The 457,386-nt window shown below is 71.8% G+C and carries 406 protein-coding genes and 21 pseudogenes (2 of these 427 running past the window's edge); 253 read left to right on the top strand and 174 right to left on the bottom strand.

Annotated elements, in window-relative coordinates; translation table 11 throughout:
* Positions 1-1,121, bottom strand: partial view of a DEDD exonuclease domain-containing protein gene (locus QP939_RS51475; protein WP_285454302.1) — the 5' portion only. It extends 583 nt beyond the left edge of the window; the window shows 1,121 of its 1,704 coding nt (coding positions 1-1,121); it begins with the start codon at positions 1,119-1,121; its stop codon lies beyond the left edge, outside the window.
* A gap of 119 nt (positions 1,122-1,240) precedes the next feature.
* Here QP939_RS51475 and QP939_RS51470 point away from each other — a divergent pair, with 119 nt between their 5' ends.
* From QP939_RS51470 to QP939_RS51455, 4 genes are all read left to right on the top strand, one after another.
* Entirely contained in the window at positions 1,241-2,635 is a 1,395-nt protein-coding gene (locus QP939_RS51470) for an NYN domain-containing protein (RefSeq protein WP_285454301.1), read from the top strand.
* Positions 2,636-2,703: 68 nt separating this feature from the next.
* The gene (locus QP939_RS51465) at positions 2,704-2,961 is read left to right on the top strand and encodes a hypothetical protein (protein WP_285454300.1); all 258 of its coding nucleotides are present in this window, start codon (positions 2,704-2,706) and stop codon (positions 2,959-2,961) included.
* Positions 2,962-3,384: 423 nt separating this feature from the next.
* Positions 3,385-4,437: a C40 family peptidase gene (locus QP939_RS51460; protein ID WP_285454299.1), complete on the top strand. Its 1,053-nt coding sequence runs from the start codon at positions 3,385-3,387 to the stop codon at positions 4,435-4,437.
* Positions 4,438-4,575: 138 nt separating this feature from the next.
* Complete coding sequence (locus QP939_RS51455; RefSeq protein WP_285454298.1) at positions 4,576-5,733, top strand: glycosyltransferase family 4 protein; 1,158 nt, start codon at positions 4,576-4,578, stop codon at positions 5,731-5,733.
* Between the two features lie 4 nt (positions 5,734-5,737).
* Here the strand turns inward: QP939_RS51455 and QP939_RS51450 are convergent, their stop codons facing one another.
* A complete protein-coding gene (locus tag QP939_RS51450; RefSeq protein WP_285454297.1) occupies positions 5,738-6,361 on the bottom strand; it encodes a nucleoside/nucleotide kinase family protein in 624 nt (207 codons plus the stop codon).
* Positions 6,362-6,425: 64 nt separating this feature from the next.
* Here QP939_RS51450 and QP939_RS51445 point away from each other — a divergent pair, with 64 nt between their 5' ends.
* From QP939_RS51445 to QP939_RS51395, 11 genes and pseudogenes are all read left to right on the top strand, one after another.
* Positions 6,426-6,839, top strand: coding sequence for an SRPBCC family protein (locus QP939_RS51445; RefSeq protein ID WP_285454296.1), 414 nt, complete (start codon positions 6,426-6,428; stop codon positions 6,837-6,839).
* Positions 6,840-6,861: 22 nt separating this feature from the next.
* Positions 6,862-8,061, top strand: a complete 1,200-nt coding sequence (locus QP939_RS51440) for a cytochrome P450 family protein (RefSeq protein ID WP_285454295.1) — start codon at positions 6,862-6,864, stop codon at positions 8,059-8,061.
* 125 nt (positions 8,062-8,186) lie between these two features.
* Positions 8,187-9,467 (top strand): adenosylmethionine--8-amino-7-oxononanoate transaminase, encoded by a 1,281-nt coding sequence (locus QP939_RS51435; protein WP_285454294.1) that lies wholly within the window; start codon positions 8,187-8,189, stop codon positions 9,465-9,467.
* A gap of 208 nt (positions 9,468-9,675) precedes the next feature.
* Positions 9,676-11,895, top strand: coding sequence for a bifunctional SulP family inorganic anion transporter/carbonic anhydrase (locus tag QP939_RS51430; protein ID WP_285454293.1), 2,220 nt, complete (start codon positions 9,676-9,678; stop codon positions 11,893-11,895).
* A gap of 267 nt (positions 11,896-12,162) precedes the next feature.
* On the top strand, positions 12,163-14,316 hold the full coding sequence (locus QP939_RS51425; RefSeq protein WP_285454292.1) for a SulP family inorganic anion transporter: 2,154 nt from the start codon (positions 12,163-12,165) through the stop codon (positions 14,314-14,316).
* Positions 14,317-14,425: 109 nt separating this feature from the next.
* Positions 14,426-15,856, top strand: coding sequence for an alpha/beta hydrolase (locus QP939_RS51420; protein WP_285454291.1), 1,431 nt, complete (start codon positions 14,426-14,428; stop codon positions 15,854-15,856).
* Between the two features lie 45 nt (positions 15,857-15,901).
* On the top strand, positions 15,902-16,627 hold the full coding sequence (bioD, locus tag QP939_RS51415; RefSeq protein WP_285454290.1) for a dethiobiotin synthase: 726 nt from the start codon (positions 15,902-15,904) through the stop codon (positions 16,625-16,627).
* Positions 16,628-16,699: 72 nt separating this feature from the next.
* Complete coding sequence (bioB, locus tag QP939_RS51410) at positions 16,700-17,713, top strand: biotin synthase BioB (protein WP_285454289.1); 1,014 nt, start codon at positions 16,700-16,702, stop codon at positions 17,711-17,713.
* A complete protein-coding gene (gene bsaP, locus QP939_RS51405) occupies positions 17,700-17,906 on the top strand; it encodes a biotin synthase auxiliary protein BsaP (RefSeq protein ID WP_434219624.1) in 207 nt (68 codons plus the stop codon). Before bioB ends, bsaP begins: the two co-directional genes overlap by 14 nt.
* A gap of 143 nt (positions 17,907-18,049) precedes the next feature.
* Positions 18,050-18,646, top strand: coding sequence for a DUF2567 domain-containing protein (locus QP939_RS51400; protein ID WP_285454287.1), 597 nt, complete (start codon positions 18,050-18,052; stop codon positions 18,644-18,646).
* A gap of 48 nt (positions 18,647-18,694) precedes the next feature.
* A pseudogene (locus QP939_RS51395) lies at positions 18,695-19,736 on the top strand (M48 family metallopeptidase).
* Positions 19,737-19,843: 107 nt separating this feature from the next.
* Here QP939_RS51395 and QP939_RS51390 read toward each other — a convergent pair.
* Both QP939_RS51390 and QP939_RS51385 read right to left on the bottom strand, forming a co-directional pair.
* Positions 19,844-20,560, bottom strand: a complete 717-nt coding sequence (locus tag QP939_RS51390) for an LON peptidase substrate-binding domain-containing protein (RefSeq protein WP_285454286.1) — start codon at positions 20,558-20,560, stop codon at positions 19,844-19,846.
* A 40-nt stretch (positions 20,561-20,600) separates the two neighbouring features.
* Complete coding sequence (locus QP939_RS51385) at positions 20,601-21,233, bottom strand: NUDIX hydrolase (RefSeq protein ID WP_285454285.1); 633 nt, start codon at positions 21,231-21,233, stop codon at positions 20,601-20,603.
* A gap of 112 nt (positions 21,234-21,345) precedes the next feature.
* Here QP939_RS51385 and nadA point away from each other — a divergent pair, with 112 nt between their 5' ends.
* The 4 genes from nadA (at position 21,346) to QP939_RS51365 (ending at position 26,110) form a co-directional block, all read left to right on the top strand.
* Complete coding sequence (nadA, locus tag QP939_RS51380; RefSeq protein ID WP_285454284.1) at positions 21,346-22,356, top strand: quinolinate synthase NadA; 1,011 nt, start codon at positions 21,346-21,348, stop codon at positions 22,354-22,356.
* Positions 22,353-23,996 carry an L-aspartate oxidase gene (locus QP939_RS51375; protein ID WP_285454283.1) on the top strand — a complete coding sequence of 548 codons (1,644 nt, stop codon included), beginning with the start codon at positions 22,353-22,355 and terminating at the stop codon, positions 23,994-23,996. The genes nadA and QP939_RS51375 overlap by 4 nt, the downstream gene beginning before the upstream one ends.
* Entirely contained in the window at positions 23,993-24,886 is an 894-nt protein-coding gene (gene nadC / locus QP939_RS51370) for a carboxylating nicotinate-nucleotide diphosphorylase (protein WP_285454282.1), read from the top strand. The genes QP939_RS51375 and nadC overlap by 4 nt, the downstream gene beginning before the upstream one ends.
* A gap of 69 nt (positions 24,887-24,955) precedes the next feature.
* Positions 24,956-26,110 carry a S8 family serine peptidase gene (locus tag QP939_RS51365; RefSeq protein WP_434219623.1) on the top strand — a complete coding sequence of 385 codons (1,155 nt, stop codon included), beginning with the start codon at positions 24,956-24,958 and terminating at the stop codon, positions 26,108-26,110.
* Between the two features lie 79 nt (positions 26,111-26,189).
* Here QP939_RS51365 and QP939_RS51360 read toward each other — a convergent pair whose 3' ends face one another.
* From QP939_RS51360 to QP939_RS51335, 6 genes are all read right to left on the bottom strand, one after another.
* Positions 26,190-26,558: a hypothetical protein gene (locus tag QP939_RS51360; RefSeq protein WP_285454281.1), complete on the bottom strand. Its 369-nt coding sequence runs from the start codon at positions 26,556-26,558 to the stop codon at positions 26,190-26,192.
* A complete protein-coding gene (locus QP939_RS51355; RefSeq protein WP_285454279.1) occupies positions 26,555-27,895 on the bottom strand; it encodes an alpha/beta hydrolase in 1,341 nt (446 codons plus the stop codon). Before QP939_RS51355 ends, QP939_RS51360 begins: the two co-directional genes overlap by 4 nt.
* Positions 27,896-27,970: 75 nt before the next feature.
* The gene (locus QP939_RS51350; RefSeq protein WP_285454277.1) at positions 27,971-29,269 is read right to left on the bottom strand and encodes a WXG100 family type VII secretion target; all 1,299 of its coding nucleotides are present in this window, start codon (positions 29,267-29,269) and stop codon (positions 27,971-27,973) included.
* Positions 29,266-29,652, bottom strand: a complete 387-nt coding sequence (locus QP939_RS51345) for a hypothetical protein (RefSeq protein ID WP_285454276.1) — start codon at positions 29,650-29,652, stop codon at positions 29,266-29,268. The genes QP939_RS51350 and QP939_RS51345 overlap by 4 nt, the downstream gene beginning before the upstream one ends.
* Positions 29,653-29,756: 104 nt before the next feature.
* Positions 29,757-30,059 (bottom strand): hypothetical protein, encoded by a 303-nt coding sequence (locus QP939_RS51340; protein ID WP_020644701.1) that lies wholly within the window; start codon positions 30,057-30,059, stop codon positions 29,757-29,759.
* Between the two features lie 18 nt (positions 30,060-30,077).
* Positions 30,078-30,422, bottom strand: a complete 345-nt coding sequence (locus QP939_RS51335) for a WXG100 family type VII secretion target (protein WP_285454274.1) — start codon at positions 30,420-30,422, stop codon at positions 30,078-30,080.
* A gap of 384 nt (positions 30,423-30,806) precedes the next feature.
* On the opposite strand from QP939_RS51335, the gene QP939_RS51330 reads away from it, so the two are divergent.
* Positions 30,807-31,460: a hypothetical protein gene (locus tag QP939_RS51330; RefSeq protein ID WP_434219622.1), complete on the top strand. Its 654-nt coding sequence runs from the start codon at positions 30,807-30,809 to the stop codon at positions 31,458-31,460.
* Between the two features lie 30 nt (positions 31,461-31,490).
* Entirely contained in the window at positions 31,491-32,897 is a 1,407-nt protein-coding gene (locus QP939_RS51325; protein WP_285454273.1) for a class I adenylate-forming enzyme family protein, read from the top strand.
* On the opposite strand, the gene QP939_RS51320 is transcribed toward QP939_RS51325, so the two are convergent.
* The 6 genes from QP939_RS51320 to QP939_RS51295 form a co-directional block, all read right to left on the bottom strand.
* Complete coding sequence (locus QP939_RS51320) at positions 32,894-33,337, bottom strand: YdeI/OmpD-associated family protein (protein ID WP_285454272.1); 444 nt, start codon at positions 33,335-33,337, stop codon at positions 32,894-32,896. The genes QP939_RS51325 and QP939_RS51320 overlap by 4 nt on opposite strands.
* A gap of 56 nt (positions 33,338-33,393) precedes the next feature.
* Positions 33,394-34,089 carry a S1 family peptidase gene (locus QP939_RS51315; protein ID WP_285454271.1) on the bottom strand — a complete coding sequence of 232 codons (696 nt, stop codon included), beginning with the start codon at positions 34,087-34,089 and terminating at the stop codon, positions 33,394-33,396.
* Positions 34,090-34,203: 114 nt separating this feature from the next.
* Entirely contained in the window at positions 34,204-35,958 is a 1,755-nt protein-coding gene (locus QP939_RS51310) for an arabinofuranosyltransferase AftB family protein (RefSeq protein ID WP_285454270.1), read from the bottom strand.
* 133 nt (positions 35,959-36,091) lie between these two features.
* A complete protein-coding gene (locus QP939_RS51305) occupies positions 36,092-37,969 on the bottom strand; it encodes an FG-GAP-like repeat-containing protein (protein ID WP_285454269.1) in 1,878 nt (625 codons plus the stop codon).
* A gap of 13 nt (positions 37,970-37,982) precedes the next feature.
* Positions 37,983-39,533, bottom strand: coding sequence for a tachylectin-related carbohydrate-binding protein (locus QP939_RS51300; RefSeq protein ID WP_285454268.1), 1,551 nt, complete (start codon positions 39,531-39,533; stop codon positions 37,983-37,985).
* A gap of 135 nt (positions 39,534-39,668) precedes the next feature.
* Complete coding sequence (locus QP939_RS51295; protein WP_285454266.1) at positions 39,669-40,169, bottom strand: hypothetical protein; 501 nt, start codon at positions 40,167-40,169, stop codon at positions 39,669-39,671.
* 373 nt (positions 40,170-40,542) lie between these two features.
* On the opposite strand from QP939_RS51295, the gene QP939_RS51290 reads away from it, so the two are divergent.
* The 6 genes from QP939_RS51290 (at position 40,543) to QP939_RS51265 (ending at position 49,276) form a co-directional block, all read left to right on the top strand.
* Positions 40,543-44,343, top strand: coding sequence for a polymorphic toxin-type HINT domain-containing protein (locus tag QP939_RS51290; RefSeq protein ID WP_285454264.1), 3,801 nt, complete (start codon positions 40,543-40,545; stop codon positions 44,341-44,343).
* 10 nt (positions 44,344-44,353) lie between these two features.
* Positions 44,354-44,581 carry a hypothetical protein gene (locus tag QP939_RS51285; RefSeq protein WP_285454263.1) on the top strand — a complete coding sequence of 76 codons (228 nt, stop codon included), beginning with the start codon at positions 44,354-44,356 and terminating at the stop codon, positions 44,579-44,581.
* Positions 44,581-45,150, top strand: a complete 570-nt coding sequence (locus QP939_RS51280; protein WP_285454262.1) for a hypothetical protein — start codon at positions 44,581-44,583, stop codon at positions 45,148-45,150. Before QP939_RS51285 ends, QP939_RS51280 begins: the two co-directional genes overlap by 1 nt.
* 80 nt (positions 45,151-45,230) lie before the next feature.
* On the top strand, positions 45,231-46,964 hold the full coding sequence (locus tag QP939_RS51275; RefSeq protein ID WP_285454261.1) for an ALF repeat-containing protein: 1,734 nt from the start codon (positions 45,231-45,233) through the stop codon (positions 46,962-46,964).
* The gene (locus QP939_RS51270) at positions 46,856-48,916 is read left to right on the top strand and encodes an ALF repeat-containing protein (RefSeq protein WP_285460042.1); all 2,061 of its coding nucleotides are present in this window, start codon (positions 46,856-46,858) and stop codon (positions 48,914-48,916) included. Before QP939_RS51275 ends, QP939_RS51270 begins: the two co-directional genes overlap by 109 nt.
* Positions 48,917-49,276, top strand: coding sequence for a DUF6086 family protein (locus tag QP939_RS51265; protein ID WP_285454260.1), 360 nt, complete (start codon positions 48,917-48,919; stop codon positions 49,274-49,276).
* Positions 49,277-49,291: 15 nt separating this feature from the next.
* Here QP939_RS51265 and eccCa read toward each other — a convergent pair whose 3' ends face one another.
* Positions 49,292-53,218 carry a type VII secretion protein EccCa gene (eccCa, locus tag QP939_RS51260; protein ID WP_285454259.1) on the bottom strand — a complete coding sequence of 1,309 codons (3,927 nt, stop codon included), beginning with the start codon at positions 53,216-53,218 and terminating at the stop codon, positions 49,292-49,294.
* 144 nt (positions 53,219-53,362) lie between these two features.
* On the opposite strand from eccCa, the pseudogene QP939_RS52135 reads away from it, so the two are divergent.
* The 7 genes and pseudogenes from QP939_RS52135 to QP939_RS51220 all read left to right on the top strand — a co-directional run bounded on the left by QP939_RS52135 (position 53,363) and on the right by QP939_RS51220 (position 59,358).
* Positions 53,363-54,132, top strand: a pseudogene (locus QP939_RS52135) (WXG100 family type VII secretion target).
* Positions 54,133-54,166: 34 nt separating this feature from the next.
* Entirely contained in the window at positions 54,167-55,222 is a 1,056-nt protein-coding gene (locus tag QP939_RS51245) for a WXG100 family type VII secretion target (RefSeq protein WP_285454256.1), read from the top strand.
* A gap of 3 nt (positions 55,223-55,225) precedes the next feature.
* Positions 55,226-56,587, top strand: coding sequence for a WXG100 family type VII secretion target (locus QP939_RS51240; protein ID WP_285454255.1), 1,362 nt, complete (start codon positions 55,226-55,228; stop codon positions 56,585-56,587).
* Positions 56,587-57,057, top strand: a complete 471-nt coding sequence (locus QP939_RS51235) for a hypothetical protein (protein WP_285454254.1) — start codon at positions 56,587-56,589, stop codon at positions 57,055-57,057. Before QP939_RS51240 ends, QP939_RS51235 begins: the two co-directional genes overlap by 1 nt.
* On the top strand, positions 57,054-57,374 hold the full coding sequence (locus QP939_RS51230; RefSeq protein WP_086674669.1) for a YbaB/EbfC family nucleoid-associated protein: 321 nt from the start codon (positions 57,054-57,056) through the stop codon (positions 57,372-57,374). The genes QP939_RS51235 and QP939_RS51230 overlap by 4 nt, the downstream gene beginning before the upstream one ends.
* Positions 57,374-58,744, top strand: a complete 1,371-nt coding sequence (gene eccD, locus QP939_RS51225; protein WP_285454253.1) for a type VII secretion integral membrane protein EccD — start codon at positions 57,374-57,376, stop codon at positions 58,742-58,744. Before QP939_RS51230 ends, eccD begins: the two co-directional genes overlap by 1 nt.
* 16 nt (positions 58,745-58,760) lie before the next feature.
* Positions 58,761-59,358: pseudogene (locus QP939_RS51220) on the top strand (DinB family protein).
* A 2-nt stretch (positions 59,359-59,360) separates the two neighbouring features.
* On the opposite strand, the gene QP939_RS51215 reads toward QP939_RS51220, so the two are convergent.
* Positions 59,361-60,398: a type VII secretion protein EccE gene (locus tag QP939_RS51215; RefSeq protein WP_285454251.1), complete on the bottom strand. Its 1,038-nt coding sequence runs from the start codon at positions 60,396-60,398 to the stop codon at positions 59,361-59,363.
* A 141-nt stretch (positions 60,399-60,539) separates the two neighbouring features.
* Here QP939_RS51215 and eccB point away from each other — a divergent pair, with 141 nt between their 5' ends.
* Genes eccB through QP939_RS51200 form a run of 3 tightly spaced genes read left to right on the top strand, consistent with a single transcriptional unit; the run spans position 60,540 to position 63,312 of the window.
* Complete coding sequence (gene eccB / locus QP939_RS51210) at positions 60,540-61,961, top strand: type VII secretion protein EccB (protein ID WP_285454250.1); 1,422 nt, start codon at positions 60,540-60,542, stop codon at positions 61,959-61,961.
* A gap of 11 nt (positions 61,962-61,972) precedes the next feature.
* Positions 61,973-62,668, top strand: coding sequence for a response regulator transcription factor (locus tag QP939_RS51205; protein WP_285454249.1), 696 nt, complete (start codon positions 61,973-61,975; stop codon positions 62,666-62,668).
* Positions 62,665-63,312 carry a response regulator gene (locus tag QP939_RS51200; RefSeq protein WP_285454248.1) on the top strand — a complete coding sequence of 216 codons (648 nt, stop codon included), beginning with the start codon at positions 62,665-62,667 and terminating at the stop codon, positions 63,310-63,312. The genes QP939_RS51205 and QP939_RS51200 overlap by 4 nt, the downstream gene beginning before the upstream one ends.
* Positions 63,313-63,377: 65 nt before the next feature.
* Here QP939_RS51200 and QP939_RS51195 read toward each other — a convergent pair whose 3' ends face one another.
* Complete coding sequence (locus QP939_RS51195) at positions 63,378-64,172, bottom strand: carbon-nitrogen hydrolase family protein (protein WP_285454247.1); 795 nt, start codon at positions 64,170-64,172, stop codon at positions 63,378-63,380.
* A gap of 84 nt (positions 64,173-64,256) precedes the next feature.
* Between QP939_RS51195 and hisD the strand changes: the two are divergent.
* The 4 genes and pseudogenes from hisD to QP939_RS51175 all read left to right on the top strand — a co-directional run bounded on the left by hisD (position 64,257) and on the right by QP939_RS51175 (position 67,431).
* Positions 64,257-65,583: pseudogene (hisD, locus tag QP939_RS51190) on the top strand (histidinol dehydrogenase).
* The gene (locus QP939_RS51185; protein ID WP_285454246.1) at positions 65,580-66,680 is read left to right on the top strand and encodes a histidinol-phosphate transaminase; all 1,101 of its coding nucleotides are present in this window, start codon (positions 65,580-65,582) and stop codon (positions 66,678-66,680) included. The pseudogene hisD and the gene QP939_RS51185 overlap by 4 nt, the downstream one beginning before the upstream one ends.
* Positions 66,677-67,276, top strand: coding sequence for an imidazoleglycerol-phosphate dehydratase HisB (gene hisB, locus QP939_RS51180; RefSeq protein ID WP_285454245.1), 600 nt, complete (start codon positions 66,677-66,679; stop codon positions 67,274-67,276). Before QP939_RS51185 ends, hisB begins: the two co-directional genes overlap by 4 nt.
* Positions 67,273-67,431 carry a hypothetical protein gene (locus tag QP939_RS51175; protein ID WP_285454244.1) on the top strand — a complete coding sequence of 53 codons (159 nt, stop codon included), beginning with the start codon at positions 67,273-67,275 and terminating at the stop codon, positions 67,429-67,431. Before hisB ends, QP939_RS51175 begins: the two co-directional genes overlap by 4 nt.
* 60 nt (positions 67,432-67,491) lie before the next feature.
* Here the strand turns inward: QP939_RS51175 and QP939_RS51170 are convergent, their stop codons facing one another.
* Complete coding sequence (locus QP939_RS51170; RefSeq protein ID WP_285454243.1) at positions 67,492-69,684, bottom strand: MMPL family transporter; 2,193 nt, start codon at positions 69,682-69,684, stop codon at positions 67,492-67,494.
* Positions 69,685-69,887: 203 nt separating this feature from the next.
* Between QP939_RS51170 and QP939_RS51165 the strand changes: the two genes are divergently transcribed.
* Positions 69,888-70,481 (top strand): TetR/AcrR family transcriptional regulator, encoded by a 594-nt coding sequence (locus QP939_RS51165; protein WP_285454242.1) that lies wholly within the window; start codon positions 69,888-69,890, stop codon positions 70,479-70,481.
* A gap of 40 nt (positions 70,482-70,521) precedes the next feature.
* On the opposite strand, the gene QP939_RS51160 is transcribed toward QP939_RS51165, so the two are convergent.
* On the bottom strand, positions 70,522-71,055 hold the full coding sequence (locus tag QP939_RS51160; RefSeq protein WP_285454241.1) for an RNA 2'-phosphotransferase: 534 nt from the start codon (positions 71,053-71,055) through the stop codon (positions 70,522-70,524).
* Between the two features lie 33 nt (positions 71,056-71,088).
* Entirely contained in the window at positions 71,089-71,550 is a 462-nt protein-coding gene (soxR, locus tag QP939_RS51155; protein ID WP_285454240.1) for a redox-sensitive transcriptional activator SoxR, read from the bottom strand.
* Positions 71,551-71,602: 52 nt separating this feature from the next.
* Here soxR and QP939_RS51150 point away from each other — a divergent pair, with 52 nt between their 5' ends.
* Entirely contained in the window at positions 71,603-72,295 is a 693-nt protein-coding gene (locus tag QP939_RS51150; protein ID WP_285454239.1) for a thiamine pyrophosphate-binding protein, read from the top strand.
* Between the two features lie 5 nt (positions 72,296-72,300).
* On the top strand, positions 72,301-73,185 hold the full coding sequence (locus QP939_RS51145; protein WP_434219621.1) for a transketolase family protein: 885 nt from the start codon (positions 72,301-72,303) through the stop codon (positions 73,183-73,185).
* On the opposite strand, the gene QP939_RS51140 is transcribed toward QP939_RS51145, so the two are convergent.
* Complete coding sequence (locus tag QP939_RS51140) at positions 73,163-74,242, bottom strand: hypothetical protein (protein ID WP_285454236.1); 1,080 nt, start codon at positions 74,240-74,242, stop codon at positions 73,163-73,165. The genes QP939_RS51145 and QP939_RS51140 overlap by 23 nt on opposite strands.
* A 288-nt stretch (positions 74,243-74,530) precedes the next feature.
* On the opposite strand from QP939_RS51140, the gene QP939_RS51135 reads away from it, so the two are divergent.
* Positions 74,531-75,130 carry an NUDIX hydrolase gene (locus tag QP939_RS51135; RefSeq protein WP_285454235.1) on the top strand — a complete coding sequence of 200 codons (600 nt, stop codon included), beginning with the start codon at positions 74,531-74,533 and terminating at the stop codon, positions 75,128-75,130.
* On the opposite strand, the gene QP939_RS51130 is transcribed toward QP939_RS51135, so the two are convergent.
* From QP939_RS51130 to QP939_RS51120, 3 genes are read right to left on the bottom strand one after another with little or no spacing between them, the layout of a single operon-like run.
* Complete coding sequence (locus tag QP939_RS51130) at positions 75,116-75,646, bottom strand: NIPSNAP family protein (RefSeq protein ID WP_285454234.1); 531 nt, start codon at positions 75,644-75,646, stop codon at positions 75,116-75,118. The genes QP939_RS51135 and QP939_RS51130 overlap by 15 nt on opposite strands.
* 37 nt (positions 75,647-75,683) lie before the next feature.
* Positions 75,684-76,856: an acyl-CoA dehydrogenase family protein gene (locus tag QP939_RS51125; RefSeq protein WP_285454233.1), complete on the bottom strand. Its 1,173-nt coding sequence runs from the start codon at positions 76,854-76,856 to the stop codon at positions 75,684-75,686.
* Between the two features lie 49 nt (positions 76,857-76,905).
* Positions 76,906-77,094: a hypothetical protein gene (locus QP939_RS51120; RefSeq protein ID WP_285454231.1), complete on the bottom strand. Its 189-nt coding sequence runs from the start codon at positions 77,092-77,094 to the stop codon at positions 76,906-76,908.
* A 185-nt stretch (positions 77,095-77,279) separates the two neighbouring features.
* Here QP939_RS51120 and hisH point away from each other — a divergent pair.
* The 3 genes and pseudogenes from hisH to QP939_RS51105 all read left to right on the top strand — a co-directional run bounded on the left by hisH (position 77,280) and on the right by QP939_RS51105 (position 79,329).
* Positions 77,280-77,898: pseudogene (gene hisH / locus QP939_RS51115) on the top strand (imidazole glycerol phosphate synthase subunit HisH).
* 35 nt (positions 77,899-77,933) lie between these two features.
* Positions 77,934-78,671, top strand: coding sequence for a bifunctional 1-(5-phosphoribosyl)-5-((5-phosphoribosylamino)methylideneamino)imidazole-4-carboxamide isomerase/phosphoribosylanthranilate isomerase PriA (gene priA / locus QP939_RS51110; RefSeq protein ID WP_285454229.1), 738 nt, complete (start codon positions 77,934-77,936; stop codon positions 78,669-78,671).
* A gap of 181 nt (positions 78,672-78,852) precedes the next feature.
* Positions 78,853-79,329 (top strand): GNAT family N-acetyltransferase, encoded by a 477-nt coding sequence (locus tag QP939_RS51105; protein ID WP_285454228.1) that lies wholly within the window; start codon positions 78,853-78,855, stop codon positions 79,327-79,329.
* On the opposite strand, the gene QP939_RS51100 is transcribed toward QP939_RS51105, so the two are convergent.
* Genes QP939_RS51100 through QP939_RS51090 form a run of 3 tightly spaced genes read right to left on the bottom strand, consistent with a single transcriptional unit; the run spans position 79,313 to position 81,157 of the window.
* Complete coding sequence (locus QP939_RS51100; RefSeq protein WP_285454227.1) at positions 79,313-79,699, bottom strand: PPOX class F420-dependent oxidoreductase; 387 nt, start codon at positions 79,697-79,699, stop codon at positions 79,313-79,315. The genes QP939_RS51105 and QP939_RS51100 overlap by 17 nt on opposite strands.
* Positions 79,700-79,712: 13 nt before the next feature.
* Complete coding sequence (locus tag QP939_RS51095; RefSeq protein WP_285454225.1) at positions 79,713-80,447, bottom strand: ABC transporter permease; 735 nt, start codon at positions 80,445-80,447, stop codon at positions 79,713-79,715.
* Positions 80,444-81,157 (bottom strand): ABC transporter ATP-binding protein, encoded by a 714-nt coding sequence (locus QP939_RS51090; protein ID WP_285454224.1) that lies wholly within the window; start codon positions 81,155-81,157, stop codon positions 80,444-80,446. Before QP939_RS51090 ends, QP939_RS51095 begins: the two co-directional genes overlap by 4 nt.
* Before the next feature lie 319 nt (positions 81,158-81,476).
* On the opposite strand from QP939_RS51090, the gene QP939_RS51085 reads away from it, so the two are divergent.
* The gene (locus tag QP939_RS51085; RefSeq protein WP_285454223.1) at positions 81,477-82,424 is read left to right on the top strand and encodes a hypothetical protein; all 948 of its coding nucleotides are present in this window, start codon (positions 81,477-81,479) and stop codon (positions 82,422-82,424) included.
* On the opposite strand, the gene QP939_RS51080 is transcribed toward QP939_RS51085, so the two are convergent.
* The 4 genes from QP939_RS51080 to QP939_RS51065 all read right to left on the bottom strand — a co-directional run bounded on the left by QP939_RS51080 (position 82,414) and on the right by QP939_RS51065 (position 85,832).
* Entirely contained in the window at positions 82,414-83,379 is a 966-nt protein-coding gene (locus tag QP939_RS51080; RefSeq protein WP_285454222.1) for a hypothetical protein, read from the bottom strand. The genes QP939_RS51085 and QP939_RS51080 overlap by 11 nt on opposite strands.
* Positions 83,376-83,873 carry a SigE family RNA polymerase sigma factor gene (locus QP939_RS51075; protein ID WP_285454220.1) on the bottom strand — a complete coding sequence of 166 codons (498 nt, stop codon included), beginning with the start codon at positions 83,871-83,873 and terminating at the stop codon, positions 83,376-83,378. The genes QP939_RS51080 and QP939_RS51075 overlap by 4 nt, the downstream gene beginning before the upstream one ends.
* A gap of 67 nt (positions 83,874-83,940) precedes the next feature.
* Complete coding sequence (locus QP939_RS51070; RefSeq protein ID WP_285454219.1) at positions 83,941-85,098, bottom strand: phytase; 1,158 nt, start codon at positions 85,096-85,098, stop codon at positions 83,941-83,943.
* Positions 85,099-85,217: 119 nt separating this feature from the next.
* Complete coding sequence (locus QP939_RS51065; protein WP_285454218.1) at positions 85,218-85,832, bottom strand: TetR/AcrR family transcriptional regulator; 615 nt, start codon at positions 85,830-85,832, stop codon at positions 85,218-85,220.
* A 38-nt stretch (positions 85,833-85,870) separates the two neighbouring features.
* Between QP939_RS51065 and hisF the strand changes: the two genes are divergently transcribed.
* The 4 genes and pseudogenes from hisF (at position 85,871) to QP939_RS51045 (ending at position 87,726) form a co-directional block, all read left to right on the top strand.
* Positions 85,871-86,644, top strand: coding sequence for an imidazole glycerol phosphate synthase subunit HisF (hisF, locus tag QP939_RS51060; protein ID WP_285454217.1), 774 nt, complete (start codon positions 85,871-85,873; stop codon positions 86,642-86,644).
* Positions 86,641-87,018, top strand: a complete 378-nt coding sequence (locus tag QP939_RS51055) for a hypothetical protein (RefSeq protein ID WP_285454215.1) — start codon at positions 86,641-86,643, stop codon at positions 87,016-87,018. The genes hisF and QP939_RS51055 overlap by 4 nt, the downstream gene beginning before the upstream one ends.
* Positions 87,015-87,365, top strand: a pseudogene (gene hisI / locus QP939_RS51050) (phosphoribosyl-AMP cyclohydrolase); the annotation flags it as partial. The gene QP939_RS51055 and the pseudogene hisI, both read left to right, overlap by 4 nt.
* Positions 87,366-87,372: 7 nt before the next feature.
* The gene (locus QP939_RS51045; protein WP_285454214.1) at positions 87,373-87,726 is read left to right on the top strand and encodes a DUF1304 domain-containing protein; all 354 of its coding nucleotides are present in this window, start codon (positions 87,373-87,375) and stop codon (positions 87,724-87,726) included.
* 3 nt (positions 87,727-87,729) lie between these two features.
* Here the strand turns inward: QP939_RS51045 and QP939_RS51040 are convergent, their stop codons facing one another.
* Both QP939_RS51040 and QP939_RS51035 read right to left on the bottom strand, forming a co-directional pair.
* A complete protein-coding gene (locus tag QP939_RS51040; RefSeq protein ID WP_285454212.1) occupies positions 87,730-87,897 on the bottom strand; it encodes a DUF397 domain-containing protein in 168 nt (55 codons plus the stop codon).
* Between the two features lie 11 nt (positions 87,898-87,908).
* Positions 87,909-88,742, bottom strand: a complete 834-nt coding sequence (locus QP939_RS51035) for a helix-turn-helix domain-containing protein (RefSeq protein ID WP_285454211.1) — start codon at positions 88,740-88,742, stop codon at positions 87,909-87,911.
* A gap of 152 nt (positions 88,743-88,894) precedes the next feature.
* On the opposite strand from QP939_RS51035, the gene QP939_RS51030 reads away from it, so the two are divergent.
* Positions 88,895-89,614, top strand: coding sequence for a DUF3592 domain-containing protein (locus tag QP939_RS51030; protein WP_285454210.1), 720 nt, complete (start codon positions 88,895-88,897; stop codon positions 89,612-89,614).
* A gap of 3 nt (positions 89,615-89,617) precedes the next feature.
* Here the strand turns inward: QP939_RS51030 and QP939_RS51025 are convergent, their stop codons facing one another.
* Positions 89,618-90,250, bottom strand: a complete 633-nt coding sequence (locus tag QP939_RS51025; RefSeq protein WP_285454209.1) for a TetR/AcrR family transcriptional regulator — start codon at positions 90,248-90,250, stop codon at positions 89,618-89,620.
* Positions 90,251-90,328: 78 nt separating this feature from the next.
* Between QP939_RS51025 and QP939_RS51020 the strand changes: the two genes are divergently transcribed.
* From QP939_RS51020 to QP939_RS50985, 8 genes are all read left to right on the top strand, one after another.
* On the top strand, positions 90,329-91,888 hold the full coding sequence (locus QP939_RS51020; RefSeq protein WP_285454208.1) for an anthranilate synthase component I: 1,560 nt from the start codon (positions 90,329-90,331) through the stop codon (positions 91,886-91,888).
* A gap of 31 nt (positions 91,889-91,919) precedes the next feature.
* Positions 91,920-92,447 (top strand): Trp biosynthesis-associated membrane protein, encoded by a 528-nt coding sequence (locus QP939_RS51015; protein WP_285460041.1) that lies wholly within the window; start codon positions 91,920-91,922, stop codon positions 92,445-92,447.
* 124 nt (positions 92,448-92,571) lie between these two features.
* Positions 92,572-93,381 (top strand): indole-3-glycerol phosphate synthase TrpC, encoded by an 810-nt coding sequence (gene trpC / locus QP939_RS51010; RefSeq protein ID WP_285454207.1) that lies wholly within the window; start codon positions 92,572-92,574, stop codon positions 93,379-93,381.
* A complete protein-coding gene (trpB, locus tag QP939_RS51005; RefSeq protein WP_414641894.1) occupies positions 93,378-94,613 on the top strand; it encodes a tryptophan synthase subunit beta in 1,236 nt (411 codons plus the stop codon). Before trpC ends, trpB begins: the two co-directional genes overlap by 4 nt.
* Positions 94,610-95,404 (top strand): tryptophan synthase subunit alpha, encoded by a 795-nt coding sequence (gene trpA / locus QP939_RS51000; protein ID WP_285454206.1) that lies wholly within the window; start codon positions 94,610-94,612, stop codon positions 95,402-95,404. Before trpB ends, trpA begins: the two co-directional genes overlap by 4 nt.
* 34 nt (positions 95,405-95,438) lie before the next feature.
* Positions 95,439-95,819: a MerR family transcriptional regulator gene (locus tag QP939_RS50995; RefSeq protein ID WP_285454205.1), complete on the top strand. Its 381-nt coding sequence runs from the start codon at positions 95,439-95,441 to the stop codon at positions 95,817-95,819.
* 206 nt (positions 95,820-96,025) lie between these two features.
* Positions 96,026-96,517, top strand: a complete 492-nt coding sequence (locus QP939_RS50990) for a Uma2 family endonuclease (protein WP_285454204.1) — start codon at positions 96,026-96,028, stop codon at positions 96,515-96,517.
* Between the two features lie 47 nt (positions 96,518-96,564).
* Positions 96,565-97,233 carry a peptidoglycan recognition protein family protein gene (locus QP939_RS50985; protein WP_285454203.1) on the top strand — a complete coding sequence of 223 codons (669 nt, stop codon included), beginning with the start codon at positions 96,565-96,567 and terminating at the stop codon, positions 97,231-97,233.
* Here QP939_RS50985 and QP939_RS50980 read toward each other — a convergent pair.
* Complete coding sequence (locus QP939_RS50980) at positions 97,225-98,583, bottom strand: type I glutamate--ammonia ligase (protein WP_285454202.1); 1,359 nt, start codon at positions 98,581-98,583, stop codon at positions 97,225-97,227. The genes QP939_RS50985 and QP939_RS50980 overlap by 9 nt on opposite strands.
* Before the next feature lie 53 nt (positions 98,584-98,636).
* Here QP939_RS50980 and QP939_RS50975 point away from each other — a divergent pair, with 53 nt between their 5' ends.
* The 5 genes and pseudogenes from QP939_RS50975 to lgt all read left to right on the top strand — a co-directional run bounded on the left by QP939_RS50975 (position 98,637) and on the right by lgt (position 103,353).
* Entirely contained in the window at positions 98,637-99,056 is a 420-nt protein-coding gene (locus QP939_RS50975; protein WP_285454201.1) for an APC family permease, read from the top strand.
* Positions 99,011-100,069 carry an APC family permease gene (locus tag QP939_RS50970; RefSeq protein WP_285454200.1) on the top strand — a complete coding sequence of 353 codons (1,059 nt, stop codon included), beginning with the start codon at positions 99,011-99,013 and terminating at the stop codon, positions 100,067-100,069. Before QP939_RS50975 ends, QP939_RS50970 begins: the two co-directional genes overlap by 46 nt.
* Positions 100,066-101,190: an amidohydrolase family protein gene (locus tag QP939_RS50965; protein ID WP_285454199.1), complete on the top strand. Its 1,125-nt coding sequence runs from the start codon at positions 100,066-100,068 to the stop codon at positions 101,188-101,190. Before QP939_RS50970 ends, QP939_RS50965 begins: the two co-directional genes overlap by 4 nt.
* Positions 101,187-102,360, top strand: a pseudogene (locus QP939_RS50960) (M20 metallopeptidase family protein). Before QP939_RS50965 ends, QP939_RS50960 begins: the two are co-directional and overlap by 4 nt.
* Positions 102,361-102,378: 18 nt before the next feature.
* Complete coding sequence (gene lgt, locus QP939_RS50955; RefSeq protein ID WP_285454198.1) at positions 102,379-103,353, top strand: prolipoprotein diacylglyceryl transferase; 975 nt, start codon at positions 102,379-102,381, stop codon at positions 103,351-103,353.
* Between the two features lie 111 nt (positions 103,354-103,464).
* On the opposite strand, the gene QP939_RS50950 is transcribed toward lgt, so the two are convergent.
* The 4 genes from QP939_RS50950 to QP939_RS50935 form a co-directional block, all read right to left on the bottom strand.
* Positions 103,465-104,127: a hypothetical protein gene (locus tag QP939_RS50950; RefSeq protein ID WP_285454197.1), complete on the bottom strand. Its 663-nt coding sequence runs from the start codon at positions 104,125-104,127 to the stop codon at positions 103,465-103,467.
* A gap of 9 nt (positions 104,128-104,136) precedes the next feature.
* Positions 104,137-105,567, bottom strand: a complete 1,431-nt coding sequence (locus tag QP939_RS50945) for a hypothetical protein (protein ID WP_285454196.1) — start codon at positions 105,565-105,567, stop codon at positions 104,137-104,139.
* A 16-nt stretch (positions 105,568-105,583) separates the two neighbouring features.
* Positions 105,584-105,973: a type VII secretion target gene (locus tag QP939_RS50940; protein ID WP_285454195.1), complete on the bottom strand. Its 390-nt coding sequence runs from the start codon at positions 105,971-105,973 to the stop codon at positions 105,584-105,586.
* Positions 105,974-106,070: 97 nt separating this feature from the next.
* Complete coding sequence (locus QP939_RS50935; protein ID WP_285454194.1) at positions 106,071-106,859, bottom strand: SDR family oxidoreductase; 789 nt, start codon at positions 106,857-106,859, stop codon at positions 106,071-106,073.
* Positions 106,860-107,170: 311 nt separating this feature from the next.
* On the opposite strand from QP939_RS50935, the gene gltB reads away from it, so the two are divergent.
* From gltB to QP939_RS50905, 6 genes are all read left to right on the top strand, one after another.
* Entirely contained in the window at positions 107,171-111,724 is a 4,554-nt protein-coding gene (gene gltB, locus QP939_RS50930; protein WP_285454193.1) for a glutamate synthase large subunit, read from the top strand.
* Positions 111,717-113,225, top strand: coding sequence for a glutamate synthase subunit beta (locus QP939_RS50925; protein ID WP_285454192.1), 1,509 nt, complete (start codon positions 111,717-111,719; stop codon positions 113,223-113,225). The genes gltB and QP939_RS50925 overlap by 8 nt, the downstream gene beginning before the upstream one ends.
* A gap of 127 nt (positions 113,226-113,352) precedes the next feature.
* Entirely contained in the window at positions 113,353-114,240 is an 888-nt protein-coding gene (locus QP939_RS50920; RefSeq protein WP_285454190.1) for a trypsin-like serine peptidase, read from the top strand.
* 82 nt (positions 114,241-114,322) lie between these two features.
* Positions 114,323-115,711: an alpha/beta hydrolase gene (locus QP939_RS50915; protein WP_285454189.1), complete on the top strand. Its 1,389-nt coding sequence runs from the start codon at positions 114,323-114,325 to the stop codon at positions 115,709-115,711.
* 147 nt (positions 115,712-115,858) lie between these two features.
* Positions 115,859-116,983, top strand: a complete 1,125-nt coding sequence (locus QP939_RS50910) for a ScyD/ScyE family protein (RefSeq protein WP_285454188.1) — start codon at positions 115,859-115,861, stop codon at positions 116,981-116,983.
* Positions 116,984-117,220: 237 nt separating this feature from the next.
* On the top strand, positions 117,221-118,612 hold the full coding sequence (locus QP939_RS50905) for a class II 3-deoxy-7-phosphoheptulonate synthase (protein ID WP_285454187.1): 1,392 nt from the start codon (positions 117,221-117,223) through the stop codon (positions 118,610-118,612).
* A gap of 107 nt (positions 118,613-118,719) precedes the next feature.
* Here the strand turns inward: QP939_RS50905 and QP939_RS50900 are convergent, their stop codons facing one another.
* From QP939_RS50900 to pknB, 5 genes and pseudogenes are all read right to left on the bottom strand, one after another.
* Positions 118,720-120,012 (bottom strand): wax ester/triacylglycerol synthase family O-acyltransferase, encoded by a 1,293-nt coding sequence (locus tag QP939_RS50900; RefSeq protein ID WP_285454186.1) that lies wholly within the window; start codon positions 120,010-120,012, stop codon positions 118,720-118,722.
* Between the two features lie 156 nt (positions 120,013-120,168).
* Positions 120,169-120,871: pseudogene (locus QP939_RS50895) on the bottom strand (hypothetical protein).
* A 136-nt stretch (positions 120,872-121,007) separates the two neighbouring features.
* On the bottom strand, positions 121,008-122,513 hold the full coding sequence (locus QP939_RS50890; protein WP_285454185.1) for an SPFH domain-containing protein: 1,506 nt from the start codon (positions 122,511-122,513) through the stop codon (positions 121,008-121,010).
* 57 nt (positions 122,514-122,570) lie between these two features.
* Positions 122,571-122,759 carry an NfeD C-terminal domain-containing protein gene (locus QP939_RS50885; protein ID WP_285454184.1) on the bottom strand — a complete coding sequence of 63 codons (189 nt, stop codon included), beginning with the start codon at positions 122,757-122,759 and terminating at the stop codon, positions 122,571-122,573.
* Positions 122,760-122,776: 17 nt separating this feature from the next.
* Complete coding sequence (gene pknB / locus QP939_RS50880) at positions 122,777-124,795, bottom strand: Stk1 family PASTA domain-containing Ser/Thr kinase (RefSeq protein ID WP_285454183.1); 2,019 nt, start codon at positions 124,793-124,795, stop codon at positions 122,777-122,779.
* A gap of 103 nt (positions 124,796-124,898) precedes the next feature.
* On the opposite strand from pknB, the gene QP939_RS50875 reads away from it, so the two are divergent.
* A complete protein-coding gene (locus QP939_RS50875) occupies positions 124,899-125,267 on the top strand; it encodes an Rv2175c family DNA-binding protein (RefSeq protein WP_285454181.1) in 369 nt (122 codons plus the stop codon).
* Between the two features lie 327 nt (positions 125,268-125,594).
* Here QP939_RS50875 and QP939_RS52130 read toward each other — a convergent pair.
* A pseudogene (locus QP939_RS52130) lies at positions 125,595-126,353 on the bottom strand (MFS transporter); the annotation flags it as partial.
* Between the two features lie 22 nt (positions 126,354-126,375).
* On the opposite strand from QP939_RS52130, the gene QP939_RS50865 reads away from it, so the two are divergent.
* A complete protein-coding gene (locus QP939_RS50865) occupies positions 126,376-126,900 on the top strand; it encodes a CGNR zinc finger domain-containing protein (RefSeq protein WP_285460039.1) in 525 nt (174 codons plus the stop codon).
* Here the strand turns inward: QP939_RS50865 and QP939_RS50860 are convergent.
* Genes QP939_RS50860 through merB form a run of 5 tightly spaced genes read right to left on the bottom strand, consistent with a single transcriptional unit; the run spans position 126,897 to position 131,911 of the window.
* A complete protein-coding gene (locus QP939_RS50860) occupies positions 126,897-127,676 on the bottom strand; it encodes an LLM class F420-dependent oxidoreductase (protein WP_285454179.1) in 780 nt (259 codons plus the stop codon). The two genes, QP939_RS50865 and QP939_RS50860, sit on opposite strands and share 4 nt — an antisense overlap.
* On the bottom strand, positions 127,673-128,599 hold the full coding sequence (locus QP939_RS50855) for a phytoene/squalene synthase family protein (RefSeq protein WP_285454177.1): 927 nt from the start codon (positions 128,597-128,599) through the stop codon (positions 127,673-127,675). The genes QP939_RS50860 and QP939_RS50855 overlap by 4 nt, the downstream gene beginning before the upstream one ends.
* Complete coding sequence (gene crtI, locus QP939_RS50850) at positions 128,596-130,068, bottom strand: phytoene desaturase family protein (RefSeq protein ID WP_285454176.1); 1,473 nt, start codon at positions 130,066-130,068, stop codon at positions 128,596-128,598. The genes QP939_RS50855 and crtI overlap by 4 nt, the downstream gene beginning before the upstream one ends.
* A gap of 1 nt (position 130,069) precedes the next feature.
* Entirely contained in the window at positions 130,070-131,161 is a 1,092-nt protein-coding gene (locus QP939_RS50845; protein ID WP_285454175.1) for a polyprenyl synthetase family protein, read from the bottom strand.
* Between the two features lie 60 nt (positions 131,162-131,221).
* Positions 131,222-131,911, bottom strand: coding sequence for an organomercurial lyase (gene merB, locus QP939_RS50840; protein WP_285454174.1), 690 nt, complete (start codon positions 131,909-131,911; stop codon positions 131,222-131,224).
* A 106-nt stretch (positions 131,912-132,017) separates the two neighbouring features.
* Between merB and QP939_RS50835 the strand changes: the two are divergent.
* The 3 genes and pseudogenes from QP939_RS50835 (at position 132,018) to QP939_RS50825 (ending at position 135,778) form a co-directional block, all read left to right on the top strand.
* A pseudogene (locus QP939_RS50835) lies at positions 132,018-132,903 on the top strand (methylenetetrahydrofolate reductase).
* A gap of 105 nt (positions 132,904-133,008) precedes the next feature.
* The gene (locus tag QP939_RS50830; protein WP_285454173.1) at positions 133,009-134,694 is read left to right on the top strand and encodes a DUF885 domain-containing protein; all 1,686 of its coding nucleotides are present in this window, start codon (positions 133,009-133,011) and stop codon (positions 134,692-134,694) included.
* Between the two features lie 208 nt (positions 134,695-134,902).
* A complete protein-coding gene (locus QP939_RS50825) occupies positions 134,903-135,778 on the top strand; it encodes a DMT family transporter (RefSeq protein ID WP_285454171.1) in 876 nt (291 codons plus the stop codon).
* Positions 135,779-135,797: 19 nt separating this feature from the next.
* Here QP939_RS50825 and QP939_RS50820 read toward each other — a convergent pair whose 3' ends face one another.
* Positions 135,798-136,370 (bottom strand): GNAT family N-acetyltransferase, encoded by a 573-nt coding sequence (locus QP939_RS50820; RefSeq protein WP_285454170.1) that lies wholly within the window; start codon positions 136,368-136,370, stop codon positions 135,798-135,800.
* The gene (locus tag QP939_RS50815; RefSeq protein WP_285454169.1) at positions 136,367-136,879 is read right to left on the bottom strand and encodes a YbaK/EbsC family protein; all 513 of its coding nucleotides are present in this window, start codon (positions 136,877-136,879) and stop codon (positions 136,367-136,369) included. The genes QP939_RS50820 and QP939_RS50815 overlap by 4 nt, the downstream gene beginning before the upstream one ends.
* An 863-nt stretch (positions 136,880-137,742) precedes the next feature.
* Here QP939_RS50815 and QP939_RS52125 point away from each other — a divergent pair.
* From QP939_RS52125 to QP939_RS50790, 5 genes are all read left to right on the top strand, one after another.
* Entirely contained in the window at positions 137,743-138,156 is a 414-nt protein-coding gene (locus tag QP939_RS52125; protein ID WP_331661749.1) for an SAV_6107 family HEPN domain-containing protein, read from the top strand.
* Positions 138,146-138,913 (top strand): maleylpyruvate isomerase family mycothiol-dependent enzyme, encoded by a 768-nt coding sequence (locus tag QP939_RS50805; RefSeq protein WP_285454167.1) that lies wholly within the window; start codon positions 138,146-138,148, stop codon positions 138,911-138,913. Before QP939_RS52125 ends, QP939_RS50805 begins: the two co-directional genes overlap by 11 nt.
* Before the next feature lie 57 nt (positions 138,914-138,970).
* Entirely contained in the window at positions 138,971-139,696 is a 726-nt protein-coding gene (locus QP939_RS50800) for a VOC family protein (protein WP_285454166.1), read from the top strand.
* A gap of 14 nt (positions 139,697-139,710) precedes the next feature.
* Positions 139,711-140,544: an alpha/beta fold hydrolase gene (locus QP939_RS50795; protein WP_285454165.1), complete on the top strand. Its 834-nt coding sequence runs from the start codon at positions 139,711-139,713 to the stop codon at positions 140,542-140,544.
* 74 nt (positions 140,545-140,618) lie between these two features.
* Positions 140,619-141,671: a GNAT family N-acetyltransferase gene (locus QP939_RS50790; RefSeq protein ID WP_285460038.1), complete on the top strand. Its 1,053-nt coding sequence runs from the start codon at positions 140,619-140,621 to the stop codon at positions 141,669-141,671.
* Here the strand turns inward: QP939_RS50790 and def are convergent, their stop codons facing one another.
* The 5 genes from def to pdxA all read right to left on the bottom strand — a co-directional run bounded on the left by def (position 141,672) and on the right by pdxA (position 151,436).
* Positions 141,672-142,172 carry a peptide deformylase gene (gene def, locus QP939_RS50785; protein ID WP_285454164.1) on the bottom strand — a complete coding sequence of 167 codons (501 nt, stop codon included), beginning with the start codon at positions 142,170-142,172 and terminating at the stop codon, positions 141,672-141,674.
* Positions 142,173-142,417: 245 nt separating this feature from the next.
* Entirely contained in the window at positions 142,418-147,079 is a 4,662-nt protein-coding gene (locus QP939_RS50780; RefSeq protein WP_285454163.1) for an Lhr family helicase, read from the bottom strand.
* Positions 147,060-147,860 (bottom strand): DeoR/GlpR family DNA-binding transcription regulator, encoded by an 801-nt coding sequence (locus QP939_RS50775; RefSeq protein WP_285454162.1) that lies wholly within the window; start codon positions 147,858-147,860, stop codon positions 147,060-147,062. Before QP939_RS50775 ends, QP939_RS50780 begins: the two co-directional genes overlap by 20 nt.
* A complete protein-coding gene (locus tag QP939_RS50770; RefSeq protein ID WP_285454161.1) occupies positions 147,832-149,109 on the bottom strand; it encodes an MFS transporter in 1,278 nt (425 codons plus the stop codon). Before QP939_RS50770 ends, QP939_RS50775 begins: the two co-directional genes overlap by 29 nt.
* Complete coding sequence (pdxA, locus tag QP939_RS50765) at positions 149,106-151,436, bottom strand: 4-hydroxythreonine-4-phosphate dehydrogenase PdxA (RefSeq protein ID WP_285454160.1); 2,331 nt, start codon at positions 151,434-151,436, stop codon at positions 149,106-149,108. The genes QP939_RS50770 and pdxA overlap by 4 nt, the downstream gene beginning before the upstream one ends.
* 180 nt (positions 151,437-151,616) lie before the next feature.
* Here pdxA and QP939_RS50760 point away from each other — a divergent pair, with 180 nt between their 5' ends.
* The 4 genes and pseudogenes from QP939_RS50760 (at position 151,617) to QP939_RS50745 (ending at position 155,602) form a co-directional block, all read left to right on the top strand.
* Positions 151,617-153,461 (top strand): Hsp70 family protein, encoded by a 1,845-nt coding sequence (locus tag QP939_RS50760; RefSeq protein WP_285454159.1) that lies wholly within the window; start codon positions 151,617-151,619, stop codon positions 153,459-153,461.
* Between the two features lie 45 nt (positions 153,462-153,506).
* Positions 153,507-153,701 (top strand): DUF3046 domain-containing protein, encoded by a 195-nt coding sequence (locus QP939_RS50755; RefSeq protein ID WP_285454158.1) that lies wholly within the window; start codon positions 153,507-153,509, stop codon positions 153,699-153,701.
* A 239-nt stretch (positions 153,702-153,940) separates the two neighbouring features.
* Positions 153,941-154,987: a recombinase RecA gene (gene recA / locus QP939_RS50750; RefSeq protein ID WP_285454156.1), complete on the top strand. Its 1,047-nt coding sequence runs from the start codon at positions 153,941-153,943 to the stop codon at positions 154,985-154,987.
* Between the two features lie 68 nt (positions 154,988-155,055).
* Positions 155,056-155,602, top strand: a pseudogene (locus tag QP939_RS50745) (regulatory protein RecX).
* A 110-nt stretch (positions 155,603-155,712) separates the two neighbouring features.
* Here QP939_RS50745 and QP939_RS50740 read toward each other — a convergent pair.
* The 4 genes from QP939_RS50740 to edd all read right to left on the bottom strand — a co-directional run bounded on the left by QP939_RS50740 (position 155,713) and on the right by edd (position 161,751).
* Complete coding sequence (locus QP939_RS50740) at positions 155,713-157,056, bottom strand: MFS transporter (RefSeq protein WP_285454155.1); 1,344 nt, start codon at positions 157,054-157,056, stop codon at positions 155,713-155,715.
* Between the two features lie 19 nt (positions 157,057-157,075).
* Positions 157,076-159,046: a PEP/pyruvate-binding domain-containing protein gene (locus QP939_RS50735; RefSeq protein WP_285454154.1), complete on the bottom strand. Its 1,971-nt coding sequence runs from the start codon at positions 159,044-159,046 to the stop codon at positions 157,076-157,078.
* Positions 159,047-159,259: 213 nt separating this feature from the next.
* Positions 159,260-159,865, bottom strand: coding sequence for a bifunctional 4-hydroxy-2-oxoglutarate aldolase/2-dehydro-3-deoxy-phosphogluconate aldolase (eda, locus tag QP939_RS50730; protein WP_285454153.1), 606 nt, complete (start codon positions 159,863-159,865; stop codon positions 159,260-159,262).
* Positions 159,862-161,751: a phosphogluconate dehydratase gene (edd, locus tag QP939_RS50725; protein ID WP_285454152.1), complete on the bottom strand. Its 1,890-nt coding sequence runs from the start codon at positions 161,749-161,751 to the stop codon at positions 159,862-159,864. Before edd ends, eda begins: the two co-directional genes overlap by 4 nt.
* A 254-nt stretch (positions 161,752-162,005) precedes the next feature.
* Between edd and QP939_RS50720 the strand changes: the two genes are divergently transcribed.
* The 4 genes from QP939_RS50720 to QP939_RS50705 are packed head-to-tail and all read left to right on the top strand — an operon-like array spanning position 162,006 to position 165,831.
* A complete protein-coding gene (locus QP939_RS50720; RefSeq protein ID WP_163046790.1) occupies positions 162,006-162,293 on the top strand; it encodes an Rv0250c family protein in 288 nt (95 codons plus the stop codon).
* Complete coding sequence (gene sdhC / locus QP939_RS50715; RefSeq protein WP_285454151.1) at positions 162,290-163,114, top strand: succinate dehydrogenase subunit SdhC; 825 nt, start codon at positions 162,290-162,292, stop codon at positions 163,112-163,114. The genes QP939_RS50720 and sdhC overlap by 4 nt, the downstream gene beginning before the upstream one ends.
* A 51-nt stretch (positions 163,115-163,165) precedes the next feature.
* Positions 163,166-165,082 (top strand): fumarate reductase/succinate dehydrogenase flavoprotein subunit, encoded by a 1,917-nt coding sequence (locus QP939_RS50710; protein WP_285454150.1) that lies wholly within the window; start codon positions 163,166-163,168, stop codon positions 165,080-165,082.
* Positions 165,079-165,831 (top strand): succinate dehydrogenase/fumarate reductase iron-sulfur subunit, encoded by a 753-nt coding sequence (locus QP939_RS50705; RefSeq protein ID WP_285454148.1) that lies wholly within the window; start codon positions 165,079-165,081, stop codon positions 165,829-165,831. The genes QP939_RS50710 and QP939_RS50705 overlap by 4 nt, the downstream gene beginning before the upstream one ends.
* Positions 165,832-165,885: 54 nt before the next feature.
* Here QP939_RS50705 and QP939_RS50700 read toward each other — a convergent pair whose 3' ends face one another.
* The gene (locus tag QP939_RS50700; protein ID WP_285454147.1) at positions 165,886-166,497 is read right to left on the bottom strand and encodes a TetR/AcrR family transcriptional regulator; all 612 of its coding nucleotides are present in this window, start codon (positions 166,495-166,497) and stop codon (positions 165,886-165,888) included.
* Between the two features lie 84 nt (positions 166,498-166,581).
* On the opposite strand from QP939_RS50700, the gene QP939_RS50695 reads away from it, so the two are divergent.
* From QP939_RS50695 to QP939_RS50685, 3 genes are read left to right on the top strand one after another with little or no spacing between them, the layout of a single operon-like run.
* A complete protein-coding gene (locus tag QP939_RS50695; RefSeq protein WP_285454146.1) occupies positions 166,582-167,229 on the top strand; it encodes a class I SAM-dependent methyltransferase in 648 nt (215 codons plus the stop codon).
* Between the two features lie 18 nt (positions 167,230-167,247).
* Positions 167,248-167,775, top strand: coding sequence for a GNAT family N-acetyltransferase (locus QP939_RS50690; protein WP_285454145.1), 528 nt, complete (start codon positions 167,248-167,250; stop codon positions 167,773-167,775).
* Entirely contained in the window at positions 167,772-168,899 is a 1,128-nt protein-coding gene (locus QP939_RS50685; RefSeq protein ID WP_285454144.1) for an amidohydrolase family protein, read from the top strand. Before QP939_RS50690 ends, QP939_RS50685 begins: the two co-directional genes overlap by 4 nt.
* Here the strand turns inward: QP939_RS50685 and QP939_RS50680 are convergent.
* On the bottom strand, positions 168,886-169,737 hold the full coding sequence (locus QP939_RS50680; RefSeq protein ID WP_285454143.1) for a helix-turn-helix domain-containing protein: 852 nt from the start codon (positions 169,735-169,737) through the stop codon (positions 168,886-168,888). The two genes, QP939_RS50685 and QP939_RS50680, sit on opposite strands and share 14 nt — an antisense overlap.
* Before the next feature lie 171 nt (positions 169,738-169,908).
* On the opposite strand from QP939_RS50680, the gene QP939_RS50675 reads away from it, so the two are divergent.
* A complete protein-coding gene (locus QP939_RS50675; protein ID WP_285454142.1) occupies positions 169,909-170,844 on the top strand; it encodes a DUF4037 domain-containing protein in 936 nt (311 codons plus the stop codon).
* Positions 170,837-171,526 (top strand): DUF1275 family protein, encoded by a 690-nt coding sequence (locus tag QP939_RS50670; RefSeq protein ID WP_285454141.1) that lies wholly within the window; start codon positions 170,837-170,839, stop codon positions 171,524-171,526. Before QP939_RS50675 ends, QP939_RS50670 begins: the two co-directional genes overlap by 8 nt.
* Here the strand turns inward: QP939_RS50670 and QP939_RS50665 are convergent.
* From QP939_RS50665 to QP939_RS50645, 5 genes are all read right to left on the bottom strand, one after another.
* Positions 171,480-172,217 carry an SDR family NAD(P)-dependent oxidoreductase gene (locus QP939_RS50665; RefSeq protein ID WP_285454140.1) on the bottom strand — a complete coding sequence of 246 codons (738 nt, stop codon included), beginning with the start codon at positions 172,215-172,217 and terminating at the stop codon, positions 171,480-171,482. The two genes, QP939_RS50670 and QP939_RS50665, sit on opposite strands and share 47 nt — an antisense overlap.
* Positions 172,218-172,296: 79 nt before the next feature.
* Entirely contained in the window at positions 172,297-173,157 is an 861-nt protein-coding gene (locus tag QP939_RS50660) for an amino acid ABC transporter permease (RefSeq protein WP_285454139.1), read from the bottom strand.
* Positions 173,154-173,801 carry an amino acid ABC transporter permease gene (locus QP939_RS50655; RefSeq protein WP_285454138.1) on the bottom strand — a complete coding sequence of 216 codons (648 nt, stop codon included), beginning with the start codon at positions 173,799-173,801 and terminating at the stop codon, positions 173,154-173,156. Before QP939_RS50655 ends, QP939_RS50660 begins: the two co-directional genes overlap by 4 nt.
* A 92-nt stretch (positions 173,802-173,893) precedes the next feature.
* Complete coding sequence (locus QP939_RS50650) at positions 173,894-174,820, bottom strand: glutamate ABC transporter substrate-binding protein (RefSeq protein WP_285454137.1); 927 nt, start codon at positions 174,818-174,820, stop codon at positions 173,894-173,896.
* Positions 174,821-174,877: 57 nt separating this feature from the next.
* Positions 174,878-175,606, bottom strand: a complete 729-nt coding sequence (locus QP939_RS50645; RefSeq protein ID WP_200876483.1) for an amino acid ABC transporter ATP-binding protein — start codon at positions 175,604-175,606, stop codon at positions 174,878-174,880.
* Between the two features lie 288 nt (positions 175,607-175,894).
* Between QP939_RS50645 and QP939_RS50640 the strand changes: the two genes are divergently transcribed.
* Positions 175,895-176,560 (top strand): response regulator transcription factor, encoded by a 666-nt coding sequence (locus QP939_RS50640; RefSeq protein ID WP_285454136.1) that lies wholly within the window; start codon positions 175,895-175,897, stop codon positions 176,558-176,560.
* A 4-nt stretch (positions 176,561-176,564) separates the two neighbouring features.
* Positions 176,565-177,962 carry a sensor histidine kinase gene (locus tag QP939_RS50635; protein WP_285454135.1) on the top strand — a complete coding sequence of 466 codons (1,398 nt, stop codon included), beginning with the start codon at positions 176,565-176,567 and terminating at the stop codon, positions 177,960-177,962.
* Here QP939_RS50635 and QP939_RS50630 read toward each other — a convergent pair.
* Positions 177,959-178,885, bottom strand: a complete 927-nt coding sequence (locus QP939_RS50630; protein WP_285454134.1) for a TAXI family TRAP transporter solute-binding subunit — start codon at positions 178,883-178,885, stop codon at positions 177,959-177,961. The genes QP939_RS50635 and QP939_RS50630 overlap by 4 nt on opposite strands.
* 73 nt (positions 178,886-178,958) lie before the next feature.
* Between QP939_RS50630 and QP939_RS50625 the strand changes: the two genes are divergently transcribed.
* Positions 178,959-179,225, top strand: a complete 267-nt coding sequence (locus QP939_RS50625) for an NAD(P)-binding protein (RefSeq protein WP_285454133.1) — start codon at positions 178,959-178,961, stop codon at positions 179,223-179,225.
* On the top strand, positions 179,171-179,413 hold the full coding sequence (locus tag QP939_RS50620) for a hypothetical protein (protein WP_285454132.1): 243 nt from the start codon (positions 179,171-179,173) through the stop codon (positions 179,411-179,413). The genes QP939_RS50625 and QP939_RS50620 overlap by 55 nt, the downstream gene beginning before the upstream one ends.
* A 13-nt stretch (positions 179,414-179,426) precedes the next feature.
* Here the strand turns inward: QP939_RS50620 and QP939_RS50615 are convergent, their stop codons facing one another.
* A complete protein-coding gene (locus QP939_RS50615) occupies positions 179,427-180,476 on the bottom strand; it encodes an aldo/keto reductase (RefSeq protein ID WP_285454131.1) in 1,050 nt (349 codons plus the stop codon).
* Between the two features lie 97 nt (positions 180,477-180,573).
* On the opposite strand from QP939_RS50615, the gene QP939_RS50610 reads away from it, so the two are divergent.
* From QP939_RS50610 to QP939_RS50600, 3 genes are read left to right on the top strand one after another with little or no spacing between them, the layout of a single operon-like run.
* Positions 180,574-181,134 (top strand): TetR/AcrR family transcriptional regulator, encoded by a 561-nt coding sequence (locus QP939_RS50610; protein WP_285454130.1) that lies wholly within the window; start codon positions 180,574-180,576, stop codon positions 181,132-181,134.
* Positions 181,135-181,144: 10 nt separating this feature from the next.
* Positions 181,145-181,579 (top strand): VOC family protein, encoded by a 435-nt coding sequence (locus QP939_RS50605; RefSeq protein ID WP_285454128.1) that lies wholly within the window; start codon positions 181,145-181,147, stop codon positions 181,577-181,579.
* Positions 181,580-181,601: 22 nt separating this feature from the next.
* Entirely contained in the window at positions 181,602-182,936 is a 1,335-nt protein-coding gene (locus QP939_RS50600) for a jacalin-like lectin (protein ID WP_285454127.1), read from the top strand.
* Here the strand turns inward: QP939_RS50600 and QP939_RS50595 are convergent.
* Positions 182,923-186,629, bottom strand: a pseudogene (locus tag QP939_RS50595) (immunoglobulin-like domain-containing protein); the annotation flags it as partial. The gene QP939_RS50600 and the pseudogene QP939_RS50595 sit on opposite strands and share 14 nt — an antisense overlap.
* A 579-nt stretch (positions 186,630-187,208) precedes the next feature.
* Between QP939_RS50595 and QP939_RS50585 the strand changes: the two are divergent.
* A complete protein-coding gene (locus tag QP939_RS50585; RefSeq protein WP_285454125.1) occupies positions 187,209-188,948 on the top strand; it encodes a cellulase family glycosylhydrolase in 1,740 nt (579 codons plus the stop codon).
* On the opposite strand, the gene QP939_RS50580 is transcribed toward QP939_RS50585, so the two are convergent.
* Positions 188,945-189,610, bottom strand: a complete 666-nt coding sequence (locus QP939_RS50580) for a TetR/AcrR family transcriptional regulator (protein WP_285454124.1) — start codon at positions 189,608-189,610, stop codon at positions 188,945-188,947. The two genes, QP939_RS50585 and QP939_RS50580, sit on opposite strands and share 4 nt — an antisense overlap.
* A gap of 84 nt (positions 189,611-189,694) precedes the next feature.
* Here QP939_RS50580 and QP939_RS50575 point away from each other — a divergent pair, with 84 nt between their 5' ends.
* The 3 genes from QP939_RS50575 to QP939_RS50565 are packed head-to-tail and all read left to right on the top strand — an operon-like array spanning position 189,695 to position 192,777.
* Positions 189,695-190,783 (top strand): FAD-dependent oxidoreductase, encoded by a 1,089-nt coding sequence (locus QP939_RS50575; protein WP_285454123.1) that lies wholly within the window; start codon positions 189,695-189,697, stop codon positions 190,781-190,783.
* A gap of 30 nt (positions 190,784-190,813) precedes the next feature.
* Complete coding sequence (gene miaB, locus QP939_RS50570; RefSeq protein ID WP_285454122.1) at positions 190,814-192,307, top strand: tRNA (N6-isopentenyl adenosine(37)-C2)-methylthiotransferase MiaB; 1,494 nt, start codon at positions 190,814-190,816, stop codon at positions 192,305-192,307.
* Complete coding sequence (locus tag QP939_RS50565; protein ID WP_285454121.1) at positions 192,304-192,777, top strand: Rv2732c family membrane protein; 474 nt, start codon at positions 192,304-192,306, stop codon at positions 192,775-192,777. Before miaB ends, QP939_RS50565 begins: the two co-directional genes overlap by 4 nt.
* A gap of 6 nt (positions 192,778-192,783) precedes the next feature.
* Here QP939_RS50565 and QP939_RS50560 read toward each other — a convergent pair whose 3' ends face one another.
* Both QP939_RS50560 and QP939_RS50555 read right to left on the bottom strand, forming a co-directional pair.
* The gene (locus tag QP939_RS50560) at positions 192,784-193,236 is read right to left on the bottom strand and encodes a hypothetical protein (protein ID WP_285454120.1); all 453 of its coding nucleotides are present in this window, start codon (positions 193,234-193,236) and stop codon (positions 192,784-192,786) included.
* Positions 193,237-193,614: 378 nt separating this feature from the next.
* The gene (locus QP939_RS50555; protein ID WP_285454119.1) at positions 193,615-194,928 is read right to left on the bottom strand and encodes a DUF349 domain-containing protein; all 1,314 of its coding nucleotides are present in this window, start codon (positions 194,926-194,928) and stop codon (positions 193,615-193,617) included.
* Positions 194,929-195,147: 219 nt separating this feature from the next.
* Here QP939_RS50555 and miaA point away from each other — a divergent pair, with 219 nt between their 5' ends.
* Together miaA and dapF are read left to right on the top strand one after the other, a co-directional pair.
* Positions 195,148-196,059, top strand: a complete 912-nt coding sequence (gene miaA, locus QP939_RS50550) for a tRNA (adenosine(37)-N6)-dimethylallyltransferase MiaA (RefSeq protein ID WP_285454118.1) — start codon at positions 195,148-195,150, stop codon at positions 196,057-196,059.
* Between the two features lie 9 nt (positions 196,060-196,068).
* Entirely contained in the window at positions 196,069-196,896 is an 828-nt protein-coding gene (dapF, locus tag QP939_RS50545; protein ID WP_285454117.1) for a diaminopimelate epimerase, read from the top strand.
* 19 nt (positions 196,897-196,915) lie between these two features.
* Here the strand turns inward: dapF and valS are convergent, their stop codons facing one another.
* Both valS and QP939_RS50535 read right to left on the bottom strand, forming a co-directional pair.
* Complete coding sequence (gene valS, locus QP939_RS50540; RefSeq protein WP_285454116.1) at positions 196,916-199,432, bottom strand: valine--tRNA ligase; 2,517 nt, start codon at positions 199,430-199,432, stop codon at positions 196,916-196,918.
* Positions 199,433-199,441: 9 nt separating this feature from the next.
* Entirely contained in the window at positions 199,442-200,695 is a 1,254-nt protein-coding gene (locus tag QP939_RS50535; RefSeq protein WP_285454115.1) for an MFS transporter, read from the bottom strand.
* Between the two features lie 60 nt (positions 200,696-200,755).
* On the opposite strand from QP939_RS50535, the pseudogene QP939_RS50530 reads away from it, so the two are divergent.
* From QP939_RS50530 to QP939_RS50520, 3 genes and pseudogenes are all read left to right on the top strand, one after another.
* Positions 200,756-201,260: pseudogene (locus QP939_RS50530) on the top strand (ArsR/SmtB family transcription factor).
* A gap of 42 nt (positions 201,261-201,302) precedes the next feature.
* A complete protein-coding gene (hflX, locus tag QP939_RS50525) occupies positions 201,303-202,751 on the top strand; it encodes a GTPase HflX (protein ID WP_285454113.1) in 1,449 nt (482 codons plus the stop codon).
* A 52-nt stretch (positions 202,752-202,803) separates the two neighbouring features.
* Entirely contained in the window at positions 202,804-203,811 is a 1,008-nt protein-coding gene (locus QP939_RS50520; RefSeq protein ID WP_414641647.1) for an SdiA-regulated/phytase-like domain-containing protein, read from the top strand.
* A 75-nt stretch (positions 203,812-203,886) separates the two neighbouring features.
* Here QP939_RS50520 and lexA read toward each other — a convergent pair whose 3' ends face one another.
* Positions 203,887-204,546 (bottom strand): transcriptional repressor LexA, encoded by a 660-nt coding sequence (lexA, locus tag QP939_RS50515; RefSeq protein WP_167384977.1) that lies wholly within the window; start codon positions 204,544-204,546, stop codon positions 203,887-203,889.
* A gap of 359 nt (positions 204,547-204,905) precedes the next feature.
* Here lexA and QP939_RS50510 point away from each other — a divergent pair, with 359 nt between their 5' ends.
* The 4 genes from QP939_RS50510 (at position 204,906) to QP939_RS50495 (ending at position 209,565) form a co-directional block, all read left to right on the top strand.
* Positions 204,906-205,373, top strand: coding sequence for a LysM peptidoglycan-binding domain-containing protein (locus QP939_RS50510; protein ID WP_285454112.1), 468 nt, complete (start codon positions 204,906-204,908; stop codon positions 205,371-205,373).
* A gap of 481 nt (positions 205,374-205,854) precedes the next feature.
* On the top strand, positions 205,855-206,349 hold the full coding sequence (gene nrdR / locus QP939_RS50505) for a transcriptional regulator NrdR (RefSeq protein ID WP_285454111.1): 495 nt from the start codon (positions 205,855-205,857) through the stop codon (positions 206,347-206,349).
* Positions 206,350-206,380: 31 nt separating this feature from the next.
* A complete protein-coding gene (locus QP939_RS50500) occupies positions 206,381-209,197 on the top strand; it encodes a vitamin B12-dependent ribonucleotide reductase (protein ID WP_285454110.1) in 2,817 nt (938 codons plus the stop codon).
* Between the two features lie 50 nt (positions 209,198-209,247).
* The gene (locus tag QP939_RS50495) at positions 209,248-209,565 is read left to right on the top strand and encodes a hypothetical protein (protein WP_285454109.1); all 318 of its coding nucleotides are present in this window, start codon (positions 209,248-209,250) and stop codon (positions 209,563-209,565) included.
* 9 nt (positions 209,566-209,574) lie between these two features.
* On the opposite strand, the gene QP939_RS50490 is transcribed toward QP939_RS50495, so the two are convergent.
* Positions 209,575-210,366 carry an isocitrate lyase/PEP mutase family protein gene (locus QP939_RS50490; protein ID WP_285454108.1) on the bottom strand — a complete coding sequence of 264 codons (792 nt, stop codon included), beginning with the start codon at positions 210,364-210,366 and terminating at the stop codon, positions 209,575-209,577.
* 83 nt (positions 210,367-210,449) lie between these two features.
* On the opposite strand from QP939_RS50490, the gene QP939_RS50485 reads away from it, so the two are divergent.
* The 3 genes from QP939_RS50485 (at position 210,450) to QP939_RS50475 (ending at position 213,824) form a co-directional block, all read left to right on the top strand.
* Positions 210,450-211,151: a LysR family transcriptional regulator gene (locus tag QP939_RS50485; protein WP_285454107.1), complete on the top strand. Its 702-nt coding sequence runs from the start codon at positions 210,450-210,452 to the stop codon at positions 211,149-211,151.
* A 187-nt stretch (positions 211,152-211,338) separates the two neighbouring features.
* A complete protein-coding gene (locus QP939_RS50480) occupies positions 211,339-213,027 on the top strand; it encodes an arabinofuranosyltransferase AftB family protein (RefSeq protein WP_285454106.1) in 1,689 nt (562 codons plus the stop codon).
* Between the two features lie 56 nt (positions 213,028-213,083).
* Entirely contained in the window at positions 213,084-213,824 is a 741-nt protein-coding gene (locus QP939_RS50475) for a ferritin-like domain-containing protein (RefSeq protein WP_352252897.1), read from the top strand.
* Here the strand turns inward: QP939_RS50475 and QP939_RS50470 are convergent.
* Positions 213,821-214,369, bottom strand: a complete 549-nt coding sequence (locus QP939_RS50470; protein ID WP_285454104.1) for a TetR/AcrR family transcriptional regulator — start codon at positions 214,367-214,369, stop codon at positions 213,821-213,823. The two genes, QP939_RS50475 and QP939_RS50470, sit on opposite strands and share 4 nt — an antisense overlap.
* A 78-nt stretch (positions 214,370-214,447) precedes the next feature.
* Here QP939_RS50470 and QP939_RS50465 point away from each other — a divergent pair, with 78 nt between their 5' ends.
* Both QP939_RS50465 and QP939_RS50460 read left to right on the top strand, forming a co-directional pair.
* Complete coding sequence (locus tag QP939_RS50465; RefSeq protein WP_285454103.1) at positions 214,448-215,059, top strand: FMN-dependent NADH-azoreductase; 612 nt, start codon at positions 214,448-214,450, stop codon at positions 215,057-215,059.
* Entirely contained in the window at positions 215,059-215,373 is a 315-nt protein-coding gene (locus tag QP939_RS50460) for a DMT family transporter (RefSeq protein ID WP_285454102.1), read from the top strand. Before QP939_RS50465 ends, QP939_RS50460 begins: the two co-directional genes overlap by 1 nt.
* Here the strand turns inward: QP939_RS50460 and QP939_RS50455 are convergent.
* Complete coding sequence (locus tag QP939_RS50455) at positions 215,363-217,375, bottom strand: prolyl oligopeptidase family serine peptidase (RefSeq protein ID WP_285454101.1); 2,013 nt, start codon at positions 217,373-217,375, stop codon at positions 215,363-215,365. The two genes, QP939_RS50460 and QP939_RS50455, sit on opposite strands and share 11 nt — an antisense overlap.
* Before the next feature lie 113 nt (positions 217,376-217,488).
* Between QP939_RS50455 and QP939_RS50450 the strand changes: the two genes are divergently transcribed.
* Positions 217,489-218,475 (top strand): neutral zinc metallopeptidase, encoded by a 987-nt coding sequence (locus tag QP939_RS50450; RefSeq protein ID WP_285454099.1) that lies wholly within the window; start codon positions 217,489-217,491, stop codon positions 218,473-218,475.
* Here QP939_RS50450 and QP939_RS50445 read toward each other — a convergent pair.
* Positions 218,468-219,040 carry a TIGR03086 family metal-binding protein gene (locus QP939_RS50445; protein ID WP_285454097.1) on the bottom strand — a complete coding sequence of 191 codons (573 nt, stop codon included), beginning with the start codon at positions 219,038-219,040 and terminating at the stop codon, positions 218,468-218,470. The genes QP939_RS50450 and QP939_RS50445 overlap by 8 nt on opposite strands.
* A 77-nt stretch (positions 219,041-219,117) precedes the next feature.
* On the opposite strand from QP939_RS50445, the gene pdxR reads away from it, so the two are divergent.
* The 3 genes from pdxR to QP939_RS50430 all read left to right on the top strand — a co-directional run bounded on the left by pdxR (position 219,118) and on the right by QP939_RS50430 (position 221,504).
* Positions 219,118-220,527: a MocR-like pyridoxine biosynthesis transcription factor PdxR gene (pdxR, locus tag QP939_RS50440; protein ID WP_285454096.1), complete on the top strand. Its 1,410-nt coding sequence runs from the start codon at positions 219,118-219,120 to the stop codon at positions 220,525-220,527.
* Entirely contained in the window at positions 220,524-220,970 is a 447-nt protein-coding gene (locus QP939_RS50435) for a hypothetical protein (RefSeq protein WP_285454095.1), read from the top strand. The genes pdxR and QP939_RS50435 overlap by 4 nt, the downstream gene beginning before the upstream one ends.
* Positions 220,971-221,072: 102 nt before the next feature.
* Positions 221,073-221,504, top strand: coding sequence for a CBS domain-containing protein (locus QP939_RS50430; RefSeq protein WP_285454094.1), 432 nt, complete (start codon positions 221,073-221,075; stop codon positions 221,502-221,504).
* A 52-nt stretch (positions 221,505-221,556) separates the two neighbouring features.
* Here the strand turns inward: QP939_RS50430 and QP939_RS50425 are convergent, their stop codons facing one another.
* The gene (locus tag QP939_RS50425; protein WP_285454092.1) at positions 221,557-223,110 is read right to left on the bottom strand and encodes a DUF4139 domain-containing protein; all 1,554 of its coding nucleotides are present in this window, start codon (positions 223,108-223,110) and stop codon (positions 221,557-221,559) included.
* An 84-nt stretch (positions 223,111-223,194) separates the two neighbouring features.
* Here QP939_RS50425 and QP939_RS50420 point away from each other — a divergent pair, with 84 nt between their 5' ends.
* The 3 genes from QP939_RS50420 to QP939_RS50410 all read left to right on the top strand — a co-directional run bounded on the left by QP939_RS50420 (position 223,195) and on the right by QP939_RS50410 (position 227,102).
* On the top strand, positions 223,195-224,991 hold the full coding sequence (locus QP939_RS50420) for a Xaa-Pro dipeptidyl-peptidase (RefSeq protein ID WP_285454091.1): 1,797 nt from the start codon (positions 223,195-223,197) through the stop codon (positions 224,989-224,991).
* Complete coding sequence (locus tag QP939_RS50415; protein ID WP_285454090.1) at positions 224,991-225,638, top strand: YdcF family protein; 648 nt, start codon at positions 224,991-224,993, stop codon at positions 225,636-225,638. Before QP939_RS50420 ends, QP939_RS50415 begins: the two co-directional genes overlap by 1 nt.
* 66 nt (positions 225,639-225,704) lie before the next feature.
* Positions 225,705-227,102 (top strand): FAD-binding oxidoreductase, encoded by a 1,398-nt coding sequence (locus QP939_RS50410; RefSeq protein ID WP_285454089.1) that lies wholly within the window; start codon positions 225,705-225,707, stop codon positions 227,100-227,102.
* A 4-nt stretch (positions 227,103-227,106) separates the two neighbouring features.
* Here the strand turns inward: QP939_RS50410 and QP939_RS50405 are convergent, their stop codons facing one another.
* Both QP939_RS50405 and QP939_RS50400 read right to left on the bottom strand, forming a co-directional pair.
* Entirely contained in the window at positions 227,107-227,748 is a 642-nt protein-coding gene (locus tag QP939_RS50405) for a response regulator (RefSeq protein ID WP_285460035.1), read from the bottom strand.
* A gap of 438 nt (positions 227,749-228,186) precedes the next feature.
* A pseudogene (locus QP939_RS50400) lies at positions 228,187-228,780 on the bottom strand (histidine kinase dimerization/phosphoacceptor domain-containing protein); the annotation flags it as partial.
* 177 nt (positions 228,781-228,957) lie between these two features.
* Between QP939_RS50400 and QP939_RS50395 the strand changes: the two are divergent.
* Complete coding sequence (locus tag QP939_RS50395) at positions 228,958-229,812, top strand: M23 family metallopeptidase (protein WP_285454088.1); 855 nt, start codon at positions 228,958-228,960, stop codon at positions 229,810-229,812.
* A 158-nt stretch (positions 229,813-229,970) separates the two neighbouring features.
* Positions 229,971-231,035 carry a DUF4192 domain-containing protein gene (locus QP939_RS50390; protein WP_285454087.1) on the top strand — a complete coding sequence of 355 codons (1,065 nt, stop codon included), beginning with the start codon at positions 229,971-229,973 and terminating at the stop codon, positions 231,033-231,035.
* 250 nt (positions 231,036-231,285) lie between these two features.
* Here QP939_RS50390 and galE read toward each other — a convergent pair whose 3' ends face one another.
* From galE to QP939_RS50375, 3 genes are all read right to left on the bottom strand, one after another.
* Positions 231,286-232,278: a UDP-glucose 4-epimerase GalE gene (gene galE, locus QP939_RS50385; RefSeq protein ID WP_285454086.1), complete on the bottom strand. Its 993-nt coding sequence runs from the start codon at positions 232,276-232,278 to the stop codon at positions 231,286-231,288.
* 99 nt (positions 232,279-232,377) lie between these two features.
* Positions 232,378-233,562 carry a galactokinase gene (gene galK, locus QP939_RS50380; protein WP_285454085.1) on the bottom strand — a complete coding sequence of 395 codons (1,185 nt, stop codon included), beginning with the start codon at positions 233,560-233,562 and terminating at the stop codon, positions 232,378-232,380.
* Positions 233,559-234,275 carry an iron-dependent transcriptional repressor DtxR gene (locus tag QP939_RS50375; RefSeq protein ID WP_020644897.1) on the bottom strand — a complete coding sequence of 239 codons (717 nt, stop codon included), beginning with the start codon at positions 234,273-234,275 and terminating at the stop codon, positions 233,559-233,561. The genes galK and QP939_RS50375 overlap by 4 nt, the downstream gene beginning before the upstream one ends.
* Before the next feature lie 102 nt (positions 234,276-234,377).
* Between QP939_RS50375 and QP939_RS50370 the strand changes: the two genes are divergently transcribed.
* From QP939_RS50370 to QP939_RS50350, 5 genes and pseudogenes are all read left to right on the top strand, one after another.
* Positions 234,378-235,223 (top strand): sulfurtransferase, encoded by an 846-nt coding sequence (locus QP939_RS50370; protein WP_285454084.1) that lies wholly within the window; start codon positions 234,378-234,380, stop codon positions 235,221-235,223.
* A 286-nt stretch (positions 235,224-235,509) separates the two neighbouring features.
* Positions 235,510-236,678 (top strand): annotated as a pseudogene (locus QP939_RS50365) (acetoin utilization protein AcuC).
* Positions 236,679-236,680: 2 nt separating this feature from the next.
* Positions 236,681-239,362 (top strand): bifunctional acetate--CoA ligase family protein/GNAT family N-acetyltransferase, encoded by a 2,682-nt coding sequence (locus tag QP939_RS50360; protein WP_285454083.1) that lies wholly within the window; start codon positions 236,681-236,683, stop codon positions 239,360-239,362.
* 2 nt (positions 239,363-239,364) lie between these two features.
* The gene (locus QP939_RS50355) at positions 239,365-239,523 is read left to right on the top strand and encodes a hypothetical protein (protein WP_285454082.1); all 159 of its coding nucleotides are present in this window, start codon (positions 239,365-239,367) and stop codon (positions 239,521-239,523) included.
* A complete protein-coding gene (locus QP939_RS50350) occupies positions 239,487-240,482 on the top strand; it encodes a serine hydrolase domain-containing protein (protein ID WP_285454081.1) in 996 nt (331 codons plus the stop codon). Before QP939_RS50355 ends, QP939_RS50350 begins: the two co-directional genes overlap by 37 nt.
* 242 nt (positions 240,483-240,724) lie before the next feature.
* Here the strand turns inward: QP939_RS50350 and QP939_RS50345 are convergent, their stop codons facing one another.
* Positions 240,725-241,753, bottom strand: a complete 1,029-nt coding sequence (locus QP939_RS50345) for an acyl-CoA dehydrogenase family protein (protein ID WP_285454080.1) — start codon at positions 241,751-241,753, stop codon at positions 240,725-240,727.
* Positions 241,754-241,762: 9 nt separating this feature from the next.
* Positions 241,763-242,926: an acyl-CoA dehydrogenase family protein gene (locus tag QP939_RS50340; protein ID WP_285454079.1), complete on the bottom strand. Its 1,164-nt coding sequence runs from the start codon at positions 242,924-242,926 to the stop codon at positions 241,763-241,765.
* A 70-nt stretch (positions 242,927-242,996) separates the two neighbouring features.
* On the opposite strand from QP939_RS50340, the gene QP939_RS50335 reads away from it, so the two are divergent.
* The 13 genes from QP939_RS50335 (at position 242,997) to QP939_RS50275 (ending at position 254,579) form a co-directional block, all read left to right on the top strand.
* Positions 242,997-243,188: a ferredoxin gene (locus QP939_RS50335; protein WP_285454078.1), complete on the top strand. Its 192-nt coding sequence runs from the start codon at positions 242,997-242,999 to the stop codon at positions 243,186-243,188.
* Positions 243,189-243,270: 82 nt separating this feature from the next.
* Entirely contained in the window at positions 243,271-244,128 is an 858-nt protein-coding gene (locus QP939_RS50330; RefSeq protein ID WP_285454077.1) for a 3-oxoacyl-ACP reductase, read from the top strand.
* Positions 244,125-244,883 carry a glucose 1-dehydrogenase gene (locus QP939_RS50325; RefSeq protein WP_285454075.1) on the top strand — a complete coding sequence of 253 codons (759 nt, stop codon included), beginning with the start codon at positions 244,125-244,127 and terminating at the stop codon, positions 244,881-244,883. The genes QP939_RS50330 and QP939_RS50325 overlap by 4 nt, the downstream gene beginning before the upstream one ends.
* 129 nt (positions 244,884-245,012) lie before the next feature.
* Entirely contained in the window at positions 245,013-245,744 is a 732-nt protein-coding gene (locus tag QP939_RS50320) for an MlaE family ABC transporter permease (protein ID WP_285460034.1), read from the top strand.
* A complete protein-coding gene (locus QP939_RS50315; RefSeq protein ID WP_285454074.1) occupies positions 245,744-246,592 on the top strand; it encodes an MlaE family ABC transporter permease in 849 nt (282 codons plus the stop codon). Before QP939_RS50320 ends, QP939_RS50315 begins: the two co-directional genes overlap by 1 nt.
* Positions 246,589-247,911, top strand: a complete 1,323-nt coding sequence (locus QP939_RS50310) for an MCE family protein (protein WP_285454073.1) — start codon at positions 246,589-246,591, stop codon at positions 247,909-247,911. Before QP939_RS50315 ends, QP939_RS50310 begins: the two co-directional genes overlap by 4 nt.
* Positions 247,908-248,945 (top strand): MCE family protein, encoded by a 1,038-nt coding sequence (locus tag QP939_RS50305; protein WP_285454072.1) that lies wholly within the window; start codon positions 247,908-247,910, stop codon positions 248,943-248,945. Before QP939_RS50310 ends, QP939_RS50305 begins: the two co-directional genes overlap by 4 nt.
* Before the next feature lie 98 nt (positions 248,946-249,043).
* A complete protein-coding gene (locus QP939_RS50300; protein ID WP_285454071.1) occupies positions 249,044-250,042 on the top strand; it encodes an MlaD family protein in 999 nt (332 codons plus the stop codon).
* Positions 250,039-251,232, top strand: coding sequence for an MCE family protein (locus QP939_RS50295; RefSeq protein ID WP_285454070.1), 1,194 nt, complete (start codon positions 250,039-250,041; stop codon positions 251,230-251,232). Before QP939_RS50300 ends, QP939_RS50295 begins: the two co-directional genes overlap by 4 nt.
* Positions 251,229-252,392, top strand: coding sequence for an MCE family protein (locus tag QP939_RS50290; RefSeq protein ID WP_285454069.1), 1,164 nt, complete (start codon positions 251,229-251,231; stop codon positions 252,390-252,392). Before QP939_RS50295 ends, QP939_RS50290 begins: the two co-directional genes overlap by 4 nt.
* Positions 252,389-253,621: an MCE family protein gene (locus QP939_RS50285; RefSeq protein WP_285454068.1), complete on the top strand. Its 1,233-nt coding sequence runs from the start codon at positions 252,389-252,391 to the stop codon at positions 253,619-253,621. Before QP939_RS50290 ends, QP939_RS50285 begins: the two co-directional genes overlap by 4 nt.
* A complete protein-coding gene (locus QP939_RS50280; RefSeq protein WP_285454067.1) occupies positions 253,618-254,100 on the top strand; it encodes an Rv1363c family protein in 483 nt (160 codons plus the stop codon). Before QP939_RS50285 ends, QP939_RS50280 begins: the two co-directional genes overlap by 4 nt.
* Complete coding sequence (locus QP939_RS50275; protein ID WP_285454066.1) at positions 254,097-254,579, top strand: hypothetical protein; 483 nt, start codon at positions 254,097-254,099, stop codon at positions 254,577-254,579. The genes QP939_RS50280 and QP939_RS50275 overlap by 4 nt, the downstream gene beginning before the upstream one ends.
* Here the strand turns inward: QP939_RS50275 and QP939_RS50270 are convergent.
* A complete protein-coding gene (locus QP939_RS50270; RefSeq protein WP_285454065.1) occupies positions 254,576-255,052 on the bottom strand; it encodes a hypothetical protein in 477 nt (158 codons plus the stop codon). The genes QP939_RS50275 and QP939_RS50270 overlap by 4 nt on opposite strands.
* Before the next feature lie 63 nt (positions 255,053-255,115).
* Between QP939_RS50270 and QP939_RS50265 the strand changes: the two genes are divergently transcribed.
* The 3 genes from QP939_RS50265 (at position 255,116) to QP939_RS50255 (ending at position 258,616) form a co-directional block, all read left to right on the top strand.
* Positions 255,116-256,357 (top strand): aspartate aminotransferase type Ic, encoded by a 1,242-nt coding sequence (locus QP939_RS50265; RefSeq protein WP_285454064.1) that lies wholly within the window; start codon positions 255,116-255,118, stop codon positions 256,355-256,357.
* A gap of 116 nt (positions 256,358-256,473) precedes the next feature.
* Entirely contained in the window at positions 256,474-257,442 is a 969-nt protein-coding gene (locus QP939_RS50260) for a ferritin-like domain-containing protein (protein WP_285454063.1), read from the top strand.
* A gap of 67 nt (positions 257,443-257,509) precedes the next feature.
* Positions 257,510-258,616, top strand: coding sequence for an FAD-dependent oxidoreductase (locus QP939_RS50255; RefSeq protein WP_285454062.1), 1,107 nt, complete (start codon positions 257,510-257,512; stop codon positions 258,614-258,616).
* 96 nt (positions 258,617-258,712) lie between these two features.
* Here QP939_RS50255 and QP939_RS50250 read toward each other — a convergent pair whose 3' ends face one another.
* Positions 258,713-259,762, bottom strand: a complete 1,050-nt coding sequence (locus tag QP939_RS50250; RefSeq protein ID WP_285454061.1) for a LacI family DNA-binding transcriptional regulator — start codon at positions 259,760-259,762, stop codon at positions 258,713-258,715.
* A gap of 155 nt (positions 259,763-259,917) precedes the next feature.
* On the opposite strand from QP939_RS50250, the gene QP939_RS50245 reads away from it, so the two are divergent.
* From QP939_RS50245 to QP939_RS50230, 4 genes are read left to right on the top strand one after another with little or no spacing between them, the layout of a single operon-like run.
* Positions 259,918-261,201, top strand: coding sequence for an extracellular solute-binding protein (locus tag QP939_RS50245; RefSeq protein ID WP_285454059.1), 1,284 nt, complete (start codon positions 259,918-259,920; stop codon positions 261,199-261,201).
* Entirely contained in the window at positions 261,201-262,130 is a 930-nt protein-coding gene (locus QP939_RS50240) for a carbohydrate ABC transporter permease (protein WP_285454058.1), read from the top strand. Before QP939_RS50245 ends, QP939_RS50240 begins: the two co-directional genes overlap by 1 nt.
* A gap of 9 nt (positions 262,131-262,139) precedes the next feature.
* Positions 262,140-263,027 carry a carbohydrate ABC transporter permease gene (locus QP939_RS50235; RefSeq protein WP_285454057.1) on the top strand — a complete coding sequence of 296 codons (888 nt, stop codon included), beginning with the start codon at positions 262,140-262,142 and terminating at the stop codon, positions 263,025-263,027.
* Positions 263,028-263,045: 18 nt separating this feature from the next.
* Positions 263,046-264,407: a GH1 family beta-glucosidase gene (locus QP939_RS50230; RefSeq protein ID WP_285454056.1), complete on the top strand. Its 1,362-nt coding sequence runs from the start codon at positions 263,046-263,048 to the stop codon at positions 264,405-264,407.
* Positions 264,408-264,469: 62 nt separating this feature from the next.
* Here QP939_RS50230 and QP939_RS50225 read toward each other — a convergent pair whose 3' ends face one another.
* On the bottom strand, positions 264,470-266,266 hold the full coding sequence (locus QP939_RS50225; protein WP_285454055.1) for an AMP-dependent synthetase/ligase: 1,797 nt from the start codon (positions 266,264-266,266) through the stop codon (positions 264,470-264,472).
* Between the two features lie 127 nt (positions 266,267-266,393).
* Here QP939_RS50225 and QP939_RS50220 point away from each other — a divergent pair, with 127 nt between their 5' ends.
* Genes QP939_RS50220 through QP939_RS50195 form a run of 6 tightly spaced genes read left to right on the top strand, consistent with a single transcriptional unit; the run spans position 266,394 to position 270,558 of the window.
* Positions 266,394-266,807: a polyketide cyclase / dehydrase and lipid transport gene (locus QP939_RS50220; protein ID WP_285454054.1), complete on the top strand. Its 414-nt coding sequence runs from the start codon at positions 266,394-266,396 to the stop codon at positions 266,805-266,807.
* A 10-nt stretch (positions 266,808-266,817) separates the two neighbouring features.
* Positions 266,818-267,612, top strand: a complete 795-nt coding sequence (locus tag QP939_RS50215) for a metallophosphoesterase family protein (RefSeq protein WP_285454053.1) — start codon at positions 266,818-266,820, stop codon at positions 267,610-267,612.
* Between the two features lie 27 nt (positions 267,613-267,639).
* A complete protein-coding gene (locus QP939_RS50210) occupies positions 267,640-268,074 on the top strand; it encodes an SRPBCC family protein (protein ID WP_285454052.1) in 435 nt (144 codons plus the stop codon).
* A gap of 4 nt (positions 268,075-268,078) precedes the next feature.
* On the top strand, positions 268,079-269,206 hold the full coding sequence (locus QP939_RS50205; protein WP_285454051.1) for an ArsA family ATPase: 1,128 nt from the start codon (positions 268,079-268,081) through the stop codon (positions 269,204-269,206).
* Positions 269,207-269,265: 59 nt separating this feature from the next.
* Positions 269,266-269,604, top strand: a complete 339-nt coding sequence (locus tag QP939_RS50200) for a hypothetical protein (RefSeq protein WP_285460033.1) — start codon at positions 269,266-269,268, stop codon at positions 269,602-269,604.
* Positions 269,605-269,619: 15 nt separating this feature from the next.
* On the top strand, positions 269,620-270,558 hold the full coding sequence (locus QP939_RS50195) for an ROK family protein (RefSeq protein ID WP_285460032.1): 939 nt from the start codon (positions 269,620-269,622) through the stop codon (positions 270,556-270,558).
* Positions 270,559-270,640: 82 nt separating this feature from the next.
* Here the strand turns inward: QP939_RS50195 and QP939_RS50190 are convergent, their stop codons facing one another.
* Positions 270,641-271,117 carry an SMI1/KNR4 family protein gene (locus tag QP939_RS50190; RefSeq protein WP_285454050.1) on the bottom strand — a complete coding sequence of 159 codons (477 nt, stop codon included), beginning with the start codon at positions 271,115-271,117 and terminating at the stop codon, positions 270,641-270,643.
* Between the two features lie 26 nt (positions 271,118-271,143).
* On the opposite strand from QP939_RS50190, the gene QP939_RS50185 reads away from it, so the two are divergent.
* Positions 271,144-271,986: an NUDIX hydrolase gene (locus QP939_RS50185; RefSeq protein WP_285454049.1), complete on the top strand. Its 843-nt coding sequence runs from the start codon at positions 271,144-271,146 to the stop codon at positions 271,984-271,986.
* Here the strand turns inward: QP939_RS50185 and QP939_RS50180 are convergent.
* Genes QP939_RS50180 through QP939_RS50170 form a run of 3 tightly spaced genes read right to left on the bottom strand, consistent with a single transcriptional unit; the run spans position 271,983 to position 274,386 of the window.
* On the bottom strand, positions 271,983-273,122 hold the full coding sequence (locus QP939_RS50180; RefSeq protein ID WP_285454048.1) for a glutamate--cysteine ligase: 1,140 nt from the start codon (positions 273,120-273,122) through the stop codon (positions 271,983-271,985). The two genes, QP939_RS50185 and QP939_RS50180, sit on opposite strands and share 4 nt — an antisense overlap.
* Before the next feature lie 11 nt (positions 273,123-273,133).
* Positions 273,134-273,622, bottom strand: a complete 489-nt coding sequence (locus QP939_RS50175) for a hypothetical protein (RefSeq protein WP_285454047.1) — start codon at positions 273,620-273,622, stop codon at positions 273,134-273,136.
* Positions 273,619-274,386 (bottom strand): alpha/beta hydrolase, encoded by a 768-nt coding sequence (locus tag QP939_RS50170; RefSeq protein ID WP_285454046.1) that lies wholly within the window; start codon positions 274,384-274,386, stop codon positions 273,619-273,621. The genes QP939_RS50175 and QP939_RS50170 overlap by 4 nt, the downstream gene beginning before the upstream one ends.
* A 209-nt stretch (positions 274,387-274,595) precedes the next feature.
* On the opposite strand from QP939_RS50170, the gene QP939_RS50165 reads away from it, so the two are divergent.
* Positions 274,596-275,357 (top strand): lysophospholipid acyltransferase family protein, encoded by a 762-nt coding sequence (locus QP939_RS50165; RefSeq protein WP_285454045.1) that lies wholly within the window; start codon positions 274,596-274,598, stop codon positions 275,355-275,357.
* A 60-nt stretch (positions 275,358-275,417) separates the two neighbouring features.
* Positions 275,418-275,906 carry a polyadenylate-specific 3'-exoribonuclease AS gene (locus QP939_RS50160; protein ID WP_285454044.1) on the top strand — a complete coding sequence of 163 codons (489 nt, stop codon included), beginning with the start codon at positions 275,418-275,420 and terminating at the stop codon, positions 275,904-275,906.
* A gap of 80 nt (positions 275,907-275,986) precedes the next feature.
* On the opposite strand, the gene QP939_RS50155 is transcribed toward QP939_RS50160, so the two are convergent.
* On the bottom strand, positions 275,987-277,069 hold the full coding sequence (locus tag QP939_RS50155; RefSeq protein ID WP_285454043.1) for a 3-deoxy-7-phosphoheptulonate synthase: 1,083 nt from the start codon (positions 277,067-277,069) through the stop codon (positions 275,987-275,989).
* A 282-nt stretch (positions 277,070-277,351) separates the two neighbouring features.
* Here QP939_RS50155 and QP939_RS50150 point away from each other — a divergent pair, with 282 nt between their 5' ends.
* A complete protein-coding gene (locus tag QP939_RS50150; RefSeq protein WP_285454042.1) occupies positions 277,352-278,377 on the top strand; it encodes a 6-phosphofructokinase in 1,026 nt (341 codons plus the stop codon).
* Positions 278,378-278,421: 44 nt separating this feature from the next.
* On the opposite strand, the gene QP939_RS50145 is transcribed toward QP939_RS50150, so the two are convergent.
* The 4 genes from QP939_RS50145 to QP939_RS50130 all read right to left on the bottom strand — a co-directional run bounded on the left by QP939_RS50145 (position 278,422) and on the right by QP939_RS50130 (position 282,003).
* Positions 278,422-279,255: a CU044_5270 family protein gene (locus QP939_RS50145; RefSeq protein ID WP_285454041.1), complete on the bottom strand. Its 834-nt coding sequence runs from the start codon at positions 279,253-279,255 to the stop codon at positions 278,422-278,424.
* A complete protein-coding gene (locus tag QP939_RS50140) occupies positions 279,248-279,826 on the bottom strand; it encodes an RNA polymerase sigma factor (protein WP_285454040.1) in 579 nt (192 codons plus the stop codon). The genes QP939_RS50145 and QP939_RS50140 overlap by 8 nt, the downstream gene beginning before the upstream one ends.
* A 65-nt stretch (positions 279,827-279,891) precedes the next feature.
* Positions 279,892-281,328, bottom strand: a complete 1,437-nt coding sequence (locus QP939_RS50135) for an aromatic amino acid ammonia-lyase (protein WP_285454039.1) — start codon at positions 281,326-281,328, stop codon at positions 279,892-279,894.
* Between the two features lie 33 nt (positions 281,329-281,361).
* The gene (locus tag QP939_RS50130) at positions 281,362-282,003 is read right to left on the bottom strand and encodes a group II truncated hemoglobin (RefSeq protein WP_285454038.1); all 642 of its coding nucleotides are present in this window, start codon (positions 282,001-282,003) and stop codon (positions 281,362-281,364) included.
* 68 nt (positions 282,004-282,071) lie between these two features.
* On the opposite strand from QP939_RS50130, the gene QP939_RS50125 reads away from it, so the two are divergent.
* Positions 282,072-282,413: a winged helix-turn-helix transcriptional regulator gene (locus tag QP939_RS50125; protein WP_285454037.1), complete on the top strand. Its 342-nt coding sequence runs from the start codon at positions 282,072-282,074 to the stop codon at positions 282,411-282,413.
* A gap of 104 nt (positions 282,414-282,517) precedes the next feature.
* On the opposite strand, the gene QP939_RS50120 is transcribed toward QP939_RS50125, so the two are convergent.
* On the bottom strand, positions 282,518-282,820 hold the full coding sequence (locus QP939_RS50120) for an ArsR/SmtB family transcription factor (RefSeq protein ID WP_285454036.1): 303 nt from the start codon (positions 282,818-282,820) through the stop codon (positions 282,518-282,520).
* A gap of 165 nt (positions 282,821-282,985) precedes the next feature.
* Between QP939_RS50120 and QP939_RS50115 the strand changes: the two genes are divergently transcribed.
* The 8 genes and pseudogenes from QP939_RS50115 to QP939_RS50080 all read left to right on the top strand — a co-directional run bounded on the left by QP939_RS50115 (position 282,986) and on the right by QP939_RS50080 (position 292,923).
* Complete coding sequence (locus tag QP939_RS50115) at positions 282,986-284,200, top strand: glycoside hydrolase family 18 protein (protein ID WP_285454035.1); 1,215 nt, start codon at positions 282,986-282,988, stop codon at positions 284,198-284,200.
* A gap of 53 nt (positions 284,201-284,253) precedes the next feature.
* A complete protein-coding gene (locus tag QP939_RS50110) occupies positions 284,254-284,919 on the top strand; it encodes a DUF2461 domain-containing protein (RefSeq protein ID WP_285454034.1) in 666 nt (221 codons plus the stop codon).
* 659 nt (positions 284,920-285,578) lie between these two features.
* Complete coding sequence (gene pyk / locus QP939_RS50105; RefSeq protein ID WP_285454033.1) at positions 285,579-287,003, top strand: pyruvate kinase; 1,425 nt, start codon at positions 285,579-285,581, stop codon at positions 287,001-287,003.
* 36 nt (positions 287,004-287,039) lie between these two features.
* Positions 287,040-287,936: an acyl-CoA thioesterase II gene (gene tesB, locus QP939_RS50100; RefSeq protein WP_285454032.1), complete on the top strand. Its 897-nt coding sequence runs from the start codon at positions 287,040-287,042 to the stop codon at positions 287,934-287,936.
* Between the two features lie 368 nt (positions 287,937-288,304).
* Positions 288,305-289,207 (top strand): helix-turn-helix domain-containing protein, encoded by a 903-nt coding sequence (locus QP939_RS50095; RefSeq protein WP_285454031.1) that lies wholly within the window; start codon positions 288,305-288,307, stop codon positions 289,205-289,207.
* 12 nt (positions 289,208-289,219) lie between these two features.
* The gene (locus QP939_RS50090) at positions 289,220-289,423 is read left to right on the top strand and encodes a DUF397 domain-containing protein (RefSeq protein ID WP_285454030.1); all 204 of its coding nucleotides are present in this window, start codon (positions 289,220-289,222) and stop codon (positions 289,421-289,423) included.
* 151 nt (positions 289,424-289,574) lie between these two features.
* Complete coding sequence (locus tag QP939_RS50085) at positions 289,575-289,784, top strand: hypothetical protein (RefSeq protein WP_285454029.1); 210 nt, start codon at positions 289,575-289,577, stop codon at positions 289,782-289,784.
* A 123-nt stretch (positions 289,785-289,907) separates the two neighbouring features.
* Positions 289,908-292,923 (top strand): annotated as a pseudogene (locus QP939_RS50080) (helix-turn-helix transcriptional regulator).
* Between the two features lie 48 nt (positions 292,924-292,971).
* Here the strand turns inward: QP939_RS50080 and QP939_RS50075 are convergent.
* The 3 genes and pseudogenes from QP939_RS50075 to QP939_RS50065 form a co-directional block, all read right to left on the bottom strand.
* Positions 292,972-294,583 (bottom strand): annotated as a pseudogene (locus QP939_RS50075) (succinic semialdehyde dehydrogenase).
* A gap of 109 nt (positions 294,584-294,692) precedes the next feature.
* On the bottom strand, positions 294,693-295,688 hold the full coding sequence (locus QP939_RS50070; protein ID WP_285454027.1) for a hypothetical protein: 996 nt from the start codon (positions 295,686-295,688) through the stop codon (positions 294,693-294,695).
* Between the two features lie 82 nt (positions 295,689-295,770).
* Complete coding sequence (locus tag QP939_RS50065) at positions 295,771-296,388, bottom strand: TetR/AcrR family transcriptional regulator (RefSeq protein ID WP_285454026.1); 618 nt, start codon at positions 296,386-296,388, stop codon at positions 295,771-295,773.
* Positions 296,389-296,541: 153 nt separating this feature from the next.
* Between QP939_RS50065 and QP939_RS50060 the strand changes: the two genes are divergently transcribed.
* Together QP939_RS50060 and QP939_RS50055 are read left to right on the top strand one after the other, a co-directional pair.
* The gene (locus QP939_RS50060) at positions 296,542-297,633 is read left to right on the top strand and encodes an acyl-CoA dehydrogenase family protein (RefSeq protein ID WP_434219698.1); all 1,092 of its coding nucleotides are present in this window, start codon (positions 296,542-296,544) and stop codon (positions 297,631-297,633) included.
* Between the two features lie 11 nt (positions 297,634-297,644).
* Positions 297,645-298,781, top strand: a complete 1,137-nt coding sequence (locus QP939_RS50055) for a CaiB/BaiF CoA transferase family protein (RefSeq protein ID WP_285454025.1) — start codon at positions 297,645-297,647, stop codon at positions 298,779-298,781.
* On the opposite strand, the gene QP939_RS50050 is transcribed toward QP939_RS50055, so the two are convergent.
* Both QP939_RS50050 and QP939_RS50045 read right to left on the bottom strand, forming a co-directional pair.
* A complete protein-coding gene (locus tag QP939_RS50050) occupies positions 298,778-299,308 on the bottom strand; it encodes a GNAT family N-acetyltransferase (protein WP_285454024.1) in 531 nt (176 codons plus the stop codon). The two genes, QP939_RS50055 and QP939_RS50050, sit on opposite strands and share 4 nt — an antisense overlap.
* A 170-nt stretch (positions 299,309-299,478) precedes the next feature.
* Entirely contained in the window at positions 299,479-300,252 is a 774-nt protein-coding gene (locus tag QP939_RS50045; protein WP_285454023.1) for a crotonase/enoyl-CoA hydratase family protein, read from the bottom strand.
* Between the two features lie 103 nt (positions 300,253-300,355).
* Here QP939_RS50045 and QP939_RS50040 point away from each other — a divergent pair, with 103 nt between their 5' ends.
* From QP939_RS50040 to QP939_RS50020, 5 genes are all read left to right on the top strand, one after another.
* On the top strand, positions 300,356-300,523 hold the full coding sequence (locus tag QP939_RS50040) for a hypothetical protein (RefSeq protein ID WP_285454022.1): 168 nt from the start codon (positions 300,356-300,358) through the stop codon (positions 300,521-300,523).
* A gap of 361 nt (positions 300,524-300,884) precedes the next feature.
* A complete protein-coding gene (locus QP939_RS50035) occupies positions 300,885-301,367 on the top strand; it encodes a helix-turn-helix transcriptional regulator (RefSeq protein WP_285454021.1) in 483 nt (160 codons plus the stop codon).
* 123 nt (positions 301,368-301,490) lie between these two features.
* Positions 301,491-302,390: a lytic transglycosylase domain-containing protein gene (locus QP939_RS50030; RefSeq protein ID WP_285454020.1), complete on the top strand. Its 900-nt coding sequence runs from the start codon at positions 301,491-301,493 to the stop codon at positions 302,388-302,390.
* A 444-nt stretch (positions 302,391-302,834) separates the two neighbouring features.
* The gene (locus QP939_RS50025) at positions 302,835-303,233 is read left to right on the top strand and encodes a hypothetical protein (protein ID WP_414641808.1); all 399 of its coding nucleotides are present in this window, start codon (positions 302,835-302,837) and stop codon (positions 303,231-303,233) included.
* Positions 303,234-303,243: 10 nt separating this feature from the next.
* The gene (locus QP939_RS50020; protein ID WP_285454018.1) at positions 303,244-303,588 is read left to right on the top strand and encodes a DUF3817 domain-containing protein; all 345 of its coding nucleotides are present in this window, start codon (positions 303,244-303,246) and stop codon (positions 303,586-303,588) included.
* Here the strand turns inward: QP939_RS50020 and QP939_RS50015 are convergent.
* Complete coding sequence (locus QP939_RS50015; protein WP_285454016.1) at positions 303,566-304,990, bottom strand: MFS transporter; 1,425 nt, start codon at positions 304,988-304,990, stop codon at positions 303,566-303,568. The two genes, QP939_RS50020 and QP939_RS50015, sit on opposite strands and share 23 nt — an antisense overlap.
* A gap of 134 nt (positions 304,991-305,124) precedes the next feature.
* On the opposite strand from QP939_RS50015, the gene QP939_RS50010 reads away from it, so the two are divergent.
* Positions 305,125-305,691: a TetR/AcrR family transcriptional regulator gene (locus QP939_RS50010; protein WP_285454015.1), complete on the top strand. Its 567-nt coding sequence runs from the start codon at positions 305,125-305,127 to the stop codon at positions 305,689-305,691.
* 18 nt (positions 305,692-305,709) lie between these two features.
* On the opposite strand, the gene QP939_RS50005 is transcribed toward QP939_RS50010, so the two are convergent.
* Positions 305,710-307,302, bottom strand: a complete 1,593-nt coding sequence (locus QP939_RS50005; protein ID WP_285454013.1) for a monocarboxylic acid transporter — start codon at positions 307,300-307,302, stop codon at positions 305,710-305,712.
* Positions 307,299-307,736 carry a DUF485 domain-containing protein gene (locus tag QP939_RS50000; protein WP_285454012.1) on the bottom strand — a complete coding sequence of 146 codons (438 nt, stop codon included), beginning with the start codon at positions 307,734-307,736 and terminating at the stop codon, positions 307,299-307,301. Before QP939_RS50000 ends, QP939_RS50005 begins: the two co-directional genes overlap by 4 nt.
* A gap of 1,018 nt (positions 307,737-308,754) precedes the next feature.
* Between QP939_RS50000 and QP939_RS49995 the strand changes: the two genes are divergently transcribed.
* From QP939_RS49995 to QP939_RS49980, 4 genes are read left to right on the top strand one after another with little or no spacing between them, the layout of a single operon-like run.
* Positions 308,755-312,543 (top strand): sensor histidine kinase, encoded by a 3,789-nt coding sequence (locus QP939_RS49995; RefSeq protein ID WP_285460030.1) that lies wholly within the window; start codon positions 308,755-308,757, stop codon positions 312,541-312,543.
* Positions 312,540-312,992, top strand: a complete 453-nt coding sequence (locus tag QP939_RS49990) for a roadblock/LC7 domain-containing protein (protein WP_004561253.1) — start codon at positions 312,540-312,542, stop codon at positions 312,990-312,992. The genes QP939_RS49995 and QP939_RS49990 overlap by 4 nt, the downstream gene beginning before the upstream one ends.
* Positions 312,993-312,999: 7 nt before the next feature.
* Positions 313,000-313,719, top strand: a complete 720-nt coding sequence (locus tag QP939_RS49985; protein WP_285454007.1) for a DUF742 domain-containing protein — start codon at positions 313,000-313,002, stop codon at positions 313,717-313,719.
* Between the two features lie 28 nt (positions 313,720-313,747).
* Complete coding sequence (locus tag QP939_RS49980) at positions 313,748-314,311, top strand: GTP-binding protein (protein ID WP_285454006.1); 564 nt, start codon at positions 313,748-313,750, stop codon at positions 314,309-314,311.
* Positions 314,312-314,351: 40 nt separating this feature from the next.
* Here the strand turns inward: QP939_RS49980 and QP939_RS49975 are convergent, their stop codons facing one another.
* The 4 genes from QP939_RS49975 to QP939_RS49960 form a co-directional block, all read right to left on the bottom strand.
* Positions 314,352-314,912, bottom strand: coding sequence for a dihydrofolate reductase family protein (locus QP939_RS49975; protein WP_285454004.1), 561 nt, complete (start codon positions 314,910-314,912; stop codon positions 314,352-314,354).
* A gap of 74 nt (positions 314,913-314,986) precedes the next feature.
* Positions 314,987-315,628 (bottom strand): DUF899 domain-containing protein, encoded by a 642-nt coding sequence (locus QP939_RS49970; RefSeq protein ID WP_285454003.1) that lies wholly within the window; start codon positions 315,626-315,628, stop codon positions 314,987-314,989.
* On the bottom strand, positions 315,625-316,065 hold the full coding sequence (locus QP939_RS49965) for an SRPBCC family protein (protein ID WP_285454002.1): 441 nt from the start codon (positions 316,063-316,065) through the stop codon (positions 315,625-315,627). The genes QP939_RS49970 and QP939_RS49965 overlap by 4 nt, the downstream gene beginning before the upstream one ends.
* Complete coding sequence (locus QP939_RS49960) at positions 316,058-316,384, bottom strand: ArsR/SmtB family transcription factor (RefSeq protein ID WP_285454001.1); 327 nt, start codon at positions 316,382-316,384, stop codon at positions 316,058-316,060. Before QP939_RS49960 ends, QP939_RS49965 begins: the two co-directional genes overlap by 8 nt.
* Before the next feature lie 136 nt (positions 316,385-316,520).
* On the opposite strand from QP939_RS49960, the gene icmF reads away from it, so the two are divergent.
* Positions 316,521-319,754 carry a fused isobutyryl-CoA mutase/GTPase IcmF gene (gene icmF, locus QP939_RS49955; RefSeq protein WP_285454000.1) on the top strand — a complete coding sequence of 1,078 codons (3,234 nt, stop codon included), beginning with the start codon at positions 316,521-316,523 and terminating at the stop codon, positions 319,752-319,754.
* A 59-nt stretch (positions 319,755-319,813) separates the two neighbouring features.
* Here icmF and QP939_RS49950 read toward each other — a convergent pair whose 3' ends face one another.
* The gene (locus QP939_RS49950; protein WP_285453999.1) at positions 319,814-320,509 is read right to left on the bottom strand and encodes a class I SAM-dependent methyltransferase; all 696 of its coding nucleotides are present in this window, start codon (positions 320,507-320,509) and stop codon (positions 319,814-319,816) included.
* A gap of 78 nt (positions 320,510-320,587) precedes the next feature.
* On the opposite strand from QP939_RS49950, the gene QP939_RS49945 reads away from it, so the two are divergent.
* Entirely contained in the window at positions 320,588-321,418 is an 831-nt protein-coding gene (locus tag QP939_RS49945; RefSeq protein WP_285453998.1) for an LLM class F420-dependent oxidoreductase, read from the top strand.
* Positions 321,419-321,492: 74 nt separating this feature from the next.
* Here the strand turns inward: QP939_RS49945 and QP939_RS49940 are convergent, their stop codons facing one another.
* Together QP939_RS49940 and kstR are read right to left on the bottom strand one after the other, a co-directional pair.
* The gene (locus tag QP939_RS49940) at positions 321,493-322,383 is read right to left on the bottom strand and encodes a transposase family protein (RefSeq protein WP_285448834.1); all 891 of its coding nucleotides are present in this window, start codon (positions 322,381-322,383) and stop codon (positions 321,493-321,495) included.
* A 214-nt stretch (positions 322,384-322,597) separates the two neighbouring features.
* Entirely contained in the window at positions 322,598-323,236 is a 639-nt protein-coding gene (gene kstR / locus QP939_RS49935) for a cholesterol catabolism transcriptional regulator KstR (RefSeq protein WP_285453997.1), read from the bottom strand.
* Positions 323,237-323,376: 140 nt separating this feature from the next.
* Between kstR and QP939_RS49930 the strand changes: the two genes are divergently transcribed.
* From QP939_RS49930 to QP939_RS49920, 3 genes are all read left to right on the top strand, one after another.
* On the top strand, positions 323,377-325,431 hold the full coding sequence (locus QP939_RS49930) for an acyl-CoA dehydrogenase family protein (RefSeq protein WP_285453996.1): 2,055 nt from the start codon (positions 323,377-323,379) through the stop codon (positions 325,429-325,431).
* Between the two features lie 84 nt (positions 325,432-325,515).
* Entirely contained in the window at positions 325,516-328,611 is a 3,096-nt protein-coding gene (locus tag QP939_RS49925) for a DEAD/DEAH box helicase (RefSeq protein WP_285453995.1), read from the top strand.
* On the top strand, positions 328,611-329,771 hold the full coding sequence (locus tag QP939_RS49920) for an SWIM zinc finger family protein (protein ID WP_285453994.1): 1,161 nt from the start codon (positions 328,611-328,613) through the stop codon (positions 329,769-329,771). The genes QP939_RS49925 and QP939_RS49920 overlap by 1 nt, the downstream gene beginning before the upstream one ends.
* Positions 329,772-329,922: 151 nt before the next feature.
* Here the strand turns inward: QP939_RS49920 and QP939_RS49915 are convergent, their stop codons facing one another.
* Entirely contained in the window at positions 329,923-331,167 is a 1,245-nt protein-coding gene (locus tag QP939_RS49915) for an alpha/beta hydrolase (protein ID WP_285453993.1), read from the bottom strand.
* Between the two features lie 64 nt (positions 331,168-331,231).
* Here QP939_RS49915 and QP939_RS49910 point away from each other — a divergent pair, with 64 nt between their 5' ends.
* Positions 331,232-332,617, top strand: coding sequence for a WS/DGAT/MGAT family O-acyltransferase (locus QP939_RS49910; protein ID WP_285453992.1), 1,386 nt, complete (start codon positions 331,232-331,234; stop codon positions 332,615-332,617).
* Here the strand turns inward: QP939_RS49910 and QP939_RS49905 are convergent.
* Together QP939_RS49905 and QP939_RS49900 are read right to left on the bottom strand one after the other, a co-directional pair.
* Positions 332,601-333,098 (bottom strand): nitroreductase family deazaflavin-dependent oxidoreductase, encoded by a 498-nt coding sequence (locus QP939_RS49905; protein WP_285453991.1) that lies wholly within the window; start codon positions 333,096-333,098, stop codon positions 332,601-332,603. The genes QP939_RS49910 and QP939_RS49905 overlap by 17 nt on opposite strands.
* Positions 333,099-333,112: 14 nt before the next feature.
* On the bottom strand, positions 333,113-333,946 hold the full coding sequence (locus tag QP939_RS49900; RefSeq protein WP_285453990.1) for an alpha/beta fold hydrolase: 834 nt from the start codon (positions 333,944-333,946) through the stop codon (positions 333,113-333,115).
* A gap of 88 nt (positions 333,947-334,034) precedes the next feature.
* Here QP939_RS49900 and QP939_RS49895 point away from each other — a divergent pair, with 88 nt between their 5' ends.
* The 6 genes from QP939_RS49895 to QP939_RS49870 all read left to right on the top strand — a co-directional run bounded on the left by QP939_RS49895 (position 334,035) and on the right by QP939_RS49870 (position 339,417).
* Entirely contained in the window at positions 334,035-335,153 is a 1,119-nt protein-coding gene (locus QP939_RS49895) for an acyl-CoA dehydrogenase family protein (protein WP_285453989.1), read from the top strand.
* 4 nt (positions 335,154-335,157) lie between these two features.
* Positions 335,158-336,312 (top strand): acyl-CoA dehydrogenase family protein, encoded by a 1,155-nt coding sequence (locus QP939_RS49890; protein WP_285453988.1) that lies wholly within the window; start codon positions 335,158-335,160, stop codon positions 336,310-336,312.
* A complete protein-coding gene (locus QP939_RS49885; protein WP_285453987.1) occupies positions 336,309-337,226 on the top strand; it encodes a bifunctional MaoC family dehydratase N-terminal/OB-fold nucleic acid binding domain-containing protein in 918 nt (305 codons plus the stop codon). The genes QP939_RS49890 and QP939_RS49885 overlap by 4 nt, the downstream gene beginning before the upstream one ends.
* Positions 337,223-337,609 carry a MaoC family dehydratase gene (locus tag QP939_RS49880; RefSeq protein WP_285453986.1) on the top strand — a complete coding sequence of 129 codons (387 nt, stop codon included), beginning with the start codon at positions 337,223-337,225 and terminating at the stop codon, positions 337,607-337,609. The genes QP939_RS49885 and QP939_RS49880 overlap by 4 nt, the downstream gene beginning before the upstream one ends.
* Positions 337,606-338,790, top strand: a complete 1,185-nt coding sequence (locus tag QP939_RS49875) for a lipid-transfer protein (RefSeq protein ID WP_285453985.1) — start codon at positions 337,606-337,608, stop codon at positions 338,788-338,790. Before QP939_RS49880 ends, QP939_RS49875 begins: the two co-directional genes overlap by 4 nt.
* A gap of 72 nt (positions 338,791-338,862) precedes the next feature.
* Positions 338,863-339,417, top strand: a complete 555-nt coding sequence (locus QP939_RS49870) for a DUF5134 domain-containing protein (protein ID WP_285453984.1) — start codon at positions 338,863-338,865, stop codon at positions 339,415-339,417.
* A gap of 163 nt (positions 339,418-339,580) precedes the next feature.
* On the opposite strand, the gene QP939_RS49865 is transcribed toward QP939_RS49870, so the two are convergent.
* From QP939_RS49865 to kstD, 6 genes are read right to left on the bottom strand one after another with little or no spacing between them, the layout of a single operon-like run.
* On the bottom strand, positions 339,581-340,036 hold the full coding sequence (locus tag QP939_RS49865; RefSeq protein WP_285453983.1) for a riboflavin kinase: 456 nt from the start codon (positions 340,034-340,036) through the stop codon (positions 339,581-339,583).
* Between the two features lie 34 nt (positions 340,037-340,070).
* Positions 340,071-340,919, bottom strand: a complete 849-nt coding sequence (locus tag QP939_RS49860) for a MaoC/PaaZ C-terminal domain-containing protein (protein WP_285453982.1) — start codon at positions 340,917-340,919, stop codon at positions 340,071-340,073.
* Between the two features lie 8 nt (positions 340,920-340,927).
* Complete coding sequence (locus QP939_RS49855; RefSeq protein ID WP_285453981.1) at positions 340,928-341,959, bottom strand: ferredoxin--NADP reductase; 1,032 nt, start codon at positions 341,957-341,959, stop codon at positions 340,928-340,930.
* Entirely contained in the window at positions 341,952-342,209 is a 258-nt protein-coding gene (locus QP939_RS49850; protein ID WP_285453980.1) for a hypothetical protein, read from the bottom strand. Before QP939_RS49850 ends, QP939_RS49855 begins: the two co-directional genes overlap by 8 nt.
* Entirely contained in the window at positions 342,206-343,342 is a 1,137-nt protein-coding gene (locus QP939_RS49845; protein ID WP_285453979.1) for a 3-ketosteroid-9-alpha-monooxygenase, oxygenase component, read from the bottom strand. Before QP939_RS49845 ends, QP939_RS49850 begins: the two co-directional genes overlap by 4 nt.
* Positions 343,339-345,003: a 3-oxosteroid 1-dehydrogenase gene (kstD, locus tag QP939_RS49840; RefSeq protein ID WP_285453978.1), complete on the bottom strand. Its 1,665-nt coding sequence runs from the start codon at positions 345,001-345,003 to the stop codon at positions 343,339-343,341. The genes QP939_RS49845 and kstD overlap by 4 nt, the downstream gene beginning before the upstream one ends.
* Before the next feature lie 100 nt (positions 345,004-345,103).
* Between kstD and QP939_RS49835 the strand changes: the two genes are divergently transcribed.
* The 6 genes from QP939_RS49835 to QP939_RS49810 all read left to right on the top strand — a co-directional run bounded on the left by QP939_RS49835 (position 345,104) and on the right by QP939_RS49810 (position 351,019).
* Entirely contained in the window at positions 345,104-346,705 is a 1,602-nt protein-coding gene (locus QP939_RS49835) for an FAD-binding protein (RefSeq protein WP_285453977.1), read from the top strand.
* 33 nt (positions 346,706-346,738) lie between these two features.
* Positions 346,739-347,902, top strand: coding sequence for a 3-hydroxy-9,10-secoandrosta-1,3,5(10)-triene-9,17-dione monooxygenase oxygenase subunit (gene hsaA / locus QP939_RS49830; RefSeq protein WP_285453976.1), 1,164 nt, complete (start codon positions 346,739-346,741; stop codon positions 347,900-347,902).
* Positions 347,902-348,744 carry a 4,5:9,10-diseco-3-hydroxy-5,9,17-trioxoandrosta-1(10),2-diene-4-oate hydrolase gene (gene hsaD, locus QP939_RS49825; RefSeq protein WP_285453975.1) on the top strand — a complete coding sequence of 281 codons (843 nt, stop codon included), beginning with the start codon at positions 347,902-347,904 and terminating at the stop codon, positions 348,742-348,744. Before hsaA ends, hsaD begins: the two co-directional genes overlap by 1 nt.
* The gene (gene hsaC, locus QP939_RS49820; RefSeq protein WP_285453974.1) at positions 348,744-349,655 is read left to right on the top strand and encodes an iron-dependent extradiol dioxygenase HsaC; all 912 of its coding nucleotides are present in this window, start codon (positions 348,744-348,746) and stop codon (positions 349,653-349,655) included. The genes hsaD and hsaC overlap by 1 nt, the downstream gene beginning before the upstream one ends.
* Positions 349,652-350,191 (top strand): 3-hydroxy-9,10-secoandrosta-1,3,5(10)-triene-9,17-dione monooxygenase reductase subunit, encoded by a 540-nt coding sequence (gene hsaB / locus QP939_RS49815; RefSeq protein ID WP_285453972.1) that lies wholly within the window; start codon positions 349,652-349,654, stop codon positions 350,189-350,191. The genes hsaC and hsaB overlap by 4 nt, the downstream gene beginning before the upstream one ends.
* A gap of 228 nt (positions 350,192-350,419) precedes the next feature.
* Positions 350,420-351,019 (top strand): Rv1733c family protein, encoded by a 600-nt coding sequence (locus tag QP939_RS49810; RefSeq protein WP_285453971.1) that lies wholly within the window; start codon positions 350,420-350,422, stop codon positions 351,017-351,019.
* Positions 351,020-351,024: 5 nt separating this feature from the next.
* Here QP939_RS49810 and QP939_RS49805 read toward each other — a convergent pair whose 3' ends face one another.
* The 10 genes from QP939_RS49805 to QP939_RS49760 form a co-directional block, all read right to left on the bottom strand.
* Positions 351,025-351,279 carry a Smr/MutS family protein gene (locus QP939_RS49805; RefSeq protein ID WP_086675002.1) on the bottom strand — a complete coding sequence of 85 codons (255 nt, stop codon included), beginning with the start codon at positions 351,277-351,279 and terminating at the stop codon, positions 351,025-351,027.
* 131 nt (positions 351,280-351,410) lie between these two features.
* Positions 351,411-352,475, bottom strand: coding sequence for an MBL fold metallo-hydrolase (locus tag QP939_RS49800; RefSeq protein WP_285453970.1), 1,065 nt, complete (start codon positions 352,473-352,475; stop codon positions 351,411-351,413).
* A 10-nt stretch (positions 352,476-352,485) separates the two neighbouring features.
* The gene (locus QP939_RS49795) at positions 352,486-353,502 is read right to left on the bottom strand and encodes a fatty acid desaturase family protein (protein ID WP_285453968.1); all 1,017 of its coding nucleotides are present in this window, start codon (positions 353,500-353,502) and stop codon (positions 352,486-352,488) included.
* A gap of 182 nt (positions 353,503-353,684) precedes the next feature.
* A complete protein-coding gene (locus QP939_RS49790) occupies positions 353,685-356,069 on the bottom strand; it encodes an ATP-binding cassette domain-containing protein (RefSeq protein WP_285453966.1) in 2,385 nt (794 codons plus the stop codon).
* A 25-nt stretch (positions 356,070-356,094) separates the two neighbouring features.
* A complete protein-coding gene (locus QP939_RS49785) occupies positions 356,095-356,508 on the bottom strand; it encodes a VOC family protein (protein ID WP_285453965.1) in 414 nt (137 codons plus the stop codon).
* Between the two features lie 5 nt (positions 356,509-356,513).
* Positions 356,514-356,771: a helix-turn-helix transcriptional regulator gene (locus QP939_RS49780; protein WP_285453964.1), complete on the bottom strand. Its 258-nt coding sequence runs from the start codon at positions 356,769-356,771 to the stop codon at positions 356,514-356,516.
* Positions 356,762-357,958, bottom strand: a complete 1,197-nt coding sequence (locus tag QP939_RS49775; RefSeq protein WP_285453963.1) for an MFS transporter — start codon at positions 357,956-357,958, stop codon at positions 356,762-356,764. The genes QP939_RS49780 and QP939_RS49775 overlap by 10 nt, the downstream gene beginning before the upstream one ends.
* A gap of 29 nt (positions 357,959-357,987) precedes the next feature.
* A complete protein-coding gene (locus QP939_RS49770; RefSeq protein ID WP_285453962.1) occupies positions 357,988-358,398 on the bottom strand; it encodes a VOC family protein in 411 nt (136 codons plus the stop codon).
* A 10-nt stretch (positions 358,399-358,408) separates the two neighbouring features.
* Complete coding sequence (locus QP939_RS49765) at positions 358,409-358,852, bottom strand: helix-turn-helix transcriptional regulator (protein WP_285453961.1); 444 nt, start codon at positions 358,850-358,852, stop codon at positions 358,409-358,411.
* A gap of 221 nt (positions 358,853-359,073) precedes the next feature.
* Positions 359,074-359,952: a LysR family transcriptional regulator gene (locus QP939_RS49760; RefSeq protein ID WP_285453959.1), complete on the bottom strand. Its 879-nt coding sequence runs from the start codon at positions 359,950-359,952 to the stop codon at positions 359,074-359,076.
* Positions 359,953-360,063: 111 nt separating this feature from the next.
* Here QP939_RS49760 and QP939_RS49755 point away from each other — a divergent pair, with 111 nt between their 5' ends.
* Positions 360,064-361,470: an MFS transporter gene (locus tag QP939_RS49755; protein ID WP_352252891.1), complete on the top strand. Its 1,407-nt coding sequence runs from the start codon at positions 360,064-360,066 to the stop codon at positions 361,468-361,470.
* A 367-nt stretch (positions 361,471-361,837) separates the two neighbouring features.
* On the opposite strand, the gene QP939_RS49750 is transcribed toward QP939_RS49755, so the two are convergent.
* Genes QP939_RS49750 through QP939_RS49730 form a run of 5 tightly spaced genes read right to left on the bottom strand, consistent with a single transcriptional unit; the run spans position 361,838 to position 365,438 of the window.
* Positions 361,838-363,232 carry an NAD(P)/FAD-dependent oxidoreductase gene (locus tag QP939_RS49750; RefSeq protein ID WP_285453957.1) on the bottom strand — a complete coding sequence of 465 codons (1,395 nt, stop codon included), beginning with the start codon at positions 363,230-363,232 and terminating at the stop codon, positions 361,838-361,840.
* Positions 363,225-363,455 (bottom strand): ferredoxin, encoded by a 231-nt coding sequence (locus tag QP939_RS49745; protein WP_285453956.1) that lies wholly within the window; start codon positions 363,453-363,455, stop codon positions 363,225-363,227. Before QP939_RS49745 ends, QP939_RS49750 begins: the two co-directional genes overlap by 8 nt.
* Before the next feature lies 1 nt (position 363,456).
* Complete coding sequence (locus QP939_RS49740) at positions 363,457-364,074, bottom strand: ferric reductase-like transmembrane domain-containing protein (RefSeq protein WP_285453955.1); 618 nt, start codon at positions 364,072-364,074, stop codon at positions 363,457-363,459.
* On the bottom strand, positions 364,067-364,852 hold the full coding sequence (locus tag QP939_RS49735) for a DUF4142 domain-containing protein (RefSeq protein WP_285453954.1): 786 nt from the start codon (positions 364,850-364,852) through the stop codon (positions 364,067-364,069). Before QP939_RS49735 ends, QP939_RS49740 begins: the two co-directional genes overlap by 8 nt.
* A complete protein-coding gene (locus QP939_RS49730) occupies positions 364,836-365,438 on the bottom strand; it encodes a hypothetical protein (RefSeq protein WP_285453953.1) in 603 nt (200 codons plus the stop codon). The genes QP939_RS49735 and QP939_RS49730 overlap by 17 nt, the downstream gene beginning before the upstream one ends.
* A gap of 228 nt (positions 365,439-365,666) precedes the next feature.
* Here QP939_RS49730 and QP939_RS49725 point away from each other — a divergent pair.
* The 3 genes and pseudogenes from QP939_RS49725 (at position 365,667) to QP939_RS49715 (ending at position 368,735) form a co-directional block, all read left to right on the top strand.
* Positions 365,667-366,228, top strand: a pseudogene (locus QP939_RS49725) (sigma-70 family RNA polymerase sigma factor).
* Positions 366,229-366,235: 7 nt separating this feature from the next.
* The gene (locus tag QP939_RS49720; RefSeq protein ID WP_285453952.1) at positions 366,236-367,018 is read left to right on the top strand and encodes a zf-HC2 domain-containing protein; all 783 of its coding nucleotides are present in this window, start codon (positions 366,236-366,238) and stop codon (positions 367,016-367,018) included.
* Positions 367,019-367,340: 322 nt separating this feature from the next.
* Entirely contained in the window at positions 367,341-368,735 is a 1,395-nt protein-coding gene (locus QP939_RS49715) for a DUF1996 domain-containing protein (protein ID WP_285453951.1), read from the top strand.
* Positions 368,736-369,153: 418 nt separating this feature from the next.
* On the opposite strand, the gene QP939_RS49710 is transcribed toward QP939_RS49715, so the two are convergent.
* Positions 369,154-370,200, bottom strand: coding sequence for an Lrp/AsnC family transcriptional regulator (locus QP939_RS49710; RefSeq protein WP_285453950.1), 1,047 nt, complete (start codon positions 370,198-370,200; stop codon positions 369,154-369,156).
* Positions 370,201-370,321: 121 nt separating this feature from the next.
* Here QP939_RS49710 and QP939_RS49705 point away from each other — a divergent pair, with 121 nt between their 5' ends.
* From QP939_RS49705 to QP939_RS49690, 4 genes are read left to right on the top strand one after another with little or no spacing between them, the layout of a single operon-like run.
* Positions 370,322-371,515 (top strand): M20 metallopeptidase family protein, encoded by a 1,194-nt coding sequence (locus QP939_RS49705; RefSeq protein ID WP_285453949.1) that lies wholly within the window; start codon positions 370,322-370,324, stop codon positions 371,513-371,515.
* A 5-nt stretch (positions 371,516-371,520) separates the two neighbouring features.
* Positions 371,521-371,721, top strand: a complete 201-nt coding sequence (locus tag QP939_RS49700; RefSeq protein ID WP_285453948.1) for a hypothetical protein — start codon at positions 371,521-371,523, stop codon at positions 371,719-371,721.
* The gene (locus QP939_RS49695; protein ID WP_285453947.1) at positions 371,718-373,145 is read left to right on the top strand and encodes a sodium:solute symporter family protein; all 1,428 of its coding nucleotides are present in this window, start codon (positions 371,718-371,720) and stop codon (positions 373,143-373,145) included. The genes QP939_RS49700 and QP939_RS49695 overlap by 4 nt, the downstream gene beginning before the upstream one ends.
* Positions 373,142-374,344, top strand: a complete 1,203-nt coding sequence (locus QP939_RS49690) for a metal-dependent hydrolase family protein (protein ID WP_285453946.1) — start codon at positions 373,142-373,144, stop codon at positions 374,342-374,344. The genes QP939_RS49695 and QP939_RS49690 overlap by 4 nt, the downstream gene beginning before the upstream one ends.
* A gap of 14 nt (positions 374,345-374,358) precedes the next feature.
* Here QP939_RS49690 and QP939_RS49685 read toward each other — a convergent pair whose 3' ends face one another.
* Together QP939_RS49685 and QP939_RS49680 are read right to left on the bottom strand one after the other, a co-directional pair.
* A complete protein-coding gene (locus tag QP939_RS49685; protein ID WP_285453945.1) occupies positions 374,359-375,297 on the bottom strand; it encodes a TIR domain-containing protein in 939 nt (312 codons plus the stop codon).
* Between the two features lie 25 nt (positions 375,298-375,322).
* On the bottom strand, positions 375,323-375,970 hold the full coding sequence (locus QP939_RS49680; protein ID WP_285453944.1) for a hypothetical protein: 648 nt from the start codon (positions 375,968-375,970) through the stop codon (positions 375,323-375,325).
* 291 nt (positions 375,971-376,261) lie between these two features.
* On the opposite strand from QP939_RS49680, the gene QP939_RS49675 reads away from it, so the two are divergent.
* Entirely contained in the window at positions 376,262-377,488 is a 1,227-nt protein-coding gene (locus QP939_RS49675) for an IS110 family RNA-guided transposase (RefSeq protein WP_434219618.1), read from the top strand.
* 90 nt (positions 377,489-377,578) lie between these two features.
* On the opposite strand, the gene QP939_RS49670 is transcribed toward QP939_RS49675, so the two are convergent.
* Together QP939_RS49670 and QP939_RS49665 are read right to left on the bottom strand one after the other, a co-directional pair.
* The gene (locus tag QP939_RS49670; protein ID WP_285453943.1) at positions 377,579-377,809 is read right to left on the bottom strand and encodes a hypothetical protein; all 231 of its coding nucleotides are present in this window, start codon (positions 377,807-377,809) and stop codon (positions 377,579-377,581) included.
* A gap of 172 nt (positions 377,810-377,981) precedes the next feature.
* The gene (locus QP939_RS49665) at positions 377,982-378,779 is read right to left on the bottom strand and encodes an alpha/beta fold hydrolase (protein WP_285453942.1); all 798 of its coding nucleotides are present in this window, start codon (positions 378,777-378,779) and stop codon (positions 377,982-377,984) included.
* Between the two features lie 159 nt (positions 378,780-378,938).
* On the opposite strand from QP939_RS49665, the gene QP939_RS49660 reads away from it, so the two are divergent.
* Positions 378,939-380,024 carry a DUF4236 domain-containing protein gene (locus QP939_RS49660; protein WP_285453941.1) on the top strand — a complete coding sequence of 362 codons (1,086 nt, stop codon included), beginning with the start codon at positions 378,939-378,941 and terminating at the stop codon, positions 380,022-380,024.
* A gap of 52 nt (positions 380,025-380,076) precedes the next feature.
* Here the strand turns inward: QP939_RS49660 and QP939_RS49655 are convergent, their stop codons facing one another.
* The gene (locus QP939_RS49655; protein ID WP_285453939.1) at positions 380,077-381,234 is read right to left on the bottom strand and encodes a steroid 3-ketoacyl-CoA thiolase; all 1,158 of its coding nucleotides are present in this window, start codon (positions 381,232-381,234) and stop codon (positions 380,077-380,079) included.
* A gap of 232 nt (positions 381,235-381,466) precedes the next feature.
* Here QP939_RS49655 and QP939_RS49650 point away from each other — a divergent pair, with 232 nt between their 5' ends.
* From QP939_RS49650 to QP939_RS49640, 3 genes are all read left to right on the top strand, one after another.
* Positions 381,467-382,693: a cytochrome P450 gene (locus QP939_RS49650; protein ID WP_285453938.1), complete on the top strand. Its 1,227-nt coding sequence runs from the start codon at positions 381,467-381,469 to the stop codon at positions 382,691-382,693.
* Positions 382,694-383,072: 379 nt separating this feature from the next.
* The gene (locus QP939_RS49645; RefSeq protein WP_285453937.1) at positions 383,073-383,864 is read left to right on the top strand and encodes a transglutaminase-like domain-containing protein; all 792 of its coding nucleotides are present in this window, start codon (positions 383,073-383,075) and stop codon (positions 383,862-383,864) included.
* Positions 383,865-383,924: 60 nt separating this feature from the next.
* A complete protein-coding gene (locus tag QP939_RS49640; RefSeq protein ID WP_285453936.1) occupies positions 383,925-384,944 on the top strand; it encodes a YhjD/YihY/BrkB family envelope integrity protein in 1,020 nt (339 codons plus the stop codon).
* Here QP939_RS49640 and QP939_RS49635 read toward each other — a convergent pair.
* The 6 genes from QP939_RS49635 to QP939_RS49610 form a co-directional block, all read right to left on the bottom strand.
* Positions 384,919-385,530, bottom strand: coding sequence for a TetR/AcrR family transcriptional regulator (locus QP939_RS49635; RefSeq protein ID WP_285453935.1), 612 nt, complete (start codon positions 385,528-385,530; stop codon positions 384,919-384,921). The genes QP939_RS49640 and QP939_RS49635 overlap by 26 nt on opposite strands.
* A 15-nt stretch (positions 385,531-385,545) precedes the next feature.
* Positions 385,546-386,709, bottom strand: a complete 1,164-nt coding sequence (locus QP939_RS49630) for a thiolase family protein (protein ID WP_285453934.1) — start codon at positions 386,707-386,709, stop codon at positions 385,546-385,548.
* Entirely contained in the window at positions 386,706-387,719 is a 1,014-nt protein-coding gene (locus QP939_RS49625; RefSeq protein ID WP_285453933.1) for a thiolase family protein, read from the bottom strand. Before QP939_RS49625 ends, QP939_RS49630 begins: the two co-directional genes overlap by 4 nt.
* A gap of 7 nt (positions 387,720-387,726) precedes the next feature.
* Positions 387,727-388,704, bottom strand: coding sequence for a Zn-ribbon domain-containing OB-fold protein (locus tag QP939_RS49620; RefSeq protein WP_285453932.1), 978 nt, complete (start codon positions 388,702-388,704; stop codon positions 387,727-387,729).
* Between the two features lie 122 nt (positions 388,705-388,826).
* Positions 388,827-389,405, bottom strand: coding sequence for a hypothetical protein (locus tag QP939_RS49615; RefSeq protein WP_285453931.1), 579 nt, complete (start codon positions 389,403-389,405; stop codon positions 388,827-388,829).
* Positions 389,406-389,483: 78 nt separating this feature from the next.
* Positions 389,484-390,272: a crotonase/enoyl-CoA hydratase family protein gene (locus tag QP939_RS49610; protein WP_285453930.1), complete on the bottom strand. Its 789-nt coding sequence runs from the start codon at positions 390,270-390,272 to the stop codon at positions 389,484-389,486.
* Between the two features lie 62 nt (positions 390,273-390,334).
* Here QP939_RS49610 and QP939_RS49605 point away from each other — a divergent pair, with 62 nt between their 5' ends.
* The gene (locus tag QP939_RS49605) at positions 390,335-391,951 is read left to right on the top strand and encodes an acyl-CoA synthetase (protein ID WP_285453929.1); all 1,617 of its coding nucleotides are present in this window, start codon (positions 390,335-390,337) and stop codon (positions 391,949-391,951) included.
* Positions 391,952-391,973: 22 nt separating this feature from the next.
* Entirely contained in the window at positions 391,974-393,074 is a 1,101-nt protein-coding gene (locus tag QP939_RS49600) for an NAD(P)H-dependent flavin oxidoreductase (protein ID WP_285453928.1), read from the top strand.
* 40 nt (positions 393,075-393,114) lie between these two features.
* Here the strand turns inward: QP939_RS49600 and QP939_RS49595 are convergent, their stop codons facing one another.
* Both QP939_RS49595 and QP939_RS49590 read right to left on the bottom strand, forming a co-directional pair.
* Entirely contained in the window at positions 393,115-393,921 is an 807-nt protein-coding gene (locus QP939_RS49595) for a S1 family peptidase (RefSeq protein WP_285453927.1), read from the bottom strand.
* A gap of 125 nt (positions 393,922-394,046) precedes the next feature.
* Positions 394,047-395,264, bottom strand: coding sequence for an APC family permease (locus QP939_RS49590; RefSeq protein ID WP_285453926.1), 1,218 nt, complete (start codon positions 395,262-395,264; stop codon positions 394,047-394,049).
* Between the two features lie 80 nt (positions 395,265-395,344).
* Between QP939_RS49590 and QP939_RS49585 the strand changes: the two genes are divergently transcribed.
* The 3 genes from QP939_RS49585 (at position 395,345) to QP939_RS49575 (ending at position 397,219) form a co-directional block, all read left to right on the top strand.
* Positions 395,345-396,124 (top strand): GntR family transcriptional regulator, encoded by a 780-nt coding sequence (locus QP939_RS49585; protein WP_285453925.1) that lies wholly within the window; start codon positions 395,345-395,347, stop codon positions 396,122-396,124.
* Positions 396,125-396,308: 184 nt separating this feature from the next.
* Positions 396,309-396,689: a DoxX family protein gene (locus tag QP939_RS49580; protein ID WP_285453924.1), complete on the top strand. Its 381-nt coding sequence runs from the start codon at positions 396,309-396,311 to the stop codon at positions 396,687-396,689.
* 41 nt (positions 396,690-396,730) lie between these two features.
* On the top strand, positions 396,731-397,219 hold the full coding sequence (locus QP939_RS49575) for a hypothetical protein (RefSeq protein ID WP_285453923.1): 489 nt from the start codon (positions 396,731-396,733) through the stop codon (positions 397,217-397,219).
* Between the two features lie 72 nt (positions 397,220-397,291).
* Here QP939_RS49575 and QP939_RS49570 read toward each other — a convergent pair whose 3' ends face one another.
* Positions 397,292-397,999, bottom strand: a complete 708-nt coding sequence (locus QP939_RS49570) for a hypothetical protein (RefSeq protein ID WP_285453922.1) — start codon at positions 397,997-397,999, stop codon at positions 397,292-397,294.
* A 108-nt stretch (positions 398,000-398,107) separates the two neighbouring features.
* Between QP939_RS49570 and QP939_RS49565 the strand changes: the two genes are divergently transcribed.
* The 4 genes from QP939_RS49565 to QP939_RS49550 all read left to right on the top strand — a co-directional run bounded on the left by QP939_RS49565 (position 398,108) and on the right by QP939_RS49550 (position 401,294).
* Positions 398,108-398,623 (top strand): hypothetical protein, encoded by a 516-nt coding sequence (locus QP939_RS49565; protein WP_285453921.1) that lies wholly within the window; start codon positions 398,108-398,110, stop codon positions 398,621-398,623.
* A 23-nt stretch (positions 398,624-398,646) separates the two neighbouring features.
* Complete coding sequence (locus tag QP939_RS49560; RefSeq protein WP_285453920.1) at positions 398,647-399,084, top strand: SRPBCC family protein; 438 nt, start codon at positions 398,647-398,649, stop codon at positions 399,082-399,084.
* A 65-nt stretch (positions 399,085-399,149) separates the two neighbouring features.
* A complete protein-coding gene (locus QP939_RS49555) occupies positions 399,150-400,532 on the top strand; it encodes an MFS transporter (RefSeq protein WP_285453919.1) in 1,383 nt (460 codons plus the stop codon).
* 111 nt (positions 400,533-400,643) lie between these two features.
* The gene (locus QP939_RS49550; protein ID WP_285453918.1) at positions 400,644-401,294 is read left to right on the top strand and encodes an SCO2207 family protein; all 651 of its coding nucleotides are present in this window, start codon (positions 400,644-400,646) and stop codon (positions 401,292-401,294) included.
* Positions 401,295-401,360: 66 nt separating this feature from the next.
* Here the strand turns inward: QP939_RS49550 and QP939_RS49545 are convergent, their stop codons facing one another.
* The 4 genes from QP939_RS49545 to QP939_RS49530 all read right to left on the bottom strand — a co-directional run bounded on the left by QP939_RS49545 (position 401,361) and on the right by QP939_RS49530 (position 406,815).
* Complete coding sequence (locus QP939_RS49545) at positions 401,361-403,016, bottom strand: fumarate hydratase (RefSeq protein ID WP_285453917.1); 1,656 nt, start codon at positions 403,014-403,016, stop codon at positions 401,361-401,363.
* A gap of 553 nt (positions 403,017-403,569) precedes the next feature.
* Positions 403,570-404,601 (bottom strand): sigma-70 family RNA polymerase sigma factor, encoded by a 1,032-nt coding sequence (locus QP939_RS49540; protein WP_285453916.1) that lies wholly within the window; start codon positions 404,599-404,601, stop codon positions 403,570-403,572.
* A gap of 289 nt (positions 404,602-404,890) precedes the next feature.
* A complete protein-coding gene (gene dtd / locus QP939_RS49535; RefSeq protein WP_285453915.1) occupies positions 404,891-405,316 on the bottom strand; it encodes a D-aminoacyl-tRNA deacylase in 426 nt (141 codons plus the stop codon).
* Positions 405,313-406,815: a DUF7782 domain-containing protein gene (locus QP939_RS49530; RefSeq protein WP_285453914.1), complete on the bottom strand. Its 1,503-nt coding sequence runs from the start codon at positions 406,813-406,815 to the stop codon at positions 405,313-405,315. The genes dtd and QP939_RS49530 overlap by 4 nt, the downstream gene beginning before the upstream one ends.
* 28 nt (positions 406,816-406,843) lie before the next feature.
* Between QP939_RS49530 and QP939_RS49525 the strand changes: the two genes are divergently transcribed.
* Both QP939_RS49525 and QP939_RS49520 read left to right on the top strand, forming a co-directional pair.
* The gene (locus tag QP939_RS49525) at positions 406,844-408,109 is read left to right on the top strand and encodes an amidohydrolase (protein WP_285453913.1); all 1,266 of its coding nucleotides are present in this window, start codon (positions 406,844-406,846) and stop codon (positions 408,107-408,109) included.
* A 38-nt stretch (positions 408,110-408,147) separates the two neighbouring features.
* Entirely contained in the window at positions 408,148-408,462 is a 315-nt protein-coding gene (locus tag QP939_RS49520) for a DUF3099 domain-containing protein (RefSeq protein WP_285453912.1), read from the top strand.
* A gap of 72 nt (positions 408,463-408,534) precedes the next feature.
* Here QP939_RS49520 and QP939_RS49515 read toward each other — a convergent pair whose 3' ends face one another.
* Genes QP939_RS49515 through QP939_RS49505 form a run of 3 tightly spaced genes read right to left on the bottom strand, consistent with a single transcriptional unit; the run spans position 408,535 to position 411,157 of the window.
* The gene (locus QP939_RS49515; RefSeq protein WP_285453911.1) at positions 408,535-409,407 is read right to left on the bottom strand and encodes a carbohydrate kinase family protein; all 873 of its coding nucleotides are present in this window, start codon (positions 409,405-409,407) and stop codon (positions 408,535-408,537) included.
* The gene (locus QP939_RS49510) at positions 409,404-410,309 is read right to left on the bottom strand and encodes a pseudouridine-5'-phosphate glycosidase (RefSeq protein ID WP_285453910.1); all 906 of its coding nucleotides are present in this window, start codon (positions 410,307-410,309) and stop codon (positions 409,404-409,406) included. The genes QP939_RS49515 and QP939_RS49510 overlap by 4 nt, the downstream gene beginning before the upstream one ends.
* Before the next feature lie 59 nt (positions 410,310-410,368).
* The gene (locus QP939_RS49505) at positions 410,369-411,157 is read right to left on the bottom strand and encodes a sporulation protein (RefSeq protein ID WP_285453909.1); all 789 of its coding nucleotides are present in this window, start codon (positions 411,155-411,157) and stop codon (positions 410,369-410,371) included.
* Between the two features lie 67 nt (positions 411,158-411,224).
* Between QP939_RS49505 and QP939_RS49500 the strand changes: the two genes are divergently transcribed.
* Together QP939_RS49500 and QP939_RS49495 are read left to right on the top strand one after the other, a co-directional pair.
* Positions 411,225-411,467: a DUF3039 domain-containing protein gene (locus tag QP939_RS49500; RefSeq protein WP_285453908.1), complete on the top strand. Its 243-nt coding sequence runs from the start codon at positions 411,225-411,227 to the stop codon at positions 411,465-411,467.
* A gap of 163 nt (positions 411,468-411,630) precedes the next feature.
* The gene (locus tag QP939_RS49495; RefSeq protein ID WP_285453907.1) at positions 411,631-412,467 is read left to right on the top strand and encodes a hypothetical protein; all 837 of its coding nucleotides are present in this window, start codon (positions 411,631-411,633) and stop codon (positions 412,465-412,467) included.
* 79 nt (positions 412,468-412,546) lie between these two features.
* Here the strand turns inward: QP939_RS49495 and QP939_RS49490 are convergent, their stop codons facing one another.
* Positions 412,547-415,675, bottom strand: a complete 3,129-nt coding sequence (locus QP939_RS49490; RefSeq protein WP_285453906.1) for an efflux RND transporter permease subunit — start codon at positions 415,673-415,675, stop codon at positions 412,547-412,549.
* Between the two features lie 89 nt (positions 415,676-415,764).
* On the bottom strand, positions 415,765-416,910 hold the full coding sequence (locus tag QP939_RS49485; RefSeq protein ID WP_285453905.1) for a YihY/virulence factor BrkB family protein: 1,146 nt from the start codon (positions 416,908-416,910) through the stop codon (positions 415,765-415,767).
* 224 nt (positions 416,911-417,134) lie between these two features.
* On the opposite strand from QP939_RS49485, the gene QP939_RS49480 reads away from it, so the two are divergent.
* The 5 genes and pseudogenes from QP939_RS49480 to QP939_RS49460 all read left to right on the top strand — a co-directional run bounded on the left by QP939_RS49480 (position 417,135) and on the right by QP939_RS49460 (position 424,234).
* Positions 417,135-418,871: a DEAD/DEAH box helicase gene (locus tag QP939_RS49480; protein WP_285453904.1), complete on the top strand. Its 1,737-nt coding sequence runs from the start codon at positions 417,135-417,137 to the stop codon at positions 418,869-418,871.
* 683 nt (positions 418,872-419,554) lie between these two features.
* Complete coding sequence (locus QP939_RS49475) at positions 419,555-420,691, top strand: sugar ABC transporter substrate-binding protein (protein ID WP_285453903.1); 1,137 nt, start codon at positions 419,555-419,557, stop codon at positions 420,689-420,691.
* An 88-nt stretch (positions 420,692-420,779) separates the two neighbouring features.
* A complete protein-coding gene (locus tag QP939_RS49470) occupies positions 420,780-421,553 on the top strand; it encodes an ATP-binding cassette domain-containing protein (RefSeq protein ID WP_285453895.1) in 774 nt (257 codons plus the stop codon).
* Positions 421,554-421,573: 20 nt separating this feature from the next.
* Positions 421,574-423,040: a sugar ABC transporter permease gene (locus tag QP939_RS49465; RefSeq protein ID WP_285453894.1), complete on the top strand. Its 1,467-nt coding sequence runs from the start codon at positions 421,574-421,576 to the stop codon at positions 423,038-423,040.
* Between the two features lie 23 nt (positions 423,041-423,063).
* Positions 423,064-424,234, top strand: a pseudogene (locus QP939_RS49460) (ROK family protein).
* A 130-nt stretch (positions 424,235-424,364) separates the two neighbouring features.
* On the opposite strand, the gene QP939_RS49455 reads toward QP939_RS49460, so the two are convergent.
* The gene (locus tag QP939_RS49455; protein WP_285453893.1) at positions 424,365-424,544 is read right to left on the bottom strand and encodes a DUF7455 domain-containing protein; all 180 of its coding nucleotides are present in this window, start codon (positions 424,542-424,544) and stop codon (positions 424,365-424,367) included.
* 341 nt (positions 424,545-424,885) lie between these two features.
* Between QP939_RS49455 and QP939_RS49450 the strand changes: the two genes are divergently transcribed.
* The 3 genes and pseudogenes from QP939_RS49450 to QP939_RS49440 all read left to right on the top strand — a co-directional run bounded on the left by QP939_RS49450 (position 424,886) and on the right by QP939_RS49440 (position 428,333).
* A complete protein-coding gene (locus QP939_RS49450) occupies positions 424,886-425,686 on the top strand; it encodes an EamA family transporter (RefSeq protein ID WP_285460028.1) in 801 nt (266 codons plus the stop codon).
* 493 nt (positions 425,687-426,179) lie between these two features.
* Positions 426,180-427,501: pseudogene (locus QP939_RS49445) on the top strand (type I glutamate--ammonia ligase).
* A gap of 49 nt (positions 427,502-427,550) precedes the next feature.
* Positions 427,551-428,333, top strand: a complete 783-nt coding sequence (locus QP939_RS49440; protein ID WP_285453892.1) for a DUF6885 family protein — start codon at positions 427,551-427,553, stop codon at positions 428,331-428,333.
* Here the strand turns inward: QP939_RS49440 and QP939_RS49435 are convergent.
* The 3 genes from QP939_RS49435 to QP939_RS49425 are packed head-to-tail and all read right to left on the bottom strand — an operon-like array spanning position 428,311 to position 431,632.
* Positions 428,311-429,747, bottom strand: a complete 1,437-nt coding sequence (locus QP939_RS49435) for an amino acid permease (RefSeq protein WP_434219697.1) — start codon at positions 429,745-429,747, stop codon at positions 428,311-428,313. The two genes, QP939_RS49440 and QP939_RS49435, sit on opposite strands and share 23 nt — an antisense overlap.
* A gap of 41 nt (positions 429,748-429,788) precedes the next feature.
* The gene (locus tag QP939_RS49430; RefSeq protein ID WP_285453890.1) at positions 429,789-430,457 is read right to left on the bottom strand and encodes a response regulator; all 669 of its coding nucleotides are present in this window, start codon (positions 430,455-430,457) and stop codon (positions 429,789-429,791) included.
* Complete coding sequence (locus QP939_RS49425) at positions 430,454-431,632, bottom strand: sensor histidine kinase (RefSeq protein WP_434219616.1); 1,179 nt, start codon at positions 431,630-431,632, stop codon at positions 430,454-430,456. The genes QP939_RS49430 and QP939_RS49425 overlap by 4 nt, the downstream gene beginning before the upstream one ends.
* A gap of 91 nt (positions 431,633-431,723) precedes the next feature.
* Here QP939_RS49425 and QP939_RS49420 point away from each other — a divergent pair, with 91 nt between their 5' ends.
* The 13 genes from QP939_RS49420 to QP939_RS49360 all read left to right on the top strand — a co-directional run bounded on the left by QP939_RS49420 (position 431,724) and on the right by QP939_RS49360 (position 452,379).
* Positions 431,724-432,362 carry a hypothetical protein gene (locus QP939_RS49420; RefSeq protein WP_285453888.1) on the top strand — a complete coding sequence of 213 codons (639 nt, stop codon included), beginning with the start codon at positions 431,724-431,726 and terminating at the stop codon, positions 432,360-432,362.
* Positions 432,359-432,550: a hypothetical protein gene (locus tag QP939_RS49415; protein ID WP_285453887.1), complete on the top strand. Its 192-nt coding sequence runs from the start codon at positions 432,359-432,361 to the stop codon at positions 432,548-432,550. Before QP939_RS49420 ends, QP939_RS49415 begins: the two co-directional genes overlap by 4 nt.
* 40 nt (positions 432,551-432,590) lie before the next feature.
* Positions 432,591-434,552 carry a 4-alpha-glucanotransferase gene (gene malQ / locus QP939_RS49410; protein ID WP_285453886.1) on the top strand — a complete coding sequence of 654 codons (1,962 nt, stop codon included), beginning with the start codon at positions 432,591-432,593 and terminating at the stop codon, positions 434,550-434,552.
* A 90-nt stretch (positions 434,553-434,642) separates the two neighbouring features.
* Positions 434,643-436,763, top strand: a complete 2,121-nt coding sequence (gene glgX, locus QP939_RS49405) for a glycogen debranching protein GlgX (RefSeq protein WP_285453885.1) — start codon at positions 434,643-434,645, stop codon at positions 436,761-436,763.
* Positions 436,760-439,036, top strand: a complete 2,277-nt coding sequence (gene treY / locus QP939_RS49400) for a malto-oligosyltrehalose synthase (protein WP_285453884.1) — start codon at positions 436,760-436,762, stop codon at positions 439,034-439,036. Before glgX (QP939_RS49405) ends, treY begins: the two co-directional genes overlap by 4 nt.
* The gene (gene treZ / locus QP939_RS49395) at positions 439,033-440,745 is read left to right on the top strand and encodes a malto-oligosyltrehalose trehalohydrolase (protein WP_285453883.1); all 1,713 of its coding nucleotides are present in this window, start codon (positions 439,033-439,035) and stop codon (positions 440,743-440,745) included. The genes treY and treZ overlap by 4 nt, the downstream gene beginning before the upstream one ends.
* A gap of 53 nt (positions 440,746-440,798) precedes the next feature.
* Positions 440,799-442,958, top strand: a complete 2,160-nt coding sequence (glgX, locus tag QP939_RS49390; protein WP_285453882.1) for a glycogen debranching protein GlgX — start codon at positions 440,799-440,801, stop codon at positions 442,956-442,958.
* 281 nt (positions 442,959-443,239) lie between these two features.
* On the top strand, positions 443,240-445,222 hold the full coding sequence (locus tag QP939_RS49385; RefSeq protein ID WP_285453881.1) for a maltotransferase domain-containing protein: 1,983 nt from the start codon (positions 443,240-443,242) through the stop codon (positions 445,220-445,222).
* Between the two features lie 40 nt (positions 445,223-445,262).
* Complete coding sequence (gene treS, locus QP939_RS49380; RefSeq protein WP_285453880.1) at positions 445,263-447,071, top strand: maltose alpha-D-glucosyltransferase; 1,809 nt, start codon at positions 445,263-445,265, stop codon at positions 447,069-447,071.
* A 5-nt stretch (positions 447,072-447,076) separates the two neighbouring features.
* Positions 447,077-448,456 carry a maltokinase N-terminal cap-like domain-containing protein gene (locus QP939_RS49375; protein WP_285453879.1) on the top strand — a complete coding sequence of 460 codons (1,380 nt, stop codon included), beginning with the start codon at positions 447,077-447,079 and terminating at the stop codon, positions 448,454-448,456.
* Positions 448,453-450,663: a 1,4-alpha-glucan branching protein GlgB gene (gene glgB, locus QP939_RS49370; RefSeq protein WP_285453878.1), complete on the top strand. Its 2,211-nt coding sequence runs from the start codon at positions 448,453-448,455 to the stop codon at positions 450,661-450,663. The genes QP939_RS49375 and glgB overlap by 4 nt, the downstream gene beginning before the upstream one ends.
* 92 nt (positions 450,664-450,755) lie before the next feature.
* A complete protein-coding gene (locus QP939_RS49365) occupies positions 450,756-451,145 on the top strand; it encodes a hypothetical protein (RefSeq protein WP_285453877.1) in 390 nt (129 codons plus the stop codon).
* Positions 451,146-451,185: 40 nt separating this feature from the next.
* On the top strand, positions 451,186-452,379 hold the full coding sequence (locus QP939_RS49360) for a hypothetical protein (protein ID WP_285453876.1): 1,194 nt from the start codon (positions 451,186-451,188) through the stop codon (positions 452,377-452,379).
* 63 nt (positions 452,380-452,442) lie between these two features.
* Here the strand turns inward: QP939_RS49360 and QP939_RS49355 are convergent, their stop codons facing one another.
* Entirely contained in the window at positions 452,443-453,843 is a 1,401-nt protein-coding gene (locus QP939_RS49355; RefSeq protein ID WP_285453875.1) for an RNA polymerase sigma factor, read from the bottom strand.
* A 186-nt stretch (positions 453,844-454,029) separates the two neighbouring features.
* Positions 454,030-454,797, bottom strand: a complete 768-nt coding sequence (ppgK, locus tag QP939_RS49350; protein WP_414641785.1) for a polyphosphate--glucose phosphotransferase — start codon at positions 454,795-454,797, stop codon at positions 454,030-454,032.
* Between the two features lie 64 nt (positions 454,798-454,861).
* Between ppgK and QP939_RS49345 the strand changes: the two genes are divergently transcribed.
* On the top strand, positions 454,862-455,680 hold the full coding sequence (locus QP939_RS49345) for an inositol monophosphatase family protein (RefSeq protein ID WP_285453874.1): 819 nt from the start codon (positions 454,862-454,864) through the stop codon (positions 455,678-455,680).
* 336 nt (positions 455,681-456,016) lie between these two features.
* On the opposite strand, the gene cei is transcribed toward QP939_RS49345, so the two are convergent.
* Complete coding sequence (gene cei / locus QP939_RS49340) at positions 456,017-456,700, bottom strand: envelope integrity protein Cei (RefSeq protein ID WP_285453873.1); 684 nt, start codon at positions 456,698-456,700, stop codon at positions 456,017-456,019.
* A gap of 547 nt (positions 456,701-457,247) precedes the next feature.
* Here cei and QP939_RS49335 point away from each other — a divergent pair.
* Positions 457,248-457,386, top strand: a pseudogene (locus QP939_RS49335) (DUF4193 domain-containing protein); it runs 171 nt beyond the window's last position.

Below are 457,386 nucleotides of genomic sequence, written 5' to 3'. Positions count from 1 at the left end.
TCCGCCAGCACACACGGGGTCCCGTTCGGGGAACGCGGTGAGATCCGCTGCGTGCACGTCCGCAGCCCCGACGCCCCCGCCAGGGTGTCCGCCGTCGCGCGGGCGTCCGCCTGGTTGCGGAACGGGCCCAGCACGCCCGGGCGGGGCAGCCTCACCACCGACAGCCTCGGGAACGCCTCCTCGGTCAGCCCGACCCACCAGCCCTGGTGCCGGTTCTTCGACCGGCGGTTGTACGCCGGCCGGTGGGCCGCGATCAGCCTCAGCTCGCGGACCTCCGCCTCCAGCGCGTGCGCGCACACCACGTGGTCGACGCGCTCGGCCAGGGCCACCATCTCGCGGATCCGGCTCCGCCCCTCCGAACCCGTGAAGTACGTCCGCACCCGGCGCCGCAGGTCCTTCGCCGTGCCGACGTACAGGACCTCCTCCTTCGGCCCCTTGAACAAGTACACCCCCGGTGCCGACGGCAGGTCCGCCGCCAGGTGCCGCTTCGCGCGCTGCGCGTCCGTCACCTCCGGCAGGTACCCCATCAGCTCCTCGAGCGAATGGACGCCCAGGTTGCCGACGCGCTCCAGCAGCCCGTGCAGCACGTCGACCGTCGCGCGCGCGTCGTCCAGCGCCCGGTGCGTCGGGCGGGTGCGCGCGCCGAACAGCAACGCCAGCGCCGTCAGGTTGTACCGGCCCACCTCGTCGCGGGGCACCACCCGGCGCGCCAGCCGCACCGTGCACACCACCGTCAGCTTCGGCCACACGTACCCGTGGGCCTCGCACGCCGCCCGCATGTGGGACGTGTCGAACCCCGAGTTGTGCGCCACGAGCACCGCACCCCCGATGAACTCGAGGAACGCCGGCAGCACCTCCTCGATCGGCGGCGCGTCGTAGACCATCGCCTGGGTGATCCCCGTCAGCGACACGATCTGCGGCGGGATCGGCTCGCCCGGGTTCACCAGCGTCGCGAACTCGCCCAGCACCTCGCCCGCGCGGACCTTCACCGCGCCTATCTCCGTGATGCCCCGCGCGCCCGGCGCCGCCCCGGTCGTCTCGAGGTCGAACACGACGAAAGTGGTGTCCCGCAACGGAGTTCCGAGCTCGTCGAACGCGAGCTGTGCCTGGACCGAACGCATGTGCGAGACAGTAGAGGCGACCACCGACAGTTTCCGGCGCGCCCGCCGGGGCCGCAGGTCGGGACGCGGTCCGTGTGGCGCGCGGGGCGGACTGCGGGGGTGGGGCCTACCCTGGACCAATGCACCCGCAGCCGCTCGTGCCGGAGCCGCCCGAGGAACCCGTCGGTCCCTCGGGTGTCGCGCCGCGCCCGGAGCCTGCCGGGGAGCCCGCCGACGGCGAGCGGCCCGACCCCGCGACCTGGCCCGCCCTGCCCGAGCCGGTCCGCGACCGCATCGCCGAGCTGGCCGCGGCCGCCGTCGCCAAGCTGCCCGCCACCGACGTGCCGCGGCAGCTGCGGCCGGTCGCCAAGTTCGCCCCCGCCAAGCGCGCCAAGCTGGGCGGCGCCGCGCTGCTCACCTCGCTCGGCGAGTCTTCGCAGTTCCGCACGGCCGTCATCGAATGGCTGCGCGAGCACCGCACCGACGCCCTCGACCCCAACGCGGCCGATTCCGTCGCCGCCGCGGCCGCGGCCGTCCTGCTCGGGGAGTCCGGGGCGGCCGGGCGCGTCCGGCTCGTCGCGAAGAACGCCGAGGAGAACGCCCTGCGCGCCGAGCGCGACGCGGCCCTCGCCCGCGCCCAGCGCCTCGAAACCGAGCTCGCGCAGGTCCGCGCCGAGCTCGCCGAAGCCAAAGAAGCCGCCGAGAACGCCCGTGGGGAGCGCGAGGGCGAAGTCGAGAAGCTCCTGAAGCGTCTTCGCGAACAAGGCGTCCAGCTGCGCCAGGCGAAGGACGCGGCCCAGGCGGCGTCCGCCGAGGCCGAACGCGGGGCCGCGGCCCGTACGGACGAGATCGCGGCCCTGAACGCCCAGCTGGAGCGGGAACGGCAGCGGGTGGCCAGCGAGCGCGTGCGGGCCGAACGCGCCGTCGCCGACGCCGAAATCGCGCGCCAGTCCGCGCGTGAGGCCCGCGAAGCCGACGAAGTGCGTCTCGCCCTGCTCATCGACACGATCGACGGCGCGGTCACCGGCCTGCGCCGCGAGCTCGCCCTCGGCGCGCGGGGCGCCCGGCCCGCGGACATGGTGCGCGGGGCCAGCACCGGCACCGGCCAGGGCGGCAAGATCGCCGACGTGTCCACCTTGGACCGCTACCTCGCCCTGCCCAACGTGCACCTGATCGTCGACGGCTACAACGTCACCAAGACCGGCTACCCGGAGCTGGCGCTGGCCGACCAGCGCGACCGGCTGATCCACCAGCTCTCCGCGCTGGCCGCGCGCACGTCCGCCGAGGTCACGGTCGTGTTCGACGGCGCGGGCGTGCTTTCGGTCCCGGCTTCCGTGCCGCGCGGGGTGCGGGTGCTCTTCTCCGACCGCGGGGTGCTGGCGGACGACGTGATCCGCAACCTCGTCGCGGCCGAGCCCGCCGGGCGGCCCATGGTCGTCGCGACGTCCGACCGCGCGGTCGCGGACTCGGTGCGGAGCGGCGGGGCGCACCCGACGCCGTCATCGGTGCTGGTCAGCCGCCTGTCGCGGGTCTGACCGCCGGAAATTGTCGGTGGTGTCGCCTACCGTCCTCCTCGAATCGGTTCCGGAGTGAGGAGGACCACATGAGCGACACCCCCGAGCTGTCCGAAGTGGACGTCTCGCACATTTCCGTCGAGGACATCGAAAACCTGGTCGTCGACTGCGACCGCTGCGTCGTGCGCGGCATCTCCTGCCACGACTGCGTGGTGACCGTGCTGCTCGGCGCGCCGCCCGCCGTCGTCTGGGACGCCGACGAGCGCCGCGCCGTGGCCGCGCTCGCCGAAGCGGGGATGGTGCCGCGGCTGCGCCTGGTCGAGGGACCGGCCGAGCGGACCGCCTGACACGCCCGTTTCGTGTCGGCGCGCCGAAAGGTCGATCGGATCGGGTGAACGGTCGGTAGTCGAAAGGTGGTCGGGAATATCCCCAGCGTGTAACGCCCGTCACAGGTTTTCTCCATGGCTGGTCCGATGGTGTTTCCGGGCGCTACGGAGAGTTTTTGGCCGGGAGGTGGTGGACGCGGTGGCGGTCTTTTCGTAACCTGTCCGAGATCTCGTGGCCCCCGGCCGTCGATGAGGCGGCGACGCGAGATCGCCGCCGGACGCAGCTTTGTCGGGAAGCTGGGAACCGGAACACCACCGCTTTGCTTCACCTGTTGCGGTCGAAGCAGCCCCGAAGCGGTGGGGACAGCGGCGAAGAGGACTCCCCGGCCTCTTCGTGCCCCGGTCCCCGACGGCGGCCGAGACGCAAAGGAGACCCGCGCGACCGTGCAGTCGCATCCAGTTAGGCGCGTGGTTTCAGGTGCCCTCGCGGCGGCTTCGGTGATCACCCTCGTCACCATCGCCCAGCCGACGGCCACCGCCGCCCCCGTCCCCGTCCTCCAGGCCCCGCCCACCGGCTCGGACGCCCTCGCCCAGTACCGCGATCTCGCGGCGCAGGCCGAAAAGCTCAACGAAGACCTGCTCAAGGCCCAGGACGACCTGAAGGCCAAGCAGGGTGAGCTCGACAAGGCCACCAACGACGTCAACGCGGCGAAGGACCAGGCTCTGGCCGCCGAAGGCAACCAGAAGAAGTACCAGGCCGAGGTCGACAAGTTCGCCGGCGCGTCGTTCACCAGCGGCGTCCAGCTGAACAAGCTGTCCGCGCTGCTGGCGGGCACCTCGACCCAGGACTTCCTGGACCGCTCGTCGGCGCTCGAGGTCATCGCGACCGAGAAGAACGGCGCGATGGGCAACCTCACCGGCGCCGTCCAGCAGGCCACCGATGCCGCCAACAAGGCCGCCGACGCCGCGAAGCGGGCGCAGGACGCGCGCGACGCCGCGGCGAAGCTGACCGACGACATCAAGGCCAAGCAGAAGACGCTCGACGACCAGATCGAGCAGCTGAAGGCGGCCAACAAGAACCTGAGCGCGCTCGACAAGGCCGCCCAGAACGACCGCGGCGGTTCCGCGCCCGGCCTCAAGGCCCCCACCGCGGCCGCCCAGACCGCGCTGGACGCGGCGCTGAGCAAGCTCGGCAGCCCGTACAAGTGGGGTGCCACCGGGCCGAGCACGTTCGACTGCTCCGGCCTGATGCTGTGGGCCTACAAGCAGGCGGGCATCACCCTCCCGCGGTCGAGCCGCGAGCAGTCCACGTTCGGCGCCGCGGTGCCGCGCGACCAGCTGCAGCCGGGCGACCTCGTGTTCTACTACTCGCCCGTCTCGCACGTCGGCATGTACCTCGGCGACGGCAAGATGGTGCACGCGCCCGACACCGGCGACGTCGTGAAGATCTCGCCGCTGCAGAGCCAGTACGCGGGGGCGCGACGCCCGACGTCGTGACCCGAGCAGCGTCCGGAGGGGCGGTACCGCACACGCGGTGCCGCCCCTTCGCCGTGTCATCCGAGGCTCCGCCTCGGGCCGGGGGCTTCGCCACCCGGGCCCCCGAACGAAGAGTGGGCTGCCGCTAGCCTCGGGGGCGTGCTCAAGACCCTGCTCGTGACCAACGACTTTCCGCCGCGGCCCGGCGGGATCCAGAACTACCTGAACTCGCTGGCCACCCGGCTGCCGGCGGACGACCTGGTCGTCTACGCGCCGTCGTGGGAGTCGCGGACGGGGTCGCACGAAGAGTTCGACGCCGAGGCGCCGTTCGAGGTCGTCCGGCACCCGACGTCGCTGATGCTGCCGACGCCGGACGTGCTGCGCCGCGCGAAGCAGATCATGCGCGCGCGGGACTGCGAAGCCGTCTGGTTCGGCGCGGCCGCGCCGCTCGCGCTGCTGGGGCACCCGTTGCGCCAGGCCGGGGCGCGGCGCGTGGTGGCGTCCACGCACGGCCACGAGGTCGGCTGGTCCATGCTCCCCGGCTCGCGGCAGGCGCTGCGCCGCATCGGCGACACCGCCGACGTCGTCACCTACGTCAGCCGCTACACGCGCGGCCGGTTCGCGGCGGCGTTCGGCCCGATGGCCGGGCTGGAGCTGCTGCCGTCCGGTGTGGACACCGAGCTGTTCCGGCCCGATCCCGGTGCCCGCGAGGAAATCCGCGCCCGGCACGGCCTCGGCGACCGGCCGACCGTGGTGTGCGTGTCCCGGTTGGTCCCCCGCAAAGGTCAGGACCAGCTGATCCGGGCCCTGCCGCGGATCCGCGAGCGCGTGCCGGACGCGGCGCTGCTGATCGTCGGCGGCGGTCCGTACCGCAAGAAACTGGCCGCGCTGGTCGGTGACCTCGGCCTGGAGCGCGACGTCGTGCTCACCGGGTCGGTGCCGTGGGCCGAGCTACCCGCCCACTACGCCGCGGGCGACGTCTTCGCCATGCCCGCCCGCACACGCGGCAAGGGGCTCGACGTCGAAGGGCTCGGCATCGTCTACCTGGAGGCTTCGGCGACCGGTTTGCCGGTGGTGGCGGGCAACTCGGGTGGCGCGCCGGAGGCGGTGCTCGACGAGGTCACCGGGCACGTCGTCGAGGGCCGGGACGTCGACCAGCTCGCCGAGACCCTCGCCAGCCTGCTGGCGGACCCGGTGCGGGCGCGGCGGATGGGCGAGGCCGGCCGCACCTGGGTGACCGAGAACTGGCGCTGGGACGTCATGGCCGAGCGACTGTCCGGCCTGCTGGACGGCGAACCGGTGGCCGTCGTCCGCTAGGCGCTCACGGCGTGTAGAGCGCCGGGTGGCGGGGATCGTCGACGCGCACGACGACGTCGGCGAGCGCGCTGGGGTCGACTTCCGCCTCGTAGCGCTCGTACGCCGGGACGGCCCAGGTGTCCGGCACGCGGCGGCGCAGCGCGGCGGGGGACAGCCACAGGTGCACGGCCAGGTCGAAGGCCAGTCCCGCGCCGAGCAGCAGCTCGCCGTCGAGGACCACGACCCCGCCTTCGGGGACCGGCACGCGCTCGGCGCGGGTGGCGCGGTCGCGTTCGGCGTCCCACAGCGAAGGCAGGACTTCGCCGGAGCCGTTCTCGCCCAAGGGGTCGAGGACTTCGCGGCGGAGCGCGCCGAGGTCGAGCCATTCGGTGTAGCGGGCGTCGGGGTTCGTGCGGCCGTGCTCAAAGCGCAGCGACGCGGGGCGCAGGAAGTCGCGCGCCGACACGCGCAGCGCCGCCCGTCCGCGCAGGCGCAGGGGATCGACCAGGGCGTCGGCGAGTTCTGTGGTTTCCGTCGCACCCGCCGCGCCGTCGATCGCGACCGCGATCCGTCGGCGCTCGGTGAGCGCGTCGACGCGTTCGGTCAGCTCTTCGGCCAGCGCGGCCGGGGAAATGGGGCGGTAGCGCACGGTTTCCCATCCTGCCCCCGGGCCACCGCCCGGTTTTGTCGTACCCCGGTGGGAGGATGCGGGCATGACTTCTTCAGTGGGGAAGACCGCCGATGTCGGCTGGAACATCGGGGTTTCGCGGACCCTGCCGTACCCGGCGGAAACGGTCTGGGACTTCCTGGTCAGCCGGGAGGGCGTCGCGATCTGGCTCGGCCCCGGCGTCGAGCTGCCGCGGGAGAAGGGCGCGGAGTACGAGACGGCGAACGGCACGGTCGGCGAGATCCGCGGCTACGCCGAAGGCGACCGCGTGCGGCTCACGTGGCGGCCGAGCGACTGGGACCACGACTCGACGGTGCAGGTGCGCCTCAGCGGCTCGGGGGCGAAGACCACGCTGCGGTTCCACCAGGAATGGCTTTCCGGAGCGGAAGAACGCGAGGAACAACGGGCATACTGGCAGGACGTGACCGAGCGCGTGGTGGCGGCACTCGCCGAACGCTGACGCGGGACCACCTGGGGGCGGAATGACGACTTACGAAGTGGCGGAAGACTTCGCGCAGGACCCGCACCTGCTGGCGGAGCTGCTGCGCGCGGAGGGGCCGGTGCGCCGCGCGAAGATGCCGCGCGGGCTGCCGTGCTACCTGGTGACCGGCTTCGCCGAGGCCCGGCTGCTGCTGGCCGACCCGCGGCTGAGCAAGGACAGCGGGCGCGCCCGCGCGTTGTTCGAGGCGAAGCTGCCGTCCGGCGAGCCGGCGCAGGGCGGCGTGGGCCAGGACCTGAGCTTCCACATGCTCAACTCCGACCCGCCGGACCACACGCGGTTGCGGAAGCTGGTGAACAAGGCGTTCACGGCCCGGACCGTCGCCCGGCTGCGGCCGCGGGTGGAGGAGATCACCGCGGAGCTGCTCGACGGGCTGGCCGGGCGGGAGCGGGCCGACCTGCTGGCGTCGTTCGCCGCGCCGTTGCCGATCACGGTGATCTGCGAGCTGCTCGGCGTGCGCGCGGCGGACCGCACGGAGTTCTCCGAGTGGTCCAAGACGCTGCTGAGCTCGTCGACACCGGAGGCGATGCAGGCGGCGGCGCAGAACATGTTCGCGTACTTGACGGACCTGATCGCGCAGAAGCGGACCGAGCCGGCCGAGGACCTGCTGTCGGACCTGGTCCACGCGAGCGACGACGGCGATTCGCTGTCCGAGGCCGAGCTGGTGTCGATGGCGTTCCTGCTGCTGGTGGCCGGCCACGAGACGACGGTCAACCTGATCGCGAACGGCGTGCTGGCGTTGCTGCGCGAGCCGGAGCAGCTGGCGTTGCTGCGAAGTGACCCGTCGTTGCTGCCGAACGCGGTCGAGGAGTTCCTCCGCTTCGACGGCCCGATCCACCTGGCCACGCTGCGGTTCACGGCGGAGCCGGTGGAGGTGGGCGGCGTGACGATCCCGGAGGGCGAGTTCGTGCTGGTCTCGCTGCTGGGCGCGAATCGCGACGAGGAGCGCTACCCGGAGCCGGACCGCCTCGACATCACGCGTGCGGCTGGCGGGCATTTGGCGTTCGGGCACGGGATCCACTACTGCGTTGGCGCGCCGCTGGCCCGGCTGGAGGCGGAGATCGCGTTGGGTGGGTTGCTGGCGCGGTTCCCGGGGTTGGCTTTGGACGCCAAGCCGGATGAGCTGGTCTACCGGCCGAGTTCCCTGGTGCACGGCTTGGAGGCCCTGCCGGTCCGCCTGTGACGCCCGCGCGCTCGTGAGTGGGAAACAGTGTTCTAACCCTGTTTCCCACTCACGAGCGGCACGGGAGCGTGTGACCTGCGCACCACCCCCGATCCAGGCGCGCGGGCCGGTGTTTTAATCGGCGGATGGACTCCGCCGACATGCTCGCCCTCGACGCCCAGCACGTCTGGCACCCCTACGCGCCCATGCCCGCGAAGGTGCCTTCCCTGCTGGTCACCGAAGCGGACGGCGTCCGGCTGAAGCTCGCCGACGGCCGCGAACTCGTCGACGGCATGTCCTCCTGGTGGTCGGCCATCCACGGCTATCGGCACCCCGTCCTCGACGCCGCGCTCGCCGCGCAAGCCGGGCGGATGAGCCACGTCATGTTCGGTGGCCTCACCCACGAACCGGCCATCACCTTGGCCAAGACCCTCGTCGACCTGACGCCCGACGGTCTCGAGCACGTCTTCCTCTGCGACTCCGGCTCCGTCTCCGTCGAGGTCGCCGCCAAGATGTGCCTGCAGTACCAGCGTTCGCGGGGCATGGACGCCAAGCGGAAGCTGCTCACCTGGCGTGGCGGCTACCACGGCGACACCTTCACGCCGATGAGCGTGTGCGACCCCGACGGCGGCATGCACTCGCTGTGGCGCGGCGTTCTGCCCGAACAGGTCTTCGTGCCCGCGCCGCCCTCCGGCTTCGACACCCCGCCCGATCAGTCCTATATGGACACTCTTGCGGCCGCGATCGGTGAGCACGCCGGGGAACTCGCCGCCGTCATCGTCGAGCCCGTCGTGCAGGGTGCCGGGGGCATGCGGTTCCACCACCCCGCCTACCTGCGCGCCCTGCGCGAACTGACCGAGGCGCACGACGTCCTGCTGATCTTCGACGAGATCGCCACCGGCTTCGGCCGCACCGGTGCCCTCTTCGCCGCCGACCACGCGAGCGTCACCCCCGACGTGCTGTGCCTCGGCAAGGCGCTCACCGGCGGCTACCTCAGCATGGCGGCCACACTGTGCACCCCCGAGGTCGCCGACGGCATCTCGCGCGGCGCCCTGCCCGTGCTGGCCCACGGGCCGACGTTCATGGGCAACCCCCTCGCCTCGGCGGTCGCCAACGCCTCGCTCGGCCTCCTCGCCGACGGCAGCTGGCGCCAGGACGTCGCCCGCCTGGAGAAGGGCCTGCTCGACGGCCTGGCGACGGCGCGCGACCTGCCCGCCGTCGCCGACGTGCGCGTGCTCGGCGGCATCGGTGTGCTGCAGCTCGACCACCCGGTCGACATGGGCGTCGCGACCGACGTCGTCACCGAGCACGGTGCCTGGCTGCGGCCCTTCCGGGACCTCGTCTACGCCATGCCGCCCTACGTTTCCACCGACGAGGACCTCGCCGTGATCACCGGGGCGATGCTCGCGGTCGCCGCCAAGGCCTGAATTCAGCACATCGGGTGTGACCACGCGCACACCGAGACCCGAAGGGGCCTCATCGTCGCACTCCGTCGCGGTCGAAGATCATCACCACGCGAACGGCGGAGGCGGCAAGTGTGAAAAGCCGGGCCCGGCGGGCTGATCGCGTGCCGGACCAAACGCGAGAAATGCTTGCATAGCGGACTTTTCGCCCCGTTTCCGCGATCCTGCCCCCATGATCGAGATCGTTCGTGGTGAACACGACACCGGACCGCCCTTCCTGCAGAACCTCAAGCACGACGTCCTCGCGTCGATAGTCGTCTTCCTCGTCGCCGTCCCCCTGTCCCTCGGCGTGGCCTTCGCCGCCGGGGCGCCGCTGCTCTCGGGCCTGATCTCCGCCGTCGTCGGCGGGCTGGTCGCGAGTCTCTTCGGCGGATCGCCGCTGCAGGTCAGCGGACCCTCCGCCGCTCTCACCGTGGTCCTGGCCGACACGATCGCCACCCACGGCTGGCCGGTCACCTGCGCGATCACCGTCGCCGCCGGCCTGCTGCAGATCCTCTTCGGCCTCACCAGGGCCGCCCGCGCCGCCCTCGCCGTGTCGCCCGCCATCGTGCACGGCCTGCTCGCCGGCATCGGCGTCACGCTCGTGCTCGGCCAGCTGCACGTCGTGCTCGGCGGCACCGCGCAGGGCTCCGCGCTCGCCAACGTCCTCGCGCTGCCCGCGCGGATCGCCGCGCACCACGACCAGGCCGTGCTGATCGGCGTGGTCACCCTCGCGGTGCTGCTGGCGTGGCCGCGGCTGCCGAAAGCCGTCCGCCGGGTGCCCGGGCCGCTGGCCGCCGTCGCGCTGGCCACCGGTCTCTCCGTCGCGGCGGGCCTGACCCTGCCGCGCGTCGACCTCCCGGCCGGGCTGCCCGCCCTGCTCGTCGTGCCGCGGCTGCCCGACGGCGGCTGGGGCGGGTTCGCCGCCGCCGCGCTCACCATCGCGCTGATCGCCGGCCTGGAGAGCCTGCTCTCGGCCGTCTCGGTCGACAAGCTGCGCGGCGGCCCGCGCACCGACCTCGACCGCGAGCTCGTCGGGCAGGGCGCGGCGAACGTCGCCGCCGGCGCGCTCGGCGGGTTCCCGGTCACCGGCGTCATCGTGCGCAGCATGACCAACTACGAGGCGGGCGCGCGCACCCGGCTCTCGGCGATCCTGCACTGCGCCTGGATCCTCGCCGCCTGCCTCCTGCTCACCGGCGTGCTGCGGCTGATCCCGCTGGCCGCGCTCGCGGCGCTGCTGGTGTACGTCGGGACGAAGCTGGTGAACCTCAACGGGCTCAAGGAAGTCCGCCGCCACGGCGACCTGCCGGTGTACGCCGTCACGCTCCTCGGGGCGGTCGCCGTCAACCTGCTCACCGGCGTTGCGGCCGGGATCCTGCTGGCGCTCGCGCTGATGCTGCGGCGGATGATCTTCTCCGGCATCCACGTCGAACGCGACGGCGAGCGCCACCGCGTCGTCATCGAAGGCGCGCTGACGTTCCTCTCGGTGCCGCGGCTGACCCGCGTGCTCGCCGAAGTGCCCCCGGACGCCGAAGTCACGCTCGAGCTGCTCGTCGACTACCTCGACCACGCCGCGTTCGACTGCCTGCGCGGCTGGCAGCAGGCGCACGCCGGGCCGGTGACGGTCGACGAGATCGGGCACCCCTGGTTCGAACGCGGCCGCTCGGGCGCGCCGACCGTGCGCCGCAGCGTCGCCGCGCGCGTCGTGCCGCGGTGGCTCGCGCCGTGGTCGCAGTGGCAGGCCGAGCACGTCGTGCTGCCCGCCCAGCGCTCCGCCAGCTCCCTGCTGTGCCGCGGTGCTTCGGAGTTCCAGCGCCGCACGGCGCCGCTGCTGCGCGACACGTGGAGCGGCCTCGCGCACGGCCAGCAGCCGCACACGCTGTTCATCACCTGCGGCGACGCGCGGATCGTGCCGAACCTCATCACCACGAGCGGGCCGGGCGACCTGTTCACCGTGCGGAACATCGGCAACCTGGTGCCGCCGCCGGACGGCGAGGACTCGTCGGTCGGCGCGGCGATCGAGTACGCGGTCGGCGTGCTCGGCGTCGCCGAGATCGTGGTGTGCGGGCATTCCGGCTGCGGCGCGATGAAGGCGTTGCTCGGCCAGGCACCCGACGGCCTCGACCAGCTCGGCAGCTGGCTGCGCCACGGCGAGGCGACGCTGCGGCGCCGCGGCCGCGAGGCACCGCTCCTGCTCGACGGCGAACGCCCGGCCGCCGAGGCCGACCAGCTCGCGCTGCAGAACGTCGTGCAGCAGCTGGAAACCCTGCGCGGCTACCCGGTGGTGGCAGCGGCGCTGGCCCGCGGCGGGCTCCGGCTGACCGGGATGTACTTCGACGTCGGCGCGGCCCAGGTGTCCCTTTTGGACAACGCGGCCCGCGGCTTCGTCCCGGCGGGCGCCCTCGAGCACTGACCGAAGCGCCCCAATGTGGCCTTCGGTGCGTCTGACGCAACCAAGGCGGCCTTCGGTGCGTGAGACGCAACCAAGGCCACATTGGGGCGCTTGTGCCGGTGAGCGGAAACCCTTGTGTAATACGGGATTCAACTGTCGGGTGACCGATTCGATCTTGTGAACGGTGTGTTAACGATCTGTCCGGTTTGTGACATTCGGGCTAAATGTGGCCAGTTGTTCACCCGAACGAGTGGCACATAGCGGACATTTCACTCGATTTCCGGTTGCATGGTGATCATGAGACCCCTCGCCGTGCTCCGCCACGACCTGCCGGCCTCACTGGTCGTCTTCCTCGTCGCTGTTCCCCTGTCCCTCGGCATCGCCCTCGCCTCGGGCGCGCCGGTCGCCGCCGGGCTGGTGGCCGCCGTCGTCGGCGGCATCGTCGCCGGTGCCCTCGGCGGCTCCGCGCTGCAAGTGAGCGGGCCCGCCGCCGGGCTGACCGTCGTCATGGCCGAAACCATCCAGACGTTCGGGTGGGCCGTCACCTGCGCGATCACCGTCGCCGCCGGCGCGCTGCAGATCCTGCTGGGGCTGAGCCGCATCGCGCGCGCCGCGCTGGCCATCTCGCCCGCCATCGTGCACGGCATGCTGGCCGGCATCGGCGTCACGATCGTGCTCGGCCAGCTGCACGTCATCCTCGGCGGCAAGGCGCAGAGCTCCGCAATCGAGAACATCGCCGAGCTGCCCGGCCAGATCGTCGCCCACCACGACTCGGCCACCATCGTCGGCCTGCTCACCATCGCGATCCTGCTGGCCTGGCCGCGCCTGCCGAAGGCCGTGCGGCGCGTGCCGGGCCCGCTGGCGGCGATCGCGCTCGCGACCGTCGTTTCCGTGGTCTTCGCGATGACGCTGCCCCGCGTCGAGCTGCCCGGTGACCTGCTGGACGTCCACTTCGTCCCGCAGCTGCCCGACGGCTGGGGCGGGTTCGCGCTCGCCGTCGTCACCATCGCGCTGATCGCCAGCGTCGAGAGCCTGCTCTCGGCGGTCGCGGTCGACCGCCTGCACACCGGCCCGCGCGCCCACCTCGACCGCGAGCTGGTCGGCCAGGGCGCGGCCAACATGGTGTCCGGCGCGCTGGGCGGGCTGCCGGTCACCGGCGTCATCGTCCGCAGCTCCACCAACGTCGCCGCCGGGGCGAAGTCCCGGGCGTCGGCGGTGCTGCACGGCGTCTGGGTGCTGCTGTTCGTCGTCCTGCTCGCCGGGCTGATCGAAAGCATCCCGCTGGCGGCGCTGGCCGGGTTGCTGGTGCACGTCGGCGCGAAGCTGGTCAACCCCGGCCACATGAGGACCGTCCTCGCCCACGGCGACCTGCCCGTCTACCTGCTCACCCTCGCCGGGGTCGTGGTGTTCGACCTGCTCACCGGCGTGCTCGCGGGTATCGGGCTGGCGCTGGTGCTGATGCTGCGCCGCACGCTCTGGTCGGGCATCCACGTCGAGTCCGAAGGCGACACCCGGCGCGTCGTCGTCGAAGGCGTGCTGACGTTCCTGTCAGTGCCGCGGCTGTCGAAGGTGCTCGGCGGTGTCCCGGCCGGCGTGCCGGTGCGGCTGGAGCTGGTCGTGGACTACCTCGACCACGCCGCCTTCGAAAGCCTGCACACCTGGCAGCAGGCGCACGAACGCGCGGGCGGCACGGTCGACGTCGACGAGATCGGCCACCCCTGGTTCGGCGAAGGGAAAGCCGGGCGCCCGACACGGTCCCGGCTCGCCGCGAGCCGGGCGGTGCCGCGGTGGCTCGCGCCGTGGTCGGCCTGGCAGGCCGTCGAAGGCATCCCGGCGCAGCACACCCGCCGCGGCGCGACCGAGTTCCACCGCCGGGCCGCGCCGCTGCTGAAGGACACCTTGTCCGGATTGGCCGACAGCCAGAAGCCGCGGACGCTGTTCATCACGTGCGGCGATTCTCGCATCGTGCCCAATCTCATCACCACGAGCGGCCCGGGAGACCTCTTCACCATCCGGAACATCGGCAACCTCGTCCCACCCGGCCAAGCCGACCCGTCGATGAACGCGTCGATCGAATTCGCGGTCGGCGTGCTCGGGGTGGCGGAGATCGTCGTCTGCGGACATTCCTCTTGCGGCGCAATGAAAGCCGTCACCGACGGCGCGCCGGCGGGACCGCTGGGCGACTGGCTGCGGCACGTCGAACCCAGCACCCGGCGCGAAGACGTCGTCACCGTCGACGGCGTGCGGCCCGCTCGCGAGGCCGACCGGCTGGCACTGCACAACGTTCTGCAACAACTCGAGCACCTGCGGGAGTACCCGCTGGTCGCGGCGGCGGAGTCGGCCGGGAAACTGCAGCTGACCGGCATGTACTTCGACGTCGGGGCCGCCAGCGTGCACCTGCTCGACGGGGAGGCGCGCGCGTTCACAGCCGCGGGGCAGTAGCCCGAACGGCGGTTCCCGGGTGGGGCACGACCTCCTAACTTCGGGCGTCCACAAGGCACACGGGACGGGGAGCCCGCGCGCCGTCGCGCCGAAGGGGGATGGCCAGTCCATGTCGCTTTCCAGACGTATCCGGGTGCTCGCCGTGGCCGTGCTGGCCGCGGTGACCGGGTTCCCGGCCACCGCGGCCGCCACGGGCACCACGCTCACGTGGGGCCCGTGCGCCGGGGTGCCCGAACCGACCCAGGGCCTGCAGTGCACGTCGATGAGCGTGCCGCTCGACTACGCCCGCCCGACCGGGCAGCAGATCACGCTCGCGTTCTCCCGGCTGCCCGCCGCCGACCCGGCGAAGCGCCGGGGCGTGCTGCTGCTGAACCCCGGTTCGCAGGGCGACTCGCAGCTTTCCCTGCCGCTGCAGCTGATCGCGCTGGGGCTGCCGCAGTCCGTGCGGGACACCTACGACCTCGTCGCGTTCGACCCGCGCGGCGCCGGGAACAGCACCCGGGTCACCTGCGACCTGCCGGTGACGTTCATGATCCCGCCCGCCTACGCCGTGACGAACGCGGACGTCGACAAGCAGGCCGGTGTCGCCCGCCAGAACGCCCAGGGCTGCGCGGCCGCGCCGTCGGCGCCGCTGCTGCCCCACATCACCGTCCGGAACGTCGCGCGTGACCTCGACGGCATCCGGGCGGCGCTGGGCGAGCGGAAGGTCTCGTTCCTCGGCTACTCCTTCGGCGCGTTCCTCGGCGCCACCTACGCCACGATGTACCCGTGGCGCACGGACCGGTTCGTGCTGGACAGCTCGACCGGCCCGAACGGCCTCGACTACACCTGGTCGCGCCGGTTCGCCCCGGGCCTGGAGAAGCACTTCCCCGACTTCGCCGCCTGGGCGGCCTCCCAGAACGCGACCTACGGCCTCGGCGACACCCCCGAAGCCGTCAAGGCGAAGTACTTCGAGCTGGCCGCGAAGCTCGACCAGACGCCGATCGAGACCGTCGACGGCGCCACGTTCCGCTGGATCAACGAGGCGCTGACCCAGTCGGACGCGACGTTCCCGCTGCTCGCGCAGGTCTACCAGCAGGCGGCGGACGGCACGATCACGCGGCCGCCGCTGCCGCCCGGCTTCGACTTCTCCGGGCTGCTCTCGATCGTCTGCAACATGGACGGCTGGCCCACCGACGTCGAGGTCTACCGGCGCGCGGTGGACCACGACCGGGCGGCCTACCCGCTGCTCGGCGCGGCGGCGGCGAACGTGTGGGCGTGCGCGTTCTGGCCGGCGCGCAAGACCGAACCGCAGGTGCGCATCGGGGACTACGGCCCGTCGAACATCCTGATGGTCCAGAACCTGCGCGACAACGGCACGGACTACCCGGGCGGCGTCGAGATGCGGCGGGCGCTGGGCGACCGGGCCCGGCTGGTGAGCGTCGACCAGGGCGGGCACCGCGCGTACCTGTTCGGCACCAACGCCTGCGCGAACGCGACGGTGGCCCGCTACCTCGCCGACGGCGTCCGCCCGGCCGCGGACACCGCCTGCCCGGCCTGAGCCCGGGCTGCGGCCCGGTCCCCGGGGTCACTATGTTCATGGTCCGTGACCATGCTGGTGATGACGGGGACCGGGACCGGGGTCGGCAAGACGATCACCACGGCGGCGATCGCGGCGCTGGCCGTGGCCGGCGGGCAGCGCGTCGCCGTGCTGAAACCGGCCCAGACCGGCGTGCGGCCCGACGAGCCCGGTGACCTCGCCGACGTCGTCCGCCTGGCCGGCGACGGCGTCACCACCCGCGAGCTGCGCCGCTACCCCGACCCGCTCTCGCCCGAGGCCGCGGCCCGCCGCAGCGGCCTGCCCACGCTCGACCCCGGCGAGATCGCCCGCGCGGCGTCCGACCTGGACACCGGGCACGACCTCACGCTGATCGAGGGCGCGGGCGGGCTGCTGGTGCGCTTCGACGGCACCGGCGCCAGCCTCGCCGACGTCGCCTGGTCGCTCGGCTCGCTGGTGATCATCGTGGCCGAGGCCGGGCTCGGCACGCTCAACGCGACCGCGCTCACCGCCGAGGTCGCCACGAAACGCGGGCTCACGGTGGCCGGGGTGATCATCGGCGCGTGGCCCGCCGAGCCGGACCTCGCGTCGCTGTCCAACCTCGAAGACCTGCCGGTCGCGGCCGGGGCGCCGCTGCTCGGCGTGCTGCCCGCCGGGCTCGGCGAGGCGTCGCCCGCGGAGTTCCTGGCGGCGGCGCGGGCCGGGCTCTCGCCGTGGTTCGGCGGCGAGTTCGACCCCGAGCTGTTCGCGGGGTGCGCTTCCGCCGGGAAGTGACCTGCGTCGCTGTCGTCCCGGGGTGCCTTCGTGCACGATGAGGGACGCTTCCACCACGACCGAGGAGACGCCGTGACCGCAGTCCCGGACACCGATGTGCTCGCCTACGCTCGCGAGCACGTCCTCGAAAACGGCGCCGGCCTGGGCGAAGCCGAAGTGCTCGAGGTGCTGCGGCTGCCGGACGAGCGGTTGCCCGACCTGCTCGCGCTGGCCCACGAGGTGCGGATGCGCTGGTGCGGGCCCGAGGTGGAGGTCGAGGGCATCATCAGCTTGAAGACCGGCGGCTGCCCCGAGGACTGCCACTTCTGCTCGCAGTCCGGCCGGTTCCCGACGCCGGTGCGCTCGGCGTGGCTCGACATCCCGAACCTGGTCAAGGCCGCCCGGCAGACCGCCGAGACGGGCGCGACGGAGTTCTGCATCGTCGCCGCCGTCCGCGGCCCCGACAAGCGGTTGCTCTCGCAGGTCCGCGAAGGCGTCCGCGCGATCCGCGAGGACGGCAACGACATCCAGATCGCCTGCTCGCTCGGCATGCTCACGCAGGAGCAGGTCGACGAGCTCGTCGACATGGGCGTGCACCGCTACAACCACAACCTCGAGACGGCGCGCTCGCACTTCCCGTCGGTGGTCACGACGCACACGTGGGAAGAGCGCTGGGACACGCTGCGGATGGTCGCCGAGGCGGGCATGGAGGTCTGCTGCGGCGGCATCATCGGCATGGGGGAGACGGTCGAGCAGCGCGCGGAGTTCGCGGTGCAGCTGGCCGAGCTGAGCCCGCACGAGGTGCCGATGAACTTCCTCATCCCGCAGCCGGGCACGCCGTACGAGAACTACGAGATCGTCGAGGGCCGCGACGCGCTCCGGACGGTCGCGGCGTTCCGGCTGGCGATGCCGCGCACGATGCTGCGGTTCGCGGGCGGGCGCGAGCTGACCCTCGGCGACCTCGGCGCGGAGCAGGGCATGCTCGGCGGCATCAACGCGATCATCGTCGGCAACTACCTGACCAACCTCGGCCGTCCCGCCTCGGCGGACCTCGAGATGCTCGACGAGCTCAAGATGCCCATCAAGGCCCTCAGTGACAGCCTCTGACGCACCCGCCTTCTGTGTCCACTGTGGACAGGAGTCGCCGGGCGGGGTGGACCACCCGGCGTGCCACAACCCCCGGACGGCGCTGGAGCCGCCGCGCTACTGCACGTACTGCGCGCGGCGGCTCGTGGTCCAGGTGAGCCCGCTCGGCTGGACCGCCCGCTGCAGCCGCCACGGGGAGACGGCGAGCGGCTGACCCCGGCGTCGCGAGGTCTTGAATGAGTCATTCAGGACCTCCGAAGACCTGAATGACTCATTCAAGACACCCGGTGCCCGGGCACGGCCTTTCCTGCGTCGACCGGTTACCCTTTGTCACACCTTTGCAGGAGGGAGTCCCGGGTGAGTGAGTCGTCGGGGCCCGCGCACCGGCCGTCGGCCGTGGCGGGGCCGTGGTCGGTGCCCGTGCTGTTCCGGGAGCGGCGGCCGCGCGTCGTCGTCAAGGCCGACCTGCTGCCCGCGCTGAGCGTCGCGCTCACGCTGACCGTGTTCAGCTTCCCGATCGGCCTCCTGTGGTCGCGGCTCGCGCCGCCCGAGCGCGTCCGGATCATCTCCGCCGACGGCACCCAGGGTGCCCTCGAACTGGAGAGCTGGCACCGCTTCGACGACCTCGCCGTGTTCGGGTTCCTCACCCTCGGGTTCGGGGTCGTGGTGGGCGTGGTCACCTGGCTGCTGCGCGAACGGCGGGGGCCGGTGGTGTTCCTCGCCGCCGTGCTCGGCGTCGCGCTCGCGAGCGCGCTGGCGATGTGGATCGGCGTCCGGATGGCCAACGGCCACTACACGATCACGACCCCGCCCGCGCTCGGCTCGGTGATCGAGCTGGCGCCGCGCCTGGAGTCGTGGTGGGTGCTGCTCACCGGGCCGCTCGGGGTGTCCGTCACCTACAGCCTGCTGGCCACCTGGAACGGGCGCGACGACCTGGGCCGCCGCCTCGGCTGACCCGGTTCCCCTAGGCTGGTGCCCTCGACCACATGGGGGGTTCCAGCAGTGACCGAAGACATCGAGGTCTCGCGCCGCAACGTCGTCCGCTTCCCGGGCATCAGCCCGCGCGCCTACGAGCACCCGGTGGACCGCGGCGCGCTCGCCACGCTGCGCGCGGTGCCCGGGTTCGCGCAGGTCGTCAAGGCGATCTCGGGGTTCTACAACGAGCGCGGCGAGCGGCTGATGGCGGTCGCGTCGTCGATCCGCGTCGGGCCGAAGCAGTACCCGGAGCTTCGACCGGCTCCGCCACGAATGCGCCGAGACGCTCGACCTGCCGTCGGTGCCGAACGTGTTCGTCTACCAGGACCCGCGCGTCCAGGCGGCGGCGGTCGGCATGGACGAGCCGTTCATCCGGGTCAGCACCGGCCTGGTCGAGCTGATGAGCCTCGACTCGCTGCGGTTCGTGCTCGGGCACGAGATGGGGCACGTGCTGTCCGGGCACGCGGTGTACCGCACGATCATGGTGCGGCTGATCAGCCTGCAGCTGTCGATGTCGTGGACGCCGGTGAGCGCGCTCGGCATCCGCGCGGTGATCGCGGCGCTGCGCGAGTGGTTCCGCAAGGCGGAGCTGTCGTGCGACCGCGCGGGCCTGCTGTGCGGCCAGGACCCGACGGCGGCGTTGCGCGCCCAGATCCAGATCGCGGGCGGCATCGACCCGTCCCGCATCGACATCCCGTCGTTCCTGCAGCAGGCGGCCGAGTACGAGTCGGTCGAGGACATCCGCGACAGCTTCCTCAAGCTCAAGTTCGTCGAGACGGAGTCGCACCCGTTCGCGGTGGTCCGCGCGGCGCAGCTGCAGAAGTGGGCGGCATCCCCGGAGTACCGGGCGATCCTGGCGGGCGACTACCCGCGCCGCGACGACGACAGCCCGACGTCGGACTGGAAGGACGACCTGAAGTCGGCGGCCAAGTCGTACAAGGACTCGTGGAGCGCGTCCGCGGACCCGCTGACGAAGGTGTTCAGCGACGTCGGCGAGGCCGTTTCGGGCGCGGCGGGCAAGGTGTGGACCAAGTTCGGCACCGGGAACGGCAACGGTTCCGAGGGCTGATCGGGGTGGGCTGAAGGGGACTTTCATGTCGTCTGATGCGGTGAAGGGCCCTTTCCGCTCATGTGATGCGAGGAAAGGGCCCTTCAGCCCGCGGTGGCCGGGCCGAGTCAGTTCAGGCTGGCCGGGCGGCTCAGGTCGGTGAGCTCGCCCGGCGGCAGGGGCACCGCGCCGAGCGTGTCCAGGAACCCCGCTTCGCGCGTCAGCAGGCGGCACGCGATGCGCAGCCGGCGCAGCGGGTGGCGTTCCTCGAGCAGACGCTGGCGGTCCTCGAGCGGCAGGAGGCAGTCCGCCGCCAGCTGGTAGGCCAGCTCGGCCAGGCTGCTGTCCGGGGCGGGCGCGTGCCAGTCGTCGCTGCGCCACGCCGTTTCGCAGTACCGCTGGTGGGCCGCGCGGGCCACCGTCGCCAGGCGCTCGGCCATCTCGCCCGACGGGTCCGCCGGGTCGTCCTCGACCCACTCCACCGAGGCGATCAGGTACGGCGCCGACGTGCAGTCCAGTTCGCGCAGCCGGAAGCGGCGCTGGGCCTGCGTCACCACGTCGAACCGGCCGTCCGGCAGGCGCTTCGCCTCCCTCAGCACCGTGCTGCAGCCGATCTCGTACAGCTGGTCCAGACCACGTACCTCGCGGGTCAGTGACGACCGGAGCGCCACCACGCCGAACTCGCGGCCCGGCACCGTGCCGCTGACCAGGTCCGCCGTCAGCTGCCGGTAGCGCGGCTCGAAGATGTGCAGCGGGAGCTTCGTCCCCGGGAGCAGCACGGTCTGCAACGGGAACAACGGCAGCAAGGTCGTCGTCGCGTGGCTTTCCGATTCCGGCTCGGTCACGCGTCCACGGTAAGGGGAGAACGCGCCCTGCGCAGGATGGTCACCGGTTCGGCGGCCGGAACACCGCGAACGGATCGGTGATCTGCATGCCCTTGCCCGCGAAGGAGAACAACGCCGCCGGGCGGCCGCCGGACCGGCCCGGTGCGGCCGTGTGACCGGTGGGCACCAGCAGGCCGCGCCGCGAGAGCACGCGCTGCAGGTTCGTCGCCGAGACGCGGTAGCCGAGCGCCGCCGAATACAGGTCGCGCAACGCCGAAATCGTGAACTCCTCGGGCGCCAGCGCGAACCCGAGGTTGCTGTAGCTGAGCTTCGCCCGCAGCCGGTCGCGGGCGCGCAGCACGATCGCTTCGTGGTCGAACGCCGTCCTGGGCAGCGAAGCGACGTCGTGCCACTCCGTGTCCTCCGGCACCTCCGGGTCGACGTCGGAGGGGACCAGCCCGAGGAACGCCGTCGCCACCACGCGCGGCCCCGGCACCCGGTGCGGGTCGCTGAACACCGCCAGCTGCTCGACGTGCTTGAGCTGCCGGACGTCCACCTTCTCGGCCAGCTGGCGCCGGATCGACGTCTCGACGTCCTCGTCGGGCCGCAGCCGTCCGCCCGGCAGCGACCAGCGGCCGAGGTGCGGGTCGAGCGCGCGGCGCCACAGCAGCACCCGCAGTGTGTCGGAGCGCACTTGAAGGACCGCTCCCAAAACCTCGTGGGCGAGGGGGGCCTGGGTGTTAAGATGACTTCGCACGGTTTTCGATTGTAAGGCGAAAACCGGAGACAGGTCCAGGAGGGCCAGCATGACTTCGACGCTCGAACAAGACCTCACCCCCTACGGCGGGGTGGCGGCGAACGCGGCCTGGGCCGAGGAGGTGCGGCGCCTGGCGAAGCAGCGCGACGCGGTCCTGCTCGCGCACAACTACCAGGTCCCGGAGATCCAGGACATCGCCGACCACACCGGCGACTCCCTGGCGCTGAGCCGGATCGCGGCGAGCAGCGACGCGTCCACCATCGTCTTCTGCGGCGTGCACTTCATGGCCGAGACCGCGAAGATCCTCTCGCCGGAGAAGACCGTCCTGATCCCGGACGCGCGCGCCGGCTGCTCGCTCGCCGACTCCATCACCGGCGCGCAGCTGCGTGCCTGGAAGGCCGAGCACCCGGGCGCGGTGGTCGTCTCCTACGTCAACACCACGGCCGAGGTGAAGGCCGAGACCGACATCTGCTGCACGTCCTCGAACGCGGTCGACGTCGTCGCCTCGATCCCGGCTGACCAGGAAGTTCTCTTCCTGCCGGACCAGTTCCTCGGCGCGCACGTCAAGCGCGTGACCGGCCGGGAGAACATGCACGTCTGGGCGGGGGAGTGCCACGTCCACGCGGGCATCAACGGCGCCGAGCTGGCCGAGCGCGCGGCCGAGAACCCGGACGCCGACCTGTTCATCCACCCCGAGTGCGGCTGCGCGACGTCGGCGCTCTACCTGGCGGGCGAGGGCGCCGTGGCCCCGGATCGGGTCAAGATCCTCTCGACCGGCGACATGGTCCACGAGGCCCGCGACACCCGTGCGAAGTCCGTCCTGGTGGCCACCGAGATCGGCATGATCCACCAGCTCCGCAAGGCCGCGCCGGACATCGACTTCCGCGCCGTGAACGACCGCGCGTCCTGCCGGTACATGAAGATGATCACCCCCGCGGCGCTGCTGCGGTGCCTGCGCGACGGCCTCGACGAGGTCCACGTCGACGTCGAGACCGCCGCCCGCGCCCGCGCTTCGGTGCAGCGGATGATCGAGATCGGGCAGCCCGGCGGCGGCGAATGAGCACGCCGGTTAATGACCCACAGGCGAAAACTCCGGTTTGGGAGGCTCGCGCGGACCTGGTCGTCGTCGGCAGCGGCGTCGCCGGGCTGACCGCCGCGCTGCGCGCCCAGGCCCTCGGGCTGCACGTCCTGGTGGTCACCAAGGCGGCGGTCGAGGACGGCAACACGCGCTGGGCCCAGGGCGGCGTCGCCGTGGTCCTGGAGGACCAGCACGATCTCGACGACTCGGTCGCGAAGCACGCCGAAGACACCTTCGCCGCGGGCGCGGGGCTGGTCGACGAGGTTGCCGCGCGCTCGATCCTCGACGGCGGCCCGGCCGCGGTCGCCCGCCTCCGGGCGGACGGCGCGAAGTTCGACGCCGCCGGCGACGGCCTGCTCGCGCGCGGCCGGGAAGGCGGGCACAGCGCGTTCCGCGTCATCCACGCGGGCGGCGACGCCACCGGCGCCGAGGTCGAACGCGCCCTGGTCGCCCAGGCCGGGCAGGCACTGGTGCCGGTGCTGGAGCACCACATCGCCGTCGACGCGCTGCGCACGCCGGGCGGGCGGGTCGCCGGGGTCACCGTGCTCGACGCGAACGGCGTGCCCGGCGTGGTCCGCGCTCCGGCCGTGCTGCTGGCCAGCGGCGGGCTCGGGCAGCTCTACCAGGCCACGTCGAACCCGGAGATCGCCACCGGCGACGGGCTCGCGCTCGCGCTGCGGGCCGGGGCGACGGTGGCGGACATCGAGTTCGTCCAGTTCCACCCGACCGTCCTGTACACCCCGGGCGCGCGGGGACGCTGCCCCCTGGTCACCGAGGCCGTGCGCGGCGAAGGCGCGACGCTGGTCGACGCCGCCGGCGTGCCGGTCATGGCGGGCGTGCACCCGCTCGGCGACCTGGCGCCCCGCGACGTCGTCGCGGGGGCGATCACGCGCCGGATGGCGACCGCGCCCGGCGGCGTCGACGACCACGTGTTCCTCGACGCGACCGGCGTCCCGGGGTTCGCGCGGCGGTTCCCGACCGTCTTCGCGGCGTGCGGGCGGCTCGGGCTCGACCCGGCGGTGGACCCGATCCCGGTGACCCCGGCGGCGCACTTCTCGTGCGGCGGCGTGGCGACCACTGTGGACGGACGCTCGTCGGTGCCCGGGCTGTACGCCGCGGGCGAGGTCGCGCGGACCGGCCTGCACGGCGCGAACCGCCTGGCCTCCAACAGCTTGCTCGAAGGCCTGGTCGTCGGGCAGCGCGTCGCCGAGGCTGTCGCGGCGGACCTCGCGGCGGGGTTGCTGGCCGACCCGGCCCGCGGGCGGCTGCCGTCGTGGACCACCGCACGCACCGCCGAGCGCGACGCCCTGCAGCGGGTGATGAGCCGGTACGCGGCGATCGGCCGCGACGCCGACGGGCTCGCCGCGGCGGGCTCGGTGCTCGACCTGTCCGGCCAGGACAGTCCCTTGTGGACGCACGAGGCCGTCGAAGACGCGGCGCTGACCGTGGTGGCGCAGGCGTTGCTGGCCGCGGCCGTCCGGCGCACCGAGTCGCGCGGCTGCCACGTGCGCACCGACTTCCCGGCGCCGGACGAAGGCTGGCGGCGCAGCCAGCACCTCCGGCTCAGCCCGTCCGGCCAGCCGGTGCTGGCCGACCCGATCCCCCTGGAAGGCGTGGCATGACGTTCCCCATCTCCGAACCGGTCCTGCGCCGGATCGCCGCGTCGGGCCTCGACGTCGAAGACGTGCGGCGGGTGGTCACCACCGCGCTGGAAGAGGACCTGCGGTACGGGCCGGACGCGACGACGGCGTCGACCGTGCCCGCCTCCGCGACCGCGGTGGCCGAGCTGACCCCGCGCGTCGACGGCGTCGTCGCCGGGCTGCCGGCGGCACTGGCGGTGTTCGACATGGTGCTTGGTGACGCCTATGAACTGTTGTCCGAGCGCGAAGACGGTGAGCGGCTGGCCGCGGGGGAGCCCGCGCTGGTGCTGCGCGGGCCGGTGCGCGGGCTGCTCACGGCCGAGCGGACGGCGCTGAACCTGCTGTGCCACCTCTCCGGCGTCGCCACCGCGACCGCCGCCTGGGTGTCCGAAGTAGACGGTACCGGTTGCGCGATCCGCGACTCCCGCAAGACGTTGCCGGGCCTGCGGCTCCTGCAGAAGTACGCCGTCCGCTGCGGTGGCGGCGTCAACCACCGGCTGGGGCTCGGCGACGCGGTGCTGATCAAGGACAACCACGTCGTCGCCGCCGGTTCGGTGACCGCGGCGCTGGCCGCGGCCCGCGAGCACGCGCCGGAACTGGCGTGCGAGGTGGAGGTCGACACGCTCGAGCAGCTCGAGGAGGCACTGGCCGCGGGCGCGGACGAGGTGCTGCTGGACAACTTCACGCCGGAGCAGTGCCGCCGGGCCGTCGCGCGCCGCGACGAGGTTTCGCCGAAGACGCGGCTGGAATCCTCTGGTGGCCTCACCCTCGACCGTGGTAAGGCCTACGCCGAGTCCGGTGTGGACTATCTGTCGGTGGGCGGGCTGACCCACTCCTCACCCGCGTTGGATCTGGGCATGGACCTTCGCTGAAGGGCCGTTCCCGGGTAAACTGGCGGCGGCGGAAGTACTTTCCGCTCTGGGGTTTCCGGGGAGGGTCGGGTGCGGGTTCCGGCGGCGCTGGCGGTCGCGGGTCTCGTCGCGCTCGGGCTGCCCGCGAGCGCGTCCGCCGCGCCCGGCCCGCAGTGCGCGAACCCCTCGGGCACCTACACCGGCGAGGTCCCGTGGGGGCAGCGGCAGGTCGACCCGGCGCGGCTGTGGCCGCTGACCCGGGGTGAGGGCCAGCTCGTCGCGGTGATCGGCACGGGCGTCGACGGGCAGAACGCGCAGTTCGCGCCGGGACAGCTCGAAGGCGGGCCCGGCACCGAGCGGACGGACTGCGACGGCCGCGGCACGATCGCGGCCGGCATCGTCGGCGCGCAACCGGCGGCGTCGACGACGTTCGCCGGGATCGCGCCGGGCGCGCGCCTGCTGCCGATCCGCTACACGGCCCCCGACGGCAGCGGCGACCCGCGCGCGTTGGCGGGCGCGATCGACGCGGCGGTGGACCGGCACGCGAGCGTCATCCTGGTGGCCGTGCCCGCGGCGTTCGACAGTCCCGCGTTGTCGGGCGCGGTTTCGCGGGCGCGGGCGGAAGGTGCGGTGGTGGTGTCCGCGGCGGCGGCGACCGAGCAGGGCACGCGGACGTACCCGACGGCGACGCCCGGGGTGCTGGCCGTCGGATCGGTGAACCCGGCGGGCGAGCCGGTGCAGACCGAAGCGGGGGACTACGTCGGCGTCGCGGCGCCGGGAGCGGAGCTGGTGAGCACGTCGGCCGGAGCGGGCGGCGCGGTGGCGCACCGCTGGCCGGTGACGGACCCGGGCCTCGCGGCGGGGTACGTCGCCGGGGTCGCGGCGCTGATCCGTTCGTACCACCCGGAGCTGACCGGCGACCAGGTCCTGACGCGCTTGACGTTGACGGCGCACCGCCCGCCTTCGGGCGGCCACGACCCGCGGCTGGGCTGGGGAGTCGTGGACGCGTACGCGGCGGTGTCGTCGACGCTGCCCGCCGACGTCGCCGCACCGGGTGCGGTGGTCCCGGCGGGTTCGGGTGCGGCGGTGGCTCCGGCGGCGGCCCCGGCCCGGCGCCCGGCGGACGTGGCAGCGGGCACGATCGCGCTGGCGGGAGTGGCGGCGGCCGCGGCGGCCGGGGTGACGGTGGCGGCGGTCCGCCGAGCCCGCCGCCGAGGCTGGCGCCCAAGCCGTTTCACCCCGTAGCCACGGACTGGTGGTCGTGAGTGGCAATGAGGGTTCTAACCCGAATCGCCACTCACGAGGGCGTACGGGAGCCGGCGTGTCAGGCTGCCGGGACCGGGCGGGTCGAACCGATGATCGCCACCGCGTGGCTCGCCCTCGCGACGTGCACCGTGAAGTCCGCGCCGTCGCGGCTGAAGCGGGCGATCAGCTCGCGCGGCGTGCTCCGGTCGTGCGCCTGCCAGCCGCGCTCGGTCAGCGTCGGCAGGACCACCTCGGCCAGGCGCCGCTCCGGTTCGCCCGCCTGCTCGACGCGCACCCCGTACTGCCAGCAGCGCAGGTGGCCGGGGCGGGTCGGGTCGCAGTCCAGCTCGCCGTCCACCGTGCGGTCCGCCGGGGCGCCGAACGCCTCCGCCACGCTGTCGATCACGTCGGTCAGCTCGCCCGCGAGCCGGTCCAGCTCGACGCTCATCGCAGCACACCCCCGTCGTTCAGGAACTCGATGCCGTGCTCCAGGATGCCGTTCGGGTCGAACGTGCCGTCCGGCGTCACCGGGCCGCTCGTGATCACCCGGTAGATGTTCGTCCACGACTCCGAACCCGGCTTCAGCACGTCACTGTGCGACGAAAGCCCCCACAGCTGGTCCCCGGCAGCGGAACGCCCGGTCTCCAGCTCCGTGACGCCGGGGAACGTGTCCGGGTCCGCGCCGTGGCCGATGCCCGTCCACTCCAGGCCCCACGCGTTGCCCTGGGCGATCTCGATCGGGTCGAGCGGCGCCGTCATCGAGTACCGCTGGACGCCCGCCTGGCTCGCCGGCAGGTCCGACGGCGACCACACGCCGTGGCCCATGCCCGCCGACTCCACGTGCAGGACGCGGTCGACGTCGAGTCCCCGCGTCTCGGCCAGCCCGACCGTCGCGCCGCCGTAGCTGTGGCCGATCGCGGTCAGCGTGACGTCGGAGCCCGCGTGGCTCGCGATCTCGCCGCGCAGGTCGTCGGCGAAGTGCTTGAGGGCGGGCGCCATCGTCTGCGCGTAGCTCGCGTCCGGCCCCTGCACCACCGGGTTCTGCGGGAACACGCCGTCGGCCCAGACGACCATCGCCGTGCGCCCGGTCGGGTCCGCGGCCACCAGGCTGCGCCCGAGGCCGGCGTAGGCGTCGAAGTTGGACATCTGCGTGTTGACACCGGGCACGAACAGCCCGACGTTGCGCGTCCCCGGCTCGATGTGCCCGACCAGCTCGGCGATCCGGCCGTTGCCCGACGGGTCGAACCGCAGGATCTGCCGGTTGTTCGCCAGGATGTCTTCGTACAGCTTGATCCGCGCCCGCGACCGCGCGATCTCGTCGGGGTCGGTCAGGGCGGCCAGCTTGGCGCGTTCGGCCGTCAGCGCGTCGGCGACCTTCACGCGGTTGTCCGCGATCGCGTGCGCCCACGCGCCGGTGTCGGCCGAACCGCCGATCCCGCTGGGGTTTCCCGCCTTCGGCAAGGGATCCTCGGGCAGCAGCGCCCGGTACATCGCGGCGACCTGGGCGTCGGCGCGGCGATAACCCGCCGCCGACGCGGTCAGTCCACTTTGGAGCGTCCGGAGCCGGGACACGCCCGACTCGAGCTTCGCGCCCAGCTCCGTCATGGTCTTCTCGAACGTCTTGGCCGCGGCCGCGGATTCGCCGACCTGGCCGAAGGCGGCGGCGGGCACCTTCTCGCCCGCCACCGCGGATTGCGCCGTCGCCAGTGCGTCGGCGCGGGAGCCGAACTCACCCGCCACCGAGTCGAGGCGGGCCGGGGCCACGCGATATCCGGCAGCCGTCACGGCCCGCCTCCGTTTCGCAGCAGGGGTCGTGAGTGTTTAGGGCGGTTAGAACCGCCCTGAACACTCACGACCGGGTCAGTACGCTTCCGGCTCTTCGCCGATCACCGGGGGCGCGACCGGGGCCGCCTGGCCCCAGACGTTCTCCGTCTCCACCAGCCACGCCGGGATCCGCCGTCCGGAACCCAGGTCGCCGCCACCGCCCATGCCCATCGGCATCATGGGCATCATCGGCATCGCGCCCTTGGCCGCCGCCGCGCCCGCGGCACCGGCCGCGCCGCCCGCGAGCCCGCTGAGCGCGTTGCCCGCGCCGCCGTCGCCGGACAGGCCGGAGTGCGCCGCCGGAGCGTCCGCGCCGCCCCCGCCCGGGATGCCGACGCCACCGCCACCGAGTGCGGGCGCGTCGCCGCCGCCGATCGGGATGCCGCCACCGGCCCCGCCTTCGACGCCCGCGCCGCCCCCGCCGAGCTTCGTGCCGGGCGGCTGCTCCTTGTTCTCCTTGGGGTCCTTGCCGGTCGCCCAGCCCGGCACCTTCGGCATGATCGAGCCGAACCGGCCGAACGCGGCGGCCGACGCCGCGGCGAGCCCGGCGGTGAACATGTCGCCGAAGAGCGGGTTCGACGTCGGCGCGGTCGTCCCCGGCTGGGGTGCCGTGCCGCCGGGCAGCGGGTGCCCGTCGCCCGGGGTGACGACGACGCCGGGTTCGGTCGTGCCGTTGCCGACGAGCCCCGGCGAGCCGGTCGTCGCGCCGCCACCGCCCGGGGGCGGCGGGGTCGAGGGCACCTCGACGGCGTTCGGCGAAGCCGGGATCGACTCCTCGGCGGTGGTGTACTCACCGGCCAGTTCGGTCATGACGACGATCGCCTTCCCGTGCGCGGAGCCGGCGGCGTTCGCGGCCGACTGCTGCGCCTCGACGTTCGCGATGGCCTGCTGGCGCTGCTGGGCGGCGGCCTGCACCAGCGCGGGCGAGGCGTCCGGAGGCAGCAGCGGCGGGTTCACCGCGAGCGCGACGTCGGCGGGGGAGACGTCCGGCACCGCGACCGGCGGCGGCATCTCCTTCTTGGCCTTCACCAGCGCGTCGGCGGCGTCGTCGAGCATCACGTTCATCGACTCGGCGGTCTGCGCCACCTTGGAGATGCCGTTCGCCAGGTCGATGATCATCCGCTGGTACTGCTCGGCCGCGCCGCCGGTCCACTGGTCCTTGAACTCGGTCAGCTCGGCGTTGAGGTTGTGGGCCTGCTCGTGCAGGTGCAGCGCGGCGGACTTCCACTTGTCGGCGGCGTGCCGCGCGCTGTTCGGGTCACCGGCCTGCAGCATCGCGTACAGCTGCTGGTGGCTGTAGGCGGCGAAGTTCGTGTGCGCGGTGTTCTTCGTCATCCCTTGCGGCTCCCGTCCGAGTCGCCCAGGCCCAGCAGGCCCAGCACCGGGTCGAGCAGGTCGGTGACGGCGCCCGAGTGGTGCAGGTCCCCGGCCACCGCCTGGTCGGCGTTCTGGTAGCCGTCGGCGACCGTGGTGGTGACGTCCTGCGCGAAGCCGATCGCGCCGCGGACCTGGTCGAGCAGGCCCTGCATCTCCGACACGGCCGCGCGGTGGGCGTCGGCCAGCGACCCGGCTTCGCCGAACTCGCCGAACAGCAGCGGCTCCTGGCCGAGGGTGAGCAGGAAGTCGTTCGGTTTGGACATCGCGTGGATCTGGGTCTCCAGCTCCCGCACGAAGTCCTTCAGCGACTCCAGGTGGACGTAGTACGACTGGTCGTGCATCGGGTTCCCCGGCTCTCTTGTCGCACGATCGCGGAACGGGAAAGCCGGTCGGCCGGTGCGAGCGGGGGGTTTCCCGCACCGGCCGACCGACGTCTGGGCGCGGGTCAGCCCGCGAACAGCCCCTGGTTGCGGTTCTCCAGCGACTGCTGGAGGTCGTGGGCCTCGCCGACCTTGCCGCCGAACTGCGCGATGATGGCGACGATGTCCGCGGTGGCCTGGCGCAGGCGGGTTTCCGACTGGCGGGCCGCGTCACCGGCGGAGCTGCCGGAGGCGTACCAGGTCGCGGTGATCGGCTGCAGGTTCTGGTGCAGCTGCTCCAGCTGCGAGGTGAGCGCCTTGGCCTTGGCGGCCAGGGATGCCGAGCTGTGCTGCAGCGCGGCGAAGTTGATTTCGACGACGTCGGCCATGGTGGGCGTCCTCTCGGGTCAGGGGTTGAGGCGGGGGATCACGCCCGAGCCCTCGAGGGAGTTGCCGACCCCCTGGAAGCTCTGGTGGACGTCGGCGTCGCCGCGGCCGTAGTTCTGGTGGCTGGTGTGGACGAGCTGCGACATGGTGTCGAGCTCCTTCACCGCGACGCTCATCTTCTCCTGGAGCCGCCGCTGGAGGTCCCAGAACGCCACGGCCTGGTCACCCTTGTAGTTGCGCAGCGCCTCGGTCAGCTCGGACTCCAAGCTGGCCATCGTGGACTTGGCGTTCGTCGCGGTTTCCTCGAAACCCTGGACGGCGCGCGTCATGGCAGCGGAATCTGCCTGGAATCCCGGACTGGACATCGACGGGCCACCTCCTTCCTGAAGCGATTTCCCCTGGCGCGGTGGTCCGCGCGGTGTGAAAGTCACGCTAGAAAAGAGGCCTGTGTGGTCAAACGGCACAACTGCCGGTCGCGGTGACGGCACTATTACCCACAGGGCCGTGGTGGGGTGTGCCCCCTTCGTGACGGGGGCGCGCTCCAGTGCCCGCGGCGGTGGTCCCGGCCAGGCTGTATGCCATGGCAGACAAGGGAAATCCGCTGGTCACGCTCCGGTCGTGGCACCGCCCGCTGGTGGTGCTCGCCGGGGTGATGGGTGTGCGCGGCGTCGCTGCTCGACCTGCTCCTCGATGATCGCACGCTGGTCAATGCGCCGATCTGACGCTGGCTTGGCTTCTGGCGCACGTGCGTGCTGCAGATGATCTTCCGCGATCACACGCTGCACTTCACCAAGGCGACCCCGGCCGACGTGATGATCAGCAACGTCGTCGCGGGTGGCGCGTACGCGGCGTGGCTGATGACCGCCGCCGTCGTCGTGCTGCTGCTGGTCCAGCGCCTCCCGGACCGGGCGCTGAACTCGGCGTTGCGCTGGGGGACGGGCCTGGCGCTGGCCGGGATGGGCGTCGCGATGCTGATGTTCTCGCCCTCGCCGGCCCAGCAGGCGGTGCTCGACGCGGGCGGCAAGCCCTCGACGTTCGGCGCGCACTCGGTCGGCGTCGAGGACGGCGGTCCCGGCCTGCCCGTGCTGGGCTGGAGCACAGTCGGCGGCGACCTGCGGATCCCGCACTTCGTCGGCGTCCACGGCCTGCAGGTGCTGCCGCTGGTCGCGTTCGGACTGCTCCTGCCGGCCCGCCGGTACGCGGTGCTCTCGGACGACGTCGTCCGTCGTCGCCTGGTTCGGATCGCCGGTGCGGGCTACGCGGGTCTGCTGGTGCTGCTGACCTGGCCGGCGCAGCGCGGCCAGTCGATCGTCCACCCGGACTTCTGGACCCTGACCGCGGGTTTCGCGGCGGGCGCGGTGGTGCTCCGGCCTTCTGCCGAAATTCTGAGATCCGTCCGGTAGACCGGGACGCCCGGGCGAAAGGCGGTCGAGATGGTCCACCCGCAGGCACTGCTGGACGAGCTGGAGCGCGCGCCGGAGGTTCCCGCGTTCGAACACGGCGCGCGCGTCACGGCACGCGGCGAGCTGCGGGAGCTGATCGGCCGGTTCGCCGCGGGCCTGCGGGCGGCCGGGCTGGGTCCGGGCGACGGCGTCGGGCTCGCGACGGCGGTGACGCCGGAGGGGTTCGCGGCGCTGATGGCGGTGCACGTGCTCGGCGCCCGCGCGGTCGCGGTGCGGCCCGGCCTGCCGGAAGCCCAGCTGCGGCACATACTCGCCGACGTCGCGGCGGTGGTCGCGGACGAGCCGCTGAAAGCCGACGTGCCGGTGCTTTCGGTGGCCGCCTTGGCGGCGACCCCGTACGCCGAGCCCGTGCCGCAGGGGCGGCTGGACGACGTCGCGACGGTGGTGTTCACCAGCGGCAGCACCGGCGTGCCGAAGGGCGTGGCCTACAGCTACCGAGCGCTGACCGAAGGCCGCGTGTGGCGCGCCCCGGTGCCCGGCTCGGCCCACGCGCGGCTCGGCGCGGGATTCGGCCGGTACCTGCTGTTCGGGACGCTCGCCAGCGCGGTGATGGTCGAGCAGCTGGGGGTGACGCTGCTCGCGGGCGGCACAGCGGTGATCCCTTCGGAGCCGCCGGACTTCCCGTGGATCCTGCCCCGGCTGCGGATCACCGCGGCGCTGATGACCGTGCCGCGCCTGCACCAGGTCCTGGGCGTGCTGCGGGAATCCGACGTCGACCTCAGTGGGGTGCGCGTGCTGATCGTCGCGGGGTCACCGGTGCCGCCGCACCAGCTGGCCGAGGCGGCCGAGCGGATCGGGCCCGCGATGCATCACGCGTACGGGCAGACCGAGACGGGGATGCTGACGATCTGCCGGGCCGACGAGGGGCCGGGGTCGGTCGGAAAGCCGTGCGACACGGTGGAAATCTCGGTGCGCGACGGCGAGGTCTGGGTGCGCACGCCGTCGGCGTTCTCGGGGTATTGGCGTGACCCCGAGACGACGGCCGAGGTGCTGCGCGACGGCTGGGTGCGCACGCAGGACCTCGGGTTCGTGGACGCGGAGGGGTACTTGCACCTGTCGGGTCGCGCGCGGGACGTGGTGATCGTGAACGCGGTCATCCACTACACGGGCCCGATCGAGCGGGCGATCGCGGCGCACCCGGACGTGGACCAGGCGTACGTGGTGGCGGTGCCGGACGAGCGGACCGGCGAGGCGGCGCACGCGTTCGTCGTTCCGGCGCCGGGGCGGGAGCCGGACCTGGCGGCGGTGCGCAAGGCGGTGGCGGCCGAGCTGGGGGAGGCCGCGGTCCCGGCGCGGTTCAGCTTCGTGGGGGCGGTTCCGGTTGCCCCGTCTGGGAAACCGGACAAGGCGGCGCTGCGGCGGTCTATTGTGGACTAGGTTCCGGCGCGCAGGTCGGTGATCACCTTGGCGACCCGCCGCTGCCGCGTCTCCTCCGTCTTCGCCTGGCCGATCGGCAGCACGAACCGCTGTTTCGCGCTGTACGAAAGGGTTTCGAACCGGGCGCGGGCGGTCTCGTCGGCCGCCAGGGCGGCGGCGAGGTCGGCCGGGATCTCCAGTTCGCGCGGTGCCGTGTCGAGGGCGATCTCCACCTCGACGTCGTCCCCGGCGGCGACACCGGCTTTCTCCCGGTTCTCGGCGCTCAGCGGAACCAGGAACCGCCCGCCTCGGCTCGCGACCGTCGTGCGGTACGTGTGCCCGCCGAGCGTCACCGTGACCGCCGGTTTCTTGCCGGCGCCAAGTGCCTCGACGACGTCGTCGGGTACCGGGAGGCCGGTCGCCGTCTTGCCGCCGAGCAAGACCGTGGTGCGGAACTTCATGGGAGCGAGTATGCCCCGTGGAGGCCGCCCGGGGTGCGGCCTCCACGGGGTGCGGGTCAGACGCCCGCGGTCTGCTGGATCCAGGTGCGGCTCGAGGCGATGCTCGCGTAGTTCTGCGTGCCCTGCGGGTTCGAACCGGAGTTGCTGCCCGTGGAGCACACCCCGACCTGGACACCGTTGGAGAGCTGCGGGCCGCCCGAGTCGCCGTGCCACGCCGAGCCGTCGATGCCTCGGCTGGCGATCGCCGTGCCGCCGTACGCGTCGGAGCTGAGGCCCGTCACGCGCACGTTGGCGGTCTTCAAGGTGCTCGACGGCGGGCTGCTGCCCTGCGTGCGGCCCCAGCCGTAGATCTGGTTGGTGGAGCCGGTCGGTGGGTTGCCGGTGCCGAGCTTCATGTACGTCGTGTTCACCGCCGTCGTGAGGTGCAGCAGGGCGATGTCGCCGTTGGGCGAGGCCTTCTGCTGGTCGACGTTGGCGTTCGTGCCCTGCTGGAGCGTCACGCTGCCGACCTTGACGTGCATGCCCGGCGAGTTCAGGCAGTGCCGGGCGGTGAGCACCCACTGCGGGGCGATGATCGTCCCCGAGCACTCGAACCCGCCGTAGGTGGTGACGTTGTTCCAGTAGATCTGGGCGCCCCACGGCGCGGACGACACGGTGGTCCCGCCGATGATGTCCTGCTGGGCGTCCGCGACCCCCGCTGAGACCACGCTCAGCACCGCGGCGGCACCCACCGCGGCGACAGCCCTCGACATTCTCATGAAAATGCCCTTCGGCCAGGTGATCCGGAGACTCGTCCCGAACGGAACGACCAGCTCACGCTAGGAGCCGTGAAGGATTTTCGGAACCTACCGAAGTCGGTAACCGGTTCAGGGACAGGTCTGCGCGACGCGGGGGTCGTAGTCGTAGCGCAGGCCCGTCCGGCCGACGGCGTGGACGAAGTTCCGCCAGAAGCGTCCGGCGGTCAGCGGTGCCCGGACCGATTCCAGCATTTCCGGGTTGTGCCGGCAGGCCAAGGTGCGGCGGATCGCGTCGAGGCTCCCGACCGTGAAGTCGCCTTGTGCGATCAGTTCGGCCGGGGTTCCCCGGGCGAACTGGGCGGCTTCCCACGCGGCGCCCGCGTACTTGTTGTGGCCGATCCGGCGGGTCGGGTACGGCGTGGTGTGCGCGGCGACCGGGTTGGCGAGGCCGATCGGGTCGTGGACCCACATGTCGAGCGGGAGGAGCATGCCGGGGCCGCCGATGTTGAAGAAGGTGGCGATGGTGCGCCCGTTGGTCGAGGGGTAGCGGTGCCAGCCGCCTTCCTTGCTCTGGACGAGGATTGCGGGTGACCGGTCGGTGGCGAGCATGGCGTTGATCGGGCGGGCGATGGCGGTGAACTCGTCGAAGTCCTCGGCCAGGATCGGGTGTGCGTGGTGGCTGGCGGCGACGTAGGCGACTCGTTCGTCGGCGATGGTCACGGTCTCGTCGACGGGCTTGCCGGCGGTGGCGAAGTCGGTGCGCAGCCATCCGGTGGCGACGATCGCCCAGACGCCGAGGGCGAGGGCGGGCACCACGGTCGCGCGAGTCAGCCGGACGACCATGATCGGCAGCATGAGGCTGAACAGGGCGGGCAGCAGCATCCGGCCGTGCATGAAGTCGCCGCCGACACGGATCACGTAGAGCGCCAGGGCGATCCCGCCGAGCAGGGACACGGCCACGACGATCACCACCGGCCGGTCGATCCGGGCCCGCCGCAGCGTGAGCCCGCCGAGGACGGCGCACAGGACGAGGGGAATCCACAGGTAGTACGGGCCGGTGAAGTCGGCCAGGTAGTCCCAGCCGCGGCTCCACATCGCGTTCGAGGCTTCCTTGACCAGCGCGGTGTTGGGGGTGAGCAGGCCGTAGTAGCCCATGCGGAAGATCTGGTAGGCGATCGGCAGGGCCGCGGCCGCGGCCGCCCAGAGCAGGGCGCGGCGCCAGCCCCGCCATTCCAGCAGCAGCAGGCCGAGGCCGGCGAAGGCGCTGAACAGAGCCAGGTCGGGGCGGACCAGCACGCCCAGGCCGATGACGAGCGCGGTGACCGCCACCGGGCACGCGGGCGTGCGGCGTGCGTGCCGGACGAGCAGCCACCAGGTCGTGCCCAACCACAGGGTGATCAGGCCGGTTTCGAGGCCCGAGGTGGCGAAGTCGCGAAACGGCGGCAGCGCGATGAGCACGAGCACACCGGCCGGGGCGACGATGGTGGAGCGGGTGGGACCGGCCAGCCGGCGAGTGCCGTCGAGCGCGAGCAGCAGGCCGCCGATCGAGCAGAGCAGGCCCAGGATCACGGCGAGCCACTCCAGCCGCAGGCCGGGGATCCAGCCGAACGCGACCAGCAGATAGGTCCAGAGCGTGCTGGTGTTGGACTCGACCCGCTCGCCGACGTTGAAGACCGGACCGTTGCCCGCGAGGATCTGCCGGACCGTGCGCAGGACGATCAGCCCGTCGTCACTCATCCAGCGCCGGTTCCAGGCGAGCACGGCGAACACCGCGACGGTGACGCCCAGCACGAACCAGTTCCAGATTCGCGCCCGATGACGCCGGCCGGGTTCGGGCTGTTCGGCGTGCGCGCCGGCGGACGCGTCGGCGACGGTAGTGCTCATCTGCGGGAAGCTCCTAGGGCCCAGGGGGCGGGGTGCGCGGCTCCGGGCGAACACCCGCCGCTCGGTGCGAGGCTACCGGTCGCGCGAAAACGGGCTCGGGCCGGGAATCTCCCGGCCCGAGCCCGTCGGGGTCCTACAGGATCGTGATCGCCCGTGGTGCCGGGACTTCGCTGTTGTAGGCGAAGTTGTCGTGCCACTTGACGCTGTCTCCGGCGAACTTGGTGCCGTCGGAGGTGGCGACGTAGACGTCGGCGGCGGTGCCGCGGGTGAAGGTGGCGATGTCGTCCTTGCCGTCGCCGGTGAAGTCGCCGACGGCGGGAATCTCGTCGTTCGCCGCGAAGTGGTCGTGCCACTTGACGGTGGTGCCGACGAACTTGGTGCCGTCGGAGGTGGCGACGTAGACGTCGGCGGCGGTGCCGCGGGTGAATACCGCGATGTCGTCCTTGCCGTCACCGGTGAAGTCCCCGATCGCGGGAATTTCGGCGTTGAAGGCGAAGTTGTCGTGCCACTTCACCCCGTTGCCGATGAACTTGGTGCCGTCGGAGGTGGCGACGTAGACGTCACCGGTGGTTCCGCGGGTGAAGACGGCGACGTCGTCCTTGCCGTCGCCGGTGAAGTCGCCGACGTAGGGCAGCTCGGCGCCGAAGCCGAAGTCGCCGTGCCACAGGGAGCTCGCCCCGAACTTGGTGCCGTCCGAAAGCGCGACATAGACGTCACCGGCGGTGCCCAAGGTGAAGGTGGCGATGTCGTCCTTGCCGTCACCGTTGAAGTCCCCGACCGCGGGGATCTCGCCGTTGGCGGCGAAGTAGTCGTCCCACATCACGCCGTTGCCGTCGAACTTGGTCCCGTCCGAAAGGGCGACGTAGACGTCGGCGGTGCTGCCGCGGCTGAAGGTGGCCACATCCGCCTTGCCGTCGCCGTTGAAGTCACCGGACAGGGGGATTTCCGTGCCGACCGAAAACCGGTCGTGCCACAGGGTGCTGGTGCCGTTGAACTTCGTCCCGTCGGATGCCGCCGCGTAGACGTCGCCGGCGCTGCCGCGGGTGAACGTGGCGATGTCGGCCTTGCCGTCACCGGTGAAGTCGGTCAGCGACCGCGCTCCCGTGACCTCCGTGAACAGCGGGCTCGCCGCGCCGTTCGATGCGACCACGAGGTACGACCACGTCTTGCGGGACGTCGCCGAGTGCAGGAAGGTGCTCGCCTTCGTGGTCCCGATGAGCTGCGTCGCGCTGTTGGTCGCCGGGCCGGAGGAGTTCGCGTAGATGGAGTAGGTCGCGTCGTCGGAGGCGGCCAGCGGGGTCCAGGACAGCGTGACGCCGTGACCGACGGCCTTCGCGGTGCCGGTGATCGCCTGGGCGCGGATCCAGCTGCTCAGGTCGTCGACCCGGACGCCGGTCGTGCCCTGCTGGGTGCCCGTCTCGCCGAAGCAGCCGTGCTGCCAGGACCGGCCCGCCACCGCGACCACGGTGCCGTCCGCGCGGACGAGCGGCGCACCCGCGTCGCCCTTGCAGGCGTCGCCGTCGGTCCCGGTGAGCGACAGCGTCGTCGCGGTGCTCGCGGCGACCGTGAACTTGCCGCTGTGCGCTTCGTTCGGCACCCAGTCGGTCGCGGTCCGGCCCCAGCCGGTGAGCGTCAGCTCGTCCGACGCGCCCAGCACCCCCGCGGCCGTGCCGAGCGCGACCGGGGTGACGTCGGTGATCGTGGTGTCCAGCCGGACCAGCGCGACGTCGCGGTCGGTGCGGGGCACCACGGCCGTCACCTTCGCGACGTGGCCGCCCACCGTGACGCTGACGGGCTTCGCCGGCGGGTTTTCGGGGAAGCAGTTCGCGGCCGTGAGGACCAGCGTGGGTTCGACGAGCGCGCCGCTGCAGGCGCGGCCTTCGGTGGTGATCTTGGCGGCGAAGCCGGAGCCGGTGGCGGCGGGGCCGGGGACGGCCGCGGCGGGGACGGTGGTCAGCAGCCCGACCGCCAGTACCGCGGCCGAGACCGTCGCGGTTCTCGATGTGCGCATGGAGTGCGTCCTCTCAGCCTGCGAGCGCGCAGGAGTCGGGTGCGGAGGTCACGTGGATCTTGGTGTTCCAGCCCGAGCCGATGGTCACGCCCATGTGGTCCGGACCGGACGGCGCCCACGTGTCGGTGTTGTCGGAGTGGCGGTACCAGCGCAGGACCGGGCCGGGCTGGCCGTCCCACGGGCTGGTGCCGGTGCTGCCGCGGCCGTACAGGATGTCGGCGCCCGGCGAGAAGATCTCGCTGAACATCTGCCAGCCGACGCCGACCGGCTTGTCCTTCTGGGTCCACGACGACGTCGCGAAGTCGTACTTGAAGCGGAACAGCTCGCCGGTCGGCTTCCGGGCGTAGAGCACGCCGTCCCCGGCCGCGGTGACCGAGTCGAACCGGCCCCAGCCGGTGTCGAGGACGTCGCCGACGCCGTTGACCCACTGGCCTGTCGCGTCGTCCCAGAGGTAGACCTTCAGGCGGCCCTGGTCGTCGACCATGAAGATCCGGTTCCGCTCGTCGACGGTGATCCGGTTCTTGTACTCGGCGGTCAGGTAGCGGTCCCAGCCACTGCCCACCTGGTTGCCGCCGCTCCACCCGGACGTCGTCGAGTACACCCAGCGCTTCAGGCTGCCGCTCGCGTACGGATCACCGGCACCGTGGTTGCGGTGGACGTCCCAGATGACGCCGCCGCGACCGGCCAGCGTCCGGCCGTCCCAGCCGGAGCCGATCGGGCTGCTCGGCTGCGACCAGCTGACCGCGCCGCCGGCGGGGTCGAGGTGGACGTAGCGCCACAGGCTGCCGTCGGCGCGGGCGTTCCAGATCGCGGCCCCGGCCGGGCAGGACACCGGCGTCGGCACGATCTGCTTGCCGATCCACGCGCCGAGGTCGTCGACGCGGGTTTCGGTGCCGCCCTGGCGGGTTTCGGTGACGTCGAGGCAGCCGTGCTGCCACGACGCGCTGCTCAGCGCCACGACCTCGGCCGTCCCGCCGCTCACCCGGAACGCGGGCCCGCCGGCGTCGCCCTTGCAGGTGTCGACGCCGTCGGCCGACGACACCGACACGGTGGCGCCGTCGACGCTCGAGACGGTGAAGGGCGCGACGCGTGGCCGCGCGGGCACCCAGTCGGTCGCGGTGCGGCCGAACCCGGCCACTTGCAGGGTTTCCCCGGCCCGCGGCGCGGTGGTGCCGACCGTCGCCAGCGTCACGCCGGTCGCGGCGGTCTCCAGCTTCGCGAGGACGACGTCGCGGTCGGTGCGGCGCACGACCTTGGCCACCTTCGTGGTGTGGCCCGCACCGGTGCCGAGGTCGACGTCGCCGACGGTGATCGTCGCGGCCTCGCTCGCCGCGCCGGACGCCGTCGGCGTCAGGCAGGTCGCGGAGGTGAGCAGCCACGACGGGTCGATCAGGGCGCCGGAACAGGCCTTGGTGGGCGTGGTGATCCGGGCCAGAAACGGGTGGGTGCCCACCGGGACGGTGGTGCCGCCGGACAGGGCGTCCGCGGGCGTCGCGGACAGGAGACCGGCGGCGAGCACCGTGGTGGACAGGGCGGTGAACCTGGTTCTGCCTCGTGGGCGCATTCGGGTTTCCCCCGGGTGGAAGGCCGCGTGTCCCGGTGACCGGGAAAGCGGCGGTGAACCGTCCGGCCGCGGCCGGACGAAACGGAACGCCGCGGCGGGGACGAATGCCGCAGCGGAGTTGCTCCGAATGCTCGGTCAGGCCGAGGCGCGCAGCTCGAGAAGTGTCGAAGGATCGGTTCCCGCGCCTTCGCCGATTCCGGTCCAGCCATTCTTGGCGACCGGGACCGTGCTGTTCTGGCCGTTGATCTCGACGGTCGCCTGCACGGTGTGGCTGTCGCCCTTGACCTGGTAGGCGTAGGGCACCTCGAGGCGCAGGTACCCGGTCGGCCCGGATACCTTGAAGCAGTAGTGGCCGGGGTCGGGGCTGTGGTCGGCGGAGTTGTACGCGTGGACCTCCAGCAGCCCGGACTGGCCGCACGGCGTGAGCGTGATGTGCCCGTCACCGCTGATCAGGGTCAGTGCGCGGTCCTGGAACACCTTCGCCGCGCCCGGGTAGGAGTAGTCCTCGACGATCGGCGGCGGTGTGTCGTCGGCGGTGGTCGCCGTGGTGGCGGACGAGACGCCGAAGGCCGAGCCGACGGCCGCCAGAGCGGCGCCTGCCGCGGCCACCGCGATGAAACGCGCGCGTGTGCGCATGATTCCCCCTGCGATCGGAAACAGACATGACCGGCCGGCGGCGAGCGCCGCGGCGGATGCGAATGAATGCGCCCGACCCCGAGCGGACGCGAACCGGACTCTAATCAGCCCGGCGCGGCGGCGTCAACAAATGTCCACCGGTTCGCCACGCCGTCCGGGAAATCTCTCGCCTGTGACGCTGCCCACACCCGAATGCGGCTTACGCACTGTTCCGCTCTTCTGCTACTTTTCGACGGCTTTGGGGGGAGATCCAGGGCGAAGGACGCGCGGAAAGCGCTCTCTGCCATTTTCGTGCGCACGGGGAAACTGTCGTCCACACCCGTGCGCGTCCCCCCGTCGCGGCCGGAATCGTGCGCACGGGAGGTCTGGGCGGGTGCGGGTCAAGAGATCGATCGCGGGGAGAGCGCGTGCCGCGCTCGCGGGCACGCTGGTGGCGGCGGTGGCGTCGGGCGCGGTGGCCGTGCCCGCGCGGGCGGCGGAGGCCGCCGGGCCGGGGGAACGCGCGCAGGTCGTCGCCCTCTGGCAGGCGGGCGGGCCGGCGACGAAGGACGCGGCGGCCGCGGCGCTGGTGGGCTCCGACGCCGAGGTGCACACCTTCCTGGCCACCGGCAAGGCCGTGGCGGCCGAGCACGACGACCGGATCCAGGTCAGCAGGCTGCTGACCGTGGCCGGGTCGGGCCTGCGGCGCGCGGCCCAGACCGCGTTGAACGGCACGGCGGCGGACGTGCACACGTTCCTGGCGACGGGCTGGCAGCAGCCGTGGCTCGACGACAACCGCGCGCAGGTGTCGCGGTACGTCGCCACCGGCGGGCACTGGGTCCAGGTCGCCGGGCAGAAGGCGTTGGACGGCACCGCGGACGACGTCCAGAAGTTCCTCGACTCCGGGCGGCAGCAGGCCCAGAACGACGACGACCGGATCAAGGTCAGCCAGCTGCTGACCACCGGCGGCCCGGAGGTGCAGAAGGCGGCCCAGCGGGCCCTCGACGGGACCGTCGAAGACATCCAGGCGTTCCTGGAGACCGGTTACGCGCTCGCGGCCGAACGCGACCAGGAGACCGCGACGGTCGCGCACCTCGCCGACCTCGCGCGGGACGCCGGCGCGCAGGCGGCCGCCCAGACGAAGCAGGCGCAGGACGCGGCCGACCGCGCGATCGCGGCGGCGCAGCGGGCGAAGGAAGCGGCTCAGCGGGCGGCGGCGGAAACCCAGGCGGCGCGCGATTCTTCGGTGCAGGCCGCGGGTGCGGCCGCCCGCGCGGCGAACGCGGCCCGAGGCGCCGCCGACGCCGCGAAGACCGCGATCGGCGCGGCGGCCGAGGCGAACCGCGCGTCGCGCGTCGCGGCGAACGCGGCGGCACAGGCCGCGACGGCGGCGTCGCTGGCGGAGCAGGCGTGTTCGCGGGCGTACTCGGCGGCATCGGCCGCGGCGGCCGACGGCGCCCACGCGGCGGAAGCGCGTCAGGCCGCGCAGGACGCGCGGAACGTGGCGGCGGGCGCGCGGGCGGCGGCGGACGCGGCGAACGCGGCCGGGCAGGCGGCGGACGCGTCGGGCCGGGCCGCGGGGGCGGCGCGCAGCGCGAGTTCGAACGCGGACGCGGCGGCGTCCGCGGCGGACGAGGCGGCGGGCTACGCGCGGTCGGCGGGGGCGAACGCGAGCCAGGCGGAGCAGGCGGCGGCGACGGCCCGCGCGGCGGCGGCCCGGGCGAACCGGGCGGCGAACGCGGCGGAGTCCCTGGCCGGCCAGGCCGCGGCGGCGGCCCGCCAGGCCCGCGACGCGGCGAACGCGTCGGCGGCCCACGCGGACGCGGCGGCGCTGGCGGCCGACCAGGCGGCCGCGGCGGCAGACCAGGCGAAGAAGGACGCGGACGCGGCGGCCCGTTACGCGGCATCGGCGAAGGCGTCGGCGGACACGGCGACGACGGCGGCGAACCAGGCGGCCCAGCTGGAGAAGACGTCGCGCGACGCGGACGCGGCGCGCCTGGAGGCCCAGAAGGACCAGGCGGTCGCGGACGCGGAAGCGGCGAAGCAGGCGGAGGACACCCGCAAGGCCGCGGGTGAGTGGAAGGCGGGGGAGGCGGCCGCGCGAGCGGCGGAAACCCAGCGCCTGCTGGAGGAAGCGGCGAACCCGGCGACGTCGCCGGAGACGGTGGTCCTCGACATCCGCAAGGCGGCGGTGCAGCTCCTGCAGAGCGGCGGCCCGTGGACCAAGTCGGCGGCCGCCTCGGCGCTGGCGGCCGACGCGGCGGGGCTGAAGCAGTTCCTGCGCACCGGGCTCGCCGCCGCGACCCAGCAGGACGACCGCACGAGCGTCGCGATCCTGCGGGACACCTCGGACAACACCCGGTTCCAGCAGGCCGCGCGCGACGCGTTCGCCGCGCCGTACCCGCAGGTCGCGGAATTCCTCCGGACGCGGGCGTACCCGGGCAAGGCCGACGACGACCGGCTCGCGGTCCAGCTGATCCTCAACACCGGCGGGCCCGCCACGAAGGAGGCGGCCAACCGGGCGCTCAGCGGCACCGTCGACGATATCGCGGAGTTCCTGCGCACCGGTCAGTACGTCGCGGCCGAGCACGACGACCGGATCGCCGTCACCCGCTTCCTCACCACCGGCGGGCCGGAAGTCCAGGCCGCCGCCCAGGCGGCGCTGTCCGGGCCGGTGTCCTCGCTGAAGAGTTTCCTGCGGATCGAGCAGTTCGACGCGCAGCAGCGGGACATCGACACCGCGACGCACGCGGCCGACGTCCACCGGTTCGTGACCGAGGCGGCGAGCATCGCGGCGACCGCCCGCGCCGACGCGGCCACCGCCGCGGAAGCCGCGGCTCGGGCGCGCAACGCCGCCGACGAAGCCACGCAGGCGGCGGCGGAAGCCCGCAAGCAGGCCGACCAGGCGAAGATCTACGCCGACCAGGCGCGGGAGTCCGCCGCGCAGGCCCAGCGCTCGGCCGACCAGGCCGCCCAGTCCGCGAGGGAGGCGCGGGGCGCGGCCCAGAACGCCCAGCGCGACGCCCGGGCCGCTGCTTCGTCGGCGACCCGCGCCAGGGCTTCCGCGGTGCGGGCCAACGACTCCGCCGCGGCCGCCCGGACCTACGCGGAGCAGGCGCGGGCTTCGGCGATCGCGGCCGGGAAGGACGCGGACGAAGCGGCCAAGGCGGCCGACGACGCCGCCCGGATCGCGGCGGACAAGCGGGCCGCCGAGGACGCGAAGAACCAGTCGGCCGGGTCCGGGACGGGCCCGCTGACCCCCGACGACGAGGCGGCCCTGCGGGCGGCGGGCGGCCAGGAGCTGGTCGACCAGTACAACCAGGCGAAGGCGCTCGCCGACAAGAGCATCATCGACTGGATCATCGAAAACGGCGGTCAGATCCTGATCGACCTGTTCATCGGCGGGATCAAGGCCTGCATCAACGACCCGGGCATCGTCAACTGCATCATGGGCGCGGTCGACATCGCGTCGCTCGGCCTGGCCGCGATCAAGGCGTTCGAGGTCGGCAAGGCGCTCTGGCGGGTGATCGCCGGCATCGGCAAGTTCGTCGACGACGTCGCCCGCGCCCGCACGTTCCTGGGGCGTGGCAAGGAGATCATCGAGGCGGCGCGGGTCGGGAACTGCTTCCCCGTCGGGACGATCGTGCGGACGGAGGCCGGGCCGAAACCGATCGAACAGGTCGCGAAGGGCGAACGGGTCTGGGCCAAGGACCCGGTGACCGGGCGGTCCCGGCTGCGGGCGGTCGTGGCGACGTTCACCAAGCGGGCCGACGCGCTCGTCGCGGTGTCGGTGGGCACGACCGTGGTCCGGGCCACCACCGAGCACCCGTTCTGGGTCACCGGGAAGGGCTGGACGCGGGCGGCCGACCTGCGGGCGGGCGACGAGCTCGACGCCGGGGACGGCGCGCCGGCGAGGGTGCAGCTCCCTGAGCCGGGAGAACAGCCCGGTCACGGTCTACAACTTCGAGGTCGACACCGACCACGACTACCGCGTCTCGGCGCGCGGGCTGCTGGTGCACAACACGTGCAAGCCGTTGCCGAACCAGCTGCCGGGCCGTCTCGAGCAGGAGCTGGCGGACGCCGCGCGGGTCAACGTGGCCCCGGTCCGGGCGGCGAACAGCGCCCAGCTCGACGCCGCACTCGCGCGGGCGGACCTGGAAGGTCAGCTCAAGTGGGCGATCCTCGAGGACGGTAGTCTCGTCGTGATGCCGCACACCGTCCAAGGGGTCGAGATCTCGCACGCCGTCCTCAGCGGCGGGCAGTCGGTCCGCGCGGCCGGTGAGGCCACCATCGCGGGCTCGGCGCAGACCGGGTACTTCGGGATCGAGATCTCCAGCCGCAGCGGGCACTTCGTCGGCAGCGACGAAGCGCTTTGGGAGCCGATCCGGCGGCTGGGCATGGAGGCGTTCGGGCAGCTGGGCATCCACTTCTGATGTCGGCCGAGCTGAGGCGCCTGGACGCGGTGCCGCTGCGGGACCGGTTCGAGTGGTGGCTGGCCGGGGGCAGGCTGCCCGACGACGCGGGGCCGAACGCCTGGCTGGGTGTGGTGCAGGTGCTGACCATGCCGCTCGTCCGGGAGCTGCGGTATCCCGCCGAGGCGGGGGAACGGCTGTCGCCGGCGGAGGTCGACAGGTTCCTGCGTGCCGTCGACGAGCTGTTCGTGTTCCTTGAACAGCGGCGGCTGATGGACGCGCACGAAGTGCTGACGCGGCGGCTCCTCCTGGCGGCCGCGCTCGGGGTGTCCGGCGTTTCGCTGCCGGACTCGCCGTTCGCGGCCGATCGGGTCGTGGCGCCCGTCGTCGCCGAGGTGACCCCGGAACGGCTGGCGGAGGCCGAACGGCTGAGCCCGGTCTGGACCACGCTGGAGCGCGCCGAGATCCTGCGGCTGCGGCACTTGAAACAGCTCATCCGGCTCACGCTCGACCTGCGTGAGCACCTCACCGACCCGGCGCTCGCCGCCACCGTGGCGAGCTGGCAGCCGGTCTTTTCCGCATTGCCTTGAGCAGTTCGCGAATGCCTCCGCACCGAACCGGTGGGGAGGCGTTCGCCGCACGCTGATCGATTCCGGAAGGGCGGGAACACATGAGACGCAGCCGGTCATGGCCGGGCGGACTCCGGGTGGTGGTGGCGCTGGCCGCCGCCGTCGCGCTCACCGCGGGGCTGGCCCCCGCCGCCGCGGCCGATGATCCACCGCCGTCGACCGACCGCCAGAAGCTCGTCGCGCTCCTGCGGACCGGCGGGCCTGTCGTGTCGCGGGCCGCCGAGGTGGCGTTGTGCGGCACCGACGACGACGTCCGGGCGTTCGTGACCACGGGGCTGGCGCGGATGCAGGAGGTCGAGGACCGCGTCTCGGCGCAGAAGATGCTGACCGCGGGCGGCCCGGCCACCCAGCACGCCGCGAACACCGCGCTGAGCGGGACGATCGGGGACGTCCGCGCGTTCCTCACCGGCGGCTGGCAGCAGCCGTGGCGCGACGACGTGCGCATCCAGGTCAGCAGGCTGCTCGCGGCGGCGACCGGCCCACGAGTGAAGGCCGCGGCCAACACGGCCCTCGACGGGACCACCGAAGCCCAGCTCGCGTTCCTGGAGACCGGCTGGCAGCAGGCGCAGGACGCCGACGACCGGATCGCCGTCCAGCTGCTGCTGAACACCGGTGGCCCCGAGGTGCGGAAGGCCGCGAACCAGGCGCTGTCCGGGACCATCGAGAGCGTGCGCGAGTTCCTGCGCACCGGCTACCAGGTGGCGACGCAGCGGGACGCCGAAACGCTGTCCGTCAGCGCCCTCGCCGGGCTGGCCCAGGGCGCTCAGGCCCGCTCGGCCGTGCAGACCCAGGCCGCGAAGGACGCGGCCGACCAGGCGGTGGCGGCGGCCGCGGCCGCGAAGGCCGCCGCGCAGACCGCGGCCGAGGAGACCCGGCAGGCCCAGGGCTCGGCCGCGCAGGCGGCGAGCGCCGCCGGCCGCGCGGCCGATGCCGCGAACCGGGCGGCCCAGGCCGCGCAGAAGGCGATCAACGCCTCCGCCGCCGCGGCCAGTGCCGCGCGGGAAGCCTCACACGCCGCCAGCCAGGCCGCGTGGGCCGCGTCGATGGCGGGTCAGGCCGCCGCCCGGGCCCGCAACGCCGCCGCGGCCGCCGCCACCGACCGCGGTCAGGCCGACGCCGCTCGCGACGCGGCGCAGAAGGCGCGGGACGCCGCCATCGGCGCGCGCACCGCCGCGGACGCCGTCGCCCAGGCCGTCGAAGCGGTCCGGCAGGTTTCGGTGGCCGCGCAGGCCGCAGCGGCCGCGGCCGGGGACGCCGCGGCCGCCGCTCAGGCGTCGCGCGACGCCGGGGGCTGGGCGCAGCAGGCGGGCGCGAGCCCGCCGAGGCGGCGAACGCGGCCGACCGCGCCCAGCGCAACGCCGACGAGGCCCGGCGCGCCGCCGGGGTCGCGCTCGCGCTGGCCAACGACGCGGCCACCTTCGCGGGTCAGGCCCGGCAGGCGGCCGCCGACGCCGCCGTCCACGCCGACGCCGCGGCGAAGGCGGCCGACGACGCCGCGCTGCACGCCGGGGAGGCGGCAGGGGCCGCGGACCGCGCGCAGGCCGCCGCGGACGAGGCGAAGAACGAGGCGGACAGCGCGCAAGCCGCCGCGGACCAGGCGAAGAACACCGCCGAACTCGCGCGCAAGGTGGACGCCGAACGGCTGGCGCAGCAGCAGTCCCAGGCCGTGCGGGACGCCGAAGAAGCCCGGCGGGCCGAGGCGGCCGGCGTCGCCAGTCCACAGTGGACGGCGGGGGTCGCCGAGCAGGTCGACGCGGCCACGCGGCAGCTGCTGACCGAGGCCGCCGACCCGGCCACGGCACCGGACACCGCGGTCGCCGACGGACGGCGCGCCGCGGTCGCGCTCTGGCACAGCGGCGGCCCGAAGGTACGGCTCGCGGCTTCGGCCGCGCTCGGCGGCACCGAAGCGGAGGTTTTGGCCTTCGCGCGGTCCGGTGTCGCCGCGGCGGTCGAACAGGACGACCGGTTCAGCGTCACCGTGATCGCCGGGACGACGACGGTCCCCGCCCAGCGCGACGCCGCCAACGCGGCCAACGCCGGCAGCTACGACCAGGTCAAGGAGTTCCTCCGGACCCGGGCCTACCCGCACAAGGACGACGACGACCGGGTGGCGGTCCAGAAGATCCTCGACAAGGGTGGGCCGATCACCCGTGACGCGGCCAACGCGGCCCTGTCCGGGACGGCCGAAGACGTCCGGGCGTTCCTCGCCACGGGCCGCTACCGGGCCGCCGAGGACGACGACCGCGTCGCCGTCCAGAAGATCCTCGACGCCGGCGGTCCCGAGGTCCGCGCGGCGGCCAACGCGGCGTTGTCCGGGCCGTGGTCGACGGTGCGGAAGTTCCTGCAGGCCGGCCAGTTCGACGCGGCGCTGCGGGACGCGGCGGCCGCCGAGCACGTCGCCCAGGTCAACGGGTACGTCGCCGACGCGGCGCTGGCCGCGGCCCTCGCGCGGCAGAACGCCGCCTTGGCGGCCCAGTCGGCGGCGACCGCGCGGGGCGCGGCCGACGAGGCGAACCGGTGGGCCGAGCAAGCACGGGCGTCGGCGGACCAGGCGGCGCAGTTCGCCGCGCAGGCGAAGGAGTCGGCCGACCAGGCGAGCCGGTCGGCGGCGCAGGCGGCGTTCTCCGCGAAGCAGGCCCGTGACGCGGCCGCGGCCGCGCAGGGAAGTGCCACGGCAGCGAAGAACTCAGCCGCCCACGCCGCCCAGTCGGCCGCGCTGGCGGCACAGTACGCGGCGGCGGCGCGGGCGTCGGCCGCGCAGGCGCTCGCGGACTCGCTGGCGGCCGGCCGGTCCCTGCTGGAAGCCAGCCAGGCCGCGGCGGCCGCGCAGAACGCGGCGGTCGAGAAGCAGCGCGAAGAGGCCACCCGTCAGGCCGTGACCGGCATGCGGGACGCGGTCCAGCAGCTGCGCGACCAAGCCGCGGCGGCGGTCGGGTCCCGCCCGGAGCTGGCCGGGTTGCGCGACGCGGCCGACCGCGTCCTGGCGCTGATCGACGCGATGGCCCAGGGCTCGCTCGACTTCGTGCGCGACCACGCCGGCGAGCTGCTGGCGCTCATCGCGCACCTGCTCGAGGTCGGCGGGGGGATCGGGCTGGCGGTCGCCGGGGCGGGCGAGGTCGCCGCCGGCGCGGCGACGTGCGGCGAGGAGATCGCCGGCGCGACCGCGGCCGGCGCGCTCCTCGGGTTGCCCGAGGGCGGCGTCGGAGCCATTCCCGGTGGTGCGATCGGGTTCCTCGGCGGGCTGGTCGCCTGCGTGTTCACCGGTGGCCCGGCGATCGCGGGCGGGATCGCGTCGATCCTCGGCGGGCTGGCCATGGCGATGGACGGCATCAAGGGCGCGGCGGACGACGTCGGGAAGCTCGCGCAGAACAAGGGACCGCTCGAAGGCAGCAAAGACGTCAAGGTCTTCGACCCGGCCGTGCCGAACAACGGCCGCATGATCACCGACATCGACCACGTCGAGGCCGGGGTGCTGTGGGAGGAGAAGTCCGCGACCTGGGCCGGCGACGTGCCGGGCTGGGTGGACAAGCAGGTGACCGCGAAGCTCGAGTCCTACCTGGAGGCGCGTTCGGTGAGCCCGGAGCTGGCCGGGTACCGTGACGCCCCGATCGGGTTGCGGATGACCACACCCGGCGTGGAGGCCCCGCTGCGCGAGGCGATCGAGAACGCGGTGAGCGGCTTCCGCAACGCCCACCCGGGCGTGACCGTCTACCTGGAGTTTTTCTGAGTGAGCTACGTATTCGACGTCGACGGCGAGGTCGTCTGGAGCCCGGCGCTCCGGATCGGCAAGCTGTTCATGGACATGGCCGGGACACTGGCGGCCGACGCCGGGACCGACCTCGCCGCGGCCGGGTTCACGATGAACGCGAGTGACTACTACTACGTGGACCCGGTGGCGCTGGGCGGCTTCGTCCGGACGCTGCTGGCGGGGTCGGTGGTCACCAATCCCGTGTACAAGGAGCTGGCGCGCGGCTTCCTTGTCGCGTGCCTGGTTCTCCTGGAGCGGACCGGGGTGGTCCTGGAACCGGCGGACGAGGCCCAGCGGGACCTGTTCGACGCCCGGGCCGAACTCGCGCGGCTGATGTAGCCCGTGGCGCGGTGCTCAGCTCTCCGCGGGTTTCGTCCACGCCACCTGGACCAGCCCGGTCCCGTGCCGCCGGGACACCAGCGTCCCTCGGCCCGGCGGCTGCGGCGACGGCTTCACGTCCGCCAGCAACGCCCCCTCGTCCTTCGCCCCCGACATGATCAACCCCGGCGAGCCCAGCTCCCGCAGCCGCTGCAGCACCGGCTCGAACAACGCCCGCCCGGCCCCGCCGGATCCTCGCGCGATGATCACGTGCAGGCCGATGTCCCGCGCCTGCGGCAAGAACTCCAGCAACGGCTGCAACGGGTTCCGCCCGACCGTCGCCACCAGTTCGTAGTCGTCCACCAGCACGAACAGCTCCGGTCCGCGCCACCACGAGCGGTTCCGCAACTGCTCCGGCGTCACCGAAGGACCGGGCAAGCGGTTGCGCATGGCCTGAGCGCACTCGCCGATCAAGTCCGTCAGCTTGCCCTCCGCGCCCGCGTACCCCAGCAAGTGCGGCTCGGACACCGCTCCGAGCAACCCACGCCGGTAGTCCGCGACGATGATCGCCGCTTCCTCCGGGCTGTACTTCGACGTGATGCCCTGTGCCAGAGCACGCAGCAGCGACGATTTCCCCGACTCGACGTCGCCGAACGCCACGAAGTGCGGGTCCGCCGCGAAGTCCAGGTACACCGGCCGCAATGTCGATTCCGCGATCCCCAACGTGACCTGCTTGCCAGGCGCCGCGGGCAGCCCATCGAGGGGCACCTCCGGTGGCAGCAGCCGGACCTGGGGCGCGCGCGGGCCTTGCCACGCCTCGGAAATCCGGCGCACCAGGTCGACGCCGCCCGTGCCGATCGTCTCCGGGCGCTGGTCTCCGTCGATGCGGGGGAGCGCCGCCAGGAAGTGGAGCTTCTCCGCCGTGATGCCGCGGCCCGGGCGGTCGGCCGGGACGTTCACCGCCACCTTGCGGTCGATCGACGAATCCATCGGGTCGCCCAGGCGCAGCTCGAACCGCGTGCCGATCGCGTCGCGCAGCTGGGCGCGGACGCCGATCCACTGGTTCAGCGAGACGATCACGTGGATGCCGAACCCGAGCCCGCGCGCCGCCAGGCCGGTGATCTGCTCCTCCAGCTGCTCGTACTCCTGGCGGATCGTCGTCCAGTTGTCCACGAACAGGAACACGTCGCCGAACTCGCGGCCGTCGGTGCTCTCGGTCAGCTCGGCGCGGCGCGCGCGGAACGCCGCCATCGACTCGATCCCTTGTGCCGCGAAGAACTCCTCGCGCTGCTCCAGCAACGTCGTCAGCTCGGCGACCACCCGGCGGCAGCGCTGCGCGTCGCGGCGGGTCGCGTAGCCCGACACGTGCGGCAGCCCGGCGATCGGGGCCAGCGCGCCACCGCCCATGTCCAGGATGAACAGCTGCACCTCGGCCGGCGTGTGCGTCAGCGCGAGCATGCCCGCGATGTCCTTCATCAACGTCGACTTGCCGCTCTGCGGCGCGCCGACGATCAGCGCGTGCCCGCCCGCGCCGGAGAAGTCGGCCCAGTGCAGGTCGCGGCGCTGCTCGAACGGCTTGTCCACCAGCGCCACCGGGATCGTCAGCTTGCCGTTGCCGCCCCAGCCGAGCGGGCACAGGCCCCGCGCGGCGTCCTCGCCCAGCGGTGGCAGGAGCTGGTCCAGCGTCGGGGGTTCGGCCAGCGGCGGCAGCCAGATCTGGTGCGCCGCCGGGCCGCGGCCCTCCAGGCGCGACAGCATCGCGTGGATGATCGTCTCGCCGGTGCCTTCGGCCGAAGGCGCCGGAGCGACTTCCGTCGTCACCGGGATTTCCACCGGGGCCAGGGAAAACGGCAGCACGCCGAGCTCCTGGCCGTCCTCGCGGACGACCGTGCTGCGCGGCGGCAGCTCGCCGGAGACGTACGCCGCCTTGAGCCGGATCAGCGTGTCCGTGTCGGCCTTCAGGTACGCCGACCCCGGCACCGGCGGCAGGTGGTAGGCGTCGGCGACGCCCAGCACCGCGCGGCTTTCCGCCGCGGAGAACGTGCGCAGGCCGATCCGGTACGACAGGTGCGAGTCGAGCCCGCGCAGCCGCCCCTCCTCCAGCCGCTGCGACGCCAGCAACAAGTGAATACCGAGCGACCGCCCGAGCCGCCCGATCGCGACGAACAGGTCGATGAACTCCGGGCGCGCCGACAGCAGCTCGCTGAACTCGTCGATGATCACCAGCAGCGACGGGAGTGGGTCCAGCGGCGTCCCGTCCGCGCGGGCCTTCTCGTAGTCCCGGACCGACGCGTAGTTCCCGGCCGCGTGCAGCAGTTCCTGCCGCCGCAGCAGCTCGCCGTTGAGCGCGTCCGCCATCCGGTCGACGAGCGCGAGGTCGTCGGACAGGTTCGTGATCACGGCGCACGTGTGCGGCAGGCCGGTCATCCCGGCGAAGGTCGCGCCGCCCTTGAAGTCGATCAGCGCCAGGTTCAGCGTCTCCGACGAGTGCATCACGGCCAGCGCCGTCACCAGCGTCCGCAGCAGCTCGCTCTTGCCGGACCCGGTCGCGCCGATGACCAGCCCGTGCGGGCCCATCCCGCCCTCGGCCGACTCCTTGAGGTCCAGCTCGACCGGACGGCCGTCGGGGTTGACGCCCAGCGGGATCCGGAGCCGGTCGCGCGCGGCGCGCGGGGCCCACGTCACGGATGTATCGGTGTCGCGCGGGTCGCCGATGCCGAGCAGCCCGGCCAGGCCGAACGTCGACGACATCGGCTTCTCACCGACGACCGCGGCCGGGGTGTGCAACGGCGTCAGCATCCGGGCCAGGGCTTCCGCCGCGCCGCGGTCGAGGACGTCCGGGCGGCCGAGGAACCCGAGCCGCTGCTCGGTGGCGTCGCCGACGACCATGCCGAGCGAGTCCGGCGCGGTGTGCAGGCTCAGCAGCCGCTCGGTCGAATACGTCCGCGGGTGCTCGGACCCGATTTCGATCACCGTGACGCCGAGCCGGCCGTCTTCGCCGATCAGCCGGGGTTCGCCGTGCGCGTTGCCGCCGTCGACGACCACCACCAGGTGCGGCAGGTCGAGCTCGGCCGCGGCGCGGCGGCTGAACGCGGGCCGTTCGCCGAGGTCGGCGCCGAGCAGTCCGGCCAGGCCGGCCGCCGAGTCGGCCGCCAGGCGCCGGGAGCCGACGGCGTCGGTCGCGCCGGCCGCGGTCGCGTGCGGCAGCCACTTCGCCCATTCCCAGTCGTGCTGCCGGTCCGCCGGCAGGCACAGCGCGACGCGCAGGTCACCGGGGGAGTGGAAGGTGACGAGCTGGCACAGCAGCGCGCGCACCAGCCCGAGCACGTCCGGGCGCCGCCCGGCGACGGTCACCGCGGCGAACGAGCGCAGCGACAGGGCCACCGGCAGCCCGTCGACCGTCGAGTAGGTGCGGATGAAGTGCTTGAGGGCGGTGGAGGACACCGGATCCAGGTCCTCCAGCGGCACGGTCTGCGGCGCCTTCAACGGCGTCGCGAGCCGCTGCGGGCCGGTGCCCGCGCGGACCTGCGCGAACTGGGCGTCGGCGCGCCGGCGGTCCCACAGCTGCCCGGTCTCGACGTAGGCCCAGAGGTCGGCCGGGTCGGGCTGGAGCGCGATCATGGCCGCGCGCTGGCCGTCGGCGATGTCCCGGACCTGGGCCCGCAGGCCGGAGAGGTAGCGCTGGTAGTCGCGGCGCTCGTCGTTGATCTGCGCCTTCTTCGCCATCCCGCCGCGGCCGAGCGACATCACGACCATGCCGCCCATCGCGCAGACGAACAGGGCGCCGAAGATCCAGGTCATCACGCCGCCGTCGCGTCCGATGTAGACGAACGACATCGCGCCCATGCCGAGCATCATCGGCAGGAACATCATCAGCTGGACCATCCCGCCCGACGAGCTCTTCGGGAGCATCGGCGGCGACTGCAGCACGATCTCGGAAGGACGCTCGGGGGTGAGACTCATGCTTCAAGGCTCCAGCAGATCGGAAGGGCGCTGACCGGTATTTTGGCCACTCGCCGACCCGGCGCGGTGGGTACTTTTGCCGTCTGCCCGCTTCCGTGGCCGAACTTACGCTCAGCCGAGCAAGCCACCCGCGGAAGGAGAGCCATGGCCGGCGAGTACCGGGCTGAGCCCGAGGCGATGCGCTCCGCCGTGGGCAACGTCGGCGGCATCATCGCCCACGGCATCAACGCCGTCGCCGACCTGGAACGGCTGGTCGTGCAGCCGATGTCGTTCGCGACGTTCGGCAGCGCGGTGGCCGCCGCGAACGCGGCGCTGCACTCGGGCCAGGTCACCGCCGTCCGCACGCTCCTGCAGCTGCTGCAGCAGATCAACGGGCTGGTCAAGGCCAGCGCCGACGCCTACCAGGCGGCCGACCGCGACGTCGCCGACGGCTACGGCGGCGGGCACGCCCCGGTGAGCACGGCGTCGTCGATCTGGGGCAGTCGCACGCGTCCGAGCTGGCGACCCTGGCCATCAACGACAGCGCGGGCGCCCACGGCGAGCCGTCGTCGGTCGGGAACGTGCTGCGCTACCTGGGGGACGCGCGGCTCGGGCGGCTCGGCGACCACCCGATCACCGACGCCCGCTTCCACGGCGTCGCCGACTTCAACGACTGGCTGGCCGGTGACGCCGACAACCAGGCGCGGGTCGGGCTGATCGAGGTCTACGCGGGGACCGCGCGCACGTTCTCCGATGTGCCCGGCGGGGTGCACAGCGGGGACGTCGTGGTGGTCGAGCCGCTGCTGTTCTCCGACCGCCAGCCGGTCATCGGCGTCGCCGGCGACGGCGGCCGCCTGTACAACCACGGGCTCCTCGACGCCCGCATCGGCGGGCTGGCGAAGGTCAGCGTGTACCGGCCCGCTTCCGTCGTCTGATCGTCCGCTCTTCCAGAACTTGTGAGGTCGTCCGATGCTGACTTTCCCGAACTCCAGCGCGATGGACGCGACCGCGTCCTCGGGCGGGCCGATCACCATCCTGCCGCAGATCGTCACCGGCCAGCCGGAACAGATCGCCAAGCACGTGGCCGACCTGGTCAGAAAGGCCGAGCAGTTCCTCGGCATGTACAACGAGCTGACGAAGGCGGCCGACCAGCTGGGGAAGATCTGGTCCGGCGCGGCGAGCGAGTCGGCGCTGAAGAAGATCTCCGAGTCCCTCGACCAGCTCACGAAGATCATCAACGTCGTCCAGAAGGGCGCCGAGCTGCTCGGGGTTTCGGGCACGCTGATCAAGACGGCGCAGGAGGCCTACCGCGCGGTGGTCTCGGCGGTGAACCCGACCGTCGCCGCGCTGATGTCGAACTGGTGGACCTATGGCGCGGCGGTCGCTTTGTCGACCGCGACGAGCGCGTCGCTGCGGGCGTTCATCACCGCGATCGGCGCGCTGCTCAAGGCGCTCGGCGCGGTCGACCTGGCCCAGCAGGTCACCACGCTCGCGCAGGTCATCGGCGAGATCGAGAAGCTCTTCCACCACGGCTCCGGCAGCGCGGGCGCGACGACGCCGTCGATCGGGAACACCCCGGTCACGGCGCCCCAGGCCCCGCCGCCGGTGGCGAGCCCGTCGGGGCAGCAGGCGGTGGCGGGCGGGAGCGGCGGGGGGATCCCGCAGCAGCAGCCTTCGTTCACCGACTACACCCCGCCCGCGCTCGCCACCGGCGGCGGTTCCAGCTCTTCCGGCGTGCCCGTCTCCAGCACCGGCACCCCGCTGAACCCGTCCAACAGCTGGATCGCCGTCGACCCGGCGCAGAACGGCGCGACCGTGCCGACGCAGCCCGCCCCGGTCACGCAGCCCGCGCCCGCCCCGGCCCCGGCGCACGGCGCCGACGAGGTCGTCATCCACACGAACCTCACCACCGGTGAGTCCACTGTGGAGGCTCCGGGCGGGCAGGACTTCGACCTCGACATCGACCTGGACTACAACGGCAAGCACTTCAGCCAGCACGTCGGCTACGACGCGGCCGGGAACTGACCGATGTGGTCGTCGGGGGTGGTCGACGCGTCGGGGGTGGTCAGCTCCGTGCTGTCCGGGTACCGGCGCGTCCTCGTCGAATGCCGGAGACGCGTCACGGGTGATCCCGGGGCGCTCAGCGCCGCCTCGCAGCGCGTCGCGACCCAGGCCTCGACCGTCTCGGGCAAGGCGCGCGAAGTCGGCGACTCCGCGAAGAACCTGCACGCGGACTGGGACGGCGACGCCTACACCGCGTTCGCGACGGCGGTCCAGCAGCTCGGCGGAGAACTCACCGAAGCGGCGACGAAGCTCGACGACCAGGCGAAGCGGCTTGCGACGGCGGCGCAGCTGGTCCAGTCCGCGAAGGCGGCCGTCGACTCGGTGCTCGCGCAGTTCGACCAGTACGCCCAGCAGCTGACCGCACAGGCCCGCGCGGTGAACTCCGGCTCGGTCGGCGCGTTCATCCAGGCGGCGCGGCAGCTGGGCGAACAGAGCGTCGCCGCGGCCCGCCAGGTCGTCGACGAATTCTCCGACGCGCTCGCCGAGCTGTTCCCGCCCGAGGGCGTCGGACGGCTCGAGCACGAGCTGGGCAAGTGGGCGCGCGGCCCGCTGCACTGGCTCAACGGCGAGCCGCTGGACGGCCGGAAGCGGCCGCGGACCGTGCCGTCGTGGTTCGGCAACTCCGGCTGGAAGAAGCTGACCTGGGACGGGCTCGAAGGCACGCGTGCGCCGAAGAAGGCGGACACGCCGTTCGGGCGGCCGGAAGCCGAGGGGCTCAAGGAGAAGCTCGGCCGCAACACCGAGATCACGTACTACAAGTTCCAGCACGAGCAGGACGGGTTCTCCCCGGAGTACGACGGGAAGATCACGTCGAAGGGCTGGGACGTCGGCGCGTCCGGGCACGCGGAACTCGCGGCGCTGCACGGCGAAGCCGAGGCCAAGAAGGAGTGGGGCGTCGCCGAAGCGCACGCCAAGGGCACGGTGTTCGCGGGCGGCGAGGTCAGTGCGTCCGGCACGATCGGCGCGCACGGCGTCGGCGCGCACGCGAACGCTTTCGTCGGCGGGAAGGTCGAAGGCGAGGTCGCCGCGGACGTCGCGGGCATCGGCGTCGGCGCGAACGGGACCCTGCAGTACGGCCTCGGCGCGCAGCTCGACGCCCAAGCCGTCTACGACGCCGGGCACCTCAAGGTGAACTTCAAGGCGGGCGCGGCACTCGGCTTGGGGCTGGGTGTCGGCGCGAAGATCGACATCGACCTGCCGAAGCTCGGCCACACGATCGGCGAGTACGGCGGCGCGGCCGTCGACGCGGTCAGCCACGCGGCGACCGATGCGGCCGACGCCGTCGGCTCCGCTTGGGACGACGCCGTCGCGTACGTGAGGCTGTGATGACGCTTCCCCTCGACTTCGTGATCCCGGACGGCTGGACCGCCGTCGACCCCGGCGACTCGGGCGCGGTGTTCGTCGCCGTGCACGACGCCGCACCGGGCGAGTTCGTCCCGAACATCACCGTGAGCGTCCAGCAGCGGCCCGACGACGCGTCGATCGACGACATCGCCGCCGAAGCCGTCGAACGCCTCGCGCGCACGCTGGCCGGGCTCGACGTGCTGAGCCGCCGCGACGTCGGCGAGCCGGCCGCGCCCGGCGTCATGCAGCTACTGCGGCTTCGCACCGGCGAAGGCGACGAGCTGATCCAGACCCAGGTGCACCTGACGGTCCCCGGCGCGGTGCCGGCGGACCGGCTGGTGCTCGAGCTCGCCTGCACGGCCGCGCCCGCGACCGCGCGGCGGCTCGCACCCGGTTTCCAGCGGTTCGTGGGCAGCCTCCACGTCCGCCAGCACGAAGGGAAAGCACAGTGACCGATCCGTACGCGGTGCCGGACATGGACGAGCTGCTCGCGCAGGTGCGCAAGCAGACCGAAGAGGTCCAGCGGATCCAGCGCACGGTCGAGGCGATGGAGGTCAAGGCGCACTCGCGGCAGAACGAGGTCACCGTCACCCTCCGCGGCGACGGCCGGTTCACCTCGATCGACATCGACCCCCGCGCGATCCGCGAGTACGACGCCCGCAACCTGTCGGAGATCGTGCTGGAGGCGGTGAACGCCGGGCTGCAGAAGCTGGCCGAGGCGTCCAACGCCAAGTTCGCGCCGGTGATCTCGGCCGCGAAGAACGTCTGATGACGGCGTCGCTGACCGGGACGACGCGGCGGGTCACGGTGGTGACGCCGAGAGCCCGCGTCGACGTCGCCCTGCCGCAGCAGTCGACGTTCGCCGAGCTGGTGCCGCAGCTGGTCCGGCTGGCCGGAGCGGCCGGGCAGGCTTCGGCCGAGCACCCGGGCTGGGTGCTGTCGAGGCTGGGCGGCGCGCCACTGGCGCTGGGCTTGAGCGTCGCGGCGGCCCAGATCCGGGACGGCGAAGTGCTCCACCTGACCCCGCGGGAACGCCCGCGGGGTCCGCTGCTGTTCGACGACGTGGTCGACTCGATCGCGAGCGTCGCGGACACCACGGGCGGCTGGGGTCCGTCGGTGGCGCGCCGGTCGGGCCTGGTGGCGGCGGTGGTGCTGCTGCTGGCGGGCGGCCTGCTGGTGCAGGCGGCGGCGTCCGGCAGTGTGCTGGCGCCGATCGGAACCGGGCTGCTGGCCTTGGTCCTGCTGCTCGGCGGCGGCGCGTTGAGCCGGGCTTACGGCGACGCGGAAGCCGGCGCGGCGGGTGCCGTGGCCGGGGTCGGCGTGGCGTTGCTGGCGGGGATGTCGGTGCTGCCACCGCATCCGTTGTTCTCGTTGTCGGCGGGATCGCTGGCGGCCGGGTTCGCGGCGGTGACGGTGTACGGGGTCCTGGCGGCGGTGACGGTGGCCGACCGCCTGCCGTGGTTCGTGGCGATCACGGGCGCGGCGGGCTTCGGCGCGGTGACGTGCGGGGTGGTGCTGCTGGCGGGCGTGTCACCGCTGTCGGCGGCATCGGTGGTGGCGGTGCTGAGCACGGCGTTGGCGGCGGTGGCCCCGATGCTGGCGTTGCGGCTGGCCCGGTTGCCGCTGCCGCGCGTGCCGGACGACATGGAGGCGTTCCGCGCGGACGAACAGCCGTCGCTGGGGACCGAGATGATCGGCCGGACGTCACGGGCCCAGGCCGTGCTGACGGGGTTGCTGGTGGGGCTGGGCCTGGTGGTGCTGGCTTCTTCCGTCGTGCTCTCTTCCGGTGGGCCTTGGGAAGCGGGCCTGGCCGGGCTGCTCGGGGTGGCGTGGATCCTGCGGTCGCGGTCGTACGCGGGCCGGGCGCAGCGGCTGGTGCTGGTCGGGTTCGGGATCCTGGGGCTGGTGTGCGCCGGGGTGTGGCTGGTGGCGTCGGGCAACCGGACGGTGGTGTTCGCGGCCGGGTGCGCGGTGGTGCTCGCGGCGGTGCTGTGCCTGGTGTACGCGACGCGGGTGGCGCGCGGACGGCGTTCCCCTTACTGGTCACGGCTCCTGGACGTTTCGGAGTTCCTGGTGCTGCTGTCGCTGGTCCCGTTCGTGGGCATGATCGCGGGGGTGTACGAAGCCGTCCGCGGCTAGGCCGTACCTTGCTCGCATGACCGACTCCGATGCCAAGGACGATCTGCGGCGCTACCTCCAGGCGGCGCGCGACGCGCTGGTGTGGAAGCTCGACGGCCTTTCCGAGTACGACATGCGCCGGCCGATGACGCCCACCGGGACCAACCTGCTCGGCCTCGTCAAGCACATGGCCGGGGTCGAGCTTCGGGTACTTCGGCGACACGTTCGGCCGCAAGTTCCCGGAGTCGCTTCCGTGGTACGAAAACATGGACGCCGACCCCAGCGCCGACTTCTGGGCGTCCGAGGACGAGTCGCGCGACGACATCGTCGGGCTCTACCGGCGCGTCTGGGCGTTCGCGGACGAGACCGTCGAGTCGACTCCGCTGGACGCGGTCGGCGAGGTCCCGTGGTGGCCGCCGGAGCGCCGCGAAACGACGCTGCACCGGGTGCTGGTGCACGTCGTCGCCGAGCTCAACCGGCACGCCGGCCACGCCGACATCGTCCGTGAACTCGTCGACGGCGGTACCGGCCTGCGGGAGGGCGCGTCGAACCTGCCCGATCGGGACGCGGACTCGTGGGCGGAGTACCGCGAGAAGCTGGAGCGGGTCGCCCGCGCGGCCGGATCCGTGCGGTAGCGTCAGCTGTCGAGCGCGAGCGGGAGGGTCTGCCGGACCCCGGCGCCGTGCCGCCCGTGCAGCGGGATCGCCCACCCCGGCGCCGGAACCGGGGCACCCGGCCGAGCCCCGACCCGCACCGTCACCTCGGCTTTCTCCTTACCACCCGGCGTACGGCTGAGCGTGTACGAAGTCGCGGTGAAGGCCGCCCCCGGCACAGCCACATCCAAAACCCGCGGGGACCGCGCGGTGAAGCACATCTGCGAAGCCCCACCCCAAGTCCACGACCGCCACCCCTCAGGCGCCCCGGAAGCGGCCCCCTGAACCCCCAACGCCACCCGAAGCTCCTTCGCCAGCTCCCCGGCCTCGAGCACCGTGCTCTGGTACCCAGCCTCGGCCAGGGACCCCATCAGGCTCAACGCGGCCGACGCCGTGCTCCGCAACGCCCCCAGATCGCCCCCACCCCGGGCGAGAGCCGCAACGGGCGCCAGATCCGGCCGGTACCGCACCGTCAGCCACCGGACCCGCAGCACCTGATCGCCGCGCGGAATGGCCCACGTCAGCAGCTGCGCCGAAGCCAGTGGCACGTCCGTTCGCCGGTACGCCGCGCGCAGCAAGTCGACCAACGGCCCCGGCGCCCCCGCCCCGTGCGTCAGCCGCACGATCGCGCTCCACCCGCCGTCGACCTCCGCGACGCCGAAGCGGTTGCCCGCGCGATCGACGTGCTGGCGCACCTTCACCGGCCCGGCCACGCTGAACAACGGGTCCGGGCTCTCGCGGCGCGTGTCGTGGCGCCGCAGCCGGAACGCCGTCCACGTCACCGCCCAGCCCGCCAGGTGACGCCCGGCGAACCGCACCGACGTCAGCAGCACCAGGAGCCCGGCGGCCACGCTGACCGCGATCCGCGCCGGCTGCGTGACGCCGTCGACCAGCCACGCCAGCAGGACCGCGATCGCCGCGATCTCCCACAGCGCCGCCTGCAGCGGCCGGATCGGCGCCAGCCAAGGAATGGCGGGCCGGGACGGTGCCGGGCGGACGGTGCCGGCGGTTTCGACGGACACAGGCTCCCCTTTCCCCGGCCTGCGACGCTACTGCCTCCCCGGATGCCGCGTGGGCGTAAAAATTACCCTCGTCGCGGCCCGGTGCGGTGCTTAGCATCGAACGCTCGGAGGGACGACGCACACAGCCGGGGGCACAGCAGCGTGTGGACGCAGCGGGACCAGATCCAGGCGTACCAGTTCCTCCGCCGCAGGCTCGTCTCCGCGCTCGTCGCCGCCGACGCCAACCACCCCGTCTCGCCCAGCCGCCGGCTCGTGCTGGGGACCGTGCTGGGGCTCGTCGCCGCCCTGCTCGTCACCGCCGTCTTCGGGATCATCGGTCTGCTGAACCCCTCCGGCGGCAAGGACTGGCTCGAGGGCGGCAAGGTGATCGTCGAGGAGGGCACCGGCGCGCGGTTCGTGCTCGGCGCCGACGGCGTGCTGCACCCGGTGCTCAACTACGCCTCCGCGCGGCTGCTGGCCGGCGGCAACGGCGACGCGACCGTGTCCGTCTCGCCGGAGAACCTCGGCAAGGCCGGCCGCGGCACCCAGATCGGCATCCCCGGCGCCCCCGACTCGCTGCCCGCCCGGACCGCGCTCGTCACCACCCCGTGGACCAGCTGCAGCCGCACCACCCAGGACGCGCCCGCGTCGGCGGAACCGCGCACGGCCGTCCTGCTCGCCGCGCCCGCCTCCGGCGTCGAAGTGCCGCGCGACCAGGGCGTGATCGTGCGGCTGCCGCAGGGCGAGCGGTTCCTGCTCGCCGCCGGGCGCCGCTACCAGCTCAGCGACGAAGCCGCGGCCGCGTTGCAGTTCGACAGCTACCCGACGATCGCGGTGTCCGCGCGCTGGATCGACACCGTCCCGGCCGGGCGCGACCTCACCGCGCTGCCGGTCGACGGCGTCGGCGACCGCGGCCCGAAGGTCGGCGGTCGCGACACCCGCGTCGGGGAAGTCCTCGCCGTCGTGGACGCGATGGCCGCGCCCGGCACCGCGACGTCCTACTACGTCGTGCGCCGCGACGGCCTCGAACCGGTCGGCCAGACCGAAGCGAGCCTCCTGGTGACGACGGAAGCCAACGCGGCTGCCTACGAAGGGCCGCCCGCGCCGGTCGAGGTCCGCGCCGCCGACGTCGCCGCCGCGCCGAAGATCTCCGCCCCCCGCACCGGCGGCGCCGACCCGGCGGCCTACCCCGACCGCATTCCCGGGAAGGCGCCGATCACGGGGAACTCCGTCGCGTTGTGCGTTCAGGGCAGCCGGTTGCTCGTTTCGGCCGAATTCCCGCTTCCCGTTGGCGCGAAAGCAATCCAGGTCGCGACACGGACCGAAGCACGGGTGGCGGACGAGGTGTGGGTCCCTCCTTCGGGAGGCGCCGTCGTCGTCGAATCCGGTTCGGCCACCACGTATCTGGTGACCGACACAGGCCGGAAGTACCCGGTGGTGAACGCCCAGGCGTTGGCCGCGCTCGGCTACGGAGGCGTGGCCAGGCAGCCGGTCGCAGGTAGTTTGCTGGCATTGGTGCCGACGGGCCCCGCGCTGGACCCGGCCACGGCCGGGCGGCCGGCTCCGTCGGGTGGAACGGGGTGAAAGTCGTGCAGATGACAGAAGAGCGTTCGACCGACGACGAAGTGGGCCAGGGGCGGGTCCGGGTCGCGGTCATCGAGGACCACCCGCTGTACCGCGTTTCGGTGGAGCGCGTGCTCGCCGAGGCCGACTTCGTCGAGCTCGGCGCGGTGGTCGACTCGGTCGCCCGCTTCCACGTGCACCGGCAGCCGCCGGGGAGCGTGGTGCTGCTCGACCTGGGCCTGCCCGGGGTCGCGGGCGCGGCGGCGGTGCTGGAGGTCTGCGAGCTCGGCCACCACGTGCTCGTCGTCTCCGCCCAGGCGGAGCCGGAAGTCGTGCTCGGCGCGATCGCGGCGGGGGCCCGCGGGTTCCTGTCGAAGGACGTCGACGCCGACGAGCTGCTGATCGCGATCAAGACGGTCGCCGACGGCGGCGCGTACGTCTCGGCCGTGGTCGCCGGGATGATCATGAAGGACAACGCCGACCGCCCGCCGGCCGCGGCGGAGGTCGAGCTGTCGCCGCGCGAGGAGCAGGTGCTGCGGCTGGTGGCGGCGGGGGAGCGCGACGTCGACATCGCGCTGATCCTCGGCATCGGCGTCCGGACGGTGCGGGGCTACCTCGACCGCATCCGCGACAAGACCGGCGAACGGCGGCGGCCGGGCCTGGTCAAGGAGGCCATCCGGCGCGGCCTCATCGGCGGCTCGGGCCCGCGGCGCGGCGGCCGCAAATGAGCGACGAAGCGCCGTCCCCGCGGCGCATCAAGGTCGGCGTGATCGAGGACCACCCGCTCTACCGGTACGCGCTCAGCCGCGTGCTCACCGAGGCTCCGGACATCGAGCTGGGCGCGGTCGCCGACTCCGTGGCCCGGTTCGCGGTCCAGGACCAGCCACCGGGCAGCGTGGTCGTGCTCGACCTCAAGCTGCGCGGCGTCCAGGACGCGGCCGCGGTTCTGGAAGTGGGGCAGATGGGGCACAAGGTGCTGGTGGTGTCCGCGCACGCGGAACAGCCGGAGGTGCTCGGCGCGATGCAGGCAGGCGCGAAGGGGTTCCTGTCGAAGGACGTCGACGGCGACGAGCTCCTGCGCGCGATCCGCACGATCGCCGACGACAACGCGTACGTGTCGCCGACGCTGGCCGGGATGATCATCCAGGACAGCGAAGAGCGGCACGCGGGACCGAAGATCGTGTTGTCGGAGCGGGAAAAGCAGGTGCTGCGGCTGGTGGCGGCAGGCGAGCGGGACGTCGACGTCGCGGAGATCCTCAACATCAGCGTCCGCACGGTCCGGTCCTACCTGGACCGCATCCGCGACAAGACGGGCGAACGGCGTCGCGCGGGCTTCGTCCGGGTGGCGATCCGCGAGGGCCTGCTCCGCTAGCCCCGTCCCAAGCGCCCCAATGTGGCGTTGGGTGCGTCCAACGCACCCAACGCCACATTGGGGCGTCAGAGGCGGCGGTTGGCCAGGGCTCCCGTCGCCGTGCGGGCCTTGGCCGACACCGCCGGGTCGACGTCCACCACGAGCGTCTCCGGGCCCGCTCCGGCCGCCGCCGCGACCCGGCCGAAACCGTCCGCGACCAGGGAATACCCGATCCCCGTCGGCGCCTTCGGGTTGACCGAGAGGCCCGTCGCCGCGGGGTCGGCCTGGCCGCAGGCCAGCACCCAGCAGCCCGAGTCGAGGGCGCGTGCCCGCACCAGGACCTCCCACTGCTCGCGCTTGCCCTCGCCCGCGCCCCACGACGCGGGCAGCAGGACGACGTCGGCGCCGTCGTCGGCCAGTGCCCGGAACAGCTCCGGGAACCGCACGTCGTAGCAGGTCGCGACGCCGTAGACGACGCCGTCCAGCTCGAAGGTGGTCACCGCGGACCCGGGGGCGACCGTGTCGGACTCGGCGAAGCCGAACGCGTCGTAGAGGTGGATCTTGTCGTAGCCGCGGTGGTGCCCGCCGCCGGTGACCAGCAGCGTGTTGTGCACCCGGTCGCCGTCGGCCGGGGTGAACATCCCCGCGACGACCACCACGTCGTGCTCGGCGGCGACGGCGGCCACCGCCGAGGCCCACGGCCCGTCCAGGGGCTCCGCGACCGGCGCCAGCGGACGGCCGAAGCGGGCCATGGTCGCTTCGGGGAACACCACGATCCGCGCGCCGTCGGCCACCGCGGCCTCGACGCCGGAGCGAATCAGCTTCAGGTTCGCCTCCGGATCGTCACCCGAGTTGACCTGGCACAACGCGATTCGCGCCACCGCTGCCTCCTGCATGCTGGGATCGGCCGTCACTGGCGAGTATCGCTGAAAAGCCGCTGGGCGTGACCTCGTACCCTGGAGGGCATGTTGAACCGCACCGACCTGCGCGGGCAGGTCCCGACCGCCGCCGAACTGCGCGCGACGCTCCCACGCGCCGAATACGACGTGGACGCCGCGCTGCATCACGTGCGCCCGGTGGTCGAGGCGGTCCGCGACCGCGGTGTCGAAGCCGTCCTCGAGTACACGGAGAAGTTCGACAAGGTGCGGCCCGCCTCGGTGCGCGTGCCGCGGGAGAAGCTGACCGAGGCCCTCGCGGAGCTGGACCCGGCCGTCCGCGCCGCGCTGGAGGAGTCGATCACCCGCGCCCGGAAGGTGCACGCCGAGCAGCGCCGCACCGACGTCACGACCACCGTGGTCGAGGGCGGCACGGTCACCGAGAAGTGGGTGCCGGTCGAGCGCGTCGGGCTGTACGCCCCGGGCGGGCTGGCCGTGTACCCCTCGACCGTGGTGATGAACGTCGTCCCGGCGCAGATCGCCGGCGTCGGCTCGCTCGTCGTGTGCTCGCCGCCGCAGGCCGCGTTCGGCGGGCTGCCGCACCCGACCATCCTCGCCGCGGCCGAGCTGCTCGGCGTCGACGAAGTGTGGGCGGTCGGCGGCGCGCAGGCCGTCGCGCTGCTGGCGTACGGCGGCACGGACACCGACGGCTCCGAGCTTCGCCCCGGTCGACATCGTCACCGGCCCCGGCAACATCTACCTCACCGCGGCCAAGCGGCTCCTGCGCGGCCTGATCGGCATCGACGCCGAGGCCGGGCCCACCGAGATCGCCATCCTCGCCGACGAGACGGCCGACCCGGTGCACGTCGCCGCCGACCTGATCAGCCAGGCCGAGCACGACCCCCTAGCCGCGAGCGTCCTGGTGACCACTTCGCCCGAGCTGGCCGACGCGGTCGACAAGGAACTCGTCGGCCGCGTCGCGGCGACGAAGCACACCGAGCGCGTCGCCGAAGCGCTGGGCGGCAAGCAGTCCGGCGTGATCCTGGTGTCCACAGTGGACGACGGGCTGCGCGTGGTGGACGCCTACGCCGCCGAGCACCTGGAGATCCAGACGGCGAACGCGCGCGAGGTCGCGGCTCGGGTCCGCAACGCGGGCGCGATCTTCGTCGGCGCGTACGCCCCGGTGTCGCTCGGCGACTACTGCGCCGGGTCCAACCACGTGCTGCCCACCGGCGGGTTCGCCCGCCACTCCTCGGGCCTGTCCGTGCAGAGCTTCCTCAAGGGGATCCACGTCGTGGACTACTCCGAGGACGCGCTGCGCGAGGTCGCCGGCCGCGTCGTCGCGCTGGCCAACGCCGAAGACCTGCCCGCCCACGGCGAGGCCGTCAGCGCGCGCTTCGGAGGTTCGGTCCGATGACGATCGGCGAAGAGGTCACGCTGGACGAATTGCCGCTGCGGGAGGACCTGCGCGGCAAGACGCCGTACGGCGCGCCGCAGCTGGACGTCCCGGTCCGGCTCAACACCAACGAAAACCCGTACCCGCCGCCGCCGGAGCTGGTCGCGGACGTCGCGGAGGCGGTCCGTCTCGAGGCTGGCGAGCTGCACCGCTACCCGGATCGCGACGCCGTGGCGCTGCGCCAGGACCTGGCCGACTACCTGAGCGTGTCGACGCGGGTGGTGCTGTCGGAGGCGAACGTCTGGGCCGCCAACGGGTCCAACGAGGTGCTGCAGCAGATCCTGCAGGCCTTCGGCGGGCCGGGGCGCAGCGCGCTGGGCTTCGAGCCGTCGTACTCGATGCACCCGATCATCGCGTCCGGCACCCGCACCGAGTGGGTTCCGGCGCCGCGCCGCGACGACTTCACGCTCGACACGGTCGCGGCGGCGTCGGTGATCCGCGAGAAGCAGCCCGACGTCGTGTTCGTCACCAGCCCGAACAACCCGACGGGCGGCTCGATCCCGCTCGACGAGCTGCGCGCGGTGCTGGACGCGTCGACCGGGATCGTCGTCGTCGACGAGGCGTACGCGGAGTTTTCGTCGCAGCCGAGCGCGGTGCACCTGCTGGCGGACTACCCGGCGCGGCTGATCGTCTCGCGGACGATGAGCAAGGCGTTCGCGTTCGCGGGCGGGCGGCTCGGCTACCTGGCGGCGGCGCCGGCGGTGGTCGACGCGCTGCAGCTGGTGCGCCTGCCGTACCACCTCTCGCGCCTGACGCAGGCGGCGGCGCGCGCGGCGCTGCGGCACGCGGACGCCACTTTGGACAGTGTGCACAAGCTGGCCGCGGAACGCGACCGCGTCGTGGAAGCGTTGGCGGGGCTGGGTTACGACCCGGTGCCGAGCGACTCGAACTTCGTCCTCTTCGGACGCTTTTCGGACCCGCACGCCGCCTGGCAGTCCTATCTGGACGAGGGGGTGCTGATCCGCGATCCCGGCATCCCCGGGCACCTGCGCGTGAGCATCGGCACCCCGGAAGAGAACGACGCCTTCCTCGAGGCGAGTAAGGAAGTCTCGCGATGACCCGCATCGGCAAGGTCGAACGGACCACCAAGGAGTCCTCGATCTTCGTGCAGCTGGACCTCGACGGCACGGGCGAGGTCGAGATCTCCACCGGCGTGCCGTTCTACGACCACATGCTGACGGCGTTCGGCGTCCACGGTTCCCTGGACCTCAAGGTCGAGGCGACCGGCGACATCCACATCGACGCGCACCACACGGTCGAGGACACGGCGATCGTGCTGGGCCAGGCGATCCGCCAGGCACTGGGCGACAAGAGCGGAATCCGCCGCTTCGGCGACGCGTGGATCCCGATGGACGAAACACTGGCCCACGCGGCGATCGACGTCTCGGGGCGGCCGTACTGCGTGCACGTGGGCGAGCCGGAGCAGTTCAACACCTTCACGATCGGCAACAACTACCCGTTCGTCCTGACGCGGCACGTGTTCGACTCGCTGTCGTTCCACGCGCAGATCGCGCTGCACGTCCGCGTGATCCACGGCCGCGACCCGCACCACATCGCGGAGGCGGAGTACAAGGCGGTGGCGCGGGCCTTGCGCGCGGCGACGGAGCCGGACCCGCGCGCGGGCGGCATCCCCTCCACGAAGGGTGTGCTGTGAGCAACGGAGTCGTCGGCGTCCTCCTGCTGGCCCTCGGCGGATTCCTGGTGGGCGGGGTCTATTCGACCTGGAAGACGGCCAAGTTCATGGCGGTGGTGCTGGGCATCGCGGCGCTGCTCGCGGTGGGCGGCGCCATCTTCTGGTTCTCGAGCTGAATGCGATGAAGGGCACCCTCCGGGCTACAAGGCCCATGAGGGTGCCCTTCACGGCGTTGGCTAGCGGCTAGCGCCGACCAGCTCGCGGGGCTCGTCGCCCGGGGCGTCGAGGTGCTTCGTGAGCTTCTCGCCCTCGACGTCGACGTCCGGCAGGATCCGGTCGAGCCACTTCGGCAGCCACCACGCGCCGCGGCCCAGCAGGGACATCACCGCCGGCACCAGCGTCATACGGACCACGAACGCGTCCACCAGCACGCCGAACGCCAGCGCGAACCCGATCGACTGGATCAGCGTCGACTCGGCCAGCACGAACCCGGCGAACACGCTGATCATGATCAGCGCCGCCGCGACGACCACCCGCGCGCCGTGGCGGAAGCCGGTCACCATGGCCTCCTGCGGGTCGGCGCCGTGGACGTGCTCCTCGCGCATCCGCGTCACCAGGAACACCTGGTAGTCCATCGCCAGCCCGAACAGCACGCCGATCAGCAGGATCGGCAGCATGCTCATGATCGGCCCGGTCGACTCGACACCCAGCAGGTCGGTCAGCCAGCCCCACTGGAACACCGCGACCACCGCGCCGAACGTCGCCGCGACCGAGCCGAGGAAACCGATCGTCGCCTTCAGCGGCACCACCACCGACCGGAACACCAGCATCAGCAGCACGAACGCGAGCCCGACGATCAGCGCGAGGTACGGCAGCATCGCGTCCGACAGCTTCTCCGAGACGTCGATGTTCGCCGCCGTCTGGCCGGTGACCGCCAGCTTGGCGCCCGTCGCGTTCTCCAGCACGCCCGACTCGGCGCGGATCGCCGCCACCAGGTCCTCGGTCTGGGTGCTGCTCGGCCCGCTCTTCGGGATCACCGTCAGCAACGCCGTGTCACCGGTCTGGTTGACGCGCGGGGGAGTGACGGCGGCGACGTCGGGCAGCTTCTGGATGTCGGCGGCGGCTTGGCCGAGCGCGGCCTGGCGGTTGGTGCTGGCGCCGGTGTCGACGACGACCAGCAGCGGCCCGTTCGAGCCCTCGCCGAAGCTGCGGCTCGCGATGTCGTAGGCCTTCTTCTGCGTCGACTCGGGCGCCGCGGTGCTGTCGTTGGGCAGGCCCAGCTGCATGCCGAGCGCCGGCAGCGCGACGACGGCCATCCCGGCCAGCGCGACCAGCAGGACCGGGATCCGGTGGCGGGCGACGAACCGCGCCCAGCGCTCGCCGTGCGTCCGTTCGACCGGCTTGCGGCGCAGCCGGATGCGGCCGCCGGCCACCCGGTGCCCGGCGAACCCGAGCACCGCGGGCAGCAGCGTCAGGGCGATGAGCACGGCGATCGCGACGGTCACCGCGGCGGCGACGCCCATCTGGCCGAGGAACGGGATGCCGACGACGGTCAGCCCGGCCAGCGCGATGATGACGGTGAGCCCGGCGAACACGACGGCCGAACCGGCGGTGCCCGCGGCGCGCCCGGCGGCTTCCTCGGGGTCTCGGCCGACGCTCAGCTCGTGCCGGTAGCGCGACACGATGAACAGCGCGTAGTCGATGCCGACGGCCAGCCCGATCATCAGCGCCAGGATCGGCGTGTTGGAGTTCAGCTCGGTCACGCCGGAGGCGAGCAGGATGCCCGCCATCCCGATGCCGACCCCGATCAGCGCGGTGAGCAGCGGGATCCCGGCCGCGAGCAGCGAGCCGAAGGTGATGATCAGCACGACGGCCGCGACCGCGACGCCCAGTCCTTCGGTGGCGCCGGTGGCCGGGATGCCCTGCACGGCGTCACCGCCGAACTCGACGGTGAACCCGGCGTCGCGGCTCGCGTTCGCGGTGTCCAGCAGGGCCTGGCGGTCCTCGTCGGTGAGCTCGTACGCCTTCGCGCCGTAGCTGACCTGGGCGAGGGCGACGCGCCGGTCGGGTGAGATCGACTGCGCCTGGAAGGGGTCGACGACGGCGGCGACCTTCGGCGCCGTCTTCAGCTGCGCGACCAGCGCTTCGACGGCGGCCTTGCCCTTCGCGTCGGTCACGGTGGTCCCGGCGGGCGTCTCGATGACGACGCGCGCGGTGGCGCCACCGGCGTTGGCCTGCGGGAACTTCTCGGTCAGCTGGTCGATGGCCCGCTGCGACTCGGTGCCGGGGATGGTCACCGAGTTCGACAGCTGGCCCGAGAGCGTCAGCGCGCCCAGCCCGAGCGCCACGAGGACGGCCGCCCAGACGGCGGCGACCAGCGCTCGCCGTCGGTAGGACAACCGGCCGAGCCGGTACAGGAAGGTCGCCACGAGTCAGCTCCGTTTCGCCCGAACGGGGTCGGTTCACTCCATCTGGTGAGTCCCACGCTAGCCGATCGGCAAGGCGACTCCAAGCCGATCGGCAAGTATGTGACTTGCCGAACAGCAAGGTTTATCCCAGCCGATCGGCTAGTAAGCGGTTTGCCGATCGACAGGGCGTGACGTACGCTCCGACGGCTCGCTGAGGAGGATGAATGACCGCCGGCCCGGCCGAGGACACCCGGACCCGACTGCTGCAGACCGCGTTGCGGCTGTTCACCGAACACGGGGTCGAGGGCACGTCGCTGCAGATGATCGCCGACGCGCTCGGGGTGACGAAGGCCGCGGTGTACTACCACTTCAAGACGAAGGCGGAAATCACCGAGGCGGTGGCCGAGCCGGGGGTGCGCGACCTGGACGAGCTGGTGCTGCGCGCGGCGGCGCAGAAGCGCCGGGGCGCGCAGGTGGACCTGCTGCTGGAGGGGTTCGTCGACCTGGTGATCCGCCACCGGGCGCTGGTGGCGTTGTTTTCGAGCGACCCGGGCATCGCGCGCGCGATCGAGAAGTCCGCGCACGGCGGCATGGAGGGGTTCGGCCGGGCGTTGCTGGGGATCTTGTCGGGCCCGAACCCGGACGCGGCGGCGCGGGTCAACGCGATGGTGACATTGACGGGCATCGCGATGGCGGGCGGCTCACCGGACTTGGCGAGGCTGGACGACGAAGAGCTGCGCACGGAACTGCTCGACGTGGGGCGGCGCTTGCTGGGCCGCCCCCGGCGCCGCGGGTTGAACCCGGTCTCGACGGCCTGAGCGCGGGCGGCACTTTCACGTGAAAGTGCCGCCTCGGGAGCTACCCGATGCGGTGGAGGTACTCCGGCGGCACGGAAGCCGTCAGCCAGACTCCGTTCGCGCTCACCTGGAACGCGTGGCCCGCCTCGGCCATCGCCGCCGCGTCGATGTGGAGGAGCACCGGTTTGCCGCGGCGGGCGCCCACCGTGCGGGCGGTCTCGACCGTCGCCGACAGGTGGACCGCGTGCCGCTTCATCGGTCGCAGGCCTTCGCGCAGGATCGCGTCGAGGAGCTTCGCCACCGTGCCGTGGTAGAGCACTTCCGGTGGTGCCGCGTCCGGCAGCCCGAGGTCGACCGAGACGCTGTGCCCCTGGCTCGCCCGGATGCGCGTGCCGGTTTCGTCGAAGGCGAAGCGGCGCTTGTTGTTCGTCTCGACGACCTCGTCTAGTTGCTCGCGGCTGATCGCGAGCGCGTGCAGGAGCGCGTCGACCGGGGCCCAGCCGTCGGGGCTGAGGGTGAGGCCGAGGGCGGCGGGATCGTGGCGCAGGTGCCTCGCCAGGCGTTTCGAGAGGCGGATCGTTTCTTGTTCGTTCATTCCGCTTCCAGGATCCCGCCCCGGGCAAGCGATTTAGATGCCACCCTCGACGGCGGGCCGCAGCTTGCTCGCCCCCGGGCCGAAGCGGGCCAGCTCGTCGTCGCTGTTGTAGAGCGCGCAGCTGCGCAGCGACAGGCACCCGCAGCCGACGCAGCCGGTGAGCCGGTCGCGGAGGCGCTGCAGGGCGTCGATGCGCGCGTCGAGCTCGTGCTGCCAGTCGCGCGAGAGCCGCGCCCAGTCGGCCTTCGTCGGCGCGTGGTCTTCGGGCAGGGTGGCCAGCGCCGAGCTGATGTCTTCGAGGGAGAGCCCGACCCGTTGCGCCGCGCGGATGAACGCGATCCGCCGCAGCACCGACCGCGGGTAGCGGCGCTGGTTGCCGGCCGAGCGTTCCGAGCTGATCAGCCCTTTTTCCTCGTAGAACCGCAGTGCCGTGTGCGGAACACCGCTGCGTTCCGCGACCTGTCCGATGCTGAGATGTTCAGCGAGCCTCGTCACCAGGTCAGGCTATCCTTGACTTCGAGTTTAGTCGAGGTTGCATCGTCGGAGCATGACCACCGCGACCGAACCGGGCTACGCCGAGCTGCCCCGCCTGATCTCGTTGATGACCGGCGACGACAAGCACCGCGCCGCCGCCGAGTCCACTGTGGACGTGCTGTGGGTGCTGTACGACCGCGTGCTCGACATCACGCCCGGCAATTTCCGCGCGCCCGACCGCGACCGTTTCCTGCTGTCCAAGGGGCACGGGCCGATGGCGTACTACGCGGTCCTGACGGCGAAGGGCTTCTTGGCCGAGGAGGAGCTGCCGACGTGGTCCAACGCGCTGTCGCGCCTGGGCCACCACCCGGACCGCCGCCGCATCCCGGGCGTGGAGATCTCGAGCGGCTCCCTGGGGCACGGCCTGCCGATCGCCCTCGGGACAGCGCTGGGCCTGCGCGCCAAGGGTCTGACACGACCTCGGGTGGTCACGTTGGTGGGAGACGCGGAGCTGGACGAGGGCTCGAACCACGAGGCGATCGTCGTCGCGGCCCGGTCCGGCCTGGAGAACCTGACGACGGTGGTGATCGACAACCAGTCGTCGACGCACGGCTGGCCGGGCGGCATCGCACGGCGGTTCGAGGTCGAAGGCTGGGAGACGCGCACGGTGTCGGGCCGTGATCACGCTTCGTTGTACGAGGCGTTCACGGCCGCCCACCCCGGCCGTCCGCTCGCGGTGGTCGCCGTCGTCGAGCCGAAGGGGTGAATGTCGTGCGGGAAACGTTTTTGAAGACCACGGAGGAGATCCTCGACGCGGACCCGGACGTGGCGGTGGTGCTGGCGGACATCTCGGCGGCCCAGCTGGCGGCCGCGGCGCGCCGGCACCCGGATCGGGTGATCAACGTCGGGATCCGCGAACAGCTGATGGTGAGCGTGGGCGCGGGCCTGGCGTTGGCGGGGCTGCGGCCGATCGTGCACACGTTCCCGTCGTTCCTGGTGGAGCGCGGGTTCGAGCAGATCAAGCTGGACTTTTCGCACCAGGACGTCGGCGGGGTGCTGGTGTCGTGGGGAGGGTCGTACGACATGCCGACGGCGGGTCGCACGCACCAGGCACCGGGGGACGTGGCGCTGCTGGATTCGCTGCCGGAGTGGACGGTGCACGTACCCGGACACGAGGAGGAGGCCCGGCGGTTGGTGCTGGAGTCGATCCCGGGAGACGGGCGGGTGTACGTGCGACTTTCGGCTCAGTCGAACGGGTCGCCGCACTTGGGCGTCGGCTTCACGCGGCTGCGGTTCGGGTCTTCGGGCGTGGTCGTGGCGGTCGGGCCGATGCTGGATCGGGTGCTCCGGGCTTGTGCGGGATTGGACGTCACGGTGTTGTACGCGTCGACTATTCGGCCGTTCGACGCGGCTGGGCTGCGGTCGGCGGTTTCCTCGGCTTGTGGTGATGTTGTGCTCGTGGAGCCTTATCTCGCCGGGACTTCGGCTCATTGGGTGGCGGAGGCGCTTTCCGACGTGCCGCACCGGGTGAAGTCTTTGGGAGTTCGGCGGGATGCCGAGGTGCGGACCTATGGGGGGATCGCGGACCACGATCTGGCGCACGGGCTGGATGCCGGGTCGCTGGGACTGTCGATCAGGGAGTTCCTGGGGGTATAGGAGGAGCGGCTGCGGGCTTGCGATAACGGAGGTTCACGTATTCGCCTTCGAGAACCCGCATCAGCTTTTCATTGTTGTGCCGTTCTTCCCGCAGGTCGTGGGGACGCTCCACGTTCAGGCTTTCGTAGAGCGAAAACCTGTTCAGGTCGATCACGGTCTTCACCGCCGTGGTGTACTCGTCGGCCGCTGCGACCGCGGCGCGATAAGCGAGGTACGCCAGCGCATAGGGGACCAGCGCGACCAGCAACCACCAGCCGTCCGTGAGCAGACAGGCCGCCGCTTCCAGCGAGCCGAGCAGGGAGACGACGCACAGGCGAACGGACGTGTCCATCTGCTGGCGGGTGTCCTTCAGGTACTGCACGTGCTTGTCGGCGGCGACCAACGCGAAATGGGGAGCGGTCAGCATCGCGTCGATCCCGTACTGGCCCCCGGCGCGGTCTTCTTCGCGGCGCAAGGCGTTCCCCAGCCGGGTGGGCATGATCCGGTCGAGCTCGGGATAACGTTCGCCCGCGTGGTGGGCTGCTTCACCCGCCGCCAGCAGCCCGCCCAGCCCGTTGCCTTCAGGTGAATGCAGGACGACCCGCGCCTGTTCTTCGGCGGACAGTCCCGCCACACGATCCGGATCGGAGCGCCTGATCTGCCCGATCACTTCGTCGATCCGGTCCACGAGCCGGTCATCGAGCCGGGCTACGGCTTTGTGCGTCGCCTGCAGCCGGCGGCGGTGATGGCGGATGCGGGCCCACAGGAGAACGCGCGCGACCCGCGAATGTCCCCAGTAGCCTTCGAGTACCTGGGTCATCGCGAACTGGAGCGGGTGCAGGAAGAGTCCGGTCGCCAGGCTCGCCAGCAGCAGCCACGCCACCCCCGCGATCGACCAGCTCCCGAGGCGCGGCCCGATCCATTCCGGGTGCGGCGGCCCTTGCCAGGCTCCGCTCGTGGCCAGTGCGGCGGACCAGAGCACCAAGAAGAGCGCCGGCACCATGCTGACGAGCCCGAAGTACCGGCCGACCCGGCTACCGACGTCAAGCGTGGCTCCGGTGAACGACGTGGCGCTCACGATCCCCGCCCGCCGACTCGATAACCGCACTTCGTGCAGGTTTGACCGCCGTCGTTGTTGCGGCGGAGAGTGCCGTCGCACGAGTCGCGAGGGCACCGGCGTCCGCCACCGGGACGGCGCCGCCGCCCAGGCATCCGTGACGGCGGATCATTGAATCCGAGCCCGGAGATCAACTGGACGAGGTCGAGCGCGAGCCGGAATACGCGCATCCGCCTCACCCCGCCCTCCAGGATCCGACCATGTTAGGTCAGCATTCAGGCTCAGTCGACCGGCCGGGACGAGGTGGTGATGGGGTTTTCGCCCTGGGCGTTGCCCGCCGTGGGGATCGTTGTGGTCGCCGTCGCCGGGGAGTTCGGTGCCGGGTACGCGTGGCTCGCGCTGGGCGCGTTGGTCGTCGGCGGGAGCGGGCTTCTCGGCTGGGGGCTGCTTCGTGAACTCCGGACCGATAGCGTGACCTCCATGGGGTCCCGCATCCGGCCGATCGCGCTCGGTGTCATCCGGCGGCAGCACGAACTCCTCGTCTTCGAAGGGCGGGACGACGTCAAGAACGAGACCTACTACCGCCCCCTCGGTGGTGGCGTCGAGTTCGGCGAACACAGCCGGGACGCCCTCGAGCGCGAGTTTCGCGAAGAACTCGACGCCGACATCGAAGTCGGGCCGCTGCTCGGTGTCCTCGAGAACGTCTACACCTGGCGCGGCAATCCCGGCCACGAGATCGCCTTCCTCTACGAAGCCACCTTCGTCGACCAGAGCCGCTACGAGCACGAAGAGATGAAGATCCTCGACGACCCCGCCACCGCGCGGTGGGTTGCCGTCGACGACTTCATGCGCGGCAGCAAGATCCTCTACCCCAATGGCCTCACCGGACTCCTCTCATCGGAGCAGTGACCGCGCCGTCGGCACCAGTTCTTCCGACGACGCCGACGGCTCCCGGCTGAACGACACCGTGAACGGCCCGTCCGTCCGCACCGGCAACTGCGGGAAGTTGTTCGGCGAAGGGTCCGTCTCGAACACCGCGAACGCCGACGGGGAAGCCTCCAGCGAAACGTGCACCCCCGACCCCGGTGGCGGCGAAGCCAATCCGCGCACGACCGGACGCAGCAGCAGCACGTTGTCCGAGTCCACCATCGTCGCGTTGGCCGCCTCCCGGAAACGCCGCCACACCGGCCCTGAGTAGAACGCGGAAAGCGCGTCGAAGCGAGCCGCAAGGGAGGAGAAACCCCGCAGCCACAGGAACTCGTCCGGCGACGAAGGCACCCGGAACAAGCCGAACAGGTGCGCCCCCGCCTCCTCCTGCGGCTCGACGAACTCGCGCTCGAACAGCGAGATCAGCTCGTCGCGCCGCCCCGGGCGCAGCTGGTAGCGGCGCAGCTCCAGCACCGTCTCGAACGAAGAAAAGTCCACGGCCCGGAAGCTACCGGGCACCACCGACAAAAACCGGTCAGCGGAACGCCGCCAGCCCCGTCACCGCCTGGCCGAGGGACAGCGCGTGCATCTCCTCGGTCCCCTCGTACGTCAGCACCGTCTCGAGGTTCGCCATGTGCCGCATCACCGGGTACTCCAGCGAAATCCCGTTCGCGCCCAGCATCGACCGGGCCGTGCGGGCCACCTCGAGCGCCGAGCGCACGTTCGCCATCTTGCCGAAGCTCACGTGGTTGTGGTGCAGCTCGCCAGCGTCCTTCAGCCGCCCGATCTGCATCGCCACCAACCCCGCGCGGTTGACCTCGACCACCAGGTCGGCCAGCTTGCGCTGCGTCAGCTGGAAGCCCGCCAGCGGCTTGCCGAACTGCGACCGCGACAGCGTGTACTCCAGCGCCGACTCGTAACACGCGCGAGCCGCGCCGACGACGCCGAACAAGATCCCGTAGCGCGCCTCGTTCAAGCACGACAGCGGGCCGCGCAGGCCCCTGACCTCGGGGAACGCCGCCGAGTCCGGCAACCGGACGCCGTCGAGGACCAGCTCGGCCGTCAACGACGCCCGCAGGGACAGCTTGTGCTTCACCTCGTTCGCCGTGAAGCCCGGCGTCGACGTCGGGACGACGAAGCCGCGGATCCCGTCGTCCGTCTGCGCCCACACCACCGCGACGTCCGCGACCGTTCCGTTGGTGATCCACATCTTCGTGCCCGACAGCACCCAGTCGGACCCGTCGCGCACCGCGCGCGTCCGCATCGAGCCCGGGTCGCTGCCCGCGTCCGGCTCCGTCAGCCCGAAGCAGCCCAGCGCCTCACCCGTCGCCATCCTCGGCAGCCACTCCTGCCGGTGCTCCTCGCTGCCCCACTTGTGGATCGCGTACATCGCCAGCGACCCCTGCACCGACACGAAGCTCCGCAGCCCCGAATCCACCGCCTCCAGCTCGCGGCACGCGATGCCGTACGCGACGGCGCTGGTGCCCGCGCAGCCGTAGCCCTCCAGGTGCATGCCCAGCAGGCCCAGCGAGCCGAACCCCTTGGCCAGCTCAGCCGCGGGCAGCGCGCCCGTTTCGTACCAGTCCGCGATGGTGCCGAGCAGGTTGTCCTTCGCGTACGCGCGGACGGCGTCGCGGATGGCGCGCTCCTCTTCGGCGAGCCCGGCGTCGAGGTCGAGGAAGTCGTGCGGGTCCGGGGTGCGGCTCATAGCGGGCTCCAAGGGACGCGTCGATGCGGGTCCCCGCAGGAAACCACAGTCAGGCGTCTGTTCCCCGAGTGGCGTTCGTCACGCGGGCGACAGAACCGGGCCGCGAGCAGCGGGAAGCACCCCGCGGGCGGACCTGCTGACGCGGGATCAGCAGCTCGCTGAACTGCGGGAACGGGACGCTCTCGATGTCGTCACGCCAGGCGTTCAGCATCTGGGACAGCAGATCGTCCTCGGCCATCTTCGCCTCCCTGGCGTCCGGTCGCGTGCGGGCACACCTCACACGATCGGGTGACTGGATACCCAGTGGCCGGGGGACCGAAACGTCGTCCACCAAGATTTTCGGCCCGCCCGCCACCTGCAGGATCGCCCGGGCGCCGCGCCGGTCGCCACTCCTCGACGGCTACGCTGGGTGGCGTGTCTCGTGTGGTGATCCTCGACTACGGTTCCGGCAACCTCCGCTCCGCCGAACGCGCCGTGGCGCGCGCGGGCGCCGACGTCGAGGTCACCGCCGACCCGCATGCCGCGATCGAGGCCGACGGCCTGGTCGTGCCCGGCGTCGGCGCGTTCTCGGCCTGCATGGCCGGCCTGCTGGAGGTCAAGGGCCACCGGATCATCGGCAAGCGCCTCGCCGGCGGCCGCCCGGTGCTCGGCATCTGCGTCGGCATGCAGATCCTCTTCTCCCGCGGCGTCGAACACGGCGAGGAGACCGAGGGCACGGGGGAGTGGCCGGGCGTGGTCGACCGGCTCCACGCCGACGTGCTGCCGCACATGGGCTGGAACACCGTGCGCGCGCCCGCGGACTCGCAGCTGTTCGCCGGGCTCGACCCGGACGAGCGCTTCTACTTCGTGCACTCCTACGCCGCGCGCAAGTGGGAAGCTCGACGGGCTGGCCGGCCAGGAGCCGAAGGTCACCTGGGCCAACCACGGCGAGGACTTCGTCGCCGCGGTGGAGAACGGGCCGCTCTGGGCGACCCAGTTCCACCCGGAGAAGTCCGGCGACGCCGGCGCGCACCTGCTCCGCAACTGGCTCGCGACCCTCTGACCGGGTGGCGGGGGCCACGGCCCTAGAGTTGGGGCGTGACTTTCACGCTGCTTCCCGCCGTTGATGTGGCCGATGGCCAGGCCGTGCGACTCGTCCAGGGCGAGGCCGGCACCGAGACCTCCTATGGCAGCCCGCTGGAGGCGGCGCTGGCCTGGCAGCGCGACGGCGCCGAGTGGATCCACCTGGTCGACCTCGACGCCGCCTTCGGCAAGGGCAGCAACCGCGAGCTGCTGGCCGAGGTCGTCGGACGGCTCGACGTCCAGGTCGAGCTGTCGGGCGGCATCCGCGACGACGCGTCGCTGAAGGCCGCGCTGGCCACCGGCGCCCGCCGCGTCAACCTCGGCACGGCCGCGCTCGAGGACCCGGAGTGGACGGCGCGCGTGATCGGCGAGTACGGCGACCGCGTCGCGATCGGCCTGGACGTGCGGATCACGGAGGCCGGCCACCGGCTGTCGGCCCGCGGCTGGACCTCCGACGGCGGCGACCTGTGGGACGTCCTGGAGCGCCTGGACCGCGACGGCGCGTCCCGCTACGTGGTGACGGACGTGAGCAAGGACGGCACGCTGCGCGGCCCGAACCTCGAGCTGCTGCGCGACGTCGTGGCCCGCACGGACGCACCGGTGATCGCCTCCGGCGGGGTGTCCAGTGTGGACGACCTGGTCGCGCTGGCCGGGCTGGCGTCCGACGGGGTCGAGGGGTCGATCGTCGGGAAGGCGCTGTACGCGGGCGCGTTCACGCTGCCCGAGGCCCTTGCGGCGGTCGCGAAGGTCTGACCGCACCCGCGGGCTGAAGGGGACGTTCAGTGCATGTGATGCGGTGAAAGTCCCCTTCAGCGCATGTGACGCAAGCAAAGTCCCCTTCAGCGCATGGGCGGCCGCGAGTAGCCGCCATCCTGCCCCGGAATGGTGCGAAAAGGGGCTGACACCGGGGCCTGGGCGCCGTAGGTTGCCGCGGGTGGAGGAGATCGTCACCCAGCTCGAGATGACCGCCGTCGGGCAGCTCAACCCCGCTCCCTTCGTCGATGGCCTCACCCTCGAAGCCACCGGTCCCGGCCCGCACATCCGCGACCTGCACGTCCGGATCGGCACGCCCTACCGCTGGCCCAGCGCCACCAGATCGGACGAGGACTGGGCGCGGTGGCTCGACGAACCCGGCCGCCACTACCGGCTGATCGAGTACCGCGGTGAGGTCGCCGGGGCCGCGGATTTCGAGACGCAGCCCGGGAACGACGTCGAGATCACCACCTTCGGCCTGCTCCCGGAGTTCGTCGGGAAAGGACTCGGCGGCTATGCGCTGACCCTCGTCGTCGCCGAGGCGTGGACTCCGCCCGGCACCCGCCGCGTCTGGCTGCACACCTCGACGCTCGATCACCCCAACGCCCTGCCGAACTACCTGCGGCGCGGCTTCCGGAGCTTCAGCCGTCCACTTTGACCGCGATCCCGACCGTGCGGTCGGCCGGGCCGCGCAGCTTCGAAAAGAACATCGTCACGCGCCCGACGACGCCGTACTTGCGCGCGATCGCGCGGCGGACCCGTTCGGTGCCCTCGGCGTCCAGCAGCCGGGCCTGCCCGGTGACGACCGGGCCGTGCGTCTTGGCGCCGCGGAAGTCGCACGCCTGGACCTCCACCCGGCCGCTGTTGCGGATGCGCTTGACCTTCCCGGCCTTCCGCTCCGACCACAGCACGAGCTCGCCGCCGTCGCCGGCCACCCAGATCGGCGTCGGCACCGCCCGGCCGTCGCGGCGGAACGTGGTCAGGACGACGTAGCGCTCGGCCGCGAGCCGGTCCGTTTCCGATGCCATGCGTCCACGGTAGTCAGGGCGTGCGCCGCCGCAGCGTCGCCGCGCCGAGCACCAGCGCCAGCAGCGCGCAGCACGCGACGACCACGAGGTTCCGCAGGATCACCGCGTCCACGGTGGTCGACGCGGTCACCCGGTTCAGCGCTTCGACCGCGTACGACAGCGGCATCACGTCGGACAGCCACCGCAGCAGCCAGCCCATCTCCTCGCGCGGCACGAACAGCCCGCACAGCAGGATCTGCGGCAGCACGAACACCGGCATGAACTGCACGGCCTGGAACTCGGTGCGGGCGAACGCGCTCACGAACAGCCCGAGCGCCATCCCGAGCAACGCGTCGAGCAGCGCGATCAGCAGCAGCATCACGACCGAGCCCGCGAGGTCGAGGCCGAGCCACCACAGCGAAACGCCCGCGGCGAGGGCGACCTGGACGACGGCGATCGTCCCGAACGCGAGCGCGTAGCCGAAGAGCAGGTCGAGGCGGCCGATGGGCAGCGTCATCAGGCGTTCGAGGGTGGCCGTGGTCCGCTCGCGCAACGTCGTGATCGAGGCGATGAGGAACATGATCAGGAACGGGAACACGCCGAGCAACGCGGGCGCGATGCGGCTGAACACCAGCGGCGAGTTGAAGACGTAGCGCAGCAGCACCATCAGCAGCGTCGGCACCAGGACGAGCATCACGACGGTGCGCGGGTCGTGGCGCAGCTGCGTCAGGATGCGGCGGGTGGTCGCCAGCGTCAGCGCGGGGTTCACGAGGCCGCCCTCACCAGGTGCAGGAAGGCGCCTTCGAGGTCGGCGGCGCCGGTGCGCTCCCGCAGGGCGAGCGGCGCGTCGTCGGCGAGCAGGGCGCCTTCGCGCATCAGCAGGAGCCGGTCGCAGCGCGCGGCTTCGTCCATGACGTGGCTGGAGACGAGCAGGGTGGCACCGCCGTCGGCGAGGCGGCGGAAGAGGGCCCACAGCTCGTCGCGCAGTACGGGGTCGAGCCCGACGGTCGGCTCGTCGAGCACGAGCAGCTCGGGCGTGCCGAGCAGGGCGACGGCGAGGTTCGCGCGGCTGTGCTGCCCGCCGGAGAGCGAGCCGACGAGCTTCCCGGCGTGGTCGCCGAGCCCGACCTCGCCGATGACCCGGTCCACATCGGACACCGGCGCGCGCAGCACGGCGGCGAAGTACCGCAGCGCTTCCCGCACGGTGAGGTCGGCGTAGATGGCGGGGTTCTGCGTGGCGTACCCGATCCGCCGCCGCAGGGGCGGGCTCCCGGCGGGCAGGCCCAGCACGGTGACGGTGCCGCCTTCGACGATCTGCACCCCGACGACGGCCCGCATCAGCGTGGTCTTCCCGCAACCGCTCGGGCCGAGCAGCCCGGCGACGGTCCCGCGTGGCACGGCGAAGCTCACGTCTCGCACGACGAGCCTGCCGCCGCGCCGGACCCGGAGGCCGGTGAGCTCGAGGGCGGAATTAGTCATGCGTTTAATTCTGCGCCCGGTGAGATCCCGGGTCAAGGGCGATCCCGGCGTGCTGAAGGGGACGTTCCTCGCATCTGATGCGGTGAAGGGTCCTTTCCTCGCATCAGATGCGAGGAAAGGACCCTTCAGCACGCCTTGCCGGGACGTGCCCGGGGTGTTGCCGTCGCCGATCGGCGGTACCGGCTCGGCCGGGCGGGCTCGTGAATTCCGCATGGGCCGACCGTGCGCAGAACCCCACTCGACCGGCCGAAGCATCCCGACGCCTCTGTCTGAAACGCTTCCCGCCACTGGGGTTTCCCGACCACCGAAGGGAATGTCGATGGCCGTCGTCCATGAGGTTCCGGTTCACCCGCAAGCGAGTTTCTTCGGCGCCGGGCCGTATCCCGCGCGCCGCGCCGTGATCGCCGTCGTCGCGGTGCTCGCCGGGTTCGTGCTCACCGCCATCTGGTCGGCGCCCTTCGTCGACTCCGTGATCGGCGACAGCGTCGCGAACGGCCTCCTCGGCTACGACGCCAAGGCGACGCCGATCAGCGGCGTGCTCGCGGGCACTGTCTTCGCCTTCGTCTCCGGGCTCGCCGGTTCGTTCACCGCCTGCAACATCGCCGCCTTCGGGGCGGTCGCCCCGCTCGTCGGCGGGGAAGCCGGGGAGAAACGGCGGTTCGCCACCACCCTCAAGCCGCTCGGCTGGATCTCCGTCGGCATGCTCGCCGTCTCGATCGTCTACGGCGTGGTCGTCGCGCTCGTCGGCACGCGGATGCCGCAGTTCTCCACCGCCAAGACCACCGGGCTCTCGCCGCGCAGCGTGCAGTCGATGGTCGCCTTCGGGGTGGTCGGGCTGGTCTTCCTCGTCATGGGCCTGGTCGCGCTCGGCATCCTCCGCAACCCCTTCGCCGCCTTCACACGCCGCCACCCGGCCGCGCCGCTCGTGCTCATGGGCGCGCTCATCGGCGGGTTCCTCATCGGACGGCCGTACCCGCTCTTCCGGATCATGTTCCGCAGCGCCGCCGAACAGCACAACGTCCTCTACGGCGCCGCCGCGTTCGCCCTGCAGTCCGTCGGCAACATCGTCGTCATGGCGCTGCTGTTCCTGCTCCTCACCCACGCCACGGGCGGGCGCGTGCAGCGCTGGCTGGCCGCCAAGCCGGCCCGGATCGCCACCGTGACCGGTGTCGCCCTGCTGGTCGGCGGCACGTTCACGCTGCTCTACTGGGACGTCCGCGTGCTCGGCAGGCTCGGGATCATCTGGTTCCCGATGATCAGCTGGTAGTCCCGAGCCAGCGGTAGTCGGGCGAAGGGTCGAGCTGGACGCCGTCCGCGACGGCGACCAGTTCGGCCTCCGGTCGCGCGCCCGACACCGTCAGCCAGCGCCCCGACGGCAGCCGGGCCGCGACCAGCGCGTCCCCACCCCTCGGGGCCAGGTAGAACCCGGCGCCGCCGCGCACGGTGATCGGCGTCGCGCCGTTCACGCCGGGAGAGCCCGCGCTGACGACGGCCCGCACCGGCGGCCCGCCCGGGGCCGCCGCCGTCAGCTCGGTCGACGCGTCGGCCGGGCCGGTGCCGCGGACCGCGGTGGACCGCTCGGCCAACCCGGCAGGCAGCCTGCCGAACCGCAGCTCCCCGCGCACGCCGACCGGCTCGGCCGTGACGGACTCCGCGACGCGCTGGGCGACCGACCGCGCGTCCGGGACCCCGGCGACGCGGGCGGTCAGCACGTGCTCGTCGTCGGCGAGCCAGGTGAGCAGCGCAGCGGTGCCCGTGTCGCCGGTGACCATGGCGACCCGGCCGTGCACCAGGATCTGGTCGCGCAGCGAGGCGATCCGCAGCGCCGTCTGTGACCACTCGGGGTCGGCGGTGGAGTACGCCGACAGCGTGATCTCGGCCGGCCCGGCGAACCACCGGCGAACCTGCGGCGCGGTGCCCGGCCCGCCCTCGCGGTACTGCTCGGTGAAGCCGCCGGGCAGCCAGCCCGGGGTGTAGCCGAGCACCGGACGGCCCGCGGCCGGCACCTGGTCGGCGGTGGTGAACAGCTGCGTGCCGACGACGACCCCGGCGACCAGCGCGACCACCGCGGCCGCGACCAGGGCCAGCCGGGTCGCCGGACGCCGCCGGCGCTGGGCACGGGCGAGCGCGTCGCGGACCGCGTGGCCGTCGGGGGCGCGGGCGGCGAGCCGGTCCAGGCTCTCCCGGATCAGCGTCTCGGTGTCGTGCTCGCTGCGGGTCATTCTCCAGCTCCGGTCGTGAGGGCAGCGGGGTGCGGGACCTGGCGCAACGTGGCCAGCGCGCGGGAGATCTGGCTGCGCACGGTGGAGACTCCGCAGCGCAGGACCGCGGCGATCTCCTCGTCGGAGTAGTCCTCGTAGTAGCGCAGCACGACGGCCGCGCGCTGCTTGCGGGGCAGCGTCGCGAGCAGGGCGAGCATGGCGTCGCGCTCGTCGTAGGCGGTGGCCGGGTCGGCCGCGGGCGGGCCGAGCGCGTCGAGGACGTCGTGGCTGCTCGGCACCATGCGCCGGACGGCCCGCCGCCGCCACGACAGGTACTCGTTGGTGACCATCCGCCGCACGTACGTCGGCGGCGCGTCGATGCCGTCCCACCGCTGCTGGGCGCGCAGCAGGACGTCCTGGACGATGTCCTGCGCCAGGTGCGGGTCGCCGGCCAGGACGGTGGCGTAGCGGAGCAGCCCGTCCAGCCGCTCCGCCACGAACTCTTCGAAACCCACGCACGTCCCTTCCGTCACCCCATGGACGCGCGAGGGGGCCGGGTTGATGCACGCGGGCGGAGAATTTTTACCGGGGGAGGACGTCCTCGAGCCGGACGAAGGCGAATCCCGTGGTCGCGAGGTCCCCGATGGCGGGGCGGCGTTCGCCGTCGTGGACCACCAGGAGGCCGTGCGGGAAGGCGCGGCCCAGGGACGCCGTGCTGATCGCGGAGCCGTCGGAGTGCTCGACCGAGTCCGTGCCGCGGCCCGCGACGATCCGCAGGTCACGCGTGCGGGGGCCGTACACGACGAAGCGCGAGTCGCCCTGGCTGGAGGCGAACAGGGTGCCGTTCGCCACGGCCAGCCCCTCGGCGTCGGCTTCCAGCCACTTGCCGCCGAAGCCGGGGTCGGCGCCGTCGGGGACGCACTCCTCGGTGGCCTCGTCCCAGCGCCGCGGGACGCCGTAGGAGCGCACGCGGTCGATGAGTTCGGGCCGTCCGAAGCCCTGGCCGGTGAGCGGGATCCGCCAGATCCCGACGTCCTCCTGGGCGGTGTAGAGCACGCGGCCGTCGAGGACCGAGCCCTCCAGCTGCGGGCGTTCGCCGGGTTCCTCGCACGGGGACCAGGTGGTGCCGTCCGGCAGGCGGAACGCGGCGGGCAGGTCGACCGTCGCGATCGGGGCCGTACCGACGCTGCCGTCCGGGCGGTCGACCAGGCGCAGCAGCGCCACGCGCGTCTCGTGGCGCCGGGTGACCGCCACCCACCGGACGCCGGTGCGCGGGTCGCGGCCCGCCGCCAGCCCGTAGGCGGTCCGCTGTTCGTCCACTTCGGACTCCGAGGCGGAGAACACCGGCGGGGCGGCGGGGTCGGTGACGTCGCGGAGGACCTGCGGGGCGGCCGGGTCGATCCGGAAGACGCGGATCCGGTCGCGGCCGCGGTCGCTCACGACGGCCAGGTCACCGACGACGTCGACGTTGTTGAACCGCCCGCCCGGCCCGGCCGGGACCAGCTGGAGGGTCCGGGCGTGCAGGTCGAACGCGGCAAGGCCGCCTTCCTTGAGCGTGCCGAGGACGACGCTGCGTTCGGGATCGCGCGGGTTGACCCAGATGGCGGGGTCGTCGGCGTCGGCGGGCTCGGCGAAGGCCTGCGTCTGGAGGACGGGGGAGGGATCGCGGGGAGCGGCGGAGGCGGGGACGGCGGTCAGCACCGAGAGAGCGGCGAAGGCCGCGGGGAGGAGTCTGCGCACGCGCGGAAACTAGACGAATCGGATGGCCGGGCGGTGAACGCGCGATGAGCAGGCCCCACCCCGAGCGCCCCAATGTGGCCTTCGGTGCGTCTGACGCACCCAAGGCGGCCTTGGGTGCGTCAGACGCAACCAAGGCCGCCTTGGGGCGCTCGGGACGGGCCGGGTGGGGCGAGGTAGTACTGGGCCACCGGGGCCAGCATCGCGACGATCTCCTCGTCGGACGCCTGGACCAGCGGCGGCAGCTCGATCACGTACCGCAGCAGGGCGACCCCGATCATCTGCGCCGCGATGCCGGTCACCCGGACCCGCGGGACGTCGAGGGCGCGGGCGACCTCGGCCAGCACCGCGCGCTCGATGAACTGGCGCATCATCAGCGCCACCTGCTCGTTGGTCGCCGCCGCGCGGAGCATCGCCACGAACGGCGTGCGGCCCGCCGGTGTCGACCAGACCGCCAGGAACGCCCGGACCAGGCGTTCGCCCACCTCCGCGCGCGGGCCCTCGAGGATCGCCGGGACCAGGGTGGCCGGGTTCACCGGCAGGTTCATCGCCGCCGCGAACAGCTCCTGCTTGGTGCCGAAGAAGTGGTGCAGCAGGGCCGCGTTGACGCCCGCGTCGGCGGCGATCCCGCGGACCGTCGCGCCGTCGTACCCCAGCTCGGCGAACCGGTGGCGGGCCGCGTCGAGGATCTTCTCGCGCGTCTCCGTCTGCCCCGGCCGCCGTCCCGCCCGTGCCATTGGCTGAGCTTAGAACGCGCTTGACTACGCTGGTGGGCATGTCTGTCGCGGTGCGGGTGATCCCCTGTCTCGACGTCGACGCGGGCCGGGTCGTGAAGGGTGTCAACTTCGCCGGCCTCCGCGACGCCGGCGACCCCGTCGAACTGGCCCGGCGCTACGACGCCGAAGGGGCCGACGAACTGACGTTCCTCGACGTCACAGCCTCCTCCGGCGACCGCGAGACCACCTACGACGTGGTCCGCCGCACCGCCGAGCAGGTCTTCATCCCGCTCACCGTCGGCGGCGGCGTCCGCAGCAACGACGACGTCAACCGGCTCCTGCGCACCGGCGCGGACAAGGTGAGCATCAACACCGCCGCCATCGCCCGGCCGGAGTTCCTCCACGAAGCGTCGCGGCGGTTCGGCGCCCAGTGCATCGTCCTGTCGGTCGACGCGCGCCGCGTCCCCGAGGGCGGCGAGCCCACCGCGTCCGGCTTCGAGGTCACCACCCACGGCGGGCGCCGCGGCACCGGCATCGACGCGGTCGAGTGGGCCGCGCGCGGCGAGGAGCTCGGCGTCGGCGAGATCCTGCTCAACTCGATGGACGCCGACGGCACCAAGAACGGCTTCGACCTCGAGCTCATCGAGCTGGTCCGCAAGGCCGTGCGGGTCCCGGTGATCGCCAGCGGCGGCGCGGGCGCGGTCGAGCACTTCCTGCCCGCGGTGAAGACGGGCGCGGACGCCGTGCTCGCGGCCAGCGTGTTCCACTTCGGACAGCTGAAGATCGGCGACGTCAAGGGCGCGCTGCGCGAAGGCGGGGTCGAGGTCCGGTGAAGTCCTGGCAGGCACCCGTCGAGGTGAAGGTCACCGCCGCGCTGCTGGTCGGGCTGCCGGTCGCGTGGGCGCTGCTCGACCTGATCCCGGTGCTGAGCGCCGGGTCGGGGCTCGAGATCTACCGGATGCCCGCGCTCGCGCTCATCCTCGGCGGCGTCGTCACCACCGGGCTCGTGCTCAAGATGGGCAGCGCCCGCATCGGCGGCCTGGTCGTCGCCGTGGTGTTCGCGCTGCTGCACGCGTTCCTGCTGCTCGGTGCGGCGCTGTGGTGGAACAAGCTGTTCTCCGGGCTGTCCTTCGCCGGGTACGGCTACGCCTTCGTCCTGTTGAACTCGATGCCGCTCAAGCGGCACATCCTGGGAGTACGGGCATGACCCTGGACGCGGCCGTCTCGGCGCGCCTCAAGCGCAACGCCGACGGCCTGATCGCCGCGGTCGTCGTCGAGCACGCCACCTCCGACGTGCTGATGATGGCCTGGATGAACGACGACGCGCTCGCCGCCACCCTGGCCACCCGCCGCGGCACGTACTGGTCGCGGAGCAGGCAGAAGCTGTGGGTCAAGGGCGAGACGTCCGGCCACTACCAGCACGTTCGCGAAGTGCGCATCGACTGCGACGGCGATACGGTCCTCCTGCGCGTCGACCAGACCGGCCCGGCCTGTCACACCGGCACGCACACCTGTTTCGACACCGAGGAGCGCCTGCTCCTGGCCGACGAGAAGAGCTCGCGTGACAGTCGTCGCCGACGTCCTGATCGGGCTGGTCGCCCTGATCCACGTCTACATCGTCGTCCTGGAGATGTTCCTCTGGACGACACCCCGCGCCCGCGCGGCCTTCGGCACGACGCCGGAGTTCGCCGAGGAGAGCAAGACACTGGCCGCGAACCAGGGGCTGTACAACGGCTTCCTCGCGCTGGCGCTGGTCTGGGGCCTGATCGCGGACCAGTTCCAGCTCCAGCTGTACGGCCTGGTCTGCGTGATCATCGCCGGGCTCTACGGCGCGGCGACGGCCAGCAAGCGGATCCTGTTCGTGCAGGTGCTGCCGGGCGCGCTGGCGCTGATCGCGCTGCTGCTCGCCCGCTGACGGTCAGCGCAGCCGGTCGAGCACCCCGCGCCAGGCGGCGGCGGAGACGGTCAGCCGGCCCGAACGCCGGGCCTTCGTGTCCCGCACGCCCACGACCGGCCCCAGCGCCACCTCGACGCAGCTGCCTTCGTGCCCGCTGTAGGACGACTTGCGCCAAACGGTCGCGCTCACCTTGGCCTCCGTTACGGTGCCGCCTCCCGAAGCAGCGCTCGAGTGGCTTCTTCGCTCAGGGCTAGTCCACTGAGCAGCTTAGCAACGCGCCGGTGGCCCGCGGTCTGGTCGTGCTCGTGGAGGAACGCGGTCGAATGCACGTGCTCCACCGCGGTGATCGAAGGTGCCTGGTCGAAGTCGTAGATTTCGAAGGGGCCGATGAGGCCGGGGTGGTAGCCGATTCCGGTCGGCACGATGCGCACGCTGATCGTGGTCCGCTCCGACATGTCCAGCAGGTGATCGATCTGGTCGGACATGATTCCGGGACCGCCGAAGTTTTCGTGCAGGGCTCGCTCGCCGATAAGGGCCGTGTAGCGGACCGGTTCCCGGCCGCCGAGGATGCGCTGCCGGTCCAGCCGGACCTGGAGCCGCTTGTCGGCCTGCTCGACCGAGACAGGGGAACTGTCCATTATGGACCGGATGTAGTCCGGGGTCTGGAGCAGTCCGGGGACCAAGAGTGGCGCCCACGCCGTGATGGCTTTGGCCGTGCTTTCCAGGTTGAGAATGGTGGTGAGGGCGAAGGGGATGTCGGAACTGCTCGACGCGAGCCAGTTGGGTTCCCGCGCGTGCCTTGCCAGAGTCCGGATGCGGTCGCGTTTCTCCCCGGTCACCCGCAGCAGCGCGAGGATCGCCGACACGTCCTCGACGCTCGGCAGCCGCTGCCCTTTTTCCCACAACGACAGCGTCTGCGGCAATATCCCCAATTTGTCCGCGAGAACGCGTAGGCCGACTCCGCGTGCTTCGCGTTCTTCGCGCAGCGAAGCGGCGAGAGTTCTCGCCGCCGGGCCTGAAGACGTTGGCTTCATGGGCAAAGGATACGAACGCCGTCGATTCCCCGAATGCGCGAAGGGTGTCAGCGAAAGGCGATACCCCGCCATTCCGCATCGGGTATCGTGACGGCGACCCGGCCGTGGGCCGGACAGGGAGCGTCGCTGGGGCGGCACGTGGAGATCTCGTGGTGAGCGACCGGCCGCGCCGCCTGCGGGCGGCCCGCCGGCTGCGCGCGTGGCGGGTGTGCTGGGTGCTCGTGGGCGCGTTCGGGGCGATGGGGTTCGTGACGCTCGCCGCCGGCACGGCTTGGCAGCTGGCGCACCGGTTCGGCGCGGGTGACGTCGTGCTCGCCGGTGCCGGGCTCGGCGGGACGGCCGCCGTGACGGCTTCGGCCGTCGTGCTGGTGCGGCGGTTCGAGCGCCGGATCCGGGTGCTCGTCCCGCACCGGGGCGCGTTGCCGCCGTTGTCGACCGCCGACCTGGAAGCCGGGCCGCCGGTGCCCCGCGGCGGCCGCCGCTTCGAGTGGGCGCTGGCCGTGTTCGGGGGCGGCGTGCTGGTGGCGGCGGTCCTCGTCCTGTCCGCGCTCGACGCCGTCACGCAGGACCTGCTGGAAACCGGGACGCGGACCGAGGGAGTCGTGCTGGACGTCCACGACCCGGCGCGCGGCACGTCGACGTTCCACGTCTCCTACATCGCGGCCGGAGCCGAGAAGACCGCCGAGATCGCCTGGCACTCCGACCGGACGTACCGCCCCGGCGACCGGGTGACCGTCGTGTACGACGCGACGCACGTCCGGACCACGGACGAAGACAACCCGGACCAGTTCCTCGTCGGGCTGTGTGTGGTGTCGATGATCGGCGCGTTGCTGCTCGTCCCGGGCGCGGCCGTGGCCGCGACCCGGCTGTGAGCCTCAGCCGAGGTCGCCGGTGAGGTAGCGCTGCAGGTTCGGCGCGACCGCGCGCACGATGACCTCGACGTCCTCGGTGGCCAGCGGCTCGAACTTCGCCACGTACCGGACCATCCCCATGCCGACCATCTGCGACGCGCACAGCGTCATCCGCAGCTCCGGGTTGTCCGCGCCGACCGACGAGATCAGCGCCGTGAAGAACTTCTGGAAGAAGTCGCGCAGGACGTGGCCGGCCTGCTCGTGGCCGGTGACGCTGCGGATGAGCGCCACGAACACGCCGCCGCCCGCGCTGTCCCAGCGGGTGATGAACGTGCGGACGATGCGCTCCGCCAGCTCGTCGTCCGGGCCGTCGCGGAGGATCTCCAGCAGTTCCAGGGGGTCGAACGGCAGCTTGAGCACCGCCTGGGCGAACAGGCCTTCCTTGCTGCCGAACCAGTGGTTGACCATCGCGGCGTCGACACCCGCCCTGGTCGCGATCGCGCGCACGGTCGCGCCGTCGTAGCCGTTCTCGGCGAACACGGTCCGCGCGGCTTCGATCAGCGCCGTGCGCGTGTCCTGTCCCGCGGGCCGCCGGCCGCGGCGCCGGGCAGTAGTCTCCGTGTTGTCCGTGGTGCTCACGCGTCCATCATGACTCATCGCCCCACTTAAATTCAACGGTCCATGAATTTGGCACCCGGCGACGACGCCTCTCGGCGCAACGGCACAATGAGTCCCATGGTCAGCGCTTCCGCCGGTTCGGCCGGCCCCGGCTCGGTCAGCCCGTCCCGCGAGGACTTCCGCGCCCTCGCCGAGAGCCGCCGCGTGATCCCGGTCGTGCGCCGGGTCCTCGCCGACGGCGAGACGCCGATCGGGGTGTACCGCAAGCTCGCCGCCGACCGGCCGGGCACGTTCCTGTTCGAGTCGGCCGAAAACGGGGCTTCCTGGACGCGCTGGTCGTTCATCGGCGTCCGCAGCCCGGCCGCGCTGACCGTCCGCGACGGCGAAGCGGTCTGGACCGGCACCCCGCCGGTCGGCCTGCCTTCCGAAGGCAACCCGCTCACGGTGCTTCGTGAAACGATCGAAGCGTTGCACACGGAGCCGTTGCCCGGATTGCCGCCGCTGACCGGCGGCATGGTCGGCTACATCGGCTACGACGCCGTCCGCTGGCTGGAAAAGCTGCCCGAGCTGGCCGAGCGCGACCTCGACATCCCCGAGCTGACCATGCTGCTGGCCGCCGACCTCGCGGCGTTCGACCACCACGAGGGCACGGTCACGCTCATCGCGAACGCCGTCAACTGGGACGACTCGCCCGAGCGCGTGGACGCGGCCTACGACGACGCCGTCGCCCGGCTGAGCGCGATGACCGAGCAGCTGCAGGTGCCCGCGCCCGCCACCGTCGCCGCGTTCGACCGGCCCGCGCCCGAGTTCGTCCGGAAGCGCTCCAAGGAGGACTTCCACGCGGCCGTCGAGAAGGCCGTCGAAGCGATCAAGGCCGGGGAAGCGTTCCAGATCGTGCCGTCGCAACGGTTCGAGATCCCGACCGCGGCCGACGCGATCGACATCTACCGCGTGCTGCGGACGTCCAACCCCAGCCCGTACATGTACCTGCTGCGGCTCGAGGGCTTCGACATCGTCGGCTCCAGCCCCGAATCCCTGGTCACCGTGCGGGACGGCCGCGCGACCACGCACCCGATCGCGGGCACCCGCTGGCGCGGTGCCGACCCCGAAGAAGACGCCCAGCTGGCCAAGGACCTCCTGGCGGACGAGAAGGAACGCGCCGAGCACCTCATGCTCGTCGACCTCGGCCGCAACGACCTCGGCAAGGTCTGCAAGCCCGGCACCGTGCGCGTCGTCGACTTCTTCCAGATCGAGCGCTACAGCCACGTCATGCACATCGTGTCGACCGTCACCGGCGAGCTGGCCGACGACAAGACGGCGTTCGACGCGGTCACCGCGTGCTTCCCGGCCGGGACGCTGTCGGGCGCGCCGAAGGTCCGCGCGATGGAGCTGATCGAGGAGCTCGAGCCGGTCCGCCGCGCGCTGTACGGCGGCGTCGTCGGCTACCTCGACTTCGCCGGCGACGCCGACACGGCGATCGCGATCCGCACGGCGCTGGTCAAGGACGGCATCGCGCACGTCCAGGCCGGCGGCGGGGTGGTCGCCGACTCGGTGCCGGACTACGAGGACACCGAGTCGCTGAACAAGGCCAGAACCGTGCTCTCGGCCGTCGCCGCGGCCCAGACCATGGTGGCGGCGGGCGCGCTCGACCCGGTGGCGGACAGCGCTCATGTCTGAGGAGGCCAAGCCATCCCGCCGTCCACTGTGGATGATCGTGGTGGCGCTGCTGCTGGGCGCGCTGGCGCTGTGGGGCGCGTCACGCCTGACGTGGTTCGCCGAGTTCCGCGACGGCGGCGTCCGCGGGACCGTGCTCTACCGCGAAACGGGCGAGCAGCGGGCGACGGCGCTGGTGCCGCTGGCCCTGCTCGCGCTGGCCGGCGTGGCCGGGGTCGTGGCGACCGGCGGCTGGGCCCGGCGCGTCCTCGGCGTCGTGCTGGTGCTGGCCGGGGCGGCCGCGGTCTGGACCGGGATCGCCGGGGTCCGCTTCGGCGGTTACGCCGACGGGCTGCCGGTGTCCCAGATGCTGATCGGCCGCGGGCTGGCCGTGCTCGGCGGAATTCTCGTCGCCGCCGCCGGGTTGGCAGCCGTCAAGGGCGCGGGCCGGGCCACCCGGCTCGGCGCGAAGTACGCGGCGCCGTCGACGCGGAAGAAGGTGCGCGATCCCGACGCCGAGCTGTGGGAAGCACTGTCGGAAGGGGAGGACCCCACGGACGTCCGGGGCAGGCATTCGGACTAACGCACGCACCCGGAACCGAGCGCCTCGGATGCGGGGGTTAGCATCGTTTCGGCGGGAAGGGGAAGGTTTTTGTGAGCGACCTTGCGAGTGAAACCGTGAGCGTGTGGCCGGGCGGGGGCGCCCGGTGAGCGTGCTCGAAGACATCGTCGCCGGCGTGCGGGAAGACCTCGCCGTGCGGGAATCCGCGCTGCCGTTCGACGAACTCAAGATCCGCGCGGCCGCCGCCCCGGCGCCCCGCGACGTGATGGCCGCGCTGCGCGAGTCCGGCATCGGCGTGATCGCCGAGGTGAAGCGGCGCAGCCCCTCCAAGGGCGCACTGGCCGACATCCCCGACCCGGCCGCGCTGGCGAAGGACTACGAAGACGGCGGCGCGCGCGTGATCAGCGTGCTGACCGAGCAGCGCCGCTTCGGCGGTTCGCTGGCCGACCTCGACGCCGTCCGCGCCGCGGTGGACATCCCCATCCTGCGCAAGGACTTCATCGTCAGCCCGTACCAGGTGCACGAGGCCCGCCTGCACGGCGCCGACATGGTGCTGCTGATCGTCGCCGCGCTGGAGCAGAACGCGCTCGTCGCGCTGCTCGACCGCGTCGAATCGCTGGGCATGACCGCGCTGGTGGAGATCCACAACGCCGAGGAGGCCGACAAGGCCCTCGAGGCGGGCGCCAAGGTCATCGGCGTCAACGCGCGCAACCTGCACACCCTCGAGGTGGACCGGGACGTCTTCTCGCGGCTGGCCCCCGGCCTGCCGATGGACGTCTACAAGGTCGCCGAGTCCGGCGTCCGCGGCCCGGGCGACCTCATGTCGTACGCCGGCCACGGCGCCGACGCGGTGCTGGTCGGCGAGGGGCTCGTCGCCTCCGGCGACCCGAAGGGCGCCCTGGTCAAGCTCGTCACCGCCGGATCCCACCCCGCCTGCCCGAGGCCGTCGCGGTGACCCAAGAGCACGGTGTCAAACAGCCTCACGAGGTCGGCACGCACGACCCTGACGAGCGCGGCTACTACGGCCCGTACGGCGGGCGGTTCATGCCGGAGGCGCTGATCGGCGTCGTCGACGAGGTCGCCACCGAGTACGACAAGGCCCGCAACGACCCGGACTTCCTGAACGAGTTCAACCGCCTGCTGCGCGAGTACGCGGGCCGCCCGTCGCTGCTCACCGAGGCCAAGCGCTTCGGCGAGCACGCCGGTGGCGCGCGCGTGTTCCTCAAGCGCGAGGACCTGAACCACACCGGCTCGCACAAGATCAACAACGTGCTGGGCCAGGCGCTGCTCACCAAGCGGATGGGCAAGAAGCGCGTCATCGCCGAAACCGGCGCGGGCCAGCACGGCGTCGCCACGGCCACCGCGTGCGCGCTGCTCGACCTCGACTGCATCGTCTACATGGGCGAGGTCGACACCGAGCGCCAGGCGCTGAACGTCGCCCGGATGAAGCTGCTCGGCGCCGAGGTGATCCCGGTCAAGACCGGGTCGCGCACGCTGAAGGACGCGATCAACGAGGCTCTGCGCGACTGGGTCGCCAACGCCGACACCACGCACTACCTGTTCGGCACGGCCGCCGGGCCGGCGCCGTTCCCGACGATGGTGCGCAACTTCCACCACGTCATCGGCGAAGAGGCCCGCGCGCAGATCCTCGAGCAGGCCGGGCGCCTGCCCGACGTCGTCGCGGCGTGCGTCGGCGGCGGGTCGAACGCGATCGGCATCTTCTCCGGCTTCTACGACGACCCGTCCGTGCGGCTGGTCGGCCTGGAGCCGGGCGGCGAGGGCATCGAGGGCAACCGCCACGGGGCGACGCTCACGAAGGGCTCTCCGGGCAACCTGCACGGCGCGATGACGTACCTGCTGCAGGACGAGGACGGCCAGACGGTCGAGTCGCACTCGATCTCGGCCGGGCTCGACTACCCGGGCGTCGGGCCCGAGCACGCGTGGCTGAAGGACACCGGCCGCGCCGAGTACCGCCCGGTCACCGACGCCGAGGCGATGGACGCGTTCCAGCTGCTGTCGCGCACCGAGGGCATCATCCCGGCGATCGAGTCGGCGCACGCGCTGGCCGGCGCGCTGGTGCTGGGCCGCGAGCTGGGTCCGGACGGGTTGATCATCGTGAACCTGTCGGGCCGCGGCGACAAGGACATGGACACGGCGGCGAAGTGGTTCGGACTGGTGAACGAATGAGCGGGCTGGACGACCTCTTCGCGGCGACGCGCGCGGAGGGGCGCGGCGCGCTGATCGGCTACCTCCCGGCCGGGTTCCCCACGGTCGACGGGTCCAAGGACCTGATCGCGGCCTGCATCGACGGCGGCGCGGACCTGATCGAGGTCGGCGTCCCGTATTCGGACCCGGTGATGGACGGCCCGACGATCCAGGCCGCCTCGGTGACCGCGCTGGACAACGGTTTCCGCCTCAAGCACCTGTTCGAGGTCGTGGAATCGGTGTCCTCGCGCGGCGGCCGCGCGGTCGTGATGACGTACTGGAACCCGGTCAACCGCTACGGCGTGGACCGCTTCGCGCGCGACCTCGCGTCGGCGGGCGGGCTCGGCATGATCACGCCGGACCTGATCCCGGACGAGGCGGGCGCGTGGATGGAAGCCTCGTCCGCGCACGGCTTGGACCGGATCTTCCTGGTGGCGCCGTCGTCGTCGGAGGAGCGGATCGCCCGCACGGTGGACGCGGCCTCGGGGTTCGTCTACGCGACGGCGGTCATGGGTGTCACGGGTGCCCGCGAGCAGGTCGGTGTGCACGCGGAAGAGCTGGTCCGCCGCACGCGCGCCCACACGTCGTTGCCGATCGGCGTGGGTCTGGGTGTGCGGTCGGGCGACCAGGCGGCCCAGGTGGCGTCGTTCGCGGACGCGGTGATCGTGGGTTCGGCCCTGGTCACGGCGGCGGCCGAGGGCGCGTCCGGGGTCCGGGCGCTGTCGGCGGAGCTGGCCGAAGGCGTGCGCCGGGCGGTCGCGCCCACCGCTTGACCTGGACCGGGCTCCAGGTGCGAGGCTGGGTGCCGTGACCACCTACACCCCGGCCCAGGTGACCGAAAAGACCGGCTTCACGATCGACACGCTGCGGTACTACGAGCGCATCGGCCTGCTGCACGAGGTGGGCCGCACGGCGGGCGGGCGGCGGTTCTTCACCGAGCAGGACGTGGAGTTCCTGCAGCTGCTGAGGTGCCTGCGGTACACGGGGTTGCCCGTGGCGGAGATGCTGCGGTTCGTGGAGCTGCTGCGCTCCGGCGAGGCGACGCGCGAGGAACGGGTCGAGGTCCTGCGCGAGCACGAGCAGCGGGTCGAGGCCCAGATCGAGCGGCTGCGCGAGCACCAGGAGCACATCCGCTTCAAGATCCGGCTGTACAGCGGCGCGGAAGAGCTGGCTGTTTCACCTGCGTGACACCCTCACCTGATCCAGAACTGTCGGTGGCGGTCCGCATACTCCTCGTGTGATGATCCACAACGAGGGGACCGAGCGGACATGCCACACTGGAGCAGACCTGCGGCGACACGCTGGAGCGGAGGTGAAGTGCGATGGCAGCACCGACTGAACCGTCGGCGGAGTTCAGCATCCCTCCCCGACCCGAGGGCTGGACGGTCGACGAAGTGCTCGCTCTGCCCGAGGACCAGACCTCACTCCAGCGGATCGAACTCGTCGACGGGGTACTCCTCGTGAGCCCAGCACCGACTTCGACGCACCAGAGAATTCTGCAGAAGCTGCAGCTCGCCTCCGCGTCGGCCGCCCCCGATGACACCGAGGTCCTGCCCGGGGTGAACGTGCGCTTCGGTGGGCGGCGCCTGCTGATCCCGGACCTGGTGATCGTGACCTGTCCGGAAGTCGACACCGTCGCCTACTCGGCGAGCGAGGTGCTCCTGGCTACCGAGATTGTTTCACCGTCGACAAAGGTGCAGGACCGGATCCTGAAGTGGGCCCTCTACGCCGAGGCTTTGATCCCGTATTACCTCCTGGTCGAGCCGCTCGAACCGACCGCGGCCACCCTCTTCGAGCTCGAAGGCGGCGAATACGTCCCGATTGCCAAGAGCGAGAACGGCGAACTCCACCTCACCCGCCCCTTCGAGGCCACCCTGCGCCTCTGAAAGGCGTTTGTACGAAACCTGTACGCCGCCGCGGCACGGTTCACCGCATGGATCTCGGACACCTCCCGCGGCGCACCTTCCTCCGCGGCACCGCCGGGCTGGCCGTCGCCGGGGCAGCCGGGCTCATCCTCCCGAAAGCCGCCCAAGCCGCCCAAGCCGCCCAGGCCGCCACTGAACCGCGCGTCTACTCCTGCGCCGAGTGGGGCGCGCGCCCACCGGCCGACGCCCTCACCACCCTCGACCACCCGGCCAACCGCATCCTCATCCACCACATCGCCAGCGCCAACAGCACCGACTACTCCCTCGCCCACGCCTTCCAGGTCGCCCGCGACGACCAGCACGACCACATGGACAACAACGGCTGGTCCGACACCGGCCAGCACTTCACCGTCAGCCGGGGCGGGTACCGGCTCGAAGGGCGGCACGGCAGTCTCGACGCCCTTCGCGGCCGCACCACCATGATCCAGGGCGCGCACTGCCCCGGGCAGAACACCAACGCCATCGGCATCGAAAACGAAGGCACCTACACCAGTGTCGAGCCGCCCGAGGCGCAGTGGGCGTCGCTCGTTCTCTTCTGCGCGCACATCTGCCGCCAGTACGGCATTCCCGTCGAAGAGATCAAAAGCCACCGCGACTACTACAACACCGAATGCCCCGGCGACCGCCTCTACGCGAAACTCCCGCAGCTGCGCGAAGAAGTCGCCGCGTCAATGTAGGTACCGCACCACCGCGCACAGCTCCGACGGCGGCAGCGCACCGAGCCGGTCGATCTCGCCGCGGCGGACGTCCATCAACGTCGTCGCCAGCTCGGTCCCGAACGCCGACGTCAGCACGGAATCGGCTTCGAACGCCGCCACCGCGTCCGCCAGCGACGTGGGCAGCCGCGTCGCCGACGGGAGCGTTCCCGGGTCGACGTCGACCGGCTCCGGCAAGGAGGCTTCCGAAGAGATCCCGGCCAGGCCCGCGAACAGCAGCCCCGCCACCACCAGGTACGGGTTCGCTGTCAGGTCGAAGCACTTGACCTCGAAGTTCGCCGCCCGGTCGCGCTGGCCCGCCGGGCCGCTGACCAGCCGCAGCGGGGCCTCGCGGTTCTCCAGGCCCCACGCGCTGAACACGCCCGCCCAGTGGTGGGGCTCCAGCCGCAGGTAGCTGACCACCGACGGCGCGCCGATCGCCAGCAACGCCGGCAGCCGCGTGAAGATGCCCGCCGCGAACGCCTCCGCCGTCGGTGTCAGGCCGAACCGGCCGTCGCCGCCGGCGCACAGGTTGCGGTCGCCGTCCCAGATGCTCAGGTGCACGTGGCCGCCGTTGCCGACGCCGCCCGGCTCGAACTTCGGCGAGAACGAAGCCCGGAACCCGTGGCGGGCGCTGACCGTCCGGATCGTTTCGCGCGTCAGCACCGCGACGTCCGCCGCGCGCACCGGGTCGTCCGCGGCCACCGACACCTCGAACTGGCCCGCCGCGTACTCCGGGTGGATCTGCTCCACCTCGATGCCCTGAGCGGACAAAGTGGACACCAGCGCACGCAGGTAGTCCGCCCGCGCGGAAAGCCGCGCGAAACCGTAAGCCGGGCCCGGCGCCGCCGAACGCGGGTCGTCCGGCGCGTCCGGCGTCGTGACCACCCACTCGACCTCGAACGCCATCCGCGCGTTGTAGCCCAAGGCGGCCAGGCGATCCGCCGCCATCGCGGCCAGCGCGCGCGGGTCCTGCGGGTGCGGTTCGCCGTCCTGGTCGTACTTGCGGACCGGCGCCCACGCCCAGCCCGGCTGCGCGGCCAGCGGTACGAGCGCGTCGAGGTCCGGGTGCAGCCGCAGGTCACCGACCGGGCCGCGCGAGTACGTCCCGCCCGTGATGTCGTCGGTGGCCAGGAAGAAGTCGAACGAGTTCGACGCCCCGACCCCCCACGCCGCCGCCGACCACAGCCGGTCCACCGGCACCGCCTTGACCCGCACGACGCCGCTGTTGTCCACGAACGTCAGCGCGACGAGCTCGACGCCGGCCGCGCGCAGGGCGTCGGCCCGGAGTGCGCCCTGCTGCGCGAGTTCTGCCCGATCGAGCTGGCTCATCCTGCCCCCGTCGTAGTTCACTGGATCGATTGCCTGAGAAAGAGGTGGAGATCGTGTCAGACACCGTCGAAACCCGTCCAGGGCTGCGCCGCTCGCTCTCGGTCTGGCAGGCCGTCGGGCTGTCCGTGGCGCTGATGGCCCCCAGCATGGCCGCCAACATCAACCCCCAGCAGACCGCGGCCGCCGCCGGGCGCGCCGTCCCGCTCGCCTTCCTCCTCTCGGCGGTCGGGGTGCTGCTGGTCGCGTACGGCTTCGTCAAGCTCTGCCAGTACTACCAGCACGCGGGCTCGGTGTACGCGTTCGTCGGCGCGACGCTCGGCCCGCGCGCCGGCGTCGTCTCCGGCCTCGGCCTCCTGGGCACGTACACGTTCTACGCCGTCGTCACGACTCGGCCGCGGGCACCCTCGGCACGGCTTTCCTCACCCAGGTGGGGATCTGGCCGAACCCGCCGTCGTGGGGCCCGTTCGTGCTGACGGCCGTCGCGCTGATCGGCGCGTGGCTGCTGTCGGTGGTGCCCGCGCGCCGCGGCACGAGCACGCTGCTCGCTGTCGAAGGCGTGACCATCGCGGTGATCCTGCTGGTCACCGTGGTGATCCTGGTGCGCCTGCTGGCCGGCGGCGCGCCGGGTGACGCCGGGTTCACCCTCGACGTCTTCACGCCGGAAACCGGGCTGTCCGGGGTGTTCCTCGGCGCGGTGTTCGGCTTCCTGTCCTTCGCGGGCTTCGAAGCCGCGGCGACGCTCGGCGAGGAAACCCACGACCCGAAGCGCAACATCCCGCGCGCGATCCTCGGCACGGCGCTCTTCGGCGGGCTCTACTTCGTCGTGGTCACCGCCGTCGAGATGATGGCGTTCGGCACCGACGCGACGGCGTTCCACGACTCGCCGTCCCTGCTCGGCGACCTCGGCAGCCGCTACGTCGGCTCGTGGGTCGGCGACGTGATCAGCGTCGGCGCCGCGATCAGCGCGTTCGGCTGCTGCCTGGCGTGCGTCGTCGGCGGTTCGCGGCTGCTGTACGCCCTCGGGCGCGACGCCTTCGGCGGCCGCGGCCTCGGCCGGACGTCGGCGCAGGGCACGCCGGTCGCGGCGGTCAGCGCGGTGACCGGCGCGGCGGTGCTGATCATCGTGGTCTGCGCGCTGTTCTTCGGCGCGACGGCGTCGGACACCTTCGCCTGGTCCGGCTCGATCGGCACGCTGATCCTGCTGGTGATCTACCTGCTCACCACCGTCGGCGCGATCCTGCTGCTGTTCGTGAAGCGCCGGATGCGCGTGCCGCGGTGGCACCTCGTGTTCCCGATCGGCGCGCTCGCCGTGCTCGGCTACACCGTGTACGTCAACGTGGTGCCGTACCCGACCGAGGGTCCGGCGCGGTGGTTCCCGGTGGTGGCCGGGGCCGTACTGGTGCTCGCGGTGATCTCCGTGCTGTCCGCGCCGCGCTTCGCTCGTAGGGTGGGGGAAAGGCTGAGCACAGTGGACGGAGGCGCATGACCGACCTGCTCCCGTTCGTCGCGGACCTGCCGCTGGTGGACCACCACTGCCACGGCGTCGTCACCCGCGACGTGCCCCGCGCGGACTTCGAGGCCATGCTCACCGAGGCCGACGCGCCTTCGCCGCTCGGCACGAGCTTGTTCGACTCGCTGATCGGGCTGGCCGTGCGGGCTCGCTGCGCGCCGGTGCTCGACCTGCCGAAGCACGCTTCGGCCGAGGCCTACCTGCAGCGCCGCGCCGAGCTGGGCGCGGCCGAGGTGGCCCGGCGGTTCCTGCGCGGCACCGGGACGACCGACTTCCTGCTGGACGGCGGGTTCCTGCCGGACGCGCTGACCACGACGCCGGAGTTCGCCGGGCTGGCCGGTGCCCGCGCGCACGACGTCGTCCGGCTGGAACAGGTCGCCGAGGCGGTGATCGGCGGGTCCACCGCCGCGGGGTTCGCCGCCGCCTTCGCCGGCGAACTGGAGAAACGCGCGGCGACCGCCGTCGGGCTCAAGTCGATCGCGGCCTACCGCGCCGGGCTCGAGCTGGCGGGGGAGCGGCCGTCGCCGTCGGAGGTCGAGGCCGCGGCCGGGCGCTGGCTCGCCGCGGGCGGCACCCGGCTCGCCGACGAGGTCCTGCACCGGCACCTCGTCTTCACCGGCCTCGACCTGGGCCTGCCGGTGCAGTTCCACGTCGGCTACGGCGACGCCGACGTCGACCTCCACCGGTGCGACCCGCTGCTGCTCACTGGCCTGCTGCGGGCGACGCGCGAGCGCGGCGTGCCGATCCTGCTCCTGCACAACTACCCGTTCCACCGCAACGCCGCGTACCTGGCGCAGGTCTTCGAGCACGTGTTCGTCGACGCCGGGCTCATCACGCACAACGCGGGGTTCCGGCGCCGGCCGTGCTGGCCGAGCTTCCTGGAGATCGCGCCGTTCGGGAAGGTGCTCTTCTCGACCGACGCGTTCGGCCTGGCCGAGCTGTACCACCTGGGCACGGCCCTGTTCCGGCAGGGACTCTCGGACTTCCTGCGCGCGGCGCTCGACGCCGACGCGCTGTCCGAAGTGGACGCCGTCCGGATGTGTGCTTTGGTGGGACACGAGAACGCGCAGAGGATCTACCGCTTGGAGCACGTGTGAGTGACCTGTGGGCCCGGTGGACGCGGGCGATCGCCGACGAGCTGCCCGCCGCCGTCGAGCTCCGGCACGCGGTGCACGCCGACCCGCGTGCCTCGGGCGACGAGGAGGACACCGCCCGCCTGGTGGTGCGCGCGCTCGGCGCGGGCGACGGGACCCGCGTGGCCAAGACCGGCCGCGCCATCCGGCTGCCCGGCACCGACGACGGCCCGGCCGTGGCGCTGCGGGCCGAGCTTCGACGCCCTCCCGGTGCTGGAGGGCACCGGCGTGCCGTGGGCGTCGGAGTCCGACCTGATGCACGCGTGCGGCCACGACGTCCACCTCGCCGCGCTGGTCGCGGTGTGCCGGGCCGCGGTGCGCGTCGGCGTGCCGCGGCCGATCCTGGCGCTGCTGCAGCCGCGGGAGGAGACGTCCCCGCCCGGCGCGCTCGACGTCGTGGCGTCGGGGATCCTGCCCGAGCACGGCGTGGACGCGGTGATCGGCGCGCACGTCCAGCCGCGGATCGCGCACGGCGTGGTCTCGGCGGTGCCCGGCCCGGTGAACGCGTCCACCGACGAGTTCGAGGTGACCCTGCACGGCCAGGGCGGCCACGCCGGCTACCCGCACCTGCTGCGCGACCCGATCCTGGCGCTGTCGCAGCTGGTGGTGAGCCTGCAGCAGCTGGCGTCGCGGCGGATCGACCCGGTGTTCGGCGCGGTCTGCTCGATCGGGCGGATCCAGGCGGGCGCGGCGGCGAACGTCATCCCGAACAGCGCGACGGCGTTCGGCTCCCTGCGCGTGATGCGCGAGAAGGACCGGGAGAAGGCGCTGGAGACGCTCACGGACATCGTGCACGGCACGGCCCGCGCCTACGGCTGCACGGCCGAGCTGCAGATCAGCCCGTGCGAGCCGGTGCTGAACAACGACCCCGACCTGGCCGAAGGCGCGCAACGCTGGCTGCGGCACGCGGGCTTCGCCGTCGACGACAAGTTCCGCTCGTTCGGCGCCGACGACTTCGCCCACTACTGCGGCAACGGGACCCGCGGCCTGATGCTGTTCGTCGGCCTCGGCGACACCGCCGGCGTGCCGAGCCTGCACGACGAACGGTTCCTCCCGCGCGACCAAGCCGTCACCCAGGTCGCGCACGCGCTGGTGGCGGGGTACCTGGCCGCCTTGGAGACGTCGGCGCCTTAGCGCTACGGTGGCCGCGTGATGACCGCCTACCTCGCGACGATCCCGAGCCCCGACCGCGGGGTCTGGCACCTGGGACCGATCCCGATCCGCGCGTACGCCCTGTGCATCATCGCCGGCATCATCGTGGCGATCTGGTGGGGGGAGCGCCGCTGGGCCGCCCGCGGCGGGACCAAGGGCACGGTCATCGACATCGCCGTGTTCGCGGTGCCGTTCGGCCTGGTCGGCGGCCGGTTGTACCACGTGATCACCGACCCCGAGCTGTACTTCACCGAGGGCAAGAACCCCTGGAACGCGTTCGCGATCTGGGACGGCGGCCTCGGCATCTGGGGCGCGATCGCCCTCGGCGCGGTCGGCGCGCTGATCGCCTGCCGCCGCAAGGGCATCCCGCTGCCGGCGATGGCCGACGCGATCGCCCCCGGCATCGTCGTCGCCCAGGCCATCGGGCGGCTCGGCAACTACTTCAACCAGGAGCTCTACGGCGCGCACACCGACCTGCCGTGGGGCCTGGAGGTCTACCAGCGGTTCAACCCGGAGGACCCGGACAACCTGCTGAACGGCGTCGCGACGGGCCACATCCCGCTGCCGGAGAGCCCGGTCCACCCGACGTTCCTGTACGAGCTGATCTGGAACCTGCTGGTCGCGCTGCTGGTGGTGTGGGCGGACCGCAAGTTCAAGCTCGGGCACGGGCGGGCGTTCGCGCTGTACGTCGCGGGCTACACGGTCGGCCGCGGCTGGATCGAGATGATGCGCACCGACACCGCGAACCACATCCTCGGCCTGCGGGTGAACGTGTGGACGTCGATCCTACTGTTCGCGGGGGCGGTGGTGTACTTCGTGCTCGCGGGTCGGCGCGGGCCGCGGGAAGCACCCGAATCGCTGCGGAGCAAGGACGCCGAGGCGGCTTCGGAGGAACCGGAGCACGCGAAGGTGACCGCCGACGCTCCGGCCGAGCCGGAAACTCCGGCGGAGGACGAAAAGAAGTCCGAGGACTAGCGTTTCCCGCGTCAGCCGAGCGGGCTGAAGGGTCCTTTCCTGTCATGTGATGACAGGAAAGGACCCTTCACCGCATCAGATGACATGAACGTCCCCTTCAGCTCGCCCGGGTCAGCCGAGCGGGGAGTTGCCGAAGTAGTCGTCGTCGGCCGGGGGAGCGTCCCGGCGGGGGGAGCGCGGGGGAGCGGACCGCCGCGGCGGGGCGTCGTCGGCGAGGGGGTCGGCGAAGTCGTCGTCGTCCCACCGCGATTCGCTGCGCGGCCGGGCCGGGGGCACCTCCTTGGGCGCTTCGCTCTGCGGCGGCGGCGGCGGGGCGGGCGCGGCGGGGTAGGGCGAGTACCCCGTGTCGGCCAGCGGGTCGGCCGGGCGGCCGCCGGCGCGGGCCTCGATCAGTTCGTCGGCCGTGGCGCCTTCGCGGAGTTCTCGGTACATCTCGCGGGCTTCGCCGAGGTTGCCCATGGCGAGCGCACGGACCTCGGGATCGGCGAAGGCTTTCCCGGAGGCGACGTCCTCCCAGGAAAGGGCGCCGGAGTCGACCTTCCGCTTGAGCAGCCGCAGCTGCGGCGGCGCGTCCGGGCGCGAGGCGGCGGCCTTGACCGCGGCGATCCGCTCGGGGGACGGAGTCCGGTCGACCGGCGGCAGCTTGACCTTCGCGAGGTCCTTGAGCAGCTGCCGCGACTTGCTCACGCTCCGGTCGAGCGCGGACTCGGCCTCCCGGACGGCGGCCGTCTTCCACGCGTCCGCCGCCTGCCGCGGCGGGGTGGGCTGGGACATGGGGCGCTCCTAGTCGATTCGTCCGCTGATGCGCCCGCTGCTCGGGCGGCGCGGCTCGTGGTGCGGCTGCGGAGTGTGCTGCGGAGGCCGGTGCGGCACGGTCTGCCGCGGGGGCACCGTCTGCGGGACGGTTTGCCGCGGAGGCTGGTGTTGCTGTTGCTGCTGCGGTGGCTGGTGCTGCGGTGGGGCCGGGGTGTCGGAGTGCCCGCCGGTGCCCTGAGCGCTCGTGTGGTCGTCGGGCCGCCGCCGGTGGTCTTCGTCCGGCTCGTCGTCGTCGCCCCGGCCGGTGGCTTCCTTCGCCGTCTTCCCGATGTCGCGGGCGGTGTCGCCGATGCTCTTGGCGTCGTCCTTGATGTCGCCGACGTCGCCCGCGATGTTCTTGCCGATGTCCACCAGGTCGCCGATGCCCTGGACGTCCTTGATCTTCGCCAGCTGCGACCCGATGTCCTTCAGCGAGTTCCACAGGTCGCCGACCTTCTCGACGATGTCCTTGATCATGTCGATGATCGAGATCAGGGCGTCGATGAGCGGGATGATCTCGCTGAGCGCGGTGATCGCGTCCGCGACCCACCCGGCGATCGGGACGCACGCCTCGGCGGCCATCACCAGCAGCCGGTCGATCAGGCTCTTCAGCAGGTCGAGCGCCTTGGCGGCGAGCTTGCGCGAGGTGTCCGCGAGCAGGTCGAAGCCCTTGGCGATCAGTTCGGCGATCGCGGCTTCGGCGGTCAGCCCGGCCTTCCAGCCGATGTCGACGTAGGCCTTGTGCGCGAGGGCGGCCGAACCGGTCCAGTGCTCGCCGAGCACCTTTTCGTTCTCCGACATGACGATGGAGAACGCCTTCATCGACTCGCTGATGTTCCGCCACGCCTGCGCGTCGGCGGAGATCTTCGAGAAGTCACCGGTGAGGGGCTCGATGAACTGCTGGGTGAGGGTGGTGCCGGTGATCTTCTGGTAGACCCACTCGACGGCCAGCACCTCGACACCGGCGTCCTTGATCAGCGACTCGACGTCCTCGGCGGAGGTGTCCTCGGGCGGCTGCAGGGTCTCGGTGATCGAACCGCCGTCGTCGAACCCGGCGGGGGTGTAGGTGCTCCCGCCGCCCGGGTCGCCGCCGCTGCCGCCGGAGTCCCCGCCCGAGTCGCCGCCTGAATCGCCGCCTGAATCGCCGTCGTCCGAGTCGCTGTCGTCCGGCTCGTCGTCGCGCTTCTTGTCTTTGCCGTCCGAGTCGTCGTCGCGCTTCTTGTCGTCGCGTTCGTCTTCGCCGGGGCGCTTTTTGCCGTCGTCGTGCTGGTCGCCCTGGGGGTGGCGACGGTCCTTCCCGTCGTCGTCGTGCTCGCCGGGCCGGGTGCCCCGCCCCGGCTGGTGCGGGTGGCCGCCGGGTTGTCCGTTGTGGCCAGTGGGGTGGCCGCCGCCGTGGTGCCCGCCGTGTGACCGTGCCATGGTCCTGGTCTCCTCGTCAGCGTCCGGCCGGGTGCGGCATGGTCGGGAAGTCGTCCGGCACCCCGCCCGGCTCGCCGGCCGCACCGCCCATCGACTCGAGCTTCGCGCGCAGCTCGTCCAGGATCTTGGCCGAGTTCTCGTCGTGGCTCGCGTACGCGTCCGCCGCCGACTGGACGCCCTGGCTGAGTGACGTCAGCCGGGAATGCCCGAACTTCAGGGTTTCGCCGTAGAGGTTGCCGACCAGGTCGACGACCGGGCGCAGCACCATGAACAGGCCGGTGAACCCGGACTTGTCGCACGCGGTCGCGCGCATGTACTCGTCAATCTTGTCGACGACCTGGTGCAGGCCGTCCACCACCTGGGCGTACTCGCGCATCGCCTCGGGGTCGACTTCGACGTCGGCCACGGATCTCCCCCTCGTTGTCCCCGGTGATCCATTCGGTCGAGCAACACTATGGCACCAGGTGGACACGAGGCGTGGGTGGTTCACCGAAAACGGCGGGTCAGGGCAAGTCGGGCAGCCCCAATTCCAGGTTCGGGGCCTGCAGGCCGCCATCAACCTCGAGGACCTTGCCCGTGATGTACCCACCAGCCCGGGACGCCAGAAACACCACGGTCGCCGCGATGTCCTCGGCCTCGCCGATCCGCTTCAACGGCGTCGCCGCCTCCATCTTCGAGCGCAGCTCCGGGTTGCCCGCCACGATCTCCAGGGCCGACGTCAGCACCGAGCCCACCGAGATCGCGTTCACCCGCACCTTCGGCGCCAGGTCCGCGGCCGCCAGGCGGGTGTAGTGGGCCAGGGCCGCCTTCGCCGTTCCGTACGCCGCGAAGCCGCGGCCCGAGACCCGGCCCATCACCGACGAGATGTTGACCACCGAGCCGCCCGTCTCCAGCAACGCCGGGGCCGCCGCCGTCGTCAGGGCGTGCGCCGTCGACACGTTGAAGCGGAACGCCTCCTCCATGAAGTCCACCGAAGACTCCAGCAGGGGCCGCGGGTACGTGCCGCCGACGTTGTTGACCACGAGGTCGAGGCGCCCGAACTCCGCCACCGCCGTCGATGCCAGCTCCGCCGCGGCCTCCGGCGATGACAGGTCCACCGGCACCGCGTGCGCCCGGCGGCCCACCGCCGAAACCCGCGCGGCCACCTCGTCGAGCTGCGCGGCGGTCCGGGACGCGATGACCACGTCGGCGCCCGCTTCGGCGAGGGCCACGGCCGTGGCAGCGCCGATTCCGCGTCCGGCGCCGGTGACCACGGCGACCTGGTCGGTGAGCTTGAACCGGTCGAGGATCATGCGGCGAAATGTAACACGTTCTAGTGACCGGCGACACAGGCTCGACCGGCGGCGTCAGGCCCGTCACGTTAAGCTCGACCGAGGTTTCCGGGCCGTATACTTAGCGGAACGAACTACCGGGAACCCATCAGGAACTACGTCGTTCCGCGCAGCCAGATCGTTACCGTCCGACGCCGTTCGGGGCGCTCCGAACGGATGCTGGCGTGTTTCCCAGGTGTTAAAGTCGCGCTAACAAGCGGGCCATCGTCGTCCCGTGCGCTCCCCGGCCGGTAGCCCGGCCAGCACGAACAGACGACGAAGGAGGTCCCTTCATGATCTTCTCCGCCATTCCCGGCAAGCAGGGTCTCTACGACCCGGAGACCGAACAGGACTCCTGCGGCGTGGCCATGGTGGCCGACATCCGCGGGCGCCGCTCCCACGGCATCGTCACCGACGGCCTGGCCGCACTGACCAACCTGGACCACCGCGGCGCCGCGGGCGCGGAGCCCACCAGCGGCGACGGCGCGGGCATCCTGCTGCAGCTGCCCGACGCGCTGCTGCGCGCCGAGGCCGGGTTCGCCCTCCCCGAACCCGACGAGCACGGCCACCACCGCTACGCCGCCGGAATCGCGTTCCTGCCCGAAGACGCCGAGCAGCGCCGCAAGGCCGTCGGGCTCGCCGAACGCATCGCCGTCGAAGAGGGCCTGGAGGTCCTCGGCTGGCGCGAAGTACCCGTCGACGCCGACCGTGCCGACATCGGACCGACCGCCCGCTCGGTCATGCCGCACTTCTCGATGCTCTTCGTCACCGCCGACGGGAAATCGGGGCTGGAGCTGGACCGGCTCGCCTTCTGCCTGCGCAAGCGCGTCGAGCACGAAAGCGTGAACGCCGGCTGCGGCACGTACTTCCCGTCGCTGTCCTCGCGGACCCTGGTCTACAAGGGCATGGTGACGCCGGAGCAGCTCCCCGCGTTCTTCGCCGACCTGCGCGACGAGCGCCTGGAAAGCGCCATCGCGCTGGTGCACTCCCGCTTCTCCACCAACACGTTCCCGTCCTGGCCGCTGGCCCACCCGTTCCGGTTCGTCGCCCACAACGGTGAGATCAACACGATCCGCGGCAACCGCAACCGCATGCGGGCCCGCGAGGCGCTGCTGGAGTCCGACCTCATCCCGGGCGATCTGTCCCGGCTCTTCCCGATCTGCTCGCCGGACGCGTCCGACTCGGCGTCCTTCGACGAGGTCCTCGAACTGCTGCACCTCGGCGGCCGCTCGCTGCCGCACGCCGTGCTGATGATGATCCCGGAGGCGTGGGAGAACCACGCCACCATGAAGCCGGAGCGCCGCGCGTTCTACCAGTTCCACGCCAGCCTGATGGAGCCGTGGGACGGCCCCGCGTGCGTCACCTTCACCGACGGCAGCCTGGTCGGGGCGGTCTTGGACCGCAACGGCCTGCGTCCGGCGCGCTGGTGGCGCACGGCCGACGACCGCGTCGTGCTGGCCAGCGAGGCCGGTGTCCTCGACGTCGCGCCCAAGGACGTCGTCGCCAAGGGGCGGCTCAAGCCCGGCAAGATGTTCCTGGTCGACACCGAGGCCGGCCGGATCGTGGACGACGAAGAGGTCAAGTCCGCGCTGGCGAGCGAGCTGCCCTACGACTCGTGGCTGCACGCGGGCCTGCTCAAGATCGCCGAGCTGCCCGACCGCGACCACGTCGTGCAGAGCCACGATTCCGTGCTGCGGCGCCAGCTTTCCTTCGGCTACACCGAAGAAGAGCTGAAGATCCTGCTCGCGCCGATGGCCGAGAAGGGCGCCGAGCCGATCGGCTCGATGGGCTCGGACACCCCGCCCGCGGTGCTGTCCAAGCGATCCCGGCTGCTCTACGACTACTTCAAGCAGAACTTCGCCCAGGTGACGAACCCGCCGCTGGACGCGATCCGCGAAGAGCTCGTCACCTGCATGGCGCGGATCATGGGCCCGGAGCGCAACCTCCTGGCCCCCGGCCCGGCGTCCTGTCGCCACCTGAAGCTGCCGTACCCGGTCATCGACAACGACGAGCTCGCCAAGCTCATCCACATCAACGACGACGGCGACCTCCCCGGCTTCGCCTGCAGCGTCCTTTCCGGACTGTACGAAGTGGACGGCGGCGCCGAGGCGCTGGCCGCGGCCATCGAGCGCGTCCGGCGCGAGGCGTCGGAGGCGATCGCCGCCGGGGCGCGCACGCTCGTGCTCTCCGACCGCGACTCCGACCACCGGATGGCGCCGATTCCGTCGCTGCTGCTGGTGTCGGCGGTGCACCACCACCTGGTCCGCACCAAGGAACGCCTGCGCGTCGCGCTCGTCGTCGAATCCGGCGACGCCCGCGAGGTGCATCACATCGCGCTGCTGCTCGGCTACGGCGCCGCCGCGGTCAACCCATACCTGGCCTTCGAGACCATCGAGGACATGATCGGGCAGGGCGCGGTCACCGGCATCGAGCCCGCCAAGGCCGTCCGCAATTACGTGTATGCGCTGGTCAAGGGCGTCCTGAAGATCATGTCCAAGATGGGCATCTCGACGGTCGGCGCGTACACCGCCGCCCAGGTCTTCGAGTCCCTCGGCCTGAGCCAGGACCTGCTCGACGAGTACTTCACCGGGACGTCGTCGAAGCTCGGCGGCGTCGGCCTCGAGGTGCTCGCCGAAGAGGTCGCGACGCGCCACCGCCGCGCGTACCCGGACAACCCGACCGACCGCGTCCACCGTGGACTCGACACCGGCGGCGAGTACGCCTACCGCCGCGAGGGCGAGCTGCACCTGTTCACGCCGGAGACGGTGTTCCTGCTGCAGCACGCGTCCAAGACCGGCCGCGACGAGGTCTACCGCAAGTACACCGAAGAGGTGCACCGCCTCTACCGCGAGGGCGGCACGCTGCGCGGGCTGTTCTCGTTCAAGGACGGCGTCCGCGAGCCGGTGCCGCTGGACGAGGTCGAGCCCGCCGAGGCGATCTTCAAGCGCTTCAACACCGGCGCGATGTCGTACGGCTCGATTTCGGCCGAGGCGCACGAAACCCTGGCCATCGCGATGAACCGCATCGGCGGCCGGTCCAACACCGGCGAGGGCGGCGAGGACCCCGAGCGGCTCTACGACCCCGAGCGCCGCAGCGCGATCAAGCAGGTCGCGAGTGGACGGTTCGGCGTCACGAGCGAGTACCTCGTCAACGCCGACGACATCCAGATCAAGATGGCGCAGGGCGCGAAGCCCGGCGAGGGCGGCCAGCTGCCGCCGAACAAGGTGTACCCGTGGATCGCGCGGACCCGGCACTCGACGCCGGGCGTCGGGTTGATTTCCCCGCCGCCGCACCACGACATCTACTCCATCGAGGACCTGGCCCAGCTGATCCACGACCTCAAGAACGCCAACGAGCACGCCCGCATCCACGTGAAGCTGGTGTCCTCGCTCGGCGTCGGCACGGTCGCGGCCGGCGTGTCCAAGGCGCACGCGGACGTCGTGCTCATCTCGGGCCACGACGGCGGCACCGGCGCGTCCCCGATGAACTCGCTCAAGCACGCGGGCACGCCGTGGGAGATCGGCCTCGCCGAGACCCAGCAGACGTTGCTGCTCAACGGCTTGCGCGACCGGATCACCGTGCAGGTGGACGGCGCCATGAAGACCGGGCGCGACGTCGTCATCGCGGCGCTGCTCGGCGCCGAGGAGTACGGCTTCGCGACGGCCCCCCTCGTCGTCGCGGGCTGCATCATGATGCGCGTCTGCCACCTCGACACCTGCCCGGTCGGCGTCGCCACGCAGAGCCCCGAGCTGCGCAAGCGCTACACCGGCCAGGTCGAGCACGTCGTCAACTTCTTCAAGTTCGTCGCCGAAGAAGTCCGGGAAACGCTGGCGGCACTGGGCTTCCGCACGCTCGACGAGGCCATCGGCCACGCCGAGCTGCTGAACACCGACGAGGCCGTCGACCACTGGAAGGCGTCCGGTTTGGACCTGGCGCCGATCTTCGAGATGCCTTCGGAGACCCCGTATGGCGGCGCGAAGCGACGCACGCGCGGCCAGGACCACGGCCTCGAGCACGCGCTGGACCGCACGCTCATCCAGCTCGCCGAGGCGGCGCTGGAAGACGCGCACCACGTGAACATCGAAATGCCGGTGCGCAACGTCAACCGGACCGTCGGCACGCTGCTCGGCTCGGAGATCACCCGCCGCTACGGCGGTGACGGCCTGCCCGAGGGCACCATCAACGTCACGCTCACCGGTTCGGCGGGCCAGTCGCTCGGCGCGTTCCTGCCGCGCGGCATCACCCTCGACATGGTCGGCGACGCGAACGACTACGTCGGCAAGGGGCTTTCGGGCGGCCGGATCGTCGTCCGCCCCGACCCGGAGGCGACCTTCGCGGCGGAGGCACAGACGATCGCGGGCAACACGATCGCCTACGGCGCGACCGCGGGCGAGATCTTCCTGCGTGGTCAGGTCGGCGAACGCTTCTGCGTCCGCAACTCCGGCGCCACGGTCGTCGCCGAGGGCGTCGGCGACCACGCCTTCGAGTACATGACCGGCGGCCGCGCCGTGGTGCTCGGCCCGACCGGGCGGAACCTGGCGGCCGGCATGTCCGGCGGCGTGGCGTTCGTGCTCGACGTCGACCGCCGGAAGGTCAACCAGGACATGGTGGACCTGCTCACACCGAGCGCGGACGACCTGGCCTGGCTCAAGAAAACGGTGCAGCAGCACCACGATCTCACCCGCTCCGCGGTGGCGGCGTCGCTGCTCGGCGACTGGCCGCGCCGGTCGGCGGCGTTCACGAAGGTGATGCCGCGCGACTACCAGCGGGTCCTGGACGCGGCGAAGGCGGCGAAGGCCGCCGGCCGCGACGTCGACGAGGCGATCATGGAGGCCGCTCGTGGCTGACCCGACCGGTTTCCTGAAGTTCGAGCGCGAAGAGCCGAAGAAGAAGGCACGCGAGGACCGGCTGCACTCGTGGGGCGAGGTCTACGCGGACGTCGACCCGAACGAGCGCAACGAAAAGGTCCGCAAGCAGGCGTCGCGCTGCATGGACTGCGGCATCCCGTTCTGCCACTCCGGCGGCTCCGGCTGCCCGCTGGGCAACCTGATCCCGGAGTGGAACGACCTGGTCCGCCGCGGCGACTGGGCCGCGGCGAGCGACCGCCTGCACGCCACCAACAACTTCCCCGAGTTCACCGGGAAGCTGTGCCCGGCACCGTGCGAGGCGGGCTGCGTCCTGTCCATCTCGCCGCTGTCGGGCGGGCCGGTGGCGATCAAGCGCGTCGAAGCGACGATCGCCGACCAGTCCTGGGAAGCGGGCTACGTCCAGCCGCAGGTGTCCGAAGTGTCCAGTGGGCAGCGCGTCGCGGTCGTCGGCTCCGGGCCCGCGGGCCTGGCCGCGGCCCAGCAGCTGACGCGCGCCGGGCACGAGGTCACGGTGTTCGAGCGCGACGACCGCCTCGGCGGCCTGCTGCGCTACGGCATCCCCGAGTTCAAGATGGAGAAGAAGGTCCTCGACCGGCGCCTGGCGCAGCTGCGCAAGGAGGGCACCAAGTTCGTCACCGGCTGCGAGGTCGGCGTCGACCTCTCCGTCGAGGACCTGCGCGCGCAGTACGACGCCGTCGTGCTCGCGGTCGGTGCCCTGCGCGGCCGCGACGACACGACGACGCCGGGCCGCGACCTCGACGGCATCCACCTGGCGATGGAGCACCTGGTCCCGGCCAACAAGTACGTCGAGGGCGACGGCCCGCCGCGGATCGACGCGAAGGGCAAGCACGTCGTCATCATCGGCGGCGGCGACACCGGCGCCGACTCCTACGGCACCGCGACCCGCCAGGGCGCGCTGTCGGTGACGCAGCTCGACCAGTACCCGATGCCGCCGACCACCCGCGACGACGACCGTTCGCCGTGGCCGACCTGGCCGTACATCCTCCGCACCTACCCGGCGCACGAGGAGGCGGGCGAGCGGAAGTTCGCCGTCGCGGTCAAGCGGTTCGTCGGCGACGACGAGGGTCGCGTGACGGCGGTCGAGCTGCAGCAGGTCCGCGTCCAGAAGGACCCGGCGACCGGCCGCCGCGAGGTCATCCCGGTCAACGACGAGGTCGAGACGCTGCCCGCGGACCTGGTCCTGCTGGCGATCGGCTTCGAGGGCGTCGAGGAGATGCCGCTGCTGGGCGGCCTCGGCCTTTCGCTCACCAAGCGCGGCACCCTGTCGTGCGGCGCGGACTGGCAGACGGAGTCGCCCGGCGTGTTCGTCTGCGGCGACGCCCACCGCGGCGCGTCGCTCGTCGTGTGGGCGATCGCGGAAGGCCGCTCGGTGGCCAACGCGGTCGACGCCTTCCTCACCGGCGCGTCGGACCTCCCGGCGCCCGTTCACCCGACGGCACTCCCGCTCGCCGTCGTCTGACGCAGCGCTCCGCCATTCGGCCGTACCCACCACGGCCGAATGGCGGTGTGCGCTCAGTCGCGTGACAACTACTTTCGAGTAGCTCTGTCGCTTTTGCGACGATTCACTTCGCGGGAAGGTGGGCGTCTTGAAGCACACGACTTTCCGGGCCGCGATCGTCACCGCGGTCCTTTCCCTCGCGTTCGCCCTGGCCGGCACCCCCGTCCAGGCCGCTCCGAAACCCTTCTGGACGCCTGAGGCCATGCGGGCGGCCATCCCGATGGACAAGCTCGTGAAGACCCCGGCCTTCACCAAGAAGGACGTCGCGCGCGGGCAGAGCGCGATCATCCAGAGCATCCCGAACGGCGGCGGTGCCTGGACCGGCGGCGGCAAGGTTACCCAGACCGCCGGCCGCGTGTTCTTCCTCTTCAACGGCCAGAAGGCCTCCTGCTCCGGCGACGCCGTGACCAGCGCCAACGGCAGTGTCGTCGTCACCGCCGGGCACTGCGTCAAGTACCAGGGCACCTGGCACACCGAGTGGACCTTCGTCCCCGGCTACGACAACGGCAACGCGCCCTACGGCCAGTGGGCCGCGAAGTCCACGCTCACCACCCCGCAGTGGGAAGCCAGCGAGGACATGAACTACGACGTCGGCATGGCCGTGGTGAACCCGCTCAACGGCCGGAAGCTCACCGACGTCGTCGGCGCCCAGGGCATCGCCTTCAACCAGCCGAAGAACCAGAGCATGTACACCTTCGGCTACCCGGCGGCCGCGCCCTACGACGGCACGAAGCTGATCTACTGCAGCGGCACCACCTTCACCGACTTCCTGCTCACCCAGGACCATGGCATGCGGTGCAACATGACCGGCGGCTCCAGCGGCGGCCCGTGGTTCCTGTCGTTCAACGAGGGCACCGGCACCGGCGTGCAGGCCTCGGTGAACAGCTTCGGCTACACCTTCCTGCCGGGCTACATGTTCGGGCCGTACTTCGGCACCGACGCCCAGAACCTGTACAACCGCGCGCAGGCCGCGTGAGCCGACGTCAGCCCAGGGGTGGAGCCGCGGTTCCGGCCCTGGGCTGACGCGTGCGCGCACCCGCTCGGGCCACGCTGGACCCATGCGGAAAACGTGGGTACTCCTGGCTTTCCTGCCTCTGCTCGCCGCGCCACCGGCGGCGGCTTCGCCGAGTCTGAAGTGGACGGTGCCGTGCCCGGACTACGGCCTGACGCCGTCGCCGACCGCCGGACTCGAGTGCGCGACCCTGCGCGTCCCGCTCGACTACGCGCACCCGGACCGCACCATCGAGCTGACCCTTTCGCGGCACCGGGCGACGCCCGGCGAACGCCGTGGCGTGCTCCTGATGAACCCCGGCGGCCCGGGCAGCCCGGGCCTCGCCATGCCCGCCCAGCTCCTGGAGCGCGTGGGCGGTTCCGGGCTGCCGGACGCCTACGACGTCATCGGGTTCGACCCGCGCGGCACCACCTACAGCACGCCGGTCACCTGCGACATGACGCCGTCGCAGCGCGGCGCGGTCCTCGGTCCGTACGCGGGGGGCCCGCGCGACGTCGCGGCCACCGCGGTGACGGCCCGAATCGTGGCAAAACAGTGCGGTGACGCGAAAACCGCGGACCTGCTGCCGCACATGACCACCGCGAACACCGCGCGCGACCTCGACCGGATCCGGGAAGCGCTGGGGGAGCGGAAAATTTCGTACTACGGCGTCTCGTACGGCAGCTACCTCGGGGCGGCGTACGCGTCGATGTTCCCCGGGCACGGCGACCGGATCGTGCTCGACAGCGTCCTCGGGCCGGGCGGCCTCGACGTCGTGGCGAACCGGCGGTTCGCCGAAGGCTTCGACGACCGGTTCCGGGACTTCGCCGCCTGGGCGGCCGCGCGTGACGATACGTATCACCTCGGGCGGACCCCGGCGGCCGTGGCGGCGAAGTTCGCCGAGCTGGCCGCCGTCCGCGGGCCGGAGTTCCGCGCGAACACGTGGAACGGCCTGTACGACGACGCGATGTTCCCGGCGGTGGCGGCGGAGTGGGCGGGCCGAGCCCGCTCGGCGACGGGCCCCCTCGACGGCGACAACCATGCCGCGCTGCAGCTGCAGGTGATCTGCAACGACTCCGACTGGCCGGAGGGAGTCGGTGCGTATCAACGCGCGGTGGAGCGCGAACGGCTGCGCCACCCGATGTTCGGCCCGGCGGCGGCGAACGTGAACCCGTGCGCGTTCTGGCCGGTCGAGCGCGCCGAACCCCCGGTGCGCGTGGGCGGCCCCGGCCCGGCGAACGTGCTGCTGGTGCAGAACCGGCGTGATCCGGCGACGCCGTTGTCGGGGGCGCGGGAGACGCGAGCGGCGTTCGGGAACCGGGCGCGGATGGTGACGGTCGACGCGGGCGGGCACGGCGTCTTCACGCGCGAAAACGCTTGCGGCAACGACGTTGTCCTGCGTTACCTGCGTGACGGCCTGTTCCCCGCGGCGGACGGTTTTTGCGCGGCTGACTGAAAATTTCCCCTGCCCGATGGGGCGGACTCCGTCACCCGACCGGTCGAAGGGGACGCTTTTTCCGGGGCAGGGGAGCACAATCACTCCGCCCGGCCTCCGCGGTCCACTGTGGATCGATCACGAGACGGGGCGGAGAGGTGGGAAGACATGTCCAGACTCGTGCGCGCCGCGGTGGTCGCGGCGTCGGCCGCGGCCCTGGTCGTGGCCGCGCCCGGAGCCGAAGCCGGGCAGAGCGGCCTGAAGACGGTCGCGACCGGGCTGAACAACCCCCGGCACCTCACCGTCCACGACGGCAGGCTCTACGTCGCCGAGGCCGGGGCGGGCGGCGACGGCCAGTGCGTCGAAGGCCCGGAAGGCCCGGCCTGCTTCGGCCTCAGCGGCGCCGTGGCGCAGCTCGACGGCCACGGCGGGGTCCGCCGGATCCTCACCGGCCTGCCGTCGGCGGCCGCCCCCGGTGGCGCCGCCGTCGCCGGGCCGACCGACGTCGACTTCGTCCACGGTGTCCCGGCCGTGCTCTGCGGTGACGTCCTCATCGACCCGCAGACCGGCGCCAACCCCTTCGGGACCGCCGGGCGGCTGCTCGGCAAGCTGTCGTTCGGGTTCGGCCGGTACCTCGTGCCCGGCCCGGACTTCGCCGCGTTCGAGGCCAGGAACAACCCCGACCACGGCGCCGGGGCGAGCCCGGACACCCCGGTGATCGACTCCAACCCGTACGGCATGACCCGCTACCGCGACGGGTTCGCCGTCGTCGACGCGGCCGGCAACGACCTGCTCTACGTCGACGGCCGCGGCCGGATCAGCGTGCTCGCGGTGTTCCCGCCGAAGCTCGTCACCGCGCCGCCCGCGCTCGGCCTGCCGCCGGGCACGCAGATCCCGGTGCAGAGCGTGCCGACCTCGGTCGTCGTCGGTCCCGACGGCGCGCTGTACGTCTCCGAGCTGAGCAGCATCGCCGTCGGTGCGGCGCGCGTCTACCGCGTCGTCCCCGGCCACGCGCCGACGGTCTACGCCGACGGCTTCACCGCGCTGACCGACCTGACCTTCGACCACAAGGGCAGGCTGCTCGCGCTGACGTTCGCCCGCGACGGGATCGCGGCCCCGCCTTCTCCCGGCGTGCTGACTCGGGTGGAGAAGAACGGCACCAAGACCGTGCTGGCGTCGGCCGGGCTGGCCGCCGCGACCGGCCTGGTGGTCCGTGGCGACGAGGTGTTCGTCAGCAACAACGGCACCTCCCAGGGCACCGGATCGGTCGTCCGGCTGGTGCCGCGGGGCTGAGGCTCCGACACGAAAAGCGCAGGTCCAGCGGCTCTCGACGCTCTGAACGGGCGTCGGGAGCCCGCTGTCCCGGCCACTCGGACGCGCTCGGCGGCCGGTGGCGGTCCCCGGAGCGGGCGAGCCGGGGTGGTCACCGGCTCACCCCGGGTGTCCACGATCGGGTGACGCGGGTGACCTGGGCGACGGGGGAGCCAACCGGGCGAAGCCGACGGCGGCGGGAACCTTATCCTGGTGTTCGTGAACTGGACTGTGGACGTCCCCGTCGACACACTGCCCGAACTGCCGCCGCTCCCGCCGGAACTGCGGGCGCGGCTCGACAAGGCACTGGCCCTCCCGGCCGCGCAGCAGCCGGAGTGGCCCGACCCGGAGGCGGCCCGCCGGGTCCGGAGCGTGCTGGAGAGCGTGCCGCCGATCACCGTGCCCAACGAGATCGACCGGCTCAAGGACCGCCTGGCCATGGTCGCCCGCGGTGAGGCGTTCCTCCTGCAGGGCGGCGACTGCGCGGAGACGTTCGAGTCCAACACCGAGCCGCACATCCGCGCCAACCTGCGCACGCTGCTGCAGATGGCCGTCGTGCTCACCTACGGCGCGAGCCTGCCGGTGGTCAAGGTCGGCCGCATCGCCGGCCAGTACGCGAAGCCGCGCTCGGCCGCGACGGACGCGCTCGGCCTGCCGGTGTACCGCGGCGACATCATCAACTCCCTGGTCGCCAAGCCCGAGCACCGCGTGCCGGACCCCGGCCGGATGATCCGCGCGTACGCGAACGCGGGCGCGGCGATGAACCTGGTCCGCGCCCTCACCGGCGCCGGCATGGCCGACCTGCACCAGGTGCACGACTGGAACAAGGACTTCGTGTCCTCGTCGCCGGCGGCCCAGCGCTTCGAGGCGCTGGCCAACGAGATCGACCGCGGCCTGCGGTTCATGTCGGCCTGCGGCGTCACGGACACGTCTCTGCAGTCCACCGAGATCTTCGCCAGCCACGAGGCGTTGCTGCTCGACTACGAGCGGTCGATGCTGCGGCTGGACAAGGCCGACGCGGCGAACCCGAAGCTGTACAACCTGTCGTCGCACTTCCTCTGGATCGGCGAGCGGACCCGCCAGCTGGACGGCGCGCACATCGCGTTCGCCGAGCTGCTGGCCAACCCGATCGGCCTGAAGATCGGCCCGACGACCACGCCCGAGCAGGCCCAGGAGTACGTCGAGCGGCTCGACCCGCGCTTCGAGCCGGGCCGGCTGACGCTCATCTCGCGGATGGGCAACGGCAAGGTCCGCGAGGTGCTGCCGGCGATCGTGGAGAAGGTCGAGGCGTCCGGGCACAAGGTCATCTGGCAGTGCGACCCGATGCACGGCAACACGCACGAGTCGTCGACCGGCTACAAGACCCGTCACTTCGACCGGATCGTCGACGAGGTCCAGGGCTTCTTCGAGGTGCACAACAAGCTGGGCACCTACCCGGGCGGCATCCACGTGGAGCTGACCGGCGAGGACGTCACGGAGTGCCTGGGCGGCGCCCAGGAGATCTCCGACATCGACCTGTCGGGCCGCTACGAGACGGCGTGCGACCCGCGCCTGAACACGCAGCAGTCGCTGGAGCTGGCATTCCTGGTCGCGGAGATGCTCCGCGACTGAGGCCCAAGCGCCCCAATGTGGCCTTGGTTGCGTCTGACGCACCCAAGGCGGCCTTCGTTGCGTCTGACGCACCGAAGGCCACATTGGGGCGCTCGGGGTCGCCGATGTCAGGAAGCGTCCACCAGCCGGGCCGTGGACTTCAGCACCGCGTCGCGCAGGGAGCCCACGTCCGGGACCGCCGCCCCGTTGGCCTGCAGTCCGATGTGGACCGAGTCGCGGTACGTCGCCACCGCGATGCCCACCGCGTGGCGCGGGGCCAGCGGCACGAACGGGTACACCTCCGCCAGCCGCGCGCCGTCCAGCGACAGCCGGGCCGGGGGCAGCGGGACCGTCGTGATCACCAAGTCGAACAACATCGGGGCCGCCCGGCCCGCCGTGCGCGTGCCCAGCCGGTGCAGCAGCGGCGGCACCCGGTCCGCCAGAAGCGGCAGCGCCCCCGCGCCGCGGCTGGGCCCCGCGGCCTTGTTGCGGGTCATCGCGCGGCGGACCACCCGCAGCCGCTCGACCGGGTCGTCCTCGCCGACCGGCAGGTCGCACAGGTACCCCGACAGCTTGTTGCCGCCGAGCTGGTCACCCGCGCGGCCGCGCACGCTCACCGGGATCAGCGCGCGCAGCGTGCGGCCGTCCGCGCGGTGGCCGCGGTTCACCAGCCACTCGCGCAACGCCCCGGACAGCACCGCCAGCACGACGTCGTTCGTCGTGCCGCCGTGTACCTGGCGCACCCGGCGCAGCTCCGTCAGCGGCAGCCGCACGAAGCCGAGGCGCCGTTCGGCCGACGGCGGTGCCGACACCGGCGACAGCGGCGGCCGCGCGGCGCGCACCAGTGACGACGCGATCCCCGCCGTCTCGTTCGCCGTGCCCAGCACGTCCTTCACCGTGTCCAAAGTGGAGCGTGGGGCGGGGATGGGCCGGCTCGGCGCGGGCAGCTTGACGCCGTCGAGCAGCCCGGCCGCCACCGCGTACGCGCCGGCGCCGTCGGTCAGCGCGTGGTGCAGCTTCAGCAGGAGCGCGAACTTCCCGTCCGGCAGGCCGGTCGCCAGCGTCAGCTGCCACAGCGGCCGGGACGTGTCGAGGGGCTCGGCGATCCACCGCGACGCGTACGCCGCCAGCGGGTCCGGCTCGTACAGCGAACTGAGCGCGACGTGGTGGATGTGGTCCGCCGCAACGAAATTCGGGTCTTCGGCCCAGCTGGCCGACCCCGGCGGGAACAGCTCCGCGCGCGCCCGCTGGCGCAGCTTCGGCAGCCGGGCCGCCCGTTCCGCGAGGGATGCTGTCAATGCCCCGGGATCGACCGGGCCGCGCGGGGTGAAGGTGACCACCGCACCCATGTGCATCGGGGAGGTTTCGCTTTCCAGGCACAGGAAAGCGACGTCGAGTGCGCTGAGCGACGAGCCTGCCATGGGCGACCTTCCGGGTTCGCGGGTGGCGGGAGGGGAGGGATCCACTGCACCAGCCCGACATGACGAGCGGGTGGTCGACGTGTTTCCACGACGCTAACTACCCACCCCGTTCATCCATTCGAGATACCCCCGGCCACGGTGCCGGGGCTCACACGGCTACTCCGCGGGCGTGGTCCCCGGCTCTTCCGCCCGGACGACCGCGGGCCCCCATTCGGGGGTGAGCGCGACCTGCTTGCCGACGCGGCGCACCGGCAGGCCGTTCACCTGCCGCTTGCCCAGCCCCGGCCAGATCTCCGCGGCGTCCTTCGCCGCGGCCCGGATCGCGCCGCCGTCGAGCGTCGTCCGGGTCTCCGGGATCTCCCGGTCCGTCCACTGCACGACCAGCTTCAGTGGGCCGGCCGGCGGCAGCGGCCACAGGAACACCTCGTGCTCGACGGCGAACCGCGTGCCGCCGACAGCCTGGGCACGCAGCACGGGACCCTCCGGCTCGCTGGCCGAGGGCACCGAAATCGTCTCCGAGCTTCGCGCGGCTGCCGTCGGCGTAGAGCACGCCGATCAGCAGCGCGTTGTAGTCCGGCTTCCGCCGGTGGTCGATCAGGCCCTCGGCGGGGTCGTCGACCAGGCTGTCCCGGGAGTACACCGTGATCCGCAGCGTCAGCGCCTCCGGCCACACCTCGATGGTCCGCAGCGCGACGACCGTGCGCTCGGACCGGCCCAGCGGCTGCGCCCACGGCAGCACGGCCGGGACGATGTACTCGCGCGGGGCGTCCGTCCAGTGCCGGCCGTTGAACGCGTACAGCTCCTGCTCCGGGACGGGGAACAGGGGACGCTCACGGGGACCGCCGGTGAAGAAGCTCATCGGACGGCCCACGACACGCTGTCCGGCACCATGCGCCCACGGTAGGACAACACCGCGGGAATTTCCGCCCCCGATCGGGCGTACGGCCCCGGCTTCCCGTGATCCGGGACACAGGGGCCGCACGCAGCGTGACCCGCTAGTCGCTCAGCTTGAGTTCGCCGTTGCGCCGGGCGGACTCGTCGAGCTCCTTCTCGGCCGGTTTGCCCATGGCGTCCATCAGCTGACGGGCCAGCCCGAGACCGGTTCCGCCGAGCGACAGCGCTTTGGCGAACATGTCGGACATGCCGTCGGCGCCGTTGAGCACGACCATGTGGTCGACGTTGCCGAACGCGCTCGCGCCCGCCTCGACGATCTCCGGCCAGCGCTCGGCCAGTTGCTGCGCGACGACGGCTTCCTGGTTTTCCGCCAGCGCCGCCGCGCGCGCCTTGATCGCGTCCGCCTCGGCCAGACCCTTCGCGCGGGCTGCCTCGGCTTCGGCGAGGCCACGGGCCTTCGCCGCTTCCGCTTCCGCCAGGCCGCGCGCCTTCGCCGCGGCCGCTTCGGCTTCACCGGTCGCCCGGGTCGCGCCCGCCATCGCTTCGGCACGGGCCTTCGTGGCCTGGGCCTCCGCCTCGGCGGCCGTCTTCACCCTGGTCGCGTCCGCCGCGGCCCGCAGCTCGGTTTCCTTCGCCTCGGCCTGGGCCTTGGCGATCGAGGCGTCACGGGCGGCGTCGGCCGTCGTCCGCGTGTCGTACGCCTTCGCGTCGGCCGGCTTGCGGACCTGCGACTGCAGCCGCTGCTCGGCCAGCGCCGCCTCCAGCTCGGCCGCCCGGGTCTCCTGGACGACGACCTCCTGGCGCGCGGTCGCCTCGGCCAGCGGGCCCGACTGCGATGCCTTCGCCCGCGCCTGGTCCACCTCGGCCTGGTAGCCGGCCTGCTGGATCTGGCTCTCGCGGACCGCGGCCGCCTTCTTCGCGGCCGAGACCTGCTCGACCTCCGCGGCCTCCTGGTCGCGCTGGGCCTCGGCGATGCGGGCCGACGCGGCGACCGCGGCGGCGTGCGGCTTCCCGAGGTTCAGGATGTAGCCCGACTCGTCGTCGATCTCTTGGATCTGCAGCGAGTCGACGATCAGCCCCAGCTTGATCATCTCCGTGGCCGAGGACTGGCGGACCTCACCGGTCAGCGCGTCCCGGTTGTGGATCATCTCTTCGATGGTCAGCCCGCCCACGATCGAGCGCAGATGCCCGGAAAAGAGTTCGTGGATCGTGTCGTTCATGCCCTTCTGCTGGTCCAGGAACCGGCGGGCGGCGTTGGCGATCGAGGCGAAGTCGTCCCCGACCTTGTAGATGACGACGGCCCGCACGGTGACCGGCAGCCCCTGCTTGGTCACGCAGGAGACCTGCAGGTTGACCCCGCGCGTGTCGAGCGACAGCCGCCGCGCGGTCTGGAAGCCGGGCAGGACGTTCACACCCCGGCCGGTGATGATCTTGAAGCCCAGGCTGTCCGCGGTGTCCGCGCGGTCGACGCGGACGCCGAGCCCGGAGATGATCAGTGCTTCGTTCGGCTCCGCGACCTTGTAGAGCAGCCGCAGGATCCCGAAGATCACGACCAGTGCGACGACGAGACCACCGGCGGAAAGCAGCAGGATTTCCACGAGGCTCATGGCACCGACCCCCTCGCTCTTTTCTGTTGTGGGTGTGTTGGTGCCTCTACGACGCCGCTAGCGCGCCAGCGGTTGCCACCGTTCGACATAAACCGTGCGCGGGGGTTCGAAGTCCACCACGAGCACCTGGGTGCCGGAGGTCAGCGTCTCCTCCGGGTCGGCCGGGTAGGCGTAGAACGCCTCCGTGCCGCCGCGGACGTTGAGCAGCACCTCACCGATCAGGCCGGGGCCGATCGTGCCGGTCACCCGGCCGCGGCTGCCGATCAATTCCCGAAGCCCTTCAGCTTGACCTTGCTGCCCTTCTGCACGAACGTCCCCGGCTGCGGGTCCTGCTGGAAGACGAAGTCGAAGCCACCGCCCCGGCCCTTGCCGCCCTCGCGGTCGGCCTTCAGCCCGGCCTGCTCGAGGATCTTCTGCGCGTCCTCGAACGAGCGGAACCGCACGTCCGGCACCTGGACGGCGTTGTTGACGAAGACGCCGATCCGCTTTTCCTTCGCCTGCGAGTTCGCCGGCGGGTCGGTCCGGGTGACGGCGCCGCCCGGGACGTCCTGCTTGAACTCCTCGCCCGCCTGGAACGGCTCGAACCCGGCCTGCTGCAGCAGCTGGAACGCCTCGTCCTTGGGCCTGCCGGTGACGTCGGGGACCGGCGGCAGCGGGATCGGGCCCTTCGACACGATGATCGTCACCTGGCCGCCGATGTTCAGCTGGCTGCCCGCCGACGGCGTCGTGCGGATGACCGCGCCCTGCGGCACCTCGGCGTCGTAGTCGTCGGCGCCGCGGACCGGGGTCAGCTGCGCGGCCTTGATCGCCTGCTCGGCGTCGGGCAGCGCCGTGCCCGGCCGGACGTCCGGCACGGTCGGGCGGCCCTTCGACAGGACCACCGACACGGTCGAGTTCGGCGCCAGCGGCGTGCCCTCGGCGGGCTCGGCGCGCAGCACGGTGTTCGACGGGACCGTGTTGTCGAACTCCTGGCTGAACTGCGGGGTCAGCTTGACCGCCCGCAGCGCGTCCCCGGCCGCGGCCTGGTTGAGCCCGACGAGCTTGGGCACGGTCGAGGTCTTGTCGCCGCCGGTGTCGGTGAGCATGAAGACGAACGCCGTGATCAGCCCGCCGAACAGCAGCACCGCACCGGCGATGACGGCGATCCGCTTCCGGTTGTCGGCCGGCTTCTCCGGCTCCGGCTCGCTCCGGCGCCGCGCCACCGGCGGCCGCACGGGCGGGATCTGCTGGGTCATGCCCGGCGGCGGGGTGCCCGGGTGGCTCAACGCACGCGTCGCGTTCGGGCGGTGCACCGGCATCGTCTTCTCGGTGTCCGGCACCTGCGGGATGCGCGGCAGCGTGCGCTCGGTGTCGGCGACGTCGCCCTGGCCGTGCGCCACCGGGACCGGCACGGTCACCGGCAGCAGCCCCAGCTGGGCGCGCACCGCGGTCAGCTCGGTGAGGAACTCGCCGGCGTCGGCCGGGCGCAGCTCCGGGTCCCGCCGCGTCGCGCGGGTGATCAGCTCGTCGAGCGCGGGCGGCAGGTCCGGGCGCAGCGCGCTCGGGCGCGGCACGTCGTCGTTCACGTGCCGGTACGCCACCGAGATCGCGGTGTCGCCGGTGTAGGGCACCTGGCCGGTCAGCATTTCGTAGAGCAGGATGCCCGCGGAGTAGACATCGCCGCGCGCGGTCGCCGCGCCGGTCTCGACCTGCTCGGGCGAAAGGTAGGCGACCGTGCCGAGGATGACGCTCGAGCTCGTCGTGCCCGCGCTCGCGACGGCCCGCACCAGGCCGAAGTCCGCGACCTTGACGACGCCGCCGGTGTGCGGGCCCGACCGGCCGATCAGCACGTTCTCCGGCTTGACGTCCCGGTGCACCAGCCCGGCCCGGTGCGCGGCGGCCAGCGCCGAGAGCACCGGCTCGGCCACGCTCAGCGCCAGCGCGACGTCCAGCGGGCCCTTCTCGTCCAGCAGGTCGCGCAGCGTCCCGCCGTCGACCAGCTCCATGACCAGGAACGCCAGCCCCGACTCCGCACCCTGCGGCAGGTCGAACCCCTGGTCGTGCACCGCGACCACGTGCGGGTGGTGCAGCTGCGCCGCCGACTGCGCCTCCCGCACGAACCGGTCCACGAACGACCGGTCGTCGGCGAAGCGCGGGTCCATGATCTTGATCGCGACCGGACGGTCCAGCCGGGTGTCCGTCCCCCGGTAGACGGAAGACATTCCGCCGTGGGCGAGCAGCCGGTCCACCCGGTAGCGGCCCTCGAGGAGCGTGCCGACCAGGCTGGGGTGGGTGCGTGTCACGAGTAGGGATCGTACGGAACCGCACACGGGTAGTGGAGGAGACCTCGCGGGTCACCCGTGCGTACTAGCGGGTGAGGGGACGAAATGTGGCACAGTGTCACCTGTGAGTGGGATTCCTGTCGCCGATGACATCCTCGACGCCGCCGTCGCGGTCCTCCCGTTGCCGGAGGTGGCGGCCGTGCTCGGGACTTCGGCCAACAAGGTCCGGCAGATGCTGCGCGACGGGCAGCTGATCGCGTTCAAGCGGGCCGGCGAACTGTGCGTGCCCAGCGACTTCTTCGTCAAAGACGGCGTCGTCAAGGGCCTGGCGGGGACGATCACGGTGCTCGCGGACTCCGGGTTCTCCCGGACCGAGATGCTGCGCTGGCTGTTCACCGCGGACGACACGCTGCCCGGCACCACGCCGATCAACGCGCTGCGCACCAGCCACGGCACCGAGGTCAAGCGCCGCGCGCAGGCGATGGCGTTCTGACCTGCGCAGATACGCGGTGGCGGCGCTGAGCTGAACAACGGCGGCAGCCACCAGGCAGCCGGGCAGCGACCAGGCGGCCAAGGGACCGGCCAGCGCCGCGCCCGCGGCCAGCCCGGTGATCTTCACGCTCGCCGCGGTCGTGAACACCTGCGCGCGGACGTGCTCCGGTGCCTCCCGGTGGCGGATCGCGAACAAGGCCGTGAGCTGCGGACCTTCGGCGAACCCGGCCAGCACCGCCGCGACGACGACACCGTGCCCGCCGGCGGCCAGCAGGCAGCTCGCGGCCAGCAGGAGCGTGCTCAGCCAGACGGTGCGGTCCGGCGGCGGCGGGCGCTTCGCGAGCACCGCGTTGGCCAGCAGGGACGCGACTGCGAGGACGGCCAGGAGGAGCGCGCCGTCGGCTGGGCCGCGCAGGTGTGCGGCACCCAGCAGCGGGTAACAGACGGTGACCATGCCGATGCCCGCGCACGAGATCGTCGAGGCGACGGTCGCCCGCCGCAGTGGCACGTTGCGCACGAGGACGGTGAACCCGTCCTTGAGACGCGCCTTCGTCGTCGGCCGCGGTCGCCTCGGCGAGAACCACGCCGCGGGGAGGGCCACGGCGACCAGGGCAACGGCGACCGTGAGCCCGGCCGGACCGCCGAGCAGCCCGGCGAGTCCCGGCCCGGCGAGCGCGGCGGCGGTGAAGGTCATGGCGTCGAGGCGGCTGGCGGTCGCGAGTTTCGGCCCGGCGACGGCGGGCAGCTGAGCGGTCCAGCCGCCCGAGACGGCGGGGTTGAGGAGGCCGGTGACGACGGCGAACGCGACCACGGCGGCGAGTGGCAGGTGCCCGAAGGTGGCTCCGACCAGGGCGATCCCGCCCGCGTACCCGCCCAGGGCGAGGGCGAGCAGCCGTCCGGGAGCCGGGCTGCGATCGAGGAGGGCACCGAAGACCGGCCCACCCACGGCGGCGGCCGCGGTGAGCCCGGCGAGCAGCGCGGCCCCGGCGTGCGGGCCCGTGGTCATCCCGAGCAGGAGAAGGGCGGGGCCGGACAGCTCGTCACCGGTGCGGGCGAGGGTGGCGCCGACCAGGTAACGCCTTATCATGCTCAAGACGTTACAGTGGGGTATGGCCTTTCCGCACCGGGATTCCGTGCAGCGCGCGGTCGACCTGCTGGGTGTCCTGCTGGTTCCTGACCCCGACCCGACTGCGGTCGCGCGGGTTCTGCACTCGCACGGCGAGCCGGACGTCTCGCTGTCCGAGTCGGACGTCGCGGAACTGCGTGCGGCGGCCCGGGAGCTGCGCGAAGTGTTCGCGGCGACCGACGTCGCTTCGGCGGCTTCGGTGCTCAACGAGTTGTTCGCGGCGTACGCGGGTCCACCGCGTCTGACGGACCACGAAGAGGGGTATGGCTGGCACCTGCACGTGGACGCGGCCGACGACGGGCCGTGGGGCGCGTGGCTGGTGACATCGTCCGCGCTGGGGCTGGCTTCGCTGCTGGCGGAGCGTCAGGACGTGCCGGGAGGGCTGTGCGCGTCGCCGCCGTGCGGGAAACCGTTCGCCCACACCGGCGGCGGCAGTCCGCGGAGGTTTTGCTCGTCCCGGTGCGCGACTCGCGAACGCGTCGCCGCGCACCGGGGCCGGATTTCCTAGCTGTTGGTCTTGTCCCGCCAGGCGATCCACTTCTCGAGGTCGCCGAGGTCGTAGTCCGGGCCACCCACGCCCACGGTGAACGTCGTGACACCGAGGTCGAGCAGCTTCGGCCCCAGCTCGTCCGGCTCGCCCCGCACGCCGCACGAGCGCTCGATCTCGCCCGGGTCGCGGCCGACGTCCGCGCAGTGCTGGTCGAGGATCTTCACCTTGCGCTCCACGACCTCCGGGTCGCCGAAGCCGTGCCAGATGTCTCCGTGCTTGGCCACCAGCCGCAGCGTCTTCTTCTCGCCGCCGCCGCCGATCAGGACCGGGATCTTGCGCGTCGGGGCCGGGTTCAGCTTGCCCAGGCGCGACTCGATGCGCGGCAGCGACTCCGCCAGGTCGTCGAGGCGGCCGCCCGCCGTGCCGAACTCGTAGCCATACTCCTCGTAGTCCTTTTCGAACCAGCCCGAGCCGATGCCGAGGATGAGCCGCCCGCCGGAGATGTGGTCCACCGTGCGGGCCATGTCGGCCAGCAGCTCGGGGTTGCGGTAGCTGTTGCACGTCACCAGCGCGCCGATCTCCACCCGCGACGTCGACTCCGCCCAGGCGCCGAGCATCGTCCAGCACTCGAAGTGCATGCCGTCGGGGTCGCCGTACAACGGATAGAAGTGATCCCAGTTGAAAACAATATCGGCCCCGAGGTCCTCGGCGGCCGACGCGGTGCGCCGGATGGTGTCGTAGTCGGCGTGCTGCGGCTGGAGCTGCAGGCCGATCCGGATGCGTCGTTCGGTCATGATCGCAGCCTACGACCGCCGCCGAACGTCTCGCGCGCCCAGACCGCGGCCAACGGGGGTAGTGCGACTACCAGCCTCCGCCGCTTCGGCACCACCGCGCGCCGCGTCAGGACGTCGTAGTCCAGGGCCACGATCTCGTCGAGGATCCCTTCGTACAACGTCAACGCCGTCCGCACGCACGGCCGGGATTCCGGGCACAGCAACGCAACCCCGGCTTCCGCCCGCCGGTACACCGCCCGCGTCCGCGCGACGAAGTACGCCAGCGCCGCGCGGATCCGCGGGTCCGGCCGCCGCTCCTCCAGCAGCGAGCGCGAGACGCCGAACGCCGCGAGTTCCGTCAACGGCAGGTAAAGCCGCCCGCGGTCGAGGTCTTCGCCGACGTCGCGCAGGAAGTTCGTCAGCTGGAACGCCTCGCCCAGCGCGATCGCGCCCGGTTCCGCGTCCGCCAAGGCACCGACCGTGCCGAACACCGGCAGCATCTGCAGCCCGATCACCGCGGCCGAGCCGTACATGTACTCGCCCAGCTCCGCGAACGTCCGGTACTCGACCGGCGAAAGGTCCATCCGCATGGACTTCAGGAACGCGTCGAACAAGTCGCGCGAAATCCCGTAGCGCCGCACGGTGTCGGCCAGGGCCACGAGCACCGGGTCGTCCGGCGTCCCGCCCGCGAAGACGACGTCGACCAGGTCGCCGACCCGATCGAGGCCGACCGCCGGATCGCTGCCGGGCGCCGGGTTGTCGACCAGCTCGTCGGCCATCCGCGCGAAGCCGTACAGCGCGTGCGCGGCGGGCCGGGCGCGGCCGGGCAGCAGCCGCGTGGCGAGGAAGAACGTGCGCCCGTAGTGCGCGTTGATGCGGCGGCACTCGGTGTAGGCGGCCCGCAGGTCCGGCGCGTGGATGCCCGCGGCGTCGAGTTCGTTCACCGGCCGGTGATCCTTTCCGCGGCCAGCCGTCCGGAGATGAGCACCGGCGGGATGCCGACGCCGGGGGTCGTGCCGCAGCCGGCCAGCACGACGTTGCCCGCCGCGCGCACCAGGTTCGCGGGCCGGAACGGGCCGGTCTGCGTGAACGTGTGCGCGAGGGAGAACGGCGTCCCGGCCGCGAGGCCGCGCGCCGCCCAGTCCGCCGGGGTGAGGGTCTCGTCGACGGCGAACTCGTCGGCGAACCCGGGCACCCCGCGCGCTTCCAGCGTGCGCAGCAGCTCTTCGCGGTACGGCCCGCGGACGCGGTCCCAGTCGATCGCCCCGCCGCGCAGGTTCGGCGCGGGCGCGAGCACCGAGACGATCTCGCCGCCGCGTCCCGCCAGTCCGGGGTCGGTCGCCGTCGGCCGCGTGACCAGCAACGACGGGTCGCTCATGAGCTTACCCTCGCGGATGATCTCCGCGAACGTCCGCTCCCAGGCGTCACCGAAGAAGATCGTGTGGTGCCCGAGGTCCCACTTCTCGCTCGTGCGCCCGTGCAGGACGACAGCCGACGGCGAGTAGCGCAGCGGCAGTGGCCGCTTGGGCCGCGCGCCGAGGAGCCGGTACGCCGTGCTCAGCTCGGTGGCGAGGACGACGGCGTCGCACGCGATCCGCTCACCCGAGCGCGTCCGGACCGCGCGCACCCGCGAGCTCACCCGCTCGAGCCAAGCGGCTTCGGTGCCGAACCGGACGTCGGCGCCCGCCCGCGCGGCGGCGCCGGTCATCGCCCGGCCGATCTCGCCCATGCCGCCCTCGGGGTAGTACACGCCGCCGACGGTGTCCATATAGGCGATGACGCCGTACGCGCCGATCGCCCGCGCCGGGTCGAGGCCTGCGTAGAGCGCCTGGAACGAGAAGAGCCGCCGGACCCGCTCGTCGCGCAGGTAGCGGGCGATGCGCGGGCCGAGCCTGCCGAACCCGCCGAGCGCCGCGAGCTTGGCCAGCTCGGGCCGGGCGAGGTCGAGCGGCGAGTCGAAGTTCGCCCCGATGAAGTGGTCCTTCTGCGCCGCGTACAGCTCGGACAGCCAGCGTCGCAGCGCCCGGTAGCCCGCCGCCTCGCGCGGCCCGGCGAAGGCGCGGATCTCGGCCTCCATCGCGTCGCCGTCGGTGTGCAGGGCCAGCTCGCGGCCGTCGGCGAACCGCGCCCGGTACGCCGGGTCGAGCCGGGTCAGGCGCAGGTTCTTGGCCAGCGGCTCGCCGACCGCGGCGAACGCCTCGTCGAGCAGCTCCGGCATGGTCAGCACGCTCGCGCCGGTGTCCACGGCGTTGCCGTCGAACATCCGCTGCCCGGCCCGCCCGCCCGGGACGTCGGACTGCTCCAGCAGCGTGACCCGCCGTCCCGCGCCGAGCAGGTGCAGGGTCGCCGAAAGCCCGGCCAGCCCGGCCCCGATCACGACGACGTGGTCGGCGGGCCCGTCGATCGTCCGCACGTCAGTGCGTCCGCTGGGTGGCCTTGACGACCAGCCCGGTCAGCGCCTCCGGGGCGGGCTCGGCCAGGTGCGCGCGCTCGAGCGCAGCCATCGCCGCGCCGGTCAGGTCGTCGATCCGGCGCTCGACGGCGTCGACCGCACCGACCTGCTGCAACGCCATCCGGACGGTCTCCACGCCCTCGTCGGAGAGGTCCGCGTCGCCGATCGCGTCGGCGATCACGGTGGCCGCGGCCGTCTCGCCCTTCTCGGCGGCGAGCTGCAGGCCCAGCGCGACGAGCAGGGTGCGCTTGCCCTCGCGCAGGTCGTCGCCCGCGGGCTTGCCGGTCACCGACGGGTCGCCGAACACGCCGAGCAGGTCGTCACGCAGCTGGAACGCGACGCCGACCTCGCCGCCGAACTCCAGCAGCGTCGCGATCAGCTCGGGGGAGGCGCCGCCGAGCGCGGCGCCCAGGTGCAGCGGCCGCTGCACGGTGTAGGCGGCGGTCTTGAGCCGGTCGATCTTCAGCGCGGCCTCGACGGAGGCGTCGCCGGTGGCCTGCGTGCGGACGTCGAGGTACTGCCCGGCCAGGACTTCGGTGCGCATCGCGCGCCAGGCCGGGCGGGCCGCGGCGAGCGTCTCCGCGGGCAGCGGCGCCTCGGCGAACATGTCGTCGGCCCAGGCCAGCGCCAGGTCGCCGACCAGCACCGCGGTGGCCAGGCCGAACGTCGCGGGGGAGCCGAGCCAGCCCTGGTCGGCGTGCAGTTTCGCGCCCGCGATGTGCACGGTCGGGAAGCCGCGGCGCGAGTCCGAGGAGTCGATGAGGTCGTCGTGGATCAGCGCGCACGCCTGGATCAGCTCCAGGCTCGACACCGCCTGCAGGACCCCTTCGGCGTCGGGGCCCGCCGGGTCGCCGCCCGCGCCGCGCCAGCCCCACCAGGCGAACGTCGGGCGCAAGCGCTTGCCGCCGTTCAGCACGAACCCGCGCAGCGCCTCGATCCCGGCGGCGACAGTCGGCTCGGTCCCGACGATTTCCGCGCCCGCGCGGTCGAGGAACCCGGCCAGCGCGCGCTCGACGTGGACGGGCAGCTCGGCGTCGGAAACGGGCCTGTTCATGCCGTCATCCTCGCGGAACCCGCGCCCGGGCGGACGGCCGGGGCGCCCGGATGTGGCGAATCAGACTCCGGCCGTCGCCGCCCAGAACGGCCCGGTCAGGCCCGCTTCGGCGAAGTAGGCGACCGCGCTGTCCGGCTCGCGCCGCCGGTAGCCGCGCTCCAGCCGGCCCTCGTACCAGCCGCGCGCGAGCCGCCAGAGCGTGACGAGGTCCATCACGTACCCCTTGTCCCGGCCGGTTTCCGCCAGCCAGGCGTCCACACAGGACTCGCAGCAGAACAGCCGCTGGTTCGCGCACGTGTGCAGGACGTCGTCCCACATCCGCGTCGCGGGCACCAGGAAGTGCGCCACCTGCATGCCGTCCGGCGGCGCCGTGCGGTTCACGACCAGCGCGTGGGGCTGGCCACAGCCGGGGCAGCGGGTCGCGACGAGCACCTCCGGCTCGGCTTCGACGAGGTGCGGGATGGCGAAGGAATCCCAAGCGCAGCTGCCCCACCACAGCGTGTGCGCGCCCATCACGGAGAACCCGAGCGACTTCGCGGCGAACGGGTGGGCCAGCACGACGTGCTCGCACTCGTCGAGCACCAGGTGGTGGGCGTCGGCCAGGCGGTGCAGCGCCTGCTTGGCCACGGCCAGCGACCCACCGGCGGCGTCGGCCAGCTCCGGCGCCGTCGGCGCGCGGCCCCGGTCGGCGAAGGCGTGGTAGACGGCGAGGCGCACGTCCTCGTCCCAGCTCGCGTCGTCGTACCTCATGGCTCACTCCCGGACCCATTCTACGGCTCGAATGTGACTCGAACGGCAGTCTCGCTACGCGGACGGGGACTCCCGCATGCCGGGCGTCGGCCTTTAACATCGGGACATGACGTCGGTGATCGAGCGGTTGCGTGGAGAAGGGCCGAAGTTCTCCATCGAGTTCTTCCCACCCCGGGACACGGCGGACGAGGCCGTCCTCTGGAAGGCGATCCGGGAAGCTCGAGCCGTACGACCCGGCCTACATGTCCATCACCTACGGCGCGGGCGGCTCCAGCCGCGACGGCACGATCCGCAGCATCGCGCGCGTCGCGACCGAGACGACGCTGGTGCCGATGGCGCACCTGACCGCGGTCAACCACTCCGTCGCCGAGCTGCGGAACGTGATCGGCTGGTACGCCTCGGTGGGCGTCCGCAACATCCTGGCGCTGCGCGGCGACCCGCCGGGCGACGTCTACGGCGAGTGGATCCCGCACCCCGAGGGCCTGATGTACGCCGAAGAGCTCGTGCAGCTGGTGCGCGAGCTGGGCGACTTCTGCGTCGGCGTGTCGGCGTCGACCTACGGCCACCCGCGCTCGCCGGACCTCGAGTCCGACACGAAGTACCTGGTCCGCAAGCTCCGCGCGGGCGCGGACTTCGCGATCGCCCAGCTGTTCCACGACGCCGAGGACTTCCTGCGCCTGCGCGACCGCGTCGCCGCGACCGGCTGCGACGTCCCGGTGCTGCCGGGCGTCATGCCGCTGACGACGTTGCGCACGCTGCAGACGACGATCAAGCTGTCCGGCGCCCCGGCCCCGCGCAAGCTGCTGGACCGGCTCGAGCCGCTGGCCGACGACCCGAAGGCGTTCCGCGCGGCGGGCATCGACGTCATCACCGAGCTGTGCGAGAAGCTGATCGCCGAGGGCGTGCCGAACCTGCACTTCTACACGTTCAACCGCTCGAAGGCGACGCGCGAGGTGATCGCGCGGCTGGGACTCGTCCCGGCCCGTGCTTAAGGCTGTGACAACCGGGGCTTCGCCCCGGGCCGGGGGCTTCGCCACCCGGACCCCCGAACCGAAGTCTGTACCACCGGGCACTGGTGGCCCGGTAGCGTGCGGCCCATGGCTTCTACTGCTTCCGAAGGCGTGCACGGGATCTGCGACCGCTACGTCGACGACTACGCGGCCGCGGACCCGGTCGCGGCGACCGCGCACGGCATCACCGGGCACGACCACCGGCTGACCGACTATTCGGCGGACGGGTACGCCGAGCGCGCCGGACTGGCCGCGCGGGCGCACGCCGCCGTCACCGCCACCGAGCCCCGCGACGCCGCCGAGCGTGCCGCCAAGGCCGTGTTCACCGAGCGCGTCGGCCTCGAGCTGGAGATCCACGAAGCCGGGCTCGACGTGGCGAGCCTCAACGTCATCGCCAGCCCGGTGCAGGAGCTGCGGATGGCGTTCGACCTGATGCCGCTCGAGTCGGAGCAGGACTGGGCGGTCGTCGCGGCTCGGATCGCCGAAGTCCCGAAGGCGCTCGCGGGCATCCGCGGCGGCCTGCTCACCGCAGCCGACGCGGGGCGCGTCTCGGCGCTGCGTCAGGTCGCGAAGGTGGCGGAGCAGTGCGAGACGTGGGCGGGCTTGAAGGACGAGAAGGGCTACTTCGCCGAGCTCGTCGGCGGCGCGGCTTCGCAGGCTGAAGCGCTGAAGGCGGATCTCACGCACAACGCGCGTGCGGCAGAGGAGGCGTTCGCGGAGTTCGCCGGGTTCCTGCGCGCCGAGCTGGCGCCGAAGGCCCCGGTGAAGGACGCCGTCGGCGAGGACGTCTACCGGTTGTGGTCGCGCTACTTCGTCGGGGCCACTTTGGACCTGCGCGAGGCGTACGAGTGGGGCTGGGCCGAGTTCGCCCGGATCGAGACGGAGCTGCGCGCGGTCGCGAACCGCGTCAAGGACGGGGCGACCCCGGCGGAGGCGGCGGTGCTCGACGCCGACCCGCGCTACCGCGTCCAGGGCCGGGCCGAGTTCGAGGCGTGGATGCAGCGCCTGTCCGACACGGCGCTGGAATCGTTGCGCGGCAAGCACTTCGACATCTCCGACCGCGTGATGGCCCTGGAGTGCAAGATCGCCCCGCCCGGCGGCGGCGTCGGCGCGTACTACACGGGACCGAGCGAGGACTTCAGCCGCCCGGGCCGCATGTGGTGGTCACTGCCCGCGGGCCGCGAGGAGTTCTCGACGTGGCGCGAAACGAGCACGGTGTACCACGAGGGAGCCCCGGGCCACCACCTCCAGATCGCGACGTCAGTGGACCAGTCGGCGTCGCTGAACAAGTACCAGCGGCTGATGGCGTTCACCTCGGGCCACGCGGAGGGCTGGGCGTTGTACGCGGAGCGCCTGATGCAGGAACTGGGCTACCTCGCCGACGACGGCGACCTGCTGGGAATGCTGTCGGAGCAGCTGTTCCGAGCGGCGCGGGTGGTCGTCGACCTGGGCATGCACCTGGAGCTGGAGATCCCGGCGGGAACGGGCTTCCACGAGGGCGAGCGCTGGACGCCGGAGCTGGGCTTGGAGTTCATGCTGACGCGGACGATCACGGACCAGGCCCACGTCCGCGACGAGATCGACCGGTACCTGGGCTGGCCGGGCCAGGCCCCGGCGTACAAGATCGGCGAGCGCCTCTGGCTGGCGGCCCGTGCGGAGGCACAGGAGCGGGCCGGGGCGGGGTTCGACATCAAGCGGTTCCACACGGAGGCGCTGCGAATGGGCGGCATGGGGCTGGACACCCTGCGGGAGCAGCTGGCCCAGCTGGACTGAGGTGTGCGCGTGGTCACCGGAAATCCGGTGGCCACGCCCACCGCGCGCCCACTACGTTTTCGCTCGTGCGCCGAATCCTCTTCGTCACCCCACCGCCCCGCGCCTGAGCGGGGTGGTCCTCCGCCGCGTGGCCTGAGCGCCCGCGGCTGATTCGTCATGCGCACCGCCCCGCGTCGTCGATCCCGATTCCTTCGACGCAGGAGCACCCATGTCTGTCGCTGTACCCGCGCGCGCCCGTTCGTCGGCCGCGTTCGTCCTCGCCGGTGTCCTCTGGGGCACCGGCGGCCTCGCCGGCTCGCTGCTCGGCCAGCTCGGCGGCCTCCACCCGCTCGCCGTCGCCGCCTACCGGCTGCTCGTCGGCGGCGGTGTCGCCACCCTCTTCGTGTTCGTGAAAGGCGGCTCGCTGCCGCGCACCCGCGAGGCGGCCAAGCGGCTCCTCGCCGTCGGTGGCCTGTTCGCCCTGTTCCAGGCGAGCTACTTCGCGGCCGTCGCGCTCAGCTCGGTCAGCATCGCGACGATGACCACCATCGGTGCCGCTCCCGTCATGGTCACCCTCGCCTCGGTGCGCAAACCCCGGCGCTGGACGCTGGTCTCCGTCGCGGGCACCGTCGCCGGGCTGGTGCTGCTCCGCTGGACGCCGGACGAGCCCGCGCATCTCGTCGGCGGCCTCGGCTTCGCCCTGCTCGCGGCGGCCGGGTTCGCGGCACTGACGATGCTCACCGCGAAGCCGGTCGACGGCCTCGACCCGATGGCCACGACGGCGTTCGGCTGCCTCGTCGGCGGGATCCTGCTGACCCCGCTGGCGAGCTGGCCCGGCATGGCACTTCCGCTGCACGCGGACGTCCTCGCGGTGGCGTGCTACCTCGGCGTGGTGCCGACCGCGCTCGCGTACGCGGCCTACCTGCGCGGTCTGGCGGACGCGCACCCGGTGCTGGGCGCGCTCTCGGCGGTGCTCGAGCCGCTGACAGCGGCGGTGCTTTCGGCCGTGCTGTTCGGTGAACGGCTGAGCGTCACGGCCTGGTGCGGCGCGGCCGTGCTGGTGGCGGCGCTGGCGGTCGGCTACTGGCGGCCGGAGCCGCGCTGACGGACCGCTGCCCCTCGGCTCAGCGCGGGTCGAGGGGCAGCGCCCGCCCCAGGATCGCGAACGGCCGCGGGTCGCCGGCGAAGTGGTAGTCGCGCAGGACGTCGACGAACCCGGTGCGGCGGTAGAGCTTCCACGCGCGGCTGGTGCCCTCGGGCGTCGACAGCAGGACGTTCGCGCTCGGCACGCCGTCGAGCAGGCCGCGCAGCAGGTCCTCGCCGATCTGGTGGCCCTGGTTCTCCGGCCGGACGTGGATCTCGGTCAGCTCGAAGTAGTCCGTCAGCCAGCGGTCGGCCTCGGCGGTCCCGGCGCGGCGGCTGAGGCCGTGCCGGACCTGCTCGTGCCACCACTGCCCGGCCCGGCCGCGGTAGCCGTAGGCCAGCCCGAGCAGGACGTCGTCGGCGTCGAACGCCGCCATGCAGCGCCAGCCCTCACGCAGCGCGTGGGTGAGCCACATCGGCGCGCGCTGCTCGGCGGTGCCCGCCGGGTACCTCATCGCCCGGACGTAGATGTCGAGCGCTTCGGGCAGGCGCGCGCGGAACTCGTCCGCGGAGAGCTGGACGTAGCGGGAGCAGCCGGCGGGCATCGCGGTCACAGCGGTCCATCTTCCTCCGCGCCGCCGAACGCGCCGGGGGTGCCCCCGGTCAACGCCACCAGGTCCGCGAACGTGGTGGGGTAGACGGTCTTGGGGTGTCCCGCGGCGGCCCACACGACGTCGTGGGCGCGCAGGGCGGTGTCGACGAGCGTCGGCAGCTCGGTGGGGTGCCCGGTGGGCGCGACCCCGCCGATGGGCTGCCCGGTGTGCGCCCGCACGAAGTCGGCGTCCGCCTTCCCGATTTCGGCCCCGGCCAGCCGCTCGAGGGTAGCCGGATCGGCGCGGTGCGCACCCGAGGTGAGGGCGAGGAGCGCGTTTTTGTCGGACCCCAGGCGGAAGATGAGGCTGTTGGCGATGGCCCCGACGGGCACGCCGAGCGCCTCGGCCGCCTGAGCGGCGGTCCGGACCTCGGCGGGCAGCACCCGGATGCCCTCGGCGGCGGCGTGCTGCCCGGCTTCGGCCAGCGCGGCGGCGACCTTGGCGACGGCGGGGTGGTCGAGCGAACTCATGGGCCTATGAGATCACGCCGCCGACCTGGTGTCCCGCGGGATTCCACCCCCGGGGTTGAGCGGACGCCCGGTCCGGGGTTACTCTGGATTTTGTTCGAACAGACGTTCGACATCCGGTGAGCGCGCACCGGTCAGGAGCCCGGCGCCGGGACGGGGGAAGCGTCTCGGCGCCGGCCCTCGACCGGGCTCGAGCTCACGCAGTGCAGGAGGGAGGGGGCGCCATGTCCGTCGAGGTCGTGACACCCGCGGATCCCGGGCATCCCCGGCTGCCGATGCCGTCGCGCCGGTCCGCGGAGGAGACCGGGCAGATCCCGCTGCCGATGCCGCCGGTGCGGCGCACGTCGGCGGTGGAGCGGGGACGGGTGGAGCCGCCGATGCCCGCCCGGCGCCCGGTCGTGGACCACTACCAGCCACAGCTGCCGATGTCGTTGCGCTCGTCCGCCGGGGAGGCGGAGGTGTCGCGGCCGTCTGTCGACCGGTCGCAGGCCCGGCCGGCCGCCGGGGCTCCGGCTCCGCAGCCTGCCGTGGAGCCGGAGCGGCCGGAGCCCTCCGCCGATCGCCTGCAGCCTGAGCTGCCACTGCGCGCGGCCGCTGTGGAGCCCACGCCGCGGCCTGCCGTGGACCACCCGCGGCCGATGCCGCCGCGCTCGTCTGCCGCGAAGCTCGAGCCGCAGCCCGCCGAGCGTGAGGCCGTGGACCACCCGCAGCCGATCCCGCCGCGGCGACCCGTCGTCGACCACGGGCAGTCGCAGCTGCCGATGCCGCTGCGCTCGTCCGTCGCCGGAGCCGGGAACCTCGACGCGCCCCGGCCGCCGGCGCCGCCGCGGCGACCCGTTGTCGACCACGGGCAGTCCCAGCTCCCCATGTCCATGCGCCCGCCCGCCCCGCCCGCCGCGGCCGGACTCCTCGCCCAGGCTCGGCGCGGGCTCGCCGATGCCGAACGGGAAACCGATCCCGCCGAACGGTTCATCGCCGCCTACCTCGCCGCCCTGCGCGGGGCCGCCGCCGTGCTCGCCGCCCGGGGGCGGCCGCACCGGGGGCGGGCCCGGCCGGCCTCCACCTGGGTGCTGCTCGACTCCGTCGCCCCCGAACTGCGGGAGTGGTCTGCCTTCTTCGCGAGCAACTCGGCCGCGCGCGCCGCCGCGCAGGCCGGGATCACCGGCAAGGTCACCGCCGAGTCCGCCGACGGGCTCGTTCGCGCCGCCACGCCGTTCCTCGAACTCGTCCGCCGTCTCGTGCACGGCCTGCCGATCACCGGGGAAGCCCATGTCGCGTGAGCACGGCCTCGTCGACCCGGGGCGGCTGCTCACCGCCTTGGGAACCGAAGGCCACCACCTGGCCGAGGCGGTGCGCGCCGCCCCGGTCGAGGCGCCCGTGCCCGCCTGCCCCGGCTGGTCGATCGCCGAGGTCGCCCGGCACGTCGGCAGCCTCTACCGGATGATCCGGCGCCGGCTCGCCGAAGGCCGCAACCCCGAAGACTGGCCGCGCGACCCCGAGCCGGGCCAGAGCCTGTCCGCGTTCCTGGAGGCGGGCCTGGCCGAGCTGCTCGACGAGCTCGCCGCGCACGACCCCGAGGACCGCGCCGACACCTGGTGGCCCGCCGACCCCACCTACGGGTTCTGGCGGCGGCGGATGCTGCACGAAACGGTGATCCACCGCGTCGACGTCGAACAGGCGGCGGGCGCGGACTCGGCCGGCGTCCCCGAGGACATCGCCCTCGACGGCATCGACGAGGCGCTGACCCTGTGGTTCGGGCAGAAACTGCCGATGCTCGGCCTCACCGGGACGAAGGCGGGTTCGGTCGGCGTCCGCGCCGGCGCGCACAGCTGGATCGCGCGGGCCGGACCCGACGTCACCGAGGCCTGGCGCTGCTCGGCGGAAGAAGCCGAAGCCGCCGACGACGTCGTCACGGCCGAACCCGAGCGGATCTACCTGTGGTTGTGGGGCCGGGCGTCCCTCACCTCGGTGACCGTGCGGGGCGTGCACGACCAGGCGGCCCAGCTCTGGGCGCTGCTGCGGCTCGCGACCCGATGACCGGCCGGTGGGGAAGCCGAACCGGAACTGTCGGGGGTGGCCGCTAGCGTGCCGCCCATGAGCACGCGCCTGGTGAACCTGGTGATCGACGCGGCGCGGCCCCGGGTCCTGGCGGACTTCTGGGCCGCGCTGCTCGGCTGGCGCGTCGCCGTCGAGGAGCCCAGGGAAGTCGACGTGCGCGCCCCGGAAACCGACGGCTGGGACCTGGACCTCGTGTTCGTCCCGGTCCCCGAACCCAAGGAGGGCAAGAACCGGCTCCACCTCGACCTGGCGAGCACGACCCCCGCGCACCAGGCCGAGCTGGTGGCGCGCGCCCTGGAGCTCGGCGGCCGCCACGTCGACCTCGGGCAGGGCGCCGTGCCGTGGGTCGTGCTGGCGGACCCCGAAGGCAACGAGTTCTGCGTCCTCGAGCCGCGCGAGCGGTACGCGGAGTCGGGCGCGGTGGCGGCGATCCTGGTCGACGCCCACGCCCCGGAGCCGCTCGCGGAGTTCTGGGCGCGGATCACCGGCTGGCCGGTCCAGGCCCGCGAAGGCGACGTCCTGGTCGGGCTGCGCGCGCCGTCGGGTCGCGGGCCGTGGCTGGAGTTCCTGCGCAACGACGACGTCAAGCGCGTCAAGAACCGGCTCCACCTGGACGTCGCACCGCCCGCCGGGTCCGATCACACGACAGCCGTGGCGGAAGTCGTCGCCGCGGGGGCCGTGGACGCGGGCGGGCCGGACCTGCCGTGGCGGGTGCTGCGGGATCCGGAGGGCAACGAGTTCTGCGTGCTGACCCCGCGCTGACCTACCGTCGGCCCATGGAGATCTTCGACTGGGAAGGGCGCCGGATCGCCTGGGAGCGCGCCGGCTCCGGGCCCGCGGTGGTGTTCTGCCACGGCACGCCGTGGTCGTCGTGGCTGTGGCGGCCCTTCGCCGAGGCGCTGAGCGGCGACTTCACCGTGTACCTCTGGGACATGCCGGGCTACGGCCGATCTTCGAAGGAGCCGGACCACCCGGTCGACTTCGGCGTCCAGGCGGACGCGTTCCAGGCGCTGCTCACGCACTGGGGCCTGGAGGCGCCGCACGTCGTCGCCCACGACTACGGCGGCGCGGTGTCGCTGCGCGCCCACCTGGTCCACGGCGCACGGTACGCGTCGCTGCTGATGGCCGACGTCGTGGCCATCCCGCCGTCGGGCTCGCCGTTCTTCCGGCTGGTCAAGGAGCACCCGGACGTGCTCTCGCGGGTGCCGCCGTACATCCACGAGGCGCTGGTCCGCGCCTACATCGGCAACGCGAGCTTCCGCGAGCTGCGGGAGGGCGACCTCGCGTCGCTCACCGCGCCGTGGCTCGGCGAAGAAGGTCAGCCGGCGTTCTACCGCCAGATCGCCGCGTACGACGAGCGCTACCTGGCCGAGAACGAGGCGGGGCTGAGCCGGATCGGCTTCCCGGTGCGGGTGCTGTGGGGCACCGAGGACACGTGGATCCCGCAGGCGACCGGCGAACGGCTCGCCGCGGGCATCCCCGGCGCGACGTTCAGTCCGATCGCGGACGCGGGTCACCTCGTCCAGCTCGACGCCCCGGTCGCGCTGGCGACCGAGCTGCGGTCCTGGCTGAGTGTTTCGGCCCGGTTGCCGGGCGGCGTCGAACGCTGACCTGCGCGAAACACCGGTGTCCTGGCGCGGCAACAACCGCGGGGGACCGTGGGGGCATGGAGACCTCCAGAGCGTTGCCGCAGCACGACCGGACGGCCGTCGTCGAGGAGCAGGCCGTCCCCTCCGCGTGGCGGGTGCGGATCCGGATGCACGACCACCCGGGCACCCTGGCCCGGATCGCCATCCGGCTCGCCGACCTCGAATGCAACATCCTGGGCCTGAGCGTGCTGCCGGTGCCGGGCGGCGTGCTCGACGAGATCGTGCTGCGCCCGGCGACCGGCCTGCCCCGGCGGCTCCTGGCCGACGCGATCCGCGCCGAGGGCTGCGAGTGCACGGCGATCGTCGACGCGGACGTCCACGAGCTGGTGGACCCGGCGTCGTCGACGCTGCTCGCGGCCCGCCGCGCGGTCGAAGACCCGGCCCGCCTGGCCGAAGTGCTGAAGGACGTGCTGGCGGCGGACGTCGTCACGCTCGTCCCGGCCGCCGAGGCGAATCCGGCCCGCACGGAAAGCGGGCACCGGGCGGTGTTCGAGCTGGGCACCGGCACGGCGCTGGTGGCGCGCCGCCAGTGGGCCCCGTTCGTCCAGCTGGAGCTGACGCGCGCGGAGGCACTGGTGACGCTCCTCGGGGCGGCGGCCAGGAACGTCGCGGGCCCGGCGGTCCTCGACCGCCCGGACGGCGCGGCGATCGTCCTGCGCAAGGGCCTGCCCGGCGACGCCGACGCGGTGGCCGAGCTGCACCGCCGCTGCACGCCCGCGACGCTCTTCCGGCGCTACCACACGGGAGTGCGGACGGTGCCGCGCCGCTGGCTGCACCGCCTGCTGGTGCCGCCCCGCGGCACGAGCGTGCTGGCCGTGTTCGGCCGTGAGGTGATCGGCCTGGGCCAGCTCATCCCGACGATTACCGGAGGGGCCGAAATTTCCTTGCTGGTCGAGGACGACTGGCAGCGGCAGGGCATCGGCACGGCGTTGCTGGCCCGCCTCGCGGCGCTGGCCGAGGCGCAGGGGATCACGGAACTGGCGGCGGACTGCCTTCCGGGAGACGACGTGCTGCCCCGCACGGCAGCCCGCGCCGGTCTCCGGGTGGAGCGGGACCCCGAGAACGACGCCCGGCTGCGGCTGTGCTGATCAGCGCTTCCAGAACCAGTCTTTCTCGCGCGCCTGGCGCAGAGCGGACTTCTTGCGCTCGGCGGTGAGCCGGTCGAGGTAGAGGACGCCGTCGAGGTGGTCGGTCTCGTGCTGCAGGCACTGGGCGAGCACGTCTTCGCCTTCGACCTCGATGGGCTCGTTGCGGACGTCGACGCCCCGGACCTTGGCGTGCTTCGCGCGCTTGGTGGGGAACCAGAGTTCGGGGACGGAGAGGCAGCCCTCGCCGATCTCGTGGGTCTCCTCGGACAGCTCGACGATCTCGGGGTTGATGACGTACCCGGTGAGCCCGGCGACGTCATAGCTGAAGACGCGCAGCCCGACCCCGATCTGCGGCGCGGCCAGCCCGGCACGCCCCTCGGGTTTGACGGAGTCGAGCAGGTCCCGCACGAGCGCTTCGAGCTTCTCGTCGAACACGGTGACCGGATCGCAGACGGACTTGAGGATCGGATCCCCGAAATAGCGCAGTTCGCGCATCGCCATGAGCAGAACATCCTTCGTGCGTGTCGGACTGGCAGCTTAGGCCAGCCCGTAACGAGAGCGTCGCGAAGCGGGGTACCCGCACGCGGATCACCCACGCGGCGGGCGGCGGCAGGCCGTGGAGTCGTGCGGCCGCGCGGCCGCAACCGCTGGGTCCGGCGCGCGGTCGTACAGGCCCCGGGCCGCACAGCTGCGGGTCGTGCGGCCGCCAATTCTTGGCGCCGCCCCGCCGCGCGCCGCGGTTGGTGTCAGGCGCGCAGGCGCAAGCCCGATGGTGTTGCCCGGAAACCCGCCTCCCTCAACACTTCCGCGAGTTCCGACGTCAGGGCCTGCTCGCCGTCCGCGCGCTGGACCGCCAGCTGGCCCAGCCAGCCCTCGCGGACCGCCGCCGACAGTGCCTGCGCCGCGTCCGACAACGGCTGGCGTTCCTCCGTGAAACTCAACAGCGACCGGCCTCCTCGCTCGACGTACAGCGCCGGTACCCCGTCCACCAGTACCGCCAGTGCTCCCGCCTTGCGGGCGGGTCGGTGCTTCGTGTCGCCCGTCGCGGCCGGCCAGGGGAGGGCCGCTCCGTATGGCTGCGCCGGGTCCGCCGCCGCCAGGACCACCGCTCGGCCCGGGGCCGGGCGGCCCGGGCCCGACAACGCTCGCAGCCGGTCCACCGCGCCCTTCGCCGCGAACTGGGCCGCGCCCAGACCCTCCACCACGTACCCGCGGATCACCTGGCCCGTGTCCTCCATGCCGCGCAGCACCTTGTAGATCCCGGAGAACCCGCCCGTCACGCGTTCGGTGTCGAGCGCCCCGCGGGTCAGGACGCCGTGGCGCTCCAGGAACGCCTCCGTTCGCGCGTGGGCGCGGCGGGTCGCGTCCGTTTCGCGGGACGGCGTCAGTGCCCACCGCCCGGCGACCGTCGGCGGCCCGGACCGCGACGGCATCTGCGGCCGCCCCGCCCGCAACCGCGCGTAACGGCCGCGGGGTGCCTGGCGCCGGGGCTTGTGCGCTCCGTGCCCGGCGACCTGGGCCCGCAACGGCCCCAGCGTGTCGCCCGTGACCAGGCCCGCCCACACCAGGTCCCACAACGCCGCCACCACCTCGGCGTCGTTCGGGGCCTTGTCCACCAGCACGCTCGCGCGGTCCACCAGCTGGCGGAAGAACAGTGCCCCGCCCTCCAAAGTGGACACGATCGCCTCGTGCAGCGGGCCGGTCGGGATGTCCTCGACCACCTCGGGCAGCAGCAGGTCCGCGACGTCCGTCGGGGCGAGCGCGATCCAGCCGTCGCCTCCCGCCAGCGCGCCGCAGCCCGCCCACGTCACTTCGCCCGCCGTCGTCAGCTCGTCCAGCAACGCCGGGGAGTAGCCCGGCAGCCGTCCCGGCAGGATCAGCGACTCCACCGCGCTCGCCGGCAACGGTGCCCCGGCGAGCTGCTCGACCACCGACAGCACGTCGTCCGCCGTCGGTGCCGCCCGGACGCGGCCGCCGAACCCGTGCCACGCCGGCAGGAACCGACCCAGTGCCGCCGGTTCGACCGGCTCCACCTCGGCGCGCAGCTTCGCCAGCGAAGCCCGCCGCAACCGGCGCAGCACGGCGGAATCGCAGTATTCGGTGCCCACGCCGTGGGTGTCCGGGTGCCCGACCGGGCTCAGTTCGCCGCGCACCAGGCGGCCTTCACCGGTCATCCGGTCGAGGACCCCGGTGACGACGGCCAGCCCCAGTCCGAACCGCTTGGCGACGTCGGCCGCCGCGAACGGGCCCCGGCTCCGGGCGTAGCGCGACAGCAGGTCGCCGAGGGGGTCCGCCACGGGTTCGGTGAACGCCTCGGGCACGCCGACCGGCAGGGCGGTGCCCAGCGCGTCCCGCACCCGGCCCGCGTCCTCGATCGCCAGGAACCGCTCCTCACCGGCGATCCGCACCCGGATCGCCCGCCGCGCGGCCTCCAGCTCGGTCAGCCACTCCGCCTGGATCCCGCGCGCCGCGGCCTCCTCGACGGTCAGGTCGCCGAGGAACCGCAGCAGGTCGGCGGCGTCCTCGGCCGAACGCGCGTGCCGGTCGGGGTCGAGGCGCTGCAGCGACCGCTCCACCTCGGTCACCGCTTCGGGATCCAGCAGTTCCCGGATCGCCTCGGTGCCCAGCAGTTCGGCCAGCAGCGCCGAATCCAGCGACAGCGCCGCCGCCCGCCGCTCGGCCAACGGGGCGTCGGTCTCGTACAGGAACATCCCGACGTAACCGAAGAGCAGGCTGCGCGCGAACGGCGACGCGGCCGGCGTCTCGACCTCCACCAGCCGGACCTTGCGGGCCCGGACGTCGGCCATCAGCTCCCGCAGCCCGCCCACGTCGTAGACGTCCTGCAGGACCTCCCGCATCGCCTCCAGCACGACCGGGAACCGTTCGTACTTCGCCGCGACCGACAGCAGCTGCGACGCGCGTTGCCGTTGCTGCCACAGGGGAGTGCGGCGCCGCGGGTCCCGGCGCGGCAGCAGCAGCGACCGGGCCGCGCACTCGCGGAACCGCGCCGCGAACACGGCCGAGCCGCCGACCTCGGCGACGATCAGCTGCTCGACCTCTTCGGGGTCCAGCAGCACGTCGTCCGCGCCGATGGTGACGTCGCCGCCCTCGGCGTCCAGCGCGTCCGGCAGGCGCAGCACGATGCCGTCGTCGGAGTGCGCCACCTGCGCGTCGACGCCGCGGTTTTCCCGCAGCCGCGCGCCGATGGCCAGCGCCCACGGCGCGTTCACCTGCGCGCCGAACGGCGAGTGCACGACGATCCGCCAGTCGCCGAGCTCGTCACGGTAGCGCTCCAGCAGGATCGTCCGGTCGTTCGGGACGTGCCGCGTGGCTTCCTTCTGCTCGGCCAGGTAGGTGAGGAGGTTGTCGCACGCCCGCTCGTCCAGCCCCGCGGCGGTCGCCCGCTCGCGTGCCTTCTCGGCGTCCGATGTGGACAGTTCGCGGACGAACTTCCCCAGCGCCCGGCCGAGTTCCAGCGGACGGCCCGGTGCGTCGCCCTTCCAGAACGGCATCCGCGCCGGTTCGCCCGGCGCGGGCACCACGATGACCCGGTCGTGCGTGATGTCGGTGATCCGCCACGACGACGTGCCGAGCAGGATGGTGTCGCCGACCCGCGATTCGTACACCATTTCTTCGTCGAACTCGCCGACGCGCGACCCGGGCTTGTCGTCCGAACCCGGCGTCATCACGGTGAACAGGCCGCGGTCGGGGATGGTGCCGCCCGAGGTCACGGCCAGCCGCTGCGCCCCCGGCCGCCCGCGCAGCTCGCCGCCGATGCGGTCCCAGGTGATCCGGGCCCGCAGCTCGCCGAACTCCTCGCTGGGGTAGCGGCCCGCGAGCATGTCGAGCACCGCGTGCAGCGCGTCGTCCGGCAGGGACGCGAACGGCGCCGCCCGCCGCACCAGCGCCGCCAGGTCCGGCACCGTCCACGGTTCGAGCGCCACCATCGCGACGACGTGCTGCGCCAGGACGTCCAGCGGGTTGCGCGGGTAGCGGACCGCCTCGATCGCGCCGGTCGCCATCCGCTCCGCGACCACCGCGCAGGAGACGAGGTCACCGCGGAACTTCGGGAACATCACCCCGGTCGACACGGCGCCGACCTGGTGCCCGGCGCGGCCGACGCGCTGCAGGCCGGACGCCACCGTCGGCGGCGCCTCGATCTGCACCACGAGGTCGACCGCGCCCATGTCGATGCCCAGCTCCAGCGACGACGTCGCCACCACGCACGGCAGCCGCCCGGACTTCAGGTCCTCCTCGACGTGCGTGCGCTGCTCCCGCGACATCGAGCCGTGGTGCGCCCGGGCGATGACCGGCGGGGCCCCGGTGCTCACCCCGGACTGCCCGACGGCCTCGGCCGGGAACGTGTCGGCGGGCGTCAGCTCCGTCTGCTCGGCGGCCAGCTCGTTGAGCCGGGCGGTGAGCCGCTCGGTCAGCCGGCGCGAGTTGGCGAAGACGATGGTCGAACGGTGGTCGCGGATCAGGCTCAGCACCCGCTCCTCGACGGCGGGCCAGATCGACGGCCGCTGCACCGGGTTGCCCGCCATCTCCTCCAGCGTGCCCAGGCCGCCCGGCGCGATGTCACCCGGCGGGAAGGCGTCGGTCATCGACTCCAGCTCGTCGAGCGGGCTCGGCGCCGGCCCGCTGCGCGGTGCGTCGAGGTTGCCCATGTCCTCCACCGGGACCTCGACCCGCACCTCGATGGTCTTCGCCAGCTTCGGCTGCACCACCCGCACCGGGCGGCCGCCGGCCAGGAACGCGCTCACCTCGTCGATCGGGCGGACCGTCGCCGACAGGCCGATCCGCTGCGCCGGCTTCGGCAGCAGCGCGTCCAGCCGCTCCAGCGACAGCGCGAGGTGCGCGCCGCGCTTGCCGCCCGCGACCGCGTGCACCTCGTCGACGATCACCGTCTCGACGCCGCGCAGCGACTCCCGCGCCGACGACGTGAGGATGAGGAACAGCGACTCCGGCGTGGTCACCAGCACGTCCGGCGGCGTCTTGCCGAACGAGCGGCGCTCGGCCGCGGTGGTGTCGCCGGTGCGCATGCCCACCTCGATCTCGGGCACCGGGAGCCCGAGCCGCCGGGTGGCCTGCGAGATGCCGGCGAGCGGGGCGCGCAGGTTCCGCTGGACGTCGACCGCCAGTGCCTTCAGCGGCGAGACGTAGAGGATCCGGCACCGCTTCGTGGGCTCCGCCGGCGGCGGCTCCACCGAGAGCCGGTCCAGCGCCCAGAGGAACGCGGACAGGGTCTTGCCGGACCCGGTCGGCGCGACGACCAGGGCGTGCTCGCCCGCGTGCGCCGCCCGCCAGGCCCCTTCCTGCGCCGCGGTGGGCGCGGCGAAGGCCCCCGCGAACCAGTCCCGGGTCGCGGGGGAGAAGAGGTCGAGCACGTCAGTTGCCACGTCGTCCATGATGCGCGGCACCACCGACAGTTTCCGGCACGCCGGCGACGATCACGCTCTGGGCGAACTGCGGATAGGTGACGTCGATCCGCGGCTCGTCCGTGATGAGCCGGTAGTCGCGGTCGAGGGGCGCCCAGTAGGAAAAAGGGGCCTGGTCCAGCTTGGAGTGGTCCGCCAGCACGTACGCCTCGGCGCCCGCGTGCAGCATCGCGTGCTTGACCACCGACTGCTCCAGTGACGGGCAGCACAGCCCTCGCCCGGACACCACGCCGTCCGCACCCAGGAACACCCGATCGGGTGAGATGTGGCGCAGCTGCGCCAGCACGGTCTCGCCGAGGATCGCCTCGTTGGGGTGCCGCAGGCGGCCGCCGAGCACGATCAGGTCGATCCCGGCGAAGCCGGCCAGCTCGCGGATCGCGGTGACGCCGTTCGTGACCACGGTCAGCCCCTCGCGGTGGGCGAGGTGGCGGGCGAGCCTGCCGGTGGTCGTGCCCGCGTCGAGGAGCACCACCTCGCCGTCGCGCACCAGCGCGGCGGCTTCCCGGGCGATGGCGTCCTTCGCCGCCGCGTTTTCGCGGTCCTTCTCACGGGGGCTGCGTTCGGTGTCGAGCGCGCCACCGTAGGTGCGGACGACGTGGCCGGCCCCGGCGAGCGAGGCCAGGTCGCGGCGGATCGTCGACTCCGAAACGCCGAACTCCTCGGCCAGCTCCGCGATGCCGCCCGAGCCGTCGCGGACGGCTTCGAGCAGCATCGCGCGCCGGTCACGGGTGCCTGGTCTCGGCTGGGACATGCGCCAAGTCTTCCACGGGAGCGGGCTTCAGCCCGAAGAACGCCAGGCAGGCGGCCACGGCGAGGAAGGCGGCCAGCACGACGAACCCGGTGGTCGCGCTGCCGGTGACGTCGGTGAGCCAGCCGACCAGGTAGGGCCCGGCGAACCCGCCGAGGTTGCCCAGCGCGTTGATCAGGCCCATCGCCACCGCGACGACCTCGATGCCGAGGATCCGGCTGGGGATCGCCCAGAACGGCCCGTACGGCATGTAGACGCCGGTCGCGACGACGCAGAGCAGCACCAGCTGCACCGCCGGTGGCCAGTGCACGAGGTTGCCGAGCAGCAGCCCGGCGATCGCGACGACCAGCGGCACGGTGACCGCGAGCCGCCGGTTGCCGGTGCGGTCCGACCAGTGCGCGCACGCGACCATCCCGGCCAGTGCCAGGACGTACGGCACCGCCGACAGGAACCCGACGGCGGTCGCCGAGCCGCCCGTCATCGTCTTCACCACCGACGGCAACCACAGGCTGAACCCGTAGAACCCGGTGATCCAGAAGAAGTAGACCCCGATCAGCAGCAGCACCTGGCGGTTCGCCAGTGCCTGCCGGTAGCCCTGCTTCGCGAACGCCGGTTTGGCGTCTTCTTCGGCCTTCAAGGTGGTTTCGAGGTACTCGCGCTCCGCCGCGGAGATCCACCGGGCCTTCGCGGGCCGGTCCGCCACCGCGAACCACCAGACGATCGCCCACACCAGCGGCGGCAGCCCCTGCAGCACGAACACCCAGCGCCAGGACATGTGGTCGAGCATGAACCCGGACAGCGGGGACATCAGGATCGCCGAGATCGGCAGGCACGTCATCCACAGCGCGTTCGCCCGCGCCCGCTCGGCCTGCGGGAACCAGGACGCCAGCAGGATCAGCACCGCGGGCCAGACGCCGCCTTCGAACAACCCGAGCAGCAACCGGGCGAGGTGCAGCTGGGTTTCGTTCCGCACCAGGCCGCACAGCACCGCGGCGATCGCCCACGCGACCATCAGGATCAGGACCGTCTTCCGGGCGCTCCACTTCGCCGCCAGCACCGCCGCGGGGATCTGCAGCACGAGGTAGCCGACGAAGAAGATGCCGCTCGCCAGGCCCTTCGCGCTGGCGGACAACGGGAAGTCGTCGCCGATGTAGGGCAGGATCACCGCGACGTTCGTGCGGTCGAGGTAGGCCAGCATGTACATGACCACCGCGACCGGGATGACGTACGCCCAGCGCTTGCGGGGGATCATCGGGCGCTCGGCGGGTAGATGGCGGGCAGCTTCCGCGCGTACGGCGCCAGTGTCGCCGCGGCCTTGAACGCCGCGACCATCGTGCCGTGCGAGGCCCGGCCGGTGCCGGCGATGTCGAACGCCGTGCCGTGGTCGACCGACGTGCGCAGGATCGGCAGCCCGACCGTCACCGAGACCGTGCCGTCGAAGTCGTACGTCTTCGACGCGATGTGCCCCTGGTCGTGGTAGAGCGAGAGCACGCCGTCGAACCGGCCCTGGATCCCTTGGTGGAACACGGAATCCGCGGGGATCGGACCGACCACGTCGAGCCCGGCCGCCCGCGCGGCGGCGACCGCCGGGGCGATCGCGACGATCTCCTCGTCGCCGAACTTGCCGTTCTCCCCGCCGTGCGGGTTCAGCGCCGCCACGGCGAGTCTCGGTTTTTCCGTGCCGAACACTTCGAGCGCGGTGTACGCCTCGCGGATCGCGTGCTCGATGTTCTCCTTGGTGATCCGCTCGATGGCCTCGCGCAGCGAAAGGTGGCGCGTGGCGAAGAAGATCTTCAGCCCGGACACCCAGAACATCGTGTTGAACCGGGTCGACCCGGTCAGCTCGCCGAGCATCTCGGTGTGCCCGAGGTGCTGGGAACCGGCGGCCCAGATCGCCTCCTTGTTGATGGGCGCGGTGACGACGGCGTCGGCCGCGCCGTCGAGTGCGAGCCGCGTGGCGACCTCGATCGCGCGGACCGCCGCGGCACCCGCTGTGGGGTTGACCTCGCCCCACGGCAGGTCTTCGGTGACGACGCCGAGGTCGAGGACGTCGACCACGCCGGTGGTGAACCGGGCCTCGTCCACTGTGGACACCGGGTTGATCTCCACGGGCAGGCCCAGGTGCCGGGCGACGCGGTCGAGCACGAGCGCGTCCCCGACCGCGAGCCCGCGCGCCAGCTGCGGCGCTGCCGGCTCGGCCAGGGTCTTCAAGGTGATCTCCGGGCCGATGCCGACGGGGTCGCCGAGGGTGACGGCGAGGATCGGGAGGTCGCTCACGGGTTCTTCCTTCCGGTGGCCAGGACGTGGTTCAGGTGTTCCAGGCAGGCGACGGTGACAACCGAGGCTTCGCCTCGGGCCGGGGGCTTCGCCACCCGGACCCCCGAAAGACGGCCGGTGGGCGTCCCGGCCGCCGATCAGCCCGCCCTTCGTGGCGAAGGGCAGCCCGCTGTACGGCCCGCCGGACAGCCGCCCGGCGACCGCCAGGGGCAGCACTTCGGTGTCGATCTCGAAGCCGTCGGCTCCGAGCGACTTCGTGACTTCGACGGCGATGTCGCCGCCGGTGGCGTAGAGCCCGCCGATCCGGTGCGTGCCGAGCACCAGTCGGGCCGCTTCGCCGAGTGCGGGCGGGATGCGCGCCGCGACGGCCGGGTCGACCGGCGTGCCCGGCGCGGGGGCCCGCGTCCGGATGCCGACCACGCGGTGCCCCGCCTCCAGGAGCTTCCGTGCCGCCGCCGCTGTCCCCGGCGGGTCGGGCCGCCGCGGGTCGACGTCGACGTAGCGCGCGTCCAGCACCAGCTCGGTTTCCAGCAGCTGGTCGTGGGTCTGCCCGGTGATGCTGCCGACGACGGCGAGCACCGGCGGGACGGTGCCGTGGCCGGGTGCGAGGCCCAGCGCCGCGGCCAGCCGGACGCCGAACGGGCCGGAGTCGACCGGGATCCACCGCGTGCCTTCGGCGGCCAGCCGGGCCGCGGCCCGCGCGACGGTGGTGAGGTGCCGGTTCGTCGTGGCGTCGCAGACCACGATCCCGGCCGGGCGGCGCAGGGCGGCCTCGACCGCGGCCACGCCGTCCTCGACGACGTCCAGCGGCAGTTCGGCGATCTCCCGGCGGGTCGGCCCGAGGAGGGTGCGGATCCGCGAGGTCTTCACCGGTGCGATCGGGTCGCGGGCGGCGGGGCTTTCCGCCAGCGGCACGCCGTCGACGAGGTGCAGCCCGCCGAGCGTGACCCGCCCCGCGTCCGGGAACGCGGGCACGACGAGAGCCCGCGCGCCGGGCGCCGACGACAGCACCGCTTCGGTTTCCACGCCCACGTTGCCGCGCAACGTCGTGTCCACGCGCTTCACCGTCAGCTCCGCCGGCCCGGCGCGCTCGATCGCGTCGAGCACCGCCCGCTTCGCGTGTTCCGGCGGGACGTGCCGGGTACCCAGGTTGACCACCAGCGCGTCGATCCCGCCGCCCGCCCGGAAACCCGGTGCCAGTGGTGCGTTCACCGAAACCGCGCGCAGCCCGAAGCGGGCGTACAGCGCTCCGGTCGCGTTGCTGCCCGTCAGGTCGTCCCCGAGGACGAGCACCTTCGGCATCGAACGCTCCTTTGCGCAGTGTGTGCAACTCGGATGACCGAACTGCGCAGTTATCGTGCACCTCGAACGGCGTCCGCGTCAAGGAGCAGCGACTTTCGCGGGTCCGTACGCACGGTGACCGCGCACATGGCAGCATCACGGCGAGCGTCGTCAAGGCGCGTTTTCGCGAAGGGGAGTGCTGTGCGGATCCTGTCGGTGGACCTCGGGACGTCCAACACCGTCGCCGTCCTTTCGGCGCACGGGATGCCGCCCCGGGTCGTCGAAGTGGACGGCTCGGCCAACATGCCGTCGGCGGTGTTCGCCACCGAAGAGGGCACGATCATGGTCGGCCGCGACGCCGAGCGCCGCGCCCGCCTCGACCCGACGCGCTTCGAGCCGAACCCCAAGCGCCGCATCGACGAGCAGACCCTGCTGCTGGGCACCGACGTCGTCCCGGTGACCGAGGCGCTCGCCGCCATCCTGCGCCGGGTCCTCGAAGAAACGTCCCGCCAGCTCGGCGGCGAGCAGCCCGACGAGGTCCGGCTGACCCACCCCGCGCAGTGGGGCCAGACCCGCCGCAACGTCCTGATGTCCGCCGCCCGGCTCGCCGGGATGGGCCCGAACATCCTGCTGGTGCCCGAACCCGTCGCCGCGGCGGCGCACTTCGCCTCGTTCCCCGGCAAGTCGCTGGCGCCCGGCCAGGCGCTCGCGGTCTACGACCTCGGGGCGGGCACCTTCGACGTCGCCGTCGTCGGCGCCACCCAGAACGGCTTCACCGTGCTCGCCGAGGACGGCCTGCCCGACCTCGGCGGCCTCGACGTCGACCAGGCGCTGATGGTGCACGTCGGGCGCGAGGTCTCGCACTCCGACCCGCAGCGCTGGCAGCGGTTGCTGCGCCCCGAGTCGACCGCCGACCGGCGCACCCGGCGCGCGCTGCAGGAGGACGTCAAGGCGGCCAAGGAGGCGCTGTCGCGGCACCCGCAGACCGAGGTGCCGATGCCGGAGCCGTTCAAGGACGTCCTGGTGACGCGCGGCGAGCTGGAAGGCCTGGTCCGGCCGGCGATGCTGCGCAGCGTCGAGCTGCTGTCGCGGACGCTGCGCTCGTCCGGGCTGACCCCGGACCGGCTGGCCGGCATCTACCTCGTCGGCGGGTCGAGCAGGCTGCCGCTGGTCGGCACGATGATCGCGGAGAAGCTCGGCGTCGTGCCGGGCAGCCTCGACCAGCCGGAGACCGCCGTCGCGCTCGGCGCCCAGCACGTCGCCCGCGACGGCCTCGGCGCGCGGACGCAGAACGTCGAAGGAGCGGTGGCCGCCGGTGCTCCGCCGCAGCGTCCGCAGTACGCGCCGCCGCCTCCGCCGCAGTACCCGGGTTACGCGCCGTCGAACTTCCCGCCCAGCGGGCCCCAGCCGGTGCCGTCGAACTTCCCCGCCTACTCGCCCGCGGCCGAGAAGAGCGAGCCGAAGTCCGGTGGGAAGAAGAAACTGCTCATCGGCGTCGCGGTCGCGGTCGTCGTGGTGCTCGCGGCGGGGCTGACGTTCTTCCTGACTTCGTCGTCTTCGGCGAAGACCTACACCGCCGACCAGTGCAAGACGCCGGGACAGGCGGACGACAAGGGCCTCACCGGCTGCCTGCGCCAGCTCGCCGGGAAGATCGCCGACACCGGCGACTGCAAGCCGGGCATGGGCAACGGCCCGGCCGCGCCGGCGCAGCGCATCGGCGTGGCCTCGACCTGCTCCGCGCCGGGCCGGGCGGGCACCCAGGTGACCTACGTCCACGGCGACGACGCCGACACGCTCAAGCAGTACACCGACGGCCTGCTCGCCTCGGCGGGCGGCGACCGCACGGAAGCGGACTGGGGCGGCAACGGGCTCAAGGGGCACTACTCGTCGGCCGCGGGCAAGACGTCGGCGGTGCTCGTGTTCACGGTGTCGGACCGGCCGCTCGCCGGGTTCATCTACCAGCTGAACACGAGCGACCAGGCCGAGACGACCACGCCGGGCACGCTGGCCGACTACTTCGAAGCGAGCGTCCAGCCGGGGGAGTAGACGGCGCGAACGGTCCGTTCGCGCCCGCCGGTTAGAGTGGGTTCGATGCGGATCACGGTTTTCCGGCGCCTGATGGCCGAGGAGTTCGGCTCCGGGCGCGCCCAGGTGCTGTCCAGGGACCACGTGCTGAGCGGGCTCGGCGGGCGCACCGTCGACCAGGCGCTGACCGCGGGGATCCCGGCCAAGGAGATCTGGCGAGAGGTCTGCGACGCCTTCGACGTCCCTCCCGAGCGGCGCTGACCTGCGCGGATCCCGGGCGGCCCCACCCGGGCGGGCGAAAAATCCTAGCGCAAGGGTGTGTCGCCGACGACCTCGAACAGGTGTTCGTCTATGGTGTTGTCCACATCGGGTCCAGCGATCCACAGATTGGGCGCCGCGCCTGGAATTGTCGGTCCCCGCCGCTAGCGTCGGACCGGACAGCTGAAGAACCGACACAGACCCCCGGGAGACGGGGCTTCGAACCAGCGAGGTGGACTTCCATGCCTGCAGCACCCGACAAGGACAAGGCGCTCGAGCTCGCCCTGGCGCAGATCGACAAGCAGTACGGCAAGGGCTCGGTGATGCGCCTCGGCGAGGACACCCGGCCGCCCATCGCCGTGATCCCCACCGGGTCGATCGCCCTCGACGTCGCGCTCGGCATCGGCGGGCTGCCCCGCGGCCGGGTCGTCGAGATCTACGGCCCGGAGTCCTCCGGTAAGACGACGGTCGCCCTGCACGCGGTGGCGAACGCGCAGCGCGCCGGCGGCATCGCGGCGTTCATCGACGCGGAGCACGCGCTCGACCCGGAGTACGCCAAGGCCCTCGGCGTCGACACCGACGCGCTGCTGGTCTCCCAGCCGGACACCGGTGAGCAGGCGCTGGAGATCGCGGACATGCTGATCCGCTCCGGCGCGCTCGACATCCTCGTCATCGACTCCGTGGCCGCGCTCGTGCCGCGCGCCGAAATCGAGGGCGAGATGGGTGACTCGCACGTCGGCCTCCAGGCCCGGCTGATGAGCCAGGCGCTGCGGAAGATCACCGGTGCGCTGTCCAATTCGGGCACCACGGCGATCTTCATCAACCAGCTCCGCGAGAAGGTCGGCGTCATGTTCGGCTCCCCGGAGACGACGACCGGTGGTAAGGCGCTGAAGTTCTACGCGTCGGTCCGCCTGGACGTCCGCCGCATCGAGACGATGAAGGACGGCGGCGAGGCGGTCGGCAACCGGACCCGCGTCAAGGTCGTCAAGAACAAGGTGGCCCCGCCCTTCAAGCAGGCCGAGTTCGACATCCTGTACGGCCAGGGCATCTCCCGCGAGGGCTCGCTCATCGACATGGGTGTCGACCAGGCCATCCTGCGCAAGTCGGGCGCCTGGTACACGTACGAGGGCGACCAGCTCGGCCAGGGCAAGGAGAACGCGCGCCGGTTCCTGCGCGACAACCCGGACATCGCCAACGAGATCGAGAAGCGCATCAAGGAGAAGCTCGGCATCGGCCCGCAGCTCGACGCGGACGCCGTCGAGGCCGTCCCGGCGCCGGTCGACTTCTGATCGTCCGGGATGGGGTGAGCCCCGCCGTGGCCGTGATCCGCGGTGGGGCGTGACGAGGGAGTACTCAAGTGGCGAGGGCGCCCAAGGTTCCGCCGGCCGAGCTGCCTCCGGAGGAGCGGTACAAGAAGGCCAAGGAGATCTGTTTCGATCTCCTGGCCGCGCGGCCGCGGACTCAGGAGGAGCTGCGGCAGGCCTTGCACCGCAGGGGGTTCGACGAGGAGACCAGCGAAACCCTGCTCGGCAAGCTCGACCGGGCCGGGCTGGTCAACGACGAGGAGTTCGCCCAGCTGTGGGTGAAGTCCCGGCACGCCAACCAGGGCCTGTCCCGCACCGCGCTGGTGGCCGAACTGCGGCGCAAGGGCGTCGACGGTGAGGTCGCCGCGCAGGCGGCCGAGGAAGTCGACCGCGAGTCCGAGGAACAGATGGCCAGGGAACTGGTCCGCAAACGCCTCGGCTCCCTGGGCAACGTCGACGAGCAGACCGCCCTGCGGCGGCTGCTCGGCTTCCTGGCCCGCAAGGGCTACCCGCAGGGCTTGGCGTACACGGTGATCAGGGAGGAGCTTCCGCGAGTACGGCGCGGAGTCCACCCTCCTCGACGACGCCGTCATCGACTGACCGGCGCCCGCCGGGTCCGGCTGGGGTGCGTCGGCGAGCGGCGTGCCTGAGCCGGTTGCCGGGTGCGGCTCGAGCGGGTGCGCGAGTTCCGGAGCCGGTCGCCGGGTTGGTCAGTTGTGGAGCTCCTCCGCCTGGCGGAGTTCCGAGCCGTGGCCACGGCGTTCCGCGGCGAGCGGCGGGAGCGTCGGGACCTCGGGGGCAGGTGCCTGGGCGTGCAGGCGAGCGGCCGGTGCCCGGCGGTCCGAGCGGTGCTTGCGGACCGCGAGCAGCAACACCGCCAGCAACGCCATCACCACGCAGGTGACCACGGCCGTCAGCAGCAGGAACTCGTCGAGCTGGCCGGCCGCCAGGTACGCGCCCAGTGCCACCGCCACCAGGGCGCACACCGCCCGGTCCACAATGGACTCCATCGACAGCAGCGTCGCGCGGTAGCGGGAGTCCGGGATCGAGTCGTTCAGCAGCTGCTTCTGGACCGGGAACGAAATCCCCGTCGCCACCGCGAAGACGCACAACACCACCACCGTCGGGAAGGAGCCCAGGAACACGATCCCGCCGAGACACAACGCCATCACCACGGTCAGCGTGAACACCGTGCCCACCGGGCCGATCGCGCGACGCAGGCGGTGCGGCCGGGCCGCTCCCAGCGCCTCGAACACCGTCATGGCGGCCAGCACCGCGCCGTACCAGTTCACCGACAGCGTCTTCGACTCCAGGATCGGCTGGAACAAGTTCACCTGGCAGATCCGGACCAGCGTGAACATCGCGATGCCCTGCACCATCAGCACCACCAGCCACCGGGACGAGCGCAGTGCCGACAGCGCGCCGCTGACTCCCGCCACCAGCGAGGCCGTCTTGTCCGTGACGCGGCGGCCGCCCGGGATGGCCGGGAGCTTCAGCGCGAACGCCAGTGCCACCGCGGCGTTGACCGCCGTCAGCCAGTACGGGGAAGGGAGGTTCCAGCTCATCAGCAAGCCGATCACCGGCCAGTACACGATCTTGCCGACCAGGCTGTACGCGCGCCCGACCCCTTCCACCCGGAGGTAGTGCTCGCCGGCGCCGGAGGCGTGGAGGTACTCGTACAAGTACGCGCTCTGCGCGCCGGAAACCAGCGAGCGGGCCAGCGCGATCAGGACGAAGTGCAGCAGGAACCCGGTGTACGAGCCCAGGAACACCGGCACCAGGTTCGCGGCCACCAGCACGCCGGCGCCCGCCGCCAGTGAGACGCGGTAGTCGAACCGGTCGGCGATCAGGCCCGTCGGGATCTCCAGCAGGCAGAACACGACGTAATAAATGCTCTGGATGCCGAAGATCTCGCCGTCGGACAGGCCGACGAGCTTCTGGTACTGGTAGAAGATCGGCACCCACAGCAGCAGGCCGAAGAAGAACTGGAAACCGTAGGTCAGCCGGACGGCGCGCTGAACGGCGGGTTTCGCGGGCAGGCGAAAGCCCAGCATGATCTGTCTCCCGGGGAACTCAAACGGAATACGGACGCAGCTGCACGACGTGGACGTGGTCGCCGTCGGCGAGCCACTCGATGTCCACCGGCGAGCCGAACGTGTAGTCGGGCGAGAAGTGCCCCTGCAGCAGGCGGCCCGCGACGGCGAGCCGTTGCAGCAGGTCGTGCGCGCGCTCGTCGAGGTCCGCGGCCGCGTCGCCCAGCGACACCGTGCGGCCGCCGCCCTCGACGGTCGAGTACAGGTACTGCATCGGCAACGCCGAACCCTCGACGACGTCGCTCACGTGCGGCGACACGTTGACGTACACCGTGCGGAAGTCCGCGCGGTTCATCGGGTTCGTCGTCACCAGGACCCCGCCGAAGTCGGCCGCGACCTGCTCCTGGATCACCACGCCCATGTAGCACTCGTCGAGCGAGATCCCCGCCTGGCGGCGCAGCCGCACGCTGCGCACCGACACCAGCGACGCCCAGACTTCCTTGACACTGGCGAAGATCCGCTCGGCCGTCGTGACGTGGTTGAGGGACTCGTAGATCCCGGCGGCCGAAAATCCGGCCAGGTCCTCGGCGTTCGACGAACTGCGCACGACGAACGTCCGCACCCCGGCCAGCTGCGAGACCAGCGCGGAGTCGATCTCCCCGGCCAGCGCGCCCGGCATCCGCGCCGACCGGATCAGGCCCTGCAGCTCGACGCACAGCGGCTCGATCTCCCGCGCGTCCAGCTCCAGCGCCATCTTCAGCTTGCCGATGGCCTGCTGGATCCGCGGCGACGACTCCAGGAACCGGCGCTGCAACGAGAACGGCAGCGCGATGCCGCGCGGCACGCGGACGTGCTCGTCGAGCAGCCGGCGGGCTGCGGCCGAAAGGTCGGCGTCGAGAGGCACGTCCAGCAGCCGGGCCAGGTACGGCAGCAGGTTCTCCCGTGGCGGCCGCGGCACCTGGTAGAACCCGAGCAGCCGCTGCGAGCCGTGCGCCAGGACGTGGTGCAGCTCGCCGAGGTTGGCCGCCTTCGTGCCGTAGCGGTACCGGTCGGCCGCGCGCAGCTTCGCGAGGTTGACGATCGGGCTGTGCTCGGCCTCCGGAGCCTCCAGGGTGACGCGCTGGGCGTACCAGCCGGGCCGCGCGGACGCCTCCGCCGGCTCGTCGACCTCGCGCAGGGAAAGTGCCTGAGCGTCCACTGTGTACTCGACCCACTTGCCGTTCAGGCCGCGGCGTTCGATCTCGGCCAGCGCGCCGACCTGGACGGCGTTCGGGATCTGCCAGCCGGTGGCCAGGACGTTCGTGTGCGACAACGGCGTCGTGTGGCGGGCGTTGACGATGCCCGACAGGCGCGGGATGTCGTCGGGCACGCGGTCCATCACGATGATGTCCGACCACTCCAGCGTCGCGGCCCGGTACTCGGCTTCGGTGCGGAACGCGCGCAACCGCCCGGTGGCCGTGCCCGGGTTGAGTGCCACGAACGGCGCCGTCGAGAACAGCTCGTGCGCGAACACCCGCGGCAGCTCGGCCGCCGGGATCTCGCGGACGATCCGCTCCTGCAGCTGGTTGGCCGGTTTGAACACCAGCGGCAGCGCCGGGTCGACGTAGCGCGCGACGAACGCGTGGAACTCGCGGATCAGCGCGGCGGGCATGGTGTCGACCTCGACCGTCTCCAGCGAAAGCATCCGCGGGTGCCGGGCGAGAATGCCGAGCAGGAACCGGCGGTCCGGCGCGTGGTAGAACGCCTCGTTGTAGGAGTCGATCTCCGCGCGGACGCGTTCTCCCGGGACGCCGAGGATCTCTTCGCCGATGTAGATCGCGTGGAAGGAATGGCGCTCGTTGTTCAGGAAGTGGATGAGCGACCGTTCGCGGTCGACCACGACCTTGACGAAGGAATAGCCGCCGAGGGTGCCGCCCAGCTGCTGCAGGGCGGACAGGGAAAGGCGTTCGCCGACGAGTGCGGCGACCGTTTCGGGGGCAGGACTGGGCGCGACCACGCTGGTCAAGGACACGGATTCTCCTCGCTGGAAAGAGCGAGGAGGAACGATAACAGGGGGTGAATCACCCACCGTGGCGCGAATGGCCCGGTCACTGGCACCAACGGCGGAACGGATGACCGCCGCCACACCCACAAGGAGTACCGTTCCAGCGCGCTGGAACGGTACTCCCGGAATCCGGACGCCCGTTCCCCCGAACGGGCGTGGGAATTCCGCGGGTGATTTCCGCTACAGCTTCGCGGCTTCCGCGGCCAGTTTCTCGATCGTCGCGACGTCGAGCGAGGCCGTCAGCCACGAGCCGCCGATGCAGCCGACGTTCGGCAACGCCAGGTACGTCGGCGCCGTGGCCGCCGTGATCCCGCCGGTGGGGCAGAAGCGCAGCGAAGGCAGCGGGCCCGCGATCGACTTCAGGTAGGCGACGCCGCCGGAGGCCTCGGCGGGGAAGAACTTCAGCGCCGTCAGCCCGCGCTCGGCCAGCCGCATCGCCTCGGACACCGTGCTCGCGCCGGGCAGGAACGGCAGCCCGGTCTCGAAGCACGCGTCGACGACCGCGTCGGTGCAGCCCGGCGTCACGAGGAACTTCGCGCCGGCGTCGGCGGCCTGCTTCGCGTGCTCCGGCGCGGTGACGGTGCCGGCGCCGATCACGATCTCCGGCACCTCGGCGGCGACCCGCTCGATCGCGGACAACGCCGCCGGGGTGCGCAGGGTCAGCTCGATGACCCCGATCCCGCCGGCGAGCAGGGCCCGCGCCGTGGGCACCGCGTCGGCGGCGTCGTCGATCACCACGACGGGCATCACGGGGGACAGCTCGAGCAGGTCCTGACCGGTGGTCACTGACCGACCTCCTGGGTTTCCAGAGTGGGCATTCCGAAGTACTCCGGGGTCAAGCCGCCGAACACGGAAGCGCCCTGGTCGGCGGGGCCGACGGCACGGCGCAACGCGGCGAACAGCTCTCGGCCGGTGCCGGTCCAGGATGCTTCGGACGGCGGCGAGTCCACAAGCTCACGGCGGGCGAGCTCTTCGTCACCGACGAGCACGTCGAGGGAGCCGGCACCAGCGTCGAGCCGGATGACGTCGCCGTCGGCGACCCGCGCGATCAGGCCGCCCGCCGCGGCTTCCGGCGTCACCTGGATGGCCGCCGGGATCTTGCCCGACGCGCCCGACATCCGGCCGTCGGTGAGCAGCGCCACCGCGTGCCCGCGGTCCATCAGCACGCCCAGCGCCGGGGTGAGGCCGTGCAGCTCCGGCATGCCGTTCGCGCGCGGGCCCTGCTGCCGGATCACCACGACGACGTCGCGGTCCAGCTCGCCGGCTTCGAACGCGGCCTTGAACGCCTCCTGGGTGGTGAACACCCGCGCCGGCGCCTGGACGACCCGGTGCTCGGGCGCCACCGCGGACACCTTGACCACCGCGCGGCCGAGGTTGCCCTCGACCATCCGCAGCCCGCCGTCCGCGGCGAACGGGCGCCACGCCGGGCGCAACACCTCCTCGTCGAGGCTGCGGGTGGGGACGTCGCGCCAGACCAGCTCGCCGTCGGAGAGGATCGGCTCGGCCCGGTAGCGGTGCAGCCCGAACCCGGCCACCGTGTGGACGTCCTCGTGCAGCAGCCCGGCGTCGAGCAGCGTGCCGACCAGGAACTGGATGCCGCCGGCGGCGTGGAAGTGGTTGATGTCGGCGCTGCCGTTCGGGTAGACGCGCGCCAGCAGCGGCACGACCGCCGAGAGGTCGGAGAAGTCGTCCCAGGTCAGCTGGATGCCCGCGGCCGCGGCGATCGCGACCAGGTGCATCGTGTGGTTGGTCGACCCGCCGGTGGCGAGCAGTGCGACGATGCCGTTGACGAACGCCTTCTCGTCGAGGATCCGCGCGACCGGTGTGTACTCCTCGCCGCGGGACAGGGCGACGACCCGGCGGCCCGCTTCTTCGGTCAGCGCCTGACGCAAAGCCGAACCGGGCTGGACGAAGCTGGCGCCGGGCAGGTGCAGGCCCATCACCTCGACGACCATCTGGTTGGAGTTGGCCGTGCCGTAGAAGGTGCAGGTGCCCGCCGAGTGGTACGACGCCGCTTCGGCGTCGAGGAGGTCTTCGCGGGTCGCGAGGCCCTCGGCGTAGAGCTGCCGGACGCGCGCCTTCTCCTTGTTCGGCAGCCCGGAGTTCATCGGCCCGGCCGGGACCAGCACGGCGGGCAGGTGCCCGAACGACAGGGCGCCGATCAGCAGGCCGGGCACGATCTTGTCGCAGACGCCCAGCAACAGTGCCGCGTCGAACATGTCGTGCGACAGCGCGATCGCCGTCGACATCGCGATGACCTCGCGGCTGAACAGCGACAGCTCCATGCCGGCGCGGCCCTGGGTGATGCCGTCGCACATCGCGGGCACGCCGCCGGCGAACTGGGCGACACCACCGGCGGAGCGCACGGACTTCTTCAGCCACGCCGGGTACTCCTGCATCGGCTGGTGCGCCGACAGCAGGTCGTTGTAGGACGACACGATCGCGACGCCGGGGGCGCGCGCGGCCCGCAGCGCCTCCTTGTCGACGCCTTCCATGGCGGCGAAGCCGTGCGCGAGGTTGCTGCACGCGAGGCCGCGGCGGACCGGGCCTTCGGCGTACGCCGCGGCCGTGCGGTCGAGGTAGGCGGCGCGGGTCGCGGCACTGCGGGCGGCGATGCGCGCGGTGACTTCGGCGACGACCGGGTGCGGGGGTGTGGTGGGGGTCGGGCTCATGTCCGGCTCCGGATCACTGGTGTGGGGTGGTCCGCGGGACGGCAGCGCTGGCGCCTCCGGGTCGTGACACTGGCCACAGTACCTCGGGAAAACGCCGAATCAAAATCGATTCAGAAGATCGACCCGCGTGACCCCGATCACCTCCGGAACCGTTAGTGTGCTAGTTGTCACACTGCACGACGCGCGGCAAAGCCGTAGGGGCGAGCGATCGCCCGGCCGGTTCCCTGCAGCCCCACCACGCCCCGGGAGGCATGATGTCCACCTCCGAGATCGCCGAGCTGCGGCGAACCATCGGCCAGCTCAGGCAGTGCGTCGGCGCACTGCGCTCGCGCTACGGCGACGCGTCGGCGGTGCGCCGGCTCGCCAACGACGTGGAGCGCCTCGACATCGACACCGCGGACCTCGACGGCACGCCGCTGGCCGTGCCCGCGCAGGCGAAGCCGGCCGAGCGCGTCCCGGTGCCCGACACCCCCTACGACCCGGCGCTCTGGCACGGCGCCGATGACGAAGGCGTCGGCGGCTACAAGCGCGACCAGCGGTGAGCGCTCCGGCTGACAACGGCGTCGGCACCGGCGTCCGGGCCCCCAAGCGGGCCCGGATCGCCGAGCGCACCCTCCGCACGGACCGGTGGTGGCTCTCGCCGCTGCTGACCGTGCTCGGGCTGGCCACGTTCGTCATCTACGCGACGGTCCGCTCGTTCGTGCGGACCGCGTACTGGGTGCCCGACTACCACTACCTGACGCCGTTCTACTCGCCCTGCCTGTCGTCGTCGTGCGTCGAGGGCTCGAGCCACTTCGGCCACTGGTTCGGCGAGCTGCCCGGGTGGATCCCGCTCGGCTTCGTCGTCCTGCCGTTCCTGCTCGGCTTCCGGCTGACCTGCTACTACTACCGCAAGGCCTACTACCGGGCCGTGTGGTTCTCCCCGCCCGCCTGCGCCGTCGCGGAACCGCACGCGAAGTACACCGGCGAGACGCGGCTACCGCTGATCATCCAGAACGTCCACCGCTACTTCTTCTACGTCGCGATGATCGTCTCGCTGGTCAACACCTACGACGCGATCACCGCCTTCCACGGCAAGACGGGCGGGTTCGGGTTCGGGCTGGGCAACATCATCCTGCTCGGCAACGTGATCCTGCTCTGGGCGTACACGCTGTCCTGCCATTCGTGCCGGCACGTGACCGGTGGCCGGCTCAAGCACTTCTCCAAGCACCCGGTGCGGTACTGGATCTGGACGCAGGTCACGAAACTCAACACCCGCCACATGACGCTGGCCTGGACGACGCTCGGCACGCTGGTGCTGACCGACTTCTACGTCATGCTCGTGGCCAGTGGCGCGATTTCCGACCTGCGGTTCGTGAACTAGCCCGCCCGCTCCCGACAACAGACGTCCCCAGTTCCGAGGTGGAATCTCTTCATGACCGAGGTCGAACGGCACAGCTACGACGTGGTGGTGATCGGTGCCGGTGGCGCCGGTCTGCGGGCTGTGATCGAGGCGCGCGAACGCGGTTTCCGCGTCGCCGTCGTGTGCAAGTCCCTGTTCGGCAAGGCGCACACCGTGATGGCCGAAGGCGGTTGCGCCGCCTCGATGGGCAACGCGAACTCGAACGACAACTGGCAGGTCCACTTCCGCGACACCATGCGCGGCGGGAAGTTCCTCAACAACTGGCGGATGGCCGAGCTGCACGCCAAGGAGGCGCCGGACCGCGTCTGGGAGCTGGAGACCTACGGCGCGCTGTTCGACCGCACCGCCGACGGCCGGATCAGCCAGCGCAACTTCGGCGGGCACACGTACCCGCGGCTGGCGCACGTCGGTGACCGCACCGGTCTCGAGCTGATCCGCACGATGCAGCAGAAGATCGTTTCGCTGCAGCAGGAGGACTTCGCCGAGACCGGCGACTACGAGGCCAAGATCAAGGTCTTCGCCGAGTGCACGGTCACCGAGCTGCTGACCACCGAAGGCAAGATCGCCGGCGCGTTCGGCTACTGGCGCGAGAGCGGGCGGTTCATCCTCTTCGAGGCGCCCGCGGTCGTGCTCGCCACCGGCGGCATCGGCAAGTCGTTCAAGGTGACGTCGAACTCGTGGGAGTACACCGGCGACGGCCACGCGCTGGCGCTGCGGGCGGGCGCGAAGCTGATCAACATGGAGTTCGTCCAGTTCCACCCGACCGGGATGGTCTGGCCGCCGAGCGTCAAGGGCATCCTCGTCACCGAGGGCGTGCGCGGTGACGGCGGCGTGCTCAAGAACTCCGACGGCAAGCGGTTCATGTTCGAGTACGTGCCCGAGGTGTTCAAGGGCCAGTACGCCGAAAGCGAAGAAGAGGCCGACCGCTGGTACACCGACGCGGACAACAACCGGCGCACGCCGGACCTGCTGCCCCGCGACGAGGTGGCCCGCGCGATCAACTCCGAGGTCAAGGAGGGGCGCGGCTCCCCGCACGGCGGCGTCTTCCTCGACATCGCGAGCCGGCTGCCCGCCGAGGAGATCAAGAAGCGGCTGCCGTCGATGTACCACCAGTTCAAGGAGCTGGCGGACGTCGACATCACCGCGGAGCCGATGGAGGTCGGCCCGACCTGCCACTACGTCATGGGCGGCATCGAGGTCGACCCGGACACGGCGGCGGCGAGCGTGCCCGGCCTGTTCGCCGCCGGCGAGTGCTCGGGCGGCATGCACGGGTCCAACCGGCTCGGCGGCAACTCGCTGTCGGACCTGCTGGTGTTCGGCCGTCGCGCGGGACTCGGCGCGGCCGAGTACGTGTCCGGCCTCGAGGGCAGGCCCGCGGTGCTCGAGTCCGATGTGGACGCCGCGGCGAAGATGGCGCTCGCGCCGTTCGACCCGCCCGAGGGCGCGTCGGCCGAGAACCCGTACACCCTGCACACCGAGCTGCAGCAGTCGATGAACGACCTGGTCGGCATCATCCGCAAGGCGGGCGAGATCGAGCAGGCGCTGGTGAAGCTGGCCGAGCTGCGGCAGCGGATCCTGCGCGTCACGGTCGAGGGGCACCGGCAGTTCAACCCCGGCTGGCACCTCGCGGTCGACCTGCGCAACATGCTGATGGTCAGCGAATGCGTCGCGAAGGCGGCGTTGACGCGGACCGAAAGCCGCGGCGGGCACACGCGCGACGACTTCCCGGGCATGGACGCCCAGTGGCGCAACAAGCTCCTCGTCTGCTCGGCCACGCCGGGCGACAACCCGGTGGTGCCGGACATCGACGTCGAGGTGAAGGAGCAGGTGCCGCTGCGGCAGGACCTGCTGGAGCTGTTCGAGTTCGGCGAGCTCGGGAAGTACTACACCGATGCGGAGCTCGAGACGCACCCGGGGAGCAAGGCATGAGCTACAAGGCGAGTTTCCGGGTCTGGCGCGGCGACGACACGGGTGGCGAGCTGCAGGACTTCACGGTGGAGGTGAACGAGGGCGAGGTCGTCCTCGACATCATCCACCGGCTGCAGGCCACGCAGGCGTCGGACCTCGCCGTGCGCTGGAACTGCAAGGCGGGCAAGTGCGGCTCGTGCTCGGCGGAGATCAACGGCCGCCCGCGCCTGCTGTGCATGACGCGGATGTCGACGTTCACCGAGGACGAGGTCATCACGGTGACGCCGATGCGGACGTTCCCAGTGATCCGCGACCTCGTCACCGATGTGTCCTTCAACTACACGAAGGCGCGGGAGATCCCGTCGTTCACCCCGCCCGCCGACCTCAAGCCGGGCGAGTACCGGATGCAGCAGGTGGACGTCGAGCGGTCGCAGGAGTTCCGGAAGTGCATCGAGTGCTTCCTGTGCCAGAACACCTGCCACGTGGTGCGCGACCACGAGGAGAACAAGGAGGCCTTCGCCGGGCCGCGGTACCTCATGCGCATCGCCGAGCTGGAGATGCACCCGCTCGACGTCGCGGACCGCCGTGACGCCGCGCAGGAGGAGCACGGCCTCGGGTACTGCAACATCACCAAGTGCTGCAGCGAGGTGTGCCCGGAAGGCATCCACATCACCGACAACGCGCTGATCCCGATGAAGGAGCGCGTCGCCGACCGCAAGTACGACCCGATCGTGTGGCTGGGCAACAAGCTCTTCCGCCGCGACAAGTAACGCTTTTCTCCCGACGCTCGCGAACCGGAGTCCCAGCCGGTTCGCGAGCGTCTTTTATTTCCGCCGCGCCAGCAGGAAGCCGAGGGTGCCGGCGGCGAGCCGGGCTTCGACGGCGGCCGGTTCCGCGGCGGTCCGGCGCCGGAACTTCTGCGACGCGACCAGCGAGAGCAGCCACCAGGCGGCGGCCTCGGCGTCGAGGTCCGGGCGCAGCTCGCCGTCGGCCCGGCCGCGGTCCAGCAACGCGGTGAGCGAGCCGGCGAAGCGCTGGGTGGACCTCTTCGCGGCCGCCTCGACCTCGGGTTCCCCGGTGATGGCGGCGGCGTCGGCGAAGATCGCGCCGACCGTGCCCGCGCTGTGCACGTGGTCGAGGTGGCCGGGGTCCAGCATCGTCTCGAGCAGCCCGGCGACCGGCGCCGCGCTTTCGGTGGTGCGGTCGATCAGCCGGCAGACGTGGTCCGCCGCGCGGTCGACCACCGCGGCGAACAAGGCGGCCTTGGTCCCGAAGTTCTGGAAGACGACGGGCTCGCTGACGCCGACCCGGCGCGCCACGGCGGAGGTCTTGCCCCGCAGGTAGCCGACCTCGGCGAAGACCTCGGTGGCGGCGGCGAGGATCGATTCGCGACGGTCCGGGGCACTCATCCGGACGCGGCGGGCTGACTCGGTCACGGCCCCAGCGTAGTGCCCCTTGCCGCACAACTTAGTGGCGACTAACCTCAAGTTCTTAGTCGCGACTAAGTTATGGAGTGGGTCATGAGACTGGGACAGTTGCTGCACGGACAGCCGGACGCGCAGGCGCCGGGAGCGATCCAGCACGCGCTGGCGTACGAGGTGCTGTCGGTGGCGGTGTTCGCCGGGCGGCGGAAGCGCACGTTCGGCCGCCTGGTGGCAATGGCGGGCGTCGCGCCGGGGGACCGGGTGCTGGACGTCGGCTCCGGACCTGGCTACCTGACGGCGCTGGCGGCCGAAGCCGTGTCGCCCGGCGGACGTGCGGTGGGGATCGATCCGTCCGAGCCGATGGTCGGGCAGGCGCGGCGCCTGCGCGGCACGGAGAACTGCTCGTTCGAGGTGGGCCGGGCCGAGGCACTGGCCGCGGCGGATGGCTCGTTCGACGTCGTGGTGTCCAGCCTCGCCGTGCACCACATCCCGGATGCCGTGCGGGGCAAGGCGTTTCGCGAGATGTTCCGGGTGCTGCGCCCTGGTGGCCGGATCCTGCTGGCGGACTTCCGCCCGCCCCGCGGCCGCCTGGGCCGGGTCCTCGTCGGCGCGACCGCCGGGCCGGGGATGCGGGACAACCCGGTCGACCGGATTTCGCCGATGCTCGCGGAGGCCGGGTTCAGGGTGGAGTCGGAGAGCCGGGTCGGCGGCTTCCTGCACTGCGTGCGAGCGCGCAAGCCGTGATCGCGGCAGGATGGTGGGGTGCTGGAGATCGAGGTGCTGCCGTCGTCCGCCGGGTCCGCGGTGATCGAGCGGGTCACCGCGCTGGTCAACCAGGTCTACGCCGAGTCCGAGAAGGGGCTCTGGCAGGGAAGCACGGACCGGACGTCCGTTGACGAGGTCGCCGCGTTCGTGCGGGCGGGCGAGATCGCCGTCGCGCTCGTCGACGGCGACGTCGCCGGGTCGGTGCGGATCCAGCGGCTCGACGACACGACCGGCGAGTTCGGCATGCTCGCCGCCGATCCGGCTCGGCGCGGCCTCGGTATCGGGCGCGACCTCGTGACCTTCGCCGAGCGGACGAGCCGGGAGGCGGGCTGCCGGGAGATGCAGCTCGAACTGCTGGTGCCGCGCGAATGGACGCATCCGGCCAAGCAGTTCCTCGCCGAGTGGTACGACCGGCTCGGCTACCGCGTGACGCACCGCGCCGACCTCGCCGAGGACTACCCGCACCTGGCGCCGTCGCTGGCCACGCCGTGCGATTTCCTGATCTACCGCAAGGAACTCGCGTGACGGTGCTCGCCGGGGCGCACGTGTTCGACCCCGAAACCGGCGAAACGACCCGCGCCGACGTCCGGCTCGAGGGCGAGCGGATCGCCGAGGTCGGGTCGGGTCTCGACGGCGAGCGCGTCGACTGCTCGGGCGGGCTGCTGATCCCGGGCCTCATCGACTGCCACGTGCACGTCGCGTTCCCGCGGCCCGAGCCGTTGCCGCGCAGTGCGCGGATCCTCGAGGCCGTGCCGGTGCTGCGCGGGTTGCTCGCGCGCGGGATCACCACGGTCCGGGACGCCTGGGGCGCCGACGCCGGGTTCAAGCACGCGCTGCGCGAAGGCTGGCTCACCGGCCCGGACCTGCTGGTCAGCCTCCGCCAGCTGGGGCCGACCGGCGGGCTCGGCGACAGCTGGGAGCCGCCCGCGGGAGCCGTCGACACGCTCGGCGACCCGTCCTTGCCGGACCCGCTGTTCGACGGGCCGGACGCGGCGCGCGCGGCCGTCCGCCGGATGGTGCGTGCGGGCGCGGACTGGCTCAAGGTCGGCGCGAGCGGCGCGATGCGCGCCCTCCGCGACGGCCTCGACGTCCGGCCCACCGACGACGAGCTCGCCGCCGTGGTCGATGAGGCCCGCCGCAGTGGCCGGGACGTCATGGCCCACGCCCACACCCCGGCGGCGGTCGTCTCGGCGGCCCGCGCCGGTGCCCGCAGCATCGAGCACGGCACGTTCCTGGACGACGCGGCCGTCGAAGCCCTGGCCGACGCCTGGTACGTACCGACACTCTCGCCGATCAACGAGACCGAGTTCGCCGAGACGCACCGGCGTTCGGTGCGCCTCGCGGTGGAAGCGGGCGTCCGGATCGCCGCGGGCTCCGACCTCGCCCCGCGTCCCCATGTCGACTTGACGACCGAGCTGCGCCTGCTGGCCGCGGTGCTCGGCGACGCGGCCGCGGTGAAGGCCGCCACGTCCGAGGCGGCGCGCCTGCTCCGCCTCGACGACGACCGCGGCCGCGTCGAGCCCGGGTTGCGCGCGGACCTGGTGCTGCTCGACGGCACCGGGCTCGAGGTGGCCGACCTGCCCGGCCGCGTCCGCGCCGTCTGGCACGACGGGAAGCCGGTTCCGGCCTTGGGTGCTATGACGCCATGAGATCGAACTCCTCGGCCAGCCGGACCAGGAACTCCCGGGATTCTCGTTCGGACAACGCGGCCTGGTCCAGCTTGGTGTGCAGGACGTAGAAGGCCTCGACCGCCACCCGGTCGTCGATGAACAACCCGGCGGCGAAGGTCTCTTCGTAGGCCACCGGCGGGTGTTCGGCGAACTCCATGAGCGTGAACCGGCTGCCGACCAGGTGGTACGGCGGCGCCGACGCGGGCACGACCCGGATCGTGCAGTGGGGCAGGTTCGTGGCCAGCACCAGGTACTGCACCTGTTCGTGCATCAGCGCCGGGTCGCGCAGGATCGAGCGCAGGGTGTGCTCGTAGACGAAGTAGACGCAGTGCGGTGGGTTCCGCCGCTGCAGCAGCCGTTGCCGGTCGACCCTCGCCTGGAGCAGCACCTTCAGCCGGTCCGTGGTGTACCGCCCGGACAGCTCGTAGACCGTGCGGACGTAGTCCTCGGTCTGGAGCATGCCGGGCAGGGCCGTCGGGCTGTTCGAGATCACCGTCGTCGCGAGGTTTTCCTGGATGATCAGGGACTTCATCGGGTCGACGAGCTGGTCGAAGTGGGGCCGGACCCAGTACAGGTCGCTCGGCGGCCGGGTGAGCTGCAGCAGCCGGTCGCGTTCCGGGGCCTCGGTGCCGCAGTGCGCGAGGTAGATCGCCGCGTCGATCGGAGAGATGCGGCGGCCGTTCTCCCAGCCGGACACCTTCGAGGCCGACCAGTGGGCACGCCGGGCCACTTCGCGCAGCGACAGCTGCTTCGCCTCGCGCTGGGTCTTCAACTCGATGCCCATCTCCCGGGTGCGCACCGTGCTCTTTTCGGTCATGCCCGCACGCTAAGGGCAAGCACCGACAAAATGTCTCCTGCCGCGCAGGGATTCACCGGAACGGATGTTGCTGTTCTGCCTGTGTGACAAGGGTTTCCGTCCGCGAAGCGCTGCGAAGCAGCTTCGCATAATGAAGCGCGCTTCGCGCGTTAGTAAGCAATAATGGCGCTTATGGCGTTCCTTTCCGGAATCGAGCTGAGCCGCCGGTTTTACCGCGAAGAGGTCGCGCCGCGGGTCCGCGGCCCGCACAGCGCCGCGCTGCTCGGCCCCGGCTCGGAGGTGCTCGGCTTCGACACCGCACGCTCCACCGACCACGACTGGACCGCCCGCGTCTTCCTCTTCCTGCCGGGCGTCCGCGACGTCCCGGTGCCCGGCACGTTCCTCGGGCACCCGGCGAAGCTGGTCGTCGCGACGCTCGACGACTGGACGCGCGGCTTCCTCGGCTTCGACCCGCGGAGTCCACTCCGGACCGACTGGCTCGCCACCCCGACGCAGGTCTTCGCCGAGTTCACCGGCGGCGCCGTCCACCACGACGACCTCGGTCTCGAAGCGCTGCGGCGCGCGGTCGCCTGGTACCCGGACGACGTGTGGCGGCACGTCCTGGCCTGCCAGTGGCAGCGCATCGGCCAGGAGGAGGCGTTCGTCGGCCGGTGCGGCGAGGTGGGGGACGAGCTGGGTTCGGCCGTCGTCGCGGCGCGGCTGGTCCGCGACCTCATGCGGTTGTGCCTGCTCATGGCGCGCCGGTACCCGCCGTACAGCAAGTGGCTCGGGAGCGCGTTCGCCCGGCTGCCCGCGGCGGCGGCGCTCACCCCGGCCCTCACCGGCGCGCTGGCGGCGACGACCTGGCGCGACCGAGAACGGCACCTCGTCACGGCCTACGAGCACGTCGCCGGGCTCCACAACGCGCTGGGCCTCACCGCACCGGTGGACCCCCGGACCAGCGGCTTCTTCGACCGGCCGTTCCAGGTGATCAACGCGGACCGGTTCGTGACGCCGTTGCTCGCGGGAGCCACGCCGATCGGGGCGGTCGACCAGTTCGTCGACAGCACCGACGTGCTCGGGCGGCGCGCGCTGACGCGGCGGGTGGTTGACTCCGTGCATGGCTGAACCGAAACCGCGGGACCTGGCCGCCCTGCTGCTCACCCTGACCGTCGTGACCGGGGTCGTCGACGCCGTCAGCTTCCTCGGCCTCGGCCGGGTGTTCGTGGCCAACATGACCGGCAACGTCGTGTTCTTCGGGTTCGCGGCGGCGGGGGAGACGACGTTGTCGGTGCTCGCGTCGCTGACCGCGGTGCTGGCCTTCCTGGCGGGCGCGCTCGCGGGCGGCAGGCTGGCCCGCCTCGAGGACGACTACGCGGCGCTGCGCCAGGCGACCGCGGCGCAGGCGGCGCTGGTCGCGGTGGCGGTGGTGCTGTCGGCGACCGTCGGCGCGGGCGGCAGGCTGGGCAGTGAGCTGCTGATCGTCGTGCTGGGACTGGCGATGGGCCTGCAGAACGCGGCGGTCCGCCGCATCGGCGCGCCCGACCTGACCACGACGGTCCTGACGATGACGTTGACGGGTTTCGCGGCGGATTCGAAGGCGGCGAGCGGGGAAGGCTCGCACCCGCTGCGGAAGATCGCGGCCGTCGGAGCGATGGTGATCGGCGCGTTCGCGGGCGGGCTGCTGCAGCTGCACGTCGCGATGTGGACGGCGTTGACGCTGGCCCTGGTGTTGATCGTCGGGGTGCTGGTGGTGCTGTGGGTCAGCCGAGGGCGCGGCCGCCGTCGACCAGCAGCCGCTGGCCCGTGATGAAACCCGCCTCGTCGGACGCGAAGAAGCTGACGGCCGCCGCGACGTCCTCGGGGGTGCCCAGCCTGCCCGCCGGCACCGACGCGCGGTAGTCCTCCCGCACCTGCGCCGTCACCACGTCGTGCCGCTCCACCGGCACGAAGCCGGGCGCGACGGTGTTGACGGTGATGCCGTCCGGGGCCAGCTCCCGCGCCCACGCGCGGGCCAGGCCGATCTGGGCGCTCTTCGCGGTCGCGTAGGCGCTGCGGCCGGGCGGCGGCCGGTCCGCCACCTCCGAGTCCACGTGGACGATCCGGCCGTGCCCGCGGGCGCGCATCCCCGGCAGCACGGCGTGCCCGAGCAGGACCGGGGACCGCACGAAGAAGTCCAGCTGCGCCAGGTGGTCCGGCCAGTCCACTTGGGACACCGCGGCTTCGGGTTGCGGACCGGTGGCGTTGAGGACGAGCACCCCGATCGGGCCGAGCACGGCGGTGACGGCGTCGACGAGCTCACCGACCTGCCGCCGATCGGTCACGTCCGCGGCGAAAGCGGCCGCCTTGGCCCCTTCGGCGACGATGCCCTCGGCGGCGGTCTTGAGATCGGCGTCGTCGTGCCGGCCGTTGACCGCGACGGCGAACCCGTCTCTGGCCAGCCGCCGGGCGATCACCCGCCCGAGGCCGCGGGAACTGCCGGTCACCAGTGCGACACCCATGCGCCCGACGCTACGGAAGATCAGCGCACAGCGGAAGGCCCCCGGGAGAATGCCTCCCGGGGGCCTTTCGACGGCTGGATCAGGCCGAAGCGGCCACGACGTCCTCGGCCGCGGTCGGCGGGGCCGCGACGACCTTCTTGTTGCGCCGGTTGCGGCGCTCCAGGTACGTCGCCAGCGCCGTCAGCAGCAGGCACATCACGACGTAGATGGCGGTCGCCACGATCGTCGACGGCACGATCGGCCGTCCGAACGAGCCCTGCGAGCCGATGTAGCGCGCGTAGTACAGCAGCTCCTGGAACGTGATGATGAAGCCGAGCGCGGTGTCCTTCAGCAGCACGACGAGCTGGCTGATGATCGTCGGCAGCATCGCCCGGATCGCCTGCGGCAGCAGCACCAGGAACATCACCTGCGTCTTGCGCATGCCCAGCGCGTACGCGGCTTCGCTCTGGCCCTTCGGCAGCGACTGGATGCCCGCCCGGAAGACCTCGGCGAGCACCGAGCCGTTGTACAGCGTCAGGCCGAACACCACGCCGAGGAACGGCGTCATCGGCACACCGAGCGTCGGCAGGCCGAAGTAGAACAGGAACATCAGGATCAGGGCGGGGATGGCGCGGAAGAACTCCACGACGAACCCCGCGATCCCGCGGATCCAGGCGTGGTCGGACAGCCGCCCGGCCGCGAAGATCGCCCCGAAGATCAGCGCGAGCACCGCCGCGGCCGCGAACGCCTCGACGGTCTGGAGCACCGCGTTGAGCAGGTCGCGCTGCACCTGCGCGTACTGCAGCCACTCCCACTTGCGGGCGGTGAACTGGCCGCTGTCGTAGAACCGCCACCCGATGTAGGCGATGAACGCGACGACCACGAGCGTGCCGATGGCCGCGTAGGTGCGGTAGCGCAGCCGGGCCTTGGGGCCGGGGACGTCGAACAGGACGTTGCTCATCGCGCCACGCTCCAGCGCTTCTCCAGGCTGCGTTGGACGAACGACAGCACGGTGACCAGGATGATGAAGCCGAGCGCGACCCACAGCAGGCCGATCAGCTGGTTCTCCCCGCGTTCCGACAGGTACGACCGGATGGCGCCGGCCTCGGCGACCGAGAAACCGGCGGCGATGGTGGTGTTCTTCAGCAGCGCGATCAGGGTGCTGATCAGCGGCGGCACGACCGAGCGCAGCGCCTGCGGCAGCACGACCTGGCCGAGGATCTGGCCGAAGGTCAGCCCCAGCGCCCGGCCCGCTTCGGCCTGGCCGACCGGGACGGTGTTGATGCCCGAGCGCACGACCTCGCAGATGAACGCCGACGTGTAGACGGTCAGCGCGATCACCGCGGCCGGGAAGTAGTCGACCTTGACGATGTCCAGCAGCGGGTACGCGAACACGAAGAACGCGAAGACCAGCGTGAGCGGCGTGTTCCGGGCGATCGTCACGTACGTCGTGCCGACGGCGCGGAAGACCGGCACCGGGCTCACCCGCAGCATGGCGAGGATGGTGCCCCAGATCAGGCTGCCGACGGCGGAGAGCACGAACAGTTCGATCGTGCGGAGGAAGAACGGACCGAACAGGTCCAGGTTGTTGAGCAGGACGTCCATGGAGCCTTCCCCGCGTCCGTTTCTGTCAAGCGGTGGTGGATGTGGGAAGGCCGGTGGACCGGGTGCCCCGGTCCACCGGCCTCGGTGTCACGTCAGTACTTCTCGAGGGTCGGCTTCTTGGCGGCCGAGCCCGACTTGCCGAGGGTGGCGTCGTAGATCTTCTGCCAGGTGCCGTCGTCCAGCGCCTTCTGCAGGATCTCGTTGACCTTGTCGCGCAGGACCTTGTCGTCCTTGTTCAGGCCGATGCCGTACTTCTCGGTGGAGAACGTCTGGCCGACGACCTTCAGGTTGTCCGGGTCCTGGGCCGCGTAGCCCTTGAGGATCGCGTCGTCGGTCGTGACCGCGTCGACGTCCTTCGACAGCAGCTTCTCGACGCACTGCGAGTACTTCTGGAACTCGACGATGTTGCCCGGCTCGGTCAGGTTCTCCTGGCGGACCTTCTGGATCGGGGTCGAGCCGGTGACCGAGCAGACCTTCTTGCCCTTGAGGGTGTCCTTGCCGGTGATCGAGGTGTCGTCCTTGCGCACCAGCAGGTCCTGGCCGGCGATGAAGTACGGGCCGGCGAAGGAGACGAGCGCCTTGCGCTTGTCGGTGATCGAGTAGGTGCCGACGTAGTAGTTCACGTCGCCGTTCGCGATCGTCTGCTCACGGGCACCGGAGTCGACCGTGCGGAAGGTGATCTTCTCCGGGTCGAAGCCGAGGCCGGCGGAGACGAGCTTCGCGATCTCGATGTCGAAGCCGCCGAACTTGCCGGTCGTCGGGTCCTTCTGGCCGAGACCGGGCTGGTCGTCCTTGGCGCCGACGGTCAGCGCGCCCGCCGCCTTCATCTTGGCGAAGACCGGGGAACCCTGGAGGTCGACGCCGGTCGCGACCGGGTAGGTCGGCAGGGCCGCGGCGCTCGAGCCGCTCTGGTCACCCGAGCCCGGCGTGGTCGGCGTGCCTTCCTTGCCGCAAGCGGTCAGCGTGGTCATGGTCAGACCACCGACGAGCAGTCCCACCGCGAGGGTGCGGATCCTCATGTGAATCTCTCCTGTGTGTCGTCACCCGTGACGCGAACGGCGCCGCGGAACGTTCTCTCAGTGGGTCAAGATCTTGCCGAGGAAGTCCTTCGCCCGCTCGCTCTTGGGGGCGGTGAAGAACTCTTCCGGCGTCGTGTCCTCGACGATCTCGCCGTCGGCCATGAAGATCACCCGATCGGCTGCCCTGCGGGCGAAGCCCATCTCGTGGGTGACCACCAGCATCGTCATGCCGTCCTTGGCCAGGCCCGTCATGACGTCCAGGACCTCCTGGACCATCTCCGGGTCCAGGGCCGAGGTCGGCTCGTCGAAGAGCATGACCTTCGGCCGCATCGCCAGCGCCCGCGCGATCGCCACGCGCTGCTGCTGGCCGCCCGACAGCTGGGCCGGGTACTTGTCGGCCTGGTTGGCGATGCCGACGCGCTCCAGCAGCTCCATCGCCGTCTTGCGGGCCTCCGCCTGGCCCACCTTGCGGACCTTCACCGGCGCGAGCATGACGTTCTCGACGATCGTCTTGTGCGCGAACAGGTTGAACGACTGGAACACCATGCCGACGTCGGCGCGCAGGGCCGCCAGCGCCTTGCCCTCGGCGGGCAGCGGGACGCCGTCCACCGCGATCTCGCCCGAGTTGATCGGCTCGAGCCGGTTGATCGCCCGGCAGAGGGTCGACTTGCCCGACCCCGACGGGCCCAGCACCACCACGACCTGGCCGCGCGGCACCTCGAGCGTGATCTCCCTGAGCACGTGCAGGTCGCCGAAGTACTTGTTCACGGCGGACGCCTTGATCATCGGCGCCGCCACCTCCGCGGTCATCTGGCCTCCAGGGTCGTTCGATGCGGCGTGGGTCACCACGCGATGGCGGAAACCTACCGTTGCTCTCCCGGTTCGCAAGGCCGCTTGAGCAATACTTAGGGTTTCAAGTGGGTATCGATGTCCTTTTGGTGAGTATTGACGTCCGCGTGGCTCGCGTCGAGCCGAGGTCACCCACGGTGACCGTCCGGGTGTCCGGTGCGGTGCCCGCGGCGACGTCCTAGAGTTCGTCGCTACCGGAGCGGGTCGCCAGGGAGGGTGGACGGGGTGCGGGTGCTGCTGGTGGAGGACGACGACCGGGTCGCGGGCGCCCTCATCCCGGCGCTGGTCCGCCGCGGCCTGGCGATCGCCCGGCTGGCCACCGGCGCCGGCGTGCTCGAGCGGGTCCACGAGGTCGACGTCGTGCTGCTGGACCTCGGCCTGCCGGACATCGACGGGGTGACGCTGTGCCGCCAGATCCGCGCGGTCAGTGACGTCGCGATCATCGTCGTCTCGGCGCGCGGCGAGGTCGACGACCGGATCCAGGGCCTGCGCGCGGGCGCCGACGACTACCTCGTCAAGCCCTACGACGTCGAGGAGCTGATGGCCAGGGTCGAGGCGGTGCGCCGCCGCCGCGGGGAGAACGAGCCCGTGGTGATCCGCGTCGGCGACGTCAGCGTCGACCTGTCCCGGCACGAGGTGCTCGTCGACGGGCGGACGGTCGCGTTGTCCCGCAAGGAGTTCCAGGTGCTCGCGCTGGTCGCGGGCGCGCGCGGCGCGGTGTGCTCGCGCGAGCACGTGCTCACCGAGGTGTGGGGCCACCGCGGCCCCGCGGAGAGCCGCTCGCTCGACGTCCACGTCGCGACGTTGCGGACGAAGCTGGGCCGCCCGGCGCTGATCGAGACGGTCCGCGGGGTCGGTTACCGGCTCGGCGGCCAGGTCGCCCGGAGCTGACGGCGTGCGCGTCCGGCTGCAGGGCATCGTGCTGACGCTGGTCGCGTTGCTGGTGTTCGGCCTCGGCATCCCGCTGGCGACGTCGATCGCGGCGGGCGCGCAGCAGGACCTGTTCCTCGACCGGCTGACCGACACCGCCCGGTTCGCGTCGCTGGCGCAGCGGCCGCTGCTGGACAACAAGCCGGGGCTGCTGGAGCCCGACCTGCGCCGCTACACCGAGGTGTACGGCGTCCAGGTGGTGGTCGTCGACCAGGACGGCAAGCAGGTCGCCAGCTCGCTGGGCGGCGGCGCCGCGCGGATCGACCTGCGCGCCGACCGGATCAGCGACCCGGTCCACGAGGCGCTGGCCGGCCGCCGCTCCCAGCCCGGCGGCGTGCTGATGCCGTGGGACGACACGCCGCTGGTGCTCGCCGAACCCGTGCTCGCCGACGGCGAGGTGCGCGGCGCGGTGGTGACCGTCTCCGACACCGGCTCCGAACGGGCCGACGTGCTGTGGTGGTGGCTGCTGCTGGCCGCGGGCGGCATCCTCGCCTTCACGCTGGCGCTGGCCGTGGCCATCCCGGTCGTCCGGTGGATCCTGCGGCCGGTGCACCGGCTCGACGACGCGACCGGCGCGCTGGTGGCGTCCGTGGTCAGCGGCCGGGAGGCCGAGCCGGTCGGCGAGAGCGGCGGGCCGCCGGAGCTGCGGCAGCTCGGCCGGTCCTTCGACCGGATGGCCGAGAGCGTGTCCGGGGCGCTGGCCGCGCAGCGCGCGTTCGTCGCCGACGCCTCCCACCAGCTGCGCAACCCGCTGACCGCGCTGAAGATCCGGCTCGGCAACCTCGACGGCCACGTGACCGACGAGACGGCGGCCGCCGACCTGGAGGCCGCGCGAGTCGACGCCGGGCGGCTCCACCAGATCCTGGACGGCCTGCTCTCGATGGCCCGCGCCGAGGCGTCCGGCGGCGAGCTCGACCCGGTGGTGCTCGACGAGGTCGTCGCCGACCGGGTCGCCGACTGGTCGGTGGTCGGCGAGGCCCGCGACGTGCGGCTGGTCGTCGACACGGCGGGGGAGGGCGCGCGCGTGCGCCTGCCGCCGCGCGGCGCCGAGACGATCCTGGACGCCCTGCTCGACAACGCGCTGAAGTTCACCGCGGCGGGCACGGAGATCCGGATCGCCGTCTCCCGCGAGGGGGACGAGGTGCGCCTGTCGGTGCGCGACCACGGGCCGGGGCTGCGGCCCGACGAGCTCGACCGCGCGCTCGACCGCTTCTGGCGCAGCCCCGCGCACCAGAACGTGCCGGGATCGGGCCTCGGCCTGGCGATCGTCAGCGAGCTGACCGCGCATTCGGGCGGCGAGCTGACCCTCGACCTGCCCGACGGCGGCGGCCTGCGGATCACGATGACGTTCCCGGCCGCCTAGGTCTTCTGGGCCCGGTAGTACCGGAGCGCGCCGGGGTGCAGCGGGATGGGCTGGGTCTCGATGCCGGGGTGGACGTCGATCGAGAGGGCGGCCGGGTTGGCGCCCGCCAGCTGCCCGCGCGCGTCGAACAGGCCGCGGACCAGCGCCTCGGCGACGTCGTCGCCCATCGCCTTCGGGACGATGAGGAAGTTCGGCACCAGCAGCGTCGTCACCGGGCCGGTCTGGTTGTAGGTGCTGGCCGGGATGGACGCGGTGCCGTACACCTGGTTGACGGCCTGCATCTTCGGCATCACGTCGGCGATGTCGAGCAGGCGCAGCGACTGCTGGGTGTTGTACTTGGCGATCGCCGGCGTCGGCAGCCCGCCGGACCAGATGAACGCGTCGACGTCGCCGTTGAGCAGCGCCTTGATGGAGTCGTCGAGGCCGCGTTTCGAGGTGGTGACCTTGCCGGAGAGGCCGGTGGCTTCGAGCAACCGCTCGGCGATGTACTCGACGCCGGAGGACGGCGAGCCGATCGCGATCCGCCGCCCTTCGAGCTGGCCGACGGTCCGCACGGCGGAGTCGGCGCGGACGACGATGTGCAGGTAGTCGTCGTGGATCCGGGCGAGGGCGGCCAGCCGCGGGTCCTTTTCGTACTCGTCGGCGGCGACGTCGGCGGCGACGAAGGCGACCTCGGCGTTGCCGCCGAGCACCTTGCGGACGTTGTCCGGCGAACCCTGGGTCTGCAGCACCAGCGGCCGTTCGATGTCGAGACCGGTCTGCCAGGCGGAGGCCAGCGTCTGCGCGAGCTTGTCGTAGACACCGCCGGGGTTGCCCGCGGCGATCCGCAGCCGCAGGTCGCCGAACCCGCTCGTGCAGGAGGCGAGCACCAGCAGCAACGCGGCCGCCATCGCCAGGCCGCGCGTCCGCCGGGATCGGGTCATCCGCCGATCGTGCCAGATCCCCGGGGTTGGGTCCGGCCCGCGCGGGCATTCTCCCGGTGACGGAGGGAGCCGCATGACCGGAACGGCCGATGTCGTCGTGGTGGGCGGCGGACTGCCGGGACTCAGCGCGACCCGGCTGCGGCTGGCGGGGGCGGGGGCCACCGTCCTCGAAGCGGGTGACGACGTGGGCGGCCGGGTCCGCACCGACGTCGTCGACGGCCGCCCGGGTCGGCGCTGGTCGCGGCGTCGGTGCCGGACCGCGCCGATCCGGGGTTGGAGGTGCGGGTGCGGCACCGCCTGTCCCGCGTCCACGACACGGACAACCGGGCCTGGGAGCTGATCGGCACGTACGCGATCCCGCGGGCGCTCCCGGCGTTCCCACCGGGCGCCCCGCTGCGCCGCCCGGTGCGGCTCGCCCCGGGCCGGTACGGGTGCGGCGACCACCGGGACACGCCGTCGGCGCAGGGCGCGCTGGTCTCCGGCGAGCGGGCGGCCGCCGCGGTGCTGTCCGACCTGGTGGCGGCCTGACCGTCCACTGTGGTCAGGTCAGGGCCATGCCGGGGACGCGCCTCCGGATCGCGTCGAGCTCGGCCTCGTCGGAAATGCCCTGGAAGTCGTACCGGGGCGTGTAGGGCGCTTCGAGCGCGCGCACCTCGTCGTCGGTGAGCACGACGTCCAGCGACGCCACGGCGTCGTCGATCTGCTCGATCGAACCGGCACCCACCAGCGGGGCGGTGACGACGGGCTGGCGGCGCAGCCACGCCAGGGCGATCCGCGCCCGGCTCACCCCGTGCGCCTCCGCGACCCGCCCGACGGCGTCCACGATCGCGCGGTTCGACGCCTCTTCCGCGGGCGAGTAGAGGAGGTCGGCGAACGCGCCGTCGGTCGAGGCGCGCGTCGTCGACTTCGCGTCGTCCCAGGCGCGGGCCAGCCGACCGCGCGCGAGCGGGCTCCAGATGATCGTGCCGACGCCCTCGTCGAGGCAGAGCGGGATCATCTCGCGCTCCTCTTCGCGGGCCAGCAGGTTGTAGTGGTTCTGCATCGACGCGAACCGCGCCCAGCCGTGCCGCTCCTGCAGGTGCAGCGCCTTCGCGAACTCCCAGGCGGGCATGGACGACGCGCCGAGGTAGCGCACCTTCCCGGCCTTGACGAGATCGCTCAGCGCCTCGAGGGTCTCCTCCAGCGGCGTGCTGTGGTCGTTGCGGTGCACCTGGTAGAGGTCGATGTAGTCGGTGCCGAGCCGGCGCAGCGAGTGGTCGGCTTCCGTCATGATCGCCTTGCGCGAGAGCCCCCTGCCGTTGGGGCCGGGGCGCATCGGGTGGCGCAGCTTGGTGGCGATCACGACGGCGTCGCGGTCGGCGAAGTCCCGCAGCGCGCGGCCGAGGATCTCCTCGCTGGAGCCGTTCGAGTACATGTTCGCGGTGTCGAAGAAGTTGATGCCGTTGTCGAGGGCGTGCTTGATCAGCGGCCGCGAGTCCGCTTCGCCGAGTGACCAGACGGGGTGACCGCGGCCGGGTTCGCCGTAGGTCATCGCGCCGATCGCGACGGGGGAGACGTCCAGGCCGGTGGTGCCGAGTTTGACGTACCGCATGGGAGGCCTTCTGCTAGTCTGAACTTGCGGAGAGTTCTCCGCAATGACTTCGACACTAGCGGAGAGTTCTCCGCGAGTCAAAGGGGAGAGGCGCGCGATGGCGGAGACGTACGGCACGCAACGCAAGGCGGCCGCCCGCAAGCACGCCGCGATCCTGGAAGCGGCCCACGAGCTCTTCGCCGCGGACCCGGCCGTCTCCCTGAACGAAGTCGCCAAGCGCGCGGGAGTCGGCGCGGGCACGCTCTACCGGCACTTCCCGACGCGGGAGGACCTGATCCTGGCGGTCTACCGGTACGACGTGCGGCGCCTGGTCGACTCCGTGGACGACGTCCTGGCGGCCGGCTCGGCCAAGGACGCGTTCGTCACCTGGTTCGAGACGCTGGCCGCCTACATCCGCGTCAAGCACGGGCTCGGCGAAGCACTGCACAACGCCGCGCTCCAGAACGCGATCGACGAGACGTACGCCCCGGTCACGGCCGCCGTCGGCAAGCTCCTCGACGCCTGCGTCGCCGAGGGGTCGGTGGAGCCGGGCCACGACCCGGGCGACGTCCTGCTGATGATGGGATTCCTCTGGCGCGTCGCCCCCGACGAGCGCGGCCTCGCGCAAGGGCGGCGGCTGACGGAAATCGTGTTCCGCGGCATCGGGGCGCGCCACTAGGGTGGGCGTCATGGGGTCAGTCAGGCAGGTCCAGATCACTTTCGACTGCGCCGAACCCGAGCGCGTCGCCCGGTTCTGGTGCGAGGTTCTGGGGTACGTCGTCCCGCCGCCGCCGAAAGGGTTCGCCAGCTGGGGCGACTACGACCGGTCGCTGCCGCCGGAACGCCGGGGCGCGGCGTTCGCCTGCCAGGACCCCGACGGCGTCGGGCCGCGGCTGTTCTTCCAGCGCGTCCCCGAAGGCAAGGTCGTCAAGAACCGGGTGCACCTCGACGTGCGGGCCGGGACCGGCCTCGTCGGCGACGAACGGCTCGCCGCCCTGGAGGCCGAACGCGACCGGCTGATCGCGCTCGGCGCCAAGCACGAGTACACGCTCTACGCCGACGAGTACAACGAATCGTGCATCGTGATGCAGGACGTCGAGGGCAACGAGTTCTGCCTCGACTGAGGCCCGACCCGCGGGAGTTGTCGTGAAGCTGCGCCCGGCCGTCGTCGTCCTGGCCACGTTGGTGTCCACAATGGCCGGTCCGGCCGCCGCGCACGCCGCCGAAACCGGCGGGTTCTCCGTGCTCGGCTACAACGTCGCCGGGCTTCCCGAAGGGATCTCCAGCGCGCCGACGCCCCGCGAACCCGCGACGACCGCCATCGGGCAGCGGATCGGCGGCTACGACGTCGTGCACGTCGAAGAGGACTTCAACTACCACGCCACCCTCTACGCCGCCGACCACCACCCGTACCGCACGCCGACCAGTGGCGGCGCCGGTGTCGGCAGCGGGCTGAACACGCTGTCGTCCCTGCCCTACGACGTCGACGACTTCGAGCGGGTCCGCTGGTCGTCCTGCCAGTTCGACTCCGGGGACTGCCTGACCCCCAAGGGTTTCACGTTCATGCGGGTCCGGCTGGCGGAAGGCGTGTACGCCGACTTCTACAACCTGCACACCAACGCCGGGACGAGCGACGGCGACCAGAAGTCGCGCGCGGCCAACCTCGCGCAGCTGACCGCCTTCATCCGGGCTCACTCCGCGGGCAACGCCGTGGTCGTCATGGGCGACACCAACACGCGCTACACCCGCGCGGCCGACACGATCGGCGCGTTCGCCGCGGACAACGGCCTGACCGACGCGTGGGTGCGGCTGGTGCGGGGCGGCGTCGCGCCCGCACCCGGCAGCCCGGCCCTGGTGTGCGACGACCAAGCCGTCACCAACGACTGCGAAGTCGTCGACAAGGTGCTCTACCGGGGCAACAAGCTCATCTCGCTGAACGCAACCTCGTATAACAACGAACACGCCGCGTTCCTCGACGGCGAAGGCCGGAAGCTGTCCGACCACGACCCGGTCACCGTGCGGTTCGCCTGGACGCGCAACCCCGACCTCCGGCTGTCGGAGCAGTTCGGCGGCCCGCACGGCGACTACTTCACCGACATCGACGCCGTCCCCGCCCGCCTGCGGACGCTCTCCTTGCGCAGCGGGTCACGCGTCGACCAGGTCGCGCTCACCCTGGACGACGGCACGACCCTGGCCCACGGCGGCACGGGCGGGACAGCGGCGGCACTCACCCTCGGCGACGGCGAGTACGTCACCGCGGCGACCCTGTGCCGGGGCGAACACAACGGCACGACCAGGATCTTCTCGGCCCGCTTCACCACCAGCCTCGGCCGCGTGCTCGCCGGGGGCACGACCACGGCGGACTGCGTGACCCGCTCGGCGCCGCCCGGGTGGCAGATCTCCGGATTCCACGGACGGGCGGGCGCCGAGGTCGACAAGCTCGGGTTCGTCTACTCCCGCGCGGTCACTTCAGGGGCGTGACGCTGCCGAGCGTCGGCACCACCTTCTCGATGGTGCCGTCCGCGGCGAACCGCAACCGGTCGATCGTCACCTCGCGGTGCGTCCCGTCGCCGCCCGGGATGCCGAAGCGGTGGTAGGCGATGTACCAGTCATCCGCGCCCGGAACCTGGACGATGCTGTGGTGCCCGGTGCCGAGGATGCCGAGCGACGGGTCCTTCTCCAGGATCACGCCCCGGTTGACCATTCCGTCCAGCAGCGGGCTCGACGCCGTCGCGTAGCCGACGCGGTAGTTCTCGCTGCCCGTGTCGTCGATCGACCACGTCAGGTGGTACGTGCCCGCGCGCTTGGTCATGAACAGCCCTTCGCGGAACCCGGTCAGCCCGGTGAGCTGCTTGACCTTCGTGGTGTCGAACGACGTCAGGTCCGGGTTCAGCGGCACGACGTAGGCGTTGCCGTTGCCCCAGTACAGGTACGTCCGCCCGTCGTCGTCGGTGAACACCGCCGGGTCGATCGCCTGGCCGCCGTTCGGGTTCGCCGCGATCAGCGGCTTGCCCAGCGCGTCGGTGAACGGTCCGATGGGCGAGTCGGCCACCGCGACGCCGATCTTGGCGTCGGCGCAGAAGTAGAAGTAGTACTTGCCGTCCTTCCGCGTGATCGTCGGGGCCCACGCGCGGCTGTCCGCCCAGGACACGTCCGGGCCGAGGTCGAGGATCTTCTCGTGCCGCGTCCAGTGCACGAGATCCTTGCTGGACCACGCGTCGAACGCCGTGCTCGACCAGCCGGGATAGCCGTCGGTCGTGGCGTAGATGTAGTACGTGTCGCCGAAGCGGACGATGTTCGGGTCCGCGTTGTAGCCCGGCAGGACCGGGCTGTTCATGACGACCGCGCTGACCGTCCACGTCCGCCTCCCGCCCCCGGCGCCGGCGACGGTGTAGGCGACCGGTCCGGTGAAGTCCTGGCTCGACCCGTTGCGGGGGAACACCCGTGCGCCGTCGGCGACGCCGAGCACCGGGGCGAGGCGCCGCACGTCCGTGCCCGGCTTCACCGGCAGGACGATGGTGCCCTTCGTGCTGTCGATGATCGCGGGCACCTTGAGCGCGTCGAGGGTCACCGAGCCGACCGCCGTCTCGTTGCCCCGCACCGCGAGGACCTCCCGCGCCGTCAGCCCGCGGTTCCACACGGTGAAGCGGCTCATCTTGCCCTGGAAGAACTTGTCGGCGGCGTACACCGACCGGCCCAGGAAGTTCGACGTCGTGATGCCGCCGCCGAGGTCGCCCGGCTTCGCCGTCACACCGTCCACACGAGCCACTTCGACGCCGTTGTCGTAGAGGCGCGCGGTCCCGCCGGACAACGTGTACGTGAGCGTGTGCCAGGCACCTCGGGTCAATGCCCGTTTGCTGTCGGCGTTCTTCTCGGTCGACCAGTTCCCGGACGCGATGGCCGCCCGGTAGGTGTCCCCGGTGGCGAAGAGATAGCCGTCCCCGGCGTTGTTCGTGCTGTTGCCGAGGTTCCAGAGGAAGTACGGCGTCGGCTGGGCCGGGTCGACCCACACCCGGGCGGACACGGTGATCCCGTCGAGCCCGGTCATCAGGTTGTCCGGCAGCGCGACGTAGCCGTCCTTGCCCGCGAAGGAAAGCCCGTCGGCCGAGCGCGTGACGCCGCCGTGGAGCGTGGCGTCCGGCTGGTTCCCGGTGACGTCGGCGATGTTCTCGCCCGAACCCGCGGTGAGGTCGTAGTCGGCGACGACACCCCGCTCGTCCGCGGTCACCGGCGGCGGTCCCTGGCGCAGCCGGGCGAGCTCGGCTTTCGTGACCGGCAGGACCGTGCCGTGGCGCGGGCTCTTCGGGAGCTGGTAGCCGGCCGGGATCTGCCAGTTCGGGTCGGCCAGCGAGTCGGTCACGAACGGGACGTAGCCGCGTCGCGGCGTCTCGTCCATGAACGCGTAGAACTTGTTGCCCTCATTGGCTTTGAACAACGTCGGTCCTTCGACCCAGTCGGTTCCCAGCGTGGTGCGGATGCAGTCGTCGACGAGCTCCCAGTTGCGCGGCTTCGTCGTCGGCAAGTCGACAGCGCGCAGGTTCTTCGACCGCTCGAGCACGATGTCGCGCGTGCAGGAGCCGATCACCTTGCCGTCGGTGGTGAGGCGGTAGTAGTAGTCGCCGTCCTTGAGCACCGTCGAGTCGATGACGCCGGCGCCCGGGTCGTTCCACACCCGCGGCTTGCTGAACGTCCGGAAGTCGCGGGTGGTCGCGTACATCATCCGCGGGTAGGTCGAGCCGGTGTGGTCGGCGTCTTCGGGGGCGTAGGGGCTCGTCGCCCAGTAGACGACGTAGGCGCCGATCGCCGGGTCGTAGGTGGCCTCCGGGGCCCAGGTCATGCCGGCGGTGTCGTCGGAAACCCGGACGTGGCGCTGGTTCGACCAGGTCACCAGGTCGGTCGACTCCCAGATCTCGAGGTACTGGCTGCCGTGCCGCTGCGCCTGGTCCCAGCCGCGGCCGTCGTTGATCTGCAGGTCGGTGGCGACGATGTAGAACCGGTCGCCTTCCGGGCTGCGGACGATGAACGGGTCGCGCACGCCGGTTTCGCCGTAGTTCGACCGCAGGACGGGACGGCCGCCGTTAGCTCGTCCCAGTGCAGCGGGTCGTTGCCGCGGCTGGCCGCGAAGTGGACCTGCTCGGTGTCCTGCGTCGCCTCACCGGTGAAGTAGGCGAACATGTAGCCCTCGAGGGCTTCCTTCTTGGGCAGGGGCAGGACGGTGAGCGTGAAGGACCGTTCGCCGGTCGCCTTCCCCTTGGTCGCGCGCACCGTGAGGTGGGCCTTGGCCGCCCGCGCGCCGGTCGCGGGCCGGGTCACCTCGCCGGTGGCCGTGACGACGCGGGGGTCCTGGCTGCGCCAGGTGAGCGTGACGTCGCGGGCGCCCGTGACCGGCAGGGTGATGTTGCCGCGGATCGCGTCCTGGTCGGGGATCGTGACGGCCTTCAGGGCGTTGTCGACCTTCTGCCGGTCGGTGATGTCGTGCAGCACGGTGACGGTGAAGGACCGGCTCGCGGTCTGTCCGGCGTAGGCGACCGACGCCGTCAGGGTGACCGTCGCGTCGCCGCTGCCGGGCGCGGGCCGCGTCACGGCTCCCGTCGCCGACACGACGGCCGGGTCGCTGGAGGACCAGGTGATCGCCGAGCCGCCCGCGCCCGTCTTCGGCAAGGTCAGGTTTTCGGTGACGGCCGAGGTGTCGCCGAGGTCGAGCGCCGCCGCGTCGGCGGCGGCGCGGCCCGAAGCCGTGCGCTCGCCGAGGGCGCGGGCTTCGTCGGCGGTCACGGCGCGGTCGTAGACGCGGAAGTCGCGGACGTCGCCCTTCAGGTACTTGTCGCCGGTGTAGACCGATCGGCCGAGGTAGTTCGCCGTGGTCGTGCCGCCGCCGATCGAGCCGGGCGTGATCGTCACGCCGGTCTTGCGGGCGACCTCGATCCCGTCTTCGTACAGGACCGCGGTCCCGCCGCCGAGGGCGTAGGTGATGGTGCGCCAGCTGCCGCGCGCCAGGTTGCGCCCGGCGCTCGCGGTCTGCTCGGTCGACCAGTTGCCGGAGGCGATCGAGGCGCGGAACTGGTCCCCGGTGGCGAACAGGTAGCCGTCGCCGGTGCCGTTCAGCGTGTTTCCCAGCCCCCACAGGAAATACGGCGTGCCCTGGTCGGTGGCGACGTTCACCTGGACCGACACCGTGATGTCGGTGAGGTCCCGCATGAGGTTGTCGGGCAGGTGGACGTGCCCGTTCACACCGCCGAGCCGCAGGCCTTCCTCGCCCTGCCAGGTGGCGTCGCCGCTCACGGTGGCGTCGCGCCCGTGTCCCGACGCGTCGGGCACCGTGGTCCCGGAACCGCCGGTGAGGTCGTAGCGGACCACCAGCCCCTCGTCGAGGGTCGCCGCGTGGCCGGAATCCGCCAGCGCGGTCATGGCCGTCGCCGCGAAGGTGAGGGCGGTGACGAGCGCGGCCAGTGGCCGGCGCCGTCGGGCGGAGTTCGGCGACGACGGTGTCGCCGAGAGTCGTACGGGCATTCCGGCTCCAGGGAAGGCGGGCGCCGACGGCGCGGGGAGGCGCGCGGCAGATTCTCCGGGTCGCCGCCGAGCGCGAAGTGAGCGCTAACATAACTCCCGATCCACAGGTGGTCAATCGTCGGTTTTGCCCGCTGGGACAAGATCTTGCTGTCTGTTAGCGCTAACAAATACCCGATGGGCGGCTTGACGGCCTCCGGGGCGCTCGCTACCTTTTCGCGAAACTTCTTCGCGTTTGGAGTCGGCATGCGCGTGCTCGTCGCCCTGCTCACCGCCGTCGCGATGACGTCCAGCGTCACCGCGGCCGCCGTCGCCGAGGATGTCCGGCCGCACCAGCTCACCGTGCGCGGCTCGACCTTCGTCGACGAGTACGGCCGGGAAGTCGTCTTGCGCGGCTTCAACGTCTCCGGCGAGGCGAAGCTGGCGGAGAACGGCTTCCTGCCCTTCGCGAACGCGGCCGACGCGCGCCGGTCGGCCCAGTCGATGCGCGCGCTCACCGGAGCGAACGCCGTGCGGTTCCCGTTGTCGTGGGCGGGGATCCAGCCCGTGCACGGGCCGGTGGACACGCGCTACCTCGCGGCGTTGGCCGAGCAGCTCAAGGCGTTCCTTGACGAGGGGTTCACGGTTCTGCCGGACTTCCACCAGGACCTGTTTTCCCGCTACCTCTTCAACCGCGGCAGCTGGTACAGCGGCGACGGCGCGCCGAAGTGGGTCGTCGACGGCGGGAACTACCCGGCGGAGAGCTGCGGCCTGTGTGTCCACTGGGGACAGAACATCACGCAGAACGGCGCGGTCCAGGACGCCACCAAGGACTTCTGGCACAACGCGCGCGGGATCCAGGACGACTTCGTCGGCCAAGCCGTCGAGACGATGAAGTACCTGCGGCAGAACCTGACCGCCGGCCAGTTCGCCGGGATCGCGGGTCTCGACCCCTACAACGAGCCCTTCGCCGGGCGGTACGACCAAGGACAGGACAGCCGGGCGTGGGAGCGGGACGTGCTGTGGCCGTTCTTCCAGCGGTTCCGCGCGGCGATGGATTCCGCGGGCTGGCAGGACAAACCCGCCTTCGTCGAGCCGAACATGTTCTGGAACGCCAACATCTCCTTCCAGCTGCACCCCGGCGGGTTCCAGGACACCGGCGCGCTGGGGCCGCGGTTCGTGTTCAACACGCACTTCTACGACCAGCTCGCCCAGTCGGGCGTGTTCATGCCGGGCAAGGCGGGCGACGGGCAGTACAGCGGGGACTTCGGCGCGGTCCGCGACCGGGCGGCGGCACTGGGCACGGCGGCGATCGTCACGGAGTTCGGCCACCCGCTGACGGGCTACACCTCCGACAAGGCCCCGACCGTGGACAAGGCGATGTACCAGGCACTGGACTCGCGGGTCTCCGGAGCGGACTGGTGGCGCCGCCCGGCGCAGTCGGGCCCGGTGCTGTCCGGAACCCAGTGGCACTGGGACATCTACAGCGGCCGTCACCACGAGCTGATGAACGACAACCCGGACAAGGTCCGCACCGAAGGCGACGCCTGGAACGGCGAGGACTTCTCGGCGGCCCGCACGGCGGACGACGGCACGGTCCAGCTCCGCCAGGACGCCCGCCTGCTCGACCGCCTCTACCCGGCGGCGGTCGCCGGCCACGCGCTGGCGTTCACCTACGAGGACCGCTCGCGCGACGGCGGCAAGACGCTGACGTGGAACCAGGTGCCGTCGACGATGCCCGCGACGGCGGCGCTGACCGGCACCGGCCGCTACGGCGTCCTGGTGTGGCGAGGAGCCGAGACGGGCGCGCCGACCGAGCTGCACGTCCCGGCCGGGATGACGCCGACGGTGGTCAGCGACGTCCCGGCGACGCGATCCGGCGACCGTCTGCGACTGGCCGCGACGCCGGGGCTGCACTACGCCCTGGTCGTCGAATCCACGCCGACCGAGGCCCAGGTCGCCGCGGCTCGTGCCGAGCTCGCCGCCTGGGCCGCCACGGCCGCTTAGCCGAGGGTGGCGATCCCGGCCAGGAAGATGTCGACGCCCGCCAGGAACTGCTCGCGGTCGTCGTGGTCGCGCAGCCGCGTCGCGGCCTTGTGCACGAAGGGGAACTCGCCGGGGTCGAGCCGCGCCCACCGGTCGGCGACGGAGGTCAGGAAGGCCGCCCGGTCGTTCTCGCCCGCGGTGAGCAGGCGGGCGTTGGCGGCGTTCTGCCCGGCGACGCCGAGGACGTAGTTGACGAGTGCGCCCGCGGCGTCGAAGAGGGTCGGCTCGGGAACGCCGAGCTCGTCGAGCAGGCCGCCGATGCGTTCGTAGACCGCCAGCAGCGCGGGCCGCCACGGTTCGCGGGAGAGCTGGGTGCCGACCCAGGGGTGGGCGTCGATCGCGTCGAACAGGCCCAGTGCCACGGTTCGCAGGGCTTCGCGCGGGTCGCCATCGACGACCACGCCGGTCATGACGCGGCCGACGACGTCGTCGGTGGCCGCGGCGAGCAGGTCGCTCTTGTTCTCGACGTGGTGGTAGATCGCGCCGTAGCCGGTGCTCAGCCGGGTCGTGAGGGCGCGGAAGGTCAGCGCGGTCTCGCCGCCGTCGTCGAGGATCGCGGTCGCGGCCCGGACGATGACCTCCCTCGACAGCCCGTCGGTGCGCCGTGGGGCTCGCTTCGCCATGGGCGCATCATGCCATATTTGGATCGGCGATCCAAAGTCGTGCTACGGTGATTGGAATGGCAATCCAATCTGGCGGAGGTCTTCATGGTCACGATCATCGGAGCCGGGCTCGGCGGCCTGGTGCTGGCGCGCGTCCTGCACGTCCACGGCGTGCCGGTCACGGTCTACGAGGCGGAGGCGGCGCCGGACGCGCGTCGCCAGGGCGGGATGCTCGACATCCACCCGGGGAACGGGCAGCCCGCGCTCGAGGCCGCCGGGCTGCTCGACGGCTTCCGCGAACTGGTGCTGCCGGGCCGCGAGTCGTACCGCGTCCTCGACCGCGAGGGGACGGTGCTGCTCGACCGGCCGGACGACGGAACGGGCGAGCGCCCCGAGGTCCAGCGCGGCGAGCTGCGGCAGCTGCTGCTCGACGCGCTCCCGCGCGGCGTCGTCCGCTGGGGACACAAGGTCACCGGCGCACGTCCCCTCGGCGGCGGCCGGCACGAGGTGAGCCTCGCCGACGGCGCGTCGGTCGTCACCGACCTGCTGGTCGGCGCGGACGGCGCGTGGTCGCGGGTCCGTCCGCTGGTCTCGGACGCGGTGCCGTCGTACGTCGGCGTGTCGGTCGTCGAGACGTTCCTGTTCGACGCGGACACCCGCCACCCGGCCGCGGCGAAGGCGGTCGGCGCGGGATCGCTGTTCGCACTCGCGCCGGGGCAGGGGATCTTGGGGCACCGCGAAAGCGGCGGGACGCTGCACGGGTACGCGCAGCTGGTGCGGCCCGAGGACTGGCCCGCGGCCCAGGTCGCCGCGGAGTTCGACGGCTGGGCGCCCGAGCTGACGGCGTTGATCACCGAGAGCGACGTCCCGCCGGTGCCGCGCCGCCTGTACACGCTGCCGCCGGGCCACCGCTGGGACCGCACCCCGGGCGTGACGCTGCTCGGCGACGCGGCGCACTTGATGCCCCCGAACGGCGAAGGAGCCAACCTGGCCATGCAGGACGGCGCCGAGCTGGGCCTGGCGATCGCTCGCCACGGCGACGTCGAAGCGGCACTGGCCGAGTACGAAGCGGGGTTGTTCCCCCGCGCGGCGGACCACGCGGACGAAGAAGACATGGCGGAGCTCATGTTCGGTCCCGATGCGCCGCACAGCATGGTCGCGCTGCTCACGGGAGCCGAGGGCACCGCGAACTAGCCCCCGGAAGCGGGGCTACCCTGGTGGTCGATGACCGAGAACCAGGCACCCAGGGCGTACCAGATCCGCACCTTCGGCTGCCAGATGAACGTGCACGACTCCGAGCGGCTCGCCGGGCAGCTCGAGGAAGCCGGCTACGTCCCCGCGAGCGGGGGCGCCAAGCCGGACCTGATCGTGTTCAACACCTGCGCCGTCCGGGAGAACGCGGACAACAAGCTGTACGGCACCCTCGGGCACCTGCGTCCCGACAAGGTCGCGAACCCCGACCTGCAGATCGCCGTCGGCGGGTGCCTCGCGCAGAAGGACCGCGGCGAGATCGTCAAGCGCGCGCCCTGGGTCGACGTCGTGTTCGGCACGCACAACATCGGGTCGCTGCCGACGCTGCTGGAGCGCGCGCGGCACAACGCCGAGGCCGAGGTCGAGATCCTGGAATCCCTCGAGACGTTCCCCTCGACGTTGCCCGCGCGGCGCGAATCGTCCTACGCGAGCTGGGTGTCGGTTTCGGTCGGGTGTAACAACACCTGCACCTTCTGCATCGTCCCGGCCCTGCGCGGCAAGGAACGCGACCGGCGGCCCGGCGAGATCCTCGCCGAGGTCGAGGCGCTCGTCGCCGAGGGCGTGCTCGAGGTCACCCTGCTCGGCCAGAACGTGAACTCCTACGGCGTCGAGTTCGGCGACCGGCTGGCGTTCGGCAAGCTGCTGCGCGCGTGCGGGACCATCGACGGCCTCGAGCGCGTGCGCTTCACCTCGCCGCACCCCGCGGCGTTCACCTCCGACGTCATCGACGCCATGGCCGAGACGCCGAACGTGTGCCACCAGCTGCACATGCCGCTGCAGTCCGGCTCCGACCGGGTGCTGCGCGAGATGAAGCGGTCCTACCGCTCGGCGCGGTTCCTGAAGATCCTCGACGAGGTCCGCGCGGCGATGCCGGACGCGGCGATCACCACCGACATCATCGTCGGCTTCCCCGGTGAGACCGAGGAGGATTTCCAGGCCACCCTGGACGTCGTCGCGCAGGCGCGTTTCTCCAGCGCGTTCACGTTCCAGTACTCGAAGCGCCCGGGCACGCCGGCCGCGACGATGCCGGACCAGCTGCCGAAGGAGGTCGTGCAGGAGCGCTACGACCGCCTGGTCGAGCTGCAGAACGCGATTTCCTGGGAAGAGAACAAGAAGATCGTCGGCCGCCGCGTCGAGCTGCTCGTCGCGGAGGGCGAAGGCCGCAAGGACGCCGAGACGCAGCGGATGAGCGGCCGTGCCCGCGACGGGCGCCTGGTGCACTTCACACCGACGGGCGCCAACGTGGACCGCGCGGTCCGCCCGGGCGACGTCGTCGAGACGGTGGTGACCTACGGCGCGCCGCACCACCTGGTGGCCGACGGCGACCTGCTGTCCCACCGGCGGACGCGGGCGGGCGACAACGCGGAGGCCGGTCTGCGGCCGAAGACGAGCGGCGTCACGCTGGGCTTGCCGGGCTTCGGTGCCCCGGCCGCCCAGCCCGAGCCGGTGAGTGGGTGTGCGCTGTGACGGAGTCCAAGGGCAACGGCGAGCTGGCCGAGCTGGCCGCCGAGATCGACGAGGTGGGCGAGCGGGCGTCCCGCACGGTGGAGCTGGGCCGCCGCGGGTTCACCATCGCGGTGTTCACGTTCGTGCTGCTGGTCTGCCAGATCCTCCCGTGGGTGGGCGACCACGCGGGCTGGCAGGTGCTGGCCGGCGAGGGCGGCGGCATCCCGCAGCTGTTCGCGGCGACGTCGACGGCCGTCGGCATCTTCGCCTCGGCGCTGGCCCTGGTGACACGGCGCTGGTGGCTGGCGTGGGTGTGCGCCGCCGGCGGCTGGTTCGCCTCGGTGGACGGGCTGCTGGCGATCTGGTCGCAGCAGTCGTCGCACGCGAGCGGAGCCGCCGGCGGCGGACCCGGCTTCGGCCTGATCATCGCGTGGGTGGCGATGATCTGCCTGGCCGTCCAGTGGATGCGGACGGCGTTTTCCCGGTCCTGACGCGGTTCAGCCGACCCGCAGGACGAGCGTGCTCGACGAATAGGCGGCGGCGTACAAGGTCGTCTCGGGGTGGTACAGCCGCAGCGAGATGGTGGCGCTCAGGCTGAAGCTGAGGCTCAGCGAGAAGCTCCCGTTCGGGCGGCACGAGGTGTCGGCGATGTTCACCCACACACCGGCCTGCAGCTGCTGCACGAAGACGGCTTCGAGGCTCTCGGTGCCATCGGCGCGGGCGGCGTCGAGCACCTTGAGGCTGCCCTTGAGCGAGACCTTCTCGTTGACCTTGACGTGGTCCTTGCCGAGCTTCCCGTCGACCTTCACCTTGCCTTTGCCTGCTTCGACGGAGGCAGTACCCGGCGCGGCGGAGGCGGGAGCGGCGACGGCCGGAACAAGCCCGGCGACGGCGATGCTGATCACCAGAGCGGAGAGGATCCTTCTGGCGCTGAACGGTGTCCTGGTCATGATCAAAGTGGAGCACCGGGGGTGGCGGAAAGCGCCCGGAAACCCCCGGCCGTGGAGGCGGTCACACCGCTTCGGGTGACGCGTTAACCCTCACCTTGCCGAGCGGCGGGCACGCGGCGGGCACGCGGCGGCTTTGGGGCGGTCTGCCTCGGCCAAGCGGACCCGACCACCCCGCGCCGGCCCGAGAAGTCGTCGCGACTCGGCGATCAGGCTCGGTCCGCCCGGGTGGGCTGAAGGGCCCTTTCCTCTCATCACATGCCAGGAAAGTCCCCTTCAGCGCATCAGATGCGATGAACGTCCCCTTCAGCACCCGAACAGCCGTGAAGGCCCCCTTCCCGGTCATCGAAGCCGGTAAGGAGGCCTTCATGGACAACGAACTCAGCGATCAGCCACGGCGGCCTCAGCGGCCTGAAGCCACTCACGCCACTGGGCAGCCTGCTCATCGGCCTTCTTGGCCCGCCGCTCATCCCCGGCGGCCCGAGCCTTCGCGGCCTGAGCCTCGAACTGCTCGACCCGCTCCCGGAACTGAGCCGCCCGGGCCTGAGCCTCCGGGTCCGTCCGGCGCCACCGCGTGTCCTCGGCCGACTTGACCGCGTCCTGGACCGCCTTGAGGCGTCCGTCCAGCTCGCGGATCCGCTCGCGGGGGACCTTGCCGATCTCGTCCCACTGCTCCTGGATCCGCCGGAGCGCGCTCTTCGCCGCCTCGAGGTTGGCCGCCGCGTCGATCTTCTCCGCCTCGATCAGCAGCTCTTCCTTGCGGGCCGCGTTCTGGGCGAACTCCGCGTCGCGCTCGGAGAACACCGCCGACCGGCGGGCGAAGAACTTGTCCTGCGCCGCGCGGAACCGCTGCCACAGCGCCTCGTCGCTGTCCTTCGGCGCGCGGCCGGCGGCCTTCCACTCGGTCATCAGGTCCTTGTAGCGACCTGCCGTTTCGCCCCAGTCCTCGGACTCGCTGATGGCCTCGGCCTCGGCGATGAGCTCTTCCTTGCGCTGCTTGGCCGAGGCACGCTGCTTGTCCAGCTCGGCGAAGTGGGAGCCGCGGCGGCGGTTGAACGCCTCGCGGGCCTTCGAGAACCTCTTCCACAGCTCGTCGTCGGTCTTGCGGTCGACGCCCTTGACCGTCTTCCACTCGTCCAGGATCGTGCGCAGCCGGTCGCCCGCGGCCTTCCACTGCGTGGACTCCGCGGCGATCTTCTCGGCCTCCTCGGCCAGCGCCTGCTTGCGGGCGACGGCCGCCGCGCGGGCTTCCTCGCGCTCCGCCTTCGCGCTGGCCAGCGCCTTCTCGGCGTGCCCGATGACGTACTCCAGCCGCGCGGCGAGCGCGGCCAGGTCGCCGACCACCGCCGCCTCGGCCAGGCCGTCGCGGATCTGGGTCGCGCTCGACAGCGCGTGCTTCGGGTCGCCCGCGCCGGAGATCAGCCGGGTCTCCAGCAGCTCGACCTCGGTGCGCACGTCGTCGAAGCGGCGGGCGTAGTGCACGAGGCCCTCGTCGGGGCTGCCTGCCTGCCAGACGCCGACGGCGCGTTCACCCTCGGCGGTGATGACGTAGACGGTGCCCTCGTCGTCGATCCGGCCCCAGGTGGACGGGGTGGGCTCGGCGGGCGGCACGGGCGGGGCGGCGTGCCCGGCGTGCAGCGCGTGCGGCACCGGGTGCGGGGCCGGGGTACCGGTGGAAGTGTTCTCCTGGGCCATCGCAGGCTCCTTATCGCCTGTACGCCCGCTCGCGCGGGCGCCCCGCCGCGGAAGCGGGGCCGGGTAATGCGGTCGTCACGGGCCGTGCTCGGATGCTACGACCCCCACGCGGCATTCAAGCAGCTCAGCGCGCACCGTGGTACCGGATGAGCCACTCGAAGCACGTGATCCTACTTCCGGTGGACGCTCCGTGTCGGCCCGCCGGTATCGTCAGCCGTCGTGAACAGCCCCGTCGCCGCGGTCGCGGTCGTCGGCCCGACGGCCACCGGCAAGACGGCGTTGGCCGTCGACCTGGCCCTGGAGCTGGGCGGTGAGGTCGTCAACGCCGACGCGCTGCAGCTCTACCGGGGCATGGACATCGGCACCGCGAAGGCCACCGAGGCCGAGCGCCGCGGCGTCCCGCACCACCAGCTCGACGTGCTGGAGGTGACCGAGACGGCGTCCGTCGCCGCCTACCAGCGCGAGGCGCGCGCCGACATCGAGCGCCTGCTGGCCGCCGGGAAGGTGCCGGTGCTGGCCGGCGGGTCCGGCCTGTACGTCCAGGCAGTGCTCGACGACCTGCGCTTCCCCGGCACCGACCCGGCCGTGCGGGCCCGGCTGGACGCCGAAGCCGCGGAGCTCGGCACCCCCGCGCTTTACGCCCGCCTGGGGGAGCGCGATCCGGCCGCGGCGGCCGCGATCCTGCCGACGAACACCCGGCGGATCGTGCGCGCCCTGGAGGTCATCGAGATCACCGGCGAGCCGTTCTCGGCGAACCTGCCCAAGCCGGGGCCGGCGCGCTACGGCACGGTCCTGATCGGCGTCGACCGGGAGCCCGGCGAGCTCGACGAGCGCGTCGACGAGCGCGTCCGGCGCATGTTCGCGGCCGGGCTGGTCGACGAAGTGCGCGAGCTGGAGAAGCGCGGCCTGCGCGAGGGGAAGACGGCGTCGCAGGCCCTCGGGTACCAGCAGGTGCTCGCCGAGCTGGACGGCGAAAGCGACTTCGAGGCGGCCGCCGCGGCGACCGCGCAGGCGACCCGGCGCTTCGTCCGGCGGCAACGGTCCTGGTTCCGGCGCGACAAGCGGATCCACTGGTTCGACGGCGCCGATCCCGGGCTGGCCGCACGCGTCCTGGATACCCTGGGCCGGTAATCTCGACCCATGGGCGGAATCGAGTTCCTCAAGGGGCACGGCACGCAGAACGACTTCGTGCTGCTCCCCGACCCGGCGGGCCGCCTCGAGCTGACCGAGGCGAGGGTCGCCGCGCTGTGCGACCGCCGCCGCGGCCTCGGGGCCGACGGCGTGCTGCGCGTCGTCCGCGCCGCCGCGCTCGACGAGCCGTCCGCGGGCGAGTGGTTCATGGACTACCGCAACGCCGACGGGTCGATCGCCGAGATGTGCGGCAACGGCACCCGCGTCTTCGCCCGCTACCTCGTGGAAGCGGGCTTGGAGACCGAAGGCGAGTTCGTCATCGGCACCCGGGCGGGCGACCGGCCGCTGGTGGTGCACCCGGACCGGTCGGTGACCGTCCAGATGGGACCGGCGACGATCACCGGCACGTCGGTCACGATGGTGGCCGGGCGGCCGTTCTCCGGCGTGGCCGTCGACGTCGGCAACCCGCACCTGGTGTCGGTGCTCGAGGACGACGTCGCGGGCCTGGACCTGCGCGACCAGCCCGACTTCGACCACGACTTCTTCCCGCACGGGGTGAACCTCGAGTTCGTCAACCGCCTCGGCGAGGGCGCGCTGCGGATGCGCGTGCACGAGCGCGGCGTGGGGGAGACGCGGGCGTGCGGCACGGGCACGGTGGCCGCGGTGGCGGCGGCCTTCCACCTCGCGGGCACCGACACGGGCGCGTCCACAGTGGACATCCCGGGTGGCCGCGTCGAGGTGACGGTGTCCCGGGGCGCGTCGACGCTGTCGGGGCCCGCGGAGATCGTGGCGCGCGGCGAGATCGACGAAGCCTGGTGGGCCGCCGCCGGTTCGTGACGACGGCGGCCCACCGGCGTCAGCCGACCTTCGCCTCCACCGCGAAGTCGCCTTCGCGGGTCTCGACCGCCGCGATCGCGCCCGCGACGCGGATGTCCGCCTGGATGTCCGCGAACCGCGCCAGCACGTCGGCCGGGCCGGTCACCGTGAGCGTCTCCACCGGCGAGCGCATCGACACCTTCGCGTCGGTCTTCGCGCGGCGCACCGCCGCGATCACCTGGCTCGCCAGGGCGAGCAGCTCCGGGTCCCCGTCGGACGCCGACACCGACGGCCATGAAGCCCGGTGCACCGAACCCTCCTGCCACCACGACCAGACCTCCTCGGTCGCGAACGGCAGGAACGGCGCGAACAACCGCAGCACCGCCGACAACGCCGTGACCAGCGCCGCCTGCGCCGAAGCCGCCTCGGACGGGCCGAGGTCGCCGTACGCGCGGCCCTTCACCAGCTCGACGTAGTCGTCGCAGAACGTCCAGAAGAACGTCTCGGTCACCTGCAGCGCCCGCGCGTAGTCGAGTGCCTCCAACGCTTCGGTCGCCGAGGAAACGACGGCCGAAAGCGACGCCAGCAACGCCCGGTCGAGCGGCTCGGTCGCGACCGCGGAAGCGGACGGCACGCCGAGGCCGAGCACGAACCGGCTCGCGTTCAGCAGCTTCGTCGCCAGGCGGCGGCCGACCTTCATCTGGCCTTCGTCCACCGCCGTGTCGACGCCCGGCCGCGCGCTCGCCGCCCAGTACCGGACCGCGTCCGAACCGTGGCGCTCCAGCATGTCCACCGGCGTCGTCACGTTGCCCTTGGACTTCGACATCTTCTTGCGGTCCGGGTCGAGCACCCAGCCCGCGATCGACGTCTCCCGCCACGGCAGCACGCCGTGCTCCAGCTCCGCGCGCACCGCCGTCGAGAACAGCCAGGTGCGGATGATCTCGTGCGCCTGCGGCCGCAGGTCCATCGGGAACACGCGCGAGAACAGGTCGTCGTCGACGCTCCAGCGGCCCACGATCTGCGGCGTCAGGGACGACGTCGCCCACGTGTCCATCACGTCCGGGTCTGCGGCGAACCCACCCGGCACCCCGCGCTGGTCCTCGGCGAAGCCCGGCGGGACGTCGCTGCTCGGGTCGACCGGCAGCGTGTCCGGCAGCAGCCGCGCGTCGTAGTCGGGCTCGCCGTTGGCGTCGAGCCGGTACCAGACCGGGATCGGCACCCCGAAGAACCGCTGGCGGCTGACCAGCCAGTCCCCGGCGAGGTTCTCGACCCACGCCGAGTACCGGACGCGCATGTGTTTCGGCACCCAGTTCAGCTCTTCGCCGCGGGCGAGCATCCGCTCCCGGAACGCCGGGTCGGTGCCGCCGTTGCGGAGGTACCACTGCCTGCTGGCGACGATCTCCAGCGGCTTGTCGCCCTTTTCGTAGAACTTCACCGAGTGCGTGATCGGCCGCGGTTCCCCGTGCAGGGCCCCGGCTTCGCGCAGCAGGCGCACCATGATCTCGCGTCCCGTGTGGACGGTCTTGCCGACCAGCGGCGCGTAGGCCTCCGCGGGCACGCCGGACGGCGCGTCGGGCAGGAACCGGCCGTCGCGGCCCAGCACCACCCGCGTCGCCAGGCGCAGCTCGCGCCACCAGGTGACGTCGGTGGTGTCACCGAACGTGCACACCATCGCGATGCCGCGGCCCTTCTCCGGGTCCGCGAGGTGGTGCGCCACCACGGGCACCTCGACGCCGAACACCGGCGTCCGCACGGTCTTCCCGAACAGCGGCCGGAACCGCTCGTCATCGGGGTGCGCGACCAGCGCGACGCACGCGGGCAGCAGCTCCGGCCGGGTCGTCGCGATCACGACGTCGGCGCCGTCGGGCCCGGTGAACGCCAAGTCGTGGAACGCACCGCGGCGTTCGCGGTCCTCCAGCTCGGCCTGGGCGACGGCGGTCCGGAACGACACGTCCCAGAGCGTCGGCGCTTCGGCCTGGTAGGCCTCGCCTCGTTCGAGGTTGCGCAGGAACGCGCGCTGCGAGATCAGCCGCGAGTCGTGCCCGATCGTCTGGTAGGTCATCGTCCAGTCGACCGACAGCCCGAGCCGCCGCCACAGTTCTTCGAAGACCTTTTCGTCGGTCTCGGTGAGGGTTTCGCACAGCTCGACGAAATTGCGCCGCGAAATCGAGACCACGTCCTTGCCCGGCTTCTCCGGGGCGCGGAAGTCCGGGTCGTAGGGCAGCGACGGGTCGCAGCGGACGCCGAAGTGGTTCTGCACCCGGCGTTCGGTCGGCAGGCCGTTGTCGTCCCACCCCATCGGGTAGAACACCTCGGCGCCGCGCATCCGCTTGAACCGCGCCAGCACGTCGGTGTGGGTGTAGGAGAACACGTGCCCGATGTGCAGGGACCCGCTGACCGTCGGCGGGGGCGTGTCGATCGAATAGATCTCGTCGCGGGTCTTGGTGCGGTCGAAGCGGTAGGTGCCGGTGGATTCCCATACGGGTACCCACTTGGCCTCCAGACCGTCGACACCGACCTTGTCCGGGACTCGCGGGCGCTCGTGTGGGGTTGTCATGGAGCAACTCTAGGCGGCCCGGGAATCGCTTTTCGCCTCGGTGGGCAGGTCCCGCATGTGCCGCAGGGGCGAGCACACGACCCACAGCGCCGAAGCCGCCTCACCGGCCACGGCCACCCACATCGCGCCGCGCAGCCCGAGTCCTTCGCCGAGCGCGCCGCCCAGCAGCCCGCCGAGCGGGATCGTGCCCCAGACGACGAACCGCGCGCTCGCGTTCATCCGCCCCAGCAGCCGGTCCGGGCAGATCGCCTGCCGGTAGGAGACCGAGGCGACGTTGTAGACGATGATCCCGAACCCGCAGACGACCAGCCCGGTCGCGGCCAGCCCGAGTCGCCAGCCCGGCGCGGCGAGCGGGACCAGCAGGTGCGCCGGCCAGGTGAGCAGGGGGACCAGCCAGATCGCGCGGGCGTGGCCGATCCGCCGGAACAGCGCGCCGGCGACGATCGCGCCCAGGATCCCGCCCGTGCCGCCGGCGGCCAGCAGCACGCCGACCGCGGCCGGGGGCAGCCCGACGGTGCGGGTCAGGAACAGCACTTCCACGGCGGTGAAGGCGCCGTTGAAAAGGTTCGCCGTCGCCGTGCAGGCGACGCTGGCGCGCAACGGCTTGTCGGAGAAGACGAACCGCAGTCCTTCGGCGATCTGCGGCAGCAGCCGGGCGTGGCCGGTGCGCTCCGGTTCCGGCTCGACCGCGCGGATGCGCAGCAGGCACAGCGCCGACGCCAGGTAGCCCACGGCGGTGACCAACACGGTGTTCGCCGCGGTGACCAGCTGGATCAGCACGCCGGCGCCGCTCGGCCCGGCGATCCCCGCGACCGACTGGACGGCCTGCAGCTTGGCGTTGCCTTCCAGCAGGCGCTCCCGGCCGACGAGCGAGGGCAGGTACGACTGGTAGGCGACGTCGAAGAACACGGTCGCGACACCCACGAACAGCACGACGACCAGCAGCTGTGCGAGCGTCAGCACCCCGGCCCACCAGGCGAGCGGCACGCTCAGCAGCAGCGCGAAGCGGGTGAAGTCGGCGGCGAGCATGACCCGGCGGCGGCGCAGCCGGTCGACCCACACGCCGGCGGGCAGGCCGATCAGCAGGAACGCGAGCGTCTGGGCCGCGGTCAGCAGGCCCATCTCGAACGGCGTCGCGGCCAGCGTCACCGCCGCGAGCAGCGGAATCGCGGTGTACCCGACCGTGGTGCCGAGCTGGCTGGCCGTGTCCCCGGCCCAGAGCCGCCGGAAGTCGGCGTGGAAGAACAGTGACCCCCTGCGCATGGGCCGAGTCTGGCGGGAGTGATTGGAAAGTGTCAATCACTATCGCTCTAGGCTGAACCCGTGCCACCCGCGAAACGACGTACCGCCACCGAAGCCGAGGCCGCCGCGCTGGCCTCCGGAATACGGCTGCGCATCATCCGGTTGACCTTCTCGGAGGCGCTGACGAACAAGGAGCTTCGCCCAGCGGCTCGGCCGGGACCCGGCGACCACCCTGCACCACGTGCGCAAGCTGGTCGAAACCGGTTTCCTCGCCGCGCAGCCGCCGCGTCGCGGGGCCCGGGGCGCCAAAGAAATTCCGTATCTTTCGACGGGGCTTTCGTGGACACTCGACTCATGCGGTGACAAGGGCGTGGAACAGGCGGTACTCGAGGCCTATCTGGCCGAGATCGCCGAGACCGGATTCGACGGCGTGCACCAGACACGCCTGGTCGTCCAGGTGGCCCCCGAGGAGCGGGCGGAGCTGGAGTCGCGGCTCGAGGACCTGCTCGAGGAGTTCCGCGCGCGTCCCCGCCGTCCCGGCGCGGAACGCACCGCGATCTACCTCGCCACCTATCCCAGCACGTAAAAGTTCGGTTCCCGCGGCGAATCGTGGGAACATGGAGGCACGATGACAGAACTGACACACACCGAAGACCACGACGACGACCTGTACGACGGAGACCCGTCGACAGGTGAGATGGAGCTCGAGGACCGGGCGTCGCTGCGCCGGGTCAGGGGACTGTCCACGGAGCTGGACGACGTCACCGAGGTCGAGTACCGGCAACTGCGGCTGGAACGCGTCGTGCTGGTCGGCGTGTGGACCGAGGGCACGGCCCTGCAGTCCGAGGCGTCGCTGGCCGAGCTGGCGCGCCTGGCCGAGACGGCGGGCTCGGAGGTCCTCGAAGGCCTCATCCAGCGGCGGACCAAGCCGGACCCGGCCACCTACATCGGCTCGGGCAAGGTGCGGGAGCTGCGGGACATCGTCGGCTCCACCGGCGCCGACACCGTGATCTGCGACGGCGAGCTCTCGCCGGGCCAGCTGCGGCAGCTCGAGGAGAAGGTGAAGGTCAAGGTCATCGACCGGACCGCGCTGATCCTCGACATCTTCGCCCAGCACGCCCGGTCCAAGGAGGGCAAGGCGCAGGTCGAGCTGGCCCAGCTGCAGTACCTGATCCCGCGGCTGCGTGGGTGGGGTGCGTCGCTGTCCCGGCAGGCCGGTGGCCGTGCCGGTGGCGCGAACGGCGGCGTCGGCCTGCGTGGTCCCGGTGAGACCAAGCTCGAGACCGACCGGCGGCGGATCAACAAGCGCGTGGCGAAGCTGCGTCGCGAGATCGCCGCCATGGACACCATCCGCGAGACCAAGCGCGGGCGGCGGCTGGCCAACGAGGTGCCCAGCGTGGCGATCGTCGGCTACACCAACGCCGGCAAGTCGAGCCTGCTCAACGCGCTGACCGGGGCCGGGGTGCTGGTGGAGGACGCGCTGTTCGCCACCCTCGACCCGACCACGCGGCGCGCGCAGACCGCGGACGGGCGCGGCTACACGCTGACCGACACCGTCGGGTTCGTGCGGCACCTGCCGCACCAGCTGGTCGACGCGTTCCGCTCGACGCTGGAGGAGGCCGCGGACGCGGACCTGCTGCTGCACGTGGTGGACGGGTCCGACCCGGCGCCGGAGGAGCAGGTCAGCGCCGTGCGCGAGGTGCTCGGCGAGATCACCCGCAAGCGCAAGGAACCGCTCCCGCCGGAGCTGCTGGTGATCAACAAGATCGACGCGTCCGACGAGGTCAGCCTCGCCCGGCTGCGCCACGCGCTGGCCGGGTCGGTCCAGGTCTCGGCCCGGACCGGGGCGGGCATCACCGAGCTCGTCGACGTGATCGCCGACCGCCTGCCGCGGCCGGAGGTCACCGTCGAGGTGCTCGTGCCCTACTCGCGCGGCGAGCTGGTCGCGCGGGCGCACGCGGACGGCGAAGTCCTCGAAGAGGAGCACGCCGAGGAGGGCACGCGCCTGCTGGTGCGGGTCCGCCCGGATCTCGCCGCGGCTTTGCGCGAGTACGAGACCAACTCGACCAGGGCCTGAGACGTCTCCGTAGTGTGCGGCTGCAGGAGTCGCACACTACGGAGGTGGCTGGGTGCGCTGGGCTGTCGTTCTCGTCTTCATGGCCGTGTTCGCGGGGGCGGTGCCCGCGTCGGCGGCCGAGACACCCCAGCCGTTGTGCACGGTGAAGGACTCCCGCCTCGGCGAGCTGTCCGGCCTCGTCTCCGACGGGGCGAAGTTCTGGGCGATCAACGACGGCGGCACGAAGGTCCAGGTGTTCGTGCTCGGCCGCGACTGCAAGGTCCAGAAGGTCATGACCGATCGGACGGACCCGTTCGACGTCGAAGACCTGGCCCGCACGCCCGACGGGCGCCTGTGGCTGTCCGACACCGGCGACAACCAGAAGGGCCGGCTGACGGTCGCCCTGCTGGAGATGAGCCCCGAGGGCAAGGTCACCGTGCACCGGCTGACCTACCCGGACGGCCAGCACGACACCGAAGCGCTGATCATGGACAAGGCGGGCACGCCGTACCTGATCACCAAGGACATCCTCGGCGAAGCCCGCGTCTACCGGCCTTCGGGGCCGCTGGCCAGCCCCGGGCCGACGAACCTGGAGAAGGTCGGCACGGTCAAGATCGAGACGACGGACACCCAGGGCGGGCCGGTGGGCTCGATCGGCTCGGTGCTGGTGACCGGTGGTGCCTCGATGGCTGACGGGAGCGCCGTCGCCCTGCGGACCTACACCGACGCCTACGTGTACGCGGCCCCGGACGGAGACGTCCTGGCCGCGTTGCAGCGCACGCCGGTCCGGATTCCGTTGCCAGGGGAGAAGCAGGGCGAGGCGATCGCGTTCGACCCCGACGGGACTCTCGTGTCCGGCAGCGAAGGCGTCGGCCAGCCCCTCCGCACGGTGCGGGGCGCGGCGGCACTGGCCGCGCAGTCCGGCGCACCGGCGGAGGGGACGACCGGCGCGAACGTGTCGTCCGGCTCGGCGGGGGACGGGGCCGGGCTCCCCGTCCTGCCCGCCGCCGGGATCACGCTCGCGGTGGTCGGCCTCGGCTGGTTCGGCTTCAGCAAGCTGCGCCGCCGAAGCCGTCGCTGATCCCGGCTCCCCACGGCCGAAGATCATCCGATCCGGTGAAGCTTCCGGGCCGTGCGAGAGCCCGGAAGCGTCCTCTCAAAGACGTCGCAGGACCGCGACGACCTTGCCGAGCACCGTGGCGTCGTCGCCGGGGATCGGCTCGTACGCCTCGTTGTGCGGCATCAGCCAGATGTGGCCGCCCTTGCGCTTGAACGTCTTGACCGTGGCCTCGCCGTCGATCATCGCCGCGACGATCTCGCCGTTGTCCGCGTCCGGCTGCTGCCGGACGACGACCCAGTCGCCGTCGGTGATGGCCGCGTCGACCATCGAGTCACCGGTGACCTTGAGCAGGAAGAGCTCGCCCTCGCCGACGATCTCCCGCGGCAGCGGGAAGACGTCCTCGATGGCCTGCTCGGCCAGCACCGGGCCACCGGCGGCGATCCGGCCGACCAGCGGCACGTACGCCGCCTTCGGCATGACCGGCTGCTGGTCCATCTCGATGCCCATGGGGTTGTCGTCGGTGGCCGCGAGGACGCCGACCGCGCGCGGGCGGTTCGCGTCCCGGCGCAGATAACCCTTGCGCTGCAACGCGCGCAGCTGGTGCGAGACCGACGACGTCGACGTCAGCCCGACCGCCTCGCCGATTTCGCGGACGCTCGGCGGGTAGCCGAACCGGCTCACCCACGTGCGGATCACGTCGAGCACCTGCTGCTGGCGGACGGTCAGCGTCTCGTCCACGTCGTACACCTCGGGCATGGCGTGCACCTTGCCCGAGCCACCGGGGGACCCACTGGTCCTGCCCGCCTTGTTCTCCTTCGCCACTGCGTCGCCTCCCAGACGTTCGCTGCACGTATCGCGCGCCGGCCGCCGCCCGCCGGGTGCGGGCAGCCTCGCCGGCGGCACCTGCCCGGCAGATGCCCTGGTCACCGACGTTAGCCCCCGGGCACGACGATTTCAAACATCTGTTCGATCGACACGCCGTGTCCGCTCGATTTTGTCGGTGGTAGGTGGTAGACCTTCGCACGGGCGTTCGATAGAACGCCTGTTCGACCTTGATCCACGGGCCGGCTCCGGCCCCGGAAAGGGGCGGACACCAGGGTTTCGAGGAGGTTCGGATGTCCATTCTGGCCGAACGCGGGCACGCCCGCCCGGCGACCCCGGTCCCGGCGCAGCCCCGTCCCGTGCGCGTGCTGCGCGGGCGACGCGGTGAGGTCCAGCGCCCGCCGACACGCGCGCGGGTCGTGGCGGGCCGCCGTCCGGCCGGCGCGCCCTGCGCGGCGCCCCGGCGGGTGCCGGTGCGGTGGCCGTGGCTCGCCGCGCTCGCCGTCGCGAGCTGCCTCGTGGTCACCGGGTTGGGGCTGTTCGGGGGCGGTGGCGCGGGCGCTCCGGTGCCGGAGCGGACCGCGACGGTGTCGGTCGGGCCGGGCGACACGCTGTCCTCGCTGGCCGCGCGGTTCGCCCCGGACAGCGAGCCGGGTGCGGTCGTCGCCCGGATCAAGGAGCTCAACCGGCTGGACCGGGCCGTCCTGGTGCCCGGGCTGCCGCTGACGGTCCCGGTCGCCGATGCCGTGCCCGCGCCCTGACCCCGCCCGCCGAGAATCACCCGCTCCGGTGAAACCATCGGTCACGCGGACGGCGGCGTCCCGCCGGGCCCGCGGCACCGGCCGCGGGGTGTGCGGCGCGCGGGTTCCGCTGCTCCACCAGGGTGACGTCGCTCCGGCCTCCGCGCCGCGGCGGTCCGGCGTCCGGCGAAGCGCGTCCGAGCCTCCGGGCGGCGGTCGGCCCAAGCTCACCCAGGCGTGCTCGAAACCCGCCGTGTCGCTTGCGCGCACCTCCGCCGAGTTCTACGCTCGCCCGCTATATGTAGTAGTTACACCGCTGTAGTTGGTCCACAGGTTGGGGTAGACTGGGCAGCAGTTGTCCACAGCTGGTCGGCCTTTACCCACCGGATGTCCACAAGTCGATCACCAGGTGCAGGGGTACCGGGTGCTCGGGCAGCGGCCGCGCGTGGCGGCCGCGGACGTCGACCGGGGCGGCCGGCGCGGAGGGGAAGGTGATCGGCGGATGAGGTGCCCGTTCTGCCGGCATGCGGACTCTCGGGTCGTCGACTCCCGAGAGGTGGATGAAGGCCAGGCGATCCGCAGGCGGCGCTCGTGCGCGTCGTGCGGACGGCGGTTCACGACGTCGGAGACGATGGTGCTCGCCGTCGTCAAGCGGTCCGGGGTCACCGAACAGTTCAGCCGGGACAAGGTGGTGAGCGGCGTCCGCCGCGCCTGCCAGGGCAGGCCGGTCGACGACGACGCGCTGCAGCAGCTCGCGCAGCGCGTGGAGGAGTCGATCCGCTCCGCCGGGCTGGCGGAGATCCCGAGCCACGAGGTCGGCCTGGCCATCCTGGGCCCGCTGCGTGAGCTCGACGGGGTCGCCTACCTTCGGTTCGCCAGCGTCTACCGGTCCTTCTCCTCGGTCGAGGACTTCGAGAAGGAGATCGCCGATCTTCGTGAGGCCATGGCGGGTTCTGCTGCCCAGAAGGAGAGCGATCAGCGCGAAGACGGCGACTAGCCGTCCCGCTGCGGGAGTGAGGGATCGACCGATGACCGAAACCGTGGGAGCCGGCGCGGCCGCCGGCAAGAAGAGCAAGGCCGCCGGCGGGCTGAGCGTGCAGCGCGTCTTCACGACCGAGGGCCAGCACCCGTACGACCAGGTCACCTGGGAGCAGCGGGACGTCGTGATGACCAACTGGCGCGACGGCTCGGTCAACTTCGAGCAGCGCGGCGTGGAGTTCCCCGAGTTCTGGTCGGTCAACGCGACCAACATCGTCACCAGCAAGTACTTCCGCGGCGCCGTCGGCAGCCCGCAGCGCGAACGCAGCCTCAAGCAGCTCATCGACCGGGTCGTGAAGACCTACGTCAAGGCCGCGCGCGACCACGGCTACTTCGCCACGCCGCAGGACCTCGAGATCTTCGAGCACGAGCTCACCTGGATGCTGCTGCACCAGGTCTTCAGCTTCAACTCCCCGGTCTGGTTCAACGTCGGCACGGCGTCCAAGCAGCAGGTGAGCGCCTGCTTCATCCTCGCCGTCGACGACACGATGGAGTCGATCCTCAACTGGTACCGCGAGGAGGGCCTGATCTTCAAGGGCGGCTCCGGCGCCGGCCTCAACCTCTCCCGCATCCGCTCCTCGAAGGAGCTGCTGACCTCCGGCGGCACCGCGTCGGGCCCGGTCTCGTTCATGCGCGGCGCCGACGCTTCCGCGGGCACCATCAAGTCCGGCGGCGCCACCCGGCGCGCGGCGAAGATGGTCGTGCTCGACGTCGACCACCCGGACATCGAGGAGTTCGTCCAGACCAAGGCGCGCGAAGAGGAGAAGATCAAGGTCCTCCGCGACGCCGGGTTCGACATGGACCTCTCCGGCGCGGACATCTCCTCGGTGCAGTACCAGAACGCGAACAACTCGGTCCGCGTGTCCGACGAGTTCATGCAGGCGGTGGAGAACGGCACCGACTTCGGCCTGCGCGCCCGGCTCACCGGCGAGGTGATCGACCGGACCGACGCGAAGAAGCTGTTCCGGACCATCGCCCAGGCGGCGTGGGAGTGCGCCGACCCCGGCATCCAGTACGACGGCACGATCAACGACTGGCACACCTGCCCGGAGTCGGGCCGGATCACCGCGTCGAACCCGTGCAGCGAGTACATGCACCTCGACAACTCGAGCTGCAACCTCGCGTCGCTGAACCTGCTCAAGTTCGTCACGCCCGAGGGCACGTTCGACGCGCCGCTGTTCGCCCGCGCCGTCGAGTTCGTGATCACGGCGATGGACATCTCGATCTGCTTCGCGGACTTCCCGACCGAGCCGATCGCCGACACCACGCGGAAGTTCCGCCAGCTCGGCATCGGCTACGCGAACCTGGGCGCACTGCTGATGGCGCTGGGCCACGCGTACGACTCCGACGGCGGCCGCGCGCTCGCGGCGGCGATCACGTCGCTGATGACGGGTGTTTCGTACCGGCGTTCGGCGGAGATGGCCCAGGCGGTGGGCGCGTACGAGGGTTACGCGCGCAACGCCGAGGCGCACCAGCGCGTGATGCGCAAGCACGCGGCGGCGAACGAGCTCGTCCGCACCTACCACTCGAACGACGCCGCGGTCCGCGCGCTGGCGACGGAGGAGTGGAAGAAGGGCATCGACATCGGCACGAAGCACGGCTGGCGCAACGCGCAGGCGTCGGTGCTGGCGCCGACGGGCACCATCGGCTTCATGATGGACTGCGACACGACCGGGATCGAGCCGGACTTCTCGCTGGTGAAGTTCAAGAAGCTCGTCGGCGGCGGGTCGATGCAGATCGTCAACCAGACGGTGCCGCGCGCGCTGACGGCGCTGGGCTACCAGGACGAGCAGGTCGAGGCGATCGTCGAGTACGTGGCGCAGCACGGCCACGTGGTCGACGCGCCGGGGCTGCGCCCGGAGCACTACGAGGTGTTCGACTGCGCGGTCGGCGAGCGGTCGATCGCGCCGATGGGCCACGTCCGGATGATGGCGGCGGTGCAGCCGTTCCTGTCGGGCGCGATCTCGAAGACGGTCAACATGCCGGAGTCGGCGACGGTCGAAGAGGTCGAGGAGATCTACTTCCAGGGCTGGAAGCTCGGCCTCAAGGCACTGGCCATCTACCGCGACAACTGCAAGGTGGGCCAGCCGCTGTCGACGGCGAAGAAGGAGAAGGCCGCCGACGCGGCGGAGCCGGAGAAGGTCGTCGAGTACCGCCCGGTCCGCAAGCGCCTGCCGAAGAAGCGCCCGAGCCAGACGGTGTCGTTCACGGTCGGCGGCGCGGAGGGCTACCTGACGGCGGGCTCGTACCCGGACGACGGCCTCGGCGAGATCTTCGTCAAGCTGGGCAAGCAGGGTTCGACGCTGGCGGGCGTGATGGACGCGTTCTCGATGTCCATTTCGGTCGGTCTGCAGCACGGCATCCCGCTGGAGTTCTACGTTTCGAAGTTCTCGAACCTGCGTTTCGAGCCGGCGGGCATGACCGACGACCCGGACATCCGCATCGCGACGAGCGTGATGGACTACCTGTTCCGCAGGCTGGCGTTGGACTACCTGCCGTACGAAAAGCGCTCGCAGCTGGGGATCCTGTCGGCGGACGAGCGGTCGGCGGAAGTCGAGGCGAACTACGGCGGCACGCCGAATGTGGACATCGAGGCGTTGCGTTCCACAGTGGACTCATCGCCGGAGCCGCACGCGGAGGAGCAGGAGCACCCCCACCGAGAGGCCCAGACGACAACGGAGCTGATGGAGCTGCGCCTCGGCAAGGCGGCGGACGCCCCGCTGTGCATGACATGCGGAACAAAGATGCGCCCGGCGGGTTCGTGCTACGCGTGCGAAGGCTGCGGCGCGACCTCGGGTTGTAGCTGACGACCGGAGCCGGGCGGGCGCGTGGAGTGCCCGCCCGGCTCCTTCGGCTCATGGAGATCACTTCCGGCGGTACCGAAGGTCCGCGGCTCGACGGCGAGCTCGCCTCCCGCGACACCAACGTCTACGGGCTGGTGCTCGGCGACCACAGTCCCGAGGAGCTGGCGCGGACTTTCGCGCGGGCAGGCTGGCGCGCCCGCAAGTCGTCCCGCGACGAGTACGAAGTCGAGCACACGTGGGCGCAGCTCCGGTTCTTCTCGGACGGCGACGGGGCCGCCGTGTTCGCCGGAACCGTCGAACCCGCTGACCTCACCCGTCTCACCGGCACTTTCACCAGCCTCGGCTTGTCCGTCCGGATCGACGAAACCTGACGGCCCGGCTCACTCGAAGGCTTGCTGCAGCTCCGAAATCGGCGGCAGCTCGGCGACGAACCCGAACCGCCCGGCGCGCATCTCCCGTGCACCATCCATAAAGGACTTCAACGCCAGCCGGGACAGCGCCGCCCCGATGCTGATGCGGCGTACCCCGATCTCCGCCAGCTGCTCCAGCGTGATCGACGGGTCCGCGAAGCCCATCACCACGTTGACCGGCTTGCCCACCGACGTCACGACCGCGCGTATCTCCTCCAGCGTCCGCAAGCCCGGCGCATACAGCACGTCCGCGCCCGCCTCCTCGTACGCCTGCAGACGACGGATCGTGTCGGCGAGGGTGTCGGCCCCCAGCCAAAGGTTCTCGCAGCGGGCGGTGAGCACCACCGAGCGGGCGCGGGCCGTCTCGACCGCCGCTCGGACGCGGTCCACCGCCAGGCCGAACTCGTAGATCGGGTTCCGGCTGTCGCCCGTGTGGTCCTCGATGGACGCACCCACCACGCCGGCGTCGGCGGCCGCGTCGATCATCTTCGCCGCCTCGGCCGGGTCGTCGGCGAAACCGTTCTCGAGGTCCGCGTTCACCGGCAACGGCGTCGCCTCCACGATCTCGCGGCAGTTCGCCAGGATCTCCGCGCGGGTGGCGCGGGTCCGGCCCACCACGTTCGCCACGCCCAGGCTCGTGGTCGCCAGGGCCGGGAACCCCAGGTGAGCCAGCAGCCGGGCCGTTCCGGCGTCCCACGGGTTCGGCAGCAGGAAGGGCTCGGGGCGCTCGTGCAGCGCGCGGAACCGGTCAGCGGTCGTCATGTCCTCAGCTTCCCGCCGCCCGCGCCATCGGACAAATGCATAGTTTTCGCACCATCCCATCAGGAATACGGATCGGGTGACGGTTGCACCGCTCGCAGCCCACCGCCAGCTGCCGGATCCACGAGCTGGAACGCGGGCTCGGCGCCACCCTCTTCGAGCGGACGGGCCCCCGCGCCCTGCCCCCGCACGCCGAAGCCGCCCTCGCCGCCATCCGCGACGGCGAACGCGCCGTGCGGGAACGGGGCACCTCCTTCCGGCTCGCCCTCGTCGGCGCCCTCGCCGACTCCCACGTCGTCGACGCGCTGCGGGCGTACACGGCGGAACACCGAGTCGACGTGGACCTGCGCACCGCCACCAGCCGCGAAGTCAGCGCGCTCGTCCGCAGCGGCGAAGCGGACCTCGGCGTGCGCTACCACCCCGACGCCGACTTCCCGGCGGAACGCGGCGGCTCCGGCTCCTACCGGGGGCTGGTGGAACACCACCTGGCGGCGGGCCTCACGCACCCCATCATCACGACCGTCGACAGCCTGACCGCGCAGAAACGCCTGATCGAGGCCGGGCTGGGCGTCGCGTTGATGCCGCTGGCGAGCATCCGCGAGGAACTGCGGATCGGCAGCCTCCGCACGGTGGACGTCGCCGGGCTGGACGCTCGCGTGCCGGTGGTCGCCGTCCGTCGCCCGGGCGGCCACCGCACCCCGGCGGCGGACGGGTTTCTCTCCGCACTGACGGAAAACGCATTCACCCATGACCGGCATCACGTATTCCGGGATTCCCCACCTGCGTAACGCGGTTTTCGTTCGCGGCTCACTAGTCCTTTCGGCCGTACGGGCACCCCCGTCGTCTCGATTTCACTCGTTCGAGTTAATGTTCGTGGTCAGGGGGATCGAAAACCTGTTCCCCCTCGTCACGCACTTTTCGTGCGGCACCGGGGAGGGAACCGCTCGAATGGCCTCGCTCGTCGTCGATGAACCGATGCCCGAAACCGCCGCGAGACCGCGGGGTAAGGGATTTTCCCACTGGTGGACGACCGGCATCGTCCTCGCGATCTTCGCCTTTCTCGCCTGGCAGCGCCGGTGGGTGTGCGACGACGGCTTGATCGTCCTGCGCACCGTCCAGAACCTGCTCGACGGGAACGGGCCGGTGTTCAACGCGGGGGAGCGGGTCGAAGCCAACACGAGCACGCTCTGGACGTACCTCCTCGCCGTCGGCGGGCTGCAGCCGTGGCTCCGGCTGGAGTGGGTGGCGGTCTTCGCCGGGCTGCTCGCCGCCGTCGCCGGGCTGTTCTTCGGGCTCGACGGCGCCCGCCGCCTGTTCCCGGGCCGCCGGGTCGTGCCCGCCGGGGGCCTGGTCGTCCTCGCGCTGCCGCCGTTCTGGGACTACGCCACGTCGGGGCTGGAAACCGGGCTCGTCACGCTCTGGCTGTCGCTCGTGTGGTGGCAGCTGGTCCGCCACGCCGCGGGCGGCCCGGTCCGGACCTGGCCGACCGCGCTGCTCATCGGCTGCGGCCCGCTGGTCCGCCCCGAGTTCGCGCTCGTCTCCGCGATCGCGTTCGCCGCGCTCGTGGCCGTCGCCCGGCCCGGGTGGCGCCGCGCGCTCGGCTGGCTCGTGCTCGCCGGCGTGCTGCCCGTCGGCTACCAGGTGTTCCGGATGGGCTACTACGGGCTGATCACCCCCAACACCGCGCTGGCGAAGGAAGCCACGCAGGCGCGCTGGGACCGCGGGTGGTACTACCTCGTCGACTTCTTCGGCTCGTACTGGCTGCTGGTGCCCGTCGTGCTGCTGCTCGTCGCGGGCGGGTTCGCCCTGCGGAGCCTGGAGCGCAAGACGCTGATCGTCGCGCTCGCGCCGGTGCTCGCGGGCCTCCTGCTCGGCCTGTACGTGACCCGCGTCGGCGGCGACTACATGCACGCCCGGATGCTGCTGCCGGTGCTGACCTGCCTGTTGCTGCCGGTGATGGTCGTGCCGCTGACCCGGTGGACGGCGCCGCTCGTGGTGGCCGTCGTGGCCTGGACGGTCACCAGCGCCGTCGGCCTGCGGCCGGATTCGGCCGAGCAGCACAAGATCGGCGCGCACGGCATCAGCGACGCCCGCGTGTTCTGGGTCGACACGACGGCGAAGGAGTACCCGATCACCGCCGACGACGCCGCGCTCGTCCCCGGCTACCTGCCCGAGCTGGCCGCGGCGCGCGCGAACACCGCGGGCCCGGTCGTGGCGGTGTCGCCGCACGGGTCGTGGGTGGTGCTCCCGGCGACGCGCACGGTGATCTCGACGCCGGGCGCGCTCGGGTTCCCGGGGATGCTGCTGCCGCGCGCGGAGACCGTGGTCGACGACCTGGGGCTGGCCAGCCCGCTCGCCGCGCACACGCTCGCGATCCCCGGGCGTCCGGCGGGGCACCAGAAGCTGTTGTCGGTGGCCTGGACCGTCGCGGACGCCGGGGTGGGCACGCCCGAAGAGCTGTCGGCGGCCTCGGGCGGAGCGGTCTACGGCGAGGAGGTCGCGGCGGCGCGGCGCGCGCTCGCCCGGCCGGAGATCCGCGAGGTGCTCGACTCGGTCCGCGCGCCGCTGACGTTCGACCGGTTCTGGGACAACCTCGTGCACGCGGTGGGCCGCAGCCGGCTCCGCTTCGACTCCCGGCCGTTCGAGGCGCAGTTCGGCCGCTGAGAGCTTCACGGAATCTCCACGAAAGCGGCGTACGACGTCCACAGCCGGACGGCATCATCGGCCTGGTGAACTGGCTCCAGGACTTCGAAGCCGCCGCGGCGAGCAGACCCGAGGACCCGCCGTGGGAGCGGGGCGCGCGGCTGCACCCCGACGTCGCGCGGAGCGTGCAGCGGTTCCAGGTCGGGGAGGCCGGGGACGGCGCCAACCTCATCGCGAAGGCCGCCGGCGACGAGGCCTACCTCGCCGCCGTCCGGTTGTTCGTCGCGGAGGAGCAGAACCACGCGCGGATGCTCGCCGAGCTGCTCGCGGCGGCCGGGGTGCCCACGATCGCGGGGCACTGGTCGGACACGGTGTTCGTGTGGCTGCGGCGGCTGCTCGGGCTGCGGCTCGAGCTGATGGTGCTGCTCATCGCCGAGGTCGTGGCCCTGCGGTACTACCGCGCGCTGCGCGACGGCACGGAGGACCCGCTGGTCACGCAGGTGGCCGCCCGGATCCTCGCCGACGAGGAGCGGCACGTGCCGTTCCACTGCCACCGGCTGCGGATCGGCTTCGGCGGCCTGCCCGGACCGGTCCGCGCGGCGGTGTTCGCCGCGTGGCGGGTGTTGCTGCTGGGGGTGGCGGCGACGGTGGCGGCCGACCACGGCCCGGCCCTGCACCGCCTCGGCGTCGGGCGGCTCGTGTTCGTCGCGGACGTGCTCACCGCGTTCGAAGCCGCGCTCGCGCGGATCCGGGGTGAGGAGCCGAAGCCGCGACGCCGGTACGTCCCGAAGCGCGCCCGGCCGCGCGGGCTCGTCTAGAGCGAGCGGCGGGCCAGCTCCCGCAGGGCCTCGGCGATCCGCTCCGGAGACACGCCCCGCGACGTCTGGTGCAGAAACAGCTCCGGTGCCAGCGGCGCCAGCAGAACATCGGCCAGCACCTCGGGGTCCGCCGCCCCCGCCGCCTCCGCCAGCGCCCGGACGTGCGTGCGCCAGAAGCCGTACGCGCCCGTCGTGAAGCGGGAATGTCCCACCTCCGCGCCCAGCACCAGGTGCGCGTGCCGCGTCAGCAGCTCCACCATCGCCGCGTAGAACGCCGCCAGGCGGTCCGCCGGTGGTGCCCCCGGTCCCAACGGCGGCTCGCCGCGCAGCAACTCCTCCTGCAGGCGACGCTCGTGCTCGTCCAGCAGCGCCACGGCGATCGAAGCGCGGTCCGGGTAGCGGCGGTACAGCGTCCCGCGGCCGACGCCGGCCGCGCGGGCGATGTCCTCCATCGTCACCTCCGCCGCGCCGCGGGCGGCGAACAGCTCCTCGGCCGCCGCGAGGATCTTCGCTCGGTTGCGGGCCGCGTCCGCGCGTTCGGGCATGGCCGCAGCCTAGGGAATAAGCGGACGTAGCGTCCAGTTGACCTCAAGCGGACACCGCGTCCACTTGAGGAGGAACCCGTGACCCACCTGCTGCACCTCGACTCCAGCGCCCGACGCACGTCGTTCTCGCGCGAGCTGTCCGCGCGCTACGCCGCCCGCTGGACCGGCACCCGGACCTATCGCGACCTCGCCGCCGATCCCGTCCCCGTGATCGGCGAGGCCTGGACCGAGAGCTGCGACGCCCTGCTCACCGCCGGGATCACCGATCCGGCGCACTACGCCGACGTCGTCGAGACCCCCGGCCAGAAGCAGGCCTGGGCGATCGTCGAGCCGCTGCTGGCCGAGCTGCTCGAGGCCGACGTCGTCCTGATCGGCGCGCCGATGTACAACTTCTCGATCCCGGCGGCGCTCAAGACGTGGATCGACCAGGTGACGTTCCCGCGCATGTCCCTGCGGGGCAAGGCGTTCGTCATCGCGGGCGCCCGCGGCGGGACGTACGCGCCGGGGACGCCCCGAGCGCCGTTCGACCACCACGAGCGCTACCTGCGCGACTTCATCGCGGGGCACTACGACGTCGACGACGTCCGGTTCGTGCACGCCGAGCTGACCAACGCGCTGGTCGACCCGCACCTCGCCGCGCGCGACGGGGACCGGAAAGCCTCACTCGACGCGGCACTGGCGGCGCTCTGATGGGCTGGGTGACGCTCGTCTTCGCCGGGCTGGTCGAAATCGCCTGGTCGCAGAGCATCAAGCCGACGGAGAACTTCACGAGACCGTGGCCGACGCTGCTGTGCTTCGTGCTCGGCGCCGCCGCCGTCTACCTGCTTTCGCGCGCGATGGACACCGTCCCGGTGGGCACGGCCTACGCCGTGTTCACCGGGATCGGCGCCGTCGGGGCGATCGTGCTCGGCGTCGTCGTGAGCAAGGACCCGTTGAGCGTCGGCCGGGTGGCCGCGCTGGCCCTGATCGTCGGCGGCGTCGTGCTCGCGCGCGTCACTTCGTGAGCTGCTCCCACAGGAACTCGAACACCAGCGCCCACTTGAACGCCAGCTGCTCGTTGTCCGCCGCGGCGCCGTGGCCGCCTTCGATGTTCTCGTGGTAGCGGACGTCGTGCCCCTGCTCACGCATCCGCGCCACCATCTTGCGGGCGTGGGCGGGGTGCACGCGGTCGTCGCGCGTCGACGTCACGAACAGCGACGGCGGATAAGTGCGTCCACTGTGGACGTTCTGGTAGGGCGAGTACTTCGCGATGTACTCCCACTCCGCGGCTTCGTCGGGGTCGCCGTACTCGGCCATCCACGACGCCCCGGCCAGCAGCAGGTGGTAGCGGCGCATGTCCAGCAGCGGTACCTGGCTGACGATCGCGCCGAACCGCTCCGGGTAGCGCGTCAGCATGACGCCCATCAGCAGCCCGCCGTTGCTGCCGCCCTGGATGCCGAGCTTCGCCGGCGTCGTGATCCCGCGTTCGACGAGATCCGCGGCCACGGCGGCGAAATCCTCGTACACGCGGTGGCGCCGCGACTTGATCGCCTGCGTGTGCCAGTCCGGCCCGTACTCGCCGCCGCCGCGGATGTTCGCGACGACGTACGTGCCGCCGCGCGCCAGCCAGCCGCGGCCGATCATCCCGCTGTACGACGGCGTCAGCGAAACCTCGAAACCGCCGTAGCCGGTCAGCAGCGTCGGGCCGCCTTCGGCGCCGGACGGCCGGACGACGAAGTACGGGATCTTCGTGCCGTCCTCGGACGTCGCGAAGTACTGCGCCACGCTCATGCCCGAAGCGTCGAAGAACGCCGGAGCCTGCTTCAGCACTTCGACCTCTTCGCCGACGTGGCCGTAGCTCAACGTCGACGGCTGCAGGAAGCCGCTGGAGTTCAGCAGGTACTCGTCGCTGACGTCGGGGTCGGTGTCGAAGATGTCCGCGCTGCCGAACTCCGGACCGCCGGCGAGGGGCTTTTCGGTCCAGCCGCCGTCGCCCGGCGTGAGCGCGCGCAGTTCCGTGCGGACGTCGCGCAGCGTGCCGAGCAGCAGGTGGTGGCGCGTCCAGGCCCAGTAGTCGAGCGACGTGTGCTCGTCGGGCGTGAAGAGCGTGGCGAACGTCCGGTCGCCGGCCATGAAGTCGTCGAAGCGGATCGCGATGAGCGAACCGGCGGGGTGCTCGGCGCCGCCGACAGCCCACGCCGTCCGCGGCCGGACCAGCAGCCATTCGCGGTGCACCGACGCGCTCGCGTCGTCCGGGACGTCGATCTTGACCAGCCCGTCGCCCGTCCGCAGGTACAGCTCGGAGCGGTAGAAGTCGATCGCGCGGCTGACGAAGTCGCGTTCGAAGCCCTCGGTCGGGTCGTGGGACGCGCCGATCGAGACGTCGTCGGGCTTGCCCTCGTAGACGGTGACGGCTTCCTCGAGCGGCGTGCCGCGGCGCCACTCCTTGGCCAGCCGCGGGTAGCCGGAGCTGGTCAGCGTGCCTTCGCCGAAGTCGGTGCCGAGGTAGACGCGGTCCTCGTCGATCCAGCCGATGCGCGTCTTCGCCTCCGGCACCGTGAAGCCGCCCTCGACGAACTCGTGCGCGTCGAGGTCGAACTCGCGGACCACGGTGGCGTCGGCGCCGCCGCGCGACAGCTCGACCAGGCCGCGCCGGAAGCCCGGCCGCAGCACGGCCGCGCCCTGCCAGACCCAGTTCTCGCCCTCGGCCTCGGCCAGCGCGTCGACGTCGAGCAGCAGCTCCCACTCGGGTTCGGCGCTCCGGTAGGACTCCAGCGTCGTCCGCCGCCACAGGCCGCGCGGGTGGCTCGCGTCCTGCCAGAAGTTGTAGAGGTACTCGCCGCGGCGGCGCACGTACGGGATCCGGTCGTCGGCGTCGAGCACCTCGCGCAGCTCGTCACGCAGCTCGGCGAAGCGGGCGCCGGTGGTCAGCTCGGCCAGCGTTTCGCCGTTGCGGGCGCGCACCCAGTCCAGCGCGTCGCCGCCGGTCACGTCTTCCAGCCACAGGTACGGATCCTCGACACTCATGACCACAGTCTCGCCCGGTCACCGGCCCCGCGGCCACCCGGTGGCGTTTTCGTTTCGTGATCCCTGCCTCCGCGCCGGTCCGTATGCTGGTGCCCAGTGATCAGGGGGAGAACGTGAACGACGTCGAGCCGCCACCACCGTCACCACCCGTGGCGGCCCGGCCGCCGGAAGCCGCTTGGGCGCCGGAGCCGAACCCGTGGGCACCCAACTGGGCCGCCGCGCCGCCCGTCCCGATCGCCCCGCCGCGCAACCGGCTGTGGGGCGCCGTCGCCGGGGTCCTCATCGTCGTGCTGACCATCTCGCTGATGGCGGCCACCATCCCGCACCGGGTCGACGGCCACGCGTACGCCGCGCAGGGCGCCGACACCGGCCGCGCGTACGGCGGCACCGGCGCGGACGTGAAGCCCGTGCCGGAGCTGGCCCGCAACCCGCTGCTCGCCGACGGCATCTCGCCGGGGCCCGCGACGTGCGCCCTGCCCGACCTCGGCCGGGCCGCCGCCCAGCTCAAGGCCTACTACCAGACCCTCGTCGACTGCCTCGAGCAGTCCTGGCGCCCGGCGCTGGAGAAGGCGAACGAGCCGACGCTGACCGCGACCGTGTCGGTCACCCTGCCCGACCACAGCGCGTGCGGGAAGGCGCCGACGGAGAACGAAGCCGTCGCCTACTACTGCGGCGGCGACACCACGATCTACGCCCCGACCGACTGGATGCTGGCCGACGCCGGGCTCAACAAGGCCCGCCACATCGCGACGATCGCCCACGAGTACGGCCACCACGTGCAGCGCGAGAGCGGCATCCTGTCCGCGGCGGCGGACAAGATGACCTCGCCGGACGAGGACAGCCCGGCCGACAAGGAGGTCGTCCGCCGCATCGAGCTGCAGGCGAACTGCTTCGGCGCGCTGTTCCTGGCGGCGGTCGCGGGCTCGGGCTCGATCAGCCGGTCGCTGGCGAACGCCGCCGTCGCCGACTACGGCCGCGCCAACGACAGCGACACCCACGGCTCGCGCGAGCACCAGCTGTCCTGGGCGAAGGCGGGCTACGACCGCAAGACCACGAAGGCATGCGACACGTGGAGCGTGCCGGCCGCCGAGATCAGCTGACCGTCCACCCGGGATCGCGCCCCAGCAGGGCGAGGAACCGGTCGAGGTCGCTCGCGTCCGATGCGACGTCGAGGCGGTGGGTGAAGCTGCCGTTGACTTCGCGGCCTTCGTCCGGGATCCGCTCGGCGAGCACCAGGGCGGCGCGGACGGCTTCGGCGTCCGGCTCGTAGGGCAGGCCGAGCGCGCGGGCCAGGTCCCAGCCGTGCGCGACGGTGTCGACGAGGTGCATGTGCGCGGCGACCGTGCCGGGGAACGTGCCGAAGTAGTTGATGGTCAGCTGGCGCTCCAGCACGGCGTCGTCGGCGAAGGCGGCGAGGAAGTCGTCGACGGAGGCCCGGTACGCGGCTCGGGCGTCGTCGCCGAGGTCACCGGCGTCCCAGTCCGGGGCCGAGCCTTCGCGGGCGGCGGTGGCGAAGGCGTGGTTTTCGCCGACCTGGTGGCGGAGCAGGTCGGCCAGCGTCCAGCCGGTGCACGGGGTGGGGCGCGCGAGGTCGTCCGGCTGGGCGGCGGCGACCAGCTTGTCGAGGACGAGCAGGCTGCGGCGGTCGAGTTCGCGGAGATCCATACCCGCACGCTAAGCGGGGGAGCGGACCACGAGAAGTGCCAAATCCATGCCTCTTCCGGTGTGCCAATCTGGGGGTGATGGACGTCCACATCGACCTGACCGGGACGCGCGGGCACCGCGACGCGATCTACCGGCAGCTGCGCGCGGCGATCCTCGACGGCCGGATCCGGCTCGGTGAAGCGCTGCCGCCGACGCGGGAGCTGGCGCAGCGCCTGGCCGTCTCCCGGACGACGGTGAGCGCGGCCTACGACCGGCTCACCGCCGAAGGGTTCCTCACCGGCCGCGTCGGCGCGGGCACGTTCGTGACGGCGTCCGCGACGGCCCGGCCGTTGCCCGCGCTCGTTTCGGGAGTGCGGCCGCTGCCGGAGTGGGACGCGGTCCCGGCGCCGCCCGCGCCGTTCGCCCCGGCACCCGAGTTCGACTTCCGGCCCGGCGTCCCGGACCTGACGCGGTTCCCGTTCGACACGTGGCGCCGCCTGGTCACCCAGCGGCTGCGCGCGGGCCAAGCCGACCTGATGACCTACGGCGACCCGCAGGGCCACCCCGGCCTGCGCACCGAGATCGCCCGGCACGTCGGCGTCTCGCGGGACGTGCGGGCGAGCGCGGAGCAGGTCGTCGTCACCGCCGGGGCCCAGCAGACGACCGACCTGGTCGCGCGGGTACTGCTGCGGCCGGGCGACCTGGCCGCCGTCGAGAACCCCGGCTACCCGCCCCCGCGGCTGGTGCTGAGCGCGCGCGGGGTGCGGGTCGCGCCGGTGCCGGTGGACGCCGAGGGGATCGTCGTCGGCGCCATCCCGGCAGGAACGGGGCTGGTGTACGTGACGCCGTCGCACCAGTACCCGCTGGGGCTGGCGATGTCGCTGGAGCGCCGTCTCGAGCTGCTGGACTGGGCGGAGCGGGCCGACGCGGTGCTCGTCGAGGACGACTACGACACGGAGTTCCGCTACACCGGCCGGCCGCTGGAACCGTTGCACAGCCTGGATTCCCGCGGCCGCGTCGTGTACGTCGGGTCTTTCTCGAAGGTGCTTTCCCCGGCGTTGCGGCTGGGTTTCTTGATCGCGCCGCCGTCGCTGGTGCCCGCGCTGGTGAAGGCCCGCTACCTGACCGACTGGCACGCGCCGAACGTCGAGCAGGCGGCGTTGGCGGCGTTCATGGCCGAAGGCGGGTTCGCCCGGCACGTCCGGCGGATGCGGAAGGTCTACCGGGAGCGGCACGAGCTGCTCTCGGCGTCGCTGGCTTCGTTCGCCGACTTCCTGACGCCGTTGCCGTCTTCGGCGGGCCTGCACCTGAGCGCGACGGCCGAGTCGGACTGCGGCCCGCTGGTCCGCGCGGCCCGGCGGCACGGCGTGCGGCTGTACTCGCTGGGCGACTTCGCCGTGGGCGAGCGGCGGCACGGGCTGGTGTTCGGCTACGGTGCGGTCGCGGCCGAGCGGATCGGCCCGGGGCTGGCCCGGCTGCGGGCGCTGGCGGACGAGGGAGCGGCATGACGGACGACGTGATGGTGGCGATCGACGCCGGCCTGCGGCAGCACATCGGCGGCGACCGGGCGGGCGCGTACGCGACGTTCGCGGAGTTGTGGGCGTCGATCGGCCCGGAGGGCGACCCGCTGCACCGCGTCGCGCTGGCGCACCACATGGCGGACGTGTGCGACGACCCGGCGGAGGAGCTGGAGTGGGACTTGCGCGCCCTGGCGGCAGCGGATTCCCTGACGGACTCGCGGGCCCAGGAGTACCACTCGTCGCTGGCGGTGCGCGGGTTCTACCCGTCGCTGCACCTCAACCTGGGCGAGGACTACCGCAAGCTCGGCGACCTGAAGGCGGCCCGCGAGCAGCTGGAACTGGCCCGAGGCCGCCTGGACGCCCTGGCGGACGACGACTACGCGGCGGGCATCCGCGCGGCACTGGACGGGCTGGCCGAACGCCTCGGCTGAATCGGTGTCAATACCACGAACAGGCCCCGTTTGCCGGACTTTCGCGCACGTCCCGCCGCCCTTACCCTGTGGTGATCCAGCTCACCGACGGGAAGGATCGCCATGCGGATTGCGGATCTGCTGCGCAAGAAGGGGTCGGCGGTCGCGACGGTCACCCCGGAGACGACGGTGACCACGCTGCTGGCCGGCCTGGCGGAGAACAACGTGGGCGCGATGGTGGTGGTGCACCCGGACGGATCGATAGCGGGAATAGTCTCGGAGCGCGACGTCGTACGGCGCCTGCACGAGCACGGCCCCGGCCTGCTGGACGGCCCGGTGTCGGAGATCATGACGAAGCTGGTGGCGAGCTGCACCCCGGACGATTCGGTGGACCAGCTGTCGGTGCTGATGACGGAGAGGCGGATCCGTCACGTGCCGGTGCTGTCCGACGGGCGGCTCGCTGGGATTGTTTCCATCGGGGACGTCGTCAAGAACCGGATGGAACAGCTGGAGCAGAGCCAGGAGCAGCTGCAGGCTTACATCTCGCAGGGGTAGTGGTTCGCGTGTGCTCGCCGGAACCTCCGGCGAGCACACGGCTGTCCCGGTGCTATTCCCGCCAGCCGGTGAGTTCCACGCCCTTCGCCACGTCCACCCGGTACGACAGCTTCACCTCACCCGTCTGCCCCGGTGCCAGCGTCAACTTCCACGTGTACTCACCCAGCTCCGAAGTCTCCACCGGCTCAGGTGACGTCTTCACGTCCTTCACGGTGATCCCGTCGTCCCGCGAAACCGGCGCCTGATCCAGCACCGTCACCACCGCTTCCCGAGGCCCGTGGTTCCCCACCGAAATCCGATACTCCGCCTCCCGCCGCTTCTGCCCGGACAACGTCGCCTTCGAAGCGGTACGGCGAACCAACTCCCGTTCGACCCGGATCCGGTCGTCCACGCCCAACGCCAGCTCCAGCTCCTCCCCGGGAGCCCAGGCCTCCAGAGACGTGGTCCCCACGAACTCCGCGTCGTGGAACACCGAAGCCCGCCCCGGCCGCAAAGCGTGTTCCGAAGTGTTCACGACCGTGGCCCGCAAATACGCTTCCTCCGCCAACACCGGCGCCGTCACATAACCCAGCTCAGCCGTCAGCGAAAGCTGCGCCAACGTCGTCCGATGCCCGGAAGCACCCGACGGCACGGCGACCGGACGCGAAGGCCGGTACGTCACGGCCGTGGTTCCCTGTTCGACCGAAGCGACCTTCGGCGCCATAGCCGCGGCGAAACGCATAGGCGCACCCTCAGGCGTCCCACCGCCCGCGCCGCCGTACGCCGCCGCGGGGAGGGCGGGGGCCCCCGGGGCGGGGAGCACCCGGTCCAAGTACCACGGCGAAAGTTCCGGTACCACCACCGAAACCGCGGGCCGCGCGGTCGACAAAGCGAGTTCGCACTCCGGCCAGTCCTCACCCGTGTGCTGACTGACCAGCCCGTACGAAACCACCGTGACGTCGGTCCCGCGAACCCGGATGTCATACCCCGGCTCCCAGCTGGCCCCGGGGACCACATAGGACAGTTCCAACTCCGCAGACCCGGCAGGATCCGAAATCTCCAGCTCGACGACCACCGAAGTACTGTCCTCTTCGGACCGCGCGCTGTGGGATTCGATCTGCCGATCAAGAGCAGCGAGGTCCTCGCGCAGCCGGGTGATCCGATCGGAAAGCACCCGACGAGCCTTCAACGCGGCGGCCAACCGCGAACTCAACGCATCGGTGACCTCGGCGACGCGCGAAGGCTCAGCAGTCCCAGCGGCCAACGCCTTCGCGAAGCTCCCACCACTGCGCTTCGCCAGCGAAGTCAGCAGATCCACCTTCATCGCTTCAGCGGCTTCGTCGTCCACGACGCCATCGAGCACCGCCTGGTCCGCACGCCGTTGCTCGACAAGAGCCCGAAGCGCCGCGTCAGCCGGAGAAGCGTGCCGCTCGGTCCGGACGTCGACGCCCGTGATCAACGCGGGCCCGGTACCGGTGACGCGCACGGACCCCGGGTCGAGCGCCAGGGGCAGCCCGGCGAACGTCAGGCGCGGGCCGTCCGCCAGCGGGGCCTTGCCCCGGCGGGTGATCCGGGCCTGCTGCGGGTAGACGGTCACGGCGGCGATCGGCGCTTCCACGGTCGGCATGCCCCCGACGTTAGTCTCTTGACACCCCCGCGGCCGGAGCGGAAGTCTCGAAACCCGTCCGCTTCGCCCGGCTTGGGGGTTTGAGTGAAAGCCGCTGTCCTGCTCTTCGCACTGGCGACCCTGCCGCTGACCGCGGTGCCCGCCGAAGCCGCGCCGCCCGCGCCCGTCTTCACCGGCGGCCAGGCACAGCCCGCCTTCGACCCCGCCGACGTCATCCGCGAAGACGTCTGGGTCACCGCTCCCGTCGACAGCGACCACGATGGCGCCGACGACCTCGTGCACGCCCAGGTCGTGCGCCCGCGCGCCACGCAGCAGGGCCTGAAGGTGCCGGTCGTCTACCAGGCCAGCCCGTACTACGCCGGCGGCAACGACGTCGCCAACCACAACGTCGACGTCGAGCTCTACGCGCCCGGCTACGCCCGCGGCCCGGAAGGCCCGCGCGTCGCCGCGCACGGTATCGGCCCGGCCACCCCGATCACCTGGCGCTACCAGGACTACTTCACCGCGCGCGGCTTCGCCGTCGTCTACGGCGAATCGCTCGGCACCGGCCTCTCGACCGGCTGCCCGACCACCGGCGACGTCAACGAGACCGTCGGCGCGCGCTCGGTCGTCGACTGGCTCAACGGCCGCACCGCCGCGAAGGACGCGAACGGCGCCGCCGCGAAGGCCGACTGGAGCACCGGCAAGACCGGCATGATGGGGGTGTCCTACAACGGCACGCTGCCCAACGCCGTCGCGAGCACCGGCGTCGAAGGCCTCGAGACGATCGTGCCGATCGCCGCGATCTCGAGCTGGTACGAGTACTACCGGCACGACGGCGCCGTCGTCGCGGCGGGTGGGTTCCAGGGCGAGGACGCCGACGTGCTCGCCGAGTACGTCTACACCCGCGAAGACCGGCAGGTCTGCCGCCCGGTGATCGACGGCCTGACCCGCGACCAGGACCGCGTCACCGGCGACTACACGCCCTTCTGGGACGTCCGCAACTACCGCAACGACGTCGGCAACGTGCACGCCTCGGTGCTCGCCGTGCACGGCCTCAACGACTGGAACGTCAAGACCGAGCAGGTCGCGACCTGGTACGAAGCCCTGAAGGCGCGCGGTGTCGAGCACAAGATCTGGCTGCACCAGTCCGGGCACGCCGACCCGTACTCGCTGCGGCGCGACGTCTGGCTCGCGACGCTGAACAAGTGGATGTCGCACTACCTCTACGGCGTCGACAACGGCATCCAGAACGAGCCGAAGGCGACGATCCAGCGCGAGGACCTGTCCTGGACCGACGAGGCCGACTGGCCCGCGCCCGGGACGTCCGACGTGCGCGTGTACCCGTGGCCGGGCGGCCGCTCGAAGGGCACGATCGACACCCGCACGCCGGTGCCGGGCATGGCGGCCGTCGAAACCCTCGCCGACGACTCGTCCAAGACGATCGAGCAGTTGGCCGGTCTCGCGTCGTCCGGCAACCGCCTGCTGTACGCGACTTCGCCGGCGAAGCAGTCCGTACGTCTCTCCGGTACCGCGCACGCCGACCTGGCGCTGGCCTTCGACCGGCCTGCGGCGAACGTCTCGGCGGTCCTGCTCGACCGCGCCCCCGACGGCACGTCCCACGTCATCAGCCGCGGCTGGACCGACCCGCAGAACCGCACGTCGCCCGCGCGCACCGAGCCGATCCGGCCGGGGCAGACCTACCGCATCGGCGTCGACCTGATGCCGAAGGACTACATCCTCGCGGCCGGGCACCGGCTGGAGGTCCTGGTCGCCTCCAGCGACCACGACTACACGCTGCGCCCGAAGCCGGGCGCGGGGCTGGCGCTCGACCTGACGCGCACGTCGGTGACGCTCCCGGTGACGGGCGGCAAGCCCGCGCTGCGAGCCGCGTTCGGCTGATGCTGCCGGAGCACCTCCGCGCCGACGTCGCGACGCTGTGGGAGTACCACGACCTGCGACACGAGCCGCGGCGTTCGGACGTCGGCGTCGGGCTCGGCAGCCGGGACCCCGGCGTCGCCGCGCACACGGCGGAGCTGTTCCACGCCGGACGGTTCCCCCTGGTCGTGTTCACCGGGGCCAACGCGCCGACCACGGTGGACCGCTTCCCGCGTGGCGAAGCGGTCCACTACCGCGAGATCGCGCTGGAGCTCGGCGTGCCCGACGACGTCATCCTGGTCGAGCCCGAGGCCCGCAACACCGGCGAGAACATCGCGTTCACCCGGCGGCTGCTGACGGGGCGGGAGATCCGGTCGGTGACCCTGGTGACGCGGCCGTACCAGCAGCGCCGGGCGTACGCGACGGCCAAGCGGCTCTGGCCCGGCGTCGACGTCGTGTGCGCGTCGAAAGCGGCGTCGTTCGAGGACCACGTCGCCGGGGAAGAGGACGTCGAGCGCGTGGTCGGCATGCTCGTCGGCGAGACCCAGCGGATCACCGAGTACGCCGCGCGCGGCTTCGCGATCCCGCAGCACGTCCCGGCGCGCGTCGAGCGGGCGTCCGGCCGGCTGGCCGACGCCGGGTTCACCCAGCGTCTCCTCCCGCGCCGCTGAAGATCACGCAATGTAACGATCTTCGCAGGTCAGGCGACTCACAGGCACTTAGCGAGAGGAACCGCCATGACCTCCACCGCCGAACCCACCCTGGAAAGCCTGCGCACGCAGCTGGCCGGCGCGGTGCTCACCGCCGGCGACCCGGGTTACGACACCGCCCGGTCCGTCTGGAACGGGGAGATCGACCGCCACCCCGCGATCGTGGTGCGGCCCGCCGGAGCCGCGGACGTGGCGGCGGCGCTCACGTACGCCCGCGAAGCCGCGCTCGACGTCTCGGTGCGCGGCGGCGGGCACAACTTCGGCGGCGCCGCGGTCGTCGACGGCGGGCTCTGCCTCGACCTGAGCTCCCTCCAGGACATCACCGTCGACCCGGTGAGCCGCACCGCGCGCGTCGGCGGGGGAGCGACGTGGGCGCAGCTCGACGCCGCCACCCAGGAGCACGCGCTCGCGGTGCCGGGCGGCACGGTCAGCCACACCGGCGTCGGCGGGCTGACCCTCGGCGGCGGCTTCGGCTGGCTCACCGGCAAGCACGGCCTGTCCTGCGACAACGTGCTCTCGGCCGAGGTCGTCACCGCCGACGGGCAGATCCTGCGTGCCTCCGCCGACGAGCACCCCGACCTGTTCTGGGCGCTGCGCGGGGGCGGCGGCAACTTCGGCGTGGTCACCGAGTTCGAGTTCCGGCTGCACCCGGTGGGCCCGATCGTCCACCTGGCCATGTTCTTCTGGAGCCTCGAGGACGGCGCCGCCGCCCTGCGCCAGGCCCGCGAGGTGCTCGAGACGCTGCCCGGCGAGATGGGCGTGCTCGTGGCCGGGCTCAACGCGCCGCCCGCGCCGTTCGTGCCCGAGGCCCACCACTTCCAGCCCGGCTACGCGCTGCTGATCGCCGGGTTCGAGGGGGAGGAGCACCACGCCGAGGCGATCCGCGGCGCGCGGTCGGGGCCGGCGCCGCTGTTCGAGTTCGTCTCGCCGATCCCGTACGTGGAGCTGCAGAAGCTGATCGACGACGCCGCGCCGTGGGGCATCCTCGGCTACGAGAAGGCCGCCTTCGCCGACGGCTTCACCGACGAGGTCATCGACGTGATCACGGAGTTCCTGCCGCGGAAGACCTCGCCGATGTCGATCATGCCGGTGTTCTCGATGCACGGGGCGTTCACCGAGCCCGACGACGACGCGACGGCCTTCGGTGGCGCACGGCGCAAGAGCCTGGCCGTGAACATCGCCGCGATCGCCCCCGAGCCGGAGCTGCACGCCGCGGACCGCGCCTGGGTGCGCGAGTTCTGGGCCGCGCTGGTGCCGCACGCGTCCAACTCGGCCGGTTACGTCAACTTCATGAACGAGTACGAAGAGGACCGCGTCCGGACGTCGTACGGCGCCGCGAAGTACGACCGCCTGGCCCGGATCAAGGCGCAGTACGACCCGCGCAACGTGTTCCACCACAACGCGAACATCCCGCCCGCGAAGTGAGGGGTCAGCCGGCGATGCCCGCCCGGTAGGCGAAGGCCACGGCCTGCGCGCGATCGCGCAGGCCCGCCTTCGTGAACAGGTGGTTCACGTGGGTCTTCACGGTGGCCTCGCTGACCACCAGGGTCCGCGCGATCTCGGTGTTCGACAGCCCGGCCGCGATCAGCCGCAGCACCTCGATCTCGCGCGCGGTCAGGCCTTCGACCTCCTTGACGCGCCGGGGCGTGCCGCGGGTGGCGGCCTCGACGAGCCGTCGCTGCAGTTCGCCGTCCACTGTGGACTGCCCGGCCGCGGCCGAGCGCAGGGCCCTGGCGATGGCCTCGGCGTCGGCGTCCTTGGTGAGGAACCCGCGGGCGCCGGCGCGCAGGGCGGCCAGCAGCGACTCGTCGTCGGCGTAGGTGGTGAGCACGACGACCTCGGTGCCCGGGTGCTCGGCGCGGATCCGCTCGGTGGTCTCGACGCCGTCGCAGCGCGGCATCCGCAGGTCCACGAGCACGACGTCGGGGTGGTGCTCGGCGACCAGGTCGAGCGCGGTGAGCCCGTCGGCGGCCGCGCCGACCACCTCGACGCCGGGCAGCAGCCCGAGCAGCGTGACCAGGCCTTCCCGGACCACCGCCTGGTCGTCGGCCAGCACGACGCGCAGCGTCACGCCGGCACCGTCAGGTGAACCCGCCATCCGTCCTCCCCCGGCCCGCTCTCCACGTGCCCGTCGAGCAGCGCGACCCGTTCGCCCATCCCGCGCAAACCGTAGCCTGCCGCCGCCGCGTCCGGCGGCCGCCTGCCCTGCCGGTCGGCCACGGTCAGCGCGACCGACCCGGGTTCGTACCCGAGGGTGACGTCGACGTCGGCCTGCGCCGCGTGCTTGCAGGTGTTGGCCAGCGCTTCTTGTACCGCCCGGACCAGTGCCGTGCCGACCGCCGGGGCGAAGCTCGCGCGGCTCGCCCTCGACCTTGAGGTCCGCGCGGGCCCCGCTGTCGAGCCGGTACGCGGCCAGCAGGTCCGCGATCGCGCGTTCGACCGGGACGGCGTCTTCGCGCAGCGCGGCGACGGCCTTGCGGGCCTCGGCGAGCCCGTCGGCGGCCAGTTTCTGGGCGCGTTCGATCTGCGCGACGGCGTCCGGGCTCGCCCCGTCGCGCACCAGCATCAGCCGCGCGCCCTGGAGATTCAGCGAAAGCCCGGCCAGTGAGTGCGCCAGGACGTCGTGCAGCTCGCGGGCGATGCGGGTGCGTTCGGCGAGGGCGGCGGCGCGCGCGTGCTCCTCGGCGGCGGTCTGCGCGCGGGCCAGCGCCAGCTCGGTCTGCTCGATCCGGGCCAGCCGCGTGCGCCGGTTGAGGCCGAGGAGCACGACGACGGCGACGACCGTGTAGGTCGCCAACGCGCTTTCCCAACGGTCGTGGTGGACGACCCAGGCCGCGGTGATCGCCGCGACGTTCAGCACGACGGCCAGCACGATCGGCACCGTGGACTGCCGCAGCACCACGAAGAACGTCGTGCTGAACAGCGCGACCGACGCCCAGCTGCCCGGCAGGACCACCCACAGCCCGCCCGCGGACGCGATCACGCCGAGCGACAGGATCGCCGTCGACGGCCGGGCGCCGAGGTCGTGGAGCCACGGGATGGGGGTCGACAGGGCGAGGGCGACGCCGATCAGCACCCAGGCGAGCGCGCCCGCGCGGGGCATCGCGGTGATCATCGGCACCGCGACGAGCGCCCAGCGCAGCCAGCCCTGTGCCGGCGGGAACCCGGCCCGTCCCGTGGTCATCGTCGAAGGTCCTCCGCGGGTGCTTGTACGGAAAATGTACCGACGCGGGCTTCCCTTCGTGGGGTCAAGATGTCCCGTTTGTCAGGAGGTTGCCCCATGTCCAGGTTGCGACGGCTCGCCGTGCTCGCCGCCGCCGCGGCGCTGCCCGCGCTCGGCCTCACCCTCGCCGGCCAGGCGACCGCGTCGGCCGCCCCCAACTTCCAGGTGCCGTTCAAGTGCGGGGTGACCGTGACCGCGGCGACGTTCAGCGGCCACAGCCCGGCCTACTCCGTGGACTTCCAGAAGTCGGGCATCACCGGCATGCCGGTGCTCGCGTCGGCGTCGGGCACGGTGACCCGGGTCGCCGACGAGGGCAGCACGAGCTACGGCAAGTGGGTCGAGGTGGACCACGGCGGCGGCTGGCGCACCCGGTACGCGCACCTGTCGACGCAGTCGGTTTCGGTCGGCCAGTCGGTGGCCGGCGGCAAGCAGCTCGGCACGGCGGGCGCGACCGGCGGGGTCACCGGGCCGCACCTGCACTTCGAAGAGCGGTTGGACGGCGTGGTGCAGAAGGCGAAGCTGAACGGTGTCGCGGTGCCGTACTACGGCCACACCGACTTCACGAGCAAGAACAACTGCGGCGGCAACCCGTACTCCGCCGAAGAGGTCTGCGGCTCGGGCTTCTCGGTCGTCGACCAGCAGGCGCTGGCGAATTCCTCGGGCACGGCGTACCTGCTGTACAACGCCTCGACCAAGGCGAACTGCGTGACGACGCTGAAGGCGACGTCGCTCGGCACAGCCAGCCCGGTCTCGGCGTTCCTGGAGGTCCAGGGGTCGACGCGGGTGACCGATTCCGGCAGCTTCACCTACTACGCGGGACCGGTGAAGAAGACGGCCGAAGCGACGTGCGTGAAGTGGGGCGGCTCGGTGGGCGCCAACACCTACGAGAGCGGGTTCGAGCACTGCGGCTGAGCCCGTCCGGTCGGTGGGGCCGGGCAGGATAGCCCGCCCCACCGACAAAAACCCGCGGCCCGGGCCGGACCCGCCCGGTTCCGTCCACATCGGCCCCGCCGATCCACAGATTCGCCGCCACCGCCCCATCCGGCTCCGCCCTGCGCCACGGTGGAGCCATGACCACTTCCACCCCGGCCGACCCGGCGTCGGTCTTCCTGGACGATCCGGCGCAACTCCTGGCGGCGCTCCCGTCCCTGCTGGGCTTCCGGCCTGAAAACTCCGTCGTCCTCCTGGGCCACCGGGACCCGGACGGGCAACGCGTGGGCTTGGTGCTCCGCGGCGACCTCCCGCGTCGCGAAGATCGTGCCCGCCAGGCCGCGGCGCTGGCGCCGCGCTTCGCGACGGGCAGGCACGCGGGCGTGACCGTGGCGATCGTCGGCGGCAGGCGAAGACCGGGCAGCCCGCCGCCGCACGCGGGCTTCGTCAAGCACCTGGTCGAGGCGCTGGGTGACCACGACCTCCCGGTGCTGCACGCACTGTGGGCGGCGGACCTCACCGCCGGTGCCCCGTGGGGCTGCTACACGGACGAAGAGTGCAGCGGGCACCTGCCGGACCCGCGCGCGACGGTGCTGGCGGCAGCCTTCACCGAGGACGGCCGGGTCCTGTTCGACAGCCGCGAGGAGCTGGCGGCGTTGCTCGAGCCGCGGTCACCCGAGGCCCTGATCCGCCGAGCCGACCGGCTGTCCCGCCTCGCGGACCCGTCCGAGACCTGCTACTTCGACGCGGTGGCCGAAATCCGTGCGGCGTTCGACCGCCAGCGCCGCGGCGAAGGACCCCCCGATGACGAGGAGGCGGTCCGGCTGGCCCGCGCCCTCGCGATCCATGAGATCCGCGACGCGTGCCTGAGCATGGCGGTTCCCACGCACAGTCAGGCGGCGCGCGAAGCGGAACAGTTGTGGCTGACGCTGGTCCGCGAACTCCCGGCCCCGGAACGCGCGGAACCGGCGGCCCTCCTGGGGTACACGGCCTTCATGCGCGGCGACGGCACGTTCGCGGGCATGGCACTGGAGAACGCCCTGGCCGCGGATCCGAACCACGTCCTGGCCCAGCTGCTGCTGGGGGTCCTGCGCCGGGGACTGGCCCCGGAGCAGCTCCTGGGACTGGCGATGGCCGCGGACGTCGCGGGTATCCGCGGGTTCGGGCTGATGTCCCCGGAAGCCGGGCCGAGCCATGCGGTTTGAGGCCGCGCCGCGAGCCCGCACCGTCGACAAAGGACGGTGGGTGGACCGTCGAGGTCCGCCCCCGGCACCGGGGCTCAGCCCTGAGCGGCGGCCCGCCGAGCCTGGGCGAGCCCCATCGGTCGCCCCCGTGCGAGTGCGGCGCACGGGGTGTGGGCCCAGGCGTCGTGTTCAGCCTGGCTTCCGGCTGCGTTCTTCGAGGGCGTGGTCGGCGGGCCGGTGCGGTGCGAGGGGCCCGCCGAGGCGAGCTGGCTCAGCCCTGAGCGGCAGCCCGCCGGGCCTGGGTGAATTCCCACGCGTCGCGCACGATGCCGGTCAGTTCGGTGCGTTCCGGCTTCCAGCCCAGCTCCTCACGAGCCCGATCGCTGGCGGCCACGAGCACCGACGGGTCACCGGCGCGCCGGGGCGCCACCGCGGCCGGCACCGCGTGGCCGGTCACCTCGCGGCAGGCCTCGATCACCTCGAGAACGGAGAACCCGGTGCCGTTGCCCAGGTTGTAGATGCGGTGCGTACCCGCCTCGGCGTGCTTCAGCGCCAGCAGGTGCGCGTCCGCGAGGTCCACGACGTGGATGTAGTCGCGGACCGCCGTGTGGTCCGGCGTCGGGTAGTCGTCGCCGAAGATCTGGATGCGCTCGCGGTCGCCCGAGGCGACCTGCAGGACGAGGGGGATCAGATGGGTTTCCGTGGTGTGGCGCTCGCCGAAGGTGCCGTACGCGCCCGCGACGTTGAAGTACCGCAGGCTCACCGCGGCCAGGCCGTGCGCGACGGCGAAGCTGGTGATCGCGTGGTCGATCGCGAGCTTCGTGGCGCCGTAGGTGTTGGTCGGCAGGGTCGGCGCCGACTCCGGGATCGGCGACTGCTCCGGTTCGCCGTAGGTCGCCGCGGTCGAGGAGAACACCAGCCGGGGCGTGCCGTGCTCGTGCATGGCCTCCAGCAGCCGCAGCGAGGTGACGACGTTGCCTTCCCAGTACTTCGCCGGCTCCGCCATCGACTCGCCGACCAGCGACTTGGCCGCGAAGTGCAGCACGCCGTCGAAGCCCTCGCGCAGCAGGCTGCCCGCCACCTCGGCGGCGTCGCCCTCGATGAACCGCGCGTCCGGGTGGACGGCGTCGGCGTGGCCGGTGGACAGGTCGTCGACCACGGTGACCTGGTGCCCGGCCTCGACCAGCCGGGCGGCGCAGACACTGCCGACGTACCCGGCTCCGCCCGTCACGACCAGCTTCAGGGCGTTGCTCTGCTCCGACACTTCCAGGCCTTTCTGCCGAGGGTGCTGACGGTGCTCAGTCTTCCCCCATGGCGACGCGCGGGTCCGCGCGGGGGTTGCCCCGGGCGGACCCGCGCGGCCTCAGACCCGGTCGCGGCCGGCGCCGCGGGAGGGCACCGCGGTGAACATCCGCGGGCGCCGGTAGCCGGCCTTTTCGTACGCCGCTTCGACGGCCGCCTTGACGCGGTCCAGGTCGGCGTCGCGGACCAGCGCGATCGCCGAGCCGCCGAAGCCGCCACCCGTCATCCGGGAGCCGAGGGCGCCGGCTTCCCGCGCCGAGTCGACCGCGAGGTCCAGCTCGGGCGTGGAGATCCGGTAGTCGTCGCGCATGCTGACGTGCGAAGCGTCGAGGTACGGACCGATCTCCGCGATCCGGCCGTTGCGGAGCAGCTCGACCGTCTCGAGCACCCGCTGGTTCTCGGTGACGACGTGCCGCACGAGCGGGACCAAGTCCTCCGGCAACCGGTCGAGCGCGGCGGAGAGGCCCTCGACGGTGACGTCGCGCAGCGCCTTCACCCCGAGCAGCTCGGCGGCACGTTCGGTGCCGCGGCGCCGCTCGCCGTACCCGCCTTCGGCGTGCGAGTGCTTGGTGCGGGTGTCCATGATCAGCACCTGCAACCCGGCCTCGGCCAGCCCGAACGGCACCTGCTCCTGCTCGCCCGTGCGCACGTCGAGGAACAGGACGTGGGACTCGGTGCAGCAGAGCGACGCCGTCTGGTCGAGCAGGCCGGTGGGCGCGCCGACGAAGTCGTTCTCGGAGCGCTGCACCCAGCGCGCCACCTGCGGCAGCGAAGGGACGCGCTCGCCGGCGCTGTCGAGCTCCAGCCCGGCCAGCCCCAGCAACGCCAGCGACACCGCGCACTCCAGCGCGTGGGAGGAGGACAGCCCCGCCCCCGACGGCACGTCCCCGGCGATGACCAGGTCGGCCCCGGCGGTGAAGCCCTGGTCGCGCAGCACCCAGGCGACTCCCGCCGGGTACGCGGCCCACCCGTCGACCATGCCCGGCGCCAGGTCGGCGATCTTCAGCTCGCCGGAGCGCTGGAGCTGGCCGTCGTCACCCAGGGTGGCCACGTTCAGCACGCCGTCTTCGCGGGGCGACGCCGCCGCGGCCAGGCGATGCGGCAGGGCGAACGGCAGCACGAAGCCGTCGTTGTAGTCGGTGTGCTCGCCGATCAGGTTGACGCGGCCGGGGGCCGACCACACGCCGGCGGGCGCGACGCCGTGGACCGTGCGGAACGCCGACACGGCCTCCGAAGCGGGGCTCACCTGGCCTGCGCCAGGACGGCGTGCAGCGCGGAGCTGGCGACCTGGGCGGTGGTGTCGCCGCCGGTGACCTCGATGGTGCCGCCGTTGGCCTTGCCGACGGTGACCGTGCCGCCCGGCACGATGCCGACGGACTTGAGCTCGGTCATCAGCGACTCGTCCAGCTGGACGTGCTCGGCGATGCGCCGGATCTCGACGCGGCCGCCGCCGGTGCGGGCGAACTCGTCGAGCCGGACCAGGTCGGCCTCCGCGGGCGGCGCCGGGTCGCCGTCGCCCAGCTTGTCCAGGCCGGGGATCGGGTTGCCGTAGGGGGACGTGGTGGGGTGGTCGAGCAGCTTGACGAGCTTGCGCTCGACAGCCTCGCTCATCACGTGCTCCCACCGGCACGCCTCGTTGTGGACGTGCTCCCACTCGAGGCCGATGACGTCGACGAGGAGGCGCTCGGCCAGGCGGTGCTTGCGCATCACGGCGATGGCGAGCTCGCGGCCGTGGTCGGTCAGCTGGAGGTGCCGGTCGTCGGCCACCACGACCAGCCCGTCGCGCTCCATCCGGGCGACGGTCTGGCTCACGGTCGGGCCGCTCTGCTGCAGGCGCTCGGCGATGCGGGCGCGCAGCGGAACGACACCCTCTTCTTCGAGCTCGTAGATCGTACGCAAGTACATCTCGGTGGTGTCGATGAGATCGTTCACGCTGTCCCCTTCGTCCGCGTTGCTCATCGTAGTCGTTGGCACCGGCAGCGGCGGCGGGCCTGGGGATAACAACCCGTTATGCCCGCACCCCGGCGCGGCCGGGTGGCGGAGCGCTGGAAGATGGGAGGTATGCGTCCGCTGATCAGCACCACCGACCTCGCCGCCGCGCTGGGCGGCACCGACGCGGCCCGGCCCGTCGTCCTCGACGTCCGCTGGCGGCTCGCCGGTCCGCCCGGGGCCGACTCCTACCGGGAGGGCCACGTGCCCGGGGCGGTCTTCGTCGACCTCGACCGAGTGCTCGCGGGCGACCCGGGCGAAGGGGGCAGGCACCCGCTGCCCGACCCCGCCGACCTGCAGCGCGACCTGCGCGCGGCGGGCGTCCGGACGGGGGTGCCGGTGGTGGCCTACGACGACGCCGACGGTTCGGTGGCGGCGCGGGCGTGGTGGCTGCTGCGCTGGGCTGGGCACGACGAGGTGGCGGTCCTCGACGGCGGTTACGCGGCGTGGACGGCCCAGGGCCACCCGGTGAGCACCGAACCGGCGAGCCCCGAGCCGGGCGACATCACGGTCCGGCCGGGCGGGATGCCGGTGCTCGACGCGGACGAGGCGGCGGCACTGGCCCGCGACGGCCTGCTCCTCGACGCCCGCGCGACCCCGCGCTACGCGGGCGAGACGGAGCCGGTCGACCCGCGGGCCGGGCACATCCCGGGAGCGGTGAACGCGCCGTTCGCGGGCCACGTCGGCGAGGACGGCCACTGGCGCACGCCGGAGCAGCTGGCCGCCCGGTTCACGGAACTGGGCCTGCGACCGGGAGAGCCGGTCGGCGCGTACTGCGGCTCGGGGGTCACGGCCAGTTCGGTGGTGCTGGCCCTGGAGCTGGCGGGCCACCCGGGCGCGGGGCTGTACGCGGGCTCGTGGTCGCACTGGTCCCGCGACCCCCAACGCCCAGCGGCGACGGGCACCCTGCCCGGCTGAGCCGCCGCGGCCTGAGACCCGCGACGAGCGGCACCCTGCCCGGCTGGGCTGCCGGGACCCGCGCCCGGCACCCTGCCCGGCTTGAGCGCCGCGGCATGAAGCCCGCGATGCCCCGCGGCGACCGCACCCCGCCCGGCTGAGGGCCGCACGCCGCGACACCTCGATCACCCGGCGCGACTAAGCAGCGCGAGGCAACCCATCGTGCCCGGATGAACCCACCCGCACCGGGCCGCCACCGGGTCTTCGAGTCCACGGATCCGCGCGATCGGCACTACAGTCGGACGGTATGTCGCCGGCCGTCGTTTGGGACTCCGCTCTGCTGGGTTACGACCTGGGTGGGGAGCACCCCTTCAACCCCGTCCGGCTGGAGCTCACCGTCCGGCTGGCCACCGAGCTCGGCGTGCTCCGGGATGTCGAGCTCCTCGTCCCCACCGCCGCCGGGGACGAGGAGGCCTCCGGATCCACGCCCCCGAATACCTCGCCGCCGTGCGGGAAGCGCCGCTTGTCGGGTGGGATGTCGGGCACGGGCTCGGCACCGCCGACAACCCCGTCTTCTCCGACATGCACGACGCCTCCGCCCTCGTCGTCGGGTCGACGCTGCTCGCCGCGCGCAAGATCGCCGAAGGCGAAGCCTCCCGCGCGGTCAACATCGCCGGCGGGCTGCACCACGCCATGCGCGACCAGGCCTCCGGGTTCTGCGTCTACAACGACTGCGCCGTCGCCATCTCGTGGCTCCTCGACCACGGGTTCGACCGCATCGCCTACATCGACACCGACGTCCACCACGGCGACGGTGTCCAGGCCGCCTTCTACGACGACCCGCGCGTCCTCACCATCTCGATGCACCAGCACCCCTTCACGCTCTGGCCCGGCACCGGCTACTCCGCCGAGACCGGCCGCGGGAAGGCTGACGGCACCTCCGTCAACGTCCCCCTTCCGCCGCGCACGCGGGACCCCGGGTGGCTGCGCGCGTTCAACGCTGTCGTCCCGTCGCTGCTCGCCGACTTCGAACCGCAGCTGCTCTTCACCCAGTGCGGTGTCGACTCCCACGAAGAAGACCCCCTCGCCGACCTCTCGCTGAGCGTCGACGGGCACCGCACCATCTACTCGACCCTCCGCGACCTCGCCGAGACGTACGCCGGCGGCAAGTGGATCGCGGTCGGGGGCGGCGGGTACCAGCTGATCCGGGTCGTGCCGCGGTCCTGGACGCACCTGATCGCCACCGTCCTCGACCGGGACGTCGACCCGGCGACGCCGCTGCCGCCCGGCTGGCGGGAAACCGTCACCAAGGCCGCTCCGCACGCCGAACTGCCGCAGACCATGTCCGACGACCGCGACACCCAGTTCAAGCCGTGGGGCGACGGCGAAGACGACCCCGTGGACATCGCCGTCCGGGACACGCGCCGCGCCGTCTTCCCCTTGCACGGCCTCGACCCGGACGACCCCAGGGACTGACGATGGCCGGACGGGACCCCTTCGACTACCCCCGCGACTGGGAGGCCGACGTCGTGCTGTCCGACGGCGGCACCGTCCACCTGCGCCCGATCGTCCCCAGCGACGCCGACGGCCTGGTCGCCTTCCACGCGAAGCTCTCCGAGCGCACGCGCTACTTCCGCTACTTCGGCGCCTACCCGCGGATCCCCGAGAAGGACCTGAAGCGCTTCTCGACCGTGGACCACCACGACCGCGTCGCGTTCGCCGCGTTCCTGGGCGACGACATCGTGGCCGTCGGCCGGTACGAACGGCTCGACCACGGGCCGTCCGCCGAGGTCGCCTTCGTCGTCAGCGACGCCCACCAGGGCCGCGGGCTCGGCTCGATCCTCCTCGAGCACCTCGCCGCCGCCGCGTCCGAATGCGGGCTGCGCCGGTTCGTCGCCGAGGTGCTCGCCGAGAACGCCGCCATGGTGCGCGTCTTCCGCGACGCCGGGTACCAGGTCAGCCGCGAGATCGAAGAAGGCGTGCTGCACCTGGAGTTCGACATCGACCCGACCGAGGAGTCCCTCGCGGTCGCGCGCTCGCGGGAACAGGCGGCGGAGGCGCGCAGCGTGCACAACCTCCTGCACCCGCGGTCGGTCGCGGTGATCGGCGCGTCCACCGAGCCGGGCAAGGTCGGGCACGTCGCGTTCGTGAACCTGCTGGCCGCCGCTTTCACCGGCACCGTCTACCCGGTCAACCCGGAGCACCGGTCGGTGCGCGGTGTCCGCGCGTACCCGTCCGTGCTGGACATCCCCGACCCCGTCGACCTCGCGCTGGTCGCGGTGCCCGCCGAAGCCGTCGAGTCCGTTTTGGACGCTTGCCTGGCCAAGGGCGTCAAGACGCTGCTGATCGTCTCCAGCGGGTTCGCCGAAGCGGGCCCGCACGGCCTGCACGCCGAGCTGCGGCTGGTCGGCGAGGCGCGGGCGCACGGCATGCGCGTGGTCGGCCCGAACGCGCTCGGGGTGCTCAACACCGCGCCCGGCATCCGGCTCAACGCCACGCTCGCGCCGCGGCTGCCCGGCCGCGGGCGCACCGGCTTCTTCTGCCAGTCCGGCGCGCTGGGCACCGCGATCCTCGCCGACGCCGAAGCGCGCGGCCTCGGGCTTTCGACGTTCGTCTCGGCGGGCAACCGCGCCGACGTCTCCGGCAACGATCTGCTCCAGTACTGGGAAACCGACCCGGACACCGACCTGGTGCTGCTGTACCTCGAGTCTTTCGGCAACCCGCGCAAGTTCGCCCGGCTCGCGCGGCGGCTCGCGCGGACGAAGCCGATCGTCGCGGTGAAGTCGGGGCGGCACGCCGTCCGCCCGCAGCTGGCGGCGACGTCGACCGAGATCGACGAAGCCAGCGTCCAGGCGCTGTTCGAGCAGGCCGGGGTCGTGCGGGTGGAGTCGCTGGCGCAGCTGTTCGACACCGCGCTCGTGTTCGCGCACCAGCCGCTGCCCGCCGGGCCGAGGATCGGGATCGTCGGGAACTCCAGTGCGATCGGGCTGCTGGCCGCCGACACCGCGCGGATGCAAGGCCTGCGGCTGGCGTCGGACCCGGTGGACATCGGGCCGCAGGCCGGGCCGGAAGACTTCGCCAAGGCCGTCGGCGAAGCCCTCACCTCACCGGACACCGACGCGCTGGTCGTCGTGTTCGCGCCGCCGATCGCGATCCCCGGCACGGCGTACGCGCGCGCCGTGCGGGAGACGGTCGTCGAGCTGGGGCTGCACAAGCCGATCGTCTCGACGTTCCTCGCCGCCGAGGGCGTCCCCGACGAGCTGGCCGTGTTCTCCGACGACGGCGTGCCGACGCGCGGCTCGATCCCGTCGTACCCGAGCCCGGAACGCGCCGTGAACGCGCTCGCCAGGGTCGTCCGGTACGCGGCGTGGCGGCAGCGTCCGCAGGGCACGCTGGTGCGGCCGGCGGGGATCCACACCGAACAGGCGCAGGGTCTCGTGCGCGAGCTGCTGGAAACCGAAAACGGCAAAACGACGTTGCTCTCGGACACCGACGTGGTGCGCCTGCTCGGCTGCTACGGCATCGACGTCGTCCCGTTCCGCGTCGCGTCCACAGTGGACGAAGCGGTCACGGCGGCGGCCGAGCTGGGCTACCCGGTGACGCTCAAGGCGGTCGACGAGCGGTTGCGCGGCCGTCCCGACCTGGCCGGGGTGCGGCTCGACCTGGCGTCCGAGGACTCGGTGCGCACGGCGTACGAAACCTTGCGCGAGATCTCCGGCGACGACGACGTCTACGTCCAGCGGATGGCCCCGAAGGGCCTGTCGTGCGTGATCGGGCTGCAGGACGACCCGTCGTTCGGCACGCTCGTGTCGTTCGGGCTGTCCGGGCTGGTCAGCACGCTCCTGGGGGACCGCGCCTACCGGGCGGTGCCACTGACGGACGTCGACGCCGCGACGTTGCTGCGTGAGCCGCGGACGGCGCCGCTGCTCACCGGCTACCGCGGCGACGAGCCAGCCGACCTCGCCGCGTTGCAGGACATGGTGCTGCGCGTGGCCGCGCTGGCCGAGGACAACCCGGAGGTCCGGTCGCTGGTCCTGGACCCGATCCTGGCGTCGCCCGACGGCGCCTTCGTCGCCAATGCCCGCCTGGTGCTGGGGCCGCCGCCGTCGCGCCCCGACACGGGCCCGCGCCGCCTGCGGGCGATCAACCCCCTGGACTGACCGTGCTGGCCGAACTGCTGACCCGCCACGCCGGCGACCTGCCCGGCGCGGTGGCCCTCGTCGCGCGCGGCGAGCAGGTCGAGGCGGCGGCCGTGGGCTCGGCCGACGCCGGGGAACCGCGCCGATGGCCCGGGATTCGCTGTTCCGCATCGGGTCGCTGACGAAGCCGATCATCGCGGCGGCGCTCCTGTGGCTGGTGGACGACGGCGCGCTCGCGCTCGACGACCCGGTGGCGCGATGGCTGCCGGAACTGGCGTCGCCGGTGGTGGTGCGGACCCCGGCGGGGCCGGTGGACGACGTGGTGCCCGCCGTCCGCCCGATCACGGTGGCGGACCTGCTGACGTTCCGCTGCGGGTACGGCCTCGCCGCCGACCCGGGGCTGCCCGCGGTCGAGCTGCTGCTGCAGGTGCTCGGCCACCCCGCGGCGGCCCGCGCGTTGCCGCCGGACGAGTGGCTGGCGGCGTTGGCGCAGGTGCCGCTGCTGCACCAGCCGGGGGAGGCGTGGCTCTTCGACACGGCCGCGGACCTGCAGGGGGTGCTGATCGCGCGGGTGTCGGGCCGTCCGCTGCCGGTGTTCCTGGCGGAGCACCTGTTCGAGCCGCTGGGCATGGCGGACACGGGATTTTCGGTGCCGACGGCGGCACTGGGCCGGTTCACGAGCGCGTACCGCCGCGGCGCGGACGGGCTTCAGCTGGTCGACTCACCGGAGGGAAGGTGGAGCAGCCCACCGGCGTTCCCGTCCGGGGCGAGCGGGCTCGTGTCGACGGCGGATGACCTGCTGGCGTTCGCGCGGTTCCTGCTGAACGAGGGCACGGTCGACGGCCACCGCCTGCTGCGGCCGGAATCGGTGCACGGGATGACCAGGGACCACCTGACGCCACCCCAGCGCGCGGCGGCGCGCCCCTTCCTGCGCGGCCAGGGCTGGGGGTTCGGCGGAATGGTGGACGTGGAGCCGAGAGAGAGATGGCAGGTCCCGGGCCGCTACGGCTGGGCCGGAGCCACGGCGGCGCACGTGGTCCCCTCGACGGGCACGGCGACGGTGCTGCTCACGCAGGTCGAGCCACCGGGCCCGGACCCGACGCCGCTGATGCGCGAGTTCTGGACCTACGCGGCGAGCTGACCCTCGGGAGCGGCCGGGGCGCGGTGGCGGCGGGCGGCCGAGCTTGGCGGTGCGGTAGCTCGGCGGCCGCGCGAGTCGCCCGGCCGGGCCGCGATGCCGGGCCGCCGAACCCGCGCGGCCCGGTCGCCCGGCCTGATCGCGCCGATGGGGCGACCGAGCCTGCGTGGCCTGGCCGCGCGAGCGCCCCAGTCGGGCCGCGGTGATGCCGGGCCGCCGACCTGCGCGCCCCGGTCGCCCGGTCCTCAGCCGCGCGACCGATCCGCCAGCAGCTCACCCAACGCCACCAGCTGCGGCGTAGCCGACCCGAGCAGGAACTCCAGCCGTTTCGCCGCCACGAAATACCTATGCACCAAGTGATCCACGTCGATCCCCACCCCACCGTGAACGTGGACCGTCGTGTGGGCGACCCGGTGGCCCGCCTCCGCCGCCCAGAACTTCGCCGTCGCCACCTCCTCCGCCGCCGGGAGGTCCGATGCCAGCCGCCATGCTGCCTGCAGCGTCGTCAAGCGGATCGCTTCCACGTCCACGTACGCGTCCGCCAGCCGCTGGCGGACCGCCTGGAACCCGCCGATCACGTGGTCGAACTGCTTGCGCTCCGCCGCGTACGCCGCCGTCAGCTCCAGTGCCCGCTCGGCCACCCCCAGCTGCTGTGCGCACACCCCGACCGTTCCGCGCAGCAGCAGCCACTCGCCGATGTCGCCCAGCGACACTCCCGGCACCTCGGACAGCTCGACCAGCGCCGCGTCCGCGTGGTCGACCGTCGCCTGCGGGCGCACCGACACCCCGTCGGCCGCCGCGTCGACCAAGAACACCTCGTCCGGAGCCGCGATCAGGAAACCGTGGGCGAAAGCGCCGAACGGCACCGCCGACGACGTGCCGGACAAGCGGCCGCCCGAGGCGCTGAACCCCGACAACGCCACCGCTAGAACGCGTTCTCCTCGCAGCACCGGCAGCACCCAGCGGTCCACCAGTTCCGGCGTGCCGAACTCGGCCAGCGCCGACGCCGCCATCGTGATCGACGTCAGGTACGGCACCGCCGCCACCGCGCGGCCCAGCTCCGTCAGCACCGCGCACTGCTCCAGCAGCCCGAACCCGCCGCCGCCCAACGACGACGGCAAGGCCGCGTCCAGGACGCCCGCCTGGCCCAGGGCCGTCCACAATGGAGCGTCGAAGCCGCCGGTGCCGTGGGGGTCGTGGGTGGCCTTGTCCGCGGTGATCCGGCGGGTCAGCGCGGCCAGGTCGGCCGACGCCTCGGAAGGGGTGAAGTCCATGAGACGCTCCTAGCGCGTGACGGGCAGGCCGAGGGCGGTCGCGGCGATCATGTCCCGCTGGATCTCGTTGGTGCCGCCGCCGAAGGTCAGGATCAGCGCCGACCGGTGCAGCCGCTCGATCCGGCCCGCCAGCAGCGCCCCCGGTGAGCCCTCCCGGACCACCGCCGCCGCGCCGAGGACCTCCATCAGCAGGCGGTACGCCTCGATCGCGAACTCCGTGCCGTACACCTTCGTCGCCGACGCCTCCGCCGGGCCCAGCTCGCTCGCCGCGGCCGCCCAGGCGATCCGCCAGTTCCGCAGCTTCAAGTACTCCGCGCCCGCGTGCACCCGCGCGAGGTGCGAGCGCACCCACTCCTGCTCGATGGCGCCGGTTTCGCGCGCCCACTCCAAGACGTCCGCGAGCGCCTTGCGGACCGGTGCCGACGACGTCAGCGCGACGCGCTCGTGGTTGAGCTGGTTGGTGATCAGCGGCCAGCCCGCGTTCTCCTCGGCGACCCGCGCCGACACCGGCACGCGCACGCCGTCGTAGTACGTCGCGCTCGTGCCCGCGCCCGCGACCGTGTGCACCTTCGTCCAGGAGAACCCCGGCGACGACGTCGGCACGATCAGCATCGACAGCCCGCGGTGCTTCTTCGCGTCCGGGTCCGTCCGGACGGCGAGCCAGACGTAGTCCGCGTACTCGATCAGGCTGGTCCACATCTTCTGGCCGGTGACGACGTACTCGTCGCCGTCGCGCTCGGCGCGCGTGCGCAGCGACGCGAGGTCGGTGCCCGCCTCCGGTTCGGAGTAGCCGATCGAGAAGTGCAGCTCGCCCGCGGCGATCTTCGGCAGGTAGAACGCCTTCTGCTCCTCGGTGCCGTACCGCATGATCGTCGGCCCGACCGTGTTCACCGTGAGGAACGGGACCGGGACCCCGGCGACGGCCGCTTCGTCGGTGAAGATGAGCTGGTCGAGCATCGACCGGTCCTGCCCGCCGTACTCCTTCGGCCAGCCCAGCGCGAGCCAGCCGTCCTTGCCCAGCTGCCGGACGATCTCCTTGTACGCCAAGCCGTCGCCGTACTCGCCGCCGCCCGAGCGGAGCCCCTCCCGGCGCTCGGGCGTCATCAGCTCGGCGAAGTACTCCCGCAGCTCCTCGGCCAGTGCCCGTTGCTGGGGCGTGTAGTCGATCCGCACCCGTCACCTCGATCCGGCGTTACACTAGAACCTGTTCTAGTTGTACCAGGACTCACGCGGTGGAGGAAGCATGGAGATCGGCGTCGACCGTTCGCTCTGCGAGGCGAACGCGGTGTGTGTGGGCTTCGCGCCGGACGTCTTCGACCTCGACGACGACGAAGAGCTCGTCATCCAGCCGGGCCCGGTCCCGGCCGATCGCGTAGAACAAGTTACAGATGCGGTCAAAGGTTGTCCGAAGAACGCCCTGTTCATCGCCGGTTAGCGCCGTTCACCGAAGGGCTTGCCGAAAACAAGAACAGATTCTAATGTAGGCGCGATCACAGGACTCGACGAGGAGGCCGTGCGTGAGCCTGACCGGCAGGACAGCGATCGTGACGGGCGCCGCCGCGGGATTGGGCCGGGCCGAGGCGCTCGCCCTCGCCGCGCGGGGCGCCACGGTCGTCGTCAACGACATCAGCGAGCCCAAGGACGTCGTCGGCGAGATCGAAGCGGCGGGCGGCAAGGCCGTCGCGGTCGCCGGGGACGTCGGCGAACGCGCCACCGCGGACGCGCTGACCGAAGCGGCGCTGGACCTCGGCGGGCTCGACATCGTCGTGAACAACGCGGGCGTGCTGCGCGACCGCATGCTGTTCTCGATGTCCGACGACGACTGGGACACCGTGCTGCGGGTCCACCTGCGCGGGCACTTCCTGTTGTCCCGCAACGCCGCCAGGCACTGGCGCGACAAGTCCAAAGCGGACGGACAGCCGGTGTACGGGCGGCTGGTCAATACCGCGTCCGAGGCGTTCCTGATCGGCTCGCCCGGCCAGCCCAACTACGCCGCGGCGAAGGCGGGCATCACCGCGCTCACCATGTCCGCCGCGCGCGGCCTGGCCAAGTACGGCGTCCGCGCCAACGCGATCTGCCCGCGCGCGCGGACGGCGATGACCGAAGGCGTGTTCGGCGCCGCTCCCGCCGAGGGCGCCGACCCGCTTTCGGTCGAGCACGTCGCCCCCTTCGTCGCCTACCTCGCCTCGCCCGCGGCTGAGCACGTCAACGGCCAGGTGTTCGTCGTCCACGGCGGCACGGTCGCCCTCGTCGAAGCGCCGCGGATCGAGCACCGCTGGTCCCTCGACGAGCTGGAGACGTCGGTCAGCGCGTTCTTCGCCGACCGCGACCCCGGCCGGATGTTCGCCGCCACCGAGATCCTGGGAGAGTCATGAGGCTGGACGGGAAGATCGCCCTGATCACCGGCGCCGCGCGCGGCCAGGGCGAAGCGGCCGCACGCGCGTTCGTCGCCGAGGGCGCCCGGGTGCTGATCGCCGACATCCTGGACGACGAGGGCAAGCAGCTCGCCGCCGAACTGGGGGAGCAGGCCGTCTACCAGCACCTCGACGTCGGCGACGAGGACGGCTGGGCGGCCGCGGTCGAGCGCGCCACCACCGAGTTCGGCGCGCCGAACGTGCTGGTCAACAACGCGGGCATCCTGCACTTCTCCGAGCTGGGGAAGACCACGCTGGCCGACTACGAACGCGTGATCCGGGTGAACCAGATCGGGGCGTTTCTCGGGATGCGCTCGGTCGTTGAACCGATGACCGCCGCCGGCGGTGGCTCCATCGTCAACGTGTCCTCTGTGGAGGGTCTGGCCGGGATGCCCTACCTCGTCGCCTACACCGCGAGCAAGTTCGCGATCCGCGGGATGACCAAGGTCGCGGCGATGGAGCTCGGCAAGAAGCACATCCGCGTCAACTCGGTGCACCCGGGCGCGATCGATACCCAGATGGTTTCGACGGCGGCCGGCGGGCAGAAAGTCGACATGTCCTACGTCGGGAAGAAGGTCGCCCTCGGGCGGGTCGGGCAGCCGGACGACGTCGCGAAGCTCGTGTTGTTCCTGGCCAGCGACGAGAGCGCGTACTGCACGGGAGCGGAGTTCGTCGCGGACGGCGGGGCGACGGCGACGCACGCCCTCAACTTCTAGTTAACACCGCTAACGAAAACCGGGCACCGGGTGTGGAGAAGACTCGGGGGTGACTGACTACTGGGAGGTGTGGTGAGCGAGAGCAGTGGCACGCTCCCGGGAACCGCGGCCCTGACCCAGGTCGGCCGCATGGCGACGCTTTCCTGGGAAGTGCTCCGCGCGATCTTCAAGCGGCCCTTCCAGGCCCGCGAGTGGATCCAGCAGTGCTGGTTCTTCGCGAGCGTCACGATCCTGCCGACCGCGTTGGTGGCCATCCCGTTCGGTGCGGTGATCGCGTTGCAGCTCGGCTCGCTGACCGCGCAGATCGGCGCGCAGTCGTTCACCGGCGCGGCCAGCGCGCTGGCGATCGTGCAGCAGGCCAGCCCGCTGATCACGGCGTTGCTCGTCGCGGGCGCGGGCGGCAGCGCGGTCTGCGCGGACATCGGGGCCCGCAAGATCCGGGAAGAGATCGACGCCATGGAGGTCCTCGGCGTCAACCCGGTCCAGCGCCTGATCGTGCCGCGCGTGCTTGCCGCCATGGTGGTTTCGGTGCTGCTGAACGGCTTGGTCAGCGTGGTCGGCGTGCTCGGCGGCTACTTCTTCAACGTCGTCCTCCAAGGCGGCACGCCCGGCGCGTACCTGGCCAGCTTCAACGCGCTCGCCCAGGTGCCGGACCTCTGGATCAGCGAGATCAAGGCGCTGCTGTACGGCTTCGTCGCCGGGGTCGTGGCGGCGTTCCGCGGGCTGAACCCGCCGCCCGGGCCGAAGGGCGTCGGCGACGCCGTCAACCAGGCCGTGGTCATCACGTTCCTGCTGCTGTTCCTCATCAACGTCGTGCTCACCGCGATCTACCTGCGGATCGTCCCGCCGAAGGCGATGTGATGACCGCAGAGCCCCTCGACCGCGACCGGACGCTCGAGTACATCGCGCGCCCGGGCCAGAGCCTGGAAGGGCTCGGCAAGCAGCTCGCGTTCGCCGCGAAAGCGCTCGCCTGGTCGCCGCGCACGATCCGCCGCTACAGCCGGGAAACGCTGCGGTTGCTGACCGAGGTCTGCTTCGGCACCGGCGGCTTGGCCGTCATCGGCGGCACGCTCGGCGTGATGATCGGGATGACGCTTTTCACCGGTCTCATCGTCGGCCTCCAGGGCTATTCCGCGCTCAACCAGCTCGGGACGGCCGCGCTCACCGGGTTCATCTCCGCCTACTTCAACACCCGCGAGGTCGCGCCGCTCTCGGCCGGGCTCGCGCTGAGCGCGACCGTCGGCTGCGGCTTCACCGCCCAGCTCGGCGCGATGCGCATCTCCGAGGAGATCGACGCGCTCGAAGTGATGGGCGTGCCGAGCATGCCGTACCTGGTGACGACGCGGGTGCTCGCCGGTGTCGCCGCGGTGATCCCGCTGTACGCCGTCGGCCTGCTCTCGAGCTACCTCGCCTCGCGGCAGATCACCATCTGGCTCTACGGCCAGTCCGCGGGCACCTACGACCACTACTTCACCCTGTTCTTGCCACCCGGCGATGTCCTCTGGTCGTTCGGGAAGGTGATCGTGTTCAGCGTGCTCGTGATCCTGTCCCACTGTTATTACGGCTTCAACGCGAGCGGTGGCCCGGCCGGGGTCGGCGTCGCGGTCGGCCGCGCGGTGCGGACGTCGATCGTGCTGATCTCGGTGCTGGACTTCTTCCTGTCGCTCGCGATCTGGGGGGCGAACACCACGGTGAGGATCTCCGGATGAGGCGCGAGCTCTGGCAGCGGCTCCGGTACCAGGTGCTGGGGCTGGCCTTCCTGCTCGTCGCCGCGTTGTTCATCGCGTTCACCCTCGCCGTCTACAACAAGGCGTTCACGCCGGTGACGCTGGTGAAGCTGGAAACCGACCGCGTCGGCAGCCAGCTGCGCACCGGCGGCGACGTCAAGGTCCGCGGCATGCTCGTCGGCGAGGTCCGGTCGGTTCAGGCGAAAGGCGACCACGCCGAGCTGGAGCTGGCGCTCGACCCGGACAAGACGGCCGTCATCCCCAAGAACGTCGCCGCGCGGCTGCTGCCGAAGACGTTGTTCGGTGAGCGGTACGTCGCCCTGCAGCTGCCCGAGAAGTCCGCCGGGCCGATCGAGGCGGGCGACGTCATCCCGCAGGACCGCAGCAGCGCGGCGATCGAGCTGCAGAAGGTCCTCGACGACGTGATGCCGCTGCTGCAGGCCGTCCAGCCCGAGAAGCTGTCGAGCACCCTCACCGCCGTGTCGACCGCGCTCGACGGGCGCGGCAAGCAGCTCGGCGAGACGCTCGCGCAGCTGTCGGACTACCTCGGCAAGCTCAACCCGTCGCTGCCGGACGTCAAGGCCGACATCAGCGGCCTCGCGAACGTCGCCGACACCTACGACAAGGCGGCCCCGGACCTGCTGCAGGCCCTGTCGGATCTGACCACCACGAGCCGCACGATCGTCGACCAGCGCGCGCAGCTGACCGACCTCTACGCGACCGTCACGGCGGCTTCGGTGGACCTCTCGAACTTCCTGCAGGTCAACAAGGACAACCTGATCCGGCTCACCACGGCCGTCCAGCCGACGCTCGACGTCCTGGCGAAGTACGCGCCCGAGTACCCGTGCCTGCTGCAGCAGCTCGCGGAGTCGGTGCCGCGGGCGGAGCTGGCCTTCGGCAAGGGCACCGCGCACCCGGAAGTCAGCCGGGTCACCATCGAGTTCGCCGCGAGCCGCGGCAAGTACCTGCCCGGCGTCGACGAGCCGAAGTACGAGGACAAACGCGGCCCGCGCTGCTACCCGTCCGTCCCGCACCCCGGGGTGTGGCCGCAGTACCCGCCGGACGGCGCGATCAAGGACGGCTCCAGCAAGCCCCCGCCGCCGAAGTACCCGCCCGAGGAGCTGCCCGCCGGGGGTGGCGCCATCGGCGGGTCCGGCACGATCGTCGGCTCGAGCTACGAGCGCGACCTGATCGACCTGCTCGCCTCGCCCGCGCTCGGCACCGCGCCGGGTGACGTGCCCGGCTGGGCGGGCCTGCTCGTCGGGCCGCTCTACCGCGGGACGGAGGTGGAGCTGAAGTGAGGAGCTTCGTCCCGTCGCTGGTGAAGCTGGCGGTGTTCGCCGTCGTCACCGTGCTGCTCACCGGCGTCCTCGCGGCGACGATCGCGAACACGAACTTCGGCGAGACGTCCGGGTACCTGGCCAAGTTCACCGACGCGTCCGGGCTCAAGGAGGGCGACGACGTCCGCATCGCCGGGGTCAAGGTCGGCCAGGTCGACGCGATCGAGGTGGTCGAGGGTGAGCGCAACCTGGCGCAGGTGCGGTTCGACGTCGAGCACACCTACCGGCTGCCGGAGTCGGTGACCGCGACGATCAAGTACCGCAACCTCGTCGGCCAGCGCTACCTCGCGCTCGGCACCGACGTCCCGGGCGACAAGGCGCTGCCCGACGGCGGCACGATTCCGCCCGAGCGCACGAAACCCGCGCTGAACCTCACCGTGCTGTTCAACGGGTTCAAGCCGCTGTTCAAGGCGTTGAGCCCCAAGGACGTCAACCAGCTGTCGGCCGAGATCATCAGCGTCTTCCAGGGCGAGGGCGGCACGATCACCAGCCTGCTGCAGCACACGGCGTCGCTGACGAGCGCGATCGCGAGCAAGGACCAGGTGATCGGCCAGGTCATCGCGAACCTCAACACGGTGCTCGGCACCGTGAACCAGCGCGGCCCGCAGCTCGGCGACCTCATCGAGCAGACGCAGAAGCTGGTCAGCGGGCTGGCCGAGCAGCGCAAGCCGATCGGCGACGCGGTCAGCGCGCTCGGCGACCTCGCGGTGTCGACCACCGGGCTGCTCGCCGACGCGCGCCCGGCGCTGAAGGACGACGTCGCCCAGCTCGGCGTGCTGTCGCAGAACCTCGGTGACTCGGGCGAACTGATCAACCACCTCCTGGAAGTGCTGCCGGGCAACCTGCAGAAGTTCACCAGGACCCTGTCCTACGGCAGCTGGTTCAACTACTACCTGTGCGGGATCACCGGCACCATCGGCATTTCCTCGCTCGACATCACCCTGCCGATCGTTCCCATTCCCGGTACGCAGCGCGCGGAGAGGTGTGGCCCATGAGTCGTTCGGGGGGGCCAGGGGGGCTTGCCCCCCGGCCGGGGTCTGGGGCTAGGCCCCAGAGGACATGGAAGCCGCTGAAGGAACGCAACCAGGCGGGCGTGGGCGCGGTCGCGCTCGTGCTGATCGTGCTCGTCACGGCCACGACGTACTTCTCCGACCAGCTCCCGTTCTTCGGCAACGGCACGACGTACTCGGCGTACTTCGGCGAATCGGCCGGGCTGGCTCCGGACAACGAGGTCGAGGTCGCCGGGGTCAAGGTCGGCACTGTTTCTTCGGTGACGCTGAAAGGCAAGCAGGTGCTCGTGCGCTTCCGCGTCAAGGACGTCCGGGTCGGCGACGCGACGACGGCGTCCATCGAGATCAAGACCCTGCTGGGGGAGAAGTACCTCGCGCTCGACCCCAAGGGTGACGGCACGCAGGAACCGGACGACACGATCCCGCAGGCCCGCACGCGCACGCCGTTCCAGCTGCAGGACGCCTTCGAACAGCTGTCGACGACGGTCGGCGACATCGACACGAAACAGCTGGCCGACAGCTTCAACGCGCTTTCCGACAGCCTCAAGGACAGCCCGCAGTACCTGAAGGACACGCTGACCGGGTTGTCGTCGCTGGCCAAGACCGTGTCCTCCCGCGACGCCGACCTGCACACGCTGCTGGCCAACACGAGCCAGGTGTCGAAGACGCTGTCCGACCGCAACGCCCAGCTGCAGCGCGTGATCAGCGACGGCAACCTGCTGCTCACCGAGCTGCAGAACCGCAAGACCGCGATCCACGCGCTGCTCACCGGCACCCAGCAGCTGTCGCAGCAGCTCACCGGGCTCGTCCAGGACAACCGCGCGCAGCTGAAACCGACGCTGGACAAGCTCGGGAAGGTGACCGACATCCTGCAGCGCAACCAGGGCAACCTCGACAAGAGCCTGCAGCTGATGGCGCCGTTCGCCCGCGTCGGCGCGAACGCCACCGGCAACGGCCGCTGGTTCGAGGGCTACCTGTGCGGGCTGCTGCCGCCGACGATCAACGCCGGCGTCGTCACCATCAACCCCGAGGGCTGCACCCCGCCGATCGCGGCGCCGAACCAGGGGGTGGGCGGCCGATGACCATCCGCACCTACCGCGGCCGCAGCCTGGTGACGTGGCTGGCGTTCGCCTGCGTGCTCGCTTTGCTGCTCACCGCGGGACTTTGGCTCGTCTTCCGCGAAGCCACCGGCACGAAGCTGTCGGCGTACTTCGGCAAGACCGTCGGGCTCTACGCGGGCTCGTCGGTGCGCGTGCTCGGCGTGCCGGTCGGCGAGGTCACCGCTGTCACGCCGCAGGGTGACGCGGTGCGCGTCGACATGCGGGTGGACGACGTGCCGCTGCCCGCCGACGTCGGCGCGGTCGTCGTCGCGCCGAGCCTGGTCAGCGACCGGTACGTCCAGCTGACCCCGGCCTACGACAGCGGCCCGGTCCTGGCCTCCGGCACGGTGCTGGCCAAGGACCGCACGGCGACGCCGGTCGAGCTGGACGACCTGTACTCGAGCCTCGACAAGCTGTCGACGGCGCTGGGCCCGAACGGCGCGAACAAGGACGGCGCGCTCTCCGGCGTGCTCGACACGGCCGCGAACACGTTGAAGGGCAACGGAACCTCGTTGAACTCGACGGTCGGGCAGCTGGCCGAGCTGGCCAAGACCCTCGACGGCTCGAAGGACGACCTGTTCTCGACCGTGCAGAACCTGAACTCGTTCACCGGCGCCCTGGCCCAGAGCGACCAGCAGCTCAACGAGTTCTACGGGCGCGTCGCCGACGTCAGCCGGTTCCTCGCCGAGGACTCCGGTGATGTCGGGGCGGCGCTGCAGTCCCTCGGCGGGGCGCTCGGTGACGTCCAGCAGTTCGTCAACGACAACAAGACCGCGCTGGAATCCAATGTGGACAAGCTGGCGTCGCTGTCGAAGGTCCTCGTCGACCAGCGCGCCGCGCTCGCCGAGGTGCTCGACATCGCGCCGACCGGCGCCACCAACTTCATCAACTCCTACGACGCCGCGTCCGGCACCATCGCCGTCCGCGACAACCTCAACGAGATCACCAACCCGCCGATCCTCACAGTGTGCCGCCTGATCAGCGCGGGCACGCCGAAGGAAGTCCCGGACACGCTGGGGAACATCTGCAAGCAGCTGGCACCCGTGCTGGACGGCGCGTTGAAGCTGCCGACGATCCCGCAGGTGCTCAACTCCCTGCAGAACGGGACACTCCCGCCGTTGCCGCTCCCGCTCGTCGACGTCATGGAGCAGCTTTCGGGTGGTGCGAAGTGAACGGGCGCAAGCGGATCGCCGGGGCCCTGGCCGGGGTGCTCGTGCTCGCGGGCTGCAGCGACGGCGGGTTCAACGGCCTCTACGGCACGCCCCTGCCGGGCGGCGCCGACGTCGGCGACCACCCGTACCACGTCACCGCGCTCTTCACCGACGTCCTCGACCTGGTGCCGCAGTCCAGCGTCAAGGTCAACGACGTCGCCGTCGGGCGGGTCGACAAGATCGCGCTGACCCCGGACACGCGGTCGGCGCTGGTCTCGATGACCGTCAACGGCGACATCGCCTTGCCCGCCAACGCGCGCGCGGAGCTGAAGCAGTCTTCGCTGCTGGGCGAGAAGTTCGTCGAACTGAGCGTGCCCACGGCGGAACCGGCCACCGGTCACCTGGCCGACGGCGCGCAGATCCCGCTCGGGCGCACCAACCGCAACCCCGAGGTCGAGGAGGTGCTCGGCGCGCTTTCCCTGCTGCTCAACGGCGGCGGCGTCGAGCAGATCCAGAAGATCAGCCACGAGCTGAACGACGCGTTGTCGGGCAACGAGCCGGAGATCCGCGCCCTGCTGTCCCGGGTGGACGAACTGGCGACCCAGCTCGACGGGCACAAGACCGAGATCCTGCGGGCGATCGACGGGCTCGCCAAGCTGTCCGAGACGTTGACCAGCCAGACGCAGAACCTGACGAACGCCCTCGACAATCTCGCGCCGGGCCTGAAGATCATCACCGACCAGCGCGACCAGCTCGTCGGCATGCTGAACGCCCTCACCACGCTCTCCGGCGTCGCGGTGGACACGGTGACGAAGAGCCGCGACCAGCTCGTCGCGAACCTCAAGGCCCTGCAGCCGACGCTGACCAAGCTCGGCGAGGCGGGCCAGAACCTGCCGACGGCGCTGCGGATCCTGCTGACCTACCCGTTCCCGGACTACGCGGGCAACGTCATCAAGGGCGACTACGCGAACGTCGAGGCGAACGTGAACCTCGACCTGGACACGCTGATCGGGAACTTCGCGAACTCGTCGCAGCCGCCGGTCGCGCTGCCGCAGAAGCTCGGCGGTCAGCAGGCGCCCGTGGCGCCGCCGCTGCCGTTGCCGGACCTCGGCTCGGTCCCGCAGGCGGCGGGCCCCGGCCTGCTGGGTGGCCTCCTCGGCCTGGTCGGGGGTGGCCGGTGACCACGCGCAAGATCCGCATCCAGCTGTTCGCGTTCGTCATCATCGCGGTGGTCTCGGTCGTCTACGCCGGCGGCCGCTACGCCGGACTGGACCGGCTCTTCGGCAGCCGCGGCTACGTCGTCACGGCGCAGCTCACCGACTCCGGCGGCATCTTCGTCAACTCCGAGGTCGCCTACCGCGGGGTGACGGTCGGGCGGGTGACCGGGCTGACGCTGACCGAGCACGGCGTCGACGTCGCCCTCGACATCGACGCGGGCGCGCCGGACATCCCGGCGGACGCGCACGCGCAGGTGGCGAACCGGTCGGCGGTGGGGGAGCAGTTCGTGGATCTCCTCCCGCAGCACGACGGCGGGCCGTTCCTCAAGGACGGTTCGGTGATCACGGCGGACAAGACGTCGCTGCCGCCGTCGCCGGACACGGTGCTGTCGCATTTGGACGATCTGGTCGCGAGCGTGCACCCGGAGTCGCTGCGGACGGTCGTCGACGAAACGTACAACGCGTTCGCGGGTGCCGGGCCGGAGCTGCAGCAGCTACTGGACAGCGCGGGTTCGCTGACCGCCGTCGCCGCGCAGTACGTCCCGCAGACGCAGGGGTTGTTCGCGAACTCGCGGGTCGTGCTGGACACGCAGCAGCGGCAGGCGGCGAACATCACCGACTTCGCTTCCGGCCTGCGCACGATCGCCGGGCAGCTCAAGACGTCGGACCCGGACCTGCGGCGCGTGATCGCGCAGGCGCCGCAGCTGAGCAGGCAGATCAGCGACGTGCTCGCCGCGTCCGGCACCGATCTCGGCGTGCTGTTCGCGAACCTGCTCACCACCGCGCAGATCACGACGTCCCGGAAGGACGCGATCGAGGAACTGCTGGTGGCGTACCCGATCATCGGGGCGTTCGGGCCGTCGACGTCCCCGGACGGCACGGGCCACCTGGGCGTGGTGTTCAACTTCTTCGACCCGGCTTCGTGCACGAAGGGCTACGAGGGGACGAAGCAGCGTCCGGCGAACGATCTTTCGGAAGCGCCGGTGAACCTGAACGCGTACTGCGCCGAGCCGCCGGGCAGCCCGACCGGGGTGCGGGGTGCGCAGAACGCGCCTTACGCGGGGAAGCCGCCCGCGATCCCGGCGGCACCACAGCAGCAGGCCGCATCGGCGCCGCAGCCGTTGCCGGGGATGCTGAGCTTGCTGACGGGGCCGTCGGCGGGTGGGCTCGGCAAGTTGCTGGGCGCGCCGTGAAGCTGCGGTTCCTGGTGGTGCTGGCGGTGGTGTCGGTGCTGGCGGCGGCGGTGTCGGGCTGGTCGTGGTGGCGGGCGGCGGCCGACGACGCGTCGGCGCGGGGCCGCGACCGCGACGCGGTGCTGGCGGCGGCGGGCCCGGAGCTGGTCACGTTGAACACGATCGACTACCGCACGGCGGCGGCGGACGTGGACCGGTGGATAGCGGCGACGACGGGCCAGTACGGCAAGGACCTCGCGGGCGACCGCCAGCTGCAGATCGACCGGGCGACCACGGCCCGCACGGTGTCGTCGGCATCGTTGGTCCAGGCGGCGGTGACGGAGATCTCCGCGGAGACGGCGAGGCTCCTGGCGGTGCTGGACGTCCGGGTGTCGACGGGTGGGGGCGCGGCGGCCCAGCGGTTGAACCGCTTGACAGTCGACGTGTCCCGGTCCCCGGACGGGTGGAAGATCAGCGGCGTCCAGGCGGCGGGCTCATGAAGCGGGTGCTGGCGGCGGTGGTGGTGCTGGCGCTGGGCTGCACGGTGTGGTTCGGCATCGAGGCGGCTTCTCTTTCGCCGGGGGACAACCTCGCCCTTGTGGATACCGCGGCGACTGCTTCGGTCTCCGACGAGGTGAGTGATGCCGTCAAGTCGGTGTTTTCGTACGACTACGCGAACCTGGCCCGGACCGAGCGGGCGGCGGCGGAGGTTTTGACGGGGGAGGCGGTGGGCCAGTACCAGGCCCAGTTCGCCTCGGCCCGGACCCGCGCGACGGCGGAGAAGCTCGTGCGAACGACGACCGTGCGGGCCGTGGGGGTGCGGACCCTGCGGGGGGATTCCGCGGAGCTGCTGTTGTTCCTGGACCAGCAGACGGTGGCTCAGGACGGGGGAGCGCCGACGTCGTCGGTGGCGCAGCTGGCGGTGACGGCGAAACGGGTCGACGGCCACTGGAAGCTGGCCACGCTGACGGCGCTCTAGCCGTCCCAGACGGCCGCGCCTTGGCGGATGACCTCCACATCGGACTCGACCGTCACCGGCCACAGCTCCACGACGTACCGGTAGTGCTCCCCGAACTCGTGCTCGTTCCACGTCACCGGAGGCGGCCCGGCCGGGACGTACGAAACCCGCACCCGGTACCGCCCCACCGGCACGGACAAGAACTTCTCCTGCCACGGATAGTCCGCGGGCCCGGAAATCACGATTTTCCCGCTCGGAACCGGAAGATCCGCTTCCACGACGTGCTCGGCCTCCGCCAGGACCGCGGGCGCCGCAGCGAACACCGTCACCGACGACTCGACCACGTCCGAGCGCGCCGTCGCGATCGCGACACCTCCGGGTTCTGCCCCGATCCGGTGATCCAGCGCGGAATCGGTCCAGCCGCTGCCGTCCAGGCGGGATCCGGAGTCGCGCAACGAGAACTGCCGCTGGTCGGCGTGGACGACTAGGTGCACACGAACCACCCTAGCCAGGACCCGCCCCGAAATGGTATCGACGCCGGGTTTAGCGTTGACGGCATGACCACTGCTTCCGTCGACGTCGACACTGCCCGCCGAGACTACGCGGCCCTGGTCGACCGAGGCCTCTCCCTCGACATCACCCGCGGCAAGCCGTCGCCGCAGCAGCTCGACCTCGCCGACGGGCTGCTCACCCTCCCCGGTGACGGCGCCACCAAGGCCGAGGACGGCACGGACGTCCGCAACTACGGCGGACTCAAGGGCCTGCCGGAGCTGCGCCGCATCTTCGCCGGCCCGCTGCAGGTCCCCGCCGAGCAGCTGCTCGCCGCGGGCAACTCGAGCCTCGAGCTGATGCACGACGCCGTCGTCCAGGCGCTGCTGTCGAAGCTCCCCGGTGCCGAGCGCCGCTGGGCCGACGAGCCCACCCTGAAGTTCCTCGCGCCCGTCCCGGGCTACGACCGGCACTTCGCCCTCACCGAGCGCTTCGGCATCGAGCTCGTCCCGGTCCCGATGACCGACCAGGGCCCGGACATGGACGCCGTCGAGACGCTGGTCGCCGAGGACGCCGCCGTCAAGGGCATCTGGTGCGTGCCGAAGTACAGCAACCCGACCGGCGTCACGTTCAGTGACGACGTCGTCAAGCGGCTCGCCACCATGACCACCGCGGCGCCCGACTTCCGGATCTTCTGGGACAACGCCTACGCCGTGCACCACCTGACCGACGACGAGCCGGCCCTCGCCGACATCCTCGCGCTCGCCACCGAGGCCGGCAACGCCGACCGCGTGTTCGTCTTCGGCTCCACCTCGAAGATCACCTACGCCGGGGCCGGCGTCGGCTTCTTCGGCGCGTCCGAGGCCAACCTCGCCTGGTGGATCGGGAACATCGGCAAGCGCACCATCGGCCCCGACAAGGTCAACCAGCTGCGCCACGCCCACTTCCTCAAGGACGAGGACGGCGTCCGCGCGCACATGCGCAAGCACGCCGAGATCATCGGCCCGAAGTTCGAGGCCGTCGACCGCATCCTCACCGAGGAGCTGTCGGACCTCGCGTCGTGGACCAAGCCGACCGGCGGGTACTTCGTCTCGCTGACCGTGCCGGAGGGCACGGCGAAGGAGGTCGTGCGGCTGGCCAAGGAGGCCGGGGTCGCGCTGACCCCCGCCGGGGCGACCCACCCGTACGGCGACGACCCGGCCGACGCCGTCATCCGCATCGCGCCGACGTTCCCGAAGCTCGCCGAGGTCGAAGAGGCCGTGCGCGCGCTCGCCGTGTGCGTCCGGCTCGCCGTCGCGCAGCGCGGCTGACCTGCGAAAACAGAATCGGGAAGAACTTTTTCCCGATTTGACCGAGCCGGGGGCCGTCCAGGTACGTATCACCGTTGGGTGAGGTGGACGAACTCGTCACGAGAGGACGTCCCCCGGTGTTCGGAAAACGCTACACACGGCAGCTGATCGAGCGCAGCGCGGAGAACGCGACCGACCGCCGCCGCTTCCTCAAGGCCGCGGGAGCGGCGGGGCTCGGCGTCGCGGGTGCCGGCGCGCTCGGCACGGCGCTGTCGCTGGGCCTCGGCTCGGCGGGCGCCACTTCGCAGTACCCGGAGCAGAACGCGAAAGACGCCGCCGCCAGCGACGCCGCGGTGCTGAACTTCGCGCTCAACCTGGAGTACCTCGAGGCGAACCTGTACTCGTTCGCCGTCAACGGGTACGGGCTGAACGACAAGTACGTCAACGGCGTCGGCAACCTCGGCAAGGTCTCCGGCGGGCACCAGGTGAAGTTCAAGAGCGAACACACCAAGCAGATCGTCGAGGAGATCGCCGGCGACGAGATCGCCCACGTGACGTTCCTGCGCAAGGCGCTCGACAAGGCCGCCGTCGCGCAGCCGGAGATCGACTTCCAGAACAGCTTCACCGCCGCCATGCAGGCCGCGGGGCTGATCAACCAGTACCAGACGTTCGACCCGTTCGCGAGCGAGAACAACTTCCTGCTCGCCGCGTACCTGTTCGAAGACGTCGGCGTGTCGGCCTACAAGGGCGCGGCGCCGCTGGTGAACAACAAGACGTTCCTCGACGCGGCGGCCGGCATCCTCGCGGTCGAGGCCTACCACGCCGGCATCGTGCGTTCGCAGCTGTTCGAACGCGGCCTCGGCGACGTCACGAACAAGATCTCCGACGCCCGCGACAGCCTCGACGGCAAGGCCGACGACGACGAAGGCGTGCTCAAGGACGGCAAGGCGAACCTCGTCCCGGCGGACGCCAACGGCATCGCGTTCGGCCGCGCCGCCGACCGCGTGCTCAACATCGCCTACCTCAACCCGGACAAAGCGTCCTCGGGCGGCTTTTTCCCGCGCGGCCTCAACGGCGACATCGCCGCCAGTGGCGCGAAGGAGTGAGCCCCGCGTGCCGCCGTCGCGGTAGGGTCGCGGGCGGCGGCACGCGGAGTTCACGGGGGGATTCGGGATGCGGGTACTGGTCGCGGGTGGCGGGATTTCCGGCACGGTCACGGCGATGGCGCTGAAGCTCGCCGGGCACGAACCGGTGGTGTTCGAGGCCTACCCGGCGGGCGGCGACGACATCGGCGCGTTCCTGACGATCATGCACAACGGCATGGACGCCCTGCGCGCGATCGGCGCCGACGGACCGGTGATCGAGGCGTCCTTCGCGGCGTACGGCGTCGAGCTGGTGGCTCCGACCGGCGAAACGGTGGGGCAGCGCGAGTTCGACACCGAAGGCCTCGACGGGCCGCGCACGCTGACCCGCGCGACGCTGTACGGCGTTTTGCAGGACGAGGCCGCGCGGCGCGGGATCCCGCTGGAGCGCGGCCGCCGTCTGGTGGGCGCGCGGCCGGGCCCGGACGGGATCACGGCCGAGTTCGCCGACGGCACCACCGAAACGGGTGACGTGGTGGTCGGCGCGGACGGGTTGCGGTCGGTCGTCCGGCGGCTGATCGACCCGGCCGCGGACGAGCCGCGCTACACGGGGTTGACCGTCGTGTACGGCTACACGCGCGCGCCCGGGCTGCCCGCGGCGCCCGGGATCTACCGGATGGTCCGCGGCAGCAAGGCGGCGTTCGGGTTCACGACCGACCCCGAGGGCGCGACGTTCTGGTTCGCCCGCATCCCGGACGCGGAACGCTCGCGCGAGGAGATCGCCGCGGTGACCCCGGCCGGGTGGCGCGAGTTCGCGCACGCGGCGTTCGCGGAGGATCCGCTGCCGTGCAAGGACATCATCGCGGCAACGGGCGACGAGGTGTTCGGCGGCCATTCGTACGACGTGCCGGAGACGCGCATCTGGTCGACCCCGCGGATGGTCCTGGTGGGAGACGCGGCGCACGCGGCCTCCCCGGCGGCGGGGCAGGGCGCGTCGATGGCGCTGGAGGACAGCGTGGTGCTGGCGAAGTGCCTGCGAGACTTGCCGGACCCGGCGTCGGCTTTCGCGGCGTACGAGGAATTGCGGCGCGAGCGGGTGGAGAAGCTGGTGAAGGCGAGCGCGGGCGGAGACGTCGGCGAAGAGCGCGGCTGGCTGTACTCGCACCACATCGACTGGAACGCGAAGATCACCGCCTGACCAAGCGCCCCAAGGCGGCCTTGGTTGCGTCAGACGCACCCAAGGCGGCCTTCGTTGCGTCTCACGCACCGAAGGCCACATTGGGGCGCTTGGGACCTAGCGGCCCGGGCGGGCGCCGCAGGAGTCGCGGACCACCAGTTTTGTCGGCAGCAGCACCGGTTCCGGTGCCTCCCCGTTCTCGATCATGCTCAGCAACGCGCCCGCCGCCGCTGTGCCGAAGCCCGGTTTGTCCTGGGCCACCGTCGTCAGCGCCGGGTCCACCAGCGACGCCACCTCGATGTCGTCGAAGCCCACCACCGCCAGGTCGTCCGGGACCCGCAGTCCCGCCGCGCGGGCCGCCAGCAACGCCCCGACCGCCATTTCGTCGCTCGCCGCGAACACCGCCGTCGGCGGGTCCTTGCGCGCCAGCAGCCGTCGCATGCCCACGAATCCGCTCTCGCGGTAGAAGTCGCCCGTCACCACGTAGTCCTCGCGCGCCACCAGTCCCGCCTCGGCCAGCCCTCGCCGGTACCCCTCGGTGCGGGCGGCCGCCGGGGCGTTGTCGCGCGGCCCGGTGATCGTCGCGATCCGGTCGTGGCCCAGCGCCGCCAGGTGCCGGACCGCCTCCGCCGCGCCCGCCGCGTTGTCCGACGTCACGTACGTCGCCCGTGAGCCGGACAACGCCACGTCCAGCGCGACGCACGGCAACCCCGACTGCGCGAACGTCGTGAACGCGTCCGCGTCCGTGCCGCTGTCGATCAGCACCAACCCGGCCAGGTGGTGGCGGCGCGTCATGCCGATGTAGGCCACCGGGTCGGCCAGCGACACGCCCGGGTTGCGGCTGCGCGCGTCGTCGCTCGTCGCGAGCAGCAGCAGGTGGTAGCCGTGCGAACTGAGCGCGGACTTCAAGCCCAGCAACAGGTCCTGCAGGAACGGGTGCCGCCAGCCCGGCCGCCGGTGGTCGGTGTCCCAGACCAGCCCGATCATCGCCGACCGCTGCCGCGACAACGCGCGCGCCGACTCGTTCGGCGAAAAATCCAGCTCGCGGGCGACGCGCTCGACGCGTTCGCGCGTCGACGCGCTGACCGTGGCGGGGCGGTTGAAGACCCGCGACACGGTCGCGACCGACACTCCGCAGAGCTGCGCGACCTCGCGAGCCGTGACCATGTAGACCTCCGTCCTGTAACCGGTTACATTCGTAGCACATGATCTCGTGCAGGGTAAACGCCAACCCTGGTTACCATTTCGTTACTTGACGGAATACGGCTGGGAGCGCTCTCATGGGTCCCGCGTTTTCCGACCGCCAGAACAACGGAGATCTCATGCGCCCGAAAACGACATCCCGCCGGATCCGCCCGCTCGCCGTGGCGTGCGCCGCGCTGGCCGCGGTCACCGCGCTGACCGCCTGCGGGGGCGGCGACGCCGGCGGCGGCAAGGTCAAGCTCAGCCTCGGCCTCTTCGGCAACTTCGGCTACACCGACCTGATCAAGGAGTACCAGGCCGCGCACCCGGACATCGAGATCACCGAGCGGACCGCGTCCTACTCAGACCACCACAAGAACCTCGCCGCGCACCTGGCCACCGGCGGCGGTGCCGCCGACATCGAGGCGATCGACACCGGCTACGTCGCCCAGTTCAAGGCGACGCCGGACAAGTTCGTCGACCTCAACACCGTCGGCGGCGACAAGCTCAAGGACCGCTGGCTGAGCTGGAAGTGGTCGGCCTCGCTCGCCAAGGGCGGGCAGCAGATCGGCTACGGCACCGACGTCGGCGGCCTGGCCATCTGCTACCGCCGCGACCTGTTCAAGGCCGCCGGGCTGCCCGAAGACCGCGACGCCGTCTCCGCGCTCTGGCCCACGTGGCAGGCGTTCTTCGACGCGGGCAAGCGCTTCCAGCAGCACGCGCCGAACGGCGTCAAGTTCATGGACGGCGGCCCGACCGTGCTCAACGCGATCGTCGGCCAGGCACCGGTCGGCTACTACGACCAGAACGACAAGCTCGTCGTCGACAGCAACCCGGCGCTGCGCCAGGGCTGGGACCTCGTGGTCGACGCGGTCAAGGCGAACCTCTCCGCCGGGCTGCTCTACAGCACGCCGACCTGGAACACCGGGTTCACGCAGGGCCAGTTCGCCACCGTCACCTGCCCGGCCTGGATGATGACGAAGATCAAGGACCAGGCGCCGGACACCGCGGGCAAGTGGGACGTCGCGAGCGTGCCCGGCGGGGGCGGCAACTGGGGCGGCTCGTACCTGACCGTGCCGAAGCAGGGCAAGCACGCGAAGGAAGCCGCCGAGCTCGCCGCCTGGCTGACCGCGCCCGAGCAGCAGGCGAAGGTCTTCACCAGCAAGGGCCTGCTGCCCTCGACGCCGTCGCTCTACGACGACCCGAAGATCACCGGCTACACGAACCCGTTCTTCAACAACGCTCCCGTCGGCAAGGTCTTCACCGACGCGGCGAAGAAGCTGAACCCGCAGTACCAGGGCCCGAAGGCCGGTGACGTCCAGACGGAGTTCGGCAACGCGATGCAGCGCGTCGAGCAGGGCAAGCAGGACGGCGCGGCGGCGTGGCAGCAGCTGGTCGGTGACGTCTCGAAGCTGCAGAGCTGATGGCGGTCGACACGCCGACCTTCGCCGAGCGGCGGCACAAGTGGGACACCAAGCTGTCGCCGTTCGGCTTCATCAGCCCGTACTTCCTCATCTTCGGCGTCTTCGGGCTGTTCCCGTTGCTGTACACGGCGTTCGTGTCGCTGCAGAAGCGCAACCTGCTCGACGCCGAGGGCGCGACGTTCATCGGGTTCGGCAACTACGAGCGGCTGCTGTTCCACGACCCGTACTTCTGGAACGCGATGGGGAACACGGTCAGCCTGTGGCTGCTGACCACGATCCCGCAGATCCTCTTCGCGCTCGGCATCGCACACCTGCTCAACCGCAGGCTGCGCGGCCGGACACTGTTCCGGATGGGGATGATCCTGCCGAACATCACCTCGGTGGCGGCGGTGACGATCATCTTCGCGCAGCTGTTCGGCCGGGACTTCGGCCTGGTCAACTGGGTGCTGAGCTGGTTCGGTGCCGGTCAGGTCGACTGGCAGGCCGGCACCGCCAGCTCGCACACGGCCATCGCGGCGATGGTCGTGTGGCGCTGGACCGGCTACCACGCGCTGATCTTCCTGGCGTCGATGCAGGCGATCCCGTCGAGCATGTACGAGGCCGCCACCCTCGACGGCGCGCGCGGGTGGCAGCAGTTCTGGCGGATCACCGTCCCGCTGCTGCGGCCGCAGATCATCTTCTCCACGGTGATCGCGACGACCGGGAACATGCGGCTGCTGGCCGAGCCGCTGCTGTTCAACCCGGGCACGGCGGCCGCCACCGGCGGGTCGGACCGGCAGTTCCAGACCGCCGCGCTCTACCTCTACGAGCAGGGCTTCACCAAGTACGACTTCGGCTACAGCTCGGCGATCGCGCTGATCCTGGCCGTGGCCACGATGCTCGTCGCGGGCCTGTCGTACCTGGTGACCCGGCGCATCCAAACGGACTGAGGAGCGGACATGACTTCCGTGCTGACCCCGGCCGCGCCCGCGCCGCCGTCCGCTTCGCCGGGGCGGATCCGGCGCATCGGCAAGCGGGTGGCGAGCCCGTGGACCTACGCCGCGCTGATCGCGATCCTGGCCGGTTCGGCGTTCCCGGTGTACTGGTCGTTCGTCGTCTCCTCGCAGACGACGGAGGCGGTGGGGAGCGTGCCGCCGGTGCTCGTCCCCGGCGGGCACCTGTTCGAGAACATCGCCCGCGTCTTCGACGAGACGGACTTCGCGCTGGCGCTGGGGAACTCGCTCATCGTCGCGGGCACGATCACCGTGTCCGTGGTGCTGTTCTCGACGCTCGCCGGGTTCGCCTTCGCCAAGCTCCGCTTCCGCGGCCGCACGTTCCTGCTCCTGCTCGTGGTCGCCACCCAGGCGATCCCGACCGAGCTCGGCGTCGTCCCGCTGTACATGATGATGGCCGACTTCGGCTGGGCCGGTGAGCTGCAGGCGGTCATCGTGCCCGGGCTGGTCACCGCGTTCGGCGTGTTCTTCATGCGCCAGTACTTCGAACGCGCACTGCCGCTGGAGCTGCTGGAGGCCGGGCGGATGGACGGCTGCGGCTCGCTGCGGCTGTTCTGGCACGTGGCGCTGCCCGCGGCCCGCCCGGCCGCGGCGGTGCTCGGGCTGTTCACGTTCATGCAGGCCTGGAACGACTTCTTCTGGCCGCTGGTGGTGCTGGTGCCGGAGAACCCGACCGTCCAAACCGCACTGTCCACCCTGGCCAGCGGCTACACCACCGACTACACGCTCGTGCTCACCGCCGCCACCATCGGCACCGTCCCCGTCCTGCTCGTGTTCCTGCTGTTCGGCCGCCAGATCGTCGGCGGCATCATGCAGGGCGCGCTCAAGGGCTGACCCTCCCGGGAGCTCACTGTGACTTCCAGCTTCCCGCCCGGCTTCCGCTGGGGCGTGGCCACTTCGGCGTTCCAGATCGAGGGCGCCACCACCGCGGACGGCCGCGGACCGTCCATCTGGGACACCTTCGCGGCGGTGCCCGGCGCGGTCGCCGGCGGCGACACCGGGGAACCGGCGGCCGACCACTACCGGCGCTGGGCCGGCGACCTCGACCTGCTCACCGAACTGGGCGTCGACGCCTACCGGTTTTCGGTGTCCTGGCCGCGGGTCCAGCCGGACGGCCGCCGCGCCGAACGCCGTGGCCTCGACTTCTACCGGCGGCTCGCGGAAGCGTTGCGGGAGAAGGGGATCGAGCCGTTCCTGACGCTGTACCACTGGGACCTCCCGCAGGCGCTGGAGGATGCCGGGGGCTGGCGGTCGCGCGACACGGCCCTGCGGTTCGCCGACTACGCGGCCTTGGTGCACGCGGAGCTGGGCGACGTCGTCGAGCACTGGACGACGCTGAACGAGCCGTACCCGTGCGCGGTCGCGGGCTACGGCGAGGGCCGCCACGCGCCGGGTGCGAAGGAGGGCCACGGCGCGCTCGCCGCGGCTCACCACCTGCTGCTCGGCCACGGCCTGGCCGTCCGGGCGATGCGGGCGCAGGCGACCCCGCAGCACCAGTTCGGCGTGGTGCTCAACCAGTCGCCCGTGGTGCCGGTGTCATCGTCGGCCGCGGACGCCGCCGCGGCGGCCCGCCAGGACACGCTGCTGCGCCGCCAGTTCACCGACCCGTTGTTCGGCGGCCGGTACGCGCCGGGCCTCGGGGCGATGTTCGACCGCGTCTCGGACTTCTCGTTCCGGCTCGACGGCGACCTGGCGGTGATCGGCGAACCGCTCGACTACCTCGGCGTGAACTACTACTACCGGCTCCACGTCGCGGACGCCCCGCACCGCGAGCCGGACCCGGCGCGGCGCACGGCGGCCGACATCGGGGTGGACACCTCGCAGTTGCCGGACGTGCCGCGCACGGGCATGGGCTGGCCGGTGGAGCCCGAGGGCCTGACCGAGGCACTGGTCGGCCTGCACAACCGCTACCCAGGGCTGCCGCCGGTGTACGTCACGGAGAACGGCTGCGTGTACCCGGACCGCAGTGACTTCGCCGACTACGAGCGCATCACGTTCCTGAACGAGCACATCGAAGCGGCTCGCACCGCCGCGGCGGCGGGCGTCGACCTGCGGGGCTACTTCTGCTGGTCGCTGCTGGACAACTTCGAGTGGGCGCACGGGTACAAGCACCGGTTCGGCCTGGTCCACGTCGACTACGCGACGCAGGTCCGCACGCCGAGGGCGAGCTTCCGCTGGTACCGCGACTTCATCACCGCCCAGCGCACCCCGTAAAGCCGTGAAGGCCACCTCGCGGAACCACAAGTTCCGCGAGGTGGCCTTCACGAACCTCGGAGCTACTTCTTGTACAGGCCTTCGATGGCCTCGGCGTAGTTCTTCGACACCACGTTGCGCTTCAGCTTCAGGCTCGGCGTGATCTCGCCGCCGGCTTCGGTGAAGTCGTTGGCCAGCACCGTGAACTTCTTGATCGCCTCGGCCTTGGACACCGACTTGTTGGCCTCGTCGACCGCGGCCTGGATCTCCGCGAGCAGCTCGGCGTCCGACGCGAGGTCAGCGACCGTGGCGGACGCGGGCTTGCCGTGCTGGGACTTCCAGGACGGGAAGTACTCCTCGTCGACCGTCACCAGCGCGGCGATGAACGGGCGCTGGTCGCCGACCACCATCGCCTGGCTGACCAGCGGGGCCGCCTTGATCGTGTCCTCGAGGCCGGACGGGGCGACGTTCTTGCCGCCCGCCGTCACGATGATCTCCTTCTTGCGGCCGGTGATCTTCAGGAACCCGTCCGCGTCCAGCTCGCCGAGGTCGCCCGTGTGGAACCAGCCGTCGGTGAGCGCTTCCGCCGTCGCCTGCGGGTTGTTGTAGTACGCCCGGAACACGACGTCGCCCTTGAGCAGGACTTCGCCGTCGTCGGCGATGCGGACCGACGTGCCGTTGACCGGCTTGCCGACCGTGCCGACGCGGAACGCCGTCTGGGTGTTGACGTTCGCCGCCGCGGACGTCTCGGTCAGGCCGTAGCCCTCGAACACCGGGACGCCGATGCCGCGGAAGAAGTGCGCCAGCCGCGCGCCCAGCGGGGCGCCGCCGGACACCGCCGCGACGCAGCGGCCGCCGAGGGCCGCGCGCAGCTTGCCGTAGACCAGCTTGTCGAACGCCAGGTGCTTGAGCTTGAGGCCCAGCCCGGCGCCGCCCTTGTCCTGCGCCTCGCTGTAGGCGACGGCGGTGGCCTCGGCGGCGTCGAAGATCTTGCCCTTGCCCTCGCTGTGCGCCTTCTGCTTCGCCGAGTTGTAGACCTTCTCGAACACGCGCGGCACCGCGACGACGAACGTCGGCCGGAACGTGCCGAGGTCGGCGACCAGGTTCTTGACGTCGGGGGTGTGCCCGAGGGTGACGCGGGCGGTGAGCGCGGTCACGGCGATCGCGCGGGCCAGCACGTGCGCCAGCGGCAGGAAGCACAGCAGCGAGTTGCCCTGCTCCATCAGCTGTGGGAACGCCTCGATGTCGGCGCGGATCTCCGCGAGGAGGTTGCGGTGGGTCAGCTCGACGCCCTTGGGGCGGCCGGTGGTGCCCGAGGTGTAGACGATGGTGGCCAGCTCGTCGGCGGTGACCTCGCGGCGGCGCTCGTGCAGCTCGTCGTCGGACAGGTCGGCGCCGAGGGCGGCCAGCGTTTCGACGGCGGGGGTGTCGCCCTCGATCTGCCACGTGTGGTCGAGGTCGGTGAGCCGGTCACGGACTTCGTCGACGGCGGCGGCGTGCGCGTTCGTCTCGACGAACACGGCCTTCGCGGCCGAGTCGGAGAGGATCCAGTGCACCTGTTCGGGCGACGACGTGTCGTAGATCGGGACCGTAACCGCGCCCGCGGCCCAGATCGCGAAGTCGATCAGCGTCCACTCGTAGCGCGTCTTCGACATGATCGCGACGCGGTCGCCGCGGCCGACGCCGGCCTTGGCCATGCCCTTGGCGACGGCCAGCACCTGGGCGGCGAACTCCTTGGCGGTCACGTCCAGCCAGGTGCCCTCGACCTGGCGGCGGAAGCTCACCACGTCGGAGAACCGCTCGGCGTTCGCCCAGACGACATCGGACATGTTCTCGTCGTCGGCCACCGGCTTGCCGGCGGGAGCGCTGTATTCGCGCACGTGGACCTCCGTGTTCAACGCGTGCGGCAGGCGACACCGCTGTTACCCGCCAGTCAACTTAGCGTGGTGAGCACCTTAAGACCATGCTGATCGGCGTCGCACGGCGAGGGCGTGACATTCTTCGCTCGTGAACCAGGCACCACCCGCCCTCGACGTCGTCGACGAGACGTTCCTCGCGGTCCCGCCGTCCACGGTGGCCGCCGTCTTCGCCGATCCCCGATCCTGGACCCGCTACTGGCCCGACCTGGTCCTGGAGGTCTACACCGACCGCGGTGACCAGGGCCTGCGCTGGACCGTGCGGGGCGCGCTCGTCGGTACCATGGAGGTCTGGCTCGAGCCGGTGCTCGACGGCACCCTGCTGCACTACTTCCTGCGGGCGACCCCTGCTGACGCGGCGGGCACGCCCCGTGCGCTGGCGCCGCGCGAGCTGCGCCGGGAGTTCGACCGGCGGGCGCGGGCGGCGAAGGCGATCGCGCTCGGGCTCAAGGAGATCCTGGAGGACGGGCGCGAGCCCGGAGTGCCTCCGCGCGACGAAGGCTAGGGGGCCAGGGGTGCGGGTACACGTCGTCTCGGACGTGCACGGCAACGCGGACGCGTTGAAGCGGGCGGGCGACGGGGCGGACGCCCTGGTCGTGCTCGGCGACCTGATCGACTTCGTCGACTACCGCGACCACGACAAGGGCATCATGGGCGCCCTGTTCGGCGCGGAGAAGGTCGGCGAGTTCGCCCGCCTGCGCCGCGAAGGCACCCGTGACGAAACCGTTGCCTACTCGCGGACGCTCTGGGCGAGCCTCGACGACCCCGCCGCGGCCGTCGACGAGGCCATCCGCGCCCAGTACGCGACGCTGTTCGCGGCGATGACCGCGCCCACCTACGCCACCCCCGGCAACGTCGACACCCCGGCGCTGTGGCCCGAGTTCACCGGCGAGGGCGTCCGGGTGCTCGACGGCGAGGTGGCCGAGATCGGCGGCCTCCGGTTCGGGTTCGTCGGCGGCGCGCTGCTGCCCGACGGTGTCGTCCCGCGCCGCCGCAAGGGTGCGGCCTGGCGCCCCTACCTGCGGGATCGCGAAGACTACGACCGCGGGGTCGCCGCGCTGACCGACGTCGACGTCCTCTGCACGCACGGCCCGCCCGCGCTGCCCGAGCTGACCTACGACGTCGTCGCCCGCCGCAGCGAGATCGGCTCGACGGCGCTGCTGGAGCTGATCCGCGCCCAGCGGCCGCGCTGGTCGGTGTTCGGCCACGTGCACCAGCCGCTGGCGCCGCGCGCCAGGGTGGGGCTGACCGAGTGCCGTAACGTGGGTCACTTCAAGGAGACCGGGCAGCCGTACGTGCTGCGCTGGTGACCAAGCGCGGCGGCTACGCTTCGACCCATGGCCGAGCAGTCCACACAGTCCATCGAGGTCGACGCCGAGCCCAGCCGGGTGATGGCCGTGATCGCCGACTTCCCCGCGTACCCGGAATGGGCCAAGGCCGTCCGGCAGACCGAGGTCCTCGGCACCGACGCCGAAGGCCGGGCCAAGCAGGTCAAGCTGACCCTCGACGCGGGCCCGATCAAGGACGTCTACACCCTCGAGTACGACTGGGACGGCGACGGCCTCGGCGTCAGCTGGCACCTGGTCAAGGGCCAGATGCAGAAGGCGCAGAACGGCCGGTACGCGCTGGAGGACCTCGGCGGCCGCACGCGGGTCACCTACACGCTGTCGGTCGAGCTGGCGCTGCCGATGATCGGCCTGCTGCGCCGCAAGGCCGAGAAGATGGTGATGGACACCGCGCTCAAGGAGCTGAAGAAGCGGGCCGAGGGGTAGCCGCGTGCGGATCCTGCTGTTCACCGGCAAGGGGGGTGTCGGGAAGACCACGCTGGCCGCGGCCACCGGCGCCGCGCTCGCCGCCCGCGGCAGGAAGACCCTCGTCGTGTCCACGGACCCGGCGCACTCGCTCGGCGACGCCTTCGGCCACCCCCTCGGCGCCGAGCCGTCCGAAGTGGACGCTCTGCTGTCGGCCGTGCAGGTCGACTCGCGCACCCTCGTGGACACCAGCTGGCACCGGCTGCGCGCCGAGCTGCAGGCCGCCCTCTCCGGCGCGGGACTGGACACGTTGGACGCCGAAGAGCTCACCGTGCTGCCCGGCGTCGACGAGCTGCTCGCCCTCACCGAAGTCCGCCGCCTGGCCGAAGAAGGCCGGTGGGACACCATCGTCGTCGACTGCGGGCCGACGGCCGAGACGCTGCGGCTGCTCGCCCTGCCCGAAGCCGTCTCCGGCTACCTGAGCCGCGTGTTCGGCCGCCGCGTCACGGAGTCGGTGCGCCGCCTCGGCGCCCACCTCGACGGCCTGCGCGCGTTGCTCACCGAGCCGTCGGTGACCACGGTCCGGCTGGTGCTGACGCCGGAGCGGGTGGTGGTCGCCGAAGCTCGGCGCACGCTCAGCTCGCTGGCCCTGCGCGGCATCGCCGTCGACGGCCTGATCGCGAACCGGCTGATGCCCGCGCCCGGCTTCTGGCGCGGTGGTGCCGCGTCGTGGCTGCGCACGCGCCGCACCCAGCAGGACGCCGTGCTCGCCGAGCTGGCGGCCGCCGGGTTCCGGCACGTGTCCCGCGTCGAGCACCGCGCCGTCGAGCCGGTCGGGCTGCCCGCGCTGCTGGAGATCGCGGCCGAGCTCTACCGCGGTGGCGACCCGCTGGACGGCGACGGCACGCCGGTCACGCCGCTGCTGCGCGTGCGGCCGTCGCCGGAGGGGTACACGTTGCGCGTCGCGATCCCGCTCGGGCGTGGCACCGAGGTCGACCTCGCCCGCGTCGACGACGACCTGGCGATCACCGTGGACGGCTTCCGCAGGCTCATCGCCCTGCCGGAGTCGCTGCGGCCGTGCCGGATCACCGGCGCGGAATCCGACGCCGACGGCCTGGTCGTGAGCCTGGCCGGGAACCGGGGACGCGGGTGAGCGAAGAGACGGCGGCCGACGGGCCGAAGCTGGCCGAAGAGCTCCGCCTGCTCGTCGAGATGGTCGTCGAGAAGGCCGCGCCCTGGCTCGAGGGCGTCCTCGCGGCCGGGCACGGCACCCCTGACGAGGGGAAAGCCGACGGTTCGGCGTGCGGCTGGTGTCCGCTCTGTGCGATCGTCGCCGTTGTGCGAGGTGAGCGCCCCGAGCTGGTGGCCAGGCTGGCCGAGCAGCTCGCGCAGCTGGTCGCCCTGCTGCGCGCCGTGCTCGCCGACCGCTGGGAGCCGGAGGAGGGCGTGCACATGCCCGGGTTCCGGCCCGCGCCGCGGCCCGCCGACACGCGGACGTCGCCGCGGGTGCAGCACATCACCGTCCGCCGGCGTGACGAGTGGGAGAGCTGAGTGCGGACGATAGGGGTGGACGTCGGCGGGACGAGCGTCCGGGCCGGCGTGGTGGACGAACGCGGCTCGTTGCTGGACACGGCCCGCGTCGCGACACCGACCGAGGAAGGCGCCCTCGAGGACGCCATCGCCGGGGTGGTCGAGGACCTGCGCAACCGGCACGAGGTCGCCGGGGTCGGCCTGGCCGTGGCCGGGTTCGTGGCGCGCGACCGCCGGTCGGTGATGTTCGCCCCGCACCTGGCGTGGCGCGGGGCCCCGGTGGCGGACCGGATCGAGAAGCGCGTGGGTCTTCCGGTGCTGCTGGAGCACGACGTGAACGCGGCGATGGTGGGCGAGCACCGCTTCGGCGCGGCCCGCGGCGCCCACGTGGCGGCGCTGGTGGCGCTGGGCACGGGCATCGGCGCGGGACTGTTGCTGGACGGCAAGCTGTTCCGCGGCGCGTACGGCGTCGCCCCGGAGCTGGGGCACCTGACGGTGGTCCGCGGCGGACGGCCGTGCCCGTGCGGCAAGTACGGCTGCTGGGAGCGTTATTGCAGCGGAACGGCGCTGGCGGCGACGGCGGTGGAGTTGCTGGCGCGGCACCCGGGCCGGTCGACGGTGCTGGCCCCGCAGGTCGCGGGCGACCCGGGTTCGGTGACGGGCCGCCGCGTGGCCGGAGCGGCCCGGGACGGCGACCCGATCGCGCAGCTGGCGATGGCGGAGCTGGCGAAGTGGCTGGGCGAGGGGCTGGCCCTGGTCGCGGACGTGTTCGACCCGGAGATCATCGTGATCGGCGGGGGAGTGTCGGAGTCGGCCCCACTGTTCCTGGACGAGGCGCGCGAGCACTACGCGGGCGCGATCACGGGGGCGCGGTACCGGCCGTTGGCCCGGATCAGGACAGCGCACCTGGGCGACGACACGGCGATCGTCGGCGCGGCGGCGTTGGCCCTGGAAGCGGCGAAGACCCCGGTCTGACCGCACCCCAAGCGCCCCAATGTGGCCTTCGGTGCGTGAGACGCAACCAAGGCCACATTGGGGCGCTTGGGCGCGGCCGCCGTCACTCCTCCGGGAAGCTCGCCGACGGCACCAGTCCCTCGGCGAACGCTCGGAACGTCGGCGCCAACGCCAGTTCCGCCCCCAGGTCCACGTCGAACCAGGTCACCGACGGCTGCGCCGACCGGCGGTAGTCCAGCGCGATCCACGTGGGGCCGTCCCCGGCGAGCAGCACCAGCCGGGGCGGCAGGTCCCACTCGTCGCGCAGGGACGGCGAGTCCAGGATCGACAGCTGCCCGCCCACGCCGAGCAGCTCGCCGAACGGAACGTGCGTCTCGCTCCACGACGTCGGGGCGCTCGTCGGGAAGGCGTCGCAGTGCGCGGCCACCGCGCCACCGTCGCGCAGGCCCAGCAGTTCGCCCAGCTCGATGGGCAGCCGTACGCCCAGCTCGCGGCCGGCGTGGGCGAAGGTGCGGGCGTCCAGCGGCTCGCCGGGGCCGTCGGCCCAGAAGGCGGGCTTGAGCTGATCGAACCGGGTCACGCCGGTGAGTGTGACAGGCTGGTCGGGTGAGTGCCCCGTCCGCGAGCGTCTTCGTCAAGTGTTCCTGCGGGCACCTGCACTGGGGCCGCTACGGGGCCGCCGGCCTGCTGCTCGTCGATCCCGCCCGCGGTGTCCTCCTGCAGCGCCGCGCCTGGTGGGTGCACCACGGCCGCACCTGGGCGCTGCCCGGCGGGGCCATCGAAGCGGGGGAGACCGCCGTGACCGCCGCCGCGCGGGAAGCCTTCGAGGAGGCCTCCGTGCCCACCGATGCCTTCCGCGCGGTCTCGGCCTCCGTGGTGGATCATGGGGACTGGAGCTACACCACCGTTCTCGCCCTCGCCGACGGCGCCGAGGCGCGGGTCGCGAACACCGAAAGTGCGGAGGTGCGCTGGGTGGACCCCGACGACGTCCCCGGGTACCGGCTGCACCGCGACTTCGCCGCCGCCTGGCCCGCCCTGCGCGACCGCGTCGGGCAGGAGCTCGTGCTCGTCGTCGACGCGGCCAACGTCGTCGGCTCGCGGCCCGACGGCTGGTGGCGTGACCGGCACGGTGCCGCCGAACGCCTCCGCGACCAGCTCGCGAAACTCGCCGAAGCCGGGGTGCCCGATCCCGCCGACGCGGCGATCACCTGGTGGCCCCGCGTCGTCCTGGTCGTCGAAGGCCAGGCCAAGCACGTCACGAGCACCGAAGGCGTCGAGGTCGTCGCCGCGGACACCGACGGCGACTCGAAGATCGTCGAGGTCGTCGCCGAACAAACCGCCAGGGTCCTCGTCGCGACCGCCGACCGCGAGCTGAAGGGGCGTGTCGAAGCCCTCGGCGCGTCGATCCTCGGCCCCGGCACGCTCCGCAGCCAGCTGGACGAGCTCTAGTCGCGTGGAATCCCGTCGCGCATCTCCGCGACCAGGGACGCCATCACCGCCTTGAGGCTGCCCTTGTGCCGCTCGGCCACCGCCCGCTGGCGCCGGTAGCTCGGCCCGTGCGCCAGGATCGTCTCGACGTCCCGCAGCTCGGCCACGCAGTCCAGGCGCCGCGCCACCGGCTCCAGCCGGTCCAGCAGGTCCACGACGTCGTCGGTGACGAGCCGCTCGCGCCCGGCCGCGTCCAGGATGATGATCGCGTCCGTGCCGTAGCGGGCCGCGCGCCACTTGTTCTCCTGGACGTGCCACGGCGGCAGCGTCGGCAGGATCTCGCCGTCCTCGAGGCGCTCGACGAAGTCGTCCACCAGGCACTGCGTCAGCGCCGCGATCGCGCCGACCTCCGCCAGCGTCGGCAGCCCGTCGCAGACGCGCATCTCGATCGTGCCCAGCTTCGGCGACGGCCGGATGTCCCAGCGGATCTCCGAGAAGTGGTCGATCACGCCGGTGGTGAACATGTCCTCGACGTAGCTCTCCAGCTCCGCCCACTTCCGGAACTGGAACGGCAGCCCGGCCGTCGGCAGCTGCTGGAACATCAGCGCCCGGTTCGACGCGTACCCGGTGTCCTCGGCGCCCCAGTACGGCGAGGACGCCGACAGCGCCTGCAGGTGCGGCGCGTAGTTGAGCAGCGCGTCGAGCACCGGCAGCACCTTGTCGCGGTGGTCGACGCCGACGTGGATGTGCACGCCGTAGATCAGCATCTGCCGTCCCCACCACTGGGTCCGGTCGATCAGCTTGGCGTAGCGCTCCTTGTCGGTGACCTTCTGCTGGTACCAGTTCGAGAACGGGTGCGTCCCCGCCGAGAACATCTCGACGCCGAGCGGGTCGGCGACGCCGTGCACGACGTCCAGGGACCCGGCCAGGTCGGCCTTCACCTCGGCGATCGTGTCGCAGACGCCGGTGATGATCTCGATGGTGTTGAGCAGGAGCTCCTGCTTGATCTTCGGGTGCTCGGCGGCGCCGTCCGGGCGCACCGCCTCGAGGATCCGTTCGGCCACCGACGTCAGCTCGCCGCTGCGCCGGTCCACCAGGCCGAGCTCCCACTCCGCGCCGACGGTCGATCGCCGCGAAGGGCTGAACTCGATGTGCATCGCCGCCGGCGTCAGACCTGGGCGCCGTTGCTCGGGTCCGCGCCGGGCGGCGGGCCCTGGCGGACGCGGAGCAGCAGGAGGGCGATCGCGGTCGCGAGCGCGAGGATCCCCAGCGGCGTCGCCACCGTCGGGCCCACGCCGATCGCGCCGGGCAGGATCAGCAGGAACAGCCCGGCCAGGAACAGCAGCAGGATGAGGAACGCGCCCATCTTCGGCCGCGGCAACGGCGGCGGCTCCGGCGGCACGTAGTGCTCGTCGTCGTCGGCGGGGTCGTCGGAGAAGATGGTGGTGTCCCACGAGGTGCCCCCGGACCGCCAGCCGGGCTCCGGCGGGCTCTCCACGGCGGGCGGCTCGGCGGGCCGCTCCGGCGTCTTGCGCTCGGTCCCGGTGGCTTCGGCGGTGTCTTCCTCGGGCAGCCCGAACCCGTCGGCTCGCAGGTCGGCGACGATCTCGGCGAACGTCGCGTCGACGTCCTCCGGTCCGTCCTTCCCCCGGCTCATGCGGTCTCCTCGGGCTGTGCGGCGTGCGCCTTCGCGAACTCGACGCTACGCGTGAAGATGACCTCGGCGTCGTTGTCCTGCGTCGCGACGTGGTAGCTGTTCTCCAGCACGACCTCGGTGACGTCGGTGCTCGAGACGCCGTTCAGCACGAGCTGCGAGTTCACCGGCTCGACGACGTGGTCGACCGACGAGTGCAGCAGCAGCACCGGCTGCGTCACCTTCGCCAGGTCGGCGCGCACGACGGCCCACAGCTTCGCCAGGCTGGCCGCGGCGCGCACCGGCGTGCGCGGGTAGGCCAGCTCGGTCTCGCCCGGCTTCTTGATGTCGTTCGCGATCGCCGGCACCGACGGCACGATCCGGCCCAGCACGGGCAGCAGCCGGGTGTCCCACTTCAGCCGCGTCACCGACGGGTTGACCAGCACGATCCCGGCGATCCGGTCGCCGAACTCCTCGGCGAGGCGCAGGGTCAGCGTGCCGCCCATGGAGAGGCCGCCGACGAACACCGTCCGGCACGTCGCCAGCAGCGCGAGCAGGGCTTCGCGGACCGCGCCGTACCAGTCCTCCCACGTCGTGCGGTTGAGGTCCGGCCAGCGGGTGCCGTGGCCCGGCAGCAGCGGGCAGCGCACCGTGAACCCGGCCTCGGCCAGGTGGTCACCCCAGGCCCGCATGCTCGCCGGGGTGCCGGTGAACCCGTGGCAGAGCAGGAACCCGGTTTCGGCCGAACCGGTGTGGCCGAACGGTTCCGCGCCGGCGAGCACGCCCATGCGATCGCCTTCCGTGTGAGCGGTGGATTCGTCCATGCTCTCACGGCTCGCGGGCGTTGTGGGGGTCCGCCCGGGCCCGGAATTCGCTGTGAGATCGATCGCTGCCCCGCGGTAACCGGGTGGTCTCCGTTGTGCGCCGGGCACCGGGGTTCGTAGGCTGTTCGGCGCGGGTGACACGGGTTGAGCTGCGATGGAGGACTGAGGCACCGGTGCTGTACTGGCTCATGAAGTGGGTGTTCCTCGGACCGCTGCTCAAGACGCTGTGGCCGACCAAGGTCGTCGGCGCGGAGAACATCCCGGAAACCGGCGGCGCGATCCTGGCGGGCAACCACCTCGCGGTCGCGGACTCGTTCTTCATGCCGCTGCGGGTCAAGCGCAAGGTGACCTTCCCGGCCAAGTCCGAGTACTTCACCGAGCCCGGCTTCAAGGGCCTGCTCAAGAAGTGGTTCTTCACCGGCGTCGGCCAGTTCCCGATCGACCGGTCGGGCGGCAACGCGGCCCAGGCCGCGCTCGACACGGCGACCCGCCTCGTGAAGGACGGCCACCTCCTCGGCATCTACCCGGAGGGCACCCGCTCCCCGGACGGGCGGCTGTACAAGGGCAAGACGGGCGTCGCCCGCATCGCCCTCGACTCCGGCGGCGTCGTGATCCCGGTGGCGATGATCGGCACGGACAAGGTCAACCCGATCGGTTCGAAGATGTGGTGGCCCCGCCGCCTGGAGGTCCGCTTCGGCAAGCCCCTCGACTTCTCGCGCTACGAAGGCCTCGCGGGCGACCGGTTCATCGAGCGGTCGATCACGGACGAGATCATGTACGCGCTGATGGAGCTGTCGGGCCAGGAGTACGTCGACATCTACGCGGCGAAGGCGAAGGAACTGCTGGCGGCGGAAGCGGCCGGGGTCAAGCCGTCGGTGCCCGCCCAGCCGTCGGCACCGGACGCGGCCCGGGTGCCCGATTCCAAGGTCGGCTGACCCACTGCTCCACCTTCCACCCTCAACGGAGGCGCTTCGCGCCGCTGATACCGTCCCGAAGTGCGTTTTTTCTACGACACCGAGTTCATCGAGGACGGCGTGACGATCGACCTGGTGTCGATCGGTGTCGTTGACGAGCGGGGCCGCGAGTTCTACGCGGTGTCGACCGAGTTCGACCCGGCGCGGGCCGGGCAGTGGGTCCGGGACAACGTCCTGGACAAGCTGCCGTCCCCGGCCGACCCGGCTTGGCGCAGCCGCGAGAAGATCCGGGCCGACCTGCTCGAGTTCTTCGGGAAACCGCCGGGCGGGATCGAGCTGTGGGCCTGGTTCGCGGCCTACGACCACGTGGCGCTGGCTCAGTTGTGGGGGCCGATGCCCGCGTTGCCACGGCAGTTGCCCCGGTTCACCCGGGACCTGCGGCAGCGGTGGGAGGACGCCGGGAAGCCGAAGCTCCCAGCTGCTCCTACCGATCAGCATGACGCGCTGGCGGATGCCAAGCACAACCTCGCGCGGTGGGAAGTCATCGAGGAGTACTTCCGGCGCCGGTGAGGCTCGGCCGGAGCGTCGCGAATGACTCATTCGGGACGTACGAGGTCCCCAATGAGTCATTCGCGACGCGGCAGCCTGTCTCAGCGGCGCGCCCGGACCGCCGAGGCCAGCTCGTCCAGCAGCGGAGCCGTGTCGTCCCAAGCCAGGCACGCGTCCGTGATCGACTGGCCGTAGGTCAGCAGCTCCGGGTGCCCCAGCGACAGATCCTGCCGCCCGGCCGCCAGGAAGCTCTCCATCATCAGCCCGACGATCCCGCGCTCACCCGAAGCGATCCGCGAAGCCAGCTCGCGCACCACGGCGGCCTGCCGCACGTGGTCCTTGCCGCTGTTGCCGTGCGACGCGTCGATGATCACCCGCTCCGGCAGGCCCGACTTCGCCAGCCGGGCCAGCGTGTCCGCCACCGTCGCCTCGTCGTAGTTCGGGCCTCCGTTGTGGCCGCGCAGGATCACGTGGCAGTCCGGGTTGCCCGCCGTCGTCAGCAGGGCCGCCAGGCCGTCCGTGTTGATGCCCGGGAACACGTGGCTCGCCGCCGCCGCGCGGGTCGCGTCCACCGCCACCTGGACGTCGCCCTCCGTCGAGTTCTTGATGCCCACCGGCATCGACAGCGCGCTGCACAGCTGGCGGTGCACCTGGCTCGCCGCCGTCCGCGCGCCGATCGAACCCCACGTCACGATGTCCGCGATGAACTGCGGCGTGATCGGGTCGAGGAACTCGCACCCCACCGGCAGGCCGAGCGCCGAGACGTCGAGCAGCAGCTTGCGCGCCATCCGCAGGCCCTTGTTGACCGCGAACGTGCCGTCGAGGTCCGGGTCGTTGATCAGGCCCTTCCAGCCCAGCGTCGTGCGCGGCTTCTCGAAGTACACGCGCATCACGATGTGGAGGTCGTCGCGCACCTCTTCGGCCTTCCCGGCCAGCTTGCGGGCGTAGTCGAGCGCGGCTTCCGGGTCGTGCACCGAGCACGGGCCGACCACCACGAGCAGGCGGTCGTCGCGGCCTTCGAGGACGTCGACCGTCTCGGTGCGGCCTTGGCGCACCACCTTGGCGACGGCCGCGTCGACCGGATGGTCTTCACGCAGCAGTGCGGGGGAAATGAGCGGGCTGATCGACGTGGTGCGCGCGGCGTCGAGGTCGCCGATGGCGGCGGGTCCGGCGGAGAGCGTCATCGCGGGGGTGTTCCTTCCTGGTGGACACCGACCCGCGGGGGATTCGCCGAGCCGGTTTCGAGATCCGGCTCGGGGTGGAGGTCAGCGCAGGTTCACGCCGCCGTGCCCACCCGGGGCCGGCTTCGTAAACCAGAAATAGCGCTGCACGCCGTCAAGGTAGCACACGCCGGCCCCGGACCGATTCGGCAGGTGGTACGGGCTGCACCGATCAAGACGAGAGCCGCTACCCTGGCGAGCGACGAACTGTGACTGTCATCTCCCGAGAACAGACGGAGGCTTCTCATGCGTGTCGGTGTGCTGACCGGCGGCGGCGACTGCCCGGGGCTCAACGCGGTGATCCGCGCCGTGGTCCGCAAGGGCATCGAGGTGCACGGCTGGGACTTCGTGGGCTTCCGCAACGGCTGGAACGGCCCGCTCACCGGCGACAGCCGCCCGCTCGGCCTCAAGGACGTCGAGGACATCCTGACCCGCGGCGGCACCATCCTGCGGTCCTCGCGCACCAACCCGTACAAGGTCGACGGCGGGGTCGAGAAGATCAGGCAGGTCCTGGCCGACCAGGGCGTCGACGCGCTGATCGCGATCGGCGGCGAGGACACCCTCGGCGTCGCGAAGCGGCTGACCGACGACGGCATCGGCGTCGTGGGCGTGCCCAAGACGATCGACAACGACCTGGGCGCCACCGACTACACCTTCGGCTTCGACACCGCGGTCTCCATCGCGACCGAGGCGATCGACCGGCTGCACACCACCGCCGAGTCGCACCACCGCGCGCTCGTCGTCGAGGTCATGGGCCGGCACGCCGGCTGGATCGCGCTGCACTCCGGCCTGGCCGGCGGCGCGAGCGTGATCCTGGTGCCGGAGAAGCACTTCAGCGTCGACCAGGTCGTCGAGTGGGTCGAGCGCCGCTTCGAGAAGGAGTACGCGCCGATCATCGTCGTCGCCGAAGGCGCGCTGCCCGAGGGCGGCGAGGAGAAGCTGCTCACCGGCGAGAAGGACGCCTTCGGGCACGTCCGCCTCGGCGGCATCGGCACCTGGCTGGCCGACGAGATCGCCCACCGCACCGGCAAGGAGTCCCGCGCGGTGGTCCTGGGCCACGTCCAGCGCGGCGGCACCCCGACGGCCTACGACCGCGTCCTCGCGACCCGCTTCGGCCTGCACGCGGTCGACGCGGTGGCCGACGGCGACTTCGGCGTCATGGTCGCCCTCAAGGGCACGGACATCGTCCGGGTCAAGCTGTCCGAGGCGACGGCCGAGCTGAAGACGGTTCCGGTCGAGCGCTACCAGGAAGCAGAAGTCTTCTTCGGCTGAGGTTTCCCGCGAAAGGGCCGTCCCCGGACGGCCCTTTCGCGCGTTCAGGGGCGCTGCCGCACCGCGTCGACGATGCCCTGGCTCACCACCACGCCGGTCGTCCCGTCGCCGAGGTAGGCGAAGGTGACCGGGTCGAACAGGAACTCGTCCTGGTTGCCGATCCCGTGCTCGTTCGTGCTGTTCCAGGTGATCCCGAGGACCGGACGGCCCGTGGCGTCCTTCGTGGTGCGGACGACGAGCCCGGGCACCTTCGCCACGGCCTCGTAGAGCGCGGCCCGCACGGCCGGGCGCAGGTAGCCGCCGGCCAGGGTGACGACCTCGCGGCCGAGGTCGTGCAGGGTGTCGCCTTCGCCGTAGGTGCTTTTGTGCAGGTAGGCGAGCATGGCGTCGGCGTCCGTCGGCAGGTCCGCGGGAGCGGCGGGGTGCGGCACGCACCGGTTCGTCACGCCCTTTCCGTCGCGGCAGCCCGCCACCTCGGTTTCGTGGCCGAAGACGAACGCCAGTCCGTCGTGCGTGCCGTCCACCGACGCCCACGTTTCGTTCTCCCGGCCGTCCGCGAGCAGCGTCTTCGTGTAGACGAACTGGTCCGGCCGCGGGATGACGTCCGGCAGCGCGCGCGCCTTCGCGGCCGCGGCGTGCAGGATGCGCACCGGTTCGGGCTCGGGCACCGGGCCGGCGTCTTCCGCCGGCGTGAGCACGACGACGGCGGCGGCCGCGGCGGCGAGCCCGGCCGCGGTGACCGAACCCCACACCCAGCGCCGAGCCGGTCGTCGCGCGGTCGTCGCGGCGAGCAGTTGGGCTCGACTCCGCGCCAGGTCGTCGTGTGCCGGGAGCTGCGCCGGTCCGGCGAAGTCGCGCAGCAGCTGCAGTTCATCCACGGTTCGAGACCTCCTCGGCCGATGCGGGCGCCAGCACGGCGCGGAGTTTCTTGCGGGCCCGGTTCAGGCGCGACCGGACGGTGCCGACGGGGATGCCCAGCGCCGCCGCGACCTCGTCGTAGGCCAGGCCTTCCCAGGCGATCAGCAGCAGGACGTCGCGATCGCCGCGGGCGAGCCCGGCCAGCGCGGCGGCGAGCCGGCCGTTCATCGCCTGGGCACTCACCCGCGCGGCCACCCGGTCCGCGTGCCCCTCCTGGGCGTCGGGCGGCCCGAGCGCGGCGCGCAGCCGGTACTCGCGCGCCTCGTCGCGACGGCGCTTGCCGACCAGGTTGGTGGCGATGCCGTAGAGCCACGGCCGCGCGTCCGGGAAGGCCGGGTCGTAGCGGCCGCGGCCGGTGAAGGCGGCCAGGAACGTCTCGCCCACGACGTCGTCGGCGAGCTGGCCGCCGAGCCGCCGGGCCAGGTACCGGTGGATGTGCGCGGCGTGGCGGTCGAAGACCACCGCGAACCGCTCGGGGTGCCGCAGCGACGCCGCGATGATCTCCGCGTCGGCCACGCCTGGTGAACTCATGAACCGCCTGCCTGTCGTCCGCCACCTGCTCCCGTTATTGGCGGATCGGGCGGTTCGGGTTCACGCTAGATCCGGGCGAGGGTGTCCAGGGCACCGCCCGCGGCGGCGATGTCCTCGGTGAGCGGGCGGTCGTCGACGCTCTCGTCCAGTACCGAAGACGCCGCTTCGAAAGCGTCGCGCACCGGCAGGTCCACCAAGTCGGCTTCGCGCATCCGCAGCGCCCGCACGGCCGCGACCAGCTCGCACGCCAGCACCTGCTGGTAGGCCGCGCAAGCCGCGGTCGCCGCGCGGGCGGCCTGGGTCGAGAAGCTCGCGTGGTCCTCGATCCCGCGCGACACGACAGCCGTGCCGAGTGTCGCGGGGAGTGCCGCTTGGCGCAGTTCCGTCAGCGCGTCGTGGGCGACGTACTCGAGGATCATCACGCCCGAGCTGCCCGCCGGGCCCGCCGCCAGGAACGGCCGCAGCCCGGTGAACTCCGGCTCGACGAGGTCGCCGAGCCGCGCCACCGACAGCTCCGCCACCTGGTGCACGGTCGCGCGCGCCTGGTCCAGCGCCGTCGACACGTACGCCGTGTGGAAGTGCGCGTGGTGGTAGGCGTCGCCGTGGACCGTCGAGATCATCGGGTTTTCGGTGCTGGCGTTGATTTCGACGGCGAGCACGTCCCGCAGGTAGTGGATCGCGTCCAGCGCCGGGCCCTGCACCTGCGGGAACGCCCGCAGCCCGAACGGGTCCTGGATCCGGCGCCCCGGCTTCGGCGTCTGGTGCATGCCCAGCAGCCGCCGCATTTCCGCCGCGCACGCGACCTGCCCCGCGTGCGGACGCGCTTCGTGCACCGGCGTCGCGTACGCCTCGGGGTTGCCGTCGAGCGCGACGTACGTCAGCGCCGCGACGGCGTGGCTCGCCCGGGTCAGCGTGTCCAGCCGCATCGCCGCGAGCGTCGCCTCGGCGAGCGTCGCCGCGTTGCTGCTCATGAACGCCAGCGCGTCGCCCGCGTGCACCGGCACCGGCGGCACGTGCCCGCGCACCCACGGCCGTTCGCCGGTGAGGGCGAGCGCCGTCTCGGCCAGCGGCGCGAGGTCGCCGGTGCCGATCGCGCCGAGCCGGTGCACCAGCGGCAGCGCGCCGGTGCGGACGGCTTCGGCCAGCGCGCCGATCAGCTCGGGGCTGATGCCCGAGCGTCCGGCGAGCAGCTGGTTGAGCCGGATCAGCATCATCGCCCGGACCTGGCCGGGCGGCAGCACGTCCCCGCTGCCGCCCGCGTGGCTGCGCAGCAACCGCAGGCCGTGCTCCTTCGAGCTTTCGACGGTGTCGTCCTTGTTCGCCCCGACGCCGGTGGTCCGGCCGTAGACCACCCGCCGCGTGCTCAGCTCCTCGGCGAGCTTCCACGCGTGCTCGGCCGCCCGCAGCGCGGCGATCGAGACGTCGATGCCCAGCGGCCCGTCGGTGCGCGCCGCCGTCACGACGTCCGCGCACCGCAGGGTCCGGCCGTCCACCCGGATCACGGCAGCCTCCTTCCGACTGCCCTCACTATGCGGCTAGGGCGCGGGTGGCTGCCAGGGCGGCATCGTCCAGTCCCAGCGCGGGACGGGCTCGTGCGGGTTCGGCTCCGCGCCGGGCGCGGAGAACACCACGGCCAGGCGGCTGCCCCACTCGACGTACCCGGCGAACGCGGCCCGGAACTCCGGGTCGCCGGGCAGCCCGGCTTCGTCGGCGGCGTCGAGCAGGAGGCTCACCCACCGGCGGCGCTGCGGCTCGGTGATGCCGCGGCCGAGGTGGCGGCCGATCATGTGGGGATGGCCGCCGTGGTGCGCGGAGTAGTCGGCGGGGCCGCCGAAGACCTCGCCGAGCCACACCGCGACGTGCTCGGCGTGGTGCGGGTCCATGGTGCGGAAGACCGGTTCGAGGAGCGGGTCTTCGAGGACGTGCCGGTAGAAGATCGTGAGCAGCTCGACGAGGGCTTCGCGCCCGCCCGCCCAGTCGTAGAGCGAGGGGGTGGTGGTCTCGTAGCGCTCGGGTTCGCCGTCGGGCGTGAAGCCTTCGACGCCCGCGAAGGGAGCCGGGGCGCGCACGAGGTACCGGCCGCCGGGCGCCCGCTCGAACCGGTGCCCGGCGGCGGCATTTTCGAAGTCCGCCCTGGCGTTTTCTGGCACGGTGTAGCGCAGGTAGTCGACGATCACCCGGTCAGGCAACCAGCGGTGGCCCGGCCGGGCAACCACGCACTTTCCGGTGCGTAGGGGAGAGCGGGATGAAGCGGTACCACTGCGCGGTGGAGCTGGCGGTCGACCTGATCGGCGGCAAGTGGAAGCCGGTGATCCTGGCGCACCTGAAGGAAGGCGCGCACCGCTACGGCGAGCTGCGGCGCCGGATGCCGGGCGTCAGCGAGAAGATGCTGACCCAGCAGCTGCGCGAGCTGGCTGCGGACGGCATCGTGCGGCGCGAGGAGTTCGACGGCCGGGTCCCGCACGTCGAGTACCACCTGACGGAGGTGGGGGAGGAGCTGCGCCCGGCCCTGACGGCGTTGTACGAGTGGGGCGAGCGCCGCGCGACGGCCGCGGGAATCACGTTCGCCCCGGCCGCCGAGCCCTGACCCAAGCGCCCCAATGTGGCCTTGGTTGCGTCTGACGCACCGAAGGCCGCCTTGGGTGCGTCTGACGCACCGAAGGCCACATTGGGGCGCTTCGGGCCCCGCGGTCAGGACTCGTCGAGGCGGCGCTCCAGCGCGTCCAAGCGACCCGACCAGAAGCGGCGGTACGGCTCGAGCCACGCGTCGATCTCCACCAGCGGCTCCGGGCGCAGCGCGTAGCACCGCCGCTGGGCCGCGACCCGGACCGTCACCAGGCCCGCTTCGCGCAGCACCCGCAGGTGCTTGGACACCGCGGGCTGGCTCAGCTCCAGCTCCTCGACGAGCTCGCCGACGGACCGCTCGCCGTCGCGGAGCAGGTCGAGGATGGTCCGCCGCCGGGGTTCGGCGAGGACGTCGAAGGTCTGCATCACCCCTGAAATGTGCTCCGCCCGGCATATTCCTGTCAAGGAATGCACGGCCCGCCCACTGGGCTGCTTGGTCTGAACCATTGACCTAGTGGTCTAGTCCACTTACGGTGGTGTGGTCCCCACCACTCCGGCAACGACGCCGTGAGTAATTCTCCGGAGGGAGAACGCATGTCCCGTTTCCGCAGGAAGAGCTTCTCGGCGCTGCTGACCGTGGCGGCCGCCGCGGGCCTGGTGGCGGGCGCCGCCGCGGCCCCGGCCGCCACCGCCGCGACCGAGGCCTCCGTCGGCAAGGTCGTCGGCTACTTCACCGAATGGGGGGTCTACGACCGCAACTACCACGTCAAGAACATCGAGACCTCGGGCTCGGCGAGCAAGCTGACGCACATCAACTACGCCTTCGGCAACGTGACGAACGGCGGCTGCGCGATCGGCGACGCCTACGCCGACTACCAGAAGACCTACGACGCCGCGGGCAGCGTCGACGGCGTCGCCGACACCTGGGACCAGCCCCTCGCCGGCAGCTTCAACCAGCTCAAGAAGCTCAAGGCCAAGCACCCCGGGCTGAAGGTCATCTGGTCGTTCGGCGGCTGGACCTGGTCGGGCGGCTTCGGGCAGGCCGCGCAGAACCCCGCCGCGTTCGCCGACTCCTGCTACAACCTGGTCAACGACCCGCGCTGGGCCGGTGTCTTCGACGGCATCGACATCGACTGGGAGTACCCGAACGCCTGCGGCCTTTCCTGTGACACCAGCGGCGCCGCGGCCTACAAGAACCTGATGGCCGCCCTGCGCGCCAAGTTCGGTTCGCAGCTGGTCACGTCGGCGATCACCGCGGACGGCACCGACGGCGGCAAGATCGACGCGGCCGACTACGCCGGCGCCGCCCAGTACGTCGACTGGTACAACGTGATGACCTACGACTACTTCGGCGCGTGGGCCGCGCAGGGCCCGACGGCCCCGCATTCGCCGCTGAGCAGCTACGACGGCATCCCGACCGCGGGCTTCTACTCCGACGCCGCGATCCAGAAGCTCAAGGGCAAGGGCGTCCCGGCGGACAAGCTGCTGCTGGGCATCGGCTTCTACGGCCGCGGCTGGACCGGCGTCACGAAGGACGCCCCGGGCGGCACCGCGACCGGCCCGGCGCCGGGCAAGTACGAGCAGGGCATCGAGGACTACAAGGTGCTCAAGACGTCCTGCCCGGCGACCGGCACCGTCGCGGGCACCGCGTACGCCAAGTGCGGCGGCGACTGGTGGAGCTACGACACGCCGTCGACCATCGCCGGCAAGGTCGACTACGCCAGGCAGCAGGGCCTGGGCGGCGCGATGTTCTGGGAGCTGTCCGGCGACACCACCGACGGCGAGCTGATCACCGCCGTCGCGAAGTAGTGCCACGGGGGCACCGGCGAAACTTGTCGGTGCCCCCGTTTACTGTCGCGGACGTGAAGTTCAGCGGATTCGGCGAGTACGCCGTCGACTTCTACGACGGCCTCGTGGAGGACAACTCCAAGCCCTACTGGGACGACCACGTCGAGACGTACAAGTCCGACGTCCGCGCCCCGATGGAAGCGCTGCTCGCGGAGCTGGCCCCGGAGTTCTCCGACGGCTTCGGCGAGCCCAAGGTGTTCCGCCCCTACCGCGACGTCCGGTTCGCCAAGGACAAGACGCCGTACAAGACCCACTGCGGCGCGGTGATCGAGCAGGGCCGTGGCGGCGGCGCCTACTACGTCGAGGTCGGCCCGGAGGGCCTGCGCGTCGGCGGCGGCTGCTTCCACCTGGCCGCCGACCAGATCGCGCGGTTCCGGAAGGCCGTCGACACCGAGCTGCACGGCGAAGCGCTCGAGAAGATCCTGAAGAAGCTCGAGAAGGCCGGCTGGGAGATCCGCGGCGACCGCCTGAAGTCGAAGCCGCGCGGCTTCGACGCCGACCACCCCCGCCTCGACCTGCTGCGTTACCGCTCGGTGTACGCCGTCCGCGCCTGGGAGCCCGACGACGTCCTGCACGAGCGCGGGGCCCTCGAGCGGGTCCGGAAGGCGTGGCGGCAGCTGCGCGAGTTCAACGAGTGGGCCCGCGACCGCGTCGGCCCCAGCGAACTGCCTCGCCGCTAGACCCGCCTAGGGTTCGTGCCCTGGTGACGTGAATGACTCATTCCTGTCACCAGGCGACAGTGTCCCGGGAAGTCGCGTCGGCGCGTTCGGGCGAGCCGGTCATCCGGCGACAGAGTGGCCTGGCCGCACGACTTCGCCGGGCGTGCCCAGAAGCTCCACCGGCCCCCTGCCCGGCTCCGGCAAGGCCGGGACGTGCTGAAGGGGACGTTCGTCTCATCTGATGCGCTGAAGGGTCCTTTCCTGCCGCGCGCTCGGAGCAGAGGACCCTTTGGTCCACCTCGGCCGGGCGGATGGGGGCCCATCGCCGGACCTGCGACGGCTGCGCAGCCCGCCTCTCCCCGGCGAGGGCGTGGTGGCCTCGTCGGGGGAAGTGTGCCGGTCTCGGCGGGGCGAAGCGGGGCCGAGGCGGGCCAGTGCCGGGTCGGCACGGCAGGTACGAGGGAAGAGGCGACAGCAGGCACGACTCCCCGTGTCACCAGGCGGCATGAATGAGTAATTCACGTCGTCCTGTGCCACCAGGGACGTGAGCTGCCCCGCCGCCAGACCCCACCGGCACCTCAGGGGACCACCCCCGGACGAGGCCGGTTTCTGAACAGTTTTCTTGAACTTTTCGGGATCGGTACAGACGAACGCGCGAAGAGGGACTACGCTGTGCGAACGTGAGCCGACGCGCGAAGATCGTTTGTACCCTGGGCCCCGCCACCGCAACGCCGGAGAAGATGCGGGCCCTCGTCGACGCTGGCATGGACGTGGCCAGGATGAACTTCAGCCACGGCAGCCACAGCGACCACAAGGAGGTCTACGACCTCATCCGGGCCGCGGCCGCCGAGAGCGGGCGGGCGGTCGGCATCCTCGCCGACCTGCAGGGCCCGAAGATCCGGCTGGGCACCTTCGCCGGCGGGCCGGTCGAGTGGCACAACGGCGACATCGTCCGGATCACCGTCGAGGACGTCGCCGGCACCCACGACCGCGTCTCGACCACCTACAAGGGCCTCGCCAAGGACGCCAAGCCGGGTGACCGGCTGCTCGTCGACGACGGCAAGGTCGGCCTCGTCGTCAAGGGCGTCGAGGGCCCGGACGTGGTCTGCGAGGTGACCGAGGGCGGCCCGGTCAGCAACAACAAGGGCGTCTCCCTGCCCGGCATGGACGTCTCGGTCCCGGCGCTGTCGGAGAAGGACATCGAGGACCTCGAGTTCGCGCTCGAGCTGGGCGTCGACTTCATCGCCCTGTCCTTCGTCCGCTCGCCCGCCGACATCGACCTGGTCCACCAGGTGATGGACCGGGTCGGCAAGGGCCGCCTGCCGGTCGTCGCCAAGATCGAGAAGCCCGAGGCCGTCTACAACCTCGAGGCCATCGTGCTGGCCTTCGACGCGGTGATGGTCGCCCGCGGCGACCTCGGTGTCGAGCTGCCGCTGGAGCAGGTCCCGCTGGTGCAGAAGCGCGCCATCCAGATCTGCCGCGAGAACGCGAAGCCGGTCATCGTCGCGACACAGATGCTCGAGTCGATGATCAACAACTCCCGGCCGACCCGCGCCGAGGCCTCCGACGTCGCGAACGCGGTGCTCGACGGCACCGACGCCGTGATGCTCTCCGGCGAGACGAGCGTCGGGCGCTACCCGATCGAGACCGTGCAGACGATGGGCCGGATCATCGAGGCGGTCGAGACCGACTCGCCGGTCGTCCCGCCGCTGACGCACGTCCCGCGCACCAAGCGCGGCGTGATCTCCTACGCGGCCCGCGACATCGGCGAGCGCCTCAACGCCAAGGCGCTGGTCGCGTTCACGCAGTCCGGCGACACCGTGCGCCGCCTGGCCCGGCTGCACACGCGGCTGCCGCTGCTGGCGTTCACGCCGGAGGACTGCGTCCGCAGCCAGCTGTCGATGACCTGGGGCACCAACACCCACATCGTGCCGCGGGTGGACTCGACCGACCAGATGATCCAGCAGGTCGACCACGCGATGCTCGAGATGGGCAAGTACCAGAAGGGCGACCTGGTCGTCATCGTGGCCGGTTCCCCGCCGGGGACGGTCGGCTCGACGAACCTGATCCACGTGCACCGCCTCGGTGAAGACGACCACGCATAAGGGACGTCTTGCCCGCGGAACACATAAGGTCTGGCCATGACTGAAATGGCCAGGACGGCCGCCACCGAGCTGGAGATCCCGGGTGGCGGCCAGCCGGTGCTGGACCGCCTGATCGCGCTGCTCGACCTGGAGAAGATCGAAGAGAACATCTTCCGCGGCGTCTCGCCCGCGCACTCGCCGGTGCGGGTGTTCGGCGGGCAGGTCGCCGGTCAGGCGCTGGTCGCGGCCGGGCGGACGGTCCCCGAGGAACGCCGGGTGCACTCGCTGCACGCGTACTTCATCCGCGGCGGCGACCCCAGCGTGCCGATCATCTACGAGGTCGACCGGATCCGGGACGGCCGCTCGTTCACCACCCGCCGGGTCGTCGCGATCCAGCACGGCAAGGCGATCTTCTCGCTCTCGGCGTCGTTCCAAAAGGACGAACCGGGCATCGAACACGCCGAGACCATGCCCGAGGGCGTGCCGGCGCCGGAGACGCTGCCGACGCTCATGGAACGCGCCGAGGGCTACGCGATCGGCGCGCACAGCCGTCCCCGGCCGATCGACCTGCGGTACGTCAACGAGCCGCCGTGGATCACCCGCGAGACCGGCGAGCGGCCCGCGCGCAACCAGGTGTGGATGCGCGCCGACGGGAAGCTGCCCGACCAGCAGCTGCTGCACGTCTGCGTGCTGACCTACGCCTCGGACATGACCCTGCTCGACTCGGTGCTCGCGCGCCACGGCGTCTACTGGGACACCGACAAGGTGCTCGGCGCGAGCCTCGACCACGCGCTCTGGTTCCACCGGCCCTTCCGCGCCGACGAGTGGTTCCTCTACGACAGCGCTTCGCCGACCGCGTCCGGCGCCCGCGGCCTCGCCACCGGACGGTTCTTCGCCCAGGACGGCACGCTCATCGCGACGGTCGTCCAAGAAGGACTCCTGCGAGTCCTCTGAAGTCCGCCGGGAAATCACCCTTCCGGGCGACGAATAGTCAGAATATTCGTCGCCGGAATGGGGCATTCGGCCCGGGAAGAGGGCCGGGACCGATCGGGGGACGGCCCCGGACCTCTTCTCCCGATGATCACGCGGCAGTGCGCCGGATCATCGTCTACGCTGCTCACGGGCCCTCGGCGGGGCCGGGGGCCCGAGCCCGCCGCACCCTCGCGGCGGCCCGCCGCGACGCAGGGTGCGAGCATACAGAAGCATTCTGCAAATTGCAGAAGCGTCATCGTAAACGGTGCCGTGCGATTACGCGGCCGTTCATGTTGGATACTGGCAGCGAGCGGACGGCTCTGTCGCCGTCGACATCCCGGAGGTGCGCCATGGCAAGGGGACAGAGCCCCACGGTTCGCCGCCGGAGGCTCGCGGGAGAGCTGCGGCGGCTGCGCGAAGCCGCCGACCTCACCATCGACGAGGTCGGCGAGAAGCTCGAGTGCTCGGCGTCGAAGATCAGCCGCATCGAGACCGGCCACGTCGGGGTCACCCCGCGCGACGCGCGCGACATGCTGGCCCTCTACGGCATCACCGGTGACGAGCAGGAAGCGCTCGTCCAGCTGGCCAGGGAGGCCCGCAAGCGCGGCTGGTGGCACGCCTACAACGAGGTCTTCACCGGCACGTTCGTCGGGCTCGAGGCCGACGCCAGCTCGCTGCGCGCGTTCCAGGCGCTGCTGGTACCCGGGCTGCTGCAGACCGAGCGGTACGCCCACGCGGTGATCCGCGCGCTGCGGCCGGACGCCGAGGACGCCGAGATCCGCCGCCGCGTCGCCGCCCGGATGGCCCGCCAGGAGCTGCTGTCCGACACCCCGCCGCCGGAGTACTGGGCGGTGATGGACGAAGCGGTGCTGCGCCGGGTCGTCGACGGTCCCGAGGTGATGGCCGAGCAGCTCTACCGCATGGTCGCGCTCGCCGAGAAGCCGAACGTGACCATCCAGGTCGTGCCGTTCGGGGCCGGCGCGCACCCCGGCATGGAGGGGCCGTTCCTGATCATGGGCTTCCCCGAGCAGGCCGACCCGGACGTCGTCTACGTCGACGACAGCACGTCCAGCGGCCTCTACCTGGAGGAACCCACAGACGTCCGGCGCTACGGGCTGATGTTCGACCATCTGCGCGCGGCCGCACTGAAGCCGGACGACTCGGTGGCGCTGATCGCCGAGGCCGCCGGACGGTTCGCCGAACAGGCGGCCGTACCGGCTCCGGTGCACCATCTGGAACCGAGGACACAGTAAGGAGTGGGGACCATGGAAGCAGAACTCTCCGGGGCGCGGTGGCGCAAGAGCAGCCACAGCGGCGGCGGCAACGACTGCGTCGAGGTCGCGTTCGTCGCCGGTGGCGCCGCGGTGCGCGACTCGAAAGACCCCGAAGGTGGTGCGTTCCGCCTCCCCGCGTCGGGGTGGCGGGGGCTGCTGGCCGCGGTGCGGCCCGGCGGCCCGGCGCGCGACTGAGGCGGTTTCGCAGACCCCTTACCCCCACCGAGCTGGGCTCGGCCGGGAGTAAGGGGTCTTTTCACGGCCAGTGCTGCGTGATCACCCGATGCCCGGGGTGCGCCCTCAGGACGAACCTGAGTGCTACCAACCGGAGAGACAGGGGAACACGATGCACAGCGATCTGATGCTCGACGCGGTCCGCGCCGAAGCGGCCTACCGGGCCGAGGAACTGCGGAAGGCCGGGCGCAGCGCCTGGGCCGCCCGCGCCCGCCGCGGCATCCGGCACTTCCGGGCCGCGCGGACCGACGTCGACGTACCCGCGCAGGAGCGCCGGGAGACCGCGCGGGAAACCGCGGGCGTCGGCAAGACCGCCCGGTAGGGGCGGGTGATGGTGGTCATGGCGATAAGCGGTCGGAACTTGTCGGTGACATCTGGGGCTGCGCCCCAGGTCGGGGGCTCCGCCACCCGAGCCCCCGAAAAAATGTCGGTGGGGTAGGTCAGAATGCTCCTCGTGCCCCGACTCGGCTCCGGAATCCCGCTCGTCGCCCGTACCCACGAGATGCGGCGGCTCCGCGCCGCCTTCGCCAGGGCTGAACGTGGCGAAGCCGGCGCGGTGCTGCTCTCGGGGGACGCCGGGGTCGGCAAGACCCGGCTGCTGACCGCGCTGGGCGAGCACGTCGAGGCGTGCGGTGGGCTGGTGCTCACCGGCCGCTGCATCGACGTCCGCGAAGGCGGTCTTCCTTATCTTCCGTTCGCCGAGGCGCTCGCCCCGCTGGGCAGCGCGACGGACCCGGCGGTCGCCGCCGCGGTGCGGCTCCGGCCCGCGCTCGGGCGGCTCCTGCCGCAGGGCCAGGGCTTCGAAGAGCCCCGCGCGGCCGAACACCCGCCGATGACCTCGAACGACCGGGAAACGATGGTGCGTCCCCGGCCCGAGCAGGATCTCGGTCAGCTGCAGTTGTTCGACGCGGTACTGGGGGTGCTGACCGAGGTCGCGGAGTCGCGCCCGGTGGTGATCCTGCTCGAGGATCTCCACTGGGCCGACGCCTCGACCCGCAACCTGCTGTCCTTCCTGCTGAGCCGGCTGCGCGCGCAGCGGCTGCTGGTAGTGGGCAGCTACCGCGAGGAGGACGTCCACCGGCGCCACCCGCTGCGCGGCCTGCTGTCGGAGCTGGTCCGGCTCGCCACCGTCGAGCGCGTCGACCTGCACCCCTTCGGCGCGGCCGACGCCCGCCGGTTCGTCGAAGCCCTGGCCGACGAGCCGCTGCCCGCGGACGTCGTGGCCGACATCGTCGCCCGCTCCGAGGGCAACCCGTTCTTCGCCGAAGAGCTGCTCGCCACCCAGACCGAGTGCAACGACCTGCCCGCCGGGCTGGCCGAGGTGCTGCTGTCCCGGCTCGAGCGGCTTTCGCCGGACACCCGGCGGGTCGTCCGGGTGATCTCGGTGGCCAACGAGCCGGTGATGCACGGGGCCCTCGCCGAGGTCTCCGGGCTGGGGGAGCTGGAGCTTCGACGAGGCGCTGCGCGAAGCCGTCCAGCACCACGTCCTGGTGGTGCTTTCCGACGGCTCCTACACGTTCCGGCACGCGTTGCTGCAGGAAGCGGTGTACGGCGACTTGCTGCCGGGGGAGCGGTCGCGCACGCACGCCGCGTACGCCGCGCGGATCAAGGCGCGGCCGCAGGGCCGTGGGCACGACGCCAAGCTGGCCTACCACTCCATGCAGAGCAGCGACCTGGTCACCGCGCTGCCCGCCTATCTGCGGGCGATGGACGAGGCAGAGAAGCTCGGCGCGCCCGGCTCGGCGCTGCAGCACGTCGAGCAGGCACTGTCCATTTGGGACGCCGTGCCCGCGGCCGACCGGCCCGAAGGTTTCGACGAGCTGCGGCTGCTGCACGAAGCGTCCTACTTCGCGGGCACGTCCGGCGAGCCCGAGCGGGCGGCCGCGTTCGCGCGCTCGGCCACCAAGTCGCTGACGCCGGACACCTCGGCCGACCGCGCGGCGAAGACGTGGCGGCGGCTGGCGGAGACGCTGCTGGCGCTGGAAGGCACCCTGGACGAGGCGGTCGCGGCGATCGACCGGGCGTGGGACCTGGTGAAGGACACCGAGCCGAGCGGCACGCGCGCGTGGGTGCTGGCCAGCCGGGCCGGGTTCCTCCGGATCCTCGACCAGCCGGAGGCGGCCCTGGACAGCGCGCGCACCGCGGTCGCCGACGCGCAGGCGGTCGGGGCGGCGGGTGCGGAGGCGTCGGCGCTGGTCACGCTGGGCACGTTGGCCGATTCACGCGGCGACGCCGCCGAGGCCCGCGAGTGGCTGCGCAAGGCCGAGCGGAAAGCCCGGGACGCCGGGGCACCGAACACCGAGATCCGCGCGACCTACTTCCTCGCGTTGAGCTACCACGACCAAGCGGAGTTCGCCGAGGCGCTGGAGCACTCCTCGCGCGGTGTCGCGCGGGCGGAAGAAGCCGGGCTGAGCTGGAGCACCTTCGGGCTGGAACTGCGGGCGGGGCAGCTGGTCCTGCGGTACGTCATGGGCGACTGGCCGGACGAGAGCGCCGGCCGGGCCGGGCGCGGGGTGTCCAGCGCGGTCGCCGCGCGGATCCAGGCCATCTGGGCGCAGTTCGTCGTGGCCCGCGGCCGGTTCGACCACGCCGCGAAGCTGATCACCGGGCTGCGGCAGCACTGGATCGCGGACATCCAGATCCCGCTGTCGGCCGGCGGCGCCGGGATCGAACTGGCGTACTGGCGCGGCGAGCACGCCGAGGCCATGCGCCGGGCCGAGGACACCATCGGCTGGCTGGAGCGGATCGAACCGGGCCTGCTCGCGGGCATCCGGATGGCCGCCCTCGGCGTGTCGGCCGCGGCCGCGCTGGCCGCCGACGCCCGGGTCCGCGGCGACCACGCCGCGGCCGACGCCGCGGTGGCCGCGGGCGAGCGGATGCTGGCGCACGGCCGGATGTGCTCGGTCGTCGGGCAGCCGCGGTCGGGGACGCTCGGGCCGGAAGGCCGGGCGTGGCTGGCCCGGCTGGAGGCGGCGGCGTCCTGCCTGACCGGCCGCGGGGACGTGGCGAAGTGGGCGGCCGCGACCGAGGCGTTCGGCTACGGCGCCGTCTACGAGCAGGCGATCTGCCGCTGGCACGAAGCCGAAGCACTGCTGGCGGCGGACGCGGACGCGGGCCCGGTGCTCGAAGCGGCCCACGCGGTGGCGGTGCGCCTGGGCGCGATCCCGCTGCGCGACGCGGTCCGCGACCTGGCGCACCGCGCGCGCGTCGAGCTGGCGGGCGTCGAACCGGCGGCCCCGGCCCGCGCGGTCACGGACCCGCTGACCGACCGCGAGCGCGACGTCCTCGAGCGCGTGGCCCTGGGCCGCACGAACCGCCAGGTCGGGGAAGAGCTGTACATCAGCGAGAAGACGGTCAGCGTGCATCTGTCCCGCGTGATGGCGAAGCTGGGCGCGAGCCGTCGCGCGGAGGCGGTCGCGATCGCGTACGACCGCGGCCTCCTCACCGCTCCGGCTCCCTGACCGCGGCTTTTTCACGGCCCCGGGGCCGCGGCCGGGCGCGACCGCCGGTCAGCGCGGGAGGCGGCGCAACGCCTTGATCCCGAAAGTCATCCCGCGCGACCACACCGATCCCGGCACGCCCTTCGGCGGGCGCAGGGCCAGGCCGCGCTGCAGCGCGATCGACTGGGACTCCGTGTACTTCAGCAGGCCTTCGGCGCCGTTGCGGCGGCCGACGCCGGAGTCCTTCATGCCGCCCATCGGCACGCCGACGCTGCCGAACGTCGCCGCGTAGCCCTCGTTCACGTTGACCGTCCCGGCCTTCAGGCGCGCCGCGACCTCCCAGCCCGCGCGGCCGTTGCGGGACCACACACTCGCGTTGAGCCCGAACGGCGTGTCGTTGGCCCGGTCGATGGCCTCGGTGACGTCGGTGTAGCCGTAGATCGACACCACCGGCCCGAACGTCTCCTCGGCGAACGGCAGCATGTCCGGGGTGACGCCCGACAGCACCGTCGGCTCGTAGAACAGCGGCCCGAGGTCGGGCCGGGCGCGGCCGCCGGTGAGCACCGAAGCGCCCTTCGCGCGGGCGTCCTCGACGTGCGCCGACACGGTCGCGAGCTGGTCTTCCGAGGTCAGCGAACCCATCTGGGCGTGGTAGTCCAGCGCGCCGCCGAGCTTCAGCGCGGCCGTGCGGGCCACGAACGCGCGGGTGAACTCGTCGCGGATGCTCTCGTGCACGTAGATCCGCTCGACCGAAACGCACAGCTGCCCGGCCGAGGAGAAGCACGCCGTCACCGCGCCGGTCGCGGCCTTCGCGACGTCGGCGTCGGGCAGCACGATCATCGGGTTCTTGCCGCCGAGCTTCGAGCGAGTACGACGTCAGCCGCTTCGCCACCTGGCCGGCCAGCTCCTTGCCGGTCGGCGTGGAGCCGGTGAAGCAGAGGTAGTCCGACTCCTCGACCAGCGCGGTGCCGATCTTCGAGCCGCGGCCGAGGACGATCTGCCACGTCCCGGCGGGCAGCCCGGCCTCCTCGGCGAGCTCGTGCAGCCACAGCGCGGAGAGCGCGGTCTGGTTGTCCGGCTTCTGCACGACGGCGTTGCCCGCGGCCAGCGCCGGGAGGACATCCATCGCGGTCAGGGCCAGGGGGTAGTTCCACGGCGAGATGATCCCGACGACGCCCTTGGGGTGCCGGATCTCGCCGGCCCGGGTCAGGCCGGGGATGACCCCGGCGACGCGGCGCGGGGCGAGGATCTTCGCGGCGTGCTTGCCGTAGTAGGCCGCGACCAGCGCGGTCGCGCTGACCTCGTCGAACGCGTCGAGCCGCGCCTTGCCCGCCTCGACCTGGACCAGGTCGAGCACCTCGTCCTGGCGGGCCAGGACCAGGTCGTGCAGGCGGGTGAGGACGCGGGCGCGCTCGGCGGGGGAGTGCTCGGCCCAGGCGCGCTGGGCGGTGCGGGCGCGCGCGAAGACCGCGCGGACGTCGGTGTCGGTGGCCTGGGGCAGCGTCGCGATCGGTTGCCCGGTGAAGGGCGCGTGCATCCGGATCGGGGCCGAGTCCGCGCCGCCCGCCACGCGGGCGACGAGCTGGGCCGCCCGCGCCGAGCCGGGCGCCCCGGCGACGCCGCCGACGGTCGGCGGCAGGGGCGTGGCTTCGACCGCGTTCGCGGGGGTCGTGCTGGTCATGACGTCTCCGTTCCGCGGCGTCCGGAGTCCGCGCGACGCCGCGCAGGGGTTACCGACGAGTACACCATACCGTCGGTACGTCAGATGTCCAGTCTGATGTGAAAATGTTTCATGTATTGGGAGGCTTGAGGGGCGGCAGCTGGTAATTCGGCTCGGTCGGCGACGCCGGTTCCGCCGACGGCGGCGGGTGCGCCTGGGTCGCCTCGCCATAGGGGTCTTCGTTGCGCGCCGACAAGTCGCCCGGCTGCGCGGGGGACGGCGGCATGGACTCGCCCCGCGGCGGGGTCGCGGGCTCGGGCCGCGCCGGGAACGGCTGCGAGATCGGGCCGCCTTGGGCCGGGAACGGGTGCGACTGCGGACCACCGGGCCGCGGTCCCGGACCGCCTTGAGCGGGGAACGGCTGTGACGGCGGCCCACCCGGGTAAGGCTGCCCGCCGGGGTGCGGCGGCCCGCCCGGATACCCCGCGAACTGCCGCGGCGGAGCCGGATACGGCCGCGACTGCTGCTGCTGGGGCGGCGGCCCGGCGGCGCGCCCGCGTCGTCCGGCCAAGATCGCGAACACCACCACCAGCAAGGCGACGACTCCGCCGCCGAGGAGCAGCCAGAAGCCCGTCCCCGTCGCGTAGTGCGACTTGACCGAGCCTTCGTCGGACTCGTAGCTCAACGTCGCCGAGACGTCCATGCCGAGCATCCACACGGCCGCGGTCACCCCGGCGCCCCCGGCGACCAGCGCGGTCCGGGCGCCCGAGCGCACCCCGGCACCCGCCGAGCGGCGGGCCCCGGCGAACGCCAGCCCGGCCCCGGCCAGCAGCACCACCGCACCCGCGGTGAGCGGGATGCCGTAGCGCGCCACGTGGGTCTTGTCGTAGAAGGCCTTGGCCTCGTCGCTGGGCTCGACGTCGAACGAGCGTGACCAGGCGCTGATCGCCAGCTGGCTCTCGGTCTTGCCGTCGACGATCTGCTCGAACGACGTCTGCGGCAGGAACGAACCCGCCAGCACGAGCGCCGCGGCCAGCAGGCCGAGGATCCCGGCGAGCAGCCGGACGACCGAGTTCGGGTCGGCGGTCGGGGCGGGTGGTGGGGCGTACGGGTACGGGGCGGTCATCGAAGCTCCCCTCGTCCGGGGGATTGGACCACGAATCCGCCTGCGGGATAAGGGGCAAAGCAGCCTTGTGCCGCCGCGCTGGTCAGCTCGGCGCAGTCGTGGCGTCCTGGTAGAGCAGGACGGCGATCCGCTTCCACTCCTCCAGCAGCTGCCGCCGCCGGTTCGGGTCGCCGCCGAGCTCGGCGTCCAGCGCCAGCCCGCGCGTGAGGTTCACGGTGAGCCAGAACAGCATTTCGGCGCGTTCGGGCGGCAGCTCGCCCGCCACCTGCGTGACGTGTTCGAGGGTGGCGCGGCCGAGCGCGCGGTCGACCGGGCGGATGGCCGCGCGCAGCTCGGGATCGGTCCGGGCGGCGACCCACAGCTCGGTGACCGCGGTCGAAAGGGTGCCGGAGTAGCCGGTCCACAGCAGGTCGATCGCGGCGGCGACACCGGTTCCGCCGCCCGGCAGCTCCGCGAGCGACGCGGCGAGCTGGTTGCGCAGCTTCGTCGTCAGGTGCTCGACCGCGGCCGCCATCAGCTCGGCCTTCGCGGTGAAGTGGTGCTGCACCGCCCCCTTCGACACGCCGGCGCGGGCGCAGATCTCCTGGACCGAGGTGCGCGCGTACCCGACGTCCACCAGGCAGTCGATGGTGGCGTCGAGCAACGCCGTGCGCGTCTGTTCGCGCCGCTGCGCCTGGGTCCGGTGTGCCGTCTCGGTCACTTCGGCCTCCCTGCTTTACCTACAGGCCGGAACGGATGTACATTCCGCAGAGAACTTACATGCTGATCGTCATGTTTTCCAGCAGGAGGGTCCCGTGCCGCTGCAACTCCCGAAGGCTCCTGGAGCACGACCGAGCTCGAAGATCTCCGCGAGCTGTCGCGGTCGTTCCTGCAGAAGGAGGCCGTCCCGCACCAGGAACGCTGGGCCGCCGAAAAGAAGGTGGACCGCGAGTTCTGGACCAAGGCGGGCGAGGTCGGCCTGCTCTGCCTGTCCATCCCCGAGGAGTACGGCGGGGGCGGCGGCACCTTCGCCCACGAGGCCGTGCTCTACGAAGAGCAGGCGCGCGCGGGCGACAGCGCGTGGGGCGTCACCGTCCACAATGGAATCGTCGCGCACTACCTGCTCGCCTACGCCTCGGAAGAGAAGAAGCGCGAGTGGCTGCCGAAGATGGCCAGCGGCGAGATGGTCGGCGCGATCGCGATGACCGAGCCCGGCACCGGCTCCGACCTGCAGGGCATCAAGACGCGCGCGGTCCGCGACGGCGACCACTACGTCCTCAACGGCGCGAAGACGTTCATCACCAACGGGCTCCACGCCGACCTCGTGGTGGTCGCGTGCAAGACCGACCCGGACGCGGGCGCGCAGGGCGTCTCGCTGATCGTCGTCGAGACCGACACGCCGGGCTTCCGCCGCGGCCGCGTCCTCGACAAGGTCGGCCTCAAGGGCCAGGACACCGCCGAACTGTTCTTCGACGACGTCCGCGTGCCCGCCGCCAACCTCCTCGGCGACGCCGAGGGCCAGGGCTTCATCCAGCTGATGCTGCAGCTGCCGCAGGAACGGCTGATCATCGCGGTCACCGCGGTGGCCGGGCTGGAGGCGGCGGTCGACCTCACGCTGGAGTACACCAAGGAGCGCACGGCGTTCGGCCGGCCGATCTTCTCCTTCCAGAACACCAAGTTCAAGCTCGCCGAAGCGGCGACCGAAGCCGCGGTGGCGCGGGCGTTCCTCGACCAGTGCATCGAACGCCACCTCAAGGGCGAGCTCGACGTCCAGGGCGCGGCGACGGCGAAGCTGTGGACCACCGAGCGCGTCAACAAGGTCATCGACGACTGCGTCCAGCTCTTCGGCGGCTACGGCTACATGACCGAGTACCCGATCGCGCGCGCCTGGGCCGACGTCCGCATCTCGCGGATCTTCGGCGGCACCAGCGAGATCATGAAGGAAATCATCTCCCGCTCGCTCTGAAAGGACCCGACATGAAGGCAGGTCCGCTCAGCGGCCTGAAGGTGGTCGAGCTGGCCGGGCTCGCGCCCGGCCCGTTCGCCACGATGATCCTCGCCGACCTCGGCGCCGAAGTCGTCCGCGTCGACCGCGCCCAGCCGGGGGAAGACGTGCTCGGCATCCAGACCGACCCGCTCGCCCGCGGCCGCCGGTCGGTCGGCATCAACACCAAGACCCCCAAGGGCGTCGAGCTGGTGCTGAAGCTGTGCGACACCGCCGACGTCCTCATCGAGGGCTTCCGGCCGGGTGTCGCCGAGCGGATCGGGCTCGGCCCCGACGTCGTGCACGCCCGCAACCCGCGGCTGGTCTACGGCCGGATGACCGGCTGGGGCCAGGACGGGCCGCTGGCGTCCGCGGCCGGCCACGACATCAACTACATCGGCATCGCGGGCGCACTCGAACCGATCGGGCGCGCGGGCGAGCGGCCGGTGCCGCCGCTCAACCTGATCGGCGACTTCGGCGGCGGCGGGCTGCTGCTGGCGATGGGCATCCTGGCGGCGCTGTACGAGCGGAACACCTCGGGGCGCGGCCAGGTCGTCGACGCGTCGATGGTCGACGGCGCCGCCCTGCTCACCACGAGCCTCCACGGCATCAAGGCGGCCGGGCTCTGGTCCGACGAGCGCGGCGAGAACATGCTCGACGGCGGCGCGCCGTTCTACGACACGTACGAGACCGCCGACGGCAAGTACGTCGCCGTCGGCGCGATCGAGATGCGGTTCTGGGGCGAGCTGGTCAAGGTCCTCGAGCTGGACCCGGCGGAGCTGCCGCTGCACATCGACAAGTCGCAGTGGCCCAAGCTGCGCGAGATCGTGGCCGGGGCGATCGCCAAGCACACCCGCGACGAGCTCGTCGCGCGTGCGGAAGGCACCGACGCGTGCTTGACGCCGGTGCTGTCGCCGGAGGAAGCGGCGTCGCACCCGCACAACGCGGCGCGCGGCACGTTCGTCGAGATCGGCGGGATGGTGCAGCCCGCGCCGGCACCGCGGTTCGACCGGACGCCGCCGTCGACGCCGGAAGCCCCGCGTCCCAAGGGATCCGACACCGAGGCCGTGCTCGCCGAGCTGGGCGTCACGGACCTGGGACCGCTGCGTGAAGCCGGGGTGATCGCCTAGTTCTTCTCGAGGTCGGAGCGCACGACCGAGTAGACGACGTTGTCGCGCCACTCGCCGTCCCGGAAGCCGTACCCGCGAAGCACGCCTTCGCGGGTGAAGCCGGCTTTCTCGAGCGAGCGTTGTTCGGCGCGGTTGTCGACCTCGGTCGTCGCTTCGACCCGGTTGAGCTGGGTGTGCGCGAAGAGGTATTCGACGAGCAGGCGCTGGGCTTCGGTGCCGTAGCCGTGGCCGCGGGCCTCCGGCGCCAGCACGAGGCCCATGTTCCAGCAGTAGGACGTCGGCCCGGTGCGGCTGCGGTGCCACGAGACGAGCCCGAGGACGCGGCCGCCGAGCGTCGGGACGAGCATGCCGCTGTCGGGGGTGAGCATCCCGGTTTCGTGCCACCGGCGGCGCAAGTAGCCGGGATCGTGCCAGCCGAACCACTGGTGCTCCCCGGCGGCGATGGGATCGTTGGTGAGCCGGTCCAGCAGGTCGAGATCGCTTTCGGCCACGGGCCGCAGTTCGACTCCGGAGACGTCGTCGTCCATCCGGCGACCTTATCGGCCGCTTGACCGGAACCGCGGGGCCGAGTCGCGATCCAGCCTCTCGGGTGATACGCCGTCGCGGTCCGTGAGCTGAAGGGGACGTTCGTCGCATCTGATGCGCTGAAGGGGACTTTCCTCGCATCTGATGCCAGGAAAGTCCCCTTCAGCGCGCTTCAGCCGAAGCTGCCGTGGCGACCTTCGCCGCCGCTGAACCGGGCCGCGCCGTCCGCCGCTTCCGCCGCCAGGACGTTCGCCGCCATCGCCGCGCCGAACTCTCCCGCCAGCGCGTCCTCTTCGGACTTGCCCCACTGCTCCAGCGCCGACAGCCGATCGCCGCGCAGGCACACCTGCGGGAACGCCGCGATCTGCCGCGCCAGCTCCTGCGCCGCCGACACCGCCTCGCCCGCCGGGACCAGGCGGTTCGCCAAGCCGATCGACAACGCTTCGTCCGCTTCGACCGGGCGGCCCGTCAGGATCAGGTCCATCGCCCGCGACTGGCCGATCAACCGCGGCAGCCGCACCGTGCCGCCGTCGATCAGCGGCACGCCCCAGCGGCGGCAGAACACCCCGAACACCGCCGTGGCGTCCGCGACGCGCAGGTCGCACCACAGCGCCAGCTCCAGCCCGCCCGCGACGGCGTGCCCGTGCACCGCGGCGATCACCGGCTTGCCCAGCCGCATCCGGGTCGGGCCCATCGGGCCGTCCCCGTCCGGGTGCGTGCGGTTCATCCGGTCGGTGCCGATCGCCTTGAGGTCCGCGCCCGCGCAGAACGCGCCGCCCGCGCCGGTCAGCACCGCGACGGCCGCGTCGGGGTCGGCGTCGAACGCGCGGAACGCGTCGGCCAGCTCGGCCGCCGTCGGCCCGTCGACGGCGTTGCGGGCGGCCGGGCGGTCGATGGTGATCGTCGTCACCACGCCGTCCCGCTCGACCAGCACGTTCCGGCTCATCGCGGCTCCTAGGGGTTGATCGGGGTGTCTTCCGGGCAAGCCTTCCCTAGAGTATTGGCGTGGCCACTCCCAGGACGGGGACGGCGAGCCGGGGAGGAAGCGCATGTCGAGCGGCGTGAAGAAGATTCTCATCGTGGGTGTGGTCGCGCTCGTGCTGTTCTTCCTGATCACCCAGCCCCACCAGTCCGCCGACTTCGTGCACCGCGTGCTCGGCTGGCTCAAGGACGGCGCCGAAGCGATCGTCACGTTCTTCCGGACGCTCTTCTCCTGACCTCGCACGAACCCGCACCGGCACCGCTTCGGGCGGCGCCGGTGGTCACCGTGCGTGTTAGCGGACGGTAAATCACCCAGTGTCACCAATCTCGGATTTCGGACCCCGGCACTCGACCATCCGGGTGGATTGCGGCTGAAAACGCGCAGGTCGGCGAATTCGTGGCAGCGGGGGTCTGGCGAAGGAGACCACCCCGGCCCTACGGTGCTCACATTGCGTGATCGGGTGGTTCGGCTTCCCCCTCGGAGAACCCCGGTACGCAGGCAGTTTCCACTCAGCAAGGTGCAGGTGGGTGCGTGCGGCACCACCGCGTGGGACAGGTGTCAGGGCCTGTCCGTCGGGGACCTACAAGGAGGCAGGGATGACCGGAGATCCCGGAGTGGACGCGTTGATCCGGCAGTGGGCCGCCGAACGCGAGCGGACCCCGGAGGAGCAGGAGGTCGACCGCATCGCGTCCGCGTGGCTGGCCGACGCGCCGGCGCAGGCCCCGGGCATCCCCGGCCAGCGTGCCCGGACCGGGCAGTCGCGGTTCGTCCCCGTCGAGTCGGCCGACCCCGGCTACCTCGACGCCATGCGCCGGCGGCTGCCGGAGGTGCCCGAAGAGCTCCTTACCGCCGCCGCGGGCTGGTGGCAGATGGTCGGCGGCGTCGCCGAAGCCGAAGAGTGGTGGGACGCCGGCATCAGCCCGCTCGACCAGCGGGCCCTCGACTACCGGGCGGCCGGGCTCGCGCCGTCCGACCTGAGCCGCCGGCTCGGGCCGATGACCGTCTTGCAGCACCTGCGCCGCGGCAGCGCCCCGGCCTGGTGCGTGGCGCGGCTGGCGCGTCAGCAGAAGTCCGCCTGACGGGACGAGATCCACTCGGCCGGGTGAACCGGCGTGCCGAGACGATGTCGACGGTCCGCGTAACGCTAACCTGCGCGGGCTCGTTGACAGTTCGTCGACATCACGCTGGAGGACCGGAGTTTCGTGCGCACGAGTAGCGAGAAGACCGAGGACGACCAGGCCGGCGAAAGCGCCGGCGAAGCCGCCCCCGCGTCACGCTCCTCGGGTGTGGCGGTGCTCACCCGGCTGGGGGTCGTCGTCGCGGTGCTGGCCGTGGCCGGCGGCGGGATCTGGTTCGTGACCCGCGCGTCGACGCCGGAGGCGAGCCCGCTCACCACCGAAATCCCCGCGTTGCAGGTGAAGGCGGCCGACGTCCGCCCGGGTTCGGTCGCCCCCGCCGGGGGTGCCGTCGCGGGCGGGGCCGAGCAGCAGACGTCACCCCAGCAGGCCCGCAGCACCGGCCCGGCGACCCTTTCCCAGTGGGCGAGCCAGGTCGCGGCGGCCTCGAGCGTCCCGGCACGGGCGTTGCAGGCGTACGGCAACGCGGAGCTGGCGATGCGTGCGGACCAGCCGAAGTGCAAGATCTCGTGGGCGACGCTGGCCGGCATCGGCCGCATCGAGTCGAACCACGGCCAATACGCGGGCGCGGTCCTCGGCGCGGACGGACGGCCGTCGAAGCCGATCATCGGCGTCCCGCTCGACGGGTCGGCGGGAGTCCAGGCGATCGGCGACACCGACGGCGGCCGCTACGACGGTGACGCGGGGGTCGACCGCGCGGTCGGGCCGATGCAGTTCATCCCGGGAACGTGGCGCAAATGGGCTTCCGACGGAAACGGCGACGGCCTCGGCGACCCCCAGCAGATCGACGACGCCGCCTTGGCCGCGGCGCGCTACCTGTGCGCGGGCGGGCGGGACATGGCCAGCCCGAGCGGGTGGTGGGCCGGGATCCTGTCGTACAACAACTCGACGGAGTACGCGCAGAAAGTGTTCGGCCTGGCGGACGGGTACGCGAAGGCGGCCCAGTCGGTGCGCGGTCGAGGCTGAGCGCGGGGTTATTCGGCCGCCGCGGCGCCCGGAGAATCCGGCGGAGGCCGTGGCGCGCGCTTCGCGGCGCACTCCGGCCCGGTGGCGGCGCCGGGGGAATCCAGCCGAGCGGGCCGCACGCCCCGAGGCCGCCGCGGCGCGGCGGCGGCGGGAGCCCGAACCCGGGCCGCGCGCCCACTCCGGCCCGCTCGCGGCGCCGGGGGAACCGGCCACGCCCGGGCCACTCGCCGCGCGGCGGCGGAAGCCGTGCCGAGCCCGGCCACACCCCGCGGCGGCCGACCCGGGCTGAAGGGTCCTTTCGTCTCACCACATGACAGGAAAGGACCCTTCACCGCATCAGATGCGATGAACGTCCCCTTCAGCACGCCCGGCCAGGCTGAGAGCGGGGCCACGCGCAGCGCGGTCGGCGGCCGGCTCTCAGCCGTCCAGTGCTAGCGTCGAAGCGTGCCAGCTTCCCCGCCACCGGCCGCGTCCCCCTGGGGGCGGCGGATCGCGATCATCGCGACCTGCCTGGTGAGCCTGCTCGTCTGCTGCGGGCTCGCCTGGTGGCAGTGGGACCGCTTCACCTCCGCGAACGGCACCTTCCAGAACCTCGGCTACGTCCTGCAGTGGCCGCTGTTCGGACTGTTCCCCGCCTTCATGTTCTGGCGGATCCGCAAGCTCCGGCTGAAGGCCGAGGCCGACGGGACCGCGGACGAGAAGCCGAAGCCGGCGCCCGTCGCCGAGGTGCCCGCCCCCCGTCCCCGGCCGGACGTGAAAGTCACGGACGAGGACGAGGAGCTGGCCGCGTACAACCGTTACCTGCGCGAGCTGAACGCCCGCGACCAGCAGGCCGCAGAGTGAGGACGACCCGATGACCACCAGCACCGAAGGTGCCGCCCGGACGGCGGTGCCGCTCGCCGGCCCCCTCGTCCGGTTCCGCACCGCCGCCTACGTCACCGGTGTCGGCCTGCTCGGCCTGTGCTTCGTGATGGTGCTGCGGTACGGCTTCGACAACCCGACGCCGTCCGCGGTGTACTCGCCGATCCACGGCGTCCTCTACATGATCTACCTGGTGCTGACCATCGACCTGGCGATCAAGGCCCGCTGGTCGATCAAGGGCACCGTGCTGGTGCTGCTGGCCGGCTGCGTCCCGTTCGTCTCGTTCCTCGTCGAGCGCCGGGTGACGCACAAGGTCAAGGCCGGGCAGAAGCTGTAGCCCGGCGGAACGTCAGCGCCACCAGGAACGTGCCCGCCGCGAACACCGCGGCCGTGGCGAACGCCGCCGTCATGCCGTCGACCGTGAGCTGAGCTCCCGTCGTGCCCGCCGAGCGGGTCACCGAGCCGAACACCGTGACCAGCACGCCGAGCCCGAGCGTGCTGCCGACCTGCTGCATCGTCTGCAGCACGCCGCCCGCCGCGCCCGCGTCCTCGGTCGGCACCGTCGCCATGACGATCACGTTGAGCGGCGCGAACGCCAGCCCGCCACCGAGGCCCATCAGCAGCAGCGGCCCGAACAACGCCGGGAAGTACGCGCTGTCCGTGGTGAGCATGGCGAGCCACCCGACGCCGGAGACCATCAGCAGGGACCCGGTGACCGCCAGCGGCTTCGGCCCGTAACGCGGGAGCAGCCGCGGCACGAGCCGGCTCATCGTGAAGATCAGCACCGCCATCGGCAGGAACGCGAACCCGGTGGCCAGCGCGGCGAAGTGCCGGATGTCCTGCATGAACTGGGTGAGGAAGAAGAACATCGACATCATCGCCATCGGCCCGAAGAAGAAGCTGACGTAGGCCGCGCTGCGGTTGCGGTCGGCGAACAGCCGCAGCGGGACCAGCGGCATCGCGGTGCGGGCCTCGATGGCGACGAACCCGGCCAGCAGCACGAGGCCGGCGGCGAGCGAGCCGAGCGTCACCGGGTTCACCCAGCCGTCGGACGCCGCGTGGGTGAAGGCGAACACCAGGGAGCCGACGCCGAGGGTGCCGGTGATCGCGCCGGGCAGGTCGAGGTGGGCGCGCCGGCGTTCCGGCTCCGGGACGAACCGCGGGGCCAGCAGCACGATCGCCAGTCCGAACGGGACGTTGATGAACAGCGCCGCGCGCCACGAGATCCACTCGGTGAGCAGGCCGCCGACGATCAGGCCGATCGCGAAGCCGCCGCTGGACATCGCGGAGAACAGCGACAGCGCGCGGACGCGGGCCTTGGCCTCGGTGAACGTCGTCGTGACCAGGGCCAGGGTGCTCGGGCCCGCCATCGCGGCGCCGACGCCCTGCAGGACGCGGGCGGCGATGAGCAGCCCGGCCGAGTTCGCGAGGCCACCGGCCAGCGACGCGAGCGTGAACAGGGCGGTGCCCGCGACGAACATCCGGCGCCTGCCGAACAGGTCGCCGGCCCGGCCGCCGAGCAGGAGCAGGCCACCGAAGACGAGGCTGTAGGCCGTCATCACCCAGGACAGGCCGGTGGGGGTGAACCCGAGGTCGTTCTGGATGCGCGGGAGCGCGACGTTCATGACGGTCGCGTCGAGGATGAGCATGAGCTGGCAGGTCAGGATGATCGCGAGGACCAGCCCGCTGCGCGTGCGCGCCGCCGGTGCGGGCGCGCGGTCGAGCGTTTGGTGCGACAAGGGATACTCCCCCGAGGAGTAAGAGAAGAAGCGGAGACGTTCTCCACTTGGGTGCGATCCGATAATATGGAGAGCGTCTCCGGATGCGCAAGTGAATTCGGAGAATCTCTCCGGTTAAAGGCGAGGAGGCCGGGATGCCGGGTGCGGGCTCGGAGCGTCCGATGCGCGCGGACGCCAAGCGCAACTACGAGCGCATCGTCGCGACGGCGAAGGACCTCTTCACCGCGCACGGCGCCGACGTACCGCTGGACGACGTCGCCAAGAAGGCCGGCGTCGGCGCGGGCACCCTCTACCGGCACTTCCCGACGCGGGAGAAGCTGTTCGAAGCGGTCTACCGCGACGAGATCGCGGTGCTCGCCGACCGCGCGTTCGAGCTGCACGACGAGCTGCCGCCGTGGGAGGCCCTCGAAGCGTGGCTGCTCGCGCAGGTGACCTGGGTCGTCGAGCGGCACAAGCTCGCGACGATCCTCAAGGAGTCGATCGACTCCGGCTCGGAGACGTTCCAGTACTGCCAGAAGCGGCTGCGCGAGGCGACCGGCCTGCTGGTCGAGACGGCGCAGGACGCGGGACTGGTCCGGCCGGACGTCGTCGGCGCCGACGTCCTCCGGCTGGGGCACGGCGCGGGGATGGCCGTGCGCAACTGCAGCCAGGAGGACGGCAAGCGGGTGCTGGCCGTGATCCTGGACGGCCTGCGCGCGTGACGCAGGCCGTCCGGGTGATCAGCTGCCGATCCCGGTGAGGGACCGGACCTCCATCTCGGCGTGCTTGTCCGCGTCCGCCTTCGGCTTGCCGACGAGGGTGCCGACGAAGCCGCAGAGGAACGAGAACGGGATCGACACCAGGCCCGGGTTCTTCAGCGGGAACCAGGCGAAGTCGATGCTCTTGAAGATCGAGTCCGGCGCGCCGGAGACGACCGGGGAGAACAGCACCAGCAGCAGGCAGGCGATCAGGCCGCCGTAGATGCCCCACAGCGTGCCGGTCGTGTTGAACCGCTTCCAGAACAGCGAGTACAGCAGCGTCGACAGGTTCGCCGACGCCGCCACCGCGAACGCCAGCGCCACCAGGAACGCGATGTTCTGGCCGTTCGCCAGCACGCCGCCGATGATGGCCAGCGCCCCGACGACGATCGCGGTCAGCCGCGCCACCCGGACCTCGTCGGCCGGTTCCGCCTTGCCGTGCTTGAAGATGTTCGCGTAGACGTCGTGGGCGAACGAGGCCGACGCGGTGATCGTCAGCCCGGCCACCACGGCGAGGATCGTCGCGAAGGCCACCGCGGCGATGATGCCGAGCAGCAGCGTCCCGCCCACGTGCAGGGCCAGCAGCGGTGCCGCCGAGTTCTCGCCGCCCGGCGCGCCCTTGATCTCGTCCGCGCCGACCAGCGCGGCCGCGCCGAAGCCGATCACCAGCGTGCACAGGTAGAACACGAACATGCACGCCGTCGCCCACACGACGCTTCGCCGCGCCTCGCGGGAGTTCGGCACCGTGTAGAAGCGCATCAGCACGTGCGGCAGCGCCGCCGCGCCGAGGACCAGCGCCAGCGCCAGCGACACGAAGTCGAGCTTGGTGGTGTCGTTCTTGCCGTACGAGCCGCCCGGCTCGAGGAGCTTGTCGCCGAGCGGGCTCTTCTCGGCCGCCGAGGAGAGCAGGTTCGAGAACGAGAAGCCGAACTTGCCGAACAGGAACACCGTGAGCAGCGCGCCGCACAGCAGCAGGATGGTCGCCTTGATGATCTGCACCCACGTGGTGCCCTTCATCCCGCCGACCAGCACGTACAGCACCATGACCAGGCCGACGACGCCGATCACCAGCGCCTGGCCGAGCTTGGAGTGCACGTTGAGCAGCAGGGCGACCAGGCCGCCGGCGCCCGCCATCTGCGCCAGCATGTAGAAGAAGGAGACGACCAGCGTCGACGTCGCCGCCGCCGCGCGGACCGGGCGCTGCTTCATCCGGAAGCTCAGCACGTCGCCCATCGTGAACCGGCCGGTGTTGCGCAGCAGCTCGGCGATCAGCAGCAGGTCGACGAGCCAGGCGACGAGGAAGCCGATGGAGTATAGGAAGCCGTCGTACCCGTGGATCGCGATGGCGCCGGCGATGCCGAGGAACGAGGCCGCGGACAGGAAGTCGCCGGAGAGGGCGATGCCGTTCTGGCGGCCGGTGAACGCGCTGCCGGCGGCGTAGTAGTCGGCCGTCGAGGAGTTCCGGGAGCTGGCCCGGTAGACGACGTAGAGCGTGATCGCCACGAAGAGGGCGAACACCGCGGTGTTGACGATCGGGTCGCTGGCGGGTGCGCCGCTTTCGGCGAGCGCGGTCATCGGCGCGGCCCGTCCGGCAGGCCCGCGCGGGCCCGCAGCTCGGCGACCGCCGGGTCGATCCGGCGCCGCGCGTAGCGCAGGTACAGCCAGGTGACCAGCGCCGTGCTGGCGAACTGCCCGATGCCGAGCACGATGCCGACGTTGACCTGCCCGAACACCTTGCGGCTCATGAAGTCGTGCGCGTACGCGGCGAGCAGCACGTAGGTCATGTACCAGGCGAAGAAGGCGAAGCTCATCGGGAAGACGAACGCCCGGAACCGGCGGCGCAGCGCGGCGAACTCGCGGCTGGCCTGGATCCCGGTGTAGTCGGGACCCGTGCGGGGGACGGGGTGGCGGTGCTGGGCGCCGGACGGGCGGTCCCCGGTGAACAGGGCCGGCATCTGGCCGGTCTCTTCGAGGGGGTTGCCCGCCGCGGGACGCGCGACGTCGTACATGGTGCCTCCGGGCAGGGTGCCTCCGTGGTGGCGGGCCCGATGCGCCTGCTGCGGCAGTGCGCCGGGCCGCCCTTGCGGACTGCGAGGCGAACATCGTAACTACTCCGTCCGGCGGAGTCGGCGGGCGGCCGGTCGTCCGGGTGCCCCGGAACGCGCGGTATTCGGTTTCCCGTCGAAAGTGTCGAATGCGGGTTTCGCCAGAAGATCACGGGCAGATCACCCGTAATGATGAGAAGAATTGTGACGCGATGTCGCCGCGTTCGGCCGGGCACTGCGGCGAACGAGTTAATACTGCCGGACGTGCGTGATCGTCCGTCACGCGGGGTGACCGAAGTGGGTCCGGGTAAGGCGGGTGAGGGTCCTCCGGGTGCGGGCGTGGCGGCGAAGATCCACTGGTCAGCACCGGGTCTCGAAAGAAATCACCAGGTCGGGGCACGGTTGAGGAGAACGCCACAACATCGGGCACATCTTGAGACTTGACCCACCCGATGGGGGTACAGAGTGTAGATCGTCCGAGGGATAGAGTTGGCCTGTGTGGTCTAATCGGGTGACGGCTGGATGGTCCGCGACACCGCGTCCGGTAACCGGAATTCCCTCTTCGGGGGCGCCGGGGCGCAATGTCGGTGTCCCATCCCGCTTCCGAAACCACTTTTCGCAGGTCAGCGACCGAACGGGGAACAGAATTGACCGACCCGGCTCCGGGGGTACGATTCTTTGGCCCAGCTGACCGCAGCGATCGATTGGCACCGATAAAGTTGATCTCGACGACCGTGCAGAACGCAAGTTGCGCCGTGCACGTGCAGAGTCCCGGGCACGGGACGGCGGGACGGTGCCTGCCCGGCGACGGGCGCGCGGACGGCGGGGCTGCCGGGGACGGGCGAGGGCGCCGGGGAAACGGCAGGGCGGGGACGACGCGATCGTCGTCCGGCCCGTCGCGAACCGGGACGCCGCGCCGCCGACGCGGATCCATGACGCCGGACAGGGAGTCACTTACGTGACCGTTGCAGGAGAAGGTCAGGTGCCCGTCGGGGAACTGCTCGGCCGAGCACCCCGGCGGTCGAAGGGGAAGGACGCGTGGCGAGCCCTCGTGCGGTGGCGCGACTGGAGCCTGCCCGTCAAGCTTTCGGCCGTCACCGTCGTGCCCATCGTCCTCGCGCTGGTGCTCGGCATCGCCACGATCGCCGCGCAGGTCGACCGTTCGGACGAGTACCAGCGGCTCGACCGGCTCGTCGCGCTCGGCGGCCAGACACGCGCGCTTACCGGCGCGCTGCAGCAGGAGCGCACGGTCACCGCGGCGATGCTCACCGAGGGCACCGTCGGCGGCACTCCCGAGCTGGCCGCGGCCCGCAAGGCGACGGACGCCGCGGTCGAACCCTTCACCGCGGCGCAGTCCCGCGCGGCCGAGGCCGAGCCCGGCGTGGCCGGTGCCGCCGGCGCCGCCACCGCGCAGGTCGGCAACCTCGGCTTCCTCCGCCGCCAGGTCGACGGCGGCCAGCTCGACCCGGCGCAGGCCGTCACCGCCTACTCCGGCATCACCGGATCCCTGATCAGCCTCGACACCGCGGCCACCGCGGGCGCGGGCGACGGCACCCTCGGCGGCACGCCGGCCGGGCTGCACGAGCTGCTCGTCGCCGGCGAGCAGGTGTCGCTGAGCCGGGCGATGGTGTCCTACGGCATCGCGCGCGGATCGCTGACCCCGAGCGAGCTGGCCACCCTCCGCGCCGCCGAACTGCGGCTGGCCGACCGGCTCATCGACTTCCGCTCCGCGGCGGGCGACACGTTGCAGCGCGACTTCGCCGCGATCGCCGAGGGCACGCAGGCGCAGAGCCGGGCCCGGATGGTCGAGTCCGTGCTGAACGCGCAGGGCGACAAGGTGGACGACGCCTTCCGCGCGCTGTCCGCCGCCGACTGGAACGCCGCGTCGGCGGCGATGCGGACGCAGATCGGCCAGGTCGCCGACCGGCTCGGCGCGTCGGCGTCGACCACCTCGACGCAGCTGGTCGACGAGGCCAGCAGCGGCGCGGGCCTGCTCGCGGTGCTGCTGTTCGCCGCGATGGTGCTGGCCGTCGCGGTCGTCTTCCTCATCACCCGCCAGCTGCTGCGTTCGCTGAAGGTGTTGCGGCGCAGCGCTCTCGACGTCGCCGAGACGGCGCTGCCCGAGGCGGTCCGCAACATCCAGGAGGGCCGCGCGCAGGGCACGGCCGTCGTCCCGGTGCCGGTGCGGACCGACGACGAGGTCGGCGAAGTGGCGCGCGCCTTCGACAAGGTGCACCACCAGGCGCTGCGGCTGGCGACCGAGCAGGCCGCGATGCGCACCGGCTACGGCAGCGTGTTCGTCAACCTGTCGCGGCGCAGCCAGAGCCTGGTGCAGCGGCAGCTGCAGCTGATCGAGCAGCTCGAGCGGGACGAGGAGGACGCCGACCAGCTGGCGACGCTGTTCCAGCTCGACCACCTCGCGACCCGGATGCGGCGCAACAACGAGAACCTGATGGTGCTCTCGGGCGCCGAGCCGGGGCGCCGGTCCGGGAAGCCGGTCGGCACCACCGACATGCTCCGCGCCGCCGTGTCGGAGATCGAGCAGTACCAGCGCGTCCAGGTGCAGCCGCCGCCCCCGGCCCGGATCGTCGGGTACGCGGCGAGCGACCTGATGCGCCTGGTCGCCGAGCTGCTGGACAACGCGACGGCGTTCTCCGCGCCGGAGACGTCGGTGACAGTGGCCTCGCGCCTCGGCGAAGACGGCTCGCTGAACATCGACATCCTCGACAAGGGCATCGGCATGAACGAGGCCGAGGTCGCCGAGGCGAACACCCGGCTGACCGAGGCCGGCTCGGTCGACCTGGCGACGTCGCGCCGGATGGGCCTGTTCGTCGTCGGGCGGCTGGCCAGCAGGCACCGGATCGGGGTGTCGCTGCACGGCGGCAAGGACATCGTCGGCGTCCGCGCCACGGTGGTGGTGCCGGCGGAGCTGGTGATGCCGGTGACCGACGGCCCGCTGACCGGCCCGATCGGCGCGCCCCAGCAGCACCCGACGAGCCCCGCGGCGGGCAACCAGCTGCCGCGCCGCCAGGTCAACGGCACGTCCCGCCCGCGCCCGGTGGTCCCGTCGCAGCCGGCGATGGGGGAGGAGCGCTGGCCGTCGGCGAGCGACCTGGCCGGGTTGTCGAACGGCCACGGCCCGGCCGCCCCGCGCCCGCCGTCGGACCTGGAGATCTCCGGGACGGCGCTGTTCGCCCCGATCCCGAAGGACGACGACGCCCCGCCGCCGCGCCCGACGTTGCCGCCGGTGCCCGCGGTGCTCCCGGTGCCGCAGCCCCCTCGCGCGGGGGACCTGCCGTCCGGCAAGGACCTGTTCTCCGCCAACGAAACGACGTTGAGCGACTGGTGGCGCGAGGCGACGGCGACCCCGCCCGCCCCGGCCCCGAAGCCGGAGCCGGCGCCGGACCGGTCGGAGACGACGCCGATCTTCGACGAGATGCTGTCGGCGTGGTTCCGCGAGGACAAGCCCGCGGCCGCGCCCGCGGAGGAGGAGAAGAAGCCCGAGCCGGAAGCCGCGGAGAAGCCGGCCGCCGAGCCGCGCAGCTGGGACTTCGCGAGCGACGAGAACTTCCGCACGGTCCAGGCGCGCTCGAAGGCAGAGCCGACGGCGTTCACCGAGGCCGGGCTCCCGCGCCGCCGCCGCGGCGAGCAGCTGATGCCGGGCAGCGCGACCCCGAACCCGCCGGCCCCGGCCACCCCGGCGGCGGCCCCGGCCCGCCCGGAGCTCCCGGTCCGCGACCCGGCGGACGTCCGCGGCCGGCTGAGCAGCTTCCAGCAGGGCGTGAACCGAGGCCGCAAGCAGGCCCGCCAAGCGGCGGCGAGTGCGCAGGGGACTCCGGAGACGGCTGGACAGCAGCTGCCCCAGCGAGGTCAGCAGACTTCGGCGGGTGCGAACGGCCTGCCGCAGCGGGGACAGCAGCCTCCGGCCGAGGGCGGCCCGCAGGCCACGCCTGCTTCCCCGCAGCCGAGCCGGCAGGCCGACGCGGCGGACCCGCAGGCGAACGGCCTGCCCCAGCGGGGCCAGCAGGCTCCGGCGGCGGGCGCCCAGGCGAATGGCCTGGCCCAGGCGGGCCAGCAGTCCCCGGCGGGCGCGCAGTCCACGGGCCTCCCGCAGCCGGGCCAGCAGTCCGTGGCAGGCGCGCAGGCGAATGGTCTGCCCCAGCGGGACCAGCAAACCCCGGCGGCGGACCCGCAGGCGAACGTGCTGCCCCAGCCGGGCCAGCAAGCCCCCGCGGCAGGCGCGCAGGCGAACGGGCTCAACCACCAGGCCCCCGAGCCGGGCACCCGGCAACCCGCCGCCCTCGCCGGTTCCCAGCCCGACGCCGTCCCGCCGAGCCAGGAAGCCCAGGACTCCGGGCAGCGGCAGGGGTCGGTCTTCGAGGAGTCCGGCCGTCCCGCCGCGCCGCCCGCGTCGCTGCCCAGCCGGAAGCCCGCCGCGCCGGAAACTCCTGCTCCGCGCCACGAAGAGTCCGTTGTCGAGGCCACCGCCGAATGGAACTTCGGGACCGATGAAGGCTGGCGGGCCGTGCAAGCGGTGTCCCAGTCGGCACCCGCCACCTTCACTTCGGCAGGATTGCCCCGGCGCCGTCGGGGGGAGCAACTGCTCCCCGGCAGCGCCGGACCGCCCACCGGGGCCACGGCCCCCCGACCACAACGCGACGCACACGACGTGCGCGGCCGCCTGCGCAGCTTCCAGCAGGGCATCGAGCGCGGGCGCCACCGCACCGCTCGGGCGACCGAGAGCAACCACGAGACACTGGAGGGTGAATGACCTCGCCGAGTAGCGCTCAGCCGACGCAGAATCAGTTCGGCTGGCTGGTCAACGACTTCGCGGAGCGGGTGCCCGGTGTGGCGCACGCCGTGGTCGTCTCGGCGGACGGCCTGCTGCTGACCGCGTCGAACCGGCTGCCGCTCGACCGGGCCGACCAGCTCGCCGCGGTCGCCTCCGGCCTGGTCAGCCTCACCCAGGGCGCCGCCCGGTGCTTCGAGGCGGGCGCGGTCAACGAGACCGTCGTGGAGATGGAGCTGGGCATCATGGTGCTGATGTCGATCAGCGACGGCTCCTGCCTCGCGGTGCTCGCCGCCCCCAACTGCGACATCGGCCAGGTCGCCTACGAGATGACGATGCTCGTCGACCGGGTCGGCCAGATCCTGACCCCGGAGCTGCGCGCCCAGCTCCAGGGCTCTGGGGGGTCGCTGATCGGCGAACCGGTGGGATGATGGCGCGATGAGCACGGGGTCCGGATCTTTCGGTGAGCCACCGGAGGCGGGGAGCAACGCCTCCACTCCAGGGGACGACGGCACGTTCGCCGACGTCCTCAACGGGTTCACCCTGGATTCCGGCCGTGCCCGCCGGAAGCGCAAGAAGAGCAAGGAGTCCCCGCCACCCCCGGCCGCCGGTGCGCACGCGGCCGCGGATCCGCCGGCGCCAGCGCCGTCGGCCGACCAAGGAGATCATGTGACCTCTTTAGTCTCTCCACCCGGCAGTACCGACGGGGACAGCCCCAGACCGGGTGGCCTGTTCGACCCCGGGCCGCCCAGTGGCGAGTTCGTCATGCCCGCGGTGTTCGAGCAGCCGCCCGCGCCCGAGGAGCTGACGGCGATCGTCCGGCCCTACGCGCTGACCGGCGGGCGCACCCGGGCCAATTACGCCCTGGAGCTGGAGACGCTGATCTCCGCGAAGGACTACGCTGCCACCGGTGGCTTCCCCGAGGTGGCCGCGGAGCAGATCGAGTGCATCTCGATCATGGAAGAGTGCCGGACCCCCCGTTCGGTCGCCGAGATCGTGTCGGCACTGCGGGTACCGCTGGGGGTGGCCCGGGTGCTGATCAGCGACGCGGCCGACGCGGGGCTGGTCACGGTGCACAAGACGATATCGGGCAATGACGGCGCCGAGGCACATCTGGTGTTGATGGAAAGGGTTTTGAGTGGACTCCGTCGGCTTTAAGGCACCGCGGGACACCGCGCCCCCGACCATGACATCCGCCAAGATCGTGGTGGCTGGCGGTTTCGGTGCGGGGAAGACGACCTTCGTCGGGTCGGTGTCGGAGATCGTGCCGCTCACCACCGAGGCGATGATGACCGACGCCAGTGTCGGCGTCGACAACCTCGACCACACGCCGGGCAAGTCGACGACGACCGTCGCGATGGACTTCGGCCGGGTGTCGCTGGACGCGGACCTGATCCTCTACCTGTTCGGCACGCCCGGGCAGCAGCGGTTCTGGTTCATGTGGGACGACCTCGTCCGCGGCGCGATCGGCGCCGTCGTGCTGGCCGACACGCGGCGGCTGGCCGACTCGTTCGCCCCGATCGACTTCTTCGAGGACCGGGGGCTGCCGTACATCGTCGGCATCAACACGTTCGACGGCGTACTGGAGCACGACATCAACGACGTCCGCGAGGCGCTGTCGATCGACCCGAACATCCCGATCGTCCGCTGCGACGCCCGGGACCGCGAGTCGACGAAGCAGACGCTGATCACGTTGGTCGAGTACGCGATGCGGCAGTGGATCGCGCTCCGGGCGGCCAAGGCCCGCTGACGCCGTCCGGGCCCGGGGAGCACCCCGGGCCCGGCGCCGTTCACTTGCGCCGCAGGCGCAGCAGCACGACCTGGCCGTCGTAGACGCGCGATTCGACGAGCTCGAGGCCCAGTCGCGCGGTGCCTTCGGCGAACGGCCGCTTGGCGCCGCCGAGGACGACCGGGTGCACGAACACCAGGTACTCGTCGATCAGGCCGCGCGCGGTCAGCTCGGCGGCCAGCTCCGCGCCGCCCATGAGCAGCAGGTCCCGGCCCGGTTCGGCCTTCAGGGACGCCACGGTTTCATCGAGGTCGCCGCCGACGACGCGGGTGTTCCAGTCCGCCTTCTCCAGCGTCCGCGAGAACACGACCTTCGGCTTCTCGCGCCAGATCGGCGCGAACGCGATGTCGTGCGGGTGGTCCGAGATGGTCTCGGCGGACGGCCAGAACGCCGCCATCATGTCCCAGACCTTGCGCCCGTAGGCGAACTCGCCGCAGCGCTCGCTCATCTCGTGCGAGTGCTCGGACAGCTCGGGGCCCATCACCGGCCAGTCGAATTCGCCGTTCGGGCCCTCGACGCAGCCGTCGAGCGACGTGTGGACCATGTAGACGATTTCGCGCATTCCGTTCCTCCTGAGGTGGGTTCACCGGGAGGTCGGAGCCGGGGCCGCCGACCGGACACGGCGGCGGAAATTCTTCAGTATTCGTCGTGGCGGCGCCACCAGGAGCTGGGCGCGTCGTCGCCGCGGCTCTCCTCCTCCCACGCCTCCTGGCGGCCCAGCGGCGTGACGTCGAGGTAGCGGTGCGAGGCGAGGAACATCTCGCCGCCGCGGCCGGAGGTGAAGTAGGTGCGGTAGACGGCGTCGCCGTCGCGCAGGAACACACTCACCCCGAAGCCCCTGCCGACGCCGCAGTCGTCGGGGAAGGTGGTGCCGTGCGCGGACACCCACGGGACGTCCCACCCCATGCGCTTCCGGTACCGCTCGATCTCGGGCGGCGTCGCGGGCGCGACGACCTTGAGCGTGACGTCGCGGGCGTGCAGGTGCGCCAGGTGCGGGAGGTTGTCGACGACGAGCGAGCAGCCGGGGCAGCCGGCGTCGTCGCCCGGGTGCAGCATGAAGTGGTAGACGATCAGCTGGCGGCGGCCGTCGAACAGGTCCACCAGCGAGACCGGCCCGTCCGGGCTCTCGAACGTGTACTCGCCGAAGCGGACCATCGGCAGCCGCCGTCGCTCGGCGGCGAGGTGGTCACCGGCCTTCATGTGCGCCTTCTCCTTGACGAGCAGCGCGTCGCGCTCGGCTCGCCATTCTTCCGGGGACACGATCCGGGGCAGGGTCATCGCGGTTCCTTTCCGTGGAGGTGCCCGGCCAGGCGCGCGAAGCACTCGGTCCAGCCGGTGTGGTGGCCGTCGCGGTCCTCGGTGGTGGGGAACCCGCGCTGGGTGAACGTCATCTCGGTCTTGCCGCCGACGTCGGCGAAGCCGATGCTCACGAGCGTCTCCGCCCGCAGGTCGCCTTCGGTCTCCCAGACGAAGCCGAAGACGATCCGCGAGGGCGGGTCGAGCTCGCGGTAGACGCCGCGCATCCAGTGCTCTTCGCCGTCGGGCGAGGTGATGCACGCCCGCCAGAGACCGCCGGGCCGGGCGTCGACGGTCACCGCGGACCCGGTGAACCCGCGCGGGCCGAGCCAGCACGCCAGCTGGTCGGGGTCGGTCCAGGCGGCGTAGACGAGCTCGCGCGGCGCGTCGAACAGCCGGGTGATGGTCAGCTCAGGCATCGCCGGTCAGCTTCCTCAGGTGCTCCTCGAGGCGGTCGAAGCCGTCGTCCCAGAAGCGCCGGTAGGCCGCGACCCAGTCGGCGACGTCTTCGAGGGGCTTCGCTTCCAGGCGGCAGGGCCGCCACTGGCGGGTGCGGCCGCGGGTGATCAGCCCGGCCTGTTCGAGCACCTTCAGGTGCCGCGACACCGCGGGCAGGCTCATCGGCAGCGGTTCGGCGAGCTCGTCGACCGTCGCTTCGCCCGCCGACAGCCGGGCGAGGATGGCCCGCCGGGTCGGGTCGGCGAGGGCGGCGAACGTGCGGCTCAACGTGTCAGTCATTTCACCAACCTGTTAATTAACGAACTCGTTAAACATAGCGCCGAACAGGGGTCTGTCAAGTTCTCCCGGATGGCCTGAGATCCGCATCACGAGTCCTCGGGTTTCCAATAGTAGGAAGCCAAAGTATTTTGGAGGGATGAGCAGCGAGCTGTACCGCCCCGTGCACCCCGTCCGGTTCGTCACCGCGTCGAGCCTCTTCGACGGCCACGACGCGTCGATCAACATCATGCGGCGGATCCTGCAGTCCCAGGGCGCCGAGGTCGTCCACCTCGGCCACAACCGGTCCGTCGACGAGGTGGCCACCGCGGCCATCGCCGAGGACGTCCAGGGTGTCGCCATCTCTGCTTACCAAGGCGGGCACGTCGAGTACTTCTCCTACCTGGTCGAGCTGCTGCGCGAGCGCGGCGCCGGCCACATCAAGGTCTTCGGCGGCGGGGGCGGGGTGATCGTGCGCGAGGAGATCGAGCTGCTGCACTCGCGCGGCGTCGCCCGCATCTTCTCGCCCGAGGACGGGTACGAGATGGGCCTGCCGGGCATGATCAACTTCATGATCAAGGCCTGCGACGTCGACCTCGCGGCCGAGGGCCCGGCGCTGGACAAGGTGCTCTCCGGCGACGTCGCCGCGCTCTCGCGGGTCATCACCCAGCTGCAGGCCGAGCGGCTCTCCGGCGACCTGCTGAGCGGTATCACCGAGGCCGCGGGCAAGCGCGAGGTCCCCGTGCTCGGCATCACCGGCACCGGCGGTTCGGGCAAGTCGTCGCTCACCGACGAGCTGATCCGCCGCTTCCGCCTCGACCAGGAGGACAAGCTGCGGATCGCGGTGCTCGCCGTCGACCCGTCGCGGCGCAAGGGCGGCGGTGCGCTGCTCGGCGACCGCATCCGGATGAACTGCCTCGACGGCTCGCCCGTCTACTTCCGCTCGCTGGCCACCCGGACGACGTCCGGCGAGATCCCGTCCGGGCTCAGCGAGTCCATCCTGGCGTGCAAGGCCGCCGGGTTCGACCTGGTGATCGTCGAGACGCCGGGCATCGGCCAGGGCGACGCCGGGATCGTCGACTTCGTGGACGAGTCGCTGTACGTGATGACGCCGGAGTTCGGCGCCGCGTCGCAGCTGGAGAAGATCGACATGCTCGACTTCGCCGACGTCGTCGCGATCAACAAGTTCGAGCGCCGCGGCGCCGAGGACGCCCGCCGCGACGTCGCGCGCCAGCTGGTGCGCAACCGCGAGGCCTTCTCGTCGGCGCCCGAAGACATGCCGGTGTACGGCACGAGCGCGGCGAAGTTCAACGACGACGGCGTCACCGCGCTGTACCAGCACCTGCGCGGCATGCTGGCCGAGCGGGGCCTCGGCGTGTCCGCGGGAACGCTGCCGAAGGTCGAGGGCAAGGTCTCGACCGACGCGTCGACGATCATCCCGGGCAACCGGGCCCGCTACCTGGCCGAGATTTCGGAGACGGTGCGCGGCTACCACGCGAAGACCGAACAGCAGGTCGCCGCGGTCCGCAAGCGCGACGCACTGGCGCTCGCCCGCGAAGAACTGTCCAAGGTGGACGCCTCGACCGACGCGCTGGACGGCCTGCTCGCCGCGGCCGAGTCCGATGTGGACGGCGAGTCGACAAAACTCCTCGAGCGGTTCCAGGCGCTGGCGGAGGAGTACCGGCAGGACGAGCTGGTCGTCAAGATCCGCGACAAGGAGCTGCGCACGCAGCTGTGGCGCGACACGCTGTCCGGCAACCGGATCCCGCGCGTCGCCCTGCCGCGCTACGCCGAGTCCGGTGAGCTGCTTTCGTTCCTGCGCCGCGAAAACCTGCCGGGCTACTTCCCGTACACGGCCGGGGTTTTCCCGTTCAAGCGCGAGGGGGAGGACCCGGCGCGGATGTTCGCGGGCGAGGGCGACCCGTTCCGCACCAACCGCCGGTTCAAGCTGCTGTCGGCCGACTCGGAGGCGAAGCGGCTCTCGACCGCGTTCGACTCGGTCACGCTGTACGGCCACGACCCCGACACGCGCCCGGACATCTACGGCAAGGTCGGCACGTCGGGCGTGTCCATCGCGACGCTCGACGACATGAAGGTCCTCTACGACGGCTTCGACCTGACCGCGCCGAACACGTCGGTGTCGATGACGATCAACGGCCCCGCGCCGACGATCCTGGCGTTCTTCCTCAACACCGCGATCGACCAGAAGGTCGACGCGTTCCGGGCCGAGCACGGCCGGGAGCCGTCGGAGGCCGAGGCCGCCGAGATCCGCGAAACGGTGCTGAAGAACGTGCGCGGCACGGTGCAGGCCGACATCCTCAAGGAGGACCAGGGCCAGAACACCTGCATCTTCTCCACCGAGTTCAGCCTCCGGATGATGGCCGACATCCAGGAGTGGTTCATCGAGCACGGCGTCCGGAACTTCTACTCGGTGTCGATCTCGGGCTACCACATCGCCGAGGCCGGGGCGAACCCGATCTCGCAGCTGGCGTTCACGCTGTCCAACGGCTTCACCTACGTCGAGTCGTACCTGGCGCGCGGCATGGACATCGACGACTTCGCGCCGAACCTGTCGTTCTTCTTCTCCAACGGCATGGACGCGGAGTACTCGGTGCTCGGCCGGGTGGCGCGGCGGATCTGGGCCGTGGCGATGCGCGAGCGCTACGGCGCGAACGAGCGGTCGCAGAAGCTCAAGTACCACGTGCAGACGTCCGGGCGGTCGCTGCACGCGCAGGAGATGAGCTTCAACGACATCCGCACGACGCTGCAGGCGCTGTGCGCGCTCTACGACAACGCGAACTCCTTGCACACCAACGCGTTCGACGAGGCGATCACGACGCCGTCGGAGTCGTCGGTGCGCCGCGCGATGGCCATCCAGATGATCATCAACAAGGAGTGGGGCCTGTCGAAGAACGAGAACCCGCTGCAGGGCTCGTTCGTCATCGACGAGCTGACCGACCTGGTCGAGGAGGCCGTGCTGGCCGAGTTCGACCGGATTTCCGAGCGCGGCGGCGTGCTCGGCGCGATGGAGACGGGCTACCAGCGCGGCAAGATCCAGGACGAGTCCATCCTGTACGAGCGCAAGAAGCACGACGGCTCGCTGCCGATCATCGGCGTCAACACGTTCCGCAACCCGCGCGAGGGCGAGGACGACGTCGAGGTCGAGCTGGCGCGGGCGACAGAGGCCGAGAAGCAGTCCCAGCTGGACCGGCTGGCGGACTTCCAGCACCGCCACCACGAGGAGGCCCAGCAGGCGCTGAAGACGCTGCGCGAAGCGGCCACCCGCGGCGGCAACCTGTTCGGGGTGCTGATGGACGCCGCCCGGGTGTGCTCGCTGGGCCAGATCACGGAGGCGTTCTTCGAGGTCGGCGGCCAGTACCGCCGCAACGTCTGACTCCCCGCGGTCGTGAGTGTTTAGGGCGGTTCTAACCGCCCTAAACACTCACGACGGGGTCAGCGGCGGGTGGCCTTCAGCCGCCAGACCGGGACCAGGACCCGCCCGTCCTCGTCCGTGTCCAGCCGGCCCATCTGGGCCGGGTCCTGGTCCAGGATCGCCCGGACGCTCTGCCGCAGCTCCTCCGGCGTCATCGACGTCGTGTAGAGCGTGGGTTCGAGCGTCTCGATCGCCCAGTCCTTCCCGACCGTCTCGCGCAGGTTGGCCTCGCTGATCAGGTACGGCGCCGGGAAGGCGTCCGGCACCTCGGGGGAGAAGGCGAACAGGTGCAGCGTCGCGCCCGGCCGCGTCGCCCGGGTCAGCGCCGCGACGTACTGGCGCCGCTGCTCCTCGTCCAGGCAGTGGTAGAGCGCGCTGTCGAGCACCGTGTCGAACCGGCCTTCGTAGCCCTCGAGCTTCGTCGCGTCCGCGACGGCGAACTCGATGTCCAGCCCCTTTTCCGCGGCTCGCGCACGGGCCTGCTCGATCGCCGACGGCGCGCCGTCCAAGCCCGTCACGTGCAGGCCGCGCGAGGCGAGGAACGCGGAGTTGTCGCCGAGACCGCAACCGATGTCGAGCACGTCACCGGTGAACTCGCCGGCGTCGGCGAGCGCGACGACCGACGGCTGCGGGGCGCCGAGGTCCCACGGCATCTTGCGGCCCATCGGCGTCGCGCCCTGGTACAGCTCTTCGAAGTCCACGTCCTGGACGTCCATCACTGACCCCCTTATTCAACGGATGATGAGATGCTTCCATCGTGCACCCCCTGTCAACCCGGTGGTAGTGGTGGAGGCATGAAATTCGGGATCTCGACGTTCGTGACCGACGAAGGCATCCGGCCGGACGTGCTGGGCGCCGCGCTGGAAGAGCGCGGCTTCGATTCGCTGTGGCTGGCCGAGCATTCGCACATCCCGGTGAGCCGCGAGAGCCCGTACCCGGGCGGCGGCGACCTGCCGCGCGTGTACTACCGCACGCTCGACCCGTTCGTGGCGCTCAGCGCCGCGGCCGTGGCGACGTCGGAGCTGCTTCTCGGCACCGGGATCGCGTTGCTGCCCCAGCGCGACCTGATCCACACGGCCAAGGAGGTCGCGTCGCTGGACCTGATCTCCGACGGCCGGATGCAGTTCGGCGTCGGCGTCGGCTGGAACCGCGAGGAGATGCGCAACCACGGCACCGACCCGAAGACCCGCGGCGCGCTGATCGACGAGCAGCTGGCCGCGCTCAAGGAGATCTGGACGAAGGACGAGGCCGAGTTCCACGGCAAGCACGTCGACTTCGACCCGATCTTCGCCTGGCCCAAGCCGGTGCACAAGCCGCATCCGCCGATCTACATCGGCGGCGAGAGCGAAGCCGCGTTGAACCGGCTCGCCCGCTACGGCGACGGCTGGCTGCTACGCGGCTTCACGCGTTACGAGGAGGCGCAACGCGTTCGCCGCTGGCTGGCCGACCAGGGGCGGGAAGACGTGGAATTCGCGGTCTTCGGCGGCGACACGCGGCCGAAGGTGATCGACGGATTCCGCGAGGCGGGCGTCGAGCGGTACACGTTCCTGCTGGACACGCTGCCGGAAGCGGAGACGCTCAAGGCGCTCGACGACCTGGCTGAGCTGGCCGCCGCGCACCGCTGACCCCAAGCGCCCCAATGGGGTTGTTTCATCGTGGTTTGTGCTGGTCAGGTCGGGTTGGTGGTGTGTGGTAATGCTCAGGCCGGGTCTGGCCGGGCGGCGTCGCGGATGCTCTGCTCGTGCTGGGTCAGCACGAGCAGAGCCCGCAGCAATGTGGTGGCGTGGCGGGTGTCGAGGCGGAGCTTGCCCAGGATCCGCCAGGCCTTGAGGGCGGCGAAGCCGCCCTCCACCGCGCACCGCATCGCCGCGAACACGGCGTTCGCCTGCTTCTGGGCCTTGCTCAACGGCCGCCGGGTCTCGGCCTTGTAGGGAGTGAGCACGACGTGTTCACATGCTCCGCCGCAGGTGTCGCAGGCTGAGCTGTCGCGGACGTCTTTGTGCCAGCCGTGGAAGCCCTTGTCCCCGGCCGGGGACAAGCCATAGGTGTGCAGGCGTTCCCGGATCCGTAACCGGCGAGCGGCGGTGATGTCGGCGGTCTTGCCCGGCAACGCCGCCGACACCCACAGCAACCGGCCGTTTTCGTCGGTCAAGGCGAGCACGACCAGCCCGTGGTGTTTGTGTTTGCCGTTGTAGTTGGCCCGGTTCGCTTTTCCGGTGCGGCGGCGGGTCCGGATCAGGGTGCCGTCCACCAGCACCACCTCCGCACCCCGGGCGGCCTGGCGACGCAAGACCCGGTTCAGGCGGGTGGCGCGGGCGGCGAGCAGGGTGATCGCTTCCAGCACCCATCGCCGCACCGTGGACGCCGATACGCCCATACCGCCGCCGAGGTGAGCCAAGCGCTGGTCGTCACGCAGCACGGCGAGCACCACGAGTGCCTGGTCGGCGGGACCGGCTTTGCGCCAGCGCGAACGCAGCCGACGCCGATGGGTGCGGATCAGCCCGGCCAGCATCTGCAGGGTCGACTGCGAGAGCGGAAGGACAACCTGGTAGGAAATGGGCTCGAAGCCCTCGGCGGGTTGTTGACTCACATCTCGATCTTGCCGAGGGCTTCACCCGTCTCCAGGGCCGCCACGCCGGGTCCCGACCCCACTCCCTTGCCACCACAGACAACCACCCACCACCCAGCGCCCCGACCAGCCACAACCAGGATGAAACAACCCCAATGTGGCCTTCGGTGCGTGAGACGCACCCAAGGCGGCCTTCGGTGCGTGAGACGCACCCAAGGCCGCCTTGGGGCGCTTGTCACTTGTCCAGGAGCAGGTGAACGGAGAGTTCCAGGCGGTTGGCGACGTCGGCGGCCGAGGCGCGGCGGGTCACCCACGCCACCAGGTTGGCCATCCAGACGTCCGCGACGACGTGGAAGATGTCGCGGTCGGCCTCGGTCGGCTCGGTGATGCCCATCGCCTGGGCGAACATGTCCTCCATCAGGCGCCCGACCTGCTCGACCTCGGCGGCCGCGGAGGTGTCGGCGAACATGAACGCCCGCACCATCGCCTCGGTCAGGTGCGGGTCGCGCTGCATCAGCCGGGTGTTGCGGCCGAGGACGAACATCAGCCGCTCGGCGGGCGTCTCGCCGGGGATGGCCTGGCGTTCGAGCTTCTCCTGCGCCCGCTCGAACTCGCGCGCCAGCCCGGACACGAGCAGGTGGATCTTCGACGGGAAGTACCGGTAGAGCGTGCCGAGTGCGACGTCGGCCTTCTCGGCGACGGCCCGCATCTGGACGGCGTCGTAGCCGCCCTTCGAAGCCAGCGCGAGGGTCGCGTCGATGATCCGGCGGCGCCGGTCGCGCTGGGCGGCCGAGCCGAGCTCGTCGGCGCCGATCGCGCTCAGGCCGTTACCGCGTGCCTTCGCCGGCGCTTTGGCCTTGCCGGGCATCGGCATTCCCCCGTCCTTCGGAACTTGTTCCAGTTCTCGACGTAGAGTACCTGTCCTGGCGAAACGTTCAACCACCGACCCACTGGCCGAAAAACTGTAACACGTTCTACACTCGCGAGTAGCGTCACCTACCGCGAGGAGGGCCCATGCCGGTCGCGCTCACCGAGGAACAGGCCGCGCTGGCCGAGGCGATCCACGCCTGGTCCGCCGCGCACCACCCGCGAGAGGCGGTGCGCGCGGCGGAAACCGGCCCCGGAGCGGGGATTCCGGCGGGCTTCGCCGAGCTGGGCCTTTTCGGCGTCGCCCTGCCAGCCGTGGCCGGAGGCGCCGACGGAACCGTCGCCGACCTCGCCGCCGGACTCGCCGCGGCGGCGGAAGAACTCGTTCCCGGACCGGTGCTCGGCACCGCGCTCGCCGGGCTGCTGCTCGCGGAAATCCCCCAGGTGAAGGAGCTGCTCGCGGCGCTCGCCGAAGGAGAAGCCACCGTCGCGGTCCTGCTCGACGCGCCGTCCCTCGACGACGGCGTCACCGGGCCGGTCCCCGGCGCCGACACCGGGACCTGGCTGCTCGTGCCGGTCGAGGGCGGGCACGTCCTGCTCGCGCCGGGCACGCCGGGCGTCACGGTCGAGCCCCTGGAAGCGTTCGACTTCTCGCGCCCGCTGGCCCGCATCCGGTTCTCCGGCGTCCGCGCCGACGTCCTCACGCTGCCCCCGGTGTCGCCACTGGCGGCGACCCTGGCCGCGGCGGAGGCGGCGGGCGTGGCGCGGCGGTGCCTGACGATCGCCGTCGAGTACGCCAAGGTCCGCGAGCAGTTCGGGCAGCCGATCGGTGCGTTCCAAGCCGTCAAGCACCTGTGCGCCGAGATGCTGTGCCGCGCCGAAGCGGCCGAAGCGCTGGCCTGGGACGCGGCGTCCGGGCAGCACCCGCTGTCGGTGGCCAGCGCGGCCGTCGTCGCGCTCGACGCGGCGGTCGCCAACGCGAAGGACTGCGTCCAGGTCCTCGGCGGGATCGGGTTCACCTGGGAGCACGACGCGCACCTCTACCTGCGGCGTGCCGTGGCGCTGCGGCAGTGGCTCGGCGGGACGTGGCGGCGTGAGGCGGCTTCGCTCGCGCTGGCGGGAACGGAGCGCACGTTGAGCGTCGACGTCGGCGACGACGCCGCCTTGCGTGATGAGGTGGCGAAGATCGCGGCACTGCCTCTCGACGAACAGCGCGTCGCCCTGGCGGACGCGGGCCTGCTGACACCACACTGGCCCGCGCCCTACGGCCGGGGCGCCGACGCCGCCGGGCAGCTGCGGATCGACGCCGCGCTCGCCGCGGCCGGGGTCCGCCGTCCCGACCTGGTGATCGGCGCGTGGGCGGTCCCGACGATCCTCGAGCACGGCAGCGACGAGCAGCGCGCCCGGTTCGCCCGGCCCACCCTGCGCGGGGAGATCACCTGGTGCCAGCTGTTCAGCGAGCCCGGCGCGGGGTCCGACCTGGCCGCGCTGCGGACGGCCGCCCGCCGCGTCGACGGCGGCTGGCGGCTGACCGGGCAGAAGGTGTGGACGTCGCTCGCCCGCGAAGCCGACTGGGGGATCTGCCTCGCCCGCACCGACCCGGACGTGCCCAAGCACAAGGGCATCACGTACTTCCTGGTCGACATGCGCGCCGAGGGCATCACGACGCGGCCGTTGCGCGAGATCACCGGCGAAGCGGTGTTCAACGAGGTGTTCCTCGACGACGTGTTCGTGCCGGACGCCGACGTCGTCGGGACGCCGGGCGGCGGCTGGCGGCTGGCGCGCACGACGCTGGCCAACGAGCGCGTCGCGATCGGCGGCGGGTCCGCGGTGGGGGAGAGCGTCCAGTCGCTGGTGTCCACAGTGGACGCCTCGGCGCTCGACGACGTCGCCCTGGACCGGCTCGGTGCGCTCGTGGCGTGGGGCGTGGCGGGTTCCGTGCTCGACCTGCGGGCGGCGCTGAAGCGCCTCGGCGGGCAGGACCCGGGCGCGGAGTCGAGCGTGCGGAAGCTCTTGGGCGTGCAGCACCGCCAGGACGTCGCGGAGTTCGCGCTGGAGCTGGCGGGAAGCGGGGCGCTGCTCGCTGGCGGCCCGGCGCAGCACGAGTTCCTGCTGACCCGCTGCCTGTCGATCGCGGGCGGCACGACGCAGGTGCTGCGGTCCCTGACGGCGGAGCGGTTGCTGGGCTTGCCCCGCGGCTGACGAGTTGCGTCGTGAAACGGCGCGAAAGGACCGTTCGCGCCGCCGAGGGCAAAACTGTCGGGGTCGTGTTCTAGCGTTGCGGGCGTGGAGTTCAGCGCAGGCACCCAGGCCACCTACCTTCCCGCGGATCCCCCGCGGGAGGGCGTGCTGGCGTTGTGGGGCGAAGACGTGGCGGGCGGGACCACGATCGAGCTCGCGCTGCCCCGGGGCGCGAAGTTCGCGCGCACGAAGGTCGACGCGGAGCTCGTCCCGCTGGAGCGGGCCCTCCCGCGGCTGCTGGCGGTGGGGGAGGAGGCGAGCCCGGCCGTCGCGGCGTGGTCGGCGGCGATCAACGCGGGGGTGAACCTCGTCGCGCGCGGCCGGCTGCGGCCGGCGGTCTCCCCGGCCGGCGCGGCGGCCTGGCGGATCGGCCCGCTGGACTCCGCCGACGAGGAGCTGCTGCGGGGACTGGCCGGCGCGTTGCCACCGGAGGCGTACGCGCTGCCGTTGACGGGGCTGAAACGCATCCGCCTGCACTCACCTGACTCCCTGGTGCGCGCGTTGTGGGACGCGACGGCGGATTTGCTGGCCCGCAGCCCGGCGGCCCCGGTCGGCGTCGGCGACCCGGCGTTCGCGGCGCGCGAACCGGCGTTGCTCGGCCCGGACGCCGCGGCCTGGCTGGCCGAGCTGGAGGCCCGCGAACCCCGTGGCGTGCAGGTGCTGCTGCGGGTCGAGGGGGACGACACGTTCACCGGGGTCCTGGCGGTGCGCAGCATCGCGGAGCCGAGCCTGGTGGTGGAGGCGGCGACGCTGTGGGACGCACCGGACGCGGTGCTGAGCCGCCTCGGCGACCAGGTGGAGACGCAGCTGCTGCTGGGCCTGCGCCGCGGGGCGCGGGCGTGGGCGCCGTTGGGCCGGGTGCTGGCCGAGCCGGCACCGGCGTCACTGGCGCTGTCGGACGACGAGGTCGTCGACCTGCTCACCGACGGAGCCCGCGAGCTGGGCGGCGCGGGCATCGAGGTGCTGTGGTCGAAGGGGTTGTTCGCGGGCGAGGTGAAGGCGAAGGCGAGCGCGACCCAGGCCCCGGCGAGCGTGACGGGACCGGAGTTCGCGTTGCGGAGCCTGCTGGAGTTCCGCTGGCAGCTCAGCCTGGGCGGCGAGCAGCTGACGGAGGCGGAGGTAGCGGCCCTGGCCGAAGCGAAGCGGCCGTTGGTGCGGTTGCGCGGGCAGTGGGTGCGGGTGGATCCGCAGCTGCTGGCGAGGGTCCGCGGCCGGACGCGCAAGCTCGAGGCGGGCGAGGCACTGGCGGCGGCGCTGACGGGCGAGCTGGAGCTGGACGGCGAGCGGGTCGAGTTCGCGGCCCCGCCGGTGCTGGGCGGGCTGGTGTCCCGCCTCCGCGACCGGGAGGGGGCCGAGGTCGGGCCACCGCCGGGGTTGCGGGCGACGTTGCGGCCGTACCAGCAGGCGGGGTTGGCGTGGCTGGCGACGATGACGGGGCTGGGGCTGGGCGCGTGCCTGGCCGATGACATGGGGCTGGGCAAGACGATCCAGCTGATCGCGCTCCACCTGCACCGACGCGAACTGGCGCGGCGTGGTGTCGGCGAGCCGACGGGTGGCGCGGGCCTGCCTGGCGGCGCGGAGTTCTCGCGCCTCAGCGCGCCGCGGACCGGAGGCGAGGGCCTGCCCGCCGCAGCGACCCGCGCCGAGTCTGCGGCCGCTGCTGTCGAGCCGCGGTTCGCCGCATCGACCGGCGAGCCCTGGCCTGGCGCCGAGGGCCCGCCCGCCGCCGATCGTGCCGTGAGCGGCGCCGAGCCCGCGGCTGCTGGTGTCGAGCCGCAACTCGCCGCATCGACCGGCGAGCCCTTGCCCGGCGCCACCGGTCCCGCGGTGGGCGGCGTCGCACCCGCGCCCGGCGCCGAGGCCGCGCCCGCCGCCGTCCCACCGACCACCGGCGGCCCTACCCTGGTCCTCTGCCCCACGTCCCTCCTCGGCAACTGGGAGCGCGAGTTCGCCCGCTTCGCCCCGCACATCCCCGTCCGCCGGTTCCACGGCGGCGGCCGCCACCTCGACGACCTCGCCCCCGACGAGGTCGTCCTCGCCACCTACGGCGTCCTCCGCCGCGATCGCGAGACCCTGTCCGAAGTGGACTGGGGCCTGGTCGCCGCGGACGAGGCGCAGCACGTCAAGAATCCCCTCTCCGCCACCGCCAAGGAACTCCGCAAAATCCCCGCCCAGGCGAAGGTGGCCCTCACCGGCACGCCCGTCGAAAACCGGCTCACCGAGCTGTGGTCCATTGTGGACTGGACGACCCCCGGCCTGCTCGGCCCGCTCGACCGCTTCCGCCGCACCGTGGCGCGGCCGATCGAACGCGACCGGGACAAGGCCGTCACCGAACGGCTCGCCGCCACCGTCCGGCCGTTCCTGCTGCGGCGCCGCAAGAGCGATCCCGACATCGCCCCCGAGCTGCCGCGCAAGACCGAGACCGACCGGTTCGTCCCGCTCACCGCCGAGCAGACCACCCTCTACGAAGCCGTCGTGCGGGAAAACCTCGCCGAAATCCGCGAAACGCAGGGCATCAAGCGACGCGGGCAGGTGCTGCAGCTGCTCACCGAGCTCAAGCAGATCTGCAACCACCCGGCGCAGTTCCTCAAGGAACCGCACGGCGCGCTCACCGGCCGGTCCGGCAAGCTCGCGGCCTTCGAAGAACTCCTGGACGTCATCCTCGACGAGGGCGAGAGCGTGCTCGTCTTCAGCCAGTACGTCCAGCTCTGCCGCCTGCTCGAACGACGTCTCACCGAGCGCGGCCTGCCGACCGAACTGCTCTCGGGCGACAGCTCGCCGTCGAAACGGCAGGACATGGTCGACCGGTTCCAGGCCGGGGAGATCCCCGTGTTCCTGCTGTCGCTGAAGGCCGGTGGCGTCGGGCTCAACCTGACCCGCGCCACCCACGTCATCCACTACGACCGCTGGTGGAACCCGGCCGTCGAGGACCAGGCCACCGACCGCGCGTACCGGATCGGGCAGGACCGGCCCGTCCAGGTGCACCGGCTCATCGCCGAAGGCACCCTGGAAGAGCGGATCGCGCAGGTGCTGGAAAAGAAGCGCGGGCTCGCCGAGTCGATCGTCGGCGCGGGGGAGGACTGGATCACCGAGCTGTCCGACGACGAGCTCGCCGACCTGGTCCGGCTCGGGAGCGGGTGATGCCACCGAGGCGGAACTTCGGCACGACGTGGTGGGGCCGCGCCTGGGTCGACGCGCTGGAGCAGCGCGCGAAGCTCGACCCGAACCGGCTGCCGCGCGGGCGGACGTACGCGCGCAAGGGCACGGTCAGCGAGCTGCACTTCGGCGCCGGGGAGATGACGGCGCGGGTGCGCGGCAGCCGTCCGACGCCGTACAAGGTGACCATCACGATGCGCACCTTCACCGACGGCGAGTGGGACACCCTGCTGGGCGTCGTCGGCACGCAGCTGGGCCACGTGGCGGCCCTCCTCGACGGCGAGCTGCCGGCCGCGCTCGCCGAGCAGGCGCGCGAGGCGGGCGCGGACCTGCTGCCGGGCCCGGGCGACCTGCGGCCGAGGTGCTCGTGCCCGGACTCGGCGAACCCGTGCAAGCACGTCGCCGCGGTGTACTACCTGGTCGCCGACGAGGTCGACCGCGACCCGTTCACGCTGTTCCTGCTGCGCGGCCGCCCCCGCGCGGACGTCCTGGCCGAGCTCCGCGCCCGCCGCACGCCGACGCGCGGCGAGCGGCCGAAGCTCCCGAAGCGGTCCGACGAAGGCCTGTCGCCGAAGGCTGCCTACGCGCGGCGGCCGGGCGCGATCCCGCCCCTGCCGCCTCCGCCGCGGATCCCGGGGCCTCCGGCGGTGCTGGACCTGGACCCGCCGCCGGGCACGGGCTGGACGGCCGCGGCGCTGTCGGGGTTGGCCGCGGACGCGGCATCGCTGGCCCGCGACCTGCTGGTCGGCGGCGTGACGGCGGCGGAGCTGACGTTCGAGGAGGACCTGGCCCGCCGCGCGGCCGGGCGCACGTCCGCGGAGATCACCACCCTGGCCGCGGCCGCCGGACTGTCACCCCGTGATCTGACCCGCTGGGCCGAGGCCTGGCGCGAAGCCGGTCGCGGCGGCTTGGCCGCGTTGCGGGAGAGCTGGCAGCCGGGGCCGGGCCCGCTGGCGGAGGCCGAGGCGATCCTGGCCGAGGCAGGCCTCCCGGGACGGCCGCGAGTGTGGCGAAACCGCCTCACGCAAGGGGAGTTGCAGCTGCGCTACGGCCGTGACGCGCGTTGGTACCGCTTCATCCGGTCCGGCACGGAGTGGCGCCTGGACGGCCCACCCTCGGCAAGCCCGGTCGACCTGGCCTACTGACCGGCGGCCAGCGCCCCAATGTGGCCTTCGGTGCGTGTGACGCACCCAAGGCCGCCTTCGGTGCGCCACCCATGCCCCCGCCGCCACCCTCAACGGAGGCGCTTCGCGCCGCAGTGCCTATTCAACGCACCCAAGGCCGCCTTGGGGCGCATCAGCCCGACTGGCGGTTCTCCGCCTTCCACCGCAGGTACGTGTGGTCGAGGAACCGAGCCACCCCGCGCACGACATGCGCCGAACGCACCGACGTGAACACATCGAACGCGTGCTGAGCCCCCGCCAGCTCGGCATACGCCACCGGCTCGTGAGACTTCTCCCGCAGCCGACGCACGAACTCACGCGCCTCCCGAACCGGCACCAACGAGTCATCCCGCCCGTGGATCACGAAAAACGGCGGAGCCTCCGAGGTGATCCGGTCCAACGGCGAAGCCGCGATGTAGTCATCCAGATGGTTCACCGGATCACGGTCCGGAGCGAACACCCGCCGCGCGATCAAGCTCTCCAACCGGTACTTACTGGCGCGAGACCCCGACGTCGCCGCGAAGTCGTATACCCCGTAGTGCGGCACGCACGCCTGGACGCTCGTGTCCACGTCCTCGAACGACGGTTGCAACGCCGGGTCGTTCTGGGACAACGCCAGGAGCGCTGACAAGTGGCCGCCCGCCGAGCCGCCCGTCACCGCCACGAAATCCGGGTCACCCCCGTAAGCGGAAATCGACGACCGGATCCACGCCAGCGCCTGCTTCGCCGCCACGATGTGCGCCGGCCAGCGGTGGGCCGGGGACAGCGGGTAGTTGATCGCGACGCACACCCAGCCCCGGCGGGCCAGGTAGCGCATCAACGGCCTGCCCTGCTCCTCCTTGTTGCCGATCACCCACGCGCCGCCGTGGACCTGCAGCAGCACCGGCGCTCCCGAGACCGGCGTCGACGGGCGGTACACGTCGAGGAGGAACCGCTTGCCGCCCGGCGCGTACGCGATGTCGCGATCGACCCGGACGTCCGGGGCGCCCATCCGGAACGGCAGCGCCAGCTCACCCCACGGCAGCCCCAAGTCCGACCGGCCCAGCTCGTCCGCGTAGTCCTCGCCCAACGCCGACGTCAGCGCCTTCTCGATCTCGTCGCGGGCGCCGTGGCCGGTGCGGATCAGCGCGCCGAGCCCGGCCGCCGACGCCGCGGCCATCGCCAGCCCCGCCTTCGTCGACCGGTCGCGGACGCCGTGGCGGGCCACGTGGACCAGGGTGTCCGCCGCGGTCAGGGCCAGGAACTGAGGCGCGAGCTCGCCGGTCAGCCACCCAGCGAAGAACACCGGGATCGTCGTCGACCGGGCCCGCAGGGGGCGGAGCGCGTTGGCCGTCAGGCCGAGCTGGACCGCGCGGCGGATCAGGAAGTTCGGCTGCACCACCGCGATGATACCGGCGAGTAGGGTGACGCGCCGCTCACCGGAAGTGGCTTACCCTGGCGCCATGCAGAGACTGAGCGGCCTGGACGCGAGCTTCCTCTACCTGGAGACGTCGGCCCAGGTCCTGCACGTCTGCGGCCTGCTCACCCTCGACGGCTCGACCGTCCCCGGCGGCTACACCTTCGCGAAACTCAAGGAAAAGCTCGACGAACGCGTCCGGCTGATCCCGGCATTCCGCCGCAAACTGCACAATCCACTCTGGAACCTCGGCCACCCGGTGTGGGTCGAGGACGAGGAGTTCGACCTCGACCACCACGTGCACCGCATCGGCGTGCCCGCCCCCGGCGACCGCGCCGAGCTGGCCGAGCTGTGCGCGCACATCGCCGGCCAGCAGCTCGACCGCGCGCGCCCGCTGTGGCAGCTCTACGTCATCGAGGGCCTCGCCGACGGCCAGATCGCCGTGCTGCTGAAGATGCACCACGCGAGCGTCGACGGCGTGAGCGGCGCCAGCCTGATCACCTACCTCGCCGGCCTGGAGCCCGACGCGCCGCCGCCGGTGATCGAGCAGCCTCGCAACCCCGCCGTGCCGTCGCCGGTGGACCTGCTGCGCTCCGGGGTGGAGAACTTCGCGAAACGGCCCGCGGAAGTCGTCCGGCTGCTGCCCGACCTGCTGGAGCTGGTGCCGCGGTGGCTGGGGAAAGCCTTGCGGGGCAAGGGGATGCCGATCCCGTTCACTGCCCCTCGCACTTCGTTGAACGGCACGATCACCGGCCACCGCAGCGTCGCCTTCGCCCAGCTCGACCTCGACGAGATCAAGGAGGTCAAGAACGCCTTCGGGGTGACGGTCAACGACGTCGTGCTCGCCCTCGTCGCCGGTGCCCTGCGCGATTTCCTCGAAGCCCGCGGCGAGCTGCCGGACGACCCCCTGGTGGCGACCGTGCCCGTCTCGGTGCACGACCGGACCGAACGCGAGCACGGCAGCAACAAGGTCTCGGCGTTCTTCGCGTCCCTGCCGACGCACCTGGCCGACCCGGCCGCGCGCGTCTTCTTCCTCGCCGAGGCGAACCGGCTGTCCAAGGACCACCACTACGACATCGACGCCGACATGCTGCAGGACTGGGCGCAGTTCTCCGCCGCGACGATGTTCGGCCTCGCCGTGCGCGCGTACTCGGCGCTGCGGCTGGCCGAGAAGCACCCGGTGGTGCACAACCTGGTCGTGTCGAACGTGCCCGGCCCGCCGATGCCGCTGTACCTGCTCGGCGCGCGGATCACCGGCCTCTACCCGCTCGGCCCGGTCTTCCACGGCGCCGGGCTGAACGTCACCGTGCTGTCCAACGCGGGCAAGGTGCACGTCGGCCTGCTCGGCGCCCGCGAGCTGGTCAAGGACCTGTGGCCGCTGGCCGACGCGCTCCCGGAGGCGCTCGCGCAGCTGCTCAAGGCCGCGGGCTGAGCACGACGACCGGGATCTCCCGGTCGGTCCACGCCTGGTACTTCGCGAAGTCCGCGTACAGCTCGACCAGCCGCGGCCAGAGTTCGGCGCGCTCGTCCGGACCGGCGACGCGCGCGGTGACCGGGACGTCGCGACGGCCTTTGAGATGGACGCGGGTATCCGGGTGGGCCAGCAGGTTGAAGTACCACTGGGGGTGGTGCGGCAGCCCGCCCTGGGAGCCGACGATGACGAGGTCGTCGCCGGACCGCAGGTACAGCAACGGCGTCGTGAACAGCCGCCCCGACTTGCGCCCGCGGTGCTCCAGCAGCAGCGTCGGCACCGGCTTCCGGAACCCGGCGCCGACCCGCCACTTCGCGCCGACGCGGCCGCCGGTCAGCCGGAAGACCTTCACCTGCGCTCTCGCCATGAACTTCATGGCGAGAGCCGTGACGGGTGAGTCGAGGCCGTCGGGCTTCTGCTCCGGCAGGCTGAAGCGTCCCATCGGGGGTTCCTTCCTCAGACGGAGTGGACGGCGGTGAGCAGCGCGGGCACCCAGCGGTCGGCGGCGAGCACGCAGGCCGCGTGCCCGGCCGGGACTTCGTAGGTCGCCGCGCCCGGGATCCGCCGCGCCAGCGACCGCTGGTGGTCCGGCGCGATGAACCGGTCCCGCGCCGTCACGACGACGGCGGTGGGCAGCCGCAGCGTGTGCAGCCAGGGCGTCGAGTCGAACCGGCCGATCTCGTCGACGGCCACCGCGATCTCCCACGGCGTCGTCGAACGGAACTCCCGCAGCCCCCACCGGTAGTCCTCGACGCGCCGGAGCGGGGCGGCGGGCACGACCGGCGCCTTCACGTGCTCACGCAGCTGCCGCAGGGTCCGGCCGAACACGTCGAGCGCGACGCGCTGGCGCAGCCCGCGGCGGAAATTGCTCGCCGTCGAGCACAGCACCAGGCCGGTAACACGTTCTGGTTCGGCGTGGGCGACGAGCTGGGCGACCATCCCGCCCATCGAGTAGCCGGCGAGCGCGAACTCCTCGAGGCCGAGCGCGTCGGCGACCGCGGTGACGTCGGCGGCGCAGTCGGCCAGGCGGAACTCGGGCGAGCGGATGCCCTGTCCGTGCCACCGCTGGTCGAACACGACGACGCGGTGGTCGCGCGCCAGCCGGTCGAGCGCCGGGTACCAGGTCAGCAGGCCCGTGCAGGCCACCGAGTGCAGCAGCACGAGCGCGGGCGCGTCCCGCGGGCCGACGTCGGTGACCACCGTCCGCCCGCGACCGGGCAGCTCGAGGGGGACCGGGTCGGGCACGGCGGCGGTCGGGGGCACGGTGACCAGCCGCCGGGTCGCCGTCATGCCGCTCCTCCTCCGGGGGTTGCCGTCCAGGCGCTTTACGGCTAAGACTAGAACATGTTTCAGTATTGCGCCGATCCGGAGGACAGGCGTGGACTTCACCCTTGACGATACGCAGACGGAGATCGCCGCACTCACCGCGAAAGTGCTCTGCGACTTCGGGGGTGCGACCCCCGGACCCCGCCCGAGGGGCTCCGCCCCCACGGACCCCCCGAAGCGCGCGGTGGACGACGATCCGTGGCGCGCGCTCGCGGGCGCGGGCCTGCTCGCGCTGGCGCTGCCCCCGGACCTCGACGGCGACGGCCTGGGCGTCGCGGAGGTCGCGCAGGTCCTCACCGAGGTCGGCCGCGCCGCCGCTCCGGTGCCCGCGTACGCCGCACTCGCCCTGGGTGTCCTGCCGGTCGAGACGCTCGGGACCCCGGCGCAGCGCGCGGCCCTGCTGCCGCCGGTCGCGGCGGGGGAGGCCCTGCTCACCGCGGCCCTGCACGAGCCGTCGGCGCCGTTCGCCACCCGGCCCGCGGCGACCGCGCGGCCGGGCGACGGAAAGTGGCTGCTCAGCGGCGTGAAGACCGCCGTCCCGTACGCGGAGCGCGCCGCCCGGATCCTCACGCCGGTGTCCACTCCGCACGGCACCGCCGTCTACCTGGTCGACCCGGACGCCGACGGCGTCACGCTGCTCCCGACGCGCAACTCCGCGGAGACGCCGGAGTGCACCGTGCGCCTCGACGACGTCGCCGTCGAGGAGTCCGACCTCCTCGCCGACCAAGGCGCGGTCGAGGCGTTGCACCGCTTCGCCCTGGCAGGCGCGCTGGCACTCGGGGACGGCTTGCTCGCCGGAGCCTTGGCGCTGACCGTGAAGCACGTCGGCGAGCGCGAGCAGTTCGGCCGTCCACTCGCGACTTTCCAGGCCGTCGCGGGCCAGATCGCCGACGTCTACGTCGCCGCGCGGACCGTCCACCTGGCCGTGACGTCCGCGGTCTGGCGGCTGGCTTCGGGCCTCGACGCGGACGCCGAACTCGACATCGCCGCCTACTGGCTCGCGTCGCGGGCGCCGGACGCGCTCGCGATCTGCCACCACCTGCACGGCGGCGTCGGCGTCGACGAAACCTATCCGCTGCACCGGTATTCGTCGGCGGTGAAGGACCTCGGCCGGGCGCTCGGCGGCGCCGCGCACCGGCTCGGCAGGCTCGGCGAACGAGTGGCGGGGTGAGCGGATGCACGTCGAACTGACCGCGGCGCAACGGGAACTGCGTGCCGAGCTGCGCGCGTACTTCGCCGACCTGATCAGCCCCGAGGAACGCCGGGCGATGCGGCGCGAACGGCACGGGCCGGTGTTCCGCGAGATCGTCCGCCGGATGGGCCGCGACGGGCGGCTCGGCGTCGGCTGGCCGGTCGAGTACGGCGGCCAGGGCTTCGGCGGGATCGAGCAGCACCTGTTCGTCGACGAGGCCGCGCGCGCCGATGTCCAGCTGCCCTCGGTGACGCTGCAGACCGTCGGGCCGACGCTGCAGCAGTTCGGCACCGACGAGCAGAAAGCCTTCTTCCTGCCGAAGATCCTCGCCGGCGAGATCCACTTCGCGATCGGCTACACCGAGCCGGAGGCGGGCACCGACCTCGCGGCGCTGCGGACGACAGCGGTGCGCGACGGCGACGAGTACGTCGTCAACGGCCAGAAGATCTTCACCACCGGCGGGCACGACGCGGACTACATCTGGCTGGCCGTGCGGACCGCGCCCGACGCGCCGCGGCACAAGGGCATCTCGATCCTCATCGTCGACACGAGCGACCCCGGCTACTCGTGGACGCCGATCATCACCTGCGACGGTGCCCACCACGTCAACGCGACGTACTATTCGGACGTCCGCGTCCCGGCGAACCGGTTGGTGGGCAAGGAAAACGAGGGCTGGCGGCTGATCACCACGCAGCTCAACCACGAGCGCGTGATGCTCGGCCCGGCCGGGCGCATCGGCGGGCTGTACGACCGCGTGCGCGCGTGGGCCGCCGCCCACGGGCTGCTGGACCTCGCCGACGTCCGGGCCGCGCTGGCCGAGGTGCTGGCCGTGACGCGGGTGAACGAGCTGCTGAACTGGCAGGTCGCGGTGTCCTCGGCGAACGCCGCGGTGGACGTCGCCGACGCGTCGGCGACCAAGGTGTTCAGCTCCGAGGTCATCCAGCGGATCGGCCGGAACCTCGAAGAACTCGTCGCCCGCCACGGCGATCCGTCCGATCCGGACACCGCCGAGCTGGCGGAGTGGCTCGACGTCGCCGCGAAGCGCAACATCGTGCTGACGTTCGGCGGCGGGGTCAGCGAAATCCAACGGGAGCTGATCGCCTCGATCGGCCTGGGCCTGCCGAGGGTGCCGCGATGAACGACCAGGACATCATCGAAGCCGCCGAGAAGATCGCCGCGCGCGGGGAATGCGCGCCGCGCCTGGCGCGCGACCCGGTCAACCAGGCCATGGTGAACAACTGGGTCGAGGCGATCGGTGACCGCAACCCGGTCTACGCCGACCCGGAGTTCGCCGCCGAAAGCGTCCACAAGGGACTGGTCGCGCCGCCCGCGATGGCGCAGGTGTGGACGATGGGCGGCCTGAACGTCCCCCGCGGCGGCGACGACCCGCTCGGCCTGATGATGGAGCTGCTGGACGAAGCCGGGTTCACCTCCGTCGTCGCGACCAACTCCGAGCAGACCTACCACCGCTACCTGCGGCCCGGCGAACAGGTCGAGGCGCGGACGAAGCTGGAGAGCGTCGTCGGGCCGAAGAAGACCGCGCTCGGCGAAGGATGGTTCGTCACCACGCGGATGACCTGGTACGTCGAGGGCGAGGCCGTCGCGGAGATGATGTTCCGCGTCCTGAAGTTCCGGCCACCCGCGCCGGAACCGCCGCCCGCGCCGGTGCTGCGGCCGGTGATCAGCCGGGACACCGAGTTCTTCTGGGACGGTCTGCGCGAGGGCGAGCTGCGGATCCAGCGGTGGGGCGACGTGCTGCGCCACCCGCCGGGGCCGATGCCGCCCGACGGCTCGCTGGACGCGAAGCCGGACTACGTCGTCGCGAGCGGCCGGGGGACGGTGTACTCCTACGTCGTGCACCACCACCCGCCGGTGCCGGGCAAGCAGCTGCCGTTCGTGGTGGCGCTGGTGGAACTGGAAGAAGGGGTTCGCGTCATGGCCGAACTGCTGGACGCCGCGCCGGAGGAGGTCCACATCGGACTCCCGGTGGTGGCGGCGTTCGTCCGCGTCGACGACGAGCTGACGCTGCCCGCGTGGAAGGTGGCCCGATGACCGTCGCCGAAGGGACCGAGCTGCCGCCGCTGACGATCGAGGCGACGCCGACGTTCGTGGTCAGCACGGCGATCGCCACCCGCGACTTCCAGGACGTGCACCACGACCGCGACTCGGCGGTGGCCCGCGGCTCGAAGGACATCTTCGTCAACATCCTCACCGACACGGGCCTGGTGCAACGGTTCGTCTCGGAGTGGGCGGGGCCGGAGGCGCTGATCCGGTCGATCAAGATCCGGCTCGGCGTGCCGTGCTACGCCTACGACACGCTCACCTTCACCGGCCGCGTGGTGTCGGCTTCGGGTCGTGACGTCGTCGTCTCGGTGTCCGGTGTGGACAGTCTTGGTGAGCACGTCGCCGGGACCGTGGAGGTGACACTGCCGTGACGCTGTCGGGCAAGGCGGCCATCGCCGGGATCGGCGCGACGGAGTTCTCCAAGGATTCCGGGCGGAGCGAACTGCGGCTGGCGGCCGAATGCATCTCCCACGCACTGGCCGACGCGGGTCTGAAATCGTCCGATGTGGACGGATTGGTGTCGTTCACCATGGACGGCAACGCGGAGATCGCGGTGGCACGCGAGCTGGGCATCCCCGAGCTGAAGTTCTTCAGCCGCATCCACTACGGCGGTGGTGCCGCGGCGGCGACGGTGCAGCAGGCCGCGATGGCGGTGGCGACCGGCGTCGCGGACGTCGTCGTCGCCTACCGGGCGTTCAACGAACGGTCGGGGATGCGGTTCGGCCAGGTGTCCTCGGCGGCGGCCGGGCAGGTGAACTCGTCCGGGGTGGACAACGCGTTCCACTACCCGATGGGCATCGCGACCCCGGCGGCGACGGTGGCCATGGTCGCGCGGCGGTACCTGCACGACTACGGGGCCACGAGCGAGGACTTCGGGCGGGTCGCGGTGGTCGACCGCAAGCACGCGGCGACGAACCCGAACGCGTGGTTCCACGGACGGCCGATCACCCTGGAGGAGCACCAGGCGTCGCGCTGGGTGGCCGAGCCGCTGCACCTGCTGGACTGCTGTCAGGAGAGCGACGGCGGGGTGGCGCTGGTCGTGACGAGTGTCGAGCGGGCTCGCGACCTGGCCCGGCCGCCGGCGGTGATCGCGGCGGCGGCGCAGGGGAGCGGGCCTGACCAGTACGTGATGACCAGTTACTACCGCGACGACCTGGCGGCGTTGCCGGAGATGGGCGTGGTCGGGCGGCAGCTGTGGGCGCAGTCCGGGCTCGGACCGTCCGATGTGGACGTCGCGGTGCTGTACGACCACTTCACGCCGTACGTCCTGATGCAGCTGGAGGAGCTGGGGTTCTGCGGCCGCGGTGAGGCGAAGGACTTCATCGCCGACGGCGCGCTGGAGCTGGACGGAGCGCTGCCGCTCAACCCGCACGGCGGCCAGCTCGGCGAGGCGTACATCCACGGGATGAACGGCATCGCCGAGGGTGTGCGCCAGATCCGCGGCAGCGCGGTCAACCAGGTGGACGGCGCGGCGCGGGTGCTGGTGACGGCGGGTACCGGCGTGCCGACCAGCGGCCTCGTCCTGACGGGTGACGCCGGGTCACCTCATTGACGGCTGGTGCGGTGCCGTCGCGGGTGTCACGGTGGAGACACCACCTGCGACGGAGAGTGAGGCCGACGGGCGATGGCGGTCGACTGGGCGCTGACGGCGGTGTTCGCGGCGCTGGTGTTGCCGTGCGTGCTCCGGCTGGTCCGCCTGGACTACGTGCGCCTGGGCCACGGCGTGCGCCACGGCGACCTGGCGGAGTTGCTGCTGGTGGTGGCGATGGTGGCGATGTTCTCCCCGGTCGGCGGCCCGATCCCGGCGGCGGGCTGGCAGGCGGTGCTGGCGTTGACGACGGGCTGGTTCGCGGTGGCCTGGTGGCGCCGGAGGGACTGCGCCCACCACGCCCTGTCAGCGGCGGCGATGTTCTACATGGTGACGGCGATGCCGCACCACGGAGTGGATCACGGACCGTGGCTGACGATGGCCACAATGGACGCCCGGTTGGCATTACCGCTGCTCGCGGTGGCGGCGGCGGGGTATTTCGTGGCGGACGCGGCCCGCACGGGAGTGCTGGCGGTCCGCGCGGCCCCAGGGCCCGGGGCGGCGGTGCACGCGGGTCAGGGCTCCCGCGCGGTCTGCCGGGTGGTGATGGGCGCCGGGATGGGCTACATGCTCCTGGCCGCGGCCGTGTGACGACCCCGGCGGGTCTTGAATGGGTCATTCAGGACCTCCGAAGACCTGAATGAGTCATTCAAGACGCTTGACCGGGCTTGGCGAGGCGGGCTGAAGGGGACTTTCCTGGCATCAGATGCGAGGAAAGTCCCCTTCAGCTCACCAGATGAGAGCAACGTCCCCTTCAGCCCGCCACGCGGCGGACCTCGCCCAACTCGCCCTCGCCCGGCTCCGGGAGACTCGCCGCCGGGTGCGAGGCCGTCCACTGGGCCGCCGCCGCGATGTCGTTCTTCAACGCCGTGATCAGGTCCTCCGCCGACGTGTACTTCTGCTGCTCACGCAGGTGCGACCCCAGCCACACCACCAGCGTCTCGCCGTACAAGTCTCCCGTGAAGTCCAGCAGGTGGGCCTCCAGCAGGCGGTACCCGTCCGCTCCGTAGTACGTCGGGCGGCGGCCGACCGAGATCGCCGCCGGGAGGCGTTCTCCTCCCGGACGCTGGACCCAGCCCGCCCACACCCCGTCGCCGACCGAGCCCGACTGGTCCCGCAGCGCGATGTTCGCCGTGGGAAAGCCCAGCTCGCGGCCTCGCTCGTCGCCGTGTTCGACCGTTCCGCGCACCACGAAGTATTCCGAAGTCACCCCTCCACGTTAGCGGGCGGCCGCCGGGACGTTCTCACGAAGTGGGCACCAGCACCGTGTCCGCCAGCACCGGCGCGTCGTCCCGCTCGACCGCCGACGTCGTCACCAGCAGCCGGTCGGCCGAGCGCCACACCCTCGTCCGGAGCGTCTCGCCCGGGTACACCACTCCGGCGAACTTCGCCGCGAACGACGCCACCCGCGCCGGGTCGCCGTCGAGGAACTCGTCGACCAGCACCCTGGCCACGATCCCGTACGTGCACAGCCCGTGCAGGATCGGCGCCGGGAACCCGGCCGCCCGCGCGAACTCGGGGTCCGCGTGCAGCGGGTTCCGGTCGCCGCACAGCCGGTACAGCAACGCCTGCTGCGGCAACGTCGGCGTTTCGAAGACGGAATCCGGCTCCCGCGCAGGAAAAGAAACCCCGTCCGACGGGCCCCGCGACCCGCCGAAACCGCCCTCGCCGCGGGCGAAGATGCTCGATCGCGCCGTCCACAGTGGATCACCCGACGACGACGTGACCGCCACCTCCTGGATCACCACCGCCGCCTTGCCCTTGTCGTACACGTCGGCGATCCGCGACTTCGCCACGGCCTTCCCGGATGTCGGGATCGGCCGGTGCAGGGTGATCTCCTGCTTGCCGTGCAGCACCTTGGCCAGGTCGATCTCCACTCCGGGGAACGACACCGCCGGCGGGTCGAACACGCGCAGGTTCGCCGCCACCGTCGCGAACGTCGGCAGCACCACCAGGTCACGCTCATACGTATAACGCAGCTCGCCTGGCCCCGCGCCGAGCGCCAGGTGGTACAGCAGCACGTCCGACGACGTCCAGGCGAAGCTCACCTCGCCGATCTCGGCGCCGATCGCGACGTCGGGGTTGATGGGCACGCGGGCTCCTATTCGTAGCTGATCGAGACCTCGTCGGTGACCGGCAGCGACTGGCAGGCCAGCACGATGCCGTCCGCGATGTCCTCGGCGTCGAGGACCTCGTTGTGCAGCATCTTGACCTCACCCGACACGATCCGGCACGCGCACGCGCTGCATTGTCCCTCGCGGCACGAGTACGGCGCGTCCATGCCCGCGTCCAGCAGGTGGTCCAGGAGCTTCCGCTGCCGCGGCCACGCCATCGAGCGGGTCGAGCCGTCCAGGGACACCGTCAGCGACGCCGGTGCGTCGTCCGACGCCGGTTCCTCCTCGACCACGACGTCCTCGAACGGGTTCCCGGTCAGCGACGTGAACTTCTCGACGTGCACCCGGTTCCGCGGCACGCCGAGCTGTCCGAGCGCTTCCCGGACCGCCGCCATGAACGGCGCGGGCCCGCACAGGAACGCCTCGAACGACGTGTACGCCGAGGCCAGCCCGCGCAGCTGGGCGACGTCCGGCAGCCCCTGCACGCTCTCCAGCCAGTGCACGACGACGAGCCGCTCGCCGTACCGCTTGGCCAGCGACGCCAGTTCGCCCGCGAAGATCACCGAACGCTCGTCGCGGTTCGCGTAGACCAGCACCACCCGGCCGGAGCCGCGCTCCAGCGCCGTCTTGAGGATCGCCATCACCGGCGTGATGCCGCTGCCGCCCGCGAACAGCAGGAAGTCTTCGTCCAGCGACCCCGGGCTGAACACCCCGGCGGGGGCCAGCACGTCGACCCGCATCCCCGGGCGAAGCGAAGAACAGATCCAGCTCGACCCGTAGCCGCCGTCAGTCCGCTTCACCGTCACCTGCACGCGGTCCTCGTGCGGCGCGCTCGACAGCGAATAGCACCGCGCCACCGAACCCGTCTGCTCGCTGGGGATCCGCAACGTCAGGAACTGGCCCGGCGCATAGGAAAACGCCGAGGCGTGCTCGGGCGGGATCTCGAAGACGACCGACCGCGCGTCCGGGGTTTCGACGACGACGTCGGCGACCGTCAGCGTGTAGACCCGCTCAGCCATCGGCCACCGCCAGCGTGCCCTCGCGCACCGCGTCGCCGATGCTGTCGGCCAGCTTCGGGCAGGTGTCGAGCAACGCCGAGGGGCCGTCCGCGTCGGCGAACACCGGGCACGTGTCGGCGGGCCGGGACGTCCACTGGATGCTCGTGTGCTGGATGCTGTTCTTCTTCACCAGCACGCACGTCCCGCAGCTGCGGCACTCGTGCGGCCGCAGCCCGCCGGTCAGGAACTCGGTCTGCTCGGCGGTGGTCACACTTCCGCCTCGGTCTTCTGCCGGGCCAGGTTCTCCGCCACCTCGGCCGCCCACGCCTCGTTCGCCTTCGTGGTGTCCACTTCGAACTCGAACCGGCGCGTCATGTCCTCGGTGACGTCGGCCGCGTCGACGTAGAACTGCTGGTACCAGCGGCGGAGCTGGTAGACTGGACCGTCCTCTTCGCACAGCAGCGGGTTGTCGATCTGCGTCTTGTGCTTCCAGATCTCGACGTCCTGCAGGAACCCGGCGCCGATGCCCTTGGCCAGCTTCGCGGCGATCTTGTCCGCGTGCTCGTCGGTGATCCCGTGCTGCTTCTTGACCTTCATGCCGTACTGCAGCACGAACGACGTCGGCGTCACGGGGTAGTGGCAGTTGATGAGCACGCTCTCGATTTCGTAGCCCTGGAACGAGTTCACCAGTTTGTTGATCATGTAGGACGGCCCGAAGTACGACGCCTCCGAGCGCAGCAGGTTGTCCTCGCCGCCGTAGTTCGAGGCCATGCCCATGTCCGGGCGGCCCTTCGTGTTGAGGTACTGCGTGGCGATGTGGCCCTCGAAAACGTTCTTGAAGTACGTCGGGTACGCGTAGTGGATGTAGAAGAAGTGGGCCATGTCGACGACGTTGTCGATGATCTCCCGGCAGTTGGAGCCGTCGATGAAGATCTCGTCCCAGGTCCAGTTGCTCCACTCGTCGCTGTAGGCGGCCTCGATCCGCGGGATCGCCTGCTCCTCCGGCGGCGGGTTGCCTTCCGGGTCGTGCCAGACGAACAGCTGCCCGTTCTGCTCCAGCGTCGTCCACGACCGCGTCCGCGCGCGCAGCGGAACCCGCTTGGCGTAAGGGATCGAGACGCACTTGCCGCTGCCGTTCCAGCGCCAGTCGTGGAACGGGCACGCCACCTCGTCGCCCTTGATCGTGCCCTGGGTGAGGTCGCCGCCCATGTGGCGGCAGTAGCCGTCGAGCACGTGCAGCTCGCCGCGGGAGTCGGCGAACACGACGAGCTTCGTGCCGAACGCCGTGACGGCGTGCGGTTTCCCGTCGTGGAACGCTTCCGCCAGGCCGAGGCAGTGCCAGCCGCGCGCGAACCGGGTCGGCGGCTCACCGGCGTAGATGGTGCGTACCGAGTCCTGCGTCATCGCTGCCCTCCCGTGGTCCCCTGATCTTCGTTCGCCAGCCGCGTCGCCGCAAGGTAGCCGAACACCATGGCCGGGCCGATGGTCGCGCCCGGCCCGGCGTACGTCCGGCCCATCACGGCCGCGCTGACGTTGCCCGCGGCGTACAGCCCGGGCACCACCGAGCCGTCTTCGCGCAGCACCCGCGCGTGCTCGTCGGTGCGCAGCCCGCCCTTGGTGCCCAGGTCGCCCGGCACGATCTTCACCGCGTAGTACGGCGCCTTGTCGAGCGGGCCGAGGCTGGGGTTGGGCTTGTTGCGCGGGTCGCCGTAGTAGTGGTCGTACTTGCTGACCCCGCGGTGGAAGTCCTCGTCGACACCCTTGCGCGCGAAGCCGTTGAAGCGCTCGACGGTCGCGGCGAGGCCGGCCGGCGGGACGTCCATCTTCGCGGCCAGGCCTTCCAGTGAGCCCGACTTCACCGCGATCCCGGCCTTGAACCAGCGGCCCGGCAGCGGCTGGCGCGGCCCGACGCCGGTGAACATGTACCGGTCCTTGTAGCGCTGGTCGAACACCAGCCAGGTCGGGATGTGCTCGCCGGGGCCGTCGCCGTCGCCGTACATCGCGTGCACGGCTTCGACGTAGGGCGCCGACTCGTTGACGAACCGCTGCCCGCGCGCGTCGACCATGATGCTGCGCGGCCGCGACCGCTCGGCCAGCGCGAACCACGGCCCGCCGGTGAGCGGCAGCGACGGGCCCCACCAGGCGTCGTCCATCAGGTCGATGGCCGCGCCGAGCTTGAGGCCGGCGGTGATGCCGTCGCCGGTGTTGGCGGCCGCGCCGACGGTCCAGTCGACGCCGATCGGCGCGCGCTGGTACTTCTCGCGCATCTCGAGGTTCCGCTCGAACCCGCCGCTGGCGAGGATGACCCCGCGCCGGGCTTCGACGACGCCGTCCGCGGTGACGACGCCGGTGACGCGATCGCCGTCGACCCGCAGGTCCACCAGCGGGGTGTTGAGCCGGACCTCGACGCCCGCCCTGGTCAGGCCCACCCGCAGCCCGGCCGCAAGCGCTTGCCCCATGCTCAGCAGCCGCTGCCCGCGGAGGCGGCCGACCAGCCACCGCACACCGAGGGAGAGCATCCGGACGGCGCCGCGCGGGTGCCGGGCGAGGAGGCTCAGCCAGCGGTAGTCCGCCTGGGTGATGGGCACGCCGAGCGGGGGAGCGCTGTACGGCGGCTCGAGGTGGGCCAGCTCGTCGCCGAGGAGCTTGCCGTCGAAGGCCATCGGTTCGACCGACCGGCCGCCGGGCCGCCCGCCGGGGGCTTCGGGGTGGTAGTCGCTGTAGTCGCGGACCCACCGGAACTTCAGCGGCGTGTGGTCGCAGACGAACTTCAGCACCTCGGGTCCGTGGTCGAGGAAGGTGTCGCGCCGGACGGCCGGGACGACGTCGCCGACGATCGAGGCCAGGTACTCGCGCGCCCGTTCGGGTGGCTCGTCGATCCCGGCGGCGCGCAGCGCGTGGTTGCCCGGCAGCCAGACCCCGCCGCCGGAGCGCGCGGTCGAGCCGCCGAAGCAGGTCGCCTTCTCCAGGAGGACGACGCTCAGGCCGTGGTGGGCCGCGGCCAGCGCGGCGGTCATCCCGGCGGCGCCACTGCCGACCACGACGACGTCGAACTGCTCCGTCATCTCACCTCACCTGTAACGTGTTCCATGTAACGAGTATCCAGTTGAGAGCCGCTTTCGGTCACCATAGACGAGAACGTGTTTCAGTTCTAGGGTAACGACCATGGACGAACTCGTCGCGGACGTGGTCATCGTGGGGTTCGGGGCGGCGGGCGCCTGCGCCGCCCTCGAAGCGGCCGACGCGGGCGCCGACGTCGTCATCGTCGAGCGGTTCGACGGCGGTGGCGCCAGCGCGGTCAGCGGGGGCGTGGTCTACGCGGGCGGCGGCACCGCCCAGCAGCTCGACGCGGGCGTCGACGACTCCGTCGACGCGATGTACGCCTACCTGCGCCTCGAGACCGGGGACGTCGTCTCGGCACAGACGCTGCGGCGGTTCTGCGAGGGCAGCCGCGAGATGATCACCTGGCTGGAGGGCAACGGCGTGCCGTTCGAAGGCAGCCTCTGCCCGCACAAGACGTCGTACCCGAGCGACCGCCACTACCTCTACTACTCCGGCAGCGAAGCGGCCGGCGGCTTCCGCGACGCGGCGAAGCCCGCCCCGCGCGGCCACCGCGTCAAGGGACCTGGCACGTCGGGGAAGCTCCTGATGACGCGGCTCAAGGCGGCCGTGCGCGAGCGCGGCATCCGGGTGCTGACCCAGACCACCGCGCGGAGCCTGGTCCGCGACGACGACGGCCGCGTCACCGGGCTCGTCGCCGACACGCTGCGCGACGCGCCCGCGTGGGTGGTGGCCCGGCATCGGCGGTTCGCGCGGTACGCGGCCAAGCCCGGCATCTACGTGCCCTCGCTGCGCAAGTCGCTGCACCGGCGGGTCGAGCGGTTCGAACGCGCGCACGGCCGTGAGCTGCGGATTTCCGCCCGGCGCGGGGTCGTGCTCACCGCGGGCGGGTTCATCGCGGACCGGGAGATGGTGCGCGAGCACGCGCCGAAGTACCGCGGCGGGCTCGCGCTGGGCACGTCGGCCGACAACGGCTCGGGCATCCGGATGGGCGTCGAAGCCGGGGCGGCGACCGGCGAACTGGGCCGGATCTCGGCGTGGCGGTTCGTGACGCCGCCGAGCGCGTTCCTCGGCGGGATCATCGTCGACGTCGAGGGGCGGCGCGTCATCGACGAGTCCCGCTACGGCGCCGCCGTCGGCGAAAAGCTCATCGAGGAGCACGGGAGCAAGGGCTGGCTGCTCGTCGACGCGCCGATCGTCGCGCAGGCGCGGCGCGACGGGTGGGCGCAAAGCCAGTGGTTCCAGTGGCTTCAGCTGCGGTACCTGCTGCGCCGCGGCCGCGTCGTCGGGTCGACGCTGGACGAGGTGGCGCGCAAGGCCGGGATCGACGCCGAGGGGCTGCGCGCGAGCGTCGAGGCCTACCACGGCGACGAGGACCCCGTCGGCAAGCCCGACGAGTTCCGGCGACGGCTGGAAACCCCGCCGTACTCGCTCATCGACATCTCGGTGCGGCCCAACCTCGGTTACCCGACGCCGATGCTCACCCTCGGCGGCCTGGTCGTCGACGAGGACACCGGCGCGGTGCGGAGCACGGCGGGGGAGTCCATTCCCGGGCTGTACGCCGCCGGGCGCACCGCGGTGGGAATCTGTTCCAGGTCGTACGTGAGCGGGTTGTCCCTGGCCGACTGCGTGTTTTCCGGCCGCAGGGCAGGGATCAACAGTGCCCTGGCGCAGGGCGTTCTCGACAAAAACGAGAACGTGTTCTAGTCTTGCGGCAGTGACGCGAGAGAGGAACTGCGCATGAGCGAGCAGGTGATCGCCGGGGTCCGGGACCTCCTGCCGGTCCTGCGGGAACGGGCCCAGGACACCGAGGACGCCCGGAGTGTCCCCGAGGAGTCCGTGAAGGCCCTGCAGGAGACCGGGTTCTTCAAGATGCTGCAGCCGAAGCCCTTCGGCGGGCTCGAAACCGACCCGGTGAGCTTCTACACCGCGGTCAAGCTGATCGCGAGCGCGTGCGGGTCCACCGGCTGGGTCGCCTCCATCCTCGGCGTCCACCCGTGGCACGTGGCGCTGTTCGACGCCCAGGCGCAGCAGGAGGTCTGGGGTGAGGACGAGGACGTGCGGATCTCGTCGTCGTACGCCCCGATGGGCAAGGCCGAGGTCGTCGACGGCGGCTACCGGCTGTCGGGCCGCTGGAGCTTCTCCTCGGGCTGCGACCACTGCACGTGGGTGCTGCTCGGGGGACCCGCGTTCTCCGGCGGCAAGCCGGTCGACTTCTGCACCTACCTGCTGCCCATCGCCGACTACACCATCGTGGACGTCTGGGACACCGTGGGCCTGCGCGGCACCGGGTCGAACGACATCGTCGTCGAGGACGTCTTCATCCCGCAGCACCGGGCGCTGAGCTTCATCGCGACGTCGAAGTGCAAGGTGCCGGGCCAGGCCGTCAACCCCGGTCCGCTGTACCGGCTGCCGTACGGCTCGGTGCACCCGTCCACGATCACCGCGCCGATCATCGGCATGGCCCAGGGCGCCTACGACGCGCACGTCGAGCACCAGCGCAAGCGCGTGCGGGCCGCGTACGCCGGTGAACAGTCCAAAGAGGACCCGTTCGCCAAGGTGCGGATCGCCGAAGCGGCCAGTGAGATCGACGCCGCCTGGCTGCAGCTGACCCGCAACATCGACGAGCTGTACGAACTCGCCAAGCGCGAGGAACGGCTGCCCAGCGACCTCCGGCTGCGCGTCCGGCGCGACCAGGTGCGCGGCACCGAGCGCGCGATCGCGGCGATCGACCGGCTCTTCGAGAACTCCGGCGGCCGCGCGATCCAGCGCGGCACGCCGATCCAGCGCTTCTGGCGCGACGCGCACGCGGGCCGCGTCCACGCGGCCAACGACGCCGAGCGCGCGTACGTCATGTTCGGCACCGGCGCCTTCGGGCTCCCCGTCGAGAACGCGATGTACTGATGGCCCCGGAAGGCAAGTACGTCCAGGCGGGCTCGCTGAAGCTGCACTACCACGAGGCCGGCGCGGAACACGCCGAGACGGTGATCCTGCTGCACGGCGGCGGGCCCGGCGCGTCGGCGTGGAGCAACTTCGGCCGCAACCTGCCGGAGTTCGCCAAGCACTACCGGACGATCGCCGTCGACCAGCCCGGGTTCGGGCGGTCGGACAAACCGACCGAGCACCCGCAGTACTTCCGGCACAGCGCGGACGCCGTCGTCGGGCTGATGGACGCCTTGGGGATCGAACGCGCCCACTTCGTCGGCAACTCGCTGGGCGGCGGGGCCGCGGTCCGGCTGGCGTTGAACCACGGCAAGCGCGCCGGGCGGCTGGTGCTGATGGGGCCGGGCGGGCTGAGCGTCAACCTGTTCGCGCCCGACCCCACCGAAGGCGTCAAGAACCTCGGGCGGTTCGCGGCTCAGCCCAGCCGGGAGCGGATGGAAGCGTTCCTGCGGATCATGGTCCACGACCAGTCCCTGATCACCGACGAGCTGATCGACGACCGCTTGGCCGCGGCCAACACGCCGGAGTCGCTGGCGGCCATGCGGGCGATGGGGATGTCGTTCGCGCAGCCCGACAGCTACGAAGAAGGCATGCTCTGGCGCGAAGCCCACCGGCTGCGCCAGCGCGTTCTTTTGATCTGGGGCCGCGAGGACCGCGTCAACCCCCTGGACGGCGCGCTCGTGGCGCTCAAGACGATTCCACGCGCGCAGCTGCACGTGTTCGGCGGCTGCGGGCACTGGGCCCAGCTGGAGAAGTTCGACGAGTTCAACCGGCTGGCCCTCGACTTCCTCGGGAGTTCCTGATGGGCATCCGGTCACTGGGCTACCTCCGCATCGAAGCCACCGACATGGCGGCCTGGCGCGAGTACGGGCTCAAGGTGCTCGGCATGGTCGAAGGCAGCGGCACCAACCCGGACGCGCTCTACCTGCGTATGGACGACTTCCCGGCCCGGCTGGTGATCTCCCCGGGTGACGCGGACCGGCTGGCTGTCACCGGGTGGGAGGTGGCGCACGCGGGGGAACTCGACGAGCTGCGGTCCCGTTTGGACAGTGCGTCGGTGCCGTACAAGGAGGGCACGCCCGAGGAACTGGCCGACCGCCGCGTCGACGAGCTGATCAGCTTCGACGACCCGTCCGGCAACACCCAGGAGGTGTTCCACGGCGTCGCGCTGCAGCACCGGCGCGTGGTCAGCCCGTACGGCCACAAGTTCGTCACCGGCGAGCAAGGCCTCGGTCACGTCGTTTTGTCCACAAAGGACGACGAGGCGTCGCTGCGGTTCTACCGGGACGTCCTCGGTTTCCGGCTGCGCGACTCGATGCGCCTGCCGCCGCAGCTGGTCGGCCGCCCGGCCGACGGCCCGCCCGCGTGGCTGCGGTTCTTCGGCTGCAACCCGCGGCACCACAGCCTGGCGTTCCTGCCGATGCCGACGCCGTCCGGGATCGTGCACCTGATGGTCGAGGTGGAGAACACCGACGACGTCGGGCTGTGCCTCGACCGCGCGATCCGGCGCAAGGTGCCGATGTCGGCCACGCTGGGCCGGCACGTCAACGACCTGATGCTGTCGTTCTACATGAAGACACCGGGCGGCTTCGACGTCGAGTTCGGCTGCGAGGGCCGCCAGGTCGACGACGACAACTGGATCGCCCGCGAGAGCACCGCGGTTTCGCTGTGGGGCCACGACTTCTCGGTCGGCGCGCGGCCCCCGGGATCATGACCTCGGTGGCGGTCGACCAGACCGAGTTCCGCAGCGTGCTCGGGCACTTCTGCACGGGCGTCACGGTGGTCACCGGCCGCGACGGCGACACGCTCGCCGGGTTCGCCTGCCAGTCGTTCGCCGCTCTTTCGCTGGACCCGCCGCTGGTGCTGTTCTGCCCGGCCCGCACCTCGCGGACGTGGCCGGTGCTGGCCGCGGCCGGCCGGTTCGCGGTCAACGTGCTGGCCGAGGACCAGCAGGAGGTCAGCGCGGTGTTCGGCGCCCGCGGCGAGGACAAGTTCGCCCGCGTCGGCTGGACTCCGGCGCCGTCCGGGGCGCCGCTGCTCGACGGCGCGTTGACGTGGATCGACTGCGCCCTGGAAACGGTGCACGAGGCCGGGGACCACTACGTCGTGATCGGCCGGGTCACGGCGCTGGGGACGCCGTCGGACGCGCGGCCGTTGCTCTTCCACCGCGGCCGGTACGCGGTGACCGAGCCCGCGCGGGACGCGCTGGCCGCGCTGATGCCGTGGCCGCGCCCGGACGACTGGCTCTGAAGACCGTCGTTGCCGCTCAGCGGTACATCCGCCGGGAAGTCCGGCATTCCGCACAACCTTCGCGCCGATTGGTCACGCCGTGTCGTCGCCGATCGCGGCCAGTTAGCGCGACCGGGTGGTTGTGCACGGTTTCACAGGTGGGCCGCATCCCATTCGCGAGAGAAAGTCGAGACCCCGAGCGCACACTGTTATCAAGAAGACGTTTTCTCGGGGAGGAGTGAGTCGCGCATGCGTGGGCCCAGCGGACGGATCGCCCGGTTCCGGCGCCGGTTGCACCCCGGCCGCAACCCGCTGACGAGGGCGGGTGACCGCGTCGAAGCGGCCTTGCTGCTCCTGATGATCGCCGGCGCGTTCCTGGCCCTGCCGTTCGCGGCGGCGTTCGGATCGGACACGTACGCGTCGCAGACCGCCCGCGCGGAGGTGGAGCGCACGACCCGCCACCCGGCGACGGCCGTCTCCCTCGCCGCGGCGAGCAACCAGCCCTACAGCACCGACGGCGCGGGCGCGCCCGCCGACCAGACGACGGTCCCGGCCGCCTGGTTCGACGCCCGCGGCGCCCGCCACACGGGCGACGTCCTCGCCGACGCGGGCAGCCCGGCGGGCACCCACGTGACGGTGTGGCTGGACCAGCACGGCGAGCTGGTGTCGGAACCGCTGTCCCCGTCGACGTCGGTGGCGGACGGCATCTTCGCGGCGATCCTGCTGTGGGTCGCGATCACCGGCGCGCTGGCCGGGGTGTACGGAATCGGCCGGCTGGTGCTGGGCAGGCTGCACTCGGCGGCCTGGGACCGCGCCTGGGCCGAAGCCCGCCACGACAGCCGGTTCTGAGCACTTCACTTCCAGCGGAAGTGCACGAACACCCGGCCGAAGTTGTCCTTGTCCTTTTCGACCCGGTGGTAGAGCGCCTTGACGTCCTTGCGCTCGAGGAACCGCAGGACGTGCTTCTTCAGCTGACCGGACCCCTTCCCGGGGATGATCTCGACGAGCGGCGCCTTCTTGGCGACGGCTTCGTCGATGATCGCCTTGAGCGCCCGGTCGATCTCGCCGCCGCGGTTGTAGATGTCGTGCAGGTCCAGTTTGAGCTTCACGCGCGCTCCAGGGTCGGTCGGCGGGGCGGCCGCCCGCGGGGCCAGGTTCATTGGGCGCTCCGGGGTCGTGCGGTTCGCCCGCCGCGGGTTGGGCCGCCGCTCGGCGAGCGAACCCCGGCAAGCACCGCCGGTCACGAGAGGGCCTGCCACCAGCCGTCCACCGGCGGGGGCTCCGTCGCGTCGATGCGCTCGCCCGGGCGGGGGATCGCGATCGGCAGGTCCGCCGCCTTGGCTTCGCGCCACACCCGGTCCGCCGGTTCGCCCCACGGGTGCATCGCCAGCTGGAACGTCGCCCAGTGCACCGGGACCAGCAGCTTCGCCCGCACGTCGATCCCCGCCGCGACGCCCTCCTCCGGCGTCATGTGGATGTCCGGCCACTGCGGGGCGTACGCGCCGATCTGGATCAGGGCCGCGTCGAACGGGCCGTGTGCTTCCCCGATCGCGGCGAACCCGTCGAAATAGCCCGTGTCACCGCTGTAGAACACCCGGTGCTCCGGCCCCAGGAGCGCCCACGACGTCCACAGCGTGTCGTCGTTCGTGATGCCGCGGCCGGAGAAGTGCTGGGCCGGGGTCGCCACGAACCGGACGCCCGCGACCGTCGCTTCCTCGTGCCAGTCCAGCTCGATGATCCGGTCGGCCGGGACGCGCCAGCGTTCGAGGTGCGCGCCCACGCCGAGCGGCACGAGGAACGGGGCCGACGACGAAGCCACCAGCGCGCGGACCGTCGCCAGGTCCAGGTGGTCGTAGTGGTCGTGCGAGATGACGACCGCGTCGATCCGGCCCAGCCCGGACAGCGGCACCGGCGGCTCGTGCAGCCGCCGGGGGCCGGCGAACGCGGCGGGGGAGACGCGGTCGCTCCACACCGGGTCGAGCAGGACGCGCGCGCCGTCCAGCTCGACCAGCGCGGACGCGTGGCCGTACCAGGTCAGGTGCAGGCCGTCGGCCGACTCGACCGGCGCCGCGGCCACCAGCGGCACCGCGCCGCCGGGCTTGCGCAGCTCGCGGTGCTCGCCGAAGAACATCTCCCGGAAGATCGTCCGCATCGACGCCGCGGTCATCGGGAGCCGCGGCGCGGCGTTGCGGAACACCTTGCCGTCGAACTGCGGTGACCGGCGGACCCGCTCGGCCCGCGCGCCCGCCGCCTTGGCGCCGAACGCCGCGGGCAGGTCGCGCAGCGCCGCGACAGTCTTTCTCATGGACCCGAGTCTACGAACGGTTCCTGAGAGGAGCCCCAGCTTCATGCAGGTGGGTGAGGGCCTGCCGGTACGACTCGACGAGGCTCGTCTCCACGTACGGGATGCCCAGCTCGGCGCAGTAGGCCCGGACGATCGGCTGCGCCCGCCGCAGGTGCGGCGACGGCATGCTCGGGAACAGGTGGTGCTCGATCTGGTAGTTGAGGCCGCCGAGGGCGACGTCGGTGACGACGCCGCCGCGGACGTTGCGGGAGGTCAGCACCTGCTTGCGGAGGAAGTCGAGCTCGGGGCGCCCGGTCAGCGTCGGCATGCCCTTGTGGTTGGGCGCGAAGATCGATCCCATGTAGACACCCCACAGTCCCTGGTGGACGGCGAAGAACAGCAACGCCATGCCGGGGCTCAGGACGGTGAGCAGGGCACTCGCGTACAGGACGAAGTGCGCGGCGAGCAGCGCGGCTTCGAGCCCGCGGCGGCGCAGGCCGGGCTTGCGCACCGCGCGGATGCCCGACCAGTGCAGGTTGAGGCCTTCGAGGGTGAGCAGCGGGAAGAACAGGAATGCCTGGTACCGCCCGATGAACCGCGGCACGCCCCGGCTGGCGCGGGCCTGGTCCTTCGACCAGACGAGGATGTCCGGGTCGACGTCGGGGTCGAGCTCCTCGTGGTTCGGGTTGGCGTGGTGGCGGGTGTGCTTGTCCATCCACCAGCCGTAGCTCATCCCGATGCCGAGGTTCCCGGCGAGCATCCCGGCTATTTCGGTGGGCCGCCGCCGCCGGAACACCTGCTTGTGCGCGAGATCGTGCGACAGCAGGGCGACCTGGCCGAACATGACGGCCATGAACGCGGCGACGGCCAGCTGCCACCACGAGTTCCCCAGCAGCGCGAAGGCGACCCAGCCCGCGGCGAACAACCCGCCGACGAGCGAAATCCGGGCGGCGTAGTAACCGGGACGGCGGTCCATCAGCCCGGCGGCGGAGATGCGGCGGCTCAGCCGGGCGAAGTCGCTCCCGGCGCTGATCTCTGTAGTGGTCACCACCCGAGTCTTCGCGGCGGCGACCGTGCCCGGAATCCTGCTCGCCTCCGGCACTTTCCGGGGGCCAGCCCTACCGGTCACCCTGGTATGGAGCGCCCCAATGTGGCCTTCGGTGCGTCAGACGCAACCAAGGCGGCCTTCGGTGCGCAAGACGCAACCAAGGCCACATTGGGGCGCTCGGGTCAGGCGCCGACGTACTCCGCGAGGTGCTTGCCCGTCAGCGTCTTCTTGCGCGCCTTCACCAGCTGCTCCGGCGTGCCCTCGAACACGATCTTGCCGCCGTCGTGACCCGCGCCGGGGCCGAGGTCGATGATCCAGTCCGCGTGGGCCATCACCGCCTGGTGGTGCTCGATCACGATCACCGACTTGCCCGAGTCCACCAGCCGGTCCAGCAGGCGCAGCAACTGCTCGACGTCCGCCAGGTGCAGGCCCGCCGTCGGCTCGTCGAGGACGTACACCCCGCCCTTCTCGCCCATGTGCGTCGCCAGCTTGATGCGCTGCCGCTCGCCGCCGGACAGCGTCGTCAGGGGCTGGCCCAGCGTCAGGTAGCCAAGGCCGACCTCGGACAGGTACGTCAGGATCTTGTGCGCCGCCGGGATCTTCGCCTCGCCGTCGGCGAAGAATTCCTCCGCCTCGGCCACCGACATGGCGAGCACCTCGCTGATGTCGCGGCCGCCGAACTTGTAGTCGAGCACTTCGGCCAGGAACCGCTTGCCCTCGCACACCTCGCACGGGGTGGCCGTGCCCGCCATGATCCCCAGGTCCGTGTAGACGACGCCGGCGCCGTTGCAGTTGGGGCACGCCCCCTCGGAGTTCGCGCTGAACAACGCCGGCTTCACGCCGTTGGCCTTGGCGAACGCCTTGCGGATCGGCTCCAGCAGACCCGTGTAGGTCGCCGGGTTGCTGCGCCGCGAACCGCGGATGCCGGTCTGGTCGACCGTCACGACGTCCTCGCCGGACACCGAACCGTGGATCAGCGAGCTCTTGCCCGAACCGGCCACCCCGGTCACCACGGTCAGCACGCCGAGCGGGATGTCGACGTCGACGTCCTGCAGGTTGTGCAGCGAAGCACCGCGGATCTCCAGCGCGCCCGACGGCGTGCGCACCGACGGCTTCAGCGAAGCCCGGTCGTCCAAGTGCCTGCCGGTCAACGTCTTGCTCTTGCGCAGACCGTCCACAGTGCCCTCGAAGACGACCTCGCCGCCACCCGAGCCCGCGCCGGGCCCGAGATCGACGACGTGGTCGGCGATCGCGATCGCCTCCGGCTTGTGCTCGACGACCAGGACCGTGTTCCCCTTGTCCCGCAGCTGGAGCAGCAGCTCGTTCATGCGCTGGATGTCGTGCGGGTGCAGGCCGATCGTCGGCTCGTCGAAGACGTAGGTGACGTCGGTGAGCGACGACCCGAGGTGGCGGATCATCTTGGTGCGCTGGGCTTCCCCGCCCGAGAGCGTCCCGGATGGACGGTCGAGCGAGAGGTAGCCGAGGCCGATCTCGACGAACGAGTCGAGCGTCCGCCGCAGCGCCTCCAGCAGCGGCGCGACCGACGGCTCGGCCAGCTTGCCGACCCAGGCGGCGAGGTCGCTGATCTGCATCGCGCACGCGTCGGCGATGCTGATCCCGTCGATCTTCGACGACCGCGCCTCCGCCGACAGCCGCGTGCCGTCGCAGTCCGGGCACGTCGTGAAGGTGACGGCCCGCTCGACGAACGCGCGGATGTGCGGCTGCAGCGAGTCGACGTCCTTGGACAGCATCGACCGCTGGATCGAGGGCACCAGGCCCGAGTAGGTCAGGTTGATGCCCTCGACCTTGATCTTGGTCGGTTCCTTGTAGACCAGGTCGTTGAACTGCTTCTTCGTGTACTTCTTGATCGGCTTGTCCGGGTCGAAGAAGCCGGAGCCGCGGAAGATGCGGCCGTACCAGCCCTCCATGCTGTAACCCGGGATGGTGATCGCGCCCTCGTTGAGCGACTTTTCCTCGTCGAACAGGGCGGTCAGGTCGATGTCGTTGACGCGGCCGCGGCCCTCGCAGCGCGGGCACATGCCGCCGGTGATGCTGAAGCTGCGCCGCTCCTTGATCTGCCGCCCGCCCTTGTCGATGGTGACGGCGCCCGCGCCGCTGATCGAGGCGACGTTGAACGAAAACGCTTGCGGCGAACCGATGTGCGGCTGCCCGAGTCTGCTGAAGAGGATGCGCAGCATCGCGTTGGCGTCGGTCGCGGTGCCGACGGTGGAGTGCGCGTTGGCGCCCATCCGCTCCTGGTCGACGATGATCGCGGTGGTGATCCCGTCCAGGACGTCGACGTCGGGCCGGGCGAGCGTCGGCATGAAACCCTGCACGAAGGTGCTGTAGGTCTCGTTGATCAGCCGCTGCGACTCGGCGGCGATCGTGCTGAACACCAGGGAGCTCTTGCCGGAGCCGGAGACCCCGGTGAACACCGTCAGGCGCCGCTTCGGCAGCTCGACGCTGACGTCCTTGAGGTTGTTCACGCGGGCGCCGTGGACGCGGATCAGGTCGTGGCTGTCGGCGACGTGCGGCGCGGCCGTGCTCTTCCTCGTGGGCTTGCTCATCGGGGTACTCCAGCTTCGGTTCGGGTCAGCGCACTTCTTGGATGCGGACGAGGTTTCCGGCGGGGTCGCGGAACGAGCAGTCGCGGATGCCCCACGGCTGGTCGGTCGGTTCCTGGACGACTTCGGCGTCGCCCGCCTGCACCCGTTCGAAGGTGGCGTCCAGGTCGTCGGTGGCCAGGTTGACCGCGGCGAAGGTGCCCTTGGCCATCATTTCGGTGATGGTGCGGCGTTCTTCGTCGGACAGCTGCCCGTACGCGGCGCCGGTCGGCTGCAGGACGAGCGAGGTGTCGGGCTGGCCGGGCAGGCCGATTGTCAGCCAGTGCTGGCCGCCGTAGTCGACGTCGTTGCGCACCTCGAAGCCGAGGGTGTCGCGGTAGAAGGCCAGCGAAGCCTTGTGGTCGTGGTGGGGGAGGAAGGTCTGGTGAATGGTGAGGTTCATGGGAATCACGCTACTTTCGGCGCCACGGGGGAGGCTTCTCGATTCCTGATCGCTTCGACGGCCCGCCGGTAGCCGTGCGGGGAAAGCCCGTAGGCGTCCCGGAACCGGCGGACGAACAGTGCGACGGGCAGGTCGACGCTGTGGGCGAAGGCCTCGATGTCCAGCGGCCGCGCGGGATCGGCGTCGATGCGGTCGCGAACCCGGCGCAGCAGCACGAGTTCGCGCAGGTGCTGCCGCGCGGCGGCGGCGAGGCTCAGGCACATTGCAGGTCCCCTTCCGGTGTGCGCCCGAGCACCGCCCGGGCCGCGATCGGGAGCAGCAGGAGGGTCAGCGCGCCGGACAGCACGAGCCCGCCGGTGCTGCCGGTCAGTTCGATGAGCGGCCCGCCGAGCGCCAGGCCGAGCGGGGCGGCCACCGTGGACCCGGTCGTCCACAGCGTGACGACCTGCTGTTGTTCGCCGGGCGCCAGTCCGGATTGGAGGAAGCTGTAGGCGACCGGCGTGAACGGCGCGTACACCAGGCCGCCCAAGGCGAACACGACCAGCGCCGCGGTCAGGTCGCCGACGAGCGCGAGGCCGATCGGGCACAGCGCCCACAGGCCGATGATCGCCACCAGCAACGGTTTCTGGGGCAGCGTGCGGAGCTGGTTGACGAGCGCGGCGCCGGCGAACGCGCCGACTCCGAGCGCACCCCACAGCAGCCCGAGGCCGGACGCGCCGGCGTGCAGCGTCCCGCTCACGTACAGCGGCAGCGCGACTTCGATGGGCATGTAGAGGAAGTTGAAGAAGAACTCGACGACGAGCAGCCGCGCGGCCACCGGGCGGCGGCGCAGGATCCGCCAGCCCGACCCGGCGGGCCGGTCCGGGGTCCGCGCGGGCTGCGGGACGCAGGCGAGGGTGGCCGCGAGCAGGAGCAGCGCCCCGGCGGCGTCGAGAAAGAGCGCGAGGCTCGCGCCCGCCGTCGCGACGACCACGCCGCCCAGCACGGGCCCGGCGATGTAGAGCGCGAACGTCGTGTTCAGCCCGAGCAGGCCGTTGACCGAGAAGCGCCCGGACTCGCCCGCGGCCGACGTCGCGAGCAGACGTCGGCTGCTGGACCCGGCCAGCCGGAACGTCGCGCCGAAGAGGAGCCCGGCGATGAGCACCGGCAGGGTGAGCGCGCCGGTGACGGCCAGGACGCCGAGCGCGGTGAAGGTCAGCGACCGCAGGACGCAGTCGGCGGCCAGCAGCGTGCGCGGCGGCACCCGCACCCGGCCGAGCCCGATGGCCAGCGCGAGCACGGTGGACAGCACGAACGGCGCGGCCTCGACGAGCCCGATGGCGATCGCCTTCGGGACGGCACCGTGCAGCGACAATGTCTGCACGGGCATGGCGACGAGCAGCATGCCGGTGCCGACGTTGGCCAGGAGGTCCCCCAGCAGGAGCCCGGCGACCCGCCGGTCGCGCAGCACCTCGCGGTAGCTGAGCGGGGCGGTCGTGGTCAGCGCAGCTCCTGGATGCGCAGGAGGTTGCCGGCGGGGTCGCGGAAGGAGCAGTCGCGGACGCCGTAGGGCTGCTCGACCGGCTCCTGGACGACCTCGGCGTTGCCGTCCTTGAGCTTGGTGAAGAGGGCGTCGAGGTCCTTGGTGGCGAGGTTGATGCTCGCGTAGGTGCCCTTGGCCATCATCTCGGTGATGGTGCGGCGCTCGTCGTCGGTGAGGCCGGGCGTCGCGGTCGCCGGCGCCAGCACGATCGCGGTGTCGGGCTGGTTCGGCGGGCCGACGGTGATCCAGGCCATGTCGCCGTACTTGACGTTCATCCGGACCTCGAAGCCGAGCAGGTCGCGGTAGAAGGCGAGCGACGCTTCGGGGTCGGTGTGCGGGAGGAAGCTCGAGTGAATGGTGACGTCCATGGCCGTCACCCTAGGTGTGCGCCTGCGGTCGTGCTTCTCGATTCCTGATCGGTCTGGTGACCTGCTTGGCGACGCACGGCGGCATCCCGAGCGTGGCCTCGGCCTGCTGCTCGCGGTAGACGCTCGGCGGCATGCCCACCAGCTCGGCGAACCGCGTGCTGAAGGTGCCGAGCGACGAGAACCCGACGGTGAAGCAGACCTCGGTGACGCTCAGCTCGCCCTTGCGCAGCAGGGCCATCGCCCGTTCGATCCGCCGGGTCATCAGGTACGAATACGGTGACTCTCCGTAGGCCTTGCGAAACTGGCGGCTGAGGTGCCCGGCGGACATGTTCACACCTTTGGCGAGCGCGTCGACATCGAGCGGCTGGGCGTACTCCCGGTCGATCCGATCCCGGACGCGGCGCAGCAACGCGAGGTCGCGGAGGTACTGCGCCGTGGCGGCGGTGCTGGTCACGCATGAATCGTGCCACACGGGAGGGTCTCCGCGGGTGCGCTCGGTCCGCCCGGTCGGGGGAGCGCCCCAATGTGGCCTTCGGTGCGTCTGACGCAACCAAGGCGGCCTTCGGTGCGTGTGACGCAACCAAGGCCACATTGGGGCGCTCGGCCGCTCGGGGACCAGCCGGCCGCGGGGCTCGTTGCGGGCGGGCGCGCGTCGGCAGGGCCGCGGCGCCCGGGTCAGCCGAGCGCGTCGGTGATCGTCGTGCGCAGCCACTGCTGGGCCGGGTCCGCGTCGAGCCGTGCGTGCCACGACAGCCTGACCTCCACCTCCGGCAGCTCCGCCGGGACCGGGAACCACCGCAGGCCGAGCGGCTCGGCGTACTGCTCGGCCAGGCGCTGGGGCAGCAACCCGACGTACGGGCTGGACGCGACCACCAGCACGGCCACCGCCGCCGTCGGCACCACCGCGGCCACGTGCCGGTGCAACCCCTCCGCCGCGAGCACCTCGTCCAGCGGCCCGCGGGCGCGGCCGCGGCGGGAGGCCGACACGTGCGGGTGACGGCACAGCTGCGCCAGCGTCGGACGGCGGTGCCGGCCCAGCGGGCTGTCCGCGCGCACCGCCGCGACCAGGCGCTCGCGGTAGAGCACCGTGCCGCGGATGTCGGGCGCCGCGTGCTCGCCGACGCCGATGTCCAGGTCGATCGAGCCGTCGCGCAGGGCCTCCACGCTCTCCGTGCCCTCCGCGACGAAACGCAGCGTCACCCCCGGGGCGGCCGCCGCCGTCGCTTCGGCCGCCGCCGTCGCCAGGGTGGCCGCCACGCCGTCGTTGATGCGGATCGTGAACGTGCGCTCGAGGTCGGCGATCGCCACCTCGGTGCTGATCAGCGCCGACGCCTCCTCCAGCAGCGATCGCACGCGCGGTGCCGTCCGCAGGGCGAACGGCGTCGGCGTCATCCCGCGGCCCGCGCGGACCAGGATCGGGTCGTTCATCGCCCGCCGCAGCCTGCCCAGTGCCCGGCTCGTCGCCGGGATCGACAGGTTCAGGCGCTCGGCCGCGGCCGTGACACTGCCCTCGCGCAACAAGGCGTCGAAGACGCGCAGCAGGTTCAGATCCACACTTGCATCGTACGCAAACAAGCCCTGCCGAAGTTGCGTGGCACGACCACAGAGACCGGCAATAGCGTCGGGTGAATGGATCTCAACGAACACCGCGGCCTGCTCCCGGTCGTGTGCGCCTGCGTCGTGCTCGTGGTCGGCCTGGTCGCGGCGGTCAACCTCGCCGTCCCGATGCTCGCCGCGAGCGCGCTGCACCCGTCCGCGGCCACGCTGGTCTGGATCGTCGACACCTACGTCATCGTCTTCGCCTGCCTCGTCATCCCCGGCGGCGCCGCGGGCGACCGGTTCGGCCGCAAGGGCGTCCTGCTCGCCGGGCTCGGGCTGGTCGCGGCGGGTGCGCTGCTGTCGGCCGTCGCGCCGGACGTCGTCCTCCTGCTCGCGGGCCGCGCGCTCACCGGGCTCGGCGCCGCCGCCGTGCTGCCCAACTCCCTCGCCGTCCTGCTGCACGCCGTGCCCGCGCACCGGAAGCCCGCGACGATCGCCACCTGGGCGTCGATGACCGGCATCGGTGGCGTCGTCGGCAACGTCGGTGGCGGGGTGGTCCTGGCCGGCGGGTCGTGGCGCTGGCTGTTCGCCGCCGCCGTGCCGGTCGCGCTCGTCGAAGCCGCGCTGGTGGCCCGGATCGCGCCCGTGTCGGCGCGCCACGACCGGCGGCTCGACCCGGTGGCCGCGGTGCTGCTCGTCGGTGCCTCGGTCGCTCTGCTCGTCGGGATCGTCCAAGGACCCGAAGCGGGCTGGGGGAGTGCGGTCGTCGTGATCGGCTTCGCCGCGGCCGCCGTGCTGTTCACCGCCTGGGTCCTCCGGGAGCTCAAGTCCGAACACCCGCTGCTCGACCCCCGGCTGTTCCGGATCTCGGGCCTGCGCAGCGCCTGCCTCGGCATGACGGCGGTGTTCTTCGGCATGTTCGCGCTCTTCTACGTCAACGCGTCGTTCCTCCAGTACGCCAAGGGGTTCGGCGTGCTGGGCACCGGGCTCGGGATCATCCCGCTGACCGTCCCGATCATCCTCGGCGGACGCCACGCCGGGCCGTTGTCCCGGCGCATCGGCCTCGACACCACCGTCGCGCTCGCGTTCGCCTTCGTCGGCGGCGGCCTGCTCGGACTGTCCACAAGCGACATCCAAACGCCGTACGCGGTCTACGCGGCGTGGCTCGTGGTGACCGGGATCGGGGTGACGCTGGCGCTGCCGACGCTGTCGGGTGTCATCGCCGGTTCGCTGCCGCCGTCGCAGGCGGGCGTGGGCACCGGGCTGCAGGCCACGACGCGGGAGTTCGGCAGCGCGCTCGGCGTCGCCGTCATCGGCACGGTGCTGACCGCGAAGTTCGCCGAAGCACTCCCGTCCGAAGCGCGCGGGGCGCACACGGTCGCCGAAGCCGTCGCCCGGGCCGGGCACGCGCCCGACGTCGTCACGGCGTTCGTCTCGGGCGCAGACGCCGGGTTGCGCGTGGTCGGGATCGCCGTGCTCGTGCTCGGCGCGTTCGTCGTGGCGGAGTCGCGGGTGTCCCGGCGCGCGGGGTGAAAGCCGTCCCGGGGGCTCCCGTTTCCCCCGGGACGGCCTCGCACCGGTGCAACCCCGACCGCGGACCGTGCAGCCCTCGCGGCGGCATACCCTTCCGCCGCGAAGACCCCACGGCCCGCACGCCCCGGCGGGTAGTCCCGCCGCGGCGCTCGACCCCGGGCCCCCGCCCGGTGTGCCGGAAGAAGGCCATCCCGAAGGCGTCGGGTTCCCTCGGGATGGCCCTCTCCAGGCCCGCCGGGCGCTCGGTCGACCACGCGAGGCGGGCAGGGGGACGCTGGGGGCCGGTCACCACACCGCCCAGCCGCGGAGGGGGCGTGGTGACCGGCGAGGGACGGTGGCCGCCGCGCGCAGCCCCGTCCCGGCTTCTCTACCTCCCCATCGGGATGGCCATCGTCGGCAGGGCCGCCACCGGCAGCGACTGGGCGGGGAAGGCCGTCGTCGGGATGTCGTTGGCGAACTCGCTCGCGAACTCGCGCTCGAAGGCCTGCTGGTCGAAGCCGCTCTCGAACTCCGGCGGCACCTCGGCCGACAGCGCGGCCAGCGACGGCTCGACCTCGGGCACCGCGGGCGCCGGCTCCGGCTCGGGCACGTAGTCCGGCGCCGGGAGACGGCGGTCGAGCTCGGCCATCCAGTCGAGCATCGCCCGCGGCTTGTCCCACGAGGAGATGCCGACGAGCCGCCCGTCACGGATGAAGCCGGTGATGCCGTCGGCCAGCGACACGGTGTCCTCGGCCAACGACGGCATCCCGCACATCTGCAGCCGCGTGTCGTACAACGTCGACCAGGCGCGGGGGAGCGGGGTGAACGGCTTCGCGCTCGAGTGGCCCATCAGCAGGTTCTCGGCCGCGTGCCGGGCCGACTCGACGGCGTTGATCCAGTGCTCGACCCGCCGCGGGGTCTCGTCGAAGCGCAGGTTCGGCCAGCGCGCGATGTCCCCGGCGACGACGACGTCGGAAGCGCCCTCGGCGAACAGCTTCGCGTCGCAGAGCACGCCGTCGCTGATGTCGAGGCCGGAGCCGCGCATCCAGTCCACCGACGGGACGCTGCCGATGGCGAGCACGACGACGCTGGCGACCAGCAGCTGGTTGTTCGTCAGGTGCAGCCCGACGGTGTCCTTCGTGCTGATCCAGTGCCGCACTTCGCTCTTCATCGCCAGCTTCGCGCGGTGCTCGTGGTGCGCCTCGACGATGCCGCTCGAGACGCGGTCGCCGAAGCGGTGCAACGGCGCTTTCGCGTGCCCGACCAGCGTGACGTCGCGGCCGATGTGCCGCATGCTCGCGGCGAACTCGTTGCCGATCAAGCCCGCGCCGATCACGACGGCCGGCTTCTTGCTGGCGTGCAGGCAGCGCCGCACGGCCATCGAATCCTCGACCGTGCGCAGGATCCGCACCCGCGGGTCGTGGCGCGGAGCCCCGGGCAGGTGCCGCGGGTAGACGCCGGTCGCGGCGATCAGGCCGTCGTACCAGAGGGATTCGCCGCCGGGCAGGTGCACGACCCGCTCGACGGTGTCCAGGTGCATCACGCGCGCGCCGAGGCGCCAGTGCACGTCGAGGTCGGGCAGGTAGTGCGAAAGGCCCACGTCGCTGGGCCGTTCGGTGCCCATCACCAGTGCCTTCGAAATCATCGGCCGGTGGTACGGGCGCCGCGCTTCGTCGCCGATGAGCACGATCTCGCCGTCGAAGTTCAGTTCCCGCAGGCGTTCCGCGGCACGCAGCCCGGCGACGCCCGCGCCGACGATGACGATCCGGTCGCCGTCAGCCATCGAGGTCCCCTCTCATCACGACCGCCTGCATCGGGCAGCAGCGGGCGGCCATCTTCGCCTGTTCCATGGTGTCTTCGTCCAGCAGCCGCTTGCGGAAGCGCAGGCGGCCGTCCTGGCCGAGGTCGAACACGTCCGGCGCCTCCATGGCGCAGATGCCGTAGAGCTCGCACCGGTCGTTGTCGACGCTGATCCGGGGCCCGCCACCGGGCAAACGGAGAGCCATCTCAGGCCACCTGCTCTTCCACGAGTCCGATGCGTTCGAGGGTGTGGGCCGGCAGGAACCGCAGCAGCGACACCGTCACGGCCGGGATGAGCAGCGTGATGCCGCCCAGCCACACGGTCGCGAGGTGGCCGTTGGCGATCGCGCCGAACCAGGCGTGCAGCGCGGTCAGCGCCACCGCCGGGTACGCGCAGCGGTGCAGCCACAGCCAGCGGCGGTAGGAGGTGAACCGCTGCAGGCCCGCGGTGAGCGCGATGGCCAGCATGACCTCGAAGCCGACGATGCCCATGCTGTGCCGGGTCTCCTGGCCCGACAGGAACGGCAGGAACAGGTACTGCAGGCTGTAAGGCTGGATCGTCAGGTAGAAGAAGCCCAGCGCGTGGATGCCGCCGAAGATCAGCGTCCCGGTCGCCAGCACCATGTGCGTGCTGCGCAGCGCCTTGCGGCCGGTGACCGAGCGCACCCAGCCGGTGGCGGTGAGCACGCCCCAGGTGAGCGTGAGCATCATCGCCGCGTAGGACGCGCGGGCGGCGAAGGCCGCGAGGCCGCGGGCCGCCGGGTCGGTCTTCGGCTGGAACTGCTGGGTGATCAGGATCGTGGCGTCGTGCCAGGTCTCAACCACGGCTACCCCCGGTTCTCACGGCGGCCGGCCGAACTGCCCGGGCGCGGCCGCGGTTGCTCTTGATCTGGCGCAGCACGTAGAAGAGGCCGCCGCCGACCAGGAGGAACAACGCCGCCACCACGGCGATCTGGGACGTGTCGAGGCCGAGCTGCGCCCCGGCGGGCGCGGCGGTGGTGGAGACGTTGGCCTCGGGCAGGCCGGTGTAGTCGACCATGCCGGTGCTCTCCAGCAGCGTGATGTGGCGCATCACCGCCTGGTTGCCGGTCGTCGCGAACGCCCGGACCCGCTCGTCGCGGGTGCCGGCCCGGACCTGCGCGAGGATCGACAGGATCGCGCCGTGCGCGGCGCGCAGGCGGTTGGCGAAGACCGAGTCGAAGGTCGGCCCGCTCGCGGCCTGCATCTCCCGCAGCCAGCCCTGCTGCTCGTCCGACGGGACGGCGGGCAGCGCGACGCCCATGGTCTGGGCCAGCTGGCGGGTGAAGACGTCGAGGCGGCCGTGGTCGACCATCAGCGCGAAGCCGACGTCCTTGACGACCTGGCTCGAGCCCTTCTGGATGGCCATCATGCCCGCCGGCATCTCCCAGAGCCCGGCCTGGCGGACCTTGACCAGCAGCACCGCGTCGGTGGCCGGGACGGCGGTGCTCTGCTGCTGGGCCGTCGACTCGGCGCCGGGGGCGAGCAGGGCCGCGACCGCGGCCAGCACGACCAGGATCCGGGCCGCCGTCCGGAACCGCTCCCGCGGCACCGGCAGCGTGTCCAGCTCAGATGCGGAAAGCATTGGCCCTCCACGTGTCCTGGGTGGCCTCGATCTTCTGGCCGTCCGGCGTGATCGGGTACCACGCGTCGTTCATGCCCTGGCCCAGCGTCTCGCCGGGCATCTCGTCGGGCAGGTAGTGGTAGAGCGGCCAGCCGGCCAGGGTGAGCTGGTCGGTGCCGTCGTCGCGGGTCAGCGTGCCGACCAGGGACGGGTCGACTCCGATCAGCGACGGCTGGCCGGCGGCGCGCACCGGGATCCACTTGTCGGTGCAGGCGCCGACGCAGGCGGAGCGCGACGGGTTCGGGGAATCCTTGTCGTAGCGGTACACCGTGTACCCCGTACCGTCGACGAGCATCGGCCCCAGGTCGAACGGCCGCGCGGCGCGCAGCTGGCTCTTCGCCGGGTCGGTCGAGTTGGCGGTCATCGGGACGGGCATGGGCCACGGTTGCTGAACGGCTTGCTGGCCCTGCATGGGCATCTGCATGGCGGCGCCGCCGGCGGCGTACCCGCCGCCGGTCGTGGACGCGCCGGCGGAACACGCGGTGAGCAGGGCGAGTGCGGTGAGGCACACGGCGGCGGGGACCACCGGTCGGGGAATGCGGATCACTGCTCCTCCGTGGGCATGACTACGCGCAGTAGCCTGGGGTGAGGCGGAAAAGCGCGCGAAGGATCCACAGTGGACATTCGGTCCGGAGTGGATGCGGAGCGTTGCGGGGGACAACGCCTTGTCGGGGTCTTCGGTAGGGGATACGGACACGGTCCGGAAACGGTTCAAAAAAGTTTCGGGTCCGATTGGTACTGGACGTAGCCCGTCCGGAGCACCAGGATGTCCCGCGTGGGACGGCACACTCGAGCGCTGAGACCCGTTCAAGACCCGGAAGTCGTCGTCGGGTCCGACGACGCCTCCGACGACTTGGCGAAGGCGCTGTACCAGGAGTTCGGCGGGTCCCTGATGGCGTTCGCGCTGCGGCTGACCGGCCACGACCGGCAGTGGGCCGAGGACGTCGTGCAGGAGACCCTGATCAAGGCGTGGCGGAACGCCGACAAGCTCGACCGCCAGCCGGAGATGCTGCGCGCCTGGCTGTTCACGGTGGCCCGGCGGATCGTCATCGACGGCTGGCGCAGCCGCAGCGTCCGTCCCCAGGAAGCTCGAAGAGATCGAATCCGACGCGATCGCGGTGTCCGACGAGTCGGACCGCACGCTCGCCGCGATGATCGTCTACGAGGCGCTGCAGGGCCTTTCGCCCGAGCAGCGCGAGGCCATCCAGCAGACCTACCTGCGCGACCGCACGGTCAACGAGGTCGCGGCGACCCTCGGCGTGCCTCCCGGCACCATCAAGTCCCGCATCCACCACGCCGTCCGCGCGCTGCGCCGGGCCCTGCGCGAGCGGGGGTGAAGTGAGGGTGGCCGGGTCCGCGCACACCGATGTCGCCGCGTACGTGCTCGGCGTCCTCAGCGAGGCCGAGAGCACCCAGTTCGAAGCCCACCTGATGAACTGCCCGCACTGCCAGCTCGACCTGATCGAGCCTTACCAGCTCCCGGACGTCCTCGACCTGGTCAAGCGCAGCTGGCCGGAACCGCCGCTGCCCGCGCCGAGCCCGCGCACCCTCGCGCCGGGGCCGCGCGTGCTGCGCGGCCTGATGGAAGAGGCCGCCGTCAAGCGCCGCCGCCGCAAGCGGATCGGCATCCTCGCCGGGGCCGCGGCCGCCGCCGCGGTGATCGCGGGCCCGCTGGTGACCCTCGCGGTCCGCCCGGCCGACGCCGTCCCGCCCGCGTCGCTGGCCGCGCCGAGCGGCAAGGCGTCGCCGAGCGTGCTCGCGACGTCCACGCCGCCGCCGTCGCCCGAGTCGCCGGGCCAGCCCGGTGGCGGGCAGACCTACGGCCGCGGCAGCGGCGGGTCCGCCGTCAGCGCGCTCGTGACGGTGTCGCCGGTGGAGTGGGGCAGCCGCGTCGAGCTCGAGCTGCGCGGCATCGTCGGGCCGATGAAGTGCCAGCTGGTCGCCGTCTCGACGGCGGGCGACGATCGCGTCGTCTCCGGCTGGTCGGTGCCGCCCAAGGGGTTCGGCATCCCCGGTTCGCCCGAACCGTTGCGGCTGCAGGGTTCCATCTCGCTGGCCATGGACCAGATCGGCCGGTTCGAGGTCCGCGGCGACGACGGCACGGTGCTCGTCGTCGTGCAGCGCTGAAGGGGACGTTCACCTCATCTGATGCGGTGAAGGGCCCTTTCCTCGCATGTGATGCGAGGAAAGGGCCCTTCAGCCCGCCTGCCTGCGTGAATGGTGCCGGGTTGCGCCTCGGCAGATAACGAACAGATAACGAGCCGGTCGCTTTTGAACCTCGCGCGGACGGCATCCGTATCCCCCAATGCATCCCCCGATGCATCCCGACAGCCGGAACCGAACGCATCCCCCGGGTTCCGAGCGATCTCGACCTCAATTATCGGCAGTTCTTGCCCGGGCCGCCGCGCAGTTCGGCGTGCCCGGAAAAACGAACGAGGTGAACTAGTCTATGGCCCGGAACCATTCTCGGTCCCCCGTGACGGGCAAGCATCGCGTCGCCCGCCGTACCAAGATCGCGATGGGCGCGATCGGCCTGGCGATCGCCGTCGGCGCGCTCGCCGTCGCGGTCAGCACGGGCCGCACGGGCGAGGCCAGCGCGGACCCCGCGGACCCGTCGTTCTTCATCGACATCAACAAGGTTCCCGCCGGCAACAACGTCAACGCGGCCTTGAAGAAGAAGGGCGCGCGAGGATCCTTCACCGTCGACTGTGGAACGAACGCCGACGGCGCGCACCACAACCCGGACAACTTCATCGCCCAGCCCGGGATCAAGAACGGCGCCCAGCACCTGCACGACTACGTCGGCAACGTGACCACCGACGCCGACTCGAACCTGAAGAGCCTCCTGGCCGGCGACACCACCTGCAAGAACGGTGACCAGTCGGCGTACTTCTGGCCCGTCATCCGGATCGACCGCGAAGACGACGCGGCCAACGAGAACGAAAACCAGCAGGCCCAGCAGCAACAGCAGGGCAAGACCGGTGACGTCCAGCAGGACCAGAGCGGGCAGGACGCCCAGGCCGCGCAGGAGCAGGACCAGCGCGAGCGCGACGGCCGCGGCGGTGGCCGCACGAGCGCCGGGCGCAACGGCGACCAGAACGCGCAGCAGCAGGACGACCGGAACGCCCAGCAGCAGGACGGCCAGGACGCCAACCGCGACGGGCAGCAGGACCGCCAGCGCCGTCAGCGCGACCAGCAGCAGAACCAGAACAACCAGAACAACCAGAACAACAACCAGCAGAACCAGAACCAGGGCCAGCAGCAGGAAGAGCTCGGCGGTCCGCAGGGCGAGAACGAAGAAGTCGGCGACAACGACGGCGAGATCGTCGAGCCGGAGTCCGCGGAGCTGAAGTTCGTCTCCGGCGGGGCCCAGCAGGTCACCGCGATGCCGCTCGGCCTGCGCGTGCTCTACGGTGACGCCAAGCAGAGCACCAACGGCCCGGCCAACGCGCGGGCCAGTTGGACCTGCACCGGGTTCGAGGATCGGCTGACCGACCTCTACCCGATCTGCCCCGAGGGCAGCAAGGTGGAGCGCATCCACGCCTTCCCGAACTGCTGGGACGGCAAGAACACCGACAGCGAGAACCACCGCACCCACATCGTGTTCGCCGACCGGCAGGGCAAGTGCCCGCAGGGCTTCAAGAACGTGCCCCAGCTGCAGGTGACGCTGGTCTACGACATCCCGCAGGACGTCCAGCAGAACGGTCAGTACAAAGTGGACGCCTTCGCCCAGGAGAAGCACAACCCGCGGTCCGACCACGACGACTTCGCGAACGTGATGAGCAGGCAGATCATGGGCCGGCTGGTCAACTGCATCAACTCCGGGAAGACCTGCGCGGAGTGACCGTCCGTCCATAGTCCACAGTGGACCAGTTCGAGATGGACGGCTGATCCACCCCCGAACCCCGGCCCGGCGGCCCTTCCCTCCACCTCACCCCCAAGGCCGCCGGGCCGGTGGCACCACCCGAAGAACCGCGGGACCCCGTCCCGCGCCCCGAACCCCGGTCCGGTGGGCACTTCCCTCCACCTCACCCCCCGCCCGCCGGACCGGGATTCTTCACCCACCCGATCCGGTCGAGCCGGATCAGCGAAGGAGGAGACGGCGGGAGTCGCTCCCGCCCGCGAGTTCCGGCCGGTGGACGCTTTCCTCCACCTCACCCCCCGAGTCCACCGCGCCGGAACTCCTCCGCCGACGCACCCGGCGCCGGGAACCGCGCCCGAAGACCCCGGTCCGGGGGATGCTTCCCTCCACCTCACCCCCCTCATCCCCCGGACCGGCGCACGCCGCGGTCCCCGTGCTCCGGTGCGGGGACCGCGGCCCAGAAGTCCAGCGGCACCCGCCCGACACCCCGTCCCGCGGCGTCGAGCACCCGGCCCATCAGCTTCACGCTCCGCAGCGTCACGGCCCGGCCGGTGATCTCCAGCCACGGCAGCTTCGCCGCCAGCACCGCCTCCAGCGCCACCGTGTCGTGCTGGGCCGGCAGCCACACCACCAGCATCAGGTTCGCCGCCCCGGACAGCGCCGCGCACATCCGGACCTCCGGCAGCATCGCCAGCGACCGGGCCGTCGTCTCCAGCTTGTCCGGCGGCACCCGCAGCCACAGCGTCACCGTGACCGGCGCCGGCGACAGCGACCGCGCGATCTCGCACCGCACCCGGATCGCGCCCCGGCCCAGCAACGCGTCCAGCCGCCGCCGCACGGTCGTCGCGCCGACGCCCAGTTCGATCGCCAACGCCGCCGCCGACGCCCGCGCGTCCGCACCCAGCGCCAGGATCAGGGCGCGGTCGGCTTCGTCGAAGCGCAACGCCGCCCGGTTGCGCACCGGCCGCGTCGCCAGCGCTTCCCGCTGGCCGGGCGAAATCGCCCGGACCCGCCACCGGCTGCCCTCGGTGAACATCCGCGGGGACAGCGCCGTCCGCACGCGGGCCACACCCGGCACCGTCGCCACGTGGCCGAGCACGTGCGCGCCGAGCGCCCGCAGGTTCGGCGCGACCACGTGCGCGAGCAGGTCGAACGAGCCCGCGACGTACTCGACCGTCACGACGTGCACGTCCGCGGCCAGCACCGCCGCGACGTCCAGCGCGGCACCCGGCTCGCAGTCGATCTCCACGAACGCCAGCGCCAGCTGCGCGCTCAGCTCTCCGCCCGCGTACGCGGTCAGCCAGGCGTCGCCGCGTTCGACGAGGGCGTCCCACCGCCGCGCGGCCGTCACCGCGCCCAGGCCGAGCGCCTTGCCGAGCGTCGACCACGACGCTCGCGGCGCCGCCTGGAGCGCGTCGACCAGTTTGAGGTCCTGCTCGTCCAACATGGCGGATTCTTCGCTCATCTGCCCTCGAAACGGTGGTTCCGTCGGATTTTCCCGGCGAATGTGCTCGACACTTGCATGATCTGCGGATCAGCATAAGTCGACGATCCGGTTGGGGGTCCGTATGAACCTGCGCTCCGACGCCGCCGCCCTGCTCGACGAACTGGTCGCCCTGCGCCGCGACCTGCACCGCATTCCCGAGATCGGGCTGCACCTGCCGCGCACCCAAGAACGCGTCCTCGCGGCGCTGGACGGCCTGCCCCTCGAAGTCAGCCTCGGCAAGAACCTCTCGTCGATCACGGCGGTTCTCCGCGGCGGCCAACCGGGCGGAACCGTGCTGCTGCGCGGCGACATGGACGCGCTCCCGGTGACCGAAGCCAGCGGCGAGGAGTTCAGCTCCACCCTCGACGGCGCCATGCACGCCTGCGGCCACGACCTGCACACGGCGGGACTCGTCGGCGCGGCCCGGCTGCTCGCCGCGCGCCGGGCCGACCTGCCCGGCGACGTCGTGTTCATGTTCCAGCCCGGCGAAGAAGGCTGGGACGGCGCCGGGCACATGATCGAGGAAGGCGTGCTGACCGCGTCCGGCAAGCACGTCGACGCCGCCTACGGCCTGCACGTTTCGGCCGCGAGCTACGCGAAGGGCCACTTCGTCGCCCGGCCCGGCACGCTGATGGCGGCCTCCGGTGCCCTCGCGGTCCGCGTGCTCGGCGACGGCGGGCACGGCTCGTCACCGCACGACGCCCGGGACCCCATCCCCGCCGCCTGCGAGATGGTGACCGCGCTGCAGACGATGGTCACCCGCACCTTCGACGTCTTCGACCCCGTGGTGATCACGGTCGGCTCGTTCCACGCGGGCACCCGGCGCAACATCATCCCGGACGACGCGGTGTTCGAGGCGACGCTGCGGTCGTTCTCGCCGGAGGTCGCCGAACGCGTGGGGGAGCGCGCGGTCCAGGTGTGCCGCGGGATCGCCGCCGCGCACGGGCTCGACATCGACGTCACCTACGAGCCGGAGTACCCGGCGACGGTCAACGACGCCGGCGCGTACGACTTCGTCGCCGCCACGATCCGCGACGTCTTCGGCGAGGAGCGGTTCACCGAGATGGCCGATCCGATCACCGGGTCGGAGGACTTTTCCCGGGTCCTCGAACGGGTTCCGGGCGCGTACTTGTTCCTCGGCGCCTGCCCGACGGACCCGGCGACCGCGCCGGACAACCATTCGCCGCGCGCCCGGTTCGACGACAGCGTGCTCGGCGACGGCGCCGCGCTGCTGGCCGAGCTCGCCGTCCGCCGCCTCGCGCTCCTGGCCGGGTGACGCCCGTGCGCAGCTACCACTGGCCGCCGCTGCTGCCCGTCGTCGCGCTGGTCCTGATGCCGTTCCTGCCGTTCGTCAACACCACCGGGCTGTGGCTCGGGCTGCCGCGGATGATCGTGTGGGGCGCGTTCTGGTGCCTCATGTTCACCCCGGCGCTGCTGCTGTCGGAGCGCCTGATGCGCGCCGCGGGGGAGGACGACGCATGATCCTCGCCTTCACGCTCGTGGGCATCGTGCTGATCGGGGTCCTGGGGTTCGTCGGGCGGCGCAAGCCCGTCGCCGACCTGTCCGAGTGGACCGTCGGCGGCCGCCGCTTCGGCGCGCTCACCATGTGGTTCCTGCAGGCCGGGGAGGTGTTCACCACCTTCACCTTCCTCGGCATGGCCGGGCTCGCGTTCTCCGGCGGTGTCGCGGCGATGTATGCGCTGCCGTACGTGCCGATCGCCTACGTCGTGCTGTTCTTCCTCGCCAAGCGCCTGTGGACGATGGGGAAGGACCGCGGTTACCTCACCCAGGGCGACTTCCTCGAGGACCGCTACTCCAGCCGGACGCTCGGGACGCTGTCCGCGGTGCTCGGCGTGATCTTCGTGCTGCCGTACCTGCAGCTGCAGATCACCGGGCTCGGGCTGATCGTCCGGCTCGTCACCGGCGACACCGCGTCCGGGACGTTGAGCATGGTCGCGGGCAGCGTGCTGGTGGTCGCGTTCGTGCTGTGGGCCGGGTTGCGCGGCGTCGCGGCGACGTCGTACTTCAAGGACGGGATCATGCTCGTCGCGCTGGTGGTGCTGATCGTCGCCGTGCCGACGCACTTCGCGGGCGGCATCCCCGCGGTCTTCCACAAGATCGAGCAGCTGCACCCGGAGAAGCTGATCGTCCACAGTGGAGCGAACGACCACGTGTGGTTCGTGACGAGCATGCTGGTCAGCGCGATCGGCGTCGGCCTGATGACGCTGCCGCACTCGTGGCCGGCGCTGATGTCCGCGCGCGACCCGAAGGTGCTGCGGCGCAACTACGCCTGGATGCCGGTCTACGAGCTGTGCCTGCTGCTGCCGATGGTGATCGGGTTCGCCGCGATCATCGTGGTACCCAAGGGGAGTGACCCGAACGGCGTACTGCTGACGCTGTCGAAAGACGCATTGCCCGGCTGGGTGACGGGCATCGTCGTGGTCGCCGCGACGGCGACGGCGATGGTGCCGGCGGCCGGGATCCTGATCGGCATCTCGTCGCTGGTGGCGCGCAACATCGTCCGCGTCCGCAGCGGCCGCAGGCAGTTCTGGATCAACCACGGCACGGTTGTGCTCGCGAGTACCCTTGCCCTCGTGCTCGGCATCTTCCGGCCGGACCTGCTGGCCAACCTGCTGTTGCTCACCTATTCGGGGTCGGTCCAGCTGGCCCCGGCCAACCTGCTGGGCTTCCTGCGGCGGGTACCGGTCGGGAAGGGCCCGGTGTTCGCCGGGCTGATCGCCGGCGAGCTCGTCGTCATCTGGCTGACCTTTGTGGACACCCACCTGGTCGGCACCGTCAACGTGGGCCTGGTCGGGCTCGGGGTGAACGTCGCCGTGCTCGCGGTGGCCGTCGTGGTGGAACGGCTCCTGGCGGGCCGGGCCGTGGTTTCGGAGGAGGCGGCGTGACCCGCACGGTCTTCACGGGCGGCTCGGTGTTCGACGGCACGGGCGCGGACCCGGCGGCGGCCGACGTCGTGGTCGAGCACGGCCGGATCGTCGACGTCGGCACGGACCTGGACGGCGACGAGAGCGTCGACTGCGCGGGAACGGTGCTGCTGCCGGGGTTGTTCGACTGCCACGTGCACGTGACGGTGTCGGACATCGGGCTGCTCGCCCGCGTGCAGAAGCCGTTTTCCTACCAGTTCTACGAAGCGGCGCGGAACCTGTGGGCGACGCTCGGCCTGGGCATCACGACGGTCCGCGACGCGTCGGGCGCCGACCTCGGCATCAAGCAGGCGGTGGACGACGGGCTGATCCCGGGGCCCCGCCTGCAGATTTCGATCGGCCTGATCAGCCCGACGGGCGGCCACGGCGACGCGTGGCACCCGTCGGGGCTGTGCGTCCCGCTGCTGGTCCCGCACCCGGGCCGCCCGGACGCGACGGTGGACGGGCCGGACGAGATGCGCCGCGTGGCCCGGACGCTGCTGCGAGCGGGCGCGGACGTGCTGAAGGTGTGCACGACGGGCGGCGTGCTGTCCCCGCGCGACGACCCGAGGCATTCCCAGTTCACCCCGGAGGAACTGGACGTCCTGGTGACGGAGGCGGCGATGCAGGGCCGCCCGGTGATGGCGCACGCCCAGGGCGCGGCGGGCATCAAGAACGCGGTCCGCGCGGGGGTGCGCTCGATCGAGCACGGGATCTACCTCGACGACGAGGCGATCGAGCTGATGCTGGGCCACGGGACGTGGCTGGTGCCGACGTTGATCGCGCCGGTGAACGTGGTCCGGGCGGCGGACGCGGGAGTGGACCTCCCGGCCGCGGTGGTGGCGAAGGCGCGTGAAGTGGTGGAGGTCCATCGCGATTCGCTGCGCCGAGCGTATGCGGCGGGAGTCCGGATCGCGATGGGCACGGACAGCGGCGTGGGCCCGCACGGGACGAACCTCGAGGAACTGGCCCTGATGGCGGCGTGCGGGATGACACCGGGCGACGTGCTGGAGGCGACGACGTCGTCGGCGGCCCGGTTGATGGGGCTGGACGGCGAGCTGGGGCGGGTCGCGCCGGGGCTGCGGGCGGATCTCGTGGTGGTGGCCGGGGATCCGTACGACTTCCCGGCGCTGGCGTCGAACATCCGGGAGGTGTGGAAGGACGGCGTCCGGGTGGTCTGACGATCGGCGTCGGCTCAGGAGTGCACCACGGGGTTGCCCCACGCCAGCTCCGGCAGGTGGTTCGACAACCCGCCCGCCATCCGGGCACCGGCGAGCAACGGGCTCACCGTGGTCCCCGGCCGGTACGACCGCAGCTCGAGCCGCAGCACGTCGGTGACGTCGGCCCGGAGCACCCGGGACCGCCCGAGCCCGGCGGTCACCTCGGGGCCCGGCTGCCCGTCCAGGAAGACCTGGAAGACGCCGACCTGGTCCGCGTCGGCCGCGTTGTCGAGGACGCCGACGGTCGATTCGAACCGCCGGTAGTTCCGGCCCAGACTGAAGCCGATCGAGGCACGAGGGCTCTGGGCGAAGAGCTCGCTGCGGTGGATGACGCTGTCGCTGAACAGATGGCCGTCGATGCCGGCCGGTCCGAGGCGCACGTCGGAGGGCACGCCCGCGTGCGGCAGCGTCGTGACCAGAGCCGAGTCCGGAACCTCGGGCCTCGGGGGAAGCCGCGGCCCGAGGTGCTCCCGCACCGCGTCGACGAGGTGCTTGAGGTCGTACTCCGCGGTGCGGTGGTGGATCCGGAGGTCCTGCCGCCCGGCCAGGTCGGCGATGGTCGGGGGCAGCTCGGCCGCGGTGGGCCGCGGGCGGTCGCCGACCAGGACCGGGATGATCGGCTTGCCGCCGGCGATCGCCAGCTCGATCTCGGTGCGCACCCAGTCGGCGGGCGCGTCGATCCGCCGCCTGCCCTCGTGCTCGAGGGTGAGCCAGTTCGGCCCGATCACCGCCAGGAAGACCGCACAGCCGGTGACGGCTTCGACGAGGGCCGGGTCGAACGCGACCCCCTTGGGAATCGACCGGCTGGACCGGAAGACGTTGTCGACGCCGAAGACCCGGCACAGCTTCTGGTCGATCAGCACGGCGGTGTCCTGGGCGTCGCCGACGCGGAAGTTGATGAAGACGGTGTTCATGGTCCGATCTCCGTCCTGGTGGTGTTCAGCGCCCGGCGGCGACGACGAAAGGCGATCCCCAAACCGCGTTGCCACTCCGGCACGGTTTGCCCGCGGGAGTGGTGAACGAGGTGCGGAGTTTCACCGCGAAGACGTTCGCCGGAAGGTCGACGGCGAGCGTCTTGGTTTCCCCGGGGTTCACGACGACGGTCTGTTTCGCGTTGACGCCGTCGTCGTTCAGGAACACTTCGAACTTCACCGCGAGATCCGGGGAAGCGGTCGAGTCGGTGCCGACGGCTTTGACTTCGAGGCGGGTGAAGTTCTTCAGCCGGAACTGCTGTTCGCCGCGATAAGCGCTGCTGTTGCACGTCGCCAGCATGGTCCACAGGGAGTTCTGGTACTGCGTGAGCTGCACGTCGTGGTCGCCGTGCTGGACGTGCCATTCGTTGTTCGTGAGGGGCAGGTCGAGCAGCGAGACCGGGGATCCCTTGGGCACGCTGCTGCCGTCGCCCGGGACGGCGGACCCGGCGGTTTCGCTCGTTTCCGGTGCGGGTTCCGTGGTCGACGTCGGCGGCGTGCGCGTGTCCGGCTGGTTGGTGGGCGTGGCGGTGACGGTGGTCGGCGCGGCCGCGACCGGCTGGACCGGCGACTGGGTCAGCCGGGCGACGACGAACACGGCGGCCAGCAGCAGCACGACGCCGACGGCCGCGGCGACCCAGCGCTTGGCTTTCCGTTGTCCTAATCAGTTCTGGGAGTGGCCATCCGGCACACTCCTGGTGGTAGCCGACCGGTGGGTGAGCACTTTTTTGTCCTGGACTGCTGAGTCCTGCTGAAAGACCGTGCCCCTGCCGGCAGGCCGGGAGAGTTGATCGCTGCTGGGATGTCGTGCCCTGCGTGTTCGTGGCGGGAAGCACTGCTTGATTAGGTCGCTGACGGTTCTCCCGCGGGCTGCACAGGGTGATCGGGATCGAGAGAGGAAGCGCTGTTGCGGCTGTTCGTGGGAGATGACTGGGCCGAGGATCATCACGACGTCGAGCTGATGGACGACTCGGGTCGCCGGCTGGCCAGGGCCCGGCTGCCCGAGGGCGTGGCGGGGATGGCCCGGCTGCACGCGATGATCGGCGAGCAGCTTGGCGAAGCTGATGCCGAGGACGTGGAGGTGCTGGTCGGGATCGAGTCCGACCGGGGCCCGTGGGTGGCCGCGCTGGTCGCGGCCGGCTACACGGTGCTGGCGGTCAACCCGTTGCAGGCGGCCAGGTTCCGGGACCGGCTCGGGGTGTCGGGAGCCAAAAGCGACGCCGGGGACGCGCACGTGCTGGCGGATATGGCCCGCACCCACTCCCACGAGCTGCGGCCGATCGCCGGGGACAGCCCCACCGCCGATGCGGTCAAGGTCCTGGCCCGCGTTCACAAGACGATGGTCTGGGAGCGGACCCGGCACACCCAGCGGCTTCGGCACGCGCTGCTCGACTACTTCCCGGCCGCGCTCGTCGCGTTCGAGGACCTCGACGCCGCCGACACCCTGGAACTGCTGGCCAAGGCCCCGACCCCGGCGCGGGCCGCCCGGCTGACGATCGCCCAGATCAGTGGCGCGCTGAAACGCGCGCGCCGCAAGAACATCGCGGAGAAAGCTGCGGCGGTGCAGGCCGCGCTGCGGTCCGAGCACCTCGGCCAGCCCGAGATCGTGGCGGAGGCCTACGCCGCCTCGGTCCAGGCACTGATCGCGGTCCTGACCACACTCAACACTCAGGTCAAGACCTTGCAGGGGCAGGTGGAGACCCATTTTGGGCAGCACCCGGCCGTTGAGATCATCGCCTCCCAGCCCGGGCTGGGAGCGGTGCTCGGCGCCCGGGTGCTCGCCGAGTTCGGGGACGACCCGCACCGCTACGCCACCGCCAAAGCCCGCAAGAACTACGCCGGCACCTCCCCGATCACCCGCGCGTCGGGCAAGAAAAAGGTCGCCCTGGCCCGGTTCGTCCACAACGACCGGCTGATCGACGCGCTGATGGCCCAGGCGTTCGCCGCGCTCAAAGCCTCGCCCGGCGCACGGGCCTACTACGACCGGCAACGCACCCGAGGAGCCGGGCACAACGCCGCCCTGCGCCAACTGGCCAACCGGCTCGTCGGCATCCTGCACGGCTGCCTCAAAACCGGCACCCGCTACGACGAGACGACCGCCTGGTCGCATCACGCCGAGAATGTTGCAGCTTGACATTACAAGCTCCTGGGATGTCTTTCACCTTGCCCGCCTTCCGTCCGCCGAGCGCGGACCGCAGCTGCCGGGCGAAGTCGCCGTCCTTGGCTATTTCCTGGCCGAGGTAGAGCCGCATCGCGTCCGTTTCGACCGGCCCCGACGGGCGGTGGTGAACCGCACGAACACTTCCTCGAGAAAGGGCTCGGAAAAGCGCGCGTGAACCTGGGCGAGCAACCCTTCCAAGGGTGCGTCGAAAGCGGCCTGGCCGGCTTCGGCGCGCCGTTGCAAGTAGTGCGCCAGCACGGCCACCACGGCACGGGACAACTCGGTCTCGGTCATCGGCGATCCTCCACCCTCGGTCACTGATCCGCCGGGCCGCGAGCATACGTGCGCGAATCGATCACCGACGCGCGGGTGCCGATTGTGGATTGAGCTGTGGCCGATTTGTTGGAATAGCGGGGAAGGTGGACAGAATCTGTCGCGAGTCTGTCTGCTTTTTGGCCTTTCCGGCTCAGAGCTCCGGGTTGAGGAGGTCTTTCAACGCGGCCGCGAACTTCCCCGGGTTCCGCTGCGGAGCCAGATGCGCCCCCGGCATCTCGGTGAACGGCAACCCCAGCTCCAAGGCCAGGATCTTCGCGGGCTGGTAGTGGTAGTGCCCGCGACTCCCTTCCCCCGCCACGGGGAAGATCTCCGTACTGGCCTTCCGCAGCGCCCGCAGATCGGGCAGGTAGTCGAAGAACTCGGTCAGCTCGCGGTCGAACAGCCGGATCCAGTCGGCCTCGTGGGGGAGGCGGATGTTGGGCAGGTCGGGCAGGGCCGCGCCCGCGATCGCGTCGGCGAAGCGCGTCACCGCGGTCATCAGCTCGCCGGAGCGGGCCAGCCGCACCTGTTCCGCGGCCGCTTCGAGCCAGCCGCCCGCGTCCGGCATCAGGTGGACCGCCGGGGGCTCGTGGGCGACCAGCGTCGTCACGCTCCGGGGGTGGCGGGCCACCAGGTCGAGGCCGATCAAGGCGCCCGCGCTCGAGCCGAACACCGCCGCCGGTCCGGTGCCCGCGTGCTCCAGCACGGCCAGCGCGTCGTCGGCCTGGCGGGAAACCGGGACGGGGCCGGTGGTGGTGTCGGTGCTGCCGAAGTGCCCGCGGCGGTCGTAGGTGATCACGGTGTAGTCCGCGTACAGCTGCTTCGCGAGTGCGCGGTAGGAGTCACCCGCCCCGGTACCGCCGGCGATCAGCAGCAGCGCCGGCCCCTCCCCGCCGCGGCGGACGAGGAGCTCACCGTCCTCCACCGGGCAACGGCTTTCCGAGATCATGCACCGAAGTCAAGCACAACCGCCGGTGGCTGATGTGCGCGGCATGACAGAACAGTGCGTGATCTTCAGCGTGCTCGGCTTCCTTCCCGTCACGCGTCGATCTCGGCCGGATTGCGGTCGGTCGTCACCCGTAGCAATCCCTTCCCCGGGTGCGACGTCGTGTCGGACGAAAGCGAGGCGGGCATGTCGATCTACCTGCGCACCAGCATTCGGCTGGGGCCGGTCCGGGTGGGCGTTTCGAAGGCGGGCATCGGAATTTCGGCCGGTGTGCCCGGATTGCGCGTGGGTACCGGTCCGCGCGGGAGCTATGTGCGGGTCGGTGCCGGCGGGGTCTCGTACCGCGCGACATCGGGCGGGCACCACCGGCGGCGCGCCCCCGCTCGCGGAGTCGCGTCGGTCCTGCCGGATCCTGGTCAGGTCGTGCTTTCCGACGTGACCGGGAAACGCGCCGAGGAGCTTCAGCCTGCGACGCCCAGTACGCTCGTCGCCCAGCTCAACGCCGCGGCGCGAGCACATCGGTTGTGGCCGTGGGTGCTCCTGGCGAGCGTGCTTCTCGTCGCCGCGACTCCGTGGATTCTCGTGGTCGGCCTGCCGCTGACCTTGTGGGTCGGCTGGCGGGACGGAATCCGCCGGACCGTAGTGGTTTTCTACGAGGTCGACGGGCCCGTGCGGACGCGGTTCGAGTCCATGCTCGGGTCCTTCGACGTGGTTCGCCGCGCGCACAGCGCGTGGAGCACGGTCGCGCGTGGCGATCTGCAGACGACCTACCAGCGCAAAGTGAACGCCGGCGCCGGTCATCTGGTGCGGCGTGAGGTATTGCGCCGCGGTGTCGACGGTTCGGCGCACCTCAAGGCGAACATCGCCGTCCCCTCCCTGCAGTCGGCCGGCCGCTCGGTCTACTTCCTCCCGGACCGCATCCTGGTGCGAGACCGGAACACGTACACGGACCTGGACTACGGAGCGGTTTCCGTGATCCCGGGAGCGACCAGGTTCATCGAAGACGGAGCGGTGCCCCCGGACGCCGTCCAGGTCGACACGACCTGGCAGTACGTGAACAAGCGTGGTGGCCCGGACCGGCGGTTCAAGAACAACCGCCGGTTGCCCGTCATGCGCTACGGCGAGGTGGACCTCTCGACCAGCCACGGGTTCGCCGTGCACTGGTCGTTCTCCGCCGAATCGGCGGCGCACGCGCTGACGGCCGGTTTCGCGGCGATGGCCGGGCGTCCGGGCTCGCTGGCCGGTTGACCGGCCGGGGCGGACTCGGCCACAAGAATCGAGGTGATGACCGACTCTCCGGCTAGAGCCGCTCGATGATCGTCGCCGTGGCGAGGGCTCCGCCCGCGCACATCGTCACCAGCGCCGTCGACCCGTCGCGGCGCTCCAGCTCGTGCAACGCCGTCGTCAACAGCCTCGCTCCCGTGCTGCCCACCGGGTGGCCCAGCGCGATCGCGCCGCCGTTGACGTTGACCCGGGACGGGTCCGGCTCCAGCACCCGCTGCCACGACAGCGCCACCGACGCGAACGCCTCGTTGACCTCGAACACGTCCGGGTCCGCGATCGTCATCCCCGCCCGCTCGAGCACCCGCTCCGTCGCGCGGATCGGGCCGTCCAGGTGGTAGTACGGCTCGGCTCCGACCAGCGCCTGCGCCACGATCCTCGCCCGGGGACGCAGGCCGAGCGCCGCGGCCCGGTCGGCGTCCATCAGCAGGATCGCCGCCGCGCCGTCGGAGATCTGGGACGACGTGCCCGCCGTGTGGATGCCGTCCTCCACCACCGGCTTCAGCCGGGCCAGCCCCTCGGCCGTCGTCTCGCGGAGGCCCTGGTCGCGGGTGACCAAGCGCGTTTCGCCGGTCGGCTCGCCCTCGGCGGACAGGACCGGGGCCTTCACCGGCACCACCTCGCGGTCGAAGTGCCCGGCCTCCCACGCGGCCGCCGCCTTCCGCTGCGATGCCACGCCGAACTCGTCGACGTCAGTTCGCGTCAGCCCGCGCCGGACCGCGATCCGCTCGGCCGCGCCGTACTGGTTCGGCAGGTCGATCGACCACGACGACGGCCGCGGCGACGCGCCCGCGCGGTTCGCGCCCAGCGGGACGCGGCTCATCGCCTCCACCCCGCACGCGACGCCCACCTCGATCGCGCCGGTGGCGATCAGGCCCGCCACCAGGTGGGTGGCCTGCTGCGCCGAGCCGCACTGGGCGTCGATCGTCGTCGCGCCCGCCGTCTCCGGCAGGCCCGCGTGCAGCCACGCCGTGCGCGTGACGTTGTTCGACTGCTCGCCCGCTTGCGTGACGCAGCCGCCGATCAGCTGCTCGACCAGCGCCGGGTCGAGCCCGGCGCGGTCGAGGAGGGCCAGCTGCGCGGCCCCGAGCAGTTCGGCCGCGTGCAGGCCGGCCAGCAGCCCGCCCCGCTTGCCGATCGGGGTCCGCACGGCTTCGACGATGACCGGCACGCCCATCTTGTCCCCTTCGTCGGGAAACCCTGTCCACTACGGCGAAAACTAGAACAAGTTATCGTTCTGCGCAAGTCATCCCAGGGTTGGCGCGATCTTGATCTTCGCCGACTGAGCGCTCGCTCACCTGGCATCATCGGTCAAGTAAACGGGTTTCACTGAACGGTCTTCCTTTAGTTAACACCGTATGCTTAAATCCGACCTAGAACGTGTTTCACGGCGAACCGTGGGAGGCAACGTGGCCGCTCCGCTCATCCCCGCCGGGTTCGACTTCACCGATCCCGATCTCCTGGCGCAACGACTGCCCGTGGCCGAGTTCGCCGAACTGCGGCGCACGGCCCCGGTCTGGTGGAACCCCCAGAAGCACAACACCGCGGGCTTCCGCGACGACGGCTACTGGGTCGTGTCGCGCCACGCGGACGTCAAGGAGGTCTCGCGCGACAGCACGCTCTACTCGTCGCGGGAGAAGACCGCCATCATCCGCTTCGACGAGAACATGACCGAGGACAACCTCGACGCGAACCGGCTCGTCCTGCTCAACATGGACGCCCCGCAGCACACGAAGCTGCGGCGGATCGTGTCGAAGGGGTTCACGCCGCGCTCGATCGCCAAGCTCGAGGACACCCTGCGCGACCGCGCGGAGCGGATCGTCCACGAAGCGCGGAAGAAGGGGTCGGGCGACTTCGTCACCGACGTCGCGTGCGAGCTGCCGCTGCAGGCGATCGCCGAGCTGATCGGCATCCCGCAGGAGGACCGGCTCAAGATCTTCGACTGGTCCAACCAGATGGTCGCCTACGACGACCCCGAGTACCAGGTCGAGCCCCTGGAGGCGTCGGCCCAGCTGATCGGCTACGCCTGGAACATGGCCGAGGACCGGCGCAAGTGCCCGATGGACGACATCGTCACGAAGCTGATCCAGGCCGACGTCGACGGCGAAGCGCTCGGCTCCGACGAGTTCGGCTTCTTCGTGATCCTGTTGGCGGTGGCCGGCAACGAGACGACGCGCAACGCCATCACCCACGGCATGAAGGCGTTGCTGGACCACCCGGCCGAGTGGGAGCTGTACAAGGAGCAGCGGCCGAAGACCGCACCGGACGAGATCGTCCGCTGGGCCACCCCGGTGGTCGCGTTCCAGCGCACGGCGACGCGCGACACGGAGCTGGGCGGCGCGCACATCCGCAAGGGCGACCGCGTCGGCATGTTCTACAGCTCGGCCAACTTCGACCACGAGGTGTTCGAGGACCCGGAGAAGTTCGACATCCTCCGCGAGGACAACCCGCACGTGGGGTTCGGCGGAACGGGATCGCACTACTGCATCGGCGCCAACCTCGCCCGGCTGGAGATCGACCTGATCTTCAACGCGATCGCGGACGTGATGCCGGGGATCACCGAGGCGGCGCCCCCGGTCCGGCTGCGGTCCAGCTGGTTGAACGGCATCAAGCACTACCCGGTGAACTACGCCTGACGCGCGGGGCCGCGGCCACCCGGCCGCGGCCCGCTCGGCTCTGGTCCCGGCGGCTCGGCGACGCGGAGTTCGGCCAGCCGGAGCCTTGGCGCGGACCGGACCAGCACGATCTCGGCCACCCGGCCGCGGCCCGCTTGGTGCGGCCCGCGCGGCTCGGCCCGGCCGACTCGGCGCGGGCGGCCCATCCTCCTGGCGAGCAGGGTCCGGAGTCGCGCGGCTTCCCGCGCGCGGCACGTGCTCGGCCACCCGGCCGCGGCGCGGTCGGCTTGGCCCGCGCGGCTCGGGTCGCTCGGCGCGGGCGGCTCACGTCCCGGCGAGTCCCGCGCGGCACGTGCTCAGCCACCCGGCCGCGGCCCGCGCGGGGTGACATCATGAGGCGATGGCCCCGCGAGCGACCGTCGACGTCGAGTTCTCCGTCCGCGTCACCGAACCCGGGCCCGCGGCGATCGCCGTCGCCGCGGTGCACGCCGACACCGAAGAACTCCACGTCTCCTGGCACGGCGACAGCGAGCTCGTCGAGTTCGACCACGGCAGCCGCGCCGAGGTGTTCCAGCTGCCCGCCGGGGAACACCGCGTCACCTACCACGCCGAGCGGGCCCTGACCGAGCCCGAACCCGAGCCCGTCACCCTCGCCGACGTCGCCGTCTTCACCCGGCCGAGCCGGTACTGCCCTTCGGATCGCATCGCCGGGCTCGTGCCGCCCGAACTGTTCGCCTTGCCCGACACCAAAAGCCGGGTCGACGCCATCGTCCGGCACGTCCACGAGCGACTGTCCTATGTGGTCGGTTCGAGCCGCGGCACCGACGACGCGATCGACACCCTCCTGGCCGGTGAGGGCGTCTGCCGCGACTTCGCGCACGTCTGCATCTCCGTGTGCCGGTTCCTCGACATCCCCGCGCGCTACGTCGGCGTCTACGCCCCGGGGCTGTCCCCGATGGACTTCCACGCCGTCTTCGAAGCCGCGGTCGACGGCTTCTGGTACGTCTTCGACGCCACCCACCTCGCACCCCGGCAGACCATGCTGCGCATCTCCACCGGCCGTGACGCCGCCGACACCTCCTTCCTCGCCACCCTCGGCGCCGAGCTCGACTTCCTCGGCAGCACCGTGTTCGCGACGACGGACACCGCGCTGCCCCACGACGACTGGGCCGAGCTGGTCGTCCTCGATTGAGCCCCCGGCCGCCTGCGTGTTGGCCGCGAGAAGAGGGCCCCGGCTGGGTAGACAGAGTCCGTGAAGAGTTCCCCCAAGGCCCCGAGCCCCTGGGCCCGGGCGCGTGCCCGGTACCGGTGGCTCGACCACATCGCCCGCGCGACCAACCGCTACATCGAGTCCGGCGGCTACCACTACGTCGCCTCGATCACCTACTTCAGCCTGCTGTCGCTGGTGCCGCTGCTGATGGTCGCCTCGTCGGTCGCCGGGTTCGTGCTGGCCAGCCAGCCGCACCTGCTCGACACCCTGGTGCACGCGATCGTCTCGACGCTGCCCGGCGGGCTCGGCGACAAGGCCACGGAGCTGCTCACCGGGTTCGTCGAACAGCGGACGAGCGTCGGCGCGTTCGGTCTGGTCATCGGCCTCTACTCGGGCTGGAACTGGATGAACGCGCTGCGGGACTCGCTGACCGCGCTGTGGGGCCAGAACCGCTCGGACCAGCCGCTGCTGCGCCTGATCGCCGTCGACCTGCTCGCGCTGGTGGGCCTGAGCGCGGCGCTGCTCGTGTCGTTCACGCTCACCATCTCCGGCACCGCGCTGGGCAGCTACCTGCTGCGGCTCGCCGGGCTCGACGACACGAGCTGGGGGCACCAGCTCGTGTCCGCGTCCTCGGTGCCGCTGTCGCTGGCCGCCGACTGGCTGGTGTTCCTGTGGGTGCTGACGCGGCTGCCGCGGCAGAAGGTCGGCGTGCGCAGCGCGGTGCGGGGCGCGGTCGCCCTGGCCGTCGGGTTCGAGCTGCTCAAGCTGGCCGGTGGCTTCTACCTGCGGCTGATCGGCGACTCGCCGACCGGCATCGCGTTCGGCTCGATCATCGGCCTGATCTTCTTCATCTCGCTGGTGGCGCGGCTGCTCGTCTACGTCACGGCGTGGACGGCGACCGGCTCGGACGCGCCACCGCGCCCGATCCAGCCACCGGCGCCGGTGGAGCTCAAGCCGGTGGTTGTCGTGGACCCGCCGATCGCCGTCCCGGCCACGGTCGGCGTGGTGACCGGGGTGCTCGGGACGCTGCTCGCGCTCAGGTGGCGACGTTCGCGCGGCTGAAGAGACGGTCGAGCTGGTGGTCGATGAGGGCCAGTGCGGCTTCGGGGGTGCGCTGACCGAGGATGATGCTCGTCTGCAGGCCGTCGACGCTCGCGAGCAGGACCTCGGCCTCCGGCATGAGGTCCAGGTCCGGGGCCACCTCGCCGCGGTCGCGGCCCCACGCCAGCAGGTCGGCGGTCAGCCGCTCCAGCTCGGGCGGCGCCGCACTGAACGCCGACGCCAGCCCGGGATCCGCCAGGGACCGGACGAAGTAGGCGAGGTGCACCAGGTAGCGCGTGCGACGCTCGTCGTCGATCGGCAGCATCCCGGCCAGCATCGCGCGCAGCACCTCGCGCGGGGTGGCGTCCTCCTCCGGGCCCAGCCCCGCGCGGATGCTCTCGCCGGCGTCGGCGTTGAGGATCTCCAGCGCGCCGAGCAGCAGGTCGTCGCGCGTGCCGAAGTAGTACTGGACCAGCCGTAGCGACACCCCGGCTTCGGCCGCGACCTTGCGCAGCGAGACGTCTTCCAGCCCGCGCGTGCTCGCGATCCGCCAGACGGCTTCGGCGATCTGGCGGCGGCGCTGCTCGTGGTCGGCGAGTCTCGGCATGGTGGGTCGAGCGTATCAATTCGGCTTGTCGGCGCCGACCACCCACATCGAGAAGTACTGCGACCCGCCGCCGTAGGCGTGCCCGAGCGCGACGCGCGCGCCGTCCACCTGGTAATCCCCGGCCCGGCCCATGACCTGCTTCGCGGCTTCGGAGAACCGGAGCATGCCGGACGCGCCGATCGGGTTGGAGGACAGCACGCCGCCGGACGGGTTGCACGGCAGCCGCCCGCCGATCGCCGTCTCGCCCGCTTCGGTGACCTTCCAGCCCTCGCCCTCGGGCGCGAACCCGAGGTTCTCCAGCCACATCGGCTCGAACCAGGAGAACGGCACGTAGATCTCGGCGACGTCCACTTCGGACATCGGGTCCTTGATGCCCGCCTCGGCCCAGAGCGCCGCCGCGGCGTCGCGTCCGGCCTGGGGGTTCACCTGGTCGCGGCCGGCGAACGTGGTCGGCTCGGTGCGCATCGCCGTCGCGTGGATCCAGGCGGCGCCGCCCTCGACGGCGTCCCCGGCGGCCTCGTCGCCGAGCACCATCGCGCACGCGCCGTCGGACGACGGGCACGTCTCGTCGTAGCGGATCGGGTCCCACAGCATCTGCGACGCGCGCACCGAATCGACGGTGATGTCGGCCTGCTGGAGGTGCGCGTACGGGTTGAGGGCGCCGTTGCGCCGGTCCTTGGCCGCGACGATCGCGCCGACGTGCTCGGGCGCGCCCGACCGGCGGATGTAGGAGCGCACGTGCGGCGCGAAGTACCCGCCCGCGCCCGCCCCGACGGGCATCTGGAACGGCGGCAGGATCGACAGGCCCCACATCGCGTTCGACTCGGACTGCTTTTCGTAGGCCACCGTGAGCACCCGGCGGTGCACGCCCGCCTGGATGAGCGACGCCGCGACCAGCGCCGTCGACCCGCCCACCGACCCGGCGGTGTGCACGCGCAGCAACGGTTTCCCGGTCGCGCCGAGGGAGTCGGCGAGGAACAGTTCGGGCATCATGACGCCCTCGAACAGGTCCGGTGCTTTGCCGAGCACGACGGCGTCGATGTCGGCCCAGCCGACCTGGGCGTCGGCCATCGCGCGGTCGATCGCCTCGCGCAGCAGGCCCGGCATCGAGACGTCCTGGCGCTTGGCGCGGTGGTGCGTCTGGCCGGTGCCGAGCACGGCGGTGAGCTGCTTGGTCATCGGGCCTCCAGCACGGTCACCAGGTTCTGTTGCAGGGCCGGGCCGCTCGTCGCGTGGGCGACGGCTTTGCGGGATTCGCCGCGGTGGATCCGCGTCGCCGCCTCGCCGATGCGGGCGAGCCCGGCGGAGAACATCGGGTTCGCGGCCAGCGCGCCGCCCGAGGGGTTGATCTTCACGTGGTCGTCGAGCTTCAGGGCCGTCCGCAGGATCAGCTCCTGGTGCGTGAACGGCGCGTGCAGCTCGGCGAGGTCGACGCCGTCGAGGTCGAGGGCTTGGGCGGCGGCCTCGGTGGACGGGCTGCGGGTCAGGTCGCGCGCGCCGAGGACGGGGGAGTCGACGCGGTGCTCGATGCCGCCGATGACCGCGGGCCGCTCGACGATGTCCCTGGCACGTTCCACAGTGGACAGGACGACCACGGCGGCGCCGTCGGTGATCGGTGCGATGTCGTGCTTGCGCAACGGATCCGCGAGGTAGGGCGTGTCGAGCAGCTCGCTCACCTCTTTGCCGGTGCCGCGCGCGGCGACCTCGGCGAGGTCCTTTTCGGACCAGAGCCCGGCTTCCAGCCCCATCCGCGCCTGGATCCCGGCGATCGAGACCGAGTCAGGCCACAACGGCGTCACGACATACGGGTCGAGCTGCAGGGCGAGCACGCGGCGCAGCTGCCCGGCGCTGGACTTGCCGAAGCCGTAGACGAGCGCGGTCTCGACCTCGCCCATCTTGATCTTCAGCCAGGCTTCGTAGAGCGCCCAGGCGGCGTCCATCTCGACGTGTGACTCGTGGATCGGCGGGAAGGCGCCGATCGCGTCGACGGCGGCGATGAAGGAGAACGCGCGCCCGGCGAGGTAGTCCGACGAACCGGAGCACCAGAACCCGATGTCCTGCTTGGACAGGCCGGTCCGCGCGAAGACCTCGGCGAAGATGGGGACGAGCATCTCGACGCCGTTGGTGGTCCCCTCGGTCTCCCGGACGTTGGGGGCCTGGGCGAAGCCCGCGATGGCGACGTCTGGCATCAGGACCTCACAGGTGGTGGGCGAAGGTTTCGTAGGCCGCGTCGGGCTCACCGGTCGGCTCGAAGTGGCTGATGTTCTCCAGCGACGTCCACCACTCGTCGCGCGGCTTCCAGGCGGCGCGCACGCGCAGGCCCATCCGGACGTCCTGGGCGTCGCAGCCGAGGACGAGGTGGAGGAAGGCGATGTCGGCCCCGTCGAGCAGGATGTAGGCGGCGACGTACGGCGGCTTGATGCGCTGGCCGAGGAACGGGACGTTGACGATGCAGAACGTCGTGACGATGCCGGTGTCGGGGAGTTCGACCTCTTCGGTGGTGGGGACGCCATCGGTCGGGCAGGCCCCGCGCGGCGGGATGTAGACCTTCCCGCATTCGGGGCAGCGCTGGCCGATGAGCTTCCCTTCGGCGAGCCCGCGCAGGTAGCGGCTTTCCTCAGGGGAGGCGGAGTGCATGTACTTGAGGTGCACGGGGGTGATGACGACGCTGACTGGAGCGCCTTCTTCGCGTTCGGCGACCGGGGGAGCGGGCTCGGTCGGCGTGGTGTCCTCGGCGTCGACCGGGAGGAAGTAGGCGATGTCCCGGATGTGCCCGACGGCGTCATCGGCCCACCGCACGCGGACGCGCTGTCCACTGTGGATCTTGTCCGGGGTCCCGGCGTCCACGGCGTGGAGCATCGCGGTGTCGGCACCGTCGAGTTTGACGAGCGCCCAGGCGAAGGGACGGCTGAGCGGCTGCCCGTCGAGGGGATCCGGGCACCACGACCAGGAGACGACGGTGCCTTCCTCGGCCACCGGGACGAACTCGTGGAGCTGTTCGGCGGTGACGGGGTCGTATTCGACGGGCGGAACGTGCACGCGGCCGTCACTGCCGCGGATGCCTTCGATGCGGTGTTCGCGGAGCCCGTTCACGAAGCGGCCCAGGACCGGCCCGGTCGAGCGGGTGTAGTCGAAGCCGACGTTGAGCGGTGCCGCCAGTGGTGTCTCGGTCACGTCCTTGAGTGAAACATGTTCTCGTTCTGGCGGCAAGATCCGATGCCGAGCAATCGCGAACTGCTGGAACGTGTTCTACATTCTGCCGGGTTGCCGACGTGCGTGCGCCGTGGATCTGCTGGTCACAGCAAGTCTCGCAGCTTGACGAGCTGCGCGACGTAGATCGCCAGCAGGCAAAGATCCACGGTCAGGATCGGCAGGGACAGCATGACCGGTTTCGCGTTGGTCAGGGCGAGAGGGATCGCGACGACGGCTGGGGCGATCGCGATCAGGATCAGGGGCAGGTGGTAGGGAAGCAACCGCTGTTTGAGGCGGTACTTGGGGTCTCGCTTGGTGTGGTGCCAGCCGTGGTAGCCGGCGACAGCCGAGATGAGCGGGGCCTCGATCTGTTTCCGGATGTGCTCGGAGGCTTCCCCGATCTGCGCGTTCTGGAACGCGATGAGCGTGCCGAGGAGAAGGGAGACGAGCGGGGAGACCAGGAGCAGAGGGCTGCTCGCCCGTTCGACACCGAATCCCAGCACCGCGGAACTCACGGTGACGGAGCTGACCACCATCGACGTACGGTGATCCATCTTCTTGAGGATCTCGTCGCGGAGCGTCTTGTACTCGGCGAGGAGGACCTCCGCGGCGAACTTCGGTTCACTGGTGACCGCCAGTACGTCAGTTGATCTTTCGAGTCCCTGTTCGTCGAGCGAGTCCACCTGGCCTCCCGTTGCGGATCGGCAACCTGTCGCTGGTGAACTCGATTCGGGTGCGGAGCTTGTTACGCGTCGGTGCCGTCAGCGACCGCGGAACTCGGGCTTCCGCTTCTCCGAGAACGCCCGCGGCCCCTCCTTGGCGTCCTCCGAAGCGAAGACCTCGATGCCGTACTGCGAGTCGAGCTTGAAGGCCTCCTCCTCGTGGAGCCCTTCGGTGTCCCGGATCGTCCGCAGGATCGCCCGCACGGCGACCGGCCCGTTGGCGTTCACCAGCGAAGCCAGCTCCAAAGCCTTCGTCAAAGCCTGGCCGTCCGGCACGACATGCCCGATCAAGCCGATGGCCAGGGCTTCGGCGGCGGACAGGTGTCGTCCGGTCAGCAGGATGTCCGCAGCCACCGTGTACGGGATCTGCCGCGGCAGCCGCACGGCCGATCCGCCCATCGGGAACAGCCCCCACCGGGCCTCCGACACCCCGAACCGCGCGGAAGAACCCGCCACCCGGATGTCCGTCCCTTGGAGGATCTCCGTCCCGCCCGCGATCGCCGGGCCCTCGACCGCCGCGATCAGGGGTTTCGTCAAGCGGCGGCCCTTCAAGAGCCCAGGGATGTGCGAAGGGTCGAACTTGCCCGACGAGAACGACTCCGACGGTGAGTTGCGGGACATCGACTTCAGGTCCGCGCCCGCGCAGAACGCGCCGCCTGCGCCGGTGAGGATGCAGCTGCGGATCGAGTCGTCCGAATCCACGCGGTCCCACGCGTCGACCATGATCGACATCATCTCGCCGGTGATCGCGTTGCGCGCCTCGGGCCGGTTCATCGTGACGACCAGCGTCTGCCCCTCTTGCGACACCAGCGCGTGCGGTTCACCCACGGAAGACCTCCTGAAGGAGCAGTGCCATTGCCCAGAACGATAACATGTTCTACTTTGAGGGCGTGGCACTCAACATCGCGGATCTTCTGGAGCACGCCGTCGACGCCGTGCCGGAGCGCGTCGCGGTCGTGTGCGGCGACCGGCGGGTCACCTTCGCCGAACTGGAGGCGCGGGCCAACCGGCTCGCCCACCACCTCGCCGCGCACGGCGTGGGACGCGGGTCCCACATCGGGGTCTATTCCCGCAACTCGATCGAGGCCCTCGAGGCGATGATCGCGGCGTACAAGCTGCGCGCGATCGCCGTCAACGTCAACTACCGCTACGTGCACGGCGAACTCGTCTACCTCTTCAACGACGCCGAGATCGTCGCCCTCGTGCACGAGAGAAGCTACGCCGACAAGGTTGCCGCCGCCCTGCACGAAGCGCCGAAACTGAAACACGTTGTCGTCATCGACGACGGCAGTGACGCCGACTACGCGCGCTACGGTGGCGTCGACTACGAGGCCGCGCTCGAGGCGCAGAGCCCGGAGCGCGACTTCGAAGAACGCAGCAACGACGACCTCTACATCCTCTACACCGGCGGCACCACGGGCTACCCGAAAGGCGTGCTCTGGCGCCAGGAGGACGTCTGGCGCGCCCTCGGCGGCGGCATCAACTTCGTCACCGGCGAGTACATCCCCGACGAGTGGACGCTCGCCGAGCAGGGCAAGGCCGGGAGCCTGACCCGCCTGCCCGCCGCGCCGCTCATCCACGGCGCCGCGCAGTGGGCCGCGTTCGGCGCCCTGTTCACCGGCAGCCCCGTCGTGTTCGTGCCGCGCTTCGACGCCCACGACATCTGGAAAGCCGTGCAGGAGCACAAGGTCCAGGTCCTCACGATCGTCGGCGACGCGATGGCGCGGCCGCTCATCGAGGCCTTCCGCGAGGGCGACTACGACGCTTCGTCGCTCGTCGCCGTCTCCAGCCACGCCGCGTTGTTCTCGCAGTCGGTGAAGCAGGAGTTCGTCGAGCTCGTGCCGAACGCCGTGATCACCGACGCGATCGGCTCGTCGGAAAGCGGCTTCACCGGGATCGGCATGGTCGGCAAGGACTCCGACCACAGCGCCGGTCCCCGGGTGAACTTCGGCAAGGACGCGATCCTGGTCGACGACGACGGCAAGCTCGTCGACCCGGAGCCCGGCGCGGTGGGGCTGATCGCCCGCCGCGGGCACGTCCCGCTCGGCTACTACGGCGACCCCGAGAAGAGCAAGAAGATCTTCGTCGAGGTCGACGGCGCCCGCTACGTCGTCCCGGGCGACTACGCCCGCTACGAGGAGGACGGCACGGTCACGCTGCTCGGCCGCGGCTCCCAGTGCGTCAACACCGGCGGTGAGAAGGTCTACCCCGAAGAGGTCGAAGGGGCGCTGAAGTCGCACCCCGACGTCTTCGACGCGCTCGTCTTCGGCGTCCCGGACGAGCGGCTCGGCCAGCGCGTCGCCGCCGTCGTCCAGCTGCGCGAGGGCGCCGCGCTCGACCTCGCGTCGCTCGAGGAGCACGTCCGCGGCGAGATCGCCGGGTACAAGGTGCCGCGCACGGTCTGGCTCGCCGACGAGATCGGCCGCTCGCCCAGCGGCAAGCCGGACTACCCGTGGGCCCAGCGCTACGCCGCCGAGCACGAACCGGCCACGGCCCAGCCCGTCTAGCTCGTCTAGGAGGACACCAGAAGTGCGGACACCCCTGTGCGACCGGCTCGGCATCGACCTGCCGATCATCGGGTTCACGCCCTCGGAGCACGTCGCCGCGGCGCTCAGCCGCGCCGGCGGGCTCGGCGTGCTCGGCTGCGTCCGGTTCAACGACGCCGCCGAGCTCGACCGGGTGCTGACCTGGATGGACGAGAACACCGGCGGCAAGCCCTACGGCGTCGACATCGTGATGCCCGCGAAGGTTCCCGCCGAGGGCACCCAGGTCGATCTCGCGAAGCTGATCCCGGACGGCCACCGCGCGTTCGTCGACCGCGTGCTGAACGAGCTTTCGGTACCGCCGCTGCCGGACGACACCGACGAACGCGCGGGGGTGCTCGGCTGGCTGCACTCGGTCGCCCGCTCGCACGTCGAGGTCGCGCTCAACCACCCGATCAAGCTGATCGCCAACGCGCTCGGTTCGCCGCCGGTGGACGTGATCGGCCAGTGCCACGACCGCGGAGTGCCGGTGGCCGCGCTCGCCGGGAAGGCCGAACACGCGGTGCGGCACGTCGAAAACGGCGTCGACTTCGTGGTCGCGCAGGGCTACGAGGCCGGTGGGCACACCGGCGAGATCGCTTCCATGGTGCTGGTGCCGGAGATCGTCGACGCGGTCGACGTGCCGGTGCTCGCGGCGGGCGGGATCGGCTCCGGGCGCCAGATGGCCGCGGCGCTCGCGCTCGGCGCGTCGGGCGTCTGGATGGGCTCGATGTGGCTCGCCACCGAGGAATACCTGCAGACGATGGGCGAATCCGTCGCGATGCAGCAGGCGCTCGTCGGCGCGACGTCGTCGGACACCGTGCGGACCCGGATCTACACCGGCAAGCCCGCGCGGCTTCTCAAGACCCGCTGGACCGAGGCGTGGGCCGCGCCGGACGCGCCCGAGCCGTTGCCGATGCCGCTGCAGAACCTGCTGGTTTCCCACGCCCACAACCGGATCCACGCGGCGAACGACCCGAGCGTGGTGTCGATGCCGGTCGGGCAGATCGTCGGCCGGATGAACGCGGTCCGCCCGGTCGCCGACGTCGTCGCGGACCTGGTGTCCGGCTACGAGGAAGCCCTTTCCCGCCTCGACAAGACGCGCTGAAGGGGGCCCGCCGCGGCGGGCCCCCTTCAGGGAAAAACCGCTACAGGGTGGCGGCGGCCGCGGCGATCTTCGACGCGAACGTGCTCACCTCGGTGTAGACGCCGGGGGCGTGCGGCCGGGCGCAGCCGTCACCCCAGCTGGTGATGCCGACCTGGATCCACGCGTTGTTGGCGTCGCGGCGGAACATCGGGCCGCCGGAGTCGCCCTGGCACGTGTCGACCCCGCCGGAGGTCAGGTTGCCCGCGCAGATCTCCGCGCTCGGGATCAGGTCGGGGTAGCTGCCGCCCTGCGCGGCGCAGGTGGAGTCGGAGACGAACGGGACCGTCGCCTTGAGCAGGTACCGCTGCTGCGAACCGCCCTCGGTGGCCGCGCCCCAGCCGGCGATGGTGAACGTGCCCGAGTTGTACGCCGTGGTCGTCGCGATCGGCAGCGTCGAGAGGCCGCTGACCGGGCTGGCGAGCTTGATCAGCGCCCAGTCGCCGCCGGTCGAGGTGCCGTAGGTGGGGGACTGGTAGACGTAGGTCGAGCGGATCTTCTGCGCGCTCGAGCTCTGCAGGTCGACCACGCCGACGGTGGCGGTGATCGAGGTGTTGGCCCCGGTCCGGCTGACGCAGTGCGCCGCGGTCAGGACGATCTGCTTGGTGTAGAGCGCCCCGCCGCAGCCCATGGAAAGCCGGACCATGAAGGGGAATTCGCCCTGGGCGGCCCGGGTCCCGCCGACGACGTCGGTGGACGGCGGCTGGGCGGCGGTGGCGACCGCCGGGGTGGCGAACGACGCGGCCGCGGCGACCGCGGCCAGTGCGGTGGTGGCGTTTCTGAGCAGGGTGAACCAGCGCTTGGGGGCCAAGGGGATCAGTCCTTCCAGTGTCCACAGTGGAAGCCGTTGCCGTGAGCGGCTTCACGACTACACCAGGTGGCCGCCTACCCGGACAACCAACTTTCTTCGGATCTTTCGGGCGGTTGGGTGATTTCTCACCGCCGGATCCGGCGAACGCCGTAGGCCGATGCGCCGAGTAACAACGCGACACCGCCGGCCAGCACGGACGGCCACGGCAGGCTGAAGGCCAGCACCACGCACCCGGCCAGGCCGAGGACGGCGACGACCCGCGCCTTCCCGCTCAGCGTGAACGCCGCGGCGTTGGCGATCGCGTAGTACGTCAGGACGGCGAAGGACGAGAAGCCGATCGCCGCGCGCAGGTCGATCGAGGCGGCCAGCACGGCCACCACGATCCCGACGCCGAGCTCGGCGCGGTGCGGCACGTCGTAGCGCGGGTGCACGGCGGCGAAGAAGCGGGGCAGGTGGCCGTCGCGGCTCATCGCCAGCGTCGTGCGCGAAACGCCGAGGATGAGCGCGAGCAGCGAACCGAGGGCGGCGATCGCGGCGCCGACGCGGACGACCGGGGCGAGCCACCCGGGCACGGCCGCGGCGATCGGGTCCGGGCTCGCGGCGAGCGCGGCCGGGCCGAGCCGGACGAGCAGCAGCACCGCGAGGGCGGCGTAGACGACGAGGGTGAGGCCGAGGGCGAGCGGGATGGCGCGGGGGATCGTCCGGGCGGGATCGCGGACCTCCTCGCCGAGCGTCGCGAGCCGCGCGTACCCGGCGAAGGCGAAGAAGAGCAACCCGGCCGCCTCGAGGACGCCCCCGCCGCCCGGCCACGCGACGAGCGGGCCGCCGGCGGACGGCCCGGCGGCCATCGCCACCCCCGCGGCGGTGAGCACGAGCAGCGTGCACGACACGATCACCCGCGTCGCGAGCGCGGAGCGGTGCACGCCGAAGTAGTTGACGGCGGTGAGCAGGCCGACGACGGCGACCGCGAGCAGGCTCCGCCACGGCTGCCCGAGCCCGGGCGCGGCGTAGGCGACGACGGTCAGCGTCATCGCGGCACAACTGGCGGTCTTCCCGGTGACGAATCCCCAGCCGGCGAGGTATCCCCAGAATTCACCGAGCCTTTCCTTGCCGTAAACGTAGGTTCCGCCGGATTGGGGATAAATCGCGGCGAGCCGCGCCGAAGACATCGCATTGCAGTACGCGACGACGGCGGCCACGACGAGCGCGAGCAGCAGCCCGGCCCCCGCGGCGCGGGCGGCCGGAGCGAAGGCGGCGAACACGCCGGCGCCGATCATCGAGCCCAGGCCCAGGAAAACGGCGTCGCCGAGCCCGAGCCGGCGGGCGAGTGGTGCGGAGCGCATCCGGGTGATCCTCCAGGTATCGGCCGTGTTACGCGCCACAGCGAACCACGGCGCACGGGGAACCGAATAGGGTCGATTCCGTGCCCGCCCCTTCACGCCATTCCCGCCTGTCCGCCGACGGCCCCGTCCTCGACGGGATTCCCGAGCACGGCCGCGTTCCGCGTTACTACGCGGTCAAGGTCGAACTGCTGGCGGTGATCGCGGAACTCGGCGAGGGAGCGGCGCTGCCGACGGAGCGGGAACTGTGCGAGCGTTTCGAGGTGTCGAGGGCGACCGTACGGCAGGCGGTCGCGGAGCTGGTGCTCGAGGGCAAGCTCAGCCGCCGCCAGGGGAGCGGCACGTACGTGGCGGGGCCGAAGCTGGTCCAGCCGCTGGCGTTGGTGAGCTACACGGAGGGATTGCGGCGCCAGGGGATCCGGCCGGGCCGCGCGGTGATCACGTTGGAGCGGCGGCCGGCGGGGAGCGCGCTGGCGGCGGACCTGCAGGTGACGTCGGACGCCGAGGTGATCCACATCGAGCGGGTGCTGCTGGCCGACGAGGAGCGCGTCGGGCTGGAGTCGACATATCTCCTGGCTTCGCGGTTCCCGACGTTGCTGGAGGTGTTCAGCCCCGAGCAGTCGCTGTACACGTGTTTGAGCGAGCAGCTCGGCGTGGTTTTCGACGGGGCCGAGGAGCGGGTCGAGACCGTGCTGGCCACGCCGCGGGAGGCGTTGCTCATCGGGACGAATCCGGCGCTGCCGATGTTGCTCACGCACCGGGTTTCCTGGGGACCGGACGGGGCGCCGTTCGAGCGGGTGCGGTCGCTCTACCGCGGGGACCGGCTCAGCTTCCTGACGCGGCTCGGGCGGGCCGCAGGCTGACCCGCGCCCCAATGTGGCCTTCGGTGCGTCAGACGCACCGAAGGCCACATTGGGTGCGTGAGACGCAACCAAGGCCACATTGGGGCGCTCTGGGCCGGGCGTCGCGGGTCACGGACCAGGCCCTGTCACGTTCCTCCCGGCCTCCTCGTTCCTCCCGCAGCCAACACCCATCGGGAGGGACGAAATGACCATCGCACTCTGGACCGGGCAGATCCTGCTGGCCGCGATCTTCGCCGTGTCGGGCGCGCTCAAGTCGACGATGTCGCGGCAGCGGATGCTCGAAACCGGGCAGACCGGGGCCGCGGCCTACCCGCTGCCCGTGGTCCGGTTCACCGCGATTTGCGAACTTCTCGCCGTGGTGGGCCTGATCCTGCCTGTGTTGCTGGGCATCGCGCCGGTGCTGACCGGCTGGGCCGCCGTCGGGCTGGCCGTCGTGATGGTGGGTGCCATGGCCATGCACGCCAAGCTGGCGGTCACCCAGCACAAGGCCGCCGAGTGGCGGAACGTCGGGGTCAACGCCGTCCTGCTGGCCGTGTGCGTCTTCGTCGCCGTCGGGCGGCTCTGAGGAGGATGCAACCGTTCCGGCGTCCGGTCCGTCCTGCAGCTATGCGCACACTGCTGGGTACGGGCCTGCTGCTGCTCACGCTGACGGCGTGCGGGGCGCGGTCGGACTCCGGGACGGCCGCCCCGGGCAGCATCGGGCCGGAGACGCCGACGACGTCGTCCGCGACGTCCGGCCCGTCCGTCGCGCCGCCCCCGTCGCAGACGGTCGGGCGGCCGACGCAGGGCATCGCGCCGGGTGACGACGTCATCGCCGAGTCGCAGGTCGACGCCCGCGGGCTGCCCGAGGGCTACCCGCGCAGCCTGTTCCGCAGCACGGACGGCCGGACGGTGATCCTTCAGGCCGAGGAGGGCGGCTGCCGCCGCATCTCCGCGCGCGTCGGCGACCAGACGGACCAGCAGGTCGTCGTGCTGATCACGGTCAGCTCGGCGCCGAAGGGCCAGATGTGCCCGGACTACATCAAGGAGATCCGCGTCCCGCTCGCGCTCACCGCGCCGCTCGGCACACGGACGGTCGTACTCCGCCAGGGCTGACCACCCCCGAACGCTGGGAGGGCCGCCCCGGGATGCCCGGGGTCGCCCTCCCAGACCACGTCCACGGCACTTTCACGTGGAAGTGCCGCTCTCGCGGGCGGCCCGCCGCGACCGGCGGATCCTTCGGCCGGCCAGCAGCAGGACGAGGAGCACCAGGACGCCACCGCCGCCGAACAGCCACGGCCACCCGGCCCACGGCGTGTGGCCGTAGACCGTGACGAGCTCGCTCTGCCCGCCGACCTGCGTGATGTCGCGCGGCACCAGGACGACGTCGTCGGACGTGAGCAGATCGTTGCCCGCACGGAACTCGTCGAGGCTGCCGTAGGTCTCGGCGTTGGCGTCGATCACTCTGCCGTTCGCGACGTACAGCGTCATCAGTTCCAGCCCGCCGTCCGGGTGCTTGACCAGCGCGACGCGGGCGGACATCCGCTCGGGGTCGCCACCGGCGCCCCGGACCGCCTGGCGGACCGCGGAGTTGCTCGCGCAGTGGCTGTCGAACCCGTTCGCGGCGCGCGGGGTGCCGAGTGCGCCGTCCGTGCAGGGGAACACGCTCAGCAGCCGGGTGACCAGCTGGTCGGGGGAGAAGTAGGCGGCGAGGTTGGCCTTGCGGTCCTCGGGCGCTTCGCCGTACCCCGGCAGGCGGTCGTTCTTGACCGCCGGGGACCCCCAGTACTCCACGATGAGGCGGTTCGGCGTGATGTCCGGGGTGTCGCCGGAACCGCAGGCGGACACCACCAGGCCGAGCGCGGTCACCAGCACGGTGAGCAGCCGGGTACGCATGCCGGAAGTGTGCGGGACCCCGGACGCCGTCGGTGGGGCGTGGCCGGAACCGGCCACCGGGACGGGCTCGCATGCAACCCCGCACCGCCCCCGGTCCGTCTTCGGGACATGAGGTACTCAGCGAAGGTGGTCGGGACAGGCGCGTTCCTGCTGATGGCGACGGCCTGCGCCGGCCAGGACATGTCCACCAGCCAGCCCGCGGCCGGCGGCGGCTCGCCGGCTCCCACCGGGAGCGTTTCGACGTCGCCGACCGAGTCGGTGCTGCCGACGTCGCCCTCGGCCAACCCGCCGGGCAAACCCCGGCTCACCGTGCCGGAGGGCAGCACGCCGGTGCCGCCGGACAAGGTCGACGCGTCGGCGCTGCCCAACGGCTACCCGCACGAGGTGTGGACGGCCAACGGCGGGACCATCCTCAACATCCGCGCCCAGGAGGGCGGCTGCGGCCACGCGCTCGGCGAAGCGGCCGAGCAGACGGGTGACCGCGTCGTGGTCAACCTGAGCGAGACCAAGGCGCAGACCGGCCAGATGTGCACCATGGACATCCGGTACCCGGTGATCTCGGTCGCCCTGGCCGCGCCGCTGGACCAGCGCACGGTGGTGCTGAAGACCACGCCGCCGAAGTGATCACCCTGGCCTAGGCTCGGGTGATGGGAAGCCGTCAGGTCTCACGCACCGCGATCGTCGCCACGACCCCGGAGAAGATCTTCGGGCTGCTCGCCGATCCGGCCCAGCACCCGCTCATCGACGGATCCGGCACGGTCCGGGCCGCCCAGCCGGGCGGTCCGGACCGGCTCACGCTCGGGGCCAAGTTCGGCATGGACATGAAGATGGGCGCCTCGTACAAGATCCTCAACACCGTGGTCGAGTTCGAAGAGGGCAGGCTCATCGCGTGGCGCCACTTCAACGGCCACCGCTGGCGCTGGCGCCTCGAGCCCCTCGACGGCGGCCGCACCGAGGTCACCGAGACGTTCGACTGGTCGACGGCGAAGTTCCCGCTCGCCATCAGCCTCAGCCCGTTCCCGCGCCGCAACGCCCAGGGCATCGAGAAGACCCTGGCCCGGCTCACGGAGCTGTTCCCGGCCTGACGGAGGCCGCACCCGATTAGTTGTACAGTGCTTAATATTGTCCGTGCAACTAAATGGGGGGTGCGGTGCCTCGCCCCGTGCGACGGCGGGTCGTCCTCGCCGTCTGCTGCCTGAGCCTGTTCATGGTCGGGCTCGACAACACGATCGTGAACCTCGCGCTGCCGTCGATCCGGCAGGAGCTGCACGCCTCGGTTTCGAGTCTGCAGTGGACGATCGACGCGTACACGCTCGTGCTGGCCAGCCTGCTGATGCTGGCCGGCTCGACCGCCGATCGCGTCGGCCGCCGCCGGACGTTCCAGCTCGGGCTCGCGCTGTTCGGCCTCGGCTCGCTGCTGTGCGGGATCGCGCCGAACGTCGGGCTGCTGATCGCCTTCCGGGCCCTGCAGGCCGTCGGCGGGTCGATGCTCAACCCGGTCGCGCTGTCCATCGTGGCCAACGTCTTCACCGAACCCCGCGACCGCACCCGCGCGATCGGCGTCTGGGCGGCGGTGAACGGGCTGAGCCTGGCGGTCGGCCCGGTGCTCGGCGGCGTGCTCGTCGACTGGGCGGGCTGGCGCTCGATCTTCTGGATCAACGTCCCCATCGGACTGGCCGCGATCGTGCTGACGGCGGTGTTCGTGCCGGAATCCCGCGCGCCGCACCCGCGGCGGCTCGACCCGGTGGGGCAGCTGCTGGTGATCGTCCTGCTGGCTTCGCTGACCTACGGGATCATCGAAGGCCGCGGCGCGGGCGCCCCCGTGGTGATCGGCTGCTTCGTCGTCGCCGCCGTGTCGCTGGCGGTGCTGCTGCCGTACGAGCGGCGGCGCCGGGATCCGTTGCTGGAGCTGAGGTTCTTCCGCAGCGTGCCGTTTTCGGGGGCGACGCTCACCGCGGTCACCGGCTTCGCGGCGCTGTCGGGGTTCTTGTTCCTGAACACCCTGTACCTGCAGGAGACGCGCGGGTTTTCGGTGCTGCACGCGGGTTTGCTGACGCTGCCGATGGCGGTGCTGACGGCGGTGGGCGCGCCGCTGTCCGGACGGCTGGTCGGTGCCCGCGGGCCGCGGCTGCCGCTGCTGGTGGCCGGCGTCGGCATCGCCGTCTCCGGCGTGCTGCTCGCGGGAATCGGCCCGCGGACGTCGATCTGGCTGGTGATGGCGGGGTACGTCTGTTTCGGCATCGGCTACGGCCTGCTCAACGCGCCGATCACGAACGCGGCGGTGTCCGGGATGCCGCGGGAGCGCGCGGGTCTCGCGGCGGCGGTCGCCTCGACCAGCCGCCAGGTCGGGATTTCACTGGGGGTGGCGGTGATCGGCGCGGTGGTCGCCGCGCAACCGACGTCCCCGGGGACCGGTGCGCTCGCGTGGGGGATCGTCGCGGGCTGCGGCGTGCTGGTGTTCGCGCTGGGGCTCGTGACGACCGGCCGGTGGGCGCTGGCGACCGCGGCCCGCGTCGATGGTCCGGACCACTGACGCCCTGACCTGCGACGTCGAAGTTGTCGAAAATTGTCGGTGGTCCCCGGTGAACCGCTCCGGTTCGCGGGTCGTGTCGAGGGTGAGGTGGCGATCAGAGAGGAGGGGCAGATGCCCCGGTTGAGCAGTGGCCGGCACCGCAAGCAGGCCACCGTCGGGCTGGCCGCGTTGCTGGGTGTCGCCGGCATCACCGCGACCGCCATCGCGCTGAGCAGCCCCGCGGGCAACGCCGCGGAAGCGCCCAAGGAGAACTGCGCGGGACTCGACACCGCCTTGCGGAACAACCTGAACTTCATCGCGGGCCAGCAGGCGAACCCGGACGCGCAGTCGGCCGCGCGGATCACCAACCGGCAGGCGGTGGTCGACCTGATCCAGCAGCGGCGCCAGGTCGCGGGCTGCACGGCGGCCGTCGCCGCGGACGGCCGAGCCGCCGCCGCGCCCGGCAACTCCGGCAACGCACCCGGCAAGGCCCAGGCACCCGGTCAGCAGAAGAAGCAGGAAGCGGCCGCCACCGGGGACGTCGTCTGTCCCGGGTCGACGGTGACGCTCTCCGGCGAAGGCGGCGCGCCCGCCGCGTCGAGCAACCAGTTCCCGGCCGGCACCAAGCTGAAGGTGACCAATTTGGACAACTCGAAGTCCACGACGGTCGAGGTGACCTCGGTGTCGGGCAGCTGCGCGCTGCTCAACAACGCGGCCTTCGAACAGGTCCGGGAACCCGGAAAGTTCCTCATCCGGCGCGCGCGGATCGAGCGCGTCGGCTGAGGGGGCAGGGAAGGAAGGGGGCACCGGTGGCGGGCCGGTGTCCCCTTCCCCTGTGTCCGCGTCGGGTCAGCGGAAGCTGATCTGCAGCACCGGGTCGCCGGTGCTGGCGAAGAAGTCGTTGCCCTTGTCGTCGATGACGATGAAGGCGGGGAAGTCCTCGACCTCGATCTTCCAGACGGCTTCCATGCCGAGCTCGGCGTACTCGAGGACGTCGACCTGCTTGATGCAGTCCTGCGCCAGGCGCGCGGCCGGGCCGCCGATCGAACCGAGGTAGAAGCCGCCGTGCGCCTGGCAGGCGTTCGTCACCTGCTTCGAGCGGTTTCCCTTGGCCAGCATGACGAGCGAGCCACCGGCGGCCTGGAACTGCTCGACGTAGGAGTCCATGCGCCCGGCGGTCGTCGGGCCGAAGGAACCGGACGCGTAGCCCTCCGGCGTCTTCGCCGGGCCCGCGTAGTAGACGGGGTGGTTCTTCAGGTAGTCGGGCATCTCCTCACCGGCGTCGAGGCGCTCGGCGATCTTCGCGTGCGCGATGTCGCGCGCGACGACCAGCGGCCCGGTGAGCGAAAGCCGCGTCTTGACGGGCAGCTGCGAAAGCTGGGCCCGGATCTCGGCCATCGGCCGGTTGAGGTCGACGGCGACGACGTCGTCGGAGAGGTCGTCCTCGGTGACGTCGGGCAGGAACCGCGCGGGGTCGCGCTCGAGCTGCTCGATGAAGACGCCGTCGGCGGTGATCTTGGCCTTGGCCTGCCGGTCGGCCGAGCAGCTGACGGCGATGCCGACGGGGCAGCTGGCGCCGTGCCGGGGCAGCCGGATGACGCGGACGTCGTGGCAGAAGTACTTGCCGCCGAACTGCGCGCCGATGCCGAACTGCCGGGTCATCTCGAGGACCTGCTGCTCGAGGTTCGGGTCGCGGAAGGCGTGGCCCAGTTCGGAACCCTCCTGCGGCAAGTTGTCGAGGTAACGGGCCGAAGCGAGCTTCGCGACCTTCAAGTTGAACTCGGCCGACATGCCGCCGACGACGATCGCCAGGTGGTAGGGCGGGCAGGCGGCGGTGCCGAGGCTGCGCAGCTTCTCGTCGAGGAAGCGCGCGAGCCGCTTCGGGTTCAGGACGGCCTTCGTCTCCTGGTAGAGGAAGGTCTTGTTCGCGCTGCCGCCGCCCTTGGCCATGAAGAGGAACTCGTAGGTCGGGTCCCCTTCCTTGTGGTAGAGCTCGATCTGGGCGGGGAGGTTGGTGCCGGTGTTGCGCTCGTCCCAGAAGTTCACCGGCGCCATCTGCGAGTAGCGCAGGTTCAGCTGCTGGTAGGCGTCGAAGATGCCCTGAGAGAGGGCGCGTTCGTCGTCCCCGCCGGTGAGGACGCCTTCGCCGCGCTTGCCGATGACGATGGCGGTCCCGGTGTCCTGGCACATGGGCAGCACGCCACCGGCCGAGATGGCGGCGTTGCGGAGCAGGTCCATGGCGACGAAGCGGTCGTTGCCGGAGGCCTCGGGGTCGTCGACGATGGCGCGCAGCTGCTGAAGGTGTGACGTGCGCAACAGGTGCTGGATGTCGGTGATGGCGGTGCGGGCCAGCGTGGTGAGGGCGGCGGGATCGACCTTCAGAAAGGTCCGCCCGGCGGCTTCGACGGTCTCGACGCCTTCGGCGGTGACCAGCCGGTACTCGGTGGTGGTGTCCTTGCCCAGCGGGAGGACTTCGGTGTGCTGAAACGTGGTGGTGGACGGCACTGCCAGGCTCCTTTGCCAGCTCCGGGATCGGTCCACCCTATGCGGCGGGGGAGGTGGCACCGAAGAGGCATCCGGTCACTGTGGGCCACCCCACGCAAGCGCCCCAAGGCGGCCTTGGGTGCGTGAGACGCAACGAAGGCCGCCTTGGGTGCGTCGGACGCAACGAAGGCCACATTGGGGCGCTTGCGGCCGGGCTGGCTCGGGAGACGGAACCAGGGCCGCCGGTGCGGATGACGCAACAGGGCACGGTGCGGAAGTTGGTCGGGAGGCCGGGTCCACCCCGACGGACCCGACCTCCCGGGGAAAGCTCCCGGACGCGTGCACGTCCGGTCGCGAGGCCTGCGCCGGCACTTCGAGGCTGTCGTGACGCAGGTCATAAGTCAACGCGCCGAACGGGTGCTGGCGAGGGGTTGCTACCCGGAGCCGTCCGGGGTGAAACGCCATTTTCGTGGAAAATTTTCGCACTCCGCGTAACACCTGGTCGTCGCGTCGCGCGGCCACGCAACAAAAAGGGGCGGGTGCACCGGAGTGCACCCGCCCCTTCGAAAACCGGTCAGCTGGCGTACGCGCGCAGGCGGTCCGCTCGCTCGCCCTGGCGGAGCTTCGACATGACCTCGCGCTCGATCTGGCGGACGCGCTCGCGGGACAGCCCGAAGTGCTTGCCGATCTGGTCGAGCGTGCGGGGCTGGCCGTCGTCGAGGCCGTAGCGCAGGCGGATCACGTGCTGCTCGCGGTCGTCCAGCGTGGCCAGGACCCGGCGCAGGTCGTCCTGGAGCAGGCCCGAGATCACGGCGCTCTCCGCGTCCGTCGCCTCGGAGTCCTCGATGAAGTCGCCCAGCGGGGCGTCCTCCTCCGTGCCGACCGGCATGTCGAGGCTCACCGGGTCACGCGAGTGGTCGAGCAGGTCGGCGATCTTGTGGGCCGGGATGCCCGACTCGGCCGCCAGCTCCTCGTGCGTCGCGTCGCGGCCGAGCTGCTGGTGCAGGTCGCGCTTGATGCGGGCCAGCTTGTTCACCTGTTCCACCAGGTGGACGGGCAGCCGGATCGTGCGGCCCTGGTCGGCCATGCCGCGGGTGATGGCCTGGCGGATCCACCACGTCGCGTACGTCGAGAACTTGAACCCCTTGGAGTAGTCGAACTTCTCCACCGCGCGGATCAGGCCCAGGTTCCCCTCCTGGATCAGGTCGAGCAGCGGCATCCCCCGGCCGGTGTAGCGCTTGGCGAGCGAGACCACCAGGCGCAGGTTGGCCTCCAGCAGGTGGTTCTTCGCCACGTGCCCGTCGCGGACCAGCGCCGACAGCTCGGTGCGCCGCTTCGCGGTGAGGTCCTCGGCCGTGTCCAGCATGTGCTGGGCGAAGACGCCGGCCTCGATGCGCTTGGCCAGCTCCACCTCGTCGGCGGCGGAGAGCAGGGCCGTCTTGCCGATGCCGTTGAGGTACACGCGGACGAGGTCGGCGGCGGGGCTCTGGGCGTCGAGGTCGGCGTCCGTGAGCGCCCCCACGCTCACCGGCGGTTCCTCCGACGCCTGAGCCGGGATGCGCTCGCGAATCCCGCGCGACTCGCGTTCGAGAGTCTGGACTGACATTCCTGCCTCCCCGGTCAAGGGCTGAACGTGCTGCTGCGGTGGTCCACCGGGTGCGTACCCGCGACCGGGGCCTGTGGAACCCGGTACGCCGGTCCGGCCGGCTTGGCTGGACATCTGGCACAACGCTCCGGGTTTCCAAAACGTTCCCGGCTCGCCTGAAAAGGAGACGGCCGCCGGTGCACTCCGGTTGCTCGACCATTGCTGAGCTTTTGCTGAGAACGGCGGGGGTGGCGGGAAACCTGAGAATCTCGTGTGAATCGCGTCAGGAAGTGAACCGGCGGGGTGTGGTCTAGACCTCTACGAGAACGGTGAACGGACCGTCGTTCACGCTGGACACCGCCATCATCGCGCCGAACCGTCCGGTCGCCACGGTGGCGCCGCGGCCGCGCAGCTCGGCCACGACGGCGTCCACCAACGGCTCGGCGACCTCCGGCCGGGCCGCCTGCGTCCACGACGGCCGGCGCCCTTTCTTCGTGTCGCCGTAGAGCGTGAACTGGCTCACCACGAGCAGCGGCGCATTCGCCGTGGCGCATGATTCCTCGTCGCGCAGCACGCGCAGTTCGTGCAACTTGCGCGCCATCGCGACCGCTTTCGCCGCGTCGTCGTCGGCGTGGATCCCCAGCAGCACAAGCAAACCCGGCTCGTCGATCGCGCCGACGACCGCGCCGTCGACGGTGACGTCCGCCCGCGTGACGCGGGCCGCGACGGCCCTCACCGGTCCGCCGGGACGAGCATCCCGTGCCGGACCAGTTCGCGGACGACGGGCAGCGCCGTGGCGGCCAGCTCCGAAGCGTCGAGCCCTTGCGAGAACGCGAGGAGCTCGATCAGGTCCTCCAGCGGCAGGGCGCCGCGGCAGCCCGCCAGCAGCCGCGCGGCGAGCTCGTCGACCTCGTGCTGCCAGCCCGGCCCGTCGGTGCGGTGCAGGCGCCGGACGGTCGTCTCCCAGCCCTCGTCGCCGGGTTCTTCGATGCTTTCCAGCAAAACCGTGTCGGGCACCACAAAACGGACATCAAGTAACGAATCGCCCGTAGCGCGCAACCATTCCAGGCGGTCGAGCCAGCCCGCGGCCTCCGGGCCGAGCGGGTCGTCGTAGGCCTGCCGCAGGTCCTCGCACACCACGGTCGGGGTCCGCCCGGCCGCGCGCCGCAGGGTCACGAACCCGAAGCCGATGCCCCGGACGTCGTTCGCGGCGAACCAGTCGAGCCACGCCGCCGCCTTCGCCCGGCCCTCGGGCGAGCGCGGGTCGAGGCCCGCGTCCCGCAGCCAGGTGCCGACGTACAGCGCCGGGTCGGCGACGTCGCGCTGGACGAACCAGGCGTCCGTCTCGGCGGGCAGCCAGCGGCTCACCCGGTCGGCCCAGTCCTCCTTGCCCGTGTGCAGCCACGAGGCGAGCAGCTGGCCGACGCCGTCGTCGTTGAGGAACCCGGGCAGCTGCCGCACGACCAGCGCGCTCGCGTCGTCGCCCGCCAGGCCGGAGTCGCGGTAGGTGTAGTCCACCCGCGCCGGCCCGACGACGAACGGCGGGTTGCAGACGACCTGGTCGAACTTCCGCCGCGCGACCGGCGCGAACCACTCGCCGCGCACCAGCTCGACGTCCAGCTCGTTGAGGCGGAACGTCGCCGCGGCCAGCGCGAGCGCCCGCGCCGAGACGTCGGTCGCGGTCACGTGCTGTGCGTGCCTGGTCGCGTGCAGCGCCTGGACGCCGTTGCCGGTGCCCAGGTCGAGCAGGGTGCCGACCGGGCGGCGGCTGGTCGCGCGGATCAGCGACAGCGACGCGTGGCCGACGCCGAGCACGTGGTCTTCGGGGACGGTGGTGCCGAGCACGTCGGCGTCGAGGTCGGACACGACCCACCAGGAGCCCTCGTCGTCGCCGTGGGGCCGGATGTCGAGGGCGGCGCGGTAGCCGTCGGCGACCGCGCCGAGCACCCCCGCGGCGACGGCGTCCTCGACCGAAAGGGGCGCGAAGGCCGCCTTGACCGCGGTCTCCGGCTCGGTCCCGCCGAGCAGGAACAGCCGGATCAGCGTGCCCAGGTCACCCGCGTCGCGGCTCGCGCGCTCGGCGGGCACCGGCTCGCCGCGGCCCAGCGCCGCGTGCGCCGCGCCACCGAGGGCGGCCACCACGCCGTCGGCGTCGTAGGCGGCGCGCCGGAAGGCCTCGCGCAGCCGCGCGCAGACGTCGTCGGACAGGTCGGGCGATCCACTTCGCGTGCTCACGGTGGGTAATGCTGCCACGATGGCCCCCGTGACCCTTGAACGCGTCCTCGCCCCGCTCGACGCGGCGCTGCCCGAGCTCGAAGCGCTGTACATCGACCTCCACCGCCACCCCGAGCTGTCCTTCGCCGAAACCCGGACGGCGGGCGAGCTGGCCCGGCGGCTCGAGGACGACGGCTACGAGGTGCACACCGGCATCGCCGGCACCGGCGTGCTGGGCGTGCTGCGCAACGGCGAGGGCCCCACCGTGCTGCTGCGGGCCGACATCGACGCGCTGCCGGTCGAGGAGAAGACCGGGCTGTCCTACGCCAGCACCGCCCGCGGCACGGACGAGCACGGCAAGGACGTCCCGGTCATGCACGCCTGCGGGCACGACATGCACGCCACCTGGCTTTCCGGCGCCGCCGCGCTGCTGGCCCACGGCCGCGACGCCTGGTCCGGCACGCTGCTGGTGGTGTTCCAGCCGGGGGAGGAGAGCGCGGGCGGCGCGGCCCGGATGGTGGCCGACGGCCTGTACGACCTCGCCGGGAAGCCCGACGTCGTGTTCGGCCAGCACCTGGTGCCCGGCCCGGCGGGCTGGGTGCTGACCCGGCCCGGCGTCATCATGGCCGCGACCGACACGCTGAAGATCACCCTGCACGGCCGCGGCGGCCACGGCTCGCGCCCCGAGACGACCGTCGACCCCGCCGTGCTGGCCGCGTCGGTGGTGCTCAAGCTGCAGACGATCGTCTCGCGGGAGATCGCGGCCACCGACTCGGCCGTGGTCACGGTCGGCTCGCTGCACGTGGGCACGGCGAGCAACGTGATCGCCGACGACGCCGTGCTCGAGGTCAACGTCCGGTCCTTCGACCAGGCCGTCCGCGAGCGGGTGCTGGCCGCGGTCGAGCGCATCGTCAACGGCGAGGCCGCGACGGCGGGGGCGCCGCGGCCGCCGGACATCGAGCGGTCCGGCTCCTACCCGATCACCGAAAACGACGAAGCCGCCAACGACGCCCTCACCGAGGTCTTCCGCGCGCGGTTCGGCGCCGACGTCGTGCTGCCCGCGCCCCTGGTCACGGGCAGCGAAGACTTCAGCGAATTCGGCCGCGCCGCCGGCGTGCCGTCGGTGTTCTGGCTGGTCGGCGGCTTCGACCCGGAGACGGTCGTCACGGCGATGACCGAGGGCCGGTTCGAGCGCGACATCCCGTCCAACCACTCGCCGCGCTTCGCCCCGGTCCTGCACCCGACGCTGCGCACAGGCATCGAGACCCTCGTCGTCGCGGCGCTGAGCCGGTTGCGTCACCCCGGTGTCGCATGAACCGCGCGAGTGGGACGATGGACAGCGGAGGTGGTGCAGTGACCACGCCCGCCAACGACTCGGACCCGGTGCTGATCACCGGGGCGGCCCCGTCGTACGAAGAGCAGTTCGCGGCACGCAAGCGCAAGTACGTGATCATGATGTGCTGCCGCATCCCGTGCTTGATCGCGGCCGGGCTGACCTACCACGTGTGGTGGCTGGCGCTGGGCTTCCTGGCGATTTCGGTGCCGTTGCCGTGGATCGCGGTGCTGATCGCCAACGACCGCCCGCCCCGCAAGTCCGAGAAGGTCTCGACCTACCAGCGCGAGGCGAAGGCGATCGAAGGCACCACCCACCGCGTCATCGACGGCTGAAAGCGGCACTTTCGTAGGGAAAGTGCCGCTTCCGCGGGGCCGAGGCGCATCTTTCTCAGTGAAAGTGCCGTCTCAGCCGGGCTGGGGGCCCACCTTCCCGACGGCGAGCGCGCCGAGGCGCGTCCCGTGCCGCAGGACGTCCACTGTGGACTCGCCGGCCAGCCAGCCGGTGAGCACGCCCGCGTCGAACGCGTCACCCGCGCCGGTCGAGTCGATGCAGTCCGCCTCGACCGCCGGGACGCTCGTCACGCCACCGGCGTCGACCCAGCTGGCGCCGTCCAGCCCGGCCGTGACGACCACCGCGCCGACCGTGCCGAGCAGCTCCTTGGCCGACGCCGGGTCCGCCGAGCCGGTCAGCGCGACCAGCTCTTCGGTGTTCGGCATCAGCAGGTCGACGCCGCGGACGTCGGCGAGGAACGCCGCCGGGTCGGTGATGTGCGCGGCGGCCTGCGGGTCGACCGACGTCGTCAGGCCCGCTTGACGGGCGGCCGCCAGGGCGGCGAGCCCGGCCTCCCGCGACGGCGGGTCGAGCAGCACGTACCCGGACAGGTGCAGGTGGCTCGCGCCCGCCAGGGCCTCCGGGGTGACGTCCTCGGGGGCGAAGCGCTGGTTCGCGCCGCGGTCGGCGAGCATGCTGCGCTGGCCGGAGCCGTCGACCATCACCACGACGCAGCACGTCGGCGCCTCGGGGTCGACGGCGAACGCGCAGCGCACGCCCGCCGCCTCCAGCTCGGCGCGGATCAGGCGGCCGCCGGGGTCGTCGCCGATCCGCGCGAGCAGCGTCGTCTCCGCGCCGAGGTGCCGCAGCCACAGCGCCGTGTTCGCGCCCGAACCACCGCCGGTGAACCGGATCTTCGCGCGGGCGTCGCCGCCGTGCGGCAACGGCTTGTCGTGCCGGGCGATCACGTCGAGCGCCGCGTCGCCGACCACCACGATCCCGGTCATGCCAGCGCCACCGCGACTTCGGCGGCGAGCTTCGCGTTGTTGAGCACCAGCGCTTCGTTGGCGTCGGTGCTCACGCCGTCGCTCGCGGTGTGGAAGTGCTCCAGCAGCACCGGCGTGACGTCGGCGCCGTGCACGCCCTGCTCGGCCACCAGCGCGAGGCCCTCGGCGAGCAGCCGGTCGTGCAGGTCTTTGTCCATTTCGGACGCTTCGGGGATCGGGTTCGCCAGCAGCACACCGGAATCCGCGTACGCGCGGTGCGCGCCGATCACGGCCGCGGCCTGCTTCGGGTCGTCGACCCGCCAGCCGACCGCGTGCCCCGACGAGCGGAGGTAGAACGCGGGGAAGTCGTCGGTGCGGTAGCCGAGCACCGGCACCGAGTTCGTCTCCAGCACCTCGAGGGTGGCCGGGATGTCGAGGACCGACTTCACGCCGGAGCAGACGACGACGGTCGGCACCTTCGCCAGCACGCCGAGGTCGGCCGAGACGTCCCAGGACTGCGCCGCGCCGACGTGCACGCCGCCGAGCCCGCCGGTGGCGAACATCCCGATCCCGGCCGCGGCGGCCAGCGCCGAGGTGCTCGCCACGGTCGTCGCGCCGGAGCGGCCGAGGCCGACGGCCGGGCCGAGGTCCCGCAGCGACAGCTTGTCCAGCCCGGCGTCCGGCGCGCAGACCCGCTCCAGCTCGGCGGGCGAGAGCCCGACGACGACCTTCCCGTCGAGCACGGCGATGGTGGCGGGGACGGCCCCGCCGTCGCGCACGACGCGCTCGAGGCGGCGGGCGACGTCGAGGTTGCGGCCCGGCGGCAGGCCGTGGGACAGGATGGTGCTCTCCAGCGCGACGACGGGGTGCCCGTCACGCAGCGCCGAGGCGACCTCTTCGTGCAGCGAGAGTGCGGTAGTCACGAGGGACCATCATCGGTGATCGCCCCGGCCGCGGCGCCAGTGGGTCGGCTCGCCTCCGGTCAGTCGAAGATGCCGCGCGGCCGGGCCACCTGGTCGAGCCAGTCCTCGAGCTGCTTCTCCCAGTCGACGTCCGGCTTCATCGTGAACATCCCGAGGAAGTCCTGGCCGCGGCCGCCGAAGCCGCCGGTCTTCGACACCCGGACCCGCTTGGTCACCTCGAGCACGACGTCCGTGCGCTCCGGCGACGCCAGGAACGTCACCGCGAGCTGGGAGAAGACCGGCGCGAACCGCGGCGAAGGCGCGAAGCGGATCTCCTGGAAGAACGGCAGCTGCTGCGGGGCGCCGTCGATCCGGCCCTGTTCGAGGATCGCCTCGCGGAAGGTGAAGCCGATCCGGCTCAGTGCGTCGAGGACGCGCTTCTGCGCCGGGATCGGCTCGATCGCCACCGCGTCGGCGTCGAACGGGTCGGACACCGCCGCGGCCAGGTCCAGCTCGGCCCGCACGCCGACCGCCATGCCGGTGAGCGGCTTGGCGTAGACGCTGGTCACCGGCGTCTCCCAGGGCAGGGGTAGCTCGAACGGCACCCGCACCTGCTGACCCGCGCGGATCGTCTCGCGCCCGACCAGCTGCCGCGTCCCGAACGGCAGGTCCTCGGTCTTGTCCGCGCCGGGCACCTGGACGCGGGCCAGCAGCGTCACGGCGAGGCCCTTGATCTCCTGGTCGACCTCGCCGCCGGCCAGCAGCACCTCGCCGTGCAGGGGACGGCCGGGGGCGGCGGTCCGGTCGAGCAGCCGGGCGTCGATCCGCGCGCCGCCGGAACCGAAAGTCGCGAGCACCTTCTGGAACATGCCGGGGATCCTGCCAGGTCGAGGGGCTTTCGTTCGAGGTTCGGCGGGACTCGGGCACAATGGACGGGTGAGCACCGAGACGCTGACGAAGCCGGAGACCACGCCCGAGGGCACGGACACCACCGACGACGACACCCCGAAGATGTTCCACTACGTGAAGAAGAACAAGATCGCCGAGAGCGCGGTCATGGGCACTCACGTGGTGGCGCTCTGCGGCGAGGTCTTCCCGGTGACGAAGTCGCCGAAGCCCGGGTCGCCGGTCTGCCCGGCCTGCAAGGAGATCTTCGACGGGCTGCGCCCCGGGGAGTGATCCCGGCCTGACCCCCGGCGGGTGCGCCCGCCGGGGTTTCCCGCTGTCCGGAAGCGGACAAGTCGTCGAACAAATGTGAAAAACCTTCATTCGGCGGGTGTGCCGGGTGCGGGAGTCCTGGTAAATCCTCCTGGCCAGGTCCCCTCACCCACCGGAGTCGCACATGCGCAGAACCGGGATCGTGCTCACCCTCGCCGCCCTCCTCGCCGTCGTCTCACCCGCACTGGCCCAGGCCGTCACCGGCTGGACCGAGGTCGGCCGCGACTCCGCGCGCGCCCTCGACGAGAGCCAGGGCCTCGCGACGATCGTGCGGCCCTCGGGCACCACCATCCGCTACACCGGCATCGGCACCATCCCGGCGGACCTGAGTTCGCAGGGCTGGAACCACGTCGGCGACCCGGGTTCGGCCCAGGGCTGGTACGTCGAGCCCTACCAGCGCGACGACCGCGGCGCGAAGCTCTTCCGCGTCCAGGCGCCGGACGGCTCGTGGGCGAACTACAAGCACAACCTGGAGTCGTGGGAGGCGAACAACAACTCGTTCGCCGCGGTCTCGCCCGACGCGCGCTGGCTGGTAGCGGGGGAGTGGGGCACCATGGACCGGCTCCTGGTCCACCCGATGCCCGGCACGGTGTTCACCACCCCGGGCCAGAACCTGCCCTACGCCTCGGCGATCCGGCTCGACCACCCGGTCCGCGACGTCCAGGGCTGCGACTTCCAGACCGCGACCCGCCTGCTCTGCGCGTCCGACGACCCGGACGGCAGCCTCTTCGGCACCACGAAGCCGTTGCTCCAGGTCGACCTAGCCGGGCCGCTGAACGGCTCGGACGTCACCGGGCACGTGACGTCGCTGGGGCAGCTGCCGTTGCGCAGCGGCTGCAGCGGCAACTTCGAGGTCGAGGGCATCGACTTCGACGAGCGGGACAGCACGCTGCGGGTGATCGTCATGTCGCCGAGCATCTGCATCCTGTTCGACTCGATGACCTACCGCTTCCGCCAGTGAGCTGAAGGGGACTTTCCTCGCATGTGATGCGAGGAAAGTCCCCTTCAGCGCGTCAGATGAGACGAACGTCCCCTTCAGCTCAGGGGGTCGGGGCCGGGTTCAGGGACTCCGACTCCGGGGCCTTCGCCGGGGTGCGGCGGGCTTCCCGGCGGGTGCGGAAGCGTTCCTTGGTGGTCTCGACCATCGTGTAGAGCGTCGGGACCAGGACCAGGGTCAGCAGCGTCGAGGTGACCAGGCCGCCGATCACCACGATCGCCAGCGGCTGGCCGATGAACCCGCCCTGGCCGGTGATGCCCAGCGCCATCGGGACCAGCGCGAAGACCGTCGCCGCCGCGGTCATCAGGATCGGCCGCAGCCTCCGCCGCCCGCCCTCGGTGACGGCGTCGGTGACGCTCATCCCCTCGGCGCGGTACTGGTTGATCAGGTCGATCAGCACGATCGCGTTCGTCACGACGATGCCGACGAGCATCAGCATGCCGATCAGCGCAGGCAGGCCCAACGCGGTGCCCGTCGCCAGGAGCAGCCCGATCGCGCCGGTCGCCGCGAACGGGATCGACACCAGCAGGATCAGCGGCTGGATCAGGCTCCGGAACGTCGCCACCATGATCAGGAACACGATCGCGATCGCGGCGAGCAGCGCCAGGAACAGGTTCGAGAACGCCTCCTCCTGGTCCTGGCTCACGCCGCCGAGCGAGTACGCCGCGCCACCGGTGAACGTCAGTCCGTCCAACTTGGACTTGATGTCCGCGGTCGTCTTGCTCAGGTTGTCGCCGGTGTTCTTCGCGGTGACCGTGGTGCTCAGGTCGCCGCCGGTGCGGTGCACCGACGCCGGGCCGTCCACAGTGGACACCTTCGCCACCTCGTCGAGCCGGACGACGCCCGCGGGACCGGGGATCGGCAGGCCCTTCACCTGGTCGACCGTCACCGGTGCGGTGCCCGCGCGCAGCACGATGTCGGTGCGCTGCCCGTCGACCGGCAGCTGCGTCACCGTGCGCCCGGCGATGGCCTGGTTGGCGATCTGCCCGATGGTGCTCGCCGACAGCCCGCGCGCGGCGGCCGCGGCGTCGTCCACCTCGACCTGCACCCGCGGCGCGCCGACGCTCAGGTCGCTGCTCACCTCGGTCAGCCCGGACACCCCGCGCAGCGCCTGCACGACCTGGTCGGACGCGGGCTTCAGCGCGGCCTCGGACGGCGCGGTCACCGTCACCGACACCTGGTCGGAGTTGAACCCGGAGGCGTCCGCGCCGATCTTGATCTCGCCCAGCTCCGGCCGCGAGGTCAGCTTCGACCGAAGCCGGTCCGAGAGCGCGTCGAGGTCGGTGTCCTTGGCGACCGTGACCGAGATGCTCGTGCTGGTCCCACCGCCGAAGCCGAACGCGCCACCCCCGCCGACGCTGACCTGGTAGGTCTCCACGGCGGGCTCGGCCGCGAGGGCCTGCTCGACCGCCGTCGCCGCCTTCTCCTTCGCCTCGACGCTGGTGCCCGCGGGCAGCTTCTGCGTCATGTTCAGCGTGGTGCCGCCGGACTGGTCCAGGAAGTTGGTGTTGAGCCGCGTCGCGAGCCCGACGGTGCCCGCGAAGATCAGCAGCGCCAGCAGGACCACGGTCAGCCGCCGCTTGGTCGCGAACCGGATCACCGGCAGGTAGGCGCGCTGCAGGATGCTGCGGCGCTCCTTCTCGACGGCGGCTTCGCGCGCCCGCTCGGCTTCGATGGCGTCCGCCGGAACCGTGGGCCGCTTCAGGAACCAGTACGCCAGCACGGGAACCACGGTCAGCGACACGAGCAGGGACGCCAGCAGCGCCACCGTCACGGTGACCGCGAACGGCGAGAACAGCTCGCCGACGAACCCGCCGACGAACGCGATCGGCAGGAACACCGCGACCGTCGTCAGCGTGGACGACGTCACCGCGCCGGCCACCTCGCGGACGCCGTCGAGCACCGCCCGCTGCTTCGCCTCGCCGTAAGCCAGATGCCGTTTGATGTTCTCCAGCACGACGATCGAGTCGTCGACCACCCGTCCGATCGCGATCGTCAGTGCGCCGAGGGTGAGCAGGTTGAGCGACAGGTCGCCGGTCCACAGCGCGATCAGCGCGACCACCACCGACAGCGGGATCGACACGGCGGTCACCAGCGTCGAACGCACCGACAGCAGGAACAGCAGGATGACGACGACGGCGAACGCCAGGCCCAGCAGGCCTTCGATGGTCAGGCCGTGGATCGCGTCCTTGACCGGCGTGCCCTGGTCGAACACGACGTTCATCTCGGACCCGGTCTTCTTCGCCAGGTCCGGCAGCTTGTCGCGGACGGCGTCGGAGATCGCGACGGCGTTCCCGTTGTCCACCATGGTGATCGAGAGGCCGAGGCTCGGCTTGCCGTTGGTGCGCGTGATCGACGTCGGCGGTGCGAAGCCGGACTGGACGTCGGCGACGTCGCCCAACTTCACCGGGCCGCGCCCCCGCGCGGCCGCACTCGGCGTCAAGTACAGGTCGCGGATCGTGTCCACAGTGGTCTGGCCGCCGCCGACCTGGACGCTCAGCGTCTTGCCGCCCTCGGTCAGCGTGCCCGCCGGGACCGCGGCGCCCGCACTCTGCAGCGCCGTCGCGACCGACGTCGGGTCGACCCCGGCGGCGGCGAGCTTCGCGTAGTCGAGCGTGATCGTGACGCGCGGCTGCCGCACGCCGGTGACGGTCACCGTGCGGACGCCGTCGATCTTCCGCAGCTCCGGGGCGACCTGGTCGGTCAGCGCGGGCGCGAGGGCCTGCGGGTCGCCGGTGGTGCCCGCGGCGACCAGCACCACGGGCAGGTCGTCGGTGCTGCCCGCCGACACCGACGGCTCGGAGTTCTGCGGCAGCCGCGGCCGGACCTGGTTCACGACCTGCTGGATCTGCTGGACGGCACCGTCGATGTCGGTGCCGAACTCGAACCGCGCGACGACCCGCGAAACGCCGTCCGACGAGGTCGACGTGACGTCCTCGAGGCCCTTCAGCCCCTGCAGCGCGCCTTCGAGGGGCTCGCTGACCTGCCGGTCGACCGCGTCCGGCGACGCGCCCGCGTACGCGGTGACGATCTGGGCCTGCGGGAACTGCAGGGACGGGAACAGCTGCTGCTTGATCTGCGGCAGCGCGAAAGCCCCGAAGCCGACGACGACCAGCGCGAGCAGGCCGATCAGGCTTCGGTTGCGCAGGCTCAATCTGGCCAGCACGGACATGACTCGGGAAACCCCCTCGGGAACGACGCGGCGACCGACGCCTGCGTCAGTGACGGGGGCAGCTTTTCACGCCGTTCCTGAGGAGCGACTCAGTCTGGAGGTTGATTCCGGGTCGTCCGCGGGGTGGACCGCCGACCCTGAGCAGCGCTGGGTGCCGGTTCCGGCGCGCTGGGTGACGGCTCGTCCTCTTCGGACGGTGTGGCGCCGTTGGGGGAGACGTCTTCGGCGCGCGGGCGGCGCAGCGGCGTGGTCGAGCGGTCCCACAGCTTGCGGCCCTCTTCCGACCGCAGCCGCTCGGAGGCGCGTTCCATCTCCAGCCGCCGCCACTTGCGCCGCTGCCGCCGCGTCGCCTTCGCCGGCCACAGCTCCTGGATGGCGCTGTTGAAGTACGCGCCGCCGACCACGGCGAGCCCGATGAAGAACATCAGCAGCAGGAACGCGATCGGCGCGGCCAGCGCCCCGTAGGTGTAGCCGGTCTTGGTGATCCAGTTCAGGTAGACGCGCAGGCCGACCGAGGACAGCAGGAACACGACCATCGCCAGCACCGCGCCCGGCAGGCCGCGGTGCCACGGCAGCTTCCGCGGCAGCGCGAGCTTGTACAGCGTGGTCAGCGCGAGGGTGATCATCGCGCCGAGAGCGGGGAAGTAGAGCGCGCTCACCCACGACGTCACGGTGGGGCGCCAGTCGGCCGGGAAGAACTCCGGCAGCAGGTCGGGGCCGATCGCCAGCAGCGGCAGCCCGACCACCAGGATCACCAGGCCGCACAGGTAGAGCAGGAGCGCGAAGATCCGCTGCCAGACGTCGTTGCGGACGCCGTACTGGTCGTGGGCGACAGTGATCGCGTCCACGAACGACGACATCGCCGACGAGCCCGCCCACAGCGAGATGAGGAAGCCGACCGAGACGATCTCGCCCTTGCCGACGGTGAGGATGCTGTTCACCGTCGGTTCGATGATGTCCTGCACGGCGTTGGTGCTGAAGACCGTCCGGCAGAAGCCGATGATGCGGTCGTGCACGGCGGACACGACGCCGTTGCCGAACCACTCGCCGACGAAGCCCAGCGCGCCCAGCAGCCCGAGCAGCAGCGGGGGCAGCGACAGCGTCTGCCAGAAGGCGGCTTCGGCGGCCTCGGAGAAGATGTTGCCGTCCCAGGCCTTGGCGAGCGTGCGCGTGAGGAGGCGCCACGGCCCCTTGCGGGCCACCTTCGTCGCTGCGGACGGCTGCACCTCACCCATGACGTGTCCAGCATGGTCCATCCCCGCTGATTTGGCTCGTCACACCCCCTGCGGCCGGGCGTGTCGGCCGACATCACCCGTGCCGGTGCCCGGAACTGTCGGACCCGGCCGGTAGACTCGCTCCAGTGCCCTCACCGCAGTCGCCGACCGGTCAATGACGCAGAAGTCGGTACCACAGTGAGGGTTTTCGCACGTCAAAGGCATGAGCGAGGGGGAGGACCGGCATGACGGAGACGCAGCTCGGGGCGCCTCCCGCGGAGAAGGACTCGACCGCGCGCCCGCTGCGGGCGTGGCAGCGGCGGGCGCTCACCAAGTACCTGACGCAGAAGCCGAAGGACTTCCTCGCGGTGGCGACGCCCGGTGCCGGCAAGACGGTGTTCGGCCTGCGGATCGCCGCGGAGCTGCTGAGCGACCGCACGATCGAGGCGGTCACCATCGTCACCCCGACCGAGCACCTCAAGCACCAGTGGGCGGCCTCGGCCGCGGCGGCCGGGATCGACATCGACTCGAACTTCCGCAACACCACCGGCGTCACCTCGTCGGACTACAACGGCGTCGCGGTGACGTACGCGCAGGTCGCGGCGCACCCGACGCTGCACCGGGTGCGCACGGAGAACCGCAAGACGCTGGTGATCCTCGACGAGATCCACCACGGCGGCGACGCGAAGTCCTGGGGCGACGCGATCCGCGAGGCGTTCACCCCGGCCGTCCGGCGCCTGGCGCTCACCGGGACGCCGTTCCGCTCCGACGACTCGGCCATCCCGTTCGTCACCTACGAGCCGGACGCGGGCGGCTTCCAGCGCAGCAAGGCCGACCACACGTACGGCTACGCGGACGCGCTGGCCGACGGCGTGGTCCGGCCGGTCGTGTTCCTCGCGTACTCGGGTGAGGCGTCCTGGCGCACGAGCGCGGGCGAGGAGTTCACGGCGCGGCTCGGCGAGCCGCTGACGGCGGAGCAGAACGCCCGGGCGTGGCGCACGGCGCTCGACCCGGCGGGCGAGTGGATCCCGGCGGTGCTGCAGGCCGCGGACACCCGGTTGTCGCAGGTCCGCCAGCACGTGCCGGACGCCGGCGGCCTGGTCATCGCGACCGACCAGGAGACGGCGCGGGCGTACGCGAAGATCCTGGAGCGCATCTCGGGCGAGACGCCGACGCTGGTGCTTTCGGACGACCCCAAGGCGTCGGGCCGGATCAAGGAGTTCTCCGAGACGAAGGAACGCTGGATCATCGCGGTCCGGATGGTCTCGGAAGGCGTCGACGTCCCGCGGCTGGCGGTGGGGGTGTACGCGACGAGCGCGTCGACCCCGCTGTTCTTCGCCCAGGCGATCGGCCGCTACGTGCGGGCCCGCAAGAAGGGCGAGACGGCGAGCGTGTTCCTGCCGTCGGTGCCGGTGCTGCTGGAGCTGGCGAGCGAGCTGGAGGCGCAGCGCGACCACGTGCTGGGCAAGCCGCACCGCGAGAAGGAGGGCTGGGAGGACGAGCTCCTGGCCCAGGCCAACCGCACCGAGGACGAGCCGGGCGAGGAGGAGAAGGCGTTCACCTCGCTGGGCGCCTCGGCCGAGCTGGACCAGGTCATCTACGACGGCAACTCGTTCGGCACGGCGGTGTTCTCGGGGTCCGACGAGGAGCAGGAGTACCTCGGGCTGCCGGGGCTGCTGGAGCCGGACCAGGTCCGGGCGCTGCTGCGCAAGCGGCAGGAAGAGCAGATCGCGGACGAGAAGCGCCGCAAGCCCGCCAAGGAGGAAGCACCGCCACCCACGGCACGCCCGCAGTCGGTGAGCGAGCGGCTGGGCGCGTTGCGCAAGGAGCTGAACGCGCTGGTGGGGATGTACCACCACCGCACGAAGAAGCCCCACGGCGCGATCCACAACGAGCTGCGCCGGGTGTGCGGCGGCCCGGTGACGGCGATGGCGACGGTGGAGCAGCTGGAGGAGCGGATAGTCACGCTCCGGTCCTGGTAGGTCGCGCCCTCCGACCCGCCCGCCTCCCGCACTCCGGCCCGGCTCAAGCGCCCCAATGTGGCCTTCGTTGCGTCTCACGCACCGAAGGCCGCCTTGGTTGCGTCTGACGCACCCAATGTGGCCTTGGGGCGCTGGGGACCGAGGCCGTGCGGCAGTCGAGGAGCTGGTGGGTGTCGCCCGGGTGGCTGAAGTTGGCGATCACCGTCCGTTCCCGGCCGCCTCCAGTCCCTCTGTGACGCTCCGTGCCATTCCGTCACCGCCACCGTGCCCGGACGTCCCCGCACGAGTGGCGCAACGGGCACTTTCCCGCCCGAACTTCGCAAGTCGGCGACCAATCACCCGCCGGGCACGTGGGTTCGCCACGGGTTGCGCTCGGTGTCCACCGCCGGAGTAGCGTCAGGCCCGCACGAAACCCGGATGTAACACACCGTGAGTGCTGGCGATCACATCGTCAGCGGATCTACTCTTTCCGGGCGAGGTTCAGCCCGTGTTGCCGAACCGTGTCCAATTGGTGTCATTTAATCGATCCAGCTATCTTCCCCGCAGCCGCTCAGCGGCATATGTTGTCGCCCACAACATATGCGCGTCGGTGCGCCGGGACCCTCCGGATCACCGCCCCGCAGGGCCCGAGACGACGTCGACGGCCCGCTCGTCACCAATGCTTGGATCCGGAAGGAACGAGGATGCGCAGCAGAACCCTTACCCTCCTCGCCGCCACGGTGAGCACCGGCCTGGTGCTGACCGCTTGCGGTGCCAACAGTTCAGACAGCGGGGGCACGGGAAGCAGCTCCGCTTCCTCGTCCGCGCAGGCCGGCGGCGGTGCCAACGGCAAGGTCGGCGTCATCCTCCCGGAGACCGCCACCTCGGCGCGCTGGGAGGCCTTCGACAAGCCGATGCTCCAGGCCGCGCTGACGGCGCAGGGCTTCGAGGCCGACATCCAGAACGCCCAGGGTGACGCCCAGAAGTTCACCACCCTGGCCGACGGCTTCATCAGCTCCGGCGTCAAGGCCCTGATCATCGCCCCGTCCGACCCGGCCGTCGGTGCCGCCGTCGAGGCGAAGGCGAAGGGCGCGGGCATCCCGGTCATCGACTACGACCGCCCGAGCCTCGGCGGCTCCGCCGACTACTACGTCTCGTTCGACAACGAGAAGGTCGGCCAGCTGCAGGGCCAGGCCATGGCGGACGCGCTGAAGAGCAAGCCGGGCGCGGGTGTCGTCCAGATCGAGGGCGCCCCGACCGACAACAACGCGACGCTGTTCACCAAGGGCCAGGACTCCGTCCTCGAGCCGCTGTTCTCGGCGGGCACCCTGAAGCGCATCCAGAAGCAGCCGATCAACGACTGGGACAACCAGCTCGGCGGCACGACGTTCGAGCAGATCTTCACCGCCAACGGCGGCAAGGTCGACGGCGTCGTCGCGGCGAACGACGGCCTGGCCGGCGCGGTCATCACCATCCTCAAGAAGAACGGCCTCAACGGGAAGGTCCCGGTCACCGGCCAGGACGCGACCGCCGACGGCCTGATGGCGGTCATGCGCGGCGACCAGTACATGACGGTCTTCAAGCCGATCAAGGAAGAGGCCGAGGCCACCGCCAAGCTGGCCGCCGCCCTGGCCAAGGGTGACACGGCCGCCGCGGACGCCATCGCGACGGGCAAGCTGCACGACCCGAAGAACAACCGCGACATCAAGTCCGTGCTGCTCACCCCGACGACGATCCTGGAGAAGGACATCAAGACCGTCGTGACCCAGGGCTACGTGAAGGCGAGCGAAATCTGCGGCGGCGACCTCGCCGCCAAGTGCAGCTCGCTCGGCATCTCCTGAGCCCGCAGTACCCCATGAACAGCCGGGCCGGGACGCGCACCCCGACGGCGCGTCCCGGCCCGGTACCCACCCAGGAGAAAAGCCAGCCATGAGTGAGCCCATCCTCGAGATCAAGGGCCTGAACAAGAGCTTCGGCCCCGTCCACGTCCTCCACGACGTGGACTTCGACGTGCGTGCGGGTGAAGTGACCGCACTGGTCGGCGACAACGGCGCCGGCAAGTCGACCCTCGTCAAGTGCATCGCCGGCATCCACCCGTACGACTCGGGGGCCGTGCGGTTCAACGGGAAAGACGCCCACATCCGCGGTCCGAAGGACGCGGCGGAGCTCGGCATCGAGGTCGTGTACCAGGACCTCGCGCTCGCCGACAACCTCGACATCGTGCAGAACATGTTCCTCGGCCGCGAGCGCGGCAGCGCGTGGAAGCTGGACGAGGCCAGCATGGAGAAGGCCGCCCGCGAGACGCTGGCCTCCCTGTCGGTCCGCACCGTGAAGTCGGTCCGGACGCCGGTCTCCTCGCTGTCCGGCGGGCAGCGCCAGACCGTCGCCATCGCCAAGTCGGTGCTGTGGAACAGCAAGGTCGTCGTGCTCGACGAGCCGACCGCCGCGCTCGGTGTCGCGCAGACCCGGCAGGTGCTCGACCTCGTCCGCCGGCTGGCCGAGCAGGGCCTCGGTGTCGTCCTGATCAGCCACAACATGGCCGACGTCTTCGAGGTCGCCGACCGCATCGCGGTGCTCTACCTCGGCCGCCTCGTCGCCGAGGTGCACACGAAGGACGTCACCCACGGCCAGGTCGTGGAGCTGATCACCGCGGGTCGCTCCGGTGACCTCGGTCTGGCCCGGCCCGAAGCCGTGGTCCTGTGAGCGGGAAGAAAGAACCGGAAATGACTGAAACCCCTGCGAAGCACGAGGTCGACACCCCGGCCGCGGAAGCGCTCGCGCAGACCCAGAACCCCACCGCGGCGATCTCCGACTTCGGCATCGACACGACATCGATGTCAACCGGCGAAGCGATCCGCGACTACTTCGCCCGGCTGCGCGCCGGCGAGCTCGGCGCGCTGCCGTCGCTGTTCGGCCTGCTCGTGCTGGTCATCCTCTTCAGCGCCCTGTCGGACAACTTCTTCACCCTGGCCAACATCGCGAACCTGTTCCCGCAGGGCGCCGGCGTGATCATCATCGCCATGGGCATCGTGTTCGTGCTGCTGCTCGGCGAGATCGACCTCGCCGCCGGTACCGCCTCCGGTGTCGCGGCGTCGGTGATGGCCCTGCACTTCGTGCACAACGGGAACCTGCTGGGCACCATGGGTTCCGGCGTGTTCATCACGTTCATCGGAGTGCTCGCGGTGGCCATGCTGCTCTCGGCCTACCAGCGGATCTGGCCCGGCGCCGCGCTGTCGCTGGTCGGCCTGCTGATCGTCGCGATCGGCATCCCGGGCAACCCGTGGCTCGAGATCCTGCTGGCCATCTGCGTCGGCACGGCGATCGGCTGCATCACCGGTTTCCTCGTGTCGAAGATCGGCATGCCGTCCTTCGTCGTGACCCTGGCGCTGTACATCGTCTGGCAGGGTGTCCTGCTGCAGTTCATCGGTGAGGGCGGCACGATCGGCATCACCAACTCCGACGTGCTGTACAAGATCGCGAACGGCAACCTGAACATCCTGGGCAGCTGGATCTTCTTCCTGGTCGCCGCCGGCGGCTTCGCGGTGATCTCGCTGCTCAGCCACTTCAAGCGGCTCCAGCGCGGCCTGGTCGTCCAGCCGACCCCGCTCGTCGTGGCCAAGGTCGCCGCGCTCGTCGTGCTGTCGGCGCTGGGCACCTGGCTGCTGACCATCAACCGCTCGCCGAACAAGGCGGTCGTCAGCATCCAGGGCGTGCCGTACATCATCCCGATCGTGCTGGTGCTGCTGGTCGCGGGCACGTACGTGCTCAACAAGACCCGCTACGGCCGCTACATCTACGCGGTCGGCGGCAACAAGGAAGCCGCCCGCCGCGCCGGTATCGACGTGCCGAAGATCCGGGCGAGCGTGTTCGTCATCGGCTCGGCGGTCGCCGCGATCGGCGGCATCGTCGCCGCGTCGAAGGTCGGCTCGGTCAGCCCGCAGTCCGGTGGTCTCAACACGCTGCTGTTCGCGGTGGGTTCGGCGGTCATCGGCGGGACGTCGCTGTTCGGCGGCAAGGGCCGCGTGGCCGACGCCGTCGTCGGTGGTCTCGTGATCGCCGTCGTGATCAACGGCCTCGGCCTGCTCAAGCAGACCGCGGCGGTGGTCAACATCGTTACCGGCCTGGTCCTGCTGCTCGCCGCGACGGTCGACGCGCTGTCCCGGCGCCGCGCGGCTGCGTCGGCGCGCTGAACCGCCCGTGGAATGATAAAGCCGTGACCAGCACGCCCGTTGCTCGACCGGACGAGGTGCGCCGGCACAACCGCACGACCCTGCTCCGCCTGCTGCACGTCGGCGGGCCGAGTACCCGGGCGACCCTGGCCACCCAGCTGGGGCTCAACCGGAGCACGATCAAGACCCTCGTCGACGGGCTCGCCGAAGCCGGTGTCGTCGAGGAGAAGGTGCCGAGGCCGGGACGAGGGGCGGGCCGCCCCTCGCTCCTGGTCCTGCCCCAGCCGCACGCGGCGGTCGTGCTCGCGGTCGACCTGCAGGTCGAGCACGTCGCGATCGCGCTGGTCGGGCTGGGCGGGCAGATCCTGGGCCGCAACAGCTGGAACCTGCGCGGCCGGATGGGCCAGCCCGACGAGGTCATCACGCACATCATCGAGTCGACGACCATCCTGGCCGGCGACCTCGACGTGACGCCGGTGGCGGCCGGGGTGTCGGTGCCCGGCGTCATCCGGCGCGCTGACGGCTACGTGCACGAGGCCCCGAACCTGCGCTGGACCGACGTCGCGCTCGGCGAGCGGCTCGGCTCGGTGCTGCAGATCCCGATCCTGGTCGGCAACGACGCCGAATTCGGAGCGGTCGCCGAGCACCTGCGCGGCGCGGCCCGCGGGGCGTCCGACGTGGTGTACATCTCGGCGGACGTCGGGGTCGGCGGCGGCGTGATCGCCGAAGGTTCGGCGCTGCGCGGCGGTTCCGGCTACGTCGGCGAGATCGGGCACATGGTGATCCGGCCGGACGGGCGGCCCTGCTACTGCGGCAGCAGCGGCTGCTGGGAGACCGAGGTCGGCGAGGCGGCGCTGTGCCGGGCCCTCGGGCTGCCCGAGGACACCCCGCGCGGCGCGATCCTGTTCGAGCTTCCGCGAGCTGGGCCGTGACTCGGAGGCGGCGCTGACGCGGCTCGCGGAGTTCGCCGAGTGGCTGACGCTGGGGTTGATCAACGTCGTCAACCTGCTCGGGCCGCAGCTGGTGATCCTCGGCGACCTCCTGACGGTGCTGCCGGAGGCGGTGCTGCGGCGCGTCGGCGCGGAGGTGCGGCGGCGCAGCCTGGTGAGCCGGGCGGTCGGCGGCACCCGGATCGTCAGCTCGGCGCTGGGCGCCGACGTCAAGCTGCTCGGCGCCGCGGAAGTGGCGTTCGAGGTCGTACTGGATTCTGTCTGATTTCTTGTCCGGTTTCGTGTCCGGAATCACGGCCTTTCGCGGCCATAACGTGATATTGGGCACGCACTTTGCAAGATGCAGAAAGGCGGCCGGTGCCTGTGCACACCGGCCGCCTTTCGCGTCTGGGGGATTACCGCTGGATGTCGGCGGACAGTTCCTTGAGCTTGGCCTCGTGCTCACGGGCGTGGTGCCCGCAGAAGAGGAGCTCGCCACCTCCGGCGAGGACGGCTCGTACCTGAGCTGCAGCTCCGCACCGGTCACAGCGGTCGGCGGCGGTCAGTTCGGGGCGGGTGAGCGTCGGCGATGTCATGGGGGTCTCCCTCCGTCCCGGCACCGGTCGCCCGGTGCCATCGATCCAGCTACGCCCACTTCGGGACTGATGCCGGTGGCGGCGATCGCCTCCGGCTCCGCGTGTTCGTGCTTCCACTGTTCCAGACGTTTCGCGGCTCGCAAGTGTTCCCGCGCCGGTGGGACCTGAGTCACGCCGATTTACCCCGGATGCCGTAACCGGATCCCGCAATGCAGGAGACGAATACCCGGAGAGTTACGTTTTCCGTGGTCAGGCACCATGGAGAGGTGAGTACGGCGACAACCCCACGACGGCTTTCGGCGGTGCCCGCGCCGCTCTTGTTCGTTCTCAGCGGAATTTCGATGTACGCGGGCGCGGCCATCGCAGTCGATCTTTTCGGCCACGCGACGCCGGCTGGGGTGGCGTGGCTGAGGTGCCTGGGCGCGGCGGTGGTGCTGCTGGCGTGGCGACGTCCCGGACGGGCCGCGTGGCGGGGGCGGCGGTTGGTGCTGGCGATCGTCTTCGGGGTCGTGACGGCCGGGATGAACGTGCTCTTCTACGAGGCCATCGCTCGGCTTCCGCTGGGGACTGTCGTCGCCATGGAGTTCGCTGGGCCTGTGCTGGTGGCCGCTTTCGGGTCGCGGTCTCTGCGGGACGTGATTGCTGTGGTTCTGGTGGCCTGTGGGGTTGTGGCCATCGCTGATGTGCAGCTTTCCGGGTCTGTTTGGGGTGTCGTCTTCGCGCTCGGGGCTGCCGCTACCTGGGCTGGGTACATCCTGCTCGGTAAGCGGGTCGCTTCCGATGGGTCCGGGATCGACAGCCTTGCCATCGGGTTTGCTGCCGCCACTGTCGTGCTGTCTCCGTTGGCGGTGGGGACTGGGGAAGTGTGGTCTTCGCCACGGATGCTGCTGCTCGGGGTTGGGGTGGGCGTTTTGTCCACTGTTGTGCCCTATGCCCTGGATCAGGTTGTCCTTCGGCGGTTGGGGCAGGGGCGGTTTGCTGTGCTCTTGGCTTTGCTGCCCGTGACCGCTGGGGTTATGGGGTTCTTCCTGCTTGGGCAGGTTCCTTCCCTGGCTGAGGCTTTGGGGACTCTTGCTGTTGTGGGTGGGGTTGCTCTGCGGAGCCGGGAGTCGTCTGGGCCTGCTCCGGAGCCGCCGGGGTGATGCCCGCTGGTGGGGCTGGTCCTGCGGCCGCTCTGGCTGGCCGCGCGGTGACCGCCGCTCGTGGCCGCTGCTCGGCTGGCCTGGCCCCGGCTCCTGGTGGCCAGCTTCCCACCGCTCCGGTTGCTTACCGCCCGCTGCCCGGGTGCTCAGGGCCCGGCCGCGCCTACCGACCGGCTTCCCGCTGTCTCCTGCGGGCCCGGCTGCCCTCTGTCCCCGACGCCCGGCAGCTCCGACGGGCAGCCCAGCGTCCCGAATGACTCATTCGGGACCTCCGAAGACCCGAATGAGTCATTCGAGACACCTCCAGGCCTGCGAAAGCCCGCCCAGACCCCGCAGCCCGCCGAGTTTGTCCACAGGCGCACCGTGATGTGGACCATCCGGCCCACCGCCCGCATTTCCCGGCCGTTTCGTCCGACCCGCCCGATACGCTGAAGCGGGGCTCGTCCCCCGGGATGGGTGGGGTCCGATCGGGGGCCGGAGGAAGGCGGATGCCATGACCAAGGCGGCGTCAGCGGCCGCGAAGGACTTTGCGGCCGCCGGGGTCTATGGGGTTCACCTCGCCTGGGCCGACAACAACGGCATTCCGCGCTCTCGCATCGTCCCCGTCGCCGGTCTCGCCGATGCCGCCACTCGCGGGGTCGGGGCCACCTCGCTCTTCGCCGTCTTCGACAGTCATGACGCCATCACCTACTCGCACTCCGGGCTCTCCACCCCCTCCGGGGACATCCGGCTCGTTCCCGTCGTCGATCGGCTGCGGCGGCTCGCCGGGCAGCCCGCCCTCGCCTGGGCTCCCGTCCGGCAGTTCACCCAAGACGGCGATCCGTGGCCCTACTGTCAGCGCTCCGTCCTCGAACGGCAGGTCGCCGAAGCCTCGAAACGTGGCCTGGAGTTCCGGGCCGGGTACGAGCTCGAGTTCGCCGTCGCCCCCGCCGGGAAGCTCCGACGTCCTGACCAGCCCCGGCCATCCCGGGCCCGCCTACAGTCCCCACGCCCTCGTCCCGCTCGACGGCTTCGTCGCCTCCCTCCTCCACGACTTCGCCGCCAACGGGCTGCGGATCGGGCAGCTGCACGCCGAGTACGGCGTCGCCCAGATCGAACTCTCCCTCGGCGCCACCGATCCCGTCTCCGCCGCCGATGACCAGCTGCTCGCCCGGCAGACCATCCACGCCGCCGCTCATGCCCACGGCCTTGTCGTCTCCTTCGCGCCCCTTGTCGGGCTCGGGGCCGCCGGGAACGGCTGGCACCTGCACACCTCCGTGCGGCGGAAGGGGCAAAACCTCCTCGAAGACCCGGACTCCGGGTACCTCGCCGGGCTGCTGCGGGACCTTCCCGCGCTGACCGCGATCACCGCTCCGAGCGTGCCGTCCACCATGCGGCTGCGGCCCGGCTACTTCGCGGGCGCCTACGCCTTCTGGGGCGTCGAGAACCGCGAAGCGCCGCTTCGGTACATCGCCGGCTCCGACCACGCCAACGTCGAGCTCGAAGACCTCCGACGCCTCCGCCAACCCCTATCTCGCCCTCGCCGTCGTGCTCGCCGCCGGGATGGCCGGGCTCGACGACCGACCCGCGCTGCCCGACCCCATCGGCGAGGATCCCGGCAGCTGGACGGCCGGGGAACGCGAAACGCGCGGCGTGCGTCCCTTGCCCGCCGACACCGCCGAACAAGACGCCGCCCTGCTCGCTTCGCCGCGCGTTGCCGGGGTGCTCGGGGACGACCTGCTCGGGGCCTTCCGCGCCGTCCGGGCCTCCGATGCCGCCTGGGCCGCCGACCGCACCGCCGACGAGATCGTGGCCGCCCACCTCTGGCGTTACTGAAGGCTGGGACAATGGCCTTGGCGAATCCGGGAGACCGCTGAGGGGACCGATGTCATCGGGGATCGACGGCGGGCAGCTCGACCTGTCCGGGGTGCGGTGGCTGCCGGGCGGGGCCCGGCTGGCCGCCACCGCCCAGGCTGAACTGCCCCAGAAAGACGGCCTGGCCGCGGCCTTCTGCGGCCTCGCGGCCTTGCGCGCCGCCGGGGTCGACGTGCCCGACCAGGACGCCGTCGCCGTCGCCGCGGGCTCCGTTCGCGGGCCCGTCGTGCTCCCTCCCGGTGAGGTGGGGCGGGGCGAGTTCCGGCTTCCGGTTCCCGTCGTCGACGATCCGGCCGCCGCCGGTACGCGGGCCTCCGCGCTGGCGACCGCCGTCGGCTCCCTGTCGCGTGGCGCCCTCGCCGTCGTGCCGGTGACGGGGGAGTGGACCACCGAGTCGCTCTTCGACCTGCTCGTCGGCCTCTGGGACGTCCCGCGCGTCGCCGTCGTCGCCCGGATCGACGCCGCCGAACTCGGCGCCCACGACACGCCCGAACGCGCCCTGCTCGACTACCTCGACACCGGCGTCCCGCCACTGTGGACTTCCCGGTGGCGGCCGCCCGGTGGGCACTTCGTGCTGCTCGCGGGCATCCGGATCGGGGCCGAGGGCACCCTGCTGTCCGTTGTGGACACCTACGCGTCCTTCGGGGACAACGGGATCCACGACCAGCCGCTCGAGTGGGTGACCGCCGCGCTGGCCGGGCTCGGGGTGCTCGTCGTCGTCGACGCCGACCAGGCCGCGGTGGTCCGGGAGGCCGTCCGCGTCGCCGGGCTCAGTCCGTCCTACTGGGACTGACCTCGGGCGTCGCGAAGCGGGAATGCCTGCGGCCGTAGGCGAAGTAGATCACCAGGCCGACCGCCAGCCACGCCGCGAACCGGATCCAGGTCAGCACGTTGAGGTTGAGCATCAGGTACAGGCACGCCAGCGCCGCCACGATCGGCACCACCGGCGAGAACGGCACCTGGAACGGCCGGTCGAGGTCGGGACGGCGGCGGCGCAGCACCGGGACCGCCACCGCCACGATGATCATCGCCGACAGCGCGCCGATGCTCACCATGTCGGCCAGCTCCGAAATCGGGATGAACGCGGCCAGCACGGCGATCAGCGCCGCGCCGCCGATGGTCATCCGGTGCGGGGTGCCCCAGCGCGGGTGCGCGGTGCCGAGCGCCTTCGGCAGCAGGCCGTCGCGGCCCATCGCGAAGCCGATCCGGCCGATCGTCACCAGCTCGACCATCATCACCGACGTCAGCCCGGTCACCGCGCCGAGCGAGATCAGCGCGCCCACCCAGTGCTGGCCGACCCGGTCGAACGCGTCGGCCAGCGGCGCGCCCGTGTCGATGTCGGTGAACGGGATCATGCCGGTCAGCACGATCGACACGCCGATGTAGAGCAGCGCGCACACGCCCAGCGCGCCGAGGATGCCGACGCGCAGGTCCTTGCGCGGGTTCAGCGTCTCCTCGCCGAGGTTCGCGAGCGCTTCGAACCCGGTGTAGGCGAAGAACACGACCGCGGCCGCGGTGACCATCCCGGCGATGCCGTAGACCGACTGCTCCAGGCCGAGCGCGGCCTGCACGATCGGCTGCTCCAGCACCGTCGACCCGCCCTCGGGCGCCTGCGCGGGCGGGATGAACGGCGTCAGGTTCGCGCCCTTGACGAAGAACAGGCCGACGGCGAGGACGAGCACGCAGACCGCGACCTTCACGCACACCAGCAGGTTGGTCAGCCACGCCGACTCCTTGATGCCCAGCACGGCGACCACGGTCAGCACGCCGATGATGAGCACCGCGCCGATGTTGACCTTCGCGTCCTCGCCGAACCAGTCCGGCGACAGCCCGAGCAGGTTCGCCAGGTAGCCCGACCAGCCGCGCGACACGACGGCCGCGCCGAGGGCGAACTCCAGCAGCAGGTCCCAGCCGATGATCCAGGCGAAGACCTCGCCGAGGGTGGCGAAGGCGTAGGTGTAAGCGCTTCCCGCCGTCGGGACGCTGGAGGCGAGCTCGGCGTAGCAGAGCGCCGCGAGCCCGGCGACGACCGCGCCGAGCACGAACGACAGCGTCACGGCCGGCCCGGCGTGCGTCTTCGCCTCGACGCCCGCGAGGGTGAAGATGCCGGTGCCGATGATGATGCCGACGCCGAACCCGACCAGGTCGCGTCCGCGCAGCCGCCGCTTGAGCTCACCGGAGTCCTGGCGCGCCAGGACCTCGTCCACGTTCAACGTTCTCCGCACACCCATGAGGAGAAGTTAAAAGGTCACGGGGTTTCCCGCAGATCGGCGGCGGCCAGCCCGTTCTCCTGCGCGATGATCGCCGCCTGCACGCGGGAGCGCAGGTCGAGCTTGGTCAGGACGCGGGAGACGTGCGTCTTCACCGTGGTCTCGCCGATGTGCAGCCGGGTGCCGATCTGGGCGTTGGACAGCCCGGCGCCGAGGCAGGCGAGCACCTCGCGTTCGCGCTCGGTCAGCTCGGCCAGGCCCCGGGGGACGGGCGCGGGTTCCCGGCTGGCCGCGGCGAACGCGCTGATCAGCCGCCGGGTGACCGGCGGGGCGAGCACGCCGTCGCCCGCCGCGACGAGCTTCACGGCCTCGACCAGCCGGGGTGCCTCGACGGACTTGAGCAGGAACCCGGCGGCCCCGGCCCGCAGCGCGGCGTGCACGTACTCGTCGAGGTCGAAGGTGGTCAGCACCAGGACCTGCGACAGCCCCTCGGTGACCAGTTCGCGGGTGGCGGCGATGCCGTCCGTGCCCGGCATCCGGACGTCCATCAGGGTGACGTCCGGGCGGAGCGCGCGGGCCTGCCGGACGGCGGCGGCCCCGTCGGCGGCCTCGCCGACGACCTCGATGCCCTCGGCGTTGGCGAGGATCATGGTGAGCCCGGTGCGGATGGCGCTGTGGTCGTCGGCGACCAGGACGGTGACGGTCATCGGGGGCTCACCGGCAGTTCGGCGCGGACCAGCCAGCCCTCGCCCGCCGGGCCCGCGGTCAGCTCGCCGCCGACCGCGGCCGCCCGCTCGCGCATGTTCAGCAGGCCCGTTCCGGCGCCGTCGGCCCGGTGCGGGCGCCGGACGTCGTTGCGGACCTCGACCGCCAGCACCCCCTCCCGGACGCGGATGTCCACCGCGACCCGGCCGCCCGGGGCGTGCTTCACCGCGTTCGTCAGTGCCTCCTGGGTGATCCGGTACGCCGTCAGGTCGACCGCCGCCGGCAGCGGCAGTCCCTCCACTGTGGACTCGACGCGCACCTCGAGCCCGCTCGCCCGCGCCGATTCGACCAGTTTGGACAGTTCCGCCAGCCGCGCGGGCGCCGTCGTCTCCGCGTCGCCCTCGGCCTTGAGCAGCCCGATCATCGCCCGCATCTCCTCCAGCGCGCTCACGCTGTTCTCCCGTACCGACTCCAGCACGGCCCTCGCCACCTTCGCGTCCGGCATCGACAACGCGGCCTCCGACTGGATCGCGATCGCCGACAGGTGCCCGGCGATGACGTCGTGCAGGTCACGCGCCATCCGCCCGCGCTCGGCGGCCACCGCGGCCTTCCGGTCGAGCTCCGCGATCTTCGCCAGCTGCCCGGCGTTCGCCCGCTCGGTCTCGGCGATGTCGCGCTGCTGCCGGACGTTCGCCGCCCACCACACCGGCGTCAGCACGAACGGCAGCACGCTCACCGCGGCCAGCACCGCCGTGCGCCACTCCTGGCCCAGCAGCAGCACCGCCGACAGCACGCCGACCACCGAAAACGCCGCGACGCCGATCATCACGCGGCTCATGCGCCGGGAGCCGTACAACGTCGCCGCGTACAGGAAGTCCGTGAAGATGACGACCACCGGCAGCGACGGGCTGATCCAGATGTCGACGGCCAGCACCGCCGTCGCCAGGAGCAGCGCCCACGGCACCCGGCGGCGCAGCAGCTCCAGCCCGCACAGCGCGGTCAGCTCCAGCAGCCGCACCCACAGCGGCGCGTGGTCGTGGCTCGTGAGCAGCCGGTGGATGCCCGCGGTGTAGACGAGGGCCCCGGCCACCCAGGTGACCAGCGCGATCAGGGCGTCCTGCTGCCACACCGGCAGCGACCGCAGGCGGGGGACGTGCACCCGGTCATCCCAGCACATCGCGTGACCGGCCCGCGTCCTACGAAGTGATGACGCCCGGTCGTGCCCTCCGCCGACGCGCCCGCGGCCCGGCGCGGGCGAGCCTGGGAGCGTGAACGAGATCGGGAAGTTCCTCGCGGAGAATCCGATGGCCGCGGTCATCGCGGCGGGCGAGATCGGGTTCTGGGTGCTGATCGCGGCCGGGCTCGCCGTGCGGTACCTGCTGCGCGCCCGGCGCACCTCGGTGGTGCTGCTGGCCATGGTGCCGCTGATCGACGTCGTCGTGCTCGTGGCGACCGTGGTCGACCTGGCCGGCGGGGCGAAGGCGAACTTCACCCACGGCCTCGCCGCTGTCTACCTGGGGTTCAGCGTCGTGTTCGGGCCCAGCATGGTCCGGTGGGCCGACGCGCAGTTCGCTCGTCGGTTCGCTCGGAGCTTTCGGGGGGTTCCGGGTGGCGAAGCCCCCGGCCCGGGGCGGAGCCCCGGTTGTCACAGCGGCCCGCCGCCACCGCCGAAGCGGCAGGGGCGGGAGAAGGTGCGGCACGAGTGGCGTGAGTTCGGGAAGTGCCTCCTGGCCTGCGGGTTGTCGGCGGTCGCGCTGCTCGCGGCGATCTTCGCGATCGGCACGCCGGAGCAGGTCGAGCCGCTGTGGGGCTGGTTCCCGCGGCTCGGCACCGTGGCGGCGATCTGGCTGGTCACCGGCCCGGTCTGGCAGGAGCTGTCCGGCTCGCGCGAGGAGGTGCCGCGGTGATCGAGCTGCTCGGGATCCTGCTGGTCGTCCAGGGTGCGGGCGGGCTGCTCAACCGGCTGCTGGGGGCGGACTCGCCGAGCTGGTTCGTCCAGCTGCACCTGCTGCCGCCGTCGCTGCACGTCGCGGCCAGCGTGGTGATGGTGCTGGCCGGGGCCGCGGTGCTGTTCGCGCGTCGCGGCCGGGGGTGAGGTCCGGGCGCGCGGATGGCGCGAACGGCCGGGCACCGGAATGCTGGTCCCCGTGCCCGACGAGATCCCCGCCCGCAGCGCCCTGCACCTGCTCGCCGACCGCCACGGCGTCGCCACCCGGTACGAGAACGCCGACCAGGAGTGGGTCGAAGTCGAAGACGACGTCGTCGTCGCCGTGCTGGGCCAGTTCGGGGTGGACGCCACCAGCGACGACGCGATCGCCGCGGCCCTCGCCCAGGAGGCTCCGGCCGCGCTGCCGCCGACGATCGTCGTCAAGGAGGGCACGACCCGGCCGCTGCCGGGCGACGCCGAGGTCGTGCTCGAAGACGGCACCCGCCGCCGCGTGACCGGCGAACTGCCCGGTGACCTGCCGCTCGGCTGGCACCGGGTGAGCACCGCCGAGCAGGACGTCGTGCTCGCGGTCGTCCCCGCGAAGCTGCCGGAGGTGCGGCCGGCCTGGGGCTGGATGCTGCAGCTCTACGCCCTGCACTCGGCCGGGTCCTGGGGCATCGGCGACTACGCCGACCTGCGGACCTTCGCCGCCCGCTCGGCCGCCGAGCTGGACGCGGGCGTGCTGCTGGTCAACCCGGTGCAGGCGATCAGCCCGGCCCACCCGGTGGAGCGCTCGCCGTACTCCCCGGCCAGCCGCCGCTTCGCCAACCCCCTCTACCTGCGGGTCACCGACACCGAGACGTTCGAGCGGGCCGACGCGGCGACGCGCGAGGCGGTCGAGTCGCTGGCCCCGGACCGTGACGGCGAACTGATCGACTACGACAAGGTGTGGACGGCCAAGCGCGCCGCGCTCGAGCTGTTGTGGCCGCACCGCGTCGAAGTGCTGCCCGAGTACGCCGACCTGCAGGACTTCGCGCTCTTCTGTGCGCTGGCCGAGCGCCACGGTGGCGACTGGCGGGACTGGCCGGAGCCGCTGCGCGACCCCGCCGGTCCCGAGGTCGAAGAGGCTCGCGAAGAGCTCAAGGAGCGCGTCGGCTTCCACGCCTGGCTGCAGCACCTCTGCCGGGTGCAGCTGGAAGCGGCGCGGAAAGCCGCGCGCGAGGCCGGGATGACCGTCGGGATCGTGCACGACCTGCCGGTCGGGGTGCACCCGGGCGGAGCCGACACCTGGGCCGTGCGGGACGTCTTCGCCGCCGACGTGCGGGTCGGCGCGCCGCCGGACGCGTTCAACCAGCAGGGCCAGGACTGGAACCTGCCGCCGTGGCGGCCGGACAAGCTGGCCGAGGCCGGGTACGCGCCGTTCCGCGACGTCATCCGCGGGGTGCTGCGCTACGCCGACGGCATCCGCGTCGACCACATCGCCGGACTCTGGCGGCTGTGGTGGATCCCGCCGGGCGAGCCCGCGCACCGCGGCACGTACGTCCACTACGACGCCGAGGCCATGGTCGGCGTGCTCGCGCTCGAAGCGCACCGGGCCGGCGCGGTCGTCGTGGGGGAGGACCTCGGCACGGTCGAGGAGACGGTCACCGAGACCATGCACGAACGGGGCATGCTCAGCTCGGCCGTGCTGTGGTTCGAACGCGACTGGGACGCGCCGGGCAAGCCGTTCACCCGGCCGTCGGCGTGGGACCCGGCCGCGATGGCCAGCATTTCCACCCACGACCTGCCGACGGTCTCGGGCTGGCTCGAGGGCGAGCACGTCCGCGTCCGCGCCGAGCTGGGGCTGCTGGACCGCGGCGTCGAGGCCGAGCGGGAGGCGGCCGCGGCCGAACGTGAAGCTTTGTTCGAACTCGTTGCGCGGGAAGGCATTCCGGACGGCGACCCGGTCGTCGCGTTGCACAGTCTCCTCGCGCGAGCCGCGTCCCGGCTCGTGCTGACGTCGCCGGCCGACGTGGCGGGCCAGGTGCGGCAGCCGAATCTGCCCGGCACGGTCGACCAGTACCCTAACTGGCGGATTCCCCTGCCCGTCAGCGTCGACGGCTTCTTCACCGCGAAGGGGGTGCGCGCCGCGGTGGCGCCCTTGGCGGCGGCGCGTCCGCTGCCCGGATAACGGGTACCCACCCGCGCACGACCCCCGTGGTGACGCGCGTCCGCGAGCGCGGACGCGCCCGGTACGACAGTGAAAGCTCGAGGAGACCCAGTGCGGCCCTGGCCCGGAACGCCCTACCCGCTCGGCGCCACCTACGACGGGGTGGGCACGAACTTCGCCCTCTTCTCCGAGGTGGCCGAGCGGGTCGAACTGTGCCTGTTCGACGCCGAGGGCAAGGAGACCCGGTACCCGCTCGAAGAGGTGGACGGCTTCGTCCACCACGGCTACCTGCTCAACGTCGGGCCGGGACAGCGGTACGGCTTCCGCGTGCACGGCCCGTACGACCCGGCCCGCGGCCTGCGCTGCAACCCGAACAAGCTGCTGATCGACCCGTACGCGAAAGCCGTCTCGCACGGCGTGAAGTGGGACGAGTCGCTGTTCGGCTACAAGTTCGCCAACCCGGCCGAGCGCAACGACGACGACTCCGCCGGCCGCGTCCCGTACTCGCTGGTGGCGAACCCGTTCTTCGACTGGGGCAACGACCGCCAGCCGAAGCGGCCGTACAACGAGACGGTCATCTACGAGGCGCACGTCAAGGGCATGACCGTGAATCACCCGTTCGTGCCCGAGCCGCTGCGGGGCACCTACGCCGGCCTCGCGCACCCCGCCGTCGTGGAGCACTTGCAGAAGCTCGGCGTGACGGCGGTGGAGCTGCTGCCGGTGCACCAGTTCGTCACCGACCACGGCCTCGCCGAGAAGGGCCTGACGAACTACTGGGGCTACAACACGATCGGCTACTTCGCCCCGCACGACTCCTACGCCGCGATGCCCGGCGAGGGCGGCCAGGTCCAGGAGTTCAAGGGCATGGTGAAGGCCTTCCACGAGGCCGGCATCGAAGTGATCCTCGACGTGGTTTACAACCACACCGCGGAGGGCAACCACCTCGGGCCGACGCTGTCGATGCGGGGCATCGACAACGAGGCCTACTACCGGCTGGTGGAGGGGGAGCCCGAGTACTACATGGACTACACCGGCACCGGGAACTCCCTCAACGTCCGCAACCCGCACACCCTGCAGCTGATCATGGACTCGCTGCGGTACTGGGTGACGGAGATGCACGTCGACGGCTTCCGCTTCGACCTCGCCTCGGCGCTGGCGCGCGAGTTCTACGACGTCGACCGGCTGTCGACGTTCTTCGACCTCGTGCAGCAGGACCCGATCGTGAGCCAGGTGAAGCTGATCGCCGAGCCGTGGGACGTCGGGCCCGGTGGGTACCAGGTCGGCAACTTCCCGCCGCTGTGGACGGAGTGGAACGGGCAGTTCCGCGACACCGTCCGCGACTTCTGGCGCGGCGAGCCCTCGACGCTGGGCGAGTTCGCCTCGCGCATCACCGGCTCGTCGGACCTCTACCAGGACGACGGCCGCCGCCCGTTCGCCTCGATCAACTTCGTCACCGCGCACGACGGCTTCACGCTGCGGGACCTGGTGTCCTACAACGAAAAGCACAACGAGGCCAACGGCGAGGACGGACGCGACGGCGCCGACGACAACCGCTCGTGGAACTGCGGCGTCGAGGGCGAGACCGACGATCCCGAGGTCCTCGCGCTGCGCGCCCGCCAGCAGCGCAACATGCTCGCGACGATGATGCTGTCGCAGGGCGTGCCGATGATCCTGCACGGCGACGAGTTCGGCCGGACCCAGCAGGGCAACAACAACGTCTACTGCCAGGACTCCGAACTGTCCTGGATGGACTGGGAGCTGGCCACCGAAAACGCCGACCTGGTGCGGTTCACCGCCGGGCTGAGCGCGTTCCGGCACCGGCACCCGGTGTTCCGCCGCCGCCGGTTCTTCCAGGGCGGCCCGGTCGGCAAGGGCGACAAGCTCGGCGACATCGCCTGGTTCACCCCGGCGGGCGAGGAGATGACCGAGCAGAACTGGGACGACGGCTTCGGCAAGGCGGTCGTGGTCTTCCTCAACGGCAAGGCGATCCCCGACCTCGACCCGCGCGGGATGAAGGTCGAGGACGACTCGTTCCTGCTCGCCTTCAACGCCCACTACGAGGACATCGACGCCAAGCTGCCGGGCAACGGCTACGGGCAGGCCTGGACGGTCGTCGTCGACACCGCGACCGGCGAGGTCGAGCCCGCGGGCGCGGAGCCGATCGCGGGCGGCGGCCAGTTCACCCTGCCCGCCCGGTCCCTGGTCGTGCTGCAGCGGGCGGAGCCGGCATGACCGTGCCGGAGTCGACCTACCGGGTGCAGCTGCGCCCGGAGTTCACCTTCGACGACGCCGCGGAGATCGTCGGCTACCTGCGCGACCTGGGTGTCGGGGCGCTCTACGCGTCGCCGGTGCTGGACGCGACGCCGGGGTCGACGCACGGCTACGACGTCGTCGACCCGACCCGCGCGCGGCCCGAGCTGGGCGGGGAAGAGGCGCGTCAGGCACTGAGCGCGCGGCTGAAGGAGGCCGGGCTGGGCCTGGTCGTCGACATCGTGCCCAACCACATGTCGGTGGAGGTGCCGAAGGCGAACCGCTGGTGGTGGGACGTGCTGAAGCACGGCCGCGACGCCGGGCACGCGGCCTTCTTCGACATCGACTGGGACCGCGGGCCGCTGCTGCTGCCGGTGCTCGGCGACGACGACGCCGTCGCCGAGCTGACCGTCGAGGGGGACGAGCTGGTCTACTACGACCACCGCTTCCCGATCGCGCCCGGCACGGCGGGCGGGACCCCGCAGGAGGTCCACGAACGCCAGCACTACCGGCTGGTCGGCTGGCGGCGCGGCAACGCCGAGCTGGGCTACCGGCGGTTCTTCGACATCACGAACCTGGCCGCGGTCCGCGTCGAGGACCCGACGGTGTTCGCCGAGACCCACGGCGAGGTGCTGCGCTGGGTGGCCGACGGCGACGTCACCGGCCTGCGCGTCGACCACCCGGACGGGCTGGCCGACCCGGGCGGCTACTTCCGGCGGCTGCGCGAGAACGCGCCGAACGCGTGGATCGTCGCCGAGAAGATCCTGCACCCCGGCGAGCCGCTGCCGCAGAGCTGGCCGGTCGACGGCACCACCGGCTACGACGCGCTGCGCGAGATCGCGGGCGTCTTCGTCGACCCGGCGGGCGAGCCCGGCTTCACCGCGCTGGCGACCGAGCTGGGCGTGAAGACCGGCTACCACCGCGTCGAGGCCGAAGCCCGGCGCCTGGTCACCGATCGGATCCTGGTCGCCGAGGTCCGGCGGATCGCGGCGCTGCTGCCGGACGTCGACCCCAACGCGGCGCGCGCGGCCGTCGCCGAGACCATGATCGCCTTCCCCGTTTACCGCTCGTACCTGCCCGAGGGCACGGCGCACTGGACGGCCGCGATCGACGGCGCCCGTCGCGCCCGGCCCGACCTCGCCGACGCGCTGGCCGCCCTCGACGCCGCCGTGCGCGGCACCCCGCGGGGCGAGCTGGCGACCCGGATCCAGCAGACGTCCGGCATGGTCGTGGCCAAGGGCACCGAGGACACGACGTTCTACCGCTACACGCGGTTCGCCGCGCTCAACGAGGTCGGCGGCAACCCGGACCGGTTCGGGCTCGGCGTCGAGGAGTTCCACCGGCTGGCCGCCGAGCGCGAAGCCGGGCACCCGGCCGCGATGACGACGCTGACCACGCACGACACCAAGCGCTCGGAGGACACCCGCGCCCGGATGGCGGTGCTGGCCGAGGTGCCCGGCGAGTTCGCCGACGCCGTCCGCCGATGGACCGCGAAGCGGGGGATCGACGAGCCGTCGCTGAACCTCCTGGCCTGGCAGACGCTGGTCTCGACCTGGCCGATCGAGCCGTCCCGGCTGCGGGACTACCTGGACAAGGCGGCCAAGGAGGCCAAGCTCCGGACCAGCTGGACCGACCACGACGAGGCCTTCGAGGCCGACGTCGCGGCGTGGCCCGAAGACGTCATGGGCGACGCCGAACTGGCGGCCGACATCGAGGCGTTCGTCCGCCGGATCGACGGCCCGGGGTACGTCAACTCCCTCGGCCAGAAGCTCGTCCAGCTGACCGCACCGGGCGTCCCGGACGTCTACCAGGGCACCGAGCTGTGGGACTTCTCGCTGGTCGACCCGGACAACCGCCGTCCCGTCGACTACGCGGCCCGCCGGGCGGTCCTGGCGCGGATCACGGCGGGCGAGCTGCCGGACGTCGACGCTTCCGGTGCGGCGAAGCTGCTGGTGGTCCACAAGGCCCTGAAGCTGCGCCAGGAGCACCCCGCGTTGTTCCGCGGCTACCGGCCGCTGCGGGCCGAGGGCGCCGCGGCCGACCACGTCCTGGCCTACACGCGGAGCGCGGACCTCGTCGTGGCGGTGACCCGGCTGCCGGTCGGCCTCGCTGCCGGTGGCGGCTGGCGCGGCACCGTGCTCCCGCTGCCCGACGGCGTCTGGACCGACGTCCTGACCGGCCGCGACGCGACGCCGGACGTGGCCACCCTGTTCGAGCGGTACCCCGTGGCGTTGCTGGTGCGAGGAGACGCATGAGGTTCAGCGTGTGGGCCCCGTCGGCCGACCGGGTCCGGGTGAGCGTCGACGCCGGGGTCCACGAGATGACCGCGGGCGACGGCGGCTGGTGGCACGCCGAGGCCGACGGGATCAACTACGCCTTCCTCCTCGGCGACGACGACAAGCCGCTGCCGGACCCGCGGTCGCGGTGGCAGCCGCACGGCGTCCACGGCGAATCGCGCGTCTACGACCACGGCGAGTTCGAGTGGACCGACGACGCCTGGCACGGCCGCCAGCTGCCGGGTGGGGTCCTGTACGAGCTGCACGTCGGCACGTTCACCGAGGGCGGCACCTTCGACGCGGCGATCGACCGGCTCGACCACCTCGTCGACCTGGGCATCACCCACGTCGAGCTGCTGCCGGTCAACTCCTTCGACGGCACCGCGGGCTGGGGCTACGACGGCGTCCTCTGGGGCGCGGTCCACGAGCCCTACGGCGGGCCGGACGGCTTCAAGCGGTTCGTCGACGCGGCGCACGCGCGCGGCCTGGCCGTCGTGCTCGACGTCGTCTACAACCACCTCGGGCCGTCGGGGGCCTACCTCGACCGGTTCGGGCCGTACTTCGCCGGGCGGAACGACTGGGGGCCGGGCCTCAACCTCGACGGCCCCGGCTCCGACGAGGTCCGCCGCTACGTCGTCGACAACGCGCTGAGCTGGTTCCGCGACTTCCACGTCGACGCGCTGCGGCTGGACGCCGTGCACGCGCTGCTCGACCGGCGGGCGGTCCACCTGCTCGAACAGCTCGCCGTCGAGGTCGAGACGCTGTCGGCGGCGCTGAACCGGCCGCTGACGCTGATCGCCGAGTCCGATCTGAACGACCCGCGGCTGGTGACGCCCCGCGAGCGCGGCGGCTACGGCCTGCACGCGCAGTGGTCGGACGACTTCCACCACGCGCTGCACGTCAAGCTCACCGGCGAGACGACCGGGTACTACACCGACTTCGCCGCCCAGGACGCGATCGAGCGGGTGCTGCGCGGGGTGTTCTTCCACGCCGGGACCTGGTCGTCGTTCCGGGAGCGGACGCACGGGCGCCCGGTCGACACCCGGACCGTGCCGGGCCACCGCTTCCTCGCCTACCTGCAGAACCACGACCAGATCGGCAACCGCGCGACCGGCGACCGGCTGTCCGCGACGGTCTCGCCGGGACGGCTGGCCTGCGGCGCGGCGATCCTGTTCTGCTCGCCGTTCACGCCGATGGTGTTCATGGGGGAGGAGTGGGCGGCGAGCACGCCGTGGCAGTTCTTCGCCTCCTTCCCGGATCCGGAGCTGGCCGAGGCCGTCCGCACGGGCCGCCGTCGCGAGTTCGCCCGGCACGGCTGGGGCGAGTCCGAGGTGCCCGACCCGATGGACCCGGCGACCGTCGAGCGTTCGCGGCTGGACTGGTCCGAGGTGGAAGGGCCCGGGCACCGGGAGATGTTCGAGCTGTACCGGACGCTGATCCGGCTGCGCCGCGAGCGGCCCGAGCTGGCCGATCCGTGGCTCCCGGAGCTGCAGGTCCACGAGAGCCGGACCGCGGACTGGCTGGTGCTGCGCCGCGGCGGGCTCCGGCTGGCGGTCAACTTCGGGGCGGAAGCGGCGAATCCCCTGGTCGGCGAGGGTGCGGTGCTGCTCGCGTGGGGCGGCGCCGAACTCCACCCCATGGGGATGGCCGAGTTGCCGCCGGAGAGCTTCATTCTCGTCGCGTCCTGACAACGGGACCGCACATCGCGCGCGAAGCGAGCAGGATCTGGGACGATTCAGGAATGGCCACACGACCCTCCGCCGATCACGTCCTCGCCGGACGCCCGTTCCCCCTCGGCGCCCACCCCGAGGCGGGCGGGGTCCGGTTCGCCATCACCTCCGCCGTCGCCGACGCGGTGGAGCTGTGCCTGATCGACGCCGACGGGTCCGAACGCCGGATCGCGCTCACCGAGCGCACCTTCGGCGTCTGGCACGGCCTGGTGCCCGGGGTGACGCCGGGGCAGCGCTACGGCTACCGGATCCACGGCCCGTACGACCCGGCCCGCGGCCTGCGGTGCAACCCGCACAAGCTGCTGGTCGACCCGTACGCCCGGCAGATCACCGGCGGGCTCACCGACCTGCGCGCGGCGCAGGGCTTCACCGGCGACCCCGACCGCGGTCCGATGTCCACAGTGGACTCGCTGGGCAGCGTGCCGCTGTCGGTCGTCACCTCGCCGGGCGGGCCGGACACCGGCGTCAAGCCCGAGGTGCCGTTCGAAGAGGCGGTGATCTACGAGCTGCACGTCAAGGGGTTCACCCAGCAGCACCCGTTCATCCCGGAGGCGCTGCGCGGCACCTACCTCGGCCTGGCCCACCCGGTGGCGATCGAGTACCTGACCCGGCTCGGCGTCACGTCGGTGGAGCTGCTGCCGGTGCACTCGTTCCTCGACGAGCCGTCGCTGATCCGCGCCGGGCGGCACAACTACTGGGGGTACTCGCCGCTGGGCTTCTTCGCCCCGCACGCCGCCTACGCCAGCGAACCCGGCCACGAGGTCGAGGAGTTCCGGCTGATGGTGGCCGCGCTGCACGCGGCGGGCATCGAGGTGATCGTCGACGTCGTGTTCAACCACACCTGCGAGGGCGGCCCGGACGGGCCGACGCTCAGCTTCCGCGGCCTCAACGCGCCGGTGTACTACCTGCACACCGAGCGCGGCCACATGGCCGACATCACCGGCTGCGGCAACACCCTGGAGGCCGGCTCGCCGACGGTGGTCCGGCTGGTCACCGACTCGCTGCGGTACTGGACGCAGGAGCTGGGCGTCGACGGCTTCCGGTTCGACCTCGCCAGCACCCTCGGCCGGCCCCGCGGCGGCGTGTTCGACCGCAACTCGACGCTGCTCACCGCGATCACCACCGACCCGGTGCTCTCGCGCTGCAAGCTGATCGCCGAGCCGTGGGACGCCACCGGCGAGGGCTACCGCGTCGGCGACTTCGGCGCGCAGTGGGCGGAGTGGAACGGCCGCTACCGCGACACGGTCCGCGACTTCTGGCGCGGCGCGACCGGCGTCCGCGACCTCGCCTACCGGCTGTCCGGTTCGTCGGACCTCTACGACCACAACCTGCGCCGCCCGTGGCAGTCGATCAACTTCATCACCGCCCACGACGGCTTCACGCTGCGGGACCTGGTGTCCTACAACGAAAAGCACAACGAGGCCAACGGCGAGGACAACCGCGACGGCGGCAACGACAACCGCTCGTGGAACCACGGCGCCGAGGGCGAGACCACCGACCCGGCGATCCGCGCGCTGCGCACGCGGCAGGCCCGCAATCTGTTCGCGACGCTCCTGCTGTCCACCGGCACGCCGATGATCACCGCCGGCGACGAGTTCTGGCGGACCCAGCGCGGCAACAACAACGCCTACTGCCTCGACGACGAGACGTCGTGGCTGGACTGGACGCCCGACGGCACCGACGCCGAGTCGGAAGCGGAGGCCATGCTCGCCTTCGCCCGCCGCGTCGTGCGGCTGCGCGCCAACAGCCCCGCGCTGCGGCAGCCGGAGTTCTTCGAAGGCCGGACCACGCCGACCGGCAAGCCCGACCTGGTCTGGTTCCGCCCGGACGGCGAGGAGTTCGGCGAGAGCGACTGGTTCGAGGACCGCCGCACGCTCGGCATGTGGATCGACGGCTCGAACAGCCAGGCCCGCAACCGCGAGGGCGAGCTGGTGTCCGACCACTCGTGGCTGCTGTGGCTGCACGCCGGCGACGTGCCGGCCGAGGTGGTGCTGCCCGGCCGCGAGTACGGCGAGACGTTCAAGCCGACCCTCGACACGAGCACCGCCGACGGCAGCCCGGCCAACCCGGGGCCGCTGGAAGCCAAGAGCCGGGTGACGCTGCAGTCCCGTTCGCTGCTGTTGCTGCGCGCCCCGCGCCTGGCGGCGGAACCGCAGCCGGAGGTCTACTGACCGGTACCGCGGCTTTCACGTGAAAGCCGCGCGTCGCGCGTTTCGTCCGTTCGGGTAAGGCTGTTGGCCGTTCGGGTCCGCGTGTCGCCGCGGCGGCCGACGCGGACCGGTGCCGCGCGGTCGTAACCCGCCGGACATCCGCCGGAAATTCCTTGCGGCACCAGCGTTTCACTCGGGATCAGGTGGGTACACAGGTAAAGAGCCCTGCCTCGTAGGCGCTTGATCGAGTCAGGCAGACTGTCGTCGCCTGCGTCCAACCGACACACCGAGGGGCGTTGCCCATGACCGGCCGGCTCGGCATCGACGACGTCTCCCCCAGCGTGAGCTGCGGCCGGTATCCGGCCAAAGCCGTTGTGGGGGAACACATCCCGGTCACCGCGACCGTCTGGCGGGAAGGCCACGACGCCGTCGCCGCCACCGTCGCGTGGCGCGGTCCCGACGACCGCGTGACCCGCCAGACGCGGATGGTGCCGCGCGGTCCGGACCACCCGGACGAATTCGCCGCGGTGATCGTCCCGGACACCACCGGGATGTGGACCTACCGGATCGACGCGTGGGGCGACCCGTGGTCGACGTGGGAGCACAACGTCGAGGTGAAGGTCGCCGCCGGGCAGGGGCCCGAGGACCTGGCCAACGACCTCGAGAACGGCGCCCGGCTGCTGGAGCGCGTCTCCCGCCGCCCCGACCGCCGCGCCGAGAAGCAGCTGCTGACCGGCGCGGTGACGGCGTTGCGCGATGAAGAGCGCAGCCTCGCCGAGCGCGTCGGGCCGGCGCTTTCGCCCGAGGTCCGCCAGCTCATGCACGAGTTCCCGGTGCGCGAGCTGATCACCAAGGGCAAGCCGCACAAGGTGTGGGTCGACCGCCGCCGCGCCGCGTTCGGTTCGTGGTACGAGCTGTTCCCCCGCTCGACCGGCGGGCTGGACGCCGAGGGCAAGCCGGTGCACGGCACGTTCACCACCGCCGCGGCCGCGCTCGACCGCGTCGCGAAGATGGGCTTCGACGTCGTCTACCTCCCGCCGATCCACCCGATCGGGCGAGTGAACCGCAAGGGCCCCAACAACACCCTCGACGCCAAGCCCGAGGACGTCGGCTCGCCGTGGGCGATCGGCGCGGACGAGGGCGGGCACGACTCGATCCACCCCGACCTCGGCACCTTCGAGGACTTCGACGCCTTCGTCGCCCGCTCGGAAGAGCTGGGCATGGAGGTCGCGCTCGACTTCGCGCTGCAGGCCGCGCCCGACCACCCCTGGGTGCTCAAGAACCCCGAGTTCTTCACCACCCGCCCGGACGGCTCGATCGCCTACGCGGAGAACCCGCCGAAGAAGTACCAGGACATCTACCCGATCAACTTCGACAACGACCCCAAGGGCGTCTACGAAGAGATGCTCCGGGTGATCACCGTGTGGATCGACCACGGGGTCAAGATCTTCCGGGTCGACAACCCGCACACGAAGCCGCCGGACTTCTGGGCCTGGCTGATCCAGTCGGTCAAGGACGCCCACCCGGACGTGCTCTTCCTGGCCGAGGCGTTCACCCGCCCGGCGCGGCTGTGGGGCCTGGCCCGGCTCGGCTTCACCCAGAGCTACACGTACTTCACGTGGCGCACGGGCAAGCAGGAGCTGATCGACTTCGCCGTCGACCTGCGCGAGCACTGGAACGAGGGCCGCCCGAACCTGTTCGTCAACACCCCGGACATCCTCCACGAGTCGCTGCAGCGCGGCGGGCCCGGCATGTTCGCGCTGCGGGCCGCGCTCGCCGCGACGATCTCGCCGACGTGGGGTGTCTACTCCGGCTACGAGCTGTTCGAGCACGTCCCGGTCCGCGAGGGCAGCGAGGAGTACCTCGACTCCGAGAAGTACCAGCTGCGCCCGCGCGACTTCGAGCGCGCGCTCGCCGAAGGCCGGTCGCTGGAGCCGTGGCTGGCGAAGCTGAACGCCGTCCGCCGCGCGCACCCCGCGCTGCAGCAGATGCGCACCCTGCACTTCCACCACGTCGACAACGACGCGCTGCTGGCCTACTCCAAACAGGACCCGGCCACCGGCGACACCGTGGTCACCGTCGTGACGCTCGACCCGTACGGGCCCCAGGAGGGCACGCTGTGGCTCGACACCGCGGCGCTCGGGTTCGAGGCGCACGAACGGCTGATCGCGCACGACGAGGTCACCGGCGACACCTGGGACTGGGGCCAGGCGAACTACGTCCGGCTCGAGCCGTGGCGCGCGGTGGCGCACGTGGTGTCGGTGCGGCGACGGCTGGCCGGCTGAGAACGGAAGGACAGGAATCCGAGGGACTGAGGTGGAGCAGATGGCGGAAGAGGCCCGGCCCGACGCGGCGTTGGGGCTGGAGGGCGTGCCGCACACCGGCGAGGCGATGACCGCCGACGGCATGCTGGTGGAACCCCAGGCCGAGGACTTCCGCTCGGCGCAGCAGGCGCCGAGCGACCCGGAGTGGTTCAAGGGCGCGGTGTTCTACGAGGTCTTGGTGCGCGCGTTCGCCGACTCCAACGGCGACGGTACCGGCGACCTGCGCGGACTGGCCGGGCGGCTGGACTACCTGGCCTGGCTGGGGATCGACTGCCTCTGGCTGCCGCCGTTCTACGCCTCGCCGCTGCGCGACGGCGGGTACGACATCAGCGACTTCCGGGCGGTGCTGCCGGAGTTCGGCAGCGTCGAGGACTTCGTCTTCCTGCTCAACGAGGCGCACCGGCGCGGCATCCGGGTGATCACCGACCTGGTGCTCAACCACACCTCGGACGCGCACCCGTGGTTCCAGCAGTCCCGCCACGACCCGGACGGCCCGTACGGCGACTACTACGTGTGGAGCGACGACGACTCCCGCTACGCGGACGCGCGGATCATCTTCGTCGACACCGAGACGTCGAACTGGACCTACGACCCGGTGCGCGGCCAGTTCTACTGGCACCGGTTCTTCTCCCACCAGCCCGACCTCAACTACGAGAACGCCGACGTCCAGAACGCGATGATCGACGTCCTGCGGTTCTGGCTCGACCTGGGCATCGACGGGTTCCGCCTGGACGCCGTGCCGTACCTGTTCGAGCAGGAGGGCACCAACTGCGAGAACCTGCCGCGCACGCACGAGTTCCTCAAGCGCTGCCGCAAGGTCGTCGACGACGAGTACCCCGGGCGGATCCTGCTGGCCGAGGCCAACCAGTGGCCTTCGGACGTCGTCGAGTACTTCGGCGACCCGGCCGTCGGCGGCGACGAGTGCCACATGGCGTTCCACTTCCCGCTGATGCCGCGGATCTTCATGGCCGTGCGGCGGGAGTCGCGGTTCCCGATCTCGGAGATCCTCACCCAGACCCCGCGGATCCCCAGCGGCACGCAGTGGGGGATTTTCCTGCGCAACCACGACGAGCTGACGCTCGAGATGGTCACCGACGAAGAGCGCGACTACATGTACGCGGAGTACGCCAAGGACCCGCGCATGAAAGCCAACATCGGCATCCGCCGCAGGCTCGCGCCGCTGCTGGACAACGACCGCAACCAGCAGGAGCTCTTCACCGCGATGCTGCTTTCCCTGCCGGGCTCGCCCGTTCTGTACTACGGTGACGAGATCGGCATGGGAGACAACATCTGGCTCGGCGACCGCGACGCGGTCCGCACCCCCATGCAGTGGACCCCGGACCGCAACGCCGGGTTCTCCAGCTGCGACCCGGGCCGGATCTACCTGCCGGTGATCATGGACCCGGTGTACGGCTACCAGGGCCTGAACGTCGAGGCGCAGTCCAACAACGACGCGTCGCTGCTCAACTGGACCCGGCGGATGATCGAGGTGCGCAAGCAGCACCACGCCTTCGCCGAGGGCGAGTTCGTCGACCTCGGCGGGTCCAACCCGAGCGTGCTGGCCTACAAGCGCCAGTGGCGCCGGCCGGACGGCGGCGAGGACGTCGTGCTCTGCGTGAACAACCTCTCCCGGTTCCCGCAGCCGGTGGAGCTGGATCTCTCCGCGCACCGCGGGTGCACGCCGGTGGAGCTCACCGGCGGCGTGCGGTTCCCCAGCATCGGGGACCTCTCGTACCTGCTGACGCTGCCGGGGCACGGCTTCTACTGGTTCCAGCTGACGAGCCCGGGAGACGAAGGCGAAACGAGGTGAGTCCCTTGTCCGACCCGCGCGCGCTGGTCGACGAACTGGCCGAGGACCTGAAGCGCTGGCTGCCGGAGCAGCGCTGGTTCGCCGGCAAGGACCGGCCGGTCACCGGTGTCCGGCCGCTCGGCGTGACCGAGCTGGTCTCCGGCGACCCGCAGCTGCTGCACGTGGTCGTCGAGGTCGCCCAGGACGATCGGCGCGAGCCCTACCAGCTGCTCGTGGGACGGCGGACGCACCCGCCGGAGATCTCCTCGACGAGCTGGATCGGCGCGGTCGGGGACCTCAACGCGTACGAGGCGTCCGGCGACCTCGACCTCACCGGCGTCCTGCTGGACCTGATGGCCCGCGAGGAGACCGTCGGCTCGCTCGTGTTCGAGCACGAGCCCGGCGCGCAGCTGGAGACCGGGCTGCGGGCCCGGCCGATCACCTCCGAGCAGAGCAACACGTCGCTGGTCTACGGCGGGCAGTACATCCTCAAGCTGTTCCGCAAGCTCACCCCGGGCAAGAACAAGGACCTGCTGCTGCACCGCGCGCTGCAGGGCGTCGGCAGCAAGCACATCGCGGCCCCGCTCGGCTCGATCACCGGTGACCTCGACGGCGAGCCGACCACGGTCGGCATGCTCCAGCAGTTCGTCCCGGACGCGGTCGACGGCTGGGCGATGGCCACCACCAGCGTCCGCGACCTGATGGCCGCCTCCGAACTGCACGCCGAGGAGGTCGGCGGCGACTTCGCCGGCGAGGCCGAGCGGCTCGGGCGCGCCGTCGCCGAGGTGCACGCCGACCTGGCCGAAGCCCTCGGCACCGAGGGCGTCGACGCCGACGAGCTGGAACGCACGATGAAGGCGATGCTCGCGCGGCTGGACACGATCGCCGGGCGGGTGCCGGAGCTGGCGGCGCACGCCCCGGCGCTGCGGGCGGCGTTCGAGACGCTGCGCACGCTGTCCGCCGACACCGTCTCGATGCAGTACATCCACGGCGACCTGCACCTGGGCCAGGTGCTGCGGACGGTCACCGGCTGGCTGCTGATCGACTTCGAGGGCGAACCGGCGGCCCCGGTGGAGGAACGCCACGCGCTCCGCTCGCCGTTGCGCGACGTGGCGGGCATGCTGAGGTCGTTCGACTACGCGGCCCAGCAGATGCTGGTCGGCCAGCCGGACGACCCGGCGCTGGCCGAGCGGGCCCAGGAGTGGTCCGACCGCAACCGGACGGCGTTCTGCGAGGGCTACGCCGCGGTGGCGGCCGACCCGCGCGACCAGGGCGAGCTGCTGCGCGCCTTCGAACTGGACAAGGCGGTCTACGAGGTGGGCTACGAGCACGCGAACCGGCCGGACTGGCTGGGCGTGCCGCTCGCCTCGATCGCCCGGATCACTAGCGGAGGGATGACGCCGTGAACGCCGTTCCGGAAGGCTTCCCGGCCGCGGCCCCGCCGGCCGCGGACATCGACCGGCTGCTCGCCGGCTCGCACCACGACCCGCACTCCGTCCTCGGCGTGCACCCGGCGGGCAAGGGCTTCGTGGCCCGCGCGCTGCTGCCCGGCGCCAAGGCCGTCACGCTGCGGGCGGGGGAGCACCGGTACCCGATGGAGCCGGTGATCGACGCGCTGTTCGCCGTCGCCGTGCCGGAGCACCCGGGCGACTACCGGCTGCAGGTCGAGTACGACGGGCACACGGCGACCTGCGACGACCCGTACCGGTGGCTGCCGACGGTCGGCGAGCTGGACCTGCACCTGATCGGCGAGGGTCGGCACGAGCGGCTCTGGGAGGCGCTCGGCGCGCACATCCGGTCGTACGAGACGCCCGGCGGGGTGGTCGAGGGGACGTCGTTCGCGGTGTGGGCGCCCAACGCCCGCGGCATCCGCGTGATCGGCGACTTCAACGGCTGGGACGGGCGCGGGCACGCGATGCGCTCGCTCGGCTCGTCCGGGATCTGGGAGCTGTTCGTGCCGGGGGTCGGCGCGGGCACCTGCTACAAGTTCCGGATCCTCGGCGCCGACGGCAACTGGCACGAGAAGGCCGACCCGATGGCGTTCGCGACGGAGAAGCCGCCCGCCACGGCGTCCGTGGTCACTGAGTCCGCTTACGCGTGGGACGACGCCGAGTGGGTCACGCGGCGCGAGGCGACCCAGTGGGCGGCGGCGCCGATGAGCATCTACGAGGTGCACCTCGGCTCGTGGCGCCCGGGGCTGGACTACCGCGAGCTGGCCGACCAGCTCGGCGACTACCTGATCGAAACCGGGTTCACGCACGTCGAGCTGCTGCCGGTGTCGGAGCACCCGTTCGGCGGCTCGTGGGGCTACCAGGTGACGTCGTACTACGCGCCGACGTCGCGCTTCGGCTCGCCGGACGACTTCCGCTACTTCGTCGACCGCCTGCACCAGCGCGGGATCGGCGTGCTGGTGGACTGGGTGCCGGCGCACTTCCCGCGGGACAGCTGGGCGCTGGCCCGCTTCGACGGGACGCCGCTGTACGAGCACGCGGACCCGCGCCGCGGCGAGCAGCCCGACTGGGGCACGCTCGTGTTCGACTTCGGCCGCAACGAGGTCCGCAACTTCCTGGTCGCCAACGCGCTGTACTGGCTGGACGAGTTCCACCTCGACGGCCTGCGCGTCGACGCGGTGGCGTCGATGCTGTACCTGGACTACTCCCGCAAGGACGGCGAGTGGCTGCCGAACCAGTACGGCGGCCGTGAGAACCTGGACGCGGTGAAGTTCCTGCAGGAGCTGAACGCGACCGTCTACAAGCGACACCCGGGTGTCGTGATGGTGGCGGAGGAGTCGACGGCGTGGCCGGGCGTCACGCGGCCGACGCATCTGGGCGGCCTCGGGTTCGGCTTCAAGTGGAACATGGGCTGGATGCACGACACGCTCCGGTACTTGTCCCATGAGCCGATCCACCGCGCGTACCACCACAACGAGATGACGTTTTCGCTGGTGTACGCGTGGAGCGAGAACTTCGTGCTGCCGCTGTCACACGACGAAGTGGTGCACGGCAAGGGATCCCTGTGGGGCCGTATGCCGGGCGACGCGTGGAACAAGGCGGCCGGGCTGAGGTCGCTGCTGGCGTTCATGTGGGCGCACCCGGGCAAGCAGCTGCTGTTCATGGGCGGCGAGTTCGGCCAGCAGGGCGAGTGGTCGGAGCAGCGATCGCTGGACTGGCACCTGCTGGAGGAGCCGCTGCACCGAGGAGTCCAGGACCTGCTGCGGTCGCTGAACGAGGTGTACCGGTCGTGCCCGGCGTTGTACAGCCAGGACACATCGCCGGAGGGCTTCGCGTGGATCGACGCGAACGATTCGAGCGGCAACGTGCTGAGCTTCCTGCGCCTCGGAGCGGACGGCTCGCGCCTGGCGTGCGTGGCGAACTTCGCGGGGGTGCCGCACCACGACTACCGGGTGGGCCTGCCGTCGGCGGGTCGCTGGCGCGAGGTGGTCAACACGGACGCGGAGGCGTACGGCGGTTCCGGCGTCGGCAACTTGGGTGCGGTGGAGGCGACGGAGGAGCCATGGCACGGCCAACCGGCCTCGGCGGTCTTGCAGCTACCCCCGGCGGGGGTGCTGTGGCTGGTCGAGGAGGAACCGGCGGCGGACCCCGACCTGGCTTGAGTTTCGGCTGAGGCGGCACTTTCACGTGAAAGTGCCGCCCCCGGCGCGGAAAAGTCTCCGCGGGGCGGGTGTCGCGGGCTTACCATCGGTGCATGGACGGCTCCGGCGTCCTCGTGAACCTGATCCTCTTCGCCGTGGTCTGCTTCGCCCCCACGGTGCTGTTCTGGTGCGCCCTGCGCGTTCCGAAGCTGGTCCGCTGGATCCGCGAGAAGCGAGCGGCCCCGGCGCCGGACGGCCCGCCGATCGAGCGCGTCGCCGCCGACCTTCGTCGCGTGCACCGGCTGCTCGCCGACTACCCCTCCGGCACCCCCGCGGCCCGGCGCTTCGGCACGCGGCAGGCGTACGACGAGCTGCTCACCCAGGCGTGCCGCCAGGTCGGCGTCCCGCACCGGCTCGCGGAGCTGCCCGAGGGCATGGACCGCGAGATCGAACGCCTGCGCGTCGAGCAGTCGCTGCGGGAGAGCGGCCTCGCCGTCCCCTGACTTGTACGGCTCGTGTACGCGCCTGGGGCACCCTCCCGGCATGCGACTCCTGATCGGCTTCGTAGTGCTGCTCCTGCTCGGCCTGGCGGCCCCGGCCGAAGCCGCCGCGAGCTTCCCGCGGCTGGCCGCGGCGACCGTCGACGGCTACCGGCTCACCTCGGGCGACACCTTCGCCACCTACGGCGCGCGCGTCGCCGCGCTGGACGCCAAGCTGCCTCCGCGCGGGCTTTCCTCACTGCTCGGCGACACCAACCGCACGGCCCGGCCGCTCTGCCACGGCACGTACCTCGCCGCCGCGCTGAAGCCCGCCGGGTTCTGCTGGGAAGACGCCAACGACGACCAGACCAACGACTGGATCCCGCAGGGCCTCACCGGTTCCGGCGACGCCGACCCGGCGACCGGGACCGTGGGCGGCAAGCGCGTCGTCGCGACCTCGTGGCACACCCCGGGCGACACCATGGTCCGGCTGTCCTTTGTGGACGCTACCGGTCTCGGCTACCGGCACGTCCTGCTCGTGGAACCCACGTCCGACACCAACTTCGCGGTGGTCGCGGGACACGGCCACGGCATGACGTGGTCCGGGAAGCTCCTGTACGTCGCGACCACCGGCGGCCTGATCCGCGTGTTCGACACGACGCACTTCTGGAAGGTCGACGACAGCGCGTCGACGGTCGGCCTCGGCAGCGACGGCAAGTACCACGCGGCGTACTACGACTACGCGATGCCGCAGATCGGCGCGTACTGGTACCCGGGCGGCGGCGCGTGCACGACGGCGACGGGCGCGCGCCCCTGCCTGTCGACGCTTTCCTTCGACCACAGCGATTCCACGTTCGTCACGGCCGAGCACGTCCCGGCCGCGGCGGGTGGCCGGATCCTGCGCTGGCCGTTCGATCCGGCCACGGGCCGCCTGAAGACGTCGGCCGACGGGCTGGTGCACGCCGTCGAGGGCTTCTCGTCGCCGGTGTGGGGGATGCAGGGCGCGGTGTCGCGCAACGGCTACTTCGTGCTGACGGGGGTGTGCCCGGAGTACGCGGGCGTGGCGGGCGACCACCCGTCGTGCCTCCACGGCGGCGTCGGGGGAGTGTCGACGTCGAGGCTGTCCGGGCAGGCGCCGGTGAACAGCCAGAACCTGTCGTACTGGCCCGCGACGGGCGAGCTGTGGCTGCTCAACGAACAGCTGCGGGAGCGGGTCACGGTGCACGTCCCCTGGACGACGCTGACCGGCCGCCCCTGAGCAACGGAAAACCCCGCCACCTCGAGCAGGTGGCGGGGTTTTCCGTTGTCCCGTAAAGGAAACTCAGTCCAGGTAGTCGCGCAGCACCTGGGACCGCGACGGGTGGCGCAGCTTCGACATCGTCTTCGACTCGATCTGCCGGATGCGCTCACGGGTCACGCCGTACACCTGGCCGATCTCGTCGAGCGTGCGCGGCTGGCCGTCGGTCAGGCCGAAGCGCAGCCGGACCACGCCCGCCTCGCGCTCGGACAGCGTCTGCAGCACCGACTGGAGCTGGTCCTGCAGCAGCGTGAACGACACCGCGTCGACCGCGACGACCGCCTCGGAGTCCTCGATGAAGTCGCCGAGCTGGCTGTCGCCCTCGTCGCCGATCGTCTGGTCGAGCGAGATCGGCTCGCGCGCGTACTGCTGGATCTCCAGGACCTTCTCCGGGGAGATGTCCATCTCCTTCGCGAGCTCTTCCGGGGTCGGCTCGCGGCCGAGGTCCTGGAGCAGCTCGCGCTGGATGCGGCCCAGCTTGTTGATGACCTCGACCATGTGCACCGGGATGCGGATGGTGCGGGCCTGGTCGGCCATCGCGCGGGTGATCGCCTGGCGGATCCACCACGTGGCGTACGTCGAGAACTTGTAGCCCTTGGTGTAGTCGAACTTCTCCACCGCGCGGATCAGGCCGAGGTTGCCCTCCTGGATCAGGTCCAGGAACGCCATGCCGCGGCCGGTGTAGCGCTTGGCGAGCGAGACGACCAGCCGGAGGTTCGCCTCCAGCAGGTGGTTCTTGGCGCGCTCGCCGTCACGCACGATCCACTTGAGATCGCGGCGCATCTGCGTGACGAGCTTTTCGCCCTCTTCCTCGGCGGTGCGCACGCGCTCGGCGGCGTAGAGCCCGGCCTCGATCCGCTTGGCCAGCTCCACCTCCTCCTCCGCGTTCAGCAGCGCGACCTTGCCGATCTGCTTGAGGTAGGCCCGCACGGAGTCGGCCGACGCGGTGAGCTCGGCGTCCTTGCGCGCCTGGCGCAGCGCCTCGGACTCCTCCTCGTCCCAGACGAAGTCCGGGTTGTCGGAGCCGCCCTTGCTCTTGTCGGCCGCCGCGCCGCGACGGCGGGCCGCCGGGGTCTCCTCGTCGGCTTCCTCGTCGTCATCGTCGTCGTCGGCCGAGTCGGTGTCCGGCTCGTCGTTGACCGTCTCGTCGACGACGTCGACCTCGACCTCTTCCAGGTCCGACAGGTCGGGCGAGTCGAGTTCGGCTTCGTCGAGCTCGCCGGGACCGTCCGGCTCGCCGTCGTCGGTCTTCGCGCCCTTGGTCGCGGGCTTCTTCGCCGGGGCCTTCTTGGCCGGCGCTTTCTTGGCGGTGGTGGTCCTGCGCGCCGCTGGCTTCGCCGTCCCGGTGGCTGCCTCTTCGGCCGGCTCGCCGGCTGCGGTCGCGGTCTTCGTCCCGCCTCGGGTTGCGGTTCTTGCGGCTGCCACTTACGCCCTTTCGCAGCGGTCGATCATGACGAGCAACGGCACGGGTGCCACTGCTGCCTCACATTCGGGGATCACGCCTCGGCCTGCGGTTTTGGCCTCCGCAGCCGTGGGCCGTGTTCCATTGTAACGACGGTACGCGCATGCGTCGCGAAGCGATCACCCTCCGGCCCGGTTCCGGGCCCGGATCTAGTGCTGGATACCCTCCGCGGCGGCCGCCGCCGCGCCCACGATCCCGGCGTTGTTCTGCAGCGTCGCCACCAGCACCGGAGTGCGGATGTCCAGCAGCGGCACCCATTTCTCGGCCTTCTTGCTGACCCCGCCGCCGACGATGAACAGGTCGGGCCAGATCAGGTTTTCGAGCACGGTCAGATAACGGTGCACGCGCTTGGCCCATTCGGGGTAGGAGAGCCCCTCGTTGTCCTTCACCGACGCGGCGGCGCGCTTCTCGGCGTCGTGCCCGTCGATCTCCAGGTGGCCGAACTCGGTGTTCGGGACGAGCTTGCCGTCCTGGAACACGGCGCTGCCGATACCGGTTCCGAAAGTGAGCAACGCGGTGACGCCCTTGCGCGCGACCGGGTCACCGAAACGGATTTCGGCCATGCCCGCCGCGTCGGCGTCGTTGAGCATCGCGATCTGGTCGACGCCGCGGCCGAGCCGCTTGGCGAACAGGGCGTCGGCGTCGGTGCCGATCCACTGCTTGTCGATGTTGGCCGCGGTGTGCGCGACGCCCTTCTTCACGACCGCGGGGAGGGTCACGCCGACCGGGCCGTCCCAGCCCGCCTGCGTCACGATCTCGTGCACGACGTCGGCCACCGCCGAGGGCGTGGACTTCTTCGGCGTGTCGATCCGGATCCGGTCGCCGATGAGCTGCCCCTTGTCCAGGTCGACCAAGGCGCCCTTGATCCCGCTGCCGCCGATGTCGATGCCGAAACCTCGGCGGGTCGCCTCCACCACGGACGTGGTCCCTTCTCGCACGATTCAGAAGCCTGCCTCGGAGACTTTAACCGGATGTGGTGACATGTCGGACGTGGGAGTTGACGAGTCGTTGCTGAAAAGCGTCGCGGTGCAGGTCGCGACGGACGCCGCCGAGCTGGTCCGCGAGGCCTGGGAGGGCATGGCGAGAGGCCGTTCGGTGGACGTGGGCACCAAGTCCGGGGCCACCGACGTGGTGACCGCGGTCGACCACGAGTCGGAGCGGCTCGTGCGGGACCGGCTGGCTTCGCTGCGGCCGGGCGAGCCGGTGCTGGGCGAGGAGGGCGGCGGCGCCGCGGGCGACGGGGTGACGTGGGTGGTCGACCCGATCGACGGGACGGTCAACTTCCTCTACGGCCTCCCGTGGTTCGCGGTGTCGGTGGCGGCACAGGTCGGCGGCGAGTCGGTGGCGGGAGCGGTGGTGGAGCCGGCGAGCGGCCGGGTCTGGTCGGCGGCGCGCGGCCAGGGCGCGTTCCTGGACGGCCGTCAGCTGGCGGTGTCGGCGCCTCCGCGGCTCGAGTTGACGTTGGTCGGAACCGGTTTCGCATACGCGCGGGAGCGACGGACGCGCCAGTCGCGCTTCGCGGCCTCGCTGCTCGGACAGGTCCGCGACATCCGCCGCAACGGGGCGGCGTCGCTGGACCTGTGCGCGGTGGCGGCGGGCTGGCTGGACGCGTACGTGGAGCACGGCCTCAACCGCTGGGACTGGGCGGCGGGAGCGCTGATCGCGGCGGAGGCGGGCGCTCAGGTGCTCCTCCCGGGCGCGGCGGCGGACCTGGGGGCTGACGCGACCTACGCGGCGGCGCCGTCGATCGTGGAGCCGTTGCGGAAGGCCTTGGTCGATTGTGGGGCCGCGGAGGTCTGAGCTGCCGGTCCACAGCGCTCCAATGTGGCCTTCGGTGCGTCAGACGCACCGAAGGCCACATTGGGTGCTCCACCCATGCCGCCGCCGCCACCCTCAGCGGAGGCGCTTCGCGCCGCAGTGCCCATCCAACGCAACCAAGGCCGCCTTGGGGCGCTCGGGGCGGGCGCGGTGTGTCGTTGCCCCGTCCGGCCGGTCGCGAATGACTCATTCGGGGCGTCGCAGGTCGCGAATGACTCACTCGCGACCTGCGGGCACCCTCGCGCGCCCGGAACTGTCAGCCCCCTCCGGTAGGTTAAAAACCGGGGGTCCCCCTCACGCGCGCGGGTTGTGCGGCTGTCAGCACTCCACGTCGCGGGCCGAGGCCAGCAGCGTCTGGTCGATCACCGGGGCCTTCGCGCCCGCCGACTGCTCGTTCGAGCCGCCGCCCTGGTGGGCCTTCGACCAGTCCGCGAGCTGCGTCAGGATCTGGCGGGCCTCCGGGCGCGGGCGGATGTCGCCGAAGAGCGTGCCCGTCACCAGGTCCACGCTCGCGTCCTTGCGGTTGTCCTGCACCAGCTCGGCGCACGGCACCACCAGGCTGATCGTCCGCGCCGCCGTCACGCCGTTCTCGCCGAAGCGGATCTGGCCGCGGCACTTGGCCACGCGGCCCTCGTACGCCGGGTCGTTCGCCGGTTCGGCCGCGCCCGTGAAGCCCAGCTCCTTCAGCGACGTCGTCGCGATGCCGCCCTGGCCGCGGGTGCTGGAGGCGTTGAGGACTTTCACCGCGACCTTGTCCGGTGGCACCGGCGCGCGGTCGTCGAGGGCGTTGTGCGGCAGCGTGCTGAACGTGACTCCCGGCGGCGGGCTGGCCGGCGGGTCGCACTTCACGGCCTCGTCGACGTCGCCCTTGCCGACCGCGGCGTTCACCCAGACGATGATCGCGCCGAGCGCGAGCACGCCGATCACGATCAGCGCCGGCAGCGGCTTGTGCTTGCGATACGGCCGCGCCCCCCGGTCCCCGATGCCGTTCCCCGACGCCACCTGCCCGTCCCTTCCCGAACACCGAAACGACCGGTGCGTGCCCACCGTCGTGGCCGCTCAGCCTAAGCGCTGCGAGCGGCGCGCACCGTCCCGGGTCACCCCGCTGAGACCCGGGGCTTCGCCCCGAGCCGGGGGCTCCGCCACCCGGACCCCCGCGAGATCCAGTTCACGTACCCCAAACCCCGATCCCCGTCCGCCGATCGCACCACGCCGGAGTCGCGCAGGGCAAGCGGACACGGGCCCCGCGTGAAGTTCTCCACCCGGGGGCAACCCGAATGGACGACACCGCGTCTTACCTGCGGGTTCCCCCTGTCGGGTGACGATTCCCCGGCAATGTCTGACTCGTTGCAGAACCCGGATCGCGGTGAGCTACCCTTCCCGGGCTCCGGCCGCAGGAAGAGGCGCAAAAAGAAGAGACCTCGGTCACTTCGGCCGTCGGGCACAAACAGCGGCCCTGGAACGTTGACCAGCGGCACGGCGGACTCACGGGCGCACCCGGGGGTCCGGGAAACGACTACACAAGCTGATCGCAGGGGTGAGGGACAACATGGCTACCGACTACGACGCTCCGCGCCGCAGCGAAGCCGACGAGCTGGCCGAAGACTCGTTGGAGGAGCTGCAAGGCCCGGCGCAACGAGAACCAGTCCGGCGTCGTCGACGTCGACGAGGACGCGACCGCCGAGAAC

The sequence above is a fragment of the Amycolatopsis nalaikhensis genome, assembly GCF_030264295.1.
In the GTDB taxonomy this organism is placed as follows: domain Bacteria; phylum Actinomycetota; class Actinomycetes; order Mycobacteriales; family Pseudonocardiaceae; genus Amycolatopsis; species Amycolatopsis nalaikhensis.
This window is presented reverse-complemented; position numbering and strand designations above follow the sequence as displayed.

What these genes read in the sequence shown, in the direction of transcription:
- QP939_RS51470 (WP_285454301.1), top strand. Translation starts at nt 1,241, where the DNA reads ATGCACCCGCAGCCGCTCGTGCCGGAGCCGCCCGAGGAACCCGTCGGT.
- QP939_RS51465 (WP_285454300.1), top strand. Translation starts at nt 2,704, where the DNA reads ATGAGCGACACCCCCGAGCTGTCCGAAGTGGACGTCTCGCACATTTCC.
- QP939_RS51445 (WP_285454296.1), top strand. Translation starts at nt 6,426, where the DNA reads ATGACTTCTTCAGTGGGGAAGACCGCCGATGTCGGCTGGAACATCGGG.
- QP939_RS51440 (WP_285454295.1), top strand. Translation starts at nt 6,862, where the DNA reads ATGACGACTTACGAAGTGGCGGAAGACTTCGCGCAGGACCCGCACCTG.
- QP939_RS51435 (WP_285454294.1), top strand. Translation starts at nt 8,187, where the DNA reads ATGGACTCCGCCGACATGCTCGCCCTCGACGCCCAGCACGTCTGGCAC.
- QP939_RS51430 (WP_285454293.1), top strand. Translation starts at nt 9,676, where the DNA reads ATGATCGAGATCGTTCGTGGTGAACACGACACCGGACCGCCCTTCCTG.
- QP939_RS51425 (WP_285454292.1), top strand. Translation starts at nt 12,163, where the DNA reads ATGGTGATCATGAGACCCCTCGCCGTGCTCCGCCACGACCTGCCGGCC.
- QP939_RS51420 (WP_285454291.1), top strand. Translation starts at nt 14,426, where the DNA reads ATGTCGCTTTCCAGACGTATCCGGGTGCTCGCCGTGGCCGTGCTGGCC.
- nadA (WP_285454284.1), top strand. Translation starts at nt 21,346, where the DNA reads ATGACTTCGACGCTCGAACAAGACCTCACCCCCTACGGCGGGGTGGCG.
- QP939_RS51375 (WP_285454283.1), top strand. Translation starts at nt 22,353, where the DNA reads ATGAGCACGCCGGTTAATGACCCACAGGCGAAAACTCCGGTTTGGGAG.
- nadC (WP_285454282.1), top strand. Translation starts at nt 23,993, where the DNA reads ATGACGTTCCCCATCTCCGAACCGGTCCTGCGCCGGATCGCCGCGTCG.
- QP939_RS51360 (WP_285454281.1), bottom strand. Translation starts at nt 26,558, where the DNA reads ATGAGCGTCGAGCTGGACCGGCTCGCGGGCGAGCTGACCGACGTGATC.
- QP939_RS51350 (WP_285454277.1), bottom strand. Translation starts at nt 29,269, where the DNA reads ATGACGAAGAACACCGCGCACACGAACTTCGCCGCCTACAGCCACCAG.
- QP939_RS51345 (WP_285454276.1), bottom strand. Translation starts at nt 29,652, where the DNA reads ATGCACGACCAGTCGTACTACGTCCACCTGGAGTCGCTGAAGGACTTC.
- QP939_RS51340 (WP_020644701.1), bottom strand. Translation starts at nt 30,059, where the DNA reads ATGGCCGACGTCGTCGAAATCAACTTCGCCGCGCTGCAGCACAGCTCG.
- QP939_RS51335 (WP_285454274.1), bottom strand. Translation starts at nt 30,422, where the DNA reads ATGTCCAGTCCGGGATTCCAGGCAGATTCCGCTGCCATGACGCGCGCC.
- QP939_RS51325 (WP_285454273.1), top strand. Translation starts at nt 31,491, where the DNA reads ATGGTCCACCCGCAGGCACTGCTGGACGAGCTGGAGCGCGCGCCGGAG.
- QP939_RS51320 (WP_285454272.1), bottom strand. Translation starts at nt 33,337, where the DNA reads ATGAAGTTCCGCACCACGGTCTTGCTCGGCGGCAAGACGGCGACCGGC.
- QP939_RS51315 (WP_285454271.1), bottom strand. Translation starts at nt 34,089, where the DNA reads ATGTCGAGGGCTGTCGCCGCGGTGGGTGCCGCCGCGGTGCTGAGCGTG.
- QP939_RS51310 (WP_285454270.1), bottom strand. Translation starts at nt 35,958, where the DNA reads ATGAGCACTACCGTCGCCGACGCGTCCGCCGGCGCGCACGCCGAACAG.
- QP939_RS51305 (WP_285454269.1), bottom strand. Translation starts at nt 37,969, where the DNA reads ATGCGCACATCGAGAACCGCGACGGTCTCGGCCGCGGTACTGGCGGTC.
- QP939_RS51300 (WP_285454268.1), bottom strand. Translation starts at nt 39,533, where the DNA reads ATGCGCCCACGAGGCAGAACCAGGTTCACCGCCCTGTCCACCACGGTG.
- QP939_RS51295 (WP_285454266.1), bottom strand. Translation starts at nt 40,169, where the DNA reads ATGCGCACACGCGCGCGTTTCATCGCGGTGGCCGCGGCAGGCGCCGCT.
- QP939_RS51285 (WP_285454263.1), top strand. Translation starts at nt 44,354, where the DNA reads ATGCCGCACACCGTCCAAGGGGTCGAGATCTCGCACGCCGTCCTCAGC.
- QP939_RS51280 (WP_285454262.1), top strand. Translation starts at nt 44,581, where the DNA reads ATGTCGGCCGAGCTGAGGCGCCTGGACGCGGTGCCGCTGCGGGACCGG.
- QP939_RS51275 (WP_285454261.1), top strand. Translation starts at nt 45,231, where the DNA reads ATGAGACGCAGCCGGTCATGGCCGGGCGGACTCCGGGTGGTGGTGGCG.
- eccCa (WP_285454259.1), bottom strand. Translation starts at nt 53,218, where the DNA reads ATGAGTCTCACCCCCGAGCGTCCTTCCGAGATCGTGCTGCAGTCGCCG.
- QP939_RS51245 (WP_285454256.1), top strand. Translation starts at nt 54,167, where the DNA reads ATGCTGACTTTCCCGAACTCCAGCGCGATGGACGCGACCGCGTCCTCG.
- QP939_RS51240 (WP_285454255.1), top strand. Translation starts at nt 55,226, where the DNA reads ATGTGGTCGTCGGGGGTGGTCGACGCGTCGGGGGTGGTCAGCTCCGTG.
- QP939_RS51235 (WP_285454254.1), top strand. Translation starts at nt 56,587, where the DNA reads ATGACGCTTCCCCTCGACTTCGTGATCCCGGACGGCTGGACCGCCGTC.
- eccD (WP_285454253.1), top strand. Translation starts at nt 57,374, where the DNA reads ATGACGGCGTCGCTGACCGGGACGACGCGGCGGGTCACGGTGGTGACG.
- QP939_RS51205 (WP_285454249.1), top strand. Translation starts at nt 61,973, where the DNA reads ATGACAGAAGAGCGTTCGACCGACGACGAAGTGGGCCAGGGGCGGGTC.
- QP939_RS51200 (WP_285454248.1), top strand. Translation starts at nt 62,665, where the DNA reads ATGAGCGACGAAGCGCCGTCCCCGCGGCGCATCAAGGTCGGCGTGATC.
- QP939_RS51185 (WP_285454246.1), top strand. Translation starts at nt 65,580, where the DNA reads ATGACGATCGGCGAAGAGGTCACGCTGGACGAATTGCCGCTGCGGGAG.
- hisB (WP_285454245.1), top strand. Translation starts at nt 66,677, where the DNA reads ATGACCCGCATCGGCAAGGTCGAACGGACCACCAAGGAGTCCTCGATC.
- QP939_RS51165 (WP_285454242.1), top strand. Translation starts at nt 69,888, where the DNA reads ATGACCGCCGGCCCGGCCGAGGACACCCGGACCCGACTGCTGCAGACC.
- QP939_RS51160 (WP_285454241.1), bottom strand. Translation starts at nt 71,055, where the DNA reads ATGAACGAACAAGAAACGATCCGCCTCTCGAAACGCCTGGCGAGGCAC.
- QP939_RS51150 (WP_285454239.1), top strand. Translation starts at nt 71,603, where the DNA reads ATGACCACCGCGACCGAACCGGGCTACGCCGAGCTGCCCCGCCTGATC.
- QP939_RS51135 (WP_285454235.1), top strand. Translation starts at nt 74,531, where the DNA reads ATGGGGTTTTCGCCCTGGGCGTTGCCCGCCGTGGGGATCGTTGTGGTC.
- QP939_RS51125 (WP_285454233.1), bottom strand. Translation starts at nt 76,856, where the DNA reads ATGAGCCGCACCCCGGACCCGCACGACTTCCTCGACCTCGACGCCGGG.
- QP939_RS51120 (WP_285454231.1), bottom strand. Translation starts at nt 77,094, where the DNA reads ATGGCCGAGGACGATCTGCTGTCCCAGATGCTGAACGCCTGGCGTGAC.
- QP939_RS51100 (WP_285454227.1), bottom strand. Translation starts at nt 79,699, where the DNA reads ATGGCATCGGAAACGGACCGGCTCGCGGCCGAGCGCTACGTCGTCCTG.
- QP939_RS51090 (WP_285454224.1), bottom strand. Translation starts at nt 81,157, where the DNA reads ATGACTAATTCCGCCCTCGAGCTCACCGGCCTCCGGGTCCGGCGCGGC.
- QP939_RS51085 (WP_285454223.1), top strand. Translation starts at nt 81,477, where the DNA reads ATGGCCGTCGTCCATGAGGTTCCGGTTCACCCGCAAGCGAGTTTCTTC.
- QP939_RS51080 (WP_285454222.1), bottom strand. Translation starts at nt 83,379, where the DNA reads ATGACCCGCAGCGAGCACGACACCGAGACGCTGATCCGGGAGAGCCTG.
- QP939_RS51065 (WP_285454218.1), bottom strand. Translation starts at nt 85,832, where the DNA reads ATGGCACGGGCGGGACGGCGGCCGGGGCAGACGGAGACGCGCGAGAAG.
- hisF (WP_285454217.1), top strand. Translation starts at nt 85,871, where the DNA reads ATGTCTGTCGCGGTGCGGGTGATCCCCTGTCTCGACGTCGACGCGGGC.
- QP939_RS51035 (WP_285454211.1), bottom strand. Translation starts at nt 88,742, where the DNA reads ATGAAGCCAACGTCTTCAGGCCCGGCGGCGAGAACTCTCGCCGCTTCG.
- QP939_RS51025 (WP_285454209.1), bottom strand. Translation starts at nt 90,250, where the DNA reads ATGAGTCATGATGGACGCGTGAGCACCACGGACAACACGGAGACTACT.
- QP939_RS51020 (WP_285454208.1), top strand. Translation starts at nt 90,329, where the DNA reads ATGGTCAGCGCTTCCGCCGGTTCGGCCGGCCCCGGCTCGGTCAGCCCG.
- QP939_RS51015 (WP_285460041.1), top strand. Translation starts at nt 91,920, where the DNA reads ATGATCGTGGTGGCGCTGCTGCTGGGCGCGCTGGCGCTGTGGGGCGCG.
- trpA (WP_285454206.1), top strand. Translation starts at nt 94,610, where the DNA reads ATGAGCGGGCTGGACGACCTCTTCGCGGCGACGCGCGCGGAGGGGCGC.
- QP939_RS50985 (WP_285454203.1), top strand. Translation starts at nt 96,565, where the DNA reads ATGGATCTCGGACACCTCCCGCGGCGCACCTTCCTCCGCGGCACCGCC.
- QP939_RS50980 (WP_285454202.1), bottom strand. Translation starts at nt 98,583, where the DNA reads ATGAGCCAGCTCGATCGGGCAGAACTCGCGCAGCAGGGCGCACTCCGG.
- QP939_RS50965 (WP_285454199.1), top strand. Translation starts at nt 100,066, where the DNA reads ATGACCGACCTGCTCCCGTTCGTCGCGGACCTGCCGCTGGTGGACCAC.
- lgt (WP_285454198.1), top strand. Translation starts at nt 102,379, where the DNA reads ATGACCGCCTACCTCGCGACGATCCCGAGCCCCGACCGCGGGGTCTGG.
- QP939_RS50950 (WP_285454197.1), bottom strand. Translation starts at nt 104,127, where the DNA reads ATGTCCCAGCCCACCCCGCCGCGGCAGGCGGCGGACGCGTGGAAGACG.
- QP939_RS50945 (WP_285454196.1), bottom strand. Translation starts at nt 105,567, where the DNA reads ATGGCACGGTCACACGGCGGGCACCACGGCGGCGGCCACCCCACTGGC.
- QP939_RS50935 (WP_285454194.1), bottom strand. Translation starts at nt 106,859, where the DNA reads ATGATCCTCGACCGGTTCAAGCTCACCGACCAGGTCGCCGTGGTCACC.
- gltB (WP_285454193.1), top strand. Translation starts at nt 107,171, where the DNA reads ATGATCTTCTCCGCCATTCCCGGCAAGCAGGGTCTCTACGACCCGGAG.
- QP939_RS50915 (WP_285454189.1), top strand. Translation starts at nt 114,323, where the DNA reads ATGCGGAAAACGTGGGTACTCCTGGCTTTCCTGCCTCTGCTCGCCGCG.
- QP939_RS50910 (WP_285454188.1), top strand. Translation starts at nt 115,859, where the DNA reads ATGTCCAGACTCGTGCGCGCCGCGGTGGTCGCGGCGTCGGCCGCGGCC.
- QP939_RS50900 (WP_285454186.1), bottom strand. Translation starts at nt 120,012, where the DNA reads ATGGCAGGCTCGTCGCTCAGCGCACTCGACGTCGCTTTCCTGTGCCTG.
- QP939_RS50890 (WP_285454185.1), bottom strand. Translation starts at nt 122,513, where the DNA reads ATGAGCCTCGTGGAAATCCTGCTGCTTTCCGCCGGTGGTCTCGTCGTC.
- QP939_RS50865 (WP_285460039.1), top strand. Translation starts at nt 126,376, where the DNA reads ATGGCCTTTCCGCACCGGGATTCCGTGCAGCGCGCGGTCGACCTGCTG.
- QP939_RS50860 (WP_285454179.1), bottom strand. Translation starts at nt 127,676, where the DNA reads ATGACCGAACGACGCATCCGGATCGGCCTGCAGCTCCAGCCGCAGCAC.
- QP939_RS50845 (WP_285454175.1), bottom strand. Translation starts at nt 131,161, where the DNA reads ATGAACAGGCCCGTTTCCGACGCCGAGCTGCCCGTCCACGTCGAGCGC.
- merB (WP_285454174.1), bottom strand. Translation starts at nt 131,911, where the DNA reads ATGAGGTACGACGACGCGAGCTGGGACGAGGACGTGCGCCTCGCCGTC.
- QP939_RS50830 (WP_285454173.1), top strand. Translation starts at nt 133,009, where the DNA reads ATGGCTTCTACTGCTTCCGAAGGCGTGCACGGGATCTGCGACCGCTAC.
- QP939_RS50825 (WP_285454171.1), top strand. Translation starts at nt 134,903, where the DNA reads ATGTCTGTCGCTGTACCCGCGCGCGCCCGTTCGTCGGCCGCGTTCGTC.
- QP939_RS50815 (WP_285454169.1), bottom strand. Translation starts at nt 136,879, where the DNA reads ATGAGTTCGCTCGACCACCCCGCCGTCGCCAAGGTCGCCGCCGCGCTG.
- QP939_RS52125 (WP_331661749.1), top strand. Translation starts at nt 137,743, where the DNA reads ATGTCCATGCGCCCGCCCGCCCCGCCCGCCGCGGCCGGACTCCTCGCC.
- QP939_RS50805 (WP_285454167.1), top strand. Translation starts at nt 138,146, where the DNA reads ATGTCGCGTGAGCACGGCCTCGTCGACCCGGGGCGGCTGCTCACCGCC.
- QP939_RS50800 (WP_285454166.1), top strand. Translation starts at nt 138,971, where the DNA reads ATGAGCACGCGCCTGGTGAACCTGGTGATCGACGCGGCGCGGCCCCGG.
- QP939_RS50795 (WP_285454165.1), top strand. Translation starts at nt 139,711, where the DNA reads ATGGAGATCTTCGACTGGGAAGGGCGCCGGATCGCCTGGGAGCGCGCC.
- def (WP_285454164.1), bottom strand. Translation starts at nt 142,172, where the DNA reads ATGGCGATGCGCGAACTGCGCTATTTCGGGGATCCGATCCTCAAGTCC.
- QP939_RS50780 (WP_285454163.1), bottom strand. Translation starts at nt 147,079, where the DNA reads ATGGACGACGTGGCAACTGACGTGCTCGACCTCTTCTCCCCCGCGACC.
- QP939_RS50775 (WP_285454162.1), bottom strand. Translation starts at nt 147,860, where the DNA reads ATGTCCCAGCCGAGACCAGGCACCCGTGACCGGCGCGCGATGCTGCTC.
- QP939_RS50770 (WP_285454161.1), bottom strand. Translation starts at nt 149,109, where the DNA reads ATGATCCCCCGCAAGCGCTGGGCGTACGTCATCCCGGTCGCGGTGGTC.
- pdxA (WP_285454160.1), bottom strand. Translation starts at nt 151,436, where the DNA reads ATGCCGAAGGTGCTCGTCCTCGGGGACGACCTGACGGGCAGCAACGCG.
- QP939_RS50755 (WP_285454158.1), top strand. Translation starts at nt 153,507, where the DNA reads ATGCGGATCACGGTTTTCCGGCGCCTGATGGCCGAGGAGTTCGGCTCC.
- recA (WP_285454156.1), top strand. Translation starts at nt 153,941, where the DNA reads ATGCCTGCAGCACCCGACAAGGACAAGGCGCTCGAGCTCGCCCTGGCG.
- QP939_RS50740 (WP_285454155.1), bottom strand. Translation starts at nt 157,056, where the DNA reads ATGCTGGGCTTTCGCCTGCCCGCGAAACCCGCCGTTCAGCGCGCCGTC.
- edd (WP_285454152.1), bottom strand. Translation starts at nt 161,751, where the DNA reads ATGAGCCCGACCCCCACCACACCCCCGCACCCGGTCGTCGCCGAAGTC.
- QP939_RS50720 (WP_163046790.1), top strand. Translation starts at nt 162,006, where the DNA reads ATGTCCACCTCCGAGATCGCCGAGCTGCGGCGAACCATCGGCCAGCTC.
- QP939_RS50710 (WP_285454150.1), top strand. Translation starts at nt 163,166, where the DNA reads ATGACCGAGGTCGAACGGCACAGCTACGACGTGGTGGTGATCGGTGCC.
- QP939_RS50705 (WP_285454148.1), top strand. Translation starts at nt 165,079, where the DNA reads ATGAGCTACAAGGCGAGTTTCCGGGTCTGGCGCGGCGACGACACGGGT.
- QP939_RS50695 (WP_285454146.1), top strand. Translation starts at nt 166,582, where the DNA reads ATGAGACTGGGACAGTTGCTGCACGGACAGCCGGACGCGCAGGCGCCG.
- QP939_RS50680 (WP_285454143.1), bottom strand. Translation starts at nt 169,737, where the DNA reads ATGACCGAAAAGAGCACGGTGCGCACCCGGGAGATGGGCATCGAGTTG.
- QP939_RS50675 (WP_285454142.1), top strand. Translation starts at nt 169,909, where the DNA reads ATGGCGTTCCTTTCCGGAATCGAGCTGAGCCGCCGGTTTTACCGCGAA.
- QP939_RS50670 (WP_285454141.1), top strand. Translation starts at nt 170,837, where the DNA reads ATGGCTGAACCGAAACCGCGGGACCTGGCCGCCCTGCTGCTCACCCTG.
- QP939_RS50665 (WP_285454140.1), bottom strand. Translation starts at nt 172,217, where the DNA reads ATGGGTGTCGCACTGGTGACCGGCAGTTCCCGCGGCCTCGGGCGGGTG.
- QP939_RS50660 (WP_285454139.1), bottom strand. Translation starts at nt 173,157, where the DNA reads ATGAGCAACGTCCTGTTCGACGTCCCCGGCCCCAAGGCCCGGCTGCGC.
- QP939_RS50655 (WP_285454138.1), bottom strand. Translation starts at nt 173,801, where the DNA reads ATGGACGTCCTGCTCAACAACCTGGACCTGTTCGGTCCGTTCTTCCTC.
- QP939_RS50650 (WP_285454137.1), bottom strand. Translation starts at nt 174,820, where the DNA reads ATGAGGATCCGCACCCTCGCGGTGGGACTGCTCGTCGGTGGTCTGACC.
- QP939_RS50645 (WP_200876483.1), bottom strand. Translation starts at nt 175,606, where the DNA reads ATGATCAAGGCGTCCGCCGTGAACAAGTACTTCGGCGACCTGCACGTG.
- QP939_RS50630 (WP_285454134.1), bottom strand. Translation starts at nt 178,885, where the DNA reads ATGACCCGATCCCGGCGGACGCGCGGCCTGGCGATGGCGGCCGCGTTG.
- QP939_RS50625 (WP_285454133.1), top strand. Translation starts at nt 178,959, where the DNA reads ATGACCGGAACGGCCGATGTCGTCGTGGTGGGCGGCGGACTGCCGGGA.
- QP939_RS50615 (WP_285454131.1), bottom strand. Translation starts at nt 180,476, where the DNA reads ATGCGGTACGTCAAACTCGGCACCACCGGCCTGGACGTCTCCCCCGTC.
- QP939_RS50610 (WP_285454130.1), top strand. Translation starts at nt 180,574, where the DNA reads ATGGCGGAGACGTACGGCACGCAACGCAAGGCGGCCGCCCGCAAGCAC.
- QP939_RS50605 (WP_285454128.1), top strand. Translation starts at nt 181,145, where the DNA reads ATGGGGTCAGTCAGGCAGGTCCAGATCACTTTCGACTGCGCCGAACCC.
- QP939_RS50585 (WP_285454125.1), top strand. Translation starts at nt 187,209, where the DNA reads ATGCGCGTGCTCGTCGCCCTGCTCACCGCCGTCGCGATGACGTCCAGC.
- QP939_RS50580 (WP_285454124.1), bottom strand. Translation starts at nt 189,610, where the DNA reads ATGGCGAAGCGAGCCCCACGGCGCACCGACGGGCTGTCGAGGGAGGTC.
- QP939_RS50575 (WP_285454123.1), top strand. Translation starts at nt 189,695, where the DNA reads ATGGTCACGATCATCGGAGCCGGGCTCGGCGGCCTGGTGCTGGCGCGC.
- miaB (WP_285454122.1), top strand. Translation starts at nt 190,814, where the DNA reads ATGACCGAGAACCAGGCACCCAGGGCGTACCAGATCCGCACCTTCGGC.
- QP939_RS50560 (WP_285454120.1), bottom strand. Translation starts at nt 193,236, where the DNA reads ATGACCAGGACACCGTTCAGCGCCAGAAGGATCCTCTCCGCTCTGGTG.
- QP939_RS50555 (WP_285454119.1), bottom strand. Translation starts at nt 194,928, where the DNA reads ATGGCCCAGGAGAACACTTCCACCGGTACCCCGGCCCCGCACCCGGTG.
- dapF (WP_285454117.1), top strand. Translation starts at nt 196,069, where the DNA reads ATGGGCGGAATCGAGTTCCTCAAGGGGCACGGCACGCAGAACGACTTC.
- valS (WP_285454116.1), bottom strand. Translation starts at nt 199,432, where the DNA reads ATGACAACCCCACACGAGCGCCCGCGAGTCCCGGACAAGGTCGGTGTC.
- QP939_RS50535 (WP_285454115.1), bottom strand. Translation starts at nt 200,695, where the DNA reads ATGCGCAGGGGGTCACTGTTCTTCCACGCCGACTTCCGGCGGCTCTGG.
- hflX (WP_285454113.1), top strand. Translation starts at nt 201,303, where the DNA reads ATGACAGAACTGACACACACCGAAGACCACGACGACGACCTGTACGAC.
- lexA (WP_167384977.1), bottom strand. Translation starts at nt 204,546, where the DNA reads ATGCCCGAGGTGTACGACGTGGACGAGACGCTGACCGTCCGCCAGCAG.
- QP939_RS50510 (WP_285454112.1), top strand. Translation starts at nt 204,906, where the DNA reads ATGTCCATTCTGGCCGAACGCGGGCACGCCCGCCCGGCGACCCCGGTC.
- nrdR (WP_285454111.1), top strand. Translation starts at nt 205,855, where the DNA reads ATGAGGTGCCCGTTCTGCCGGCATGCGGACTCTCGGGTCGTCGACTCC.
- QP939_RS50500 (WP_285454110.1), top strand. Translation starts at nt 206,381, where the DNA reads ATGACCGAAACCGTGGGAGCCGGCGCGGCCGCCGGCAAGAAGAGCAAG.
- QP939_RS50495 (WP_285454109.1), top strand. Translation starts at nt 209,248, where the DNA reads ATGGAGATCACTTCCGGCGGTACCGAAGGTCCGCGGCTCGACGGCGAG.
- QP939_RS50490 (WP_285454108.1), bottom strand. Translation starts at nt 210,366, where the DNA reads ATGACGACCGCTGACCGGTTCCGCGCGCTGCACGAGCGCCCCGAGCCC.
- QP939_RS50480 (WP_285454106.1), top strand. Translation starts at nt 211,339, where the DNA reads ATGCCCGAAACCGCCGCGAGACCGCGGGGTAAGGGATTTTCCCACTGG.
- QP939_RS50470 (WP_285454104.1), bottom strand. Translation starts at nt 214,369, where the DNA reads ATGCCCGAACGCGCGGACGCGGCCCGCAACCGAGCGAAGATCCTCGCG.
- QP939_RS50460 (WP_285454102.1), top strand. Translation starts at nt 215,059, where the DNA reads ATGGGCTGGGTGACGCTCGTCTTCGCCGGGCTGGTCGAAATCGCCTGG.
- QP939_RS50455 (WP_285454101.1), bottom strand. Translation starts at nt 217,375, where the DNA reads ATGAGTGTCGAGGATCCGTACCTGTGGCTGGAAGACGTGACCGGCGGC.
- QP939_RS50445 (WP_285454097.1), bottom strand. Translation starts at nt 219,040, where the DNA reads ATGGATCTCCGCGAACTCGACCGCCGCAGCCTGCTCGTCCTCGACAAG.
- pdxR (WP_285454096.1), top strand. Translation starts at nt 219,118, where the DNA reads ATGGACGTCCACATCGACCTGACCGGGACGCGCGGGCACCGCGACGCG.
- QP939_RS50435 (WP_285454095.1), top strand. Translation starts at nt 220,524, where the DNA reads ATGACGGACGACGTGATGGTGGCGATCGACGCCGGCCTGCGGCAGCAC.
- QP939_RS50430 (WP_285454094.1), top strand. Translation starts at nt 221,073, where the DNA reads ATGCGGATTGCGGATCTGCTGCGCAAGAAGGGGTCGGCGGTCGCGACG.
- QP939_RS50425 (WP_285454092.1), bottom strand. Translation starts at nt 223,110, where the DNA reads ATGCCGACCGTGGAAGCGCCGATCGCCGCCGTGACCGTCTACCCGCAG.
- QP939_RS50415 (WP_285454090.1), top strand. Translation starts at nt 224,991, where the DNA reads ATGCTGCCGGAGCACCTCCGCGCCGACGTCGCGACGCTGTGGGAGTAC.
- QP939_RS50410 (WP_285454089.1), top strand. Translation starts at nt 225,705, where the DNA reads ATGACCTCCACCGCCGAACCCACCCTGGAAAGCCTGCGCACGCAGCTG.
- QP939_RS50395 (WP_285454088.1), top strand. Translation starts at nt 228,958, where the DNA reads ATGTCCAGGTTGCGACGGCTCGCCGTGCTCGCCGCCGCCGCGGCGCTG.
- QP939_RS50390 (WP_285454087.1), top strand. Translation starts at nt 229,971, where the DNA reads ATGACCACTTCCACCCCGGCCGACCCGGCGTCGGTCTTCCTGGACGAT.
- QP939_RS50375 (WP_020644897.1), bottom strand. Translation starts at nt 234,275, where the DNA reads ATGAGCAACGCGGACGAAGGGGACAGCGTGAACGATCTCATCGACACC.
- QP939_RS50370 (WP_285454084.1), top strand. Translation starts at nt 234,378, where the DNA reads ATGCGTCCGCTGATCAGCACCACCGACCTCGCCGCCGCGCTGGGCGGC.
- QP939_RS50360 (WP_285454083.1), top strand. Translation starts at nt 236,681, where the DNA reads ATGGCCGGACGGGACCCCTTCGACTACCCCCGCGACTGGGAGGCCGAC.
- QP939_RS50350 (WP_285454081.1), top strand. Translation starts at nt 239,487, where the DNA reads ATGGCCCGGGATTCGCTGTTCCGCATCGGGTCGCTGACGAAGCCGATC.
- QP939_RS50345 (WP_285454080.1), bottom strand. Translation starts at nt 241,753, where the DNA reads ATGGACTTCACCCCTTCCGAGGCGTCGGCCGACCTGGCCGCGCTGACC.
- QP939_RS50335 (WP_285454078.1), top strand. Translation starts at nt 242,997, where the DNA reads ATGGAGATCGGCGTCGACCGTTCGCTCTGCGAGGCGAACGCGGTGTGT.
- QP939_RS50325 (WP_285454075.1), top strand. Translation starts at nt 244,125, where the DNA reads ATGAGGCTGGACGGGAAGATCGCCCTGATCACCGGCGCCGCGCGCGGC.
- QP939_RS50320 (WP_285460034.1), top strand. Translation starts at nt 245,013, where the DNA reads ATGGCGACGCTTTCCTGGGAAGTGCTCCGCGCGATCTTCAAGCGGCCC.
- QP939_RS50315 (WP_285454074.1), top strand. Translation starts at nt 245,744, where the DNA reads ATGACCGCAGAGCCCCTCGACCGCGACCGGACGCTCGAGTACATCGCG.
- QP939_RS50310 (WP_285454073.1), top strand. Translation starts at nt 246,589, where the DNA reads ATGAGGCGCGAGCTCTGGCAGCGGCTCCGGTACCAGGTGCTGGGGCTG.
- QP939_RS50295 (WP_285454070.1), top strand. Translation starts at nt 250,039, where the DNA reads ATGACCATCCGCACCTACCGCGGCCGCAGCCTGGTGACGTGGCTGGCG.
- QP939_RS50275 (WP_285454066.1), top strand. Translation starts at nt 254,097, where the DNA reads ATGAAGCGGGTGCTGGCGGCGGTGGTGGTGCTGGCGCTGGGCTGCACG.
- QP939_RS50265 (WP_285454064.1), top strand. Translation starts at nt 255,116, where the DNA reads ATGACCACTGCTTCCGTCGACGTCGACACTGCCCGCCGAGACTACGCG.
- QP939_RS50255 (WP_285454062.1), top strand. Translation starts at nt 257,510, where the DNA reads ATGCGGGTACTGGTCGCGGGTGGCGGGATTTCCGGCACGGTCACGGCG.
- QP939_RS50250 (WP_285454061.1), bottom strand. Translation starts at nt 259,762, where the DNA reads ATGGTCACGGCTCGCGAGGTCGCGCAGCTCTGCGGAGTGTCGGTCGCG.
- QP939_RS50245 (WP_285454059.1), top strand. Translation starts at nt 259,918, where the DNA reads ATGCGCCCGAAAACGACATCCCGCCGGATCCGCCCGCTCGCCGTGGCG.
- QP939_RS50240 (WP_285454058.1), top strand. Translation starts at nt 261,201, where the DNA reads ATGGCGGTCGACACGCCGACCTTCGCCGAGCGGCGGCACAAGTGGGAC.
- QP939_RS50235 (WP_285454057.1), top strand. Translation starts at nt 262,140, where the DNA reads ATGACTTCCGTGCTGACCCCGGCCGCGCCCGCGCCGCCGTCCGCTTCG.
- QP939_RS50210 (WP_285454052.1), top strand. Translation starts at nt 267,640, where the DNA reads ATGGCCGAGCAGTCCACACAGTCCATCGAGGTCGACGCCGAGCCCAGC.
- QP939_RS50200 (WP_285460033.1), top strand. Translation starts at nt 269,266, where the DNA reads ATGGTCGTCGAGAAGGCCGCGCCCTGGCTCGAGGGCGTCCTCGCGGCC.
- QP939_RS50180 (WP_285454048.1), bottom strand. Translation starts at nt 273,122, where the DNA reads ATGCACATCGAGTTCAGCCCTTCGCGGCGATCGACCGTCGGCGCGGAG.
- QP939_RS50175 (WP_285454047.1), bottom strand. Translation starts at nt 273,622, where the DNA reads ATGAGCCGGGGGAAGGACGGACCGGAGGACGTCGACGCGACGTTCGCC.
- QP939_RS50170 (WP_285454046.1), bottom strand. Translation starts at nt 274,386, where the DNA reads ATGGGCGTGCTCGCCGGCGCGGAACCGTTCGGCCACACCGGTTCGGCC.
- QP939_RS50155 (WP_285454043.1), bottom strand. Translation starts at nt 277,069, where the DNA reads ATGACGCTCTCCGCCGGACCCGCCGCCATCGGCGACCTCGACGCCGCG.
- QP939_RS50150 (WP_285454042.1), top strand. Translation starts at nt 277,352, where the DNA reads ATGCGTGTCGGTGTGCTGACCGGCGGCGGCGACTGCCCGGGGCTCAAC.
- QP939_RS50140 (WP_285454040.1), bottom strand. Translation starts at nt 279,826, where the DNA reads ATGAGTTCACCAGGCGTGGCCGACGCGGAGATCATCGCGGCGTCGCTG.
- QP939_RS50125 (WP_285454037.1), top strand. Translation starts at nt 282,072, where the DNA reads ATGAAGCGGTACCACTGCGCGGTGGAGCTGGCGGTCGACCTGATCGGC.
- QP939_RS50115 (WP_285454035.1), top strand. Translation starts at nt 282,986, where the DNA reads ATGTCCCGTTTCCGCAGGAAGAGCTTCTCGGCGCTGCTGACCGTGGCG.
- tesB (WP_285454032.1), top strand. Translation starts at nt 287,040, where the DNA reads ATGACTGAAATGGCCAGGACGGCCGCCACCGAGCTGGAGATCCCGGGT.
- QP939_RS50095 (WP_285454031.1), top strand. Translation starts at nt 288,305, where the DNA reads ATGGCAAGGGGACAGAGCCCCACGGTTCGCCGCCGGAGGCTCGCGGGA.
- QP939_RS50090 (WP_285454030.1), top strand. Translation starts at nt 289,220, where the DNA reads ATGGAAGCAGAACTCTCCGGGGCGCGGTGGCGCAAGAGCAGCCACAGC.
- QP939_RS50085 (WP_285454029.1), top strand. Translation starts at nt 289,575, where the DNA reads ATGCACAGCGATCTGATGCTCGACGCGGTCCGCGCCGAAGCGGCCTAC.
- QP939_RS50070 (WP_285454027.1), bottom strand. Translation starts at nt 295,688, where the DNA reads ATGACCGCCCCGTACCCGTACGCCCCACCACCCGCCCCGACCGCCGAC.
- QP939_RS50055 (WP_285454025.1), top strand. Translation starts at nt 297,645, where the DNA reads ATGAAGGCAGGTCCGCTCAGCGGCCTGAAGGTGGTCGAGCTGGCCGGG.
- QP939_RS50050 (WP_285454024.1), bottom strand. Translation starts at nt 299,308, where the DNA reads ATGGACGACGACGTCTCCGGAGTCGAACTGCGGCCCGTGGCCGAAAGC.
- QP939_RS50045 (WP_285454023.1), bottom strand. Translation starts at nt 300,252, where the DNA reads ATGAGCCGGAACGTGCTGGTCGAGCGGGACGGCGTGGTGACGACGATC.
- QP939_RS50040 (WP_285454022.1), top strand. Translation starts at nt 300,356, where the DNA reads ATGTCGAGCGGCGTGAAGAAGATTCTCATCGTGGGTGTGGTCGCGCTC.
- QP939_RS50035 (WP_285454021.1), top strand. Translation starts at nt 300,885, where the DNA reads ATGACCGGAGATCCCGGAGTGGACGCGTTGATCCGGCAGTGGGCCGCC.
- QP939_RS50020 (WP_285454018.1), top strand. Translation starts at nt 303,244, where the DNA reads ATGACCACCAGCACCGAAGGTGCCGCCCGGACGGCGGTGCCGCTCGCC.
- QP939_RS50010 (WP_285454015.1), top strand. Translation starts at nt 305,125, where the DNA reads ATGCCGGGTGCGGGCTCGGAGCGTCCGATGCGCGCGGACGCCAAGCGC.
- QP939_RS50005 (WP_285454013.1), bottom strand. Translation starts at nt 307,302, where the DNA reads ATGACCGCGCTCGCCGAAAGCGGCGCACCCGCCAGCGACCCGATCGTC.
- QP939_RS50000 (WP_285454012.1), bottom strand. Translation starts at nt 307,736, where the DNA reads ATGTACGACGTCGCGCGTCCCGCGGCGGGCAACCCCCTCGAAGAGACC.
- QP939_RS49990 (WP_004561253.1), top strand. Translation starts at nt 312,540, where the DNA reads ATGACCTCGCCGAGTAGCGCTCAGCCGACGCAGAATCAGTTCGGCTGG.
- QP939_RS49985 (WP_285454007.1), top strand. Translation starts at nt 313,000, where the DNA reads ATGAGCACGGGGTCCGGATCTTTCGGTGAGCCACCGGAGGCGGGGAGC.
- QP939_RS49980 (WP_285454006.1), top strand. Translation starts at nt 313,748, where the DNA reads ATGACATCCGCCAAGATCGTGGTGGCTGGCGGTTTCGGTGCGGGGAAG.
- QP939_RS49975 (WP_285454004.1), bottom strand. Translation starts at nt 314,912, where the DNA reads ATGCGCGAAATCGTCTACATGGTCCACACGTCGCTCGACGGCTGCGTC.
- QP939_RS49970 (WP_285454003.1), bottom strand. Translation starts at nt 315,628, where the DNA reads ATGACCCTGCCCCGGATCGTGTCCCCGGAAGAATGGCGAGCCGAGCGC.
- QP939_RS49965 (WP_285454002.1), bottom strand. Translation starts at nt 316,065, where the DNA reads ATGCCTGAGCTGACCATCACCCGGCTGTTCGACGCGCCGCGCGAGCTC.
- QP939_RS49960 (WP_285454001.1), bottom strand. Translation starts at nt 316,384, where the DNA reads ATGACTGACACGTTGAGCCGCACGTTCGCCGCCCTCGCCGACCCGACC.
- icmF (WP_285454000.1), top strand. Translation starts at nt 316,521, where the DNA reads ATGAGCAGCGAGCTGTACCGCCCCGTGCACCCCGTCCGGTTCGTCACC.
- QP939_RS49950 (WP_285453999.1), bottom strand. Translation starts at nt 320,509, where the DNA reads ATGGACGTCCAGGACGTGGACTTCGAAGAGCTGTACCAGGGCGCGACG.
- QP939_RS49945 (WP_285453998.1), top strand. Translation starts at nt 320,588, where the DNA reads ATGAAATTCGGGATCTCGACGTTCGTGACCGACGAAGGCATCCGGCCG.
- kstR (WP_285453997.1), bottom strand. Translation starts at nt 323,236, where the DNA reads ATGCCGATGCCCGGCAAGGCCAAAGCGCCGGCGAAGGCACGCGGTAAC.
- QP939_RS49930 (WP_285453996.1), top strand. Translation starts at nt 323,377, where the DNA reads ATGCCGGTCGCGCTCACCGAGGAACAGGCCGCGCTGGCCGAGGCGATC.
- QP939_RS49920 (WP_285453994.1), top strand. Translation starts at nt 328,611, where the DNA reads ATGCCACCGAGGCGGAACTTCGGCACGACGTGGTGGGGCCGCGCCTGG.
- QP939_RS49910 (WP_285453992.1), top strand. Translation starts at nt 331,232, where the DNA reads ATGCAGAGACTGAGCGGCCTGGACGCGAGCTTCCTCTACCTGGAGACG.
- QP939_RS49905 (WP_285453991.1), bottom strand. Translation starts at nt 333,098, where the DNA reads ATGGGACGCTTCAGCCTGCCGGAGCAGAAGCCCGACGGCCTCGACTCA.
- QP939_RS49900 (WP_285453990.1), bottom strand. Translation starts at nt 333,946, where the DNA reads ATGACGGCGACCCGGCGGCTGGTCACCGTGCCCCCGACCGCCGCCGTG.
- QP939_RS49890 (WP_285453988.1), top strand. Translation starts at nt 335,158, where the DNA reads ATGCACGTCGAACTGACCGCGGCGCAACGGGAACTGCGTGCCGAGCTG.
- QP939_RS49885 (WP_285453987.1), top strand. Translation starts at nt 336,309, where the DNA reads ATGAACGACCAGGACATCATCGAAGCCGCCGAGAAGATCGCCGCGCGC.
- QP939_RS49880 (WP_285453986.1), top strand. Translation starts at nt 337,223, where the DNA reads ATGACCGTCGCCGAAGGGACCGAGCTGCCGCCGCTGACGATCGAGGCG.
- QP939_RS49870 (WP_285453984.1), top strand. Translation starts at nt 338,863, where the DNA reads ATGGCGGTCGACTGGGCGCTGACGGCGGTGTTCGCGGCGCTGGTGTTG.
- QP939_RS49855 (WP_285453981.1), bottom strand. Translation starts at nt 341,959, where the DNA reads ATGGCTGAGCGGGTCTACACGCTGACGGTCGCCGACGTCGTCGTCGAA.
- QP939_RS49845 (WP_285453979.1), bottom strand. Translation starts at nt 343,342, where the DNA reads ATGACGCAGGACTCGGTACGCACCATCTACGCCGGTGAGCCGCCGACC.
- kstD (WP_285453978.1), bottom strand. Translation starts at nt 345,003, where the DNA reads ATGACGGAGCAGTTCGACGTCGTCGTGGTCGGCAGTGGCGCCGCCGGG.
- QP939_RS49835 (WP_285453977.1), top strand. Translation starts at nt 345,104, where the DNA reads ATGGACGAACTCGTCGCGGACGTGGTCATCGTGGGGTTCGGGGCGGCG.
- hsaA (WP_285453976.1), top strand. Translation starts at nt 346,739, where the DNA reads ATGAGCGAGCAGGTGATCGCCGGGGTCCGGGACCTCCTGCCGGTCCTG.
- hsaD (WP_285453975.1), top strand. Translation starts at nt 347,902, where the DNA reads ATGGCCCCGGAAGGCAAGTACGTCCAGGCGGGCTCGCTGAAGCTGCAC.
- hsaC (WP_285453974.1), top strand. Translation starts at nt 348,744, where the DNA reads ATGGGCATCCGGTCACTGGGCTACCTCCGCATCGAAGCCACCGACATG.
- hsaB (WP_285453972.1), top strand. Translation starts at nt 349,652, where the DNA reads ATGACCTCGGTGGCGGTCGACCAGACCGAGTTCCGCAGCGTGCTCGGG.
- QP939_RS49810 (WP_285453971.1), top strand. Translation starts at nt 350,420, where the DNA reads ATGCGTGGGCCCAGCGGACGGATCGCCCGGTTCCGGCGCCGGTTGCAC.
- QP939_RS49800 (WP_285453970.1), bottom strand. Translation starts at nt 352,475, where the DNA reads ATGAGAAAGACTGTCGCGGCGCTGCGCGACCTGCCCGCGGCGTTCGGC.
- QP939_RS49790 (WP_285453966.1), bottom strand. Translation starts at nt 356,069, where the DNA reads ATGAGCAAGCCCACGAGGAAGAGCACGGCCGCGCCGCACGTCGCCGAC.
- QP939_RS49785 (WP_285453965.1), bottom strand. Translation starts at nt 356,508, where the DNA reads ATGAACCTCACCATTCACCAGACCTTCCTCCCCCACCACGACCACAAG.
- QP939_RS49780 (WP_285453964.1), bottom strand. Translation starts at nt 356,771, where the DNA reads ATGTGCCTGAGCCTCGCCGCCGCCGCGCGGCAGCACCTGCGCGAACTC.
- QP939_RS49770 (WP_285453962.1), bottom strand. Translation starts at nt 358,398, where the DNA reads ATGGACGTCACCATTCACTCGAGCTTCCTCCCGCACACCGACCCCGAA.
- QP939_RS49750 (WP_285453957.1), bottom strand. Translation starts at nt 363,232, where the DNA reads ATGGCTGACGGCGACCGGATCGTCATCGTCGGCGCGGGCGTCGCCGGG.
- QP939_RS49745 (WP_285453956.1), bottom strand. Translation starts at nt 363,455, where the DNA reads ATGGCTCTCCGTTTGCCCGGTGGCGGGCCCCGGATCAGCGTCGACAAC.
- QP939_RS49735 (WP_285453954.1), bottom strand. Translation starts at nt 364,852, where the DNA reads ATGCTTTCCGCATCTGAGCTGGACACGCTGCCGGTGCCGCGGGAGCGG.
- QP939_RS49715 (WP_285453951.1), top strand. Translation starts at nt 367,341, where the DNA reads ATGGCCCGGAACCATTCTCGGTCCCCCGTGACGGGCAAGCATCGCGTC.
- QP939_RS49710 (WP_285453950.1), bottom strand. Translation starts at nt 370,200, where the DNA reads ATGTTGGACGAGCAGGACCTCAAACTGGTCGACGCGCTCCAGGCGGCG.
- QP939_RS49705 (WP_285453949.1), top strand. Translation starts at nt 370,322, where the DNA reads ATGAACCTGCGCTCCGACGCCGCCGCCCTGCTCGACGAACTGGTCGCC.
- QP939_RS49695 (WP_285453947.1), top strand. Translation starts at nt 371,718, where the DNA reads ATGATCCTCGCCTTCACGCTCGTGGGCATCGTGCTGATCGGGGTCCTG.
- QP939_RS49685 (WP_285453945.1), bottom strand. Translation starts at nt 375,297, where the DNA reads ATGAACACCGTCTTCATCAACTTCCGCGTCGGCGACGCCCAGGACACC.
- QP939_RS49670 (WP_285453943.1), bottom strand. Translation starts at nt 377,809, where the DNA reads ATGACCGAGACCGAGTTGTCCCGTGCCGTGGTGGCCGTGCTGGCGCAC.
- QP939_RS49665 (WP_285453942.1), bottom strand. Translation starts at nt 378,779, where the DNA reads ATGATCTCGGAAAGCCGTTGCCCGGTGGAGGACGGTGAGCTCCTCGTC.
- QP939_RS49655 (WP_285453939.1), bottom strand. Translation starts at nt 381,234, where the DNA reads ATGGGCGTGCCGGTCATCGTCGAAGCCGTGCGGACCCCGATCGGCAAG.
- QP939_RS49645 (WP_285453937.1), top strand. Translation starts at nt 383,073, where the DNA reads ATGGCCCCGCGAGCGACCGTCGACGTCGAGTTCTCCGTCCGCGTCACC.
- QP939_RS49635 (WP_285453935.1), bottom strand. Translation starts at nt 385,530, where the DNA reads ATGCCGAGACTCGCCGACCACGAGCAGCGCCGCCGCCAGATCGCCGAA.
- QP939_RS49630 (WP_285453934.1), bottom strand. Translation starts at nt 386,709, where the DNA reads ATGACCAAGCAGCTCACCGCCGTGCTCGGCACCGGCCAGACGCACCAC.
- QP939_RS49625 (WP_285453933.1), bottom strand. Translation starts at nt 387,719, where the DNA reads ATGCCAGACGTCGCCATCGCGGGCTTCGCCCAGGCCCCCAACGTCCGG.
- QP939_RS49590 (WP_285453926.1), bottom strand. Translation starts at nt 395,264, where the DNA reads ATGCGCTCCGCACCACTCGCCCGCCGGCTCGGGCTCGGCGACGCCGTT.
- QP939_RS49580 (WP_285453924.1), top strand. Translation starts at nt 396,309, where the DNA reads ATGACCATCGCACTCTGGACCGGGCAGATCCTGCTGGCCGCGATCTTC.
- QP939_RS49575 (WP_285453923.1), top strand. Translation starts at nt 396,731, where the DNA reads ATGCGCACACTGCTGGGTACGGGCCTGCTGCTGCTCACGCTGACGGCG.
- QP939_RS49570 (WP_285453922.1), bottom strand. Translation starts at nt 397,999, where the DNA reads ATGCGTACCCGGCTGCTCACCGTGCTGGTGACCGCGCTCGGCCTGGTG.
- QP939_RS49565 (WP_285453921.1), top strand. Translation starts at nt 398,108, where the DNA reads ATGAGGTACTCAGCGAAGGTGGTCGGGACAGGCGCGTTCCTGCTGATG.
- QP939_RS49560 (WP_285453920.1), top strand. Translation starts at nt 398,647, where the DNA reads ATGGGAAGCCGTCAGGTCTCACGCACCGCGATCGTCGCCACGACCCCG.
- QP939_RS49550 (WP_285453918.1), top strand. Translation starts at nt 400,644, where the DNA reads ATGCCCCGGTTGAGCAGTGGCCGGCACCGCAAGCAGGCCACCGTCGGG.
- QP939_RS49540 (WP_285453916.1), bottom strand. Translation starts at nt 404,601, where the DNA reads ATGTCAGTCCAGACTCTCGAACGCGAGTCGCGCGGGATTCGCGAGCGC.
- QP939_RS49515 (WP_285453911.1), bottom strand. Translation starts at nt 409,407, where the DNA reads ATGACCGGGATCGTGGTGGTCGGCGACGCGGCGCTCGACGTGATCGCC.
- QP939_RS49505 (WP_285453909.1), bottom strand. Translation starts at nt 411,157, where the DNA reads ATGTTCCAGAAGGTGCTCGCGACTTTCGGTTCCGGCGGCGCGCGGATC.
- QP939_RS49495 (WP_285453907.1), top strand. Translation starts at nt 411,631, where the DNA reads ATGCGCAGAACCGGGATCGTGCTCACCCTCGCCGCCCTCCTCGCCGTC.
- QP939_RS49490 (WP_285453906.1), bottom strand. Translation starts at nt 415,675, where the DNA reads ATGTCCGTGCTGGCCAGATTGAGCCTGCGCAACCGAAGCCTGATCGGC.
- QP939_RS49485 (WP_285453905.1), bottom strand. Translation starts at nt 416,910, where the DNA reads ATGGGTGAGGTGCAGCCGTCCGCAGCGACGAAGGTGGCCCGCAAGGGG.
- QP939_RS49480 (WP_285453904.1), top strand. Translation starts at nt 417,135, where the DNA reads ATGACGGAGACGCAGCTCGGGGCGCCTCCCGCGGAGAAGGACTCGACC.
- QP939_RS49475 (WP_285453903.1), top strand. Translation starts at nt 419,555, where the DNA reads ATGCGCAGCAGAACCCTTACCCTCCTCGCCGCCACGGTGAGCACCGGC.
- QP939_RS49470 (WP_285453895.1), top strand. Translation starts at nt 420,780, where the DNA reads ATGAGTGAGCCCATCCTCGAGATCAAGGGCCTGAACAAGAGCTTCGGC.
- QP939_RS49465 (WP_285453894.1), top strand. Translation starts at nt 421,574, where the DNA reads ATGACTGAAACCCCTGCGAAGCACGAGGTCGACACCCCGGCCGCGGAA.
- QP939_RS49455 (WP_285453893.1), bottom strand. Translation starts at nt 424,544, where the DNA reads ATGACATCGCCGACGCTCACCCGCCCCGAACTGACCGCCGCCGACCGC.
- QP939_RS49450 (WP_285460028.1), top strand. Translation starts at nt 424,886, where the DNA reads ATGTACGCGGGCGCGGCCATCGCAGTCGATCTTTTCGGCCACGCGACG.
- QP939_RS49440 (WP_285453892.1), top strand. Translation starts at nt 427,551, where the DNA reads ATGTCATCGGGGATCGACGGCGGGCAGCTCGACCTGTCCGGGGTGCGG.
- QP939_RS49430 (WP_285453890.1), bottom strand. Translation starts at nt 430,457, where the DNA reads ATGACCGTCACCGTCCTGGTCGCCGACGACCACAGCGCCATCCGCACC.
- QP939_RS49425 (WP_434219616.1), bottom strand. Translation starts at nt 431,632, where the DNA reads ATGTGCTGGGATGACCGGGTGCACGTCCCCCGCCTGCGGTCGCTGCCG.
- malQ (WP_285453886.1), top strand. Translation starts at nt 432,591, where the DNA reads ATGCTGGTCCCCGTGCCCGACGAGATCCCCGCCCGCAGCGCCCTGCAC.
- treY (WP_285453884.1), top strand. Translation starts at nt 436,760, where the DNA reads ATGACCGTGCCGGAGTCGACCTACCGGGTGCAGCTGCGCCCGGAGTTC.
- treZ (WP_285453883.1), top strand. Translation starts at nt 439,033, where the DNA reads ATGAGGTTCAGCGTGTGGGCCCCGTCGGCCGACCGGGTCCGGGTGAGC.
- glgX (WP_285453882.1), top strand. Translation starts at nt 440,799, where the DNA reads ATGGCCACACGACCCTCCGCCGATCACGTCCTCGCCGGACGCCCGTTC.
- QP939_RS49385 (WP_285453881.1), top strand. Translation starts at nt 443,240, where the DNA reads ATGACCGGCCGGCTCGGCATCGACGACGTCTCCCCCAGCGTGAGCTGC.
- treS (WP_285453880.1), top strand. Translation starts at nt 445,263, where the DNA reads ATGGCGGAAGAGGCCCGGCCCGACGCGGCGTTGGGGCTGGAGGGCGTG.
- QP939_RS49365 (WP_285453877.1), top strand. Translation starts at nt 450,756, where the DNA reads ATGGACGGCTCCGGCGTCCTCGTGAACCTGATCCTCTTCGCCGTGGTC.
- QP939_RS49360 (WP_285453876.1), top strand. Translation starts at nt 451,186, where the DNA reads ATGCGACTCCTGATCGGCTTCGTAGTGCTGCTCCTGCTCGGCCTGGCG.
- QP939_RS49345 (WP_285453874.1), top strand. Translation starts at nt 454,862, where the DNA reads ATGTCGGACGTGGGAGTTGACGAGTCGTTGCTGAAAAGCGTCGCGGTG.